We start from the raw sequence: 415,551 nt of genomic DNA, 5'->3' as shown, positions 1-415,551 counted from the left end.
AGCGGCACGCATATTCCCGCGCAAGCGCGGGAATGAAATTCCGCAAGCGGAATTCAGAAAAGCAGAGCAATTCGCGCAAGCGCGAATTGGGGACACTCGCGCTTGCGCGAGTGTCCCCGCTGGCCGGGAGGGTGCGCATCGTGCGCGGGGCCTGTGTGGGGCTTGGGAATCTCAACCGTCGCCTTCGCAACAAAAGTGACGGGCCGTTAGGTTTGGCCGAGTGGTGCCGGCCTCGCCGTAGTGACGGGTTCCGCTGCGCTCCACCCGAACCCCTCCCCCGTTCTCGAAACCCTCGACTCGCGTTCACCGGTACCCCGTCGGCATACTCTACGACCGTGCGCGGGCAGCATTCGATGGGGTATCGGCCTCCACCTGGGATGAGTCTCAGAGGGGATGCATCATGGATTTTGACTGTGTAAAGTTTGGTACCAGGCACCATCACCTCGGCCATCTCGTCCGGTACTTCCTCGGCGAGGTCGTGACCGGCGTCGAAGACGTATCCGGTGACGTCGTGGGCCAGGAGCCGCATCTGGGACTCGTTGCGGTCGCCGATGAACGCGGATCCGCCGAGCGCCAGCACCGGGATGTCCAGCTTCTTCTGTGCGGCCTGCCGGTTCTGTTCGGCGTCGAGGAGCATCGCCCGGTAGATCGAGAGCATCGCGCGGATGCCGCCGGGAATGGAGTAGCAGCGCACGTATTCGTCGATCGCGTCGGGGCTGGTGGTAGAAGCCCAGTTGCCACAGGTGCATGCCGCCGGAGACGTTCTCGGGGGGTGCGTCGACATCACGGGTGCCAGGCACCGCGGACAGGAACAACCTCTCCTTGCTGCCGAAGTGGCGCAGTACCGAGCCGTGGACGACACCCGCCCGACCCGCAATATCGCGCAACGTGGCCCGGTGATAATCCCGCTCCGCGAAAGCGCACGCCGCAGCCCGCAGCCCGCAGAATGGCCTGACGGTGCAACTCCGGATCACGGATCCGGCGAGGTGCCCAGGCGCCGGCGCGTCGGGCGGTGCCATGGGCCGAACCTACCGCCGCCCGCCGCCCCGTCACCGTGGTCCCGTTCTCCCCTGCCCCGACGAACCCGCCGGCGACCGGTCCCGTCTCGCCGCTGGTTCCTACGACGCGACTCACGGCCTGACCCGCCGCGTTCCCGCGCTTTCACCAGAGCCGATGCGGCATCGGCGACGACCTGTTCACCCTGGACGCCGTCGACCTGGTGGAACAACAGGTCGAGGAGGAACGTGGCACCCATCGTTCCGTTCGTGATCGTAGTTTCGGTGACCGTCCGTGGCGGTGGCACGGAAAATGAGCCAGAACCACGATTCAGGCGACGCCAACAACCGAGAGTGGCGTGGTCCGGAAAGCCGGCGGATGAACATCTCGCGACGAGGCACCCCCAACGTGGCCGGCCGCACACGCGAGTCACCTCGTCACCGCGAGTACGTCGTCCACCGGGACCGACGTCACTCGGGCCGGGAGTCCCAGAATCGGGTGAGGACCTCCGCACCCCGATCCGGATCCTGGAGCATCCAGTAGTGGGTGAGGTCCTGCAGTTCCACTGCCTGTGCTCCGACTCGCGTGGCCACGTCCAGGTCCATCGCGGGCTGTGCCATCGGATCGCCGGTCGGGACCAGGACGAGCCCCGGCGCGTGAGCGGGGTGGTCGAAGTCCTTCCCCCAGTCGGTGTAGAAGTTGGGCCAGGCCGAGCGGTAGAGCGTCAGGATGGCGGCGCTCATCTCCTCGTCGTGGACGGTGTCGACTTCCGTCGCCAGTTCGGCGCTCATCCCCCGGGGGCGGAGGAAGTCCCCGAAGGTGGGGCTGCCGGGCGCTCCACTGCGCAGCGACGCGAGCAGTTCCTCGCCCTCCGGGCTCTTCTGGAAGAGGGTGGCCGCCTCGTGCCACTGATAGTCGGGGTGCCAGCCGTGTGCGACGTCGGACACCCAGCTGCGTACCGGGACGTCGTAGGCGGAGACGATTCGCATCACCAGGTGCGCGCCCCAGTCGTGGCCCACGAGATCGACAGGCTCGCCGAGGGCACGCAGCTCGTTCGCCAGCCAGTGGGCGTAGGCCTCCTTTCCGTCCAGGTGAGCTGGGCGCGGACCGCCGAATCCGGGAAGCCGCAGGGTCGTGGCGGGGCGGTCGATCCGCCCCATGACGTCGTTCCAGACGGAGGGCGTCTCCGGTACTCCATGAATGAACACAATGGTCACGACTGCTCCTGACGCAGCTAAGTGGATTGGCTATCCACTTCACCGTAACACCAACCTGATAAGTTATCCACACAGTGCCGAAGGAGGGACCGTGAGGTCGGACGCCGCACGCAACAGGCAGAGGATCTTCGAAGAAGCACGCACCGCCGTCATCGGCGGGGAGAGCGCCCTCACCCTCAACGAGCTCGCACGCAGGGCCGGCGTGGGGGTCGGGACGGTCTACCGGGTCTTCCCCACGCAGCGGGTCATGCTGGAATCCGTCCTGGAAGAGACGGTCCGGGAGCTCATCGATGCGGCGGCCGTAGCCGACGGACACACCGATCCCGGCAGAGCGCTCCTCGACTTTCTCCGCACGGCGCTCCTGGCGGCCCTGGCGCGACCGGGCCTCACCGACGTCCTGATCACCGGGTCCGACGAGACGGACTCTCTGCACCAGGCCAAGGGGGAGCTGGTCGGCATCACCTCCCACCTGCTCGCCCGCGTCCGCCCTGCCCCTGCCCTCACCGGCGAGAACCTGCTCAAGCTCCTGTGCGGACTGATCCACGCCGTCAGCGAGCACCCGCCGGAGCGGCAGGCCGCCGCGATCGACAACTACCTCGACCTTCTCCGGTCCGGCCTCGCCCCTCCCTCCGACGACCGGAACTCCAGGCGCGGGCGATGACCGAACCCGGGTGCGGGATCGTGGGCCGCATCGTGCCGTCGGCCATGTCAGAGACGAGAGTGCGGTGTCGCGACCGTCCAGAACCGCGTCGCGGTCAGACGCCTCGCCGGTCTTTTCGCTCAGCTCGATGACCGGCCCCGGGCCGGACGCTCCAGGTGCCCGAAGCGCGCCTGCGATAACGGTCTCGACGGTGACACGAACCGTCTCTCCTGTCGCTCACGGCGATTCGAGGCGTTGGTCGCTGATTCTCACCACGTGGCCGAGGTGGTGGGGTCTTCACCGTTGAGGTCCAGGAACTCCGTGCCCGGTGATCGGCCACCGAGCGGCTGGACCAGTTCGGCCTCCGAAGGTCTCCGGGGATGGTGGGCCGATGGACGGGCTTCTCCTCACTTCGGCGAACTGAGGAGAAGCCCGTGTCCATCCTTTCGTGTGCGCCGGCCGGTGGGCTGCGGCCGTGCTCCGGCGTGTGAGCCGACGCGGCGAGGATGTCCGGTGGTGTGGGGATTCCTCAGCTCCGCCCACGAACCGAGGGGACCGTGAACGTGGCCGCGGCGGGCTTCAGCTTCGCCGCGTTGATCTGCATGAAGGTGTCGAGCCACGGCGCCCGGTCGCCGCTGGTGGCGTCGTCTTCCGCCGGGTTGTCCAGGGGCAGCTGGAGACGGGCGCCGCTGATCCGGATCCTCTGCTTGGAGGGGGTGTCGAGCCAATCGCCGGTCCGCACCGACCCGATCTCCACGGCGAGGCGGTGGCCGGCGCGCAGGGTCCAGTCGGTCGACTTCAGGTCGATGTCCAGCCGGTCCCGGTCCAGCCGGGAGACCCGTTCGTCGAATGCGACAGCGTTGCCGTCGGCGCCCACGTCGTACAGCTTGACCATGACGTTCCCCTCGCCCTTCGCTGTCATCGTGATGCGGGGCGTGCCGGTGACCCGGGTGGCCGTCTCGAGAGGCTGGGACCAGACGAAGAAGCTCCCGGCGCCACGACCGGATTCCTCTTCCGGGGGTGGCGGCTGCGAACCCGCCCCGCTGTCCACGTACGAGCCGTTACCGAGACGGAGGTTCGCGGAGCGGTTCGGGGTAGGCCAGGACGTCTCCGCGCGCCAGGTGCCCAGATTGTCCTGGACGGCGTAGTCCGGGAACTGGATCTTCGGGTCGATGCCCTTGAAGTGCTCGTCGAAGAAGGAGAGCGTCTCCTTGAACCAGGTCGCGCGGCCCATCGCGTACTTGCCGTCCTGCGTGAGCTCATTGCCGCGTACGTCATCCCAGGGACCGATCCACGCCCGCTGCGGACCGCGGTGGTTGTCGAGGAACTCTTCCATCCCCACGGGCAAGGTGTTGGTCTCGGCGGTGCCTTGGGTGAACAGAAGCGGAGTGTCGGTACCCTTCGCGTTCCCTGCCGGGCTGCGTTCCTTCCAGTACCGGTCCTCCGGGTCACCGATGGAGGGGCCGAAGGAGTTGAGCGCCAGGCATTCGGGGTGCTTCTTCTCGTACCCGGCGTTGGCACGGTACCGCTCGTCCTCGTCCGGCAGCTGAGGCAGGCCGGCAATGCGGTTGTAGCTGGTGGGCAGCTGGACGCTGTTCGGGCGCGGCACGCCGTTGGAGTGGAGCTGCTGGTACAGGTCCCAGATGGGCTCCTGGGCGACCACGGCTTTCAGCGCGTCATGCTTCACGTTGTTGCCGAGGAGACCGGTGTAGGCATCGAGGGATTTTCCGTACATCCCGACCGCCCCTGTGGACCAGGGCTGCCTCGCACTCCAGTCAATCGCCGCCTTGACGTCCGCCTGGTCTCCCGGCCCGCCGAGGTCAAGACACCCGGTGGAGCCGCCGAAGCCTCGGAGGTCCACCATGACGAAGGCGTAGCCCTTGTCGAAGAGGTCGGCCCCCTCCAGCAGGTCCTGGAAGCGCCCCGAGGGGCCGGCGCGCTCTTCCTCGACCTCCATCTCCCCCGAGTGGCCGAAGTACGCACCGGCCGACAGGATGACCGGCACCTTCGCGCCCTCGGGGAGTTCCACCGGAAGCAGAACATCGGCGTGCAGCTCGGTCCGGGAGCCGTCCGAGGAGGGGAAGTAGTGCTGAGTCCAGCGCGCCCCTTCCGGGACCCGTTCGTTCTCCTCGTGCGTGACCGCATCGGTGGCGGTGGCGACGACCGCCCTCTGTGTTCGGTCGCCGTCGGCTGCCTGATCCGGAGCGGCGTTGGCCGCCCACATGAGGCTGCCGGTCAGGGTGCAGACCGTGAACAGGGCCGCAACGGTGGCGGCTGGTCGTTTCCTCATGCGGTACTCCGGAGCTCGGGTGCGGACGGGCTCGAGAGGGGATCACTCGCTGCGCAAGCCGGCCTTGCACAGAGCCGGCCCCTTCTGCCACCCGGCAACAGTGTCACTAAGTGACAGACATTGGCAAGCGGATTCCGGCGACCTTCGAGATCTCGCGACACCTTCGAGCCAGGAGGCCTGGCGCGAGCGGGTGCCGGTCCGGCCATACGAGACGGCCGCCGAGTCGCTCGCCGCCGGAGGTTCGAACCTTCCCGGCAAGGCCCGGAACGGGCTCCCCGCCTGGGCAGACACCAAGCGACTCCAGTGACCGACCGAGGGGTGCCGGGCAGGACCCGAGGCGAGGAGCAGGCCCTGCACCTCGGCCTTCGCGAGCCCTCAGGGGCCGACCCGGTGCGACCACAAGGTGCAGGCAGTCACCCATGGGCCCGTGCAGTGCCACCGGAAGGGCGTCCAGTCGTGCCTTCATGCGCGGACCATGGGACACCCTTCACGATGGCCGCGACCAGCCCAGATGCCGGGCCCGTTCACCTCGCGAACGCTAATGTCATTTAATGCCACTATGGCACTGAGTGATGACGCTGGTGGAAGGGTGGCCGAAAGATGACTGAGGACGTGGCCTCGACCGGACGCGGCCGTGGCGGGATGAGCCAGCAGCGGCGCCGTCGCGTACGTCTGGAGATCTCGCGGGAGGCGGCACGTCTCTTCTGGGCGCAGGGCGTCGCCCGCACGAGCGGTGACCAGATCGCCGAGGCGGTAGGTCTGTCGACGCGCACCATCTGGCGTCATTTCCGCAGCAAGGAGAGCTGCGCCGAGCCGGTCGTGGCGCAGAGCGTCGAGTGGGAACTGGCCAACCTGCGCAGCTGGCCGCTGCACCGCTCCCTGGAAGAGCACTTCGCCACGGAGGCGCAGCGGCTGGTCAGCGAGATCAGCCCGTCCGGGCAGGCCGACGCCGGGCTGGGCGTCAAGATGATTCGATTGGCCGAGACCGAACCGGCCCTGCGCACGGCCTGGCTGATGGCCTGCGACCAAGTGGAACACGAACTGGCCGCGGTCATCGCGGCTCGGCTCGGACTCGAGCCCGACGACCTACAGGTACGTCTACACGCCGCGGCCGCTGCGGCCGCCCTGCGCGTCGTCAACGAGTACGTCGGAGCCGGCCTTCTGGACGGCACCGATCCACAGAAGCTCGGCGACGAGAATTTCGCCTTCGTCGCGGACGCGGTCCGCACGGCCACCGGGGGCGCCGTGGGCGACCCCGTCCACACCGACGAGGCCGCGGAGCCGGACGGGAGCGCCGCCGGCCGGCAGGAGTAAGCGGTCTCCGCTGAGCAGCGGACTCCGACGAGCTCAGCCGCGGAGGCAGGAGGGGACATGGCCGTTGGCGCACGTACCCGTGCAGGCCGCTCGACCACCGACCTCCCGGAGCATGGCAGCGCCGTAGCGGGCAGGTACCGTCGTCGACGGCACCTGGGGAGCGAGTGTTCACCGCCCTGGTGGCCCAGGCCGACGCGGAATCGGACCTGAACTGGGCCGGCTCGGTGACTCCGCGATCGTGCGGGCCCACCGGCACGCGGCCGGGGCCCGCACAAGGGGCCCCGGCCGGAGAGCCGGCCGACCACGCCATCGGCCGGTCCGGCGGCGGACTGAGCACGGAGATCCACCGCCGGCAGCCCGACCTCGTCGCAGCGCCGCAGCGCCCGCAGGCGGGTGCCGGTGTGCTCGGCGAGCTCCCGAGGGCTCCGGCTCATGGTTCTCGGCCAGCACTGTGCCGCTACGGCAGAATCACGTCTGGTCTGGCTCTCAGGTCGGCATGGTGATCACCGGGCCGGGCCGAGGACGTTCGGATTCCGGCTCGGCCGGGCCGATGGGCGGTCGCGCGAGTGCCTGTTCACACTCCGGGGCCAAGGTCCCGTGCTTGTTCATAACCGAGTTCCAGCAGGGCGGTCCGGAGGCGTGCCGCCGCTTCAGCCAAAGCTGACTGGTCCTCCTCCTTGGCCTTGCTGAAATCGAAGTCGGACATGTCCCACACCGGTGCGACATGGATGTGCAGGTGCGGTACCTCGAAGCCTGCGATGACGAGGCCGGCGCGCGGCGCGTTCCACGCGCGCTGCACCCCTTGCCCCACGGCCTGGGCCACCTCGAAGCAACGCGTCAGAAGGGCCCCGTCGGCGTCCGTCCACCGGTCGACCTCGCGCCGCGGCACCACAAGGGTGTGGCCAGGCCGCAAGGGAGCGATGGACAGAAAAGCGACGATCTCCGGATCCTGCCAGACGAAGTGTCCGGGCAGCTCGCCACTGATAATGCGTGAGAAAAGAGTAGTCATAGGTCACATGTCCTCAGAGGTGTCAGGGCGTGGACTGCGTATCGGGCAACGACGGCCAGAGATGCGCCCAGGGCCGTGCCCGCTCCAACTGCGCGGCCAGTGCCAGCAGCTCGGGCTCGGAACCCGGGCGCCCGACGAACTGGATGCCGAGCGGCAGCCCACTCGACGTCCTGGAGAGCGGCACCGAGGACGCCGGGCGCCCGGTCACGTTCGCCAGCTGGGTGAAGGGCGCGGGCTCAAGGTTCGCGACAGCCAGCTTCTCGACGAGGTTCATCCGCCCCAGCACGCCGCCGACCCGGGCAGCCAGCAGCCCCCGTGCGGCGAGCCGGACCGGTAGGACGAGATCGAACTCGCCGATCGGCCACGCCGGCCGTGCGGTGGTCGGAGTGAGCAGCATGTCGTAGCGCTCGTGGAAGGCGGCCAGAGCCCGGGTGTGCAGGTGCCAGCGCGCCTGCGCGGCTAGATATCGTGGCGCCGGAAGGCCCCGTCCGATCGCAGCCATGATGCGGGTTTCGATCTCGAAGTCGCCCTCGGCACAGCCGGTGAACTCCCGTGCGGCCGTGACCTCGGCGGCGACCATCGCGAACCAGGTCGTGAGGAAGTCGGTGGCCAGGCGCTGCCCGTCGATGACCGGAGCGGATTCCTCCACGGTGTGTCCAAGTCCGGTGAGCAACTCCGCCGCGTCCCGAACCGCGGCGGCGGCCTGCGGGTCAACGGGCCCGCCAAGCGGGGACTCCGTGGTCAGCCCGATCCGCATCGGGCGTGGGTCGTCGACGACGGCATCGGCGTACGGACGCTCCGCCGGAGCCACCCGGTAGGGGACCTCCGGCGCGGAGCCGGACATGACGTCGAGCATCGCGGCGGAGTCACGGACCGTGCGTGACAGCACGCCCTGTACCGCGGCGCCATGGAAGAGCTCGTCGACGTCCGGCCCGGACGGGATGACGCCCCGCCCCGGTTTGAGCCCGAACAGCCCGCAGGCCGCGGCCGGGATCCGGATGGAGCCCCCGCCGTCGTTCCCGCCCGCGACCGGGACGACTCCGGCCGCGACGGCTGCCGCGGACCCGCCGGAGCTGCCCCCGGGCGTCCGCTCCGGGTCCCAGGGGTTGCGGGTCGGGCCCCCCGCGACCGGCTCGGTTATCGCCCGAGCGCCGAACTCGGGGGTCGCGGTCCGGCCGAACACGATCAGACCGGCATCGAGCCAACGCTGTACCACCGTGGACGTCTCCTGGCGCGGGAAGCGTGCCAGCGATCGATTCCCGCTGCCGGTCGGTACCCCGGCGAGGTGCTGACCCAGGTCCTTGACCAAGAAGGGGACGCCGGCGAACGGCCCCGACAGCGGGCCGCGAGCGCGGGCACGGGCGTCGTCGTCGAGTCGGTGGCGGATCGCGTTGATCGTCGGCTCGACGTCGTCGGCACGGGCCATCGCCGCCTCGAGTAGTTCACCCGGGCTCACCGCTCCGGACTTCACCAGCCCGGCCCATCCGACTGCGTCGTGCTCTCGGTACTCATCCCAGGTAATCCCCATACACGTTCTCCCATCAGGTTGTCCGATAAATGATCTCGCGAGGCTTGGCTGACCTGCTCCTTTGCCGGCCGGCTGGTGAAGGTGAGGTTGTACGGTCGACCAATGCCGAGCCTGGCGCGGTGGACGGCCTCGCCTCCCGGGCGGCAGTCGTGCAGCACCTTGCTGCTTTCCATGCGGGGAAGAGCCTCCTCGACACGGGCGGCGAACTTACGGCCCAGGGCGTGGTCCTTCTCCTTCCAGGCCGGCGGTTCGGTCTGGCCGCGATCGCGGCGGTCGGGATGAGCAGGCCGGTTCCGCACCACCACCGACGGCGGTGGTGCGGCCGACGGCGTCCTGAGGGCCTCTGCTCTCTCAGGGAGATCGTGTCGATCCCTTGGAGAGCAGAGGCCCTGGCACATCTCACCCCCGGCACCCGCCCGGCCCGCCGGCCATCCCGGCACCGGCAGCAGAGATCTCCTACGAGGGCCAACTCGGCACCGCTCATGTCCGAGCCGCGCCGGGCCCGGTGCCCCGGCCGGTCGGCTGCGTTCCCGAGCCTGTGGGCGAGGCAGTCACCCCCAGGCGCGACGGAGTGGATCCGGCAACCGTGAGCACGTGACGCTTCGGCAACAGTGCCACTTGCCTCTCACTGGACCCGGCACCCGTGAGCCACCGAGGCCCCCCTTCTTCAGGGTAGCCACACCGCAGACTCACCCGTACCAGGCCTCTGTTCGAACCCCACGGACCGCACGAGCAGGAGAAGCACAGCCAACCACAGCCGCCACTCGCTGTGCGCTCAGCCCCGTCCGCGACGCCTGCTCACGCAGCCGGGATCGCCGGGAGCAGCAGGTACGAGTCCACATCGGGACCGAAGTGCACGGTGACCGTGCCGCCGAAGTTTTCTGCCGGCCGATCCTCCGGATCGGTGTGGATGAGCGGCCCGAGCGGTCCGGAGCGATCGGCGATCTTCCCCAGGGTCCTTCGCATCATGTCCGGTCCGGTCCAGGCGCGTTGCGCGAATGCTCGTGTCGGCCAGGCGGACCGTCGCGGGCGAGGCGTCGCCCGCGACGGTCCGGGACTCCGCGGGGCGGGATCAGAACTGGTTCTCGCCGCCGTTGACGTGCAGGGTGGTGCCGAGCACGAAGCTGCTGTCGGCGGAGGCGAGGAAGGCCACCGCGGCGGCGACCTCCTCCGGCCGCCCTGTGCGGCCGATCGGCACTCCCGCCGCGAGTTCCGCCTTGGCGGCGGCCGCGTTCTCCTCGCCGAGGAGCATGTCGACTCCGGGGGTGTCGATCGAGCCCGGCGCGACCGTGTTGACCCGGATGCCCCGGCCCTTCAGCTCGTTGGCCCAGGTCCGCGCGAGGGACCGGGTCGCGGCCTTCGACGCCGCGTACAGGCCGAAGGCCTCCCGGCCGTCGTCGGCGCGAATGGAGTCGTTGAAGATCACCGAGGCGCCGTCGTTGAGCAGCGGCAGCGCCTTCTGCACGGTGAGCAGTGTGCCGCGGACGTTGACGCCGAAGTTCTGGTCGAACTGTTCCCCGGTGGCCTGTGCCAACGGTGCGAGCGTGGCCGTGCCCGCGTTGGCGAAGAGCACGTCCAGTCCCCGGCCCCGGTCACGGATCGCGTCGTACAGCCGGTCCAGGTCGGCCGGGTCCGATACGTCGCCCTGCACCGCGGTGACCGTGGAACCGATCGACTCGACCGCCCTGTCGAGCGCGTCCTTGCGCCGCCCGGTGATGAACACATGAGCGCCCTCGGATGCCAGCCGCGCGGCCGTGGCCAAGCCGATTCCTGTGCTCCCGCCGGTGACGACGGCGGTCTTGCCTTCCAGCTGTCCCATAACGTGAACTCCCGAAACTTAGATACCGATCGGTGCAGAAGTAACCGTAGCACTTCTGCACCGATCGGTATCAAGGTCGTAGGATGGGGGCATGGAGATCACCCGTGGAGCGCCGATCGGCCGGCCGAGAGGCTTCGACGCCGACGAGGCCCTGGAGCAGGCGATGCTGGTCTTCTGGGAGCAGGGCTACGAAGGCGCCAGCCTGACCGACCTGACGCGCGCCATGGGCATCACCCGCAAGAGCATGTACGCGGCCTTCGGCAACAAGGAGGAACTGTTCCGCAAGGCCCTGGAGCGCTATACCGAAGGTCCCGCCGCCTATGCGGCCCGCGCGCTGGAGAAGCCGAGCGCACGGGAGGTGGCCACGGCGTTCCTCGCCGGCTCGGTCAGCACGACCACCCGCCCCGGCTGCCCCGCGGGGTGCCTGGGCGTGCAGGGCTCGCTGGCCGCCGGCGAGCCCGGACGCGTGGCCCAGGAGGCCCTGATCGCCTGGCGCGCCGACGGCCGCGCTCACCTCCGCCACCGCTTCCAGCGGGCCGTCGACGAGGGTGATCTGCCCCCCGGCACGGACCCGGAACTGCTCGCCCGATACCTCATGACCGTGGCGAACGGCATCGCCGTCCAGGCTGTCGACGGCGCCACCCGCTCCGAACTCCGGCAGGTGGCCGACGCGGCGCTGCGGAACTGGCCACCCGTCTGACAGCGGGATGCCGACACGGAAGGAGTCTCCGCAGGCCTTGCAGGTTCTCGCCGCCCGCGGTCGATCCGCAGGCTTGCCGGGGGCGGACATGGTTGCGGTCCGCACGATTCCGCATCGTTCGGCCCGGCGTCGGGTAGTTAGCCGGGGAACCCCGGCCGGGACAGCCGGGGGCAGGGAGGCAAGATGGCGGTCCTGTGGGGCGTGTCCTTCGACGCGACGCCTCTGTCCGGAGTGGTCGTCGAGTTCGTGAAGACCGCCCGGCACTTCCATGACCGGGGTTACGAGGTGCATCTCGACCTCGGCTACGACATCAAGGCGGACAAGGGGAGGTTCTTCCTCCCCTACCGTGACGAGGCGCTGTTGCTGCCGCCCTGGGTCCGGCTCTCGCGGTTACCGGATGTCGCCGCCGTCGACGGTTACGACGCGTCCCTGGCCACCTCGGTCCTCCAGGAAGTGGTGGAGAAGGGCGACCTGCGGCTGCTGCCTCAGGTGGAACGGATCGCCGAGGCCCTGTGCGATCGGCTGCTGTCGCTCTGGGAGTCGCTCGGGGTGACCCGGGTGCTGGTGGAGAACGGCACGCTGCCGGAGAACATCATGTTCACCCACGCCCTGCAGAAGGCGATCGTCCGTTACGGCGCCCGGCACCACCTGGGCCGCTATGTGCTGTGGCGGGACCACGACCTGATGTGGCAGAGCGAGCCGGGAACGGGCAAGTACGGCAGGGCCCCGTACCCGAACGTTCCACCGCTCCTGGACTCCGTCCATGTCCGGTACCTGGCGCTGCACGAGCAGGCGAAGGCCCTCACCCGCGCCTGGGCACCGCACGTGCGGCACATCGACGTACTGCCGAACGCGTTCCCCCACCGACCGGCGACGGTCGGCCCGCAGAACGCGTCCTTCCGCGCGGACCACGGGATACCGGAGGGAGCCCGGCTGATCGCGCGCACGACCCGGATCATCCCGCAGAAACGCATAGACCGCGACATCCACCTGCTCGCCCAGCTCGCCGAGACCATGGACGTGTACCTTTTCGTGGCCGGTGACACGGGTGAGGACCCGCGCGAGTACCGGAGGCTGACCGCGCTGGCCGACGACCTCGGGGTCGCGGACCGGACCGTCTTCGGCGGCTGGCTCGTACCCGACCCCGACGCCATCGGCGCCTCCGCCGGCCATGGCTACTCCGTCCGCGATCTGCTGGCCCACGCCGACCTGGTGTCGTTCCTGACCTCCTACGACTACGACAGCTACGGGAATCCGATCGGCGAGTCGATCGCCGCCGAGGTCCCCTACATCAGCAGTGGCTATGAGCTGTACCCAACGGTCTACGGGGACAAGGGCTTCCGCGCGCCCGTCCTCCATGACGACCTGCCGACCCCCGCGTTCGTGAACGAGGTGGCACAGTTGCTGAACGACGACGACCTGCGGGCCCGCACCGCCGAGCACAACCACCGGCTGGGCGAGCGCCACTTCGGCCGGTCGACCGCGGAGGGCCTGCTCGAACGCCTCGTCCTCACCCCGATGGGCCTCAGGACCCGGATGAGCGTGATCCTCCCGGTGTACAACGAGGCGGCCAATCTGACCGCCGTCCTGGAGTCGCTGCACGGGCAGCGCGGCCGGGACGGGCGGCTCGACCCGGAGCTGTACGAGATCGTCGTGGTGGACAACAACTCCTCCGACGACACGGTGGCGCTGGCGAAACGTTTCGCGGACGACCATCCGGACCTCTCCCTGCACATCGTCCACGAACCCGAGCAGGGCGTCTCCTGCGCCCGCCGCACCGGCATGCTGTTCGCCGCCGAGCGCAGCGCGGGCCGGCCCGGCGGTCCGGCGTCCGCCGCCGGCGAACGGTTCTACCTGGTCTCCGCGGACGCCGACTGCCAGGTCGACCCCCGGTGGCTGTCGTCCCTCCTGGAGGCGATGGACGCGAGCGGAGCGGACCTCGGCGTGTGTGACTACTTCTACCGCGCGGAGCACTTCGCGGGCCGGCCCCGGCTGTGGGACGCGATCTCGCGTACCCTGCGCTGCCGGGCCGTGGCCTTCTCCCTCTTCGGGGGATTCCCCGACGGGAAGGGGTTCGCCGTCGAGCGGGAAGCGCACGACCGGGCGGGCGGCATCGAGATCTTCTACCAGCTGGAGGGCGGCCGCTTCGTCAACCACCTCTCCGACGACTGGGACTTCGGCATCAAGGTGTCGGCGCTGGGCGGCAGCCGGGTCTACGCCCCGGACTCGCGTGTGGAGATCAACCCGCGCCGGGTGGACCACGCGCTCGAGGAGGTGATCGAGGGGAAGGCCTACGGTTCGGGCGGCACCATCGTCATGCGGGACATCCGTCCGGGGTCCGACGGCCAGGTGGCCACGCCCGTCCGGGACCTCACCGCGGAGGAGGCGCGCCGTGCCTGGGAGTTCTCCATCAAGGACTTCGTCCCGAAGAACCTCCTGCTGCCCGTGCTGCTCGAACCGGATCTGCTCGGCAGCGGGCCGGTACGGGACTTCTTCGGCCCGTCACTCGCCGGCGCCCTGCGGCAGCGCATCGGCGAGATCGTCGAGGAGATGCGCATCCTGGACTTCACCCCCATCCACCGCTACAAGACGCCGTCGTTCCGCCTCTACTTCGAGTTCGCCGACGCGCTGTTCGAGCGCTTGCGGGCGACGGTCGGGGAGGACATCGGCCATCCGCCGCCGCTGCCGGACTGCCTGGCCGACGTCCCCCGTGAGCGGTTCCGGGAGTTCGTCGCCTACTACTGCGAGGACCGGGAATCCGGCGAGGCCCACGACTACTTCGGCAACGGAGGTGTCTTCTGATGTCCGACCCCGCGCTCGCGTCTCTCCTGGCCGTGGATCCGGCCGCACCGGTCCCGGAGGCGGTCGGCGTCCTGGCCGCGCCCGAGAACCGGCATCTGCTGGACTACGTGCAGGAGGACCCCTTCGGGGCCCATGTCTTCCCCGGGAACGTCGAGGGCTACGGCCCCGAGCGGTTCCTCGACGACCTGGACGACCAGCTGCGCACCACCGCGCCCATCCATCTGTGGGCGTACATTCCGACCTGCTCCTACCGCTGCCGGTTCTGCCAGTACCCCGTCGTCATCGTGAAGGGCCCGCAGGAGACGGTGGCCCGGCGGGCGGAACAGTGGGTGGACTGGAACATCCGGGAGGCCCGGCTGTGGCTGCGCAGGCTCCCCCATCTGGCGACGGCGCCGGTGGGCGAGTTCAACGTGTTCGGCGGGACGCCGTCGCTGCTGCCCGCCGACCAGATCCGCCGGCTGCTGGACTTCTACCGGGAGAATTTCGCCTTCGGCCCGGACACGACCGTCCGGTTCGAGGGCGATCCGACCACCTTCACCCCGGAGAAGCTGGAGCTGCTGGCGGACCTCGGCTGCACCAAGGTCTCCAGTGGGGTGCAGTCCTTCGACGACCACGTGCTGCGCCTGAGCGGCCGCGAGCACACCGCGGACGCCTGCACGGAGTTCATCCGCCGGGCCAAGGCCACCGGTTTCGACTGGGTCAGTGTGGACCTGATGTACGGTCTGCTGGACCAGTCCCTGGACAGCGTACGGCGGGACCTGGAGACCGTCCTGGCCCACGAGCCGACCGCCGTGGTCTGCACCAAGCTGCACCTGCGTGACTACAGCGACACCAGGACGGGCGTCTCCGGGGTACAGCCGGCCGCCTGGCAGCTCCCGCGGTACCGGGCCCGCCTGGAATCACGCGGGCACCGCTGGCCCACCCTCGGCGAGCAGTACCAGATGCGCGAGATCCTCACCAGCGGGCTGCGCGGGGCCGGGTGGACGGAGCACCCGACCATGTACTTCGCCCGGCCCGGGGCCGGTCCGGAGAAGTGGAAGTCCATCATGGCCGATCAGGACCAGCAGCATCCGGAGGTCGCCATCGGTCTGGGCGGCAGTTCCAGCTGCCGCCGTTCCGAAGCGATGACGCAGGTCGACTGGAAACGGTACGGCGAGGCGGTGCTGGCCGGCCGGATCCCGCTGGACTCGGCCACCGGGTTCACCGAGCAGGCCCAGGAGTCACGGGCGGTCAACATGGCGCTGTCCACGCTGCAGCCTCTCCGGGAGGACGTGCACCGGAGGCGCTTCCCCGGCTCCTCCCTGTTCGCTCCGGGGCGGCGGGAGGGATTCGAGTCGCTGCGCCGCCGCGGACTGCTGGAGATGGACGAGGCGGCGGGCACCGTCACGCTGACACCGGTCGGCGAGACCCTCGTGGAGGCCGTCATCAACACCGAGCTCATGGCGGAGCCGGCGGTCGCGGGCCGGGCCGGATGAATCCCCCGTCCACGATGAGGTGAGGGCCGCCGGGCGACGGGAGGCAGGGGCAGCGGCCTCCCGGCCGTCACAGGGGCGCGGGAAGGCGCACGGCGGGGAGGCCCGCTCCGGTGGCGACGCGAGCCGTCCCCCGGGCCCGCGGAAGCTTGGGCTGTCAGTCGACGGAGTCCATGAAGCTCAGCATCCGGCGGTTGATCTCGTCGGCGTGGCCGATCCACTGTCCGTGGCCGGTGCCGGCGCGAGCACGCCTTCGCAGGCCTGGACGCGATGGCGTCGCTGCGCCGGTCGAGGCCGGATAGATCTTCTGCTCTGCCTGTCCACGTGGCCCACGCGGCGCTAGCGTCAAGTCCATGATCGTATGGCTCAACGGCACCCACGGCGCGGGCAAGACGACGACCAGCGCGCTCGTCCAGCAGCTGATCCCGGACTCACGGGTGTTCGACGCCGAGAAAGTCGGCGAGACGCTCATGGACATCAAGCCTGGGTTGCCCGCGACGGACAACTTCCAGCACTGGCCGCCATGGCGGTCCCTCGTGGTCGAAACCGCCCGTCGCATCCTCGACTACACCGGCGGAACCGTGGTGATGCCCATGACCGTCCTGGTCGAGCAGTACTGGCGCGAGATCAGCTCGGGCCTTGCCCGTCACGATATTCCGGTCCGGCACTTCGTCCTCCACGCCGACCAGGCCACCCTCCGCGCGCGCATCGCGGGGGACACCGTTCTCGGCCCCGACTCCCCGTTCCGTCTGCACTACCTCGAGCCGTACGCCGAGGCGGCCCGCACGTGGCTGCACGCCGAGGCCGAGGTCGTCGACACCACGCACCTCACCCCCGCCCAGGCCGCCCGGCAGATCGCAGAGGCCGTCAAGGGGTGAGACCTTCCGACGCCCGCACGCGCGGGTGACAACAAGACTGCCTCTGTGACAACTACCTGCTTCGGCTCACCTGTCAGGCCGCCGAGGTGCCCTGCGCCGGCTGTGGTCAGTAGTCCAGGTCCAGATAGTCGATGTCGTTGATGGCGACGTCCGAGAGGCCCAGGGCGCGACTTCCGCCGTCCTGGAAATACGTCTCCTTCATCCCCTCGGCGATGATCTGGCGCATCTGGCGGTCGTCGGCCCCCGTTTCTCGGGCGTCGAACAGGCGCTGGGCATAGGCCGGGGGCAGGTGGACGGTGAGGCGGCGGAACCGTCCGTCATCGGTGGTGCCGATGGGGGCCGTGTAGCCGAAGCGGGCGCGGGTCTCCACGGTGATCCCGCCGGTGGTGGCGGCCTGCCGCCGGCGGCGACTGCGGACCTGCGGCTGCCAGCGGGACCGGACGGCGGCGTCGATCTTGGCACTGATGTCCTTGGGCGGGTTCTTCCGCGCGCCGCGCCGGTAGCGGTTGACGGAGTCGGCCGTGACACCGAGTTCCCGGGCGACGGCTTTCGCCGACTTCATCTGCTTGAGCAGATAGTTGATCTGGCCCTTGAGGGTCTTGGGAGGCTGACGGGTGAATCCTTCCCGGTCGGCGCGCTCGATGGCATCCTCGATCTCTCCCACGGTGCGGTTCGGTTCCCTTCGGGGACGGGGACGGGGACGGGGGCGGGGGCGGGGGCGGGGGCGGCGGGGTGTGCCGGGTCTCGCGTGCCCGGCGCGGGTCCGGTGGTTACCCGTCGGGCCGGGTGGCGGAGGGACTCCGGCAGGACGTGCCGCACGGCGGCGGGCATGAGCCTATTCGCCGTCGTCCAGAACGGCGTCACCGCCTTTGATGTGCCGGGCGGGGTTGTATCCCTGCTCCATCAGGTCGACCGCCCACAGCATCGACTGGACACCCTCCAGCTTCGCCAGCCCCGGGGTGGGGCCGAGGCGGAACGCGCCGGGCTGGGGCTTGCCGGACGCGGCGTAGGGGAGGAAGTCGCACGGCGACGGCCCGGGCGACGGGTAGACGACGCAGTCGGAGAGCACGGCGAGCGGGTAGCGGCCCGTCATGGCCGCCATGTTGCGCAGTTTGCGGTGCATGTTGACCCGGGCCTTGCTGATGACCGCGGCGCGGATGTCGGGGCGCCAGGTCGGCCGTTCCAGCGCCGGCCACCGCTCCCCCGCCTTGTAGTGGCGGCCCTGCGGACGCTCCCGCAGTTTGCCCACGCCGCCCTTGACGGTGGCTTTCACGGCGGCCAGCACGGCGGCCAGGGCCGGGTCGGCCTGCCGGTGCCCTTCCATCGCCGCCAGGAACTCCTCATCCGGGAGGTCCCGGGTCACGCCGAGGTCGGCGAGGGTGTCGACGTACGCGGTCTTGAGCCGGTCGTGCCACGGGTCCAGGTAGGCGCCGGTCTCCCGCCGCAGGTACGCCTCGATCGGGTGAACGTCGTGGCCGAGTTCCTGGGCGTAGGCGACGGTGTGCGTCTGGTACCAGGCGGGCCCCTCCGGGCGGGAGCCGTCCGGGGTGAACGGGCTGGGCAGGCGCGGGTCCTGCTCGATGTGGGAGAGGTCGACCAGCCAGCAGCCGGGGATCTTCGGATTGAAGGCCGGGGCGTGGAAGTGGCCGGGGGCGGCCAGTCCGACGGTGAGGCGGGAGGCGGCGGCGAGGAACGCGGTGTTCAGGTCCAGCCCGACGGCGTGGGGCAGCAGGCATTCCTCGTCGGTGAGGGTGTCGACCGGGCGCACCCACTGGTAGGCCTCCTCATCGAGGAATCCGCCCGTCCAGCCGGAGTTCACGACCACGGGGTGCTCCGGTGTGGCCTCCGGGGGGGCCGGGTCCACCGGTTCGGTGCCGAGTGATCCGGGGTTGTGTCCGGCCACCCAGTTCCCCGTCGACGGGTCCTGCACGGCTTTCGTCGGCGGGCGCAGCGCCGTCATCAGCTCCAGCCCGGAGACGGCGGTGGAGCCGCGGGGGGTGATGACCCGCTGCGCGTAGGTGCCGAGGACGCGGGCGATGTCGGCCGGCTCCATCTCCGTGACGCCGGGCCAGGACCGGGGGTCGAGGGCGTCCCAGGAGAGGATCGCCAGCTGCACGCACTGCCGTTCCCGGCCCTGGGCCTTGCGGTAGATCCGCGCCCACGGGCCGAATCCGCGCCGGGTGAGCTGCCACTCCGCCTTGGTCACCTGCTGGACGGCCGGGTGGTCGTCGGGCAGGCGCAGGGAGCGGCGCTGTTCGTGGCCCTCCAGGCGTTCCGGCAGCCCGAGTTTCACCGCGGCCGCGGCCGTGAGGACGATCAGAGGGTCGCTGTCCTTGCCGTAGCGGTGCAGCTTCGCGGCGCCGAGTCCGGATTCGCGGAGCGTCCACTCCACCAGTTCCGGGATGGTGGTCGCCGGGCAGTCGAGCACGATGCCGCCGACGCCGTAGGCGGAGCCGTCACCGTCCAGCACGGCGAGCGGGCCGTGCGGGAACCGCGGGTCGGCGGCCGGCTGTGCCGCCTTCCTCGCCACCGGGCGCCGTGGCGGCACCGTCGCCGGACGGGCCGCCGGACGCGCGGGAGCGGCCGGGGGCACGGGAGCCGGCCGCGGCGCGGCGGCCGGACCGGGCGCGGCCGGCACGGTGGCCGGGCCGGACGCGGCCGGCACGGTGGCCGGGCCGGGCGCGGCGGGCTCCGTGGCCGGGCCGGCCGCGGCCGGCACCCGTGGCTGCGGCGCGGCGGCCGGGCCCGTCCTGGCCGAGGCGCTGCCGGGCGCGGGGTACTTCGCCGCCCAGCCCTTCAGCAGCCGCTGGTATGCCTCCAGCCGCGGCGACTTCGGCTCGGAGCGGCCGTTCTCGTAGTTCTTCACCGTCTGCGTCGTGGTCTTCAACGCGGCCGCGAGGCGGGCCTGGGTGATGCCGGCGGCCTCGCGCAACCGGGCGCGTTCCGCCGGAGCCGGGAGCTGAGGCTCCTCCTCCAGCAGCGCGTCCACCGACGCGAACAGCTCTTCCTCGGTGGCCATACCGGTCTCCTCTCGGGACCTCACGCTAACATCATTTACCCCTGTTTTTATCCCTTCGTTTCACTCGGGCCGGGTGGGTGGCGCCGCGTGGAGAACCATCGGCCGACGGGTGCAAAGGGGGCTCGGCCCCACTGCTGTCGGGTCGCGTGTGGTGCGGCGGGTGCCCATGCGATCTGGCGAGAGCCGTTCGCCCGGTCGGAAACGAACCAGCAGCGGCACCTTGCCACTCACCGACCGAACCGGATGGTCGCACCTGATAGGACGTCAGGTGTTCGACGGCGATGCCCCTCCCGGACGTGCGGACGAACGCCGACGAGAGCGCGCGGAGCACGGACGTTCACCGAGGCGCGCTCGTCTCCGGCCCCATCGCACCGGATGTCGGAGACGCGTCGGCGTGTCGCGCGGTGGCCGTCGGCCGTGTGGGCAGGAATGGGGGCGGGCGGTGGGGGAGGATCCCGTCGCCGCGCCGGTGCGATGACGGTGGTGGGTGAGCGGCGCGGCGGGCCGGGGGCGCGAGTGGCCCGCGGGGGTTGCGTATCCCGGCGCTGGGTGTCGCCGCCCCGTGGCGGAACCGAGGTTGCCGGTCGGGCCTCCGCCCATCCGCTGTCCGGTTATGCCGGCACCACCCGGTAGCTCAGGGCCGGCTGCGGCAGGTTGGCCCGGGTGAGCGAACCGGACCGCCAGGCGGCGCCCGTGCAGTCGCCACCCTGGTACAGCTCGACCGCGGCGGAACCGTTGGCGATCTGGAGGGAACGGACGGCCTGGGGCAGTGTGTGGCATGTGCCGAGGTCGCCGAGGTCGACCTCGATCTCCGTGCCCGTTCCGCTGACACCCGAGTAGAGGTAGGCGCCCTCCTGGAGCGGAGGCCAGTCGGCGGCGTTCGCCGTCCCGGCTCCGAAGCCGATCAGCAGAGCCGCAGTCATGGTCACGGCGGTGGCCGTGGTGCGGAGCTTCACCCTGGAGGCCGGCATGTTCATCCTCTCCGCGTGTGACGGCACCGTTGGAGGTCACACGTCTCTTCGCTCAAGTGTGAACGGATCGAATCCTTTCACCTTCAAGCACATCCTGGGGAGTGCGGAACAGGTCACGCGCGGCCGACCGGAACGGTGCGGGCCGTGGCCCTCGTGGTCGCGGTGGGCCGCGCCGGGGCGGCCTCCGGGTCAGCTCGCGCGGGAGGTCCCGCGGGCGGGGTGTGGAGGGCGGACCGCGCGTACTGTCACCGGGACACCGCCGTGGGGCCACATGGTCGCCACCCCGGTGGGGCGCACGGTGCGGCGTACCGGTGCCAGCTCGGTGCAGCGGACCAGTTCGGCGACCAGTGCCCGCAGTTCGAGCTCCGCGAAGGCCGCGCCGACACAGCGCCGGTACCCGCCGCCGAAGGGGATGTACGCGTACGGGTGGGGAGGGCGGTGGCCGGCCCGCGCCGGGTTCCACCGGTCGGGGCGGAACTCCAGCGGTTCATCCCACACCCGTGGAAGGCGGTGGGTGACATAGGCGGAGTGCAGCAGCCGGGTGCCGGCCGGGATCCGGTGCCCCACGAAGGTGATCTCCTCCCGTGCCGTCCGCCCGGTGAGGACGCCCGGGGTGAACAGGCGCAGCAGCTCGCTGATGGTCCAGTCCAGGTAGGGCATGGCGTCGAGGTGAGAGGCGGTCAGCGGCCGGCCGGCGGCGACGGCGGTCACCTCGTCCGCCAGGCGCTCCCAGAGGTCCGGGCGGTTGACCAGCACGTGGACCGCCCAGCCGGCCGCGGCGCTGCTGGAGTCGTAACCCGAGGCGATCAGGCTGATGACCTGGTCGCGCACCTCGCCGTCGGTGAGGCGGTCACCGGCGGGTGTGGCTGACGAGAGCAGGGCGTCCAGGACGTCCTCCTCGTCCCCGGGCGCGGAACGCCGGTGGGCGATCTCGGCGCGTACGCGGTCGTCGACGCGGCGGCGGGCGGCCATCGCCCGGTGGAAGGCGGAACCGGGCAGGTCGCGGTCGCAGCGGAGGAAGGGCGAGCGGTTGACGTAGCGCAGGGCGGTCTCCAGGTCACGGCCGATGGACTCGGTGTGGGCCTGGAGACGGGGGCCGAACAGCGCGCGGACGGCGATCCGGCGGATGCAGCCCCGCAGTTCGGTGAAGGCGTCGACGCGCTGCCCGGGCCGCCACCGGGCAAGGACGCGGTGGATCTCCTCCAGCATCAGCGGCAGGTGCGCGCGGACCCGGCGGTGGGTGAACGCCGGCTGGACCAGCGCCCGGCGGCGGCGGTGTTCCTCACCGTCGCTGACGACCATCGCGCGGGCGCCGACCACCGGGACCAGCAGGCCGAGGACCTCGCCGGAGAGGAAGCGGGGGCGGGCGGGCGGATCGGCCAGCACCAGCCGGTTGGCCTCGGTGCCGAAGAGCAGGGTGTACCGGTGGCGCCCGAAGCCCACGGCGCACACCGGCCCGTGGCGGCGGTGCAGGTCCAGCAGGGTCCGGTAGGGCCCGCCCAGGCCCAGCAGGCCGGGAAGGTGGCGCAGGTGGCCCACGGGGGTGGGCCCGGGGAACCGCTCTCCGCCCGCGGACGTGGCCGGGCAGCTCACCGGCCCGCCCCCGCCGTGGACACCTGCGCCGGTACAGGGACGGGGGTGCCGGTCGTGGGTGGCGGGACGGGCAGCCGGTCCAGGCCCAGGTCCTCGTAGAGCGCGCGGACCAGGGCGTAGCGGCGGGCGAAGGTGGTGACGTCGTCCAGCCGCCCGTTCCAGTACACCGCGGCCACCAGGTCGAACATGGGGTCGATCAGCAGGGTGGAGGTGTTGCCGCCGGCGTGGCCGAAGACGCGGGCGGAGCAGCGCCGCCCGAACAGCAGCGGCTGGGTCATCACCCCCAGTCCGTAGGGGAAATCGGTGTCGGAGACCTGCCGGTGGCGGGTGCCGGGCCAGTGGGTGGTGGTCAGGGCCTCGAGCGCGGCCCGGCTGAGCAGCACCTCGCCCGCGGCGGTGGTCCCGGTCAGCAGTACCTCGCCCACCCGGCGCAGTTCGCGGGTGGTACCCCATACCCCCAGGCCCGGGAGGGGCAGTGACGCCGCCAGCCGCATCCGGGCCAGCCCCGTCTCCTGACCGGGTGCCGCGATCGGTTCGGCGCGGGAGGGGGGCGGCAGTTCCGGCAGGCCGAGGTCCGCGGCCAGTCCCAGCCGGCGGCACAGCCGGCGGTGGCTCTCCCCCGGTCCACCGCCGTAGAGCTCGGCGAGGAGGCGGTCCAGGACGAACCAGTTCGTCACCGGGCTGTAGGACATCGCCGCGCCGGGGAGGGCCCGCACGGGCGCGTCGAGGATCAGCGCCCACACCAGGGCGTCGGCCTCCCCGGGCGTGACCGGGCCGGTGCCCGCGGCGGCCGCCGCGGCCCAGACGGGGTCGGGCACGCCGGTGGTGTGGGTGAGCAGATGGCGGACGCGCACCCGCTCCCGGCCGCCTCCCGCGTACTCGGGCAGGATCCGCGCCACCGGGGTGTCCAGGCCCACCGCGCCGGCCTCCCAGGCGGCGGCGAACGCCAGGGCTCCGAGTGTTTTCGCCGAGCACGTCCACGGCACGGCCGTTCCGGGCGTCATCGGGTGCCCGAGCCCGTTCTCCCCGGCGGCCAGTTCCGCGCTCCGGCCGCCGCAGGACACCGAGAGCTGGACGCCGCTCTCCAGTCCCCGGCCGATCTCCGCGGCCACCAGCCGCTCGACGGCGTTCAGCACCGATCCCACCCCCACGGATTCCGGATGACGGAGGACGGCCGGCCGGCCCGCCGGGAGCAGCCCTTTCCCGCGAGGCACGCTCGACGGGCCGTGAGCCGCCGGTGCCCCGGCCTGCGCGGGGCGGCCGTCCCGCGCGGCACCGCGGCCGGCGGCCGGGTCAGGAGAACCCCTTCCGCTCCGCGGCCGACCGGAGCAGGGCATGAACGTCCCGGAGGGAGAGCGTCGCCCACTCGGCGAGCAGTCCGGCCTCGGTCTCCGCGTCCAGTCCGTGGCATGCCTGGAGGTCGTCCAGCCAGGCCAGTACCGCGAAATCCCCCGCCGGCAGCCGGCCGAGGGGGGTCCGGGCGAGCGCCGCGATCCGCTCCGGGCCGCCGAGCAGCGGGGCGGCGAGTTCCTCCAGCTCCGGCAGGGCGCCGCTCCCCGGCCCGGCGGAACACTCCGCAGGTGACGCCCGCGTCGGTTCCTGCGCGCGACGGGCCGGGGCCGTCATGACGGCTCCGCCATCGACACCACCACGGCTTCCAGAGCCGTGTACGAGGCAAAGGTCTCCCGCACCAGGGCCTCCTCCGGAAAGGGCACCCCGAAGGTGCCTTCGATCGCCAGAACCACTTCCACCGCGGTCATCGAGTCCAGGCCCGCGTCCGGCAGGGGAACCGCCGCCCAGCCCTCCGGTGGGCACCGCAGGAACTCGCCGAGGATGTCCCGCAGCAGTCGCGGCGCCTCGCCGCCCTTCACACCCCCACCGGTCACGCGGCACCCCCGGACACTGTTCCCACCGGCAACGATCGGCGCCCGCGGACAGCGGCTGACGCCACAAGCCGCTCCCGGCGGATACCTCAACCGAGGCTAGGTACTCCGCCGCCGGCCGCACCCCGAACGGCCGCCGGTTCACCCCAACAGAGCAACGGGCGCGGTGCCTCCGCCTCCGGGAGACCACGGACGGGGACGGCCACGCGGTGGAGGCGTGGTGGCGCGGCCCACCGGCGGGGACGCGGATTCCCGGGCCACGGCCGTGGTCGTCCCGCGGCCTTCCGTCGTGCGTCCCGCGGCGTCCCCGCGAGAGGGCACTCAGGGGTGGCGCGGGCGGGGTGGCACCGCCGGGGCGTCACGGAGCAGACGGCGGGCCGTTTCGGTGACCGCCCGGCGGTCGATCTTGCCCTGGTTCCCGGTCACCGGCAGGTCGTCCTGGCGCAGCAGGTGACGGGGAACCATGTGGGAGGGCAGCTCCCGCCGCAGGAAGGCGCGGAAGGACGGTTCGCCGAACGCGCGGGAGGCGGTGTAGACGAGCGCGATGTCGGCGCCGACCTCCGGGTTCTCCACCCCCAGTGCCACGCACTGCGTCACCCCCGGGAAGCCCGCGGCGGCCTCCTCCACCTCGGTCGGGCTCACGCGGAACCCGTGTGTCTTGATCAGGGCGTCCCGGCGGCCGACGAAGTACAGGTAGCCGTCGGCGTCGCGGGTGACGAGATCGCCGCTGAAGACCACCCGCTCCCCCGGGAACCGGGGCAGCTCCCGGAACCGTTCGGCGGTGGCCCCGGGCGCGTTCCAGTACCCCTTGGCCACGCATCCGCCGCGGTGGACCAGCTCGCCCCGCTCCCCCGGCGCCACCTCCCGCCCCGCCTCGTCGAGCACCAGGATCTCGACGTCGGGAACCGCCCGCCCGATGGAGCCGGGGCGCGCGGTGAGCTGATCCGGTTCGAGGTAGGTGGAGCGGAACGCCTCGGTCAGCCCGTACATCAAGGTGACGCGGGCGCGGGGGAACGCCGTGGTGAGGCGGGTGATCATTTCGGCGGGGACCGGGCCGCCGGAGCTGGTGACGGAGCGGACGGCCGACAGGTCCGCGTCCGGTGCGCGGCGCAGCAGCCGTGGATCGAACATCCGGCTGACGATCACGGGCATGACCGGCAGGACGGTGATCCGCTCCCGGGCCAGGAAGGTGAACAGGTCCGGCGGGAAGACCAGTTCGTGCAGGCACAGCCGTGCTCCGGTCAGCAGCGCCTGCCAGAGCTGGTTGAGCCCGTAGTCGAAGTTGAGCGACAGGACACAGCCGATGCGGTCGTCCGCGGAGGTGCCCAGGTAGCGGGCGGTGATGTGCGCGCCGTGCCAGAGGTTGCGGTGGGTGACCATGATGCCCTTGGGGCGGCCCGTCGATCCGGAGGAGTAGATGACGGCCGCCAGGTCCTCGCTCACCGCGCGGCGCGGCGGTTCCGGCCGGGCGCGCGCCCCGTCGGGCCCGTGGGGCCGGGCCCAGCCGGTGGCGTCCAGGAGCGGCAGGCCGGGGGCGGCCTCGCGGAGTTCGGCGGCGCGTACCGGGTCGGTGACGGCCAGCCGCAGCCCGGCGTCGGTCACCACGTGCGCGATGTTCACCGCTCTCAGCCCCGGCAGCAGGGGGACGAGCACGGCGTCCGCGTACAGCACGCCGAGGATGGCCGCGACCTGGTCGGCGGACTTGGCCGTGCACACGCCGACGCGGTCCCCGCGCCCCACGCCCGCCGCCCGGAGCCTGGCGGCCGCGGCGAGCGCCGCCGTGCGCAGCTCCGCGAACCCGAGGACCACCTCGCCGTCGGCGACCGCCTCCTTCTCCCCGAACCTCCGCGCCGCCTCGTCCACCAGCGCGGGCACCGTGAACATCTCAGCCGCCCACGCGGCTCGGCCCCGGCCGGCCGGCGGCCGTCGGGGGCGGAGGGGACGGTGGCAGCTCGGGGCCGTCCGGCGCGCGCCGGGGGCCACCGCCCGGCAGGAACGGCGTCCAGTCACCGGCCCGCAGAGCGGCGGCCACCGGCGGGGACCCCTCGGTCAGGGCGTCGAGGAAGCCGGCGTTGTGGGCGAGGACCTCCCGGTCGTGCCCTTCCAGCGGGCTGGGGGCGGAGAGGTCGAGCAGCCACAGCGGCCGCAGCCGCGCCCCGCGCAGCGCCTTGCCGTGGGCCGTGGAGATCCCCGCGTGCAGCCGGCGCACCCCGGGCAGCCGGAGGGGGAGGTGGTAGGCGAGGTTGAAGTACTCGGCGGCGCCGCGCAGCCGGGGGTAGTCGAAGCCCACGGCGCGCAGGTGGACGGTTCCGTCGTGGCGGACGAAGAGGCAGCAGCCCACCGGCGGCCCGTCGCCGGTCCGGCACAGCAGGACCTCGGCCCGGTCGCCCGCGAGTTCGGCGTGGCGGCGGAACGCCTCGGTGTAGGCCACGGGGTCGGCCGCGATGCCGTGGCGGCGTTCGGTGGCCGCCGCCAGCCGTCCGACGTCGGCGTACACCTCACGGAGGGTGCGGTGTTCGATCAGGTAGCCGGCCTCCTGGAACACCTGTGCCTCGTGGCGGACCCTGCGCAGGCGGTGGCGTGAACCGAGCGATTCCAGCCAGGCGGGCCATCCTCCGTCGGGTACGTCGATCCAGGCGTCGACGGCGATCGCCACCGGCGCGCTCCGTACGCCCGCCTCCCGCAGGGCGAGGACGTCCGGTGTGGTGAGGTACAGGGCGACGCGGGACGGCCCGGTGCCGGTGAGCGAGCGCACCGCCTCCAGCAGGGCGCCGGCCGCCTGCACGCGGTCGGCGCCCGGTGTGGCCAGCAGGTGGGTGAGGTAGCCGCGGCGCTGCCCGACCAGGACACCGCCGGCCGGCGGGCTCGGCAGTCCGCGTGCGGCCAGCAGGTGGTCCCAGCGCAGATGGGGGTTGGGCAGCCCGTCGGTGGCGGCGACGGGCACGGCCGCGCGGCCGCCGCCGGGCAGTTCGGTGTGGACCGCGCCGGAGACCGCGCCCGGCTCCAGGGCGCACAGCCGCAGCCAGAAGGCGGTGGAGTAGAAGCGGCCGCCGGCCAGCGCGTCCCACCGGTGCGGGGCGAGACCGCCGAGCGGGTCGGTGAAGAAATCCTGTGCCATGACGATCGGGCTCCTCCCCGGGCTTCCACGGAGCGTGGAAACAAATCAGGAAAGCAAGAAATCGGGAAATCGAGAAAGCGGAAAATCAGAAAGAAAAAGAGGGGGCGGAGAATGGGGGAAATCCGGCGGGGTCGCATCCTAGTATGCGGCCATGACGTCGACAGCGCATTCCGCAAACGCCGGATACCTACTGGTGTTCGGCGCTGCCACGGCCATGCGGGAAAGGGCTCTGGTGGCGGCGGTACGGGAGTTCGACGGCCCGGTGGCCACCATCGCCCGCCGGGTCGGCACGCCGGCGGCGAAATTCTTCGACCACGTACTGATCGGCGATTTCAGCGACCCGGATTCAGCTGTCCGCGCCACGGAGGAATTCCGGCGGGAGACGGGTATGGTCCCGGCCGGGGTGGTTCCCTTCTTCGATCCGGGACTGCTGCCCGGCTGGGCCGTGGCCCGGCGCTGGGGCCTGCCCTATCTGAGCCGGGAGGCGGTGGAGGACTCCTCGGTCAACAAGGACCGGATGAAGGACCGGCTGCTGGCCGCGGGCGTCGCCACCCCGCGCCACCGCCGTGTCACCGGCCCGGACGAGGCGGCCGCCGCCTGTGAGGAGTTCGGGCTGCCCTGTGTCGTCAAGCCGGCCGGATTCGGCGGGAGTCTCGGGGTGCGGCTGATCTCGGACCGGGCGGAGGTCCCCGCCGCCTACGCCGCCGTCCGGCGGGTCATCGAGGAGCACAGCGCCGTCTTCACCGTCCGCAACCACCGGGTCCAGGTGGAGGAGTTCTGCCCGCTGGAGCACGAGGTGTCGGTGGAGGTGCTCAACCATCTGGGGCGGCGGGTGGTGCTCGGCGTCGCCGACAAGTCCCTCGGGCCGCGGCCGCACTTCGCCGAGCTGGGCCACCGCGTGCCCAGCGTCTTCTCCGGCCGCGCGGACGTGCGGGATCTCGCCCTGCGCGCCTGTGCGGCGATCGGGCTCGACCACGGCATGGCGCATGTGGAGATCAAGGTCGGTCGCGGCGGGCCGCCGTCCGTGGTCGAGGTGGGGGCGCGCACCGCGGGTGACGGCATCTGTGACCTCGTCGAGCTGGCGCTGGGGATCTCCCCCGGCGCGTGGCACATCCGTTCCTACCTCCACCGGATCGGGGAGCTGCCCGTCCCGCCGGAGCCGTCCGGGACGGCCGCGATGGCCGTGCTGAAGGCGCCTCCCGGGCGGATCACCGAGGTTCGCGCGCCCCGCCGGCTCCCCACCGCCGTACGCCACTACGAACTCTTCGCCGCGGCCGGTGCCGTCTCCCACTCCCCCGCGCACTATCTCCACCGCGAGGGCTACGCCGAGTGCTTCTGGCCGGGGACCGCCCCGGAGGAACTGCCGCCCGACGCCCATCTGGTGATCGCCCGGGAGCTCACCGGGCAGATCTTCCGCACGGAACCGGCCGGCCCCGCCGGGTGAACGCCTGCCCCCGCGCGGGTCGTTCGGGCGGCACGGATCGGTCCTCACGGTGGCGCGGGGCGCGGTGCGGGCGGCGTGACGGCGAGGACGCGGAAGCCGATGTAGGGGAGGCAGCTCAGGGCATCGGCCGTGAACACAGTGGCGTTCTCGAAACTCTCGGGATTCCGGACGGTGTAGGCGCCGCCCTTCAGCGCCCGGGAGCCGCCGGGGCCGCAGGGATCGCCGGGCCGCGGGTCGGCGCACCACTCGAAGACGTCGCCCGTCATCCCCCGCAGGCCGTACGGGTTGGGCGGGACTCCGGCGGTGGGGCGGGGGCTCGTCCGGGGCGGGGCGTAGAGGGCGCGGTCGAAGGTGTCGCCCAGGGCCCAGCGCCGGTTCTCCGGGCCCGCTGCCGCGTAGTGCCATTCGGCGGCGGAGGGCAGCCGGCAGACGGCGTCGGTCCGGCGGCCCAGCCAGGCGCAGTAGGCGCGGGCGCCGTACCAGGTGACACCGGTGACGGGGAGGCCGGACAGGTCGGCGTCGGGCACGACGGCGCCGGACGGTTCGGTGCGCAACCCGGTTCCCCCGCCGGCCGGGAAGGCGTGGAGGCGGGGGGCGGGGGCCCGGTGGAGTCCCTGGTCGAGCAGGTAGTACCAGTACTGGCCGACGGTGGTGGGGGTGGTGGCGAGCCGGAAGCCTTCGGTGCGGGCGGGCGCGGCCGCGGGCGGAGAGCCCGGCAGGGTGCCCGGGGGGATCCCGGCGAAGGCGGGGAGGGAGCCGTGGGCCGATGGCGCCGGTGCCGGCCGCGCGGTCCGGTCCGGCCGTGGGGGCCGTCGCGGGGGTGGGGTCGTGGGGGTCATCGGGAGCGGGCCACCCGGAATCCGTAGACCTCGCAGCGGGTGTCCTCGTGCGCCGCCATCCGCCGCGGGGCGGCGCACGCCGCCACGGGGTCGACGAAGGAGCCGCCCCGCACCACCCGGAAGAAGCCGGCGGCCGGCCCGGTGGGGTCGCGCCGTGGGCCGCCGCCCGGCGCGGGACGGTAGGGACCGTAGCGGTCGTGGCACCACTCGCGGACGTTGCCCAGCATGTGGTGGAGGCCCGAGCGGTCGGGGGCGGATGCGGTCACCGGCACGGGCGCGGGCTGCCCGGGGAGGAAGGCACCGGCGCGGGCCCGGCCGGCGCGGAGCGCGCGGAGGGCCGCCCCGGCGTCCGCGGAGTTGCACCGGGCCGGGGCGGGCGCCCCCCGGCGGCAGGCGGCCTCCCACTCGGCCTCGGTGGGCAGCCGGTAGCCGCCGTGGGCGGGGTCGGCGGTGCGGGTGCGGAGGTCGTACACCGGGCGCAGCCCTGCCTCGTGGGAGAGCCAGTTGCAGTACGCGGCGGCGCCCCAGAAGCTGATCTGGATCATGGGGTAGTCACGGCAGCCCGGGCGGAGGAGGAACCCCCCGGCCCGGTGGACGAGGAAGCACGGGTCGACGCAGTCGATGAGGGTGTGGCTCACGTCGGCCGGGGCCGCGCGGAGGAAGCGGTGGTAGTCACCGGCGCTCACGCAGCGGTCGGCCAGGGCGTAGGCGCCGAGCTCGACCGGGTGCGCGGGCCGTTCCCGGGGGGTGTGGGCGCGGCTGCCGATGGTGAACCGGCCCGGAGGGAAGTGGACCATCGTGAAGGAGGCGGCCTGCTGCTGGATCGGCATGACATCACTCCCGGTGCGGTGGGTGGGGCGGGGCGGACGGCCGACCGGGGCGGACCGGATGCTACCCGGGCCGGCCGGGTGGGATGCCGGTGGTGAGCGGCTGGTCAGATGTGCGAGCCGGGGTGCGTCCCGCCGTGGGGCCGGGCGCCGGAACGGGCCGGAACGAGCCGGACGAGCCCCGGCCGCGGTACGGGGACGCGCGGGGCGGGCGCCCGTGGGCCGGGGCCGGGCCACGACCGTGCGAAGCCGTTGGTGCGGAGGGTGCCCCCGTCCCGGGAGGTGCAGTGGAGGGTGGCGCCCAGGGGTGCCGGCGTAAGGCCCTGGCATGACGCGGCGGCTCGGCGCGCCCGGCGGAGAGGGGCTCCCGGGGGGCGCGGGGGTATTCGGGGGTGGCATGGGTGCGAAGGAGGCGGCAGGAGCGGCGGAAGTGTTGTCCGCGGACCGCGGGTGGGGCAGGATGCGCGGCTGCCGCGACCGGGGTTGGGCCGGGGCGGCGGGCGGGTCCCGGCCGGGTACCCGCTCCAGGACGCGGCACCCCGCCCCGGGGCCGGACCGGCCGTGGGCCGCCGCCCGGCGGAGAAGGAGCGCACGGACCGTGGCGACACCGCAGTGGACCTCGCTGAACTTCATCATCCCCCCGCACGCGGAACGTTTCGGGCTCGGCCGCGGGCTTCCGGTCCGGGCTTATCTGGACCGGCTCGCCGACCATCTCGGCGAAGCCGGACGCGCCGGGCTCACCGGGGCGTTCGTCTACGACTTCCCGGTGGCGATGGATCCCTGGCTGGCGGCGTTCGACGTCCTGGCCACGTCGCCCCGGGCCGAGCCCGTGGTGGCGGTCCGGCCGCACCAGGAGAGCGCCGAGTCGGTCGCGCGGCGGACGGCCGACCTCGGGTACCGCTTCGGGCGCCCGGTCCATCTGAACCTCGTCGCCGGGGCGACCCGACCCTCGCGTCCGGCCGCCGATCTGGAGGACCGGCCCGCGGCGCGGCGGCGGCTGGCGGAGTTCGCGACCGAGGTGCGCGCGGCACTCGACCGGCGGGCGGGGCACGGTGCGCGCCGTTCCCTGGTGTTCACCCCCCTGTCCACGACCCCCGGGGCGGTGCCCGCGGACTGCGTGGTGCTGATGGCCCGTCCGCGGGCGGCGCTGGCCGGGGACATCGCCCGAGTACGGGCCGAACAGGGGGTGGGGCGGGTCGCGATACTGGTCGGGCTGGTGATCCGGGAGAGCGAGGAGTGGGCGTGGCGGGCGGCGGCTCGTCTCCATCCTCCCGATCGCCGCCAGGAGATCGCCGGGCGCCTGTTCGCCTCCCAGGTCGTCTCCAGCGAGCACACCACCGGTTACGCCCTTGCCCGTGAGGCCGAGACGCACGACGAGGTGCTGTGGTACGGGGCGCCGGCGCGCGGGATCGACGCCCCGAAGCTGGTCGGTTCCCCGGCCCGGGCGCGGGCCTGGCTGCGTGACTGCGCGGGTCTCGGTGTCACCGATCTGATCGTCGACCTGCCGCCCACGGCCGGGGAGTACCGGCATCTCGGCTCCGTGCTCGCCTGATCTCCCCGCGCGGCGGCGTGCCGGCCGTTCCCCGGGGCGGGGTCCGCGAGGGTGGCCGGCTCCCGCGGGGTGACGTTCACCGGAAAGGTGACCGCGCGGTGAGGGCGGCACCCGGGGGCCGGGGCGGAACGGCCCGTCCGGGGCCGCTCCGGGGACGATGCGGCCGAACGGGCTAATTCCCGGACGAAGTCATTGACCGTCTCCCGGGACTCCCCAACGATACGGGCGTGATCCCGCGCGGGAGTTGACCGAGGGCCGACCGCGCGTCACCGGATGCCCGGCCCCGGAGCCGGACAGATGGATCCGCCCCCGCGCCCGCCGTACGGAACGGCACGGCGCGCGGCCGCCCCTTCCCTCGTCCGGTGCCACCCGACGCAGCGAGCCACGGAGGCGAGCGCATGTACAGCTATGTGCTGAAGTTCAACCTGAGGCAGCGAGGCGACGACGCCCTCGACTACCTCCACCGCGCCGTGCGCACCTGGCCCCGGCTGTGGGGGGAGATCCCGGGGGTGAACGGGACGCTGCTGCTCCTCAACGCCCTCGCCCTGGGCGGGCAGTTCGAGTACCACTGGCGGGTGGACATCGATTCCCTGGACACCCTCTCCCGGATCGACCGCACGATCGCCTCCGGCGAGGGCGGCTGGGAGGAGGCCCGGCGGGAGTGGTTCGCCCACCGGACCGTGGCGCAGGCGCAGGTCTCCGGCTACCCGGGCGCGAGCGGCCGGTACTGCGAGGAGCGGCCCGGGACCGACGGGGCGATTCATCTCGTCGTGTCGGCCACCGACCACCGCGGCCCCGCGGAGCGCCATCTGTCCCGGCTGCGGGCGGCCGACGGGGTGCTCTCCCTCCAGGTCCTCACGCCCGCCCTGGGGTCGACGGCGGTCCCCGAGGTCTGGCTGCGGCTGGAGGGCCTGGACTCGCTCGACGAGGTGGTGCCCACCACCCAGGAGATCGGGGTGACGACGGTGTTCGGCGAGGTCCGTGAGGTGGCCGGCAACCTCTTCCTCGGGGCCTGACCGGCCCGGCCCCCTCACCTCCGGCGCAGAGAGGCAAGCGGAGCGGAAAGGAGCCCTCCATCGACCCCGTCCCCGCCCCCGACCCCGTCACCCCCGTCCCCCGGCCCGGCGCGGAACCCGTCCCGGCGCCGTCCACCCCCCTGGTGGAGGGGGAGCCGCCGGCTCCGGACGGCCGGTCCCGGAGCGCCGGAGAACGCGGCGGCGCCCCGTTCCTCCTCCAGGGTGAGGATCACGGGACCGCCCCGCCGCCCGGCCGCGGCGCGGAGCCGGCCGCGGAGAGCCGGTACGCCCTGGTGCGGCGGCTGTCGGTGCTGCGCGGAGCCGACCACGCCGCGCTGGCCGGCCGGTACGCCGTCGTCGTCGGCTGCGGGGCGCTCGGCTCGGCCGTCGCCGCGCATCTGGTGCGCGGCGGGGTGGGGCGGGTCCGGGTCGTCGACCGCGACGTGGTGGAGCCGCGCAACCTTCCCCATCAGCCTCTCTACACCGACCAGGACGCCGCGGGCGCCGAACTCAAGGCGGACGCGGCGGCCACCCGGCTGCGCACTCTGAACGGCGGCTGCCGGGTCGACGGCGTGGTGGCCGACTACGCGCCGGACAACGCCCTGCGGCTGGCCGCGGGGGCGGACGTCCTCATCGACGGCGCCGACAACCTGGAGACGAAGTTCCTGCTCAACGAGGTGGCGTTGGTGACGGGAACCCCGCTGGTGCACGCCGGCTGCGCCGGTACCGAGGGCACGGTCCTGGCCGTCGTCCCCCGGGTGACGCCCTGCCTGCGGTGCCTGTGGCCCCGGCCCTCCCCGGCGGCGGCCCGCACCACGTGCCGGACGCACGGGCTGCTGCCCGCGACCGCCGCGGTGGTGGCCGCGCTACAGGCGACGGAGGCGCTGAAGCTGCTGCTGAGACTGCCCTACCGCACCCTCACCGGACTCGTGCACGCCGACCCCTGGACGGCGTCGCTGCGCCGGGTCCCCCTGCCGCCGCGGCCGGACCCGCGCCGCCCCTGCCCGGCGTGTGAGCGGGGCGAGCTGCCGTACCTCGGCGGCCCGCCCCCGGTGGCCTCCCGCGCCCTGTGCGGGGAGAGCACCGTGCTCATCACCGCGCCCGTCCCGCCCGACCGGGATGAGCTGGCGCGCCGTCACGCCGCGAACCGGACACTGCGGATCCGGCCGGGCTGCCTCCAACTCGATCTGGACGGCTGCCGGGTCGTCTTCTACACCAGCGGGCGCACCTTGGTGCACGGTGCGCCGGACGCCGACCACGCCAGAGCCCTCTACGCGCGCCTCCTCGGACCGCCGGGGCCGGAGAGGGCCCGGCCCCCCGCGCCGGGTACGGAGCGGCGGCCGGAATGAGGTGCCGCGGCGGAGAGGGCGGCCGGGGACGGGGCACCGGCGCGGGCGGCGTGACGGGGGACGGATAGCCGGATGTGACGGCGGCGTGCGCGGGGTGCGGTGGCGTGTGAGCCGGCGGGCCGTCACCGCACCCCGCCGGTCAGCGTCTGCGGCCGCGGGCCGCCCAGCCGTTCCCGATCCCCGCCACGTGCAGGGCCAGCAGACCCAGGCCCACGAGCATGAGGTTGGTGGACGCGAAGACGTCGTTCGTCGCGATGTCCGCGGCGTTGATGAGGAACGCGATGAAGAACAGGACCGCCGCTGCGATGGCCAGCATGACTCTCCCCTTTCTCTGAGGTGACCACCGTCTGCCCCGCCCGGCGCCGATTCAACTCCCCTGCGCGAAGAGCGGAGGGCGGGGATCCGCCGCGCCCGCCGCCGGCATTCCGGGCCGCCGCGCTTCGCCCGTTCGCCCCGTGTCGGCGTCCGGCGCGCCCGGCCCGGGCCGTGATGCTGGGGCGGTGACGGACGACCCGGCGGTGGAGCGGTGGGAGCGGGACGCCCAGTTCCCGCTGATCACGGCCTCCCTGATGTATCTGGCGGCGTACACGGCCACGGTGCTGGACCGCGGCGCGTCCGCCGACTGGCAGCGGGTCTGGGCCGGGACGATGTACGTCACCTGGGGGTTGTTCGCCGTCGACTACGCGGGGCGGCTCGCCCTCAGCCGCCACCGGTGGCTCTTCGTCCGGCGGCACTGGCTGGACGCGGTGGTCCTCGCGCTGCCGGTGCTGCGCCCGCTGATCCTGGTGCGCTTCCTGGGCCGGCGGCGCGTGGGGAAACCGCTGTCCCTGGAGGGGCAGGTGATGGCGTACACCGGCCTGACCGTGCTGCTGCTCGGCTACGTCGGCGCGCTGTCGGTCCTCAGCGCCGAACGGGACGCGCGGGGGGCGAGCATCCGGTCCTTCGGGGACGCGGTGTGGTGGGTGTGCTCGACGCTCTCCACCACGGGCTACGGGGACCTGGTGCCGGTGACCTTCCGCGGCCGGGTCGTCGGGGTGGTGCTGATGACCGTGGGGGTGGGGCTGATCGGCTCGGTGGTGGGTGTCTTCTCCTCCTGGCTGGTGCGCAGCTTCCGCGGCCGGCAGGACGGGACCGCCGGCTCCGGGGGGTGAGAGGCCGGTCCCGGCGCCCCGGTGGCGCCGTGACCGGGGGCACCGGACGGGCCCGGGGCCCGGGGCGGACGGAAGGTGAGAAGGCCGGCGTGACCGGTCCGCCGGCCCGTCCGGCGTGTCTCAGCAGGCGGGGACGACGGCGACCGGGCAGGGCGCGTGGTGGAGCACCGCGTGGGTGACGTGGCCGAGGGGCGCCGCCCGGTCCCGATCGCCGAGCCGGTGGCCGACGACCAGCAGGTCGGCGCCGGCGCCGGCGTCGATGAGGCACTGGCTCGCGTTGCCGCGGGCCGGAGTCTCGGTGATCTCCACCCCGGGGTACTTGGCCCGCCAGGGGGCGACCGTGGCGGCGAGGTACCGGCGGGCGGGCTCCTCGTACTCCGCCAGGATCTCCGGGCCGGGGGGCGCCGCGGCGTGGCCGTACGCCTGCCGGACGTCCCAGGCGTGCAGAGCCCTGACGCGCGCTCCGCGGGCGGTGGCGGTCTCCAGGGCGAACTCGGCCGGTTCACCGGCGGGGTGCCGGCGGTCGAACCCGACGACGACGGTGCCGTGCTCGGGCGCCCGGGGGTCGTGGTCGGCCCGGACGAGGACCACCGGCCGCGTGGCGCGGCCCGCGACGGCCAGGCTCACCGATCCCAGCAGGTGGCCGACGGCCCCGGAGAGCCCGCGCGAGCCGAGCACCAGCAGCTCGGCCTCCTGGGCGAGGAGGCCGTCGACCGCCGGACCGGGCTCGTGCCGGATGTCGACCGGGAGGTCCGGGTGGCGGTGGCGGATCCCCTCCTCCGCTTCGGCGAGCCGCTGCCGCGTCCAGCTCGGCCGGGCCTCCGGACGCGCGGTGGTGCCGGTCTCCCCCGTGGCGCCCTCCTCCGCGCAGACCAGGCGCAGCGGCCTGCTGCGGCGCACCGCCTCGCGGGCCGCCCAGCCGGCCGCGGCCACGCTCTGCGGGGAACCGTCGACCCCCGCGACCACCGACTCCAGCATGTCACTCACCTCCGGGACGGGCCGGCCGGGCGGGACGGGCCCCGGCCCGCCGGGGAAGGCGGCCCGGCCCGGGGTACCGGGAGGGCTGTCCAGGACCGCGGGCCGCCGGGCCGCCCGGTCCCGTACCCCCACTCTGTGGCCCCCGGGGTACCGCGGCAATTCGGCACCGCGGACGGCCGGGCGGACGGTGGCCGGGAGGGCCGGCGCGGCGGGACCTGGGCGGTGACGGGACCGGCGCCGGACGGGGCCGGTCCCGGGGCCGGGGGAACCGGGGCGGGCGCCTGCGGTCGCCGGGGGCACCCGGTCGCCGGAGACTGGGGAGAGCATCCGGCGGAAGGAGCGGAGATGGCGGGCGAGCGAGCGCTCTACACCACGGCGGCCGAGTCGCGGCCCGGGGTGACGGAGGTCCGGCTCGGCGGGGACGGCGGGCGGACCCTGCCGGTGGCGAACCCCACGGCCCCCGGCGGCTCGCCGGACGGGGACGGCTGGGCACCCGAACAGCTGTACGCGGCCGCGGTGGCGACCTGCATGCACCAGGCGCTGGAGCTGGCGGCCGGGCTGCGGGGAGCGGACACCGGCGGCAGCCGGGTGACGGCCGAGGTCTCCCTGGAGCACGACGGCCCCCTGCGCTACTCCCTGGCCGCCGAGGTCACCGTGGAGCTGCCCGGCCTGGACGGGGCCGTGCGGGATGCGGTGATCGACGAGGCGGTGCGCTCCTGCCCGCTGGTGGCGGGCGTACGGGTCAACGGCCGCTGAGGGCCGTCACCGGGCCCCGGTGAGCGGGCGCCGTTCACCGGAGACCGCCCCGGCACGGCCGTCGGCCGGTCCGGGGCGACGGCCCGGACCGGCCGACGGCGGCGAATGGGGACCCGGCGGCGGAGCCGGACGGCCGGCGGTGAGGCGGTGAGCGGTGGAGCGGGCCCGGACCGGGCCTGCGGCGTGGCTCAGGCCGCCGCACCCGGTTTGAGCAGCACCTTCGTCCAGCCGTCCTCCCGGCGGTCGAAGCGCTCGTACGCCTCCGGGGCGTCCTCGAGCGGGAGCCGGTGGGAGACGACGAACGACGGCTCCGCGCGCCCGGCCACGATCAGATCCCGCAGTTGCCGGTTGTACGCCTTCACGTTGGCCTGCCCGGTCGCCATGCGCTGGCCCTTCTCGAAGAACCGTCCGGCGCGGAAGAGCAGTTCACCCTTACGGGCGTGCTCGGTGGGTCCGCCCGGGTCCTCGGGGACGTAGAGGCCGACGACCCCGAGCGCGCCGGTGGCGCGGACCGCCTCGACCAGGGTGTTGAGGACGACCGCCGGCTGCTCCTCGCCCTCGCGGACGGTGGCCTGGTAGCCGACGGCGTCGATGCCCTTGTCGGTGCCCTCGCCGCCGGTCAGCTCCTTGATCTGCTCGGCGGCGTCACCCTCGCCGAAGTCGACGGGCACCGCGCCGATGCGCTCGGCGAGACGGAGCCGGTCGGGCTGCTTGTCGACGACGAAGACCCGGGAGGCGCCGCGGAGCAGGGCCGAGTAGGCCGCCATCAGGCCGACCGGTCCCGCGCCGAAGACGGCGACGGTCTCGCCGGGCGCGACCCCGGCCAGCTCCGTGGCGTGGTAACCGGTGGGGAAGATGTCGGCGAGCAGGGCGAAGTCGTCCTCGTGCTCGTCGCCCGGGGGCAGGCGCAGACAGTTGAAGTCGGCGAACGGCACCCGCAGGTACTCGGCCTGCCCACCGCGGTAGGGGCCCATGGACACATAGCCGTAGGCGCCGCCCGCGAAGCCCTCGTTGACGGTGAGGCAGAAGCCGGTCTTGCCGGCCAGGCAGTTGCGGCAGAAGCCGCAGGCCACGTTGAACGGCAGCACCACCCGGTCGCCCACGCGCACCCGGGCCACGCCGGGCCCGGTCTCCTGGACGACGCCCATGTTCTCGTGGCCGAAGACGATGCCGGACTCCGCGCCGGTGCGCCCTTCGTACATGTGCAGGTCGGAACCGCAGATGGCCGAGGTGGTCACCTTGATCACCACATCGGTCGGATCCTCGATCCGCGGGTCCTCGACATCCTCCACCGTCACGCGGTACGGCTCCTGGTACACGACAGCTTTCACAGGTGCTCCTCCTCCCGGCGGCGCCCGGGCGCCGTCCGCGCCCTCGGCACGGGGACTCCGCCCCCCGCGCACCGCTTCCGGGCCCGGGGTGCCCGTCAGGGCGGGTTCCACACCCTTCCCTCCGGAATCAGCGCTTCCGCTCCGTCTCCCCCGTCCCGCGGCGGGCCAGTACCAGACGGCAGCGGGGACTGCCGTCCGGCCGCCGGCCGAGCTCCTCCAGCGCCGCCGTCTCCACGGTGAAGCCCGCCCGGGCCAGGTCCTCGGTGACGCCGGCCAGGGGGAAGGTCCGGTAGTACATGACGAAACGGGGGCGCCGCACCAGGTTGCGGACCCGCATCGCGGTGTCGAACCCGAGCAGCGCCCAGTAGGCGGGGGTGGCGACACGGGGCGGGGCGGCGATCGGGAAGGCGAACAGTCCCCCCGGCGCGAGGGCCGTGTGGACCTGCCGGAACAAGGTCGGCCGCTCCACGGGCAGGAAGTGGCCGAACGCCCCGAAGCTGACGGCCAGGTCGAAGGCACCGGTGAACGGGAGACGCAGGGCCTCGGCGCGGACCAGGTCCACCGCCGGTCCGCCACGCGCCGCCCCGTCCGGGCCGCTCCGGCGGCCGGGACCACCCTCGGTGCCGCCCCCGGCGTCACCCCCGGTCCCGCCCGAGCCGCCGCTGCCGCCGCCGTCCGGGCCCTCCCCGCCGGCCCCGGCCGCGGCGCGGGCGACGGCGAGCATCCCGGCGCTGCGGTCGACACCCACGGCCCGGCCGGAACACAGGGACCGCAGCACGCCCAGCCCGGCCCCCGTGCCGCAGCACAGGTCCAGCCCGGCGGTGAAGGGGCCCAGCGGCCCGAGGACGCCGGTCACCGCGTCGAGCACCGCGTCAGGGGTGCGGAACGGCGTGGCGTCGAACTTCGGCGCGAGGAGGTCGTAACCGCGCTCGACGGAGGAGAGGCCCTGCACGGCGAGTTCGCGGAGGGTGGGGCCCTGGTCGGAGAACATGACGGTCACCGTAGCGAAGAGCGGCGGCGGGCGGCCCCGGCCGGCGCCGCCGGAAGGCGGGTGGCACTCCGGACCCGCGCGTTCCGCTCGGTGCGGTGTCACTGGATTGTTATAGCGCCCAACAAATTCGGCCTCCCCGGGGCTGGCGCGCCGCATCACGGGGCCATAAGTTCCCGCTCACAACATTCAGTTGGGCCCCTGACCCGGGCCCGGAGCGCGCTCTCCCCCACACCCCTTCACGGAGAACCCGTGCGGCCGGACCGATCCGCCGCACCCCCAGAAAGGACCCTGCCCATGCGCAAGGGACCCCTGTTCGCCCTCGCCTCCGCGACCCTCCTCGCCTCCTCCCTGACCTCCTGCGGTGACGACCCGGGTGGTGGCTCCGCCGGGAATGAGGGAGAGAAGAAACCGAAGATCGGCGTGATCCTCCCGGACAGCAAATCGTCCGACCGCTGGGAGACCGCCGACCGCACGTACCTCGCCGCGGCCTTCGAGAAGGCGGGGGTGGAGTACGACATCCAGAACGCCCAGGGGGACAAGCAGGCGTTCCAGACCATCGCCGACCAGATGATCACCAGCGGGGTGAGCGTGCTGGTCATCGTCAACCTGGACAGCGGCACCGGCAAGGCGGTCCTGGAGAAGGCCAAGTCCCAGGGCGTGGCCACGATCGACTACGACCGGCTGACCCTGGGCGGCTCCGCGCAGTACTACGTCAGCTTCGACAACGTGGAGGTCGGCCGGCTGCAGGGCGAGGGCCTGGTGACGTGCCTGGCCGCGAAGAAGGCGGAGAAGCCGGTGGTCGCCGAACTGGGCGGCTCCCCCACCGACAACAACGCCAAGCTCTTCGCGGAGGGCTACGACGGGGTGCTCGCCCCCCGGTACGCCTCCGGGGAGTACACGAAGGGCCCCCACCAGTCCGTCCCCGACTGGGACAACGCACAGGCCGGCACGATCTTCGAGCAGATGCTCACCAAGGAGCCCGGCATCGACGGGGTGCTCGCGGCCAACGACGGCCTGGGCAACGCCGCCATCGCCATCCTGCGCAAGCAGAACCGCAACGGCGAGGTCCCGGTGACCGGTCAGGACGCCACCGTGCAGGGGCTGCAGAACATCCTCGCGGGCGACCAGTGCATGACGGTCTACAAGGCCGTCAAGAAGGAGGCGGACGCCACCGCGGAACTGGCGGTCTCCCTGGCCAAGGGGGAGAAGGCCGAGACCAACGCCACCGTCGAGGACCCGGAGGGCAAGCGGGAGGTCCCGGCCGTGCTGGAGACCCCGGTGGCCGTCTTCGAGGACAACGTCAAGGACGTGGTCGAGGACGGCTACGTGACCGCGGCCGAGCTGTGCACCGGGAAGTACGCCGCCCTGTGCGAGAAGGCCGGGATCCGGTAGTACCCGCCCGCCGTCCCGGCCCCTCCGCGGGCCCCGGCCCCGCGCGGCGCGCCCGCGCGTCCCCGCCGGGGCCCGCGGCCGACACCCCCGAGGAGCCCACCCCCATGACCGCCACCCCGACCCTGGAACTGCGCGGGGTCGACAAGAGCTTCGGCCCGGTGCAGGTACTGCACGACGTCGGCTTCCGGGCCCACGCGGGCGAGGTCACCGCGCTCGTCGGCGACAACGGCGCCGGAAAGTCCACCCTCGTCAAGTGCATCGGCGGCATCCATCCGTTCGACTCCGGCGACTATCTCTTCGAGGGCCGGCCGGTGCAGGTGCACAGCCCGCGGGAGGCCGCCGCGCTGGGCGTCGAGATCGTCTACCAGGACCTGGCGCTCTGCGACAACCTCGACATCGTCCAGAACATGTTCCTCGGCCGGGAGCGGCGCAGCGGGCTGATCCTGGACGAGGCGACGATGGAGGAGATGGCGGCGGAGACCCTCGCCGGGCTCTCCGTGCGCACCGTCACCTCCGTGCGCCAGCGCGTCTCCAGCCTCTCCGGGGGCCAGCGGCAGACGGTGGCCATCGCCAAGGCGGTGCTGTGGAACAGCAAGCTCGTGGTGCTGGACGAACCGACGGCGGCCCTGGGCGTCGCGCAGACCGCGCAGGTCCTGGAACTGGTGCGGCGGCTGGCCGACAACGGCCTGACCGTCGTCCTCATCTCCCACAACCTCAACGACGTGTTCGCGGTCTCGGACCGGATCGCCGTCCTGCACCTGGGCCGGACGGCCGCGCAGGTCAGGACCGGCGACGTCACGCACGCGCAGGTCGTGGAGCTCATCACAGCCGGACGCAGCGGGGATCTGGGCCCCGCCACCACCAACGGAGCCACCACATGACCACCGCCACGGACCGGGACCGGCCGCAGCCGCGGCCCGCCCGACGCCCGCCCGCCCCCGGGCTGCGGGACACCGCCCACGGCTACGTCCGCCGGCTGCGCGGCGGGGAGCTGGGCGCCCTGCCCGCCGTCCTGGGCCTGGTCGTGCTCTGCGTGGTGTTCGCGGTCCTCCGCCCGGTCTTCCTCTCCCATCTGAACTTCGCCAACCTCCTCACCCAGGGGGCGGGCTCCATCGCCATCGCCATGGGGCTGGTGTTCGTCCTCCTCCTCGGCGAGATCGACCTGTCGGCCGGTTTCGCCAGCGGGGTGTGCGCCGCCGTGCTGGCGGTGCTCCTCACCGACCAGGGCTGGCCCTGGTACGGGGCCGTCCTCGCGGCCGTGGTGACGGGCATGGTGATCGGCCTGGTGCTGGGGGTGCTGGTGGCCCGGGTGGGGATCCCCTCCTTCGTGGTCACCCTCGCGGCGTTCCTCGCCTTCCAGGGCATCGTGCTGATGCTGCTGAAGGAGGGCACCAACATCTCCATCCACGATCCGGTGATCCTGGCGGTGGCCAACGGCAACCTCTCCCCCGCGCTCGGCTGGGTCCTGCTGGCCGTGGGCACCGCCGGGTACGCGCTGGTGCAGGTGCGGCAGGCCGCCCACCGCCGGCGCCGCGGGCTCACGGCCGCCCCGCCCACGCTGATCGCGGTACGGATCGGCGCCCTCGCGGTGCCGGGCACGGTGGCGGTGTACCTGCTCAACGAGGAACGCAGCCGCAACGTCCTGGTCGACTCCCTCCGGGGCGTGCCGCTGGTGGTGCCGCTCATCGCCGCGCTCGTCGTGCTGGGGACGTTCGTGCTGCGCCGGACCGCCTACGGCCTGCACCTGTACGCGGTCGGCGGCAATCCCGAGGCGGCCCGGCGGGCGGGCATCAACGTCCCCGCCATCCGGATCTCGGCCTTCGTCATCTGCTCCTCGCTGGCGGCGGTCGGGGGCGTCATCGCGGCCTCCCGGGGCAACTCGGTCGACCCCAACACCGGCGGTTCCAACGTGCTGCTGCTGGCGGTGGGCGCCGCCGTCATCGGCGGCACCAGCCTCTTCGGCGGCCGGGGCCGGGTGGTGGACGCGGTGCTGGGCGGCATGGTGGTGGCCGTGATCCAGAACGGGATGGGACTCATGGGCTACAGCTCGGGGGTCAAGTACGCTGTGACCGGGTCCGTGCTGCTGATCGCCGCGGGTGTGGACGCAGCGTCCCGCCACCGAGCCGTACGACGATGAGGTCGGAGCACGATGAGAGCCGGTCCCTCGCAGGAGGAGGTCCGCCGGCTGAATCTCGGCACGCTGCTGCGCCACCTCCACACCGGGGGCCCCGTCTCCCGGGCCGTGCTCGCCGACCGTATGGGGCTCAACCGCTCCACCATCCTCGCCCTCGTCAGCGAGTTGACCGCGGCGGGGCTGGTCCGTGAGGAGTTGCCCCGGGACACCGGCCGGGCCGGGCGCCCGTCGCTCGTCGTCCGGCCGGACCCGCGCATCTACGTCCTCGCCTTCGACGTGGGCGTGGACCAGGTGGCCGCGGCACGCGTCGGGCTGGGCGGCGCGGTCCTCGACCGCCGGGAGACGACGTACCCGCGAATCGGGATACGCCCGGAGGAGGCCGCGGCCGTCCTCACCGGCCACGCCAAGGAGATGACGGCGGCGGCGCCCGCGGACGCGGTCTGCGCCGGCGCGGGGGCCGCGGTACGCGGCATGGTGCGCCACCCCGACGGGCTGGTGCGCTCCGCGCCCAACACCGGCTGGACGGACGAGGACTTCGGCCGGGACCTGGCCGGCCGGCTCGGTCTCGGCCTGCCCGTGCTGCTGGACAACGAGTCCAACCTCGGCGCCCTGGCGGAGCACGTGCGCGGCGCGGGTCAGGGCCTGGAGGACCTGATATACCTCCACGGGGACATCGGCATCGGCGGTGGTGTCATCGCCGGCGGGCGGCTGCTGCGGGGTCACAACGGCTACGGCGGCGAGGTCGGCCACCTGCTGGTCAACCCGCGAGGCGGCCGGCCGTGCGGCTGCGGCTCCCGGGGCTGCCTGGAGGCCGAGGCGGGCCAGGGGGCGCTGCTGGAGGCCGCGGGCCGGGTGCCGGACACCACCGGCCGCCAGGCGGTGCGGTCCGTCGTGGAGGCCGCCGACCGGGGTGACGTCGCGGCGCGCGCGGCGCTGCACACGGTCGCGGAGTGGCTCGCCGTGGGCGTCTCGTCGCTCGTCAACCTCTACAACCCGGCGGCCGTGGTCTTCGGGGGCACGCTGCGCGACATCTATCTGGGCGCGGCGGCGCAGATCCGCAGCCTGATCAACACCCGTACGCTCGCCGCCAGCCGGGAGGAGGTCCGCTTCCGGGTGTGCCGGCTCGGGGACGACACCGTCCTCGCCGGGGCGGCCGAGCTGGCCTTCGGCCGTCTCTTCGCCGATCCGCTGGGCCACCGGGGCCCGTGACGGGCGGCCGGTGCTCCGCGCCGTGTCCGGGCACGCGTCCGGCCCGGCGGGGGTGGTGCCGGGCCGGAGGGTGCGGCGGGGTCAGTGACGGGCGGGGCGGCGGGTCCAGCGGTGCCAGAAGTGGTGGCGGTGCGGGTGGACGGCGCGGCCGAGCCGGCGGCCGAGCAGCAGATAGCCGAGGAGCGCGCCGGTGGTGTTGAGGATGACGTCGTCGATGTCGAAGGCGCGGCCCTGGACGAGCGAGCCCTGCACCAGCTCCACCAGCACCATCGCCAGCGCGGTCAGCACCGCGACCCGGAGCAGGCCCCGCGCCTTGGGCAGGAGCACGGGCAGCAGCACGCCGAAGGGGACGCCGAGGACGATGTTGCCGCCGATCTGCTTGACCGCGTCCTGGAAGGCGGGCTGTTCGAGGTAGCGGCGGATGGACTCACCGGGATTCAGGTTGGAGTAGATCAGGTCCTCGGAGGCCGCGGAGGGTTCGAGGGTGAGCCGGGCCAGGACCACGGCGAAGGCCACCATCCCCGCGAAGGCCACCAGGATCGCGAGGAAGCGGACGAACCCCGAAGGGCCGGAGGGGCCGGGCGGCCCGGCCGGACGGGCGGGCTTCCCCCCGCCCTTCCCTGCCGCCTTGCCGGCCTTGCCGCCCTTGTTCAGGGTCTTCGGGCCCGCCGCCCCGGAGCCGGTCCCCTTGGCACCTCCGGCCCTGGCCACCGGCGCCTTGCCGCCTCCGGTCGTCCCGGCCTTCCCCGCCCCGGCCTTCCCGCCCGCGTCAGCCGCGCCGGTCTGAGTGCGCGCCACCGCGCCACCCCCTGAATCGTCTTGGTTCTGTGCGGACCTGTTACCCGGGGACACCTGGGCCATGCGGCTGACGGGACCGCCGGGTACGGGAACCCCCGATGTGCGCAACTCACCACCGGACGCGCTTCCTTCCTCCACGATCCCCTCCCGTCACCGACCGGCGGCCCGCCGGTTCCGCCACGGGGGTCCGGGTGGCGGGCTCCGCCGCCGTACGCGGTTCCAGCGCACCCGGCCCTGCCGGCGGCGGGCTCCGGTGCGGGCGGTTCCGTGGCGGAGGAGAAGGGCGCCGGCGCGGTGGGTACCTCCCGGCCGGAGGTGGGGACGCCGTCAGGCGCCGGGGGCCCCACCGACGGCGGGCGGGGCACCGGCGTCCCCGGCACCGCCCGCCGGGCAGGCCCTCCTCACCGCGGCTCTCCGGAGGTACCGGGCCTCCCGGGGCCGCGCCGGATGCCGGCCGTGGCGTTCAGCCGCAGCGGGGTGAGCTGCTCGGTGTCGTGGCGCGCCCGCAGGGCGGCCACGGCAGCCGGGTCGGGGACGCCGTCCCCGAGGAGGTCGAGCAGTTCGTCGAAGTACCGCTCGTGGTCCGGCGGCGGGGAGGACTGGAAGAACATCCGGGCGGGCACGGAGGTGGAGTTGGCGAAGGCGTGGGGGCAGCCCGGGGGCACCACGATCACCGTGCCCGGGCGGGCCCGCACGGTACGCAGTCCCGAGCTGGACTCCCAGTCCCGCCAGTCACCGGCCGCGCGCACCCGTGGCTCGAAGGCGAGGACGTCGAGCTCGCCGTCGAGAACGTAGAACAACTCCTCGCTCCGCGCGTGGACATGGGCCCCGACGTCGAAACCGGGTGGCACGACCACCTCGAAGCTGGACGCCACCCGCGACTGCTCCCCGGTGACCTTGACGGTGACCTGCTGGCCCGGGGTGCGCACGGTGCGCCCGCCACCGGGCGGGACCACCAGGCCGCCGGTCGAGGGCCCCGGCCGGGTCCGGCCGGGCGGCCCACCGGGGCCCCGCGCCCGTCCGGCCGCGTCCGGCGCCGGGAGGCTCACCAGGTCACCGGCAGGGACTCGGGCCCGCGGATCAGCGCCCCGGGCCGCCAGCGGAGCTGCCCGGTGGGGACCGCGAACCGGAGGCCGGGGAAGCGGTCCAGCCAGGCGTCGAGCAGCAGTTCGGACTCCATCCGGGCGAGCAGGGCGCCCACGCAGTAGTGGGGCCCGTGGCCGAAGGCGACATGGGGGTTGGGCGAGCGGCCGGGGTCGATGCGGCCGGGGTCGGGGAAGACCTCCGGATCGCGGTTGGCGGCGAGGTAGGAGACGTAGACCGGTTCGCCCGCCCGGATCCGCGCGCCCGCGACCGTCACGTCCTCCAGGGCGATCCTGGAGAGCCCCACGGCGTTGCGGTGCGGGATGTAGCGGAGGAGTTCCTCCACGGCCGACGGCCGGGACTCCGGCTCCTCGCGCAGCCGTTCCCACAGGTCCGGCCGGGTCAGCAGGAGGTAGAGGATGTTGCCGCTGTTGTTGGTGACGGCCTCGCCGCCGATCTGGAGCAGCAGCGCCAGCCCGGCCGCCTCGGCCTCGGTGAGCTGCCCGTCCGCGACACCGGCCGCCAGCAGCCCGGTCACGCTCCCGTCCGCCGCGCTCCCGCCGTTCCCGGCCCGGCTCCCGGGCCCCTGCCCGCCACCGGCCGGGGAGCCGCCGGCGATCCGCCGCCGCAGCAGGGCGGTGAAGTGGTCGCACATCTCCTGCCGGGCGCGCGCGCTGCGCTCCGCGCCGTGGGCGGAGGAGAGGATCAGCTCCGTCCAGTGGTGCATCCGGGGCCGGTCGGCCGGGGGAACGCCCATCAGCTCGGACACCACGGCGAGGGGGAAGGGGGCGAGCACGGCGGCGGTGAGATCGGCGGGCGGCCCCTCCCGCAGCACCGCGTTGACGAGGTCGTCGAGCATCTCCTGGGCCCGGCCGCGGAGCCGCTCCACGCCGGGCGCGGTGAACGCGGGCGCGACCACCCGGCGCAGCCGGGTGTGGCCGGGCGGGTCCTCGAAGCCGATCGCCCCCGGCACGGGGATGAAGTGGGGCGCCAGGCGGGTCACGTCCTGCTCCAGGACCGCGCGGCGGCTGAACCGCGGATCGTTCGTCACGGCGCGGACGTCCGCATGGCGGGTGACGAGCCAGGCCCAGCCGCTGCCGTGGGGCAGCCGGATGCGGGTGACCGGCCCCTCGCGCATCAGCTCGGACAGCACCGGGTCGAAGTCGGTGCCGGGGAGGTCCGTCGCGGGCCAGTCCCGGACGGGCGGAAGGGCCCCCGGGCCGTCCGGCGCGCCGGGGGCGGCGCCGTGCGGGCAGGCTCCCCCGGGCGCGCTCATGCCGCCTCCCCTACGAGGGCGCGGTCCCCGGCGGAGGTCCAGCGGCCGAGTGCCATCTCGGCGGTGATCCCCGGCCCGAACCCGGCGATCAGGCCGCGCGCGGACTCCGCCGCGCCCCCCTCGTCGAACAGGCGGCGCAGCGCGTCGAGGACGACGGCGCTGGCGATGTTCCCGTACTCGGTGAGCGTGGCCCGGCTGAAGCGGAACGCCTCGGCCGGCAGCCCGAGGTAGCTGCCGAGGTCCGCCAGGATGCGCGGACCGCCGGCGTGGACGATGTAGAAGTCCAGCTCCGAGGCGTCCCAGCCGTGGAGCCCGGCCAGCGCGCGGAGGGCGGGCGCGAGGGGCCGCATGGTGCCGGGCACCCGCTTGTCCAGCTTGAAGTGGAATCCGGTGGCCCGCACGTCGTAGGCGATCCAGTCCTCCGTCCCGGGGACCAGGTACGAGCCGTTGCGCTCCAGGCTCACACCGGTCCCGCCGCGCCCGCGCACCACGGCGGCGGCGATGCCGTCGCCGAACAGGCCGTTGGAGAGCAGATTGCCGACCCCGAGGTCGGTGGGCTGGTAGCACAGGGAGCAGAACTCGCACGCGATGACGAGGGCGTTGGCGCTGGGGTAGGCGGTGCAGAAGTCGTGGGCCCGGTTGATCGCGGCACCGCCCGCGGCGCAGCCGAGCTGGGCGATCGGCACCTGGCGGGTGTCACCGCGGAATCCCATGGTGTTGATGAGCCAGGCGGTGAGCGAGGGCATGGTGAAGCCGGTGCACGACACGAAGACGATCAGATCGATGTCGGTGACCCGCAGGCCGCCGTGGCCGAGCGCCTCGCGGACGACCGCCGGCACCCGTGCCTTGGCCTCGGCCTCGTAGACGGCGTTGCGCTCCTCGAACCCCGGGTGGCGCAGGGTCTCCTCGACGGGACGGAGCAGATGGCGGGTGCGCACCCCCGTGTTCTCGATCAGCCGCAGGGCGAGGGGCAGGGCCGGGTGGTCCGCGTGGAGGGACCGCGCCAGTTCCAGGGTCCGGTCGAGCGTGATCACATGGTCCGGTACGGAGACCGCGGGTCTGCACAACGTCGCCATCGTGGGGCTCTTCTCTTCTCGTCCGTCCGCGCGCGGCGGCACGGGGGTCCCATCAGGTCGGTCCCGTCAGGTTCCGACTGTCTTTCCTTGCCGCATTCCGGGTACACCTCCCAAATGGCGTGAAGCACGGCAATGAGAGCGTTCCGGATGGAGAGGGGCTCCCCGCGCGCGGTCACAGCCGGTTCGTGCGCCCCCCGCGCCCCAGGTGCCGCCGCCGGGCGGTCTTCTGACGCGTGATGAGGCCGCCCGCGGGCATACGGGCGTCGAACAGTTCAGCGCCGGCCGCCCGGGAGGCACACCGTGGTCGCACCCACCGAGACCCAGCCCTCTCCCTCCACCGAGCCCGGCCGGCCACGCCGGCGGTTTCCCGGCTGGATCGTCGCGCTGTGCGCCCTCGTGGCGCTGGCGCTGGCCGCCGTCCTCGTCGTCCGGTCCGAGGTGATCCCCGGACTGGACGACATCTTCGGGGAGGACACCCACGACCGCTCGGGCCCCGCGCTGCTGGAGTCCATCCAGGACATGAGCCGTTACGAGGGCGCGTCCGGCAACTTCCAGGTGGTCGTGGACCTGGAGAAGGACGCCCGGTTCCTGCCGGACTCGATCCGCGGCACCCGCACCCTCTACGTCGGCACGGGCAGCGTCAGCGCCTACGTGGACCTGGGCGCGCTCGACGAGCGCAACATCTCCGTGAACGAGGAGCGGACGACGGCCACGCTCCGCCTCCCCGACGCGGAGCTCGGCAAGGCCACCCTCGACGCCGACCGCTCGTACGCCGTGTCCAAACAGCGCGGCCTGCTCGACCGGCTCGGGGACTTCTTCTCGGACAACCCGAACGACGAACGGGCCGTCAACCGGCTCGCCGTCCGGCACATCGCGGCGGCGGCGAAGGAGAGCGGACTGGCGGATCGGGCGGAGAAGAACACCACCGGGATGCTGCGGGGGCTGCTGACGTCGCTCGGTTTCGAGAAGGTCACCATCACCTACGGGGAGCGCGACGGCGGCTGAGCACGCGCCGCCTCCCGCCCGGTGGCCGAGCCGGGTGCGCGCACCGGCCCGCCCGGTGTGGCACCCGGCTTCCTCCGCGCCCCGGGCCGGGGCGCTCTCCCGCCCCTGGCGCTCCCTTCACCGGCGTCGCGGAACGGCGGAGGCCGGTGGCCCGTCACCCGCCACCGGCCTCCTGCGCCGTCCCTCCCGCCCGCCGGGGCGTCAGTGGGCGCCGCGCCGGGTGGTCTTGCGGTAGCCGAAGGGGCCCGGCAGGTCGTGGCTGGTGGTGGTGCGCCCCGTGGTGCTGTAGGTGCGCTTGGGGCCGCCCTTGCCCGAGCCGAAGGTCAGCGACATGGAACGCCGGTTGATGTTCAGGCGCACCCCGGGGAAGATCTGGAAACTCTTGCGGAACGTGACAGGCATGGTGCCCTCTCCTCACTGACGGCCCCGCCGGGCGGGGCGCCGCTGTCCGGTCGGTTTCCCTTCTGCCCGGGAAACGGCCGAAGGTGCCGGGCAACTGCCGTGCCATGGACGGCGCATGACACATCGGCGGGCGGAACGCCACCACGGCCCGCGTCGGCGCCCCGGGGGGCCGGAAGCGGTTCAGCGGCCGTCGAGCAACCGGGAGACGACCCGGCCGAAGAGGAGCCGGCCGGAGAGGGACGTGGGCGCGTCGAGGAGACGCGGCAGCCGGGCGACGCGCAGGTCCTCGGTCCAGACGACCTCGGAGCCGGCGCCGCGGGCACGGACCTCGACCTCGGCCCACCCCGTCATCACGCGGCCCCGCTTCTCCAGCCGGCAGCGGCCCGGCGCCCCGCCGTCCCCGGGCGGCTCCCAGAGGACGACCTCCATCGGGTCGTCGAACGCCACCGGTCCGGCACCGGTGCGGGCGGTGACGAGGGTGCCGGTGCGTGTGGGCCCGGCGGGGGCGGCCGTGACGCGGGTGAGCGGGACGTGATCGCCGTGCCGGTCCCAGTCCGTGACACGCCGCCACGCCTCGGCGGGCGGCAGCGGTGACCGGCGGGCGATCCGGAAGCGGGCCATCCCGCGATGATAGGCGCCGGCCGGCGGTGGCCGCGGGTGCCCGGGCCGGGACGGCCCCGGACGGCGCGCCGTCACCTCCGCGCCCCCGGTGCCCTCCGGGCGGGTGGTCCCGGCCGGGGTCACCGTGATGCGCGGTGCCGGAGGCGGCACGAACGGACGGGGTGTCCACCCGGCCGGACACGGTCCCCCTCCCCTCCCCTCCCCCGCCGGTTCCGGCCCGGCCGACTAGCGTCCGGGCCGCGTTCCGGTGACGACGGTGGCCTCCGTCTCCTCGCAGTGCGCGACCGTCACGGCCAGCCCGCCCCGGGCGAAGACCGCGGCGGTGCCGGCCGCCTGCCGGGTCCCGGTCTCCATCAGCAGCCGGCCGCCGGGGGCGAGCCAGCCCGCGGCGCCGGCCGCCACCCGGCGCTGCACGTCGAGCCCGTCAGGGCCGCCGTCCAGCGCCGCCTGCGGCTCGTGCTCCCGCGCCTCCGCGGGGAGCAGCCCGAGCGAACCGGTGGGCACGTAGGGCGCGTTGACCACGAGGACGTCGACGCGGCCCCGCAGGTGCCCGGGGAGCGGGGCGTAGAGATCGCCCTCATGGACCCGGCCGCCGGCCGCGGCCAGATTGCGGCGGGCGTACCGCAGCGCGACGGGGTCGATGTCGGCCGCGTGCAGCTCGACCGCGCCGAGCAGCGCGGCGACGGCCGCGCCCACCGCGCCGGAGCCGCAGCACAGGTCCACCACGACCGGTGGCGCGCCGGTGGAACGGTTCGGCGGGGCGAGGCCGGCGGCCGCCCGGCGGGCCAGGAACTCCGTCCGCCGGCGCGGCACGAACACGCCGGGCCCCACCGCGACCCGCAGGCCGCAGAACTCGGCCCAGCCCAGGACGTGTTCGAGCGGCTCCCCCGCCGCCCGCCGCTCCACCAGGGCGGCGAGCCCGGCGTCCGCGGCGGCGGCCAGCAGAAGATGCGCCTCGTCCTCGGCGAAGACGCAGCCGGCCGCCCGGAGTCTCGCGGTGACGCCGGCGAACCCCGGGCCGGCAGGGCCCGGCGGGGAGGAGGGGGCGGCAGGGGAACCGGCGGGGGCCGCGCCGTGCGCGGGCGGCGGGGAGGGCGAGGGCAGCGGGGACGGCGGGGAGTGCGGAGGAGGAGTCATGGGAACCTTCCGGGACACCGGGGGTGCCCCGCCCGCCTCCGCGCCGGGTCTCAGCCCGGCCGGACGGTCTGCGCGCGGGGAAGGAGCACCCGGCCTGCGACAGCGCTGACGGGGCTCACCTCCTCGGCTCGCGGTCCTGTTCGAAGCCCTCACTCTACCGGAGCCCTCCGGCCCGGCCCCGGACACCGACACCGACGCCGACACGGGCACGGGCACGGGCACGGGCACACGGTGCGCGGTGCGCGGTGCGCGGTACCGGGCCACGGCGGCCGCCGGCGGTCCCGCCCGGGAGCGCCACCGTTCCCCCGGCACCGCGGAGCGGCCGCGGGCCCGCGGCCCGGCCGGGAGGGCGGCGGGCCCGCCGCCACGGGTGCCGCCCGGGCCGGGCCGGGGGCATGGCGGGCGCCGGCCGGGGAAGGTACCGCGTGGACCCCGGCGGCACTGTGCCCGGACAGGGTGCGCCGTGGCGTATCGTCTGCTCGTCCGCCGCAGCCGGCTCCACCGGGCCGCCCGGCGTGACGACCCCGTCCGCATGACCGGCGTGACGAGCGTGTACCAGCGTGGAGGGACCATGGAGCGAGTTGTCGGCACCGAGGTCGGCGTCGAGCGGGACGCGTTCATGCAGACGTTGCTGCGCGAGCTTGCGTCGTCGCTGGAATCGGTGGTGGGGCTGCAGGAGGCGTCCGGCTACATCAGCCTCGTCAGCCAGACCGTCGGTCTGCAGATCAACGACGCCTACACGCGGGCCCTCTCGCTGGAGAAGCTCAGCCGCGAGCAGGTGGCCGAGGTCATGGTGGACTTCAAACAGCGCATCGGCGGCGACTTCTTCCTGATCGAGCACGACGAGGAGAAGATCGTGCTGGGGAGCCGGAGCTGCCCGTTCGGGGAGAACGTGCGGGGCCGTGAGTCGCTGTGCATGCTGACGTCCAACATGTTCGGCACGCTGGCCGCCCGCAACCTGGGCTACGCCCGCGTCGACCTGCAGGAGACCATCGCCCGCGGCAGCGCCGGCTGCCGCGTGGTGGTCCACCTCGTGCCGAGGCCCGAGGAGGACGACGAGCCGTCCGCCGTGGGCCGGGAGTACTTCGACGACTCGGGCCTGACCGGCCGGAGCCACGTTCCCGTGCCGGGCCCGGTGGCTGGATGAGCCTGGGCCTGTTCCGGGCGATCACCAAGCTGCTGCCGCATCCCGTGCTGCTGGTGACCGCCGACGGCCGGCTGCTGGCCGCCAACGCGGCCGCCGTCCGGCTCATGCCGGAACTGCGCCCGGACGCCGACCTCTTCGCGCTGGCCGAAGGGAACGCCGAGAGCCTCCGCGGCCACCTCGGCCACTGGCTGCGCAGCGGCGACCCGCTGCCCGGATCGCTGCGGATCAAGGACTCGCGCGGGGGGCCGCTGCGGTTCCGCTGCCACGGGGCGCGGGCCACCTGGTGGACCGGCCCGGAACCGGTGATCCAGCTCCATCTGACCCGGCTGGACCACACCGACGAGTTCGTGGCGCTGAGCCAGCAGGTCATCGCGCTCAACAAGGAGATGGCCTTCCGCCGCGCGGCGGAGGCCGAGCGGGAGCATCTGCTCGTCGCCGAACAGGCCGGCCGGATCCGGCTCAACCACCTCTACCGGCTGACCGCCGCCCTCGCCGCCGCGGCCACCCCCGCGGCCGTCGTCCGGGCCGTGCACGACACCGCGCCGGCCGCGCTCGGCGCCCGGTCGGTCCGGCTCTCCCTCCACTCCGAGCGGCTGGTCCCCTCCCTCGGTCCCGCCGAGGGCCTGCCCTCCCCCACGGGCGGGAGCTGGACCGACCTCGACCGCGGCCCGCGACCACCCGCGCAGGGCGGGCCGGCCACGGTGGAACGGATCGGCGGCGCCCCCGGGGAAGGGGCGCCCGCCGGGCACCCCGGGGAGGACGGCGAGGACGGGGAGAATGGGCAGCCCGGGGAGGCCGGGCGCCCGGCGCTCCGGCTGCCGCTGGAGGCGGACGGGCTGTTCCTCGGTGAACTCGGCCTGGAACCGGCCGCGGAGGAGATGCCGGACGACGCGCACATCACGGCCGTCACCCAGCAGATCGCCCAGGCCCTGCGGCGCGCGGGTCTCCACGAGCACGAGCACCGGCTCGCCGAGCGGCTCCAGCGCAGCCTGCTGCCGGTGCTGCCGGAGATCGACGGCCTGGAACTGGCCGGGCGGTACGCCCCCGGCAGCGATCTGGTCGACGTGGGCGGCGACTGGTACGACGTGCATCTCCTGGACGAGGAGCACATCGGGCTCTCCATCGGTGACGTCGCCGGGCACGGGCTCTCCGAGGCCACCGCCATGGGGCAGATCAGCGCGGCGCTCCGCGGGATCGTGCTGCGCCACGGGCGGCGGCCCGCCGCGGTCCTGGCCGAACTGGACCACTTCCTCCGCGCCTACCATCCGCACCGCATGGCCACCGCCTGCTATCTCGTGCTGCACCGGACCTCCGGGGCGGTGTGCTACTCCCGCGCGGGCCACCTGCCGCCGCTGCTCGTCCACGTCGACGGGGGCAGCAGCTTCCTCGACGGGGCCCTGGCACCCCCGCTGGGGATGGTGCACGGGGTGACCTACACGGAGAGCCGGACCCGCGTCGGCGCCGGCGAGACCCTGCTGCTCTACACGGACGGTCTCGTGGAGCGGCGCGGGGAGATCCTCGACGTCGGTCTGGAGCGGCTGACGGAGCTGGCGATGCGCACCGCCGGGCTCCCCGCCGATCAGTTGTGCGAGATGTTCCTCCACCATCAGCCCACCGCCGACAAGCCGGACGACTGCGCGCTGCTGGCGCTGCGGCTCACCGCACGGGAGAACTGAGCCCGGACCGGTACGGGGCGACGGGACGCCAGGGCGGTGGAGCAGCGGGGCTGCACCGTGGGGCCGGGGCGCGCCGTCCCCGGACGCGGGAGGGGCCGGGCCCGGTGGGCCCGGCCCGCGCGCGGTGCGGCACCGGAGGAGCCACGAGGCGGCCAGGCCCGGCGGGCCGTCAGCGGCCGCCCGTTCCGGCCCGTTTGGGCTTTCCCGGTGGCCTCTCGCGCGTTCGCGGGGCCGGCCCGCCGGGGCGGCCGCCGGTCAGCCGCCGTCCTTCCCGCCGTCGTCGTGCGTGGCCGCGCCCGTGCCGCCGCCCTCGGCCTTCTCCTGCGTGAGGCTCCAGGCGTACTGCAGCCAGTCGGACAGGGCCACGGCGGTCAGGCCCGAGGCCGCCAGCCGGGCGGCCCGGGGGGCCGCGGCGTAGGTACAGGTCAAGGCGGCGGCGGTCCATGCGGAGACGCAGAACGGGCAGGCCAGCAGGTCCCCCACGGCCCGCCGGAGACCCTGCCCCTGCGGTTCGTCCATGACCTCGCCGGCGCTGAGGTCCTCCTGGCGCCGGGTGAACGGCGCGCGCAGGAAACCGGCCACCTTGCTCTTGGTGATCAGCCTGGACGCCTTGTAGGTGGCGGCGCCGAGGACCAGCACGTCCCAGGGCGGCACCGACTCGGGCAGCCTGCGGTCCGATCTCCGCATCGCCAGGGTGAACAGGCCGAGCCCGGTGGCGAAGGTGCCCGACAGGACGGCGTAGCCGCCCAGCGGGGTCTCGGAGCCGGGGGCGTACCGCTCGTCGCGGTGGCGGCAGTTCATCGGCGGCCTCCCCGGCGGTGGGTCGGCCCGGTGGACGGGCCGGTCCGCGGTTCCTCGGGGGTGCGGGGCATCGGTGCTCCAGTTCGCTCGGGTGGCGCCGGGCCGCGGCGGTCCGGCGCCGGTGCGGGGGCCGCGCCACACCGCGCGGCCCCGTCGGCGTGCGGTCAGGCTGCGGGCCCCGCGGTGGTCAGGGAGTCCGGTAGCGTCCGGGCGCTCGTGCCGGGGGCGTCGGCCAGGCGCCGGCGCGCCCGGTCCAGCGCGGTTTCCACCTCACGCGTTCCGGTGGTCACGCAGAGGGTGTAGGCCGTGTCCTCCAGGCGGCGCCGCAGCTCCGGGGTGACCTCGCCACCTGCAGTTAAGGCCTGCAGGGTCGTGTACCGGTCGACGAGGTCGCGCAGGACGTCGGGGTGTGCCATCAGCACGTGGTCCTCCAGAGGGTGAGGGGTGATGCGTGCATCGGGTGCCCCACCCTCCGCGACGTATGCCCTTCCGTGTGCCGCCTGTGACGACTCTCTCACTCGGTGTCCGGGCGGGTGGTCCGGTGGTCCGGGGCCGCTCGCGCGGGTAGGAGGGGTGGCGCGGAGAAGGCCCGCCAGGACCCGGAGACCCTCCGGCGGCCGGGTGGGGCGGGCCTCCGTACCCGAAGCCGCCGAGAGGAGGGCGTCATGGCCGGGACTCCCGATCCGCCGCCCCCGCCCTGGGTGTCCCGGGGTGAGATGTGGTTCGGCCTGCTGCCGGTGCGCCGGGCACCCGAACTGCCGCCTGACCTGCGGCCGTTGGGCGGCCGGCACCGGATCGCGGTGGGCGTGGTGCGGTATCGCGAGGGGACGCTCCGCTACGACGAGCTGGCGCTGGGACCGCTGGTCCGGCGCGGCCGCCGCGCCGGGCTGCTGATCAGCCGGATGTGGGTGGACGACCCGGTGTCGGTGCGCGGCGGCCGGGAGATCTGGGGGCTGCCGAAGGAGCCGGCCGTCTTCGACTGGTCCGCCGACGGCACCTCGGTCACCGTCCGGGACGCCGGCGGCCTGCTCGCGGGGATCACGTTCGGCCCGGCACGGCGTGCCACCGGCGTGCTGCCCTCGCTGCCGCTTCCGCTGCCCGGCTTCGGCGGGGAGCCCGGCCGGCGGCTGTTCGTCCCGGGCCGGGTGGCGGGGAGGCCGCGCCGGGAGGCACTGACCGTCACCGCGTGGTCGGACCGGCTGCCGCCGCTGCGCCACGGGCGGGCACGGCCCGCGCTCGCGGTGCGCCCGTTCCGGATGGCCGTGCCCGCCGCGGTGCCCTGCTGACGCCTCGTCACGCGTGGGCGGTGGCTTCCGTGGTTCCGGCGCCGCCGGGCCACCCGGCGGCGGAGACGCCGGCCCGCGCACGGCCGCCGGGGAGGGCGGGGGCCCGGGGGGCCGGGGGACCGCGACCTCACCCCGGACCCGGCCCGCGTCCCGGGCACCCCTGGGGAGGCCGGGTCCCGTCACCCGGCCGCTTCCGGACGGCGCCCGGCGGCCCGCGCCCCCGGCCGGCCACGGCCGCCCCTGGCGCGCGGCCGGCTCAGGCCGGCTCAGGTCGACTCACGCACCACCAGCGAGGTCGGCAGCACCACCTGGCGGGGCGCGCTCCCCGGCCCCGCCATCTCCCGCAGCAGCAACTCCGTTATGCTGCACCCGAGTTCCTCGACCGGCTGCCGCACCGTGGTGAGCGGCGGGTCGGTGTGCCGCGCGATGATCGAGTCGTCGAAGCCGACCACCGCCACGTCCTCGGGCACCCGCCGCCCGCGCCGCCGCAGCTCGGCCAGGGCACCGGCGGCCATCACGTCCGAGGCGGCGAAGACGGCGTCCAGAGCGGGGTGACGGTCCAGGAGGGCGCGGATGGCGGACCGGCCGCCCTCCTCGGTGAAGTCGCCCGGTTCGGCGAGCGTCTCGTCCGGTTCCAGGCCGCCCTGGCGCAGCGCGTCCCGCCAGCCCCGCAGCCGGCTGTGGCCGACGTCCATGTCGAGCGGGCCGGTGATGGTGGCGATGGTGGTGCGCCCGCGTTCCAGCAGGTGGCGGACCGCCTGGACGGCGCCGCCCAGGTTGTCGGAATGGGCGTGGGCGAGGGTCTCGTCGGCGGTGCGGCGCCCGGCCAGTACGGTGGGCAGGCCGAGCTCCTCCAGCACGCCGGGGAGCGGATCGTCGCGGTGGACGGAGACCAGCAGCACGCCGTCCACGCGGCGGGCGGCCAGGAAGCGGGTGAACTGGTCGAGTTCCCGCTGGTCGCGCACGAGGACGAGGAGGAGCTGGAGCTGGGTGCCGGCGAGGGCGGTGGACACCCCGCGGATCACCGCCGAGAAATAGGGTTCGGAGCCGAGTCTGCTCTCGGACTCGGGGATCACCAGGGCGATGGAATCGGCCCGTCTGGTGACGAGGGAGCGGGCCACCGAGTTGGGGACGTAGTTGAGCTCGCTGATGGCCTCCTCGACGGCGGCCCGTGCCGCGTCACTGACCAGCGGCGACCCGTTGAGGACCCGGGAGACGGTGGTGCGCCCCACCCCGGCACGCGCCGCCACGGTTTTAATAGTTGGCCGCCCACTGGCGCTCATGGTCCCCCGCCCTCCTCTCCGGTGCCGCGCCGCACACGGCGCCCAGCAGCGGCATTGTGCCAGAAGGCGGCGCCCGCGCCGCCGGGGCCGCAAGGGCCGGGACACGTTCTCGTAACAGAGACGACTTTGGTTCTTGACGTCGCCCGCTCGCGGCCCACACAGTTCTCGCAACCCGGTGGGATCGCTCCCATCCGGCACATGGGAGCGATCCCACCCGCGTCCGGCGGGGTGGGGCCGCCTCAACCGGCCAAGCTTCCGGCGCTTCCTGCGCCGCCGCTAGGAGGACGTCATGGGCACAGTCCGCAAAGCAGTTGGTACAAGAGTCGTAGCCACCGTCTCGGTCGCTCTCTCCCTCGCGCTCGTCGCGGGGTGCGGTGGGGACAGCGGGGACGACGGCAAGACCGCGGACGGCAAGACGAAGATAACCATGGGCCTCTTCGGCGTCATGGGCTTCAAGGAGACCGACCTCCTGAAGCGCTACATGAAGGAGAACCCCGACGTCGTCATCGAGGCCGAGGTGGCCGGCGACGAGCAGACCTACTACACGGCCCTGCAGACGCGGCTGGCGGCAGGCAGCGGGATGAAGGACATCCAGGGCATCGAGATCGGCCGGGCCAAGGAGCTCGTCGACACCCAGGCGGACAAGTTCGCCGACATGTCGGACGTCAAGGGCGCCGACCACTTCCTGCCCTGGAAGCTGAGCCAGGTCACCACCCCGAAGGACAAGGTCATCGGCCTGGGCACGGACATCGGCCCGATGGCCGTCTGTTACCGCAGGGACCTCTTCGAGAAGGCCGGGCTGCCCACCGACCGCGAGGAGGTCGCGGCGCTCTGGGACAAGGACTGGTCCGAGTACGTCGAGACGGGCAAGAAGTTCAAGAAGGACCTCAAGGGCAGCGACGCCGCCTACCTCGACACCTCAACCGGCCTGTTCAACGCCATGATCTACGGCAAGTCCCAGCAGTTCTACGACAAGCAGGGCGAGCTGATCCACCAGGACAACCCGGACGTCAAGGAGGCGTGGGACCTGGCCGTGGAGGCCTCGCAGGCCGGCCTGACCGCCAAGCTCCGCCAGTTCCAGCCGGGCTGGGACCCCGGACTGGCCAACAGCACCTTCGCCACCACCGTCTGCCCGGCCTGGATGCTCGCCCACATCAGCGAGAAGGCGGGCGAGAAGAACAAGGGCCAGTGGGACGTGGCCAAGGCGCCGCAGGGCGCCAACTGGGGTGGCTCCTTCCTCGGCGTGATGGAGAGCAGCCCGGTGAAGGACGAGGCCAAGAAGCTGGTGGCCTGGCTGACCGCCCCCGAGCAGCAGGCGTACCTCTTCCAGGAGCTCGGCAACTTCCCGTCCTCGGCCGAGGCGCTGGAGGACCCGAAGGTGTCCGGCGCCAAGTCGGAGTACTTCAACGACGCCCCGATCGGCCAGATCTTCGGTGACGCCGCCCGCGAGATCCCCGACGAGCAGGTCCTCGGCCGCAAGGACGGCACCATCAAGGACCTCTACTCCCAGGGCCTCCAGCTCGTCGAGCAGGGGAAGAGCCCGGAGGAGGCGCGGAAGACCACCGACGAGCGCGTCAAGAAGGCCGTCGGCTGACACACCCCATCCGGCCGGTGAGGCCCGGGGCCGCCCTCCCGCGGCGGCCCCGGGCCCCCGGCCCCGGCGGACCAGCATGGAATCGATCGGAAGGAAGCCCCCGTGGCCACCTCCACCCCGGCACCCCCGGCCGACGGCCCACGGGAGCAGCCGGCCGGACCGCGGAAACGGTCCGGTGCCCAGGACGGCGGGAACGACCGGCAGCGCCGGCGCGCCCTGCTCCACCGCCTCGACGTCCGGGGCGCGCCGTACACCTTCATCGCCCCGTTCTTCGTCATCTTCATCGCGTTCAGCTTCTACCCGCTGATCTACACCTCGTGGATCTCCCTCCACGACGTGGAGCTGGCCACCATGGACGTGATGGTGTGGCAGGGGCTGCAGAACTACACGGAGCTGTTGCAGGACGAGAAGTTCTGGAACGCGGTCGCCAACACCATCACCATCGGCGTGATCTCCGCCGTGCCGCAGCTGCTGATGGCCCTGGGCCTGGCGCACCTGCTCAACTACCAGATGCGGGGCGGGGCGTTCTTCCGGGTCGCCGCGCTCGCGCCGTACGCCACCTCGGTCGGCGCCGCCGCACTGGTCTTCACCATGATCTTCGAGCGCGACTTCGGCATGATCAACTGGGGGCTGGGCCTCTTCGGCTTCGACGGTCTCAACTGGGAGAGCGAGAAGTGGCCGGCCCAGTTCGCCATCGCCTCCATCGTGATCTGGCGCTGGACCGGCTACAACGCGCTGCTCTACCTGGCCGCGATGCAGGCCGTCCCGCGCGAGCGCTACGAGGCGGCGGCGATCGACGGCGCCTCCCGCTGGCAGCAGTTCCTCACCGTCACCATCCCCGGCATCCGGCCCACGATCGTCTTCACCATCGTGCTCTCCACCATCGGCTCCACCCAGCTCTTCGGTGAGCCGCTGATCTTCGGTCAGGGGCCGAACGGCATCACGGGCGGGGTCGACAACCAGTACCAGACCCTCGGCCTGCTCCTGTACGAGGAGGGCTGGCGGAACTACCAGATGGGCCGGGCCGCGACGGTCGCCTGGACGATGTTCCTGCTGCTCGTCCTCGTCTTCGTCCTGCAGCGCGTCCTCAAGCGCCTGCTGTCCCGTCCGTCCTGACCAGGAGCGGTAACCACCATGACCACCGAGACCGTTCCCGGCCCGGCCGGCACCCGCAAACGTCCCCGCAGCACCGCGCCCTTCGCCGCACCGCGCCGGCTGCCGCTGCGCGGCGGGGCCGGACGCCAGCACCACGCCGGGCCCGTCGCCTACGCGCTGCTGGTGCTGGCGGCGGTGCTGTCCCTGTTCCCGCTGTACTGGACGATGGTGGCGGCCTCCACCGACAACACCCGGGTCACCCAGACCCCGCCGCCGTTCCTGCCGGGGCCGAACCTCTTCAAGAACCTGTCGGCGGCCTGGACCGAGGCCGCCATGGGACAGGCGCTGATCAACAGCACCATCGTGGCCAGCACCATCGCGCTGTCCACGGTCTTCTTCGCCACCCTGGCCGGGTTCGCCTTCGCCAAGCTGCGCTTCTCCGGCCGGAACGCCCTGCTCATGCTGGTCATCGGCACGATGCTGGTCCCGCCGCAACTGGGCGTCGTCCCGCTGTTCATGCTGATGAGCGAGCTGGGCTGGGGGCAGAAGCTGCCCGCCGTCATCTTCCCGACGCTCGTCAGCGCCGTGGGCGTGTTCTTCATGCGGCAGTACCTCGGTGACGCGCTGCCGGACGAACTGGTCGAGGCCGGACGGGTGGACGGCGCCCACTCGCTGCGGATCTTCTGGTCCATCGTGCTGCCGGTGGCCCGGCCCGCGATGGCCGTCCTGTTCATGATCACGTTCGTGCACGCCTGGAACGACTTCTTCTGGCCGTTCATCGCCCTGGACATGTCCAATCCGACGATCCCCGTCGCCCTGACCCAGCTCAGCGCGGGCTACGTACGGGACCAGTCGCTCATCATGGCCGGCGCGCTGCTCGGCACCCTCCCGCTGCTGGCGATGTTCGTCATCTGCGGGCGCCAGATCGTCGGCGGCATCATGCAGGGCGCGGTCAAGGGCTGATCACTCCGGCGCCCCACCGCCGGACTCCCCCGCCGCCCCGCCCCCGTCCACTCCCCCTCGTCCCGTACCACCTGTGGAAGGACCACCGTGCCCGCTGACCCTCACACCCCCGACTCCGCCGTGGAACCCGCCGCCGGGCGGACGTTCCCGCCCGGCTTCCTCTGGGGGACGGCGACCGCCTCCTACCAGATCGAAGGCGCCGTGGACACCGACGGGCGGACCCCCTCGATCTGGGACACCTTCTCGCACACCCCCGGCAAGGTCCGCAACGGCGACACCGGGGACCGCGCCACCGACCACTACCACCGCTGGCGTGAGGACGTCGCGCTCCTGGCCGACCTGGGGGTGGGCGCGTACCGCTTCTCCCTCGCCTGGCCGCGGGTGCAGCCCACCGGCCGCGGTCCCGCCCTGGAGAAGGGGCTCGACTTCTACCGGCGGCTCACCGACGAGCTGCTGGAGAAGGGCATCCAGCCCGTCGCCACCCTGTACCACTGGGACCTGCCGCAGGAGCTGGAGGACGCCGGGGGCTGGCCCGAGCGGGACACCGCGGAGCGCTTCGCGGAGTACGCCGCCCTGGCCGGGGAGGCGCTCGGTGACCGGGTCCGCACCTGGATCACTCTCAACGAGCCCTGGTGCAGCGCCTTCCTCGGCTACGGCTCCGGGGTGCACGCCCCGGGCCGCACCGAGCCGGAGGCGTCGCTGCGCGCGGCGCACCACCTGAACCTGGGCCACGGCCTCGCGGTGCAGGCGCTGCGCTCCGCCACCCCGGCCGGCACCCAGGTCTCCCTCACCCTCAATCTGCACCAGGTGCGCCCGCTGACCGACTCCCCGGAGGACGCCGACGCGGTGCGCCGGATCGACGGCACCGCCAACCGGGTGTTCACCGGCCCGATCCTGCACGGCGCCTACCCGGCGGACGTCCAGGAGGACACCGCCCACCTGACGGACTGGTCCTTCGTCCGCGACGGCGACACCGAGACCATCCGGCAGCCGCTGGACTTCCTCGGCGTCAACTACTACTCGCCGACCCTGGTCTCCGCCGCCCGTGGCGACGGCGACCACGGCGCGGACGGGCACGGCGCCAGCTCCCACAGCCCGTGGCCGAGCGGCGAGGGCGTCGCCTTCCACCGCTCCCCCGGCGAGACCACGGCCATGGGCTGGACGATCGACCCGGACGGCCTCTACGACCTGCTGCTGCGCGTCCGGGACGAGGTGCCCGGACTGCCGGTGATGATCTGCGAGAACGGCGCGGCCTTCCACGACTACGCCGACCCCGAGGGCGCGGTGCGCGACCCGGAGCGGATCGCCTACCTGCACGGCCACCTCGCCGCCATGCACCGGGCCATGGAGGCCGGCGTGGACCTCCGCGGCTACTTCCTGTGGTCACTGCTGGACAACTTCGAATGGGGCCACGGCTACAGCAAGCGGTTCGGCCTGGTGCACGTCGACTACCCGACGGGCCGGCGCACGCCGAAGGACAGCGCCCGCTGGTACGGGCAGGTGGCGCGGAGCAACTCCCTCCCCGCCGGGAGCTGAGCCAGGAGGGCCGGGCGCGGAGCTGAGCCAGGGGGCCGGGCGCGGATCCGGCGGTGGGAGCGGGACGGCCCACCGCCGGGTTCAGGTCCGGCCCTCCCCTTCCTGGGCCTCGGCCAGGGACCGCCGCGCCGTCATCCAGGCGGCGCGCACCACCGGGAACCCGTCCCGCTCATAGGCGTCGCACACCTGCGGGTCGTCGTCGGCGACCAGGGCCACGCGGCGGCCGGCCGCCAGCCGCCGCAGCAGCTCGGGCTTGGTGACGCGGGCGGGGCGGCGGTCGCGCGGGCCGCGCATCCGGAGTTCTCCCGGCGGGAGCCCGTGCCGGGCCAGCCAGTCGACGGTGTCGGCGCGGCAGCTCTCCGGGCGCCCGGTGACGTACACGACCTCGCACTCGGCGGCGCTCCCCCGGGCCAGCTCCACACCCCGGGCCAGCGGCTGGTCGTACCGGGCCGCGGCGAAGAAGGCGTCCCAGTCCTTGGGGCGCCGCTCGATGTGGTGCAGCCGGTGCCGCACGTCGGCGAGGGTGCCGTCCAGGTCGAACACGGCCAGGGGCCGTGGGGCCGGGGTCATCGGTCTCCTCACGGGACGGTGCGGGCAGGACGGGAGCGGCCGGGCGGCTGACCCGCCGGACCGGGACATCGTCGCAGCCCGGCGAGGGCCGCGCACCGCCCGGGTCCCGCTCCGCCCGCCGCGCTCCGCCGGCCGGGGCCGTCCCGGCGTTTACCCCGGGGAGGGCCGGGATACCGGTACGGGGTCCGTCCGGCGGACCGCGTACCCACGCGGCGCCGCCCAGCGCGAGGGAGCCCGCCATGGCCGAACCGGAGCCGCAGCCGGGACACAGCGGGCCGCGGGGCCCGGTCCTCGTGGGGGTCGACGACGCCTACGACCAGCAGATCGTGGTGCGCCACGGGGCGGCCGAGGCGGCACGGCGCGAGGTGGCGCTGCACATCCTGCACGCCGTGGAGTGGCCGCTGCCGACGGGCGCGGCCGAGGCGTACGGACACGTGTCCGAGCCACAGGCGCAAGCCGCCTCGGTGCTGGAGGCGTTCACCCGCCGGGCGCACGCCGAGTTCCCCGGTCTCCCCGTGGTCGCCGAGCCGTTCACGGGACGTCCGGCGGCGGCGCTGGTCGAGCGTTCGGCGGCCGCCTCCCTGGTGGTGGTCGGCCACCGGGGGACGGGCGGCTTCCCCCGGCTGCCGCTGGGGTCGGTGAGCTGGCAGGTGGCGACCCACGCGCGGTGCCCGGTCCTGGTGGTCCGGCCCGGCAGTACCCCGGCCCGGCCCGCGCACCGGGTGGTGGCCGGTGTCGACCCGGCCGATCTCGCGGCGGAACCGCTGCGGTTCGCCGTCACCGAGGCCGCGCTGCGCGAGGCGGAGCTGACGCTGCTGGCGGCCGGAGACGGCCACCGGCAGGGCGCCGCGGACCTGGCCGATGTCGCGGCGGCCTGGCGGCACGAGTACCCGGACCTCACCGTGACCACGCGGATCGTGCCCGGCGGTGCGGCCGCCGCGCTCGCGGACGCCTCGTCCGACGCGGAGCTGGTGGTCGTGGGCTCCCGGGGCCGCACGGGGGTGCGGCGGGCGCTGCTGGGCTCGGTCAGCGCCGCCGTGCTGCACACCGCGGACTGCCCGGTGACCGTCGTCCCGGTCGGCCCGGACGGCGGCTGACCGCGCGTCCCCCCGCCCCGCGGTCTCTCGCCGCCGTGGCGCGGGCCGCGCGCCGCGCGCCGGCCGGGCCGTCCCGGTGCCGTGGGGCGGCGGAGCCGGGCGGAGGGCCCCGGCCGAACGCTCTCCCCCGACGGTGAGCGGCCGCCGTGCCCGTGCCGGATCGCCGTGCTCCCGGGCGGCCCCTCCCGGCCCGGCCACCGCCGTTCCGCCCAGGGGCGTAGCCCCGTGGCTCCGGGGCACCCGGGCGGGGTTCCCCGTCCACCGGACAGGACAGGAAAGGGGCAGGTCATGGTCGAGAGCAGTGCGCGGCCGGCCACGGCGGGCACCGCCTGGCACACGGTCGCGAGCTACGGCAGCTACGAGGCGGCCCAGGCCGCCGTCGACCGGTTGTCCGACGAACGGTTCCCCGTGGAGCAGATCGACATCGTCGGGACCGGGCTGAGGCTGGTGGAGCATGTCACCGGCCGGCTCACCAAAGGGCGCGCGGCCGGGAGCGGTGCCGCGATCGGAGCCTGGTTCGGCCTGCTCATCGGATTGCTCGTGGGACTCTTCACCCCGGGCCCGACCTGGTTCGGGCTGATCGCGGGAGGCATCGTGATCGGCGCGCTCTGGGGTGCCGTCCTCGGGTTCGTCGCCCACGCGGCCACCGGCGGGCGCCGGGACTTCACGTCCACCCAGCGCCTGGTCGCCTCACGGTACGACGTGATGATGCGGAACGGGCGGTCGGACGAGGCCCGGGAACTGCTCCGGCGCGCGGGTCTCGCCGAACAGAGCTGATGCCGGGCGGTGCAGGGCTGATGCCGGGCGGTGGCCGTTCGGGCCGTCCCGGCGATCCGGGTCCGGACCGGCCCGGATCGCCGGGACGAAAGCGTCGCGGGGCCGCACCCCGACGTCCCCGGCGGCGGAGCGCACCGATGAGGCAGCCCCGCGCCGGGCAGTCGTCCCCGGCGCGGGGCTGCCTCATCGCTGTGTCCGCGCCGGTCCCGCCCCCATCGCCCGCCCTCACCGGTCCGCCACCGTGGAGTCGCGGGCCGGGTGGTGGGCCCACGGTCGGCGGGACCGCGGCACCGCCGGCGGCGGCGCGCACCGCGGCAGGCCCGTGCCCGCCGGCCGCGGCGTCCGGCGGGCGTGCCGCGCCGCTCAGCCTCGCGGGTCGGTCGCCCGGAGGGCCGCCGCGGTGACCAAGCCGTAGGCCAGGTGCGGGGCGAGGTCGCTCAGCCAGTCCGTGGTGGACCAGGAGCGCGGGTCGGTGGTGACACCCAGCCCGGCCAGCGGCAGGTCCGTGGCGGCCATGGCGAGCAGCCCGGCGAGCGCACCACCGAGGGGCAGCGGCAGCCGCACGCCCGCCTCGCGCGCGGCGCCGAGCACGGCTCCCGTTCCCACGCCGACCGCGATACCCATCAGCGCGCCCAGTCCGGTGAGGCGGTGGTCCCGCTCCTCGCCGTCCCCGGGGACGGGGTGCCCGGACTTCCGGGCGAGGTCGTCGACGGCCTTCCCGGGCACCGTGCTGGCGGGGCGGGCGCGGTAGGCCATGTCCCCGTAACTGGCGGCGTTCAGAGCGGTCGTTCCGGCGGCGCCGGCGAGGGCGCCTCTCAGCAGTCCGTTCCTCATGGCGCGGCGGGTGTCCCGGGCGGGCCCCGCCGAAACCCGGCGCACCGGCGGGCTCCGGTACCGGGGGCCGGTACGGGAGCCCGCCGGCCGGAAGGCTTTCCCCAACGCTTTTCCGAAGCACTTGCCGAACGCTTGTCGAACGCTTGCCGGACCGACCCGGCGCCCATAGCCTGTCGTTCCGCCGGGCAGGGCGGGCGCCAGGAGAGGCGGAGGGCCACGGCCGTGCGACGAACGTCCCGGGACATCCGCACCGCCAACCGCTACGGCGTCCTGCGGCAGATCATCGCCCGCTCCCCCGTGTCACGGCAGGATCTCGCCGCGGCCACGGGGCTGAGCCTCGCCACGGTCGCCACCCTGGTCGGGGAGTTGCTCGCGCTCGGCCTGCTGACGGAGGTGGGCTTCGAGGAGTCCGCCGGCGGCCGGCCGCGCGGCCTGGTCGGGGTGGACGCGGGCGGGGCCACGCTGGTCGGCGTGGACGTGGCCGAGACCCGTGTTCACGTGGAGCTGTTCGATCTGGCGCTGAACGTGCTCGACCGGGCCGACGAGGAACTGCGCCCCGGCGAGAGCGCTCCGGAGGAGGTCGCCGATCACATCGCCAGGGCCGTCCGCGCCGTCACCGGAAGGACCCGGGACGGCGGCCAGGAGGCAGCAGCGGTCCCCGGATCGCCGGGGCCGCCGGGCGCGCCGGAGCGGAGCGGGCGGGGGGACGGCCGCCCGGTGCTGGGGGCCGGCGTCTCGGTGCCGGGGCAGGTGGACCGCGAGGGCGGTGTCTCGGTCCACGCCCCCCGTTGGGACTGGCACGACGTCCCGCTGCTGCGGCTGCTCTCCGAGCGGCTCCCGGACCACCCGCTCCACCTGGACAACCCGCTGCGCGCCTGCACGGTGGCCGAGCTCTGGTCGGGAGCGGCCCGGGGCCACGGCGACGCCGTCGTCGTCAGCCTCGGGACGGGCGTGGGCGCCGGGCTGGCCCTGGGCGGGGCGCTGCACCGGGGGGCCACCGACAGCGCCGGTGCGTGGGGGCACACCACCCTCGCCCTCGACGGCCGCCCCTGCCACTGCGGCAACCGCGGCTGTGTGGAGACATACGTCGGGGCGCCGGGGATCGTGCGGCACCTGCGGGACCTCGCCCCGGGCAGCCCGCTGTTCCGTCCCGGTGACCAGAGCGCCACCCTCGCGGCGCTCGCCCGGGCGGCGCGGGACGGGGATCCGGTGGCGCTCGCCGTGATCCGCGAGACGGCGCGCTTCCTCGGCGCGGGCATCGCCGACCTGGTCCATCTGGTGAACCCGGAGATCATCGTGGTGAGCGGCTGGGTCGCCAGGCTGCTCGGCGAGGAGTTGCTGACGGCGGTGCGGGAGGTCGTCGCCCGCCGCGCGCCGGCCCGGCCGCTCGCCGGCACGGAGATCGTGCTGAGCACGATCCCCACCAACCCGGTCGCCCTGGGGGCGGCGACCTTCGCCCTGGAGCGTCATCTGTCGGACGCGGGCGCGGCCGCGGCCGCGGAACGCCGCCGGGGCGGCGCGCGTCCGGCGGCCACGCCTCGCGCCCCCCGCCCCTGAGGGACGGACCCGCCGCGGGTGCGCGGGCGGCGCCGGCCGGGGTTCGTGGCACGCGCCGGAAGGCCCGCCGTCTTGACCGGATCCGTCCGGGAACGGGCCGGGATCGCCCCATGCCCGTCCGGTATCCGTAAGGCGGCCTTCCTCCAACCCCTTGCCGAACCCCTGAACGATGGCTAGCGTCCCGCAGCACGACCACCGCACTTCCCCGCACCCCTGGCGTATCCGGCTCAACTCGGGCCGCCCCGGCGCGGGGCGGGACCGAGCCGCTACAGACGGGACGTCACATGCCGGGCATCAGCGACAGTACGTGGGACCGGCGCGGTGTGCTGCGCGCCGCGGGCGGCCTCGCCGCCCTGGGCGCGCTCTCCGCCTGCGGTTCCAACACGGGGCGCGGCGGCGGTGGTTCCGGTACCTCGATCAAGCAGATGTACCACGCGTACGGGGAACCGGGGACGCAGCAGGCCGCCCGGAAGTTCGCCAAGGCGTACCCGAAGGCCGACGTCTCCGTCCAGTGGATACCGGGCGAGTTCGAGAAGAAGCTCTTCACCGCGCTGCTCTCGTCCGACGCGCCGGACGTCTTCGAGTTCCACCCGCAGATCCACCTGGCGCACGAGAAGCAGATCGTGCCGCTGGACGACATCCTGAAGGACGTCAAGGACGACTTCAACCAGGCGGACCTCGCCTCGCACACCATCGACGGCAAGATCTACGGCGTGCGGATGATCGACGATCCGCAGTTCCTCTTCTACCGCAAGTCGATGCTGAAGAAGGCCGGGCTGAAGCCGCCGGAGACCCTGGACGAGCTGATCGACGCGGCCGAGAAGCTCACCACCGGCAAGGTCAAGGGCCTCTACCTGGGCCAGACCCTCCAGGCCCTGCAGTCGCCGCTCGTCTGGTCGACCGGCGCCGATCTGCTCACCCCGAAGCACGAGATCGGTTACCACACCGACGAGGTGGTGGCGGCCCTGCGCAAGATGCGCCGGCTGTACGCGGGGAACGCGCTGCTCAAGGGCGCGCCCACCGATTTCTGGGACCCGGCCTCCTTCACCCAGGGCCTCTGCGCGATGCAGTGGTGCGGCATGTGGGCGATGCCGCAGATCCTCCAGGCGCACGGCGACGACGTCGGCATCATGCCCTGGCCCTCCTCGGGGGGCCCCGGCGGGCGGCCCGTGGTCTACAACGGTGGCTGGTCGGCCTTCGTCTCCTCCAAGGCCAAGGACGTCGACGCGGCCAAGGAGTTCGTCAAGTGGCTGTGGATCGATCAGAAGGAGTACCAGCGGGAGTGGGCCCTGGACTACGGCTTCCACATCCCGCCGCGCAAGTCCGTCGCCGCGGACGCGGACAAGCTGAAGTCGGGGCTGGCCGCCGAGGGAGTGAAGCTCTTCGAGGAGGACGGTCTCTTCGACGACCCGGCCTGGACCCAGTCCATGATCACCACCCTCACCGATGTGATGGCCAACGCCGTCCGGGGTGACGCCGACCCGGACGCCGAACTGGACAAGGCCGACCGGAAGATCAACCGAGAACTCCGCCGGATCTTCGGCTAGACGGGACCCGTTCCATGGCGACACGCCCGGCGGCCCCCGTGGCCCCACCCGCCGGACCGCCCCACCCGCCGCGCCGCCCGCCGTGGCCCTGGCCCCGGAGGGCGGGGCGGCGGCCGGCGGAGCGCCGGCAGGCTCTGACCTTCTGGCTGTTCACCGGGCCCTTCCTGGCCGGCCTGCTCGTCTTCTCCTACGTCCCGATCGCGTGGAGCCTGTGGCTGAGTCTCTTCGAGGCCCGTTCCACGGTGACGCCCACGGAGTTCGTCGGGCTGGACAACTACGTGACGATGCTCGCCGACGGCGACTTCCTGCGCAGCCTCGGCACCTTCACGGTGTTCGCGGCGTTCGCCGTGCCGGCGACCTTCGCGCTGTCGCTGGGGCTGGCCCTGATGGTGCACCGCGTCCGTTTCCTCAAGCCGTTCTTCCGCTCGGCCTTCTTCCTCCCGACGGCGTGCAGTTACGTGGCCGCGTCCCTGGTGTGGAAGATGTCGGTGTTCAACGGGGTGCGCTTCGGGCTGGCCAACACCGTGCTCGGCTGGTTCGGCGTGGACTCCGTCGCCTGGCTGGCCTCTCCCGAACCGCCCTGGTACTGGCTGGTGATCGTCACACTGCGGCTCTGGCTGCAGGCCGGATTCTTCATGATCCTGTTCCTGGCGGCGCTGCAGAACATCCCCCAGGAGCTGTACGAGGCGGCGGCCGTGGACGGCGCCCGCACCGGCTGGCAGACCTTCCGCCACATCACCCTGCCGCAGCTGCGGGCCACCTCCGCGGCGGTGGTCCTGCTGCTGCTCATCGCCGCCTACCAGGCGTTCGACGAGTTCTACAACCTGCTGGACAAGGCCACCTGGGGCCGGCCGCCGCTGGTGTACCTCTACAACCTGGCGCTCGGCGAGAACCAGGACTACGGCCTCGGCAGCGCGGGCGCGCTGCTGCTGGCCCTGCTGATCTGCCTGGTCACCCTCCTCCAGGGGCGGCTGCTGGGCTTCGGACGGGGGGCGGACCGATGAGCGCGGCGACCGGAGTGAAGGCGGCGCCGGCCCGGGCCGGCGGGCCGCGGCCCCGGAGCGCCCGCGCCGTGCTCGGCGGGGCCGGGCTGTACACGGCCACGGCCGTGGCCGCGCTGCTCTTCCTCGTGCCCTTCTACCTGATCGTCCGTAACGCGCTCGCCACCGACGCGGAGATCACCGGGGAGACGTGGACGTTCTTCCCCACCGACCCGCAGTGGTCCCACATCGGCGAGCTGTTCTCCGACCCGTCCGTCCCCTTCGCCCGGGCCCTGTGGAACTCCCTGGTGGTGGGGGTGGGGCACACGGTCGGCACGCTGCTGCTCTGCTCCACCGCCGGCTACGGCCTGGCCCGGATCCCGTACCGGTACTCCCGCGCGGTCTTCCACCTGGTGCTGGGCACGCTGATGGTGCCGGCGGCCGTCACCTTCGTCCCGTCCTTCGTGCTCGTCTCCTCCCTCGGCTGGGTCTCCAGCCTGCGCGGCCTGATCATCCCCGGGCTGTTCAGCGGTTTCACCGTCTTCCTCTTCCGGCAGTACTTCCTCGGCTTCCCGCGGGAGCTGGAGGAGGCGGCGCGGGTGGACGGCCTCAGCCACTGGAGCGCGTACTGGCGGGTGGTGGTGCCCAACTCGCTGAACTTCTTCGCGGCGATCGCGGTCATCACCTTCATCAACGGCTGGAACGCTTTCCTGTGGCCGCTGGTGATCGGCCAGGACATGGAGTACTGGACGGTCCAGGTGGCGCTGTCGTCCTATCTCACCGCGCAGACCGTCAATCTGCATCTGATCTTCATGGCCACGGCCGTGTCCGTGCTGCCCCTGGTGGTGGTCTTCGTCGTCCTCCAGCGGTGGCTGGTGCAGGGCGTGGCGCGGACCGGTATCAAGGGCTGATCTCCGGGCCGGCTCCCCCAGCGGCTCACCGGAACAACCGAAGGGACCCATGCGCGCATCCGACGACCCCGCGGTGGCCGCCGCCCCGGCGGCCGGACACGGTGACCCCGCCGCCCCGGCGGAGGGAGCGGCCGGCCCCGCCCTCCACGAGTCCGTCTCACCCGGCCGGGGCACCCTGCCGCCCCGCGCCTGGAACGCGTCCTCCGACGCCCGGCGGCTCTCCCTCGCGGGCGACTGGCTGTTCCGCCTCTCCCCCACCGCCGACGCCCCCGACGGCGACGCCTTCGCCCGCCCCTCCTACCCGGCGGACGGCTGGGGGCGGGTGACCGTCCCGGGCCACTGGGTGCTCCAGGGCCACGGCGCGCCCGCGTACACCAACACCGTCTATCCGTTCCCCGTCGACCCGCCACGGGTGCCGCTGGAGAACCCGACCGGCGACCACCTGCGGTACGTGGACCTGGCGGAGGACTGGCCGCTCGGCTCCGGCGCCGGGGAGACGGTGCTGCGCTTCGAGGGGGTCGAGTCCTGGGCCCGGGTCTGGCTCAACGGTACGGAGCTGGGCTTCTTCCAGGGCAGCCGGCTGCCGCACGAGTTCGCCGTCGGCGCGCTGCTGCGGCCGGGCCGCAACGTGCTGGCCGTCCGGGTGCACCAGTGGTCGGCCGGGAGCTATCTGGAGGACCAGGACCAGTGGTGGCTGCCCGGCATCTTCCGGGAGGTGACGCTGGAGCACCGGCCGCCGGGCGCGGTGACCGACGTCGCCGTGCACGCCGCCTACGACCACCTCTCCGGAACCGGCACGCTGCGCGTGGACTGCGCCACCGACGGGGACGTCCCGGCCCGGATCACCGTCCCGGAGCTGGGCCTGGACCTCGCGGCGGGGGAGAGCGCCACCGTGCCCGTCCGCCCCTGGACGGCGGAGACGCCGGTGCTCTACGCGGCGGAGCTGGCCACCCCGGGCGAGCGGATCGCGCTGCGTGTCGGCTTCCGCACGGTGGCCGTCGCCGGCGGCGTCCTCACCGTCAACGGGCGCCGTGTGCTCTTCCGGGGCGTCAACCGGCACGAGTTCCACCCGCGGACCGGCCGCGCCGTGGACGCGGAGACCATGCGCCGCGATCTGGTGCTGATGAAGCGTCACAACATCAACGCCGTCCGCACCAGCCACTATCCCCCGCACCCCGCCTTCCTGGACCTCTGCGACGAGCTGGGGCTGTGGGTCGTCGACGAGTGCGACCTGGAGACCCACGGCTTCGTGGAGACGGGCTGGCGGAACAACCCGGTGGACGACGAGCGCTGGTTCCCCGCACTGCTGGACCGGGCCGAGCGGATGGTCGGCCGCGACCGGAACCACCCGTCGGTGATCATGTGGTCGCTGGGCAACGAGTGCGGCACCGGCCGCGGCCTGACCGCCATGGCCGGCCGGATCCGCGCCCTCGACCCGCACCGCCCCCTCCACTACGAGGGCGACCCGTCCTGCGCCGACACCGACGTCTACTCCCGGATGTACGCCTCGCACGCCGAGGTGGACGCGATCGGCCGGCGTGCCGAGGAGCCGCTGGACGACCCGGACCTGGACGCCCGCCGCCGCGGACTCCCCTTCATCCTCTGCGAGTACGCGCACGCCATGGGCAACGGCCCGGGCGGGCTCAGCGAGTACCAGCGGCTGTTCGAGCGGTACGAGCGCTGCCAGGGCGGCTTCGTCTGGGAGTGGATCGACCACGGCATCGCGCGCCGCACCACCGACGGCACCCCCTACTTCGCGTACGGCGGCGACTTCGGCGAGGAGGTCCACGACGGGAACTTCGTCTGCGACGGCTTGCTCCTCCCCGACCGCACGCCCTCACCGGGGCTGGTGGAGTACAAGAAGGTCATCGAGCCGGTGCGGATCGAGGGTCTGACCGGTGCCGCGGAACCCGGCGGCCGGGCCGGCGCGGCCCCGGCGAACGGCACGGACGTGTACGAGGTCGAGGCCGGGGACGAGGGCCGGGACGAGGTCGGTACGGCGGCCGGAGGTCTCTGCGGCCCTCCCCGGCCCCCCGGCGCCCCGGTACGCGCCGTCCGGATCACCAACGGCCACGACTTCGCGGACCTCTCCGCCCTCGCCTTCACCTGGTCCTACGAGGTGGACGGCGAGACCGTCGCGACCGGCGGCCTGCCCGTGGCGGACCTGGCCCCGGGCGACAGCGCGGACCTGCCCCTCCCCGCGCCGCCGGCGGAGGCCGGCGGCCGCGGCGGGGAGCACCTGTGGACCGTCCGCGCCGTGCTGGCCGGGGACACAGCCTGGGCCGAGCGGGGCCACCTCGTCGCCTGGTCCCAGCTCCCGGCCGCGCCCCGCCCGCCGTCCTCCCCGCCGCCCGCCACCGGCCGTCCGGCCGTCCGTGACGGCGCGTCGGTCACCCTGGGCCCCGCCGTCTTCGACGCCGCCACCGGCGTCCTGCGCCGCATCGGTGACATCCCCGTCACCGGATTCCGGCTCGATCTCTGGCGGGCCCCGACCGACAACGACGAGGGCGCCCCCTGGCAGCCGGACCTGCGCCACGGCCCCCTGTGGCGCGCCCTGGGCCTGCACCGCCTGCGCCACCGCCCGGACGCGGTGGAGCCGCTGCCGGACGGCCTGCTCGTCCGGACCCGGGTGGCGCCGGCCACCACCGACCTCGCCCTCCGCGCGGAACACCGCTGGACGTCGGACGGGGAACGGCTGCGGCTCACCGTCTCCGTCACCCCCGAGGGCGACTGGCCGGTGGCCCTCCCCCGCCTCGGAATCCGCTTCGGCGTCCCGTCGGCGTACGGCGCGGCGCGCTGGTTCGGCGGCGGGCCCGGCGAGGCGTACCCCGACACCCGGGCGGCGGCGATGACGGGCCTGTGGTCGATGGGCGTGGACGCGATGCAGACCCCGTACGTCCGCCCGCAGGAGAACGGCGCCCGCGTCGACACCCGCTGGGCCGAACTCACCGACCCCGCCACCGGCACCGGCCTGCGCGCGGAGGGCGGCACCCCGTTCTGGTTCACCGCCCGCCGCTGGACCACCGAGGAACTGGACGCGGCCACCCACACCCCGGACCTCGCCCCGGGGCCCCTGGTCTGGGTCAACCTGGACCACGGCCAGCAGGGCATCGGCTCCCACTCCTGCGGCCCGGGCGTCCTGCCCCAGCACCACCTGCGGGCGGAGCCGGCGGAGTTCACCTTCACGTTCAGCACGTTCAGCGCCGCGGCCCGGGCCGGCGGGGAGGCGCAGCGGAGCAGCTGAGGCCGGCCGCCGTTCGGCCGGGTTCCCCCGCCCGAACGGCCTCCGCCCCTCTCCCCCGCGCACCGGAACGGGGGGAGAGGGGCGGAACGGTTCTCTCCGGCATCGTGCTCTCTCAGGCGTCAGTCCGGCGGACATGAGCGAGAAACGCGAACCAGGCACCGTTCCGGAGGCGGAGATCAGGCCCTCCAGGGCTCTTCGAGTCCCGCAGGTGTACCGTGCCGGGGCTCAGCGAGACCTCGACGCAGTCGCCGCCGTTGGTGCCGCTGTAGCTGCTCTTCACCCACATCAGCTCGTTCGGCGCAACGTCGGGCGATTCCATGGTCATCTTCTCCCTGCCTCTCGCTCGATGAGACGGGCGGACTCCGTGGCATTGAGAGCCTGGGTACGCAGCATCCCATACTGCAGCCAGAACTCACTGACGTCGTCCTCCTCGGAGACGACACTCACGGTCCCTTGCGATTCCAGTCCCACAAAGCGCCGGTGGTCGATCGTCTCCAGCAGAACCATCTGACCGTTCACGCCGTTGTGCACACTTTGCGACGTGCGCATGACTTGAATCTCCACGTTGCGCATACCCGTGCAGGTCAACAGGTGCCTCAGCTGTTCCTTCATGACCGCAGGCCCGCCGACCTCTCGGTGGAGGGCGGCCTCCTCAAGAATGAAGACGAAGACGACGGGCGGGTTCTTCCGCGTCAACAAGGACTGCCGGGCCAGCCTCGCTGAGAGGTGGTGTTCGATGGTTTCCTCGTCCATCGGCGGGAAGTGAGCTTCGAGCAGCGCGCGAGCGTACGCCTCGGTCTGCAGCAACCCCGGGATCACCATGGGGTCGTAGGAGAACCTGCTGAGGGCTTCAGCTTCCAGCAGCGCGAAGTCCCGGAAGAACTGCGGAAGTTTCGCGTGGTCCACATCATCCTGGAGCACCCGGAGAGCACCGCCCGCGCTCAGCACCCGCTCCGCGGCCTTGGTGAAGGAGTCCTTCGCAGGCCGTCGGCCCTGTTCCACGGACGCGACCTGCTCCAGCGAGTAACCGATGGCGTGGGCGAGTGTCGACTGCGTGAGTCCGGCCTGCTCCCGGAAGAGGCGGACCAGTTTGCCGTACGCCGCCCAGACCGGTGGATGTTCCTTCCGGTGCCCGCACCGCCGTTCGCGGTAGGACTCCGTGGCGTCTTTCCTGGCGGCCCCACGGCCGGTCCCGCTACCCATCGCGCCCCTGCCCTTCGTACTACGGCGGAATGTCCCCTCCCTTCCGCCAACTGCCCGCACCCCGACCCGGTCACGGTCCGTGCCCGTACACCTCCCGTACAGCGTCACGGGAAAGGCAGTACCGCCTCCTCGTCACTGCCTCATGACCTTCTCCGACGGTCAGCGGCGGCGAGATCGTCACCCCATGTCATCGGAGAGCACCACAGACACCACACCCGTGGGTCCCCCGGACGCCGAACCACACTCCCGGGCGCCGCAGTTCAGCATCCGCCTCAGCAGCACCCGGCGGGGTGCCCGGGTAGCCCGGCTGCTCGCCGCTCAGCAGCTCACCGAGTGGGGCCTCCCGTACGGCTCGGCCGCGTCGTCGGCCGTGGCCGCCGTCGTCGGGGAGCTGGCGAGCAACGCCGTGCTCCACGGCCGCCTGCCGGGACGGGACTTCCGCCTGACGCTGCGGCTCCGGCCCGGGACCGTACGCGTCGAGGTCACCGACGGCCGCCCCGAACGCCTGCCGCCCGCCGCCGCCCCCGGCCGCCCCGGCCCGGCCGGCGAGAGCGGGCGCGGCCTGCTGCTCGTCGCCGCGTACTCGGAGCGGTGGGGTTGTGAGACGGCCGATCCGTTGACGAAGACCGTCTGGGCGGAGATCACACTCGCGTGAGGGTGCCCGTTCCCCGTCTCCCGGTCGGGCCGGGGTTGCCCGCAAGGTGCCGGAACACCCTTCCGTTCCGGCACGTTGCCCCGAAGCGCCGTCAGCGTCCGGATCGTGGCCGTCATCGCCCTCGGGCCCCTACGCTCGGTGCGGACCCCGGGCTATGCGTGCCGCCCACGGGAGGGCCCCGCCGGCCTGCGCCCTGGAGGAGAGAGGTGACGCCGTGAGACTCCGAACCTGGCCGCCCGCCCGGAGAGTCCGGGAGAACGGGCGGCGGTTCCGGAAGGAACACGATGTCCCGTACGGACAGGACGAAGCCCCTGTGGGTGCGCCACGCCGAACATGACCCGAGACCCGTCCACGATCACCGCTTCGGCCCCTGTGACCTGCCTCCCCGTCCGGCCCGCGAGGAGACGGGCACCCGCTGCCGCCGGCAGCGTCCCGACGCCCTGCTGTTCGGCCACACCTGCTGCTCCGGCTGCACGAGGCGGGGTTGTGTCCGTCTCCTCGCGGGCCGGCGCGAGACCCGCCGTCGGCGCGGTCTCGCGGCTGACGGCTGACGGCTGACGGCTGACGGCTGACGGCTGACGGCTGATCAGTGCCTTCCGCAGCTGGAGCGCGGTATGCCGCCGTCCCGGCGCCCGGCCGGGACAGCGGCGCGACAGCCCCGCCCCCATGAGGCCCACCCCGTCACAGAGGGCCCAGCACCTCCCCGGGTTCGGCCAGCAGTTCGAGGGATTCGAGGACGGTGAGAAGCTGCCGTTCCTCATACCGGAAGTGGTTCTCCATCAGCGCGGCCACCCCGTCGAGGTGACGGTCGAGCTCCTCGGGCGGAGCCGCGCGGCCGACCGCCTCGCTCAGACCGCCCAGCAGGTGGCCGATCATCGAGTGGTCCTGCTCCAGCGAGCGCAGCACCGGGCGCAGTTCCGGGTTCGTGGCCGCGATGGCCGGGAACAGGGTGCTGTCCTCGCCCCGGTGGTGGCTGTCGAGGGCCGCGCAGAAACCGTGGCAGTACAGCAGCAGTTCCCGGGTGGCCGCCTCGCCGGAGGCGCCCCCGGCGACGGCTTCCCGGGTCACGCGGAGTGCCTCACGGAGCCGGGCGTGCACCCGGCGGAGTTCCTGGCTCCAGGCCACGAGCCTGGTCGTCTCGCGCTCAGACACGCGAGAACGAAGGGTGCGGCGAGTGCATCGCCGTCCTCCTTCGGTCCGGCGCCTCCATGCCTGACACGGTCTGCCACCGGCACGCGACGCTGGGCGCAGCCTAGCCCGGGTACCACTCACGGTCCAGGGAAGCCCTGGCGGGAGGAGCGCGGTCCCGGGAGGTGCCCGGCGGGACGGTGACGCGTGGTGGGGGCCGAGGTCTTCCCGTGGGCTCCGGTGAACCCGCACCCCGGCCGTATCACCCGCCCGGTCCTGCTCCCAGGAACCGGACCCCTCAGCCCGTCTCCTGCGCATCCCGGTACTCGGCCGTCGCCCCCTCCGCCGACAGCCGCAGCCGGTGGGTGGAGCCGTCGGGCCAGTGGGCGGTGACGGTGTGGTGGCCGGCCGGGTCCCGGCCGGTCTCCGTCCGGACCAGTTCGGCGAGCGGCCGGGGTGCGGGTTCGCCCGTCAGACGGGCCGCGCAGACGAAGAGGGACACCCCCGGGCCGGTCTCGCCGGAGACGGCGGGGACGCCGGCCGCCGCCGTGAACGCCGTCGGCCCCGGCGGCGGGCCCAGGACGGCCGACAGGCCGTGCAGCGGCAGGAGTTCGCTCACCAGAGGCGGGGCGGCGGCCCAGCCCGTCAGGCGGATCGGGGTGCCGGGCTCCGCACCCGCCACCAGGTGAACGCGGAGTTCCGCCGCTCCGTGCGCGAGGACGGCGCTGACGAGGACGGCCTCGCCCACCCGGTGCCGGGACGCCGCCCAGCCCTCCCCCACGCCGAGCGGTTCCAGGCCGTGGCGCGGGGAGAGGGTGCCGTCGGCGGAGAGCAGGCCGACGTGGTTGTCCGCCTCCGTCAGCGGTACCGGCGGCGGCTCACCGGGCGCTCCGCCCACCGCGCTGCCCGTCCCGGCGCCCGCCGCCGTGGGCCCGGTGGCGGTGGAGTACGCCAGGCGCGTGTAGTGCGGGTCGTAACGGGCGTCCTCGCTGCCGTGGTTGTGCAGCCGGACGATCCCGTCGGCGGCGGTGGACTGCACCAGCCAGGTGGGCCCGGGGAGCGTGGTGAGGGTGTCGGCGCCTTCGGCGGGGGCCGGTTCCTCCGGCTCCGTCCACACCGGGTGGTCCGGCGGGAGGAGGAGGCCGAGGAACGCCTTGGCCGCCCAGTACGGGGAGGCGGGGCCCGAGTAGCGCTGGAGGCTTCCCTCGTGGGGGCCGTACCAGCCGGGGGTCAGCAGCCCGGTGCGCGGGTCGGCCGCGCCCCGGTCGAGGAAGTGGCGGAGGGCGCCGGAGGCCAGACGGCGGGTGGTGCCAGGAGTGAGCGGGGTGTGGCCGGTGAGGGCGCCGAGCCACAGCGGCGCGGCGGTGGCCATGCGGTAGGTGAGGGAGCGGCCCTGGTGCATCGGCGCGCCGTCGCCGCCGAACAGCCGGGCGTAACCGGCAAGATGGGCTCCGAGGCGCGGGCCGAGGCGGGCGAGGAGCGGGGCGTCACCGGAGAGGTGCGCCTCCAGGACGGGGTAGAGGTGCATCGCCCAGCCGTTGTAGTGGTCGAAGGCGCGGCCGGGGCCGTCGGTGTACCAGCCGCCGCCGGTGTACCAGGGCTCGATGCGGGCCAGGCCACGCTCGCGGGCGGCGTGCGCCCCGTCGCGGTGGTGGCCGGCGGCGGCGAGGAAGCCGCCGGCGGTGACGGGGAACAGCTCCCAGTTGCACGGCCAGGGTTCGGCGGTGAGGGCGCCGGCCAGCCAGTCCGCGGCCCGCTCCCGTACGGCGGCGTCGAGCCGGTCCCACAGCCAGGGCCGGGTGAGGCGCAGGGCGAGGGCGACCGAGGCCGACTCGACCAGCGGCTGGCTCCGGTCGGTGACCCGTGGCCAGTCCTCGGGGCCGTCGCCACCCGGACGGCGGGTGCCCGCCGCGAGCCCGCCTGCGTACCGCTCCAGCAGCCCGTGCGGATCGGCCCCGCCGGCGCCCGCGACCCGGAGCGCGGCGAGGAGGAAGGTGCGGGCGTACCCCTCCAGCCCGTCGGAGCGGTGGCCGGAGAAGCTGGGGCGGCCGCCGGGCAGGTGGAGGAGGGCCCCGCCGGGTGTGGCGTACGGGACGACGGCGGCGAGCAGCCCGTCGGCGGCGGCCTCCCAGTGGGCCCGGGTCCAGCCGGTGTGAGGGCTCCGGGCGCGGTCCTCGGGCGGCATGGGGAAGGGCGGCGGACGGCCCGGTGTGGGCCCCGCGCAGTGGGAGGCCGGTCCGGCGCCGGCCGGGCCGCCGGTGCCGGGGGCGTCAGGTGCGCGGTCCGTGGTCCTGCGCACAGCTCCCCCTCACCCGGTGGCCCGCCGACCCGATCACTCTCCCCCACCGGGCACCGGGGGCGCCATACCCGCTCCTGGGACGCCTCAACTCCGGCCGGCCACGCTCCAGATGATCACGCCGAACGTGCCGCTGCGGCCGCCGGGGTCGAGCTCGGTGAGTTCGAGCCGGGCGATGTTCCCCGCGCCGGTCCGGACGCAGAGCACCGTGTTCCTGGCGAGCCGCTGCTTGCGGGCGCCTTCCGCCTGGACCGTGTTCGCGCACTCCTCGTAGCCCGGCGCGCGGTCCGTGCCGCCGGACCAGAGCGACACCACGGTTCCGTTCCAGCCCTCGATCTCGCCGCCGGGCAGGAGGTACACATCCCCTTCGTCGGAGTAGCCCACGGCGGCGGGCTGCCCGGCGTCCAGATCCTTGGGCTCGGTGCCGAGCAGGAGCGAGCCGCGCCAGAGTTCACTTCCCGCGGGTGAGGATCCGGGATCCGGGCCGGGGGTCCCGGTCTCCTCGGACGGCGAGGGGGAGGCCGGGGCGGGTACGGACCCGGGCGCCGGCGAGGAGGGAGGCGCGCTGGGCACGGCGGCGGGGGCACCGCCGGTCGTCTCCTCTCCGCCGGAGGAACCGAGAAGCGGCACCAGGACGGTGATCAGCGCGGCGACGATCGTGGCACCGGCAGCGATCCAGGCCGTCATCTGGTGTCTGCCGAACCAGCCCGCGTCCGCACCACCGCCCTGGCCACCGTCCGGTGCCGGCGGGTCCGCCCGCGGTGGCGGTGCGGGCCGCCGTGGGCTGTTCCCGTGGTCACCACCCTGGCCGGGCGTGCGTGCACCAGATCGGTCATCGGCTGCCATGCTCAGTGCCCCCGCTGCGGCCCGGTCCTCTGCGTGGCGCAGAGGCTAACAGCCCGGCGCGGCCCGCCGTAACGCGTCGTGCGGGCGCGCCTGCGCGACGGTACCCGGTGGGCACCGCCCTACCCCCGCAGGCGGCGGTGGCCGGTCTCCGGCAGCAGCCGTACGCAGAGCAGGGACAGCAGCGCCATCCCCGTCAGGTACCAGCCGACGGCCGGGGACCCGAAGGCCGATTGCAGGCGCACCGCGATCAGCGGGGCCAGTGCCCCGCCGAGGATGCCGCCGAGGTTGTACGCGAGACCGGCACCGGTGTAGCGGACGCGGGCGCCGAAGAGTTCGGGGAGGTACGCGCCCATCGGCCCGTAGATGACGCCCATCCAGAACATGGCGCCGCCGAGGGCGAGCAGCATGAGCAGCGGGTTGCGGGTGTCCAGCAGCGGGAAGAGGAGGAACCCCCACACCGCCGCGGCGGCGCATCCGGCCGTCAGGGGACGGCGCCGGCCGCCGAGGTCGGAGCGGGTGGCCGCCAGAAAGGTGCCCGCCGCGAGGAAGGCCACCGCGGCCAGGGAGACCAGGAGGACCGTCTCGCGCGGGACCTCGAGGGTGCTCGTGGCGTAGGCCAGGCAGTAGGTGGTCGCGGTGTAGAAGAGGACGTACGGCGCGGCCATGGCACCGGCGCCGAGCAGCACTTCGCGCGGGTGGTGGCGGAGCGCCTCGGCGACGGGGACGCGGCTCCGCTCCCGCCGCTCCACGACCCGCGCGAAGGCGGGGGTCTCGCTCACCTTGAGCCGGACGTGCAGTCCGACGAGGACCAGGACGGCGGAGGCGAGGAAGGGCACCCGCCAGCCCCAGTCGGTGAACGCCGCGTCCCCGAGCACGGCGGAGAGCAGCAGGAAGATCCCGGTGGCCGCCAGGTAGGCGACGGACGGGCCGAGTTGCGGGAACGCGCCGTAGAAGCCGCGCCGCCGGGCGGGCGCGTGCTCCACGGCGAGCAGCGCCGCCCCGCCCCACTCCCCGCCCAGCCCGATGCCTTGCAGGAAACGGAGGGCGACCAGGGCGGCCGGGGCCCAGACGCCCCAGGCCGCGTAGTCGGGCAGCAGGCCGATCGCCACCGTGGAGAGCCCCATCAGCAGCAGCGAGGCCACCAGCACCGTCTTGCGGCCGAGGCGGTCGCCGAAGTGCCCGAAGAGGACGGAGCCCAGCGGGCGGGCGACGAAGGCGACGGCATAGGTGGAGAAGGCCGCCAGGGTGCCGCTGACCGGGGAGAGCGTCGGGAAGAAGGCCGTGTTGAGGACCAGGGCGGCGGCGGTGCCGTAGATGTAGAAGTCGTAGAACTCGATGGCGGTGCCGATGAACGAGGCCGTGGCGACCCGGCGCATCTCCTCCGGCGGGCTGCCGTCCGCCGGGGCTCCCTCCGCCGGGTCGCTCCGCACCGCGCTCTTCTCCCGTGCGCCCGTCTCCGGCGGGCTCCCCGCCGGTGGCCCGCCGTCCGCATGAGTCCCCTCCGCATGAGTCCCCTCCGCCGGGGAGCCGGCGCGCGGTGCGGGGAGGGCGGCCGTCTCCGGAGTGATCCGGCCGGCGGGCGGCCGGGGTTCGGGGGTCGGCGGCACGGGCGGTCCTTTCCGGAGGCTGCTGGGAAGGGGATGGTCCGGCGATGACGACTACCACGCCGTGGATCTCCCGGGTTGCGGGGACCGCGTCGGGGCGGCCCGGGTGAGGTGGTGGGGGCCCGCCGGACGGCCTCACGGAAACTACCAGGAACCCCGTGTTCCGCGCCTGTCCCCGGCCCGCGTTCACCGGACCGTGCGGCGCCGTTTCCCGGTCCGCCGCCCCGCCCCCATGCGCACGGCGTCCCGCCGGGCCGCGGGGGGGACGGAAGCGGGCACGCGGGGTGTACCGGACCGCGAGGCTCTGGCACAGTAGGCCAGGACCCGATGGGAGCGCTCCCAGCGGGTCGTCGCCGTGCCCGCCCCACCGGGCACCACCCGCCCGCATGTCTTCGCCCTCAGGACCCCCACCCTTCCAGGAGTAGCCATGCCCCGAGGAAAGCGGACCACCCGCCTGCTCCTCGCCCTCGCCCTGACGACCGCCGTGGCCCCCGCGAGCTGGGCGGCCGAGGCCCCCTCCGCCGGCGGCGCCGCGGCGGCCCCCGCCGCGGCGCCGCCGGCGGACCTGACCGTCACCACCACCCAGGTGGCCTCCGGTCTGCGGCGCCCCATCGCCGTCGTCTCCCCCCAGGACGGCACCGGCCGGCTGTTCATCGCCGAGAAGACCGGCGCCGTGCGCGTCTACCACCCGGACACCGGCCTGGCGGCCGGCCCCCTGCTCGACCTGACGTCCCGGGTGAACGCCAACGACAACGAGCGGGGCCTGCTCGGCATCGCGCCCGCGCCCGACTTCCGGCGCAGCCAGCTCCTCTACGCGGCGTACACCCGCGCCTCGGACAACGCCGTCACCCTGGCCCGGATCGATGTCCGCCGGGGCACCGTGCGGGAGCTGATCACCCAGGAGCACAGCGAGTACTCCAACCACAACGGCGGCCAGGTCGCCTTCGGCAAGGACGGGCACCTCTACTGGAGCATCGGCGACGGCGGTGGCTCCGGCGACCCGTTCCGCACCGGGCAGCGCCTGGACACCCTGCTCGGCAAGATCCTGCGGGTGGACGTCAGCCGCTCCTGCGACGGCGCCGGCTACTGCGTGCCGGAGGACAACCCCTTCGTGGACACGCCGGGCGCGCGCCCGGAGATCTGGGTGTCCGGTCTGCGCAACGCCTGGAAGTTCTCCTTCGACGAGGCCGACGGCTCGCTCTGGATCGGCGACGTGGGCCAGGGCCGCACCGAGGAGGTCAACCACCTGACCCCCGCCCAGGGCGGCGCCAACCTCGGCTGGTCCTGCAAGGAGGCGCTCGACGTCCTCAACGAGGACCAGTGCGACCCGGACGCCGACTACACCGATCCGGTCTTCACCTATCCGCTCACCGGGGGAAACTGCGCGGTGATCGGCGGCCGGGTCTACCGCGGCAAGGAGTACGCCGACCTGGCCGGCGGCACCTACGTGGTCAACGACTTCTGCACCTCACGGGTCTGGGGCCTGCGGCCCGACGGCTCGGGCGGCTACGACAGCGCCGTGCTCGGCAGCTTCCCGACCCAGGTCACCGCCATCGGAACGGACGAGAACGGCGAGTTCTACGCCGTGAACGACCTGCCCGGACAGTTCTTCAAGGTCTCCTTCGCCGCCGAGTGACCTCGCGGCCGGCGGAGCCCTTCCGGGGCCGGGGCCCGGCCCCGGCGTTCCCACCGGCCCGCCCCGGGCCACCTCCCCGGCGGGCGGCGCGGCGGCCGGCGGCCAGCGGACGGCCGCGCCGCACCGGGAGCTGCGGCGCGGCCCCCGCGCCCGGCGCCCGCCTCCTCCCGTCGTGGCCCCGGCCTCCCCGCGGAACCGCCCGGCGGTGGCCGCCGCGTTACCCGCGCCGCCCCGCACCGCAGGCGCCCGTCCGGCGCCCGCCGGCCCCCAGGACCGTCCGGGTGCCGGCGGGCGCCGTGGTGCTACCGCGCGCTACCCGGCGGGCAGTTCGACGCCGGTGAGTTCGGCGCACGCCGCCAGCAGGCCGTCCTGCACCGCCTCGTCGGACGCGGCCGGGTTGGCGCGCAGCTCCCTGCGGTGCTTGAAGTAGCGGCCCGTGACGGTGGCCGCCGGCTCGTCGGAGGTGGCCAGCCACACCTGGGTCTCCGCGCCCTCGGGGAGGCCGCCGGTGGCGTTCGGCCCGCCGAGCCGGGTGCGGATCCAGCCGGGGTCCACGGCGTTGCTGAGGGTGCCGGGCCGGCGCCGCGCCACCGCGAACGCCAGGACGACGTCGAGCAGTTTGGAGTCGGCGTAGGCCCGCATCCCGTCCCAGGGCCGCCGTTCGTACTGGAGGTCGCCGAGGTCGACGGTGCCCTCCGCCTCCAGTCCCGAGGTGAGGTAGATCAGCCGGCTCGGCGGCGGCATCAGGGCGGTGAGCAGATACGGGGCCAGCACGTTCGTCTGGAAGACGCGCTCCAGCTTGTCCTCGGTGACTCCGCGCCAGGCCGAGCCGCCGCCGACCCCCGCGTTGTGGATGACCACGTCGAAGGGGCCCGCCGCGGTGGCGGCCGCCGCCAGCTCGCGGGTGCTCGCCAGCGAGGCGAGGTCGCCCGTGACGACCCCGGCCGCCCCGGGGACGGCGGCCAGGGCCTCCTCGCCGCGGACCCTGTTGCGGGCGTGCAGGAGCACCCGGTGGCCCGCCGCCACGAGGGTCGCGGCGGTCTCCCGTCCGATGCCGTCCGCCGATCCGGTGACCAGCACACTGCTCCCGGCGTTCCGCTGCTCCATCGACCACTCCTCGTCTCGGCGTCGTTCCGGCTTCCCCCGCCGTTCCCCGCCATCCTCCGTCATTCTCCGGTGCCCCGGCGTACGCCGGGCGCGGGCGGCACCCGCCGGTGGCCGGAACCGGGCAGCCGGAAGAGCTCCCACGGGCGGGAGGACCGGCCCGGGGAGCCCGGCCGGCCGGGGCCGGGCCCGGGGCCCCGGGCATCGCGCCCGGCGCCCTCCCGGGCCGCGGCTCACGAGCAGGTGCTGCGGCTGGAGTTGACGAGGGTGAGGTTCCGGTAGGTGATGTTGGCGCCGCACGGGCTCTCACGGAGGGCGGAGTTGGTCACCGTGAGGTTCTGCAGGGTGACGTCCCTGGTGTTGGCGAACTCGGTGCGGGCGGCGATCCGGATGCCGCCGGGCCCCGAGACGGTTCCGCTCTGGGCGGCGAGGTTCACGTTGTAGCAGTTCTCGATGAGGACGGCGTCGTTCCCGGTACCCGAGATGTCCACCCGGTCGATCACCGCGCCGCCGCTCTCGGAGACGCAGAAGACGCCGCGCCCGCCGCCGCGCGCGACGACCTGGCCGACCCGGATGTTGACCGGATAGCTGTCCCCGATGCGGCCGTTGCGGTTGGCCATGCGGAAGGCGGCGTAACCGGTGCCGGTGCCGGTGTTCTCGGCGTCGACCTTCTGGACGGTGGCGTTGACGGTGTCGTTGAGCAGCAGCCCCGAGTAGCCGACGTTGCGGGTGGTGACGGTGCCCACGGTCAGCCCGTCGACGCCGTAGGTCTCGACGGCGTGGTTGCTCGCCCCGGAGACGAAGACGCTGTCGATGCGGATGTTCCGGGAGCGCGCCGACCGGTCGCCGTGGTTGTCGATCCGAATGCCGAGACCGCCCGTCAGGCGCATGTCGATCTGGCCGAGGGTCAGGTTGTCGACGTTGCGCATGAAGATGCCGTAGAGCGGGGCGCCGGTGACGTTGAGGTGCTGGATCTCGATGTCCCGGGCGCCGCGGGCGTAGACCGGCGCCTGGTCACCGGAGCCGGAGCCGGTGACGTCGATGGTCCCGCACACGTCCAGCACGGTGTAGCTGGGCAGGGAGAGCCGTGCCCCGGCGCTCATCGAGCCGGAGCCGCGGACGACGACCCGCTGCTTGGCGGTGCGCCCGGGGGTGAGGCTGTTCACGGCGGCGCGCATCGCCGACAGCATGTCGGTGCCGCTGTAGCCGGGGGCGCTCCAGGTGTTGCCGTTGCGGACGGCCTCGGCCTGGTAGGAGCCGGTGCCGCAGTCGGCGGCGGGGGCCGCGGCGGATCCGGAGGGGGCGGCCGGGACGGCCGCGGTGACCGCGGCGCGGGCGGACGGGCCGGTTCCTGCGGTGTCGCCGGTGACGGGGCGGGCCTGGCCGGGAGCGGCGGTGGTCAGCCCGATCAGCCCGGCGAGCGCGGTGGCCGCGACGGCCAGGGCGGCGCCCCTGCGGCGGCGTGCGCGGGGGGCTTGTGACGTCCGGGGCTCCCCGGGCGCACGTGAGGTGGGGGACATACCACGTCTCCTTCCGGAGCGGGTGTGGATGAGAGGTGGGGGGTGAGCGGGTGGGAAAGCAGCGGCGGAACGCGGTGGAAGCGCTTACCCGCCGCGCCGCCCCGGAACGTAGCAAGGGCCCCTGAGAGGGTCAATACGCCCTCCGGACAGAGGAGTTGAGCCTTCGCGCGGCTGGATCCGGGTCCGTGGACGGCGGCCGGCCGCACCGGCCCACAGCCCCGGAAGGCGATGACCGGACGGCGCCCGCCGCCCGTGCCCGGCTCCCTCCCGGCTCCCTCCCGATCTCCTCCCGCACCGGCCCGGCGGCCGGCCGGCCCGGCACCCGTTCGGGCTCTCCCGCCGCGTGGTGACGGGGCGCCGGCGGCCCCGCGGGCGAGGATGCGGGGGGAACGACCGGGCGGAACTGATGCGCCGGCGGAGGATTTCCCAGGCCGGACGGGGGCACCCGCCCTGCTGCCACCCCCGCACGGGGGGTGGCCCGGGAGTGCGGACGGCCGGGGTGCGCCCGGTCGCGAGGCGCCGGCCCGGCCGTGCGGCCGGACCAGGCGCCTCCGCCGTGTCCCGGTCGTGTGCTCCCCGCCGACCGCCGCCCCCGAGCCCTCAAGGAGTGGTCCCCGCCGTGCTGGTCCTTCTCGCCGCCCACGTCGGGGTGGCGGCGGCGCTCCCCTGGTGGGCGCGGCGCCCCGGCCGTGGTGTGTGGCTGCTCGCGGCCCTGGCGCCGCTGGCGGTGCTGGTCTGGAGCGCCGTCCACACCACCGGGGTGCTCCGCGGTTCGCCCGTGACGGAGAGCCTGGCGTGGGCGCCGTCCCTCGGGCTCGTCTTCGACCTGCGGCTCGACGCGCTGTCCCTGCTGATGGTCTGGGTGGTCGCCGGCACCGGCGTGGTGGTGCTCGCCTACAGCGCCCGGTATTTCGAGCGGGGCGCCGGGCGGGAGGCGGCGCTGCTGCTCGCCTTCGCCGGGGCGATGACGGGCCTGGTGCTGGCGGACAACCTCCTCGCCCTGTACGTCTTCTGGGAGCTGACCACCGTCGTCTCCTATCTCCTCATCGCGGGCCCGGGCGGGTCCCGCGAGCGCCGCCGCGCCGCGGAGCAGGCGCTGGTCGTCACCGTCGCGGGTGGTCTGGTGATGCTCGCGGGCTTCGTGATCCTGGGGCAGTCGGCGGGCACCTACCGGATCTCGGAGCTCGTCGCCGACCCGCCGCGGGGTCCCGCGGTGACGGCGGCGGTGGTGCTGGTCCTCGTCGGGGCGCTCGCGAAGTCCGCCCAGATGCCGCTGCACGGCTGGCTGCCCGCGGCGATGGTCGCGCCGACCCCGGTGAGCGCCTATCTGCACGCCGCCGCGATGGTGAAGGCCGGGGTGTACCTGGTGGCGCGGCTCGCGCCCGGCTTCGCCGACGTGGCGCCGTGGCGGCCGCTGCTGTTCACCGTGGGGCTGGTCAGTCTGGTACTGGGCGCGTGGCGGGCGCTGCGGGAGACGGATCTGAAGCGGCTGCTCGCCTACGGCACCATCAGCGAACTCGGTCTGATGATGGTGCTGCTGGGCGCCGGGACGCGGACCGCGGCGATCGCGGGGGCGGCGATGCTGCTCGCGCATGCCGCGTTCAAGTCGGCGCTGTTCATGGTCACGGGTGTGCTGGACCGCCGGGCCGGCACCCGGGACCTGCGTGAGCTGTCGGGGGTGGGCCGCCGGCTGCCGGGGGTGGCGGCGGTGGCGGCGCTCGCCGCGGCGTCGATGGCCGGGCTGCCGCCGCTGCTGGGGTTCCTCGGCAAGGAGGCCGGTTACGAGGCGTTCCTGCACCCCGGCGAGGCCGCGCCCCCGGCCGCGGGGGCGGTGGTGCTGGGGGCCCTGGTGCTGGGCTCGGTGCTCACCGTGGCCTACGCGGCGCGGTTCCTGTGGGGGGCGTTCGCCCGTAAGCCCTGGGCTGAGCCGTCGCTCCCGGAGCCGCCGGGCGCCGGGCTGGCCGGGCCGCCCGCGGTGACCGCGGTGGCCGGTCTGGTGGCGGGTGTCTGGTACGCGGCGACGGCCGTCCCGGTGACCGCGTACGCCGATGACTTCCCGGCGGGCCCGGACGGCCCGTACGAGCTGGCGCTCTGGCACGGCCTCACCCCGGTGCTCGGCTTGTCCGCGCTCACCCTGCTGCTGGGCGCAGCCGTGTTCGCGGCGGACCGTGAACGCGCCACCGGGTCCCGTCCGCGCTGGAAGGAGCTGCTGCGGCTGCCCGACAGCCAGCTCGCCTACCGGCGGTCGGTGAGCGGGGTCGGCGGGCTCGCGCTGCGGGTGGCCGCGACCACGCAGGCGGGTTCGCTCCCGGTCTATCTGCTGGTGTTGCTGGTCACCGTGGTGGTGCTGCCGGGCACGGCGCTGGCCGTGCTGGGGGCCGGTTTCGACGGGGCCGTGCCGTGGACCTCGGCCGTCCAGCTGCCGCTCGCGGTGGTCGTGCTCACCGCGGCGGCGGGGGTGGCGGCCACCCGGCACCGGCTGACCGGGGTTCTGCTGGCGGGCGCGGTCGGTTACGGCGTGGCGGGGCTCTTCCTCGTCCGCGGCGCGCCGGATCTGGCGCTGGCGCAGTTCCTGGTGGAGACGTTGACGCTGGTCTTCATCGTGCTGGTGCTGCGGCGGATGCCCTCCCGGTTCACCCCGGAGCGGTCGGCGCCGCGCGCCCGGCTGGCGCGGGGCGCGGTGGCCACCGCGATCGGCGTCTTCGTCGCGGTGTTCTCCCTGGCGGCCTCCGCCGCGCGGAGTGCTCCGCCGGTCTCCGGGGAGCAAGTGCGGCGGTCCGCGGAGGCCGCCGCGCACAACGTCGTCAACGCGATCGTGGTGGACTTCCGCGCACTGGACACCCTCGGGGAGATCACCGTGCTGCTGGTGGCGGCGCTCGGCGTGGTCAGCCTGGTCTCCATCTGGGAGCTGAGCGGGCCGGTGCTCCACGGGCCCGGCCGTGACCGCTCCTCGGGGGCGCACCCGGTGACCCGGTGGGACGAGCCGCTGGAGCGCTGGCTGCCGGGCGCCGGGGAGCGGCCGGGCGGGGAACGGTCGCTGCTGCTGGAGGTGGTCACCCGGCTGCTGTTCCCCTCCGTCGTGGTGCTCTCCCTCTATCTGCTGTTCGTCGGCCACTCCGACCCCGGTGGTGGCTTCGCGGCCGGGCTGGTGGCCGGTCAGGCGTACGTCCTGCGCTATCTGGTGGGCGGCCGGGCCGATCTGGGCGCCGTGGTCCCGGTCGGCCCGGGCGTGATCGCGGGCGGTGGGCTCGTGGTGGCCGCCGTGACCGGCCTGGCCCCGGCGCTGGGGGGCGCCGAACCGCTGTCCGCCGCGGTGGTGACGGGGCAGCTCCCGGTGATCGGGACGCTGAAGTTCGCCACCAGTCTCGTCTTCGACATCGGGGTGTATCTGCTCGTGGTGGGTGTGGTGGTGAAGCTGTTGTCCGGACTGGGCATCTCGCTGGGCCGGGAACCCGGTCCGGCGGCCGGCGGCACGGAGGGGGACACGCTGCGGTGAACGCACCCGACATCACCCAGGCCGTCGTGGTCGGTGGCCTGTTCGCCACCGGATTCCTGCTCATGACCCAGCGGTCGCTGATACGGATCGTGCTGGGCTTCCTGATGCTGGGCCACGGCACCAATCTGCTGCTGCTCTCGGCCGGTTCACCGGGCGCGCCACCGGTCACCCACGGCGGCGTGCCCGACCCGCGTGACATGGCCGACCCGCTCCCCCAGGCCATGGCGCTCACTTCGATCGTCATCACCTTCGGCCTGACGACGTTCCTGCTCGCGCTGGCCTACCGCTCCTGGCGCCTGACCGGCCACGACGAGGTACGCGACGACGTGGAGGACCGGCGCATCGGCACGGCGCGGGAGCGCGCCCGCGCGGACGGCGACGGCGGCGGCGGCGCGGTGGACGAGGAGGCCCGGGAGCCCCACGGGGAGGACGAGTTGCTGGAGCCCCGGGCGCCGGCGGAGCCCCCGGGGCACCGCGCGCGGCGGCCCGCGGACCCGGAGGCCCCACGGCCACCGCATCCGCCCGGGACATCCGGCCCGCCCGGGCCGCCACGGCGACCGCACCCCCCGGAGGAGGACGCATGAACCTGCTGCTTGCCCTGCCCGTCCTGCTGCCGGTCACCGCCGCCGGGGTCTCCATGGGGCTGCGCAACCACCCCACCGCCCAGCGCTGGCTGAGCACGGGCGTGCTGGCGGCCGTGGTGGTCACCGCGTTCGCCCTGCTCGTCCTCGCCGACCGGCACGGCCCGCTGGTGCTCTCCGCCGGAGGCTGGCAGGCGCCCACCGGTATCGCACTGGTGGCCGACCGGCTGGCGGCGCTGCTGCTCTCCATCTCGCTGCTGGTGGCGCTCGCGGTGCTGGTGTTCGCCGTCGGCCAGGGCGCCGCCGACCCCGGTCACGGGCGGACCGCCGCCTTCCACCCGGCCTATCTGACGCTGACGGCCGGTGTGGGCCTGGTGTTCCTCTCCGGCGACCTGTTCAACCTGTTCGTCGCCTTCGAGATGGCCCTCGGCGCGTCCTATGTGCTGATCACACTGGACGCCGGGGAGCGGCGCACCCGGGCCGGCATGACCTACACCGTGATCAGCCTGACCTCCTCGATGCTGTTCCTCACGGCGATCGGCCTGCTCTACGCCGCCACCGGCACGGTGAGCCTGGCGCAGCTCGGCGAGCGGACCGCCGGACTGCCCGACGGGGTGGCCGCGGCGCTCGGGCTGCTGCTGCTGGTCGTCTTCGGCATCAAGTCCGCGCTGGTCCCGCTCCACTTCTGGCTGCCGGACAGCTACCCCACGGCTCCCGCGCCCATCACGGCGGTCTTCGCGGCGCTGCTCACCAAGATGGGCGTGTACGCCATGGTGCGGACCCAGACGCTGGTCTTCCCGCGCGAGGGCCCCTGGGTGCTGCTGGCCGTGCTGGCGATCGCCACGATGCTCGTCGGCATCCTCGGCGCGCTCGCGCAGGACGACATCAACCGGCTGCTCTGCTTCACGCTCGTCAGCCACATCGGGTTCATGCTGTTCGGGCTGGCGCTGTTCGACGTGGCCGGGCTGACGGGGACGATCCTCTACATCGTCCACCACATCGTGGTGCAGGCCACGCTCTTCCTGGTGGCCGGGCTGGTGGTACGCCGGGCGGGCACCCCCGACCTGCGGCGGCTGGAGTGCCTGCCTCCGCCGGCGGTGCTGCTCGCCGTGCTGTTCCTGCCGCCGGCGCTGAGCCTGTCGGGCATCCCGCCGTTCTCCGGCTTCGTCGCCAAACTGGCGCTGTTGCAGGCCGGGCTGGCCGAGGGCGGGCCCGCGGCGTACGCCCTGGTGGCCGCCGCGCTGCTGACGAGCCTGCTGACGCTGGGCGCGATGGTCCGGCTCGGCCGCCGGGTGTTCCTCGGCGGCCGGGAGGAGGCCGGCCGGGGCGGGGGCCGTCTGCTGCCCGAGCCGGACGCCGGGAACGGCCCGGGGGCGCCGCGGACCCCGCGCGTCCAGCTCCGGCTGATGGCCGGAGCGGCCGCGGGCATGGCGCTGACCGGGCTCGCCCTGGCGGTGTGCGCCGGACCGCTGGCGCGGATCAGCGAACGGGCCGCGGAGGACCTGCTGCGGCAGGACACCTACCGCACGGCGGTCCTGGTGACGGAGGGACACCGATGAAGGGGCACGCGACGGAGCGCAGGATCCGGCGCCATCTGCCGATGGTGGGGTGGCTGTGGTTCCTGTGGCTGCTGCTGTGGGGTTCGGTCAGCCCGGGTGTGCTGCTCTCGGGCCTGGCCGTGGCCCTGGCGGTGGTGGTGAGCTTCCCGCTGCCGCCGGTCATGCCCCGGCCGGTGCTGCGGCCCTGGGGGGTGCTCCGCCTGGTGGGCTGCATGCTGGCGGACCTCGTCGGCTCGGCGGTCACCGTGGCGTGGCAGGCGCTGCGCCACGGGCCCTCCACCCCGGGCGCGGTGGTCGAGGTGGAGGTGGCGGCCGACAGCGATCTGCTGATCGCCGCCACGGCGACCCTCGCCACCCTGACACCGGGCACCCTCGTCCTGGAGATCGACCGCCGCGGGCGGCTGCTGTACGTCCACGCGCTGCCCGTCCGTGACGCCGTGACGGCGGAGCACCGCCGCGAGGAGGTGCGCACCGCGGAGCGGCACGTGTACGCGGCCTTCGGGCGGGACCGGGCCGCCGAACGGCTCCGGAAGGCCCGCTCCCGCACCACCCCGAAGAGGAAGGAGCCCTGAGCGGCATGAGCACCGTCTACGCCGTCACCGTGGCCCTGTTGTCCGCCGCCGCCCTGCTGACGCTGGTCCGGCTGATGCGCGGACCCGTGGCCCTGGACCGCATCGTCGCGCTGGACGTGCTGCTGACCCTGGTGGTGGCCGGGACGGCGGTGGGCGTGGCCGCTCTGGACCGCACCGCGTTCCTCGCCGTCCCGGTGGTCGTGGCGCTGCTGGCGTTCATCGGGTCGGTCACGGCCGCCCATCTCATCGAGAAGCGGGAGGGCATGCGGTGAGCGCGGTGCTCGACGTGGTGGCCGCCGTGCTGCTGCCGACCGGGGCGGTGTTCTGCCTGCTCGGCGCGGTGGGCCTGGTGCGGTTCCCCGACACCCTCTCCCGGCTGCACGCGGCCGCCAAGGCACAGACCCTCGGGCTGCTGCTGATCCTGCTGGGCACGGCCACGCAGGTACCGGCCCGGTACGCCCTGGTGCTGATCCTGGTGGCGCTCTTCCAGCTGCTCACCGTGCCGGTGACGGGGCAGATCGTCGGCCGCACCGCCTACCGCACGGGCGCGGTACACCGCGCCGGGCTGGTCGTGGACGACCTCGGCCGGCGGCTGGAGCGGGACGGGGAGCGGGAGCAGGAGCGGGAGAACCAGGGCTGGGAGCGGGCGCGGGAGGAACCGGACCGGGAGCAAGGACGGGAGACAGGGGGCCGGGAGCGGGAGGACGACGCGAGCTGACGGCAGGCCCGCGCGCGGCCCCGCCCGGCGGCCGTCCCGCCGTCGCACCGGCCGTCCGGCGACCGCGGGCCGGTCGAGCACCGGCGGACGGAGGACCCACCCGCGCCGGCCGGCCCGCGCGCCGGGGCACCCGCACGCCGTGCCGCCGAACAGGCGCTCGCCGCCGCGGGATGGACGGCGGGCCCCGGGCGGGCAGTCTATGGGAGCGCTCCCAACTCTGTCACTTCAGCCCCTCCAGCCCGGCGAACCACCCGGCAGCACACCACTCACCGACCCCGGCACGAACGCGCCCGCTGGGTCCATGTCCCCGCCCGGACGGCCACGACGGTTCCGGCGGCCGGAACGCCCGGGAGAGCGGGCAGCCGCCGCGGCCCGCGCACCGCGTGCGGGATCGGGCCCACCCCGGCCGCGGGAGCCGCCCGGCCCCGGCACCGCCGAGCACTCGCCCTGCTCACGGTGGACCGGCGCGGTGGGGACGGGCCCCGCCACGGCCTCCGGCGGTGTCAGCCGTGGGCGCACCCCGCCCTGCCGGGCGGCCGGGAGCCGGTGGCCCGGCTGGACGCGGCGCCGGCTCCGCGCCTCACCCCGACCCGACGGACTCCCGGCCGGCGCGGCCGACGGCCGGCGAGGGCACGGCCGCCGCCGGTGAGGGCGCGACGGCGACCGCGGAGGTGATCACCTCACGGTCCCCGAGGTCCGGCCGGGCCGTGGCGGAGATCTCCCCGTCGAGGCGGCGGCGGGCCTCCGCGAGAGCGTGACCGATGTCGTCGGCGCCGGTGGAGACGCACAACGCGTAGGCGACCTCCTGCAACTGACGGTGGGTCCGGGGAGCGACGACCTGCTCCCTCGCCAGGGCGCTCAGCGCCTCGTAGGTCTGGAGCAGGTTCCGCAGAACGGTCGGGTGCGCCATCAGCATCCGGCAACTCCTCCACGCTTGGTGGAAAACAGGGACGAGAAGGCGATCGGTGCTCCGACCGCCCTTCCCCCGTGCGCACCCGGCTTCCCGCCGGGGGCGGGCCGCATACGGTGCTGTTATGTGAACGTTACCTCGCCACGCCCGGCCATCGGAGCCCTTTGCGCGTTACGAGTTCGTTGCACGTTCGGGTGGTCTTCCGTTGCCCCACCGGACCTCCGCGAACCCGGGCCGGGGCCGGGCCCGGCGCGAAGCCGGAGGCCCCACGGGTGGCATCCGCCGGACAGGGCGCCGGCGGACGGGCCGGACCGGGCCGGAGCGGGGACCATGCACCCCCGCCGGAACGGGCGGCCGCCCCCACCCCGCCACCCACCCGGGCCCCACCCCGGCCCCCCGGCGCCGCGCCATGGCATACGGCCGCACCGCGGGCCCGTAGAATCCGACATGCCCGAACCTCCGTTCGGGTAACCGCCCCCCACCGACGTGATACACCAACCCCTGCGCGGAAACAGGAGTGGAGATTCCGCACCGAGGAGCCCGGCCCTCCTCCGCGCCGCCCTCCCCGCCCGCAGGCCGCTCCGCCCGGACCCCCGGACCGCGACACCGGTCGGCCGCCGTGACGCGCCCTGACCGCACCCCAAATATGGAAAAAGTCACACATTACCTGGCAAGGCGGACACGTTCCTGGTGGGATGGTGGACCGAACAGTATTGTCCTGCAGACAACAGCAGCCCGGTGGGCAGAGGGTGGGGGTCGTGAGCGGTACCAAGGGTCTGCCCGGTCCCCGGCCGGTCCCCGGGGACGCACCCGGCGGGCTGACCGCGGAAATCCTCGGCACGGCGGGTGACACCACCCGGCCCCGGTGGCGCGGCGAACCGGAGACCCTGCTCCTCGTCGAGGACGACGCCGGCGACGCCCTCCTGGTCGAGGAACTGCTCGCCGACAGCGACATCCGCACCGAGCTGACCTGGGTCCGTTCCCTGAGCGAGGCTCAGGAGTGGCTGGTCCGGACGGTACGGACGCCCGGCTGCATCCTGCTGGACCTCCACCTGCCGGACGCCGACGGCGTGGCCGCCGTCTCCCGGGTGCTGAACGCCGCGCCGAGTACGGCGGTCGTGGTGCTCACCGGGCGCGCCGAGGGTGAGGCCGGACTTGCAGCGGTGGCCGCCGGTGCCCAGGACTACCTGGTCAAAGGGGCGCTGGAACCGGAGCTCTTCGGCCGCGCCATCCGTTACGCCTTCCAGCGCAAGCAGGTGGAGCAGGCCGCCGCCGACATCCAGGCCGGGCGGCTGCGAGCGCAGGAGAACGCCCGGCTGGAGCGCGGACTGCTGCCCACCCCGCTGCTGCACACCGACGACCTCGCGGTCGCCGCCCGCTACGAGCCCGGCCGGGCGCAGGCGCTGCTCGGCGGTGACTTCTACGACGTGGTGCAGACCCCGGACGGCACCGTGCGCGCCGTGATCGGCGACGTCTCGGGGCACGGCGCGGCGGAGGCCGCGCTCGGTGTCTGCCTCCGCGTCGCCTGGCGCACCGCCGTGCTGGCCGGCACCGAGGGCAGCGACGTGGCGGAGTTGCTGGAGAAGATCACCGTCGCCGAGCGGGCCGACTCCCGGGTCTTCGTGACCTTCACCTCCATCGCCCTGCCCCCGGACCGGCGCAGCCTGCGCGTGGTCCGGGCCGGCCACCCGGGCCTGCTGATCCGCACCCGGGACGGGGTGAGCCTGGAGGAGACGACCGGCGGCCCGGCCCTGGGGCTCGGGCTGGGCGAGGTCGGCTGGTCGGAGGCCGAGCTGCCGCTCCCCGAGGGGGCGGAGGTGGTCATGTTCACCGACGGCCTCTTCGAGGGGCGGACGGGCCCCGGTCGCGAGCGGCTCGGCGAGGACGGGCTGTGCGAGCTGGCACGAGGTGAGGCCTGCGCCGGCCTGGACCTGCAGGATTTCGTCAACGCGCTGGTCGAGGGGGCCGAACTCGCGGCGGCCGACTACGGCGGCCTCGCCGACGACGTGGCGGTTGTCAGTCTCGGATGGAAGAAGACCCGGTGAACTCGTCGAGCCCAGTGAACATCCCCGCGCCGTCCCCGGCCGGCGGCGCCGCCGCGGACACCGCCGGCCCCGCCGCGGACACCGGCCCGGCCCCCGCGCCCGCCCCCACCCCTCCCCCGGCACCCGCACCGGGACGGGGCGGCCGCAGGCTCACCGTCCAGGGCTGGTTCCAGCTGATCCTGTCGGTGATGCTCCTCCTCGTCCTCGGCGGGGCCGTCGTCGGCGCGGAGCTGCTCTCCCGCACCACCGCCCAGACCGACGAGCTGGCCGACCGGTACCACCCCGCCCGGGTGGAGATGTACCGGCTGCAGAACGCCCTGCTCAACCAGGAGACCGGGGTCCGCGGTTACGTCATCGCCCGGCACGAGGACTTTCTCGCCCCCTACGTGGACGGCCGGGCGCAGGAGCGGCGGTCCGCCGACCGGCTGGAGTCGCTCATCGGTTTCGACCCGCGTCTCGCGGCCGACCTGAACGCGATCCGGGAGGCCGCGGACGCCTGGCGGAGTGAGCACGCCCGCCCGCTGATCGACCGGGCCCGCGCCGGTGAGACGCGGGCGGGCTCGACCGAGCAAGTGGAGGCGAGCCGGCGGTCGTTCGAGGAACTGCGGACCCTCTTCGGCGTCCAGAGCCGGCACATGGCGGAGGCCCGGAAGGAGGCCCGCGAGGATCTGGCCTCCCTCAGCACCACCCGGGACCTGGTCTACGCGGGCATGATCCTCGCCTTCGTCATCGCCTGCCTGGCGCTGACGGTCCTGCTGCGCCGGGCCGTGGGCCGCCCGCTGCGCGCCCTGCGGGAGCGCTCGCAGCGCGTCGCCGACGGGGAGTTCGACCTCCGGATCGAGGCGGCCGGGCCGAGCGACCTGCGCGCGGTCGCGCAGTCGGTGGAGGCCATGCGCCACCGGATCGTGGCCGAGCTGGAGGAGACCCTCAGCCGTGAGGCGCGCCTCACCCGGCAGACCGGGGAACTGGACGCCCAGGCGGTGGAGTTGCGCCGCTCCAACGCGGAGCTGGAGCAGTTCGCCTATGTCGCCTCGCACGACCTCCAGGAGCCGCTGCGGAAGGTGGCGTCCTTCTGCCAGCTCCTGGAGAAGCGGTACGGCGGCGAGCTGGACGAGCGGGGCAAGCAGTACATCGACTTCGCGGTCGACGGCGCCAAGCGGATGCAGATCCTCATCAACGACCTGCTGACCTTCTCCCGGGTCGGCCGGCTCAACGACGAGCGCAGCCCCGTCCCGATGGGCCAGGTCCTCGACCGCGCGCTGTCCAACCTCGCCGCCGCCGCCGAGGAGTCCGGCGCCGTCGTCGAGCGGCCGGAGGAGCTGCCGGAGGTGGTGGGCGATCCGACCACCCTCACGATGCTCTGGCAGAACCTCGTCGGCAACGCGATCAAGTTCCGCTCACCGGACCGCGCGCCGCGGGTGGTGATCACGGCCGAGCCCGCGGAGGACGGCGGGAGCTGGCAGTTCTGCGTGGCCGACAACGGCATCGGCATCCCGCCGGAGTTCGGCGAGAAGGTCTTCATCATCTTCCAGCGGCTGCACGGCCGGGACGCCTACGCCGGGACGGGCATCGGGCTGGCCCTGTGCAAGAAGATCGTCGAGCACCACGGCGGTCAGATCGCCCTCGACCCCGGGCCCACCGAGGGCACGCGTATCTGTTTCACTCTTCCCGTGCGGCCGGAACCGGCCGCGCTCCCCTCTCCAGAGGAAGCCGCCACCGCATGAACACCGCTCGCCCCATCGAGGTCCTGCTCGTCGAGGACGACCCCGGGGACGTCCTGATGACCCGCGAGGCCTTCGAGGACAAGATCGGCAACACCTTGCACGTCGTGCAGGACGGCGAGGAGGCGCTGGACTTCCTCTACCAGCGGGGCGCCCATGGCGAGGCCCCCCGCCCGGACCTGATCCTGCTCGACCTGAATCTGCCCAAGTACGACGGGCGGCAGGTGCTGGAGCAGATCAAGTCCGACTCGGAGCTGTCCACGATCCCGGTGGTGGTCCTCACCACCTCGGCGGCCGAGGAGGACATCCTCCGCAGCTACAAGCTGCACGCCAACGCGTATGTGACCAAGCCGGTGGACCTGGACTCCTTCATCTCCGCCATCCGGCAGATCGACGAGTTCTTCCTCACCGTGGTCCGGCTGCCGAACCGCCGCTGATCCGAGCCGCCCGGCCGGCATGGCTGACCGAGGGGCAGGTCCCCGGGGGATCCCCCGGGGACCTGCCCCTCCGGTGTGCGAGGTCCCCGTCCGCGGGCCGGGCCCGGAGGGGCGCCACGGCGCGTGCGGGCCGGGCGAGGTTTCCGCGGGCGGCGCGGGGGCACCCCGGGCGTGTGGCGCACCGCCCCGGCGCCGGCGGGCCCGGCGGCCGGGCGGAGTGGCGCGCCCCCGCGCAAGTCCGCGAGAGAGGGACCAGCCATGCGGATCGGAATCATCGGTGCCGGACACATCGGTTCCACCCTGGCCCGGCACTTCACCCGGGTCGGCTACGACGTCGCCGTCAGTAACTCGCGGGGGCCCCGGTCGCTCGACGGGCTGGTGGCGGAGCTGGGCCCGCGGGCCCAGGCCCTCACCCCGGAGGAGGCCGCGCGCTTCGGCGAGGTGGTGGTGGTCTCCATCCCCTTCGGCCGCTGGCACGAGCTGCCCTCCGCGGAGCTGAGCCGGAAGGTCGTCATCGACACCTCCAACTACCTCCCGGAGCGGGACGGCCACGAGCGCGACCTGGACCAGGACACCATCACCTCCAGCCAGAAGATCCGCGCCCACACCGGCGGCAACGTCGTGAAGGCGTTCAACGCCCTCCCCTGGCAGGACCTCCGGGACGGCAGCCGTCCCAAAGGTGCCCCGGACCGGCTGGCCGTGGCGCTCTCCGGCAGCGACGAGGACGGAAAGGCCGTGGTCGCGGGGCTCGTCCGGGACATCGGCTTCGACCCGGTCGACGCGGGCAACCTCGGCCGGGGCGGCCGCCGGCACCAGCCCGGAACCCAGGTCTTCGGCCGGAAACTGCCGAAGGACGAGATGAGCGAGATCTTCCACGCGGTGCGCCGCTGAACGAGGGGCGCCCACCCCACCGGGTGCGTGGCCCCCGCCGCCGGCTCACGCCCGCCGGCGGCCCCGTCGAACCGCTATGGCGAGGGGCGGGCCGCGCCGGGCGGAGCGGTCACAGGAAGCGGCGGACGGGCGCGGTCATCGTCTCCCGCGCCCGCTGGAGGGCGGGGCGCTTCTTCCAGCGGCCCTTCACCATCCGGGTGGAGACCTTCAGGTCCTCGTCGAAGTCGGCGGTGAGGGTCGCCGTGAGGTCCTCGTCCAGCACGGTGAGCATCACTTCCTCGTCGTGCTCGAAGGAGCGTCGGTTGAAGTTGGTGGAGCCGATCAGGGAGACGACGCCGTCGACGGTGATCACCTTGGCGTGCATCATCGACGGCTGGTAGTGCCAGATCCGCACCCCGCAGTCGAGCAGGTTCTCGTAGTGGCGCTGCCCGGCGACCTGGCACACCCGCTGGTCGGTGTGCGGCCCCGGCAGCAGGATGTCGATGCGCACCCCGCGCGCCGCGGTGCGGCACAGCAGGTCGGCGAAGTAGTCGTCGGGCGCGAAGTACGCGGTGGCCAGCCGGACGTGTTCCTCGGCGGACTCCAGGACGACCCGGATGAGGGTCTGCATGTCCTGCCAGCCGTAGCTGGCGGAGCCCCGCACCACCTGGACGACGGCGTCCCCGGCCGGCTCGTGCCCGGTGAACCGGTCCCGCTCGTCGAAGAGGGTGTCGTGGCACTCGGCCCAGTTCTGGGCGAAGGCGGCGGCGATGCCGTCCACGGCGGGGCCCGTGACCTGTACATGCGTGTCGCGCCACTCGGTCTCGTCGCGCGCGTCCCCGCACCACTCCTCGGCGATGCCGACGCCCCCGGTGAAGGCCGTCCGCTCGTCCAGGATCAGGGCCTTCCGGTGGCAGCGGTGGTTCTGCTTGAACGGCGAGAGCCACAGCGGCTTGCGGAACCAGGAGACCTGGGCGCCCGCCCGGTCCATCATCTCCAGCAGGTCCGGCTCGATCGGGTGGGAGCCGAAGCCGTCCAGCAGCAGCCGCACCCGCAGCCCGGCGCGGGCGCGCTCGGCGAGCGCCTCGGCGAACTGACGGGCGATGTCGCCGCGCCAGTAGACGAAGGTCATCATGTCGACGGTGTGCCGCGCGGAGCGGATCGCCTCCAGCATGGCGGGGAAGATCCGGTCGCCGTTGCGGAGCGGGACGATCTCGTTGCCCTCGGTCGCGGCGATGCCCAGCAGCCGTTCCAGCCGGCGCCGTATGCGCTGCTTCCGTTCCCCGGCGTCCAGGGCCGCCGGGGCGCTCCGCCCGGGTTCGGGTCTGTCGTCGGTGATGCTCACGGTGGGTCCTCGCGGTGGGGCTCGGGGCCGGGACTCCGGCCGACTCTACGAACACGTGCCCGGTCCGGGCCGGTCCATGACAGAAAATCGTTTCCCGGGGCGACTTCCCGGGGCCGCCCGGGAAGTCCGCGGTCTCCGGCTTCCCGGATTCCGCCCGGTCAGGCCCGCCCGGCGGGCGATCGGCCTGCGCACCGCCGTGCCCGTCACGCACAATGACGTGATGGATCACACCACATACGGCCCCTGGGTGGGCACCGACGAGCCGGGGCTCGCCGTCCGGCGCGGGCCGGAAGGCCTCGTCTGCCTGAGTACCCCCGACGGGGAACGCGCCACGCTCCCCCCGCTGCTCCAGTCGATCGCGGAGGGCCGGACGCCGGGCCCGGGGGAACTGGCGGGATTCACCGCCGAACAGGCCCGCTCGGCGCTCCGGGCCCTGAGCCGCGCCTGACCCGTCCGGCCCCGGCCGGCCCGGTTCTCCCGGCCGGCTCAGAGCCCGGCGGCGGTCGGGTTGGGCCGGACGGGGCCGGGGGAACCGATGTACCCATGGCACCGGCAGAACTCCCGACGTACACCGCGCTCCACCAGCTCGTGGAACTCGTTCAGCGGGGTGATCCCGTGTTCGTGCGCTGGTCCCGGGGTCCGCTGACGGATCTCCGGCACCGGCCCGCCTCGCAGGACAGCCTCACCGGCGTCCTCCTCCCGGGCCTCTCGGCCAGCCCGCTGCGGGTCGAGGAGTGGTGGCGGGACCGCCCGGCGCGGCTGTGGGTGGCCCGGCGCCTCTACGACTACAGCCATCTGCGCGAGGACAAGGGTCCCGGGGTGCACCCCTGGGTCCTCACCGGGATCGAGCGGGGGCGCGGCCCGGACAACGAGCCGCTGGTGGCCCAGGTGCGTCCGGTGGCGTGGATCGGCGCCGGGGTGATCGCGGAGGCCGAGGGCGAGGTGGCCCGGCAGCGGGGCGCCTGGGGGCCGATGCGCCGGCCGCCGCGGTTCTCCGGCGGCGAGACCGGCGGGCGGCGGGAGGGCGCGTGAGCCGGACGGGCTCCGGTGACGCGCCCACCGTCCGCGTCCTGCTCCCGTTCAGCCCTCGCCACGCCTGAGCGCGGCGGTGTCTTCCCGGTCCGCCCGGTGCCCCCCGGAGGGCCGTCCCGGTTCCCCGGGGACGGCGGGTGCGGCTTCCGGCGGGTCCGGCGGGTGCTCCCCCGCCGTCCCCGGGGGGCCGGGGGCCGCCGCCCGCGCCGCATCACCGGCCCCGTCACCGGCGCCCTCACCGGCGGCGTTCCCGCCCTCTCCCCCGGGCTCCTCCCGGGCCGGCCCGGTTTCCGCGGCCGGGCGCCGCTCGGGGAAGAGCCGGTCCAGCCGTGGCTCCACCACCGGCCGGAGCAGACGCCGTACCGGTGGCGAGGTCAGCAGCAGGGCCAGCCCCACCCCGAGGACCGTCACCACGAGCTGACCGGCCGGGGTGTGCCAGAACCGTGGCTCGTACCAGCCCTCCCAGGCCGCCGTGCGGATGATCAGGCCGTGCAGCAGATACGCGACGAGCGTCCCGGCGCCGAAGGCGGTGAACCAGTGGTTCCCGCGCGGGACCCAGGCGAGGAAGGCCGCGCACAGCGCCAGGGAGCAGACCAGCAGGGCGAGGCTCGTCACCAGCCCGGCCGGCCAGTCCACCCCCAGCTGTTCCCAGGTCTTGGCGCGCACGGCCCACTCCGAGGTCGTGTGGTCGCGCGCCCAGTAGGCCGTGGCCAGCCCGGCCGCGGCGAGCGGGATCGCGGCGATCCGTACCGCCCGGGTCCGGACCAGCTCCCAGTGGTCCGGGCGCATCAGCAGGCCCAGCACGAAGAACGGCAGGAACTGCAGGACGCGGTCGAGGTTGAGGACGGGGCCGGCGTCGAAGGCCGTCGCCAGCAGCGCGAGCGCCAGGGAGAGGCCGAGGGCCAGGGAGGGCCGCAGCACCAGCCAGAGCGGGGCGGTGAGCCGCCAGACGAACAGGGCGATGAGGAACCAGGTGAGGTACCAGGGGGTGAGCAGGCTGATGTCGTTGCCCCGGTCGTCGACGGCGTTGCCGTAGAGGGTGTACACCGTCTCGAAGACCGCGTACGGCACGAGGACACCCGCCACCAGCCGCCGCATCTGCCGCCCGGTGCCGCGGAAGGTCCGTGAGAAGTACCCGGAGAGCAGGATGAAGACCGGCATGTGGAAGGTGTAGAGGAAGAAGTACGCGGCCCAGACGGCTCGGCTGTCCTTCAGTGGCTGCCAGGCGTGGCCGACCACCACCAGCACCATGGCCAGCAGCTTGGCGTTGTCGAAGAAGGGGTCCCGGGCGGCCGCCGCGCGCGGGGCCGCCGCGGCGGGGCCGTCGCCTCCGGTGCCCCGGCGCTGCTCCGCCGGCGCGGGCGGCGCTCCCGACATCCGTCCACCTCCCGTGGCCCGCTTCCCCACCGTGCACGGCTGCCCCGCCCCTGCACCGTACATACCTTCACACCGTCATGCGGCCGGACGGCACGGAGATTCCGGGAACGGGTACCGCGGGCCCGGCACGTGGGCGGCGCGCCGGGGACCTCGCCCGGCTGGCAGCATGGGCGGGGCCGGGGCCGCCCGCCCCGCCGCCGGACGGGCGGCCCCGGTCCCGAGCCCGCAGCGACCGTGAGCCTTCTGGAGGAACCGTGCCCCGTTCCATCGCCACCGCCGACCGTGTCGGACGCGACGAACTCCTCGCGTTCCTCCGCCCGCGCCACCACGCGGTGCTGACGACCCGCAAGCGGGACGGCTCGCCCCAGCTCTCGCCGGTCGCCTGCGGTGTGGACGCCGAGGGCCGGATCGTCGTCTCGACGTACCCCGGGCGGGCGAAGACCCACAACGCCCGCCGGGACCCGCGGGTGTCGCTGTGTGTCCTCTCGGACGACTTCAACGGTCCGTACGCGCAGGTGGACGGCGAGGCCGAGGTGCTCGACCTCCCGGAGGCGCTGGAACCGCTGGTCGAGTACTTCCGCTGCATCTCCGGTGAGCACCCCGACTGGGACGAGTACCGCGAGGCGATGCGGGCCCAGGGCAAGTCGCTGATCCGGATCACGATCACCGGCTGGGGGCCCATCGCCACCGGCGGTTTCCCGCCGCACCTCGCCCAGGACGCCGACGGCTGAGCCGCCACTCCCGGCGGAGCCGGCAGGGACCGGCAGGGACCGGCAGGGACCGGCAGGGACCGGCAGGGACCGGCAGGGGCGCGCCGCCCTGTCCGCCGGCCGGGGCATCGGGCCGCGCGGCCAGGCGTGGCAGGCCCGCCGGGCGGAGGTCCGCGGCTAACGTCGCCCCGTCCCCCACGGCCCCGGCCCGGCCCGGGCCGGTCCGCGGCCCCGGAGCGGCCGACCGCCCCCGCCGACAGGAGCGTCCCGTGACCGACCGCATCCGTGACGTCTGGGGGGCGCGTACGCCGTTCGCCGCCGGGCAGCCCTGGCCGGAGCGGACGGACCGGTGGCTCACCGTGGCGGAGGATCAGGTCGAGCGCTGGGTCCCGGGGGTGTGCCCGCTCTGCTCCACCGGCTGCGGCGTCGACGTCGCCGTCGCCGGCGGACGGATCGCCGGGGTCCGCGGCCGGGCCGGCGACCCCGTCAACCGCGGGCGGCTCGGCCCCAAGGGGCTGCACGGCTGGCAGGCCGTCACCTCCGCGAGCCGGCTCACCCGGCCGCTGGTCCGCACCGGCGGCGAGCTGGCCCCCACCGACTGGGACACCGCCCTCGGCCTGGTCACGGCCCGCTCCCGGCAGGTGATCGACGAGCACGGGCCGCTGGCCATGGCGTTCCACACCTCCGGCCGGCTCTCGGCGGAGGAGTACTACGCGCAGGCCGTCATCGCGCACGGCGGCATCGGCACCCCGCACCTGGACGGTTCGGCCCGGCTGACGGCCACCGCCGGGTCGGCGCTCGCCGAGAGCTTCGGCTGTGACGGGCCACCGGGCTCCTACCGCGATCTGGACCTGTGCGACACGCTCTTCCTGGCCGGGCACGACCCGGCCGACACCCAGACGGTGCTCTGGTCCCGGGTGCTGGACCGGCTGCGCGGCCCGGACCGGCCCCGGCTGGTCGTGGCCGACCCGCGCGTCACCGCGACCGCCCGCGAGGCGGACCTGCACCTGGCGCCGCGCCCGGGCACCGACCTCGCGCTGCTCAACGCCCTCCTCCACGAGATCCTCGAACACGGCTGGGCCGACCAGGCGTTCGTCGCCGCGCACACCACCGGCCTCGACGGGCTGGCGGCCACCGTCGCCGGCTACGACCCGGGCACGGCGGCCGGGATCTGCGGGGTGCGCGCCGAGGACATCCGCGCCGCCGCCCGGATCCTGGGCACCGCCGAACGGCTGGTGTCCACCGTCTGCCAGGGCGTCTACCAGGCGCACCAGGCGACGGCCGCCGCCGTGCAGGTGAACAACCTCCATCTGCTGCGCGGCATGATCGGCCGCCCCGGCGCCACCGTCTTCCAGATGAACGGCCGGTCCAGCGACCGGAACGCCCGCGAGACCGGTGCCGGCGGCTCCCTGCCGGGATTCCGCAACTGGCGGAACCCGGCGCATGTCCGGGAGGTCGCCGAGGCGTGGAACGTGCCGGAGCTGCGGATCCCGCACTGGGGGCCGGCCACCCCCGCGCCGGAGATCCTCCGCCACTGCGAGGACGGCTCGGTCCGCTTCCTGTGGGTGACGGCGGCCAACCCGGCGGTCTCCCTCCCCGAACTGCACCGCGTCCGCTCGGTGCTGGGCCAGGAGCGGCTGTTCCTGGTGGTATCCGACGCCTTCCGCACCGAGACGGCGGAGCTCGCCGACGTGGTCCTGCCGGCGGCCGTGTGGGGGGAGAAGACGGGCTGCTTCACCGGCGCCGACCGGACGGTGCACCTGTCGGAGAAGGCGGCCGACCCGCCCGGCGAGGCCCGCCCCGACTTCGACGTGCTGCTGGAGTACGCGCGCCGGCTGGACCTGCGCGACCGCGACGGCGGGCCCCTGCCCGGCTGGGAGTCGCCGGAGGACGCCTGGCGGGACTTCACGGCGCTCACCCGCGGCCGCCCCTGCGACCAGAGCGCCCTGACCTACGAGCGGCTCCGCGCCACCGGCGGCGTCCGGTGGCCGTGCACCGACGCCGCGCCCGAGGGAACCGAACGCCTCTACACCGACCATGTGTTCCCCACCCGCCCCGGGGTGTGCGAGAGCTACGGTCACGACCTGGCCACCGGCGCCCGGCGGGAGCCCGCCGCCTACCGCGCGGAGGACCCCGGCGGCCGGGCCCGGCTGCGCGCCGCCCACCACCTCCCGCCGCACGAACCGGTCGACGGCACCTACCCGTTCCAGCTCGTCACCGGCCGCACGGCGTACCACGGGCAGACCCGCGCCTGGACCGGCCGCGTCCCCGAACTGGCGCGCGCGGCCCCCGACGTGTGGGTGCAGCTCAGTGCGGAGGACGCCGGCCCGCTGGGTGTCTCCGACGGTGACCTGGTGCGCGTGGTCTCCCGGCGCGGGGAGATCGAGGCGCCCGCGGTGTGCGACGGGGTCCGGCGCGGCGTGGTCTTCGTCCCGTACCACTACGGCTACTGGGACCAGGCCGAGCCCGGGCGCCACACCCGCGCCGCGAACGAGGCCACCGGCACCGAGTGGGACCCGGTGTCCAAGCAGCCGCTGCCGGCGAACAGCGCGGTCCGGGTGGAGCGCATCGCGTCCGCGGCGACCGCCCTCGCCCACGGGCTGGCCGACTCCGACCGGCAGACCGACGCCCCGCCGCCGGGCACCCTCACCGGGGACGTCCGGCACGCGGAGACCGCGCGCCCGGAGACCCGCTCATGACCGGGGCGGGGCCCGCGGAGGCGACGGCCGCGCTGATCGCCGAGACGCACGCCGCCGCGGTGGAGCTGGCCCGGGAGTTCCACCGGACCGCGGAGCGCCAGGCCGCGGACCACGGCACCCACCACCCCTGCCGCACCCTGGCCGCCCAGTGCGCGGCGCACGCCGAGCGGCTGCGCGCCGCCGCCGCGCGCCACGGGCGGGAGCTGTCCCCGCCCCGGGCGGGGGACCCGCTGGGCGGCGCCCTGGACACCGTCCGCCACACGGCCTCGGAGCTGCGGGGCCGCCACGCGTCCTCGGGAGAGCTGCTCCTGCGCGACCTGCGCCGGCTCTTCCTCGCCGCCCAGGAGGTGGCCGTGCTGGAGCTGATGCTGGTGCAGGTCGCGCAGGCCGTACGGGACGGGGAGCTGCTGGCCGAGGCCCGGGCGCTGCGGGAGGAGACGCTCGGCCGGATCGACTGGGTCCGCACGCGGCTGGCGGACGCCGCGCCGCAGGTCCTGGCCGTGGCCGGCTGAGGGCGGGCCGGTGCACCGGTGAGCGCGCCCCCCGGCGGCGAGGAGCCGGGCGAGCGGACGGCCGAGGACGGCGCGGGCGGGCGGACGGGCGGCGCGCCGCGCCCGCGGGCGGCCCTGCTCAAGGCCCCGGCGCTCGCGGCGCTGGTCGTCCTCGTCTCCGTGCTGCTGTACGCCCTGGACCTGGTGACGGACGCCCAGGGCCGGGTGGTCTCCATCGTGGCGTTCCTGTCGGCGATCGTCGCCGGCGTGGGCACCGTGCGGCAGACCGTCGTCACCGCGGTGTGGTCCACCGTGGTGGAGTTCTCCGCCCTCGCCCACATCCGGCTGAGCCTCGTGGACACCTACGCCCCGTCGATCTCCACCGCGCTCTTCGGCGCGCTGAGCGTCGCCGCCTGCCGCTACCGCGTCCGCCGGGACGCCGAGGTCCTCCGGCTGCGCTCGGCGGCGGCCGCGTTGCAGCGGCAGTTGCTGCGCCCGCTGCCGACGTGCACCCCCGAGGTGATGGTGCACGGCCTGTATCTGCCGGTCGAGGAGGACAGCATGGTCGGCGGCGACGTCTACGAGGTGGCGCCCTCGCCATGGGGCACGCGGGTGCTCATCGCCGATGTGCAGGGCAAGGGGCTGCCCGCCATGGGCAGCACGTTCTCCGTGCTCGGCGCCTTCCGGGAGGCGGCGCAGCGGGAGGCGGACCTGCTCGCCGTGGTGACGGCCCTGGACGAGGCCGTCGCCCGGCACAACCGTTACGCGGGCCGGTCGGGCGAGCCGGAGCGGTTCGTCACCGCGCTGGTCCTGGACTTCGGGACCACCGCGACCGTGGAGGCCGTCAACTGCGGGCATCTGACGCCCCTCACCCTCGGCCCGGACCCCGCGCGCGGCGGGCCGGTGCCGCTGGCCGAACCGCCGGGGGTGCCCCTCGGGCTGCTGCCCCTGGCCCCGGGGCCCCGCCGCGTCGAGCGGTTCGACCTGCCCGCGGAGGCGACCCTGCTGGTCTTCACGGACGGCGTGACCGACTCCCGGGACCGGCAGGGCCGGTTCTACCCGCTCGACGAGCGGGTCCGCGCCTGGTCCGGCCTGCCCGCGTCCCGGCTCGCCCCGGCCGTCGCCGCCGACCTGCGGGCGTTCACCGGCGGTGTCCAGCGCGACGACATCGCCCTGCTCGCGATCGACCGCGTCCCCGCGGGCGCGGCGCCCCAGGGGGACGGGCCGTGCGGGGCGCCCGGCACGGACACCGCGGTCCGGCAGGCGCCCTGAGCCGGTGGGCCTCAGGCGGTCTCCGCCGCGGCGGCCCGCCCGGCGGCGCGGCCGGAGAAGAGGCAGCCGCCGAGGAAGGTGCCCTCCAGGGAGCGGTAGCCGTGCATGCCGCCGCCGCCGAAGCCGGCCGCCTCCCCGGCCGCGTAGAGCCCGCCGATCGGCTCGCCCAGGCCGCCGAGCACCCGGCCGGAGAGATCGGTGTGGAGTCCGCCGAGCGTCTTGCGGGTGAGGACGCGCAGCCGGACGGCGATCAGCGGGCCGGCGGCGGGGTCGAGGAGCCGGTGCGGGGCGGCCGTGCGGATCAGCTTGTCGCCGAGGTAGCGGCGCGCGCCGTGGATGGCGGTGACCTGGAGGTCCTTGGTGAAGGGGTTGGTGACCTCCCGGTCCCGGGCGGTGATCTCGCCGCGGAGTTCGCCCTCGTCGATGAGCGGCTGCCCGGTGAGCCGGTTCATGCCCCGTACCAGGGCGGCCAGGTCGGGTTCGACGACGAAGTCGGCGCCGCGGTCCATGAACCGCTTCACCGGGCGCGGCACGTCGGCGCGGGCCCGGTCGAGCACCTGGCGGACGCTGCGGCCGGTGAGGTCGGGGTTCTGTTCGGAGCCGGAGAGGGCGAACTCCTTGCCGATCACTCGCCGGTTGAGGATGAACCAGGTGTAGTCGTAGCCGGTGCCCAGGATGTGCTGGAGCGTGCCGAGGGTGTCGAAGCCGGGGAAGAGCGGCACCGGCAGCCGGCGCCCCATCGCGTCCAGCCAGAGGGAGGAGGGGCCGGGCAGGATGCGGATGCCGTGCCGTCTCCAGACGGGGTTCCAGTTCTCGACGCCCTCGGTGTAGTGCCACATCCGGTCGCGGTTGACCAGGCTCGCGCCGGCGCGTTCGGCGATCTCCAGCATCCGGCCGTCGACGTGTTCGGGGACGCCGGAGAGCATCCGGCGGGGCGGGGTGCCGAGCCGTTCGGGCCAGTGGCGCCGGACGAGTTCGTGGTTGCCGCCGATGCCGCCGGAGGCGATCACGACGGCACCGGCGCGGAGGGTGAACTCCCGTACGACGGTGCGGGAGCTGGCCTGTCCCCGCTGGACGACGCTGGGGGTGAGCAGGCTGCCGCGCACCCCGTCCACCCGCCCGTCGGTGAGTGTCAGTTCGTCCACCCGGTGGCGGAAGCGCAGCTCGACCAGGCCGCGGTCGGCGGCCTCCCGCACCCGGCGCTCGAACGGTTCGAGGAGGCCGGGTCCGGTGCCCCAGGTGATGTGGAAGCGGGGCACGGAGTTGCCGTGGCCGCGGGCGTCGTACCCGCCGCGCTCGGCCCAGCCGACGACGGGGAAGAACCGGACGCCCATGCCGTGCAGCCAGGAGCGTTTCTCCCCGGCGGCGAAGTCGACGTACGCCTCGGCCCAGCGGCGGGGCCAGTGGTCCTCGGGGCGGTCGAAGCCCGCGGTGCCGAGCCAGTCCTGCCAGGCGAGGTCCCGGTTGTCGCGGACGCGCAGCCGCCGCTGCTCGGGCGAGCCCACGAGGAACAGCCCGCCGAACGACCAGTGCGCCTGGCCGCCCAGCGAGGCCTCCGGCTCCTGGTCGAGCAGGAGGACACGGCGGCCCGCGTCCGCCAGTTCGGCGGTGGCGGCCAGCCCGGCCAGCCCCGCTCCCACCACGATCACATCGGCGTCGTACGCGACCACCACGACGGCCCACCCTTCCGCGTCACCCTCCGGCGCGGCGCGGGCTCTCCTCCGGGCGCGCGCCGCCGTTCTCCCCCGTGCCCCGTGTCCCCCGCGATGCCGGCGGCCGGGCCGTGGGGACGGCCGCGTACCGCCGGGGTGCGAAAGTTCTACCAGCAGCGGCCCGCGCGGGGAACGGCGGGGCGCCGCGTTCACCGTTCGCGCCGCCGGGATCACGGGGAACACCCGGGTCACCGGCGGCACAGGGAAGGGGCCCGCCCGCCATGAGCGAAGACGCCATACCCGGGGAATCCGGGGCGACCACACCGTCCGGGGAGTCCGCGGCCACGGGGACGCCCGCGGGGCCCGCCCCGGTGGCCGCTCAGCCGCCGGCCGCGGCGCGGACCGCCGGGGTCAGCCCGGGCTGTCCGGGGCGTCCGGGGCGTCCGGGGTGACGGCGGCGCGCAGGATGCGCACCACCTCCTCGTCCCCGACCTGGGCGAAGTCCTGGTAGAACTGCCCGACGGCCTGGAAGCCGGAGGGCTGGGAGAGGCAGATCACCTCGTCGGCCTCCGGCCCGAGCACGGCGACGGCCTCCGCCGAGCCCACCGGGACCGCGAGGACCACCCGGGCCGGGCCCCGCCGGCGCACGGCGCGCAGCGCGACGCGCGCGGTGGAGCCGGTGGCGAGCCCGTCGTCGACGAGGATCGCGGTCCGCCCGGTGAGGGCCGGCGGGGGGCGGCCCTCCCGGTAGAGCCCCTCACGGCGGTGGATCTCCTCGCGGGCCTCCCCGGCCTCGGCGGAGAGGTCCCCCCGGGTGAGGTGGAGTGTGCGCAGGGTCCGCTCGTCGTACCAGGGGTCGTCCTCCCCGGCGACGGCGCCGACGGCGAACTCCGGGTTGCCCGGGAGGCCGATCTTCCGGACGACGACGAGGTCCAGCGGCGCGCCCAGGGCCTGGGCCACCTCGTCCGCGACGGGCAGTCCGCCCCGTGGCAGCGCCAGGACCACGGGCTTCTCCAGCCCTCCGGCGGCGCGCCGCTCCGTGAGCCGGGCGCCCAGTTCACGCCCGGCCGCCCTGCGGTCGCGGTATGGCATCGCGCTCTTCCTTCCGGTTTCCGCCGGATGCCGCGCCGGTGAGGGCCGCGGCCGCGGGCCGCTGCCCGCCTCCGTGCGCGGGCGTCACCCTGCCGGTACGCCGACCTCTCCGGCGAGGGTCCGCAGGAACCAGTCGCGGGCCGCGGCGGCTGCCTGGTCCAGGGTCCCCGGCTCCTCGAAGAGGTGGGTGGCCCCGGGAACGACGTGCACGGTGTGCGGCCCGCCGAGGCGTTCGGCGGCCTCCCGGTTCATCCGCAGCACCTCGTGGTCCTCACCGCCCACGACGAGCAGGACGGGGGCGGCGACCCGGGGGAGGTCGGCGCCCGCCAGGTCGGGGCGGCCGCCCCGGGAGACCACGGCCTTGACCTGCCCGGGCCGCCCGGCCGCGGCGGTGAGGGCCGCCGCGGCACCGGTGCTGGCGCCGAAGAGGCCGACGGGCAGGGAGCGGGTCGCCGGGTTCCGGGCGATCCAGTCGACGGCGGCCGTGAGCCGCCGCCCGAGCAGGGGGATGTCGAAGCGGTGCTCGGCGGTGAGCGCGTCCACGGCTTCCTCCTCGCGGGTGAGGAGGTCGAACAGGAGCGTGGTGAGCCCGGCCCGCTGGAGCACGCGGGCCACCTCCTGGTTACGGGGGCTGTGCCGGGAGCTGCCGCTGCCGTGGGCGAAGGCCACCACACCCGGACCGGGGCGGGCCGGTGCCGGGGCGACGAGCTCGCCGGGGAGGGCGGCGCCGTCGGCGTCGATCAGTACCGTTTCGGGGACCATCGGCCCACCTCCTGCGGGTTCCGGGGCACCGGGCCGGTGCGTCGCGGGGACCGGCCCGGCGCCGCACGAGCGCGGAGTACCCGCGTGGCGGGCCGGTATGCGGGCGGTCCCGCACCCGCCCGCCACGCGGGAGCCGCCGGCCGCACCGACAGCGCGGCCGGCCCGGCCGGCGGGATCAGCGGGATCAGCGGGATCAGCGGGGTCAGCGGGATCAGCGGGGCCGGACCTCGTACAGCGGCCCGAGGTCCGGCGGCTCACGGTCCGGCACCTTGGCGGCCAGCCGGTGGGTGACCACCAGGTCGTGGAGGAGGTCCCGGGTCCGTTCACGCGGCAGCCCGGCGTACCGGGCGACCTCGTCCAGCGGCACCCCGGCTCCCCGGTGGGCCTCCTCCGCCTCGGCCAGGGCCCGGAAGACGGTCTCGTGCTCGTCGGTGTACGCGGGGTGACCGCGGCCGGCGAAGAGCGACCGGGCCCGGTCCGGCCCGGGTGGGGCGGGAGCGGGCTCCCAGCGCTGCTTGCCCCGGTGCCGGGTGGCGAGCCGCTCGTCGTGCGAGGGGGCGGCCCGGTCGGTGAGATGCGTCCGCTGTTTGGAACCGCCGGTCGTCACCCCCCGGGAGCTGGGTGAGGTGCCCTGCCGCCGGGCCGTCCGGCCGGCGGCCCGCCGCTGTTCCTCGTCGCCTTCGACCTTCTTGCGCACCATGTGCGGCCTCCTTGCGCGGGTGAGGAAGGTGGCCGGGTCCGGGTACCCGCCGCCGCCCGCCGAAACAGCCCCGCGCCGGCCGTGCCCCCGGCAACCCGCCGGGGGCACGGCCGTGGCCGCCGCGTCACGGCCCGCCGGGGCTCAGGACGTGCCGCGGCCGGGGAGGCGGTCGGCGTACTCGGTGAGCTTCTGCCGCACGCCCTTCCTGACGATCCCGGCCCGCTCCGGGTCGGTGACCGCGGCCTTGGCCGCGTTCTTGCCCTGTTCGAGCATGATGTGCGGCGGGATCGGCGCGATCTCCGCGTCGACCTTGAACTCCAGCACCACCGGCACCTCCGAGGTGAGCGCCTCGTCCCAGGCGGCGCCGATCCCCTCCGGGGTGTCGCAGAGGATGCCGCGCAACCCGATCAGCTCGGCGTAGGCCGCGTACGGCACGTCCGGGAGGGACTGGGAGCCGGGGAACTTGGGGTCACCGCCCAGGGCGCGCTGCTCCCAGGTCACCTGGTTGAGGTCCTGGTTGTTGAGGACGGCGAAGATCAGCGGCGCCCCGCCCGACAGCCGTTCCGCGTACCGCAGGACGGTGATCATCTCGTTCATGCCGTTCATCTGGAACGCGCCGTCGCCGACGAAGGCGATCACCGGGCGGTCCGGATGGGCGAAGCGGGCCGCGATCGCGTACGGGACGGCCGGCCCCATGGTGGCGAGCGTGCCGGAGAGGGAGGCGTTCATACCGGCGCGCAGTGAGAGGTGGCGGGCCCACCAGTTGGTCCCCGACCCGGAGTCGGCGGTGACGATGGACCGGTCCGGCAGCCGCGGCGACAGCTCGGCGGCCACGGCCTGCGGGTTGATGGTGCCGTCGAAGTGCTGACCGGCCCGCCGGTCGCAGAGCTGGTGCCACTCGCGCGTGTTCTTCTCGATCTCCGCCCGCCACCGGCGGTCCTCCTTCCGCCGCAGCAGGGGCAGCAGGGCCCGCAGGGTCTCCTTCGCGTCCCCGACGAGATGGGCCTCCATGGGATAGCGGATTCCGATCATCCGGCCGTCCCGGTCGATCTCCACCCCGCGGGCCTGCCCCTCCTCGGGCAGCCACTCCGCGTAGGGGAAGCTGGTGCCGACCATGAGGAGGGTGTCGCAGCCGCGCATCATCGTGTCGCTGGCCGTGGAGCCCAGCAGCCCCACGGGGCCGGTGACGTAGGGCAGGTCGTCGGGGAGGACGTCCCGGCCCAGCAGGGCCTTGGCGACACCGGCGCCGAGGAGTTCGGCCGTCTCGGCCACCTCCTCCTCCGCGCCGGCCGCGCCCTGGCCGATCAGCATGGCCACCTTCCGGCCCTCGTTGAGGACGTCGGCCGCGCGGCGCAGCTCGTCCTCGTCGGGGAGGGCCCGGGAAGGGCTCCAGCCGACGCCGGAGAAGACCGACCCGTGCGCCCGGGGCGGCGAGGGCTGCGCCTCGGCCTCCTGGATGTCCTCCGGGATGATGACGGTGGCCACGCCACGGGTGGTCAGGGCGGTCTTGAAGGCCCGGTCGAGGACGTGCCGGGCCTGCCCGGGATGCACCACCATCTGGCAGAACTCGGAGACGTCCGCGAAGAGCTGGTCGAGGGCGATCTCCTGCTGGTAGTGCGATCCCAGGCAGAGCGTCTTCTGCTGGCCGACGACCGCGACCACCGGCTGGTGGTCGAGCTTGGCGTCGTAGAGGCCGTTCAGCAGGTGGATCGCGCCCGGACCGGAGGTGGCGACGCACGTGCCCACCTCGCCGGTGAACTTGGCGTGGCCGACCGCCATGAAGGCGGCCATCTCCTCGTGGCGCGCCTGGATGAACTCGGGCTCTCCCCCGGCCCGGTCGAAGGCGCCGAGAAGGCCGTTGATCCCGTCACCGGGATAGCCGTAGACCCGCCGTACACCCCAGGCGTGGAGGCGGCTGAGTACGTAGTCGGCGACCTGGCTCATTCGGATACTCCTGTGTCGCGTGACGGAGGTGCGGGGGCCCGGCGGGTCCGGGCGTCAGCTGCTCTTGCCGCGGCCGGAGAGGGCGTCGCGGACCCGGTCCACCAGTCCCGCCCCGGGCGCGAGCACCTTGTTGGCGGGCGGGGTGGAGGGCGAGGCGGGGTGCGGCCGGGTGGGCGCGGTCTTCTTCGCCTGCCGGATCTTGTCGCCGAGCTGGTTGAGGTCGTCGGCGTCCGCGGCCTGCCGCAGCTTGGGGAAGAGGTTGGTCTCCTCGTCCTCGATGTGCAGCCGGATCTCGCGCATCCACGTGCCGAGGAGGCGTTCGAAGTCGGGGTCCTCCGCGTCGAGGCCCTCGATCTGCTTCATGGTGCGCTCGGCCGAACTGTGGTCCTCGACCTCCTTGTCGGCGATGGCGTCACCGTCCGGCAGGAGCCGGCGCACGGCCGGGTACAGGTGCAGCTCCTCGGCGACGGAGTGCCGGATGAGCTCGACGATCGCCTCGTCGGCCAGCGCCTTGCGGCGGGTGTCGCCGGCCGGCAGCATCTCGATCTTCTGGAAGAGCTCCTCGACCTCGCGGTGATCGGCCGTCAGTTCCTCGATGACGTTTCCGCCGTGGCCCATGGGGGGGTGCTCCTTAACTGTTCGCGGGTGTCCGGCTCGGTGCCGGGCCCGCTCCGCGTACCCGCCGGGGGGAGCGGTTAACGCGCCACCGCCGTGGGCAGTTGAAGCGGTTCGGCCGCGCCGCTTCCCCCGGGCCACCGCCCGGGCGGGCGGGCGGCCGGACCGGCCGCCACGGCACCGCTGCCCCGCACGGGCCGCAGCGGCGGCCGCGCCGGTGGAAGGCGGTACGGCCGGGCCGGGCGGACCCGCCACCGCCGTCGGCGCCAAGTCCGCCCCGTGCCGCTCGCGATACACCCCGGCGCCCGGCCGCCCGGGCCACCGCCCGGAGCCCACCCGGCGCTGCCGGGGCGCCCGGCCGCCCGGGGTGGACGGCGCCGCGCTCCGGCAGCGCCCACCCGCCCGGCGCGTGCCCGGGCGCCGGGCACGGCGGGTACGGAGCAGCCCCGGGCCGGGCGGCGGCAGGCCCCCGGGCACCCAGGTAGCCCGGCACGGTGCCCGGCGTCCGGTGCGGCTCACCCCGTGCGGGCCCCGGGGCCCGCTCCGGCGGGCTCCCCGGCCCGGACGGCTCCGGACGGCTCCGGACCGCTCCGGACGGCTCCGGACGGCTCCGGCGCATATCCGCCCGGGCGGCCGCCCGGGCGTCACGCCCAGGTCATGTCCTTCACCGGCGGCGCGGGGAGTTCCGTGCGTCCCGCCGGGGTGAGCGGCGCCCACCCGGAGCGGACGAAGGCGGCGCGCCGGGCGTGGTAGGGGTCGCTCTCGTTGAAGAAGGCGCGGCGCATCCGCTCCTGCTCCTCCTCCCGGTACGCGCGCAACGGGCGGATCTCCTCGGCGCGTTCCCGGGCGGGCTTCTTCTCCGCGATCCGGGCGCCGAGCCCGGGGTCCCCGGCGAGTTCGGCCGCCATCCGCACCACTTCGCCGCCGAACTCGCGGGGCGCGCAGTCCACGACCCGGTCGGCCAGCCCGGTGCGGCGCGCCTCGGCGGCGCCCACCGGCATCCCCTCCTCCGCCAGCGTGGCCGCCCGCTCCTTCCCCGCGCGGCGCGGCAGGACGTAGGTCCACAGGGCCGAGCCGTACAGCCCGGTGGCCCGGTAGTGCGGGTTGAACAGGGAGCCCGAGCGGCACCACACCTCGTCGGCGGCGAGCGCCAGCATCGCGCCGCCGGCCGCGGCGTGCCCGCCGAGCGCGGCCACCACCAGCCGGTCGGTGGTGGTGAGGACGGCCTCGACGAGGTCGTTCAGGGCGGTGGTGTTGGCCCAGGACTCCTTCGCCGGGTCGTCGGCGCCCTCGATGGCGTGCAGGTGGATGCCGGTGGAGAAGAAGTCCCGGGCGCCGCCGAGCACGATGACGGAGGTGGGGCGGTTGCGCGCGAACCGGTAGGCGGCGAGCAGCCGGCGGCAGTGCGAGGTGCTCATCGCGCCGCCGGGGAAGGAGAACCGCAGGTGGCCGACGGGGCCCCGCTCCGCGTACTGGATGTCCGTCCAGGTGCGGCGCTGGGCGGGGAGCCGCAGCGGCGCGTGCACCTCGGGCAGGTCGGGGAGGAGACCGCCGAGCGCCAGGGTGGCGGGGAGCCGGACGGCGGACGGGGCCCCGGGGCGGCGCCGGGGGCGCAGTTCGGGGATCCACACCGCGCCGTCCGCGGTGGCCCGGCAGATGGCGCCCGCCCGGGTGGCCAGGAGCTGCCCGGGGCGGCCGGCGAGCCGGTCCTCCGGGTGGCCGCCGTGCAGGTACCACTCGCCGCCGAGGAGGTCGTCGAGCACACCCGGGCTGGAGTCGGCGCCGCGCAGCTTCGCCAGCACGGTGGCCGTGGAGTCCCGTTCCCAGTCGACGCGGCGCAGCTCCTGGGAGAGGAGCGGGCGCCGCACCGAGCGCGCCTCCAGCGCCGACTGCGGCACGGGCCGGTACGTCCCGGAGGCCACCCGTCCGACGGCGAGCAGCACCGCCTCGGCGGCCGCGTCGGCGATCTCGCCCCGGAGGAAGTCCCCCTTCCCCGCCGGCGGGACCTCGCAGGCGACGGACGCCCAGACGTCTCCCGCGCCCGGCTCCCGTGACGCCTCCAGGACGGTGACGCCCCAGCGGTCGGCGCCCTCGCGGAGCGCCCAGTCCAGCGGGGACGGGCCGCGGTCCCCCGGCGGGGCCGGGTGGACGGCGAGACAGCGGTGAGCGGTGCGGACGTCCTCGGGGAGCGGCGGAGCGGGGTCGGACGCGAGGACGAGCTCGGGGGCAGAGCCGCGCACGGCCCGGCGCACGGCGTCGTCCCCGTCGGCCGTCGTGAGCCGTTCCACCGTGTGGCCTCCTTCGCGGAGCTCGGTGAACAGCCGCTGTGTCAGGCTGTTGAACGCGCTCGAGACCAGCAGAACCTTCATGTCGCCTCCTGATGCCCGGTTCGATGGGGACGTCCGGTGGCGGACGGCCGACGGACCGCATGATCCTGACCCGGGGGAGGCGCCGGACGGCGGCGGCTCGGCGTGCGCGCCGGGGAAGTGCGTCCGCTCGGGGGAACGCGGGGGCCGAACGGAGTGATGCGGTCCCCGCGTGCGCCCTGTCCCCTGCCGTGCTCCTCGCGTCCACGGCCGGCACGCGGCCGCACAGCGGAAGATCTCCCGCGCGCCCCGGGGTGGGGTACGGGGAGATCTCAGGTTCGGGACAGGCCCGGGCGGGGGCCGGGCCTGCGTTCGGGGCGGGCAAGGTCCGGGGCGGGCCCGGGCACGGAGAGGCCCGGGCACGGAGAGGCTCCGGCCCGGGGTGGGGCGGTGGGGCCCGGACGCGAGGCGGACTCAGGCCCAGTGCGCCCAGGCCCGGGCCGGGGCGCCCGGGAGCCGGGCGCCCCGGTGGCGGGTCACGGTCCGCCCCGCTCCTTCTGCCGGCGGACCGCCTCGTAGTCCCCGGACGCGGGCGCGGCGCCGCGCGGCGGCGGGTCCTCCGCCACCGGCGGCTGCCAGGTGGCGTGCCCGGCCTCGTCGGGCTGTACCCCCGGTACGGGGCCCTCGGCGATCTCGGGCTGCTGTTCGCCGCTGCCGGCGACGTTGGGGGTGTCGGCCTTGCCGAGCGGGAGGTCGCCCGGGGCTCCGGCGCCGTCCTGTTCCGGCGTCGCCTCGGGGCGGAGGTTCCGCGCCTCGCGCCGCTCCGCGTCCGCTCGCCGTTCCTCCTCCGCGGGGTTCAGGGGACGGTCCGGCTCTCGCTGCTGCATCGTTCGCCTCCTGGCACGTGGTGGGCTCCGGCCCGGGTACCCCGGCGCCGACCGGTCGTAACGGCCCTCCGGCCCCCGCGTCCCCCGCGCACGCCACCGCCCCCGCCCCCGCCGGCGGTGCGGGCGGGGGCGGTGCGGTGTGGCGCGGGCGGGCGATGCCTCAGGCGGCCGGGACGGCGCGCCGGAAACGGCGGGCGGTCTCCCGGGACCCGGTGTGGCCGGGGCCAAGGGCGGCGTGCCGGGCCGCCCGGGAGTGGCCGTCCTCCGCGTCCGAGGACGCGGAGGAGGAGCGCCCGCGGCCGGCGCCCGCGTGGACGGTGTGCGGGGCCTCCGGTGCGGGCTCCGGCCGCAGCGCCCGGCCGGCGTGGTGGTGGGCCGTCTCAGCGCTCATGGCCGCCTCTGCGGTGGGGCGCCCCGGCGAAGGAGGAGACCTCCGCGGCCTCCCCGGGGGTGGCCGGCCGGACGTCCTGGGGCGCCGCCTCCCACTCGCGTCCCCCTTCGGGACGGCGGAGGTACATGCGGCCGCCCTGGGTGTCCATGACGACGCCGATCCTCCCCTTCCTGGCGTCCAGGGCCAGTTGGCCTACCGCACAGCCCGAAGCGGGGTTTCGGTTGCTGCTGACGCTCACCACTCCTCACGTCTGACACCGGACGGCTTCCGCGGCCCGGTGACGGCCTGCTGGGGCGTGCCGGACACGACCGCGCCGCCGGCGTCCCCCGCCCGCCTTCCCGGCGAGCGGCGCGGCCGTGTCCTCCCTCACTATCGCGGGAGCCGGGCGATCACTGCAAGTACATCTGCAAGAACACTTGCAATTGCATCTCGCGCCGGGGTGACATGGGGTCACGGTTGTGCCCGGCAAGGGCGGAAGAAGGGGCAGAGGATGCAACATCGGTATGAGAACGGCGTATCGGCGGCGTTGCTGACCGGAGCGGCCTGGCGGAAGAGCCGTCACTCCAACCCCAGCGGCAACTGCGTCGAGGTGGCACGGCTGCCGGGCAACGCCATAGCCATGCGTAACTCGCGTGACCCCGAGGGTCCCGCGCTCGTCTACACCCTGGACGAGATGGCGGTCTTCCTGCTCGGCGCGAAGGACGGCGAGTTCGACGGAATGATCACGGAAGTCTGAAGTCTCCGCCGCCACGCGCCGCGGTGACACTCCGTTGCTGTACGAACGGGCCCCGTTGGTGGAACACTGAGCACTCACCATTCACCCAGGGGAGCACGCATGTCCGCCGCCCGGCCCGGTCTCGAACCGTCCATAAGGCGCTTCCTCGAACATCCGCAGGGCGGGCCCACCGTCCTGCGGATCGTGCTCGGCACGCAGCTGCGCAAGTTGCGGGAGGCGCGGGGCGTGTCCGTGAAGGCCGCCGCGGAGGCCATCCGCGGGTCCCACGCCAAGATCAGCCGCCTGGAACTGGGCCGCGTGGGCTGCAAGGAGCGCGATGTCGCCGATCTGCTGACGCTCTACGGGGTCACCGACGCCAAGGACCGTGACGACTTCCTGGCCCTGGCCCGCCGCGCCACGGAGCCCGGCTGGTGGCACCAGTACAGCGACATCCTGCCCAGCTGGTTCGAGACACACCTCGGGCTGGAGGAGGCCGCCTCCGTCATCCGCACGTACGAGAACCAGTTCGTCCCCGGTCTGCTCCAGACCGAGGGGTACGCGCGGGCCGTGACCTACCTCGGCCACCCGCGCGCCTCCGCCACGGAGGTCGAACGCCGGGTGCGGCTGCGGATGACGCGTCAGCAGCTGCTGGACCGGCCCGGCGCGCCCCGGCTGTGGGCGGTGCTGGACGAGGCCTCGCTGCGCCGGTCGCTCGGCGGCCCGGCGGTGATGCGGGAGCAGGTGCGCCACCTGATCGAGATGTCACGGCGCCCCAACGTGGTGCTCCAGGTCGCCCCGTTCAGCATCGGCGGTGTCTCGGCGGCGGGCGGGCCGATCACCATTCTGCGGTTCCTGGAGCCGGACCTGCCCGACATCGTCTATCTGGAGCAGCTCACCAGCGCGCTCTATCTGGACAAGCAGGAGGACCTGGACAACTATCTGGCCGTCATGGACCGGCTCTGCGCGGAGTCCGACCAGCCCAGCCAGACGGTGCCGTTCCTGGAGAAGATCCTGGCCGAGTTCGGCGGCTGACCGTCTCCCGCGCCGCGGCCGCCCCCGGTGGCCGGCGCGAGCGGGGGCGAACGGGCGTGACGGTCCGGGGGGCCCCAGCGGCCCGGTCCGTGAACCGCCCCGCGTCCGCTCCCCTTGATCTCTCCCCCTTCCTTCTTCCCGGCGGCTCCCTCCCGGCGGCGTGGGACGCCGGCACGCCGGCCCGGCGCGGGCCCCGGGAGCAGCGGGGCGGGCGCGCCGGGAGCCGCCGCGGTCAGTCCCCGCCGGGGGCGCGGAGCCTTGGCACGGTGGCCTCGGGGCCGGGACCGTCACCGTTGAGTCCGGCGGCGGAGACGCGGGCCCAGGCGGCGAGCCCGGCCGCGTCGACGGAGTACGGCGGGGTGGCGCCGTGGCGCGCGATGCCGTCGGCGGCGCGCTCCAGCAGGGCCGTCGCGCCCCGGGTGTTGCCCCTGGCGGCGTGGGTGACGCCGACCGCCAACTGGGCCAGGGCGCGCCAGAGTTCGCGCGCCGGTCCCTCGTCCGCCTTCCAGGCGTCCTCCAGGACCTCGTGCGCGTGGAACGGGCGGCCGGCGTCGAGCAGCCGCTGGGCCTCGTCGAGCGTCTCGTCGGGCGTCCGGTCCACGCCCTCCGGCTGGCGCTCCACACCGGGGGCGCCGTAGGGCAGCGGCCGGCCGAGCCCGTCCCGGGGGCGGGCGTTGCGCGCGCGGCCCTCCTCGTCGCGGTCCCGGGCGGGACGGCCGCGGCTGCCCGCGCCTGTCCCGGGTCCCGGATCCGGGGCCGGGCGGGACGCGCCGGCGGCGGGGGCGCCGCAGTTCTCACAGGGCCCGGGGCCGGGCCCCGCACGCATCCGGCCGCACTCCGCGCAGACCCGGTCCTGCCAGCAGGCCGGGTCGCCGCCTTGCCGCTCTCGTCGTTCGTCCATCCGCCGATGGTGCACCCTTCGGGCCCGCTTCCGCCTCCCCGGGGGCGGTGCCACGGCGACCACCGGTGCGGCGGGGCGGGCCCCAGGGCGCGAGCGCACCCCGGCGGGCGCGGCCCCTGCCCGGCGGCGCGGACACGGGGCACAGCGGGCCGGGCGGAACGCGAAGGCCCCGGCCAGGACGGGGGGACCTGGCCGGGGCCGTCCGATGGGTGCCGCGGATCCTCGCGGCACCGTCGAGCCGGACCGAACTCCGCGGTGATCAGCTCGACTTCGGTTAGTTTAACCACGAAGCAGTGAGGTGCGTTCCCGGTTCCGCCGAACCTCTCCCCCCGGGTTCCTCCCCGTCTTCCCCTGTGGGCGCTCCCACCGCCCCGCCCCGGGCGTCTCCCGGCCAGGTGTTCCCGGAATCCCCGCGGACCCGCCGCGGGGCCGGGGCACCGGGCCCACTCCCGGTCCACCGCGCCGAGGCAGGACGGGGACGCGCCGGTTGCGCCCCGCGGCGCCGGGCTCAGCCGCGCGGGGTGATGCGCAGCCGGACCTCCATCTCCTGGTCGCCGGAGGAGCTGCCCTTGTCCTCCACCGCGAACGGCGCCTCCAGTGCCGTGCGTACCGTGCCGACGGCCGCGTAGCCGCCGGAGACGTCGGCGATCACGGCGCCCGTCAGCGGCCCGCCCTCCGTGGCGGTGTCACCGGAGCCCTCCACGTCCACGGTGGCCGACCAGACCGTGGGACGGCCGTCCTCGGCGCCGGGGGCGTGCCCGGAGACCTCCTCGGCCAGGGGGAAGGCCCGGCCGAGGACCGCGAACACCGCCTCCGCGTCCTCCTGCGCGCAGTCCGTGAGCTGGACGCTGACATGGGTCGGCTTCTGCTCGGTGTGCATCGGCGGTGCTCCTCTGCCCTCGGGGCCCGTTCGGGTACCCGTCGTGTGTGTCCTTCGCTTCCGCCCGCCGGGAGGGCCGGGCCGCCCCGCGGAGAACGGTAGAAGACGCGGCGCGCCGGCGCCGCCCGGCCCGCGGGGACGGGCCCGCGCGCCCACCGGTTCGGGTCAGCCCGGGCCGCCCTCCGGCGGTCCCCTCCCCGCGTGCCCCGTCTCCGGTGGCCTATCCCCCGCACCGGGAGGGCCGGTTCGGCGCGTCCCACGGGCGGCCGGGGCCGGGCTGGACCGGTACGGCGAACTCTCCGGACGCGGCTCGCGCGCCACCCGGTGCCGGGGGCGGCCTGTGATACCGATTTTTCCGCGGGCGCCCGGCGGATGCCCACGGCGGCGCGGGCCGCTCCCCCGCCGCCCCCTGGAACCCGCTCCGCTGGGAGCCCGACGAAGGGCAGCTTCACCGATGACCGGACACCATCTCCTCGTGCACGACGGCACGTTCGCCGCGGTGAACGACTCCGGCGACATCACGGCGGCGCGCGGCGCCTCCCCGGACGGGCTGTTCGCCCGCGACGCCCGCCACCTCAGCCGCTGGCGGCTGACGCTTGAGGGGGCCGCGCCGGAGGTGCTCGTCCCGGCCGGGCAGGCGGGGCCCGACCGACCGCTGGCCGCGGTCCTCACCCCGCCGGGCAGCCGCGCCGAGCCGCCCGCGTACACGGTGCTGCGGGAACAGGCCGTGGCGGACCGGTCGTTGCTGGAGCTGCTGCGGGTGACGAGCAACCGCCCCGCCCGCACCGTGGCGCGGATCGCGCTCACCGTGGACGCGGACTTCGCCGACCAGTTCGAGCTCCGCTTCGAGAACCGGGTCTACGAGAAGCCCGGCGCCGTCCGCTCCGTCCTGGAACGCCCCGACGGTGTGGAGTTCGGATACGAGCGCGTGGCCCCCTGCGGCGACCCGTCCTGGCACTCCCGGACCGTGGTCCGCGCGGTGCCCTCGCCGGAGGCCGTCGCCCGCCCCGGCGAGGGCACCGCCCGCATCCTGGAGTGGCGGCTGGAGCTGCCCCCGCACGGGGACGCCGAGATCCTGGTGCTGGCCGGCGCCCTGCCCTCGGGCGGCAGCGGCTCCGCCGCCCCGCACCTGCGGCCGCCGGCGGCCGCGCTGACCCGCGTCGCGCGAGAGAACGAGGCGTTCTGTGCCGCCGCGCCCCGGCCGCGGGAGGTCATCGGCTGGCCGGAGCTGGCCCGCGCCTGCGAGCAGGGGCTGGCCGACCTGGCGGGGCTGCGCACCACGGAGAGCGGTCCGGACGGCGAGCCGCTGCGGGTGCCGGCCGCCGGAATCCCCTGGTATCTGTCGCTGGTGGGCCGGGACGCGCTGCTGACCTCGCTGTTCGCCCTGCCCTACCGGCCGGCGCTCGCCGCGGCGACGCTGCCCGCCCTCGCCGCCGTGCAGGGCGGCGTCCACGACGCGGAGCGGCAGGAGCAGCCGGGCCGGATCGTGCACGAGCTGCGCCACGGGGAACTGTCCTGCTTCCGCCAGGTGCCGTACGGCCGCTACTACGGGGCCGTCGACTCCACCCCGCTCTTCCTCGTCCTCCTGCACGCCTACACCGAGCGGACCTCCGACACCACGCTCGCCGTGGCGCTGGAGAAGCACGCCCGGGCCGCCGTGGAGTGGATGTTCCGCGACGGCGGGCTGGCCGGCGTGGGCTGGCTCGCCTGCGCCGCGCCGGGCGGGGTGGAGGGCACCGCGCCGACCGGCCGGAGCTGGAAGGACACCCCCGGCGCGCTCTGCTTCGGCCGCGAGGTCCGCGCGAAGGGCCCGGTCGCGGTCGCGGAGGTGCAGGGCTACGCCTACGACGCGCTGATCCGTACCGCCTCGCTGGCGCGGACGGTGTGGGAGGACCCGGGGTTCGCCGGACGGCTGGAGTCCTCGGCGGCGGGGCTGCGCGAACGGTTCCACGAGGAGTTCTGGATGCCCGGGGCCCGCTTCCCCGCACAGGCGGTGGACTCGGCGGGCCGGCGCGCGGAGGCCCTCGGCTCGGAGGCCGGCCATCTGCTGTGGTCGGGGCTGCTGGACCGGGAGCGGGGCCGGGCCGTCGGCCGGCGCCTGCTGGAGCCGGACTTCTTCACCGGCTGGGGCATCCGCACCCTGGCCGCCGGCCAGCCCGCCTACCACCCCCTCTCGTACCACAAGGGCGCGGTGCGCCCGCACGACAACGCCCTCGCGGCGCTGGGGCTGGCGCGGTACGGGCTGACCGAGCAGGTGCTCCAGGTGACGCGCGGGCTGGTGGACGCGGCGGCCGCGCACGGCTGGCGGCTGCCGGAGGTGATGGCCGGCTACGACCGCGGGGACCGGCCGGCGCCGGTGCCGTACCCGCACTCCTGCCGGCCGCAGGCGTGGGCCGCGGCGGCGCCGCTGGCCCTGCTGACGGCGGTCAAGGAGCAGGTGCGCTGAGTTCCCGCGGGCCGGCCGGACCGGCACGTCACCAGGGCGCCGGAGTTTCCCGGCCCCGTGGGCACCGGAGTCCCTCGGGGCCGCCGGCCGGGGCCCGACCGGCGGGACCCCCCGCCGCTTCCCGTGCGTCCCGAGCCGTCCCCGCCACCCCCCTCACCCGTTCGGAGTAACGCCGGTGGCGCCGGTCCGCCCCGTCTCCGCCGCTGGGCGCGGTGACCCGCGGGCAGGGGACGGGAACGGCCCACGGCTCGGGTCGCCGCGGCGGCACGGGCGAGGCGCAATGGGGAGGGAGTACGTCCGCCCGAGCCGCGCGGACCGCGCGCGGGGCGGGCGCGGAAGGAGTACAGAGCGATGACGGCACCCCACGGCCCCAGCCCGCAGGAACTGCCCGGCCGCTCGGTGGTCGACCGGGACGGCCAGAAGGTCGGCCCCGTCCAGCAGGTCTACCTGGACGACGCCACGGGCGAACCGGAGTGGATCACCGTGCGCACCGGGACGTTCGGCGCCAAGGAGACCTTCGTCCCCCTGGCCGGCGCACGGCTCACCCCGGACCGGGTCCAGGTCCCCTACACGAGGGCCGCCATTCACGCGGCCCCGCGCCCGGAGGCGGGTGGGCACCTCGACCCGGGCGAGGAGGAGGACCTCTACCGCCACTACGACGTGAACGTCTCCCCCTCCGCCACGGCCGGCCGCAGCCCGCTGCGCACCGCCGGGATGCCGCGCACCGACGGCGCCGCCGGCCGTACCGCGGGCGCACCCGCGCCGCCCGCGGGAGCACCGCCCGCCGGCCGGGCTCGCGAGGCCGAGGGGCCTCACCCGGGAGCCGTCCGCCGCCGGGGACGGTGACCGGGCGGGCCCCAGCCGTGTCGCCGGGCCCGTGGCGGGCCCGGCCCGGCACGTGGCCGGTCCCCGGCAGGACCGGGCTCACCGCCCCGGCCCGGCAGGCTCCCCGGCGTCCGGGCCCGTCGTAGCTCGTCGTAGCTCGTCGTACCGCATGACCCCCGCCGGGGCGGGCACCCGGCGGTAGGAGAACAGAGGGCACGCCAACGCCCCGCCGAGACGGAAGGAGCCGGCGCCGTGACGACGCCACACGACCCCGCCGCGGATCCCGAGGACGAGGGCATCCCCGACCTGCAGGACGGCACGCCCGAGCAGCAGGAGGCGTCCGACCCGCAGCAGCTCTCGGTGCCGGGTGACCGTCCGACGGTCGCCGAGTTCCGCGAGACGACGCCCCGCGAGGCGCGCGAGGGTGAAACGCTCGACGAGCGGCTCTCGGACGAGGTGCCGGAGCCCGATCCGGCCGAACTCGCCGAGCCGCGCCCGGCGGCCGTCTGGGAGGACCCGGAGGCGGACCAGCTCCCGCTCGACGAGGACGAGGAGGCCGTGGCGGACCCGCGCGCGGGCCTGCTCTACGACGAGCCCGACCCCGACCGCCCGCGCGAGCAGGACGTCTTCTCACAGGAAGGGTCGGTCCGCGGCCTCTCCGCGGAGGAGGAGGCCGTCCGCATCGTCGACGAGGACCGCATCTGAGCGGTCCAGGACTGCCGGAGCCCCGTCACCTCACGCGACGGGGCTCCGGCACGCCATGTCCCGCCGATCCCCGGGCCCGCCACGCCACCGAGCCGTGCTGAGTCTCCGGGCGGAGTGGCGGTCGGGGGCGACGGTGGTGGTACGCCACACCCTGTGGTTATGGCTGAGGTACCATAACCACATGGCCCTCAAGAAGACGACCGTCATGGTCGATGAACAAGACCTCACGCTGATCAAGGAGGCGGCCGCGCGCGAGGGGCGGCCTGAATCGGAGTACTTCCGGGAAGCCTTTCACCTTGCCGCCCTGCGCACCCGGCGCTGGAACGAGGACTGGGACATCCCGAGCCTGGACTTCGGCGGACCGGTCACCGCCGAGGAGATCGACCGAGCGGTCTCGGACGGCGTGGCGGACCCCGAGTGATCGTTGTCGGCGACACCTCCGGCCTGGTGGCGGCCCTCAACGCGTCGGACCCCGAGCACGAAGCCGCTCGGACCGCCCTGCGCAGGGCCGCGCTGACCGTGGTGTCACCACTGGTGATCCTGGAGATCGAACACATCACCACCCGGAACGTCAACCGTGGGGCCGCCTACGTGGTGAACGACTGGCTGCTGGCCCAGGAGCGAATCGGGCGTCTGGTCATCCCCGAGTTGTCGGCCGGCACACTCCGCAAAGCCCGTGTGATCCAGAACCGCTACGCGGCTCTGGAGCTCGATCTGGCCGACGCGGTGAACGTCGTCCTGGCCGAGACGTACGACACCGAGACCCTACTGACGCTCGACCGCCGGGACTTCAGGGCCGTCACACCCCTGACCGGACATCACGCCTTCCGGCTCCTGCCCGACGACCTCTAGAACCACCTGCCGTCGCAGCGGAACGGCCACCGCCCGATCACGGATCCGGCCGCGCCGTTTCCGCGATACGCGGCCGGTACACGGGGTGGCCCGGTGGCTCCCGGGACACCGGTCACGATCCAGGGCCCCGGGACGCGGGGGTCACGCCTCAGACGACGGCCACGTGGCCCGGGGAGTCGGTGGTCCGCCGGACGACGCGGTCCAGGCGGGCGAGCATGGAGCGGTGGCGCAGCTGGAGGAAGGCGTCGGTGGCCATGGAGTGCAGCTTGGCACCCGGGCCGGTCAGCGGGTGCTCGTCCACGAGCACGAGGCAGTCGTCACCCCACCGGCGCAGTTCGATCGCGACACGCGCGGTGCCCAGCGGGCCGGACTCGACTTCCAGTTCGAGCCGCTGATTCCGCTCGCAGACGCGCACCACGGTGTGCCCTTGGAACGACCAGGGGCCCACGCGCACGGTGTAGCGGATCGACGAGCCCGGTGCGGGCCAGCGTGAGTCGACCTCGTCGCTCTCGTCGGGCCCGACGACCCACTGGTCGTACTTGTCGCCGTCGCTCAGGACGGCCCACACCGCCTCGGGCGGGCGGCGGATCAGGGTGTGCCGTACGGCCATGCGAAGCTCTCTTCCCGTGCTGCGGTTGAGGGGCGGGACCGTCCCTCGGGTACCCGGCCGGAACCGGGTCAAGGGCCCGGCGGCGTGCCGCCCGGCCCGGGGCGGCACCACGCCCGCCGGCCCACAGGGCGCGGGGGCCCGGCCGGGTCGCGGGGTCACCAGGTCCGGCCCGTGGCGGGTCCGGTGCTGCCGCGCGTTCACTCGTCCGGTTCGTCCTCACGGTCGCCCTCCGCCTGGGAGGGCGTGGTGCGCGGGGACATCTCGTGGTCCTGCTCGACGGGATCGTCGTCCCGGTCGCCTTCCGCCTGGGAGGGCGTGGTGTCACTCATCCGCTGTTCCTTCCGTTCGCGGGTCCCGCGCCGGCGGCGCGTGGTTCCCCCGGTGACGTATCGGCCCCTCGGGCGCCGGGACCCCGGTGCTGCCGCCCGGGACCGCGCCTGCCGGCACGGGGCGCCGGAGGCCGCGGACTCGGGGGGCGGGGACCGGGGCCGGTCAGGCCGCGACACCTCGCGCCGGGGACCGGTCGCGGTCCGGCAGGTGCCCCAGGGGCGCGGGCAGCGTGGCCAGGGCGGCCACCACCTCCTCGACGGTGATGCGCAGCAGCCGTTCGTCGGGCCGTGCCCCGTGGACGGCGCCCGGCCGCGCGGTGGGACCACCGCCGGGGTGCCGGAGCGCGCGGTGCAGGGGGCTTTCCGGCGGCCCCCAGAGCCGGGGGGTGGTGGGCCCGAAGAGGACGACGGAGGGGGTGCCGAGGGCGCTCGCCAGATGGGCCGGCCCGGTGTCCCCGGTGACGACCGCCCGGGCCCGCGCCACGAGGGCCGCGAGGTCGGCGAACGGCACATCCGCGTCGCCGCCGAAGACGGCCGGGGCGGGCAGCCCGGCGCGCTCCGCCACGGCGTGGGCCACCTCCCCCTCACCGGCGCCGGCGGTGACGGCGACACGGTGGCCGGCCCGGAGCAGTTCCCGGGCCACGGCCGCGTAACGGTCGGCGGGCCAGCGGTGTGCGGCGGTTTCCGCACCGGGGTGCAGGACGACGGCGCCGGGGGCCGGCGACGGCCGTCCCGGCCGGGGTATGCACAGGTCGGCCGGGTCGGCGGGGATGTCGTACCACTCCAGCAGGCGGCACCAGCGGACCCGTTCGTGCTCGTCGTGCTGCCAGTCGGGGCCGGGGAAGCCGGGGCGCGCGTAGCCGAGCAGCCTGCGGGGGCGCAGCGCCCGCAGCGCCGCGCGCCCGCCGGGCCCCTCACCGTCCACGGCGGAGGGATGGCGGTGACCGTCCCGCGCCCCGCCCGGGCCGGGGGCGTGCAGGTCGACGGCGAGGTCGGGGGGCGGGCCCGTCCAGTCGAGGCGGGCTGGGGCCGCGCCGCCCGGAGCGGAGACGGGCAGCAGCCGGTCCACGGTGCCGGTGGCGCAGGCCGCCTCGGCGAGCCGGGGTGGCGCGGCGAGCACCAGTTCGTGGGCCGGGTGGGCGCGGCGCAGCGCCCGCAGGGCGGGCACGGCGGTCAGCAGGTCGCCCAGCCCGAGGGCGCGCAGCACCAGCAGGGACGGGGTGCCGGGCGGGGCGGTGATGTCGATGATGTCGCGGACGGTCATCGGGCTCCTCCGGGCGCGGGGCTGGGCGTGGCGCGCCGGCGGTGCCCGGACGGCCGGTCACCGCGGACGGTGTGCGCGGCGGTCCCGGTCCCGCGCCGCCGGGCGGCCGGCCGCACGCCGTCCGGGTCCGGCGCCAGGGGCGTGCGGCCGGCCGGGACACGCCCGGCGCCCGTACCGTCCTGCCGGGGCGGGACGGCGCGGGCCGGGCTCACGGGCACGCGGCCCGGCGGCCGTCCGCCCGGGGCGCGCGGCCAGGGGCGGTCCGGTGACGCCGGGACCGTGACGGGTGCTGTCGCCTTGGGCACGGGAGCGCGGGTTACCGGGGAACCGCTTCACAAACGCGGGCCCGGGCCGCGCTGGTGACGTGCGGCGGCCCGGGGCACCCGCGGCGCCCGTGCCGTCCTGCCTGCACGGGACGGCCACCTCCGGGCTCACGGGCACGCGGCCCGGCGGCCGAACGCGGCCCCGGCCGCGCGGGGACACCGGCCCGGGACCCGGCCGCCCGGCACCGCGGGCCGGGACGGACGAGGGCGTCCCCGGCCCCCTCGTCCCGCGGGCGGGCCGGCCCGGTGCGATGTCCCCGGCCTGCCCGGCCGGGCAGGCCGGGTGCCCGCAGCGCGGACGCGGCGGGCGCGGTCCGGGCCGCGGACACGGCCCGGACCTCCCGCTCCACCCTGCCGGGCCGCGGGGCCTCCTCAGCCGGGCAGCCCTGTGATCCGGAAGGAGGCGTCGTTCCGGAACTGCGCGGAGTGCTCGTACGGTTCGAGCCGGAGTTCGAAGTTGCTGTGGCGGATGTGGCGGTCGCGGAAGTTGTACGACTGGAGCGTCACCGAGCCGGCCCCGGCGCCGGGCCGGAGGCAGAAGGTGGCGTCCTGGCGGAAGAGCCCCGAGCCGTCGTCGGCCCCCACCCGCATCCGGAAGCTCTGGTGCCGCAGATAGCGGCCGTCGCGGGTGCGGAAGGAGCGGCATTCGCGGTCCGCCAGTCCCGGGACGACGGAGAAGGCGGCCTGGGCCGCGTCCCCGCCCCCGACGCGGTCCAGGAAGACCCCGCCGTTCCGGTGGCGCACGTACCGGTCGGGGAAGTTCACCGACCGCAGTGCCTGCTCCGCCGTGCCTCCCGGGCCTCCCGCCCCCTCCCGGCCGCCGCTGCCGCCCCCGCCGCGGCTTCCCTGTGCCTGCTCCACGCCACCGCCCCGTCCTTCCGGAGCGGGAGCGGGATCGGTGCGGGACGGCGACGGCGAGGCCGGGTCCGCGCTGGGCGAGGAACTGGACGGCGCGCGGCCGGAGTCCGAGGGGGACGGTGAGGGTTCGGCGGACGGCGAGCCGGCGGACTCCTCAGGCGTCGCGCCGGGCAGCGAGGGAACGGGCCGCGCGCTGCCGGGCGCGGCGACCTGACCGGGCAGCTCGTCCGCCGGTCCGGTGCCCGGGCCGCCGCCGCTGAAGGCCAGGGCGAGCACGGCGGCCGAGGCCACCACGGCGCCGCAGGCGGCGACGATCGGCGCGGGCAGCCGGCGGCGCCCGGCGGGCGGTGGGGGCAGCGGCGCGTCAGCCGGCGGCGGCGGGCCGTAACCGCCCGAGGGGAGCCGCTCCCCGCCGCCCCGCAGCGAGGGCATCGGACCGGGGGGCGCACCGAGCGGCAGCGGCGGCCGCTCCGCCCGCTGATACAGCGGGGGGCGCCGGACCGGGCCGCCGTGCGGCCCCGGCGGGTGACCGGGGGCACCGGCGGTGGGCCCGCCGCTCTCCGTCTCCGCGAGGTGACGGGGGGCCGGTGGGCCGTCCGGCCCGTCTCCCCCGGGGGAGGGGGTGCCGGAGGCAGTGTCGTCCGCCAACTCTGGGCCTTCCTGGGACGTTTCGGCCGCGGGCGCGGAGACGCGCCGGGCACAGACGGCCGGTGAGACAAGGGGGACGTCACGGTGCGTTCGAAGATCGCGCACACGGTGACGGCCGCCAACACTAGCCCAATCGGCCCCGGGGACAAGCCCCTTGACGCCACCTTGATCCATTCGGCCCGGACGGACCCGCGCCCTCGGGCCGGCGCGTGACGCCCCCGGCACCGGTGCGTACCGGTGCCGGGGGCGTCACCGCGGCCCCGCCGGGGAAGGCGTGCCCCCGGCGGCCCGCCCGGGGATCACCGGGCGAACTGCCACCAGTCCACGTTGAAGAGGTAGCCGGAGCCACCGGTGAACCTCAGATACAGGTCCTGGGTGCCCGTCGCGCCGCTGACCGGGCATGTCACCGTCGTCCAGTTCTGCCAGCCGCCGGTGCCGGGTACGGTGCAGCGGCCGGCGACCGTCCCGCCGGCGCTGCCCAGCCGCAGTTCGACGGTGCCGCCCTGGGCGCCGGAGGCCACCCGGGCGGAGAAGGACGAGGCGCCGCCGCCGAACGCGACGCCCTTGACCTTGATGGAGTCGCCGTTCTCGATCCAGCCGACGTTCATCCCGCCGCCGCTCGCCGGTTCGGTCTCGATCCCCGACCCCCAGGCGATCGTCTCGGCCTCCTGGCGGACGTACGGGTCGAGCGTGCCGACCTGGGGCGCGCCCGCGGAGGTCATGTTGATCGTGGGGATGGTGCCGTCGGCGTTGTAGGTGAACCGCTCCACGGCGACGGAGCGGGTGAAGCCACCGCCGCCCGGCAACGCGCCGTTGTGGTAGAAGAGGTATGAATTGCCCTTGAAGTCGATGACGCCGGGATGGTTGGTGAAGCTCGCCCCCTGGCGGGGCATGACCGTCCCCCGGTAGGTCCACGGCCCGGTCGGGCCGGGCGCCGTGGAGTAGGCGAGGAACTCCGAGCAGCATTCGGCGGCGAAGACGAGGTAGTACAGGCCGCCCCGCTTGTAGACCCAGGGCCCTTCCTCGTAGAGCGTGGGCCGGTCCGCGTTCCCGGTGCGGGTGCCGAATCCCTGGGTGGTGAGCGGGATCTTGGTGGCGCTGCCGGAGAACGAGATCATGTCGGCGTTGAGCTTGACGTACCAGAGGTTCGGGTTGCCCCAGTACAGATAGGCCTGTCCGTCGTCGTCGACGAAGGCGTGCGGGTCGATCTCGCCGTTCTCCACCAGCGGGCGGCCGAGGGCGTCCCGGAACGGCCCGGTGGGGCTGTCCGCGACGGCCACGCCGATGGCCATGCGCCCGGTCGCCCGGTTCTTCACCGGCACGTACCAGTAGAACTTGCCGTTGCGCTGGACGACATGCCCGGCCCAGGCGTCGGCGGAGGCCCAGCTGAAGGTGGCCAGGGAGAGCGGGGTGCCGTGGTCGGTCCAGTTGACCATGTCGGCGGAGGAGAAGACCCGCCAGTCCTTCATGGTGAAGTAGGTCGAACCGTCCTCGTCATGACCGGTGTAGAGGTAGACGCGGCCGTCGTGGACCAGTGGCGCGGGATCGGCGGTGTAGACGTGCTGGACGATCGGATTGTCCGCGCGCGCCTGCGAGGGCTGCACGGCCGCCGGGACGAGGGCGAAGGCCAGCATGAGGCCCAGGACCCAGGCGAGCGTCCGCCTGAGCCCCGCGCCGGCCGGGAAGGGTGACACCGGGATCTTCATCATTCTCCAGGGATCGAGGGGGAGGGCCGGCGGCCCGGGACCGCGCGGCGCGCCGCGGGGAGGCGGGCGTGCGGTACGCGGTCCCGGGCCGCCGGAGGGTGCGTGCTCACGGAGGAGGCGCGGTCCGGGGAAACGGTCCCGGCCGTGGTGGACGGCCGGGACCACGCCGGGGCTCACCGGCGGTGCCCGGTGGGCCGGACGGCATGCGGCCCCGCACGGGGCGGTCCGCCCGGCCGGGCTCGCTCAAGCCCGGGCCCGCCGGCCTCCGGCGGACACTCTCAGGTGCGGTTCCACCGCTGGTTGGCCTGACCGTTGCAGCTCCACAGCACCAGTCGCGATCCGTTGGCGGTGCCGGACCCCTCGACGTCCAGGCAGAGCCCGGAGTGCACGTTGCGGATCGAGCCGTCGGAGCCCACGGTCCACTTCTGGTTGGCCTGGCCGTTGCAGGACCAGGTGATGACGCGGGTGCCGTTGGCCGTGCCCTGGTTGTAGGCGTCCAGGCACTTGTCGCCGAAGACGCGGATCTCGCCGCCCTCCCAGGTGGTCCAGAGCTGGTTGGCGGCCGTGTGGCAGTCCCAGATCAGCGCCGTCGCGCCGGCGGCGGTGGAGGCGTTGTCCACGTCCAGGCAGCGGCCGGAGGCGCCGCCGCGCAGGCGGGACGTGGTGGCCTCCAGCTGCCGCCCGCCGGTCACACGGAACACCGCGGTGCCGTGCGCGGGTACGCTCGCGGAGATCTGGCCGGCGGAGGTGGAGGTTCCGCCGGTCCACAGGTCGGTGAGGGTGAAGGAGCCGCCGGAGAGCCCGACCTCGGCCGCGGTGGTGGAGATGGTGGCCGTGGCGCTCCCCCGGTTGAGCAGTCCCACGGCGACGGAACCGTCGGACAGCCGCTTGGCGAAGACCTCCGTGGCACCGTCGTCGCGGACCCGGCGCCCGCCGTCACCGCGGGGGTCCTGGTTCACGGCGATCAGCCGCTGGTTGCGCAGGATGGCGCTCACGTCGGCGGACATGGTGCGGATGTCGTTGCCCGCCATGAGCGGGGCGGCCATCAGCGCCCACAGGGCGAAGTGCGAGCGGGACTCCGTCAGCGTCAGGCCGGGGCGGCCGACGACGAGCATGTCGGGGTCGTTCCAGTGGCCGGGACCCGCCTGGGCGGCCAGCGGCGCGGTGACGTCCAGGACGTTGCCCACACCCATCGGGTAACTGTTGGTGTTGCCGTTCTGCCAGATGTCGAGCAGGTCCTCGGTGGTCCGCCACAGGTCGGCGACCTCACCGAAGTTGTACTTGTCACCGGTGGGGGCGTGGAAGCTGTTGGAGTTGATGCTGTAGACGATCGGGCGCCCGGTGGCGCGCAGCGCGTCCCGCATGATCGTGAAGCGTGCCACCTGCTCGTCGCGGGTGCCGGCCGAGGAACACCAGTCGTACTTGAGGTAGTCCACGCCCCACGAGGCAAAGGAGCGCGCGTCCTGGACCTCGTGCCCCTTGCTGCCGGTGGAGCCGGGGTAGGTGCCGACGCCCTGGGCGCAGGTGCGCTCGTTCGGCGCCTGGTAGATGCCGAACTTCAGGCCTTTGGAGTGGATGTAGTCCCCGAGCGCCTTCATCCCGCTCGGGAACTTGGTGGGGTTGGCGCGCAGGTTGCCCTGGGCATCGCGCTGCGGGTCGAACCAGCAGTCGTCGACCACCACGTACTCGTAGCCGGCGTCCCGCATTCCCGAGGAGACCATGGCGTCGGCGGCCTGCCGGACCTGCGCCTCGGTGATACCGCATCCGAAGCTGTTCCAGCTGTTCCAGCCCAGCGGTGGCGTGAGCGCGGGGCTGCCGGGCGCGGCCGGCGCGGTGGCGGCGGTGGGGGCGGCCGTCCCGTCGTCCCGGGCGGTGGCGTGGGCGGAGGCCGCGGGGAGCGCGGTGACCGCCAGCGCGGCGGCGGCGAGAAGGTGGAGCACACGTCTGGGGGGTCGTAAGGGCACCGTGGTTCCTTTCCGGGGAGCGCCGCCGGACGATCGCCGGGGCACCCTGTGAGGGGGTCGGGCGGAACTGCGGAACTGGGCTCGGTACGGCGGGACGGGCACGGGGCGGCCGGCCGGCGCGGCCCCGCGTCTCCGGGGTGGACCGGAGAGACGCCACACACGGCCGGTGACATCCACACGAAGATGGTCGTTCGCAATTTCGAACGCCAGCCGACTTATCGAACAGTCATGGATGATAGAGAGCCACCGAAGCGTGTCAATACTCCCGGCTCACGAACGACCGGCGCGAAGCGCCGCCACGACGGCCCCAGCCGGACGCCCCCGGCACCGGACCCTCCCGGCGCCGGGGGCGCGCTGACGACCTCCGATTCAGCGGCGCGCGGCGAACTCCACGAAGGCGGCCCATCCGGTGGCAGGTACGCGGACCACCGGCCCCCCAGTCCTCACGGAGTCCCGGACGTAGGTGACGCCGGAAGCGGCCGCCACCTCGACACACTGGCCACCGCCACTGCCGCTGTAGCTACTTTTCCGCCATATCAGCATGTCAGTCGGTTTGTTATCCGGTTCAGATGTCATGCCTCTCCCAACAATTTCTCGATGAGTGCCAGCGATTGATCTGGAGCCAGAGCCTGAGCTCGGAGGATTCCATACCTCGCCTCCAGCTCATGAACGGTTTTCCTGTCTGTGAGGAGCCGACTGGAGTTCTGGACCTCCACATAGGCGATCCTCTGCTGATCCGTGGTCTCCATCAACGTGAACGGCCCGTCCAGCCCGGCGTGATCCTCCCGGTCGGTCGGCATGATCTGGATCTCGACATTCCGAAGCCGACCGATGCGCAGCAGCTTCTCCAGTTGCCCACGCAGAACGTCCGGCCCCCCGATAGGGCGGTACAACAGGACCTCTTCCAGGACGAAGCTGAGCAATGGCGCCGGCTTCCGCGAGAAGATCTCCTGACGTTCCATGCGAGCGCCGACACGCTGGTCGATGAGTTCCTCGTCCACAGGGGGCCGGTACATGGTGAGGACCGCCCGGGCGTAGTCTTCCGTCTGCAAGAGCCCGTTGATCACCTGGCAGTCATAGGCGTTGAGTTCCACCGCCTCACCCTCGATCCGGGCAGCATCCCGGAAGTAGGCCGGATACCGCGCCCGCGCCACCTCCCCCTTCATCGCCTTCAGCAAACCGCCGCCGTCCAACGCCTCGTCGGCCCGGTCGATGAACTCGGGGCGGGCGATACGCCGGCCCTGCTCGATGGAGGAGACCAGATCCTCGCCGTATCGCACCCGCTTCCCCAACTCGGCCTGGGTGAGCCCGGCCCGGGCCCGCAGCACCTGGATCTGGGTGCCGAAGCTCCGGAGGAAGGAGCCGGTGCCGTCACCGTCCGGCATCTCGGGTCGTCCTGTCGCGGCCATGTCCATCCGTGCCTCCCGTGCGCGTCGATCCGCTGAGCGACCGTGTGCGGCCGTCAGGGCCCGATCGCGCGCGTCACGCTAGGGACCACGCGCCCCGCGTGCGGCGGGAACGACCGGTGCCTCACCCGACCGGATGACCTGGCCTTCCGCAGCCCCAACTCTGGCCCCCGTACGGTTCCCGACAGCGGCCGGGCGGAGGGGTACAGGGCCGCATGTCGCCCCGTCGCTGCTGGTGGGGAGAGCCCGGGGGCGGCCAGCCTTCTCGTCATGAAGCACGAAACATCGGACTGTCGACGGACACCCGCCACAGCGGCCGATTCCGGTCCCCCCTCCGGTCCTGTCTTCTCCCGCTCGGGGGCCGGGCCGGCCGGGGACCTGGCGGAACGCGAGAGCGGGGAGAAGGTCTTCGCCGCGCGGTTCACCTCGACACCGCGCGGCGCGCGACTGGCCCGGCTGCTGGTGTCGCAGTCGCTTGACGAGTGGGGCCACCCGTACGGCTCGGAGGTGAACGACCGCATGACGCTGATCACCGCCGAACTGGCGTCGAACGCGGCCCGCCACGGCCGTGTCCCCGGCCGGGACTTCGCGGTGCGGCTGACACGGGCCGGCGGAGTCCTGCGCGTCGAGGTGAGCGACACCCGCGCCGAGCGCCCGGTACCGACGGTGTCCCGGCGATCCCCTCCACGGAGCAGGAGACGGGCCGTGGCCTCGTCCTCGTCTCCCGGCTCGCTTCGCGATGGGCCGTGGAACCACGGGACGGAGGGCCGGGGAAGACGGTGTGGGCGGAGGTGCTGGTCGCTGAGACGGCGTGAGCGTCGGCGGTCCGGCCGTTCCGCAGAAGGCCCGGCCTCAGGGGTGAACGGTGGCACCGGCCGGGCAGCACTCCTGCGGTCCCGGAGGGGACACGCGCCGCCAGGCCGGACCCGGCCGGGGCAAAAGGGTCGCCGTCGCCCGTGTCCGGCCGCTACCGTCACGCGGATGAGCGGTGACTGGCCCGTCCTGTGGCTCTGCGGCCCCTCCGGGGTGGGGAAGACCTCCGTCGGCTGGGAGATCTTCACCCGGGTGCACCGGGCGGGGATCACCGCCGGCTGTGTCGACGCCGACCAGCTCGGCTTCTGCTATCCGGCGCCCGCCGACGATCCCGAGACCCACCGCGTCAAGGCGGCCGCCTTCGGTGCCGTGGCGGGTGTCCACCGGGCCGCGGGCGCGCGGTGCCTGGTCCTCTCCGGCGGGGTGCAGCGCGCCGCGGAGGTACAGGCGTATGCCAGTGCGCTGGCCCGGGGGGTGCCGGGGTCGGTGCTCACCGTGTGCCGGCTCCGGGCCGAACCGGAGGAGCTGCGGGCGCGGTTCCTGGGCCGGGGCTGGCGGCCCGAACTGCTGGAGGAGAACCTCGCGGGGGCGGCGGCGCTGGAGCGCAGCGGCTTCGCCGACCTCGTCCTCGACACGACCGGGCTGACCGTCTCCGAGGTGGCCCGGCGGGTGGAGGCCGAGGCCGGCGCGTGGCCGTGGGGCGGGGCCGGCGGGCCGGACGGCCCGGAGCCCGTCCAGCGCGATGGTGGTCCCGTACCGCTTGACCAGGTTCCGCGCCCGGCCCCGCCCCACGACGGCGCCGCGCCCGGCCTCAGCCGGTCATGACGCGGATCCCCTCCGGCGCCGTCACCCCCACCGCGCCGTCCGGGCCCACCGTGACCCCGAGGGCGGCGCCGGCCACCTCCAGGTTCGCCACCGTCAACGGCCCGTAGGCGTACGCGAAGCCGGGGGCGACGGTCACGGTCCCGGCGGGGACGTCGGCCTCCAGGCCCAGCGCCGACCGCAGCACGTGCACGGAGGAGGCCGCGGCCCACGCCTGCGGCCGGCAGGACGCCGGGTAGGGGGACGGACGGGCGCCGGACGCGCCGCCGTGCCCGGCGAACAGCTCCGGGAGGCGGGCGTCGAACGCGGCCGACGCGGTGAGCAGGCCGTCCGCGAGGGAGGCGGCCGACTCCGGGAACCCGGCCCGGGCCAGGCCGTGCACGGCGATCGCCGTGTCGTGGGGCCAGATCGAACCGGTGTGGTAGCCGAAGGGGTTGAACCCCGTCATCCCGGCGCTCAGGGTGCGCAGCCCGTGGCCGCTGTCGAGGCCGGGTGAGGTGAGCCGGGCGGCCAGCAGCGCGCTCTCCTCGGCGTTGAGCAGCCCGGTACCGAGCAGGTGGCCGAAGCCGGAGGTCACGGCGTCGGCGGGGCGGCCGTCGCGGTCCAGGGCGACGGCCGGGTAGGGACCCTGCTCGTCCTCCACCCAGAACCGCTGCCGGAACCGCCCGGCCAGCGCCTCGGCCCACTCCTCCCAGGCGTCGGCACCCGGCCGGCCGAAGGCGCGCAGCAGCGCCGCGCCGCCGCGCGCGGCCTCGTAGGCGTACGCCTGGACCTCGCAGAGGGCGATCGGGGGCTCGGCGAGACGGCCGTCGCGGTGGCGGATGGAGTCGCCGGAGTCCTTCCAGCCCTGGTTGGCCAGGCCGGTGCCGGTGCCGTCGACGTAGCGCAGGAAGCCGTCGTCGCCGACGCCCGCGTGGTCGCGCATCCAGGCGAGGGCGGATTCGGCGTGCGGCAGCAGCCGTTCGACCTGCTCGGGGGCGAGGCCCCAGCGCCAGGCGTCGTGGAGCAGGGTGATCCACAGCGGGGTGGCGTCGACCGTGCCGTAGTAGACCGGCGGCAGGGTGAAGCCGGCGTCGAACTCCTGGGCGCCGCGCCGCACCTCGTGGAGGATCTTGCCGGGCTGTTCCTCGGTGGCGGGGTCGGTGACGGCGCCCTGGCGGCGGGCGAGCACCCGCAAGGTCCCGGCGGCCAGTTCGGTGCCGAGCGGCAGCAGCATCCGGGCGGCCCAGAGCGCGTCGCGCCCGAACAGGGTGAGGAACCAGGGGGCGCCGGCGGCGAGGAACTGGTCGGGGCGGTCCCCCGCGCCGCCGCCGGGGCGCGGGTCGGTCAGGCGCAGCCGGTCGAGGTCGGCGAGCGACTGGTCCAGCCAGTGGTCGAAGCGGCGGTCGGCGGTGCGCAGGGCGGGGGTCCGCCAGGGCAGCCGTCCGGCGGGGGCGGGCGGGAACTGGTCGCCGTCGTCGTGGCGGGCGGTGCAGACCAGGTCGGTGCGGAAGGACTCGCCGGGGCCCAGGGCGAGGTCGTAACCGAGCCGGCCGGCCGTCTCCTCCACGGTGTCGGGGGCGGGGACGGCGCGGAGGCGGGCGGTGAACCGCTCCGCCGACCAGTCCAGCCCGTCCGCGGTGGCACGGGCGGGCGCGGGGGTGCCACCGCCCCCGGACTTCACCCGCTCCATGGGCGCGAAGTCGGTGGCGGCGTCGATCCGCAGCCGGAGGCGGACGTGGCGGATGCCCGCGTTGCGCACCTCGACGGTCTCCGTCAGGCGTCCCGCGGTGACCTCCCGGCGCCGTTCCAGGGTGACCGCCGGGTCCGGGGTGACCTCGCCCAGCCCGCGCAGCACGGACCGGAACTCCGCCCGGTCCGCGCCGGTCGTCCCGCCCGAGACGGGCGCGAGGGGCACGCCCTCGACGCTCACCTCCAGCCGGGACAGCGCACGGGTGTCGCCGTGGTAGAAGCCGCTCGCGCCCCCGTCGAGACGGCCGTCACCACGCGAGATCACGAAGCTCGGGGCGCACAGCGTCACGACGGCGTCGTGCAGGAACGGCTGTAGTTCCTGGGCCCCGGTGGCGGGGGCCGTGACCGGACCGTCGTTGTCCTGGGTCTTGACAGTGGTGTCCAAAAGAGCAGAACCTCTCAGCGTTGGATCGTTCCAAGGACATTAAGCAGCACGTCAGGGCTCTGGCAATGCCCTTGGAACGCTCAAATATGAACTTCCCGTCCAGCGGCGGCAGTTCGGTCCGTGGCGCACCGGAGCGGCCGGCGGCTCGGCGGACGGCAGGCCCCACCCGGCACACGACACGGCACACGCACGGCACACGCAGGCACGACCACGACGGCACCACGGAGATCCCGGAGACCCCATGCCCCGCTCCCCCGGCAGCACCCCGCCCCAGGACGGCCCGGTGACCCTCGCCAAGGTCGCCCGCCGGGCCGGCGTCTCCCCGCAGACGGTCTCCAACGCGCTGAACACGCCGGACCTGCTGCGCCCCGAGACGCTGGAGCGGGTCCTGCGCACCGTCGACGAGATGGGCTACCGCCCCAGCCGCGCCGCGCAGACCCTGCGCACCCGCTCCAGCCGGCTCCTCGGCTACGGCGTCCAGCCGGCCCCGCCGGGCGCCACGGCCCCGGTGATGGACCAGTTCCTGCACGCGCTCTCCGGGGCGGCCGACGCGGCCGGCTACCGCGTGGTGCTCTTCGCCGAGGAGCGCCGCGAGGACGGCGGCGACGGCGGGGCCCGTCTCGACCGGTACCGCGAACTCCTCGACCAGCACGACGTGGACGGCTTCGTGCTCAGCGGCACCGACCGCAGCGACCCGCGCCAGGCGTGGCTCGCCAAGCGGGGCGTGCCGTTCGTGGCGTTCGGCCGGATGTGGTCCGGGCGGCAGATCGGCGACTGGGTCGACGTGGACGGCGCCTCCGGCACGGACGCGGCGGTGGAGCACCTGGCCGCCCTCGGCCACCGCCGGATCGGGTTCCTCGGCTGGCCGCGCGGCTCCGGCGTCGGCGACGACCGCGCCGCGGGCTGGCTGCGGGCGATGCGGCGGCACGGGCTGCCCACCCGCGGCCGGCGCGCGCAGTCCGTCGACGACACCGCCGCCGCCCGCGCCGCCGTCGCGCCCCTGCTGGCCGCCGGGGTCACCGCCGTGGTGGCGGCCAGCGACCTGCTGGCGCTGGGCTGCTGCCACGCCCTGCGCGAGCGCGGCGCCGAACCGGGGCGGGACGTGGCGGTGGTGGGGTTCGACGACTCGCCGGCCGCGACCCTGCTCTCCCCGGGCCTGACGACGCTCGCGCAGCCGCTGGAGGCGGTGGGCCACGAGTGCGTCCGGCTGCTGCTGGCGCGGATCGCCGCGCCGTCCGCGCCGCCCGAGCGGGTGCTGCTGGAGCCGTCCCTGGTCGTCCGGGACAGCACCCCGCCGGTCCCGCCCGCCCCGCCCGTCCCGGACCTGGCGCCCCGGACGCGCCTGCCGGCGCCCCGCCGGGGCGACTGAGCCCCCACCTCGCCCACCCCCCGCACCGGGCGCGCCGGTCACCGGCCCCGGAAGAGCCGCACATCCGCAAGACCCCCGAAGGAGTCACCATGGCCACCCGCACAGCCGCCGCAGGCGCCCTCATGACCTGCGCGGCGCTGCTGGCCGCCACCGGCTGCTCGTCGAGTTTCGGCGACAGCGCCGGTGGCGAGCAGGACACGGGCGACAAGCAGCGCCTCACCGTTCTCATCGCCACCTCCGGCGACGCGGAGACCAGCAGCGTCAAGAAGGCCGTGGCCGCGTACGAGAAGAAGTCCGGCCACACGGTCACCGTGGAGATAGCCAAGGACATCAACCAGCAGCTCGCCCAGTCCTTCGCCGGCGGCAACCCGCCGGACGTCTTCTACGTCGACTCCAGCCAGTTCGCCAACTACGCCGGCGCCGGCTCGCTGTACCCGTACGGCGACAAGATCAAGGACGCGGACGCCTTCTCCGAGCAGCTCCGCACCTCCTTCACCCACGACGGTGAACTGGTGTGCCTGCCCAAGGACGCCTCCACCCTCGCCCTCGCCGTCAACACCCGGCTGTGGAAGAAGGCCGGGCTGACCGAGAAGGACTACCCGACCACCTGGAAGGAGCTGGAGACGGTCGCCGGAAAGCTCACCGGCGACGGCGTCACCGGGCTGGTGACCAGCGACGAGTACCAGCGGCTCGGGGTCTTCATGAAGCAGGCGGGGGGCTGGATCACCGACGAGGGCCAGACCCGGATGACCGCCGACACCCCGGAGAACGCCGAGGGCCTCGGCTTCGTCCGCTCCCTGCTGCGCTCGGGCTCCATGAAGTACGCCAAGCAGACCGACACCAGCTGGGGCGGCGAGGCGTTCGGCAAGGAGAAGGCGGCCATGACCATCGAGGGCAACTGGCTCGCCGGCGCCATGAAGCACGACTACCCCGACGTCGGCTACGAGGTCGTCCCGCTCCCGGAGGGCCCCGCCGGCAAGGGCAGTCTCGCCTTCAGCAACTGCTGGGGCGTGGCCGCCAAGAGCAGCCATCAGGCGGCCGCCGTGGACCTCGTGGAGCACCTCACCTCGGCGGAGCAGCAGCTGACGTTCGCCGACGCGTTCGGCGTCATGCCCTCGCGCACCGCGGCCCTGGAGGACTACGCCGAGGCGGCCCCCGAGGCCAGGGCCTGGGCCGAGGCCACCGCGTACGCGCAGGGCCCGGTGACCGTCGCCGGCTTCGAGAAGGTCGCCACCCAGTTCAACACCGACCTTCAGTCGCTGCGGACCACCGACCCGGAGAAGATCCTCGCCGCCCTCCAGCGCAACGGCGAGCAGGCCCTGAAGAAGGGCAACTGACCCGCCATGGCCTCCCGTACGCCCCGCACGGCGCGCCGCCCGGGCCCCGCGCCCGGCGGCGCTCCGCTCCCCGCCCCCCACCGGGGCGGGGAGCCCCCCGCGGCCGGACCGCCGGGCGCCCCTGACCCGCCCGGCGGCTCCGGCACCGGCCCGGCGCCCCGCGTCCCGCGCCCCAGGGGCGCGGGGCGCCGGCGGGAAGGCGCCTGGGGGTGGCTGTTCAGCGCCCCCATGGTGATCCTCCTCGGGCTGTTCCTGGTGCTTCCGATCCTGATGGCGCTGTGGGTGAGCCTGCTCGACTGGAACGGCGCCTCCAATCCGTTCACCGGGCAGGCCCGCTTCGTCGGCCTGGACAACTACCGCTCCCTGTTCACCGAGGACGGCCTGGACCGCACCCTGTTCGCAACCTCGCTGCGGAACAACTTCTACTACGTGGTGCTGACCGTGCCGCTCCAGACGGGGCTCGCGCTGGGGCTGGCCCTGCTGGTCAACCAGCGGCTGCTGCGGGCCCGGGGCGCGCTGCGCACCGTCTTCTTCTTCCCGTCGGTCACCAGCTCGATCGCGGTCGCCACGATCTTCCTCTTCCTCTTCCAGGGCAGCGGCGCGGTCAACGCGCTGCTGTCGTGGATCGGGGTGAAGGGGCCGAACTGGTTCGCCGATCCGCGCGGGGTGTTCTCCCTGCTCCTCGGCGCCCTGGGCGTCGTCGACCCCGAGCAGCCCTCGGGACCGCTCGCCGAGCACACGGTGATGGGACTGTCCTGGTTCGAATGGCTGTCCGGGCCGTCCGTCGCGATGTGCACGATCATCATGCTCGCCGTGTGGACCACCTCCGGCACCTTCATGCTGATCTTCCTCGCGGCGCTCCAGGACATTCCCCGGGAGCTGGAGGAGTCCGCGGCGATCGAGGGGGTCAACCGCCGCCAGATGCTGCGGTACGTGATCCTGCCCGCGCTGCGCCCCGTGCTCTTCCTGGTGCTCACCCTGGGGCTGATCGCCACCTGGCAGGTCTTCGACCAGATCTACGTCATGGGCCAGGGCGCGCCCGGCAACACGACGCTGACCCCGGCCTTCCTGTCGTACATGTCCGCCTTCGACGACGCCGACTTCGGGCAGGGCGCCGCCATCGCCTTCGTCCTGCTGGTGATCATCCTGGTGATGACGGCGGTGCAGCGCTGGGTGCTGCGGGAACGCGGCGACCGCCCGGGGAGGAAACGATGACCACGGAGTCCCTCAGGACGGCGGAGACCGCCGAAGCTGCCGGGACGGCCGGGACGGCCACGGCGGGGCGGGAGACCCGGCCGGGACGCGAGCGCGGATCACCGGGGAGGCCGGTGCTGCCCCGCTTCCCGCTGCCGCTGCGCGCCGCGGGCTACACGGCGATCGCCGCGCTGGGCCTGCTGTACCTGCTGCCGTTCGTCCTCCAGCTCGTCACCGGGTTCAAGACCGACCCGGACGCGGCGGCCAACCCGCTGGGCATGCTGCCGGTCACCCCGACCACCGCGGCCTACCAGCGGCTGTTCGGGCTGAGCGAGGCCGCGGACGGGGTGCCGTTCCTGCGGTGGATGGGCAACTCCGCCTTCGTGGCCGTGGTGGTGACGGCCGGCCGGGTGCTCTTCGCCTCGATGGCCGGCTACGCCCTGGCGCGGCTGCGCTTCCCGGGCCGCGGGCTGCTGTTCGGCTTCCTCATCGCGGTGATGGCGGTGCCGCCGGTGGCGCTGCTCATCCCCAAGTTCCTGGTGCTGAACACCTTCGGCCTCTTCGACAGCTACGCGGGGATGATCCTGCCGCTGCTGGTGGACGCGGCGAGCGTCTTCATCATGCGGCAGTTCTTCGTGTCGCTGCCACGGGAGGTGGAGGAGGCCGCGAAGGTCGACGGGGCGGGGGTGCTGCGCACCTACTGGTCGGTGGTGCTGCCCATGGCGCGGCCCGCGCTGATCACCGTGACGATCCTGTCGTTCCAGGGGTCGTGGAACGAGTTCACGCACTTCCTGGTGGCCACCCAGTCCGCGCAGTACGAGACGCTCACCACGGGGCTCGCCCGCTTCGTCTCCGGCGGGCTGGGCGGCGGCACGCAGTACCCGCTGAAGCTGGCGGCGGCGCTGCTGGCCACGGTGCCGGTGGCGGTGCTGTTCTTCTGCTTCCAGCGGTACTTCGTCCAGGGGGCCAACTCCGGGGCGGTGAAGGAGTGACCCGCGGGCGCCGTCCCCGCGGCGGCTGAGGGGCGGCCGGACGGGCCCCGGCGGGGCCTCCCCCGCCGGGGCCCGTCCGCCGGATGGTGGCGCGGCGCGCCGGTCCCGGAAACGCCACCGGGCCGGTGACCCCCGGAGAACGGGGGGCACCGGCCCGGTCGCTGTCCGGGCCCGGGGCCGGGCCGCCCACCGGTCCGGCCCGCCCGCGGCGGGGCGCCCGGCGGCGCGGCTCCGGCGCCCGGCGGCTCAGCCGGCCGCAGCGGCGGCCCGCTGTTCGGCGGCGGCCAGCCGCACGCAGACGGCGACGGCACGCATCGCCTCGCGCACCTCGTCCACCGAGGGGTAGCTGGGCGCCAGCCGGATCTCGCGGTCGCGCGGGTCCTTGCCGTAGGGGAAGGCCGCCCCGGCCGGGGTGAGCGCGATCCCGGCCTCCTTGGCGAGGCGCACCACCTCGCTCGCACAGCCGTCGGGGACGGACAGGGAGACGAAGTAGCCGCCGGCGGGCCGGGTCCACTCGGCGATGCCGAGCCCGCCCAGCTCCTCCTCCAGCACCTCCTGGACAGCGGCGAAGCGGGGCGCCAGCACCGCCCGGTGGCGCTCCATGTGCGCCAGCACGCCGTCGGTGCCGCCGAAGAAGCGGACGTGCCGGAGCTGGTTGACCTTGTCCGGGCCGATGGTCTGCTTGAGCAGGCGCTCCTTCAGCCAGGCCACGTTGGCCGCCGAGGCGCCCACGAAGGCCACGCCCGAACCGGCGGCGGTGATCTTGGAGGTGGAGCCGAAGACCAGGGCGCGGTCGGGGTTGCCGGCCTCCTCGCAGGCGTCCAGCACGGGCAGCAGCTCGGCCGGCTCGCCGGTGAGGTGGTGCACCGCGTAGGCGTTGTCCCAGAAGAGACGGAAGTCCGGGGCGGCGGTGGGCATCGCGGCCAGCCGGCGCACCGTCTCGTCGCTGTAGACCTCACCGGTGGGGTTGGCGTACTTGGGCACGCACCACATGCCCTTGACCGTGGGGTCGGAGGCGACCAGTTCCTCCACGGCGTCCATGTCGGGGCCCTGGCCGGTGAGCGGCACGGAGATCATCTCGATGCCGTACCGCTCGCAGATCCCGAAGTGCCGGTCGTAGCCGGGGGACGGGCAGACGAAACGGACCCGCTCCTCGTCGGCCCAGCGGCGCCCGCCGCCAGGGGGCGCCGAGAGGAGCGCCTGGACGACGGCGTCGTGCATGAGCGTGAGGCTGGCGTTGCCGAGGGCCAGCAGCCGGTTGGCGGGCACCTGGAGCAGCGGGGCGAAGATCTCACGCAGCTCCGCCAGGCCCAGCAGGCCGCCGTAGTTGCGGGTGTCGGTGCCGTCGGCGGCGCGGAGGTCACCGGCGGCGGGCAGGGAGTGCAGGTCGTTGCTCAGGTCGAGCTGTTCGGGGGAGGGCTTGCCCCGCGTCAGGTCGAGGCTCAGGCCCTGGGCACGCAGCTCGGCGTACTCCTTGCGGGCGGCCTCCAGCCCGGCTCCGTCGTCGGGAGCGGCTTCCGGAACGGACGCAGGGGACACGGCTTCCTCCATGACATGGCGCGGATCGGCTATGAGCGGCGCATGAGCAGGTCAGCGGCCAGGTTACCAAGGGGCTCCCGGGCCCCGGCCGGCCAGCCGGATGGACGGACGCCACCGGGACGGGCCCGCCGCGCGCCACCGCCCCGGCCGTCCCGCACGATCCCTGCCCGGGAAACGGACCGGCACCCTCCGCGGGGGGCATGACCGCCGTCACAGGCAGCCGCCGCACCGGGAACGCCGCCGGGGCGCCCGGGAGCTCAGCCGTCCGCCGCTCCCCCGCCCGACCGGCCTCCGCCCCTGCCCTGCGCCTCCCCCGCGCGGCGCACCGCGCCCGCCCCGCCACACCGGCGGGCGGCGGGACGGGGTGGGCGGGGTGGACGGGGACTGCGGCCGGGGATGCGGCCGGGGACTGCGGCCGGGCGGTGGTCAGCAGGTGGGGACGCCCGGGAGCCAGGAGTCCGCCACGTCGACGAAGATGTTGGAGAGGTAGCCGCCGTAGTCGGGGAGGTACGCCCAGGCGTCGTTGGTGTACCCCTGGTACGTCACCTTCTCGCCGCGCACCTGGCAGCGGACCCGCACCGTGGTCGGCCCGGCGAGGGTCGCCACCCGGGCGGCACCCGTCGAGGGGGACTTGCGGATGTTCACGTCCGTGCCCCAGGTGGGGAAGGACGTGGTGGCGCCGCCGCTGTCGCCGCGCACCAGCTGCATGTAGTAGGTCCAGTTCCAGTTGGGCCCGGGATCGGTGTGGTCGTTCCCCGGGACCTCGTGGTGGCCGACGATGTGCGCCCGGTCCTTCGGGATGCCGTAGGTGTCGGCCAGGTGGCGGGTGAGCGCGGCCGAGGAGCGGTACATCGCGTCGGTGAACCAGGACGGGTCGTTGACCCAGCCCTCGTGCTCGATGCCGACGGAGTAGGCGTTGCCGGAGCGCGCGTGCCAGGCGGTGTCCCGGTCCCGGACCATCTGCGTCACCTGGCCGTCGGAGGAGCGCACCACGTAGTGGGCGCTGACCTGCGAAGCCGGGTTCTGGAACCAGCTGATCGTGCCGGCGTAGCTGCCTTGGGTGACATGGACGACGACCGCGCTGATCGACTGCGAGCGGCCGGTGGCGTAGTTGGCGGTCGAGGCCGGGACCCACTGGGCGGGCCCGTAGTCCGGGCTCTGCGCGCCGGCCGGCCCGGTCTCCCCCGTGACGCCGGCGCCGGCGTACTCGCCTCGCTCGGGGGTGGCCTTCCGGGGAGCGGCGTGCACGAGTTCCCCGCCCCCGGCGTGCGCGCTGATGCCGTCCGCCAGCAGCTCGTAGACGGTGTCGGCGTAGAGCCGGGCGGCGGCGTCGCTGCCGGAGCCGCCGTAGCGGGCGGTCACCGGGTACCAGGCGCCGAGGCGGTCGCGGTCGGCGGCGTCCAGGCCCAGGTCGTCCGCGAGGGCGCGGAGGACGGCGGCCCCGCCTCTGATGTTGACGGCCGTGTCCCGCCGGAGGTCGGCGACCTCCTCCCCGGTGATCCGCGCGGCGCGCTCCAGGGTGCGGTTGGAGGGGTTGCTGACCAGGTGCATCACGCCGTAGCCGTTCGCGTGGCTCGGCTCGCCGCGGTGACCGTCGAGGTGCGTCTCGCCGTAGCCGACGGCGACGAGCAGGTCGCGCGGGACGTCGTACTCCGCGGCGGCGCTCGCGAAGGCGGCGCCGACGGGACCGGAGCCGGTGGCGGCGCCCGACGGATCCGGCGCGGCGGAGGCGGGCTGCCCGGCGAGGAGCAGCGAGGCGGCGACGGCGGTGCCGATCAGCGCGGTCAGCCGGCGCGTACGGGGTAGGGCGGGGCGGGGTGAGTTCATCGGTCTCTCTCCGGTCTCCTGCGCGATGGATGAGGGGGATGCGCCTGGGGTGAGCTGCGCGGTCCGGCGCCGGCCGGGCCGGGTGGTCCCGGACGCGTGGTCCGGGGGCCGGGGTTCGAGATGCCCGGGGCTGCCGGATGGGTGCGGGGCGGCCCGGTCCGCCGGTGCTGGGGGTTGTGGGGGATGCGGTGGTCGGCGTCGTGAAGGTGGACGTTGCGGAGGGGAAGTCGCGGGGAATGTCACCGCCGGACGGTGGCTGGGAGGGGGCGGGGAGAACCGGACTCGCCCCGGGCTCCGGTGCCTCCGGAGCCGGTGGCGGGGGCGGGGGCCGGGCGTCCGGCCGTGCCCGGTGGTGACGGGCCCTCCGCTCCGGCGGAGTCCCGTCACCGGTGCACGAGTTCAGCAGGTCGGCACGCCAGGCAGCCAGCCCTCGGCGACATCGATGAAGATGTTGGAGAGGTAGCCGCCGTAGTCGGGCAGATACGACCAGGCGTCGTTGGACCAGCTCTGGTAATGGACCATCTGTCCCCGCACCTGGCAGCTCACCCGCACCGTCGTCGGCCCCGGCAGGGTGGCCACCCGCGCCGAGGTGGTGGTGGCGGAGGCCCGGATGTTGACGTCGGTGCCCCAGGTCGGGAAGGACTTCGTGGAGCCGCCTCCTTCCGTCCACAGATAGGTGACGGTCACCCAGCCGTTGTCGTTGAGGCCGACGTTGGAGAAGGTGCCGTCGGCGAGGTCGATGCCGGCGGGGTTGGCGACCCGGCGGCCGAACTCGTCCTTGCCGCCGTTGTAGCCGTTCTGGTAGGCGGCCTGGGCTTCGGGCAGCCCGCGCGCCAGGTCCCGGTACATCTCGCGGGTCGAGGACGGGTTCCAGTAGTCGTCGCGGGTGTTCCACGGCCCGACGTCCCACACCGGCGCCGTCTCACAGCGCGCCGGGCCGCACACCCGCACCGAGTACTGCGAGCTGCCCTTCGGGGAGAGCCCGCGCCGGGAGGGGAGCGCCACGAAGTGGTCGTCGGCCTTGATGACGTGGCCGTTGGCGGTGGTGTGCCCGACCAGCCCCTCACGCGTGGCGTAGACGCGGGCGCTGAACGCCGCCTGCGCGCCCATGGGCCGCGCCTCCGGCTCGGCGAGGTCCGCGGTGAGCCGCACCCCGCTGACCGCCGGGCCCGCGCCCCCCGCGGTGGCGAGCAGGGTGAGCCGCGCCTGCACCTCGGTGACGGCCCGGGGCAGCAGGGCCGGCGCGCCGGTGGCCTCCCGCCACTCCGTCCACGCGCCCCGGCCGTCCCGGCCGCGGACGTCCACCTCGGCGTGGGCGCCGCGCGGAAGCCGGGCCGTCACCTCGGCGGCGACCCGGTTGACCGCCCGGTCCAGCTCACGGGACGGGAGGACAGCCGAGCCGTGGCCGCCCTCTGTCTCCAGGGAGGCGGGGGCGGTGCCGGGATCGCCGAGCCGGAGCGTGGCCCCGGTGCGGCGGATGTTCACCTCGGAGCCCGCGCCGGTGTCACGTGACGCACCGTTGCCCGCGCCGTCCGCGCCGTCCGCGCCGCCGGTGAGATCCACGCGCCAGCTCGTCCTCCCGGCCGGGGCGGGGCCCTCCGGTGCCCCGACGGCGTCCCCCCGCGCCGTGATCGCCGTGGCGGCGGGGGACCCGCCGGCCGGGCTCGCGGGGGAGGCGGTGGCCGCGCCGGATCCCAGAGCCGCCCCGGCAACCGCCAGCAGGGTCACGGCCAGGACCGGGACGCGACGGCGGGCGGGGACCCGCCGCCACGGTCTCGGCCGCTCTCCCGGCGCCCGCCGTGCCGCGGGCGCCGTCCGGGCTCCGGACGGGGCGGGCGCGCCCGGCGAGGCGTGCGCGCGAGGCGGTCGCGCCGGTCTCCGGCCGTCGGGTCCTGTTCCGTTGTCGCTTCTGCCGTTCCCGCGCATGCGGCTTCCTTCCTGAAATCCTGAGTGCCCGAGTGCCTGAGTCCCGTCAGTTCCTGGGTTCCTGGGTTCCTGGGTTCCTGGGTTCCTGGGTTCCTGAGGGAGAGGCGAAGAGGTACGAGGGTGGTCAAGGGGGGTGCCCGCCGGGGCGGCGGCGTCCGCCGCGCGCCGCCGGCACGGTGGGCACCGGAGGTCAGGAGCAGTCGGGGACGTCCGGGAGCCCGTTCCCGGCACCGAGGTGAACGGTGGTCACATAGCCCCGGTACTGCGGGAGGTAGGCCCACCGGTCGCCGGCGTGCGGGGGATCGGAGATCCACTGCCCGCGCCGCAGGCACGAGACCAGCACCTCCACGCCGGCCGGCAGCGTGGTGACCACCGCGGAGGACGTGGTCGCGGCGGCGCGCACCCGCACCCCCTCACCCCGGGTGGGGACCCAGGTGCCGGAGGGCCGCCGGACGCCGGGCACCTCCAGGGAGCCGGCGATCCGGGTGAGCCGGGAGTAGGCGGTGCCGTACGGGGTGCCGTCCGGGTGCAGGGTGAGGACGGCGACGATGGCGCGGTCGCCCCGGCCGACCGTGCCGGTGGTGTGCAGGGCCTCGCGGACGAGGTCGACGGGGTCCCCGCCGTCCGCCGGGGCGGCCCCGGCGCCGCCCGAACCGGCCGCGTCGCCCGCCCCGCCCGGCTGGTCCGCCCCGGCCGCGTGGTTCACGGCGTTCCCGTCGCGCACGTGATCCGCGCCGCGCGGCCCGCCGGCGTCGCCGTCCGGAGTCCGCTCCCCGCCGCGCGCCGGGGCGGCCACCGCCGGCGCGGGCGTACCCGCGTCGGCGGTGCAGCCGCCCGAAGTGAAGCCGGACCAGCCCTGTTTGGCTGCCCAGGGCCCGTCGAAGGCGGAGGGGATGCCGAAGTACTGGTCGAAGCCGTCGTTGGCGCAGCGGGTGGCCCGGCGCAGGTTGCCCATGATGAACTCCCGCACGGGCACCGGCGCTTCGTCGAGGATGTACCGGTAGATCCGTACGGTGTCGGCGGCGGTGAGCGCCGTGTAGCCCCAGAAGCCGGGGTGAGTGGCGGGCGGCGGTGCCGTCCCGGTGAGCCCGAGGCGGGAGGCCATCCGGCCGATGATCGCGCTGCCGCCCCGCTCGGCCCAGTAGTGGCTCGCCTGGTCGTCGTCGCTGCTGCGGAGCATCGCCTCCAGCCGGGCGCGCTCCTCCCCGGGGATGTCGTAGGCCGGGGCGAGGTCCCGGAGCACGTCCAGGGCGAGCAGGAGTTTCACGATCGAGGCGGAGCGGAAGCGGTGGTCGGCGTTGACGCGTGCGGTGAAGGTGCCGGTGCGGCGGTCGAAAACGGCGATGCCGGCGGTCACCTCCGCCGGGACGTCCACCCCGGACGCGGGGGCGGCGTCACGCGCCCTTCCGTGCGCCGGAGCGGCGAAGAAGGCGCCGAGCAGGGCCAGCGCGACCGTGCCGGTGACCATCGCGAACAGCCACCGGTGACGCGAGGCGGGGGCGGAGCCGCCGGACGGGCCGGGGCCGGGCGGCGGGGGCGGAGGGTCCGCGGGGCCGGTGGCGGGCCGGTGCGCGGGCCCGGCCGTGGCCGGCGGGTGACCGGCTCCGGCCGCCGCGCCGGAACGCCCGGGCGGCTCATGCCCGCCCTCCGGCCGCCGGGGCGCACCGGTCCGGTGGGCGGTGTCCCGGAGGGCTCCGCCGGAGACATCGCCGCGCGCCGCACCCGGCACACCATCGGGCGCCTGGCCTTTAGCCTCGTCCGGCGCCTGATCCGATGCCTGGCCCGACGCCTGGCCCGATGGCCGGCTCGTCGCCTCGTCCGAAGCCTCGCCTGAGGTCTCACCGTGCATCTGTCTGCCGCTCCTCGGTGCCGTACGGACGGGGGCCGGGGTGGGCCACCGCGATCGTGGTGACCGGCCGACACGCTGGCCGAGGAGCGCGCCACGGGCAAGCTTTTCGATCTGAGGCGAAGAGGCCGCGAAGTGATTGTCAGCGGAACGACGGGCGGCCTACGTTTCGGCTCGTCCCGCGGTGACCGCGGCGCCCCGGCGGGCCGCTGAACGCCTCCGCGTTCCCCGGCCGTTCCGCCGGGACACACCACCGGCGTACCGCCGGGCCGCCGCGGACACCTCCCGCCCTCCCGGCCGTTCGTCCTCTCCGCCTGTTCCGACCGTTCGCCGCTTCACCCGCTCGCCAGTTCCGCCTCCCGATCGAGGAGCCCTTGTGCACAGACGCCTGCCGACCGTATTCGCCGCCGCCCTGATCGCCCTCCTCGGGCTGCTCTCCCTGCCCGCCCGGGCGGAGACCACCGGAGCCACCGGAGCCGCGGCCGCCGCCGCGCCCGTCTTCAAGGCCCCGTACCCCTGTGGTCAGCGCTGGACCTACAGCCACCACTCCGCCGAGGTGCGCCGCGCCCTCGACTTCATCCGGTCCGACGGCGGTTCCACGGCCGGCACCCCCGTCCTCGCGTCCGCCGCCGGCACCGCCACCCGGCACAGCCAGCCCAGCGGCGCCGGCAACTACATCGTCATCGACCACGGCGGGGGCTGGAAGACGTACTACTTCCACCTCGCCGCCTACTCGGTCGCCAACGGGGCCTCCGTGAGCCAGGGCCAGCAGATCGGCACCACCGGCAGCACCGGCAACTCCACCGGCGCGCACATCCACTACGAGCAGCTCTACAACGGCGCCGGCCAGGACATCGTCATCAACGGCTCCCGGCTCTCCTACCCCGGCAGCTACAACCAGGCCTATCTGACCAGTGACAACGGCTGCGGCGGCACCGGCACCCCGTTCACCACCTGGGGGACCGACGTCCGCGTGCGGGCCGACGCCCGGCTCAGTGCCGCCGTGGTGACCGTGCTCCCGGGGCCGACGAACGTCCGCGTCCTCTGCCAGAAGCAGGGCGACACCGTGAACGCCGAGGGCTACACCAACGCCTGGTGGAGCAAGCTGCGCGACCAGGGCGGCTTCGTGAGCAACATCTACATCGACCACCCGGCGTACAAACTCCCCGGCGTTCCGGAGTGCTGAGGCCACAGCCGCGGAGGAGCGGATGAGGGACGCCTGAACACACCTGGCGGTGCGGGCGCGGGACTCGCCTTCCGCGCCCGCACCACCGTCCGGCGCCCCGGTCCCGGCGGGCGGCACACCCCCCGCCGGGACCGGGCAGCCACGCGGCGGCCGGGCCCGGCCCGCCCCCGGCACCGAATCGTCCCACCCTCGCGGGGGCGCCGTTCCGTCCACTTCACCGGTCCGCCGGCCCCGGTTTCCCGGGCTTCTTTGGTGGAGCCCGAATCATGCCGCGAAACGGTGACGCGGTCGCGCTACCCGCATAGACTCCCCGCCGGACGCACGAGGTGACACACCGAGGCGGCCGCCGGCTGCGGCCCGTCCCCCGACCAGGGCGGGCCCGTGACCTTCCGGGGGGTGGGCGCAGTGCTGCGCGTGGAGTTCAACGGCCGGGAACTGGCCCGGCTGCGAATGGCACAGGGCGTCGATCCGCTCTGGGAGATCGCGGCGAGTCTGCACCGCCTCCAGAACCGGCGGGCCGCCCTGGTGTACGACCCCTGGCGGCGCGAGGTGGGCGCCGCCCTGGAGCGGGCCGGGCTGCTCCCGGCGGTGCGCGGGCTGATGCTGATCTTCCCGGCCGCCACGTACTTCCCGGACTTCCTCACCCCCGGGTGCGCCGACCCCGACCTCGACGCGGGCGTGGACAAGGTGCTCTCCACCCCCCGTCATCGGCTGGCGGCGGAACTCTCCCGGCTCTACCCCGGCTCCCCACTCCCCCACGGCCTGCGCCGGCTCGCCGAGGGCGACCTCGACGCGCTGCGCCGGCTGGGCAGCGCGCTGCGCCGGTACTACGCCCTGGCCGTCGCCCCGTATCTGCCGGCCATCCGCGCCGAGGTGGCCGCCGACCGCGCCCAGCGGGCCGAGGCCGCCCTGACCGGCGGCGCCGAAGGGCTCCTCGCCAGCTACGGCGTGCTGCCCGGCTGGACGTGCGACGGCACCGCGCTGCGCACCCCGTACCCCGTCCGGCGCGAACTGCGCCTGCGGGGGCGGACCCTGACCCTCGTCCCGGGCTTCTTCTGCGTGCGCTCCCCGCTGGCGCTGGCGGACGAGGAGCTGCCCCCGGTGCTCGTGCACCCCCTCTCCCCTACCCCGGGCTGGCTGGAACGTTCCCGCCCGAGCGAGGCGGCACCACCCGCCGCCCAGCTCATCGGCACCTCCCGCGCCCAGCTCCTGCAACTGCTGGACCGGCCGATGACCACCACCGGCCTGGCCACCGCCCTGGCCCTCGCCCCCTCCACCACCTCCCGCCACACCTCGGTGCTCCGGGAGGCCGGCCTGCTCATCTCCCGCCGCCAGGGCGGCAGCGTCCTCCACCGCCGGACGGCGCTGGGCGAGGCGGTGCTGGAGGGGGCACTGCGGTAACCACCGGCGGCCGCCGTGGAAGTCCGACCTGAGGCCTGAGCCACCCCCGCATGCGCGGGGAGCAAATCCGCTACTTCAGCCCGAAGGCCGAGGTGCCGGGTCCATCCCCGCGTGCGCGGGGAGCAGCTGTGGCTCAACTCCGCCTTCGCCGACTTGAAGGGGCCATCCCCGCGTGCGCGGGGAGCAGGCTTTGCGACCTGGGCTTTTATCGCGGCGGAGACCTGTTCTCCATCACTTTCGCCAACTCCGGCATCTCGAGTATATCGACCATAGCCCTCTCACCCTCTTCCGAAGCGGCGGCGCTTTGCAGCCTTGCTCCAGCCCGGCTTCGGGTTGCCAGGGCTGTGGGGCTGGCCGCTGGCGGTCGGGCGGCGAATGAGGGTCAGGCCCTCGTGGTCGACGGGACGCCAGGCGCGGTCGTGGGTGCGGAAGGTGAAGCACTGTTCGTTGCCGGTGGTGCGAGCGAGGAGCGCCCGGCCCTGACCCGCGTACTCCTGCTGCTCCCCGCGCACGCGGGGAGCAGCAGGAGACCTCGGCACCCCCGGCGCCCTTGTGGTGACGCGGGGGTAGGCGCGTGTCATGGAGCGATGGTGGAAGTGGATGGCCTCGGGGGTCGTCTCCGGGGGTGTCTTCGGCGTCATCTGGACGGTGATGAGCGGCGGCTCGTGGGGGTGGGAGTTCGTCGCCCAGTGCGCCGTCTGCGCAGTGGTCTACTCCTTGATGGGGCCGCTGCTGGCGCGGTCCCGGCGGCGGGCGGAGGAGCGGGACGCCGAGCACATGCGAGCCATCCGGGAGGCTCGCCAGGGGCGGCGCCGATAGCCGGCCCCTCTTCCCTGTCCCGTCACGTCGGCCCACACCTGGCAGCCGCTCTCGAGGGAATCCCGCTCGGCTTCCGGGCAGCCGACGGCCGGCAGGCGCGGCGGCCGCGCGCCCTGGCGGGACCTTCCCGGCGGGAGGCATAAGCACCCCGATGATCGGCAACACGCCCTCACAGAGGATTAGTTGCCTGAGCTACCTACCAGGAGGAGCCACCATGTCTCTGTCCCGTACCGCCATCGCCACCACGGCCGTCCTCTCACTCGTCGGCCTGGCCGGAGGATCCGCCGTCGCGAGCGCCGGAGGGAGCCAGACCGCCGCCGGGGCAGCCGAGGCGTGCCAGCCCGGGGCGTTGCGGGCGGCGACGAGCGACATCGACGAGCACCAGGTGGGCATGAACCACGAGGGGACCTACCTGAAGGTCACCAATGTCGGGGACAGCGCGTGTACGTTCTCCGGCTACCCCGGGCTCGCTCTGGAGGGGGCGGGCCACACCGCGATCACCACCGAGACCACCCGCGGCGACACCTACTTCGTCCAGGACCCGGGTGAGCACGAGGTGACCTTGCAGGCCGGCGACTCCGCCTACGCGGATCTCGCGTGGACCCACACCGGCGAGGACGCGGTCGACGCCCGCTACCTCCAGATCTCCCCCACCGGCAGCAATTCCCACAGCACCGTGCCGTTCGAGAAGGTCGTGGACGGTGGCGCGCTCACCGTGACGGCGTGGAGCGACACCCTGCCGGCCTCCTGATCCGGCGCCCGGAATCCCGGACCCAGGGCTCACGCGGTTCTCCGGGGGCCCACACGCCCCCGGAGAACCGCGCGAGCGGCGCCGGTCCGTCCCCGAGGGGTGGGACGGAGCCGGTTGCCGGGCGCGGTGGAGGCCGGGACCGGCGGATCACGCCGTGCCCCGCCCCGGCGCGTCAGCCCGGTGTGCTCATCCGGGGGTCAGCCGGTAGGCCGCGCCCGCCTGGGTGGTGAAGACGGCCACGCCCTGCTCCGGGCGCTGGACGGAGACCGGGTTGCCGCCGCTGGTGACCTGGAGCTGAGCCGCGGAGCGGACCTTCACCTGGCCCCCGACGCGGGCCCGCAGGTCGGCCGTACGCAGGGCCCGCCCGCCCCACGTCAGGTCCACCTCGTAGCCGCCGCGGGCCAGCAGGCCGCGGACCGAGCCGTCGGGCAGCGCGGTGGGCAGCGCGGGCAGCAGGTGCAGTTCGCCGGCGTGTGACTGGAGCAGCCATTCCGTGACGCCCGCGGTCGCGCCGAAGTTGCCGTCGATCTGGAACGGGGGGTGCAGGTCGAAGAGGTTGGGCGCGGTGCGGGCGGGGGTGAGGAGGTCGGACAGGAGCTTGTAGGAGCGTGCTCCGTCCTCCAGCCGCGCCCAGAAGTTGATCTTCCAGGCGAGGGACCAGCCGGTGCCGTCGTCGCCGCGCTGTTCCAGGGTTCTGCGGGCCGCCGCGAAGAGGTCCGGGGTGGAGCGCCGGGTGATCTGGTTGCTCGGGTGGAGGCCGTAGAGGTGGGAGACGTGGCGGTGGCCCTGTTCGGGGGCGCCGGCGTCCCAGTCCTGCTGCCATTCCTGGAGCTGGCCGCGGGAGCCGACCTTCATGGGCGGCAGCTTCGCGCGGGCGTTCCGCGTGTCCGTCCGCAGACCCGCGTCCCCGTTCTCGCCGAGGAGTTCGGATGCCTGGACGAAGCCGTCGAAGAGGTCGCGCAGGATCTGGTTGTCCATGGTGGGCCCGGCGCAGACGGAGGCGTTCGGGTGGTGGGCGTTCTCCGGGGAGACGGACGGGCAGGTGACGAGGTGCCCGGTGGAGGGGTCGGTGACGAGGCTGTCGAGGAAGAAGCGCACGGCGCCCCGGAGGACGGGGTAGCGGCGGCGCAGGGCGTCCCGGTCGCCGGTGAAGAGGTAGTGGTCCCAGATGGCGGTGGCGAGCCAGGCTCCGCCGGTGGGCCACATGCCCCAGAACGCGCCGTCGACGGGGGCGGTGCCGCGCCAGGCGTCGGTGTTGTGGTGGGTGACCCAGCCGCCGGCGCCGTACTGCGTCTGGGCGGTGCGCGCGCCGGACACCGCGAGGTCGGTGAGGAGGTCGAAGATCGGTTCCCAGCACTCGACGAGGTTGGTGACGGGCGCGGGCCAGTAGTTCATCTCCGTGTTGATGTTGATGGTGTATTTCGAGTCCCAGGGTGGGAGGAGCGAGTCGTTCCAGATGCCCTGGAGGTTGGCGGGCTGGGTGCCGGGGCGGGAGGAGGCGATGAGCAGGTAGCGCCCGTACTGGAAGTGGAGGGTGACGAGCTGGCGGTCGCCGGCGGAGGCGAAGTTCCGTACGCGTTCGTCGGTGGGGCGGTCCGCGGCGCTGGTGCGGCCGAGGTCGAGGTCGACGCGGCGGAAGAGGCGCTGGTGGTCGGTGACGTGGCGTTCGCGGAGCTGGTCGTAGGAGCGGCTCGCGGCGGCGTTGAGGGGGTCGGCGGCGCGGGCGGCGTGGTCGCCGGTGACGTTCTGGTAGGTGGTGTAGCTGGTGCCGATGGAGATGAGCAGGGTGACGGAGTTGGCGCCGTTGACGCGGAGGGTGCCGTTGTCGCTGGTGACGGTTCCGCCGTCGGCCTGGGCGCGGGCCAGTGCGCGGAAGCGCACGCGTCCGGTGACGCCTTCGCGGGTCTCCGTGGTGCCGTCGATGGCCGTGGTGATCCGGTCGGGTGAGGAGGCGGTGACCCGCTGCGGGCTGTCGAAGGCGGCGGTGAAGGAGACGGCCCCCGGTGAGCTGGCCGTCAGGCGGACGACGATGACCTGGTCGGGGTGGCTGGCGAAGGTCTCGCGGGTGTGGGTCACCCCGCCGCGGGTGTACTGGACGGAGGCGATGGCGGTGTCGAGGTCGAGCTGGCGCCGGTAGTTGGTGACGGCGCCGCTGCCCAGGGTGAGGCGGAGGTTGCCGACCGTCTGGTACATGAGCTGGCCGACGGGGATGCCGAGGAAGTCGGAGTTGATCAGGGACTGGGCGGATTCCCACTGGCCGGCGAAGACCCGCCGGCGGATCTCGGGGAGGGCGGCCCGGCCCTTGGGGTTGGCGTGGTCGTAGGGGCCGCCGGCCCACACGGTGTCCTCGTTGAGCTGGAGTTGTTCGGTGTCGCTGCCGCCGAAGACCATGGCGCCGAGGCGCCCGTTGCCGATGGGGAGGGCCTGGAGCCACTCGCCGGCGGGGCGGGGGTACCAGAGCGTCAGGTCGCCCGCGGCGGCGGGCGCGGCCTCGCCGGGTCCGGCACCGGGTCCGGTCGCCGGGGCGGCGTGCGCGGTGCCGGAGGGCACGATGCCCGCCGCTCCCGCTCCGACCGTGGTGGATAGTGTCAGAAAATGTCTGCGATCCATGACCGTCAGCTTCCGGTCATGGTGACTCGCTGTCGACAGGTCAGGGGTCAGTTTCGGAAGCGGCCGCTCCCTGGACCCGGCGGACAAACGTGCCCCAAGTGCCGTTCCGCGCGGGGCGATTGGGCGGAGGGAGGCTCGTCCGCCCCGGGGATACCGCCGGGGGCCGGCCGGTGAGCGGCGAGGTTCGCAGGTTGCGGGGGCTGTTCGCACGTGTTTCGTCCTGGTGACGGCCGGGAGGGTGACGCCCCGCCCGTTCGCCGCGAAATCGCCCCCGTTCCGGGCCCGTTCAGACCGCCGTTGCGCGGCCTCTTCCCGGCGGGGTGGAGCCGCCCCGGGCCCGCCCGGTGGAGGGGTGGGCGGCCCGGGGCGGCGGCGTGGTGCCGGTCAGCAGGTGGCCGCGGTGTCGATCCTGATGCCGGTGACCGTCATCCCGGCCGGGAAGTTGATGTGGTGGTCGGGCGGGAGGCAGAGGTACCGGGTGCCCGAGCCGGTGGTGTACCGCAGAGAGGCGCGGTCGTCGTTGCGGGTGTTGACGACCCAGTTCGCGCCGCGGCTGCGGGAGCCGAGATTCTGGTAGGAGGGCGTGACGTCGCGGTAGGAGGCGGTCGGGGTGGACCGGTTCCAGTCGTAGTCGGTGAGGTAGAAGCAGACACGCGGATACGCGCAGCCCTTGTAGGAGTCGGCCGTGGCGGCGGGGGCCGTCGCCAGCGAGGCGGCGGCGAGGGCGGAGGCCGCCGCGGTGAGGGTGGCGGTGCGCCGGAGGATGTCCATGTGGCCAGTCTCCGGAAGAATGCGGGCGATTCGTGAGGGTTTTTCAGGTCGAAGCCCTTAGATCACTTCTGTACGCCATCCTTGGGTTCTCCACCGGAATCGTCCGCTTCGCAGGGAAGAGCGAGCGTCTTCCCGTGTGCCACGCCGGGGCGGCCGGGGCCCGCCGGGCCGCCGGTCGGAAACGGGCGGGCCGGAACCGCGCGGCGGCGTACGCGCCCTTCCGTGCCGCATCACGCCGCCCGGCTCCGCGCCGCTCCGTCGCGGTTCCGTCTCCGGCGGGCGTCTCGTCACCCGCCCGGGTCAGTGTTTCGCCACGCGGCCGGCGCGGGACGGGCGGGTGGTCCCGGTCGGCGGAGCTGCCACCGCCGGCCCTGGACCGGTGGCCGTGACCGCCGGCCCGGCACCCGTGGCCGCGGTCGCCGCCCGGGCGGCCGGCGCCGGTTCCGTGACCGGCGGCGGGCCGGCGGTACCGGCGGAGGCGCCGCCGGGGGCCGCGTAGGAGGGGACGGTGCCCGCGGTGGCGAGGCCCTCCTCCCCCGCCGTGCCCCTGACGATCACCTGCTCCGCCGACGCGGCCGCACCGCCCCGGCCACCGAAGAAGGCCGCGCGCCGGATCACGAAGGGGCCGAGGGCCAGCAGGTCGACGGGCGAGGAGCCGAAGTACTCCAGCGCGTCGCGCGGATCGTCCACCAGCGGCCGGCCGGCGGTGCTCAGGCCGGTGTTGACGACGACGGGCAGCCCCGTCCGCCGTTCGAAGGCGCCGAGCATCCGGGCGGCCAGCGGTTCCATGGCCGGGTCGACGGTCTGGACGCGCGCGGTGCCGTCCACGTGGACGACGGCCGGGAGGCGTTCCCGCCACTCCCCGGCGACCTCGTGCGTGAAGAGCATGTACGGGCTGGGCAGCGGCCCGTCGAAGATCTCCGCGGCGCGGTCGGCGAGGACCATCGGGGCGACGGGGCGGAACCGGGCGCGGCCTTTGATGTCGTTGAGGCGTTCGAGGTTGCCGGAGCGGCCGGGGTGGGCGAGGAGGGAACGGTGCCCGAGCGCCCGCGGCCCGTACTCCGAGCGGCCCTGGAACCAGGCGACGATCTCGTCGCCGGCCAGCGCCTCGGCGACGGCCTCGGCGATGTCGGCGGGACGCTCGTAGGGGACGGCGGCGGTCTTCAGCCAGCCCTCGAGCTCGCTGTCGGACCAGCGGCGGCCCAGGTCGGCGCCGGTGAGCGGCTCGGTGCGGTCGCCGCCGTCGGCGGCGAGGTGGAGCGCGCCCCCGAGGGCGGTGCCGGCGTCTCCCGGGGCGGGCTGCACCCACACCCGGCCGAAGGGGCCCTCGCGGGCGATCCGGGAGGTGGCGGCGGAGTTGAGCGCCACGCTCCCGGCCATGGTCAGCACGGTGTCGTGGGTGCGGCCGTGCAGCCAGCGGGCGAGGTCGAGCAGGGTCTCCTCCAGGGCGGCCTGGACGCCTGCGGCGAGGTCCGCGTGTTCCTGCGCCCAGGCCTCGCCGGGGCGCAGCCGCGAGGAGAGTTCCGGCCAGGGCACGCCGGCCGCGCGGAACCCGCCGTCGCCGGTGGGGTGGATGTAACGGCGCAGTTCGGGCAGCATACGCGGGCTGCCGTGGGCGGCGAGGGCCATCACCTCGGGTTCGCCGGAGGCGCGGGGGAAGCCCAGGTGCTCGGTGAGTTCCTCGTAGACCAGGCCGAGGCTGTGCGGCAGCCCCTGCTCGTAGAGGGTTTCGATGCGGTCGCCGACGCGCCGCCCGGCGAGGTGGGAGGTGGCCTCGCCGCGTCCGTCGACGACGAGGACGGAGGAGGTCTCGGCGCCGGGCGCGGCGAAGGCGGCGGAGGCGGCGTGCGCCAGGTGGTGCGGGACGAAGCGGACCTTCTCCGGGTCGAGTCCGGGGAGGGCGGCCGCGAGGAACCTCGGGGCCTCGCGGGCGTAGATGAGGCGCAGATGGTCCCAGGGGTCGTCCAGGCCCATGGCCTCGGGGGGCCGGGCGAGCCCTGGGTCGAACGAGTAGGCGACGGCGTCGAGGTCCCGGGGGCGCAGGCCCGCCTCGGCGAGGCACCAGGCGGCGGCCTGCTCGGGGAGTTCCCAGGCGGCGAAGGGCAGCGGGCGTTTGCCGTGTTCGCGCCGGGAGAAGCGCTCCTCCTCGGCGGCGGCGACGGTGTGCCCGTCGACGACGAGCGCGGCGGCGGGGTCGTGGAAGAGTGCGTTGATTCCGAGGATGCGCATGAGCTCCGCTCTTTCGGTGGCCGGGGCCGCGGGATCGCGGCAGGACGGGGTTCGGGGGCGGTCGGGTCCGGCGCCACCGGTTCCGGTCCGGCGCCGCTCCCCGGGGGCCCGGAATGCGGCGGATCGGAGGGGGCCGGTGATCGGCCGGGTCGGGCGCGGCGGCCGGGTGTTCCCGCCAGGTCGGTGAGGTGTGAGGTGTGAGGGGTGGGCCGGGGCCGGCCCGGGCCGGAGTCGGAGGTTTCGGCGCCGGGCACGGACCCGTCCCCGCGGTCCGCCGGTGGTGGCGGGCGGCGGTCCGGTGCGGCCGGTGGCGTTCGTCGCGCGCCGGGCCGCGGCTTCAGGCGGCCCGGGCCGCGGTGCGCTCCCGGTACCAGGCGATGGTCCGGGCCAGCCCGTCGCCGGTGTCGACGCGTGGCTGCCACCGCAGTGTGCCCCGGGCGCGGCCGAGGTCCGGGCGGCGCGCCGCCGGGTGGCCGGCCGGGCGTGCGGCGGAGCGGACGGTGGACGGGGATCCGGAGAGGGCGATGATCTTCCCCGCCAGGTCGAGTTCGGTGATCGCATGGGGACTGCCGATGTCGACCGGTCCCGGCGGATCGGCGTCGGCCGCGGCGAGGATGCCGCGCACGGCGTCGTCGACATGGCACAGGAAGTGGGTCCGGCGGCCGTCACCGGCGACGGTCAGCGGCTCACCGGCGAGCGCCTGGCGGATGAAGGTGGGGACGGGCGGCCCGTCGTGTCCGCGCATCCGGGGCCCGTAGGTGGGGAACAGCCGGACGATTCCGGTGCCCGCGCCGGGGAGGTCCGCGCCGGTGGCCGTGAGCGCCGGAGCGGTGTGCTCCGCCTCGGCGTGGCGGCGGTTCCGGCGCGGGCCGGCGGGGTGGGCGCCGGCCCGGTGGCGCTCGTCGCGCCGGTGCCACCGCAGGCCGCCGTGGGTCTCGGCGGTGGAGGTGAGGAGGAAGCGGGCGCCACGGGCGCGGGCGAGTTCCAGGGCGTTACGGGTGCCCGGGCCGCCGATGTGCGGGGGCAGCCGGGGAGGGCCCGCCGGGGAGGGCGGGGTGAGGAGGTGGAGCACCAGGTCCGTCTCCCCGGGGAGCCGGCGGGTGTCGAACGGCTCGGTGACGTCGGCGTGGAGCAGCGTGAAGCCGGGGTGTCCCCGGAACTCGGCGATGTTCTCCGGGGTCCCGGTGGAGAAGTCGTCCACGCAGGTCACCGCGGTGCCGCGGGCCAGCAGCGCCGCGCAGAGGTGGGAGCCGAGAAAACCCGAGCCGGCGGTGACGACGGCGTGCCGCCACGGCTCGCCGGGGTCGGGGGCGGGGGCGGGCCCCGCCGCCGTTCCGGCCCCGGGGGGCCGCTGGGCGGCCGGTGGCGGGGCGGTCCCCGGTGGGGCACCGGCCGGCCCGGGCGCGGTCGCCGCCGCGGTCGCTGTGACCGTCTCCATGGGCTGGTCTCCTTTCCGCTGCGGACGGTTCACTTCCCTGGGAGGACGGCCGGCCCGTTGCGGACGGGCGCCGGAGGCCGGGGCCGTTCGGGGGCCGGGGCCGTCCCGGTGGCCGTACGGCCGGGGTTGGGGGTCCCGGCCGGGGTGGGCGCAGGGCCGGGGGCCGGCCGGGAGCGCGGCGCCGATCCGGGTTCTCCGGGGCTTCCGGGGCTTCCGGGGTCCGGTGGGGTCGGCCCGCTCGGCCATGGCTCCTCCATCCAGGTGGTGCGGGACCGGACGCGTCGTGGCGTGTCCGTCGTGGGGTCGCCGTTGTGGGGTCTCCGTCGTGGGTCACCGCCGCCCGTCCGCAGTACCCGCGGCGGGGCGATGCAATCAGTGCCGGTCGGCGGGTTCCCGGCCCGGCGTGGGCGGGGCGGCTCGCGGGCCGTGCCCCGGGCCGTGCCGCGGGCCCTCCCCCGGCCCCGCGCGCCGGCTGTCCCCCGGGCCGCCGGGCCCCGGCCGTGGGTCGCAGGCCAGGTGGTAGACGGCGAACGCACGCCGGATGACCGGCTGCGCCACGTTGCGGACCGGCACCCCGCCGGCGGTCATGCCGTGCTCGGTGCCCAGATGCGCGTGGCCGTGCACGGCGAGGTCGGCCCCGGCGCCGTCGATGGCCTCGGCCAGCTGGTAGCTGCCGAGGAAGGGGAAGATCTCCAGGGGCTCACCGGCGAGGGTGTCGCGCACGGGGGAGAAGTGGGTGAGGGCGATCCGCACCACGCAGCCGTCGCCGGCCAGCCCGTCGAGCGCCGCGCGCAGGCTGTCGGCACCGAGCCGGGTGGCGCGCACGAACGCCTTCATCTCGGGCTCGCCGAACTCCCCCGCGCTGCGCCCCGCGAAGCCGCCGCAGAAGCCTTTCGCCCCGGCGACGCCGACGGTGGTGCCGCCGATGTCCAGCGTGGTGGCGGTGCCTTCGAGGACGGTCGCCCCGGCGTCCCGCAGGATGTCGGCGAGTTCCCCGGGGCGGTCGTCCTGGTGGTCGTGGTTGCCCAGGACGGCGATGACGGGCACGGGCAGCCCCGCGATCTCGCCGGCGACGACGCGGGCCTCCTCCGGGGTGCCGTGCCGGGTGAGGTCCCCCGCGAGGAGCAGCAGGTCGGCGTGGTCGCCGAGGGTGTCGAAGGCGGGGCGGAGCAGGCCCCGGGTGTCGGGGGCCATGTGGATGTCGCCGACGGCGGCCACGCGGATCACGAGACCTCCTCCGGGCGGTCGGGCGCGCGGTGGTCGGTGAGCGCGATGTCGCCGCGTACGGGCACGTCCGGCAGGGTCTCGGCGACGATGCGGAGGATCTCCGCGCGGACGGCGGCCGAGGGCACCGTCCCGGTGAGCAGCAGGCAGCCGCCGCGCAGTTCCAGGCGGATGCCCATGTCACCGCTGCCTTCGCGGGCGAGGCGTTCCTGGAGGTGGGCGAGGCGGTACTCGATGCCGGCCGCGGGGCCGGAATCGCCGGTGGCCCCGCCGGACGCGGCCGGTCCGGCGGGGCCGGGCGGGGGCTGGGAGGTCATGCGCGGTGTCCTTCCGGTTCGGGGCGGCGGCCGTGCCAGGAGGTGTCCGGCTCACCGGACGTCCCGGTGGCCGGCGGGCCGGGATCGTCCTGGCCTGCTCCCTCCGGGCGGGCGGGGTGCTGCCGGGGGCGGGCGGGACCGGGGGCGGTGGCGTGCCGGGCGTGCGCCGCGGGCTCGGGGCAGCCGCCGTGCGCGGTGGACATCGCGGTGGGCTCGTCCCCGTATCCGCAGGACCGCGGCGCGGGGCCGGCCTCCCCGCCGGGGACGGTGGCGTGCCCGAGGGCGGGGCCGGGGCCGGGGGCGGGACCGGGGCCGGGACCAGGTCCGGGGCGGGGGTTCGGCCCGGGACCGGCGGCCGGCCCCGGGCTCCCCTGCGGTCGGGGCCGGTCGCGCTGGTCACCTCGTTCACGCTGTTCGTGCTGTTCGCGCTGTCCCGTCCGCCCCGGCCGGCCGGGGTCCGGGGTGGGGCGGACGCGCGGGGCGATCACGTCCAGGCGTTCGAGGAGGTAGAGGAAGGCGTCCGGCATGGCCGCGTCGCCGCAGGTGGCGCGGACCCGGTCCCAGTCGATCTTCTCGCGCAGGGTGCGGGCCAGCGGCAGCACGCCACCGAAGTCGCAGTGGTGCTCGCAGAAGGCGTTGAGCAGTCCGATCAGCAGGTCCGTGGGGGGCAGGACGGGCATGACGACGGAGTCCACCGGCAGGGGCCGGGCCCGGCCGAGCAGTTCCGGGGTCACCGGCTGCTGTTTGAGCTCGTAGATGAAGTCGACGTCCTGGCCGCGGCAGCGCGCCTTGAACAGCCAGTCCTCGGGCGGGTCGTAGACGGTGAGACCGCCGGTGCGCAAGGTGGCGGCGACCGCCTCGGCGTCCTCGGGCAGCACGCAGAAGTCGGCGTCGTGCTCCAGCCGCGCCATGTTGCCGTGGGCGTACGCGGCGACGCCGCCGGCCAGGGCGAAAGGGTACCCGGCGGCCTTCAGCAGCCCGGCGACCTGTTTGGTGGCCTCCAGAATCGCCTGCATGCGGCAGGCTCCCGGGGCCTCGTGACCGGGCGCGCGGCGGCGGGCGGCGGGGGGAGCGGGCGCCGCGTCACAGGCGGCAGGGGGGCCGTCCCCGGACGGCGGGCCCGCCCGCGTGGCGTCGCGCGCCGTCGCGGGCCCGGACGGAGGCGGCCCGGACGGCGGCGCGGCCCGGGGCGGCGAGGCGGCCCCGCCCGGGCTCGTCGCGGCGGGCGCCCGGGGCACCCGCCTGCCGCGTGTCCGCCGGAAGTCCGCCGCGCCGGGGCCGGCTCCCCGCGGGCCGCCGGACGGGGCGCCGGTGCCGCCCGTGGGGGTGTTCCGCGGTTCCCGGTCCACGTCAGCCCTCCGCCTCTGCTCGATCGCGCCGCCGCTCGCCGTGGTGGTGCCCCGGGGCCGGACGGCCCGGGGCTCGCGCGGTCGCGCGCGGCCGTACGCTCACGCCCCCGGTTCACGGGGCCTGCGGTCAGCGGTAACCCGCACAGAACCGGGCAAACCACGTGTCACGGAGGCCGGAGGGAAGGATTACACGGAGTGCCCGCCGCGGGCGCCCGGCGATCCGGAGGTCCGGGAGACCCGGGCGGTCCGGTGAGGGCCCGGCAGGCCCCGTACCCAGGCGGGTACGCAAGCCTCCGCTCCCCTCACGCGCTCCCCCCGAGCCCCGCCGGGAACCTCGCGCCGGCGATCGGCCACGGTGGCGAGGGCCCGGTCCTGGCCCGCCGCGGATGGTCTTCTCCACCTGGGTCCGGACGGCGCCGGCGCCCCGGCGGTCGCGGAGTCCGGCGCGGCGGGGGCCGCCGCACCTCATGGGGACGTCCCCGGAGACAGCCGGTCTCCGGGGACGTCCGGACGCGCACACGGCGGAAGAGCCGTCCCACACCGGAGTGTTACAGCGGGGTCTTGCCCACCTTCATGCACGCCCCGGCGACGTAGAGGTTCTCCTTGAACCTGACCCACGCGGAGGACGTCACGCCGCAGGCGGTGTGGCTGTCGCCCTTGACCACGGTCCCGCACACCGTCCTGCCCTTGGTCAGGCTGCCCACCACCGCACCGCTCGTGGAGGGCTTGTTGCGGATGTTCACGGTCTCCTTCGCGGCGTAGGTCGTACACGCCGCGCCCTCCGCGGAGGCCACGGCCGGGCTCGCCACCGCGATCCCGCCGGCCGCGAGAAGTGCCACCGCGGCACACGTGCTGCCGACCCGTCGGATGCTGTTCATTCTTCCCCCTCTGTCTCATCGGCCATCAGGCCTGTGTGCTACCGGACGTCAGGTTGCCAGGCGCGGAGGTGCCACGTCGTTGACGGCCGGTGGCAGGTTCTTTGACGCTCCGTTCCGAGCGGCCGGTGCCCCGGGGCCCGTCGCCGGCGGTACGGGCCCCGTACTCCGCACGGGATCCCCGAGTTCCAGGTGCCGGTAGTCGCGCGGCGCGATGCCGTAGGCCGCGCGGAAGGCACGGGTGAAGACGACGTGGTGGGTGAAGCCCCGGCGGAGCGCGATCTCGCCGATCGACCGGGTCCGCAGCGCCGGGTCCGCGAGGTCGCGCCGGGCCCGTTCCAGGCGCTGGGCGCGGATGTAACCCATCACCGTGTCCGGCCCGCCCCCCGCCGGAGCCTCCTCGCGGAAGATCCGGTGCAGTTGGCTGACGGAGATGTGGTGGGCGGCGGCGACGGCGTGCGGGGTGAGTTCCGGGTCGCCGAGGCGCTGGTGGATGAAGGAGCGGATACGCAGGGTGAGGGTGTGCCGGCGGGTCTCCGCGGGGAGGGCGTCGAGCGTGTCCAGTTCGTGGGCGAAGAGCGTGGCGAGCAGGTCGGTCAGGACCGTCTCCAGCCGCGGTACGTCGGCCCCGGTGTAGGAACGGGTGCCCGCGGCCAGGGTGGTGAGGAAGCCGGCGAGCAGGGCCCCGACGCCGCCGCGCCCGTCGAGCGGGCGTCCGATGACCCGGTCGGCCCGGGCCGGGGGCAGCGGCAGCACGGCCTTCGGCAGGTCCACGCTGACGGCCTCGATGGCTTCGCCATCGGTGCCCAGCCGTATCTCGAACGGCCGCGAGGACTCGTTGGTGCGCATCGCCAGCGGGCCGTACAGACTGTCACGGTCGTCGATGGTGAGGCCGACCGTGCCCTTGGTGATCAGCGACAGGTGGTACATCTCCGGGTCCGACCGGCGGATCAGTCGCGGTGTCCTGATCACCGACAAGGGGTGGATCTCCGAGGTGTACACGGACAGCCTGCCCAGGGCGAAATGCCGCTGGTGTGCCGCGAAGTCCTCGCCCGGCCCGCTGTTCGCGGTCATGGGCGCATGCGACCGGGACAGCCGCTCCACGAACGAGTCCACCCCCAGGCCCGGCGGTACGTCGTCGGTATGGAACACCGTCTCGGCAAGCATGCTCTCCCCCCTGGAAACCCTCGCTCCACCCGCACACCCCCGGGACAGCGGGCCGTCACCGGGGGATCGCCCCCCGATCGGCGCCGTCCCCGGGTCTCAGAGGCCCACCGCACCGCGGCGGTGCGGATGCCGGCCTCTGGATGGTATTGACCTCTCCGTGGAACCGGTACACGCACGATCGGCCGACCTGAATCCACCGCCGGGCGGGCCACCCCTGCCCCGTCCGCCCCTGGCCCCCTGGCCTACAGTCGCCCCATGGCACAGGACGTCCAGCAGGCGTACCGGGCCGCGTGCGCCGCCCGGCCGACGTATCCCGAGGTGGGCGCCACCTGCGACGGCCCCCTCCCGGCCGGATATCCCACCCGTGCCCGGCGCTCCCTGCGGATCGGCCGGGGCCCGGAGGTCTTCGCGCGGGCCCGGGACTCCGTCCTGGGCTGGGGCCCGCAGCGGTCGCTGGGGCTCACGGTCCGCCCGGGGTTCCCGCCCGCCGAGGGGGCGACGGTGATGCTGCTCGCCCGGCCGGGCGGGCTGCGGCTGCCGCTGCCGCCGGTCCCCTGCCGGGTGATCTGGACGGAGGACGGGCCGGACCGGGCGGGCTTCGGCTACGGGTCGCTGCCCGGCCACCCGGAGTGCGGTGAGGAGTCCTTCACCGTGGTACGGGACGCGGACGGGTGGGTACGGGCCGAGATCGCCGTCTTCTCCCGGGCCGGAAACGGCTGGACGCGGCTCGCGGGGCCGGTGGGGCGCTGGGCGCAGCGCCGTGCGGTGGGCCGCTATCTGCGGGCGGTGGCACGGGCGGCGCGCGGCTGAGCGGGGCCGGGAGGCCCCAGGGGGACCGGGCGGGATGGAGACAGGCCGCGCGGAGCCGGGCGAGGCGGCCGCCGGCGGCCGTCCGGACCACCGGTGCCCCCGCCGTCCGGGGGCGGCAGGCCCGCATGACCTGGCCGCCGCGGGCGTCCGCGCCCGGGCCGCGGTCAGGGTGTTTCCCCCGGCCCGGCACCCCGGCTGTCGCGGGCCGGGGTGCCGGGCCGGCGGTGCCGGGGAGAGGTCCGGCAGCCGGCTCCGGCCGCCGGGGCCGCCGCGTGGACGGGCCGCGGGACCGGGGCCGACGGCGCACCATCCTCACAGACGGCCGCGGCGGGAGGTAACCGACCGGCCCGCCGCACGGGCCTGCGGCGCCCCAACTCCTGCCCGGCGCCCGGCCCCAGGCGGGCGGGTGGTTTTCCTCACAGGGCGCTCACCGGGGAGGGCGGACGGCCACCGGCGCCGCTCACTGCCCGGCCCCTGCCGAACCCACCCGGTTGGCGGGCACGCGCCGGGGGATCCGCAGTACATGAGAGCTTCCGACGACCGTGAGCCGGTCCGCGACGACGACCCCGCCCCGGGCGGCCCCACCGGGCTTGCGTCCCGCTCCTGGAAGGACGTGCTGCGCCGGACCGTCAAGGAGTTCGCCGACGACGACCTTCAGGACCGCGCCGCCGCCCTGACCTACTACGGGGTGCTGTCGATCTTCCCGGCGCTGCTGGTGCTGGTGTCGCTGCTCGGCGTGGTGGGCGAGACCGCGACCCGGCGGGTGCTGGACAACCTGCACACCCTGGCGCCCGGCCCGGCGCGGGACATCCTGGACCGCGCGGTGTCCCAGCTCCAGGACAACGGTTCGGCCAGCGGCCTCGTCGCGATCGCCGGCCTGCTCTTCGCGGTGTGGTCGGCCTCCGGTTACATCGCCGCGTTCATCCGCACCTCCAATGCCGTCTACGACCTGCCGGAGGGCCGGCCCGTCTGGAAGGTGACGCCGCTGCGGCTGGGGCTGACCGTGGCGCTGATGGTGCTGCTCGCGGCCAGCGCCGTGATCGTGGTCTTCACCGGGCCGCTGGCCAGCCGCGCCGGGGAGATGATCGGGCTGGGAAACACGGCGATCACCGTCTGGTCCGTGGCCAAGTGGCCGGTGCTGCTGTTTCTCGTGGTGCTGATGATCGCGATGCTGTACTGGGCCGCGCCCAACGTCCGCGGGCGCGGCTTCCGCTGGGTGACGCCGGGCAGTGTGCTCGCGGTGGCGCTCTGGCTGCTGGCCTCCGGCGGCTTCGCGCTCTACGTGGCCAACTTCGCCTCGTACAACAAGACCTACGGCACGCTGGCCGGTGTCGTCGTCTTCCTGATCTGGCTGTGGATCTCCAATCTGGCGATCCTGCTCGGCCTGGAGTTCGACGCCGAACTGGCCCGTCAGCGCGCCCTGGAGGCCGGTCACCCGCGGGACGAGGAGCCGTACGTGGAGCCGCGCGACACCCGGGCCTGGCCCCCGCGGCTGCGCCGGTCCGCGCGGAGGGAGCCGGAGCGGCCGGGGCCGTCCGGCGCCGCCGGGGCTCACCCCGCCAGCACCGACGACAAGTCGTAGTTCACGGGCTCCTCCACCTGGGCGTAGGTGCACGACTCCGGCTCACGGTCCGGCCGCCAGCGGCGGAACCGGGCCGTGTGCCGGAAACGCCCCGCCTGCATGTGGTCGTAGGCCACCTCCAGGACCCGCTCCGGCCGCAGCGGCGCCCAGGAGAGGTCCTTCCCCGCGGACCAGCGGCTGGGCGCTCCGGGCATGCGGTCCCGTTCGTGGGCCTCCTTCCGGGCCCAGTCCTCCCACGGGTGCCCCTCCGCCGAGTCCATGCGCAGCGGGGCCAGCTCCTCCCACAGCTCCGCCCGGCGCCGCATCGGGAAAGCGGCGCAGACCCCGACGTGCTGGAGCCGCCCCTCGCCGTCGTACAGGCCGAGCAGCAGCGAGCCGACCACCGGTCCGCTCTTGTGCGGGCGGAGGCCGGCCACCACGCAGTCCGCGGTGCGCTCGTGCTTGACCTTCACCATGACCCGCTCGCCGGGGCGGTAGCCCAGGTCCGGCGGTTTGGCCACCACGCCGTCCAGGCCGGCGCCCTCGAACTGGTCGAACCAGCGGCGGGCCGCAGCCAGGTCCCAGGTGGCCGGCGCGGTGAAGACCCGCTCGCCGGTGGCGGTGAGGGCCGTCGCCAGTTCCGCGCGCCGGTCGCGCTGCGCCGTGTGCATCAGTGAGCGGTCGCCGAGCGCCAGCACGTCGAAGGCGACGAAGGCCGCGGGGGTGCGCTCGGCGAGCAGCCGTACCCGGGAGTCCGCCGGGTGGATCCGCTCCAGCAGCGCGTCGAAGTCGAGGCGGGGGCCGCGGGCGACGACGATCTCGCCGTCGAGGACGCAGCGTTCGGGCAGCTCGGAGCGGAAGGCGGTCACCAGTTCGGGGAAGTAGCGGTCCAGCGGCCGCCCGGAGCGGCTGAGGGTCCGCACCTCCTCGCCGTCGCGGAAGACCAGGGCGCGGAAGCCGTCCCACTTGGCCTCGTAGAGCATGTCCGGCGGGATGCGGGCGGCGGTGCGGGCCAGCATCGGGCGGACGGGCGGCATCACCGGGAGGTCCATGGCCCGAGTGTGCGGCAGCCGCCCGGGGGGCGCGCCCTGGCGCGGGCCGGGCGGCGGAGACGGGCAGGCGCCCGGACCGGGGCGTACCGGGGCACGGATCCGGGGGGCCGAGGTCCGCCGGCACGGCGGTTCGGCACGGCGGTTCGGCACGGCGGTTCGGCACGGCGGTTCGGCACGGCGGTTCGGCACGGCGGTTCGGCACGGCGGTTCGGCACGGCGTCCCGCCTCCGGCCACGCCCAACGGGGCGCGGTGCACCGGGGCGGACGCCGCCGGGAGGCGCTCCGGCCCGCCGCGGCCTACGGTGGCGCCATGGCAGAGACGGCGCAGCTCACGGTCGGCGGCCGGGTCGTGCCGCTCTCCAACCCGCAGAAGGTCTACTTCCCGGAGCGCGGCTTCACCAAGCTCGACGTCGCCCGCTACTACCTGGCGGTCGGCGACGGCATCATCCGCGCGCTGCGGAACCGCCCCACCACCCTGGAGCGCTACCCCGACGGGGTGACGGGCGAGTCCTTCTTCCAGAAGCGGGCCCCGGCGAACCTCCCGGAGTGGATCCCCACCGGCCGGATCTCCTTCCCCAGCGGCCGGCACGCGGACGAGATCTGCCCCACCGAGCCCGCCGCCGTGCTGTGGGCGGCGAACCTGGGCTGCCTCACCTTCCACCCGTGGCCGGTGCGGCGCGGCGACACCGAACACCCGGACGAGCTGCGGATCGACCTCGACCCGCAGCCGGGCACCGGCTACCGGGACGCGGTGCGCGCGGCCCTGGAACTGCGTGACGTGCTGGACGGGCTGGGGCTCCGGGGCTGGCCGAAGACCTCCGGCGGGCGGGGCCTGCACGTCTTCGTCCCCATCGAGCCGCGGTGGACGTTCCCGCAGGTGCGGCGGGCCGCCATCGCCGTAGCCCGGGAACTGGAGCGGCGCGCGCCGCAGCGGATCACCACCGCCTGGTGGAAGGAGGAGCGCGGCGCGAAGGTCTTCGTCGACTACAACCAGACCGCGCGGGACCGCACCATCGCGAGCGCCTACTCGGTCCGCCCCCGCCCGCACGCGCCCGTGTCGGCCCCGCTCCGCTGGGAGGAGGTCCCCGACGCCCGGCCCGAGGACTTCGACCTGGCCACCATGCCGGTCCGCTTCGCCGACCTGGGGGACGTCCACGCGGAGATGGACGAGCACCCCGGCCGGCTGGACGCCGCCCTCGACCTGGCCGACCGGGACGAGCGCGAGCACGGCCTGGAGGACCTGCCGTACCCGCCGGAGCACCCCAAGGCGCCCGGCGAGCCCCGCAGGGTGCAGCCGAGCCGGGCCCGGCGGTGAGCCACGGGGCCGGCTCGGGGACACCGGGCCGGCCCGGCGGGCCGGTGGCGCGGCGGACCGGGGAACGGACGGGACGGGCCGGGTGCGTCGCACCCCCCGCGCACGGCGGGTGATGACACAGTGACAGGTCGTGGCAGGGCAGTGGCGGGGTCCCCGCCCCCGGGGCGGCCAGAGAGCGAGGCGGACCGGATGCCGGCAGCGAACCCCGTGGTCCAGGGCGCACCGTGCTGGGTGAGCCTGATCACCGCTGATCTCCAGGAGGCGATGGACTTCTACGGCCGCGTACTCGGCTGGGAGTACAAGCCGGGCTTCCACCGCCGGGAGTACCGGGTGGCGCACCTCGGGGGCGTGCCCGTCGCGGGGGTCGGCGCGCTGGCGCGGACCATGGGGTTTCCCGTCGCCTGGTCGCCGTACTTCGCCGTGTCGAGCGCCGACCGGGCGGCGGACCGGATCCGGGAGCGGGGGGCGACGGTGGCGGTGGGCCCGATCGAGTTCGGGCCGGGGCGGGTCGCGTGGGCGGCGGACCCCACGGGGGCGCCGTTCGGGATCTGGGAGGGCGTCACCGAGCCGAAATGGCCGGTGCGGCGCGGGCCGGGCTTCCCGGCCTGGCTGGAACTGCGCACCCGGGACGTCTTCGCGGCGACCATCTTCTACAGCGAGACGCTGGGCTGGGACACCGAGCCGCCCGAGCGCTGCGAGGTCCGGTACGTCAACGAGGAAGTGCTGCTGCGGGTGGAGGGCCGCCCGGTGGGCGGGCTCCGCGGAGGCGCGCTGGAGGAGGCGCCGGATCCGCGGATCCGGCCGCGCTGGCATGTGCACTTCTGCGCGGTGGACGTGAACGCGGCGGTGGAGCGGGCCGTGGCTGCGGGCGGCGAGGTCGTGGTGCCGCCGGAGGAGTCGGAGCACGGCCTGCGGGCGAAGGTACGGGACTCCCAGGGCGGGCTGTTCACCCTGACCTCCGACCCGGACTGAGCCCTACGCGAACGGGCCGGGGCGGGCACCCCGGCCGGGACGGCGGAGAACCGGCGCGGCCCGGCGGTGCGGCCGGCCGGCGGGGAGACGGGGAGGCGGCGTCACCGCCTCGCCCCCGCACCTGGCCGGGCCGCCGGCCCGCGGGCGCGCCCACGCGAGAGGGACCGCGCGGATCACCAGCCCAGCGGCAGCCCGGCCAGGTGGGCGTCGAGATGGCCGGAGATGATCCGGTGATCGGCCGTGGACGGGTGCCAGTCGCAGCCGAGACGGTCCAGTGCCGGGTCGTCGTAGTACCAGTGGCTGACGCGCCGGTCGCCCTGGAGGGCGCGCCGCTCGACCACGCTCCGGGTGACCTGCGCGAAGAGGGCGCCGTCCCCGGCGGGGGTGGCGCTCACCACGAGGAACGTCTCCGAGCCGTACCGGGCGCGCAGCAGGTCGAGGAAGCCGTGGTAGGCGGTCTCGTAGTCGGCGGCCAGGGCGTCCGCGGTGGACCAGCGTTCGCCGGGCCCGAGCGGGGTGGAGAAGTCGTTGATGCCCAGGCCGACCACCACGACCTGGGGCCGCCAGGTGGGCGGGGGCCGCCAGACGTCGCCGTCGACGTGGAGCAGGGCGCGCCCGTAGAAGGTGCGGAAGTCGGCCTCGGGGCGCCCGCCGGCGTAGTTGCGGACCATGCCGAGCCCGGAGTAGGCGTTGAGCTGGTGGTCGGCGCCGTGGGCGCGGGCGGTGAGGGCGCCGAAGGTGAGGTCGGCGTTGCTGTTGCGGTCGACCCCGCCGTTGCCCGAGCAGTCACGGGTACCGGAGACGTTGCCGTAGCCGGCGGTGTAGGAGTCACCGATGAACTCGATCTGGCGGCGCCGCGGTGCGGGCGGGGCGAGGACCGCGCCCCCGGGCGCCGGCACGAAACCACCGAAACGGCCCTCGGCCCAGGCGCTCTCGGTCCGCTTGACCAGGCGCACGGTGTGCTCGGCGTCGGGCAGGCCGCCGATCCGGGAGACGGTACGGCCCGGGGTCACCAGGGTGGCGGCGAGCGCTCCGTCGATCCGGACGTCGTAGTCGTTGACCGCGTCGTCCAGGACGAGGCCGACGCCCGTACCGCGGAACCGGCCCTCGAAGGAGATCCCCGGCCAGCTGTACCGCACGGTCCCGTCGGCGCTCTCCCGCACCCGGCCCACCGTGTGGAAGCGCGGCCGCGGGGCGGAGGCCCGGGCGGGGGCGGCGACGGCCGCGGCGGCTCCGGCCGCGGCGGCCGTGACCAGCGCCCGGCGGGACAGGGGGTGACGTGTCGGCATGGGGCCGTCCTCCGCTGGTGGGGGCGAGGAAGAGGTGGCTCCGCCGTCGGCGCGCCCGGGCCGGCGGCCGCCGTGACCTCCGTACCGCAGGAAACCGGAACCCGGAACCGGGAAGGGGGACAGCGGCGGGCCGCCCGCGTGGGAGCGCTCCACCGCGGACCCCCACGAATGTGGGCCTCCCGCGCGCCCGCGTCAACCCCGCCGTCGTCGCGCCACCCGTCCTCCCCGGCCGGCGGGGTGAACCGGGCGGCGGTCCCCCACGGGGCGGGACACGGCGCGCGGGGCCGGGCGGCCGGGTTCCGCGGCCCGCCGGTTCAGAAACCGACCGCGTCCGCCGCGCAGACCTCCGCTCCCATGTTGCGCTCCATCATCCGCAGCGCCGCGTCGGCGAGGTCGGCGTGGATGTGGGCGACGGCGTCCCGCGGGACGGCCACGGTCAGGTGGCGGATGTGGGCGTCGAGCGCGGAGTAGAGGATGCACTGCTCGGTGACCTGGCCGCAGAGCACGATCCGGCCCACGCCGTACTGCGAGAGCAGATACTCCAGCGGGGTCTCGTAGAAGATCGAGTGCCGTGCCTTCAGCACGAACAGTGAGTCGTCGTCGGGGCGGACGGACTCCACCAGGTCCCGGTGCTCCCCGGCCATCGCCAGGTCCAGGAGTTCCCCCCGGTGCGAGCGCCAGCGGCCGAAGTTGTCGTTGACGTAGATGACGTCGACACCCTCCTCGCGGGCGCGCCCGATCAGGCGGCTCATCGCGGGGAGCGCCTCCCGCACCGAGGGGATCAGCTGCTCGGCGTCCTTGTGGTCGTAGGTGTTCACCATGTCGACGACCACGAGGGCCGTCTTCCGCTTCTCGCTGCCGCTGGCCATGTCCCTGCCGTCCGGTCCGTTCGTCACCGCGCTTCCTCCGCGCGCGTCATGGGCGGAACAGCGTGTGCCCCGGGCGCGGCCGGGCAATCCCCGGCGCGCGCGGCGGCGCCGGGTGCGCGACGGTGGACGGGACGGGGACGGCGGGCGGCCGCTCACCGGGGCGGCGGCCGGGCGCCGGTGGGGACGTGCGGCCGGCGGACGAGGGCGCGCCGCACGGCTCGGCGCGGGCGCAAAGCCACACGGCAAGCAAGCCACACCACGGCACGGCACGGCACGGAAGGAGCACGGCACATGGAACCGGTGGCGGCGCTGGACCGGATCGCCTTTCTGCTGGAGCGCGCGCAGGCGCCCACCTACCGGGTGCGCGCCTTCCGCACGGCCTCGGCCACCGTCGCGGCGCTGGAGCCGGAGGAGGTGGCGCGGCGCGCGGCGGACGGCTCGCTGGAGTCGGTGAAGGGGATCGGGCCGAAGACCGCGCAGGTCGTGCGGCAGGCACTGGACGGTGAGGTGCCCGGCTATCTGGGGCGGCTGGAGGCGCAGGCCGCGGTACCCCTCGCCGAGGGCGGTGAGGCGCTGCGCGCGGCGCTGCGCGGTGACTGCCATCTCCACTCGGACTGGTCGGACGGCGGCAGCCCCATCGAGGAGATGGCGCTGACGGCGGCGGCGCTGGGCCACGAGTGGGCGGTGCTCACCGACCACTCGCCGCGGCTCACCGTCGCCCGCGGCCTGTCGGCGGAGCGGCTGCGCGAGCAGCTGGAGACGGTCGCCGAGATCAACGCCCGGGTGGCGCCGTTCCGGCTGCTCACCGGCATCGAGGTGGACATCCTCCCGGACGGTTCGCTGGACCAGGAGCCGGAGCTGCTGGACCGGCTGGACGTGGTGGTCGCCTCCGTCCACTCCAAGCTCGGGATGGAGGAGCGGGCGATGACCCGGCGCCTGGTCCGCGCGGTGCGCGACCCGCTGGTGGACGTGCTCGGTCACTGCACGGGGAGGCTGCTGTCCGGCCGGGGCCGCCCGCCCTCGCGGTTCGACGCCGCGGAGGTCTTCGCGGCCTGCGCGGAGTCCGGCACCGCGGTGGAGGTCAACTGCCGGCCGGAGCGGCTGGACCCGCCGCGCGCGCTGCTGCGGGAGGCGGTGGCCGCGGGGACGCTGTTCTCCGTCGACACCGACGCGCACGCCCCCGGCCAGCTCGACTGGCAGCCCTACGGCTGCGCCCGGGCGGAGGAGTGCGGGGTGGAGGCGGCGCGGACCGTCACCACCTGGACGGCGGACGGGCTCGTGGAGTGGACCCGCACCCGGCGCCCGCCCGCCGGGTGACCGGGGGCGGCGTCCGTTTGATCCCGGGCGGCACGGGTTAACGACACTCTGTCCGTCCAGCCGGGACCGGGAGACGCCCGCCATGACCGCACCCGTACACACCGCCACCGCCGCCCTCCGCGTCAACGGGGCCCCTCACGAGCTGCGGCTCGACACCCGCGCCACCGTGCTGGACACGGTGCGGGAACAGCTGGGGCTGACGGGGGCCAAGAAGGGCTGCGACCACGGTCAGTGCGGGGCGTGCACCGTGCTCGTCGACGGGGTGCGGATGAACTCCTGCCTGCTGCTCGCCGTGGCCTGTGACGGCGCGGAGATCACCACCGTGGAGGGGCTGGCCGGGGACGGCGGGCTCCACCCCTTGCAGTCGGCCTTCCTGGAGCGGGACGCCTTCCAGTGCGGATACTGCACCCCCGGGCAGCTCTGTTCGGCCGCCGGCGCGCTGCGCGAGCTGGCCGCGGGCCGGCCGTCGGCGGTCACCGGTGAGGGCCATCCGCCCGGATTGCCGGTCGTGGCGTCCGACGAGGAGATCCGCGAGCGGATGAGCGGCAACCTCTGCCGCTGCGGCGCCTACCCCGGCATCGTCCGCGCCGTCGCCGACGTGGCGCACACCGGCACCGCTCCCGGCGACCGCGAGGGCGGTGCCTGGTGAGGCCGTTCCGCTACCAGCGCGCCACCGGGGCCGAGGCCGCGGTGGCCACGCTGGCCTCCTCCCCCGGCGCCCGCTACCTGGGCGGCGGCACCAATCTCGTGGACCTGATGAAACTGGGCGTGGAGCGCCCGGAGCTGCTCGTCGACGTCACGGCGCTGCCGCACACGGCGGTGGAGGACCTCCCCGGCGGCGGACTGCTGATCGGTGCCGCCGTGCGGGGCGCCGAACTGGCCGCCCACCCGGCGGTGCTCGACCGCTGTCCGGCGATCGCGCAGGCGCTGCTGGCCGGGGCCTCGGGCCAGCTGCGCAACGCGGCGACGGTGGGCGGCAATCTGCTCCAGCGCACCCGCTGCCCCTACTTCCAGGACCCGGGCAAGCCCTGCAACAAGCGGGAACCGGGCACCGGCTGCCCGGCGCGGGAGGGCGCGCACCGCCATCTCGCGGTGCTGGGCGCCTCGCCGCACTGCGTGGCGACGCACCCGGGCGACCTGGCGGTGGCGCTGACGGCGCTGGACGCCGCGGTGCGGGTGCGGGGCCCGGAGGGCACCCGGACCGTGCCGCTCACCGCCCTGCACCGGCTGCCCGGCGACCGGCCCGAGCGGGACACCGTCCTGGACCACGGCGACCTGATCACCCATGTGGAGCTGGGGCCGGTGCCGGAGGCAGCCGGCTCGGTGTTCCGCTCGGCGCGGGACCGGGCGGCGTTCTCCTTCGCGCTGGTGTCCGTCGCCGCGGCGCTGGAGGTGGACCGGGGGTTCGTCCGCCGGGTGCGGCTGGCGTTCGGCGGGGTGGCCGCCCGCCCCTGGCGGGCGCGGGCCGCGGAGGACCGGCTGCTGGGGTCGCCCGCCACCGCCGAGGCGTTCGCGCGCGCCGTCGACACGGAGCTGGCCCCCGCGGAACCGCTGCGGGACAACGCGTTCAAGGTGCCGTTGCTGCGCGCGCTGACGGTGCGGACCCTGCTGGAACTCGCCGGCCGGTCCCCCGGCGCCGGTGAACGGCCCCCGGAGGAGCCATGACCGACCCCGAGTCCGGCCCCGCCCGGAGACCCGCCCCCGACTGCTCCCCCGGCGGCGGGCCACCCCCCGGCGCCGGCGGGGGCGCCCGGCACGCCGGGGCCCTCGGCGAGCCGGTGATCCGGCTGGAGGGCCGGGAGAAGGTCACCGGCGCCGCCCGCTACGCCGCGGACCACGCCGCCGAGGTGCCCCTGGAGGACCGCGCCTACGCCTGGCCGGTGCCCGCCACGATCGCCCGGGGCCGGATCCTCTCCGTGGACCCCGGGCCCGCGCTGGCCGGGCCGGGGGTGGTGGCGGTCCTCAGCCACGAGAACGCGCCCCGGCTCACCGACGCGGACGACGCCACGCTGCTCGTCCTCCAGTCACCGCGGGTGGCGCACCGCGGGCAGTGCGTGGCGCTGGCCGTCGCGGAGACCCTGGAGGCCGCGCGCGCGGCCGCCGCCGCGGTGCGCGTGGTGTACGAGGCCGAACCGCACGACGCCGCGTTCCGCCCCGACCACCCCGGTCTCTACGCGCCGGACACCGCCAACGCCGGCGAGGCGACGGACCGGATCCACGGCGACCCGGACCGGGCGTACGAGGAGGCGCGGTTCCGGGTGGAGGCGGAGTACCTCGTCCCGCCGCTGCACAACCATCCGCTGGAGCCGCACGCCGCCACGGCCCGCTGGAGCGGCGGACGGCTGCGGGTGTACGACTCGAGCCAGGGCACGACGGTGGTGGGCCGCACCCTCGCCACGCTCTTCGGCCTCGCCGAGGAGTCGGTCACCGTCGTCTCCGAGCACGTCGGGGGCGGCTTCGGCAGCAAGGGCACGCCGCGCCCGCACGTGGTGCTGGCCGCGCTGGCGGCGCGCGAGACCGGCCGCCCCGTCACCCTGGCCCTCCCCCGCATGCTGCTGCCGTCGCTCACCGGGCACCGGCCGTTCACCGCGCACCGGGTGCGTCTCGGCGCGGACGGCGAGGGCCGCCTCACCTCCCTGGAGCACGCCGTGACCACCTACAGCTCCACGGTCGCGGAGTACACCGAGCAGGCCGCCACACCGGGCCGCCATCTCTACGCCGTCCCGAACAGCCGGACGACGCACCGGGTGACACGGCTCGACGTGGCCACCCCGTCCTGGATGCGGGCGCCCGGCGGCTGCCCCGGCGCCTTCGCCCTGGAATCGGCGCTGGACGAACTGGCCGTCGCCTGCGAGCTGGACCCGGTGGAGCTGCGGCTGCGCAACGACACCGCCGAGGAACCGGACTCGGGCCTGCCGTACAGCAGCCGCCGGCTGGCGGACTGCCTGCGCTCGGGCGCCGACCGGTTCGGCTGGTGGGGCCGCGACCCCCGGCCGGGAACCCGTACCGAGGGGCGGCTGCTGATCGGCACGGGGGTGGCGTCCTCCACCCATCCGGCGCTCGCCCAGCCGGCGGTCGCCGAGGCGCACGCCGCCCCGGGGGGCGGCTACCGGGTGCGGATCGCCGCCGCGGACATCGGCACCGGGGCCCGTACGGTGCTGACGCAGATCGCCGCCGACGCGCTGGGCGCGCCGCTGGACCGGGTACGCGTCGAGATCGGTGCCAGCGACCTGCCCCCGGCGCCGGTGGCGGGCGGCTCCACCGGGACCGCCTCCTGGGGCTGGGCGGTGCACCAGGCGTGCCGCGAACTGCTGTACGCGCTCGCCGAGCACGGCGGCGCGCCGCCGGAAGCGGGACTGACGGTCCGCGCCGACACCACCGAGGAGATCGCGGCGGTCTCCGATGCATGGGCGCGGCGCGCCTTCGGCGCCCAGTTCGCCGAGGTGGCCGTCGACATGGACACCGGCGCCACCCGGGTACGGCGGCTGCTGGGGGTGTTCGCCACCGGCCGGATCCTCAACCCGCGCACGGCGCGTTCCCAGTTCGTCGGGGGCATGATCATGGGGCTGGGCATGGGGCTGACGGAACACAGCGCCCTGGACCCGGAGTTCGGCGACTTCACCGAGCAGGACCTGGCGGCCTACCACGTGGCGGGCTGCGCGGACGTGGTGGACGTCCAGGCGTACTGGCTCCCCGAGGAGGACTCCCGGCTCAACCCGATGGGCGCCAAGGGCATCGGGGAGATCGGCATCGTCGGCACGGCGGCCGCGATCACCTCCGCCGTGTACCACGCGACCGGCATCCGCGTCCGTGAGCTGCCCGTCCTCCCGGAGCGGCTGCTGCCGGGGCTGGCCGAGTGGCAGCGCGCCGTGGTGGTGTGACCGCCGGTATCCAGAGCCGGTTCTCGTAGGTCGGGTACCGGGGATCATGTCGTTCACCGTCCGGCCCGTGCCCGGGGGCGGCGGGAGCCACCGGCCCCGGCGCGCCCGAGGCGGCCTGGCGCGCGCACCAACGGGCTTGTACCGTGCGGGTGTTCGGGTCACGACAGGGGCCCGGGGGCAGCTTCTCACCACGTCGTGGTCCGGTGCACGTCCCATCGACCGGAGCAGGCACCGGCGGACGGACGACTCATGCCGCACGGCCGGAGAACACCGCCACCGGCTGCCCGCCTCCCGACGGAGGTCCCCACCATGCGCTCAGCCCCTACCCGCCCCTGGCTCCGCGCGGCCACGATCTTCCTGGCCGTCGCGGGACTGGCGGCACCCGCCCTCCATTCCCAGTCCGCCGCGAGGCCCGCGGCCGCCGCCGTCGAGGACGACGGCACGGACTGCCCGGCGCCGGGCCCCGGCAACCCGCCGTCCACCACCCGGCTTCCCGACCCCTTCACCAGGACGGACGGCACCCGGATCACCAGCAGGTCCGACTGGCGCTGCCGGCGGGCGGAGATCCGGACACTCGCGGAGCGTCACGTCTACGGCGAGAAACGCGCGAAGCCCGCGAGCGTCTCCGGGTCCGTCTCCCGGACGAACATCACCGTCGCCGTCAGCGACCAGGGCCGGTCCGCGAGTTTCTCCGCGAGCGTCCAGCTGCCCAGCGGGAACGGCCCCTTCCCGGCCGTCGTCGTCTACGGCGGGTTCGGCGCTGACACCACCACCATCCGCAACTCCGGTGCCGCCGTCATCAGTTACGACCCCCTCGCGGTCGGCCGGGAGGGCACACCCCGGAACAACAAGCAGGGCGCCTACTACAGCCTCTACGGCTCCCAGAACGCCACGGGGCTGCTGATGGCCTGGGCCTGGGGCGTGAGCCGGATCATCGATGTCATCGAACAGTCCGGCGGTTCCGTCCTCACGGCGGACGCGACCGGCGTCACGGGCTGCTCGCGGTACGGCAAGGGCGCGTTCGTGGCCGGGGCGTTCGACCAGCGCATCGCGCTGACCATGCCGATCGAGTCGGGCAGCGGAGGGGTCGGCGCGTTCCGCTCGATCGCCACCGAGAACGGCGCGCAACCGCTCAGCAGCGCCTACGGTGAACAGCCCTGGCTGGGTGACGCCTTCGGCTCCTTCACGGGCAACCCGGCCGGCCTGCCCGTGGACACCCACCAGATCGTGGCCATGGTGGCGCCGAGGGGCCTGTTCATCATGGACAACCCGCACATCGACTGGCTCGGCGCCACATCCGGCAGCGTCGCGGCACTCGGCGGCGCCGAGGTCTACACGGCGCTCGGCGCCGGATCCCACATCACCTACTGGTCCGACGTCCAGGACGGCAATCACTGCGCCACCCGGAACGAATGGCGCGGCCCGCTACAGCAGAACATCCAGAAATTCCTGCTGAACACCGGGAATGCCGGCGGCGTCTTCCGCATCTCCGGCAGGAAGGCCGGGAACCTCGCCCAATGGCGGGACTGGACGACTCCGGCCCTCGGTTAGCGGCACCGTCCGCCCGGGGTCCGCCGCCGTGGGCTCCGGGCGGACCCCGGATGTCCGCGCGCGGCGGAGGAGCCGTTCCCGTGCCGGTCACCGTCCGGTGGCCGGAGGCCGGACGGTCAGACGCTGACGCCCTTGTTCCGCAGATAGGCCAGCGGATCGATGTCGGAGCCGTAGCCCGGGCCGGTCCGGACCTCGAAGTGCAGATGCGGACCGGTGCTGTTGCCGGTGGAACCGGAACGGCCCAGCTGGCTCCCGGCGCCGACCTGCTGCCCCGCGCGGACGGAGAGCTGGGAGAGGTGGGCGTACTGGCTGTAGCGGCCGTCCGCGTGCCGCACCACCACCTGGTAGCCGTAGGCCCCCGCCCAGCCGGCCGAGACGACCTCGCCGGCGGCCACCGCCTTGACCGACGTACCGGTGGCAACGGGGAAGTCGACCCCGGTGTGGTGGCCGCTGGACCAGCTCGCGCCGGAGGCCCGGTAGGCGGTGCTCGGCGCGACCCCGGGCACGGGCGCGGAGAAGGCGGTGGAGCCGGACGTGCCCGCCCGCTCCTCGCCGCCGCCGCTCCGGTCAGGTGTCTCCGCCTTCTTCTTCCCGCCGGCCTTCTCGGCCTTCTCGGCCTTGGCCGCCTTCTTCCCGGCCTTCTTCTCAGCCTTCTCGGCTTTCTTCTCGGCCTTCTCGGCCTTCTTCTCGGCCTTCTCGGCCTTCTCGGTCTTCCCGGCGGCCTTGCCGTTGCCGGCGTTCTCCGCCGCCCGCCGCTCCGGGGCCGCCGGGCGCTCGCCGTCCAGGGCGAGCCGCTGGCCCGGGAGGATCAGGTCGGGGTCCTCACCGATCACCTCGCGGTTGGCCTCGTACAGCTGCTGCCAGCCGCCGTCGACGTCCTGGGCTCCGGCGATGCCGTAGAGGCTGTCGCCGCTGACCACCCGGTAGGAGTCCGTGAGGCGCTTGCCCGGGGACCGGGTCGCGGAGGCGTCCGAGGGCTTCCCTGCCCTGCCCTCCTGGCGGTCGGCGCGCTCCTCCGCCCCGTCACCGGGCGCCGGGGCCGGCGGGGACGACCGCACCGGCCGGGCCGTCGCGGCCTCCGCCTTTCCGCCGGCGGAGGCAGAGGCGGAGGCCCCGTCCCCACCCCGGGTGAGGCCCGCCCGCTGCGAGCAGGTGGGCCAGGCCCGGGGGCCCTGTTCGGCGAGGACCTTCTCGGCGACCGCCACCTGCTGGTCCCGGGTGGCGAGGTCGGCGCGGGGCGCGTACCGCGTCCCGCCGAAGGCCTCCCAGGTGGACTGGGAGAACTGGAGGCCGCCGTAGTAGCCGTTGCCCGTGTTGATGTCCCAGTCGTTCCCGCTCTCGCACGCGGCGACCCGCTCCCAGGTCCCGGCCGGGGCGGCGGAGGCGTCCGCGGCGGCGACCAGCGGGAGCGCGATGCCCGCCCCGCCGGCGGTGACGGTCAGGGAAGCCTGGGAGATACGGCTGGGCTGGGGCCGGCGGTGCCGTCCGCGGGTGGGGGGCATCGGCTGGGTCCTCTCCTGCGCAGGGGCCTGACTCGGCGGCCGCGCAAGGGAGTTCGCGGGCCGTGCCCAAGATAGGCGGGCGTATTCCGCCTCACAACCGCTTCGCGGAATCCGGGGAAACCCGGGAGGGCGCGCCGGCGGATTCCCCCCGAAATGAATCTTGGAAAAGCGGTGGGCGGGGGAAGAAGAGTGATCCGTGAAACGCCGGGGGAACCTCAAGATCGAATTTCGGGGCCCGGCGTTCACCCGGCGGCGTACCCGCCACACGCCGGGAGGGACGTCGGGGTTCGCGGGCGGGAGAACGGAGGTGCCCGCCCCCGGAAGGCGGGGACGGGCACCTCCGTCATGTGCGCGGTGCGCGGTGCGGCGCTCGGCCGCGGCCGGTTCCGGTCAGATGGTGACGCCCTGGCCGCGCAGGTAGGCCAGCGGGTCGATGTCGGAGCCGTAGGAGGGGCCGGTCCGGACCTCGAAGTGCAGGTGCGGGCCGGTGCTGTTGCCGGTGGAACCGGAGAGGCCGATCTGCGTGCCGCCCTGGACGGCCTGCCCGGCGGAGACGGACAGCGAGGACAGGTGGGCGTACTGGCTGTAGCGCCCGTCCTCGTGCCGGATGACGACCTCGTTGCCGTAGGCGCCCGCCCAGCCGGCGGAGACCACCGTGCCGGAGCCGATCGCCTTCACCTGGGTGCCACTGGCCACGGAGAAGTCGACGCCGGTGTGGTAGCCACTGGACCAGCTGCCCCCGGCGGCCCGGTAGGCGGTGCTCGGGGCGGCGTCGACCGGCGCGGTGAAGCCCGTGGTGGCGGTGGCGGCCTGGGCCGCCTCGGCGACCGGCTTCGGCTCGGCCTGCTTCTCGGCCGCGGGCTCGGCCGGCTTCTCGGCCTTCTCGGCCTTGGCGGGCTTCTCGGCCTTGGCCGCGTCCGGCTGCGCCGGCTTGCCGGCGTCCAGCGCGTACTTCTGGCCCGGCAGGATCAGGTCCGGGTTCTCGCCTATGACCTGGCGGTTGCCCTCGTAGATGCGCTGCCAGCCACCGTCGACGCCGTGCTCGCGGGCAATCTTGGAGAGGGTGTCACCGCTCACGACGGTGTAGCGGGAACCCTTCTCGGCGGAGTCGCCCGCCGGCTTCGCGGGCTTCTCCTCGGGCTTCCCGGGCTTCGCGGCCCCGGACTCGCCCTTCGCGGCCTCGGGACCGGCCTGGCCCTGCTGGCGGGCGCCGGTGTCGACGGCGGGCTTCTCGCCGCCGCGGGTGAGGCCGGCCTTGCCGGAGCACACCGGCCAGGCACCGGGGCCCTGGCCTTCCAGGACCTTCTCGGCTATGGCGATCTGCTGGTCCTTGGTGGCGAGGTCGGCGCGCTGGGCGTACTGCGTGCCGCCGTAGGCCTCCCAGGTGGACTGGGTGAACTGCAGGCCGCCGTAGAAGCCGTTGCCGTTGTTGATGTTCCAGTCGCCGGAGCTCTCGCACTGGGCGACCTTGTCCCAGGTGGAGACCGGGGCCGCGGAGGCACCGGTGGCGGCGATCAGGGGGAGGACGAGTCCCGCGCCACCGGTGGTGACGGCGAGCGCGGCGACGGAAAGACGGTTGGTGCGAGTGCGACGATGACGTCCACGAGACATAGGGGTGGGTTCCTCTCCTACGCCTGCGAGGTGAGCTGTCGGGTTCGGGCTGGAGTTGCCCGGACGCGGATGCGCGGTCGGCCCTGCCGCCGCGCGCGTCTTCACCCCGAGCCGTACCGTGCGCTGTGGCGCGCCCGGGCCGGCGTCTTACCTGTGGGTCCCCCGCTCCTGCCGTGGTGGCTCGTGGTGGTCCCCCTCCGGCGGCAGGATTCGGCGTTCCGGAGGCGGATTCCCCGCCAGGCGTGCGGCGAGGCAGCGGTAAACGTAAACGCAGGGATTTCGCCGAGGCAAGGAGAAGACGGACAGGCCGTCGTTTACCGGCGGTATCTTCGCGGTCGCGGTAACCGTGTGCTGCCGGGCGCCCGCACAGGGCGAAGGAAATTCTCACCCTGGGGAACACCGGAACAGCAGAGGGCCATACCCCTGGCGATTTCACGGGAATCGCAGTGGAATACGTCACCTTTCCGGTCCGCATTCCGTGAGCCATGTCACCCCACGGCCGGATATCCCTTTTGTGCAGATTGGCCGCTCGATGCCGGCCCTCGTGCCCGGACACCGCGACGGGACCCGTGGCTCTCCGCGCGTGGATCCCGGTGACGGCTCCCGGTGACGCGGCGGGCCGGCCCTCACAGCGGGACCACCATCTGCCGGCGGGCCGCCGGATCCACGTCCTCGATCCAGCGCACGGCCCCTTCGATGACCGACTGCCGCGGCGACTCCGCCAGCTGGACGGACATGCCGACGGCCTGCCCGAGCCGGTCGGCGAAGCCGTCGAAGAGCGCGCCGCCCCCGGTGATCACCAGGCCGCGTTCGACGATGTCGTCCGCGACCCCGCCCGGGCAGTTCCCGATGGCGGTCCCGACGAGCCGGGCGATCCGCCGCAGTTCCGGCTCGATGAGGTCCCGCAGTTCGCCCGCGGCGACGGAGACCGTCCGGGGCAGGTCCGTGACGCGGTCCCGGCCACGGACCGGGAGCCGGGTGTCCGGGGCGCTCTCGGCGACCCGGCCCAGCCCGGTCTTCACCGCCTCGGCGGCGCTGGTGCTCAGCGCCAGGGCATGGGTGCGCTGGAGGTGGGTGACGAGGGCGGAGGTCACGGCGTCCCCCGCCACCGGCGAGGACTCGGCGGCGACCAGGGTCCCGAAGGCGAAGGCGCAGATCTCCGTCGTCCCGGCGCCGATGTCGACGATCATGGTGCCGCCGCAGTCCCACAGCGGCATCCCGGCGCCGAGGGCCGCGAGCAGGCCCTTCGGGAGCTGCCGGACCCAGCGCACCCCTGCCTGGAGCATCACCTCCTCGGCGGCGAGCCGCTGGAGCTCGGTGGCCGAGGCGGGCACGCCGATCAGGGCCCCGGGGGGCAGCAGCCCGCGCCGGGCCGGCCGGGCGCCGTCGAGCGCGTGGCGGAGGAGCAGAGTCGCCGCGTCGAAGTCGGTGACCACCCCGCGGCTCAGCGGCACCACCGCCTCGATGTCCGGCGGGGTCCGGCCCAGGACGCGGCTCGCCTGGTCGCCGACGGCCACCACCCGCCGGGTCCCGGTGGCCACGGCGATGACGGACGCGCCGTCGTAGCGGTGGCCGTCCCGCGGGCCGCGGATGCGGATGCGGGAGGTGCCGAGGTCGACGGCGAGGGGCGGTCCTCCGGAGGTGCGAGACCAGCGCATGAGGGGTCCTTTCCGGACGGGGCCTGCGGCCAGGCTGGCCTGCGGGCGTCCGGGGGCGGGGGCGGCGCTCCCGGCGCTCCCCAGGTCTCCCTCGAAAGTGTGATGATCAGCTCAGAGGTCAGGGCCACCCGGCCGCGCGGTGACAGCGGGCCCGCTGTGGGCCCGCTGTGGGCCCGGGCCCCCGTCACCGCGGGCCCGGTGACCCCGGGCCCCCGTCACCGCGCGGCGTCCGCCGGGCTCAGCCCGCCGTTTCGGTGCGGTCGCCGCCCCAGAGGGTGTGGAAGCTCCCCTCGCGGTCCGCGCGCCGGTAGGTGTGCGCGCCGAAGTAGTCCCGCTGGCCCTGGGTGAGCGCGGCGGGGAGCCGCTCGGCCCGCAGGGCGTCGTAGTAGGAGAGCGCCGCGGCGAAACCGGGGGCCGGCACCCCGTGGGTCACGGCCGTGGCGACCACGGTGCGCCAGTCCCGCTGCGCCGCGCCCACCTCGGCCGCGAACTCCCGGTCGGCCAGGAGCGTGGGGAGCTTCGGGTCGGCGTCGAAGGCGGCGCGGATCCGGTCCAGGAACGCCGCCCGGATGATGCAGCCGCCGCGCCAGATCGCGGCCACGGCGCCCAGGTCGATGGACCAGCCGTACTCCGCGCCGGCCGCGTCGATCATGTTCCAGCCCTGGGCGTAGGAGACCACCTTGGAGGCGTAGAGCGCCTGTTCCACCTGGTCGGCGAAGTGACGGGCGTCCTGCGGGGAGAGCGGGGCCCGCTCCGGCCCGGGCAGGCCGCGGGCCGCCTGGCGCAGGCCGGTGTGGCCGGAGACGGAGCGCGCGAAGACGGCCTCGGCGATGCCGGAGACGGGGACCCCCAGGTCGAGCGCGGTCTGCACGGTCCAGCGGCCGGTGCCCTTCTGGCCCGCGCTGTCGGCGACCACGTCGACGAAGGGGAGCCCGGTCGCGGCGTCGGAGTGGGCCAGGACCTCGGAGGTGATCTCGATGAGATACGAGTCGAGGCGGCCGGTGTTCCAGGTGCGGAAGATCTCGGCGATCTCGGCGGGGCGGTAGCCCGCCACGTGCCGGAGCAGGTCGTACGCCTCCGCGATGAGCTGCATGTCGGCGTACTCGATGCCGTTGTGCACCATCTTCACGAAGTGGCCGGCGCCGTCGGGCCCGACGTGGACACAGCAGGGGGTGCCGTCGGCTGCCTTCGCGGCGATGTCCTCCAGCATCGGCCCGACCGCCGCGTAGGCCTCGGCGGAACCGCCGGGCATGATGCTCGGCCCGTTGAGGGCGCCCTCCTCACCACCGGAGACGCCGGTGCCGACGAAGTGGAGGCCGCGTTCGCGCAGCGCCGCCTCCCGGCGGCGGGTGTCCTCGAAGTGGGCGTTGCCCCCGTCGATGATCATGTCTCCGGGCTCCAGCAGCCCCGCGAACTCCTCGATCACGGCGTCGGTGGACATCCCCGCCTTCACCATGATCACCAGGCGGCGGGGCCGCTCCAGCGAGGCGACGAAGGCGGCCGGGTCGTCGGACGGGAGGAAGGTGCCCTCGCGGCCGAATTCCTCGACCAGGGCGTGGGTGCGGGTCGGGGTGCGGTTGTGCAGGGCCACGGTGTAGCCGTGGCGGGCGAAGTTGCGGGCCAGGTTGCGGCCCATCACGGCCAGCCCCGTGACCCCGATCTGCGCCTTCTTCCCGGTGTCTGCCATGTGTGTGACTCCCTCGGTGGCGGGTGGTCCCGCTCGCTTCCTGTGCTGCGGTGGCCGCGCCGGTTCCGGCGCCGTGCCGTGCGGCCACCCGCCCCCGGGTAGCCGCTAGCCCCAGGTCCAGTCCCGGACCTCGGGCATGTCCTCGCCGTGCTCGCGGATGTACGCCCGGTGCTCGTTGCGCCGGTCCTTCATCAGCTGGCGGACCCCGATCGCCCGGAGTGCCAGTCCGGGCACCCGGTCGATGACGTCCATCACCAGCCGGTAGCGGTCCATGTCGTTCAGGACGACCATGTCGAACGGTGTGGTGGTGGTCCCCTGTTCCTTGTAGCCCCGGACGTGGATGTCGTCGTGGCCGCGCCGCCGGTAGGTGAGCCGGTGGATCAGCCACGGGTAGCCGTGGTAGGCGAAGATGACGGGCTTGTCGGCGGTGAATACGGCGTCGAACCCGTGGTCGTTCAGCCCGCTGGGATGTTCCGTGCCGGGCAGCAGCCGCATCAGGTTCACGACGTTGACCACCCGGACGGCCAGCTCCGGCAGGTGCTCGCGGAGCAGCGCGGCCGCGGCCAGCACCTCCTGGGTGGGGACGTCCCCGGCGGCGGCCAGCACCACGTCCGGCTCCCGCCCGGTGTCGCTGGACGCCCAGTCCCAGACGCTGATGCCGCGCTCCACGTGGTGCACGGCGTCGTCGAGGGAGAGCCAGTCGAAACAGGGCTGCTTGCCGGCCACCACGATGTTGATCAGATCCCGGCTGTCCAGCGTCCGGTCCGCCACGGCGAGCAGGGTGTTGGCGTCCGCGGGCAGGTAGACCCGGATGGTCCGCGGGTCCTTGTTGACCATGTGGTCGACGAAACCGGGGTCCTGGTGGGAGAAGCCGTTGTGGTCCTGGCGCCAGACGTGGGAGGTCAGCAGGTAGTTCAGCGAGGAGACCGGCATCCGCCACGGCAGCCGCCGGGAGACCTGCAACCACTTGGCGTGCTGGTTGGCCATGGACGTGACGATGTGGATGAACGCCTCGTAACTGGCGAACAGGCCGTGCCGGCCGGTGAGCAGATAGCCCTCCAGCCAGCCCTGGCAGTTGTGCTCGGAGAGCATCTCCACGACGCGCCCGTCGCGGGTGAGGTGCTCGTCGGTGGGGAGGACTTCCTCCTGCCAGCCCTTTCCGGTGACCTCCAGGACGTCCTGGAGGCGGTTGGAGGCCGTCTCGTCCGGTCCGAAGAGGCGGAAGTCGCGGCGGCCGGCGGTGCGGGCCATCAGATCCCGCAGCAGGCCGCCGAGGACCCGGGTCGGTTCATGGAGGGTGACGCCCGGCTCGCCGACCTCCACCGCGTAGTCGCGGATCGGCGGGACGGGCAGGGCGCGCAGCAGCCGGCCGCCGTTGGCGTGCGGGCTGGAGCCGAGCCGGCGGTCACCGGCCGGGACGTGGCGGAGCACCTCGGGGCGGGGCCGGCCCCGCTCGTCGAAGAGTTCCCCGGGCCGGTAGGAGCGCAGCCACGCCTCCAGCTGCCGCAGGTGCCCGGGGTTCTCCCGGACACCGGAGAGCGGCACCTGGTGGGCGCGCCAGGTGTTCTCCACCGGTACCCCGTCGACGGTGGACGGCCCCGTCCAGCCCTTGGGGGTGCGCAGGACGATCATCGGCCAGCGGGGACGGGCGGTCTCCCCGTCCTCCCGGGCGGCCCGGTGGATCTCCGCGACGCGGTCCAGGCAGTGGTCGAGGGCGGCGGCCAGGGCGTGGTGGACGGCGGCCGGCTCGTGGCCCTCGACGTACACCGGCTCGTGTCCGTAGCCGCGGAGCAGGTGGTCGAGTTCCGCGCGGGGCAGCCGGGCCAGGACCGTCGGGTTGGCGATCTTGTAGCCGTTGAGGTGGAGGATGGGCAGGACGGCGCCGTCGTGCACGGGGTCGAGGAACTTGTTGCCGTGCCAGCCGGTGGCCAGCGGCCCCGTCTCGGCCTCACCGTCGCCGACGATCGCGGCGACGAGCAGGTCCGGGTTGTCGAACGCCGCCCCGTAGGCGTGGGCGAGCGCGTAGCCCAGCTCGCCACCCTCGTGGAGGGAGCCGGGGGTCTCCGGGGCGACGTGGCTGGGCACGCCGCCGGGGAAGGAGAACTGGCGGAACAGCCGGGCCATGCCCTCGCCGTCCCGGGAGACGTCCGGGTAGATCTCGGAGTAGCTGCCGTCCAGCCAGCAGCAGGCGAGGGTGGCGGGGCCGCCGTGGCCGGGGCCGGTGATGTGGATGGCGTCCTGGTCCCGGGCCTTGATCACGCGGTTGAGGTGGGCGTAGACGAGGTTGAGCCCGGGGGTGGTGCCCCAGTGGCCCAGCAGCCGGGGTTTGATGTGCGCGGCGGTGAGCTCACCGCCGGGCAGCGGGTTGTCCAGCAGATAGATCTGGCCGGCCGCGAGGTAGTTCGCGGCCCGCCAGTAACGGTCCACCGTGGCGAGGTCCTCGTCGGAGAGGTGCCCTGTCCGGCCCTTGGCCATGCTGTCGCCTCCCGGGTCAGCGGTACGGGAACGATCGTGGGGACGGGGAACGGCGGGCCGGGCCGCCGGTCCGGCCCGCCGTTCCCTCGTACCCGATCCTCGCGCGTCCGCCACCCCCGTGCGGGTGGATCGGCGGATGGATCAGCCGGTCCGCTCGGCGACCGCCTCCACCGTCTCGTCGAGTTCGCGGCGCTCGCGGCGGGCCCGGGCGCGGTCCTCCGCGGAGGCGTCGGTGATGTCGAGGAAGATCTGGTCCACCGCGGGCCAGGCGCTCGTCATTCCGGTCTTGATCCGCTCGGAGACCTCCTCGACCTCCTCGCTGTCGAGTCCGCCGATCAGGTCCACGCGCGCCGCGACCAGGGTGGAGTCCATGCCCAGCCGCATGGTGAGCACCGCGGTGACGGTGTCGATCTCCGGCTGCTCACCGAGGAACTCGTGGATCTCCTGGCGCAGCTTCGGGTCCGCGGCCTCACCGATGAGCTGACCGCGGTTCTCCTTGCCCAGCCGGTAGGCCACGTAGACGAGGAGCACGCTGATGAGCAGGGACGCCCACGCCTCGTAGGCGACCTCCCCGGTGACCATGTGGAGGGACATGCCGACGATCGCCAGGGAGACACCCAGCACGGCCGTGCCGTCCTCGGCCAGCACGGTGCGCAGCGCCGGGTCGGTGCCCGCCCGGAGCTGGCCGAGCATGCCGCGCCCGTTGTCGCGGGCCTGGCCGTGGAGCTGGTGCAGTGCCCGGACGAGGGAGACGCCCTCCGCGATCAGCGCGACGCCGAGGACGACGAGCCCGGCGACATAGCCGTCGTGGCTCTCCGAACCGCCGGAGGTCAGAGCGGTGATGCCCTGGTAGAAGGAGAAGCAGCCACCCATCACGAAGATGCCGACGGCGGCCAGCAGCGACCAGAAGAAGCGCTCCTTGCCGTAGCCGAAGGGGTGCTCGGCGTCGGGCTCCTTCTTGCAGCGCCGCAGGGACGCCAGCAGGAAGATCTCGTTGAGGCTGTCCGCCACCGAGTGGGCGGCCTCGGAAAGCAGCGCGGGGGAGGCGGCGAACAGCCCGCCCACGGCCTTGGCCAGCGCGATGACGAGGTTGGCACCCAGCGCGACCAGCACGGTGAACCGGGTCTTCCGGTCCTGTTCGTCCTGTCCGTCGCACGGCTGCGCCTGCTGATCTCTCGGTTCCTCACCGGTTCGCTCAGCGGTCTCGGTACTCATGGGTGGACCCACACTCCTGCTCTCGACTGGCCGCTCGCATACCCCGCGAACCCCCGGTGACGCGCGGTGCCGCGGGGCGGCTCGGGGAGCGCGGGGTACGGCGCTCCGCCACCCGGGGAGCACGGTTCCCGGGGGCCGGTGGCGGCCGGCGGGCGGCTCCCCGCCGGGGCGGCTCGCCCCCTCGCCCGGGGGCCGGGCACCCGCGGCCGGGCCCCGAGGCGGCGCACGGCGGGGAAGGCCGGACGGGGGCGTCCCGGCGCCGCCGGGACGGCCCCCTCCCCCTTCCCCTCCCCCCGGCCCCGGGTTCACGGGGGCGTTTCCGCCCCCGTGCGGCGGAAAGGTGGTGGAGCAGCCGCGCGGGAGGCCGAGGACGGTCACCCACCGCGGCCGGACGGTGGCGGAACGGCGGGAAGGCCCGTCCCACGGCGCGGCCCCCACAGCGGGGGCGGCGCGGAGAACTCCGGCACCGGGGGGCAGAGCCCTCCGGAAGTGCCGGAACAGGACGGGACGGGCCACGCGCCGGACCGCCGCGATACGGTGACCTCCGCAGGCTGGGTACGGCGCGCCCCGAGCGCGGTGCGCACGCCGCGCCCGGCGGGGGCCCACTCGGATGGCGGAACCCGCTGTGGGGTGGGCCCGTCCCTCACGGTGGCGGGTCTCCCGGGGTGCCCGGATGGTGAGGCTTATCCACACAATCCACGCATCCACCGCACGACCTCGTCCCATGATTGCGTGGTCGCGGGGCAAGAGGGATGTAATGAACGTGAGGAGGAGGTGCAGCCGCATGGTCGTGGTGGATTCCAGCGGGGCCAGCACCGCTGACGCCCGGCACGCGGCCGCGGAGTACGTCGCAGCCATGGCGTCCCGGGTCGACGCCGACGCTGTGGTGCTCGTCGTCTCGGAGTTGGTCGCCAACGCGCAGCGGCACACGGCGGGATGGTGGCGGCTCACGCTGCGCACCCACGACGACCGGCTCGTGATCGACGTCGAGGACACCAGCGACGTCCCGCCGTCCGAGCGGGGCGAGTCGGATCTGAGCGGCGGCGGCGGCCTCGGCCTGATCATGGTCCGCCGGCTCTCCGGCGACCTGGAGGTCCTGCGGAGTTCCGCCGGCAAGACCGTGCGCGCCAGCTTCCCCCTGCACGCCATCACCCCGGCCTGAGTCCCCGCCCGCCGACAGGACGCCGGGCGGCCGCGATCCGGTGCCGGCCCCTGGACCACGGGCGCCCTCTCCGCCTCTCCTCCCGCCCGGCGCCCCCGCTTCCGTGCCGTCCCCACCACGCGGGCACTCCCCCGGCCCCCGCGCCATCGGCGGACGCCCGGACCGCGTCACGTTCGGCGCCACCGGACCGGTCACGCCCCCGCGCCGCGGGACCACGACCGGGTGGCCGGGCCATCCGGACCGTCCGGGCCCGCCCCGCTATGTCCCCGGCGCGTTCCCGCCGGGACGGGGCGCCTCCGGCGCGTCGTGGGCGGAACAGCCGTTCGGCGGCCGACCATCGGGGGACACGCACCCACCCGGGGGCAGCCACACAGGAGGGATGAGACCACGTGGCCACCACACGTACCGCGCACACGGTCTGGGAAGGCAATCTGCTGGAGGGCCGGGGCAGCGTCACCCTCGACTCCTCCGGCGCCGGAGAGTACCCGGTGACCTGGGCCTCCCGCGCCGAGGAGCCGGCGGGCCGCACCAGCCCGGAGGAGCTGATCGCCGCCGCACACTCCAGTTGCTTCTCGATGGCCCTGTCGAACGGGCTGGCGAAGGCCGGCACCCCGCCGACCCGGCTGACCACCCACGCCGAGGTGACCTTCCAGCCCGGCACGGGCATCACCGGCATCCATCTGACGGTGCGCGGCGAGGTGCCGGGCCTGGACGGTGAGGCGTTCACGGCGGCCGCCGAGGACGCCAAGGCCAACTGCCCGGTGAGCCAGGCGCTGGCCGGCACCACGATCACGCTGAGCGCGTCGCTCGACTGAGCGGGGCGCTCTCCCCGCCTGCCCGTCCGCCGTCCGGCGCCGGTACGCGCCGGACGGCGGACGGCGGGCGCGCGCACCGCCGGGCAGGTCAGAGCCGTACGCCCTGGGAGGCCAGATACGACCGGGGGTCGATGTCGGATCCGTACTCCGTGTCCTGCCGCACCTCGAAATGGAGGTGCGGGCCGCTCGACCGGCCGGTGTTGCCGGAGTGGCCGAGGAGTTCACCGGGCGCCGTCCGATGGCCGGGCCCGACGGAGACGCCGGCGAGATGGGCGTAGAGCAGGTACCGCCCCTCCGGTGTCCGCACCGTCACCAGCAGACCGTAGGACCCGGCCCAGCCCGCCGTCACCACCGTGCCCCGCCCGGCCGAGCGCACCGGGGTGCCCACGGGAACCGCGAAGTCGATGCCCGTGTGGTGGCCCGCGATCCAGCCGCCGGGAACGCCGTACGCGGCCGACACCGGGGCTCCGGCCACCGGGTGGGACGACTCCGGGGCCCACGCCTCACCGCCCGCCCCGGGCGTGCCCCCGCCGGGCTCGCGATGGGCCGGCTCCCGCGCCGGGCTCCCCCGGTCGTCCCCTCCTCCGTGAGCCGGGCCGCCCCGGTCCGTCCCCGGCCCGGCGGCCCGGGCCGGGGCACCGTGGTACGGACCGCCGTGGACCGGGGCGCTCACCCCGCAGGTGTCACGGCCGGTGAGGTCACGGTGGCCGGCCTCCACGCCCGCCCCCCAGGTGGGGCTCGCCGTGAGGAGCACGCCCGCTATCCCGGCGGCGCCCCCGCGCAGCAGCCGGGAGGTCAGGCGGGGGCCGCCCCCCTCCGTCACCTCACCGGCCGGCCGGCTCACCGCGCCGGAAACGCCTGCCCGTGCCATGGACTCCTCCTCCTGCCTCGTGGGGTGTGCGGGGTACGTGGGGAGCTGGGTGTGCGGGGATGTGCGGTGGTGGGATGGGTGGGCCGCGGGCGGGCCCGCCCGGACCGGCCGTCCTCCGGCGGTCCGTCCGGCGCCGCCATGGCGGAGTCGCCGGCCGTCGCGGCGCCGGACGGTGGCGCCCGAGGGGAGGCCGGCCGCCGCGGCGGGGCGACCGGGCCGCCGGGCCCGGAGGCTCCGGGAGACCGGGCCACCCGCCACGCGGACCGCGGCGGAACCCGGCGGGCGCTCCGGCCGCGTTCGGGTTCCGTTCGGCCCGGAGACCGGAGCGCCGGGCCGGCCGTAGGGCCCGCGCGGCGGCCCGGCTCAGGCCCGTCCGCTTCGCCGGCGCAGCGCCATCACGGATCCCCCCGCCACCAGCCCCATCACCGCCGTGCCGGCCGCGACCGTGCCCGCGTCCGGGCCGCCCGCACCGGCCCCGCCCGCCCCGGCGCGGACCCCGCGCCAGGTGTGGTGTCCCACGGTGAAGTGGCCGGTCACCGGCTCGTCACCGCTGCGGCACCGGGCGCGCACCGGGTAGCTGCGGCCCGGTCTGACGTGCTCCCGGACGGTGCCGCTGCCGACGTGGCGGTGCCGGCCGTCGCGATGGAGCGTGATCTCCCGGCTGAGCCCCTGCGACTCGGCGGTCATCCGCCGGTCCGCGCAGCGGCTCGTCACACTGACGACCACCGGGGACCCGGCCTCGGGGAGGTACGGGCTGATCTTCGTCCGGGACGGGTGCTCGGCGCGGGACGCCGAGGTGACACCGCCGATGGCTATGGCGCTCAGGGCGGTTATGGCCAGGAAGCGGGAGGCGATACGCATGAGCGGTCTCCTTCCGGCGGGGAGGCGGGCCCTGGCCCGGGTCCGCTGGGGCTCCACGCCGTCGGCACCATGCAAGCCCGGCCCGCCGTCGAGCGCGCGCGGCGGCGCCCCGCCCCCGGTCCCGCCGATGGAGCAGCGGCACGTCCCGCGTCTGCCGCATCACCGCAGGTGACGGAGGTGTGCCGGGCGGAACGCGGGCGCGGCGCCCCGCTGCCGCCGGGCGGGTGAGGCACACCGCCGTCCGCGTGCACCGCCGGGCCCGCGCCACCCGGGCCGCGCCGCCAGGAGGACCGGCGGCGCAGGGACCGGGCAGCGCAAGGCCACCGGCGCCCGCCGGGGCGGGTCACCCCTCCTTCGGCGGGTGACCGTCCGGCGTGTGGCCGCGCGCCGTCAGCCAGTCGAGCTGTGCCGCGGTCTGGTCGGCGCCGCCGCCCGCGTGGTCGGCGTAGTGCCAGACGCGGATGTCCTTCTCGCCCGCGTAGGCGTTGTACGCCGCGTAGACGGTGGACGGGGGGCAGACGGGGTCCATCAGGGCGACGCTGAACAGGGCCGGCGCGGTGGCGCGGCGGGCGAAGTGGACGCCGTCGAAGTAGTCCAGCACGCGGAAGACGCGCTCGGGGTCGACGCGCTTGTGGCGCCCGAGGTAGTCGGCCAGCTCCGGGTACGGGCCGAAGGCGGCGAGTTCGGAACCGCGCCGGTGGTGGCAGAGGAACGGGACGTCCACCAGGGCACCGGCGACGTGGTCCCCCGCCAGGGCCGCCACGGCCAGCGCCAGCCCGCCGCCCTGGCTGGCCCCGGCGACGACCACCCGGTCCGGGTCCACGGCCGGGTGGCCGCGGACCGCGTCGACGGCGCGCACGCAGTCGGTCATCAGCCGCCGGTAGTAGTGGTGCGCGGGGTCGTCGATGCCACGGGTCATGAACCCGCCGACGTACTGGGTGCCGGGCACCGGATCGGGGTCGGGGGTGTCGTGCCCCTGGCCGCGGCTGTCGACGACGAGATGGGCGCGCCCGGCGGCGCTGTGCACCAGGTGTTCGAGGGGCAGCCCGCGCCCGCCGCCGTAGCCGATGTAGCTCACCACGGCGGGCAGCGGGCCCTCGGCGCCACGCGGGAGCAGCAGCCAGGCGGCCACCGGCTGCCCGCCCCAGCCGGGGAACCGCACGTCGAGGACGTCCACGGTGTGCAGCCGGGGGCCGGGGGCGGGCCGGTACTCGGCCGCGCTGCCCTCCGCCGCCTCCCGCGCCGCGGCCAGGGTCTTCTCCCAGAAGGCGTCGAAGTCCTCGGGTTCGGACGTCTCGGCGCGGTAGGCGCGCAACTGGTCCAGCGGCAGGTCGGTCAGCGGCATGGTCTCTCCTCCGGCGTGCCCGTGGGCCCGTCCGTCGCGGTCGGCTCGGCGGGGCGCCGTGCTCACCACGCGCCCTCGTTCTCACTGCCCAGTCCTGCGGCGTGGATGCGGGAGAGGGGCGGGCGCCGTGCGGGGACGGGGGCGGGCCGCGCGTGAGGGACCGGGGCGGCGCGGTGCGCGTGGACCGGAGGAGGGGCGCGCATCACCGCGACGGGGCCCGCGCGGGAGCACGCCGGCAGCGGAGGGGAACCGGGCGGGCGGCCGCGCGGGCCCCGGCGGCGGCCGTCAGCCGGGGATGTGCCGGAGCCAGGCCGGGCGGCGGGAGCGGACCACGGCGGCCCGGCCCGCCTCGTCGGCCCGGAGCTGCTCGGGCGTGGCGAACTCCCGCGGCAGCCACTCGGCGGAGCGCGCGGCCCGGGCGGCGAGGTGGGACACGTACGCCTCGCGCAGTTCGGTCACCGAGGCGAAGCCGGGCTCACCGGCCAGCCAGGCGTCCGGGACGAGATCCACGACCTCCCGCAGCACTTCCGCGGTGACCAGCGGCGCCAGCTCGGCGTCGGCGGCGGCGACATCGGGCGCGAACGGGCCCAGGGCGTGGCCGGTGAGCGGGTGGTGCCGCGCGACCTGGGCGCCGGCCTGCGGCCACCGGTGGTGGAAGACGAGGGCGGCGCCGTGGTCGATCAGCCACAGACGGCCGTGCCAGGCCATCAGGTTGGGGCTGTTCCAGGTGCGGTCGACGTTGGCGGTGAGGGCGTCGAACCACACCACCCGGCCGGCCTCCGCCGGATCGGGGGCCGGTTCCGCCGCCGTCCAGTCACGGGCGCCGGGCAGCAGGTCGGCGCCGAGGTTGAGCCCGCCGCTGGCCCGGAGCAGATCCTGGATCTCCTCGTCGGGCTCGTCCACGGCGACCGCCGGGTCGAAGCGGACCAGGACCAGCCGCGGGATCCGCAGCCCCAGCCGGCGGCCGAGCTCCCCCACGATCACCTCGGCCACCAGCGCCTTCCGGCCCTGGGCGGCCCCGGTGAACTTCACGACGTAGGTGCCCAGGTCGTCGGCCTCGACGACACCGGGGACCGAGCCACCGGACCGCAAGGGTGTGACGTAGCGAGTCGCGGTGACTTCTTCCAGAGCATTCGAAGGCGCCGTCACGCTTCAACCTTACGGCGTGCGCCGTGATCGCGGTCGCGTACGGTGCCGCACGCGCCGCCCGTTCACCGGCGGGCGCGGGGAGGCTTCGGGGCGTCCCGGAGCCACCCGGCCGCCGCTCGGCCCCGGGCACCGCCGCATCGCCTTCGCCCGCAGCGATCCGCAGTAATCCACAGCAATCCGCGGTAATCCGCGGTAATCCGCGGTAATCGGCAGCAAGGGGGCCCGCCGTCTCAGATCCACGTGCCGTGGTGCATGACGCGGGTGAGGCGAAGGTTCTCGTCGAGCACGATCAGGTCCGCTACGGCACCGCCCCGAATCGCGCCTATTCGACCCGACTGCCCGAGTAGTTGCGCCGGACGCTCCGATGCCGCGGCCACCGCCGCCGGCACGCTCATCCGGCAATCGCGAACGAAGTTCCGCACCGCCGCCTCCATGGTCAGGGTGGAGGCGGCCAACGCGCCGCTGCCGTCCACCGTGGCCCGCCCGCGGTGGACGGTGACGGGCAGCGTGCCGAGCGTGAACCTGCCATCGCCGAAGGCGGCGGCCGCCATCGCATCGGTGACGAGCACGGTGCGTTCCGGTCCGGCGTACCTGGCGGCTATCCGGACCATGGTCGGGTGCACCAGCACCAGATCGCAGATCAGCTCAACGGCGACACGGCCGTCATCCAGCAGTGCGCCGATCGGCCCGGGATCCCGGTGGTGCAACGGCCGCATCTGGTTGAACATGTGCGTCGCCACCGTGGCTCCCGCGTCGACGGCGGCGCGGATCTGCGCCTCGTTCGCGTCCGTGTGGCCGATGGCGGCGATCACTCCCGCGTCGGTGAGCTGCCGAATCGCCGTGATCCCGCCGTCCAGTTCCGGCGCCACCGTGACCATGCGGACGCTGCCCCGTCCGGCGTCGAGCAGCCGGGCCACCGAGGTGCGGTCCGGTGGGCGCAGCACCGCCGCGTCGTGTGCACCGCAACGGGCCGCGGAGAGGAAGGGGCCCTCCAGATGGATGCCCGCGAGCAAGCCGTCGTCCACGAGTTCGGCGAGCCGGCTGATCTGCTCGATCAGCTCCGGGACGGGACCGGAGACCAGGCTGGCCAGAGTCGTGGTCGTGCCGTGACGGCGGTGTGCGGCGACCGCGGTCGCCAGACGTTCCGTCTCCCCGTCGGTGTACGACGCGCCGCCCCCGCCGTGGCAGTGCAGGTCCACGTAGCCCGGCACCAGCCAGCAGCCGGAGAGGTCCGTCACCGGCTCCGCAGGTGCCGCCGGGGGCGCGGCGCCGACGGTGTCGATCACGCCGTTCCGCACGACGACCCAGCCGGGGTCGAGGACCGTGCCGGGGGTCACGACCCGGCCGCCACCGATGACGTGCGTGCGCATGGAAGCCCCTTCCGCCGCGCGAGGCCGCGATGACGGCCCGCTTCGCACGCCGCACGCGCCGGCCGGGCCGCCCCGGCGGGGATCCCTCCCCCTGGGCGGACGGCGCCGGGCCGGGCCGAGGGCCGGTGCCGAGGCCGGGGGCGACGAAGGTGACGCGGGCGGCACCGCGGACCGGCCGGCACGGAGAAGTGGGAACAGCGGGGCGGCTGTTGGCATTGAAACAGCCGTTGCGGAAGGTGTCATGTCCCCTTAACAGGTGACCCGGGCCCGGTTCCGTACCCACCACTCACCGCAGCACCATAGGAGAGCGTTCAGGCCTGCCGCGGTCCGGGGAACGGAGCCCGGATGGCCGGTCATCCACTGTCGTCCCGAACATCATGCGCGCGTGGGCCGCAACCGGTGACGCCGTGAAACCCACCGTCGACGGAGAGGGCGTATGGCAGCTCAGAGTCCATCGGTCCTGGTCGCGACGAAGCCGGCACCCGTCGTGCATGAGCGGGTGCATGACCGCGTCGTTCCCCGGCTCTCGGTGAGCACCGGAAGCGTCGTCGGGGACATGGCCGGCAGACTGCGCGCCACCGTCGTCTCCAGTGCGGCTTCGGAAGAGGACCGAGCGCTCGCGGAGCGCTCACCCGACGGTGTGACGGTGCGGGCGGCGGGCGGTCAGGAGATCCGGGTCCGCCTGGTCCGGCACGCTCCCGAGACTCTGTCCGCGGAGCACTACGGCCTGACCACCGAGGTGCTGTGGCACACGATGCACAACCTCTGGGACCGATGGAGCGCGCCCGCCTTCGACGGTGCCTCCCGGCGTGCCTGGGAGTCGCTCCACGCCCTCAACGAGGACATCACCGAGGCGCTCCTGTCCCAGTCCCCCGGGGCGGGCGCCGGCTATCTGATCCACGACTACCAGCTCAGCATGGTCCCTGCCCGGCTGCGCCGGGCCGACCCCACGGCCCGGGTCCTGTTCTTCCATCACATCGCCTGGCCCGGCCCGGACGGCCTGACGCTTCTGCCGCGCCAGTTCGTCGACGATCTCCTGCACGGGCTGCTCGGGGCGGACGTGGTGTGCTTCTTCGCCCGGCGGTGGTGCAGGAACTTCCTGCGCTGCGTCGAAGACCTGGTGCCCGGGGCCCAGGTCGATCACGGCGCGGGGACCGTGCGCCTCGGCGGCCGGGAGGTCCGTGTCGTCGCCGAACCTCTGAGCTACAGCCCGGACGCCCTGACAGGGCTTCCGCGATCCTGGCCGGAGGAACTGGACGCATGGGTGGGCCACCGGTCCCTCGTGGTGCACTCGGGAAGAACCGATCCGATCAAGAACGCGCACCGGGCGGTGGCCGCCTTCCGGATCGCCACAGATCACTCGGCGGTGGCCGACGCCCGGCTGCTGCTGCGGATCAATCCTCACCGGCTTCACATCGGCGCCAACGCCGAGTACCTGAAGAAGACCGAGCAGGCGGTCGCCGCGGCGAACGGCCACTTCGGGGAGGAAAGGATCCGCATGCTGGTGGGCAACGATCGGAGCCTCACGCTCGGTTGCCTGGCACGGGCGGACGCGGTGGTGCTCAACTCCATCGCCGACGGGCAGAATCTGACCGCCTTCGAAGCGATCGCCGTGGGGACACGCAAGCCCGTTCTCGTGATGTCCCGTACGTGCGGCGCCGCCGAGTGCCTCGGTGACGGCGCCCTGCTGGTGCATCCGCATGACCTGGTCGACCAGGCCGGCGCTCTGACCGGCGCGCTCTCCATGTCGCCGCCCGAGCGGGCCGCGGCGAGCGATGTCCTGCACGAACGTGCGGCCCGCTTCGCCCTTCCCCGCTGGACGGAAAGGCAACTCCAACTGCTCGGGGGCGGACTGCTGGAGGGGGTGGAAGCCGCCGTCCCCCCGGCAGGGCACGGTGCGTGAGGGGACGCAACGCGGAGCCCTGCGCGCCGCGTGGCTGGCGTTCGGGTGGTTCTGGGGAAGCTGGAGCGCCCTGATCCCGGAGGTCAAGCGGACCACCGGCGTGGACGACGGGGCCCTGGGCCTCCTCCTGCTCGCCGTGCCGGTGTGCGCGCTGCCCGCCATGATCCTTTCGGGTCGCGCATACGACCGCCATGGCGGGCCGGTCCTCAAGGGCGGGCTCGTCGCGATGGGCGCCGTCGCTCCCGTACTGGGAGGGGCGAGTGACGCCGTGGCCCTGGCCGGCTGCCTCGCGCTGCTCGGCGCGGCCTCGGGCGTGGTGGATGTCGCCCTCAACTCGGCCACCGTGGCCGAGGAGTCCCGTTCGGGGCGGAGCTTCGTACAGTCCGCCCAGGCCATGTTCCCCGTCGCGGGGGTCGCGGCGAGCGTGGCCGTCGCGGCGGGACGTGAACTCGGGGCGCCACCGTGGGCGATGCTCGGTACCGCCACCCTGTTGCTGGTGGCGTCTGCCGTACCCCTGGCGGCGACGGGTGGTACCGCGGCGTCCGCACCCCAGCCGGCGGAGAGCCCGGCGGCGGTGGGCTCACGGCAGATCCTGGTCCTCCTCGGCCTGACCGTCGCGGTGGCGCTCCTCGTGGAGAACGCCGTCCAGCAGTGGAGCAGCAACCGGATGGAGTTCGAACTGGGGGCCGCCCCCGGACTGGCCAGTCTGGCTCCAGGAGTCTTCGCGCTCTGCATGTTCGCCGGCCGCCTGTACGTGCACCGCACCGCCCGTGCGACGGCGCTCGTCCCCACCCTGCGCGCCTCCGCGATCGTCGCCGGATGCGGTCTGCTCATCGCCGCGTGGTCGCCCTCGCCCCTGCTCGCCCTGGCCGGCTTCGCCGTCACAGGGTTCGGCCTGGCCCCGGCGGCACCCGCCCTGTTCGCGGCGGCGGGCCGGGCCGGGCCGGAGCATCTCCGGGGCCGTGCGATCTCCGTGGTCTCCACCATCGGCTACTCGGGTTACTTCATCGGGCCCGTGGCCGTCGGCCTCTCCGCCTCGATCGGGGGCCTGAGCGTGGGCTTCACCGTCCTGGCCGTCATCGCCCTGTTCCTGTTCGTCCCGGCCCCGCGGCTGCGCCGGTCCTCGGCCGGGGTGACGCCATGAACCACGCCGTGGGAGATGGCGGTCGCCCCGGCGACGGCAACCGGATATCGGGCCACGCCGTGGTCACCCCGTTCTCCGCCGTGGACACGCTCATCCTCACCGACCTCGACGGCACCCTCATTCCGGCGTACACGTCCTCACCGGAGATGGCGCGTCACACGGCGGATCTCCGTGAACTCTGCCGGCGTCTGCTGTCGCTCCCGCGGCTCGCCCTCGTCTGCGTGACCGGCCGCCGTGCCCTCAACGCGCGCGAGATCCTCGCCTCGCCGCTGTGGATCGCCGGTGTGCACGGCGCGGAACTGCTCGCACCGTATTGCGGTGAGCCTCTGCCGCACCCCCGGTCGCTGCCGCACCTCCCCACGGTACGGCGGATGGCACGGACCATCCGCGAACTCCGGCTCTGCCCGCCGGAGATGCACGTCGAGGACAAGGGAGTCGTCCTGGCGCTTCACCACCCGCGGGCGCCTGCCGACCGTGCCGCGAACCGGCTGTCCCGGTTGATCTCTCTGGCATCCGCGTCCGGACTGGACGTGGTGGCCGGGCGCGGATGGACCGAACTGAGGCCTCCTTCCTCACCCCACAAGGGAGACGCCGTCACCGAGATGGTCCGGCGGTGGCGCCCTCGGAGGGTCGTCGTGGCCGGTGACGACCACGGAGACGTGGCCATGTTCGAGGCCGCCGGCCGGATGGCGAAGGAGGGCTTGGTCGAACAGGCCATCTGCGTGGCTGTCAGCAGCCGCGGAGCCGATCCGGAGTCCCTGCGCCGCGCCCATGTGATCCTCGAGGGCCCGGCCGCGTGCCGTGCGTGGATCCGCAGCTGCGCAAGCCCCTTCACCCCACAGGTGCCGGCCGCGTCGTCCCGGCACCGGCTCCGCGCTGAGCCGGCAAGGAGAGACACAGAGCGATGAATGCCACCGTAACGGCCGGTGAGCGAGGCCGGAGCGCCTCCGCCGCGGATGACGTGCGCGCCGTCCTGCTGGCCGGCGGCGAGGGACGGCGGATGGGGCGCCTGGTTTCCGGCCGGCCGAAACCCCTCATCCCGTTCGGGGGGACCAGCCGGCTGATCGACTTCAGCCTGGACAACGCCCGCCGCTCCGGCTTCTCCGAGGTCCTGTTGCTGTCCCAGTACGAGGAACAGCACCTCATGGACGACCTGCACCGGGTGTGGAACTCCTCTCAGGGCTTCCGGGTCCACTTCGGCCCGTACGACGACGCATATCGCCGGCTGCCCGCCGGCGCGTTGCCGGAGCGGCTCCCCGAGCGCAGTGGGCCCCGGGAGCGCGGCACCGCCGACGCGTTGATCCACAAGGCCGCGCATGTCTTCGGCGGGCCTCCGTCCGAGATACTGATCTTGCATGCCGACCACGTCTACCACTTCGACTACCAGGACATGGTGCGGGAGCATCGCCGGTCCCGCGCCGCACTGACCCTCGCCTATCAGCGCATCCAGCGCCGGTACGTCCATCTCTTCGGAATGGTGGAGTTCGACGCGAGGGGAAACCTCACGAACTTCGTCGAAAAACCCGCCGAGCCGACCAGCGACCTCGTCTCCGCCGCCTTCTGCGTCTTCGACACGGCGTGCCTGCAGCGGTATCTCGAACAGCTCGACGGCACCGACTGGCAGCACGACATCAGCCGTGACGTGATTCCCGCCATGCTGGCGGGCGGCGAGCGGATCCGGGGCCATCTGGTGCGAGGGCACTGGGAGGACATCGGGACCGTGGACCGGTATCTCCGGGCGCAGCTGGCTCTGCTCGCCGATACACCCCCACTGCCACTCGGTCACATGCCGCTGACGATCCGGCCGGACGTCCCGCGGCGCTTCACGCGTACGGCCGCGAACATACGGGCCTCCATCGTGCCGTCCGACGTGCGCAACGCCGGAGTCGTCGAACGCTGCGTGGTTTTCCCAGGGGTCCGGATCGGGCAGGAAGCCATGGTCCACGACAGCGTGCTGCTTCCGGGCGCCGAGGTGCCCGCCGGTGCGCGGATCAGCGCGTCCATCGTGATGGAGAACGGCTCGGTTCAGCCGGCCGAACCGGACCGTCCGGCGGATGCGGTCCGGGCCCGGATCGCACAGGAGGAAGAGCGTGCCCGTTGACGGAGCACAGGAAGCCCGGCCTCTCGTCGTGGCGGACATCGGCGGCACGACCCTGCGGATCGCCCGGTGGGACCCGCACACCGGCAACCTGTCGGGAGTGCGGCGCCGGCCCGTCTCGGGGATCACCGCCAGGCCCGGCCTCGACGCCCGGGAACTACAGGCCGGTGTGGTGGACCAGCTCAGCAGCGAACTGTCGGACCACTTGGACGCCGAGGCGTCCGACGCGGGGATCCCCGCCGTCGGCCTGTCCTTCGCCGGGCCGGTCACCTCGGACGGACTGGTCACCGCCGCACCCACCATCTGGGGAGAAGGCGGCGAGCCACTGCCTCTCGGTGCGGTTCTCGGCGAACGGCTGGGGCGCCCCGTGCTGGTGGCGAATGACATCACCGCCGCCGTCTGGCGATACGCGGAATCCGAACCCGAACCGTTCTGTCTCATCACGGTCAGCTCCGGCATCGGGAACAAGGTGTTCCGGAACGGCGAGGTACTGGTGCACCCCGCCGGGTACGGCGGAGAACTCGGCCATTGGCGCAGCGATCCGTCGCCCGGGGCCGCCCGGTGCGACTGCGGCGGCAGGGGGCACCTCGGTGCCCTCGCGTCCGGCCGGGGCATGCTCTCCGCCGCCCGGCGGGCGGCCGGCGGCGACCCGGCGGGGTTCGCCGGCTCACTGCTGGCCGTTCATGCGAAGGGCCGCGCCCACGGCATCACCAACGAGGCCCTGGCCGCGGCGATCCGGGGAGGTGATCCGTTCGCCACCGCGGTGCTGCGCGGGGGCTTGCGCCACCTCAGCAGTGCCATCGCCGCCATGTTCACCACGATCGGGATCGTTCGCTACATCGTCATCGGAGGTTTCGCCCTGGCCATCGGAGAACGTTACATTGAGTTGCTCGGCGATGAACTTTCCCAGCAGGGATGCTTCGGGATGGACCCGGACGGCATGCGGAACATGGTGCGACTGGGAATGACGGACGACGACCACTCACTCATCGGAATCGGGCGGATGCTCACCTCCGGCGCCTTCTCCGGGATATGTCCGAGCACCAGGTGACAGGCACATCAACGGGAATTTTCAGGGGGGACGTTCGCGCCCGCCCTGTAACCATCCGGAAATCTCCGTGACAGCACGTCAGGGTGTTCCATGACGGCGCCGCCTCATGACCGGAGGATGAATTTTCACACTCGTGATCAATTCGGCAGCAAAACCCGGGGGTGAGGATCCGCGTGATTCAAGATCGTCATTGACAGTCCACCAGTCGGACAGTTAGCGTGCAACAAGATTCTTTCCGGCACACCTTGAGGAGGCCATATGACCTCGCAGGATGCCTCTGGCAATTCCAACGCCTTGGGCGTCGGCATCGTCCACGCCAACCCGCTGACTTTATGGGCGCTCCGGGAGTTACTCGGCACGCAGCCCGACATGGACGTTCTTCTCGCCCGGTCGAGTCTGCGTCAGGTGTGCACCACCGGACTGAATGTGCTGATTCTCGACCCGAACGCCGGCTCGGTCACCTCGGCCGCCGGAACGGGGGTACGCATGTCGCCCCGCCTGCGGGTCCTGATGATGACGTCCACGGAGCCAGGTGCCGGGCCGCCGGCGCCGGCCGCGCCCGGGATGACGGGCCATCTGAGCGATCGGGCCAACCCTCGTGTGATCGTCGCGGCCGTGCGCGCGGCCGGCGCACACCACCGTTACACCCCGCATTCCTGCGACGTCACGGCCGGCGGCCTCCTTCCGGAACGCGAACTCGCGCCCCTCTCCGTGCGCGAGCGCCAGGTTCTGACGGGCATCGCCAAGGGGCTGACGCACGACCAGGTCGCCTACCGTCTCCGCATCAGCCGCCACACGGTCGACACGTACGTCAAGCGGGTCCGCAGAAAGCTCGGACTGGGAAACAAAGCGGAACTCGCCAGGGCGGCCGCCGGCCAGGATTTCTTTGCGGCCTCACGGTGAATTCCGCTCACCGGGTTTTCGATTCGAACGGCAGAACACTCCCTCGGAGACTGCGCGTCACACCGGAGAGCGGTATGCCCGCAAAGGGGAACCTTCTTCCCGCGGTCCTGGTCGCCAACAATCATTATCTTCCGAGATCGCGCGGGATGGCCGCCCCGGTGGGCGCAACGTCCTTCGCCCTCGAAGCTGCCGCATGTCTTGAGGAAGCCGGGGCCTTCTCCGGCTTCATCCTGTACAGCAGGCAGGAGGGGCAGAGAACACCGACGCTGCACTCCGTCACCCGGGACGGCCTGCCGTGCCTCGTAATGCGTTTCAACTTCTCCATGCACCCCGCGGACATCCGCTCCGCGCTCTCCAGCGCAGCCATGGAACTGACCCGCCGGGCCACGGACACCGCCACAGGACCCCCCATGCTCTACTATCAAACCGACACCCTGCTGGGGTATCATCCCAGCCACTTACCTGCCTGCGTCACACATCACGGCCCCTTCTTCGACGACTTCGCGGAGCAATTCTCCGAGGATGACACGTTCCAGGCATTCGGGAATCCGGAGAAGGCGCTGCACATCATGCGCCGGCAGGAACTGGGACTCGCCGAACTCCTCGCCGCACGCCACATCTTCGTGATTCAGCACTCCAGGATGCAGCGCGACTACCTGGTCGGGCGGGGGATGGACCCGGCACGCATGCGGGAGGTCAGCCCTCCCATCGGTCCGGAGAAGGACCGGAGCACCCGCCCGGCGGCCGAGATTCTGAATTTCATCGAGTCCGCCCAGCTCGCCCTCTGCACCGCAGTGGCCCGGCTCGACCACTTCAAGAACCTCGACCTGCTGGTCAGCGCGGGCACGGAACTGATGGACCGGGGCCTCCCGGTGAAAATCCTGCTGATCGGCGGCGACGAGTCCGACAACGTCCGGCGCACATCCCTGCTCCGAGATGTCCCGGCGCGTCATGCCGACAGGTTCCTGCTGACCGCGAGACTCGCGAAGGCGGAACTGTACTCGGTCTTCCGGACGGCACGGCGAAGAACGGTATTCGTGTGCACCTCACGGTACGAGACCCTGGGTATCACCCCGCTCGAAGCGGCGCTGAGCGGCCTCTCGACCGTTGTTCCCCACTCCCGTCCCGTCGAGGCCGCCAGATTCTTCCCTCCGGGCGCCACATTCGAACCCACCACGAACGGCCTGGTGACGCTGATCGAACAGCTCGCGTCCGTGGACTTGCTCAAGCGCGGTGCGGAACTGAACACGCTACTGGAGGGCCACATCTCCGTCCCGCGATTCCGCAGGGATCTGATACGGGCATGGCGCAGTTTTTCCGAGATGGGCAGGAGCCTTCCACAGCGATGACCCAGGCGGTCCTTCCGGAACTCATGGCCGCCGCTCCCGCACCGGCCGGCCGGTGCCCGAAAATCATCGGCCTCACAGACACGTTGCGACTTCGTTAAATGAGCCGCCCGCCGGTTTCGGCACGGGCGGACGGTTTTTGCGTCGGCAGACACCCCGAGACTTTGGAGATGCGGTGAACATTTACCCAACGGCCATCCCACCGCCCACCCTCCCGTGTTAGCGTCCTTTGTGATGGCCGTCGGCAGATCATCCGCGAGGAATCGAGCGGCGGCACTGTCAGCAACCCGGTCGGCAATCCGGCCGTCAATCCGGGCGGCAGCACTGCCGACAATCCGGGCGGTGGAGCCAGCCGGCCGGATGACGAGCAGTCGGCCATTCTCTTTTCTCAACAGCATCTCAGCCGCGCCGGCCCAAGGGCCGATAACCGCGGAGACCGGGATCCCGAAAACGCTCCCCCTGCGGAAGGGAACTGCTGCCGGAGCGGCCGACGGCGTACGGGCCGAGAGACCGGCGCCGGCCGGAGCACGCTCCCCGCCGGCCACCGGCGCGGGCAGCGGCCTGCCGGGACCCCCGCAGCACCATCCGAGCCAACCCCGGCCGGCCGCCCGTCATGGCGTGCCGCCGGTCATCGACGCAGAGCGGAGGAGGAGACATGCCGACACCGGCATGGGAGGTCGAACCCACCGGTGAACGCCGGAGACTGGTACACGTCAACGCGACGGCCCAGGGTGGTGGGGTCGCGGAGCTCCTGCACGGCCTGGTGGCGTACCAGCAGACCGCGGGAGTCGACGTCGGCTGGGCGGTGATCTGCGGTGACGAGGGCTTCTACGCGGTGACCAAGCTCCTGCACCACCTTCTGCACGGCAACGCCGATCCGGCCCGGCTCCGGCCCGAGTTACTTCGGACGTACCGTGATCGGCTGGCATCGCAGATTCCCTGGTTCACCGAGCGGCTCACCCGCGACGATGTCGTCGTCCTCCACGATCCGCAGACGCTCGGACTCGCTCCGGCGGTGAGAGCCACGGGCGCCCGTGTGGTCTGGCATTGCCATGTCGGAGCGGACGTCCCACGGGACCGGGGACCCGGTGCCGTCTGGCACGCCTTCGAGGCGGAACTCTCCGCGGTCGACGCGGTGGTCACGACCTTGCCGGAGTTCGCTCCCCCGTCCGTACCGGCGGCCGGCAGGTTCGTCGCCGCGCCGGCGATCGACCCCTCCGCACCGAAGAACCGGCATCTGGAGCCACCGGAGGTCGCCGCGCTGCTGGACAGGGCAGGACTGACCGCGGACCGCACCGCTTCGGACGTCAGGGTCGTCCAGCGCGCGCTCTTGCCGGCCGGCGCCCGTGTGGTGTTACAGGTCTCGCGCTGGGATCCGCTCAAGGACATGCCGGGCGTGGTGCGTTCCGTCGTGGGCCTCCCCCCGGATGTACACCTGGTGCTCGCCGGCACCGACCCCACCGAGATACCGGACGACCCCGAAGGCCTGGCCGTCCTTGCCGACGTCGAGGAGACGCTTGCCGGACTGACGCCGGCGGACCGGGCACGGGTGCATCTGGTCAATGTGTCGATGCGGAACCCGCTGGGCAATGCGCTGCTGGTCAACGCTTTGCAGCGCCGGGCGGACGTGGTTGTGCAGAAGAGTCTCGAAGAGGGCTTCGGCCTGACCGTGACCGAGGCGATGGTCAAGGGCCGGGCGGTCGTGGCCTCGGCGGTGGGAGGACTGCGGCAGCAGGTGACCCACGAGCGCAACGGGCTCCTGGTCGATCCGGCCGACCTCGCCGGGGTCCGGGCCGCGCTCACCCGGCTGCTCGACGACCCCGCCCTGCGCCGCCGACTCGGCGAGCAGGCCCGCAGCGACGCCCTGGAGCGGTACACGATGGCACGGCTCGTCGAGGACTACGGGGTCATCGCCGGGTCGGCCGAGGGGGCTCTGGCATGAGTGTCGCCGTCGTCACCGCCGCCAACGGGGGAATCGGCCGTGCCGTGGTCCGCTCCCTGCTCGCCGGGAACGTCGTCTCCCGCGTGGTCGCCGTCGACCTGGCGGAGCCGGTGACCTCCTTACCCGGCTTACCCGGCGGAGCGGAACCGCTCTGCTGCGACCTGCGCACCGACGAGGGGCTGGCCACCCTGGCCGAGGCCGTCCCCGGAGAAGTCGCCGTGCTGGTCAACGTCCTCGGCGGGGAACGGCAGCCACCGGTGGAGCCCATCGAGGACGTGGCCTGGCCGCCGCCGAAGGTGTGGGACGACATCATCGACCTCAACCTCTCCGGCGTCTACCGGGTCACCAGGCTCCTCGCCGGACGGCTGGTGCCGGGCGCCGCGATCTGCAACGTCAGCTCCATCGCCGCCACCATGCCGTGGATCGTCTCGCCCGCCTATGGGGCCGCCAAGGCAGCCCTGGAGCACTGGAATCACTCACTGGCCACGCTCCTGGCCGAGCGCGGCATCAGGGTCAACCTGGTCCGTCCCGGGTTCGTCTGGAGCCGGCAGTGGCAGTTGGTCGACCGGGCCGAGTTCGAGGAAGTGGTGCGCGACCGGGTGCCGCTCCGGCAGGTCACCGGCGCGACACCGACCGATCGTGAGCAGACGGCGGACGACGTCGCCCAGGCCGTCTCGTTCCTGTGCTCGCCGGCAGCGGCGCACATCACCGGCCAGGCCGTCAACGTGGACGGCGGCGCGGCCCTTGTGCGCGCAGCCCGTTGAGAGGAGCCGCATGGAAAACACCGCTGTGACCGGCGCGACCAGGCTGCGAGGCAGCACGGTCTTCCTGGGCTTCGGCGCGTTCGGACTGCTGTGGGGCCTGTACGCCGCGGCGCTGCCGGAGATCAAGAGCAACACCGGTGTCTCCGACGGTGAACTCGGCACCGCGCTCGCGTGTGTGGGCCTCGCGGCGGCGCCCGCGATGTTTCTGACCGGCCGGCTGCTGGACCGTTACGGAAGGCCGGTGGTACTCGGATCGCTGTTCCTGTTCGCCGCGGTGGCCTCGTTGCCGACGCTGGCCACGTCCATGACCACCCTGGTCGTGACGCTCCTGTTCTTCGGATTCGGATCGGGCTGCTGCGATGTCGTGATCAACAGTCTGGCCGCGACGGTCGAGGCCGAGACGGGCGGGCGGGTGCTCAACCGGGCCCATGCCCTGTTCAGCGTGGGCCTGCTGGCCGGCACCGTGACCACCGGCGTCACCCATGCCGTCGGGATATCGGTCACCTGGCCGCTCGCCGGGCTGGCCGTCGTCACCATCGCGGGCGGATGGGCGCTCCGCGGAAGGGTGCCACCGCGCTTGGGCCGCGCGCACACGCCGGACAAGCCGGCCGGCCGCCGCAGGATCAACGCGGTCGTCCTCGGGTTCGGTCTGCTCGCCGCGCTGGCCATGCTGGTGGAGAGCGGGGTCCAGCAGTGGAGTGCCGTGTTCCTGGTGGACGGGGTCGGTGCCTCACCCAGCCTGGCGGGCCTCGCACCGGGGGTGTTCGCCGGCTCGATGGCGCTGGGCAGGCTCGCCGGCCACTGGCTGTCCACGCGGTGGTCCGACCGTGTCGTGCTGCTGCTGTCGGGGCTCGTGTCCGCGCTGGGGGTGCTGGTCGTCGCCTCGTCGCAGCGGCCTCTGGTCGCGCTGGCCGGATTCGCCGTCACCGGCCTGGCCATCTCGGCGGCGGCCCCCACCGTGTACAGCGTGGCCGGCCGGAACGCCCCGGCCGAACGCCGCGGGGCCGTCATCGGCCTCACCGCCTCCATCGGCTATGCCGGGCTGCTGCTCGGTCCCGTGGTCGTCGGACAGGTCGCCGAGTTCACCCAGCTGCGCACCGCGATCGGCTCCCTGGTCGTGGTCTCCCTGGCGGTGAGTCTCGCGGCTCTCCTGCTTCGGACAGCTGACGGAGACGGCCGCCCCAGTCAGTAACCATCACCATCGCCACCGGGGGATCACGCGTTGGACACGACCCGACCTTCCATCACCGTCTTCGACATCGGAGGAACGCATCTGCGCTGGGCCGACTGGTCACCGGAGCGCGGGCTGGGGCAGGTGCGGCGCAGCCCGTCGCCGAGCCGGACCCGCCGGCCGGACGCCGCCGTCGACGCATTGCAGTCGGCACTGGTGCGGGCCGTGGCCCGGCCGGTTCCCCGCGGGGGCGTCGCCGGGGTCTCCTTCGGTGCGGCGCTCGACCACCGCACCGGGACCGTTTACGCCTCCGCTCCCCTGTGGGGCGCGCACACCCAGCCCTTCGACCTGCTCGCCGCCCTGCGTTCGGCCCGGCCCGACGTGCGGTGGCACGTCGTCAACGACGTCACCGCGGCCTTGCTGCACCTGGCGGAATCGCGGACCGCACCTGACCGGTGCAAGATCCTGCTCACCACGATCAGCACCGGAATCGCCTGCCGCAGCATCGACCGGCGCACCGGTGAGATCCCCCTCGACGGATGCGGTCTGCAAGGCGAGATCGGTCACCTGCCCGCCTCCGTCGTCCTCGACGGCCTCCCGGTCGACCTGCGCTGCGACTGCGGCGAGCCGGGGCATGTGGCGGCGTTCTCCTCCGGGCCGGGTATCCGCCGGCTCAGCGGCGTCATGCGGGACCGCGCGCCCGGGCCGTGGAACGCTTCCCGGATCGGCGCTCGGCTCGCCTCCGGAACGGAGTTCGAGACGGCGCTGGCGGAAGCGCTGGACGAAGACGACCCGCTGGCGACCCGGCTGCTCGACGCGGCGACCGGCCCGGTGGCCGACGTCCTGCGCGTCGCCCTGTGCCTTGATCCGCAGATCGGCCTCGCCGCCTTCACCGGAGGTGTCGCGGCGGGCCTCGGTGACCACTACCGCGACGCGCTCCTGAGGCACCTGGACCGTTCCGGCCTGTACCTCACCAGCACACGGGATCCCGGCTGGGTACGCGAGCGCATCGTCGTCTGCGGCCCGGGCCAGGCGGACGGACTCATCGGCGCCGGGCTCGCCGCGCTGGCCGGGGAGGCGGCATGACCGGGCACCGCGCGATCATCCGGACGAGCACCACCGTCGCCGTCGGCACCCGGCCCACCGCGACGCCGGGGCCCGGGGAGCTGAGCATCGCGACGCTGTACGCGGGGTTGTGCGGCACCGACATCCAGATGCTGCGCGGCCTGCGCGACGACCCCTCCCCGGTGATCGGCCACGAGGGGATCGCCCGCGTGGTGACGGCCGGCGCGGGCGTACCCGACTGGTGCGCGCCGGGCACCTTGGTCGCCGTCAACCCGACCCATCCGACGGACCCGGGTTTCCTGCTGGGGCACAACGTCGAGGGACTGTTGCAGGAACGCACGCTGCTGCCGGCCGCGGCGCTCGCCGGCGGCATGGTCCTGCCGCTCCCCGCGGCCACGGACGTCAGCCTGGCACCCCTGCTGGAGCCGCTCGCAGTCGTCCGCTACGCGCTGACGGAGCTGCGCGCCTTCGCCCCCCGCACCCTGCTGGTCGTCGGGGACGGCACGGTCGGGCACCTCGCCGTCCGTGCCGCCTGTCGCTGGCTGGGCGAGGACGTGCGGGTGGCGCTGGTCCACCACACCCCGGACGGCAGGGCCTTCAGCCGGGCGGGGCCACACCACGCCGATCTGCTGCTCGGTGCCGGGGAACTGGCCACCGCCCGGTGGGACGCTCCGGTCACAGCGCTGGTGGCCACGCCCCGGGACGCCACCGTGGCCGCGTTGGAGGCGGTGCTCGCCGTTGCCGGGCCCGGCCTCGCCGTGGACATCGTCGGTGGACTGCCCCCGGGAGCGAGCACGCCGTCGTTGCCCGGACTCGACCTCACCGCCCTCCGCGCGGCCAACTGCGGTGGCATTCCCGACCCCGCCAGCATCACCACCACCGCACAAGGTGTGCGCCTGTTCGGGCACCGGGGCGTGGCCAACGGGCATCTCCTCGACGCCGCCGCGGAACTCGCCCGCGACCCGGAGCACTACCGGGACCTCATCACGCACGACACCGATCTCGCCGGCGCGGCCCGCGTCATGCGAACCCTGGCGGGCTCACGTCACCGCGTCATCGACGGCCGGCGGCTCGTCAAACTCGGCGTGCGCGTCAACGACAGGGAGCAGACATGAGGAACGACACACCGCTCGCCGGCCACCGCGCCCTCGTGGTCGGCGGCTCGACGGGCATCGGCCGCGGCATCGCCGACGCCTGGGCCGCCGCGGGCGCCGAGGTGACCGTCTGCAGCCGCAGCCGCCCCGCCGGTCCGGGCTCCGAAGCGCTGTGCTGGGAAGGACTCGACCTCACACAGCGGCAACAGGCACGCTCGCGACTGCGTGATCTCGCGCAGGGCCCCCTCCACGCGGTGTGTTTCGCCTCCGTTCACTACGGCGCCGGGCGGGCCCCGCTCAGCGACGTGACCGAGCAGGAGTGGCTGGACCAGCTGGCCGTCAACACCACAGGTCTGTGGCTCACCCTGGCGGCGGCCCTGCCGTCACTGCGCGCCGCCGCGCCGGGGCTCTTCCTCGGCGTCTCGTCCGAGGTCGCCTTCAACGCCGGTCCGGGGAGAGCCGGCTACGCCGCCACGAAAGCGGCGTCGAAGACGCTGCTGGACTCCGTCGCCCAGGAGGAGGACAGCTCACAGGTGCGCGTCGTGCAGGTGCTGCCCGCCGGCATGGTGGACAGCCCGGGCATCCGCAGCCGGCGACCTGACGACTTCGACTACACCTCCTACATGAAGCCCTCCGCCTTCGACGCGGTGGCCCGCGAACTGGCCGTGACGGCCGGAGAGAAGTACCACGGCGAGAGCCTGGTGGTGGGTGACGACGGGCGGTGGTGGTCGGCGTACGGCTCGGCACCGGTCTCCCAGAACCGGCCGGTGGGGTCATGAACTGCCAGGTGGGCCTGGCCGAATGGCGGCTCCCCGTCTCCGGGGCCGAGGCGCTGCACCTGGCCCGGACCGTCGGAGCCGACGGCCTGCAACTGGATCTCGGCGGCCCCGGGCGGGGCGAGTGGCTCGACGGGCCCGGCCGCCTCGACGCGATACGCGCGGCTGCGGAGTGCACCGGCGTGCGGCTGCTCGCGGTCGGGGGGAACCACCTCAACGATGTCGGCTTGATGTCACCGGCGGCGCGCCCGGTCCTGGAACGCCTCCTGGACACCGCTCACGCGCTCGCCGTGCCGCTCGCGTTCGTGCCCAGCTTCCGTCGCAGCGGCATCGACGGACCGGCCGCCCTGGAACACACCGCCGAGGTGCTGGCCTGGGCCGCCGCGGAAGCCGAGGCCCGGGGCCTCCTCGTGGCGAGTGAGAACGTACTCACCGGCGAGCAGGCGCGCACGCTCGTCCGACGGGTCGCCTCGCCGGCGTTCCGCGTCCTGCTCGACACGTTCAACCCGGTCACGGCCGGACTGGCATGTGACGTGCTCGTCGCCGAGCTGAGCGACGTCCTGGCCGACCAGATACACCTCAAGGAAGGCCCCCCGGCCACCGGCGCCGGCCCACCCCTGGGCACCGGTACCGGCCGGCTCGACGACACCCTCCGCGCGCTGCGCGACCACGGGGTCCCGGTCCGGGCCGCGGTCCTGGAGAACGACTACCGCGACGGGGATCGCGCCCGGTTGCTCGCCGATCTGCGCTGGGCGCGGCAACGAACAGCGTCACTCGGCAGGACAGAACAGAAGGAGAACGGGGAATGACCGGTAACAGCCTGACCGACACCTCTTCGGGCCTCTACTTCAAGGACCACTCACAGGAATGGCTGGTGCGCGCCCAGAAACAGATCAGTTATGAGGTCCGGCTCCGGGACGGAATCTTCCGGCCCGAGTGCACCGACCTCCTGGAGCAGGGCGCGGGAACCAGCGACAGGGCGCGCCGCTTCATCGTCGTGGACAGAAATGTCGAATTAATGCACGGGGATCGCATCCGGTCCTACTTCGAATTCCACGGCTTCGACTACTCGATCATGGTGGTGGAAGCGAACGAAACGCTCAAGAACCTGGACACGGCGACACGCATCGTGAGCGAGCTCGACACCTTCGGCGTGGCACGCCGCAAGGAGCCGCTCATCGTCATCGGCGGTGGCGTGCTGATGGACATCGTCGGGCTGGCCGCGAGCCTGTACCGCCGGGGCGCCCCGTTCGTGAGGGTTCCCACCACCCTGATCGGGCTGGTGGACGCCGGTGTCGGTGTCAAGACGGGCGTGAACTTCAACGGCCACAAGAACCGGCTGGGCACCTACACGCCCGCGGACCTCACGCTCCTGGACCGCCAGTTCCTGGGCACCCTGGACCGGCGCCACATCGGCAACGGCCTCGCCGAGATCCTGAAGATCGCCCTGATCAAGGACCGCGCGCTTTTCGGCTCCCTCGAGGAGTACGGTCCCACCCTGCTGGACGAGAAGTTCCAGGGAGTATCGGCAGCGGGCGACCGGGCCGCACGGTCGGTGCTGCACTCCGCGATCCACGGAATGCTCGATGAATTGCAGCCCAATCTGTGGGAGGCCACACTCGAGCGCTGCGTCGACTACGGGCACACCTTCAGCCCCACGGTGGAGATGCGCGCTCTGCCCGAGCTCCTGCACGGCGAAGCCGTCTGTGTGGACATGGCGCTCACCACCGTCATCGCGTGGCGCCGCGGCCTGCTCACCGAAGCGGAGCGCGACCGGATCTTCGCGGTGATGTCCCTGCTGGAGCTGCCGAGCTGGCACCCGATACTCGACCCGGAGGTGCTGGTGAACGCCCTCCAGGACACCGTGCGCCACCGGGACGGCCTGCAGCGGCTGCCCCTGCCGGTCGGGATCGGTGATGTGACCTTCGTCAACGATGTCACACCAGGGGAGCTCCAAGCTGCCGTCGCCGTGCAGCAAGAGCTGGGTGACGCACGGCTGCCGAAGGCGAGCGGTGAACAGGCCGTCAGGGACCGGTAGCCGTCCGGGACCTCCCCGAGCGCGCTCCCGGACGGATCCCGCGTCCGGACCACGGTCACCGGCGCCGTCATGGGCGTGCCCGCACGACCCCGGTGACGGAGAATCACCCTCGCGGAACCGCCGACCGAGCCACCGGCATCACGAAGGAGCCGACGCCATCCACCCCCATGGTCGCCACCAGGACCCCGTCAGGGCCCGGCCCACCGGGCCGCTCACCGTCCCCGGCCCCTCCGGCGGAACGTGCGCACGCGGCAGCGGCGAAGGCCGCGCCGACGACCTCCCGGCGGTGGCCCGGTGATCGAACCCCTGCGATCCCGCGAGGTGTACCGCAACGCGTGGATGACCGTGCGGGAGGACGACGTCCGGCACAGCAATGGTCACCTGGGCGTGTACGGGGTGGTGGACAAGCCGGACTACGCCTTGGTCATCCCCCGCCAGGGGAATCTGCTCCACCTGGTGCAGCAGTACCGCTACCCGGCCGGCGGCCGGTTCTGGGAGTTCCCTCAAGGCTCCTGGCCGGACGGGCGCCCCACCACGGACCCGGGTGAACTGGCCCGCAGCGAACTGCGTGAGGAGACGGGACTGCGGGCCGGACGCGTCACGAGCCTCGGACGGCTCCATGTCGCCTACGGATACGCCAGCCAGAGCTGCCACGTGTTCCTGGCCGAGGACCTGGAGGCCGGCGAGCCCGAGCGTGAACCGACCGAGGCCGACATGCGGCAATGCCGGGTCGACCCGGACGGGTGGTGGGCCCTGATCCGGGCGGGCGAGATCACCGACGCGGCCTCCATCGCCGCGTTCGCCCTGCTGAGCCGGCCGGCGACGGCCCCGCACGCGTGACGAGGCGGCGGCACCGGCCACGCCGTCCCCGAAGCCGGACACGGCCACGGTGCTGCGCCGGCCCGACGGGCGCAGACGTCACCGGGCGACAGCCCGGCGCAGCCACCACCGGCAGCGGACCGCGGAATATGACTCTCCGGTAACCGCCGCGGGGCCGCCATCGGCCACACGGCCGGCGTGCCCGTTTCATGGGTGTGGTCCGACAGGTTCGCCACCCCAGGTCGTCCCGGCGCGACGGCGACGGCGGGGGTCTCACCTTTCTCGTCTTCGCCACCGCGGTCGGCCTGGGCGCCGCGCCCACCCGGAATCGGGGGGACGCCCACGCGCCTTCCGGACAGCTGCCCTCGTGGCTTGCGCCGTCGCCGGAGCCGCCGCGGGCATCACTTCCCCGGCGGTGTCGGCGGCCACCACCGGCACCGTGACCACCTCGGCCGGTCCACGGATGCGGGCGCTCCCGGGAGGGGCGACGGCCCGGCCCGGTCGACGTGCGGCGACCGGGCCGGGTTTCCCGGCACCACGGCTCACCTACGGCCGGCTGGGGTCAGCACCCCTCCCGGACGCCGATCAGTATCGGGGGGGTCTGGGTGTCGGTGCCGTCGGTGGCCCAGATCCCGGCGGTGTACTCCCCGGCCGGGACCGGAACGAGCGACAGCCCGACGAAGCCGGCGCCCGACGGGGCCGCAGGACGGGGGTCCCGCCCCGCGGCCCCGGAGGCCGGCGGGAGATCCGGTGCCCGCCGGGCGGCGGGGGCCGGCCGGCGGCGGTGACGCGGTGTCGCGGTGACGGACCGGTTCCGGTCAGCGCGTTCGCCCGGATGCGGGCCCGCGGGGGTGCCGTGGCCGGGCCCGGTGGGTCAGCTCTCCAGGCGCCAGCGCTGATTCGCTCCGCCGGTGCAGCTCCACAGCTGGATCTTCGTCCCGTTGGCGGTCGCCTGGCCGACGGCGTCCAGGCAGAGTCCCGACTGCGCTCCTGTGATCGTGCCGTCGGAGTTGACGTTCCACTGCTGGTCCGCCTGGTTGTTGCAGTCCCAGATCGCGACGGGGCTGCCGTTGGCCGCGCCCTGGCCGGCCCCCAGGCACTTGTTGCCGTAGACCTTCAGCTGCTTGCCGTCGGTCCGGGTCCACCGCTGGTTGGCACCGCCGTTGCAGTCCCACAGCTGGGCCTGCGTGCCGTTGGCCGTGGTGGAGTTGTTGATGTCGAGGCAGCGTCCCGACTGCTGGCCCACGATCCGCTGGTCGCCGGAGGGCTGCTCCGGCGCGTTCGAGTCGAACTGCGTGATGAACTGCCACACCGCCGCCGACGTCCAGGTGCGCCAGCCGCTGCCGGTCGAGCCCTCGATGGGGCCGGGGTCGTGGCCTCCGTCGAACGCGGCCCAGACGACCGGGTATCCGGACCGGCATCCGGAGTAGGTGGTGATGGTGTGCGTGAGGCTTCCGTTGGCCGGCTCGGGCGGGTTCTGCGCGGTGCAGCCGTTGTTCCGGACGAAGGTGTCGCGCAGTTGCCGTCCCATGGAGATGGGCAGCACGTTGTCCCGGAGGCCGTGCAGGCCCATGTAGGCGATGGGCTGCGTGCCGCCGTCGCATCCGCTGAGGTTCGCGCCGGAGTAGACCGCGACCGCGCGGAAGACCGTCGCCCGGGAGCAGGCGAGGGCGTACGACATCCCCCCGCCGTAGCTGAAGCCGCCGGCGAACACCTGGGCGGTGTCGACGCACAGGCCCGCCTTGATCTCGTTCACCATGGCGTCGACGAAGGCCACGTCCTGGCCGCCGGGGTTGGCCCAGCCGTTGCCGTTCCCCTGCGGGGCGACGAAGATCGTGCTGTTGTTCGCGCCGTCCGCCAGGCGCCTCAGGCCGTAGTAGGACCAGTTGTACCCGTCCGTGCCACCCGAGTCGACGTCGGCCGCCGTACCGCCCCGCCAGTGGAAGCCGAAGAACACCCGGTAGGGCCGGTTACTGTCGTAACCGGCCGGAATCCGCAGGATGTAGCTGCGGTTCTGGCCGCCGCTCTGAATGGTGCGGGTCCCACTGGTCAGCGCCGGGGACTTGCCGCAGCCGGCGCTCGGCGCGGCGGCGGCCTTCGGGGCCGGCGTGGGCGCGCCGGCGGCGGTGCTGAACGAAGGGCTCGCGGCCGTCAGGACAAGACCTAACGCGGCCAGGACGGACATCACGAGCGGAACGCGCATCAAGCGCGGTGGACGTCTCATGCTCTCCTTCTTCCGTGTGCGAGGGATGGGCAGGGGGCGCCGGTGTCCGGAGGCGGAACCGGCTGGTGCGCCGGTGGCGCCGGAGGCCGGCGTTCACCGCACCGCGGGCCGAAGCGGCGGCCGTGGCGCGGACACAGCCGTCACGGACAGCCCGGAACCCCGGGGTGACGATCTGGAACAGGCGGGGCCGCCGGCCGAGCGGCCACCGGTTGATCGCTGCCTCCGCCGGGCGCCCGCCGGCGGACGTCGGCGGACGGGTACGCGCCCGGCGGAGTCATCCCCGGTGCCGGCGACCAGGGTGTGGCCTCGGTTGACGGTGCGGTGGGAGCCATCGCCGGGGCGTTCAGCACCCACCGCAGGCCGTCGTCACGGTCGTGGTTCCCCTGCTGGGGGCAGGCGCGGAGGGGCGGTGTCCCCGCCGGCGGTCCTCACCCAGGTGGTGGAGCCGTCCTCCACGCCCAGGAGGGCACACCGGAGAAGGTGGCCTCGACCGTGTGAGCCGGGGCGGCGGCGCAGCGCGCGCCGGGCGGGGGCCCGGTGAGGTGTGGTCCGGGAGCCGCCGGGCTCCGGGACGGAACGGGTGAAGGCTGCATTCTGTTCCTTGGGCATGTGGGGGGAAAGGGGACAGAGAGTGCCGTGCCTGTCCGGTGCCTGTCCGAAGGTGCCAGGGGACCCGAGAGCATCACCAGGGAGCCGAAGGCATCCCGTGCCGACAGTGATTCCACACACCTCTGACGCTGTCAACAGACCTGCCGTCCCCGGCCGGAACCGCATCCTTCCCCTTCCGGTGAGTGGTCGGCCGTGGTGACGGAACGACGGGCACGGTGTCCGGCCGACCGCCGCCGCGCCGGGGCAGGTGGGAATCCGGCCCACCACCATCGACACTGGTGACAGGGGTACGCACCCGGCAGCGGGCCCCTGCCGCTCTCGATCGCCGCGTGGCGCCCCGCGGCGCGCCCGGGCCGGGCCGCCTCCCCGTCAGGATCCGTCTCCCCTCGCCCGTCCGGAGGTGGTGATCACCTGAGGACCGGCATCAGACAACCTTCCCCGGCCGCATGCCGTCCTGTCCGGTGCCGCGCTCGGGAACTCCCCCCGGGGCGTGCGAACATCCCGGATACGAAGAACGGCAGTGAGATGCTGAACCCCTCTTACAGTCTGGACGTCCCGGAGGACTTCGACGACTCGGACGCCGAGACCGGTGTGCACCCGATGGCCAGAAAGCTCTTCCTCGGAAAGAACGCCGCCCAGGTCTTCTCGAAGGCCCACGCCTGGGTGGCCGAGCACGACATCCACATCGCGGACGTCTCATGGGATTTCCTCACCGACGAGGACGAGCCTTACTGCCTGAGCGTGTACTTCACGTTCGAACTGCCCGCCACGGAGGAGTGAGGGGCTGAGACGAAACGCTCCGGAGCCCCGCGAACAAGGGGACGGGCGGGCCCTGAGCAACCACGAGCACCTTCCCCACGCCGGCTCCCCTTCCGGCGGGGACGGCCCGTGAAAGGTGTGATCCGCCAGGGCGTAGGGGCAGCCGGCTGGCGCGAATGACTTCTCAGCCTCCGCTCCCGCGTTCACGACCGCCCGCTGCGCCGATGCCAGCCTCCGCGGGGACGCTTCCGCCGGGCACGCGGAGCCGCCGCGCTTGAAGCGGCCCTCCCCTCGCGTGCACCCGGCCCCCGGCCCCCGGCCCCCGGCCCCCGCGGCGATGTCACGATCTCCGCTTGCCGCGCCACCCCCGAGGCCCGCGCTCCCACTACTCGGGTGCCTGACGGCGTCCCCGTCCGGGAGTCTTCCCCCCTGCCCACCTCCGCCAAGTTCCTGCATAGGATGCGCAGGTGCAGAATTACCGCATCAGAACCGCGACGGTGGCCGACCTCGACGGGGCGAGGGCCGTGATGCTCGACGCCGTGTACCGCGACTTCGGGACCGGTTATGTGCCGGCCTGGCACGCGGACATCATCGACCCGGGCGCGTTCTACCTGACCCCGCCCCGGCACACCCTGCTCGTCGCGGTGGACGAGGAGAACGGGGCGGTCGCCGCCACGGCCGCGCTCGACGCGCGGGGGCCGGCGCATCCGCCGAACCCCCGCCCGCTGGCGGAGCGTTTCCCCTCGGGCGAGACCGCGCAGCTCCGGCGGGTCTGCGTGCGCCCGGAGCACCGGCGGCGCGGACTGGCCCGCCGCCTGGTGGCGGAACTGCTGGACTTCGCACGGGCGGACGGGGGGTACCGCTCCGTCTACCTGCACACGCATCCGGACTCACCCGGCGCGATGGGGTTGTGGCGGACGCTCGGCAAGGCGGTCTGGGACGATCGGGACGACGCACCCGGCGGAAACGGCGTCGTGCACTTCGAGATCCCGCTGGCTTAAATGAAAATCATGTTCATATAATCCGGTTCATGCCGCCGGGCGACCCGGCCCCCGACGAACCAGGACCAGGACCTTGAGGACTCCCCGCCGCCGGCTCATCGCCGGCCTCCTGCTCACCCCGCTGCTCTCCGGCTGCTTCTCCTCCGGCGGCTCCTCCGGCTCCGGGGCCTCCGGCTCCGGTGACGGCGGCCGCCTGCGGGTCGCCCTGGCGTTCGCGCCCGCGGAGAACTACTCCCCGTACGGCGGGGACGCCTACCTCCTCTCCCGGCTCGGCGTCACCGAGGGGCTGACCCGGCTGGGCTCCAACGGCACCGCCGAGCCCGCCCTCGCCGAGTCCTGGAGCGGCGCCCCGGACGGCAAGAGCTGGCAGTTCACCCTGCGGGAGGCCACCTTCCAGGACGGCACCGACGTCACCGCCGAGGCCGTGGCCACCGCCCTCACCCACGCCGCCGGGGCGGCCCCCGCCCCGGCCGCTCTCTCCGGCGTGAAGCTCACCGCCCGGGCCGTGGGCGGCGACCGGGTGAAGGTCACCACCGCCACCGCCGACCCGGCTCTGCCGCTGCGCCTGACCAACCCCTCCCTCGCCGTCTTCTCCCCCAAGGCGTACGGGAAGGGCGGAAAGGTGAACCCGGTCGCCACCGCCACCGGCCCCTTCACCCTCACCAGGGCCACCGGCTCCACCGCGGCCACCCTCGACCGCTTCAACGACTACTGGGACGGCAGGGCCCAGGCCCCCGGGATCGACGCGCGATACATATCGGACGGCACCGCCCGCGCCAACGCCCTGCGCACCGGGGAGGTGGACATCGCGGAGTCGGTCCCCGTCGCACAGATCGGCTCCCTGGAGAAGGGCACCGTCCACGAGACCGGCACCGTGCGGAACACCAGCCTGTATCTCAACACCCGGGACGGCGTGTTCCAGGACGCGGGGCTGCGGGCCGCCGCACGGGAGGCGATCGACACCTCCGCCGTCGCCGAAGGCGTCTACGAGGGGTACGCCGAGCCCGCCGAGGGACTGTACGGACCCGCCCTGACCTGGGCGGCCGGCAAGCGGACCGAGCCGGCCGGGCGGGCGGAGGCCACGAACCCGGGGGGCAGGCGCGTCTCCGTCGCCACCTACAGCGACCGCGCCGAGCTGCCCGAGGCCGCGCAGGTGCTCCAGCAGCAGCTGGAGAAGGCTGGCTTCCGGGTGAAGCTGGAGGTGCGCACCTACGCGCGCCTGGAGGACGACCTGCTGGACGGGGAGTTCGACGCCGTGGTGGCCGCCCGCAACATGCTGCTCGACACCGGGGACCCGGTCACCGTGCTGGCCGGTGACCACACCTGCGAGGGCTCCTACAACCTGGCGTTCCTGTGCGACGAGAAGGTCGACGAGCGGGTCGCCGCCGCACAGGCCGCGACCGGCACCACCGAACGGCAGGACGCGGCCATGCGGGCCGAGGCCGCGGTCCTCTCCACCGACGCGGTGATCCCCCTGGTGCACCTGAAGCTCGTCACCGGCATCGCGACACCGGTCAAGGGCACCGTGCTCGACCCGTACGAGCGCCGGCTCGTCTCCACCGGGACCCGGCGCTGAAGCCGGCGGCCGGACCCGGCGCCGCCCGGCGCGCCTTCACCACGGGCGGCGGCCCGGTCCTCCTGTGGCGGGCCGTGCTGACGGCCGGTCTCGTCGGCGCCGTCGGCCTGCTGCCGTGGCTGTCGCGCACCGACCCGGCGCTGACCGTCCTCCGGGCCCGGTCGGCCGAGCGGGACCCGACCCCCGAGGCGGTGCGGGCCGTCCGCGCCGAACTGGGACTCGACGACGGTCCGTTGCCGCTGCTCGCGCGCTGGCTCGGCGGCCTGCTGCGGGGCGACGCCGGCCGGTCCTGGGTGTCGGGAACCGAGGTGCTGCCCACCGTCGTGCCGGCCCTCGGAGTCTCCCTCCTGCTGATGGCCGGGGCCGTGGCCGTCGCCGCGCTCACGGCCGGCGCCGTGAGCGCGCGCACCCTGTGGCTCGGCTCCCGGCGCCGGCTCGGCGGCCGCGGCCCCGGCCGCACCGGGTCGGCGGTCCTCGCGGCACTGCCCGAGTTCCTGATCGCCTCCGTGCTGGCCACGGCCGTCGGCGTCCACCTGGGCTGGCTGCCCGCGCTCGGCTGGCAGGGCCCGCGGTGGATGATCCTGCCCTCGCTCGCCCTGGGCCTGCCGGCCGGCGCCGTCCTGGGGCGGATGCTGGACGACCTGCTGCCCGCGGCGTTCGCCGAGCCGTGGGCGCGGTCGGCCGCCGCGCGCGGCATCCCGCCCTCGGCGGTGGCGGGGCAGACCCTGCGCCGCTGCGTTCCCGCCGTGCTGCCCAATCTGGGGCTGTTCGTGGTGGGCCTGACCGGTGGGGCGGTCGCCGTCGAGCAGATCTTCGACATCCCCGGCCTCGGCCGGCTCACCCTGCGCGCCGCCCTGGCCCAGGATCTTCCGGTGTTGCAGACCGGAACGCTCGCGCTCGTCCTCCTCGCGGGGGTGACCGCGGGGGCGGCCCGGCTCGGCGGGCGGTGGCTGACCGGGCCGGCGCTGCGCGACGGCGCCCTGCACTCCCTGCACCCGCCGGCCACGCTCTCGTCGCCCGCCGTGCCCCTGGTGCTCGCCTTCCTGCTCGCCGCCGTCATCGGCCTCGGCCTGCCCCACGACCCGCTCGCCCTCGACACCGCCGCCCGCCTCCAGCCTCCCTCCGCCGCCCATCCGTTCGGCACCGACGCCCTCGGCCGGGACGTGCTGGCGCGGGTCGCACACGGCGCCCTCACCACCCTGGGAGCGGCGCTGGTGGTGAGCGCCGCCGCCCTGCCCGCCGGCATCCTGCTCGGCCTGGCGCCCCGCCTGTCCGGGCCACCGGCCGACACCGTCAACGCCGTACCGCCCGTACTGGCCGCCCTGCTGGTCACCGGCGTCGCGGGCAGCGGCCCGTGGACGCCCGCGCTGGCCGTGGCGGCGGTCGCCTGGACCCCGCTGGCCACCCACACCTCCGCCCTGCTGCGGCAGGAACGCGCGGCGCTCCATCTCACCGCCACCCGCGCGCTCGGCGCGGGCCGCCGGCATCTGCTCCGGCACGCGCTGCTGCCCGCCGTCCTGCCGCCCGTCCTCCGGCACGCCCTGCTCCGGCTCCCCGGGATCGCCCTGAGCCTCGCCGCGCTCGGCTTCCTCGGCCTGGGCGCCCAGCCGCCGTCGCCCGAGTGGGGGCTGCTGCTCGCCGAGAACCAGCCGTACGCCGAACGCGCGCCCTGGGCGGTTCTCGCCCCCGCCGCCGTCCTCGCCCTGCTCGGCGCGGTGGCCGTGACGGCGGCGGGCGCGTCGTGGGCGCCCCGTACGGGGCGGAGGCCGGACCGCGGACGCGGAGGCGCCGCGGATGCCAGGGGCGCCGGGGGCGCCGGGGGTGGCTCCGCGCCGCCCTCCGTGCCTTTCCGGCACACCACCACCGTCCCGGCGTCCCCGCCCTCGCGCTCCCCCGCCCCCGCCCCTGCCCGCACCCCCGACGGAACCCTCCGCTCATGAACGGCCCGCTCCTCCGCCTCCCCGGCAGGCGCACCTCCGCCGCCCCGGGCGCCGCCCGCGAGCGCACCTGGGCGCGCCTCCCGCCACTGCTGCGCCTGCTGATCCTGACCCAGCTCGCCTTCAACGTCGGCTTCTTCGCGGTGCTGCCGTTCCTCGCGGCGCACCTCGGCAGCGCGATCGGCATGGCGGGCTGGCTGGTCGGTTTCGTGCTGGGGCTGCGGACCTTCAGCCAGCAAGGACTGTTCGTGGCCGGGGGGCTGCTCGTCGACCGGTACGGGGTGCGGCCCGTGGTCCTGGCGGGCTGCGCGCTGCGGATCGCCGGTTTCGCGTGGCTGGGATACGCGGCGGCGACCTGGGCGGTGATCGGCGCGGTCCTGCTGATCGGCTTCGCCGCCGCGCTGTTCTCCCCGGCCGTGGAGTCGGAGGTGGCCCGGCAGGCCGTAGTGTGGGAGGAGGAGGGGCACGGCCCGCGGACACGGGTCCTGGCCCTGTTCTCGGCCGCGGGCCAGGCCGGGGCGTTCGCCGGCCCGCTGCTGGGGGCCCTGCTGCTCGCGGTGGACTTCCGTACGGCCTGCCTGGCGGGGGCGGGGGTCTTCGTCCTCGTCCTCGCCGGGCACGCCCGGCTGACGCCCCAGCACATACCGGGCCGGGCGCGGGTGCGGGGCCGGGGAGGGATACGGGCGCTCGCCCGCAACCGGCGCTTCCTCGCGCTGTGCCTGGCCTACGGCAGTTATCTGCTCGCCTACAACCAGCTCTACCTGGCCCTGCCCGCCGAGGTGGAACGGGCCACGGGCTCCCAGACCGCCCTGTCCTGGCTGTTCGCGCTGTCCTCCCTGCTGGTGGTGTGCGCCCAGCTCCCGGTCACCCGCTGGGCGGGGGAACGGCTCGGCCTGCGCCGGTCCTCCGTCGCCGGACTGCTGCTCGTCGCCGCCGGGTTCGCCGTGGTGGCCGCCGCCCGGCCCGCGGGCTGGACGGGCCTCACCGGACTGCTGCCGGCGGCGGGGTACGTCGTCCTGCTCACCGTGGGCCAGATGCTGATCGTGCCCGCGGTCCGGGCCTGGGTGCCCGATCTCGCCGCGGAGGGCCGCGTGGGTCTCCACACGGGCGCGTTGTCCTCCGTCGCCGGCCTGATCGTGCTCGTCGGCAGTTCGGCGAGCGGCTGGCTGCTCGGCCTCGGCCTCCCGCCCGCCGTGCCGTGGCTGCTCCTGGCCGCCGTGCCGGCCCTCGCGGTGGCGGTGGTGCCGCGCCGGGCGCCCGCCCCCGGCGCGGGACGGACGGCGGTGGAGGTGACCGGCGGGAAGGGCGCCGGGGACGCGGAGGCGGGACCCGCGCGCCGACGTCCCCCGCGCCGCGCGGGCTCGGTCCCGGCCGCGGGGGGAGGAGCGCGGGATCCCGCCGGGTCGGCGAGGGCCGCCCCCTCCACGGGCCGCGGGGACGGAGCAGGTGCCCGGGCGTCCATGGGGCCGGCCGATGCTGCCGGCGGCGAGGCCCCGTGACATCCACGCCGGGGCGGTCCGCCGGGCGGGGTGCCACCCATGCCCCGTCCGTTCCGTCCTCCGGATGACCTCCCGGCCGCGGGACGGGGCGTTCCCTCTCCCCCGGCCACGGCCGGTCCTTCTCGTGGGTGCCCCGCCGCCCCGCCCACCCCGGGGCGGGCGCCGGTCAGGCGGCGCCGAACAGGTCCAGCAGTTCCGTGCGGGCGAACATCCGGGCCGTGTCGACCGCCGAGGGAGTGCCCAGCGCCGGGTCGGCGCCGCCCGCGAGCAGGGCCCGCGCCACCTCGGCGTCCCCTTTGAACGCGGCCCCCGCCAGGGGGGTCTGGCCGCGGTCGTTGACGCGGTCGGGGTCGGCCCCCCGGGCGATCAGCGCCCGCACCGCGTCGGCGTGCCCGTGGTACGCGGCGAGCATGACGAGGCTGTCACCCTTGTCGTTGGTGAGGTTGGCGGGCACGCCGGCGTCCACGTAGGCGGCGAGGGCCTCGGCGTCACCGGCGCGGGCGAGGCCGAAGACGCGCCCGGCGAGTTCGATCACGCCCTCGTCCACCGGGGAGGGGGCCGGGCCCGGCCCGCCGTCCCGTGGTCCGTCGGCGGGGGGCTGATTCATCGTCCCGCTCCTCCTTCTCGGGTTTTCCCGGGTTTCCCGGGTTCCGGGTGCCGGGTTTCGGGGATCACGGGACTTCCCGGGGAGTCCCGGGCCCGCGCCCGTACGAGTGAGGCGCCACCCTACTGGCCCGATCACGGTCGCGCGGGCCCGGGGCGCCTGCCCCGCGCGCCGGGGCGGCACGCCCCTTGCGGCGGGCCGCTTCCGCGTGCCGGGACGGGCCCGGGGGCGCGGAGATCACCCCTTTGCGCCTTCGCCCGGAGCGACACGCGGTGTGAAGGTGGTTCCACGCGCAGTGATCGCGCGGCCGGCCGCGCAGTGACCACCGTGCCCACCGCGGCTCAGCACCAGGAGGTCATCATGATTCTGTCCATCTCCGGCGTCGTCCTGCTCGGCGTCATCGTCTTCCTCTTCACCCGGAAGGACGGGCTCAAGATCACCCACGCCGTGGTCTGCGCCCTGTTCGGCTTCTACCTGGCGGGGACAGCCGTCGCGCCGGGCATCAAGGCGGGCGGCGCGAGCCTGGCCAGCCTGCTGGACAGCATCCGGTTCTGAGGGCACGCCGGCCGGTACGCCGCCCTGGCCGGTCCGGCCGCCGGCCGGTACAGGCGCGCCCCCGCCCGCCACGGACCGCCGGGCCGGCTCCGTCACGCGACCAGACTGCGGGTCTCCGCCGCGGTGGCCGCGCCCGTCCGGACCAGCCGGGCCGCCTGGGCCAGCCGGGCCGCCGCGGTGTCGGCCACCGCCCCGTTCACCGTGAACGGCAGCCGCACATAGCCCTCGAAGGCGCCGTCCACACCGAAGCGCGGCCCCGACGGCACCCGGACCCCCAGCCCGGCTCCCGCCTCGGCGATCCGGGAGCCGGACAGCCCGCCGGTGCGGGTCCAGAGCGTGAGCCCGCCGCGCGGCACGTCGAACTCCCAGTCCGGCAGGTGCAGGCGCACCGCCTCGACCAGCGCGTCACGGTTCTCCCGGGCCTGTTCGCGGCGGAGGGCCACGGCCTCGTCCCAGCCGCCGGTGCGCATCAGCCAGCCGACGGCGAGCTGCTCCAGTACCGGTGAGCCGAGGTCGGCGGCGGAGCGGGCGGCGACCAGGGAGCGGATGAGGTCGGGGGCGGCGCGCACCCAGCCTATCCGCAGACCCGCCCAGAACGCCTTGCTCGCGGAGCCGACCGTGACGACCGTGGAGCCTGCCGGGTCGAACGAGGCGACGGGGCGCGGGAGTCCGGCACCCGGAGCGTCCCCGTCCCGGCCCCCGCCGCCGCCCTCGGCCCCGTCCGGGCCGTCGAGCCGCAGCTCCGCCATGGTCTCGTCGACGACGAGGACAGTGCCCGACGAGCGTGCCGCCGCCACCAGCTCCCGCCGTTGCTCCTCGCTCGCGACCGCCCCGGTGGGGTTGTGGAAGTCGGCGACGACGTAGGCCAGCCGGGGCGCCGCCTCCCGCAGCACCGCCCGCCAGGCGGGGAGATCCCAGCCGGCCAGCCCGTCGGCCATGGCCACCGGGACGAGCCGGGCGCCCGCCTCCCGCATCAGCTGGAGGATGTTGGCGTAGCTGGGGGATTCCACGGCCACCCGCTCGCCGCGCCCGGCCAGCAGGTGGAAGGCCGCGGCCACGGCACCCATGGCTCCGGTGGTGACCATGATCTGCTCGGGCATCGTCGGGATGCCGCGCCGGGTGAAGCGGTCGGCGAGCACCTGGCGCAGTTCGGGGAGGCCGGCCGGGTAGTCGCCGTGGGTACGGGCGTGGGGCGCCAGCTCGCCCAGGGCGCCCTCCACGGCGCGGGTCAGCCAGGGCTCGGGGGCGGGCAGGGCGGCGCAGCCGAGGTCGATCATCGTCCCGGCGGCGTCCGGCGGCAGCGGGTCGAGCCCCCGGGTGGGCAGCGGGGTGCCGGCGGGCACGGTCGTCCAGCTCCCCGCGCCGCGACGGGACTCCAGGAACCCTTCGGCGCGCAGCGCCTCGTAGGCGGAGGCCACGGTGGTGCGGCTCAGCGAGAGCGCCGCGGCGAGTTCGCGTTCCGCCGGGAGGCGGGCGGCGACCGGGACGCGGCCCTCGTGGAGCAGCAGCCGCACCCCGTCGGCGAGGGCCCGGTAGGCCGGCATCCGGCGGCCCGCCGCGGTGGTCCCGTTGCCGGCCGCTCCCGGCGGGACGGCGGCGTTCTGCGAGCGGAGCAGCCGGGCCAGATGCGCGGCCCCGACCGACGAAGTCCACCGAGTCGTCATTCCGGTCCACCTTCCGCGGATTGGCCATGGAACGGCGAGGTTTCCGGTCCACAGACTGACATGCGACAGGCCAGTCACGCCAGACGACGAGGACCCGGCCGGCCCCGGCGGAGCACGCACGTCACCACGTGCCCCCTGAGGAGCCCCGCCGGGGCCGGGCGGAAGAGGAGATCTGATGACCGCAGACCAGCGGCCCGGCGGAGCGCACGGGGAGGGCGGCCCGGAGGAGCCCGGCCCCGACGGGGCGGAGGGCCGGCCAGGAGGGCCGGCGGGGCCGGGACCGGGCCGTCCTGCGCGCCCTGCCGTGACGGCACCCACGAGCCGGGCGGCCGGAACCCGCCACCCGGAGGGCGGAACGGGGGGCGGACGGGGCGCCCACGACCGGACGGGAGCCCACAGCGAGAGGAAGCCCGCCGAAGGGGGAAGGGTCCGGGACCGGAAGGGCTCCCGGGGTGGCCCGGGCGGCCGCCGCCTGACGCGCCGGCTGACCCAGCTCACCGTGGGCCTGGTGCTCTACGGCGCCAGCGGGGCGCTGATGGTCCGGGCGGAACTGGGCCTCGACCCGTGGAACGTCTTCCACCAGGGGCTTGCCGAACGCACCGGCCTGTCGATCGGCACGGTGCTGATCCTCGCCGGCGTGGCCGTGCTGCTGCTGTGGATACCGATGCGGCAGCGACCGGGACTGGGCACGGTGGCGAACGTCCTGGTGATCGGCGTGGCCCTGGACGCCACGCTGACGCTGCTGCCGGAGCCGCGCGCCCTGGCGGTGCGGGTCCCGCTGCTCGCCGTGGCGATCGCGCTCAACGGCGCGGCCACCGGCCTCTACATCGCCGCACGCTTCGGCGCCGGCCCCCGCGACGGGCTGATGACCGGCCTGCACCGGCGCACCGGGCGCTCCGTCCGGCTGATCCGTACCTGCGTGGAACTCGCCGTCCTCGCGACGGGGTTCGCGCTGGGCGGCGCCCTGGGGGTGGGCACCGTGGCCTACGCGCTGGCCATCGGGCCGCTGGCGCAGTTCTTCCTGCGGGTGTTCGCCGTGCCCGGGTATCCGGTGGTGGCCCCGGCAGCGGTACGGGCCACGGGGCCGGCCGCCGTCTCCCCACCGGGATCCGCGGCCCGCGAGTCAGGGGTGGCGGCCGCCCCCCCGGTGGCCGGCGGGCACGGTGCGGTGGGCCCGGTGGGCGGCGGATACGGCCGGAAGGCCGCCTGAGACCGGGTTCCGGGGGCCGCGGGGCGGGCCGCCGGACCGGCCGGGCCGCTGTCCCCCGGGGGCCGGAGTGGGGGTGGATGTCACGCGCGCACCGGCGGACCGGTATTGTACGCCCTTGGCCATCAGGCGGACCGTTACTGCGCGCCGAACCGGGAGAGACGCTGGGTGACATCTCCCGTCAGATGTGACAAACCGGGCCTTGATGGGTACAACAAGGGGCGGCACGACGGGCGACGCATGTCCCGGAACGGGAATCTTTACCGCCGACCGGACGTTGACCGGATGACGACGACAGCGACACCTGTCCTGTGGGCGACAAGCCCGGGAGGCACAATTCATGAGTGAGCGAGCTCTTCGCGGCACGCGACTTGTGGTGACCAGCTACGAGACCGACCGCGGCATCGATCTGGCCCCGCGCCAGGCGGTGGAGTACGCATGCCAGAACGGCCATCGATTCGAGATGCCGTTCTCGGTGGAGGCGGAGATTCCGCAGGAGTGGGAATGCAAGGTGTGCGGGGCCCAGGCCCTGCTCGTGGACGGCGAAGGCCCCGAGGAGAAGAAGGGCAAGCCCGCGCGTACGCACTGGGACATGCTCATGGAGCGGCGTACCCGCGAGGAACTGGAGGAGGTGCTGGCCGAGCGGCTGGCGGTCCTGCGCTCCGGTGCCATGAACATCGCCGTGCACCCGCGGGACAACCGCAAGTCCGCCTGAGCACGGCACGGTCCGCGCGCGGACCGGGAAGAACAGCGTTATCACGGTGTACCGAAGGGCCCTGACACGCCGCCAGGCGGTCAGGGCCCTTCGTCTGCCCTGACGCACCGGCCGGGCCGGCCCCTGCGCGGGGCCGGCCCGGCCGGTGGCCTCCGGCACGGTTCAGCGCGGCAGTTCACCGCCGCCCGGCCCGTCCCGGCCGTCCCGCTGCCCGCCCGGCCCGTCCTTCCGGCGCCCTCCGGGGGCATCGCCGGCGTCGCGGGCATCGTGGGCATCGTGGGCATCGTGGGCATCGTGGACGACCTCGCCGGGGACGACCCGCCCGTCCGGCCGCCGCGTCCGCGCCTGCTGGAAGGCGGGGCCGAGGCCGCCCGCGCCGAGGTCCGCCATCCGCCGCTCCAGGGACCGCTCGGCGCGCCGCCGCAGCAGCGCCCGGGTGGGCGGGAAGAGGCAGAGCAGCCCGGCCACGTCCGACAGGAGACCGGGCAGCATCAGCAGCAGACCGCCCAGCATGGCGAAGGCGTTGCCGCCCGAGCGGCCCTCGCCGGTGGACGCCGCCCCGGGCGCCTCACCCCGCTGGACACTCTCGCTCAGCCGCCGCCACGCCCGCCGCCCGGCCCGCTTCACCACCGCGGCGCCGACCACCGTGCCGGCCAGCAGGAGCAGCAGGACGGCCAGGCCGCCGAGGGCGTCGGCCACCAGGGTCAGCAGCCAGATCTCCAGCACCACCCAGGCGGCGACGGCCAGCGGCAGCAGCCTCAGCCGCCGGGATCGCCGCGGCCGGGAGGCGGTGGCCCCGGAGCCTCGGTCCTCGGGTGGTTCATATCGGTACAGTGCGCCGCTCGTCATGGTTCCAGTGTGCCGGGCCCGCGGCGCGACACGGGCTCCGGGAGGGAGGAGTCGGCGGCCGTACCCCGGGTACGCGATGAGAACCGACACGTGGCACACATGATCTCATCCACAGCCGAACGTCATGAAACTGACGAATTGAACGGAGTGGCATCCATGGACTGGCGTCAGAACGCGGCATGCCGCGACAGCGACCCGGACCTGTTCTTCCCCGTCGGCACCTCCGGACCGGCGCTGCGCCAGGAACAGGCCGCGAAGGCGATGTGCGCGAGCTGCCCCGTGAGCGGGGCGTGCCTCGACTGGGCTCTGCGGACCGGACAGGCCTCGGGGGTCTGGGGCGGTACGACGGAGGACGAGCGGCGCCCGATGCTGCGGCGCCGGGCCCGGGAACGCAGGCAGGCCCGGGCCGCCCTCTGAGAACGGGCGGGGGCCCGCCCCCGCATGGGTGGCAGGGCTGCGGGTACGAAGAAGCCCGGTACGCACGCACGGCGAGAGAGGACCGGGACAGATGGCGGAACAACGCTCCGAGGAGACCCGTACGGGGGCCATTCCCCGGGACATGCCCGACCAGCAGGCCGGCGCGGCCCCGGACGAACCGGCCGCGGCACCCGGTGGCGGCAAGGACGACGAGGACACGCAGCTGCCCGACACCGACGAGGCGGGCACCGGCCGCCGCGTGGACGCCGAGAACCCCGCGGGCAGCGGCTCCGCCTCCGGCGCCACCGACCCGGAAGAGGCCGCACAGGACCCCGCCGGCCCGACCGGCCCCGTACCCGACGAGCCCGCGGACTGACCGGACCACCCGCACGGGCCCCACACCGCCCGTTCACCGCCCGCGCCGGACCGCCCCCGGGTTCCGTCCGGCGGCGGGAGGGGTGACGGGCCGTGTTCGCGTGCACGGGGCGGCCGGCCGCCCCGTGGGCGGCCCGTGCTCGGCCAGCGGGCCGACGGCCAGGCCCGCCGCCCGGCAGTCGGCCACGACGCCAGGCAGCGCCGCGAGGGTCGCCCGCCAGCTCCCCGGCGCCGAGGTGTCGTCCGAGTCGTGCAGCACGAGGGTGCCGCCCCCGTGCAGGCAGGCCCCGGTCACCGCCCGGATGGAGGACGGGGTGGCTTCCGCCTCCCAGTCCCGGCCCCACGCGGTCCACAGCACCGGACGCAGGCCGGCGCGGCGGGCCGCGGCCCAGCGCCCGCCGGTGAGGATGCCGTAGGCGGGCCGGTACCACTCCGGGCTCCGGCCGGCGGCCTCCCCCACCACGGCCGCGGCACGGGCCAGCGTGCGGATGTCGCGGACCGGGGCGGGGCGCCAGGGCCGTTCGTGCGTCCAGCCGTGGACGGCCAGCTCGTGGCCGCGGGCGGCCACCTCGCGCGCCACGCCGGGGTGGGCCACCACCCGCGCGCCCAGGACGAAGAACGTCGCCCGCACCCCGAGCCCGTCCAGGGCGTCCAGGAAGAGCGGGGTGGACTCCGGGTCGGGGCCGTCGTCGAAGGTGAGCGCCACGTGATCGGGGCGGCCCGCACCGGCGAGGCCGGGGAAGCAGCGCCGGCGCAGCCCCGGCAGCCAGGTCACGGCCGGGGCGATGTGTGCGGCCGCGGCCACGGCGAACGGCCCGCCGAGAAGGGCGCCCGTCCGCCACGCGGCCGGGGGGAGAGGGGTCATCGGGGCTCCGCCTCCTGGGGCGCCGTCCCCCGCCCCTCCGGCACCGTACTCACGCGCCGGCGCCCGGCCGGTCCCGGGCCTGTGGCGCTGCGTCCCAGGCGCCGCTGACCGACCAGGCGCGGGCCAGTCCCACACTGCCCGCGCCGATGAGCGCGGCACCGATCACCTCCGGGAGTACCCAGATTCCGAGGGCGATGCGCTCCTGGAACAGCGCCCATCCCAGGGCCACGCTGGTCAGCGCGTCCCCCAGGGTCAGCGCGGGCTGTGAGGCGGTCAGCGTTCCGGCCCGCAGCGCGCCCTGCAGCAGGAGGAAGGCGGTGACCCCCGCGACCGCCGTGGCGTACGGCGGCCACTGCGTCAGCAGCGCGGCCAGGCCGTCCGGAAAGCGGCCCACGACCTCTTTGAGCAGCGCGGCCGTCCCCGCGAAGGAGAGCGCCGAGGCCAGCCCCAGCAGCGCCGCGCGGGACGCGCCCCTGGTCAGCCGGGCCACCAGGCTCAGGGCCAGTACGGCGCCGAACACCGCGCCCCCGGCCATGAGCCAGGATCCGACGGGTGCCGTGGCCCGGCCCGGGGAGGGTGCGGCCGCGCCCAGGAAGAGGGCGAGACCCGCGGCGAGGGCCACGAAGCCGCGCCACGTCCTGCGGCCCGGGCGGCGCCGGAAGACCACACTGCCCAGCACCAGGCTGAACAGCAGCTCGGTGGCCATCAGCGGCTGGACCACCGCCAGGCTGCCCACCGCGAGCGCCGCGGCCTGCAGCACGGTGGTCACCCCGAGCATGGCCGCGCCGATCAGCCAGTAGGGCCGCCGCAGGACGTGCCCGAGCCAGCGCAGCGCGGAGCCGGGCCCGTGGCCGTTGCCGGGCTCCTCGGCGGCGGCGCGCCGCTGGAGGACGGAGGCCGCGGCGTTGGCCAGCGCCGCCAGCAGGGCGAGGACGGTCGTGAGGGCGTTCACCCGCCCCGCCTCCTCTCCCCGGCGCGGGACACCGGCGCGGGCGCGGGGCCGGGCCGGTGGAGCGCGGGGAGAGCGGTGCCCGGCGCCACGGGCGGGAGCACGCCCCGAGGCGCGGGAACGGCCGGAAGGGGGAACCCGGCCGGAGCGGAGGACGTACGGCCGGACGGGTTCCAGGTCCGGCGCTCGGAGTGCCGGTGGCCGGGCCCGTTCCGGGTCCGGCGGTCCGGCTGCCGGTGATCCCGCTGCCGGTGGCCGTGGGCCCGGCCCGCCGGAGGGGAGGGGCGGAGGGGAGGAGCGGTCGGCGGTGGCCGTTCCGGCCGCCGGGGCGGCGGGGGGCAGGAATCGCGCCTGCCCTTCCCCGGCACGGCGGCCGGACCGGGGCGCGCCCCGCCGCCGGGTGCGCCCCGCGGTCGGCGGGCGTGTCCGGCAGCGGCCCGCGCGCCGGCTGCGCCGGGGAGGCGGGGGCGGGGCGCGGAGGACATGGCGGCATCGACCTCGGGTACGGCGGTGGGTGAACCTCGGACGGGGACGGGGACGGGGACGGGGACGGGGGCGGACGGACGGACGGAGCGGGACGACGGGGCAGGACGGCCGTCCCCGTCCGTGGGGCCGGCCACCCCGGGACCCGGGCCCAGAATGCGCAAAGTATCCGGTAATGGGATGTTTGAAACGGAAGGTGGTGAGGTGTTTGCCGGACGCCCGCGCGGGTCAACCGGCACTCGTGCACGTTCCCCCCGCCGGCCCCATGGGGCACCGGCCTTCCGCCGGCGCCCGCCGCCGGACGCTGATCCTCACCGCGAGCATGGGCGCCGGTCATGACACCGTGGCCGGCGAACTCGCGCGCCGCGAGCGGGCGGCCGGCCACGAACCCCATGTCGTGGACGTCCTCCGGCTCCTCCCCTGCGGGCTCGGCGGCGGGCTGCGGCACTCCTACCGGGCGTCGGTGCGCCACTTCCCGTGGGCCTACGCCGGCCTGTACCGGGCGTTCCTGCGTGGCTCCGGCTCGCGCCGGCCCAGCGGCGTCCCCCTGGCACGGCTCGCCGGCGACCGGCTGACCGAGCTGGCGGACCGGCTGGGCGCCGATGTCGTGGTCTCCGTCTTCCACCTCGCCGCGCAGCTCACCGGCCATCTGCGGGCCGGGGGCGAGCTGCGGGTGCCGAGCGCGGTCTTCGTGCTCGACTTCGCCGTCCACCGCCAGTGGCTGCACCCCGGCAACGACCGTTACCTCTGCCTGACGGAGCAGGCCGCGGCGGAGGTGCGCCGCGGTGTCCCGGTGCCGGTCCGCACCACCGGGCCGGTGGTAGCGCCCGGCTTCCTCACCGAGGAGCCCGGGGCCGGGCCGTGGCGGGAACTGCTGGGGCGGCGGGCCCCCGGCCGCCCGCCCGTGCTGCTGTCCGCCGGCGCCTGGGGGGCCGCGGCCGGCGCGGCGGTCACCGCCCGGCTGCTGACCGGCGCCGGCTACCTGCCGGTCGTGCTCTGTGGCCGGAACGAGCGGCTCCGCGACCGGCTGTCGCGGATCCCCGGCGTCCTCGCACTGGGCTGGGTGGCCGGGATGCCCGGGCTGATGGGCGCCTCGTACGCCCTGGTGGACAACGCCGCCGGGCAGACCGCCGTCCAGGCGCTCGCCCGCGGTCTGCCGGTGGTGGGGTACCGTCCCCTGCCCGGTCACGGCGCCGAAGGGGTGCGGCGGATGGCGGACCTCGGTGTCTCGGCCCTGGCCGCGGACGGGCCGGGGCTGCTGACGGCGCTCGGCCGGCTCGCGGCCGGCGGCCCGGGGCGCGCGGAGCAGACGGCCCGCGGCCGGGGCCTCTTCACGGAGGACGCCATGGCGTGCGCGGCCGAACTCGCCGGCTCCGGCGTTCCGCTCTGAGGGGTGCGCCGGTCACGGCGGAGGCCCGGGCGGCGCCGGCCGCGAGGGCCGGGTCACGGCGGACGGTGAGGCGTCCACCGTCCGGGCGGGCCCGGTCTCACGGCACCGGGCCGGGCCGGTCCGGTCAGGCCGGTGAAGACGCGGACGCCGGGGCGTCACCGAAGGAGCCGCGCGGACGGCACGGACGGCACGGACACCGGGCCCGGCCCCGGCGGGCGGCGGTCGCGCCGCGGTGCCCGGCGGCCGCCGGGGCCGGGTCTCCCGGCGGTGTGCGCCGGGAGACCCCCGGGGCAGCCGCTCAGTGGTTCCGCAGGGCGGAGATCAGCTCGCTCTTGGTCATCGTCGACCTGCCCTCGATCCCGACCTTCTTCGCCTCCGCGTACAGCTCCTGCTTGCTCTGCCGCTCATAGGCGCCGGACGCGCCGCCCTTGCGGCCGGTGCGGGAGCTGGAGCCCTGGTCGGCGTTGGCGATCCGGGCGGCCTTCTCCTTGCTCGCGCCTTCGCGGCGCAGCGCCTCGTACATCTTCTCGTTCTTGATCTGCGGGGTGGGCACGGTCCTCGCCTCCGTTCGTCGGGTGATCTGGCAGGGGATCTGTTCAGGTGTTCCGTCGCCTCGTCCGCCCGCCTCGCCCGGGGGTCATCACCGCCCCGGGCGGCGCCGGCCTCAGAAGGCGTCGCGCAGCGCGGGCAGGAGGGTCTTCTCCGACCAGTCCAGGAAGGAGTGCTGGTGCTCGCCGCCGACCTGGACGAGGGCCACCTCGGTGAACCCCGCCTCGGCGAACGGCCGGACGGCCGCCACGACGGCGTCGACGTCGTCTCCGCAGGGGATGGACTCCGCGACGTCCTCGGGGCGCACGAACTGGGTGGCCGCGGCGAAGGAGGCCGGGCCGGGAAGTTCGGCGTTGACCTTCCAGCCGCCCGCGAACCAGCGGAACTGCTCGTGGGCGCGGCGCACGGCGGCCTCGCGGTCCGGGTCGTAACAGATGGGCACCTGGCCCACCCGGGGCTTTCCCGCCCCGCCGTGCCGGTCGAACGACGTCAGCAGCTCCGCCTTGGGCTCCACCGCCACCAGCACGTCGGCGAGGCGGCCGGCCAGGGCGCAGGACTGCTCGCCGGAGACGGCGATGCCGATGGGCGGCGGCTCGTCGGGCAGGTCCCAGAGCTTGGCGGACTCGACGTCGAAGTGCGTGCCGTGGTGGTTGACGTAGCCGCCCTCGAAGAGGGAGCGGATGACGGTGACGGCCTCGTCGAGCATCTCGTGCCGGACGTCCGCCGCGGGCCAGCCGCCGCCCACCACGTGCTCGTTGAGACTCTCCCCGGCGCCCAGGCCCAGCCGGAAGCGGCCCTCGGAGAGGAGTTGCAGCGTGGCCGCCTTCTGGGCGACGACCGCCGGGTGGTAGCGCATCGTCGGGCAGGTGACGAAGGACATCAGCGGGATCCGGGAGGTCGCCTGGGCGGCGGCCCCGAGCACGGACCACATGTACGGGGAGTGGCCCTGGGCGTCCAGCCAGGGGAAGTAGTGATCGGAGGTGACGGAGAAGTCGAACCCGGCCTCCTCGGCGCGGACCACGTGTCCGACGAGGTCCCGGGGACCGGCCTGTTCGGTCAGCATCGTGTAGCCGATTTGCACCATGGACCCCGATTGCCCTTGCGGTCCGGGGAGAAACCTGCGGACGATCACGACACGGGGTGACGGGCCCCGCCGCCGCCCGGCGGGCCCTCCCCCCCAGGCCCCGTACCGGCCCGCGCCCGGCGCGGGCTCAGCCCACCCCGCGCGCCGTCCGCCCCACCCGGTCCAGCACCCGCCGCGCGCGGGCGCCCACGCCCCAGGCGGTGACCCGCCACAGCGCCTCGACGAAGATGTCCCGGCTCATCTTGGAGTCGCCCACCTCCCGCTCCACGAAGGTGATCGGCACCTCCACCACGTGGTAGCCGGCCTTCACCGCGCGCCAGGCCAGGTCCACCTGGAAGCAGTACCCCTGCGAGGCGACGGCGTCCATGCCGAGCCCCCGCAGCGTCTCGGCGCGGAACGCCCGGTAACCGCCGGTGACGTCCCGCACGGGGATGTCCAGCAGCAGCCGGGAGTAGGTGGAGCCGCCCCGGGAGATCAGCTCCCGCGTCCGGGGCCAGTTGACGATCCGGCCGCCGGGCATCCAGCGGGAGCCGAGCACCAGGTCGGCCCCCTTGAGGGCGGTGAGCAGCCGGGGCAGTTCCTCGGGCTGGTGGGAGCCGTCGGCGTCCATCTCGACGAGGACCCCGTAGCCGTGGTCGATGCCCCAGCGGAAACCGGCGAGGTAGGCGGCGCCCAGGCCCTCCTTGCCGCGCCGGTGGAGGACGTGCACCCGGTCGTCCTCGGCGGCGAGCTCGTCGGCCAGCTTGCCGGTGCCGTCGGGGCTGTTGTCGTCGGCGACGAGGACGTGGGCGGCGGGCACCGCGGCGCGCACCCGGCCCACGATGGCCTTGACGTTGCCGGCCTCGTTGTAGGTCGGAATGATCACGAGTACCGTGCCGAGCGGCTCCTGCTGCCGCTCCCCGCCGTCCGTCACCGCTGTCCCCTCCGGTTCGTGCCTCCTCGCCGGCCGGCCGCGATCGCGACGGCGCAGGAGAGGAGGCCCACCATAGCGAGCACCCATTCGGGCGCCGCGCCCATCCGGTCGGCGACGGTCGTGTCGTCGCGCAGCGGCAGCTCGGTGGTGATCACGTCCTGGGTGAACTCCTGGGTCCGCTCGGCGATCACCCCGTCCGGCCGCACCACGGCGCTGATCCCGCTGGGGGCCGCGGTGACGATGGCGCGGCCGTGCTCGACGGCGCGCAGCCGGGACATCACGAGCTGCTGCTCGGGCTGGCCGGTGCGGCCGTACGTGGCGTTGTTCGTCTGGATCACGAGCGCCCGGGCACCCTCGTTCACCGTGTCCCGGACGATCTCGTCGTAGGCCACCTCGAAGCAGATCACGTCGCCGAGCCGGGCCGGGCCGACCTGGAGGACGCCGCTGCCCTCACCGGGCCAGAAGTCGCGCGGGACGCGCTGGAGGCGGGTGATGACCTTGCTGAGCTGGTCCCGGAAGGGCACGTACTCCCCGAAGGGGACGGGGTGCTGCTTGGTGTACGAGGCGCCGGGCCCCGTCTCCGGGTCCCAGACGATGCCCTGGTTCTCGACGTACCCCTCGCGGGTGGGGTGGTCGACGAGGGCGCCGACGAGGACCGGCACGCCCACGGCGCGCACCGCCTCCTCGATACGGGCCCGCGCCTCCGGATAGCGGAAGGGATCGAGGTCGGAGGCGTTCTCCGGCCAGATCACGAGGTCCGGGCGGGGCTCGCGGCCGGCGCGGACGTCCTCGGCCAGGTCGAGCGTGGCCTCGACGTGGTTGTTGAGGATCATCATCGGCCGGCCGAGGAAGTCCATCCCCGGCTTCTGGACGTCGCCCTGGACGACGGCGATCCGGACGGTGTCGTCCGGCTCCGTGGGCACCGGGACGGCCGCGCCGGCCGACGCCGCGACGAGGGCCCCCACGAGGGCCGGGAGGGCGCGCAGGGCGGCCCGCCGCCGCCCGGTGGCGCCGTCCCCGCCCGGCGCGCGCCGCGCGGCCCGCCACAGCGCCAGGCCGGCCGCGCCCAGCAGGGACCCGGCCAGCGCCACGGCGAAGGTGACCAGGACGGCCCCGCCGAGCGCGGCGAGCGGCAGGAACGGCGAGCCGGTGACGCCGAACGCGAGCCGCCCCCACGGGAAGCCGCCGAGCGGCACCCGGTCCCGCGCCCATTCCTCGGCCACCCACAGACAGGCGCCCCACAGCGGCCACAGCGGCAGCCGGGAGGTCAGCGCGAGCCCGGCGCCCAGCGCGGCGAGGAAGAGCGCCTGGAGGGCGCTCAGGCCGAGCACGGTGTCGTACCCGATGACGCGCAGCCAGCCCAGCAGCAGGAGGAAGAACGGCAGCCCGAAGGCGAACCCGGCCCAGGCGCCCTGACGCGCGGTGCGGCCCCGGGTGAGCAGCGCGAGGGCGGCGACGGCGAGCGGGGCGAGGGGCCAGAGGTCGTACGGCGGGAAGGCGAGCGCCAGGCCGAGCCCGGCCACGGCGGCCAGAGCCGTCCGCGGGGCCTCGCGCCGGGCCCACAGCCCGGTGCGGCGCAGCCGGCCGGGGCGTCCGGTGCCGCCCGGCGCCCCGGTGGCACTCGCGGGCGCGCCGGCGCCGGAACCGCTCCCCGGGGCGGCGGGCCGTTCTCCGGTGCCCGGCTCCGGCCCCTCCCCCGGGCCGCGGGCGGGCCCGGGGCCACGGCCGGACGCGCCGTCCGGGGGCGAGGGGTCCCCGGAGGGGCGTTCCGTGGCTGCGGCGGGACCCGAATGCACGGTGGCGTGCCTTCCTCGAAGTGGTGCGTGACGAGGTGACGGTACCCCGGCCGGGGCGGGCGGCGGGAACGGTCCCGCGCGACGCCCCCGGTGCCGGAAGCGGGCCGGGGAACCGGGCCGGAACGCGATGCCGGGCCGGAACCGGAACCGGCCGGGGAACTCCCGGGCCGGGGGAATCGGGGAAACAGGGGAAACGGTGGAAGCAGGCCGTGGCGTGCACGGCGGCGCTCCGCGCGCGGACGGCGGGCGGAAGGCGCTCGGCGGGGCCCGGTGCCCTTCGGGCCGACCCGGGACCCGCTGGCTGCGGGCCGACCGAAGCCGTTGTCTACTGGGCGTCCGGGCCCCACCCGGGTCGCACCTGCCGGCCGGCGGGAGTCCTCCCCCGCCCCCTCGCGCGCGTGCTGGACCTGGCTCCCAGTGGCGGCACACCGTGCCGGCGCACCACCCGTGGCCCAGCGGCGCTCGAGGACTGTCGCGGAGACTCCCCGGTCGGACGTCCTGTGGTGGACGTGGCCGAAACTACCCGCCGCCGACCGCAGTCTGTCAACACTCGTCCCACCTGCGTCGTTGGCGCAACCCAGCAGGTCAGGACGGAAGATCCGCAGGTGACGGGGAAGGCCCGGCCCGCCGGGGCGCGGTGGGCCGGGAACGGACGGCGCTCCGGGACGTCACTCGATCGGCCGCGCGAACACCGTCCGCCCGGCCACCACCGTCCGCAGGCACACCGGAAGCGGTCCGCCGGGCAGCAGTTCGGGCAGCCCGGGGGTGCCGGAACGGGGGTCGGTGGACCAGGCGGCGACCCGCTCGTCCGGTGCCTGGACGACGAGTTCGCCCCGCTCCCACACCGCGTAGTCGGCGGGGGCCCCGGGGACCAGGACACCGGCGTCGTCCCGCCCGACGGCGCGCCAGCCGCCCCGGGTGTGGGCGGTGAACGCGCCCCGGACGGAGATCCGGTGCGCGGGCGTGTGGTGGAAGGCCGCCGCGCGGACGGTGCCCCACGGGTCGAAGGGGGTGACGGGGCTGTCGGAGCCGAACGCCAGCGGCACCCCCGCCCGCAGCAGCGCCGCGTAGGGGTTGAGGCCGGCGGCCCGCCCGGCGCCGAGCCGCCGGGCGTACATCCCGTCCGCGCCGCCCCAGGCCGCGTCGAAGGCGGGCTGGACGGAGGCGGTGAGGGCCAGTTCGGCGAAGGCCGCCACATGCCCGGGGGTGAGCATCTCGGCGTGCTCCACGCGGTGGCGCGCGGCCCGGACCCGGGCGGTCCCCAGCCGCTCCGCGGCGCGCCGGACGCCCTCGGTGACGGCGGTCAGCGCCGCGTCGCCGATGGCGTGGAACCCCGCCTGGAGACCGGCTTCGGTGCAGGCGGTGACATGGGCGGCGACGGCGGCCGCGTCGAGGAGGGCGGTGCCGGTGTGCGGGGCGTCGGCGTACGGCTCGTGGAGGTGGGCGGTGCGCGAGCCGAGCGAGCCGTCGGCGCACAGGTCGCCGGCGGCGCCCACGGCGCCCAGGGCGCGGATCCGCTCGGCGCCCTTCGCGTCCGCGACGGGTTCGGCCCAGTAACCGAAGACGCGCGGACCGGGCTCGCGGGCGGCGAGGGCGAGCAGGGCGGTGAAGTCGTCCTCGCCGGAGATGTCGGGGCCGGCGCACTCGTGGAGGGAGCCGATGCCGCACGCCGCGGCCTGTGCGCGGGCCGCGCGCTGCGCCTCGGCGCGCTCCCCCGGGGTGACGGCGGCCAGGGCGGCGCGGCGCACGGCGTGGTGGGCCTCCCCGGTGAGCGGACCGTCGCCGGTGAACCCGGCCAGGGCGGTGACGCCGGGCACCCGGTCGAGGAGTGCCGTGGTGACGACGGCCGAGTGGACGTCGACCCGGCTGAGGTAGAGCGGCCGGCCGCCGGCCGCGGTGTCCAGCTCCGCGCGGGAGGGGGGCCGGCCCCCGGGCCACTCCCCCGCGTCCCAGCCGTGCCCGAGCAGGACGGCGTCGCCGGGCCGGGCCGTGGCGTGGGCCCGGACCCGGTCCAGGGCGCCGGCGAGATCCCGGGCGCCGGCCAGGTCGAGCCCGGTGAGCGCGAGGCCGGTGGCGGTGAGGTGCACGTGGGCGTCGGTGAAGGCCGGGGTGACCAGCGCGCCGCGGAGGTCGGCCACCTCGTCCACCCCGTCGGCGAAGGACTCCGCGGCGCCTTCCGAACCGACCCAGGCCACCCGTCCCCGCTCGACGACCATCGCGGTGGCGAACGGGTCGGCGGGGCTGTGCACCGTCCCCCCGCGCAGCAGGACGGTGCGGTGGGGTCCGGCGCCGGGCGCCTCGGGGGTCTCGGGTGCCTGGGGCGGGGTGCGGTCGTTCACGGGGCTGCCTTCGCCGGATCGGGGGCCGTCGGGGATCGGGGGCGCGCGGGACGCGGGGCCGGGCCCCAGTGTCGCGCCCCGGCGGTCCGTCCCCCGCCGCGGGGTGGTCAGATCCGGGGCGGCCGTGCCTCGTAGGGGGTGGAGAGGACGACGGTGGTACGGGTGGAGACCCCGGCGAGGGAGCGGATCCGGGTGAGGAGGTGCTCCAGCTCCAGCGGGGTCGCGACGCGCACCTTGAGGATGTAGTTCTCGTCCCCCGCGACGCTGTGGCAGGCCTCCAGCTCGGGGACGCCCGCGAGCCGTTCGGCGATGTCGTCGGGGGCGCTGGGATCGAAGGGCTTGACCGAGATGAACGCGGTGAGCGGCAGGCCGACGGCCTCCGGGTCGACCACGGCGGCGTAGCCCCGGATGACGCCGCGCTGCTCCAGCCGGCGGACGCGCTGGTGCACCGCCGAGGTGGACAGGCCGGTGGCCTTGCCCAGGTCGGTGTAGCTCATGCGCCCGTCCTTGACGAGCAGTTCCACGATCCGTCGGTCCAGTTCCTCCACAGCCGTAGGACCCTACAGCGTCCGCGGCCCCGTGAGACACCGGGCAACCGGCCAGGCCCGGACCGGCCACGCGGCCGCGTCCCTCCCCCGGAACCCACGGCGCACTCCGTGTGACAAAGACCACACCCCGTGTGCGGTGTCCTGGAAAAGCGCCGCGATTACCGGTGCCGGGGCGCGGGAAAAGTCTGCTGTGGTCGAGGCCACAGCGCCTCACCGTCCCAGCGAGGGGGAGAGACGAACATATGCGCAGTCTGAAGCGCCCGGGCCGCGGACACCGCGCCCAGGCCGTCACCGCCGTCGAGCCGCAGGGCCTCGGCCCGGCCGACGGCGAGGAGGACGGCCAGGACCACGAGACCTACGAGATGTTCCGGGTCACCTGCCCGGACTGTGCGCGCCCGATCGCGCTCCTCGCCGACGAGGAGGCCCTTCCCGAGCACGCGCTCTGCGCCAGCCCGTGGAACCCCTTCGGTCTCACGGTCTGCCCCGGAACCGGGCGCTCCGTGGAGGAGACGGCCCCGGCCTCCGAGGGTTCGGAGGTCCAGGAGCAGGCGGCGGCACTGCTGCTGACGCTCCCGCAGGGGCTGGACTGGCGGACCCAGCCCTTCTCCCACATCGGTGGGCCGGGCTCGCGCCCGTTCCGTCTGCCGCCGATGCGCCAGACCGCCTGACGGCGCGTCCCTGAACGTTCGCCGCCCGCCGCCGGGGACGCCCCGGCGGCCCGGTGTCCCGGCGTCGCGTGACGCGGCGTCACCCCGTCCCGGTCACCGCCCGCCCGCGCCGCCGGTCGGGGACGGATCCTCACGCCCCGCTCCGGGTCCCCGGCGCGGGGCGGTTCGTTTCCCACGCCCGGGGACCCGGGGCAGGGACCCGGGGCGGGCGGCCCGGTACCTGAGGGCCCGCCAGGACGCCTGCGGGCGGAGCCGCGGGAGACGCCGGCGAGGCGCTGGCGTGGAGAACCGGGAGGCCAGGAGGCCAGGAGGCCGCGGCGGGTCCGCGAGAGGCGCGACGCGCAGGCAGCCGTCGCCCGGCGCCCCGCTCCCGGTGAGCGGACGGCGTCCCGTACCCCGGACCGGTCCCGCCGCGCCGGCCCGCGCTGACGGCCCGCCAGGGAGCGAACCAGCTCCACCGCGCCGCCGCCCTTCGCGACCGCGAACATCCTGGAGCGGCCAGGGAAGACCCCGGGGCCGTCCCGGCCGTACTCCCCCGCCTCCCCGGAACCCGCGCGCCGCCACGACGGCGGGACCCGCGTGCCCACGGCGTACGCCCGGGGCGGCCGCGCTCCGCCGCGCGCACCGATCATCCGACATACGCGCCGACCGGCGGACCGCCACCGTCGACGCGCGGCGGCCGCACGCCCCAGACTGGAGACCACGGCGGGACCGGATCTCCCGGCCCCGTCCGCCGCGCGCCCCACCTCCCCGCGCGGCGGCCGCCGCGAACCGAGGAGTTACCGCCTTGACCGTGTCCCCCGGCTCCCCCGGCTCCCCCGGCTCCCCCGGCCCCGATTCCGGAGTCCCCGCGGCCCCCTCGGGGGACCCCGTCCTCGACACCGACTTCTTCCGCCGGTGGCTGGATCGCGCCACCGCCGTCATCCGGGAGCAGGCGGGCTACCTCACCGAGCTGGACTCGGCCATCGGGGACGCGGACCACGGCTCCAACCTGCGGCGCGGCTTCGACTCCGCGATCGCCTCGAAGGCGTACGCGACGGCCACGACGCCGGGCGAGCTGCTCAAGGGGTTCGGCACCCATCTCATCAGCACGGTCGGCGGGGCCTCGGGCCCGCTGTACGGGACGGTGCTGCGCCGCGCCGCCAAGGTCTTCGGCGACGAGAGGGCCGTCTCCCCGGAGGCGCTGGGTGAGGCGCTGGAGGCGGCGGTGGCCGGCGTGTGCCGGCTCGGGCACTCGGGGCCGGGGGACAAGACCATGGTGGACGCCCTGAACCCGGCCGCCGAGGCGTACGCGCGGGCCCTCGGCGCGGGCGCGGATCTCCCCGGCGCCCTCGACGCGGCGGCGCGCGCCGCGCGGGAGGGTGCCGACGCGACCGTCGGCCTGACCGCCCGCCGGGGTCGGGCCAGCTATCTCGGCGGGCGGAGCGCCGGCCACCGGGACCCGGGCGCGGCCTCCACGGCGCTGCTGCTCACGGCGCTCCACGCGACAGCGGCCGGCCCGGCGGAGGGCCCCGGCGCGGCCCCGCCGGACCGGTCCGCCGAAGGAGCGTCCGAAGGGGCCCGGGGGCCTGCCGCCGGGCCGGAGGACGCACCCGGCGCCCCGGCACCGGAAGACGCCGCCGCCGGGCCGGAGGGGACGCCGGACGCGGCGGGGACGGCTCGGGGCGCCGGACCGGCCCCCGCACCACAGGGGGCGGCTCGCCCCGCCGGCCGGGACGGGGACGAGGGCCGGGCCGCGGAGCCGGAGGCCGCCGGCGCCCGGCAGGCCGTGCCCGAGACCACCCCGCGGCAGGAGCCGGGCCGGGTGGGCCTGGTGCTCGTCTCGCACAGCCGTCAGGTGGCCGAGGCCACCGCGCGCCTGGCCCGCGACCTGGTGGGCGCGGGCGACCCGGCGCCGGTCGCCCCCGCGGGCGGCGTCGAGGACGGCGGGGTGGGCACCAGCGCCGCGCTCGTCCGCCGTGCCGTGGCGGCCGTGGACGAGGGCGCGGGGGTGGTCGTCCTGTGCGACATGGGCAGCGCGGTGCTCACCGTCAAGGCGCTGCTGGCCGAGACGGGACCGGAGGCGCTGCCCGCGGGGGTGCGCATCGCGGACGCGCCGTTCGTCGAAGGCGCGGTGGCGGCCCTGGTCACGGCGTCCGCCGGGGCGGGCATGGACCTGGTGCTCTCGGCCACCGACGACGCACGGACCTTCCGGAAGCTGTGAGCCGATGCGTGACCGGGTGACTCGTCACTCGGCCTTGGTGATCGTGACCCTTGAAGCAGCACGTTGCCGGAGGAACGGCAGCGGCATCTCAGCGGCGGACGACCGCAGCCCCGCAGAGCGGGGACGCCCCGCCACTCCGTCCCGAGTATGCTGTTGGCGACATATCGCGTAGTGAGGTGAATGGTGCTCTTCACCGTCGAACTCGAGCCCGAAGTACGGGGCTGGCTGGAGGCGCTTCCAGCCAAGCATTTCCTCAAGATCGACGAATACGTCGGGTTACTCGCTGAGCATGCGTCCGCCCTCGGCGAGCCCTACTCCCGCCACCTCGGTGACGGAGTCCGGGAGCTGCGACCGACCCTTGACGGGGCAGCCATACGCATCACCTACTGACTTACCCCGAACCGCACCGCAGTCCTGCTGACCGTCTTCCGCAAGACGAGAATGCGGGAGGACGCGGAAGTCAGGCGCGCCAAGCTCGCGCAGAAGGTCTGTGAGGCCGAGCACGGACCGGCCCACGAGGAGTTCATCCGCATCATCGAGGAAGGAGAGGTGGAGCGATGAACCACAGCCGCTGGAAGACCCTGCGTGAGCGTAAGCTCGCGGCGGGCTTCACCGAACCGGCGAACGTGACCGAGACCCGTCGGGATGTCCAGCTGTCCATGGCTCTGGCAAAGGCAGTCTACGACCGGCGTACCGAACTCGGGCTCACCCAGGTCGAACTTGCCGCCCGTGCCGACCTCACCCAGGCGAAAATCTCCCGGATCGAAGGTTCCGACACCGTTCCCACACTGCCGCTCCTGGCCAAACTCGCCAAGGCTTTGGACGCCACCCTCAACATCGCCCTCGACAACGACGACGCCCAGGTGAGCTTTACCGGGCACGGCACCGACGCGGCCTGAGGCTCGTACCCCGCGGGTGACGGTTGTCCGCTCAGGCGGGGCCACCGGCCGGCCCGGTCAGGGGTCCGCCGCCGCGCGGGGACCGGCGGCCCCGCCGTCGGGGTCGGCGTCGGGGTCGGCGGTGGCGGTACCGGTGGCGGTGGCGGTGGCGGGCAGGCGGAACTCGCACCACACGGACTTGCCCTGGCCGCGGGACTCCACGCCCCAGTCGTCGCTCAGCAGTTCCACCAGCATCAGCCCGCGCCCGGAGGTGCCGGCGTCGCCGGGCTCCCGGCGGCGCGGCCAGCTGCTGGAGCGGTCCCGCACCTCCAGGTGGAGCAGGCGCGCGCGGCCCGGCCGCACCACCGCCGTGATCACGGCGCCGCCGTCGGTGTGGATCAGCGAGTTGGTGATCAGTTCGTCGGCGGCGAGTTCGATGTCGTCGGCCCGCTCCTCGATGCCCCAGGCGCGGACCGCCTCGCGGAGCATGCCGCGCGCCGTGGCCAGGGAGTCCGGGTCCGAGGGCGCGATGTGCTGGTGCAGGCGCTGCGGGGCGCGCGGCCGGGTGGGCGCCGTGCGGCGCAGGAGCAGCAGCGCCATGTCGTCGTCGCCGGTGCGCGGGTGCATGGCCGCCGTGAGGTGCTCGGCGAGGTCCTCCAGGGGGAACGGCCCGGTGCGTACCGCCTCCACCAGTTCCAGGCAGCCCTCCTCCAGATCGGTGCCGGGCCGCTCCACGAGCCCGTCGGTGTGGAGCACCAGCGTCTCGTCGGGTGCGAGTTCCACCGGGGTCACCGGGTACTCCAGCCCGCCGAACTCGGCGGAGAGCCCCAGCGGCAGGCCGCCGGCCACGGGAAGGGGGCGGCAGGCGCCGTCGGCCTGCCGCAGCAGCGGGTTGAGGTGCCCGGCCCGGACGAGGCGCACCTCGCCGGTGGCGGGCTGGATCTCGGCGTAGAGGCAGGTGGCGAAGCGGTCGGTGTCCAGTTCCTCCAGGAAGACGGAGGCGCGGGCCATGACGGTGGTGGGGGCGTGCCCTTCGGCCGCGTAGGCGCGCAGGGCGATGCGGAGCTGTCCCATGACGGCCGCGGCCTTGGTGTCGTGGCCGGTGACGTCGCCGATGAAGGCGCCCACGCGCCCGTCGGGCAGCGGCACCAGGTCGTACCAGTCCCCGCCCAGTTCGCTGCGGAGGCGGGCGGGGCGGTAGCGCACGGCGGCCTCGACCCCGGGGAAGGGCTCCACCCGGGGGAGCATCGTCTCCTGGAGCTCCTCGGCGATGTCGTGCGCCTGGTCGTAGAGGATGGCGCGCTGGAGGCTCTGGGCGAGGCTGCTGGCGAAGCCGACGTACAGGCTGCGGCCCTCGGCCCCGAAAGGCTCCTCCCCCGGGAACTCGCCGGGGAAGAGGACGCCGAGGGCGCCGAGGGTGCGCGACTGCGCCACCAGGGGCAGGAAGGCGGCCGAACCGAACGGCACGGCCGCCAGCCGCCGCGCCAGGCGAGGGTGGCGGCCCGTGAACTCCGCGCGGGTGCCGATCAGCCGGACCTTCCCGGTGCGGACCGCCTCGCACAGGGGGTCGTCGCTGTCGAGGGCGGCGTACTCCGTCACGAGGGCCCGTGCGGTGCCGTCGGTACCCCGGGCGATGATGTGCAGGCGGTCCTTCTCCACCAGGCCGACCAGCATCGTCACGGGCCCGACCCGGTCGGCGCCGTGGACGCCCTCCACCACGCGGACGACGTCCCGGACGTCGAGCGCCTGGGCCAGCCCGGTGGTGGCCTCCTCCAGGCGTGCCGCCAGGGTGCCGGGGGCGTGGGCGGCCTCCTCCGGCGGCCCGGCGCGGGGGGCCGTGTCACGATCACCCATCTGGCCTCCCGGCGCGGCCGGCCGCCGTCAGCGGTGTGCCGTTCCCTCCGGCACGATCTCACCGACCACTGTGGCACCTTCCGTCACGCGGCACGACCGCAGCGGCGCCGGGGCGTGACGGCCGTCCGGCCCCGTCCCGTGGGCTGCGCCTCGGGACGGGGCCGGGTGGCCGGTCGGTACGGTGGTACGGGCCTCCGCCGGGCCCGCGGGCCCGGCGGCCGCGGGGACCGGGACGGGCCGGGGTCAGCCCTTGATCAGCTTGCCCTTCGGGGAGACGGTGAACCAGGTGCCGCCGACGCCCTGGCCGTTGGTGTCACCCGCCTTCTCGTCACCGGTGTAGGTGTAGAGCGGCCAGCAGTCGATGGAGAGCTGCTCGGTGCCGTCGTCCCGCTTGAAGGTGGTCAGCAGCTTCGGCGTGATGCCCTTGACGTCCTTGAGGTCCACCGCGCCGACCGGCTTCCACAGCTCCTCGCACTTCCCGGCGCAGTTGGACTTCATCGGCCAGCGGCTGTCCTTGGTGAACGCGTAGAGCGTGCGGCCCTTGCCGTCGCGGATGATCGTGCCCAGGTCGGCGTCCTGAACGGTGGAGACCGCCGGCAGGTTCCGGCTCTCCTGGGCGCCTCCCGCCGGGGCGCTGCCCTCGGGCTTGCCGCCCGCCCCGCCGCCGGACCCGCCGGCGGCCGCCTTCTTGCCGTCGGGCGCGGCTGCGTACCAGGTGCCGCCCATGCCCTGGCCGTTGGTCTGCCACGGCTCGGTGTCCTTGGCGTACCGGTACATCGGCCAGCCGCCGACGGTGAGCTGCTTGGTGCCGTCCGCCCGGCTGACCTCGCCCAGCAGGGCCTCGTCGATCCCGGCGGTGGAGGAGACGTCGGCGGCCGGGACCGGCGGCCAGGCCTTGGCGCAGTCGCCCTCACAGGTGGCCTGCGGCGGGGACGCCTTGTCCTTCTCGAAGCGGTAGAGGGTGAAGCCGGCGCTGTCGGTCAGCACCTGGCCGAGTTCCTCGCTGTCCCCGATGGTGAGCTGTCCCGCCGGCTTGGCCTTCTGCGCCCCTTGCCCCGCGCCGCCCGCGGGCGGTGCGGAATTCTGCCCCGCGCCGCCCGCCGGGTCCTGCGGGGTGACGGCTCCGGGCTGCCCGGCAGGCTGTGTCGCGCCCGCCCCGCCCGGGTCCTGCGCACATGACGTCATCAGCATCATCGCCACCGCCGTCACCGCGACCGAGGCGCCCTGCCACTTCCTCATCCTGTTCTCCTGCGATCCGCTGTACCCGTCCGGCGCGGGTGCGCCTCTGACGGCAGGAGGTACGGACGGTGACCCTGCGTCGTTCACCGTGGAGGCCGCGGATTCCCGTTATTTTTCGGCCGGGTCACCGCCGGTACGGTCCGGGAGCGGGTCCGGTGGCGCGGCCGGGTGACGCCGTGGGGCGGGGCAGGGGGTCACCCAGGGTCGCGGCGGTGCCGCATCGCGCCCGCCGGACCGGGTGGGTCACTCGCCGGCGACGGTGAGCAGGAGGACCGAGTCCTCCACCACCTCCAGCTCGTGCGGGGCGTCCGGGAGGAGGATGAGGTCGCCGTTGGTGCCCTCCGCGACGTCGTCCGGGCCGGTGCCGACCCGGACCCGGCCGGTGAGGACGAGCACGGTGGCCTCGCCGGGGCTCTCGTGCTCCGTGGGCTCCGCTCCCCCGCGCAGCGCGATGACGGTCTGCCGCAGCCGGCGGCCGTGGCCGGGGAAGGACGTGGTGGCGGCCCGGCCGTCGTCCTCCCGGTACGCCGCGGCGAGACGTTCCTCCGCGACGGATCTGAGCGAAAGCATCTCCATGGCCCCACTGTGCTGCCGGTCGCGGCCCCCCGCATCTCGCCGGCTCCGCCGCGCCCCGCCCGTTGCGGCCCCGGGCCCCGGTGGTTCCCGGGACCGGCCGGGGGGAAGCCTGGACCTCGATTAATAGGCTTATCGGGTTATTTCACGGCATGTCTTCCGGTCCGGCGGGCCGCCAGGCGGCAGGGTGCAGGACGAGAAGGTGCATCCGCCGCCCGCCCGGCGAACCGCCGACCTGGAGGAACCGTGCGCGTGTTGACCAGATACCTGTCCGTCGCGGCGGCCGCGGGCGTCATCGCCGCCGTGCTCGTCGGGGCCGAGCTGGCCTCCTCGGGGGACCCGGCCCCCACCGAGGACAGCAACCGCCCGCCGGCGGCCGCCGCCCCCCAGGCACCGGGCGGGCTCTCCTTCACCTACGGGGAGAAGCTGCCCGGGCAGCGGATCGACGCCCCCCGCGTCGGCATCTGCTATCCCTTCGAGGGGGACGCCCCCTCGGCGTTCCGCAACGACACCGATCTGGCCGCCCAGCTGTACCCGGCGCCCGACTGCGGCGGCGAGCCCGGCGTGCTGCTCTCCCCCGGCGAGCGGCGCACCGGCACGGCGGCGGGCCGTGGCGTCGTCTTCGTCGTCCCGGCGGAGCGGGCCGGCTGACGGCGGGCCGCCGCCCCTCTTCCCGCTCCCCCTCCCACCGCCACGTGGTCAAGGCCGCCGCGGACCGCCCTGCGGCGCCGCCCACCGCGGACCGCGCACCCGCGCGGCCCCGGCCGCCGCGGCCGAGTCCCGCACGCGGCGGCCGGCCTCCCGGGCCACCGCTCTCCGGTCTCCGGGGACTTCGCTGCGGCACGCGGGAGCCCGGCCACGGCGGGAACGGTCCGCCCTCCAGCTCCGGATTCCCGGCCGCCGCCCTGACCCCCGGCCCCCGGCCGCCGGGCGCGGCGTTCGGGGCAGGCAGGCCGAGCGCCGGCCGGGAGACCGGCAGGACCGTGCCCCGCCGGTTCCGCCGGGGCGGCCGCCCGCCCATTCCCCCTGCCATCACGGCGATTTGACGGTACGTCGGCCGCTCGGCCACCGCTTCCCGTATGGAGCAGGAACACGCGGCACGGCGGTCGAACCGTTCCTACGGTGCAGACATGGACAAAACCCCCGGATTCCCCCTGCGGGCCGGTGCCGTCGCGGCCGCCCTCCTCGCCCTTCTCGCCGGCGGCCCCTCGTCGGCGGCCACGGCGGCGCCGGCGGCCCGGACCGCCCCGGCCGCCCCGGACGACGGCCGCCACGCCCACCGGGCCGGACAGCGGCCCGCGGTCCACGCCGTACGCCCGCCGGCCGGTCCCGGTCTGCACGTGCCGGCCGGGCGGGCCGCCCGCACCCTGCCGCAGGATCTGTCGGCCCGTTCGTGGATGGTCTCCGACGCCCGTACCGGCCAGGTCCTGGCGGCCAAGGACGCCCACCGCAGGCTGCCGCCCGCGTCCACCCTGAAGATGCTGTTCGCCCTCACCCTGCTCCCCCGGTTCCCGCAGGACTCGCTGCGCACCGTCCGGGACGAGGATCTCCGGGCGGTGGGCGCGGGCAGCAGCATGGTCGGCCTCAAGCCCGGCCACCGGTACACCGTGGCCGATCTGTGGCGGGGAGTCTTCCTGGCCTCCGGCAACGACGCGGTCCACGTCCTGGCGGCGATGAACGGCTCGGTGGAGCGGACGGTGCGGCAGATGCGGGCCCGGGCGCGGATGCTGGGGGCGACCGACACCCGCGTCGTCTCGCCCGACGGCTACGACGCCCCGGGCCAGGTCTCCTCGGCGTACGACCTCAGCCTCTTCGCCCGCGCCGGGCTCGCCCAGCCCTACTTCGCCCGCTACTGCGGACTGGCCCGGACCCACTTCCCCACCGGGCGGGACGCGGCGGGGCGGCAGCTCGGCGGTTACGCAGTCGCCAACACCAACCGGCTGCTGAGCGGCGGGCCCGGGGTGACGCCCTACCCGGGCGCGGTCGGGGTGAAGAACGGCTACACCACGCATGCGGGGAACACCCTGGCCGCGGCGGCCCGGCGGGACGGGCGCACGCTGCTGGTGACGGTGATGAACCCGACGTCCGGCGCGCCGCACGCCGTCTACCAGGAGGCGCGGGCCCTGCTCGACTGGGGTTTCTCGGTGGCCGGTGACGCGCCGTCGGTCGGCACCCTCAACCCGGTGCGCCCGGGGGACCCGCTGCCCGCGCCACCGCCGGGGGTCAACAGCGCCGGGACCACCGTCACGCCCGAGCCGGACGGCGACGGTGCGGGCCGCCCGGCGGCGTACACCGGGGCGGTGGTTCTCCTCGGCGCCGCGCTGGCCTGGGCGCTGCGGCCGGCCCTGCGCCGGCGGCGGGCGCGGTGGGCGGCCACGGCCCCCGGCGGGGCCGGAACCGGGGCCGAGGACCGGGGCCCGGCAGGAGCCGCGGACGGGAGCGGCGGTGCCCCGCCCGGCCGGTGGGACGCCCTCCGCTCCTGGCGGGGCCTCCGCCGGCGGGGAGGCCGCCCCCACCGGTGACGGACTCCGTCCGTCCGGGCCGTCCACCGGGCACGGTGCGGGCGGGCGGTCCGCTCGCCGGCGCGTACCGGCCCGGGCACGGGAGGGCGGCCGGGCGGCGTCCCGCCGGTGAGCGGCCCCGCCGGCGCGGAGGTTCGGCCGGTGGAACCGCGGGCGGGAATAGCGCCGGGGAGACCCGAGCGGCGTGGGATCCCCTTCCGTGGACCGCCGGGAGCCCCAGCCTGGCCCGGCGCTGATGACGCGACCGCACCCACGGCACCGCGCCCGCCGGGCCGGGCCGCCGTCGCCGCCCGGGCCTGCGGGTGCGCCCCGGCGGGACCGGCCAGGCGCCCGTCAGAGCCCGCGCGCCCGGCCCGCGCGGGTCAGGGCTCGCGGCCGAGCAGCCCGACCAGCCGGTCCTGCGCCCGCGCGGTCCCGGGTACGGACACGGGTGCCGCGAACAGCCCCGAGCCCTGGAGGGAGTCGGCGAGGGGCGCGGTGCGCTCGTGGAGTTCGCCGGCGAGTTCCTCGTCCAGGGTGTCGTCGTCGCCGATGCCCCGGGCCAGGTCCCAGGCGTGTACGGCCAGGTCGGTGGTCATCTGCCAGCCGTACTCGGTGGTGGGGGACGGCCCGCCGCTGGTGTGCACCCGGCCCTCCAGGGCGCCCGGCCGGTGGAAGGCGTCGTGCGACTCGGCGGCGGCCCGTTCCCAGGCGGCGACGGGGTCGTCCCCGAGGACATCCCCCTCGAAGCGGTCGCCGACCTCGGCGAGGGTGGCGCCGCGCAGCAGCCAGGGCGCCCACAGGTGCTCGGCGGTCAGGTGGTTCACCAGATCGCGCACCGTCCAGTCGGCGCAGGGCGTGGGCTCGTCCCACTGTTCGGCTCCGACGCGGTGCACCCGGCGGTCGAACTCCAGCCAGGCGTTGTCGAAGGCATCGAGCAGATCCATGGTTCAGTTCCCCGCCGTTCCGCCGACCGGGCTGGGACCGGGCTGTGGTTCGGGCCCCGGCTCCGGGTGGCTGGGGCCGGGCGGCACCGGGGGGACCGGGTCCGGTTCGGGGACGGGCGTGGGTCCCGGGTTCGGCCCGGGCCCCGGCCGCGGGCCCGGGCCCGGCCCTGGCCCGGGCTCCGGCGGGGGCGTAGGGGCCGGGGGCAGCGGGTCGGGGACGGGGTTCGGCCCGGGGCCCGGGGTGGGCGTCGGGGCCGGCGGGACGGGGTCGGGATGCGGACTCGTCATCAGCTCTCCAGTGGTGTGGTCCAGGTCCGGCGGGGGCCGCCCGGGGCGGCGCCCGCCGGAGGGGACGGGGGAACGCGTACCCGGCCGGTGCCCCTCCGGACCGGGGTGTCCCCGTCCTGGTGGACGGGGACGGGGGACGGGGGACATGAACGGGGACACGGTCGTGACGGGGGACGCGGCCCTGGACCTGTCGGGGGCACGGGCCGCGCGGCGGCCGGCAACGGCACCGGCCGGCCGGCCGGCTCAGTCGCCGCCGACGGGCCCCGGCTCGGCGTGCGACGGCCCGAACCAGACGGTCGTGGCGTTGCAGAACTCGCGGATGCCGTGCCCGGCCAGTTCACGCCCGTAGCCGGAACGCTTGATCCCGCCGAAGGGCAGGGCGGGGTGCGAGGCGGTCATGCCGTTGACGTAGACGGCGCCCGCCTCCAGGTCGCGGACGAAACGACGCTGCTCCTCCGGGCTCCGCGTCCACACATTCGAACTCAGCCCGAACGGTGTGTCGTTGGCGACCTCGATCGCCTGGTCCACCCCGGAGACCCGGTAGAGGGACGCGACGGGGCCGAACGCCTCCTCGTGGTGGATCCGCATCTCGGGGGTGACATGGGCCAGCACCGTCGGCTCGTAGTACCAGCCGTCGGGCAGCCCCTCGGGCCGCCGCCCGCCGCAGAGCACGTCGGCGCCGCGCACCCGGGCGTCCTCCACCAGCTCCTCCAGGTCGGCGCGGCCCCGCTCACTGGAGAGCGGCCCCACGTCCGTGGATTCGGCCATCGGGTCGCCGACGGTCAGGGCCGCCATGGCCTCGGTGAAGCGGGAGCAGAACGCGTCATAGACGTCGGTGTGCACGATGAAGCGCTTGGCCGCGATGCAGGACTGGCCGTTGTTCTGGACCCGCGCGGTCACGGCGGTCGCGGCGGCCTTCTCCACGTCGGCGGAGGACATGACGACGAACGGATCGCTGCCGCCCAGTTCCAGCACCGTCCTCTTCACCTCGTCCCCGGCGACCGAGGCCACCGCGCGGCCGGCCGGCTCGCTGCCGGTGAGGGTCGCGGCGGCCACCCGCGGGTCACGCAGGATCCGCTCGACGGCCCCGGAGCCGATCAGCAGCGTCTGGAAGCACCCGTTCGGGTAGCCCGCGCGGTGGAAGAGGTCCTCCAGGTAGAGCGCGGTCTGGGGGACGTTGGAGGCGTGCTTGAGGAGTCCGACGTTGCCTGCCATCAGCGCGGGCGCGGCGAAGCGGATCACCTGCCACAGCGGGAAGTTCCACGGCATGACGGCGAGGATCACGCCCAGCGGGCGGTAGCGGACGAACGCCCGGTTGGCGCCGGAGTCCTCCACGTCGGGGGCGGCCGGCTCCTCGTCGGCCAGCAGCCCTTCGGCGTTCCGCGCGTACCAGCGCATCGCCTTGACGCACTTGGCGACCTCGGCGCGGGAGGCGGTGAGGGTCTTCCCCATCTCCGTGGTCATCGTCCGGGCGATGTCCTCGCGCTCCTCCTCCAGCAGGTCGGCGGCGCGGCACAGCAGGTCGGCGCGGCGGCCGAAGCCGGTGGTGCGGTGCGTGTGGTAGGCGCGGCGCGCCCGTTCGATACGCTCCTCCAGCTCCGCGTCGCCCAGGGGGTCGAAGGTCTTCAGCGTCTCCCCGGTGGCCGGGTTGACGGTGGCGATGGCCATGGCGGTGTCTCCTCCTCGGTGCGCGGTGGTACGCGGCTGGTGGCCCACCGGACCGGGGGCCGGCCGGTGGCCTGTGACGCTGGTACCCCGTCTGCCCCGCTTACTCCACCACCGGGCGGGCGGTGGAGTGACGGCTTCCGGGCGCGGGGCGCGTGACGTCACGCGCCGGGCGCGCGGCCACACACCCCCGCGCTTCGCCGTGCGGCCGGCCGCCGGGGCTACGCACCGGCCGTCCCCGGCACCCGCCGGGCCGCGCTCCCCGGCTCACCGGCCGGGGCCGGTCGCGGTCCGGGGCGGCACGGTCCGGGGTGCGGAGGCCGCCGATCCCGGTGTCCCGGCCGCGCCGGCGCCGTGCGCCCCAGTCCCGGTGGGGCGCGGACGTGGCGGGGCCGCCCGGCCCTCTGTCCCAGTTGTCTACAGTGCTGTAGATTCCGAGGGTCCCGCGCCGCGGGCGTCCGCACCCCCCGCTACCCGGAGGAACCCCTCGCCGATGTTCGGTCTCAGCGAGCTCGCCGTCCTGCTCATCGTCGTCATCGTCGTCCTCGGCGCCAAGAAGCTCCCGGAGCTGACCCGGTCCGCCGGGAAGGCGGCCCGCATCCTGAAGAGCGAGCGGCGGGCCATGAAGGAGGAGGGGGAACGGGACGGCGCCGGGCCCGAGCCCCGGATCATCCGGGCCACGCCCGAGCCGCGCGGCGACGCCGCCCGCGGGACGCACCACCGGGAGGACGGCTCCGTCTGACCCCCAGGGAGGTCCGGTCGCGCCACCGCGCGGAGGCCGCACCCCCGCCCGTACGGTCACGCGCCCGCCGGCACCGTCCGGCGGCGCCCGGGGCCGGCCCGCTCTCCGGCCGGAGGACGCCCGGCGGTCCCCACAGCAGGAACAGCGCCTCCCGCCGTCCGCGCCGCCCTGCCGCGCCCCCGGCTCCCGGGGGCGGCCCCTCCCGCTCCGCCGCCGCTCTTCTCCCTGCGAGCGCTCCGAACCGCCCGGAGGACCGGCCCGCCGGCCCGCCGGAATCAGCGCTTCCGCCCCGTTCTCCCGTTAGGCCCCCACCCGCCGGGGTAGGCGCAGTCAACCGCCCGCCCTGACGGGAGCGGCGCGCTGACCGAGTTCAGACGGCGAAGAAGGAGCCCAGCACCGTGACGGACGCATCGACCAGGGGCGCCGGCCAGGGGGACGGCCGCCCGTTCCTCACCAACCGGCAGGGCCACCCGGTCCACGACAACCAGAACCAGCGCACGATCGGCGCGCGCGGCCCGGCCACGCTGGAGAACTACCAGTTCCTGGAGAAGATCAGCCACTTCGACCGCGAGCGCGTCCCCGAGCGTGTGGTGCACGCCCGGGGCGTCACCGCGTACGGCTACTTCGAGGCGTACGGCGCCTGGGGCGACGAGCCGATCAGCCGCTACACCCGCGCCAAGCTCTTCCAGGAACGCGGCAGGCGCACCGACGTCGCGGTCCGGTTCTCCACCGTGATCGGCGGCCGTGACTCCTCGGAGGCGGCCCGGGACCCGCGCGGCTTCGCGGTGAAGTTCTACACCGAGGACGGCAACTGGGACCTGGTCGGCAACAACCTGGGCGTCTTCTTCATCCGCGACGCGATCAAGTTCCCCGACGTGATCCACGCACTGAAGCCGGACCCGGTGACCTTCGAGCAGAAGCCCGGGCGCATCTTCGACTTCATGTCGCAGACGCCCGAGGCCATGCACATGCTGGTCAACCTGTTCTCCCCGCGGGGCATCCCGGCGGACTACCGCCACATGCAGGGCTTCGGCGTCAACACCTACAAGTGGGTGGACGCGGACGGCAACACCAAGCTGGTCAAGTACCACTGGATGCCCAAGCAGGGCGTCCGCAGCATGACCGAGGAGGACGCCGCCAACGTCCAGGCGGACTCCCTCGGCCACGCCACCAAGGACCTCTACGAGGCCGTCGCCCGCGGTGAGCACCCCGAGTGGGAACTGCTCGTCCAGATGATGGACGACCACGACCACCCGGAGCTGGACTTCGACCCGCTGGACGACACCAAGACCTGGCCCGAGCAGGACTTCCCGCCCCGGCCCGTGGGCCGGATGGTGCTGAACCGGATGCCGGCGAACTACTTCGCGGAGAACGAGCAGATCTCCTTCGGCACCGGTGTCCTCGTCGACGGCCTGGACTTCTCCGACGACAAGATGCTCGTCGGCCGGACCTTCTCCTACAGCGACACCCAGCGCTACCGGGTCGGCCCGAACTACCTCCAGCTCCCCGTCAACCAGGCGAAGAACGCCCGGGTGCGCACCAACCAGCGCGACGGGCAGATGGCCTACGGCGTCGACGGCGGCGAGTCGGACACGCACGACCCGCAGGTCAACTACGAGCCGTCGATCCTGGGCGGGCTCCAGGAGGCGCCCGGCCCCGCGCACGGCGAGCAGGGCCCGGAGATCACCGGCCGGCTGACCCGCGAGCGGATCCCCCGCACCAACGACTACCTCCAGGCCGGCCAGCGCTATCTGCTGATGGAGGAGTGGGAGCGGGACGACCTGGTGCGCAACTTCACCGATCTGCTCTCCCAGTGCGACCGCCGGGTGCGCGAGCGGATGCTCTGGCACTTCCTGCTGGTCGAGAACGACCTGGGGCTGCGGGTCGCCGAGGGCCTGGGCGTCGACCCGTCGGAGGTGGCCCACCTGGAGCCGCTGCCGGGGCAGACGCTCACCGAGGAGGACGAGCGGCGGCTGGCGAACCTCGGCAAGAACCCGCCGCGCGACGTCTCCGGGCTCACCATGACGCACTGCGTGCCCGACGAGCGCCATGTCGTGACCCGCTGACCCGCTGACCCGCGTCCTGGCTCCGGGAACCCTTCCCAGCGGGCCGGGACCGCTCTCCCGCCGCGCCGCTCCCGCAGCGGCGCGGCGGCCGGACGAGGGGCCGGGCCTTCGGGCCCGGCCCTTGCGCGTGCCCGCCGCAAGGAGCACCGCAAGGAGCACCGCCGCATTCCGGATCGCATTTCGATCCCGTAACGTTCCGTGCTCGATTTCGCCCCGCTCACCGGTCCGGCATTGCTGTATAGCGAAACCGTCCTGGAATTTTGTCCGGCGATGGAGGAATAAAACGACCATAGGGGGCAACTGGAGTGACCCACATCACACCATGGTGGTTGCTCTCCGTGGTAGGAACTCCCAATCTGTCGTATCAGCGCACTCCCTTCGACCACAGGGAGGCGCGTCCTCGTCCTCAGCTCCACACCAGCCCGAGGTTTCCTTCATGGCAAGCGATTCATTCACCTCGACGATCGAGGAATCCGTCAACGGGTTCTTCAACCCCGTCTCCGACTTCCTGGGCAAGTGGGTCTTCTACGAGACCGACTTCGGGATCTTCCCCACCCCCTTCCCCTGGATCGTGGGCTGGCTGGTCATCGCGGGCATCGTCTTCTCCATCTATTTCGGCTTCGTCCAGGCCCGGCGGACCAAGCTCGCCGTCGACCTGGTCCGCGGCAAGTACGAGGACAAGAACGACCCCGGTGAGGTGAACCACTTCCAGGCCCTCACCGCCGCGGTCTCCGGCACGGTCGGTCTGGGCAACATCGCCGGTGTGGCCGTCGCGGTCACCATCGGCGGCCCGGGCGCGACCTTCTGGATGATCCTCTGCGGTCTGCTCGGTATGGCGACGAAGTTCGTCGAGTGCACGCTGGGTGTGAAGTACCGTGACGTCCACGAGGACGGCACCGTCTCCGGCGGTCCCATGCACTACCTGCGCAAGGGCCTCGCCGAGCGTGGCATGGCCGGCGTCGGCAAGGTGCTCGCCGTCGGTGTGGCGGTCTCCCTGCTCTTCTTCACCTTCTTCGGTGGCAACCTCTTCCAGGCCAACCAGAGCTTCACCCAGCTCCGCTCGGTCACCGGCGGCGAGGACGGCATCTTCGGCAACTCCCTCGGCGCCCTCATCTTCGGTGTGCTGCTGGCCACGCTGGTCGCCCTGGTCCTGCTCGGTGGAATCCGCTCCATCGCCAACGTCACCAGCCGGCTGGTCCCCGCGATGGCGGGTATCTACGTCACCGCCTGTCTCATCGTCATCGGCGTCAACATCACAGCCCTCCCGGACGCCGTGGCCACCATCATCGACGGGGCGTTCAACCCCGAGGGTGTCGCCGGCGGTGTGATCGGCGTGCTGATCATCGGCTTCCAGCGGGCGGCGTTCTCCAACGAGGCGGGCATCGGCTCGGCCCCGATCGCGCACTCCGCGGTGAAGACCCGGCACCCGGTCACCGAGGGCCTGGTGGCCCTGCTGGAGCCGTTCATCGACACCGTCGTGATCTGCACCATGACCGCGCTGACCATCGTCATCGCCTCCACCCCGAGCTGGGAGGCCGCCCGGGACGCGGCGGCGGCCGGCGAGGGCCCGGGTGACGGTGTCACGCTCACCTCGGACGCCTTCGAGACCGTCCTCCCGTGGTTCCCCTACGTCCTCACGGTCGCGGTGCTGCTCTTCGCCTTCTCCACGATCATCACCTGGAGCTACTACGGCCTGAAGTGCTGGACCTACCTCTTCGGCCGCAGCAGCACCAGCGAGAACATCTACAAGGTGCTGTTCAGCGTCACGGTCGCCGCGGGTTCGCTGCTGACCCTCGGCGCCCTGATGAACATGGCCGACGCGATGCTCTTCCTCGCGGCCGTCATGAACATCATCGGCCTCTACTTCCTGGCCCCGATCGTCAAGCGGGAGCTCTCCTCCTTCCTCCGTCTGGTCCGCGAAGGACGCGTCAACTCCCCTGACTCCGGGGAGCCGGACACCCCCGAGCCGGCCGCCAAGGTCTGACCCGGAGGTCCCGCGGGACCGCCCGCAACGGCGAGGGCCCGTCCGCACCACCGCTCCGGCGGGGTGCGGACGGGCCCTCGCCGTTGCGGGGCGGAGGCGCCGGGACGGGCCGGGGCGTCACCCGCGAGCCGTCCGGGGCCGGGCCGAACCGAAGAGGGCCGCACTCCCGGCGGGCCCGGCGCCCGGCGCGCTCAGCGGCCGGCCGGTTCCGGCTCCCCCGCCCCGGCCCGCGGCTGCCGCCCGAGGAGTTCGGCGAGCCCCTGCCGGGTGGCGGCCAGCACGACCCGGTCGCCGGTCAGCAGCACGTACCCCGGGTGCGGCTGCCAGAGCAGCTCCCGTTCCCCGGCGGAGCCCTGGCGGGGCACCAGGCCCGTCAGATCGGGCGCCCGGTCGTCGGAGGCGGCCACGTCCACGGCGATCACCCGCCAGGAGCCGGGGCGGAACGCCTCCGCCACCGTGCGGCCCTCCAGCGCCTCGCAGCCCTCCACGTCCACGGCGGCGAAGAGCAGCACCCGCCGCTCGACGGGGATGGCGCCGAGCACCTGACGGCCCATCATCGCCCCGGCGAAGGCCGGTGCCGCCAGGGAGGTGACGCTGCGGCTGCGGGTGACGGCCTCGGGGTGGGAGTCGCGCAGGGTGCGGTAGACGGCGGCGGCGAACCGGTCGTCGTACAGGCGCAGCACCGTCCGCAGCCGGCCGGCGACCCCGCGGGCGTAGAGGACGGCCTCCAGGTTGATGGAGTCGGAGCTGGTGAGGGCCAGCAGGGCGGTGGACCGGTGCACCTTGGCGGCCTCCAGCACGCCCTCCTCGGTGACGTCGCCGATCACGGTCGGGACCCGGTAGGAGCGGGCCACGGCCACGCCCCGGGCCTCGGGGTCCTGCTCCACGCAGACCACGGGTATGCCCCGCGCGTGGAGCTGGGTCAGCACCCGGGTGCCGATCTTGCCCAGGCCGAGGAGGACCACGTGGCCGGAGAGCCCGCGCGGTGGCCGGCGCAGGCTGCTGGCGGAGCGGAAGCTGCCGAACCCCTCCAGGACGGCCGCCACCAGGACCGGCAGCAGGAGCAGCCCCACCAGGCCGGAGAGGAGCTGGAGGATCTGGCGGGCGGGTTCGTCCTCCAGCGCGGGCTCGTTGATGGCGATGAGGTCGAGCAGCGAAAGATAGGCGGAGTGCAGCGCGCCGTCCCCGGTGAGCCAGACGGAGGCGAGGGTCAGCGCGGCGACGGCCGACACCAGCCCCAGCAGGGCCACGCGTACCCGGCGGGAGAAGAGCGTGGACAGCGGCGCGGTGCGGCCCAGCCGGGGCGGGGGCGGCGGGCCCTCGTGGCCGACGGCCTCCAGCACCACCCGGCCGCGCGCGGTGGAGTCGGCCGTCAGTTCGTCGTCGGGGAGGAGCAGCGGGCCGCGGGCGCCGCTGGCCTCGGAGCCCTCGCCCGCGTCGGGGCTGTCGTCGGAGGAGAGCAGGGCGAGGGTGCACAGCGACGGCGGTCCGCCCGCGGCCCCGCCGCCGGCCTCCGGGCCGCGTTCGGCGGCGCGCAGGATCAGCCCGTCGGCGTGGACGACCTTGCTGGTGCCGATGAGCGCGGCGGCGGCGAGGGCGGGCGCTGCGGTGTCGGCGTCGGAGAGGACGGTGGTGGAGGCGTCGATGGCGCGGGCGTCGAGGTCGGGCGCCTGGATCTCCACCGACCGGTCGAGCAGTTCCTCCAGGTGGCGGCCGAGTTTGCGGTTGTAGAGCCGGATGACCAGCCGCAGCCGGGGGTTGAGCCGGCGGGCGCGGAGGGCGGCGTGGATGTTGACCTCGTCGTCGTCGTGGACCAGGGCCAGGGCCTGCGCCGTGCCCACCCCGGCCTCGGTGAGCACGTCGTCGTCGACGGTGCGGGCCTCCAGGACGCGGACGGGGGCGACGGGTTCGCGGCGGCCCGGGATACCGGCCGGGGTGTGGCCGGAGCGCCCGCGGGCGGGCGGGAGGACGAGGGTGACGGGTTCCCGGTACATGCCGGAGAGCTCGGCGGCGAGACGGTGCGCCAGCGCGTCGTCGCCGCAGACCACCATCTGTGGTCGCGGACCGGCGGGTTGACGGCCGGTGGGGTCGTCCGGCTCGGGCGCTGGGAGGTTCGGCGGGGTGGACACGCTCCATGATCCCCTGTTCCCGGGCGCTCGCGCAGCCCCCGTCACCGCTCCCTCACCTCCACCGGCCTCCCGGGCCGTCCCGGACCGGCGGGAACCGGCCACGGCGGTGGTGCGCCGCGCGCGGGGGCGGACGAGGACGGCACGGGGCGGCCCCGGCACGGGAGTTCCGTGCCGGGGCCGCCCCTCTTCATTCCTGCGGGCTCCGTGCGGGCCGTCACCGGGGGGGGTGGTCACAGCTCCTGGATGCGGACGTTGCGGAAGGAGATCACATCCGTGGTGCCGTGGGTCTGGAGCCCGATGAACCCGTGCCGGTACTGCCGGCCGGCGGTGCCCGGGTCGTCCGCGCGCGCCGGGTTGAACAGGAGGCCGGGGTCGTTGTCGAAGACGTTGAGCAGGACCCCGTTGCGGAAGATCCAGTAGCGCTGGTCGACCACGCGGACCTCGTAGTCGTTCCAGACGCCCTTCTCCTCCACCCCGGCGCCCGCCAGGTTCACCTTGTCGAAGCCGTAGACGGAGCCCGTCTTGTACATGTCGCCGTCCGGCCGGTCGAAGATCTGGTTCTCGTGGCCGTACTTGATGGCGACCCACTCCGGGCGGGTCTCCCCCGGATGCCAGTCGGGGTCGGGGAAGCGGACGAAGACCCCGCTGTTGGTGCGGCCGTCGCCGGGCGCGTCGTCGCGGAACTGCAGGCGCAGCGAGAAGTCCCCGTACTGGCGGTTCGGATACCAGAGCATCCCCATGCCCGCGCGGGTGGTGGAGCTGGTCATCGCGTCGCCGCGGCTGAGGCCGAAGGCGCCGCCGCCGACGTGCTCCCACTCGGCGAAGGACTTCGCGGAGCCGTCGAAGAGGGTGCGGTACCCCTCGGTGCGGCCCTCGGTGCCGATGCCGGAGTCGCGGGCGGCCTTCACCAGCAGGTCGTGTTCGCGCTGGTCGACGACGCCCTGGTCACGGAGGTCCCCGGCGACGCCCTGGACATGGCGGAGGAAGTCCCGCTCGCCGTCCCAGCCGCGCTCGTCCTCGATCAGCTCGTTGATGGTGCAGCCGTCGCCGGTGACGCGGTTGGGCACCCCGGTGTCGACGGTGCCGACGATGACGGTGCGGCGGTTGTCGGTCTCGGGGCAGTCGGGTTCGCTGATCTCCTCCTCGGCGACGGTGAGGTCGAGGGAGCGGGCGGCCGAGGTGTTGCCGGCCTTGTCGGTGGCGCGGTAGCGGACCAGGTGGTCGCCGGCCCGGTCGATGCGCACCGGGTCGGCGTAGACGAGGTACGGGCCGCCGTTGAGGGAGTACTGGACGCGGGCGACGCCGGACTCCTCGTCGGTGGCGGTGAGGGTGACGGTGGCGGCGCCCACATACGCGCCGTCGTCGTTCCGGTCACCGGTGACCTCGGCGGAGACCTCCGGGGCGGTGGTGTCCTGCGCCGGGGGTTCGGCGACGGTGAACTCCACCGACTTCTCCTCGGAGGTGTTCCCCGCGTGGTCGGTGGCCCGGTAGCGCAGGGTGTGCTCGCCCACCGTGTCCACCGCCACGGGGGCGGTGTAGCCGGTGAACTCGCCGTCGTCCAGCGCGTATTCGATGCTCTTCACACCGGAGCCGGAGTCGGAGGCGCTGACGGTGACGGTGGCGGTGCCGAGGTAGGCGCCGTCGTCGTTCCGGTCGCCGGAGACCTCGGCGGAGGTCTCGGGGGCCGTGGTGTCGTCGGCCGGGGGTTCGGCGACGGTGAACTCCACGGTCGCCACCTCGGAGGTGTTTCCCGCCCGGTCCGTGGCCCGGTAGCGCAGGGTGTGCTCGCCCACCGTGTCCACCGTGAACGGCTCCGCGTAGGCGGTGAAGTCACCGTCGTCCAGGGCGTACTCGACGGACTCCACGCCGGAGCCCGGGTCGGTGGCGGAGAGTGCGACGGTCGCGCCGCCGAGGTAGGCACCGTCGGAGTTCTGGGCGCCGCTCAGTTCGTGCGAGACCTCGGGCGCCTCGGTGTCCTCCTCGCCGCCGCCCCCGTCGGTGACGACGAGGGTGCCCTGCATGGAGCCGTGGCCGGGGATGGTGCAGTAGTAGCGGTAGGTGCCGGGGGTGAGGGTGACCTCGGCGGTGTACTTGCCGCCGTTGGCGTCGGAGGGGTTGGCGAGGATGTTGAGGTCGACGTCGGCGTTGTAGCGGGAGGGATCGGAGGTGTCGAAGGTCAGCGTGTGCGGCATCCCGGTGGTGTTGCCGGTGGCCTCGCTGTTCTCGAACACGATCGTCGCAGGCCCGGCCACCGCGGTCTGCGGGGCCGTCTTGTAGCGGGTGATGTCGCTGTCCGCGGTCCAGGTCAGCACCTGGTCGGCGGCGGTGGCGGGGCGCCCGCCGCCGTCGGCGCGGGCGGCGGGCGGCGCGGTCAGCCCGAGCGCGGCCACCAGCGCCACCACGAGGGCGGCGAACAGGCCACGGGAGCGGACCACCGCGGGGTACGGGGTCGCTGTGCTCATCGGTCACTCCCCTTCGCTCCGGCGGACGGGTCGCCGGAGATCAGGTCGCCGGCGGCCGGGGTCGCGGCGCCGCCGGTGTAGGTGACGCGCCACAGCGCCGACTCGTCGGTGGAGGTGAAGAAGCCCCGGCCGTAGTCGAGCACGTAGAGCGCGCCGTCGGGGCCGAACTTCCAGTCCATCAGGTTGCGGATGCCGGTGCTGCCGACGGGGATGATCTTGTCCAGGCTCTCGGCGTGGACGGGCAGCCCGCCCTTGTCGGAGGTGTCCGGGTCCAGGGTGATGGCGTGGCGCGGCTGGTCGCCGTCGTAGAAGTCGCCGACGAACCACTTGCCGTCCCAGTAGGCGGGCCAGCGTCCGGCGCCGTCACCGGACGGGTCGTGCCGGTAGACGGGGCCGTTCATCGCGGCCTGCGAGCCGCCCTTGAGCCAGGGCAGCAGGTAGCGCGCGTCGTCGTTGCTGTAGGACGGGACGCCGTCGCCGTTGCGCGGGAAGTCCGGGCCGCCGCCCTGCGGCGAGTACCAGATGGTGTTGGACTTCACGGGCGGCAGGTCGACCAGGCCGTCGTTGTTGGGCGACTCGTTCTTCGGCTTGTCGCAGTTGTACCAGCCGAGGGGTTTCGTCGGGTCGGGCAGGTTGCGGTCCCGGTAGGGCTGCTTGTTGCCCATGCAGTAGGGCCAGCCGTGGTTGCCGGCGCTGTGGATGGCGGCGAAGGTGTCGTACTTCGCCGGCCCCCAGGTGGGGCTGGGCTCCCCGGCGTCCGGCCCGACCCAGCCGGCGTGCAGGGTGTCGGTGGCCGGGTCGACGGAGATGCGCGACGGGTTGCGGACGCCCATCACGTAGATCTCCGGGCGGGTCTTGCCGCCGCCCTCCTCCGCGCCGGTGAAGAGGTTGCCCTCGGGGACGGTGTAGGTGCCGTCGTCCTCGGGGTGGATGCGGAGGATCTTGCCGTTGAGGTTGTTGGTGTTGCCGGAGGTGCGGCGGGCGTCGGCGAAGGACACGCCCTTGAAGTTCGGCTGCGGGTTGTTGCCCGAGTAGCCGTCGCTGAACTGCGAGGAGTTGGTGTCACCGGTGGCGATGTAGAGGTTGCCGCGGGAGTCCCAGGCCATGCCGCCGCCGGCGTGGCAGCAGCTGTGGATCTGCACCTCCCACTCCAGGAGGACCTTCTCGGAGGCGGTGTCGATCCGGTTGGTGGCGTGGTCCAGGGTGAAGCGCGAGACCCGGCGCTGCCCGAGGTGGTTCTCCCGGTCGATCTCCGAGTGCGGGGTCCAGTGCAGGTAGATCCAGCCGTTCTCGGCGAAGTCCGGGTCCAGCTCGATGCCGAGCAGCCCCTCCTCGTTCTTGACGAGTTCCCCGCCGCCGCCCTTGTTGCCGAAGACCTCCAGCACGCCGGCGAGTTTCGCCTTGCCGGTGCCGGGGTCCCAGACGTGGACGGTGCCCATGCCCAGGCCGATGTCGGGGTCGTTCCAGTCGGTGACGACGGGGTCGCTGTTGGCGCCGCCGCCGCGGCCGATGTAGAACACCCGGCCGTCCTCGGCGGTGACCAGGCCGTGCGGCTCGCCGATCACGTCGGACTGGCCGGCGGCGTTGGGCGGGGTGACCCGCTCCGCCGTGTAGTTGCCCGTGATGGTCGCCTGGCAGTCGGCGCGGGCGAGCCGGGAGGTCCACAGCAGGGCGCCGCGCAGATGGGTGCGGAACCGCTCCTCGCCGAAGCTGTCCGCGGTGCCGCCCATGCCGGTGTAGAAGGAGCGGCCGCCGCGGTAGTCGCGGCACCAGGAGACGGGGTGGTCCCAGCCGAGGGCGTCGGTGCCGGGGCTGTAGGTGCGCTCGCGCACCCGGGCCACGGTGTGCACGTCGCCGGAGGGGCTGGGCTTCCAGTTGAGCCAGACGTCCCGCCGCGACCACTCCTGCGGCAGGTCCGCCGTGGCCGGGTGGTCGTCGTCGCCGACCTCGACGGTGGCGCGCTGCACGTTCGCCGGGCCGCCGGCGGCGGGCCGGGTGCCGATCAGGCCGGTGAACCAGGAGGAGTCCGGCTCGGTGCGGGCCGCGTCGTGCACGCCGAGGAAGCCGCCGCCGGATTCCACATAGGCGCGGAAGCCGTCCTCCTGGGCGTTGTTCAGCACGTCGCCGGCGGTGTCGACGAAGACCACCGCGTTGTACTGGCGCAGCTTCTGCGCGTTGGCGAAGACGGCCGGGTCGCCGGTCGCCTCCACGGCGAACCGCTGGGCCGCCGGGCCCTCGTAGCCGATCTCCTCCACGGCCTCGGCCGCCGCCCGGGCCCGGGCCGACGGCTGCTCGCCGGAGGCGTGGAAGACCAGCACCTTCACCGTCCCGGGGGCGGATCCGCCGGGCGGCGCGGCGGCCTGCGCGGCGGTCCCGGCGGTCTCGACGGAGAGCGGGACCGGCGCGGACGCCGGGCGCTCCCCCTCGGGAGGCGCCGCCGAGACGGGTGTCCCTCCCAGCATGGTCACGGTCAGGCCGGCGGCCAGCAGCGCCGTGGTGCACGCGCGGCCTCTGCGGCTCCGGCTTCTGCGCCCTCGTCGAGCCGAGGGTTCCGGCTGCGGATTCACCCGCATGGCTCTCTCACCCCTCTGCGATCCCAGCAATGTCTCGAAGCTAGAGGTCTTTTGACGAGCCGCCAATAGGTATGACCGCACATCGACAAACTTTGTCCTGGCGCTAGAGAAACTGTCCGGCGGCGGCTACCTTGATGCCGTCCCGGCCGTGGATTCCCCGGACCGGCCGCTTGTTTCCGCCGTCCCCGCCGCGCCCGCCGCGGGTACCGGCGGGGACCGGCGCCGTCCCCACCGCCCACCGACGACACCTGGCTCCGACGACACCTGACGGCCGGCCACCGGCCACCGGCGCCCCCGGCGGCCGGCGGTCCGTACGCCCGGCCACCGCCGCCGACCCGCTGAACAGCCGCAGGGCCCCGGCACAGGCAGGGGCCCGGCAGGGATGGGAGAGACACGATGACCGAGACAGGCGTCTCCCGGCGCTTCTTCTCACGGCGGTCCTTCACCGGCGGGGTGGCCGCCGCCGCGGCCCTGGCCGCGCCCGCCCTCGCCCCCACCGCGACCGCCGCCTCGGCGGCGACCCCGGCCGCCGCGCCCGCACGGACGAACGCCGCCGTGCGCACCGCGAAGGCCGGCGGCGAGGAGCGGCACCTCACCCTCTACGCGGAGAACCTGCCGGGCGGGCAGCTCGGCTACGGCCTCAAGCCGGGCAAGGCCACCGTCCCGGGCCCGCTGCTGGAGATGACGGAGGGCGACACCCTCCACATCGAGCTGGTGAACCTCTCGGACGTCACCCTCAGCCTCCACCCGCACGGCGTGGACTACGAGATCACCAGCGACGGCACCCGCATGAGCGGGTCCACGGTGGATCCGGGCGAGCGCTACACCTACACCTGGCGCACCCACGAGCCGGGCCGCCGCGCGGACGGCACCTGGAACCCCGGGAGCGCGGGCTACTGGCACTACCACGACCACGTGGTCGGCACCCCGCACGGCACCGCCGGCATCCGCAAGGGCCTGTACGGCCCGCTGATCGTGCGCCGGGCGGGCGACCTGCTGCCGGACAAGCAGTACACCATCGTCTTCAACGACATGACGATCAACAACCGGGCCGCCGACGACCGCTACGACGTCACGGCCACGCTGGGCGAGCGGGTCGAGTTCATCTCGATCACGCACGGCGAGTACTACCACACGTTCCATGTGCACGGGCACCGCTGGGCCGACAACCGCACCGGTCTGCTCGACGGCCCCGACGACCGCACCCCGATCATCGACAACAAGATCACCGGCCCGGCCGACTCCTTCGGCTTCCAGGTGATCGCGGGCGAGGGCGTGGGCGCCGGGGCGTGGATGTACCACTGCCATGTGCAGAGCCACTCCGATATGGGGATGGTCGGCCTCTTCCTGGTGGCGAAGGAGGACGGCACCATCCCGGGCTACGACCCGGAGGATCCGGGCCACGAGCACTGATCCGCCGCCGGCCCGTCAGGGACGGGCCGCTCGCGGTCCGTTCCCGGCCGCACCGGGCTCCCCGGTCCCCCGGTCCCCCGGCTTCCGTCGGAGATCCCGTGAGCCCGCGAGCCCGCCCGCCCGTTCCCGGAGCTCGGCACGCGGAACGGCCCGGGTCCCGTGACCGAAGCCATGGGACCCGGGCCGCCGACCGCCGGCCGGCACCTGGGGAGGCACCGGCAGGCGGGTCCACGTCCGGAGACGGAACCTGCCCACCGACCACGGCGTCCGTCCGGCCCGCCCCGGTTGCCCGGGAGAGCCGTGCGGCTGCCTGTCGAATCCCGCCCCCGGCCCGTCGGCCGAAGGGTGCGGACGTATTCAGGGAAGCACCCGCCCCCGGCTCCGGCAACGAGCCGGGGATTAGTCACACCAGGCCACCGGGGGCACACCCTCCCCATACCGCGTACCACCGGGCGCACCCGGCGCCCGGCCCGCGCTCCGGCGCCCGGAAAGCGCGGGCGGGGAAGCCGGGAGCCACGGCCCCGGAGCGCGGCAGCCACGGGCCGGGCGCGCGGTCACAGCGGCGGAACGGTGAAGACGGCCAGCGGCGCGGGATCGCTCTGGCCACCGGGGGTGGTCACCTTGATGTCATAGGTGCCGGGGGCGAGCGTCGGCGGGACGGTGGTGGTGAGCACGGTCGCGGAGATCTGCGTGAAGTCGGCCGGCACCTGAATGCCGTCGTTCTCCAGCTCGAAGACGACGCTCACCGCGTCCAGCAGGCAGGTACCGGTGACGGTGATCAGCGAGCCGACCACGGCCGCGTTGGGCACCACGGCGGTGACGGCCGGCTCCTCGTAGAAGACGTACTGCGTGGGACCGCCCTGGACCGGGCTGACGCCGCCGAGCGAGGTGACCCGGACCTCGGAGGGGAAGGTGCAGCCGTCGGGGTGCTGCCCGTTCTGCGGGGTCAGGACGGTGACGATGGTGTCCGAGATCACCCGGACGTCGGTGCCGGGCCCCACGCCGACGAACTCCACGCTCTGCGTGGTCGCCAGGGAGGAGCCGAAGAGGCTGATCCGGATGGGCGTGCTGGAGCCGCGGTTGCTGCTGAGCGCGGTGACCTGCGGGATGGCGATGTAGAAGAACGGCAGGAAGTTGCTGGTGGCCGTCCCCGTGAAGACCGAGACGTCGTACTGGCCCGGTGGCAGCGCCGGGATCGTCACGGTGACCGTGGTGCTGGAGACGGACACCACGGGGTAGCGGCGGGCGCCGAAGTTGACGCCGACGGCGCCCCCAGGCCGGTGCCGGTGATGGTCATGAGCTGGGGTGTGCGCCCCTGGGTGGGGCTCAGTGAGGTGATGACGGGGGCCATGACGGCCTGCCTCTCGTGTCGGTGGCCGCCGGACCGGACCGCCGGCGGCTGCGCCCGGCCCACCGCGGGCCCGCGGACTCCTGCGCGGAGGCGGGCCGCCGGGGCGGGGGCTTCGGGTCTTGCGGTGAGCCGCCGCTCCGCTCACCGGAGGCGATGCGGCACCGGACCCCGCGTGTGTCTCCGGCACGGCTCCGGGCCCCGCCCGGCCACGGATGCGCGCGCGGGTGCGGCTGCCGCACCGGGTGCGACGGTCGGCCGGCTGGGCGGCCGGGTGGTTGAGGATGGGCGGCCGGCCGGTCGGGGACCGGGCGGTTGAGCGGTCGGCGGAGCGGAGGGGGCCGGCTGGGCGGCCGGCGGAACGAGCCCATCCCGGGGACTCGCCCCCTCCCGGGGCGGCGGGGCGGAGCGGGAGGCGCCGGCCACCTGGGGCGGTGACGCCCGTGCCGCCGCCGGAGCGGTGTCCCGGCGGGCTCTCCCGGGCGGTGGGCGGCCCGGCGGGTGGGCAGGTCCAACTGGGCGGAACCGCCCGGCCGTCGCTCGCCCGTGGGCCGTTCCGGCCCCCGCCGGCCGTTTCAGTAACGCAAGCGCGCCGAGTGCCCGGCAAGGGCGGATGAGGCGCCTCACCCGCCCGGAGCAGCGCGTTTCCCGTCCCCGTCGTGGCCGGGTACCACCGGCGTCCGGGGTCCCGGACGAGGTGAGCGGGCGCACCGGGGGCGCCCGTGCCCGGCCGGTGGTGCGGGCGGTGCCACCCGCGGCAGGTGGGACGCTCACCCGCACGGGTGACTTCCCGGGGTGCCTCTTGCCCCCCGGGGTGGCGGGTGGCGTACTGGCCGTGTACCGGTCCGGTGGGCGCCCGTCCCCGGACAGCCGGCAGCGGCCCGCGCCGGCGTCCCGTCAGGCCGACGGCTCATTCCCCGCCCAGGACGTGCGGTTGGGTTCTGCCACCCGCCCGGGCCGGCGCACACGGGTCACCCCCGGCTCTCCGTCCCGGGCCGACGGCCCCTCCCCCGGAGCCCTTGTCCGGTGGAGTGATCCCGCCGGCCGTCGCCCGGCCGCGTTCCTCCCCGCCCGCTCTCCGGCCACCGCTGCCCGCGGTCCGCGGCTCCCCTCCCCCCGCGCCTCCCCCGACGGCGGCGGGACGAGCGGCGCCCCCTCTTCCGAACGATCTTCACACGGCATTCAGCGAAGGAGTTCTTCCATGCCGACCATCACCAGCATCGCCCCCACCAGTGGGACCACCGGCACAGCGGTCACCATCACCGGCCCCTCCGGCACCTTCGGCACGGTGGGCAGCACGGTCCGGGTCAACTTCGGCACCCGAACCGTCAACGGAACCGTGGCGACCGCCACCACCGTCACCACCACCGCCCCGGCGGGCTGCTCCGGCCAGACGCAGGTGAGCGTGACCGCGCTCAACTCCACCAGCAACTCCCTGCCGTTCTTCTACATCACCGGCCCGGTCGTCACCTCGGTGTCGCCCGCGCTCGGCACGGCGTCACCGGGTTCGGTCACCCTCACCGGTACCGGGCTGTCCACCGTGACCGCCGCCAGTGACGTGTCCTTCGGCGGCACCCCCGCCACCGCCATCGTCAGCCGCACCGGTGACACGCAGCTCACCGTCACCGCCCCCACGGGCACGATCGGCCCCAGCGGCATCGCGACGGTCACCGTCACCGCCACCAACCCCGGCGGCGGCAGCACCCCCAGCCCCTGCGGCTTCTCCTCGTTCACCTACTACGCGGCTCCGACCGTGACGCCGAACTCGGCGAGCCCGGCCACGGCACCCGCTGGAACCACGGGCGCCACCGCGACCGGTGCCAACTTCTACGACCTGATCTCCGTGACCCTCGACCCGGGAGACGCCCCCGTCCAGCCCACGGAGAACGCCTTCGCCACGACGTCGGGCCTGATCGTCTTCGACATCCCGGCCGGCACCCCCGCGGACGCCTACTCCGTGGTGGTGCAGACACCCGGCGGCACCAGCACCCCGAACCCCGCGTTCGACGACATCACCGTCACGGCCTGAACCGACGGCCTTTCGCCCCCAGGCGCTCCCGAGGAGCCCTCTCGGACCCGTCACCGGCGGGCCCAGCCACCGCTGTGCCCTGGCTCCGGCCAGGGCACAGCCCTATCCGGCCAGAACAGGAAGGCCCGTCATGCCCCCCGTGATCACCGCGCTCAACCCCGCTCAGGGGCCCACCACCGGCGGAACCACCGTCTCCGTCACCGGCACCGGCCTCGACGGTGCCGCGCAGGTGCGGTTCGGCCCCGTCCTGGTGCCCTTCACGATCGCCGGTCCCACGCGGCTCGACGCCACGGCGCCGCCCGGCACGGGCTCGGTGCCCGTCACCGTCAGGACCGGCGAGGGCACCAGCAACAGCCTCACCTACACCTACGTCACGGCACCCGTCCTGATCACGATCGCCCCCACCAGCGGCCCCACCGCGGGCGGGAACACCGTGACCCTCACCGGTACCGGCCTCACCGCCGTCTCCCAGGTGCGGTTCGGCTCCATCCCGGTGCCCTTCACCGTGGTGAGCTCCACCGAGATCACCGCGACCGCCCCACCCGGCACGGGCACCGTCACCGTCACCGTCCGGTCGAGCGGCGGCACCAGCAACGGCCTCGCCTACACCTACGTCACGGCGCCGGTCCTGAGCGCGATCGTCCCCAACAACGGCCCCACGACCGGCGGCACCACCGTGGTCCTCACCGGGACCAACCTCACCGGCGCCACCGGCGTCTCCTTCGGCGGCACCCCCGCCACCTCCTTCACCGTCGACGGCCCCACCCAGATCACCGCCGTCGCACCCGCCGGCACCGCCGGGTCCGTCAGCGTCACCGTCACCACCCCCGGCGGCCCCAGCAACGCCGTCACCTACACCTACACCGCCGCGGTGCCGGTGATCAGCAACATCACCCCCGCCACGGGCCCCCTCGCCGGGAGCCAGACGGTGGTGCTCACCGGCACCGGGTTCACCGGGGCCACGCTGGTGCGATTCGGGCTCGTGTCCGCGATCTCCTTCACCGTCAACAGCTCCACCCAGATCACCGCCGTCACCCCGCCGGGCGCCGTCGCGGGGCCGATCGGTGTGACGGTCACGACGCCGTCGGGGGTGAGCGCGCCGTCCACGTACACCTACGCCGCCCTCCCGACCGTCTCCCAGGTCCTCCCGGGTCTCGGCCCGGAGGCGGGCGAGAACACCGTGACGGTCTACGGCAGCGGCTTCACCTCGGCCACCCTGGTCCAGTTCGACGGGGCTCCCGCCCCGAGCTTCACCGTGGTGGACGACTTCACGATCTCGGCGACGGCCCCCGCCGGCACCGGTACTGTCGCGGTCACCGTGACGTCCCCCGGGGGCACGAGCGATCCCATGCTCGGCAACCCGTACTACATCTACGTGCCCGTCCCGTCGATCTCGGGGATCGTCCCGAACCAGGCTTCGACGGGAGGCGGAACCAGCATCTCGATCTCCGGCGTCAACCTCACCTACACGGATTCCGTCACTTTCGGCGGCACCCCGGCGACCAGCTTCGCCGCGCTGTCGGACCTCCTGGTGGTCGCCACCGCTCCCGCGCACGCTCCTGGCGCCACCACACTCGTTCTCCACACGCCCGGCGGCTCGGCCAGCGTGCCGATCACCTACGCCTGATCGTCCTCCTGGCTCCGTGCGGCCCCCACCGGGCGGGCGGAACAAGGGGGAGCCCCCGGGTGCGGATCGTCACCGCACCCGGGGGCTTTCGCCGTCCCCGGGGACCGGCCCGGGAGCCTGGGGTCCCGCGCTCAGGGCGTCTCCGGGATCCGCTCCACCCGGCCGCCGGAGGAGTGGAGGGCGGCGTACGCCTCTTCGGGCGTCATGTAGTCCCGGGTGGTGCCGTCGGTGCGGTGGTGGCGCCAGACCGGCCGGCGGATGTGGGGTGGCGGTGCCACGCCGCCACCTCGGCCGCCGCAGTTGCATCCCATGCGGTACCTCCTTCTGTTGCCGTCCCCTGGCCGCCGTCCCGGATCCGCCGGCCCCGGCGCGCGCCGAGGCCGTTCAGGCGCCGCGGGGGGAGCGCGCCGGCCGCCGGTCCGTCAGGTCTCGACGAACCGCGCCGCGGCCCCGTAGAGGTAGCTGACCGTCAGCGCGGTGGCGGGGATCTGGAACCAGAGCGTGTGCCCGTAGAGGAAGGCGAGGGGGACGACCGCGGCCGCCACCCAGACCGACAGGCACCAGGGGCATTCGACGAGGGTGACGAGCTTGGACTCGGGGCCCCCGCGCCTGATGAACCAGGCGCGCAACGGGCCGGCAAGGGCATCCAGGTTGACGAATCGGGTCACCCGGGCGACGGCGCCGAGCGCGAGCAGGAACACGGGAAAGTCCAGCACATATCGAGCGTAGCTACGCCGATCGGCGTAACCCGGACGAGAGCGTCCGGAGTTACGGATGGGGCGAGTTCTTCACTCGTTCGGATCAGTGGGTGGAGCGGTGCGGAGGGGCTGCGGGCTGCCGGACGACCGGGGTGCGCGGTGCCGCCGAGGCGGCCGGAGGGGCCGGGGTGGCGGCCACGGCCGCCGGTGGGTGGAGGCTGCCGGTCAGGGTGGCGAGGCGGGCCCCGGTGGCTCCCGTGCGGTGGGCGATCAGCTCGGCGGCGACACTCACCGCCGTCTCCTCCGGGGTGAGCGCGCCCAGGTCCAGGCCGAGGGGCGAGGAGAGCCGGGCGAGTTGGTGCTCGGTGAGCCCGGCCGCGCGCAGCCGCGCCAGCCGGTCGTGGTGGGTGCGGCGGGAGCCCATCGCGCCGACGTGGCCCAGCTCCAGCCGGAGGGCCACCGCCAGGGCCGGTACGTCGGTGCGGGGGTCGTGGGTGAGGACGCAGACCGCCGTGCGCCCGTCCAGCCGCCCGGCCGCCGCCTCCTCGCCCAGGTACCGGTCCGGGCGGGCGGTGACGACCTCGTGCGCGCCGGGGAAGCGGCGGCGGGTGGCGAAGGCCGCGCGGGGGTCGCAGACCGTGACGCGGTGGCCGAGGAAGACCCCGAGACGGGCCAGGGCCGCGGCGTGCCCGGCGGCACCGACGACGATCAGCCGGGGAGGCGCCGGATGGACGCTGACGAACAGACGCGGCGCGCCGCCCGGCCGGGCGTCGGCGGGATCCCCGTGGCGGGGGAGGCCGCCGGACTCCGGCCGCGCCGCCGCGCCACCGGCGGGTGCGGAGCTGCCGTCGCCCCCCGGCCCGGGGGCCGCGTCCCCGTCGAGCGGGAAGGTGCCGTCGCGCCCGGCCGCCAGCAGTTCGCGGGCGCGGCGGGCCGCTTCGGCGTCGAGGGCGGGCGCGCCGAGCGTGCCGGCGACCCGGCCGGGGCGGACCAGGAGGTGACGGCCGGGGGCCGGTTCTTCCGCCTGGCCAGGCGCTCTCCGGCCGCCGGTGCTCCTGCTGCCGGCCGTCCGGCCACGGGCCGTCCCGTCACCGGCCGGGGAGGCACCGGCAATTCCGTCGCCGACTCTTCTGCCACCGGCCGTGCCGCCACTGCCCGGGGAGCCACCGGCCGTCCCGCCGGCGGGCATCCCGCCGCAGCCCGGGGAGCGACCGCCCGTCCCGCCGGCGGGCACGCCACCGCCCCTGGGATCACCGGCCGTCCCGCCACCCGTCCCCCCGTCCCGGGCCGGGAAGCCCTGGGGACTCCCGCCGGCAGACGGCCCGTCACCGGGGGGCGCCACGGAGGTCACCAGGGCGACCGGTTCCCCGGCCCGGAGCGCGGCGGCCAGGTGGGGCAGTTCGGGGAAGGTGGCGCGGTCGACCCGCTCCACGAGGATCTCGACCGTGCCGCCGCAGGTCAGGCCGATGCCGAACAGCCCTTCGCCGCCCGGGTCGGGGGCGTAGGACACCAGGCGCGGCGGGGCGCCGCCGGCCGCCTCCAGCGCGAGGGCGTGGACATCGGCCTCCACGCAGCCGCCGGAGACGCCGCCGGAGACCGATCCGTCCGGGCCGGCCAGCAGCACCGACCCCGGCCGCAGCGGGGCGGAGCCCCGGACGGCGGTGACGGTGGCCATGCCGACCGGCTCGCCGGCGTGCCACCAGCGCTCCAGTTCCTCCAGTACGTCCCGCACGGCCGCGCTCCCTTCGGCTCGTCCCGGCCACCCACCGGCACCCGTCCGGCGAGAGACGGCGGGTGGGCCGCCACCACCGGGTGCGGCCCACCCGCCGAAGGGCGCGCCGGCGTCCTGTGCGGCGGGAGGGCCTCCCCATCTGACCCCGGGCCGGTGACCGGCGGCGCGGCCGACACGCGGTGGAGTGGCCACGCGAGAGCCGTCCGGGTGCAGTCCCGGCGCAGGGCCGGCCGCCCCGGCGCCTGAACCCGCGCCGGGTACGGGCCCCGGTGCGGGCGGGGAGCGCTCGGCAGCGGGCCGGACCGGAGGGGCCCACCCCGCCGGTGCGGGCGTTCAGGCCCCTGGCGCGGGCGAGGCCCCTGCCGTCCTGACCGTCGTGGTCACCCGGACCAGCGCCGGGGCTCGCGGGACGGAGCCGAAGCCGAAGCGGACCGGCGGGTCCACGGGGGCGAGCGCGCCCAGGTCCTCGTCCGCGAAGCGGGCGGTGGCGGCCGTGACGGGCCGCAGGTCCCGCGCCCCGTACCACTCGCGGGTGCCGGGCGCCGCGCCGCCCCGGGTCCGCACGCCGCGCAGCAGGCGGGCGGGCCCGTCGGTGAGGGCCGCCCAGGCGGGGCGGGCGGCGAGCGGGCCGGGCACGGAGCGCAGCAGCAGGCCGAGCGGGCCGCGCCGTCCGGTGGTGAAGCGCAGCCGCAGCGGTCCGGCGGTGACGCTCCACACCGGCCCGGCGACGGCGACGGCCACCGGGGTGACGGTGGTGGCGTCGAACACGTAGACACCGGCGACGAATTCGGCGACCCGGCGGGTCGGGGCGAGCAGCAGCCGCCGGCCGTCCGGCCGTTCCAGCATCACGTCGCTGAACGGGCCGAACGGCGAGCGGGGCCAGTGCCCGAGCACCAGCCGGGTGCCGGAGGCGGTGCCCAATCCGGCGATCCATCCGTCGAACCGCAGTCTCTCCCCCGTCTCGCGCGCCATGGCGTCAGCCGAGCCGGGGGAAGGCGCCGGGACCGGCGCCGCGGGCACCGGCGGGGTGGGGTCCTGGCATCTCCTGGGACGGTCGCACGGCTCATCGCCTCCTGATTCCGGGGGCCGGGGCGGGTGCGGTGGCGCACCGGGAGGCGCCCGCGGCCTTGTCCACCGGTTGACACGGACGGCGCCCGTTCAAACCCGTTCCGTGCGGGGGCGGCGCCCATTGCGGCAGGAGGAGGGTGCCGGGGCCGGTGGGACGGCCCCGGCGGTTCTCAGGGGCGTTCGGCGAGCGCGGCCATGGTGCGGGCGATCAGACCGGGGGCGTCGGCGTCCCGGTCACCGTTCATCAGCCACTCCCCCAGCTGCACGGAGGCCTCCACGACGCGGCGGACGCGCGCGAAGCGGCGGTCGCGGTAGGCGGTGAGCAGCGCGTCGAGCCCGCCGGTGCCGCTGCCGGGCGCGGTGAGGAGTTCGGCGAGGACGAGGGCGTCCTCCAGGGACATCGCGGCGCCCTGGGCGAGGGTGGGCGGGCAGGCGTGCGCGGCGTCCCCGGCCAGCACGACGCGGCCACGGTGCCAGTCGCCCGCCACCAGCAGCCGGTGGAACCAGGTGTAGTGGATCCGCGCAGGGTCGGTCAGGTGTTCGCGGATCTCCGTCCAGGCGCCGCCGTAGCCGGCCGCGAGGCGCCGCATCTCCTCGGCGGCCCGGGCGGGGTCGAGGGTGCCGGGGTCGCGGCTGGGCTCGACGAGGTAGGCGTAGAGGGAGTCCTTGCCGGTGGGGCAGTAGCCCGCGATCCAGCAGGGCCCGCCGTAGCTGAGGTCGGTGCGCTCCACGGCTGCGGGGCGCGGGGCGGCGGAGCGCCAGATGCCCATGCCCGTCGGCACGGGCCGGTCGGGGACGCCGATCAGCTCGCGGGTCGGGGAGTGCAGGCCGTCGGCGGCCACCACGAGGTCGTAACGGCCCGTCGTGCCGTCGGCGAGGCGGACGTCCACGCCGGTGGCGTCCTGGCCGAGGGCGGTGACGGTGGTGCCGAGCCGGATCCGGGCGCCCGAGGCGCGGACGGCGTCCACCAGGATCCGGTGGAGGGCGGGGCGCTCGATGCCCAGGGTGGCGGGCAGGTCCTCGCCGCCGGTGCGCAGGTCGCGCATCACGTGGAGCACGGTGCCGTCGGGGGCCGTCAGCCCGAGGGTGTCGAAGCCGGACCCCTCCTCGCGGACGCGTTCCCAGACGCCGAGTTCGGCCAGCACGCGCAGCGCGTTGCCCTGCAAGGTGATGCCGGAGCCCGCCCCGGCGTGCCAGTCCGGGTCGGCCTCGACCAGATCGACGGCGACGCCGGCGCGGGCCAGCAGCACGGCGAGAGCCGTACCGGCGCTGCCGCCACCGATGACCAGGACGGAGCGGACGGCGCCGGGGGCCGTTCCCCGGGCGTCCGCCGTCCCCGCCGCCCCCACGGGCTCCGCGGTGACGGCGGGCGCGGGGTGACCGGCCGTCGGCGGCCCTTCCCCGGCGGAGGCCGGCGTCTGCGGTCTGTCCGGAGTGTCACGTGCACCGGTCACGTCCGGCGCCTCCGTCCCGTCCGTGGCGCTCGGCGGGTTCGGTGTGTCAGGTGTGTTCGCTGTGCCGGGCGGGTTCGGTGTGTGCATGGGCGGCTCCCCTCCGCTGGGCCCCGGGCGCGGTCCCCGGCCCGCGGCCGGGGCCGCCCGGGCCCCTCCGGGGCGGGCGGTGCGGGCCCGGCGACCGCACCAAGATCGCATATGACGCCCCCGGCGGGAGCGGCGGGAGGCCGCCGCCCTGTCGGCCTCGGGTCTCCCCCGTGCGCTCACCGCTTTCGCCCCGGTCTCCCGGCCGGTTCGGCCCGTCCGGCCCGGGTCTCCCAGAACACGCGCTCATCCGCCTGGAGCAGCCGTCCGTGGTGGCGCGTCACGCGCCGGTCGAAGCGGTGCCCGGCGTCGGGCCCGGACCGCACAACGGCGAGCGCCTGTTCGGTGACCTCCGCGGCACCGGGCCGGCGAAGAGGGGGAGCCCGTGATCAGGGCAACCCTGTTGCCGAGGTCGGTCATCACGATCTCCGTGGCGGACCGGTGCCGTTGATCAGGGACGGAAGTCGAACTCGGGTCCGATGATGTCGATCGTGGCGTCCCACAGGGCGGCGGCCGACTTGTCCTTGCGTGCGGCCCGCGAGGGCTTGCGCACCTTCGGAAAACCCCGGATGCTCCCGAACCCGTCGGGCCCCACGTAGGCGTTGGGGGCCACGTCCTGGGTGGCGGCGTACAAGGTGGGCAGTCCGCCGTTGTCAGCCTCGTTCAGCAGCGGCCGGGCCAGGCCGTTGAGCCACCCGGAAACCCCGCCGACGTGGCTCACCAGGCCGGTCTTGGCGATTCCGGGGTGAGCGATCACCGAGCGCACCGGACTGTGGGCCGCTTCCAGCCGGCGCTGGAGTTCGTGGGAGAAGAGCAGGAGGTCCAGCTTGGAGTCGCAGTAGGCGAACCACGGGTTGTACCTGCGGTTCAGGCCGTTGAGGTCCTCGGCCCGCATCCGGCCCATCCGGTGCAGCTGCGAGGAGATGCTCACCACCCGGTCGCCGATGTGCGGCAGCAGCGTGTTGGTCAGGGCGAAGGGCCCGAAGTAGTTCGTGGCCATCTGGCTCTCCAGGCCGTCGCCGGTATGCGCCTCGGGCACCATCATGATGCCGGCGTTGTTGATCAGGACGTCCAGCGGTCCGGACCACGCCCGGGTGAACTCCCGGATCGATGCCAGGCTGGACACGTCCAGCTCGCGTACCTCGATCTGCCCCCGGACCGGACCCAGTGACCGCGCGGCCCGCTCCCCCTTGGCCGGGTCCCGCACGGCCATCACCACACCGGCGCCCGCCCGCGCCAGCTCCCGGGTGGCCACCAGACCGATACCACCGGCGGCGCCGGTGATCAGATACGTCCTCCCGCTCTGGTCCGGAACATCCGCCAGGGTCCACTTCTTACTCATGGCCACTACTTTCCGTCGCTGCGATGACCTTTCCGGAATGGACGCTAGGTGACCGGCAGCTCGTGAGGAACGGCCTGCTTTTCCACTGAACGCCATACAGTGGATGCCGGAGCGGCGCGGGTTGCAGACTTGCCGCATGGAAAGCTCTGCTCTGGCTCACTTCTTGCGGGCGCGCCGCGAAAGCCTTCAGCCCGAAGACCTCGGCCTTCCGCGGGGCGAGCGGCGCCGCACCGCGGGACTGCGCCGCGAAGAGGTCGCAGCAACCGTGGGCATGTCGACCGACTACTACTCCAGACTGGAGCGTGGAGACGGCCACCAGCCCTCGGAGCAGATGCTCGCCGCGCTCGCGCGAGGGCTGCGGCTGTCACTGGCCGAGCGCGACCATCTCTTCCAGATGGCCGGCTACGGCAAACCACAGCGCATGGCACGCACCGACCACGTCGACGCCGGACTCATGCGCATCGTCGACCGACTCGTCGACACCCCCGCGACCGTGGTGAACGCGCTGGGCGAGACCCTGCTGCAGACCCCGCTGGGAACAGCCCTTCTGGGCGACCAGACGCGTTTCCAGGGACTGTCCCGCAGCAGCATCTACCGGTGGTTCACCGATCCGGACGAGCAGCGCGTCTACCGGCCCCGAGACCGGGACCGGCACGCACGTATCCTGGTCTCGCATCTGCGCCATGAACTCACTCACGGCCTGCGGCGCTCTCGTGCTGCCGAGATCGTGCAGGCCCTGACGGGCAACAGTTCCGATTTCGACCGGCTTTGGCAGGAGCATCCGGTCGGATGGCGCTACAGCGAGCAGAAGATCCTGGTGCACCCGGAAGTGGGCGAACTGCACCTGCACTGCCAGACCCTGCTGGATCCCGAGCAGACCCAGACACTCCTGGTCTTCACCGCCGCACCCGGCAGCGAAAGTCACGACAAGTTGCAGCTGCTGGCGGTGATCGGCGCACAGAAACTCAACACCCCTTCGAGACAGAATCTTTGAAAGGGCGCTCACCCCCCCTGTCGCCGCCGGACCCTCCGAGAAACGGAGACGACGATCTCCCGCTGTTCGCGGACGGAAGGCCCCAGGGCCGACGGCGGCGCGGCACCCTCGCCGACCAGCAGGACGAACCGGTCGACGCGAGGGGTCAGAGCTGGCCGCGCGGCCATCCGCGCGGCTTCCTCCAGCACCTCGTCCGCGGTACGGACGGACCGGGCGGACCGGGCCACGGTGCGTGCGTCCTGTGCCGGCCGGGTCACTTCAGCGGTTGCTCATGTCAGGCTCATGTCTCACGAACGGTTCTGCACGGTGGACCTTGCCTCCCGGGCCCCGGCCGCCCGGGTGCCGGGCGCTGACCGCCGGAGGCCAGGGCGGCCGGTACGGCGGGGCCGGAGCCGGTGCCGGTGCCGGTCAGGAGACGGCGGCCGGCACGGGCAGCGCGGCCACCGCGGGCGCCTGCGGTGGCCGGGGCGCGGCGGCCGGGACCGGGGCCGGCGGCTGGACGGGCTGCTGGGCCGGCTGCGGCGGGTGGAGGGGGGCCGGCCGCGTCCCGTAGAGGCAGGTGCGCAACGCGGCCACCAGTCTCTCCACGTCGGCGTGCGGCCGGACGACGAGCCGGAGGAAGCGGCTGCTGCTGCCCAGCTTGTTGCCGCACTCGCGGACGTAGAGTCCGTACTCGGTGAGCAGCCGGTCGCGCAGGGCGGCCCCGTCCACCCCGTTCGGCAGCTTGACCAGCAGGAAATTGCCCTGGGAGAGGAAGACCACCAGCTCCGGCAGGGCGGCCAGGGCCATCGCCATGTTGGCGCGGTCGGCGGCGAGCATGGTGAGGCTCTGCTGGTACTCGGCGCCGTACTCCTTGAGCATGAAGACGACGGTCTCCGCGAAGGCGTTGAGGTTCCACTTGGGCAGGGCGTTCCGGACGGTGGCGGCGAGCGCCGGGTTGGCGACGCAGTAGCCGAAGCGGATGCCGTGCAGCCCGAAGTTCTTACCCAGGCTCTTGAGCACGATGACGTTGGGGCGGATGGCCGCCTCGTCGGCGACCGAGGGGGCCCGCTCGGCGTCGACGAAGTCGATGAACGACTCGTCGATCACCACCAGGTCGAGATCGGCCAGCTCGTCCAGGAGCCAGACGATCTGGCTGCGCCGCAGGTAGCCGCCGTCGGGGTTGTTGGGGTTGCAGACCACGGCCACCCGGGAGCCCCGGCGGCGGATGAAGCGGACGTACTCCTGGAGGTCGAGCGCGAAATCCTGCTCCTCGCGGAGCGGGAACATGTCCACCCGCTTGCCGGTCTCCATCGGCTGGTCCGTCCAGCGCCCGAAGGTGGGGATGGGCACCGCCAGGCTCTCCTTGACGAGGAGATGGTCGATCCAGGTGATCAGCTCGGTGGAGCCGTTGCCCATGGCGACGGTCTGCGGGTTCAGGCCGAGGACCGTGCAGAGTTCGGCGGTGACCGTGTCGGCGTCGCTCGGGTAGTACTTGAGGATGGTCTCCAGGGAGTCCCGCAGCCGGCCGAACATGTGCGGGGTCGGGAAGTACGGGTTGCAGGGGATGCAGAAGTCCAGCCGCTGCTGCGTGGCGGCCGGCGGCTGGGGCGCGGCGCCGTTGCCGTAGGGCGCCACGGGGCCGAGCGCGGGCGGCACGGGGGCGGCCACCCGGCCGGACCCCTCGGCCTGCCGCACCGGGGCCGGGGTCACCGGCCCGGGCCCCCCGGCCGCGCCGCCGGGGGTGCCGCCCTGAGGTCCGGCCTGGGGTCCGGCCTGGGGTCCGCCCTGGGGACCGCCGTTCACGGCCCCGGGAAGCCCGCCGGGGAGGGCGCCGGCCGCGCCACCGGACGTGCCTCCTCCGGAGATGCGGTTGAGCATGGCCCAGGACGGGCTGTGGGCGGTACTGCGCAGCACTCCGGTATCGAGCGGTTGGGACACGGCGGGGTGCTCCTTGTCGGTCTCGGGTCGGTCTCGGAGTTCGGGGTCGGGGCCCGGAGTTCGGGTCGGGCTCGGAGTCGGTCCCGGCGCGCCTCGTCCGGGACCCCGGCGAGGGTGGAGCACGTCCGTGACGACGAGATGACAGGGCGGGCGGCGGCCGCGGACAGGGCGGAGACGGCGGTGGATCGGGGGACGACGGCGGTCAGGACCTCCGGCGCGGCCGTGCGGTACACGGTCAAGCGATCCACCCTCCCCACCCCATGCGGCGGCCCACCCGCCTGCCCCTGTCTTACGGAGCCCTGTGGGGCGGTGTTCAGCCCTCCGGGCATCCGCGAACCGATGAGCCGAGGTGAGAGCGCTCTCACCCCACCCGCGCCCCGGAACCGGGCCCGGGGCCCGTCCGGGGCGTCGACGTCTCGGTGGAGACGCGGGGCGGTTGGGGCCGGACAGCGCGGCCGGGGGGCGCGTCAGGTGCCAGAGGCCGACGGTGCTCCCGCACCGCACGCAGCAGTTCACCTGCCTGCCCCCGCGGACGTGCGGGGCCCGCACATCACGGCCCGCCGGGGGCAGGTAGGTCACGAGGTGATGAGGCGGCTGGTGAAGCCGTCGCGGATGAGGGATTCGTACGCGGCGTGCACATCCTCCGGGGCCTCCTGCTCGACGGCGAATCCGAGCTTCGGATACTCGATGACCCGCTGGAGGTCGCCGACGAGCATGTCGAGGACGAGCATCTCGTCGCCGATGGATCTCAGATAGTCGGCAAACTCCCGCGGGTCCGACGCGCAGAGGATCTCGGCGTCGGGCCACAGCTTGCGGGCGGTCGCGAACGAGCGCCGTTCCACAAGGGAGCACGTCAAGGGCATCTCCCGCACACATCCCGGCGGTTCGACGGAGGAGTCGGCCGCCCGGTGGCCGGCCCGGCGGGAATCCACGCTGCGTGAGGGGCACCACGGTGCCCACCGACGGCAGGTCGGGGCCGGGCCGCCCGGGTGGACGAACCCGACGTCTCCACAACGCCGATCCAGGAGCTGACGTGGGCGGAGTGGCCACCCCCGGGCGGGCGAATCGGCGGTTTCCGCCCCTGGTGGCAGGGCACCCGATGGCCACCGATTCGCACGAGAACAGGCAGGCCCGGATGAGCGAGCAGCAGCAGAACCCCGTGACGCAGCACCCGCAGCCGGAGTTCGAGCAGCAGGACCAGCAGCACCCCGGTCACACGGAGGAGATGCGGCCCGAGCCGGACCACGGCGAGTCCTCGTACCGCGGCAGCGGCAAGCTGGAGGGGCGGCGGACGGTGATCACCGGCGGCGACTCGGGCATCGGCCGGGCGGTCGCCCTGGCCTACGCCCGCGAAGGCGCCGATGTCCTCTTCACCTATCTGGAGGCGGAGGAGAAGGACGCCCGCGAGACGGTCCGGCTGGTCGAGGACGCCGGACGGCGCGCGGTCGCCGTGCCCTGCGACATCCGCGAGGAGGCGGCCTGCCAGGCGCTGATCGACCGGGCGGTGGAGGAGTTCGGCCGGATCGACGTCCTGGTGATCAACGCCGCGTACCAGATGTCGCAGCCGGACAGCATCGAGGGCATCACCACCGAGCAGTTCGACCGCACCCTGCGCACCAACCTGTACGGCATGTTCTGGCTGTCGAAGATGGCGCTGCCGCACATCCCCGAGGGCGGCTCCATCATCAACACCACCTCCGTGCAGGCGTACAAGCCGAGCCCGCACCTGCTGGACTACGCGACCACGAAGGGCGCGATCGTCACCTTCACCCAGGGGCTCGCGCAGTACCTCGCGGACCGCGGCATCCGCGTCAACGCCGTCGCCCCCGGCCCGGTGTGGACGCCGCTGATCCCGGCGACGATGCCGGACACCGAGGAGTTCGGGAAGCAGTCGCCGCTCGGACGCCCGGCGCAGCCCGCGGAGATGGCCCCGGCGTATGTCTTCCTCGCCTCGCAGGAGGCGAGCTTCATCACGGCGGAGATCGTCAACGCCACGGGCGGCACCCCGCTGCCGTAGCGCTTCCGCTCACTCTTCCTGGTTCCGGTCCCTCGGCGCTGCCCGCCGCGGGCCGGAGCCGTGTCACGGGGCGGCGCGCCGTTTCCGGCAGGCGCGCGCGGCACGCGCGCTCGCCGCTCGCCGCGCCATCCCCGCGCGGATCTCTTCGACGACACCTCGTCATGTCGACATGTAGTCTCCGGCGCGGGGGCCACACCGGCCCCGCCGGCCCGTCGGCCCGTCGCCCCGTCAGTCGTGGCTGACCACCGCCACCGGGCAGCAGGCGTGATGGAGCGTCGCGTGGGCCACGGGGCCCAGGTGGCCCCGGCCGGGGCGGCGACGGCGGCCGACCACCACCAGGCCCGCCCGGCCCGAGGCCGTCAGCAGCACCTCGGCCGCGGCGCCGATCTCCACCTGTTCGACCACCTCCACCTGCGGGTACCGCTCCCGCCAGGGCCGCAGCGCGGTGTGGAGCTGCTGCTTCTCGTGGGCCTCGATGCCACCGGCCTCGTCGGCCAGTTCCATCGCCGCCGGGCTGTAGTTGAACACCGTGGGCAGCGCCCAGGCCCGGACCGCGTGGATCCGCATCCCGTTGGCCGCGGCGTGCGCGAAGGCGAAGGCGAGGACGGGCTCGCCGGTCGCGGTCAGATTCTCCAGCCCCACGACGACCTCGCTGCGCCCGGGCGGCGCGGGCCGGTCGCTGCCGTCCTGGGCGGGGCGGACCATCACCACCGGGCTCGCGGCCCGGCCCAGCACCTGGAGACCGACCGAGCCGAGCAGGAACCCCATCAGCCGGCCGTGGCCCCGGGTGCCGAGGACGAGCATCTCGGCGTCCTCGCTCCGCGCCAGCAGCGCCGTCACCGCGGGCGCGGGCGGCTGTTCGGCCGTCAGCTCCAGCCGTGGATGGCGCTCGCGGAGGGCGCCGGCGGCCTCGTGGAGCAGCCGGCCGGCCGCCTCCCGCTGGGCCTCGGTGTCCTGGGTGACGGGCAGGTCCAGCGGTTCCCAGCTCCAGGCGTGCACCAGGGTCAGCGGCAGCTCGCGGCGGAGCGCCTCCCGGGCGGCCCAGTCGGCGGCCGCGGAACCGGCCCGGGTGCCGTCGATTCCGGCCACGACGGGTCGGGGCATGGCAGGTCACCTCACGTGTCCGAGGGAAGGGGGCGGATGGGGGGACACCCCGCCGGGTGCGCCCGGCGGGGGTCGGTGGGACGGTCACGGCTCCGCCTCCGTGCCCCCGGTGAGCTCCAGCGCGCAGGACTCGCCGGGGCGGAGCGTGACGGTGCGGTCCGGGAGCACGAGCCGGACGGGCGGCTCGTCCGAGGCGGGCACGTCCACCCGGAGCCGGCCCGCGCTCAGCCGCATCGCCAGCCCCCAGTGGCCGTGGTAGCGGACGGTGAAGCAGTACTCGGAGAGCTCGGGCAGCGGCGCGGGGTCCAGCACCAGCGCGTCGGCGCGCGGGTCGAGGCCCGTCAGGCCGCGCTGGACGAGGTCGAGGGTGCCGGCCATGGCGCCGAGGTGGATGCCCTCCGCGGTGGTGCCGCCCTGGAGGTCGGCGACGTCGCTGTCCAGCGCGTCGAGGCAGAACCGCCAGGCGTCGGCGCGGTGCACCCGGGCCAGCACCCAGCCGTGTACGAGTCCGCTGAGGGTGGAGCCGTGCGAGGTGCGGCGCAGGTAGTGGTCGACGGTGCGGCGCCAGGTGGCGTCGTCGAGCCGGTAGCCCAGGCGGCGGAAGACACCGGCCAGTTCGGCGGGCGGAAAGAGGTAGCCGAGCATCAGGACGTCGGCCTGTTTGGACGCCTGGTAGCGGTTGGCGCTGTCGCCCTCGGCCTCCAGGATGCGGTCGAGGCGGCGGATGGAGCCGTAGCGCCGGCGGTAGCCGTCCCAGTCCAGTTCGGCCAGGTCGCCGTAGCCCTCGAACTGGCTGATGACACCGGCGTGGAAGGGCACGTGCAGCCGCCGGGAGACCTCCTCCCAGCGCTCGGGCTCGCCGGGGTCGGTGCCGGTCTGCTCGAACAGCTCGCGGCGGCGCGGCTCGGGCAGCGCGCGGACCACCTCCAGGGCGCGGGCCAGCACCCAGGCGGCGGTGACGTTGGTGTACGCGTTGTCGTCCACTCCGGGGACGGCCGCCCCCGGGTAGGCCTCGTGGTACTCGTCGGGGCCGACGACGGCGCGGATCCGGTAGCGGCCCAGCGCCGGGTCGAACGCGGCGCGGCTCGCCCAGAAGCGGGCGATCTGCGTCAGCGTCTCGGCCCCCTTGGTGTGGAGGTAGCCGGTGTCGCCGGTGGCCTCGCAGTAGTGCCACACGTTGTACGCGATCGCGGAGCCCACATGGTGCTGGAGGCGGGAGTGGTCGGGCAGCCAGCGCCCGGAGCGGGGATTGAGATGGAGTTCCTGGGTCTCCTCCCGGCCGTCGCCGGCGCTCTGCCAGGGGAACATCGCGCCGGCCAGCCCGGCCTCGCGCGCGGCGCGGCAGGCGCGGCCGAGGCGCCGGTGACGGTATTCGAGCAGGGCGCGGGAGACCTCCGGGAAGTGGAGGTTGAGGTAGGGCAGCACGAACAGCTCGTCCCAGAAGACGTGGCCCCGGTACGCCTCCCCGTGCAGCCCCCGCGCGGGGACGCCGACGTCGAGTCCGGCGGTGTGCGGGGAGAGGGTCTGCAGCACGTGGAAGAGGTGGAACCGCAGGATGCGCCCGGCCTCGCCGGGAACGTCGAGTTCGGCGTGCTCCCACAGCGCGCGCCAGGCGCGGCGGTGGGAGCCGAGGAGTTCGGCGTAGCCGGGCGCGTGGGCGGCCCGGTCCGTGGCGGCCTCGAGGGGGTCGCCGATCGCGGGGTCGCGGGAGGTGTGCAGGGCGACGGTCTTGTCGACGGTGACGGGCTCGCCGGGCGCGGCGGGGAGCAGCAGGAGCCGGGCGATGCGCGGGCCGTCCGTCTCGGTACGGCCGGTGGTTCGGGGCGGGGCGCTGCCGCCGGGCTCGGTGGCGGTGCCGGGCTCGGTGGCACAGGCCGGGGTGGCGGTGGTGCGGGCGGCGGTGGCGGTGGTGCGGGCGGCGAGGCCGATGCCGATGTCGGAGTGGCTGGTACGGCAGTGGAGCCAGATGAGGCCGTCCGGGGCATCCGGGGGCTCCGAGGCATCCCCGGCTTCCGAGGTCTCCGGTTCGCCGGGCGTGTCCGGGCCGCCTGGGGCTCCCGGGCCGGGGCTCCGCGTCGGGCCGCCGTCTCCGGTTGGGCCGTCGCTTCCGCCGGGGCCGGTGGTTCCGGTGGTGACCCCGGTGAGGTGGCGGCCGGCGAGGTCGCGGTAGCGGGCCACGCCGGCGTTGACGATCCCGCCGTCGAGCGCGGACTCCACCTCGATCACCCCGGACCAGTTCTCCGGTTCGAGCACGGTGCGCAACACCGCGAGGTGCGGGTCGCCCATGTGGAGGAAGCGCGTCTGCTCGACGCGGACCCGGCGGCCGGCCGCGTCCTCGTAGCGGACGTGGCGGGTGAGCGTGCCGGTGTGCAGGTCGAGGATCCGGCGGTGGTGGAGGATCTGGGCGGTCTCCGGGGTCAGCCACGGCGTGGCCGGCGCCGCGTCCCCCGTCCGCCGGTCCTCCGCCGCGCCGCCGCGGTCCGGGCCGGTGCCGTCCGCCGCGCCGTCGTCCGGGCCGGTGCCGTTCGCGCCGCCGCCGGACGGGGCGTCGCCGGACGGGCCGTCGTGGGGGCGGAAGCGGAGTGGCAGCCAGTTCGGGAGATTGACGAGGTCCTCGTTCTCGACGCGGCGCCCGGCCACCGTGGAGGTGAGCCGGTTGTAGCAGCCGGCGGCGTAGGTCCCCGGGTAGTGCACGTCGTCGGCGGCGCACTCGGGGAGGGCGCCGCGGGTGGCGGCGTAGCCGTTGCCGAGGGTGCAGAGCGCTTCGCGGAGGCGTTCCTCGGCGGGGTCGTACCCCTCGTACCGCCAGGTCCAGTCGGTCATGCGGGCCCCTCGGCGGTCGCGGGCCCGGCCGGGCCACCGTGGGTGCCCGCGTCGCCGGCACCGGGCGCCAGCAGGTCGGCGAGGTCCGCGACGACCAGGTCGGCGCCGTGGCGGAGCAGGTCGGCCGCCCGCCCCCCGCCGCCCGCCCCGCCGTCCCGGTCCGCCCGGCCCGTCCGGATCTCCCCGTCGTCCCGGTCGCCCGGGCCGGTCCCGTCCGCCCCCGTGCCGCCCTCCCTGCCGTCGGTCCGGTCGACGCCGACGACCAGGCCGAAGCCGCCGCGGCGGCCGGCCGCGACACCGGCCGTGGCGTCCTCGACGACGGCGCTCTCCCGCACGGGCACGCCCAGCCGGGCCGCGGCCTCCACGAAGAGCGCGGGATCGGGCTTGCCGGGGAGCCGGAGGCGGTCCGCCTCGCGCCCGTCGACCAGGGCGTCGAACAGTTCCCGCACCCCGGCGCTCTCCAGCAGCTCACCGGCGTGCCGGGAGGCGGACGCGGCGGCGCGCGGCACCCCCGCCCGGAGCAGCACCCGCAGCAGCCGCACCGTACCGGGATAGGCCGCGATGCCTCCGGCGCGCAGGCGTTCGACGAAAAGGTGGTCCTTGAGGGCGGCGACCGCCTGCACGGAGCCGGTGCCGGGCGGGTCCCCGGGCGCCCCCACGGGCAGCCGCAGCCCGCGGGAGGCGAGGAACGCGGCGGCGCCGTCGAGCCGGGCCCGGCCGTCCACATGGTGCCGGTAGTCGCCGTCCGGGTCGAACGGGCGGCGGTCGGCGGGCGCGGGCGGCGGATGCTCGCGCAGGCAGGTGTCGAAGGCGGCGCGCCAGGCGGCGGCGTGCAGCCGGGCCGAGTCGGTGATCACGCCGTCGGTGTCCAGCACCCAGGCCCGGACGGCCCGCACCTGCGGGGCGAGCCCTCCGGTCGCCTCACCCTCGCGCGGGGTGCGGTCCTCCGGGGCCCGCCCCGGGTACGTGCCGGCGCGATCGGCGCCGTCGGCGGGGTTCACGGCTTCCTCTCCTCCGGTCTCCTCAGCTCTCCTCAGCTCTCCGCGGGTCCTGCCGGGGCCCCCGGGATCCCCGGTCAGGAGCGGACGGGGACGACGGCGACCGGGCACTCCGCGTGGCGCAGCACGGCGTGGGTGACCTTGCCGAGCCGGAGGCCCGCCCCATGGTCGGCCCGGCCGTGGGCGCCGACCACCAGCAGCGCGGCGCTGCGGGAGGCGTCGAGCAGCACCTGGTGCGCGGGACCCTCGTCGACCCGGTGGCCGACCTCGACCCGCGGATACTCCCGGCGCGGTGCCCGCAGCGTCTCCCCCAGCAGCCACTCGGCCTGTTCCTCCTCCGCGGCGGACGGGCTCCCGGTGAGCAGCGGGTGCCGTATCTGCTCGTGCGGCCGGTGCCAGGCGCGGACGGCCAGCAGCGCCGTGGAGCGCGCGGCGGCCTCGCGGAGCGCGAAGCGGGCCGCGGCGCTGCCCTCGCCGGCGTCCCCGGCCCCGAGCACGACCGGGGCGCCGGTCTCACTGGCGGCGGAGCGCCCGTCGGCGCGGGGGCGGACCACGACGACGGGGCGGCCGGAGCGGACGGCGACGGCCGGCGAGACCGAGCCCAGCAGCAGGCCGGCGACCGCGCCCCGGCCGCGCGAGCCGGTGACCAGCATGGCGGCGTCGCGGCCCGCCTCGACCAGGACGAGGACGGGGTCCCCGGGCACGGATTCGGTGACCACCCCGACCGCGGGGTTCCGCCGCCGGGCGCGGTCCGCGGCCTCCGCGAGCAGCCGCTCCGCCGGCGGTGGCGCGGCCGGCGGGCGGGCGGGCGCGTCCGGGCCGGTGGTGCCGTCCGCGGGCCGGCCGTCCGCGTGCACCAGGCGCAGCACCGCTCCCCGCCGGGCCGCCTCGTCGACCGCCCAGTCCAGCGCGGCCAGGCTGTGCGCCGAGCCGTCGACCCCGGTTACCACGGGCAGTTCCATCCGCCGACCCCATCGCTCCGCTCGCCCCGCCGGCCCGCGCCGGCCTCACACCTCCACCGAGACACCGTGGGGTGTGTGCCCGGGCGGGCGGACCGGCATCCCGCTTCGGGGATTTCGTCCCCGGACGGCGGCGTCCGGTCAGGCGGCTCCCGGGCGGGCCGCCGGGGGACGTGAACGGGCCGGCCGCCCGCCCGGCGGGGGCCGCGCGGGCGCCGGGCGGGCGGCCGGCCCCTGGGGGCTCAGCCGGCGGCCGGCCCGCCGTCGCCGTGCCGGGCGCGGTGGTCCGCGATCAGCGAGCGGTACCAGTGGTAACTGTCCTTCGGGGTGCGCTCCAGGGTGTCGTAGTCGACCCGGACGATCCCGAAGCGCCGGTCGTAGCCGAACGCCCACTCGAAGTTGTCCAGCAGCGACCAGAGGAAGTAGCCGCGCACGTCCACCCCGGCGGCGACCGTGGCGGCGAGCACCCGCAGATGGTCGCGGAGGTAGGCGACCCGGTCCGTGTCGTGGACGGCGCCGTCCGGGGCCACGGCGTCGTCCTCGGCGGAACCGTTCTCGGTCAGGTACAGCGGCGGCAGCGCCGGGTACGCCCGGTTCAGGCCGGTGAGGAGCTCCGCCAGCGCCTCCGGGACGACGGGCCAGCCCATGGTGGTGCGCCGCACGTCCTCCCGCCAGAGCTCGGCCGCGCGGATGTCCACGGCGGTGCGCGCCGCCGGGTCCGGCTCGGCGTGCGGCACGGCCCGGACGGTGACGGGGCGGTAGTAGTTGACGCCGAGGAAGTCCAGCGGCTGCCCGATGAGCGCGAGGTCGCCGTCCCGCCGGTACGGGGTCTCCTCGATCAGCTCCCCCCAGGTCTCACGCTCGTGCTCGGGGTAGCGCCCGGCGAACAGCGGGTCGAGCCAGAGGTCGTTGTGGAGGGTGCGGGCGCGCCGCACGGCCGCGTGGTCGGCCTCGGTGTCGCTCTCGGGAAGCAGCAGATCGGGGTTGAGGGTGATACCGACCTCCCGGGCGCCGCCCGCGCGGAGCGCCTGCACGGTCAGGCCGTGGCCGACGAGCAGGTGGTGCGCGGCGGCGAGCGCACCCTGCCCCTCCCGCGCCCCGGGCGCGTGCCGGCCGCGCGCGTAGCCGAGGAAGGAGCTGCAGAACGGCTCGTTGAGGGTGATCCAGCGTCCGACGCGGTCCCCGAGCCGCTTGGCGGCCACCGCCGCGTACTCGGCCAGCAGTTCGGCGGTCTCCCGCACCCGCCAGCCGCCCCGGTCCTCCAGCGCCTGCGGCAGGTCCCAGTGGTAGAGGGTGACGCAGGGGGTGATCCCGGCGTCCAGCAGGGTGTCCACGAGCCGGTCGTAGAAATCCAGACCGGCCTCGTTGACGGGCCCGTCGCCGGCCGGGCGGATCCGCGGCCAGGCGAGGGAGAAGCGGTAGTCGTCGACGCCGAGCCCGCTGAGAAGCGCGATGTCCTCGCGGTAGCGGTGGTAGTGGTCGCAGGCGGTGTCGCCGGTGGCGCCGCCGGCGACCTTGCCGGGGGTGCGGCAGTAGGTGTCCCAGATGGACGGGGCGCGGCCGTCGGCGTCATGGGCGCCCTCGACCTGGTAGGCGGCGGTGGCCGCGCCGAACCGGAAGCCCCGGGGGAAGCGGGGCAGGTCCTCCGACCCGGAGGCCCCGCCGGTGGCGGCCGGGTTCCGGAGGCGGCCGGTGCCGTCCCCGCCGGCCGTGGCGCCGTGGTCCGGGGGGCTGCCGTTGCTGCCGTGGTCCGTCATCAGGATGGTTCCTCTCAGTCGTGCGGGAGGGTCTCGCGGTCGTGCGGGAGGGTCTCGCGACCGGCGGTCCGGCCGCGCCGGGCGGCGGGCGCCCGGCCGGTGGGGGGCGGGGCGGGGGGCGGCCCGGGCGGTGGGGGCGCCCCGACGGGAAGGCGGCCGGTGCGGGCCACCTCCGCGTACCAGCGGGCGCTGGACTTGGGGATGCGGGCCTGCGTCTCGTGGTCGATGTAGATGGCGCCGACGCGCTTGCCGTAGCCGTAGGTCCACTCGAAGTTGTCCAGCAGCGACCACAGGTAGTAGCCGCGCACGTCGGCCCCGTCGGCCAGCGCGGACAGCACGGCCTCCAGGTGGCGGTGGAGGTAGGCGATCCGGTCCGGGTCGTGGACGGTGCCGTCGGGGCCGGGCCGGTCGTCGTACGCCGCGCCGTTCTCGGCGATGACCAGCGGCAGGCCGGGGAAGTCCGCCGTGCAGCGCATCAGCAGGTGGTACAGGCCGGTGGGGTCGACGGGCCAGCCCATCGCGGTGCGCTCGCCGGAGGGCTGGTGGAAGACGACGCCCTCCGCGCCCGGCCACGGCGAGGCGGGGCGGGAGACGCGCGGCTCACCGCTCCGGGAGCGGGCGGCGGAGACCACCCGCGAGGTGGAGTAGTGGATGCCGAGGGTGTCCAGCGGCTGCCCGATGAGCGCGAGGTCGCCGTCGCGGACGAAGGACCAGTCGGTGATCCGGGCGGTGTCGGCGAACAGGTCCTCCGGGTAGCCGCCGGACAGCATCGGGCCGGTGAAGATGCGGTTGCCGACGGCGTCGATGCGGCGGACGGCGTCCTCGTCCTCCGGCGTGGGCGACAGCGGCCGCACCAGATGCGGGTTGAGGGTGACGCCCACCTGGGCGCGCGGCGGCAGCAGCTCCCGCAGGACGGCGGCGGCCCGCCCGTGGCCCAGGTTCAGGTGGTGCGCGGCGCGCAGCGCGGCCACCGGGTCGGTGCGGCCGGGCGCGTGGGTGCCGGAACCGTAGCCCAGGAAGGCGCTGCACCAGGGCTCGTTGAGGGTGGTCCACAGCTCCACGCGGTCGCCGAGCGCCTCCCCGACGAGCTGGGCGTAGTCGCCGAACCGCTCGGCGGTGGCGCGCCGCGGCCAGCCGCCGACGTTCTCCAGGTCCTGCGGCAGGTCCCAGTGGTAGAGGGTGACGGCGGGCCGGATGCCGTGGCTGAGCAGTTCGTCGCAGAGCCGGCGGTAGAAGTCCAGGCCGCGCTGGACGGCCGGCCCCCGCCCGGTGGGCTGGACCCGGGGCCAGGAGACGGAGAACCGGTAGGCGTCCACACCGAGTTCGGCCATCAGCCGGACGTCCTCCGGCATGCGGTGGTAGTGGTCGGCGGCCACATCCCCGGTGTGGCCTCTGAAGACCTTGCCGGGGGTGCGGCTGAAGGTGTCCCAGATCGACGGGGTGCGCCCGTCCTCGGCCGCGGCGCCCTCCACCTGGTACGCGGCGGTGGCCGCCCCCCACACGAAGCCCGGCGGGAAGGAGCGGGCCGAGGCGGCGGACCGGACTTCGTGCGCGGTCATGGGGGAGGCACTCCTTGAGGTCGGTGCGGCGGACCGGGCGGTCCGGGGCCGGTGGGGGTGATGGTGCTGATGGTGCCGATGTGCTGAACGGTGCCGAGGGGTCCGGCAGTTCCGGCAGGGCGGACGGGGCAGTCGGGGCAGTCGGGTCGGACGGGTCGGACGGATCTCAGGCGGGCCGGGCGGGCCGGGCCGGTCGAGCGGGTCGGGCCGGTCGGGCACAGCGGTGCCGACGGCCGTTCGGGGCGTACGGACGGAGGCCGGGTGCGGATGCCTGACGTGGTGCCGTGTCAGGCGCGGTACGGCGTCAGCGCCGGAGCCACCGCGCGGTGGCTCCGCGGGGCTCCGGCGCTCGCACACCGCTCGATGCGGTGCTCGAAGTGCTGGTCGGGATGGTGGTCGGGCAGGTGGCCCAGTGGTGCGCCGCCGGGGCGCCGGTCAGTCCTTGACGGCTCCCGCGGTGATGCCGCCCACCACGTGCTTACCCAGCACGGCGAAGACCGCGAGCAGGGGCAGCGTCGCGATCAGCGCACCGGTCAGCACGATCGCGTGGTTGACGGTGTGGTTGCCGGCTCCGAGCCCCGCGAGCGCCACCTGGAGCGTCGGGCTCCCGTCCGGGGTCAGCGCGATGAACGGCCAGAAGAAGTCGTTCCACGCCTGGACGAAGATGAGCATGCCGAGAACCGCCATGGCGGGCCGGGCCACCGGGAACACCACGTGCCAGATGATCCGCAGGCTGTTCGCCCCGTCCACCCGCGCGGCCTCCACCAGCTCCACCGGCAGCGCCTCCAGCAGGAACTGGCGCATGAAGAAGACGCCGAACGCGGCCACCAGGGAGGGCAGGATGACCGACTGGAGCTGGTCGACCCAGCCCAGGTCGGTGATGATCTGGTAGAGCGGGATGACGCTGAGCTGCGGCGGTACGGTCATCGTCGCGATGACGACGGCCAGCAGCGCGTTCCGGCCCCGGAACCGCAGCTTGGCGAAGGCGAACCCGGCCAGGGTCGCGAAGAGCACCGTGCTCAGCGCGACGGTGCCCGCCACGATGGTGGTGTTGATCAGCGCCTGGCCCATCTGGACCTGGTTCCAGGCGATCTCCAGATTGGTGAAGAGCTGGTCGCCCGGGAGCAGCGGGGAGGGCGCGGTCACGACGCGCTCGCCGGTGTGCGAGGCGGCCACGAAGTTCCAGTACAGCGGGAACAGCGAGAAGAACGCCGCCACGGCCAGCACGATGTAGGTGACCGGCCCGGCGTGGTGCTGGCCGCCGGCGCGGCCGGCCTTGCCGCCGCGGCGCCGCGGGGGAGGCAGCGGCTGCCCGGGGGCGTGGGCCGGGGGCCTGGTCAGGGCGTGTGTCATGAGGAGATCCCCAGCTTCTTGCGGTTCCGGCGCGCCACGAGGGCCTGGAGGCCGCCGACGGCCAGCAGGAGGAGGAGCATCACCCAGGCGATGGCCGACGCCTGGCCGAGGGCGCCGGTGACCCAGCCCTTCTCGTACATCAGCAGGCTCAGCGTCTGGTACTGGTTCGCGCTGCCGCCGCCGATGCCGAGGCTGCCGCCGAAGATCAGGGGCTCACCGAAGAGCTGGGTGGCGCCGATCGTGGAGACGACGACCGTGAAGAGGATGGTCGGCCGGATCGACGGCACGGTGATGGAGATGAACTGCCGCCAGCGGGAGGCGCCGTCGAGCGCCGCGGCCTCGTAGAGGTCGTTCGGCACGGCCTGCATGGCAGCGAGGTAGATCAGCGCGTTGTAGCCGGTCCAGCGCCAGGTGACGATGGTGGAGATGGCGATCTGCGCGGGCCACTTCTCGGTCTCCCAGTTGACCGGGTCGATCCCGAAGAGGCCGAGGAAGCCGTTGATCATGCCGTAGTCGGTGTTGAACAGCTGCGCGAAGACCAGCGTGGCGGCGGCGATCGAGGTCGCGTACGGCGCGAGGATCGCGACCCGGTAGAAACCACGGCCGCGGAGCTTGTAGTTGAGCAGGTGTGCCAGGCCGAGCGCCATCAGCAGCTGCGGGACGGTGGAGATGACACCGATGGTGAAGGTGTTGGCCAGCGCGTTCCAGAAGAAGTCGCTGTCGGCCAGCCCCGTGTAGTTCTCCGCTCCACGCCACTCGGCCTCACCGCCGAGCTCCACCCGGTGCAGGGAGAGCCAGCCGGTGTAGATCAGCGGGAAGAGGCCGAAGGCGGCGAAGGTGAGGAAGAACGGGGCGATGAACGTGTAGGGCGTCGCTTTGACGTCCAGCCGGTACAGCCTGCTGCGCCAGGCGCTGGGCGTCTTGCGGTGCCGGGGAGGTCCGGGAGCGGGCGGCGCGGGAGGCGGACTGCCGTCCGCCGCCGCCCGTACGGAGGTAGCCACGAATGGCGTCCCTTCAACAGGTGAGATCTGACGGTTGCTCAGGCGGAGGGCCGCCCGCGGCCGGTGCCTGCGGGCGGCCCTCGACGGCGCTACTGATCGATCTTGTCCTTGATCAGCTTCTTGACGTTCTCCCAGGCCTGGTCCGGGTCGGTGCCGCGCTGCTCGATGTCGAGGATGCCGTTGTCGGTGATGAAGGTCTTCACCTGGCCGTCGTACCGGCCGATCGGCGCCGGCTCGATCTTCTGCGCGGCCTCGGAGTAGATCTGGCCCACCGGGGTGTCACCGAAGTAGTCCATCTTCGCGGTGGTGACCTCCTCGGACTCCATCGCCTTGGTGGTGGACGGCATCAGGCCGGCCTTGGCGAACACCTTGGCCTGCTGCTCCGGGGCGGTCAGCCAGGCGGCGAGCTTGGCTGCCTCCTCGGTGTGCTTGCCGGCCTTCGGCACGGAGAGGAAGGACCCGCCCCAGTTGGCACCGACCGGCGGGGCGGCGATGTCCCACTTGCCCTGGTTGTCGGGGCCGGCCTGGTCCTTGATGATGTTGGTCATCCAGCTCGGGCAGACGACCGTGGCGAACTTGGAGTTCTTGAACGCCGCGTTCCAGGTGCCCTTCTCGTCGAACTGGCGCAGCTTGGCGGTGAGGCCGTCCTGGGCCGCCTCGACGGCCAGGTCCCAGCCCTTCTCCACGCCGCTGCTGTTCTCCCAGTCGAGCTGGCCACGGGAGTTGGAGTACTGCTCCGGCGAGCTGGAGATGACGGCGTTGAACAGGCCGCTGGCGGAGTCGTGGAAGGCGGTGCCCGCCGGGGCGGAGGCCTTGTAGTCCTGGCCCACCTCGATGAACTTCGCCCAGTCGCCCTCCCACAGCTTGCCGACCTCCTCGCGGTCGGTGGGCAGGCCGGCCTCCTCGAAGAGGTCCTTGCGGTAGCAGATCGCCATCGGGCCGATGTCGGTGCCGAGGGCGACGACCTTGTTGTCGGGCGTGGTGGACTGCTTGATCTTCCAGTCCAGGAACTCGGCGGTGCTGGCCCCCTCGGCGGAGCTGAGGTCCACGAACTTGCCCGCCATGTTCGGGTTGGTCGCCTCGGCGATGTAGCCGACCTCGATCGCCTGGATGTCGGAGAGCCCGCTGCCCTGGGAGAGGCGGAGCTTCAGGGTGTCCCAGTACTTCTGGCCGTCGGAGACGTTGTTCTCGACGATCTTGATCTTGGGGTTGAGCTTCTCGTACTCGGCGTAGAGGCCGGCCCCCGTCTTGTTGTCGTAACCGAACGACCCGAAGGTACCGATGCGCAACTCGATCTTGCCATCGCCGCCGGACCCGCCGCCGGAGTCCCCGCCGCAACCGGTGACCAGTGCCGCGCAGGTGACGAATCCGGCGACCGCGGTGATCGCGGTTCTGCGACCGCGGCCGCGAGTCCTGCTGGAAGTGCGCATTCCACTCTCCTTGTCCAGGTGGATCTCTGGGTGGCGCCACGGAGGGCCGGGCCCGGGTCCCGTCCCGGTCCGGCGCGTTCCGCCGCGGCCGGCCCGGCCACGGCCCCTCGGGCCGGGGCGGAGGCGGCGGAGCCGGCGGGGTGTACCTCGCGGGCCGCCCGCACCGGCCGCGTGGGCCGGGTGCGGGACCGTCACCAACTCCCGGAAGGGCGTGGGCCATCCGGACCGTTGAGGGGGTGACCAGGCCGCTTCCGGGCCCGGGTGGGGCCGGCGGCCGTGGTGGTGCCGGGCTCGGCGGGGCCGGGCCTCCCCCCGGAAAGCCCGACTCCACCCGGCCGGGAGTGGGAGCGCTCCCACTCCGCGCCATGCGGGAAGGCTTCCCCCTCGGAGGGAAAGTGTCAAGGCGTGAATACGGTTTCGTTGTCGGCATGTGTCCTGACGGCCCCCAGGGGTGCCCGTGAGCGCGGCGTCAGGGCAGGCGGGGCGGGGCCCGGCCGATGACGCACCGGACCGGCGGGGCCGCGCGGATCGGGCGCCGGCGGTCGACAGCCCGTCATTTCCCGAAGGGAGGCTCGACTCCGCGGCTCCCGCATCGACGACGCGCACGCCGGTCGACCCGGCGGGCCGGACCCCGGGGGCGCCACGCGATGACGACCGGGCCGGGGCCGGGGGCGCCGATCACGGCCCGGACCGGCCCGGATAGCATGGGAGCGCTCCCAGGAAGGGGCGGGACCGGGCCCTGCCCGGTCCGAACGAGCGGCCGGACGCGGGCCGCGCCGGGCCGCCCCTCACCCCGCCCCGCGGGTCCGCCGGGGCCGGACGGCCGGACCGCCGGCGGGGACGGTGGGGAGACCGGATGGCGGTGAACGGACGGCGTGGCCTCCGGCCGACGCTGGAGGAGGTCGCGGCGCGGGCCGGGGTGGGGCGGGGCACGGCGTCCCGGGTCATCAACGGCTCGCAGCGGGTCAGCGACCGGACCAGGACAGCGGTCGAGGAGGCCGTCGCCGAACTCGGCTACGTGCCCAACCGGGCCGCCCGCGCCCTGGCCGGGCACCGGACGGACGCGATCGCCCTGGTCGTCCCGGAGGCGCAGACCAGACTCTTCGCCGAGCCCTACTTCTCCGACATCGTGCGCGGCGTGGGAGCCGAACTCGCCGGCACCGACCTGCAACTGCTGCTGACCCTGATCCGCACCGCCGAGGAGCGGCAGCGTTTCGCCCAGTACCTGCGGGCCCAGCGGGTGGACGGCGTCCTCGTCGTCTCCGTGCACGCGCACGACCCGCTGCCGGACCTGCTGGCGGAGCTGGGCGTCCCGGCCGTGCTGAGCGGGCGACGCTCGGACCTCGAGCCGGTGTCCTACGTCGACTCCGACAACGTGGGCGGGGCGCGTACGGCCGTCGCGCACCTGCTGGCCACCGGACGGCGGCGCGTCGCCACCATCACCGGCGCCCTGGACATGCACGTGGCCCGCTGCCGGCTCGACGGGTTCCACCAGGCGCTGGAGCGCGCCGGGGTCGCCCGGGCGGACCGGCTCGTGGCCCACGCGGACTTCACCGAGGACGGGGGGCGCCGCGCCATGGCCGGGCTGCTGGAGCGCGAGCCCGGCCTGGACGCCGTCTTCGCCGCGTCGGACGTGATGGCCGCCGGCGCACTGGCGGCCCTGCGCGCCGCGGGCCGGCGGGTGCCGGAGGACGTGGCGCTCGTCGGGTTCGACGACTCGGCCATCGCCCGGCACACCGACCCCGCGCTGACGACCGTGCGGCAGCCGGTGGAGGAGATGGGACGGGCGATGGCGCGGGTGCTGCTGGCGGAGATCGGCGCGCCGTCCCCGGTCAGGCGCCATGTCGTCCTGGATACCCGGCTGGTGCTGCGGGAGTCCGCCTGACCGGCCGGAAAGGGGCCGCGCCCGCCGGACCCACTCCCCCGGCCCGCGGGGCGCGGGCCCGCCGGGCGGTGCGGGGCTGCGCGCCGGGACCGCTGGGGCACGGTCCCAGGGCGCAGCCCGGCGGACGGCCCGGCCGCCACCCCGGCGGCCGGGCGGCGGCCACCCGCGCCCCCGGTGGAGCCCGTTCACATGTTGAACACGCGCGCGCGGGGCGGCGCCCGTGGCGCGGCTGGAATCGAACGGTGCCCCCTGCGAGCCGTTCGGGGCCGAAGAGACCGGTGATGCCCGAGGGGCGCACGGGGCCACTGGTCCCCTCCCCCGCCACCGGTCCACGGGGCATCTCCCCCGCCCGGGCGGCCGGCAGACACCGGACGGCATGTCCATCGCCCCAGGTCGTGTGCGGTACGTCCGGGCCGGCGGCGGGGGTCCGGGACCCGTGGGCGGACCGAAGCGGGGGGCGGTGAAATCTTGACACCGGCTATCGGCTCCGCCACATTTATGGGAGCGCTCCCAGAAGGCCGATCCCCTCCTCGTCCATCCGCCCATGCACGCGGCCCGCGAGCCTGCCTTTCCCCGCTCGGATTTGGGAGCGCTCCCACACCTCGCAGGCGCGCTGCGAGCCGTATTCGACCGCTGTTGATGAGGTCCCGACGTGACAATGCAGGATGAACAGACGGCTGTGGTGACTGAGGCCGCGCCTCAGGCCGCCGCCTTCCCGACCGGCTTCCTCTGGGGTGTGGCGACCTCCGCCTACCAGATCGAGGGCGCCGCGGACGCGGACGGCCGCGGACAGTCCATCTGGGACACCTTCGCGCACACCCCCGGACGGGTCGCCGGAGGTGACACCGGGGACGTGGCCGCGGACCACTACCACCGCTACCCGGAGGACGTCGCGCTCATGTCCGAGCTGGGGCTCGGCGCGTACCGGTTCTCCGTCTCCTGGCCGCGCATCCAGGCGGACGGCAGCGGCCCCGCCAACCAGCGCGGCCTCGACTTCTACCGGCGCCTGGTCGACTCGCTGCTGGAACGCGGCATCGAGCCCGCGGTCACCCTCTACCACTGGGACCTCCCGCAGGCCCTCCAGGACCGGGGCGGCTGGCTGGACCGGGACACCGCGTACCGGTTCGCCGAGTACGCGGGGGCCGTCCGCGAGGCGCTCGGCGACCGGGTCCGGCTGTGGACCACGCTCAACGAGCCCTGGTGCGCCGCCTTCCTCGGCTACGGCGAGGGCAAGCACGCACCGGGGGTGCAGGACCCACCCGGCTCCCTGGTCGCCGCCCACCACCTGCTGCTGGCGCACGGGCTGGCCGTCCCGGCGCTGCGCGCCGCGGCCCCGGGCGAGATCGAGATCGGCACCACCCTCAACTTCTACCCGGTGTCCGCCGCCTCGGAGGACCCCGCGGACCTCGACGCGGCCCACCGCATCGACATCCTCCAGAACCGCATCTTCCTCGACCCGGTGATGCAGGCGCGCTACCCGGCCGACATCCTGGCCCACGTCGAGCGGGTCTGCGGCACCGGCCACATCCAGCAGGGCGACGAGGCGCTCATCGGCGCCCCCATCGACTTCCTGGGCGTCAACTACTACACCTCGTACCACGTCGCGGGCGGTGGCGAGGCCGCCGACGGGCCGTCCTGCTGGCCCGGCGCGCAGGACGTGCGCTTCCTCTCCTGCGGCCGGCCGCTGACCGACATCGGCTGGGAGATCGACGCCCAGGGGCTCCGCACCCAGCTGGAGCGGATCAACCGGGACTACCCCGGCCTCAAGATGCTGATCACCGAGAACGGCGCCGCCTTCGACGACGTCGTCTCGCCCGACGGCAAGGTCCACGACCAGGCCCGCATCGCCTACGTCGACGGCCACCTGCGCGCCGTCCAGCAGGCCATCGCCTCCGGTGTGGACGTGCGCGGCTACTTCCTCTGGTCGCTGCTGGACAACTTCGAGTGGGCCGAGGGATACGCCAAGCGGTTCGGCATCGTCCACGTCGACTTCGACACCCAGCTGCGCATCCCCAAGGACAGCGCCCTGTGGTACGGGGGTGTCGCGCTCCGCAACGACCTGCCCGCGGAGCAGGCCATCTGATCCGCCGGTCCATCGCGGCGGGTCCGGCCCCGGCAGGCGCGCCGCACGAACGGGGGACGCGTGAACGGCACGAGCGGCGGCGCCGGCGGCAGACCGGGCACCCCGGCGGCGACGGCGCCGCCGGGGACCGGCCCGACGGGGGCCCGGCGCGGGGAACGGCGCGGAGGGTGCGGAAGCCCGGCCTCGTTCGGCGGGCCCCACCGGCCGCCGGTCCCGCCGCCCGCCCGGGGGACCTCACAGGGGCTGCGGGCCGAGGTGGCCGCCGACGGCCGCTCTCGGCCCGGCGCCGTGCGCGGCCCGACCCGCCCGGAGCGGGGGCTGCATCCACCCCTGCCGCCGGGTTCGGGGGAAGGGGCGGCCCGGCGCCGTCGCGGGGATGCCGTTCGGGGAGATGCGGGCCCGCGCCGGCACCACCGTCACCGGCCCCCGCCGTCCGCCGGTTCCACGACGCCCGGCACCCCGTCGGCGTCGCGACCGGGGGACCGCGAGGCGGGGTACCGCCGGAGCCGGCCGACGGCTTCGACCCGTCCATCCGACGGCAGACCGGAGAAAGCACGCCCATGCCACCCGCCGCACCGCCACCCGCCCCGTCACCCCCGCCGTCCGCCGGCCTGTCCCTTCCCGGGGGACCACCACCGGTACCGCAACCGGGTGACGCCGGGGCCGGGCCCCGGACGGCCCCGCGCCGCTCCGCGCTCCTCCCCCGAGCCGGGAGGAGTGCGCGGATCGCGGTCATCGGCGCCGGGCCGGCCGGCCTCACCTCCGCCAAACAGGCGCTCGCCGAGGGCCACGAGGTCGTGGTGTACGAGCGCAACGCCGACGTGGGCGGCGTCTGGGATCCGGGGTCCGGCGGCGCCTACCCGGGCGTACGGATGCAGCACTCGCGGATGAGCCTCCCCTTCTCCGACTTCCCGCCGGAACGGGTGGCCGACTTCCCCACCCTGCCGCAGGTCCACGCCTATCTGCGGGCGTACGCCGAGCGGTTCGGGGTCCTGGCCCGCTGCCGTTTCGGCCACCGCGTGGCGCGGGTGGCCCGGCGGGCCGGGGGCGGCTGGCGGGTGACCGCCGAACGGGACGGGCACGCCCCGGCCACCGAGGAGTTCGACGCGGTGCTGGTCGCCGTCGGCGAGCTGTGGGAACCGCGGCTGCCGGACCGGATGCCGGGTCCCGGCGCCGCGGTGCGGGTGTGGACGGCGAAGTCCTACCGGGGCCCGGAGGGCTTCGCCGGGCGGCGGACGCTGGTGGTGGGCGGCGGGGTCAGCGGCGCGGACATCGCTGCCGAACTCTCCGACGCCGGGGCCCGCGTGGACTGGTCGCTCCGGACCAGGCCGCTCTTCCTGCCCCGGGACTGCGGCGGTGTCTACAACGACGCGCTCTTCTCGTACGCGGGGCGGATCGCCCTGGAGGAGCTGCCCTACCGTGACTACCTGGAGTGGCTGGGCGACCTGCTGCCCGAGTACATGGCGATGTACCGGGAGACGGGCCTGCTGCCCCGGAAGGGCTTCCACGGCGCCGTCCACATCAACGACAAGGTGATCCCCCGGGTCTACCGGGGCCGGATCCGGCCGCGTCCCGCGTTCGGGGGGTTCACCCCGGACGGCGCGGCGGTGCTGACCGACGGCACCACCCGGACGGAGCGCTCCTACGACGACGTGGTGCTCTGCCTGGGGTACGCCGCCCCGGACCACGGCTTCATCGAGGACTTCCGGCCGGAGGACCTCTACGGCCACCACGTCCACCGCCGCGACCCGACCCTCGCCGTCATCGGCGTCCCCGCCGGCGCCGAGGGGTTCGGTGCCGCCTGCCCCTACGTCGAGGCCGTCGCCGGCTGGGTGCTGGCCGTCCTCGGCGGGCGGGCCGAGCTGCCGGACGCCGCCGGGCGGGCCGCCTGGTGCGAGCGGACCGCGGCGGGCTCCGCGGCGCGCGCCGGGGAACGCGCCCACCTGGACTGCTGGCTGGAGACCGTCCGCATGGGACTCGCCGCGGGCACGCTGCCCGACCCGCACACCCGGTTCGCCGCCTACTGGCGGCTGGTGTCCGGCACGGTGGCGCCCTCCCGGCTGCGCCCGGAGGGACCGGCCGTCCCGCGGCCCGCCGCTTTCGACGGCCTGGTCGACCTGGACCACGTCCGGCACCGGATCCTCGCCGCGCTGCCGCTCACCGACCGGGACACCCTGCTGGCCACCGCGGAGATCGGCCGGGAGGACTACGAGGCGGCGCTCTCGGTGCCCCCGGGCCGGGAACTCCCGCCGTGGCTGCCGTACCGGCGGTGGCGCGCCTCCCGGCCACCGGCGGCCGTGCCCGGCTGAGCCCCGGCGGACCGGCGCACCGCGAGGCCACCCGGGCCCCGGCCCGCCGCGCCGTCACCCGGCCGGCCGCCACCCGCCGCGGTCAGCCCCTCAGACGCCCGGGCCGCCCTTCCACCCCCGCCGGGCGGCCCGGGTCCGCGGGCCGGTGCCCGGGACCACCCCGGCCGCACCGGCCCGCACCAGCCGCGCCGGACGGTGAGCGCCGGGGCCCGTAAGGGCCGGCCCGAAGGCGTTCGGGTGCCCGCCGGACGGCCGGGGAACGCTATCGGCAGCGGTCCGGCCCCCAGCGCTCCGGAACCCAACCACCCTGACGGCACGATCAGTTGGCCGATTCCGGCGGCCCTCGAAGGGGCCGATGAAATTACACTGTAGTGTAGTTATCATGACCGCGTGAGCGACGACACGGAGACGGGTATGAGCGTTGAGCAAGCCGCGCCGGCCAACGGCCGCCGCCAGCGGCGCTGGCAGGACGTGCACGATCGCCTCTACGACGCCGCTTGCGAGCTCTTCCTCGAGTCCGACTTCCTGGAGACCTCGGTCGACGAGATCGCCGAGCGGGCCGACGTCGCACGTAAGACCGCCTACAACCATTTCCCCCGCAAACGGGACTTCATCTCGGAGTGGGGACGGCGGCGCCGTCTGTTCGTCCGGCGCGAGGTGTCCGAGGAGGTGGTGGCGGGGCATTCCTTCGAGGATGTTCTGCGCCACTACTTCCATGCCCTGGTGACGATCAACCAGGCGCAACGCCCGCTGGTGATCCGCATGCTGAAGGGCTGGCGCGAGTCCGGAGGCCCGTTCGACGTCGACCCGCACCTCCTGGTCGAAGTGTTCCGGGGTATCGCCGCCCGGGCGAAGGAACGCGGCGAGCTCCGCCCCGGGACGGACCCGGCACGCGTGGCCACGATCCTCTACAGCGGCTACTTCGGAATTCTGTACGAGTGGATCGGCGGCTCCGACCAGGAGGCACCGTTCGACCTCGCCGAGGCGTACACCCAGCTGCTCGACCTGACCTTCGACGGCCTCCTCGAGCGACAGGGCTGACGGGTCAGCCGAGGCCGTCGTCGAACGGATCGGTGGTGCCGTCGCCGCCCAGCCGCGCGGTCACCGCCAGGAAACCTTCCCTGAGATGCGTCTCGACCGACGCCGCCACCGCGTCGGGATCACCCGACCGGACAGCACGCAGGATCTCCCGGTGCTCGCGCTCCGAGGCACGGAGCCGCTCGGGCGACCCCAGCAGCACATCCCAGGGGAACGAGGTCCACAGTGAGGCGATGTGGTCGGCCAGCCCAGGGATGCCGCAGCGCTCGTAGAAGAGGAAGTGGAACTCCCGGTTGAGCCGGCGGACCTCCTCCGCGTCGGGCACCGCTCCCGCCCGTTCGATGGAGTCGACGAGCGTCTCGGCGGTGCGGATGTCCAGCGCCGACACCCGCACCGTCGCCCGGCGCATCGCATAGGGCTCGGCGAGCCGGCGCAGCACGTAGACGGTCTCCACCCGGGCGAGGTCGACCGCCGCGACCCGCACGCCGCGGTGCGGCTCCGAGACGACCAGCCCGTCGGATTCCAGGATGCTGAACGCTTCCCGCACGGGCGTGATACTCGTCCGGAACCGCTCGGCCAGCGCGTCCTGACGGAGCCGCTCGCCGCGGCGGATCTCACCGGAGAGGATCAGCCGGCGCAGGTCCTCGACGATCTGGTCCCGCTTGGTACCCAGCGGCTGCTGTGGTCGCACGTCGTATCCTTCACGGCTCGGCACACCGGGCATCATCGTAGCGGCGGCGGCCCCGTCCACCCCCCGGCGCCCCGGCGATCATGAACGCCGGAGGGTGAGCCCCAGCTCGGCCAGGACGGTGTCGGTGTGCTCGCCGACCGCGGGAATCCGGTCCATCCGCGGCTCGACACCCTCCATGCCGATCGGGGGCAGCGTCGCCCGGATGCGGCCGGCCGGGGAGTCGACCTCACGCCAGCGGTCCCGCTCGCTCAACTGAGGGTGGCCCAGCACGTCGTGGAGGTCGCGCCGGCGCGCGTGGGCGATCGCCGCCCGCTCCAGCCGCGCCTGGAACTGCTCACCGGTGAGCACCGTGAGGCGGTCCTGGATCAGGGCGTCGAGCTCGCCGCGGTTGCGCACCCTCAGCGCTCCGGTGGCGAACCGGGGGTCGGCGGCCGTCCCGGAGTCCTCGAGCACGATCGAGCAGAACGCCTCCCACTCGCGCTCGTTCTGGACCGACAGCACGACGTCCGTCCCGTCGCCGGCCCGGAACGTGCCGTAGGGAGCGATCGCCGCATGGCTCGTGCCGGTGCGCTGCGGCGCGTCCCCACCGTGGCCGGCGTAGTACAGCGGATACCCCATCCACTCGATGAGGGCGTCGAAGAGACTGACGTCCAGCGCGGTGCCGACGCCGGTGTGGCGGCGGTCGTAGAGCGCGGCCAGGATGCCGGAGAAGGCGTACATGCCGGCGGCGATGTCCGCGGCGGGGATGCCGGCCTTGGCCGGTTCGTCCTGGGTCCCGGTGATCGACACCAGACCCGTCTCCGACTGGATCAGCAGGTCGTACGCCTTGGCGTCCCGCAGGGGGCCGGCCGTTCCGTACCCGCTGACGGAACAGGTGATCAACCGCGGCCACCGGGCGCGCAGGTCCGCCGCGCCGAGGCCCAGGCGGCCGGCCGCGCCGGGCGCCAGGTTCTGCACGAACACGTCGGCCCGCTCCAGCAGGGCGGTCATGACCTCGCGTGATCCGGGGTCCTTCAGGTCCAGCGCCACGCTCTCCTTGGACCGGTTCAGCCAGACGAAGTGGCTCGACATCCCTCGCACGGTCTCGTCGTAGTCGCGGGCGAAGTCACCCCGGCCGGGGCGTTCGATCTTGATGACCCGGGCCCCCAGGTCAGCGAGGTGCCGGGTCGCGAACGGGGCGGCGACCGCCTGTTCGCAGGAGACGACCGTGACGCCGCGCAACGGGAGGTCGCGCCGGTACGGGGCGACCGGGAGAGCCGATCCGGAAGTATCATGCATGAAAGAAAGGATAATGCATGAAACTCGATCTGGATGCACTCTCCCATGCCCGCTCTCTGCTGTTCGTCCCCGGCGACCGCCCGGAGCTCTTCGACCGCGCGGTGGACTCCGGTGCGGACGCCGTCGTCATCGACCTCGAGGACGCGGTCGCACCGGAGCGGAAGACGGCGGCCCGGGAGGCGGCCCGCGCCTGGCTCGGCCGGGGCGGCCCGGCCGTGGTGCGGGTGAACCCGGCCGGCACCGAGGGGTTCGGCGCGGACATCGGCGCCGTCGCCGGGCTTGCGGCCGCGGTGGTGCTGCCCAAGTGCGAGAGCCCGGCCGGCATCGGACGCGTGCACGCGGAGGCGCGCTGCCCGGTCCCCGTCATCCCGCTGGTCGAAACCGCGGCCGGCCTGGTGAACGCCGAGTCGCTGTGCCGGGCCGAGGGGGTGGTGCGCGCGGCGCTGGGCACCGTCGACCTGGCCACGGAGCTGGGCGTGGAACCCGACGACGAGGAGGCGCTGCGGTACGCGCGCTCCCGCCTGGTGCTCGCGTCGGCGGCGGCGGGGCTCCCCGGCCCCGTCGACGGGGTGACCACCGACCTGCGCGATCCGGTCAGGGTCCGCGGCGACAGCCGGCGGGCGAGGCGGTTGGGCCTGTACGCGAAACTCTGCGTCCACCCCCTCCAGGTGCCGGTGGTCAACGACGTCATGACGCCGACGGCCGCGGAGATCACCTGGGCCCGCGAGGTCACCGGCCGCGCGGGCGGCGGCGTGTTCGTGGTGGACGGCCGGATGACCGACGCGCCCGTCGTCGCCCGGGCGAACCGCGTCCTCGACCGGAGCCGCCGCTTCACGGAGGGGAACACCCGTGGATGAGTTCACCTACGCGCCGATCCTCCAACGCGGTCCGGACGCGTGCGAGTACCTCCGCCTCGACCTGCCCGCGCCGTCGCGGGCCGAGGCACTCGGCCGCACCTTCCTGACCGTGCCCGGTGAGACACTCGTGGCACTGGCCGAACGGGCCTTCGGCGACATGGCGCACCTGCTGAGGACCTCGCACCTGCGGCAGCTGCGGGCCGTCGTCGACGATCCGGAGGCCAGTCCCAACGACCGCTACGTGGCCACCGACCTGCTGCGCAACGCGGCCGTCGCCTCGGGCGGCACCCTCCCCATGTGCCAGGACACCGGGACCGCGCTGATCATGGCGAAGCGCGGTCTGCGGGTGCTCACCGACGGAGACGACGCCGCCCACCTCTCCCTCGGCGTCGCCCGCGCCTACGACCGGCTCAACCTCCGCCACTCGCAGCTCGCCCCGCTGACCATGTACGACGAACGCAACACCGGGACCAATCTGCCCGCCCAGATCGAGATCCTCGCCGAGGGGCAGGACGCCTACGAGTTCCTCTTCATGGCCAAGGGCGGCGGCAGCGCCAACAAGAGCTTCCTCCACCAGGAGACAAAGGCACTGCTGAACCGCGACAGCCTGCCGGCGTTCCTGCGCGAGAAGATCGCAGCGCTGGGAACCGCCGCGTGTCCGCCCTACCACCTGGCCGTCGTGATCGGAGGCACCTCGGCGGAGGCGGCGCTGAAGACGGCGAAGCTCGCCTCCGCACACTATCTCGACTCCCTGCCAGTGCGGGGTGACCTCTCCGGGCGGGGATTCCGCGACGTGGAACTCGAACGCGAGGTACTGGAGATCACCCGCGAGCTGGGGCTCGGGGCCCAGTTCGGGGGCAAGTACTTCTGCCACGACGTGCGGGTCGTCCGCCTCCCCCGGCACGCGGGATCCTGCCCCGTGGCGATCGCCGTGTCGTGCTCCGCCGACCGGCAGGTGCTGGCCAAGATCACGGCGGACGGCGTCTTCCTCGAGCGGCTCGAGCCCGACCCGGCGCGGTTCCTCCCCGACGAGACGGCGCGCCTCGCCGGGGACGCGGTCCCCGTCGACCTGGCGCGGCCGATGCGTGAGATCCGGCAGGAACTCTCCCGGTATCCGGTCGGGACGCGGCTCTCCCTCTCGGGGCCGCTCGTCGTCGCGCGCGACCTCGCACACGCGGAGATCAAGAAGCGGCTCGACGGCGGGGAGGCCATGCCGGCGTATCTGCGTGACCATCCGGTGTACTACGCCGGCCCCGCGAAAACCCCCGAGGGCATGCCGTCCGGCTCGTTCGGGCCGACGACGGCCGGACGCATGGACGCGTACGTCGAACAGTTCCAGGCGGCCGGAGGATCCCTCGTGATGCTGGCCAAGGGGAACCGGTCGGCGGCGGTCACCCGCGCGTGCGAGCGCCACGGGGGGTTCTACCTCGGCACCATCGGGGGGCCGGCCGCCCGCATCGCCCAGGACTGCATCGTGTCCCTGCGGACGCTGGAGTACGGGGAGCTGGGCATGGAGGCCGTCCAGCTGGCCGAGGTCGTGGACTTCCCCGCGTTCATCGTGGTCGACGACAAGGGGACCGACTTCTTCGCCGATCCGGGCGGCCCCGTACTGACGATCGGGCGCCCGGCGCCGGCGGCGCCCGGAGACCCGTCGCGAACTGCCTGAGTCCACCCTCTTGACAGTGTGATACAGGGAACTCAAACTCACTACACTTCAGTGTAATGAGTAGTTCGAGTGTAAGGAGATGGCCAGGTGCCGGTCGGACGGACGAACAGCGTTGACGGGCCGGTGGCAGGCCATGTGGCCGGCGACCGGCTGCGCCTGACCGACGGTGCGCCGGGCGTGCTCGAGGCACTCGCCACGGATGCCTCGGCCGCTCACCGGACGATCGGGTTCCACCCGGAGCTCCCGGTCGACTGGACGGCGAGCCTGCGCGACTGCGTGGGGTTCCTCGATCATGTACGGAACTGCCGCAGAGCCCGCGGTGTGTTCGACGAGCTGCCCCCGCCGTGGTTCGACCGGCCGGCTTTCTACTTCGCGAATCCGGCCTCGCTGCACCCCTGGGACGCGCCGGTGGCGCTCCCGCCCGGCAGCGCCGCGTTCGACTTCGAGTTCGAGATCGCCGCGGTGCTCACCTCCGGTGGCGCCAACCTCACCGTGGCCGAGGCCACCGCGTGCATCGGCGGATACGTCCTGTACTGCGACTGGAGCGCACGGGACATCCAGGCCGAGGAACGCGTCATGCAGATCGGCCAGGGCAAGGGGAAGGACGCCGCGGTCTCCCTCGGGCCGTGGATCCTGTCCGCACCGGAAGCGGAGCCGTACCGGCGCGCCGATGGCTTCTCCTTCGAGGTCTCCGTCCAGGTCAACGGCGAGACGGTGCTGGCGAAACCGTTCACCGGCATGGACTGGTCGTTCGAGGAACTCGTCGCCTACGCCTCGTCCGGCGCGGAGGTCCGCCCGGGAGACCTCATCGCGTCGGGAACCATCCCCGGAGGCTGTCTGCTGGAGGGCTCGGCCGCACCGGGCTTCAGCGGCTGGCTCCAGGCCGGCGATCACGTCCTTCTCGACGGTGGCCCCCTCGGGACCATCTCCTCCCGGCTCGCCGCGCCCGCCCCCGCGGTCCCGTGGCGGCGTCCTCCCGCACCCGGGACCGCACGCACCCCTGAAAGGCACAGACCTTGAGCACCTACATCCTCGCGGGCGCGCATGCCGTCGTCGGCGACCCTCGGCTCCGGCAGTTCCAGAAGGTCGACCTCAAGATCACCGACGGTGTCATCACCGGGATCGGGAACGATCTCGCGCGGGACGGAGCGGAGGTGCGGGACGTCTCCTGGGCCTGGATCATCCCGGGCCTCGTGGACACGCATCACCACCTCTGGCAGGCGACGATGCGGGCCCTCACCTCCGACTTCACCCTTGACGACTACTTCTGGACGATCCGGCGCAACCACTCGGGAAGCCATCGGGCCGTCGACGTCTACAACGGCACCTACGGCGCCGCCGCGGGCCTGCTGGACGCCGGAACCACCTGCACGGTGGACTTCTCCCACTGCATCGTGACCCCCGAACACGCCGACGCGGGCATCACCGCCATCAAGGACTCGGGCATCCGCGCCGTCTGGTGCTACGGGTTCTACCACCAGCCCGTCGACGACCCCTGGTTCACCAGGCCCGAACAGCGCTACGACGACGCCCGCCGGATCCGGTCCACGTACTTCGGCGGTGACGGCGACCGCGTCCGCTTCGGGGTGTCCCCGCACGAGATGGCGCGCGTCCCGTTCGAGCGGATCGCCCAGGAGATCCGGATGGGCCAGGAGCTGGACGGCCTGGTCCACCCGCACACGAACACGCGGTGGCGGCCGGGCCACCGGTCCGACATCCGGCAGTGGCACGAGGCCGGGCTCCTGTGGGAGAAGCAGCTCCACTCGCACTGCAACTGTGCCGACGCCGACGATCTCAAGATTCTCGCCGACACCGGCTGCGCCGTCTCCTCGACACCGGAGACCGAGGTGGGCATGGGGCTGGGTTACACGGTCCTGCGCGCCGCGGACCGGGCCGGGGTGACGACAGGGCTCGGCTCCGACATCCAGTCGAACAACTCGCCCGACCTCTTCACCGCCATGCGGATCGCCCTCGCCAGCGAGCGGGGCCGCTACCACCAGCCGGTCATCGAGGCGGAGGGCACCTCGGCGCTCCAGGACGTCGCGCTGCGGACGGAGGACGTCCTGCACTTCGCGACTCTGGGCGGCGCCCGGGGCCTCGGACTCGGCGACGTCTGCGGCTCGATCGAGGTGGGCAAGGCCGCCGACCTCCTGCTGATCCGGGCGGACACGCCGCGGCTGCACCCGGTCGTCGATCCGGTCAACGCCATCGTCATGCATGTGACCGTCGCCGACATCGACACGGTGCTCGTCGGCGGCGACACCGTCAAGGAGGGCGGACGGCTCCTCCCGTCGATCTCCCGTAAGGCGATCAAGGGACTCGACGAGTCCGGCGCCTGGGTCGACCGGGTGGTACGCGCCGGCCACGGCTGGGCCCCGGAGAAACCGGTGTGGATGGGCACCGAACTCGAGCACCGCGTCTCGAACTCGGGCCGGTGAGCAGCGCGACGGAACACCCAGGGGGAAGCCGATCCCGCCCCGTCCGGCCGACAGCGACCATCTCGGCGGGCCGGGGGCGCTCACAAGGAGACACCACATGAAGAAGACTCAGGCCACCCTCACCGTGCTCGCCATGGCAGCCGCCCTGACGGCGTGCGGCTCCGGCGGAGAGGACGGCAAGCCGTCCGCCGGCGAGGCGACCAGCGCGGAGGTGCTCGCCTCCGCCCGCAAGGTGACGGCGGCGAACCTCGCCGGCACCGACCGTGAGCTGCCCGCCGACGGCCCCAAGGCCCAGAAGGGCAAGAAGGTCTGGGCCATCGCCTGCTCGACGGTGGCACCAGGGTGCAGCATGCCGGCGGAGGGACTTGCGGAGGCGGGCAAAGTGCTCGGCTGGAAGACCACGATCGCCGACGGCAAGCTCGATCCCTCGGTGTACAACGCGCAGATCCGGGCGGCGGCCGCGGCGAACGCCGACGCCCTCGTGCTGTTCGGGATCGACTGCGCACCGGTGAAGGGCGCGATCCAGGCCGCCCAGAAGTCCGGGACGAAGGTGTTCGGGGCCAACGCGCTCGACTGCGACGACAAGTACGCCGTCGGCGGCGGCACGGCGCTCTTCGACGGTGAACTCGTCTGGGGCCCGGACGACGCCGACTACGCGGCCTTCACCGACACCTACGTCGGACCCGGCCAGGCGGACTGGGTGATCGCGAAGACCAAGGGGAAGGCCGACATCGTCCAGCTCCGCCAGGACGACTCGGCCGGTACCCGCCACATCGGCGAATCCGCACACGAGCGCTTCAAGGACTGCGGTGGCTGCACGGTGACGACCGTGTCCTACACCGGAGCGGACCTCGCGGCAGGCAAGCTGCAGGGGAAGGTCTCCGCGGCGCTACAGAAAGCCCCCCGGGCGAACGTGGTGACCGTACCCGTCGATGCCGCGATCTCCCTGGGGGTGGCTTCCGCGGTGCAGCAGGCACGGGCCGGCGGCCGCGAGATCCTGCTCGTCGGGCAGGAGGGGGTGCCGGCCTCGGTCAAGCTCATCAAGAGCGGCACCCAGTCGTTCGCCCTCGGACGCCCCTGGCGCTGGACCGGCTGGGCGGCGGCGGATGGCGTGAACCGCATGTTCGCCGGTGAGAAGGCCGTCGACGCCGGGTTCGGCTTCGGCAGCATGGACGCCGGCCACCTGCCCAAGTCCGACGTGTACGACGGCAACGACCCGAGCACCCCCTACGTCGACAACTACCGGCGGATCTGGACGGGGCGCCGGTGAACGCGGCGCTCTCCCCTGCCGCCGCGCCGGCCGCCCTCGCTCTCTCGGGCGTGACGAAGAGCTTCCCCGGCATGCGGGCCCTCGACGACGTGACCTTCTCGGTCACCCCGGGCCGGTTCCACTCCCTGGTGGGGGGCAACGGGTCGGGGAAATCGACCCTCATCAAGGTCCTGGCGGGGGTGTACCGCGCCGATCCGGGTGGCACGATCACCGTCGGGCCGCACGCGCGGGGGGCCGACGACATCACCCCCGCCTGGTCCCACCAGGCCGGTATCCGCTTCGTCCACCAGGACCTGGGGCTCTTCCGTGCCCTGAGCGTCACGGAGAACCTGCTGGGCCCGGAGCTTCCCCGGGCCTACCGATCGATCGACTGGCGGGCCGCGCACGAGCAGGCGCAAGACGTGCTCGACCGGCTCGGGGTCCCGGTGGCGGCACGCCGTTCCGTGGCCGGGCTCCGGCCCGCGGAAGCCACCCTGGTGGCGATCGCGCGCGGGCTGCGCGACGCGGACACCACGGGGGTCGGCCTCCTCGTGCTCGACGAGCCGACGGCACGCCTCCCGCACACCGAGGTGGACGAGCTTCTCGAGCGGCTCGGCACCCTGGTCGCCGGCGGCCAGACCATCCTCTATGTGAGCCACCGTCTCGACGAGGTGCTCGACCACAGTCACTCGGTGACGGTGCTCCGCGACGGCGTCCACCGGACCACCCGGCCCGTGGAAGGTCTCGACCGGCGCGAGCTGACCCGGTTGATCGTCGGGGAGGAACGCGGCATCCTCCACAAGCGCGGCCCCGCCCAGGCCGATCGCTCGGCCACCCCGGTGCTGCGGGTCGAAGGCCTCACCGGAGGGCCTCTCCACGGTGTCGACCTCGACGTCCACCCCGGCGAGATCGTCGCGGTGGCGGGGCTGGTCGGCTCCGGCCGGACGTCCCTGCTGGAGACCGTCTTCGGTGTCCACGGCCACGTGTCGGGCCGGGTCCTGCTCGGCGGCCGCCCGCTGCGCCGCGGCAGCATCGGGGCCGCGATCCGCGGCGGCGCCGCCTACGTGCCCGAGGACCGGGCCCTGCACAGTTCGTTCCACGGCCTCGGCCTGGAGATGAACCTCTCGGCCGCCGGCCTCCACCGCTACATGAAGAAAGGTTTCTTCCGCAGACGGGACGAGCTCGGGGACGCGACTGCCGACATCACCCGGTTCTCGATCCGCACGGTGGCCCCGGACACCGTGATGGTCAACCTGTCCGGCGGTAACCAGCAGAAGGCCGTCCTGGCGCGGTGGCTGCGCCGGAATCCGAGGCTCCTGCTGCTCGACGAGCCCACGCAGGGGGTCGACGTCGGTTCCCGCGCCGAGATCTACGAGCAGATCACGGAGGTCGCCCGCGGCGGTGCGGGGGTGCTCCTGGTGAGCTCGGACCTCGATGAGCTGCTCCACCTCGCGGACCGTGTCCATGTGTTCGAGCGCGGCTCCCCGGTCGCCTGCGCCACCGGCTCCGCCATCACCCGCGAATGGGTCGTGAACACCCTGTTCCACTCCACGGAGGACCAATGAGCACCCCCTCGGTGACGCAACTCCCCACCGACAGCCCACCCACCGAGCCGGCGGCCACGGTGGCGGAAACCCGGCCGGCACGCCGGCTGCTGCATGTCGTCGAGCGGTTCGGCCTGGTCTTTCTCCTGCTGGCGATCACCGCGTTCTTCGCACTCTGGCCCGGGACCTCGGACACCTTCGCCACCACCGCGAACCTCCGCAACATCCTGGCCAACGAGTCGATCCTCGTCATCGCCGCCCTCGCCGCCCTGATCCCGCTCGTGGCCGAACGCTTCGACCTGTCCGTGGGCGCCATCGTCATGGTCTCGTCCATCACCACGGCCACCGTCGTGACCCAGCTGGGCCTGCCGCTGCCGCTCGGTGTCCTCGCGGGCATGCTGACCGGTCTGGTCATCGGGCTCGTCAACGGGGTGATCATCGCCTACTTCAACGCGAGTTCCCTGGTCATCACCTTGGGCATGTCGACGCTGCTGGCCGGCGTGGGCTCGTACCTGGCCGGGGACACGACCCTGCTCGGGATTCCCGACGGTCTCGCGGCCTTCGGGAACCAGTACTGGCTGGGGGTGGCCCGGCCCGTGTGGCTGCTCGTCGTCGTCGCGCTGGCCGTCGCCTATCTGCTCGGCCTGACGGTGTTCGGCCGCACGCTGCTGTCGATCGGCTCGAACGAGTCCGCGGCCCGGCTGGTGGGCCTGCCCGTCGCCCGGTCGGTGATGCTGGCCTTCGCCGTCTCGGGCGCGCTCGCCGGGCTGGCGGGCGTGCTGCTGCTGGCGCGGACGGGCAGCGCCGCGGCCGGTGTCGGCGCGGGATACACCCTGCCCGCGCTGGCGGCGATCTTCCTCGGCTCGACGACCATCAAACCGGGGCGGTTCACCGTCGCCGGAACCCTCGTCGGCGTCTTCTCCGTCGCGATCAGCATCAACGGCCTGACCCTCGCCGGTGCCGACGACTGGGTCGAGCCCTTCTTCAACGGCGCCGCGGTCGTCATCGCGGTCGCGGTGTCGGCCCTGCTGGCCAAGCGCCGCCTGGGAGGTGTGCGATGAACGCGATCGGACAGGCAGGCCCGGCTCTCCCGGGCTGCCGACTGCTGGAGGTCGCCGACGGCGTCCACGCCTGGGTCCAGCCGGACGGCACCTGGTGGATCAACAACGCGGGCTGCGTCGCCGGGGGCACATCGGTCCTGGTGGTGGACACCTGCACGACGGAGCGGCGCACCCGGGCGTTCCTGGACGCCGTCACGGCGGCGCACCCCTCGCGATCACTGGAGTTCGCGGTCAACACCCACCACCACGGCGACCACACCTACGGGAACTCCCTGCTCCCCGGCTCGACCCGGTTGATAGGGCATGAGAACATGCGGGCCGGACTGCTCAAGGACACCACGCTCGGCTCGTTCCCGGGCTTCTGGGAGCCCACGCCGGAGTTCGGCGACCTGACGCTGCGGGCGCCCGAACTGACGATCTCCTCGGGCATGTCGATCCATCTCGGTGATCGCAGGATCGAGCTGCTCCACCCCGGATACACCGCGCACACCGATGGCGACGTGATCGTCTGGATCCCCGACGTGCGCGTCGTGTTCACCGGCGACCTGCTGTTCCCGGGGCACACGCCGATGATCATGGTGGGCAGCCCGTCCGGTGCGATCGACTGCCTCGGGTGGATGGCCTCCCTCCGGCCCGCGGTCGTCGTACCGGGTCACGGCGAGGTCCTGGACGCCGCCGGGTTCGCGGAGACCCTCGCGGAACACGAGAGGTACTACCGCTTCGTGCTCGCCGAGAGCCGGCGGGGCCTCGCGGAGGGGCTGACCCCCCTCGGGGTGGCGCGGAGCGCCGATCTGTCGGACTGGACGCACCTGCTCGACCCGGAACGGTTCGTGCTGAACGTGCACGCCGCCTACGCCGAGCTGAACGGTGTCCCGGTGGTGCGGTCGGCGGCCCTCGCGGACGCGGTGGCGTGGCTCGGCCATCCGATCGTCACCCGGGTCTGATCGCCATGGGGTTCGACATGGTTCTCCGCGATCACCTGTCGGCGGCGGTGCGGCGCCACGGCAGGCGTCCGGCGCTGGTGGCGGACGGCCGGACCTGGTCGTACGCGGAACTCGAGCAGATGTCCCGGGCGGTGGCCGGCCACCTCCAGGCGTGCGGCACAGGTCCGGGCGACCCGGTGGCGGTCATTCTGAGGAACGGGGTGGAGTACGTGGTGGCCGACCTGGCGATCACGTTGCTGGGCGCGGCGAAGGTGCCGGTGAACCTGATGCTCTCGGCCGACGAGCAGGCCTACGCCGTGGCGGACTCCGGTGCCCGGGTGTGCCTGGTGGAGGCCGACCGGCTGGACTCCGTCCACGCGGCGAGGGCTCTGGGCGCCGATCCGCGGGTGATCGTCCGGGGTGGCGGCAGCGGCCCGGGGACCTGGGAGGAGGTGATCACGCACGCCCCCCTGACCGCCGAGCCGGCCGTGCCGCCGGGGGCACGCGCCCTGATCATGTACACCGGCGGCACGACCGGCCGCCCCAAGGGCGTGGTGCACACCCAGCGAGGCATCGCGGCCAACCTTCTGTCCCACCTCATCGAGATGGAACTGGTCGCGGAGGACGTCCTCCTGCTGACCTCGCCCCTCCCCCACAGCGCCGGCTTCCTGCTCCAGGCCGCACTGACCAAGGGCGCGCTGGTGATCGTCGAGGAAGGCTTCGAGACCGCCGCCGTACTCGACCGGATCCACCGCGATGGCGTCAGCTATCTGTTTCTCGTACCAACGATGATCTACCGCCTGCTGGACGCCCTGACGGAGCGGCCGGAGACCGAAACCGGCACCGTGCGCACGATTCTCTACGGCGCCGCACCGATCGCCGTGGAACGCCTGGAACAGGGACTGCGCATCTTTGGGCAGGTGTTCATGCAGTTGTACGCGCAGTCCGAAGCGCCCAACTTCCTGACCCGGCTGCGCCGTGACGATCACCAGCTCGACCATGCGGCGCACCGCTTGTCCAGTTGCGGGCAGGCGGTCGCCATGGCGCGGGTCGAGGTCCACGGCACCGACGGGTCCGTCTGCGGCCCCGGCGAGGTGGGCGAGATCGTCGCCCATACCCCTTACACGATGGAGGGCTACCTCAACCGGGCGGCGGAAACCGCCGAGGCGCTGCGCGACGGCTGGCTGCACACCGGGGACCTGGGCCGTCTCGACGAGGACGGCTATCTCTACCTCGTGGACCGCAAGAAGGACATGATCATCACCGGCGGGCTGAACGTGTACTCGGCCGAGGTCGAGCAGGCCCTCGCGCGCCTGCCCGGGGTCCGGGAGGTGGCGGTGACCGGGGTGCCGCACCCGGACTGGGGTGAGGCGGTCATCGCCTTCGTCGTGCCCGACGGCCCCGGGACCGGTGCCGGAGAGATCATGTCGGCCGCACGCGAGGTGCTCACGGCGTACAAGCGGCCGAAGGAGGTCGTCCTGGTGGAATCACTGCCGGTGACCGCGGTCGGAAAGGTCGACAAGAAGAAGCTGCGGCAGGTACGGGCCGGAGGGTGACGGACGCCGGCGTCACCGCGGGTTCCCGGCCGGGCGGCGGCCGGGAACCCGCGGATCCGCGCGTCCGGGCCCGGGCGATGCCGGCGAATGTCTGACGACGCCGGCCGGCCCGGGCCAGGGCTCGCGCGCCCCGGCCGCGCCAGGACTCAGTGGACCATGCAGACGTTGGCCGGGGCCGGCGGCGCCGTGCCGTTCTTCACCACGAAGCCGAAGGTGGTGGACGCGCCGGGCGCGAGCGTCCCGTTGTGCTCGGTGTTGCCGAAGGTGATGGCCAGTCCGTAACTGCCGTAGACCGCCTTCCAGTACTTCCCCATCTCGGCGTCCGGGGAGATGCTGGAGTGCATCATCCAGTTGTCGATCTCCGTGTCTCCGGTGTTGGTGACCGTCACGGCCGCCCGGTAGCCGTCCCCCTTGGGGGTGTCCTTCACGGTGACGGAGCAGGTCGGCTTCGCGCCGGTGGCTCCGCCGTGGCCGCTGTGGCTTCCGTGCTCGCCCTGCTCGCCGGCCTCGGGGCCAGCGGCCTCGTCGTCGGCCCCGTCCGGGTCGCCGGCCGTCCGCTCGCCGTCGGCGGCGGCGTCGGCCGTGGCCACCTTCGCCGAGGTGCCGGGCTTCTCACCGCCCGAGCCGTTGAAGAGGGCGAGGAGGAGAACGGGGAGGACGACCAGCGCGCCGAAGAGCGCCAGCCGGGGGAGGAGGCGCCGGCGGGTGCGGGGTTCGCTGCCGGGCTCCGGGGGCGGGGAGCCCAGGGTCTGGTTCATGGGTGGTGCTTCTCCCTTCGGGGGTGGGGCCCGGCGGCACGCGTGGGGGCGGGGCACCGCCAGGAATGGGAGCGCTCCCATCAACATAACCCGCTCACCGGCCGCAGGGAATCCCTGCGACGGAAGACGCACACCGGGACGAGCGCGGCACCCGCGTCGGGCAACTCCCCACACCCGCACGGCGGATGACGTCCCGCGCCCGGGGCGACCTTCGGCCAACATTCGTCGTTTCTCTTGCCGACCGTCATGGAGATGTCTAGCTTCTGACTCCTCCCTCAACCCCCACAGGAGGCAGAGATGGCACGACTCAGAGCCGCCCTCGCGGTGCTCGCCGGCGCGCTGATGATCCTGACCGCCGGGATCGTCTCCCCCACCACCGCGCAGGCCGCCTCGTTGGTGGAAGTCACCAACTTCGGCAGCAACCCGGGCAACACCCGCATGCACGTGTACGTACCGGACAACCGGCCGGCCAACCCCGCGATCGTCGTGGCCATGCACGGCTGCGGCGGCAACGGCCCGGGCTTCTTCCAGGGCAGCGAGTTCCGTTCCCTGGCCGACCGGCACGGCTTCGTCCTCATCTTCCCGACCGCCACCAAGCAGACGGCGATGAGCAACTGTTTCGACGTCTGGTCGGACGCCTCGAAGCGGCGTGGCGGCGGCAGCGACCCGGCCTCGATCGTCTCGATGGTCGAGTACGTCCAGCGGCAGTACCAGGGCGACCCCCAGCGGGTGTTCGTCACCGGCAGTTCGTCCGGCGGCATGGAGACGCAGGCCCTGCTCGCCCTCTACCCGGACGTGTTCAAGGCCGGGGCGGCGTTCATGGGCGTCCCCTTCTCCTGCTTCCTCAACGAGGCGGACTTCGCGCCCTGGACCAGCCAGTGCGTCAACGGCCGCAAGGACCAGAGCCCCCAGCAGTGGGGGGACGCGGTGCGGCAGGCCTACCCCGGTTACACCGGGCAGCGCCCGAGGGTGCAGCTGTGGCACGGCACCAACGACACCCTCATCCCGTTCCAGCTGCACGGTGAGGCGGCCGAGCAGTGGACCAACGTGGCCGGCCTGAGCCAGACGCCGACCTCGACGGACCAGCCGCAGCCGAGCTGGCAGCGCCAGCGGTTCGCGGACTCGTCCGGCACCGTGCGCGTCGAGTCCATCGCCGTGCAGGGCGCCGGACACAGCCTGCCGATGGGCGGCATGGCGGCCTCAGCCGTGCAGTTCTTCGGCCTGTCCGGCTGACGGGCTTTCCTGCCGGTCCGGCCCCGCGACCCCGCCCACACCCGCGGGGCCGGACCTCTCCCGCCGTCGAGTGCGGGTGACGTCCCACCGGCCGTCCCACCGGCGGCCGGTGGGACGGCGAGGTCCCGGAGTCCGCCGGCCGGCCGCCTGGAGCCGCCCTCTTCAGAGGCCGCCGAGCAGGCCGTCGAGCGGCACCGGCACGCGGCCGGGGGCCAGGGCCTCGACGAGGACCCGCCCGTAGTGGATCTTCCGCCCGCTCCTGGTGCCGAGAAAGCGCCGGAGCTGCTGACGCTCCGTGCGGTCCCGCTGCGCCGGCTGGCGCAGGAAGGCCCGCAGAGAGCGCAGATCGCCCTCCGCCGCGACGAGTTCGCGGACCCGGGCCACGCCCAGCGCGCGGATCAGCTCGTCCTCCAGGTCCGCCGCGCACACATGGATCTCCCGCGGACCGCTCCGTGCGACGCCGGCCCGTTCCCACGCGCGGGCGTAGAAGGGGAACTCCGCCTCGTCGCACAGCCCCGTCAGGCGCAGTCCCAGGCCGGACGGGCCGAGGGCGCCGGTGAAGCGCCCGACGCTCATCGCGCCGCCCATCGGCAGGACGCAGACGCCCTCCGCCGCCAGGTCCCGGCCGCGGGCGGTGGCCAGCGCGTGGGCCGCCGCCGCGTCGCTCGGCCCTTCCAGCAGGACGACGGTCCGTACGGAGAGGCGCGCGGCCAGCTCACGGGCAGGGCCACCGGAGCCGCCAGCCACCCACGCGGTGACCGCGTCCCGGAACGCCCCCATGTCGGTCATGGCAGGAGTCCGCTCCTTCCCCTCCCCCGCGGGCGGCGGTTCCCCAGCCGGGCCCCCGGCAGGCGGCGCTCAGCCGCCCAGCCGCTCCCGCAACTCCGCCTCGTCCGCCACGAACCAGGTCTGCCGGGAACGGTTGCACTCCCGTACGAAGTCCCGGAGGGCCGTGCTGGAGGCGGTGTGCTTGGAGATGTCACCGAGCACGACCAGCCCGAGCCGGTAGTTGGCGAACTTCTGCACGATCTCGCCCGCGACGCCGGTGCTGAGCCGGAAGAACGGTTCCTCCAGCCGTCCGGCCGGTACGACCACCCACCGGGCCCCCTGGTATCCGGCGTCCCCGATGAGGTCCAGCACCTCGCGTTCACCGCGGAAGGGCTCGCCCTCCGGGTCGCACATCAGCACGGGCACGTCCTGGATCGTCCGCATGGCGCTCATGGCGGTCGAGGCTACGCGCGTCCCGGCGGCGGAGCGACGGAATTACCGAGGAGGCGGCGGAACCGGCCCGGGCGGCACCGCGGGGCCCACCCCGTCGCCACGCGGACGCGGCGGCCCCGCGGACGGCGGCAGGCCCGGCACCGCCTCCGGGCCGCCTCCGCTCCGCTGTTCGACCGCACGGCGCAACTGCTCCAGCTTCTCCGGCAGCAGGCCCTGGAAGCCGTAGCGGGCGCGGCCACGCCGGTAGGCGGTGATGAGCCCGTTCTCCTCCAGCGGCATCCCGGCCGGGCGGCCCACCGGGTATCCGCGCGCCCCGGGCACCCCGGAGTGGTTCGGGCGCAGCGAGACCCAGAGCCGGCTGGTGCCGTGGGCCTGGGCGACCAGTTCCTCCCGCACGTCCAGCCACCGCCCGAGCGCCTCCCGGGCCAGCGCCGACAGCGGCAGCCACGCGCCGGGCAGCGGTGTGAGCGTGCCGTGCTGCGGCCGCCGCTCCACCCAGAGGGCATGACGGCCCTCGGACAGGTGGCCGACGCGGAGCCAGGTCAGCTCACCGGAGCGGGCCGCCGTGTCCAGCACCACCGCGAGCACCGCCGTGAGCCGTACCCGGCCCGGCGGCAGCGGGCCGGTGAGATCGCCGTCCAGCCGGCGCCGCAACGCCGCGAGCTGGCTCGCCTCCGGCACGGGACGCAGCACCGGGGCGCCCGTCACCGCGAGGTGGAGGGCGGGCAGCCCCGCCGCCTCCCGCAGCAGGTCCAGGCAGATGAGCCGGGCCTGGTTGGTGTGGGCGGAGGTGGGCGGCCGGCCCCCGGCGACCAGGCGGTGACGCAGCGCCCCGGACTCCGCGAGCCGCACGTACGGCCCCAGCGACTCCGCCTCCAGCAGGCGGCGCACCGTGCCCCCGGCGGCCCCCGGCAGTCCGTCCTGCCGCAGCGCCGACTCCAACTCGCGCCGCACCATGCCGAGCTGACGGCGGCGCGCCTCTCCGAGGCCGGGCATCGAGGCGAGCACCGTGTCCAGGGCCGCTATCGAGGGATACGCAGAAGTCGGCATATGCCGATTCTGGACCAGCCCGCCGACAGGGCACGGCCGGCGCCTCGCCGGGCCACCGCCCGGTCACCGGAAGGGTGGGCTCCGGAGAAGGCCCGGAAGGGGTATCGGCGGCCGCCGGCCGCGCGCGGTCCCGTACAGCAGGGCCCGGCCGGAGCCGTCCCCGCCGGTCGATCCGCGCCGGTCACCTCGCGGTGGTCACTCCGCGGTGGTCTCCAGCAGCTCACCGGCCAGTTTGTCGGCGGGGCCGACCAGCCGGCGCAGCAGCGCGCGGAAGAGGCGCTGTGCCCGCACGCCCGACCACTCCTCCGGCAGCAGCGCGGAGGGCAGCCGGGGATCGTTGCGGACGAGCAGCAGCCACTCGGCGGTGAGCAGGATCCGCCGCGAGAGGTCGTCCGGTTCGTCGCCGCCCGGGGCGCCTGACGTGCCCGGCAGGTCCGGCAGGTCCGGCAGATCTGTCCTCGCGCCGGGCGCGTGCGCGGCGGCCACCCCGGCGCGCCGGCCGGCGCTCTCCCTCCCGGCCGCGCCCGCCGCTCCGCCGGCGCCGTCCTCCCGGCGCGGTCCGCCGTCCGCCCACCGGTCGATGAAGCGCTGGTAGGCGGCCTCGGTCGCGGGCAGGTCCCACGCCTCCCGGACGATGCGCGCCGGGTCCGTCCACAGGGCCGCCTCGGCGCGGAACACCTGGGCGTGGCCGAGCAGTTCGAGGCCGGCCAGCGCACCGGACACATCCGCCTCCCGCGGGGAGACCCACAGCCCGCTGCGGAGCATCCCGAACCCGGCCCAGGCCAGCCGGGTGCGCAGCGCGTGCCGGTCGGCGCGCCGGCTCTCCGGCACGGAGAACGTCAGCAACGTCCAGCGCCCGTCCCAGTGGTGGTCGACGACGTCGGCCTCCAGACGGCTCCGGCCGTCGCGCAGCACCTCGGAGCCGTGCGGGGTGAGCCCCAGGAACGCCTGGCGCCCCTGCCGCACCGACCGCAGCAGGCCGTGGCGGACCATCCGGGCGGCCGTGGCGCGCGTGGCGTGCTCGCTGACCCCGAGGCGGTCCAGCACGGCGATGACGCTGCCCGTGGAGACGGTGGTGGAGCGGCCGAGGATCTGGTCACCGAAGAGGGCGAGCATCAGGGCCTGCGGCCGGACGGACCGCGCGGCGCCCTCCTCCCGCGGGTCCACGGCTCCCTGCACCCGTCTCCTCGCCTCCCCGCCCGTCCCGGCCGCCCCGTCATCCGGTCACCCCGTATATCGCGCCCCAACTTATCGCGGCCCGCCGCGGCGGACACCGGCACGGGGTCCGGGGAGAGTCGCGCCGGGTGGCGCGACGGCGCCGGGCGGCACGGGGAACGGCGGACGGCACGGCACGGGGAACGGTACGCGGAGTGCGGCAGGCGGGCCGGGGCCCCGAACGGGGGAAACGGAGCGGGCGCGCCGCAGGGGAAGGAACGGACCACGGGGGGGGCACCCGGCCGGTGGCGGACCGCGCCACCCCTCGCCGGGCGCGCCCTCGCCGGCGCACGGCTCCCCGGCCCCCGGCGCGGCCCGTCACGGGCGGGGCGGGCCGGGGGCCGCCGCGTCAGCGCACCACGTGGCCGCCGGGTTCGCGGCCCACCGCGGGCGGGATGGGGCCCGCCCCGGCGGTGGCCGGAGGGGCCGTGGGCGGCCGGGCGGTGAGGGAGCCCTCCCCGGCGGCGGGCACGACGAACTCGGTGATCGAGTAGGCGGGGAAGGTGGCCGTGAAGGTGCCCCGGCGGGAGATCGCCTGGTCCGCCTCGCGGGTGATGGCGGTGAGGTCGGCCCGGCTGTAGCGGTGGACCTCGGCGGTGCGGGCCCGCCCGCGGTCCTTCAGGGTGACCGGCGCCGTGAGGTCCTGGGTCGTCTTGTTGACGACCATGACGGTGAGGGCTCCGTCGGAGCCGCGTTCGGCCGCGTACACCGACAGTTTCTCCTGGTCCGCGCCGGCCGCGTGGACACCGGTCTCCCCGAACCGGCCGCCCTTGCCGTCGTAGTTGAGGAACATGCGGAAGGCGTGGGCACCGGGGTCGCCGGCGCCCGGCGGCGACCAGAGGGTGGCCAGGTCCACGCCCTCACGGCCGAAGATCCCGAGGACGTCGGCCTGGGCGAGGGCCCCGTTGATGTGGTTCAGGGCGCCCCAGTTGTACTCGGTGATCGCGACCTTCGTGCCGGGGTAGTGCTCGTCGATCAGGTCACGCATGCGGGGGATGAACTGCACGGGCTGGTTGATCCAGCTCTCGTCGACGTAGGAGGGGTCCCACAGCTGGCGGGTGGAGCGCAGCCGCAGCTCCTGGGTGGCGGCGTCACCGGCGTCCGCGAGGGCGACGCCCTGCTGCTGGGGGTAGATGTGCTCGTCGAAGTAGTCGAGGACGCGGCGGCCGGTCCGCTCCTCGTACGCCCGCATCTCCCGCAGGTACCAGGGGGCGAACTGGAGGCCGTCGTGGGCGGCGCGCTCCGGCGGGTCGGACCAGCAGCTGCCGCCCTCGCGGCTGCAGACCTGCTGGTCGAGGCCGGAGTAGATCATGGAGTTCAGGCCCCAGCCCGCCGGGCCGAGGGTCCGCGCGCCGGGGTCGGCGTCCTTGAGGGCGGCGCCGGTGGCGTAGGTGGCGTCGCGGATCTCCTCGTAAGTGGCGCCCTCCGGGTGGACGTCGCGGTGGGTGGCGTGCCAGAGGTCGGGCTCGTTGTCGAGGTTGTAGAAGCGGACACCGCCGTCGTCCGCAGCGCCGAACGTCTCCCGGAGGTGGCGGACCCATGCGCCGCTGAACTCCGGGCCGATGCGGACGCTGGTGTCGGTGGGGTCGTTCCCGCTGATCTCGGTGCCGTCGGAGGCGGTGCCGTTGCCGCAGTCCGGGCGCCACTGGGCGTCACTGCCCTGCTGGGGCCCGTACTTGGCGATGGAGAAGCCGCAGGCGTCGTTGCGTTCGGCCGTGGTCCAGCCGATCATCGGCACGGTCAGCAGGGTCTCGGTGCCGGTGCGGCGGTTCTGCTCGACGAACTTGTCGGCCTCCGACCCGGCGGGGAGATCCGCCGTGCCGTTGCGGTAGTACAGGTTCTCGAAGTACCAGTCGTGGCCCGCGTTGTAGGCGTCGAGCGTGAAGTTGTAGCGCGTGGTGGCGTTGCCGCCCCAGCGGCGGACGGGCAGCCGGAGGTCCGCGGCGAGATCCTCGTCGGCGAAGTTGATGCCGTAGATGTTCGGGTCGATGGCGTGCCGTCCGATGGAGGTGTCCACGGTGAGCGCGGGTCCCGCCGCGGCGGCCGCCGGGTGGACGGGCCCGGCCTGAGCCGGGACGGCGGCACCCGCCAGCAGCAGCGCGAGCGCCGCGAGGGTGGCTTTCCGGACCGTGCGCATGGGGCCCCTTTCCCGGGCTTCTCAGGCGTCTCGTCTCGGGCTTCCTTCTCCGCGTTCCGGCCGGCCCCGGATGACGCGCGGCCGTGCGGCTCGCGGCCCCGGCACGGACGGAGCGGCCACAGAGCCGGTGAGCGGGCCGTCACCGCCGCGCGCGCCCGCCCGCCGCGAACCGGCCGCTCCCTCACGCACCGGGCGGACCTCCGGCCAAGGCACGCCGGTGAGGTGGGCGGGAAGCGGGTGGAGCGGGACCGGGGAGAGAAAAAGGTGGGAGCGCTCCCAAGCCGGACGGACTCCCGCACTATCCCGGCCGACCGGCTTGCGGTCAACCCCTTCCGCAAGCGCTTGCCGCCGCCCGGCGCCGCGGGAGCGAGCACCCTCCAGTGGCGGCATTCCCCGCCGGAGGCGGGCGGGATACGGCCGGGGAGGCGGACACCGCTCGGTCCGGGGACCCGCCCCCCGGTCCGCTTCCGTTCCCCGAGGACCGGAAGTGGACCAGGGCGGTCCGGAGGTGACAAGGTCGGGAGCAGAGTTGCCCTCTCCTCCCGGAAAGGCCCCCGACATGCCCGGACACTCCTCCGACATCGTCATCTGCGAACCGCTGCGCACCCCCATCGGCCGGTTCGGCGGGGCACTGGCGGGGCAGCGTCCCGCGGGGCTGGCCGCGCTGGTCGTCGCGGAGGTGGTCCACAGGAGCGGCATAGCGCCGGAACGGGTCGACGAGGTGATCCTCGGACACGCCTACCCGACCTCCGACGCCCCGGCGATCGGCCGCGTGGCCGCTCTGGACGCCGGGCTCCCCGTGTCGGTCACCGGTACGCAGATCGACCGCCGCTGCGGCTCCGGCCTCCAGGCCGTCCTGGACGCGGCGATGCAGGTCCGCGCCGGTTTCAGCGAGGTCGTGATCGCGGGCGGGGTGGACGTGATGAGCGCCGCGCCGTTCTACACCCACGACGCGCGCTGGGGCGTCAAGGGCCCCGGCCTGGAGCTGCACGACGCGCTCGCCCGGGGCCGTGTCACCGCGGGCGGCGTCAACCACCCGGTGCCCGGTGGCATGATCGAGACGGCGGAGAACCTGCGCCGCGAGTACGGCATCAGCCGCGAGGACCAGGACGCCCTCGCGCTCCGCTCGCAGCAGCGGGTGGGCCGGGCCATGGCGGCCGGGTACTTCAAGGACGAGATCGTCCCCGTCACGGTGAAGACCCGCAAGGGCGAGACGGTGGTCTCGGCGGACGAGCACCCCCGACCCGACACCACGGCGGAGCAACTGGCCGCACTGAAGCCGATCATGCGGAAGTCCGACCCGGAGGCGACCGTCACGGCCGGAAACGCCAGCGGCCAGAACGACGCGGCGGCGGCCTGCCTGGTGACCGGCGCGGAGACGGCCGAGCGGCTGGGGCTGACCCCGATCCTGCGGCTGGTCTCCTTCGCCCGCGCGGGCGTCCCCGCCGGGACGATGGGCATCGGCCCCGTGCCGGCGACGAGGACGGCGCTGGACCGCGCGGGGCTGGCGCTGGGCGACCTGGACCTCATCGAGCTGAACGAGGCGTTCGCCGCCCAGGCTCTCGCCGTCACCCGCGAGCTGGGCCTGACGGAGACCGACCACGAGCAGCGGATCAACGTCAACGGCTCCGGCATCTCCCTGGGCCACCCCGTCGGCGCCACGGGCGCCCGCATCCTGGCCACCCTGGCGCACGAGATGCGCCGCCGGGAGGCCCGCTACGGCCTGGAGACGATGTGCATCGGCGGCGGGCAGGGGCTCGCCGCGGTCTTCGAACGGGTTGCCGGGTAACCGGCTGACGGCAGCACGGGCGCGGCCCCCTCCCGGCCCGGACCGGCGACCCCGGCCCGGGCCGTCCCGTCGCGATGGACCACGGTCCGGGGAGAGCCGCCCGGCCCGGCGGACCCGCCCCTCCCCGCACCCGGGCCCGTCGCCACGGCACGTGGCCCTGGGCCCGGACCGCCGGGCCGGGCGGACCCCGGCCGTACTCCCGATCGCCCCGCGCCCCATGAGCGATCCGCGCCCCCGGCGGCGGGCCGGCGCGCTCTCCGTCGCCCCGGCACTCCCCCCGCGTTTCGCTCACCCGACTCACCTCCGGAAGGGCTCGTCACACCGGTGACCTCCCCCGGTCCCGGAGCGCGGGGTCACGGCGGGCCCCACGCGCGGCCGGGAGCGCGGCGCGGTTCGCCCTCCGGCGATGCCGCGCAACCCCGGCACCGTTGCCCGCAGGGGCACTTGACACCTCCCCCGCGGCCCCGTACACACTGTCCCACCGCCTCCGCACCTCGGGTTCACCCGGGGTTGACATCGTTGTCCCAGCTCGGTTCTGACAACGATGTCAAAAGGGCGGTGGCCGCCCTCGTCCCCACCGGTACGGGCGGCGAGCGACACCCCCACCCCCTCCGGGGCCCCCACACCAAGGAGTCGCCTGATGAGAAAGCGGACAGTCCTCACCGTCGCGGCCGTGCTGGGGCTGCTGGCCCCGGCGGCGGTCACCGCCCAGGCCGCGGCCGAGACCGGCCGTCCCGCGCCCGCGCGGGCCGCGGCCACCGGTATCCACGTCAGCGGCGGCAAGATCGTCGAGCGTGACGGTTCGCCCTTCGTCATGCGTGGTGTCAACCACGCCCACACCTGGTACACCTCGCGGACCACGCAGGCGCTGGCCGACATCAAGTCCCTCGGCGCCAACACCGTGCGCGTGGTGCTGAGTTCGGGCGCGCGCTGGACCCGGAACGACGTGAACGACGTGCGGAACGTCGTCGGCCGGTGCAAGCAGAACCGGCTGATCTGCGTCCTGGAGGTGCACGACACCACCGGCTACGGCGAGGAATCCGCCGCCACCACGCTCGCGAACGCGGCCGACTACTGGATCAGCGTCAAGAGCGCGCTGGACGGTCAGGAGGACTACGTCGTGGTGAACATCGGCAACGAGCCCTTCGGGAACAACAATGCCACCCGGTGGACGAACGACACCCGCTCGGCCGTCACCAAGCTCCGCAACGCGGGCTTCGACCACGCGATCATGGTGGACGCGCCGAACTGGGGCCAGGACTGGGCGGGGGTCATGCGCGACAACGCCCCGGCCGTCTTCGCCGCCGACCCCGACCGGAACACGATCTTCTCGGTCCACATGTACGGCGTCTACGACACGGCCGCCGAGATCCGGGACTATCTGAACGCCTTCGCCTCCCGGCAACTCCCCCTCGTGGTGGGCGAGTTCGGCCACAACCACTCCGACGGCAACCCGGACGAGGACACCATCTTCGCCGAGACCCAGGCCCGCGGCATCGGCTACCTCGGCTGGTCCTGGAGCGGGAACAGCGGTGGCGTGGAATACCTCGACATGGTGGCCAACTTCGACAAGAACGCGCTGACGAGCTGGGGCAACCGGATCTTCAACGGTGCGGGTGGCATCCGGCAGACCTCGCGGGAGGCCTCCGTCTACTGACCGTCTCCTGAGCCACCCACCAGGGCCGGCGGCACTCCGCCGCCGGCCACCGGAACGCTTCCCTCACCTTCCGCACGGCCGGGCCGGGGGCCACAAGCCCCCGCCACCGGCCACAGGCTCCACCCCCACGGCGCCCGGCACCGCCCGGCCCCCGGTGCCGGGCACGCCGCAGTCCCGGGCCCGGCCCACACCGCGGCACCGCAGGACCGCCGACTGCCCGGCGCCCCCGGCGTCCACACCGCCGCACCTCCGCCTGCGCCCACCCCGTGAAGCAACGCCCGCCCCATGGAGCGGTGACCGGGCTCCCCCGCAAGAGGGTTCCGGGCCGTTCCGGCCCCCGGTGCACCGCTCACGGTTCTCCCCACCGGCCCGATCCGCTCTGGGGCACACGGCCGGCGCCCGCTACAGTGGCGCCGACGCCGGGCCGCGCCGGGCCCCTCCTCCCGGCCCCGGCCCGCCGCCCCTCGCGGCCGGACACGGCAGCACCCTCCCGTCCTCACGCGCCGCCGCACGGCGCGGACAGCGCAGCCGCCCCGCCCTTCAGCGGCCGCGTACGGCGCGGGCGACGGCCGTGACCCACCGCGACGGGACGGCCACACCGGGCACGGTGTGGCGTCCGGCCACCCCGCACCACGTCTCCGCGCACCATCCGGCCCACGGGCCCCCACCGCACCGCGCGGCGAGCCCGCGAGGCGGTACCGGCGCGTCACGCGTTTCCCGCGCCGTACGGCTCCGGGCCACCCCGCGCGGAGCGGCGCCGCCCGCCCGGCGCCACCCTGCCCGGCCCCGCACGACCCGGCACCGCCCGCACCGCCCTGCCCGGCCCCGCACGACCCGGCACCGCCCACCGCGCTCCGCCCCGCACGCCGCCGGGCCACTCCCTCGCCCACCGGTACCGAAAGGCTCCGTCCCTTGCGTATCGACATCGACGGCACCTCACTCGAAGTGCTCGACACCCGCGGCGACGGCCCCGCCGTCCTGCTGCTGCACGGCTTTCCCGACACCCACGCCCTCTGGCGCCGGCAGATCCCCTTCCTCACCGTGGCCGGCCACCGCGTGATCGCGCCCGATCTCCGGGGGTTCGGCGGCTCCGGCCGACCGCGGACCGTGCCGGAGTACGGCCTCGCCCACCATGTGCGGGACCAGCTCGGCATTCTCGACCGGCTGGGTGTGGAGCGGGCCCATGTCGTCGGGCACGACTGGGGCGCGACCGTCGCCTGGCGCCTGGCCACGGCGCACCCCGAGCGCGTGGCCTCGCTCACCGCGCTGTCCGCCGGGCACCCCGCGGCCTTCGCGGCGGGCGGTTCCGCGCAGCGCGAGAAGTCCTGGTACATGCTGCTCTTCCAGTTCCCCGCGGTCGCCGAACGGTGGCTCGCCGAGGACGACTTCCGCAATCTGCGGGAGTGGAGCGGCCACCCGGACGCGGACGAGGTCGCCGCCCGCCTCCGGGAGCCGGAGGCGCTGCGGGCCGCGCTCGCGCTCTACCGCGCCGCGGTACCGCCGGACGTGTTCGTCTCCCCGCCGTACGGCGTGACGCCCGTGCCCGCCACGGTGCCGGTGCTCGGCGTCTGGAGCAGCGGGGACACCCTGCTGACGGAGCGCGCCATGACGGCCTCCGCCACCCATGTCGCCGGCCCCTGGCAGTACCGGCGCATCGAGGGGTGCGGGCACTGGATCCCGCTGGACGCCGCGGACCGGCTCGGGCTGCTGCTGCTCGGCTTCCTGGGAACACCGGTGGGCTGACCCGCCCCGCGCCGGGCCCGGCGCACCGGACCACCGGCACCGATGACCCGGCCGGCGCCGCGGACGCCCCGCACCCGGCGGTCCGGGACACAAGGAAAGGCAAGGAGGTCACACGCTCCTTGCCACTCTCAAGGTATAGCGCACCGGGGGCCTTGCGGCAAGACCCCCCTTGTGCTGCAGAATCTCCGGCCTGAGCCGGAACCTGACGGAATCAGGGATTCGCGGTATAAGCGCGCTTCGCGGCGTGTGCACGGCCGGGTCGCGGCCGTGGGAACAGGGGGTCTTGATGGATGACGTGATCGTGGTCGGCGGCGGGCCGACGGGCCTGATGCTGGCGAGCGAACTGCGCCTGCACGGCGTGCGCGTGGTGGTGCTGGAGCGGCTGGCCCAGCCGACCGGGGAGTCCCGCGGGCAGGGGCTGCACACGCGCAGCGTGGAGGTGATGGACCAGCGCGGGCTGCTCGGCCGGTTCCTCGCGGTCAGTGAGAAGTTCCAGGTCGGCGGTCTCTTCGGGGGGATCGTCACCCCGTGGCCGGACGGCCTGGACACGGCCCACCCGTACGGTCTCGCCACCCCGCAGCCCGTCACCGAGCGACTGCTCGGCGAACGGGCCCTCGAACTCGGGGCCGAGATCCGGCGCGGCTGTGAGGTGGTCGCGGTGAGCCAGGACGAGACGGGGGTGACCGTCGGGCTGGCGGACGGCACGCGGCTGCGCTCGCGTTACCTCGTCGGCTGCGACGGGGGCCGCAGCCTGGTGCGCAAGCAGCTCGGTGTGGACTTCCCCGGTGATCCCGCGACGGCCGAGACGCTGCTCGGCGTGATGGAGATGACCGAGGACCCGGCGGTGATCGCCGCCACCACCGGGAAGGTCCGCGAGACGGAGCTGCGGTTCGGTGCCCACCCGCTCGGGGAGGGCCTGTACCGCGTCATCGTGCCCGCGGACGGGGTGGCCGAGGACCGCGTGACCCCGCCCACCCTGGAGGAGTTCCGCGGCCGGCTGCGGGCCTACGCGGGCACCGACTTCGGTGCGCGCGCGCCCCGGTGGCTCTCCCGGTTCGGCAACGCCAGCCGGCAGGCCGAGCGCTACCGGGTGGGACGGGTCCTGCTGGCCGGCGACGCGGCGCACATCCACCCGCCGACCGGTGGCCAGGGCCTCAACCTCGGCGTCCAGGACGCGTTCAACCTCGGCTGGAAACTGGCCGCCGAGGTCACCGGCCGGGCCCCCGACGGGCTGCTCGACAGCTACCACGAGGAGCGGCACCCGGTCGGCGCCGCCGTGCTGAACCACACCCGCGCGGGGTTCGCCCTGCTGGGGACCGACCCCGGGACGACCGCGCTGCGGGGAGTGTTCACCCAGCTGATGGAGATCGCGGAGGTGAACCGGTACATGACCGAGATGATCACCGCGATCGGCATCCGCTACGACCTCGGCGAGGGGCACGACCTGCTCGGCCGGCGGATGCGCGATCTTCCGCTGAAGCAGGGCCGCCTCTACGAACTGACGCACGGCGGTCGCGGCCTGCTGCTCGACCGGACCGGCCGGCTCTCGGTGGCGGGCTGGGCGGACCGGGTGGACCGGGTGGACTGGGAGGAAGGCGTCGTCGACGCCGGTGACTCCGGCCCCCGGCCCGAAGCCGGAACCGCCGGAGACGGCGGAACCACCGGAGACGCCGAGGTCACCGGTGGCGGCCCGGGGCCGGATGTGCCCGCCGCGCTGCTGCGCCCCGACGGGCACGTGGCGTGGGTCGGTGAGGGCCAGACGTCCCTGGAGGACGGGCTGCGGCGGTGGTTCGGCGCCGCCGGCGCCTGACCCCCCGGGCCCCGGTGGCCCTCACCCCGGACGCCGTCGCGCTCAGGCGTGGTGCGTGGGGCCCTCGCTGCCGGAGAAGAGCACCTCGGCCAGTTCGGCGTCGAGGGCCGCGCGGATCTTCTCCGTCATCCCGCCCTGGGTGGCCTCGTCCACCACCTCCAGGACGCACCGGGACTCGTGGACCGCCTTGGGGTAGCCGGTGTGGGCCCTCTCCGCGACGCGTTCGAAGAACTCGTGACTGTCCATCCGGACGCCGGTCACGGGCTCGTCCACGGCCCGCGCCACCCTGCGCAGGTGCTCGCCGATCTCGCGCGGCAGCTGATCGGCCAGTTTCTCCGCGAGCGTCGACGGGACCCGCTCGGCGAGCGTCTCCAGGCTGGCCCGGGTGGCCGTCTCGGCGTCCCCGCGGTTCGGCAGGTGGGCGCGCGCCTGCACCTGCCCGATGAACGTGTCGTGCTCCATGGGATGGCTCCTCGTGCTCTCGCGCCGTGCCGGGCCGTGCGTACGGACCGCGCGGCGTTCCCGGCGGCTCCACGACCGCCGCTCCCGGCCGGGTTGCCACCGCGATCCGGGCGAAACGTCACACCGGGCCGGAAAGCCGCAGGTATGGGCAGGTGACCCGGCCGGGCCGGCCGACGGCCCGGGGCGGGGCACGGCGGGGCCGAGGCCGGACCAGCGACAGCGCAGGGCGTCTTGTGGGAGGCGGCCGGGTGGGCCAGGCTGGCGGCGCTCCGGGGCCGTCCGCCCCCTCTCTCGCACCCGCCCGCTCCGGCTCACCCCGCCCCGCGCCCCACACCCCCACACACCCCCCACCGAACGCGAGGAGCACCAGCATGAGCAGCACATCGTCACCGGGCCGCCGCGCCCTGCTGGCCGCGGCGGCGGCGACCGCCGTCACCGCGGTGACCGGCTCGTCCGCCCGGGCCCAGTCCCCGGCGGCGGTCCCGCCCCCGGCCGGGCACCCGCGACCGCTCGCCGCCCGCCCGCTCTACCTGGGCACCTACACCTCCCAGCCCGGCGGTGGCACCGGCATCGGGCTGGCCTCGTACGACACCGGCAGCGGGCGGATCACCGCCACCGGCACCGTGCCCGGGGTGGCCGACCCCTCGTTCCTCGCCCTTGCGCCCTCGGGCCGCGCGCTCTACGCCGTGGGCGAGGGGCAGCCCGGTTCGGTGACCGCGATCGCGGTCACCGAGGACGGCCGGCACGAGGTGCTGAACTCCCGGCCCACCGGCGGCGACAGCCCCTGTCACCTCTCCGTGCACCCCTCGGGCCGGTTCCTGCTGAGCGCCAACTACGGCTCCGGGTCCGTCGCCGTCCACCCCATCGCGGCGGACGGCTCACTGGGGGAACGCACCGACCTGGTCACGCACACCGACCCGCCGCCCGGCCCCGGGCAGACCGGCCCGCACGCCCACCAGATCCTCACCACCCCGGACGGCGGCCATGTCCTCGCCGTCGATCTCGGCAGCGACAGCGTCCACAGCTACCGGCTGGACGTGTCAGCGGGGACGCTCATCCGGGTCTCCGTCGCCACGCTGCCGCCCGGCGCGGGCCCGCGGGCGCTCGCCTTCCACCCGTCGGGCCGGCACGCCTATCTCGCCAACGAGCTGAACGACACCATCGCCGTCTGCGGCTACGACCCCGATACCGGGCGCCTCACCCCCGGCACCCCGCAGCCCACCGGCACCGGTGACACCACCAGCTACCCGGCGCAGCCAGTGGTCAGCGGGGACGGGGCGTACGCCTATCTGACCAACCGGGGCCACAACAGCATCAGCCACTTCGCCGTCGAACGGGACGGCGCGGAGCTGCGGCTGCTGGGCACCGTGGCCGTGGGCGGCGACTGGCCGCGCCATCTGGCGCTCTCCCCGGACGGGGCGTGGATGTTCGCGAGCAACCAGCGGTCCGGCACGGTGACGGTCTTCGCCGTCGACCCGGCCACCGGCACGCCCGCGCCCGCCGGGGCCTTCACCGCCCCGGTGCCCGTTTTCGCCCTGCCCCTCTGAGCCACGCCGGGGCCGGACGTGAACGGGGCCGGAACGGCGCGGGGACCCGCCGGGCAGACGCCCGGCGGGTCCCCGCCCCGGCTCACGGTGAGACCCCGTCGCCCCGCGCCCGGGCCCGCTCCGGCGGCCCGGGCGCGCGGCTCCGGTCAGTAGGTGACGTTGCCGTTGCCGCCGTCGAAGACGACGTCGGAGCAGGAGTAGAAGTTCTCCTGGCTGTCGGAACGGGTCCAGTGGATGTAGACGATGTGCTGGCCGGACCGCTGCGGCAGCTGGAGGTTCCAGTAGTAGTGACCGCCGTTGGAGCCGGCGCCGCCGTTCTGCGGCGGGTTGGTGACGGTCTGCAGCTTCTCCAGGTCGCTCCAGGCCAGGGACTTGGTCGGGCTGTAGCCGTTCTTCGTGATGTAGACGTCGAACTTGCCCGGGTGGTGCGCCCAGTTGGAGTGCTTGATCTGGACGTTGGCCCCGGAGGTGAGGTGCGTCTTCGGCCAGTCCGCGCGCGCCGCGTTGTAGGCGGAGAAGTTGTACGGGCCGCGGTCGCCGCCGCTGCACAGCTTGCCGTCGGGGATGTAGCCGACGGTACGGCCGCCGCCGTTGGAGTCCAGGACGCCGAACCAGTTGTAGAGCGGGGTGGTGCCGGTCGCCTGGACCGCGGCGGCGCAGGCCGGGTTGGACGGCGTCTGGTGGTTGTTACGGATCAGGTCCTCGTAGCAGAGGTAGTTCCGCGCGCCCGGCATCATCGTGGCGCCGTGGGCCGCCGCGGGGGACGGCATGGAGGCCATGACGAGCGCGAACAGCCCGGCTCCGGCGAGGGCCGCCGAGCGGGAGGTGCGGAGGACCGTGGACTTCTTGCGGTCCGACTGCCGAGTGGACATGTGGGGGTCTCCTCTGGGGGTCATCCGGCGGGCCGGGACCGGTCCGGGCGGCCCGCTGGAATGCGGCCGGCCGGGCGGCTCCGCGCCGCCGGATCGTGTCCGACTGACGTGGAACTGCGTGGCGCCGCTCCCCGCTCCCGGGCGGTCAGGTGGAGGGAGACCGTCCGAGGAAATGGGAGCGCTCCCACTCTTAGCAGCGGGAGGTTCATTCGTAAATGGTTCACACAGGATTCTCCTGCCGGTGACGGAAGTTGGCGCAAGGAAACCGGCCCGGTGGCCGGGCCGGGCCCCCTCTTCCGGGGTCCGCCCCCGGCCCGTCCCCCGTCTCCCGGGCCCGGTTCCGTCCCGCCTCAGCGGCCCGTGGTCACGTCCTCCGCGAGCACCCGGGCGATGTTGCGCTCGGCGAGCGCGGTGATCGTGACGAAGGGGTTGACCCCGATCGAGCCGGGGATCAGCGAGCTGTCGACCGCATACAGTCCCGGGTGGCCGGGGAGCCGCCCGTAGGCGTCGGTCGCCGCGCCCAGCGGGCAGCCGCCGAGCGGGTGGTAGCAGAAGTCGCCGGCGAAGGCACGGTCGTCGCCGAACAGGTCATAGCGGTAGCTGGTGCCGTTGGCGCGGTTGACGCGGTCGAACAGCGACTTGGCCGAGGCCACCGCGGGCGCGTTCTGTCCCCGCCGCCAGTTCAGCCGCAGCTTCCCGCTCGCCGGGTCGAGCTCGAAGGTGCCGCGCTCGGGGTTGTCGGTGATGGCCAGATAGAGACTGATCCCGGTCTCGATGCCGGCCGGAACGGGCGCGATCTCGGCGAAGACGGGGTGCGTGGGGTGGTTCCAGTCGTCGATGGCCAGCACGGGGATCGCGGACTGCCGGGCGCCGGTGGGGTTCCAGGGGTGGTTGGCGCGGCCGGTCATGATGTTGCCGTTGGGCCCCCACCCGGTGCCGAGTTCCTCGCCGAGGCCGGGCAGGGCGCCCGATTCGCGGGCGCGCAGCAGGAGTTCGGTGGTGCCGAGGCTGCCGGCGCCGAGGAAGAGATACCGGCAGGAGACCTCCGAACGGCTCACCACGGAGCCGTTCACGTCGATCTCCTTCACCGCGAGCACGTAGCCGCCGCCGGGTTCCGGCCGGACGGACTCCACCTCGCTCATCGTGCGCAGGGTCACCTTGCCGGTGCCGAGGGCGGCGGCCAGGTAGGTCTTGTCCAGGCTGCGTTTGCCGTGGTTGTTGCCGTAGATGACCTCGCTCGCGAGGGCCGACGCGGCCACGTCGCCGCGCTCCTCACGCTCCATGTAGCCGAAGTCGTAGACGTTCGGCACATAAGCGGTGGTCAGGCCGGCCTGGTGGGCCTGGTCACGGGCGACGCGCGCGTAGCGGTAGTACGGGGTGGAGCCGAACCAGTCCGGGTCCACGGAGTTCACGCCCAGCATGGCGCGGGCGCGCGGGAAGTAGGTGCGGTACATCTCGTCGGCGTCGACCCCGGGCAGGACCTTCTCGAAGTGGGAGCGGGCCGGGGTGACGGCCATGCCGCCGTTGACCAGCGAACCGCCGCCCACACCGCGCCCGACGTAGACGGACATCTCCTCGAAGTTCACCCGGTCGAGCGCCCCCGGGTAGCGGTCGATGGGCCGGTTCACCACGTCCAGCCAGAGCAGGGTGTCCAGCGGCGCCTCGGTACGGTCCTTGAACCACATCGACCGGCGGTCGGGATTGAGCATGCCGCAGAAGACCTTGCCGTCGGCGGCGGGTTCCTCCCAGAGCCGGCCCATCTCCAGGACCAGGGTGGTCACTCCCGCCTCACCGAGCCGGAGGGCCGCGACGGACGCCCCGTAGCCGGAGCCGACGACGACGGCGGGGAAGGAGTCACCGGCTGCGGCCCCGCGGTCGGCGGCCGACGCCGGGGCGGAGACGGTGGTCAGTCCGGCCGCGGCGGCGGCCTGGAGGGCGGTGGCGCCGAGGAAGTGGCGGCGCGTCAGGTCAGGCGTACGGGGTAATGCGAGGGACACGGGCGGCTCCTGCCTGCTGGACCTGGTGGACTCGGGCTCTGCTGCGCTGCGCTCCGCCACCCCGGCCGCCCGGCGCCGGAACGCCGTCCTGGGCGCACCGGGTGTGCCGGGCGCGTGCGGGGCGTGCCGGGCCAGGGACCGGCGGGGCGGGGTGGGCCGTGGCGGACGCGCCGGTGATCAGGGTGGCACGCCCTGTTACCGCGAGTACCCCCGGGCACGGAAGGGACACTGCTTCTCCCTCGAATCACCCTGCGCAGATACTGGCGCGGAGTATGTACTCCAGGGCGGTCGTGTCCCTGGCCAAGAAGGTCCGTCAACCCCCTCGTACGTGCCCCTGGGCCGTGCGGGTTCGCTGGCCGGGAGAGGGGTCCGTGCGGGAAGCTGCCTGCGTGATCGAGCGAGAGGCCGCCGTTCAGGCGGTCGAGGACCAGCTGGAGCGCGACTGCCGGCGGTGGCGGGCCGCGGGTGTGGACGCCATGCGGATGGCCGTGGTCGGCGTCGAGGAACACGAGTTGGTGTGGATCGTCTCCTGGAACTCCGAGGAGTTCGTACGCACCGGGAACCCGGCGTCCATGCTGGCCGGTAACGGTCCGTACCTGGTCGACCGTGTCGACGGTGGACTGCACCGGATCGGCGCCGTCTCCGCGGTGACGGGGAAGTGGGAGGCCGACTATCGGGCCCGGATACGCGGGCTACCGGTGCGCACCGCAGTGGACGACCTGCACGACGCGCTGTGCGAAGTCGCCGCCGCGCGCGGACGCATGCACGCTGTGCGGGCGCTGCGCCAGAGGCTGCCCGTGCTCTCGCCCGCGGAGGCCATCGCATACGTGAGCGCCTTGCTGAACGGTGATCCACCCGCGCGCCTCGTGGCCGTCGCCGGCGAAGAACTCGTGGAGCCTCTCAACCCGGTGAATGCTGTGGAGACGATTCTGAGCGGGGCGGCCGTCCGAGCCGGTCGGAGAGCCGAGAGTTCTCGTCGGGTCATCTGCGAGCCATCGTTCCGGTGACCTCGAGAGCCCTTGCGCGGAGGTGAAGCCTCCCGGCTCACACGGCACGGAACCGGCCGGCGCCCCGAGCGGGCTCCGCCCCCTGCGGGCCCGCCCGCGGGCCGCCGGCGGCGGAGCCCGCGCCGGGGCGGCCGTCGCGTGCCGTCAGCCGAGGGCGGCGAGCAGTTCGCGTTCGCGGCGGGCTCCGAGCCCCGCGCGCCGCTCCCGGTCGAGGCCCCGCGCGCGTTCCCAGCGCAGCGTGTCGGCCAGCAGCTCCGCGCGGGGCCGGTGGCGCAGGCCGGCGGCGCGCGCCGCCGCGCCGGTGCGGGCCGAGAAACCCTCCCAGCCCGGCTCCGGATGCCACATCGGCAGCGAGCCGGGCCCCATGAACGGGGCCACGCCCCGCTCCCGCAGCCAGTCCGAGCCGGCGGTGACCACCGGGCCGGTGTGGCCGCCGGTCTCCCGGGAGAGCCCGATCCACTCCGCGAGCGGGAGGACCGGGCCGACGGCGTCGTACGCGCCGGTGGTCCCCGCGCCGGCGGCGTCGAGCAGCCAGGCGACGAGGTCCCGTACATCGACCGTCTGGGTCGGGAGCTCCAGTTCGTCCGGGACGAGCATCGGCCCGTGCGGGTCGCGCGCGGCACGGGCCACCCAGTAGCCGGTCCTGTCACTGTGGTCACCGGGGCCGCCGATGAGGCCGGCGCGGGCGATGAGGAGCCGGTCCCCCACGGCGTCCGCCGAGATCCGCTCGCAGGCGGCCTTCGCCTCGCCGTAGAGCGAGCGGTCCACCTCGCCCCGCTCGGTGGGGGCCAGGAGGGGCGCGGTCTCGTCGGCGCCCGGTTCCGCGTGTGAGGCGTAGACGCTGACGGAGGAGACGTAGGCCCAGTGCCGGGCCCGGCCGCCCAGCGCGTGGAGGGCGTCCCGGACGAAACCGGGCTGCCAGGAGACCTCGACGACGGCGTCCCAGTCGTGCCCCAGCAGCGGCCGGTACGCGCCGGGGTCGCGCCGGTCGGCGGCCACCAGCCGCGCCCCTGCCGTGACGTCCCCGCTCTCCCCGCGGGCCAGGCACGTCACCCGGTGCCCCCGCGCCACCGCCTCCCGCGCCACCTCGCGGCCCACCCACGCCGTCCCGCCCAGCACCAGAATGTCCATCCCGCCACCCCACCACGGCACCGGCCCGGCCCCGTACGGGTTTCGCCGTGGGCGGAGACCGCCTCCCGGGCCGTTCCCCGCCCTCCCGGCACCTCACCTCCCACCGCTGCCCAGCCCCGTGGCCGCCTGCCGCAGACTGTCCCCATGGAACTGCGCATCACCGCCACCTCGCCCGAGCACCCGGCCGCCCTGCTCGACCTGCCCTGGGACGTGCCGCTGGTGGACTGGCCGGAGTCGTGCCTGGTGGCGCTGCCGCGCGGGATCTCCCGTCACGTGGTGCGGTTCGCCCGCGCGGGCGAGGAGGTGGTGGCGGTGAAGGAGGTCGGCGAGTGGGCGGCCGTGCGCGAGTACGAGCTGCTGCGGGATCTGGACCGGCTGGCCGTCCCGGCCGTGGACGCCCTCGCGGTGGTGACGGGCCGGACGGACCCGCGCGGGGAACCGCTGGAGCCCGTCCTCATCACCCGCCACCTGGACGGCTCGCTGCCGTACCGCTCGATGTTCGAGACGACGATGCGGCCGAGCACCATCAACCGGCTGCTGGACGCGCTGGCCGTGCTGCTGGTCCGGCTCCACCTCGACGGCTTCGCCTGGGGCGACTGCTCGCTCTCCAACACCCTCTTCCGGCGCGACGCGGGCGCCTACGCCGCCTATCTGGTCGACGCGGAGACGGGGCAGCTCCAGCCCGGACTGAGCCGGGGCCAGCGGGAGTACGACCTGGAGGTCGCCCGGGTGAACATATCGGGCGAGCTGATGGACCTGGAGGCGGGCGGCTCGCTGCACCCGTCGGTGGACCCCGTGGAGTTCGGCACGGCCATCGCGGAGCGCTACGCCGAACTGTGGCACGAGCTGACCCGGCAGTCGGTGTACCCGCTGGCCAAGCGCCACTACATCGACCGGCGCATCCGCCGGCTCAACGAGCTCGGCTTCGACGTGGCGGAGATGCAGATCCAGGCCACTCCCGACGGCGACGCCGTGACGTTCCTGCCGAAGGTCGTCGACGCCGGCCACCACCAGCGGCAGCTGCTCCGCCTGACGGGGATGGACGCCGAGGAGAACCAGGCCCGCAGCCTCCTGCGGGATCTGGAGACGTGGATGATGACGCAGGAGGACTACGCGCCGGACGATCCGCTGGGCGCCCGCCCCGAGGTGCTGGCCCACCGCTGGGTGCGGGACGTCTTCCGGCCGACCGTCCGCCGGGTGCCCAAGGAACTCCGCGGCTCCGCGGACGTCGCGCAGATCTACCACGAACTGCTGGAGCACCGCTGGCTGATGTCGGAGCGGGCCGAGCGCGACGTGGGCCTGGACGCCACCGTCGAGGACTACCTCCGGACCGTGCTCCGCCCCCGCCTGGCCCGCGCCGCGGCGTCCGGGGCGGGCGGCGCGGCCGGGGAGGAGGCGGCGGAGGCGGAGGACGGCACCTCCGCGCCGGACACCGCTCCCGGCCTCGCGGAGGGCACGGTCCGACGGGGGCTGACAGGGCCCGACGGGGTCTGACGGAAGCAAGGGAGCCGCCACCCGGGCGCGCGGCACGGCGGGGCGCCCGCAGACAGCCGGGGGCGGGCGCCGGGCCTTCCCGCGCCCCGGTGACGCGGTGCGACGCCGGACGCGAGGAGAGAAGCACCTGACGGATTTGCACCTTTTACCCCGGTAGTCTCGGCGCGGTGAGAAACCGGCATGAGGCGCGGCTCCGGCCGCTCGGGCTGGATCCGGAGGAGGCGGCCGAGCGGCTCCTGCGCGATCTGCACAGCTCCGGCAAGGGACTGTCCACCGCGGAGGCACGGCGCCGTCTGGTGCAGTACGGGCGGAACGAGCTGCGGCGGCGGGGCGGACGCCGCTGGCCGAGGGAGCTGGCCCGGCAGTTCGTGCACCCGCTGGCCCTGCTGCTGTGGGTGGCCGCCGCCCTGCTGCTGATCGTCGGCTCACACGTGGTGGCCGGCGCGGTGGTGCTGATCATCCTGCTCAACGCGGGTTTCGCCTTCACCCAGGAGGTGCAGGCGGAGAAGGCGGTGGAGGCGCTGACGCGCTATCTGCCGCAGCGTTCCCGGGTGATCCGGGACGGCGAGCACGTGGACATCGACGCCGCCGAGCTGGTGCCCGGTGACGTCGTGGTCATCCGGCAGGGGGACCGCATCGCGGCGGACGTGCGGCTGCTGTCGGGCGCGATCGAGGCGGACATGTCGGCGCTGACCGGTGAGTCGGCGCCCTCCCTGCGGTCGGCCGCAGCCGTGGAGGTGGACGTGCCCGTGCTCCAGGCGCACGACCTCGTCTTCAGCGGCACCAACTGCACCGGCGGCGAGGCGCGGGGTGTCGTCTTCGCCACCGGCATGACCACCGAGCTGGGCCGGATCGCGGCGCTCTCCGAGCGGGTCGAGCAGGAGCCGAGCCCCATGGAGCAGCAGGTGCGCCGGGTGGCCTGGCTGATCGCCGCGGTGTCGATCGCGCTGGCGGCGGCGTTCATCCCGGTGGCCACCTTCGGCGGCCACCTGTCCCTGCTGAACGCGCTGGTCTTCGCGGCGGGGCTGCTCGCCGGGATGGTGCCCGAGGGCCTGCTGCCCGTGATCACCTTGGCGCTGGCCGTCGCCGTGAAGGGGCTGGCGGCCCGGGGGGCGCTGGTCAAGCGGCTGAGCGCCGTGGAGACCCTGGGTTCGACGGACGTCATCTGCACCGACAAGACCGGCACACTCACCGAGAACCGGATGCGCCCCACGGCCCTGTGGACCACGGCCGGGGTGATCGGCCTGACCGGCGGTGGGACCGGCGCGGACACCGGCGGTGAGACCGGCGCGGCCCCCGGGGAGCCCGGGAAGCAGGGCCCGCACACAGGGCCCACTGCCGCGCCGGACACCGCGCCTGACACCGCGCCTGACGGAGCGCCGGGCCCGGAGCCCGCACCGGAGGGAGCCCCCGATCCGGCGGCCCCGGTGGTCCAGGCGGCCGTCCGCACCGCCGCCGCCTGCAACAACGCGCGTCTCCAGCCGGGCGAAGAGCCGAGCGGCGACCCCACCGAGGTGGCCGTCCTGCTGGCCGCGCGGGAGCTGGGCGCCGATGTGGACGCGGGCCACCGGGAGAGCGCCCGCCGCTGGCAGCTCCACTTCGACCCGGAGCGGAAGCTGATGTCCACCGTCGACCGGCACGGCGACGAACTGACCGTGCACACCAAGGGCGCCCCCGAGGCCGTCCTCCGGCGGTGCGCCACCCTGCTCGACGCACAGGGCCGGCCGGCGGAGCTGGACGACGCCGCCCGGGAGCGTGTCACCGCCCGGGCGGACGCCTTCGCCCGGGACGGGCTGCGCGTGCTGGCGCTGGCCCGGCGCGCCCTGCCGGGGGACGGCGACCCGCCCCACGAACGGGAGGACGTCGAACGGGACCTCTGCCTCATCGGCCTGGTGGCCATGATCGACCCGCCGCGTCCCGAGGTGGAGGACGCCGTCGCGCACTGCCGCTCCGCCGGGATCCGCATCATCGTGATCACCGGGGACCATCCGCTGACGGCCGCCGCCGTCGCCCGCCGGGTGGGGATCACGGGCGAGCACCCCCGCGTCGTCACCGGGGCCGACCTGGACGAGCTGCACGAGCACCAGATCGGCGACCTGCTCCGGGCGGAACCGGAGATCATCTTCGCCCGCGCCTCGCCCGAGGCGAAGCTGCACATCGCCGACGCGCTGCGCGGCCAGGGCCACGTCGTCGCGATGACCGGCGACGGCGTCAACGACGCGCCGGCCCTGCACCGCGCGGACATCGGCGTGGCCATGGGCCGCTCGGGCACCGACGTCGCCCGCGAGGCCTCCACGATGGTGCTGACCGACGACAACTTCGCATCGATCGTCGAGGCCATCCGGGCGGGACGCCGCATCTACGACAACGTCCGCAAGTTCATCCTCTACATCTTCACCCACGCCACCCCCGAGGTCGTCCCCTTCCTCGTCTTCGCCCTCGGCGGCGGCGCCGTGCCCCTGCCGCTGACGATCCTCCAGCTCCTCGCCTTCGACGTGGGCAGCGAGACCCTGCCGGCGCTGGCGCTCAGCCGGGAGAAGGCCGAGCCCGGCATCATGAGCCGCGGCCCCAGGCCCCGCTCCGAGGGCGTCATCCGCGGCCCGATGCTGATCCGCGCCTGGCTCTTCCTCGGAGTGATCGTGGCCGCCCTGCAGATGGCCGGCTTCTTCTACGTCCTCCACCAGGCCGGCTGGCACCCCGGTGACGCCACCGGCGCCGGCAGCCCCCTGCACCACGCCTACCAGCAGGCCACGACGATGACCTTCCTCGGCATGATCGCCGGCCAGATCGGCACGGCCTTCGCCGTGCGCACCCAGCGGGCGTCACTGCGCTCCGTGGGGGTCTTCTCCAACCGCTATCTGCTGGCCGCCATCGGCGGCGCGATCGTCCTGGCGGCGCTCTTCGTCTACGCGCCGCCGTTCCAGGCGCTGCTGGGCACGGCGGCGCCGCCGGCGAGCGCGCTGGCGCTGCTGCCGGCCTACCCGCTGATCGTCTGGGGCGCGGACGAGCTGCGCCGTTTCCTGATCCGCCGGCGCGCGGCCCGCACGGGACGGGAGGGCTGACCGCGCGGGCCGCCACGGCTCCTCCGCATCCGATCCTCATGCGGCCCTCATGCGGACCCGGCCCGCGCGCATCCGGTCGCGGGCCGGGGGCCGAATCCCCTCCGTCCACGCACGTAGCGCAAGATCTGGGGCACGAGACACGAGACCGTGTGCTCAGCACCCGACCACGCACCTCGCCGAGGAGACCGATGCCGTCCACCCCACGGGCCGTCCGCTGGCTCGTACCCGCCTTGCTGCTCGTCGTCTGGCTGGGGGTCGGCGGCGCGTTCGGCCCCTACGCCGGCAAGCTCGGTGAGATCTCCACCAACGACCAGTCGGCGTTCCTGCCGCAGAGCGCCGAGTCGACCCAGGTGATCGACGAGCAGAAGGCGTTCCGGCAGACCAAGTCGCTGCCGGCCATCGTCGTCTGGACGGCCGACGAGGGGAAGATCACCCCGGACCAGCGGGAGGCCGCCACCCGCGCCCTGGCCTCCCTCTCCGGCAGCCCCGGCGTCAACGGGCGCGTCTCCCCCGCGGTGCCCTCCGAGGACGGCCGGGCCCTGCAGGGCGTCGTCCCGCTCGACGAGGGGCTGGGCGACGCGACCGAACCCACCCTGGACCGCGTCACGGCGGCGGCCGGCAAGGTGGAGGGCACGAGTGTCGCCCTCGCCGGTCCCGCCGCCACCCAGCAGGACCTCTCCAAGGCGTTCGCGGGCATCGACGGGCTGCTGCTCGGCGTGGCCCTCGGCGTGGTGCTGCTGATCCTGCTGCTCGTCTACCGCAGCGTGCTGCTGCCGCTGGCCATCATCCTCGGCGCGGTGTTCGCCCTCTCCCTGGCCTGCGGCATCGTCTACGCGCTCGCCCAGCGGGATCTGGTGCGGGTCGACGGGCAGGTCCAGGGCATCCTCTTCATCCTCGTCATCGGCGCCGCGACCGACTACGCGCTGCTGCTGTCGTCCCGGTTCCGCGAGGAACTCTCCCTGCACGGCGACCGGTTCACCGCCATGCGCTCCGCGGTGCGCCGCTCCGCCGGGGCCATCACCGCGAGCGCGGCCACCGTGGCGCTGGGGCTGCTCGCCCTGCTGCTCAGCGACCTCTCCAACAACCGGGCGCTCGGCCCGGTCGGCGCCATCGGCATCGTCTGCTCGGTGCTGTCCGCGCTGACGTTCCTGCCCGCCGCGCTGCTGCTGCTCGGCCGGTCCGCGTACTGGCCGGCCAAGCCGAAGGCCGTCGCGGACCCGGAGCACCCGGAGGCGGCGGAGAGCGGCATCTGGTCCACGGTCGCCGCTCGCGTGGACCGGGCGCCCCGGCGGATCTGGGCCGTCACCCTCGTGGTGCTCGCCGCATGCGCCGTCTTCGCCCCGCAGCTCAAGTCGCAGGGGGTGCCGCTGAGCGAGATCTTCGTCAACGACGCGCCGTCGGTCTCCGCCCAGGAGACGCTGAGCGAGCACTTCCCCGGCGGCACCGGCAACCCCGCCGTGATCATCACCGACGCGGACCGCGCGGCGGAGGTGGCCCGCGCGGTGCGGGACACCGAGGGGGTCTCCTCGGCGGCGCCCGTGACGGAGTCCGGCCGCCCCGGTGGCGGCGAACCCCTGGTCGTGGACGGCCGGGCGGAGATCAACGCCGTCCTCGCCGACGGTGCCGACAGCACCGCCGCCCGGGACACCGTGCAGCGGATACGGGACGCGGTGCACGCCGTGCCCGGCGCCGACGCCGTCGTCGGCGGCTACACCGCCCAGCAGTACGACACCCAGACCACGGCGCAGCGCGACCTGAAGGTGATCGTCCCGGTGGTGCTCGGCATCATCCTGCTGATCCTCATAGCGCTGCTGCGCTCGCTGCTGCTGCCCGTGCTGCTGGTGGCGACGGTGGCGCTCAACTACGCGGCGACGATCGGTGTGGCCTCCCTGGTCTTCGAGCATCTGCTCGGTTTCTCCGGGGTGGATCCCTCCGTGCCGCTCTACGGTTTCGTCTTCCTCGTCGCGCTCGGCGTGGACTACAACATCTTCCTGATGACCCGGGTCCGCGAGGAGGCGCAGCTGCGGGGCACCCGGTTCGGGGTCCGCAAGGGGCTCACGGCGACGGGCGGTGTGATCACCTCGGCCGGCGTGGTGCTGGCCGCGACCTTCGCCGCGCTGGTGGTCATCCCGCTGGCCTTCCTGGTGCAGATCGCGTTCATCGTCGCCTTCGGCGTGCTGCTGGACACCCTGGTGGTCCGCTCGCTGCTGGTGCCCGCCCTCGTCCGGGACATCGGCCCGGCCGTGTGGTGGCCCAGCTCCCTGCGTCACGACCGGGCGGCGGAACCGGGCGGTCCGGGGGACGCGGCCGTGGCGGCCGGTCCCGGGGGCGCCGGGCCGTCCCGCCCGACGGCCTGAGCAGCGGGACGGCAGGCCCGGGGGCACGGGGCGCCCCGCGTCACCCGGTCCGGTCCAGGGTCCGGGCCGGGTTCCGGGGCCCACCGGGCCGCCGGTCCCTCCCCGCGGTGCTCAGGGGCCGCGCCGCCTCAGGGATGGCGCGGCCCCTGCCGCGGCCCGGTGCCGGGCAGCCGCCGCGGATGCTCGAGCTCCTCTTCGACGGGCGGCTTCGGCGCGTCCCGCAGATACCGCGCGAGGTGCCGCTTGCCGCCCCGCCGGGCCTGCGCGCCCCGCTGCCCCGGGCTGTGGCCGAGATCGGAGTCCGGGTCGACGCGCACGGAACGCGCCACCTGCTCGCGGTTGTCGTACCGCTCCGCCGGGATGCCCCGCAACGCGGCGATCTCCTGCTCGGACGCCCCGCCCTCCCGCGCGGCGTGGATCAGCTCGTCCTTGCCGGCGGGGAAGTCGACATCCTTGATCGCGTGCAGGACCCGCGGAACGCTGGTGTGCGCCATGGCTCACTCCTTGCCGCTGCTCGGTGAGACGGCGCCGTGGCTCCGCTGCGGCACGGCGCGCGACGGCGACGGCGGGCCCGCAGGTCCCCGTGCCGCGTTCCGGGTTCCCGGACGAAGGGGATGAAACCGCCGCTCAGGGGCGGTGGGGTGCGCGGCCGCGTCTCAGCAGGCCACGGCCTTGGGCACGTCGGATCCGTAATCCGCCAGGTCGCAGAGCGTGCGGAGCGAGATCTTCCAGTCACCGCCCTGCCGTACGGACTCCCCCGGCTTCTCCGGCCGGATCGACTCGCCGCCACCGCGCAGCGTGTAGCCGACCTGTGCCTCCCGCGCCGAGGTGAAGTCCACCGACTCCACATGGACCCGCAGCTCCTTGGCGCGGTCGTCGTCGGCGAACCCCTGGATCATCAGCTCGTACTGGCCGCCGTCCTCCACCAGGCCGGTCTTGTCCTCCGGGGACAGCCCGTGGTCGAAGAGCCCCTGCCACGCCGCGCGGATGTCGCTCTCCGCCCGCTCCGGGTCCTTGGGGGCGGTGGCGGTGGGGGTGGGCGAGGAGGAGGGCGACGTGCTCGGCGCGGGGGTGGTGGCCGCCGACTCCACCGTCTCGCTCGCGGAGGGGGACGCAGTCGGTTCCCCGTCGCCCTCGCCGCCCCCGGACCCGCAGGCGGCAGCCCCGAACAGCACGGCCGCGGCGGCCAGCAGCGCCGCCGGGCCGCGTGGAGCAGAAGTCATGGTCCTCACCCTCCGGTCTTCGCCTCGCGCACGGCCTCTTGACTGATCTACCCGCCCGCGCGGGCATCCACCGCACAGGGAGGGCCGGCCCGCCCGGGCGGCCCCGGTCCCGCCCACCGGCACGGCCGGGCCGGGCCGCGTTCCCTCGCCGCGGGTCCGGGGCGGGGCGCACGGGAGGACGGACGACGCACGCTACCCGCCCGCCTCTCCCCGGCGCCCGCACCGGCGGCGCCGGGCGCGCCGTGCGGACCGGCCGTCCCGCGGCGGTGACCACCGGAAGGACGTCCGCCCCGGCCCGGCACGGACGGGCCCCGCCTCCGTGCCCGGCCGGGGCGGACGTCACCGGCCGGGGCCCGCCGGTTCCTCCGGTGCGCCCCGGTGTGCCGTCAGGCGGGACTGGAGGCGCATCGCGCCGTAGCCGAGGGCGGCGAGGGCGCAGCCGATGGCCAGGTCGGCGGGGGCCAGGGGCTGGGTGCCCAGGAGTTTCTGCAGCGGCGGCAGGTAGACGCCCGCGATCTGGAGCAGCAGTGCGGTGGCCACGCCGATCAGCAGGAAGGGGTTGGCCAGGGTGCCCGGGCGGGCGCGGGAGGCCAGGCCGACACCGAGCTGGGTGGCGCCGAGCACGAGGAAGATCATCGTCTGCCAGGGCCGTCCCGTCGCGTGGGCCCAGACCCCCACCCCCAGCGACGCCGCGGCGATGACCGCCCCGAGCACCAGGACACGCGGCCACAGCCCGGCGCCGAGCACGCTCTCCTCCGGGGGCCGTGGCGGGCGCCGCATCGTCTCGGGGGCCACCGGTTCCGCGCCCAGCGCTACCCCGGGCAGTCCGTGGGTGAGCAGGTTGACCCAGAGGATCTGGGCCGGGAGCAGCGGCAGCGGCATACCGAGGAACGGGCCGAGCAGCATCACCAGGATCTCCGCCAGGCCGCCCGCGAGACCGTAGAGCAGGAAGCGGCGGACGTTGGCGTAGACCCGGCGGCCCTCCTCGACGGCGGCCTCCACCGTGCCCAGGTCGTCGTCGGCCAGCACCAGGTCGGCCGCCTGACGCGCCACCTCGGTACCGCGCCGGCCCATGGCCACACCGATGTCGGCGCGGTGCAGCGCGGGGCCGTCGTTGACGCCGTCACCGGTCATGGCGACGACGTGCCCGGCGCCTCGCCAGGCCTCCACGATGTCGAGCTTCTGTTCGGGGCCGATGCGGGCGAAGACCCGGGGGACGGTGAGATCGCCGGCGGAACCGTCCCGGACGCGGTCCCCCGTGGTCACCGCCTCGCCGCCGTCCTCCGTGATCCCCAGCCGCCGGGCGACGACCCCGGCGGTCAGCGGGTGGTCCCCCGTGATCAGAACGGGGACGATGCCGGCCCGGCGCACCGACGCCACCGTGGCGGCCGCCGCCTCGCGCGGCGGGTCCAGCAGCCCGGCCAGCCCCAGCAGGGTGAGCCCGGACTCCCAGTCCCCGCCCGGCGGCGGGGGCTCCGCGCGGTCGGCGGCGGCGACGGCCAGCACCCGGTAGCCCTCGCCGGCGAGCCGCCGGGCGGCCTCGGACGCCCCGCCGCGGGACGGCCCGTCCGCGTCGAGGACCTCCGGGAGGAGCACCGCCTCGGGCGCACCCTTGCAGATGACGCGGAGACCGCCGCCGGGCCGGCGGTGCACGGTGGTCATCCGCGCGCGCTCACTGCTGAAGGGCACCTCGTCACTGCGGGGCCAGTCGTGGCGGAGCGCCGCCTCGTCCAGGCCCAGGCGTGCGGCGGCGGCGAGGAGGGCCGCCTCGGTGGGGTCGCCGAGGGCGTGCCACTCCCCCGGTGGGTCGCCGCCCTTCCGTCCCGGCGTGGCGGCGTGCCGCTCCCCCGGGGCGCCGGGTCCCGCTCCCGTGGCGCCGCCCCGGCCGTCCCCGCCGTCCCCGCCGTCCCCGCCGTCCCCGCCGCCGGGTCCGCCGTCATGGCCGGTCACGCCGCGCCCACCTCCCCGGGCGGGTCCGCCGACTCCGCTCCCCGTACCGTCCGCGGCCCCCGCGCCACCGCCCCGGTGGTCCTCGCCGGCCTCCGGGGGCTGGAGCGACGCGTCGTTGCACAGCACGGCGGCGGTGAGCAGCGCGGCGACGTCCGGCGCCGTCTCCGGGCGCAGCGCGGTGCCCGCGCGCTCCACCCGGCCCACGGGCGCGTAACCGCTGCCGGAGACCTCCGCCGTGCCCCGCGGGGTCCACAGCCGCCGGACCGCCATCCGGCCCTCGGTGAGGGTGCCCGTCTTGTCGGTGGCGATCACCGTCACCGAGCCCAGGGTCTCCACCGCGGGCAGCCGCCGCACGATCGCGTTGCGCTCCGCCATGCGCCGCGCTCCCAGCGCCAGCCCCAGCGTCACCACGGCCGGCAGCGACTCGGGCACGGCCGCGACGACGAGGCTGACCGCCGTCACCGCCATCAGCTCCAGCGGCTGCCCGCGCACCAGGCCGATCACCGCGACCGCCACGCAGAGCACCACGGCGGCCCCCGCGAGCACCCGCCCGAAACCGGCCAGCCTGCGCTGCAGCGGGGTGGCGCCCGGACGGGTCGTCATCAGGGCGGCGATCCGGCCGGTGGCGCTGTCCGCGCCGGTCGCGGTGGTGACGAACCGCCCCCGGCCGCGCACCACGACGGTGCCCGCCGACACCGAGGGCGCCGGCCCGCCCTCCGGCACGGGTTTGCCCACCGGCTCCGGCTCCCCGGTCAGCGAGGATTCATCGACCAGCAGCCCGGCCTCCTCCAGCAGACGGCCGTCGGCGGGCACGATGTCGCCCTCGCCCAGCAGCACCAGATCCCCCGGCACCACCTCCGGCGCGGGCACCTGCCGCTCACGCCCGCCGCGCACCACCCGCGCCATGGGCGCGCTCAGCTCCCGCAGCGCCATGACGGCCTTCTCCGCGCGGACCTCCTGCGCCACCCCGACGGCCGAGTTGGCCACCACGACGAGGGAGATGATCGCGGTGTCGAGGAGGTCGCCGGTGGCGACGGTCAGCACGATGGCCGCGAGCAGCACGAGGATCAGCGGGTCCCGCAGCTGCGCGGCGATCCGGCGCCACAGGGGGGTGGCCCGGCCGGTGGCGACGACGTTGGGACCGTACCGCTCCAGACGGGCGGCCGCCTCCTCGGCCGTCAGCCCGTCCGCGGACGGCGCCCCCGGGCCCTCCTGCCTCACCATGGCCGCAGCCTCCACCGGGGGCGGGACCTCCGCAAACGGCGGGGTCCGGGGCCCCGGGGCGGCACGGTGGCGGCGGGCCGGGCCCGCCCGGGGGAGCGGGCTCCGCGCGGGTCACCTGTGCGGTTGCCGCCGGGAGGGCGAGGGCACATCGTGGAAGCGTGGCGCCGGGCCGGGACACGGGGCGGACCCCGGCTCCCCCGCGAACCACCGAGCGGCCGGTTCGCGGGGGTCCCCACGGCGAGCCGCGCGCCGGCCTGGGCAGTGGGGTGGGCCGGCACGGCCCGCGGGCCCCGGAACCGCGGCGGGCCGCAGCCCCGGACCGTGGGGGCGGGCGCTCCCCCGTCCCGCGGGCCACGAAGCCGCGAGCCACGGGCCCGGAATCGGAGCGGCGCCCGCCGCCCGTCCCGCTCCACCCGGTGACAAGGCCCCTCCCGGCCCGGCCGAGCCCCGAGCGAAGAGGTGACCCGCATGGCGACCGACACCCCCGGAGCCCCCGTGGTGGTGGCCGTGGACGGCTCCCCGGCCGCGCTGGAGGCCGTGGACACCGCCGCCGGGGAGGCCCGCCTCCGGAACCGCCCGCTGCGGGTGGTGCACGCCTTCGTCTGGCCGTCGACGCGCATGCCGCTGGGCGCGGTCGAGGGCGATCTGCGCTACGAGGCCGACGGGATCGTCGAGGAGGCGCTGCGGCGGGCCCGGGCGGCGGGCCCCGTCCCGGAGGCCGGCGGCGCGGTCGTGACGGGCGACGCGCTCAGCGTTCTCGAACAGGAGTCCAGAAGTGCCGCGCTGATGGTGGTCGGCAGCCGGGGCCTGGGCACCTTCTCCCGGCTGCTGCTCGGCTCGGTGGCCGGCCAGCTCGCCGCGCACAGTCACGCCCCGGTGCTGGTCGTCCGCGGCCGGGTGGCCGCCGAGGGGCCGGTGGTGGTGGGTGCCGACGGCTCCCCGGCGGGTGACGGCGCGATCGGCTTCGCCTTCGCGGAGGCCGCGGCACGGGAGACGCGGCTGGTGGCGGTACACGCCTGGTCCGACTGGGCCGACCCCGTCCCACCACCCCCGGACAAGGCGGCCCCCTACGCCTACGCGCCCGGAATGCTCCAGGACGACGAGGAACGGCTGCTGGCCGAGGCGCTGGCCGGCCGGCGCGAACGGTATCCGGACGTGCCCGTGGAACCGCGGGTGGTGCGGGGCCGGGCGCGTGAGGTGCTGGTCGAGGCGAGCGAGGCGGCCGGGCTGCTGGTCCTCGGCGCGCGCGGCCGGGGCGGCATGAGGGGGATGCTGCTCGGCTCCGTCAGCCAGGCCCTGCTCCGGCACGCCCACGCCCCGGTGGCCGTCGTCCGCTCCCCCTGACGGCCGGGCGGCCCGGGGCCACGCGCCGCTCACGGCCCCGTGCCCGGCCCCGCCCCGCGCGCCGCCACCGCCACCACCACCGCCACCGCCACCGCCACGCGCACAACCCTGCCCGCCGTCCCGCCCGTCACGTCCCCCTCCGGCGCCTCCGGCAGGCGGAATCGGGCCGGCCGGACCACCCTGGAAGCGGGGGCCGCGCCCGGACCCAGGGGAAGGACCACGACCGTGGCGGAGAACGGACCCGTGCAGCACGCCCCCGACCCGGGGGACATCGGACGGCGTATCCGCCTCCGGCGGACGCAGCTGGGCCTGTCCCGCGAGGAGGCCGCGGCGCGCGCGGGCATGGCGCCCGGCTACCTCGCCTACCTGGAGGAGCACGCGGCCGACCCCAGCGCCCCCGGCATCGTCCGGCTGGCGGGCGCCCTGGGAACCTCGGCGGACACGCTGCGCGGCGCCGGGACGGACCGGCCGCCCGGCCGGGGCCGGGCCGCCGCCCATCCCCGGCTGGTGCCGCTCGACGCGGAGGAGTGCTGGTCGCTGCTCGCCTCGCACGGCGTGGGCCGCCTCGGGGTGTCCCTCGCGGACGATCATCCCGCCGTCGTACCGCTCAACTACCTCGTCGACCAGGGCAGGATCGCCTACCGCACGGCGCCCGGGACCGTGCTCGCCCGGGCGGCGGGCCACCAGGTCGCGTTCGAGGTGGACCAGGTGGACGAGGCGATGAGCCGTGGCTGGAGCGTGCTCGCCGTGGGCCGGGCGCACCACGTCACCGACACCGGGGCCGTGGGACGGCTGGCGGGACTCACCCGGGCGGAGCCGTGGGCGGGCGGCGTGCGGGACTTCTGGGTGCTCATCGAGCCCGAGCAGCTCTCCGGCCGCCGCATCGACACCGGCTGAGCCCGGCCCGTGGCTCGGGAGCGCCGGGCGCGACCCGGGAGCGGCCGGGCAGGGACCGGGAGCACGGTGAGCACCCGTGGCCCTGACCTGACCTGGCCCGACGGACGGGGGCCGGCCGGCGGCAGCCGCCCCCCACGCCACGTCCCAGCGCGTCACCTCCCGCCACGTCGCGGTTCGCTGTCATGCGTGATCAAATATGCCCTTCGGGGCTTTTCGCCCCTACGGTGCGGCGCGTCCGGCGCGCACACCGGGGCGGCGGCTCCGGCACACCACCGCCACCGGGAGAAGAACGGCAGTCATGGAGCACGAGCAGCGGACCCCCTCCGGCCCCGGTGACCGCGCCGAGGAGCTCTCGGAGGTGTCCCAGCAGCTCCAGCAGCTCACCGAGGCCCAGAGCCGCCTGCAGAGCCTGCTGGACGCGGTCCTCAACGTCAGCCGTGAACTGGACCTGCCGGTCGTCCTGCGGAACATCGTCACCACCGCCATGGAACTGGTCCGGGCCCGCTACGGAGCCCTCGGCGTCCTGGACGAGAGCGGCGAGGGACTGTCGGAGTTCATCCCCGTCGGGCTGGACGAGGGCGAGTACCGGGCGCTGCAAGGTGTCGAACTGCCACACGGCCGCGGGCTGCTGGGGCATCTGATCCACTGCCCGGAGCCCTTGCGGGTGGAGCACATCCCGGCCCACCCGGAGTCGGTCGGCTTCCCTTCGGGGCATCCGCCCATGCGCACCCTGCTGGGGGTGGCCATCACCGTGCGGGGCCGCATCTACGGCAATCTCTACCTCGCCGACCGGCTCGACCACGAACCGTTCGACCGGCACGACGAGTCGGTGGTCGTCGCGCTCGCCGGCGCGGCGGGCGTCGCCATCGAGAACGCGCGCCTGTTCGAGCGGACCCGGGGCAGCGCCGAGCGTTTCCAGCGGCTGCTGCTGCCCAGGCTGCCCGACCTGGCCCCGTTCTCCGGGTCCGCCGCCTACCGCCCCTCCACGGAGCGCGATCTGGACCCCGGCCAGGTGGGCGGCGACTGGTACGACGCCCTGCCGCTGCCGGACGGCTCCTGCGCCATGGTGATCGGCGATGTCGTCGGCCACGACCTGATCGCGGCGGCCGCCATGGCGCAGACCCGCAACATGCTGCGCGCCCTGCTCTACGACCGGCGGACCGGCCCGGGCGCCGTCCTCGCGCGGCTCGACCGGACGCTGCACGCCGTCACGGAGAACCCGGTCACCACCGCCTGTCTGGCCCGGGTGGAGCCCTCGCGGGACGGCGCGCCGTGGACGCTGCACTGGTCCACCGCGGGCCATCCCCCGCCGCTGGTCCTCACGCCCGGCGGGGAGACCCGCTATCTCAGCGGCGAACCCGGCCTGCCCCTCGGCGTGGACCTCCGCCTCCCCCGCCCCGACCACACCGACCGGGTGGCGCCCGGATCCACGCTCGTCCTCTTCACCGACGGTCTCGTCGAGCACCGGGACCACCCGGTCGACCACGGGCTGGCCGCCCTCGCCCGCACCGCCGCCGCCCACGCCGCCGAACCCCTGGACGACCTCGTCCGCGTCCTGGCCGACGAGCACCCGGGCGACGGCCACGACGACATGGCGGTCCTGGCGATCCGCCTCCCTTGAGACGGCGCCGCCCCGGGCCCTCTCCCCCGCCCGTGCCCCGCACCCGGTGGCGCCGTGGCCCTCCGCACGTGACTCCATCCGGCCGGGCCCCCGGCACCGGACCCCGCGCCGGGGGCCCATGGAGTCACGCCGCGGAACCCGCCGGCTCACGCGGCGGCGCGCGCCGTCCCCCCGTCCGCGCTGGGCGCCCCGCTCGCCTCCCCGGCGCCCCCGGCATCCCCTGCCTCCCCCGCCTGCCCGTCGTGCGGGACGACGGCCACCGGGCACGGCGCGTGGTGGACCACCCCGTGGGTGACGTGGCCGAGGCGGGCCGGGTGCGCGGGACGGGGCCGGCGGTGGCCGGTGACCAGGAGCGCGGCGTCACCGGAGGCCGTGATCAGTTCGTGGGCGGCGGAGCCGTGCACCACCCGTTCGGCGACGGCCACCCCCGGATACGCCTCCCGCCAGGGGGCCAGCACCCGGGCCAGGTCCGCCTCCTCCTGCTCCTGGTACTCCTCCGTCAGATCTCCGTCCAGGGGGGCGGCGGCGTAGCCGTAGACCCGCTTGGGGTTCCACGCGTACACGACGTCGAGGAGCGCCCCGCGGTCGGCCGCCGCCCGGAAGGCGAAGGCGAGCAAGGGGTCACCGTGATGGCGGACGTCGATGCCGAGGACGACCGGGCCCTCGTCGCCGGGCCGCCCCACCGGCCCGTCCCCGCCGTCACGGACCAGCACCACCGGCCGCGCCGCGTGGGTGACGACGGCCAGGCCGACCGAGCCCACCAGGCGCCCGGACATCCCCGCCAGCCCGCGCGAGCCGAGCACGAGCACCTCCGCCTCCTGTTCGGACAGCGTCCTGACGGCCGCCCCCTCCACCCGCTCCACGGCGATCTCCACCCCGGGGGCCCGCTCCCCGGCCGTCCGCCGGGCCGCGTCCAGCCGCTGCTCCGCCCAGCGGCGGTGGGAGGCGACGGCGTCGGGCCGGACGGTTGCGGCGGCGGGCGGGTCCCAGACCTGGACGATCCGCAGGGCGCGGCCGGAGCGCAGCGCCTCGTCGGCCGCCCACTCCGCGGCCGTCAGGCTCTGCGGGGAGCCGTCCACGCCGACGGCGACCACCCCGCCGCCCGGGGCGCCCGGCTCTGCCGCCCCTCGCTCAGCCGGCCGTTCCACCGGCCGCCGCGCCGTCCCGGCCATCCGCCCACCTCCTGGCTCCCTGCCGTGCCCTGCCGTGCCGTTCCGCCATCCGCGCCCTCCGCCGCTCCCCCGTCCGCGCTCCCCGCCGTGCCACGGCCGTCTCACGCCCCCTCACAACCGCGCCTCACGCCTGCGGGACGACCGCGACGGGACACGGCGCGTGGTGCAGCACGGCATGGTTGACCAGACCGAGCTGAAGCCCGAAATGGCCGCGCCGGGCGTGGGCGCCGACGACCAGCAGACCGGCGTCCCGGGACGCCTCCAGCAGCGCCCGCCGCGCGGAGCCCTCCACCGCCCGGCGCTCCACGGGCACCGCCGGATAGCGCTCCCGGGCCGGCCCCAGCGCCTCGTCGAGGACCCGTCCGGCCCGGATCCGGCACCGTCCGGCCACGGTGTCCCCGTCGTCCCCGCCGTCCCCGCCGCCCCGGGCCGCGGTGGCGGCCTCCCCGGCCGGGACCCGCCAGGCGTGCACGGCGATCAGCGCGCGCCCCCGGCGGTGTGCCTCGCGGAAGGCGTACTCGCCCGCGGTGCGGCCCTCGGCGGTGTCCTCGACACCGGGCACACCACTGGGGCTCTCGTCCGCGGGCCGTTCGTCCTGGACGCCGAGGACGACCGGGCCACCGCCGTCCGGTTCGCCGCGGACGACGACCACGGGACAGTCGGCGCGCCCGGCCACCGCCAGCCCGACCGAACCCAGCAGCATGCCCGTCACCCCGCCGCCGCCGTGGCTGCCGACCACGAGGGTGAAGGCGTTGCGGCCCGCGCACAGCAGCGCCTCGGCCGGGCCCTCGGGGACGATCCCGCCGGACACCTCGGTCCCGGGGGCGCGTGCGCGGGCGTGGGCGACCGCCGTGTCCCGGATGCGCTCGGCGTTCTCCGTCAGGCCGGGCACCGGCTCACCGAGGGGCGGCCCGGTGGCGCACAGCAGGCGCAAGGGGGTGCCATGGCGCGCCGCCGCGTCCGCGGCCCACTCCACGGCCCGGAGGCTGGAGCCGGAGCCGTCGACCCCGGCCACGACGGGGAGCACCATGAGCTGACCACCTCTCCTCCCGCCGGCCGCACCGGGACGCGGCCGGCGCGGGCGCGCCGGACGGCGGGCGCGCGGCAGACCGGTTCACAGCCTCGCACAAGCCCTTTACCGCCGCATGTGCGCACATGTCATCTCATACGGGAGGCCGGCGGCGTTCCGCCCGCGGCAGGCCGCGCACGATCGCCTCGGCCCACGCGTCGACCCGGTCCCAGTCCCGGTGGTCGCCGTAACGGCCGCCCATGGCCCTGAAGATCACCCGGCCGAGAGGGGTGAGGTGCCGGCGCCGGAGGGCACCGGGGAACTGCCGGGTCTCCTCCGGATGGACCACCTCGCGGAGGCCGGGCAGGTCCCGGGGCTCGTGACGCACCGCGCGGGCATGGAAGGGCCGGCCGAGCGCCTCGGACATCCCCACACTGAACAACCACACCCGCCGCCGCTCCAGCGCCGCCTGGTGCCGGTGGACATACGCGGCGGCCTCGGGCACCCACCGCATGTCGTGCACCGGGCTGCCGATGATCACCGCGTGGTAGCGGCCCGGGTCGGGCGGCACCGTCCCGTCCACCTCGTAGGTCTCCACCCGGTGCCCGGCCCGGGCCAGGCGCTCCGCGATCCGCTCGGCGATCTCCCGCGTCGAACCGTGCGCGCTGGCGTACGCGACCAGCACCGGGACACCGTCTCCGGCCTCGCTCCCGGCCATGGCCCGACCTCCTCGTGCCGCCCGGCGGGGCCCGGGCCCGGCGGAACGGCCCGGCTCCCGGAGGCACCCGGGTACCCCTGCCGCCCCGCTCCACGCCGCGCCCCTCGCGCGGGCTGCGGAGGCGGAACCGGCGCACAGCCGGGAGACTGGGACGGGACGCACCGGAGGCGCCGGTGAACGGCCCGCCACCGGGACGGGGGGGCACGGAGGCGGCACCGGCCGGCTGGGCCCGTGAACCGGCCGATAACCCGGATACGGGGACGCCCGGGACACCCTGGAGGACGACGCGCGGGAGGACGGTGAGGGACCATGACCCCGGTGGGCTGCGTACTCGTCGCCTACGGCTCACGGAACGACGCCACCGCCGAGATCGCCGACTGGATCGGCGAGGCGCTGCACTCCGAGGGGTTCGGCGTCGAGGTCCGGCCGGCCGCCGCCGTGCGTGATCTCTCCCCGTACGACGCGGTGGTGCTCGGGTCGGCGCTCTACGCCAACCGGTGGCGGTGGAGCGCGGTCCGCTTCGCCCGCCGCCACCGCGACGGGCTGCTGCACCGCCCGGTGTGGCTGTTCAGCAGCGGACCGCTGGACTTCTCGGCCTCCCGGACGGACCTCCCCCCGCCGAAGTCCGTCGCCCGCGTCGCCGAGAACCTCGACGCCCGGGGGCACATCACCTTCGGCGGCCGGCTGGTGCGGGGCACCCACGGTTTCGTCGCGCGCCAGATCCTCAAACAGGACCGGCGCGGCGACTTCCGCGACCCGGAGCGCGTCCGCCGGTGGGGCCAGGGCATCGCCCACGAACTCAAACGCGCCCAGACGACCCGCTGAGACATCCTGACCGGCGTCCGCCGCCTCACACACCGTCACGGCCCCGGGACCGCGCAGTCCGCCCAGACGGTCTTCCCCGGCCCGTCCTCCCGGGGCCGCCACCCCCAGCGGATCGCCACCGCCGCCACCAGCAGCAGGCCGAACCCTCCGCCGTCCCCGTCCTCCCCGGCGCCCCCGACCTCCCCCGGCGCCGGGGACGGGGCGGGCAGCCGCTCGCCCCGCGGGTCCGTCACCTCCACCCGCACGCGCCCGGCCCCGGCGGTCAGCCGGACCCGGAAATCCCGCCCGGGCACACATCCGTGGCGCGCGGCATTGGCGGCGAGTTCGGCCACCACCAGCGTCACGGCGTCATGCCCGGCGGAGCCGTAGCCCACCCCGCACCTGTCGAGCCACTCCCCCGCGAGCCGCCGCGCCAGCCGCGCGCCGCGCGGCGTCGAACTGAACCGCAGGGTGAAGGGCTCTACCGGGGAGCCGGTGAAACGCGGCCCGGCTGGGACGCCACACATGTCGTTCTCGCTGTTCATGCCCCGAGCCTCGCCCCGGGTCCACCGCTGTGACCAGCGACGACGCACCGTCCGCCCGGTGTTGTACCCGCTCCGCCCGGACGCTGTCGGCGGTGAGACCTCACCCCGGGCCCCCGGCCGTCCGCGGCCCCGGCGCCCCGGACGGGCACCCCGCGGCTCCCCTCGGCCCGCCGGGACGCCGTACGCGTTCTGTACGCGGTTGTACGCGCCGTCCGGCGTGACGGCCCGCGGACAGCGCGCGTTGTGCCGGGAAACCAGCGGCCGCAGGGGGAATCACCGTGCACGAAGACATCAGGAGCACTCGCGGCGAACGCGGCAGGCGGCCGGACGACGCGGGCACCGGCATCGTCACCGCGTTCGGCCGCCAGCTGAAACTGCTGCGGACCCGGGCCGGGCTGCCGCGCCCCGAATTCGGTTCCCGCATGGGCTACTCGGCGTCGACCATCGCCTCCTTCGAGCAGGGCCGGCGCATCCCGCTGCCGAAGTTCATCGACCGCGCGGACGAGGTACTGGACGCGGGCGGCATCCTCAAGGCCCTCAAGAAGGAGGTGGAACGCGCCCAGTACCCCCCGTTCTTCCGCGACGCGGCCCGGCTGGAGGCGGACGCGGTGGCGCTGTGCGTCTACGCCAACCAGCTTGTCCCCGGGTTGCTGCAGACGGCGGAGTACGCGGAAGCGGTCTTCCGGCGTCAGCGGCCGCTGCTCACCTGGGATGTGATCGTCCAGCGCCTGGACGCGCGTATGGCACGACAGCTCCTGCACGACCGGCAGCCGCCACCTCTCATGAGCTTCGTCATCGAGGAACCGGTGCTGCGTCGGCCTATCGGGGGCCGGGAAGTCCTGCGAGGCCAGTGGGAACGGATCCTCTGGTTCGGACGGCAACCCCATGTCGAGATTCAGGTGATGCCTCTCGACAGCGACGACCACGCGGCCCTGGGTGGACCGTTCAACCTGATCGACACCCGGCACGGGCAGCGCATCGCGTACACCGAGGTCCAGGACGACAGCCGGTTGTACACAGGCCCGACGAAGATCCACGAACTCGAGTGCCGCTATGGCATTCTCCGTTCCCAGGCACTCACCCCACGTGAGTCGCTGGCTTTTGTCGAGAGCCTTCTGGGAGAGACATGACCGTTCAGCACACGGCGCCGGCCATCCCCGAGACGGCATGGTGGAAGTCCAGTCACAGCAGCGGAGGCGGAGGCGAGTGCGTGGAGGTCGCGGACCACGCCGACGCCGTGCACATACGCGACTCCACCCGCCCCCACGGCCCCGTCCTCACCACCTCCCCCACCGCCTGGCAGACGTTCCTCGACCTCACCGCCCCACGCCACCCCGGCGGCTGAGCAGCGGATCGCGCGAGGAGTCCCCGGCCGGCAAACAACTTCAGCGGCCCCGACGCACCACCTCGCGCGGGGCCGGTTTCGGCCAAGAGCTCACCGAGAAACCCGCTGGGAGAATCATGACCGCTCAGAAGCCGATACCGGCCGTGCCCACAACCGCCTGGTTCACGAGCAGCCACAGCACCGGGGGTGGAGGCGAGTGCGTGGAGGTCGCGGACCACGCCGACGCCGTGCACATACGCGACTCCACCCGCCCCCACGGCCCCGTCCTCACCACCTCCCCCACCGCCTGGCAGACGTTCCTCGACCTCACCGCCCCACACCGCCCCGGCGGCTGAGCAGCGGATCGAGGGCAGCCGCGCCCCGCCCCGGCGAGCCGTGTCGCGTCCGGTGGTGCGGCGCGGTTCACGGCGGGCCGGGGCGCGGCGCGTGGGTGGTCAGGGGCGATCCGCGAACGGCCCGTTGGAGAAGGCCAGTTCGGCGAAGCGTTCGCCGATGCGCCGGTGGGTGACCGCGTCCGGGTGGAGTGCGTCCGGCAGCGGGAGTTCGGCGGCGTCGGCCTCGCCGTAGAGCGCGCGGCCGTCGAGGTGGTGCAGGTGGGGGTCGTCGGCCGCCCGCTGTTCCACGATCCGGGCCAGTTCCTCCCGGATGACCGTCAGCGTCAGCTTTCCGGCGGCCCGTTCGGCCGGGTCGCCGGTGGCCCGGAAGGCGACGCGGCCCTCGCTCAGCGCGGAGAGGTCCGGGGCGCTGGGCCCGGGGGTGTCCTCGTGGATGGGGCACAGGAGGGGCGACACCACCAGCAGCGGGGCCGTGGGGTGGCCTTCACGGATGGTGTCCAGGAAGCCGTGGACGGCGGGGCCGAAGGCGCGCAGCCGCATCAGGTCGGCGTTCACCAGGTTGATCCCGATCTTGATGCTGATCAGGTCGGCCGGGGTGTCCCGCAGGGCGCGGGCGGTGAACGGGTCGAGCAGCGCGCCGCCGCCGAAGCCCAGGTTGATCAGCTCCACACCCCCGAGGCGGGCTGCGAGGGCGGGCCAGGTGGTGGTGGGGCCTGCCGCGTCGGAGCCGTGGCTGATCGAACTGCCGTGGTGCAGCCACACCGGGCGGCCCCGGTCGGGGGCGGGCTCCACGGGGGCGTCGGTGCGCAGGGCGACGAGTTCGGTGGTCTCGTTGTGCGGCAGCCACAGCTCGACGTCGTTGACGTGCTCCCCGCCCCCGGGCAGTCCGGTGAAGCGGAGGGTTCCGGGGGAGCCCGGGCTGTGGTCGAAGCTCCCGGTCGACATGTCGATGGTGAGGGTGTCGCCCCCGGTGACGCCACCCTGCCCGGCGGGCTCCCCGTTGACGAGGAGTTCGTACAGCCCGTCCGGGCGGGGCGGGGCGCCGGTGTAGACGCGCTTGGTGGGCAGCGTGTCCAGTTCGAGGGCGGTGGCCCGGGTGCGGAAGGCGAGCCGCACCCCGGAGGGCTGGGACTCCGCCATGGCGAGCTGCGGGTCGGCGCACTGGGCGCGCGCCCGGGCCGGAAGCCGGTGCGGCAGCAGGCCGCGCCCGGTGTCCTCCAGGTCGAGGGCGCCGCGCAGCAGGTCCGCGGTGATGGGGGTGGTGATCCAGTCGCGCTGTGGGGTGGACATGATTCCAGCCTGTGAGTCGATGGTGGTGTGGGTGAGGGGAGTCCGGGCACACCCCGGCCGGAGGGAGGGACCCAAGCCGGGTCCCGTCTCCGGTCAGGAGGGCGCGGGCCAGTTGCGCAGCAGGGCGTCGAGGGCGTCGAGCGTCCGCTCCCACGACTCCTGCGAGCCGGGGGCGCTGTGGTCGAAGCCGCCGGCCGCCTCCAGGCCGACGTAGCCGTTGAAGACGCTGCCGAGCAGCCGGACGGCGTGCGTCTGGTCGGGCTCGGTGAGGTCGTAACCGCGCAGGATGGCCCGTGTCATCTGCGCGTGCCGCACACCGGCGCTGGTGGCGGCCGTCTCCGGGTCCAGCCTGAACTGGGCGGCGGCCCAGCGGCCGGGGTGCTCGCGGGCGTAGTCGCGGTAGGCGTTGGCGAAGGCGGCGAGGGCGTCCTTCCCCGCCCGGCCGGCCAGGGCGTCGGCGGCCCGGTCGGCGAGTTCCTCCAGGGCGAGCAGAGCGATCCTGGTCCGCAGGTCCTGGGAGTTCTTCAGATGCGAGTACAGGCTCGCGACCTTGACGTCGAACCGCCGGGCCAGTGCCGAGACGGTCACCTGCTCGAACCCCAGTTCATCGGCCAGCTCAGCGCCGGCCCGGGTCAACCGTTCCGTGGTCAATCCCGCACGCGCCATGACCTCTCCCTTCGCTAACGAAGCCCAGTATGCATTTACCTAATACCTTTAGGCAAATACCTAGCATTCCCCATAGGCGGCTTCCCGGGCCTGACGGCCCCCGGGGCCTCGCAGAAGCGTCCGGCCGGGCCCGGTGCCCACACGCCCGAATCCGGCCCGCCCCCGCGGCACGCGTCCCGCATGGAGGTCTCCCTGCACTGCCCGGGCGCCACCCCCGACCCGATACGGTTACCGCTGCACCGGTACGCCCCGCTCCACCGCCGGCCGCCCCGGGGAGCGGGCCGCGCGCCGGCGCCTGACGCGGACACCCAGCTGAAAGGCCCTGGACCTCACGTGAAAGCGCACCACGACCTGCTCGCCACCGCCGAGGAAGCCGTCGAGGCGGGAGTCTCCTGGCTCACGCGGGCCGGCGCGGAATGGTCGGCGACCAAGTTCAAGGAGTCCGGCGAGGAGGTGACGGACGCCGATGTGGAGGTCGAGCGGCGGGTGAGCCGCGTCCTGCGGGAGCGCTACCCCGACATCCCGGTCGTGGGCGAGGAGTTCTCCGAAGGCGGCGAAGGCGGTCCGCTGCCGCCCCGCTGCTGGCTGCTGGACCCCATCGACGGCACGATGAACTACACGCGCGGCGCCCCGCTGTACGCGGTCTCGCTCGCCTACGCCGAGGGCGGCTCCCCGGTGGTCGGCGTACTCGTCGCCCCGGCACTCGAACGGCGCTGGACCGCCGGCGCGGAACCCGCCCGGCGGGGCGAGCACACCGGCGGAGGCCGGTGCGGGGAACCCTCGGGCGTCCGTGAGGTCTCCCATGCGGTCGTCGGCGTCACGGGCACGGGCTCGCCCGACTCCCGCTCCGGCCGGTTCCTGGCCCATCTGATGAGCGGCGCCTACCGGGTCCGGATCCACGGCTGCATGAGCCTGGACCTGGCGGGGGTCGCGGAGGGCTGGCTGGACGCGGCCGTGTGTTTCGGCCCCTCCCCCTGGGACGTGGGAGCCGGCGTCGCCCTGCTGCGCGAGCGCGGGCTCGCCGTCCTGGGCGCGGAGGGCAGGGACTTCACCTTCGACTCCCCCATCCTGGCGGCCGGGCAGCCGGACCTCGCCAAGGACCTGGCGCAGCGCTGGGAGTCGATGCCCCGCGACGGGTTCCCCACGGGCCACGGGGCCTGAGCGGCGCGGCCGGCGCGGCACCCCCTGCCGTGCCGGCCCGGTTGACGGGCCGCCGCCCTGCGGCTGCCGCGGCCCCGTCCGGCAGCCGCGGCATCCGCCGCGCCCGGGTTCCTTCCGCACGCCCCGGAAAGTCGGGCGCCCGGGGAAGCCGGCCGCGACGGCGTAAGGGCCGTCAGAGCGACCAGGACACGGTGTTACTGAGGTCCACGAGCAGGCCGAGCACGACCAGATCGCAGACCCCGAGGACGATACCCAGCCAGGCCCGGCCCCTGCGCACCGTGCCCTTCCCCAGCGCGAGCGCGCCCAGCACCAGGGCCATCGGGCCGAGGATCAGGTTCAGCGCCAGCAGGCCGACGAGGCCCAGCACGAAGGAGGCCACGGCCATGTGGTCCGCGCGGCGGACCCCGGTGGGCCGGTGGTGGATGCCGACGGCGGTGCCCATGATCAGACCCCTTCCCGCTGGTGACGGCGGTGGCGCCCGCGCCGCTCGCGGACGGCGAAGACGGCCAGCCACGCGGCGATGGCCGCGGCGGCCGCGAGGCTCACGGGCCCCGGCAGGTGGGCCACGGACCCCAGCACCACCCCGAGCAGGAGAAGAGCTGCGACCAGGAAGATCACGATCTGCCTTTCCGGTAGAGGTCCCCCACGCCGGCACCGGGCGGTGGCGACCGCACGGCGGCGCGGGAATTTCAGTATACGAGTGTTCACTGAACCGGGACGCAAACCCCCCACCCTTTCCCTTCACCCGTCCCCTGCCGGTCCCGTCCCTGCTCACCGGCTGTTTGAATGAACGGCATGAGTCACGCCACCGCACCGCCCCCGGGCAGCCGCAGCCTCCAGAAGCTGCGGACCCGCCAGGCGCTGCTCGACGCCGCCCTGGCGCTGCTGGAGGAGAAGAGCCTCGGCAGCCTGGGCCTGCGCGAGGTGACCCGCGCGGCGGGCGTGACACCGTCCGCCTTCTACCGCCACTTCACCGGCCCCGCCGAACTCGGCGTCGCCCTGGTCGAGGAGACGCTCGACGGCCTGCACTCCATGATCTCCACCGTCCTGGCCGAGACCCGCGGGAAGCACCGCGAGGCGGAACGCGCGCACCGCGCCGTCGAGGCGATCGCGCGTCATGTCCGCGCCCACCCCGCCCACATCCGTTTCGTCATCCGCGAACGGCACGGGAGTGTGCGGCTGGTCCGTGAGGCGATCGGCGCCCAGCTGCGGCGCTTCGCGGACGAGGTGGCCGCCGAGTACGCGAGCCAGCCGGCCGGCCGCGGCTGGAGCGAGGACGATCTGCGGATGCTGGGCGGCGTCTACGTCGACCAGATGGTGATGACGGCCTCCGGCTTCCTCGACGCCGCCGACGACGAGCACCCGGAGGCCGCGGTCGGCCGGGTGGCGGCCGAGGCCCGCCGCCGGCTGCGCCTGATCGGCCTCGGCCGCCACCACTGGCCGGGCTGAACCACCGTCACCGGCCGGTCCCCCGCCGGGCGTCCCACCGCCACGGACGGGGGCCCGCCCACACGCGCCCTTGTCAGCGGCCTTTCCGGGTAGGCGAGTTGGTGACGGTGCCGCGCGGGACGGCGCCGGGCCACCGGCCCGCCCGGCCGCCGCCCGGCTCCGCCGCAGAGCCGGGCGCCGTGACGGAGACGACGGAAGGGGCCGACGGATGACCACGCTGCTGGCGGTGTTCGGGACACTCGCTCTCATCGCGGTACTGCTGATCGCGGTCGTGCTGACCCGGAGCGGTGCACGGACCCGGCACACGGACGGACAGCGCATCGAGAACGAGGTGAGGCGTCAGGCCCAGGAGGACGCCCGCGCCTCGTCGGACTCCTTCCCCGCCCACCATTCGGTGCCCGCCCTGGGCGACAGCCCCTCGGGCCGCTCCCGCCGCGGCCAGAGCCTGGCCTGACCGGCATTGTTCACCGGCCGGCCCGGCTCAGCCCTCCACGGGCGCCCGTTCCGCGGCGGCGCCGGCTCCCCTGTCGGCCTGTTGGCGAACCTCCCGCACCTCCGGCAGCCGGGACCAGACCTCCCGTATGAGGGCCGGGTACTCCTCACCGTGGGCGGCTGTCGCCGCCGGCACCGCCTCCAGGGCCGCCCGGAGGCGATCGGCCCGTGCCGCGCCGAGGAGTGCGGGAATGGCCATGTGCGGTTCCGACACCCGGACACTCCGAGCCGGATCACCGGCCCGAGCGTCCTGCCCGACTCGGGCGGCGGGTCGGGGCCGCCCGAGGAGCGCACAGGCAACGGACCGCCGGGGTGGTCAGTCCGCGGGATGTGCCGCCAGATGGTCCAGGAGCAGACGGTTCGTCTCCTCCGGCACCTCTTCGGGCACCCAGTGGCTGACCCCCGCCAGAGCCTCGAAGCGGTAGGGGCCGGTGACCCGGCCGGCGGTGTCCTCGGCCGTCGACCGGGCGAAGGCGATGTCCTCCGTGCCCCAGACGTACAGCGTGGGGAGGCCGACGGCGCCCATGGTGGGCACGCCGGAGCCGGAGCGGTACCAGTTCAGCGCCGCGGTGAGCGCGCCCGGTTCGGAGAGGTGCCGGACGTACTCCTCGACCCGCTCCGGCGGGACGGAGCCGCCGAAGAGGGAGCGCAGCAGCCGGGCGCCGTCCGCGAGCATGCGTTCCTCGGTGGCGGGCGTCTCCTGCCAGTCGAGCATGTAGCGGGAGCGCTTCTTCTGCTCCTCGTCGGTGCGGAGCGCGTGCGTGAAGGCGCCGGGGTGCGGGGTGGAGACGACGGTGAGGGTCCGCAGCCGCCCGGGGCGAGCCCCCGCCGCCCACCAGGCCACGGCGCCGCCCCAGTCGTGGCCGACGAGGTCGAACACCGGCCACTCCAGCGCGTCGGCGATCGCGAACACGTCACCGACGAGGAACTCGGCCCCGTACGCGGCCGGATCCTCCGGGCGGACGCCGGGTGAGTACCCCCGCTGGTCGGGGGCTACCGCCCGGAACCCTCTCGCGGCCAGCGCCTCCACCTGCCGCCGCCACATCGCGCCGGTCTGCGGGAAGCCGTGCAGCAGCAACACCGGACGGCCACCCGCGGGCCCGGCGGTGAGCGCGTCGAAAACACCCTGGGACGTGGGTATCCGGATCTGTTCCATCGTGCGCCGCCGCCTTTCCTGCTCTCCGGTTCGCACCGAGCCGCGTCCAGCCGTACCGGCCGGCCGGTGAAGTCTAGGGGAGAGCCACGGGCTCCGCCGTGGACTCTCCGGGCCCGGGCCCCGCCTCCGCCCAGGAGCGTTCCCGTGCTCCGGGTCCGTTGTCAGTGGCCGCTGCGAGACTGCGCCGCATGACCGAAGCAACCATGAAGGCGGACCTGCACCACTATCTGCGGTCCGCGCGCGGAGCCCTGCTGTGGAAGCTCGACGGGCTCTCCGAGTACGACGTCCGCCGCCCGCTGACCCCGACCGGCACCAACCTGCTGGGGCTGGTGAAACACCTCGCCGCCGTGGAGCTGGGGTACTTCGGCGACTCCTTCGGCCGGCCGTTCTTCGCCGAGGGCAAGGCCCCCGTGTGGTACGGCGAGGGTGCGGAGGACAACGCGGACATGTGGGCCACGGCCGACGAGTCCCGTGAGGAGATCATCGAGCTGTACCACCAGGCGTGGCAGCACGCGGACACCACGATCGAGTCGCAGCCGCTGGACGCGGTGGGCCGGGTCCCGTGGTGGCCGGAGGAGCGGCGGGAGACCTCGCTGCACCGGCTCCTGGTCCACGTACTCGCGGAGACCAACCGGCACGTCGGCCACGCGGACATCGTGCGGGAATTCATCGACGGTTCGGCGGGCCTGCTGGACGGCAAGGAGAACCTCCCGCCCGGTGACCGGAGCTACTGGGAGGGCTACCGGGAGCGGCTGGAGCGCGTGGCCCGGGAGGCCGGAGGACGCTGAGCCGGCCTGCTCCAGGCCCCTCGGGGGTGATGGTGGAGGTGGGCGACGCGGCACGGTCCGGGTGGCCGCCAGGCAGGCGGCGGCCCGGCCCGTCCCCGTCGTCACCGCCCTGGGTGACGGCGGCCCGGCCGCGGGCACGCGGTTAGCCCGTACCCCAGGAGCGGGGAGCGCGCACCGGCCGCCCAGGTGCTTCGGGTACGGGCAGCCCGGCCGCGGCGCCCGGGGCGCCCGTGCCACACCGGCAGGGCTGCCCCACGCACGCGAACCCCGGAATCAGCCCAGTTCCCCGCGTTCGACGCAGAACTCGTTCCCCTCGGGATCGGCCATGACGACCCATCCCCTGCCCTCCGGGCCGATGTGGTCCGCGAGGTGCAGGGCGCCCAGCTCCCTGGCCCGCTCGACCTCCTCGGCGCGGGTACGGCCGGCCGGACGCAGGTCGAAGTGGATCCGGTTCTTGACCGTCTTGCCGTCCTCGACCTTGACGAACAGCAGGCCCGGTTCGCCGGCCGCGCCCTCGACCAGCACCTCCTCGTCACCGGGCTCGTCCTCGTCGGAGATCGGGCGCCCGAGCAGGTCGCTCCAGAAACGGGCGAGGGTGTAGGGGTCGGCGGCACAGTCGAAGGTGATGTGCTGGATGGCGGGGGTGTGCATCGGTGGCTCCTGCTTTCGCGGTTCACTTCGCGTCGGGTGATCCGGGGGATCGTTCCAGTCCCGCCCTCTCCTGTCGAACGGTTGGCGCCGCCCGCCCTCCGCACCGCCCACGTCCGCTGTACGCGCCCCTGCTGCCGCTGTACGCGGTGACGGCATGACCCGGGCGGCGCGCCCCCGTTCTTCCGAGCGTGGGAAGGGAGTTGGGCGCATGGAGCGACCGGAGACACCAGAGACCAGCGAGGCATGGCAGGGACCCGTACCCGGCGCCGCCCTCCGGGACGGCGCGGCTCGGGGCGTGGCGGAAGCGGGCAGTCTCGGCGACGGCCGGTCCGGACAGGACCCCGGCACCGGCCTCGTGGTGGCCTTCGGCCGCCAGCTGAAACTGCTCCGCACCCGGGCGGGCCTGGAGCGCCCGGAATGCGGCGCCCGGTTGAGCTACGCCCCGTCGACCATCGCCTCCTTCGAACAGGGCCGTCGCGTCCCGCCGGGGAAGTTCATCGAGCGGGCCGATGAGGTTCTGGACGCCGGAGGCCTGCTCACCGCCCTCAAGGACGAGATGGAACGGGCCCAGTACCCGGCCTTCTTCCGCGACGCGGCCCGGCTGGAGGCGGAGGCCCTCGAGCTGTGGCTGTACGCCGTGTACGCGGTACCTGGGCTCTTGCAGACCGAGGCATACACGCGTGCGCTGCTGGCGATGCGCCGCCCCTTGCTGGATGAGGAGACGATCGAGCGGCGCGTCACCGCCCGCGCCACGCGGCAGAAGATCCTCAGCCGATGGCCGGCACCCCTGATGAGCTTCGTCATCGACGAGTCAGTACTACGAAGGCCCTTCGGTGGGAAGCACGTTCTTCGAGGCGCACTCGAAAGGATGCACCACCTCGGGGAGATGAGAAACGTTGAAATCCAGGTCATGCCGTTGGACCGGGAGGACAACGCCGGTGTGGACGGCCCGTTCACCGTGATTACGCGTCGGGGAGGCAGCCAGGTGGCGTATCTGGAAGCCCAGGGGCGGAGCACTCTGCTCACCGATGGTGAAGAGGTGCGCGCGGTGGCCGCTCGTTACGGGATCATCCGCTCTCAGGCCCTCAGTCCCCAGGAGAGCAGAAAACACATCGAGAGGTTGCTGGGAGAGGCATGAACATAGCCGAGACGCCGTTCACCATGGCGGGACTCACCTGGTCCAAGAGCAGCTACAGCGGAGCCGAGGGCGGGGAGTGCCTGGAGGTGGCGTCCACTGATGGAGCCGTGCACATCAGGGACTCGAAGCACTGGACCGGGCCGGTCCTCACGGTCCCCCCGGGCGCCTGGGCCGATTTCCTCGGGCTCGCCGCCAACCCCCCTCGCTGATCGGCATGGAACGGCGCCGCCGGGCGCTCCGGTCCGACAGGCCGGTGTCCCCACTCCCCGCCGGGCGGTCGGCAGCGGGTGAACCTCCCCGGCGGTCCGTGACCGGGGAGCCTCCGCCCCGCGCGGAGGGGCGGGAGAGGCGCGGTGCGGGAGATGGCCCTCAGCCGGGAGCGAGACGACTGAGGTGCTCCCACGATCGGTACAGGTCCGCTCGGGTCCGCCCCATCTCCACGACGTGGTCGAAGGACCGGCTGCCGACGATCAGCCGCCGGGGCGGGTCCGGCAGTGCGGCCAGTTCCATGATGACGGGGGCGGCGGTCTCCGGCTCCGGGCCGACGGCGTCGCCCCACATGGCCTCCATCTCGGCGCGTAGCGACTGATACCGCGGCAGGGGTTCGGTAGCTGTCGTGCCCACGGTGAACAGACCGGTGTTGTAGCCGCCCATCTGCACGTTGGTGACCTTGACGCCGAAGTCCTCGGCCTCCGTCGCAAGGGCGTCGCCGAGCGAGTCCAGCGCGGCCTTGCCCGCACCGTAGAAGCCGACGGTCGCCATGCCACCGCCGCTGCCCATCGACGTGACCTGCAGGAGCCGTCCCCCGCCGTGGGCCCGCAAGTGAGGAAGGGCCGCCTGAGCGACCCATACGGCGCCGAAGAAGTTCACGTCCATGTGCGCCCGGATCTGCTGCTCCGTGGCCTCCTCCACCATGCCGTAGAGCATTCCGCCCGCGTTGCTGACCACGACGTCCAGCCTGCCGAACGCGGCTGCCGCCCGCTCCACCCCGTCGAACACGCCCCGCCGGTCGGCGACGTCCAGCCGCAGCGGGACCAGGCGGCCGGGATACCTCCCGATCAGCTCCTCCAGCGGCCCCACGTCGCGGGCGGCGGCGACCACCCGGTCACCACCCGCCAAGGCGGCTTCGGCGAAAGCCCTGCCCAGGCCGCGGGACGCGCCGGTGATGAACCAGACTCTTGAGTCCGTCACAGAAAACCTTACCCTCAGTAAAGGAAACGGTCCGTCTCGATTCGCTTCATCCTAGGCGGCATCCAGGCACCAATCAATACGGACCGTCTTGTTTCACTTCACGCGTAGACTGGACACATGTCCAACGAGAAGGGGCCGGACCACTCCCGGCGCAAGGAACGATCCCGGCAGGCGATCCTCGCCGCCGCCCGCGCCCTGATCGCCGAGGAGGCGTACGAGAAGGTCACCGTGGAGGCCATCGCCGCCCGCGCCGGTGTCGGGAAGCAGACGATCTACCGGCGGTGGCCGTCGAAGAGCGCGGTGGTCTTCGCCGCCCTGCTGGCTCTGAGTGAGGGCGTGGACGGACAGTCCGTCGCGTTGCCGGACACGGGCGATCTCGAAGCGGATCTCAAGGCCGTCATGCGCGCCACAGCGCAGGAGTTCGCCGACCCGTCCTTCGACCGGCTGATCCGGGCCCTCAACACCGAGATCGCCAACGACGCCGTACTGGCGGCCGAGTACCGCGAGAAGCTCGCCCAGCCACTGGACGAAGCGAAGAAGGCACGCCTGCGCGGTGCCCAGGCAGTCGGCCAGCTCCGCACCGACGCCGACCTGGACCTGGTCCTCGAAGTGCTCTACGCCCCCCTCTTCCAGCGGTGGCTGCACCGCAGCGGTCCGCTGGACGCCGCGTACGCCGACTCGCTCGTCGCCGTGACCCTCCGGGCTTTCGCCCCCTGAACAGGAGCGGGCCCACACCCGCGCGGGCCCGGTCCCGCTGCCGGCTCGCTCCTGAACGGCCACCAGGAATCCCGCCCCGGAGACGATGCGGCGATCCCGTGGAGTCGCCGCCACGCCGGAACCGCTCTCCTGGCTCCGGCCCCTGAGTGGCCCTGCTCCGTTCTTCTCCTGAGCCACCCGGTGAGACGTCATCGGTCCCACCACTGATCCACCCCGCCGGGTTCCGCGGTCCGGTACGGGCGGGGCAAGGCGGCCGGCCGCCCGGCGCGCGGCCGGCCCCGGTGGTGGCCGAATGGGCCGAAGCGCCTACCCCTCTCCCCGCGCACGGCCATCATGGGACCCGAGTCCGGTAGGTGGCGGGGACCACCAGGGGGGCGAGGGGGACGCGTGAGAGCGCCGGTCGTGTTGGCGGTCGTTCTCTTCTGTGTGCTGCTGCGACCCGGACCGGCCGTGGCCGGTGACGGGTCTGCGGAGCGAGGAGAGCGGCCGGGGGGCGGGAGCGCGGCCGGTTGCGCCGTGGACGGGTTACGCGGTGCGCGTGCCGAGGCGTCCATCCGGCTGACGCGGGACCACCACGTATCCGGCGAGGTCGCCGTCTCCACCGAGGTGACCGTGCGGGTACCCGCCGCCTGGCCGCTCGGCCACCACCTGCTCCTCAGCGAGACCGCGGCCCCGTACCGCGAGGCCCTGGCCTGCCTGCTCGGCGGGGACCCGGGGGAGGCCGGAGGGCAGGGCCGGGACGGGACGCCCGAGGTGACGGTCGTGAAGGGCGGGACCGAGGTCCGGTCACCGCTGTTCGCGCGCCTCGCCACCCGGACGGGTGACGACGAGACGATGGTCGGCCCCTGGTCGGTGCGGCAGCGGGACGGCCGATGGCATGTCCGTCTCCAGCCGGCGAAAGCACTGGAGCGGGTGGTCTGGACGAGGATCACCGTCGATCCGGGGTGGCCGGGCGCGGTGCGGGCCAGCCCGCCGCCCGACACGGGTACGGCCGGCAAAGCCCTGGTCTGGCGGTCGGAGGACGGCGGAGCCAAGGACGACGGGGCCGGTGCCGCGCCCCGTCCGGAGGTGACGATCCCCTTCCCCGGTGACGAGGTGGACGGCGACATGACGGACCTCGCCGTCCGGTGCGCCGTCGACCGGCTGCGCGGGGCCCGCGCGGAAGCGTCCATTCGGCTGCTCCACGACGGCCGCGTCCACACCAAGATCACCAGTGAGCTGACCGTACGGGTGCCCGCGGTCTGGCCACTCGCCCCCGATCTGCTGCTCAGCCGGGATTCCGAGGCCTACCGCCGGGCGATGGGCTGTCTGCTCCGCGGCGACACCCCGGGCGACCTGTGGGGGGACGGCCGGTTCCGGGAGTGGCGGACCTCGGAGCCCGAGGTCACGCCGGTGCGTGACGGCTTCCGGGTGCGGTCGGCGACGTACTCGTGGATCGACACCCAGGACGGCGACGACGATCTGCTCCTCGGCCCCTGGCGAGTCCGCACAGGGGTGCGGCACTGGCGGGTCCGTTTCCAGCCCTCCGAAGCCCTGCTGCCGGCCGGGTGGAGCCGGATCAGCGTCGATCCGGGCAGCCCCGGTGCCGATGAGGCATCACCCGCACCGGCGGAACGGGCGGACGGTACGGCGCTGGTGTGGAAGCCCGCCGGCGCCGGGCAGCCGGCCGGATCCCCGCCGGACATCTCGGTGGGTCTCACACCGGACTGGCAGCGCTCATGGGCGGCGCGGTCCTCGCAGCCGCCGTTCTCCGTGCTGAGCGGCGCGGGGGAACTGCTCTCCTACCTCGTGGTCTCCGGCCTGCTGATCCACGCGGCGGGGGCCGCGTCACGGCGGAGGACGGGCTCCGCCGGTCCCGGGCCCGGGGGTGGTCCGACCGGGTCAGGCGACGCCGCCGGTGACGGCGGTGGCGGCAGCCCTCCCGGGACGCGCACGGCAGCGCCGGCGGCACGGGGACGCCCTCTCCGCCGGCGCCTCCGGCGGGCCCTCGCCCCTCCCCCGCCCGGACCCCCCGGGGCACCGCGCGGACGCGAACGTGCGGATGCCGAGGCGTTCCGGAGTCTGCGCCGCTGGGGCTGGGCCGTCCTGCCCGTCGCACTGGTCGTCGAGGGTGACGACCTCCTGTTCAACCAGGTCGGCTGGTCCTACCCCGACGCCCTGGTCTGGGGTACCGCTCCCGGTCTGGTGCTCCTGCTGTTCGCCCGGCCACCCCGCCCCGTGGTGGCGGCCGGCGCGGTCCTCCTGGCCGTCCCGCTGCTGGGGGCCTGGGTGATGGAGCAGCGTGCGGACGAGTTGGCGGCCGGCGCGGCGTGGCTCTCCCCCGGCGCCCAACTCGCCGGTGTCCTGGCCGTCCAGGGCTGCGGCCTGGCGCTCTGCCTGCTCGGATTCACCGCCGCCGGGTGGCGGCTGGCGCGGGACGGCGGACTCCACCGGGGGCGGCTGCTGCTGCGGTGGGCGGTACCGGCCGTCCTCGGCGTCCTCGTCTTCGCGGCGGTCGGCTGGGCCCTGGCCTCCGAACGGAACTTCCGGCGGTACACCTGGCTCCGGCCGCACGAGGAGCTCGCGTTCGGGGAGGGGCACACCACGTTCCTCACGGAGGACGCGGCCTGGTTCGCCTCGGTGGGCCAGGACTGGCTGTTCGCCTACCTCTGGGTCCTCACCGGGGTGGCCATACTGGGCGCGCTGAAGGCCTCGGTGGAGCCGGTACGGGTGTCACCGCTGGAGCGGCGGCCCGAACGGCTGCTGGTCCTGGTGTTCTTCCCCGTGGTCGTCGGGATCGACCTCGGCTGGTACGCGGGGAACGGGGCGCTGTGCTGGGTCTGGGTGTTCCTCCACATGGCGGCGCTGCGCCTGATGGCCGCCGCCGGGGCCAGGCGCGCCGTCCTCGGTCTGCGGCTGGAGGGCTCGGAGGAGCGCCTGGAAACCACGGTGACCGGTGAGCGGCGCGCCCTGCTGATGGGACGCGCCCGCCGCTACCGCGAGATCCACGCCACGCTCCGCCGCCTCGACCAGGGGCAGGCCGACGACACGGCCGTCGAACGGCGGGCCCTGGAGCGGGAGCTGAGCGAGCTGCACGACTGGACGGACAGCGCGGGGACGGCGTGCCGCCTACCCGGCCGGATCTCGGTGGTGGACGCGGCACTCGCCCTCGGGCCGGAGAACACCTGGTGGGCCAACGGGCGGCGGGGCGCGCTGCTGGCCGCCTTCTTCGGGCTCCCGGCGAGCGCGCTGACGACCTGGGCGTCGGCGGTGCGGGGTGACGCCTGGACGAACGCGCTGCACTACGGCTTCGGCCTGCCCGACACCGTGCTCACGTTCCTCTACTGGCAGCTGGGCTGGGTCGGGGCGGGCTTCGTGCTCGGCGCCCTGTGGCGGGTCCTGCCGGGGCGGCGCGGGGCGGTGAAGGCGCTGCCGGTCGCGGCCGCGTTCGGGCTGCCGCTGGCCCTGGACGCGGTGGTGGCGCGGGTGATGAACGAATCGCAGAGCAGTCACCCGCTGTACGCGGCGGCGATGCTGCTGGTGCTGACCCTGACGGGGATCGCCGTGGACCTGGAGACCTTCCGGGGCGAGCGCCGTTACTGGCAGTCCAGACTCGGGCTGCTGCTCTCCGTCTACCAGATGCGCTACCTGTCGTTGCAGTTCGCGTACGTCCTGGTGCAGATCGCGGGCGTGATCACGGTCTGGGACTTCTTCACGGACACCGGCGGCCCGCCGCCCGCCGTCCCGGGCAGCGGCGAGAAGGGCGCGGACGGGTAGGCCGGGCGCGACGGGAATCCCCCGGTCACGCCCGGGACGGTACGGAGCGGTCGGTCAGCCCAGGAAGCTCAGCCGGACCGTGCGGTCGGCGTTGTCCTTGTTGGTGTCGACCAGGCACACCGACTGCCAGGTGCCCAGCTCCAGCCGGCCGCCGACGACCGGCAGGGTGGCGTGCGGCGGGACGAGGGCGGGCAGCACGTGGTCGCGGCCGTGCCCGGGGCTGCCGTGCCGGTGCCGCCAGCGGTCGTCCGCGGGCAGCAGGTCGTGCAGCGTGGCGAGCAGGTCGTCGTCGCTCCCCGCGCCGGTCTCCAGGATCGCGATTCCGGCGGTGGCGTGCGGGACGAAGACGTTGAGCAGCCCGTCCCGGCCGGCGGCGTGGGTGCGCAGGAACTCCACACACGCCCCGGTCAGGTCGTGGACCGTCTCCGCGGAGCCGGTGGCGATGTCGATCGTGCGGGTGGTGAAGGCGTCGGACATGCCTCCATCCTGGCCGATGACGGCGCCCGGGGAAGACACCGGGGCCCGTTCGGGTTGTCGGGGGCATGAAGGATTTCCGGACGGACGGCGTGAACCCGGCGGACCCGGCGCTGCACCCGGCCCCGGTGCGTGCCGTGCCCGCCGAGGCCGTCGGACCGGCCGGGGGCCCCGGTGCCCAGGACGGTGCCGCACGGACGGCCGGGGCCCGCGGCGCGGCGGACGGCATCAGGGCCGGCGCGGCCGGTGGCGGGGCCAGGGGCAGCGAGGCCGGTGGCGCCCGGACAGCCGACGCCGCCGATGAGGTCGACGAGGTCGATGTCGTGGTCGTCGGTGCGGGGCAGGCGGGTCTCTCGGCCGCCTACCACCTCCGGCGGACCGGTGGCGAACCGGGCCGGGACTTCGTCGTCCTGGACCGCTCCCCCGCTCCGGGCGGCGCCTGGCAGCACCGCTGGCCGTCGCTCACCTACGGGAAGGTGCACGGCCTCCACGACCTGCCGGGGCTGCCGCTGGGCGACGCGCCGGCCGACCGGCCGTCCTCGGAGGTCATCGGCGGCTACTTCGCCCGTTACGAGGAGGAGTTCGGCCTCCGGGTGCGCCGCCCCGTGGAGGTCCTCTCCGTCTCCGAGGGGGGCGGTGGGCGGCTGCTGGTGCGGACCACCGCCGGTGACTGGTCGGCGCGGGCACTGATCAACGCCACCGGCACCTGGGAGCGTCCGTTCATCCCGCACTACCCGGGCGCGGAGACCTTCCGGGGACGTCAGGTGCACACCGCCGGCTACCGGGGCCCGGCGGATTTCGCGGGTGAGCGGGTGGTCGTGGTCGGCGGCGGCACCTCGGCGGTGCAGCACCTGCTGGAGGTCTCCGAGGTGGCCGCGTCCACACTCTGGGTGACCCGCCGGCCGCCGGTCTTCCACGAGGGCCCGTTCGACGAGCGCCTCGGCCGGGAGGCGGTGGCCCGGGTCGACGAACGGGTGCGCGCCGGGCTGCCGCCCCGCAGCGTGGTGTCGGTGACGGGCCTGCTGATGAACGAGGAGGTGCGGCGCGGCCGGGAGAGCGGCGTGCTGGTCCGCCGGCCGATGTTCGCCCGGCTCACCCCGGACGGCGTGGCCTGGAAGGACGGCCGGACCGCGGTGGCCGACACGATCCTGTGGGCCACCGGTTTCCGCGCCGCCCTGGACCACCTGGCGCCGCTGCGGCTCCGGGAGAAGGGCGGCGGCATCCACGTGGAGGGCACCCGGGTGGTCCGCGACCCGCGGATCCACCTGGTCGGCTACGGCCCATCGGCGAGCACCGTCGGCGCCAACCGCTACGGGCGCGTCGCGGCGCGCGAGGTCCGGCGGCTGCCGGCCCCGGGCACGGCCGCGGCCTGAACCCGCGCGGCCGGCCGGCCCGCGCCCACCGGCCCGCGCCCACCGCACGTTCTCCGCGGACCGGCCGCGGGGTCAGGACGTCAGGACCCCGCGCCGACCGGTGCCGGGCCCGGCCGGTCCGGCGCCGTTCCCGTGACGGCTTCTCCGGCGGAGGGTACGGGCCCGCTGGCACCGTCCCGGGCGTCCCCGGAATCCAGACCGTCCCCGGAAGCGGCGGTCTCCCCGCTCTTCCCGCCGTCCAAAGCCTTTTCCGTCTCCTCCGCCGTCTCCGCGTCCCGGCGCACCAGGGCCGCGTACCGCCCGCCCAGGGCCATCAGCTCCGCGTGGGTGCCGCGCTCGGCGATCCGGCCGCCGTCGAGGACGACGATCTGGCCGGCCTCCCTGATGGTGGAGAGCCGGTGGGCGATGGTGATGGTCGTGCGCCGCCGGGAGAGTTCGTCGAGCGCGCGCTGCACGGCCTGTTCGGTGCGGGTGTCCAGGGCGCTCGTCGCCTCGTCCAGGATGAGCACCGGCGGGTCGCGCAGAATGGTGCGGGCGATGGCCAGGCGCTGCTTCTCCCCGCCGGAGAAGCGGTGGCCGCGCTCGCCGACGAGGGTGTCGTAGCCGTCGGGCAGGCTTTCGATGTGGTCGTGGATCTGGGCCGCCCGGGCCGCTTCCCGGATCTCCTCGGCGGTCGCCCCGGGCCGGGCGAAGCGCAGGTTGTCGGCGACGGAGGCGTGGAAGAGATAGGTCTCCTGGGACACGACGCCCACGGCCCGGGCGAGGGTGTCGAAGGACAGTTCGCGCACGTCGACGCCGTCCAGCAGTACGCGCCCGCCGGTGACGTCGTACAGCCGCGGCACGAGCTGGCCGAGGGTGCTCTTGCCGGAGCCGGTCGGCCCGACCACGGCGAGGCTGCCGCCGGCCGGGACGGTGAGGTCGATGCCGGAGAGGGTCGGGCCGGTCTTTCCCCCGTCACCGCCGGTGCCGCCCGGGGCGGCGCCGTAGTGGAAGTCGACGCTCTCGAAGCGGACCTCGCCGCGGACCCGCTCCAGCGGGACGGGGCGCTCCGGTTCGGTGATGTCCACCGGCAGGTCGAGGTACTCGAAGATCCGCTGGAAGAGCGCCAGGGACGCCTGGATCTGCACTCCGGTGGAGAGCAGGCTGACCGTGGGGCGGAAGAGCCCCTGCTGGAGGGAGACGAAGGCGACGAGGGTGCCGAGGGAGATCTGCGGCCCGCCTCCGCGCAGTGCCAGCCCCGCGGCCCAGTAGATCACCGCGGGCATGGCCGCCATGACGACCCCGATGACGGCCATCCGCCAGCGGCCCGCCATGCTGGAGCGGATCTCCAGCCGCGCGAGCCGTTCCGACTCCTCCGAGAACCGGCCGGCCAGGGAATCCGCGCGGCCCATGGTGCGGCCCAGCAGGATGCCGCTGACGGAGAGCGACTCGGTGACCATCGCGGCCATCGCCGCCATCTGCTTCTGCCGCTGCGCGGTGATCTTCTTCCGTTCCTGGCCGACCCGGCGGCTGATCCACACGAACAGCGGCAGCAGGGCGAGCGACACCACGGTCAGCCGCCAGTCCAGGGCGACCATGGCGACCACGGTGGCGATGACGCCGGTGAGGTTGGAGACCAGGGAGGTGGCCGTGGAGGTCACCGTGGCCTGCATCCCGCCGATGTCGTCGGCGATCCGGGACTGCACCTCGCCGGTGCGCGTGCGGGTGAAGAAGGCCAGCGACATCCGCTGCAACCGGTCGTAGACCGCGGTCCGCAGATCGTGCATCACCCGCTGGCCGACGGTGGTGGAGATCAGGGTCTGCACCACCCCGAACACGCCCCCGGCGACGGCGGCGGCGAGCATGCCGAGGGCGAGCAGGCTCAGCAGGCCGGTGCGGCCCTCGGGGATCGCGGTGTCGAGGATCTCCCGCAGCAGGAAGGGCGTGGCGACGTTGACCAGGGAAGCGGCGCCCACCAGCAGCCCGACGAGCGCCAGCCGGCCCCGGTAGGGGCGGAACAGGCGCAGAACACGCCGGAGCTGGACGGGCCGCTCCGGGTCGGGCACCGGCGGCCGGCCGTCGTCGGTGACGGCGAGGGTGTCGTGGTGACGCATGGGCTCCTTCGGGGCTCGGTGATCACTTGTCCGGCGGGCGGCGGTGGCGCGTGCGCCGTCCGGGGCGGCCGGCCGGCGGCGACGGGCGGCTCCTGGGGCGGGTCCGGGGCGTCCGGGGCGTCCGGGGCGTACAGGGGCGGCTCACCCGGCGAGGTAGCCCTTGTCCCCCATCACCACGACCGGATGCGCGGCGGGATCCAGCGTGCGCAGCAGGTACTCCATACCGGCCCGGGGCAGGCTCACGCACCCGGAGGTGCCGCTGCCGTGGTCCATGTGGAGCCAGATGTACCCGCCCTTGGCCTCGCCCTCGGGCCGGTTGGGGTCGTTCGGCGCGGTGCCCCGGACCCGGTTGTAGTCGATGGCGATGACGTAGTCGAAGTCGTGCCAGTGCGTCTTGGGCCAGGAGCGGGGGGCGGTGAACGCCGCGGAGCGCGTGTAGGGCAGCCGGGCGCCGGGGTCGGGGAGAACGCCTCCGGCGTCGGAGAGGGTGAACACCCCCGAAGGGCTCCGCCGGTCACCGGCGCGGTGGCCGGTCGTCCAGCCGCGCTTGCCGTTGTGCGCCGGCCAGGCGCGGTCGCGTTCCCAGACCCGCCCCTGCCGAGTGTAGAGCACGGCGCGGGCACCGGCTTCGTCCCGGCCCTCGCCGCGGACCACGAGGACCTGGCGGGAGTCGCCCGGGACGCGGTCCCGCAGCCGCTCCCCGACGCCCGGGAGGACGGTCGGGTCCGCCGCCGGGGAGCGCCCGGCGGAGGGCTTGCCTCCGCCGGGCGGAGCCGTCGCGTTCCCCGCGTCCTTCGCGTTTCCCGCGCCGCCGCAGCCCGCGAGGGTGAGGAGGAGCCCGGTCACCGCGAGGGCGGTCGCTGTCCGGTGGAGGGCGGTGATGCGCATGGCCCCATGGTCGCACCCGGCGGGCAGCGGAAAACCATTTGATGGGGACCGGGGGAACGGCGAGCCTGGCATCCCGCCGGGAAGTCCGCGATACGACCGCTGGGGTGACATGCACATTCACGATCTTCCGTACCGCGATCCGGGCGTCCCCGACACCCGGTCCGGCGGGCGTCTCCTGCTGTGGCTCGGCCGGTGCCAGCTCGGCGGCCAGCTCAAGTCGCTGGCCTGGGGCACCGCCCACATGTCGGCGCTCGCGGCCGTACCGCTGGTGGTGGGAATCGCCGTGCAGGCCGTGGTGGACGGCTCCGGGGAGCGGCTGGCACTGGCCGGCGGCATGGTCGCCGCCCTCGCCGCGGTGGTCGCCACCGCCGACACGATGCTGCACCGCGCGGCCGTCACCAACTGGATCACCGCGGCCGCCCGGGTGCAGCAGCTGCTCGCGCGGAAGACGGCCGAGATGGGCGCCGGTCTCACCCGGCGGGTCGCCGCGGGGGAGATCACCGCGGTCTCCACCGGTGACGTGGAGAAGATCGGCTGGTTCGTGGAAGCCCTCTCCCGGTTCACCGCCGCGGTGGTCACCACGGTCGCCGTCTGCGCCGTCCTGGTGATCCACCAGCCCGCGCTGGGCGCCGTGGTGGCGGTGGGGGTTCCGCTGCTGGTGCTGGCCGTGCTGCCGCTGCTGCCCCCCGCCACCCGCCGGGCGGACGAGCAGCGGGAGAAGGCCGGCCGCGCCACCGAGCTGGCCTCCGACACCGTGGCGGGGTTGCGGGTGCTGCGCGGCATCGGTGGTGAGGAACTCTTCCTGCGGCGCTACCGGCGTGCCTCGCAGGAGGTGCGGCGGGCGGCCGTCCGCAGCGCCCGGATGTGGGCGCTGATCAGCGCGGTGCAGGTGCTGCTCCCCGGCCTGCTGCTGGTGGGCGTGGTGTGGTATGGCGTCTCCCTGGCCCGGGCGGGGCGGATCTCCCTGGGCGAACTGGTGGCGGTCTACGGGGCGGTGACGTTCCTGCTGTTCCCGCTCCGCCACTTCGAGGAGATCGCCATGGCGTACTCCTTCTCCAAGCCCTCCGCGAAGCGGGCGGCGCGGGTCCTGGCGCTGCGCCGTACCGGGCCCGTGACCGCGCGAGGCCACGCCGGGAACGGATCCCCACCCGGCGGGGATCTGTACGACCCGGTGAGCGGGCTGCTCGCCCCGGCGGGACAGCTGACCGTCGCGGTCTGCGGGGACCCGGACGTCGCCGGCCGGCTCGCCGACCGGCTCGGCGGCCACACCCCGGCAGAGGAGCCCACCGCGCGGGTGCTCCGCCCCCGGCCGGGCACGGACGGGAACGCGCCGGACGCACGGGAGCCGCTGGACGCGGCCGGGGGCCCGGACGGCCCGGCGGCGGAGACGGCGCCACCCCCGGAGGGGCCGTCGGTGCTGCTCGGCGGCGTCCCGCTGGACACGCTGCCGCTCGCCGAGGCCCGGACGGCCGTCCTGGTCCAGGACAAGGACCCGGTGCTGCTCTCCGGCACCCTGCGGGAACTGCTCGACGTCCCGTCCTCCGGCCGGGTGGCCGCGGCCGACGCCCTCACCGCCGCCCGGTGCGACGACGTGCTGTCCGCCCTCTCCCGGTCCACCGCCGGCGGCCCGCCCGACCCCCTCGACAGCCGGATCACCGAGCGGGGACGCTCCCTCTCCGGCGGTCAGCGTCAGCGGCTCGCCCTGGCGCGCTCCCTGGTGACCGATCCCGAGGTGCTGGTGCTGGACGAACCGACCAGCGCGGTCGACGCGCACACCGAGGCGCGCGTCGCGGACGGACTGCGCGCCCTGCGGCAGGGGCGGACCACCGTGGTGTTCTCCTCCAGCCCGCTGCTGCTGGACCGCGCGGACCGGGTGGTGTTCCTGCCCGGAGGCCGGGTGTCCGCCGCGGGCACCCACCGTGAGCTGCTGCGCGCCGACGCCGGGTACCGGGCCGTCGTCACCCGGGGCGCCACGGACGACACCCCACGGCCGGAGGCGGCCCTGGCCCGAGGCAGCCGCCCGGAGCGCGGGCCGCGCTCCGGGCGCGCGGAGATGGAGGAACCGGCATGATCGGTCCACGGCCCCCGGCCTACGATCCGGCCGCGCCCGAGTCGGCGACCACGCTGCCGGTCGGCTCCCCGGCGACGGTCCGCGGCTACGTGCGGGAGCTGTTGCGGCGCCACCGGCGGGCGTTCGCCGTGCTGGTGGTGGTGAACGCCGTCGCGGTGACGGCCTCCATGGTGGGCCCGTATCTCCTCGGCGGACTGGTGGAGGACCTCTCCACCGGAGGCGGCGCGGACGGGCAGATCCCCCTGGTGCGCACCGTCGCGCTGTTCACGGCGGCGCTGGCGGTCCAGACGGCCTTCGTCCGGCTGGTGCGGCTGCGGGGCTCGGTCCTGGGTGAGCGCATGCTGGCCGACCTGCGGGAGGACTTCCTGGTGCGCTCGGTGGCCCTCCCACCGGGGGTGCTGGAGCGGGCCGGTACCGGTGACCTGCTCTCCCGGATCACCACCGATGTCGACCGGCTGGCCGAGGCCATGCGGGAAGCCGTGCCCCAGCTCTGCATCGGGGTGGTGTGGGCGGGCCTGCTGCTGACCGGCATGGCGGTGACGGCGCCCCCGCTGGCCCTCGCCGTGCTGGTGGCGCTTCCCGTCCTGCTGGCCGGCTGCCGCTGGTACTACCGCCGGGCACCGGCCGCCTACCGCTCCGAGGCCGCCGGCTACGCGGCCGTGGCCGCCGTCCTCGCCGAGACCGTCGACGCGGGGCGGACCGTGGAGGCGCACCGGCTGGGCGCCCGCCGCGTCGCGCTCTCCGACCGGCGTGTCCAGGAATGGACGGCGTGGGAGCGGTACACGCTCTGGCTGCGCTCCGTGCTGTTCCCCGTCATCAACGTCTCGCACCTGCTGATCCTCGGCTCGGCGCTGATGATCGGCGGTGTCTGCGTCCTGAACGGCTGGATGACGGTCGGGGCGCTGACCACCGGGGCGCTGCTGGCGCAGATGCTGACCGAACCGGTGGGGCTGATCCTGCGCTGGTACGACGAACTCCAGGTGGCGCAGGTCTCCCTGGCCCGGCTGGTCGGTGTCCGGGAGATCGGGAGCGACGGCGCGGACGGGGCGGGCGCGCCCGACGGGCGCGAGGTCCGCGCGGACCGGGTGCGCTTCGGCTACCACACGGGCGGCCAGGACGTGCTCCACGGCGTCTCCCTGGAGATCCGGCCGGGGACCCGGCTGGCACTGGTCGGCCCGTCCGGTGCCGGCAAGTCCACCCTGGGCCGGCTGCTGGCGGGGATCTACGCGCCGCGGACCGGCGCGGTGACCCTCGGCGGCGCGGAGCTGGCCCGGATGGAGGCGGAACGGGTCCGGCAGCACGTGGCCCTGGTCAACCAGGAGCACCACGTCTTCGTCGGCTCCCTGCGGGACAACCTGCTGCTCGCCCGGGCCGGCGCGGACGACGGGGAGCTGTGGGCGGCGCTCGCCGCCGTCGACGCGGCCGGCTGGGCCCGCGCCCTGGACGCCGGGCTGGACACCGAGGTCGGCTCGGGCGGTCTGGCGCTGACGCCGGCCCAGGCCCAGCAGATCGCGCTGGCCCGGCTGGTGCTGGCCGATCCGCACACCCTCGTGCTGGACGAGGCGACCTCGCTGCTGGACCCGCGCGCCGCCCGCCATCTGGAGCGCTCGCTGGCCCGGGTGCTGGACGGCCGCACGGTGGTGGCGATCGCGCACCGGCTGCACACCGCTCACGACGCCGATCTGATCGCCGTCGTCGAGGACGGCCGGATCAGCGAACTGGGCAGCCACGACGAGCTGGTCACGGCCGACGGCGCCTACGCGGCGCTGTGGCGCTCCTGGCACGGCTGAGACCACCCGGTACCGTCCGTCCGCCTGCTTCCCGCCGGTCCGCCCGGTGGGAAGCAGGCGGGCGCCAGGGGTCAGATGATGTTGAGGGCGGCCACCCCGCCGATACCGCCGAGCAGCATGAACGCCGGCATCAGGACCTTCATCTCTATCCAGCTCCCGGCGCGGAAGCGCATCGGCTTCGGCGGGCCCACCGGGTACCAGCGCTTGTTGCCTATCGGTATCGGCCACAGGATCGGGCAGCCGGAGATGGTGATCGCGTCGCCCACGCAGTGCACCAGCGCCCCCAGGACGACGGGCAGGCCGAGCCAGAGATACTCCTGCCCCGGTGCGGTGAAAAGCCAGCCGGCACCGCTGGGGGTGTCGCTGAGCACGTCGGCCAGGATCCAGGCGCTGGTGGCGCCCAGCAGCCAGACGAGGATGTCGCTGGAGACCCGGGCCGCCCGCCAGAGGAGTCCCTCCACGGCGAGCACCATGTGGACGAAGAGGATGAAGAGCACCGCCCAGCGGTCGCCGGTCATCGCCAGCACCGAGGTGCCGGTGCCGATGAGCACGGCCCACAGCCAGGTGTGGGTGAGGGTGCGGTGGCCGCCGTTGCGCCGCGGATCGCCCGGTTTCCTCGTGGCCTTGTAGACCGCCGACGAGAGACGGTCCATGATCTCGCAGAGGGTACGCGAGACCGGCCCGAAGGCCCGCGATATGGTCGCCGCCTTGTGGTCCAGATCGGGGGCGAGGGCCGCGCCGGAGCAGATCAGCGCGCCGATGACGAGCACCGGCCACGGCATGGGATGGCCGGCCACCGAGGCCACCGCTCCCGCCCCCAGCCAGGCCGCCGCTCCCGAGAGTGAATGCGCCGGTCCCATCATCTGGTGGCCCGCCCCCGTCTTCTCCTGTGCCATGAACTCTGGATCGTCCCGCGCCGATGCGGCGTTGGCGCATCACCCTAGTTGAAACGATCTTCGCCCCCGCCACCGGTTCCACGATCCGGTCGGCGAGCAGGCAGTATGGGAGAGTGACCACCCTTATCGATCATCTGCCGAACGACGCCGACCCCGACGCCCTCTTCGAGTCCTTCGCCGGCTGGGCCGAGGAGCGGGGCATCTCCCTCTATCCCGCCCAGGAGGAGGCGCTGATCGAGGTGGTCTCCGGGTCCAACGTCATCCTGTCCACCCCGACCGGGTCGGGGAAGAGCCTGGTCGCGGCAGGGGCACACTTCGCGGCGCTGGCCCGGGACCAGGTCACCTTCTACACGGCGCCGATCAAGGCGCTGGTGTCGGAGAAGTTCTTCGACCTGTGCAAGCTCTTCGGCACGGAGAACGTGGGGATGCTGACCGGCGACGCCTCGGTCAACGCCGACGCGCCCGTCATCTGCTGCACGGCCGAGGTCCTGGCCTCCATCGCGCTGCGCGACGGCAGGGACGCCGACATCGGCCAGGTCGTGATGGACGAGTTCCACTTCTACGCCGAACCGGACCGGGGCTGGGCCTGGCAGGTCCCGCTGCTGGAGCTGCCGCAGGCGCAGTTCGTCCTGATGTCGGCGACCCTCGGAGACGTCCAGCGGTTCGAGGAGGACCTCCACCGCCGGACCGGCCGTCCCACGACGGTGGTGCGCTCCGCGACCCGGCCCGTGCCGCTCTCCTACGAGTACCGCACGACGTCCCTGACCGAGACGCTGACCGAACTGCTGGACACCCACCAGGCCCCGGTCTACATCGTGCACTTCACCCAGGCCGCGGCAGTGGAGCGGGCGCAGGCGCTGATGAGCATCAACATGTGCACCCGCGCCGAGAAGGACGAGATCGCCAAGCTGATCGGCAACTTCCGCTTCACCACCCGTTTCGGCCGCAACCTCTCCCGCTATGTGCGCCACGGCATCGGGGTGCACCACGCCGGGATGCTCCCGAAGTACCGGCGCCTGGTGGAACGGCTGGCCCAAGCCGGCCTGCTCAAGGTCATCTGCGGCACGGACACCCTGGGGGTGGGGGTCAACGTCCCCATCCGCACGGTGCTGTTCACGGCTCTGACCAAGTACGACGGCCAGCGGGTGCGGACCCTCCGGGCCCGCGAGTTCCACCAGATCGCCGGGCGGGCGGGCCGGGCCGGTTTCGACACCTCGGGCTTCGTCGTGGCCCAGGCCCCGGAGCACGTCGTGGAAAACGAGAAGGCCCTCGCCAAGGCGGGTGACGATCCGAAGAAGCGGCGGAAGGTGGTCCGCAAGAAGGCTCCCGAGGGGTTCGTCTCCTGGGGGCAGAACACCTTCGAGAAGCTGATCACCTCCGATCCCGAACCGCTCACCTCCCGGTTCCGCGTCACCCACACCATGCTGCTGTCGGTGATCGCCCGGCCGGGCAACGCCTTCGAGGCCATGCGCCGGCTGCTGGAGGACAACCACGAGCCGCGGAAGAACCAGATCCGTCACATCCGCAGGGCCATCGCCATCTACCGCTCCCTGCTCGACGGCGGCGTCGTGGAGCGGCTCCCCGAGCCGGACGAACAGGGCCGGATCATCCGGCTGACGGTCGACCTCCAGCAGGACTTCGCCCTCAGCCAGCCGCTCTCCACCTTCGCCCTGGCCGCCTTCGACCTGCTCGACCCCGAATCCCCCGGCTACGCCCTCGACATGGTCTCCGTCGTGGAGTCGACCCTCGACGACCCGCGGCAGATTCTCGCGGCCCAGCAGAACAAGGCGCGCGGCGAGGCCGTCCAGCAGATGAAGGCCGACGGGGTGGAGTACGAGGAGCGGATGGAGCGGCTCCAGGACGTCTCCTACCCCAAGCCGCTGGAAGAGCCGCTCTTCCACGCCTACAACCTCTACCGCAGGAGCCACCCCTGGGTGGGTGACCACCCGCTGTCGCCGAAGTCGGTCATCCGCGACATGTACGAACGGGCGATGACGTTCACGGAGTTCACCGCCTTCTACGAGCTGGCGCGGACCGAGGGCATCGTGCTGCGGTACCTCGCGAGCGCCTACAAGGCGCTGGAGCACACCGTCCCGGAGGACCGGAAGTCCGCCGAGTTCGAGGACCTCACCGCCTGGCTCGGTGAGATGGTGCGGCAGGTGGACTCCAGTCTCCTGGACGAGTGGGAGCAGCTGGCGAACCCGGAGGAGGAGACGGCCGAGGAGGCCCAGGAGCGGGCGGACCAGGTCAGGCCCGTGACCACCAACACGCGTGCCTTCCGGGTGCTGGTCCGCAACGCGCTGTTCCGGCGGGTGGAGCTCGCCGCGCTGGAGAAGTACACGGAGCTCGGCGAGATGGACGCCGGATCCGGCTGGGACGCCGACGCCTGGGCCGAGGCCATGGAGCGGTACTGGGAGGAGTACGACGACCTCGGCACCGGCCCCGAGGCGCGGGGACCGGGTCTGCTGCGGATCGAGGAGGACCCGGAGCACGGCCTGTGGCAGGTACGGCAGACCTTCGCCGACCCCTCGGGCGACCACGACTGGGGCATCAGCGGCGAGGTGGATCTCGCCGCCTCCGACGAGGAGAGCCGAGCCGTGGTCCGGGTCACGGCCGTCGGCCCGCTCTGACCCGGGTGGCGCGGGCGCAGCCTGTCCGCCGGCTCGCGCCACCGTCCGATCTCTCCGGTCTCCGCCGCGCCGGACCGGGCCCGTCCGGCCGCCGGTCCTCCACCCTCCGCGCTCCTCGGTCATGGCTCTCTCCGTCCTCCGTGATCAGTTCAGTAACGGATGCGTGGGTCGTGTGAGGCGCCCGGCGCCGGGCTCCACCGGTGATTGCGTACCGCATCGTCCGCACCCCCGGGCGCGAACTCGACAACCGCCGGCGCGGCCCCCGGAACGGGCGGTACCCCACCCGTCCGCAACGGCCGGGGAACGCTCGCGGGCAGGACCAGAGCCTCCCGCCCCGTCACCCGGCCCCGCCTCACGCCAGGGGCCAGCGGACGCCCACCCGGCGCGATCGGCGCCCCGGGCTGCGGGCGCCCGGCGGCCCCGTGCGCTCCCGCCGGCCGCCGGGCCGGCCGCGCCCCGGGAGGGCGCCGCGGCCGCCACCCCCGCCACCGGGCGGGCGCACACCCGGGACGTCCACCCCGGAGTCCACCCCGGAGTCCACCCCGGAGTCCACCCCGGAGTCCGCCACGGGGTCCGCCACGGGGTCCGGCACCGGACGCGGAAGGGGCTTCTCCACCCGTGTGGTGAACGGTCCGCCGGCCACGGGCCGTTCACCCGGCCTGGGCGCCGGGCCGTACTCCCGGGCCTCGTCCAGGCAGAGGGCCAGGCTGATCCGGTGCCAGCAGATCTCATCCGGATCGTCCGCGGTGAGAACCGGCTCCACCACGGGCCGGGAGGACGCCGCCTCCTCCTCCGGTGGCAGCAACGAGACCCGGAGCCGCCGCAGATGGGCACGCTCATAGGGGTCCTCGACCGCGTCGGCCAGCTGGTCCTGTCCCAGCACGGCCGCGGCGACCGCGGCCCGCTCCCACGGCCCCTCCGCCTCGCGGCACAGCTGGGCCACCCGCCGGCCGCGCCAGGTACGCGCCCGCCAGTCCTCACCGGCATCCAGCATCGCCCGCAGCGCGGGCGGGGTGTTCCCCGTGAGCAGACCCGGCTCGCGCTCGGCGAAGAGACGCAGCTCCGCGACGGGGTAGAGCCACACCAGGGCGCGGTAGCGGTTGACGGTGAACTTCACGGGGGTGAAACAGCCCACCCGGGCCAGACGCGTGAACCGCGCCCGCCCGATGCCCAGCAATTCCGCGCCGGCGCCCGCGCCGACGGCGCGGACCCGCTCCCGGAGCCCTCCGGGGAAGTCGGCGGCGGAGCGCAGCCGGTCGACTTCGGCGCGCGGGACCCGGCGGCCGCCCCGCGGGCCGCCCACCGTGCGCACCTCGCCGAGGCGTACGGCGAGATCCAGCTCGCCCGGTTTCAGCCCGAGCCGCATCGCCGCGCCGCGGAGGGCCAGCCCCCGCTCCGCCTCCTGCCGCACCGGCCGGTGTCCGTCCCGCGTTCCCACTGGCATGGCCATCTCCCCACTCGATTCCATCACTCTCGGTGACGAACCGTAGCGCGGAAGGCCAGGCGCTGCCCGGGGCTGTGGATAACCACCTGCCCCGCAGCTCAGAGCCGCGGGCCACGAAGAACGGAGGGCGGCGGCCAGAGGACGGAAGCCGGCCCGAGGGGATACCGCCCCGGTGCCCGCGGTGGGCGGACGGGGCACGGCGCGCCGACGGCGGACGTGCCGCGGCGCGCCCACACCGAACCGGGCACCTCGGGTCCGGTGTTACCCGTTCCGGTCGCGGGCGGAGATTCCCAGATGCTCGCCCACCCGGTTGACCAGCAGCGTCATCTCATAGCCCACCTGGCCGACATCGGCGTCCGCGGCGGTGAGCACGCACAGGCAACTGCCGTCTCCGGCGGCCGTCACGAACAGCGCGCCGTCGTCGAACTCGACCATCGTCTGCCGGACGTGGCCCGCCGCGAAGTGGTGCGCGGAGCCCTTGGCGAGGCTGTGCAGCCCGGAGCAGACGGCGGCCAAGTGCTCCGCGTCCGCGCGGGCGAGGTCCTCACTCCGGGCGGTCACCAGACCGTCGTTGGACAGAATGAGGGCGTGCCGGACGTGGGCCAGTCGTTTCGCCAGGTCGTTCAGCAGCCAGTCGAGCCCCTTGCTGAGCGCCATTCTGCCTCCCCGTCGGCGGTCGCCTCGGCTGGGAACAAGCCTGGCCCACCGCCGGGTTCGGGGCAAGACAGCCCCCGGCCACGTACCGCACGATGTGTGCCATCCACGGCGAACCGGGAGAGAAGGCGCGGGCTCCCCGGCCCAGCGCCGGAAGCCCTCGCCCCGCGGGGCCCGCACGGCCCGCCGGGGGCGCGGCTCCGGGGTTGTACGGGACGGCGGGAGAGCGTCAGCCCCGGTGGCCAGCCCGGCCGGACGGGGACGGGAGGGGAGGCGCAGGCGGGCCCGGCGGGCCCGGCGCGCCCAGCCGCCGGGCGAGCCGGTCCATCGCCCCGGACACGACGCCCGGATCGGCCTCCCCGGTGCCGATGGCGGCAAGACACGTGTCACGACCGGCGGCGGCGACGAACAACCGGCCTCCGGCCTCCAGTTCGACCGTCGTGCGGCGGCCGCAGCCGGCCCCGAACCGGCGGCCGGCATCGGTGGCCACCCGGTGGAATCCGGCGGCCACAGACGCCAGGTGACGCGCGTCCGCCCGGCTGAGCCCGCGTGAGGCGCCCGTCACCAGACCGACGGCGGACAGCAGGACGGCGTGACGGAGGCCCGGCACCTCACCGACCAGCTCGTCCAGGAATTCGTTCAGGAGTTCGTTCAGGGAGCCGTCGAACCCGACACCGGCGCGGACACCGGCGCCCTTCTGTTCCGCCTCGCCCATATCCGCTCTCCTTCGCTCCGGCAGCCCGGCCCGCACGCAGGGGGCGCACGCGGGCCTGCCGCTGCTGTCCTCGGAAGCCGCACGCTACGCGGGAGACCCCTCGCGCCCCGGGAGGACTTCGGAAGTCCACAGCATCCGACCGGGCGACGTCCGGAGCTGACCAGGACAGACACATATCAGCCCAACCCCTGCACACTCCCCAGGTGCGCACAATCCAGTGGAATATGACAGAAACCGATGCCATGCCGGGGAAGATCCTCCCGGCGCTCCCCTGCGCGCTCCGGCGCACACCCCGCCGGGAAGCGTCCGGAGCACGGGAGGACGCGGCGTGGAGTACGGGAAGCCCCGGAGCCCCAGGGACGTCAGGAAGGACTGCCGCCGGAGCGCGCCACCGGGCACCCCCCGGCCCCGGCCACCGGGAAGGTGCCCAGCTCACTCACGCGATAGCCCCCGGGATAGCTCTTGATCTGCGGATTCTCCCGTGCGTAGCGCGGCTTCGCACGCGGCGGCAGCAGCCGAACGGCCCGGCCCCGCAGCCGCACGGCGGTGCGCACCGCCGTGCGCACGGCGGGTTTGGGGGGCGCGTAGCGGAAGGCCCGCAACAGGGCGTCGTCCAGCAGAGCCAGACTCGCGTCGCGCACGAGCCCGGCCAGCGGCGCCGGGTACCAGGACGCCACGAGTCCGAGCGTCGCGTCCGCCACCCGCCGCCCGCCCTCGTCCCAGCCGAAGTGGGCGGCCTCGTAGGCGTCGAGACAGCGCTCGAACTCCTCGTAGCTGCCGGGGAGGTCGCGGATGCCCATGTGGCGGCCCAGGGTGCGGTAGTACGCCACGGACGCGCGGACCTCGTGCCGGGACAGCCGCCGCCAGCCGTAGGCGTCGATCCAGCGCCGCGGTACCACCACGAAGGTGCACAGCACGTAGCGCAGTTCGTCGTTGCCGATGCCGTAGCCGCGGTGCATCTGGTTGACGCGGCGGACGGCCACGCGCCCCCGCTCGCTGTCGAAGCCGTGCTCCAGGATCGCGTCGAGGAGCAGCGCGGTGTCGTCGTACCGCTTCTGGGTGCGGCCGGTGAACTCCCCCGTCCGCGCGAGCAATCGGCCGATGCGCGGCACGGCGTAGGTGCGGTACAGGGCGAGTTCCAGAGCGCGGACGGTGTCCCAGGGGAACTCGTAGCAGGAGGTGAGCCGGTAGATCCGCAGGAAATCCCGCTCCGGGTCCAGCCGCCGGATCTCCCTCAGCCGGTCGTAACGTCTCATACCGCCCGCCCCCTCACGGTGTCGCCGGGCTCCTCACTCTACGGAGGTGAGGCCGGGCCCGTGGCGGAGTGGAGCAGCGCATCCGGGCGGCGGAACGCGCGGAGTGCCCGGCGGATGACCGTGGCTCCGCGCGGCACGCGACGCCCGGCCCCGCGCCCCCCGGGCGGACCGCGCCGGGCCGGCTCCCCCGGAGTCTCGACGCCGGGGTTACCCACTGGTTAGGGTGCGCGGACCACCGATCCCGATGGGAGGCCGCCGTGTCCGCGACGGAGGAGAGCGCGGCAGGTGAGGACGCCCTGTTCGTCCTGACCGCCGTCCTGCTCACACCCGCCCGCTTCCCGAGCGTGCTCGGCGACGACTACCCGGAGGTGTGCGCGGCGCTGGGCCTGACCCCGTATGAGGAGGGGTACGGGCTGGTGCTCGGCCAGGACGGCGAGGGGGCCCGCTGGACGGTGGTGGTGGACGACGTCTCGCTGGTCGCCTGCGCGCTCGCCGCCTGGGACTGCGGCATGGAGTACGACCTCTCCCCCGACGAGCGGAGCGTCGTGGGCGTGCTGCCCGGCTGGCCACTGGCGTTGGCCGTCGCCGCCCCCGGAGTGCCCGCGCCGCACGATCCCGCGCCCGGTCCGGACGGCGGACCGCCGCCGCTCGCCCCACCCGACGCGACGGAGTGGGGACCGGCACAGCGCAGACTGGGCGCGGACGAGATCGCGCTCCAGTGGGCCGTCTGGCGGGAGCAGTTCGACGAACCCGGACCCGGCAGCGGCACCGACGGCACGGACAGCACAGCCGGCGGGAACAGCACACCCCCCGCCGGGGGCGGCGAACCGGACCCCGCGCCGGAGGCGGAGGCCCCGGCCGGGCCCGGTGACACCACGCCGGTCGGCCAGGGCCCCGGGGCCTCCCCGCGGGTGGCGCACCCGGGGCTGCGGAGGGTGCTGCGGGAGGCGCACGCCTACGTGGAGACCCCGCCGCCGCCCGGCCGGGTGCGCTCCTCCTTCGCCTCCGACGGGGCGCGGACCCTGCGGGCCGACGGGCCGGGCTGGAGCATGGTGGCGCGCACCGACGACATGGCGTTCGTGCTGCTGGACGACGCGCCGGGAGATGTGTTCCCGCTACAGCGGGGGCCACGGCTGCCCGCGCTGCTCACCGCGCTCGACGGGCTGGCGGCGAAACCGGCCTGACCAGCCGGCGGTACCGGGGCCGGGCCCGTGCCCGGGACCGGCCCGCGCCCGGCAGCCCTCGTCCGCCCGGCGCGCGAGGACTGCCGGGGCGTGCTCAGACGGGCGCGAGCGGGCGGTGCGGGCCGGCCGGCGGTTCGGCCACGATCCGGTCCCCCGGCCGCACCTCCCCGCCGGTCAGGACGACACCCATGATCCCGGCCCGGCGCACCGGGGCGCCCCGCTCGTCACGGCCGAGGACGCGGCGCAGCAGCCCGGGCCGGAAACGGTTGATCTGCGCGCACGGGTTGCGCAACCCGGTCACCTCGACCACCGCCTCGCCCCCGAGGCGCAGCAGTGTGCCGGTGCCGAGGGCGAGCAGGTCGAGACCGGCGGTGGTGACGTTCTCACCCAGCTGCCCCGGGGCCACCGCGTACCCGTCCCGGGCCACCTCGTCGAGGAGTTCCCGCTGGAGGAGGTGGACCTGGCGGAGGTTGGGCGCGGACGGGTCCCGGGCGACCCGCGAGCGGTGCCGGACGGTCACCCCCAGGTGCGCGTCGCCGGCCACGCCGAGCCCGGCGAGCAGCCGGATCACCGGGGCGGTCTCCTTGGAGAACCGGTGTTCCGCGTCCCTGCCGACCGCCACCACCCTGGCGTCCATCCGCCCCGCCTCCCGCCCTCGCCACGCCCTGACCCGTACGGCCACCCGCCGTACCCGCCGCACACCTGCCCACGGTGGCGCGGCGGCACCCGGGAGTGGCGCCGGATGCCCGGCCGCGGGTTCAGCGGCCCAGCTCCCGGCGATTCACCCGCCTCAGCCGGCGCCGCTGGGAGGGGTCCAGCATCAGATACGCGCCCACCGGCACCCCGACGATCACCAGCAGCGCCGCCCAGAAGGGCAGCAGCCACAGCAGCAGCACGGCGCCCACCGCACCACCGACGACGACCTTCGTCCTGTTCGACATCTCCCGCGCCTCCTTCGTACAGCCCGGGCGGCACGCGCCGCCCACCGGGGAAACGCCCGGCGCCGCCCCCGGGGTTCCGCCGCCCACCCCGAGCCGACCCTGAGATCCGCCCCCGCGGACCCGGAAGGGTCGGGCGGGCCGCTCACCTACCGGCCCGGACCGCGGAGGGCGGCTGCCGGGGCGTGCGCGGTCCGCGCGCACGCCCCGGTCCGTTCCGCCCGGTGTCAGCCGCGGACGCCGAGCAGGTGGTCCATCGCCAGCTGGTCCAGCCGCTCGAAGCCCATCCCGCGCCCCCCTGCCGCCTCGACGTCGAAGGACTCGAAAGCGGTACGGTCCGCCAGCAGCCCGGCGAGCGTCTCGCCCTCGCCGAGGGTCGGGCGGGCCAGCTCGTCCAGGCGCGACGCGCGCAGCGCCTCCTGGACCTCCGGGTCGGCGCGGAACGCCGCCGCGCGCTCCTTGAGGATGAGGTAGTTGCGCATGCAGCCGGCCGCGGACTCCCACACGCCGTCGTAGTCCTCGGTGCGCGGGGGCTTGAAATCGAAGTGGCGCGAGCCGGTGTAACCGGCCGTCTCCAGCAGGTCGACCAGCCAGAAGGCGGAGCGCAGATCGCCCGCGCCGAACCGCAGGTCCTGGTCGTACTTGATGCCGGACTGGCCGTTGAGGTCGAGGTGGAACAGCTTGCCCGCCCACAGGGCCTGCGCGATGCCGTGCGCGAAGTTGAGCCCGGCCATCTGCTCGTGGCCGACCTCCGGGTTGACGCCGTAGAGCTCCGGGCGCTCCAGCCGCTCGATGAACGCCAGCGCGTGCCCGACGGTGGGCAGCAGGATGTCACCGCGCGGCTCGTTGGGCTTGGGCTCCAGGGCGAAGCGCAGCTCGTAGCCCTGCTCGGTGACGTACTCGCCGAGCAGGTCGAAGGCTTCCTTCAGCCGGTCGAGGGCGACCCTGACGTCCTTGGCGGCGCCGGACTCGGAGCCCTCACGCCCGCCCCAGGCGACGTACACCTGGGCGCCCAGCTCGGCGGCCAGGTCGATGTTGCGCACGGTCTTGCGGAGCGCGTAGCGGCGCACGTCACGGTCGTTGGAGGTGAACCCGCCGTCCTTGAAGACGGGGTGGGTGAAGAGGTTGGTGGTGGCCATCGGGACGACCACCCCGGTGGCGTCCAGCGCCTCCCGGAAGCGCTTGATGTGCCCCTCGCGCTCGCTCTCGGAGGCGCCGAAGGGGATCAGGTCGTCGTCGTGGAAGGTCACGCCGTGGGCGCCGAGGTCCGCCAGGCGCCGTACGGACTCGGCGGGGTCGATGGCGGAGCGGGTGGCGTCACCGAACGGGTCGCGCCCCTGCCATCCCACGGTCCACAGGCCGAAGCTGAACTTGTCGTCCGGGGTGGGCTGGTAGTTCATCGCGGCTCCTCAGGTATTTCGTCAGGGCACTGAACAAATTAGTATGCACAGGCGCGACAGGGAAGGCCGGGAACCGACCGGGCCCCGGGGAACCCGGCCGCGCCCCGGCACGGACCAACACCGGCGACACGGATGCCGGCCGGGCACGGGCAAACACCGACAGCACGGAACAGCAGGGCCGACACAGCGGCAGAGGACCGGAGCGGCGGGCGCCGGCGGGACGGCAGGGGCCCGCCGGGAGGAAGGGATCGCGCGATGACAGCAGCGGAAGGCCGGCGGCCGGACGGCGGGCCACTCGTGGTCGGGGTGGACAGCTCCACCCAGTCCACCAAGGCACTGGTCGTCGACGCGGCCACCGGGGAGATCGTCGCCCGCGGGCAGGCCCCGCACCGCGTCTCCACCGGAGCGGGGCGCGAGAGCGACCCCGAGCAGTGGTGGGAGGCGCTGGGCGAGGCGCTGCGCGGCTGCGGGGAGGCGGCCCGGCGCGCGGAGGGCATCGCGGTCGGCGGCCAGCAGCACGGCCTGGTGACCCTGGACGGCGCGGGGCGGCCGGTGCGCCCCGCGCTGCTCTGGAACGACGTGCGCTCCGCGCCGCAGCGCGACCGGCTGGTCGGGGAACTCGGCGGCGCCCAGGGGTGGGCCGAGCGGACCGGCTCCGTCCCGGCCCCGGCGTTCACCGTCACCAAGTGGGCCTGGCTGCTGGAGAACGAGCCGGAGGCGGCCCGGCGCACGGCGGCGGTGCGGCTGCCCCACGACTACCTGACCGAGCGGCTCTCCGGACAGGCCGCCACGGACCGCGGGGACGCCTCCGGCACCGGCTGGTGGCTCGGCGGGGACGGCTCCCCCGCGGGCCGGTACGACGAGGACCTCCTCGGCCGGGTCGGGCTGGCCCCCGCGCTGCTGCCCTCGGTGGTGGCACCCGGCGAGGCCGCGGGCACGGTACGGGACGGCCTGGACGGGCTGCCGCTGCGGCCCGGCGCCGTGGTGGGCGCGGGCACCGGCGACAACATGGCCGCCGCGCTGGGACTCGGCCTCCGGCAGGGCCGGCCGGTGCTGAGCCTGGGCACCTCCGGCACGGTCTACGCCGTCTCGGCGCGCCGTCCGGCCGACCCCACGGGCACGGTGGCCGGATTCGCCGACGCCCGCGGCGACTGGCTGCCCCTGGCCTGCACCCTCAACTGCACGCTCGCCGTGGACCGGGTCGCGCAGGTGCTCGGCCGGGACCGGGAGGACGTGGAACCGGGCGGTTCCGCCGTGGTGCTGCCGTTCCTGGACGGCGAGCGCACGCCGAACCTGCCCTACGCCTCCGGGCTGCTCCACGGGCTGCGGCACGACACCACCGGTGGCCAGATCCTCCAGGCCGCCTACGACGGCGCGGTGTACGCGCTGCTGTCGGCGCTGGACCTGGTCCTGGACGAGGACGCCGACCCGGCGGCCCCCGTCCTGCTCATCGGCGGCGGGGCGCGGGGCACCGCGTGGCGGGAGACGGTGCGGCGGCTCTCCGGGCGGCCGGTGCTGGTCCCCGAGGCCTCCGAGCTGGTCGCGCTGGGCGCGGCGGCGCAGGCGGCGGGGCTGGTCACCGGCGAGGACCCGGCGGAGGTCGCCCGGCGCTGGGGCACGGACCGCGGCCTGCTCCTGGACCCCGTCGAACGAGACGAGGCCGCGCTGGAACGGATCGCGCGGACCCTGGAGAACGCCGGCCCGCTGCTCGGCGGCTGACCCGGGACGGCGGACCCGGTCCGCGGGCGGCGCGTCCGTGGGCCGGGCTCCGAGCCCGCCCCGGCTCCGGCGCGCCGGGGTGGGCGGCCCGCCCGGCCGCCGGCCGGACGGCATAAGGTCGGCGGGACGGCCCGGCATCCGGCACCGCCGCCGGGCCCGCCGGCCGTCGAACGGGACCGCCGCTCGTGGTGGCCGGCGAGGTGGCGCCCAGGCGCTCCGCCGGCGGTCAACGCTTCGGCGCTGGACCACACGGACCCCGGAACGCCCGGGCCGCACGAGCGCACCACGGCGGACCCGGCGCACACGGACCCGGCGCACACGACGGGCCCGGCGCGGACCCGCCGGACACGGACACGAGCACGACGGACACGACAGACACGGCAGAAGGGAGCGGGCGGTGGCCGTACCGGCGCCCGGCACCCAGCACGGCATGCGGCGGCGCAACCTCTCCCTGGTCCTGCACACCGTGGCCACGCACGGGCCGATCTCCCGGGCGGGGGTCGCCTCCCGGATCGGGCTGACCCGCTCCGCCGTGTCCACGCTGGTCGAGGAGTTGGACCGGGCGGGACTGCTGGTGGAACTCGGCCCGGGCCGCCCCGGCACCGTCGGCCGCCCGGGCAGCGAACTGGCGCTGAGCGAGAGCGGCCCGGCGGGACTGGGGGCGGAGATCGGCGTGGACCGCCTCGCGGTCTGCGCCGTCGACCTGCGGGGCCGGGTACGGGTGCGGGCGGAGGAACCCGCCGCCCACCGGGGCAGCGCGCCCGGGCCGGTACTGCGGCGGCTGGCCCGGCTGTGCGCGCGGGTGGCCGCGGACGCCGGCCGGGAGGGGCTGCGGCCCGCGGGCCTCACGGTGGCCGTCCCCGGCCTGGTCGCCCGGGACGCGGCGACGGTGGTGCGCGCTCCCAATCTGGGCTGGGAGGGCCTCGACGCCCGGGCCCCGCTCGCACAGGCGCTCACCCTGCCGGTCACCGTCGCCAACGAGGCCAACATCGGCGCGCTGGCGGAGCTGTGGTGCGGTGGCCACTCCCCCGCGCCGCGCGATTTCGTCTACGTCTCCGCGGAGATCGGCATCGGCGCCGCGGTCGTCGTGGACGGCGCCCTGCTGCGCGGGGCGCACGGTTTCGCCGGTGAGCTGGGGCATGTCCCGGTACGCCCTCAGGGGTTGCGCTGCGCGTGCGGCGGGCGCGGGTGCCTGGAGCGGTACGCGGGGGAGGAGGCCGTGCTGCGGGCCGCGGGGATCGACGAGCGCGGACCGGCGGGCGTGGCGGAGCTGCGGAACCGGGCCGGCGCCGGGGACGGCGCCGCGCGGCGCGCGCTGCGCGGGGCGGGCGCGGCCCTGGGCACCGCGCTGGCCGGGGTGGTGAACCTGCTCGATCCGGAGGCCGTGGTGCTCGGCGGCGCGCTGACGGAGCTGGCGCCGTGGGTGGTGCCCGCCGCGGAGCGCGAACTGCGCCGTCATGTGGCGGACCCGGCCCGCGCGGCGCACGGCGGCATCGTGGTGTCCGGGCTCGGCCGGGACGCCGCGCTGCTCGGCGCCGCGCGGTCGGTGGTGCAGGACGTGCTGGACGACCCGCTGGGCGCCGCGCCCGCCCCCGCCTGACCGGCGGCCCCCGCGCCCCGGCGGCCGCCCGGATCCCGGAGCGGCGGGGCAGAGGGGCGTGGCGGGGCGGGCGCCCCGGCCGCTCAGCCCAGCGGGATGCCCGTGTAGTTCTCGGCCAGTTCCGTGGCCGCCGCGGTGGAGTCCGCGATCCGGTGCAACTGGGCCAGTTGCAGCTTGCCGTCGAACGCGCTCTGCCCGGGGTCGGTGTGCAGGGCCGTCGTCATGAAGTACGAGAAGTGCTCGGCCCGCCAGACCCGGCGCAGACAGGTGTCCGAGTAGGCGTCGAGGAGGTCCTCGGAGCCGGTGGACCGCCAGTGCTCCAGCGCGCGGGCGAGCACGCAGACGTCCGCGATCGCCAGGTTGAGCCCCTTCGCCCCGGTCGGCGGCACGATGTGCGCGGCGTCGCCGGCGAGGAACAGCCGCCCGTGGCGCATCGGTTCGGTGACCCAGCTGCGCATCGGGGTGACGGACTTCTGGGTGATCGGCCCGCGCCGCAGCTCCCAGTCGCCGTCGACGGCGAAGCGGGCGTCGAGTTCGTCCCAGATCCGCTCGTCGGGCCAGTCGTCCGGGTCGGTGTCCGAGGGGACCTGGAGGTAGAGACGGCTGATCTCGGGCGTGCGCATGCTGTGCAGGGCGAAACCGCGCGGGGAGTGGGCGTAGATCAGTTCCTCGCAGGAGGGCGGGACATCGGCCAGGATGCCCAGCCAGCCGTAGGGGTAGACCCGCTCGTAGGTGCGGCGCACGCTCCGTGGTATCCCCTGGCGGGCGATGCCGTGGAAGCCGTCGCAGCCGATCACGACCTCGCAGGAGAGGGTCTCCTCGCGCCCCTCGTGGCGGAAGCGGATGAGCGGCTCGCCGGTCTCCGTCCCCTCCACCGCGACGGCCTCGGCCTCGAACAGCAGCGGCCCGCCCTCGGCCAGTCGCAGCGCGACGAGGTCCTTCACCACCTCGGTCTGCGCGTACACCATGACGCCCCGCCCGCCGGTGAGCGAGGGGAAGTCGATGCGGTGACCGCGGCGGTCGAAGCGGAGTTCGATGCCGTGGTGGACGAGTCCTTCACGGTCCATGCGCTCGCCGGCGCCGCAGGCGCGCAACGCGTCCATGGTGCCCTGTTCGAGGATGCCGGCGCGCTGCCGCTGTTCGACGTAGGCGCGGTCACGGTGTTCCAGGACGACGGATTCGATCCCGGCGCGGTCCAGCAGCCGGGCCAGGAGCAGCCCGGCGGGGCCGCCGCCGATGATGCCGACGGTCGTGCGCATCAGGGGCTCCTTAAGGGGTGTCGGGGTGGGCGGGGGCGCCCGGCCGGGCCGGGGCGCCGTGGTGGGCGGTCTCCCCGTGCCGGGACCGGCCCGCGGGGGCGGCGAAGTGCGCCGCGAGGGCCCGGCCGGTGTCCGCCGGCCGGTCGAGACCGGCGAGGTGCGCGGCGCGGCCGAGTTCGAGCAGGTCCGCGCCGGGAATGGCGTCGGCGAGCTCCCGGGCGTGGGGCGGGGGCGTCGCCGGGTCGTCGCGGCCGGCGACGACGAGGGTGGGCGCGGAGATCCCGCCGAGCGCCGCGCGCAGGTCGTAGCCGGCGAGCGCGTCGCAGCAGGCGGCGTAGGCGTGCCGGTCGGCCGCGGCGAGGTCGGCCAGGACGGCGCCCCCGGGTCCGGAGGCGGCGGCCGCGTCCGGGTCGGCGAACCAGCGGCCGGGGGTGGCCGCCAGCACCGCGGCGGTCCCCCGCTCCCGCACCAGAGCGGCCCTCTCCCGCCAGGCGGCGGGCTCGCCGAAGCGGGCGGAGGAGCAGACCAGGGCCAGCGCCCCGACGCGCTCGGGGTGGTGCACCGCGAGGTGGGCGCCGACGGCGCCACCGAGGGAGATCCCGGCGTAGCCGAAGCGGGGCCAGCCGTGGTGGTCGGCGAGGTCGAGCACCAGCCGGGCGAGGTCCGCGACGGTGGTGGCGCCCGGCTCGCACACCGAGGGCAGGATGTCCGCCGGTGTGCCTCCGTGGCCGGGGAGGTCCCAGCGGAGCACCCGGTGCTCCCGGGCGAGGTCCGCGAGCTGGGGTTCCCAGACCGCCGTGGAGGTGCCGAGGGAGGGGCCGAGGATCAGCGGGGGCGCGGCCCGGGGGCCGTCGAGCCGGTGGTGGGCGAGGGGGCGGCCGGTCATGAGGGCTTCTCCTCCCGGTGCGGCGGGGCCGGTGCCGGCTCCTCCGGCCCGGCGGGTCCGGCGGGTCCGGCCGGCCCGGCGACCGTCCGGCGGGGTACGCGGCGCAGCGCGCGGTCGGTGAGCGCCGGCGCCTCGCCGGTGTAGCGCGCCGGGTCGGTCAGCTCCCGCAGCCGGTGCTGCGGCAGGGCGCGGCGGACGGCGGGGTCGGCGCCCAGCGCCTCCTCCAGCGCGTCCGCCAGGGAGACGCCGTCCGCGGTGGTGCGGCGGGCCGCGGCGGTGAGGACGTCCCGGGCCTCGGCGCGGCCGAGAAGCGGGGTGAGCGCGGCGGTCAGGCGTTCGGAGACGACGAGCCCCCGGGTGAGGCCCAGGTTCCGCCGCATCCGCGCGGGATCCACCCGCAGCCCCTCGGCGAGCCCGGACGCGGCCTCGGCGGCGCCGCCGGTCAGGCGCAGGGCCTCCCGGAGCGGCTGCCACTCGGCGTGCCAGGCGCCGCCGGGCCGCTCGTCCTCGGCGGCGAGCGAGCCGTGGAGCACGGCGGCGAGCGCCGGCACCTGCCGGGCCACGGCGGCGATGAGCACCGCGCGGGCCGGGTTGGCCTTGTGCGGCATGGCGGAGGAGCCGCCGCCGGTGCCCTCCGCGACCTCGCCGATCTCCGTCCGGGAGAGCACCAGCACGTCGGCGGCGAACTTGCCGAGCGCGCCGGCGGTGAACGCGAGCGCGGCGGCCAGGTCGGCGACCGGGGTGCGCAGGGTGTGCCAGGGCAGCGGCGGTTCGGCGAGGCCCAGTTCGCGGGCGTACCGGGTGGCCAGGCGCAGGCCGGGGCCGCCGGCGTCCGGCGGGCTCTCCCCGGCCGCGTGGCCGTCCGGGCCGGTCTCCCCCGGTCCCTCGCCGGCAGCCGCCTCCGCGTCCGCGTACGCCCCGAAGGCGGCCAGGGTTCCCGCGGCGCCGCCGAGCTGGGCGGGGAGGCCGCCGTCGAGGAGGGCGGAGAGCCGGTCGTGGGCGTCGAGCAGCAGGGCGCGCCAGCCGGCGGCCTTGAGCCCGAAGGTGGTGGGCACGGCGTGCTGGGTGAGGGTGCGGCCGGCCATGGGGGTGGCACGGTGCCGGGCCGCGAGCGTGGCCAGGGCCGCCGCGGCGCGTTCGAGGTCGGCGAGGAGGAGCGGCAGGGTCCGGGCGGCCACCAGCATCGTGGCCGTGTCCAGGATGTCCTGGCTGGTGGCGCCCCGGTGGACGGAACCGGCGGCGTCCGGGTCCGTCCGCGCCACGGCCGCGGTGAGGTCGTGGACGAGCGGGATGACGGGGTTGCCTCCGGAGCGGGCCCGCTCGGCGAGTCCGCGCAGGTCGGTGGTGGCCGCGGTCTCGCGCGCCGCGCGGGCGACGGCACCGGCCGCCGCCGGGGTCGCGAGGCCCAGCGCCGCCTGCGCGCGGACCAGGGCGGTCTCGGCGTCGAGCAGGGCGGTGAGCCAGGCGCGGTCGCCGGTGGCCGCCTCGGCGGCGGTGGCGGCCCGGACGGGAGAGAGGAGCCCCGCGTCGTCCCCGTCCGCGGGGGCGCTCCCGCCGCCGGGCGGGGGCTCAGCCGAACTCAAGGAACACCGTCTCCTCCCCGCCCTGGAGGCGGATGTCGAACCGGTGGGTGCGGTGCCGCCCGGGTTCCTCGGGGGCGAGCAGGGTGTGCCGCCGCTCCGGGTCCACCGCGGCGAGCAGCGCGTCGTCCGGGTCGTCCCGCAGGTAGGCGCGGGTGAACAGATGGTGCATCAGCCCGCGGGCGAAGACACACACCGACACATACGGGGCGCCGCCCGGGGCCAGGGTGCGGAGCGCGTAGTGCCCGTCGGCGTCGACGGCGATCCGGGCGAAGCCGGTGAACTCGACGCCGTCCCGGCCGAGGACGGCGCCGGTGACCGGGTCGCGGCGGAGCGAGCCGGGCGCGCCGGACAGGGAGCCGTCGGGGCCGGCCTGCCAGAACTCCAGCAGCGCGTCGGGGACGGGCTCCCCGGCCCCGTCGAGGACCCGGCCGTGGAGGGTGATCGTGTCCGGGTGGCCGGGCGGGGCCAGGTCACTGCCGCCGGTGAAGGGCAGCGCGTAGCCGAAGAAGGGGCCGACGGTCTGCGAGGGGGTGGGCGGCAGCGCGGGGGTGGTGCTCATCGGCCTTCCTCGATCCAGGTCGCGGCGGGTCCGTCGAGGACGATGTCCCAGCGGTAGCCGAGGGACCACTCGGGGCTGGACAGGTCGTGGTCGTAGGCGGCGACGAGCCGTTCGCGGGCGGCGGCGTCGGTGACCGCGGAGAGGATCGGGTCGTGGCGGAAGAGGGGGTCGCCGGGGAAGTACATCTGGGTGACCAGACGCTGGGTGAAGGCGGTCCCGAAGAGGGAGAAGTGGATGTGCGCCGGGCGCCAGGCGTTGGTGTGGTTGCGCCAGGGGTAGGCGCCCGGCTTCACGGTGGTGAAGCTGTAGGTGCCGTCCTCGGCGGTGAGGCAGCGGCCCACACCGGTGAAGTGGGGGTCGAGCGGCGCGGGGTGCTGGTCGCGCAGGTGCGCGTAGCGGCCGGAGGCGTTGGCCTGCCAGACCTCCACGAGCTGGCCGCGCACCGGGCGGCCTCGGCTGTCGAGGAGCCGGCCGGTGACGGTGATCCGCTCGCCGAGGGGTTCACCGGCGTGGTGGCGGGTGAGGTCGGCGTCGAGGTCGGTGACGTCGGTGACGCCGAAGACCGGGCCGTGCAGCTCGACGGCCTCGGGATCCCCGGTCACCGCGACCGGCGGCCGGGTGGGGTGGCGCAGGGCGCTGCTGCGGTACGGCGTGAAGTCACGCGGCGGGTGGTGGCGGGCCGGCGCGCCCCCCGCGCGGTCCCGCTGGTACGCCCGGTGCAGCTCGGCGATCTCGCGGTCGATCTCCGCCTGGGCGGGCGGTCCCGGGGGCGGGGGCGTCACCGACTCCGGCGCGGGGACGGGCGCGGGGTTCGGCAGGTTCATACCGGGTTCTCCTGGGGTCGCGGGGCACGGCGGGCGCCGGGGCACGCCCGGCCGCGGGGGCGGGCGGCCGGGCGGCTCACGCGTCCCGGCCGGCGGGCCGGAGCGCGCGCAGGGCGGCGAGCTCGGCGCCGGTGGGCGGCGCGGTGACGGCCGGCTCCCCGGCGACCCGCAGCTCCCATCCGGTGGCGGCGCGCACCTGCTCGACGGTGACCTGGGGGTGGAGGTCGGTGAGGACGAGTTCGGAGGTCTCCGGGTCGGGCCGCAGGATGCCCAGGTCGGTGATGACGGCGGTCGGGCCGGCGCCGAGCAGCCCGAGCCGCTCCCGGTCGCCGGGGCCGGCGCCGTGGCCGACGGTGGTCACGAAGTCCAGCTTCCGCACGAAGTTGCGCGTGGAGTGGCGCAGGACCAGCAGCACCCGGCCGCAGTTGGCGGCGATCTCCGGGGCCCCGCCGGCGCCGGGCAGCCGCCCCTCGGGGCGGTCGGGGCCGCGGTCCACGAGGGTGGTGTTGATGTTGGCGAAGCGGTCGACCTGCGCGGCGCCGAGGAAGCCCACGTCGATCCGGCCGCCCTGGAGCCAGTAGTTGAAGATCTCCGGCACGGAGACCACCGCGTCGGCGGTGTCGGCGAGTTCGCCGTCGCCGATGGAGAGCGGCAGCCGGGTGGGGCGGGAGCCGAGGGTGCCGGACTCGTAGATCAGGACGAGGCCCGGTTCGGCGGTGTGCCGGGCGAGGTTGGCGGCGGCGCTGGGCAGCCCGATGCCGACAAAGCAGGTACGGGCGCCGGCCAGCGCCCGCGCGGCGTTCACGGTCATCAGCTCGTCGGAGGTCCACTCCGTGCGATCCGCCGGCGGCACGGCGGGGGCGTCGGTGGTCATTGCGGCTCGCTCCTGTCGTGCACGTTGTCCTTCAGCCAGGTCTGGAAGGCCTCGCGGTCCCGGGAGACCGGGTCCCAGTCCGCGTAGGCGCCGTTGTCCCGGACGGAGTAGCCCGCGGCGTAGGAGGGGTGCGCCCCGCCGGGGACGTGGGCCACGGCCGTCACCACCCAGCCGGGCAGGACGATCGAGCGCGGCCGGGGCTCCAGGGTGTCGACGATCTCCTCCACCGTCACCAGGACCCGCTCCGCGGCGAGCGCGGCCTCCTTCTGCACCCCGGTCAGCCCCCAGAGCTGGACGTTGCCCGCACGGTCGGCCTGCTGGGCGTGGATGACGGTGACATCGGGGTTGAGCGCGCGGACGGCCGCCAGCCGCTCCCCGGTGAAGGGGCAGGTGACGGTGGAGACGGTGTCCGAGCGGTCGGCGAGGTCACTGCCGCGGTAGCCGCGCAGGACGGCGAACGGCAGCCGGGAGGCGCCGGCGACATAGCGGTTGGCCATCCCGGCGTGACTGTGCTCGTCCAGTTCGAGGAGGCGCGGCCAGCCGTTCTCGACGGCGTCCCGGAAGCGGTGCAGGGAGCCGACGCCCGGGTTGCCACCCCAGGAGAAGACGAGCTTTCTCACCAGTCCCGCGCCGATGAGCTGGTCGTAGACGACGTCCGGCGTCATCCGGACGAGGGTCAGGTCGGTGATGCCCTGGCGGATCACCTCGTGGGCGGCGGCGAAGGGGATCAGATGGGTGAACCCCTCCATCGCCACGGTGTCACCGTCGTGGATCAGATCGGCGACGGCATCGCGCAGGCTGCGGATCTCTGCCATGCCCTCTCACTTGTTCGCGGGGTGAACGTTAGTTCATAATCTCCGGTGAGTTTCCGTCCTGCCGCCCGCCGCTGTCAACGGTCCGTCCCGGATCGGGCCGGACCGCCCACGGCGACCGGCGCGCGGCCGGCACCGGGACGCGCGAAGAGAACACCCGACGAGAGCACAGGAGGCCGCCATGACCGGCGAGGACACGGCCGTACCCGGCCCGCCGCCGGACGGCCCGCCGCCGGACGGCCCGCCGCCGGACGGCCCGCCGGCGAACACGCCCGCCGGGCCGGTGGTGGGCCCGCTGGAGCGCGGCCTCGCCGTGCTCCGCGCGACGGCCGCGGCGGACGAGCAACGGCTGCGCCCCAGCGACCTGGTCCACGCCACCGGACTGGCCCGCGCCACCGTCGACCGGGTCGTCTCCACCCTGCTCCGCCTCGGCCTGCTCCGCGCGACGGGCCGGGACCTCGTCCTCTCCCCCGGCCTGATGCGGTTCGGCAACGCCTACCTGGCGGGCAGCGGCACGGCGGACGCCCTCCAGCCCTTCGCCGAACGCCTCGCCGGCGCGCTGGACGAGTCGGTGTCCGTCGCGGTGCCCGACGGCGACGGCGTGCGCTTCGTCGCCCAGGTGATCCGGCGCCGCGCCATGACCCCCGTCTTCCGCATCGGCGACCTGCTGCCCGCCGACCGCTGCGCCGCCGGCCTGGTCACCGGCCCGGACGCCCCCGACTGGGCGGTCGACGACCAGCGGCTGGAACCCGGCCTGATCGCCGTGGCCGTGCCGGTCACCGGCCCGGACGGCCGGCGGGCCTGCGGGGTCAGCGTGGTCAGCACCACCGGCCGCCACACCGCCGCCTCCCTCACCGCCACGGCCCTGCCGGAGCTGCGCGCCCTCCTCCCCGAGATGACCGCGGCCCTGGCCGCGGCCCGCTCGCGCCCCCCGCGCGCCACCGCGGGGGCACGGCCCCTCACCCCGGTGGCCGAGGCCAAGCGGGAACTGGGCGCCGGTTTCCTCCAGTCCCTGGCCCGGGGCCTGGACGTGCTCGCCGTGCTGGGCACCGACCCCCGCGGACTCACCCTCAGCGAGGCCGCCCGCGCGGCCGGCCAGCCCCGAGCCACCGCCCGCCGCGCGCTGCTCTCCCTCGTACAGCTCGGCTACGTCCGCCACGACGAACGCCGCTTCCACCTGCTCCCCCGGGTCCTGGAGCTCGGCTACGCACACCTGTCCGAGCTGGACTTCACGGAGATCGTCCAGCCGCATCTGCGCGAACTGACCGCCCGCGTCCACGAGTCGGCCTCGGTCGCCGTGCTCGACGGCCGGGAGATCCGCTACGTCGCCCGCGTCCCCGCCTACCGCATCATGAGCGTCACCATCACCATCGGCACCCGCTTCCCCGCCGCGCCCACCTCACTGGGCCGGGTCCTGCTGGCCGGGCTGGACCCCGCGGACCGCGCCGCGCTCCTGTCCGCCGGCCCGCTGCCCCGCTTCACCCACCGCACGGTCACCGACCCGGCCGCCCTCGGCGGGATCCTGGACGCGGTGGCGGCCGACGGGCACGCCCTGGTCGACGAGGAACTGGAGGAAGGGCTGCGCTCCCTGGCCGTCCCCGTCCCCGGGCCCGACGGCCGGACGGTCGCCGCGCTCAACGTCTCCACCCACACCGGGCGGGGCACCGCCGAGGAATCCCGGGCCGGCCTGCTGCCCGCGCTCCGCGAGACGGCCGCCCGGATCGGCGAGGACCTGGCCGTGGCCTTCGAGCGGCGGCCGCTGCGGCTGCCCTGACGCCTTCCGGGGCACCCGGCAGGTCCCGCCGGCCCGGGTCAGCGGGCGAACACCTCGAAGGTGGCCGCCGGGCGCCCGCCGAACCGGGCCGCGGCGGCCTCCGCGTTGCCGGTGAGGAAGGCCCGGGCGTAGCTCTCCGGGTCCTCGCAGGTCAGACCCTCGATGTACGCCCGGTGCGCGAGCAGGGAGCGCACCCCACGCTCCAGGCCGTCCGTCACGTCCACCGCGTGCGTCGGCCGGGGCGAGGCGGCGACCGCCACCCAGCGCACCCCGTCCCAGGGGGCCGGCCCCTCCCGGGACAGCTCCGGGAAGATCCACCGGTTGCCGGCGTCACCCACCGCGTCCAGGGCGGCCTGGCCCACCGCCCGGTGGTCCGGCGAGTTCAGGACGGTGCCGCCGAAGGTCTCGCGGTGGTTGAGGGTCAGCACCACCTCCGGGCGGTGGCGGCGGATCGCCGCCGCGATGTCCCGGCGCAGCCCCGGGCCGTACTCGATCACCCCGTCCGGGTAGCCGTCGAGGAACTCCACGCTCTCCACACCGACGGCCGCCGCGCTCTCCCGCTGCTCCCGCTCACGCAACGGCGCGCACTCCCCCGGCTCCCGCCCGTCGATCCCCGCCTCGCCCCGGGTGACCAGCAGATAGCTGACGTGCTTGCCCTGTTCCGTCCAGACGGCGACGGCGGCCGCGGCGCCGTACTCCAGGTCGTCCGGGTGGGCCACCACCGCCAGACAGCGCTCCCACCCGGCGGGAAAGGCCGCCAGCTCCCCCGCCGTGTCCGTCTCCCGACTCATCAGCCGCCTCCCACTGGGCCCGCCGGCCCGGTCCGCCGTTCGCCTGCCGCCGGTCTCCCACCGGCCCTTGCCGTTCCGCTGTACGCGCGTGGTGCGTGCCGGCCTGTTGTCGAACGACCCGCGCCACCGCCACGATGGGAAACGATTCCGCCGCGCTCATCCATTCCGGGAAGCCGCCTTGGTCAATCCTTGGGTCGCCCTCGAACCGGGCGCCGACCCCGCCGAACGGGCCGGCGCCATCCGCCGCGCGCACGACGCCTTCACGGCGGACCCGGCGGGGCGGGACACGTCCGGATCCGGCCACACCACAGCGCGCGGCGCCGCGCCGCACGCCCCCTCCGTCCGGCCCGTCGTCGCCGACTCCTGGCGCCGTTCGGCCCGCGCGCGCGTCAGCCCCGACGGGACCGCGCCGGTCGAACTCCCCGGGGACGAACTCGACACCTACCGCGCCGAACACCCGCTGTCCCGGGTGATGCCGCTGTTCCGGGACCTGATGGGCACCGTCGCCGTGGACGGGGAACACCTGCTCGCCGTCTGTGACGCCCGGGGACGGCTGTTGTGGGTCGAGGGCCACTCCGCGGCGCGGCGCCGCGCCGACGGCATGAACTTCGTCCCCGGCGCCGCCTGGGGCGAGTCGGCCGTCGGCACCAACGCACCCGGCACCGCCGTCGCGCTCGACCGGCCCGTCCAGGTCTTCGCCGCCGAGCACTTCACCCGCACCGTGCACACCTGGACCTGCGCCGCCGCGCCCGTCCACGACCCGCACAGCGGACGCCTCCTCGGCGCCGTGGACATCACCGGCGGCGACCGGCTCGCCCACCCGCACAGCCTGGCCCTCGTCCAGGCGGTCGCGCGGGCCGCGGAGTCACAGCTCGCCCTGGAGGCACCGCTTCCGGTGCCCTCGCCCGACGCGGAGCTCTCCGCCCTCGGCACCGACGAGGCGGTGCTCACCCGGGACGGCCGCGCACTCCGCCTCAGCCGGCGCCACAGCGAGCTGCTGCTCCTGCTCGCCCGCCACCCCGAGGGCCTCACCGGGGACGAACTGCTCGTCGCCCTCTACGAGGACGAGCACACCACCCCCGTCACCCCGCGCGCCGAGCTCTCCCGCCTGCGCCGGATCCTCGGCGACGGGCTGCTACGCTCCCGCCCCTACCGGCTGACCGCCCCGGTGGCCACGGACGTCGACACCATCCTGCGCCACCTGGCGGCCGGAGCGCCCGCGGCGGCCCTGGCCGCGTACCGGGGGCCGCTGCTCCCCTCCTCGCAGGCACCGGCCGTGCGCCGGCTGCGGCGGCGCGTCCACGGACAGCTCCGCGAGGGCCTGTTCGCCCGCCGCGACCCGGAGCTGCTGTCCGCCTGGACCGCCTCCCCCTGGGGCGCCGAGGACCTGGAGGCCTGGACGGCGCTGGCGTCGGCGCTCCCCCACGGGTCCCCGCGCCAGGCCCCGGTGCTGGAACGCGTCCGGGCGCTCGACGCCGAACACGGCGGCCACCGCCTGCCCTGACCCGGTGCGGGCCGCACGCCCGGTGTGCGGCCTGGCGCAACGTCGTTGCAACGTTCCCGTCACTACCCTCCGCCGGACCGGCCGACTGCGCCGGTGCCCCACCGCACGCGCGCCGCACCGCGCGCGGCGGCCCCCGCGCAACCGAGGAGGCCATCGAGATGACCCGTTACTCCGCGCCCGGCACCGAGGGAGCGATCGTCTCCTACCAGGCCCGCTACGACCACTGGATCGGCGGGGAGTACGTCCCGCCGAAGGGCGGCCGCTACTTCGAGAACCCCAGCCCGGTCGACGGCCGCCCCTTCACCGAGGTGGCACGCGGCACCGCCGACGACGTCGAGGCCGCGCTCGACGCCGCGCACGCGGCCGCGCCCGCCTGGGGCCGCACCCCGCCCGCCGAGCGCGCCGTGATCCTGAACCGGATCGCCGACCGGATGGAGGAGCATCTGGAGCAACTGGCGGTCGCCGAGACCTGGGAGAACGGCAAACCCGTCCGGGAGACCCTGGCCGCGGACATCCCGCTCGCCATCGACCACTTCCGCTACTTCGCCGGTGCCCTGCGCGCCCAGGAAGGCAGCCTCAGCGAGCTGGACGAGGACACCGTCGCCTACCACTTCCACGAGCCGCTGGGCGTCGTGGGCCAGATCATCCCCTGGAACTTCCCGATCCTCATGGCCGTCTGGAAGCTCGCCCCGGCGCTGGCGGCCGGCAACGCGGTCGTGCTCAAACCCGCGGAGCAGACCCCGGCGTCGATACACGTCCTCGTCGACCTCGTCGGGGACCTGCTGCCACCGGGCGTGGTCAACATCGTCAACGGCTTCGGCGCAGAGGCCGGCAAGCCGCTCGCCTCCAGCGCGCGCGTCGCCAAGATCGCCTTCACCGGTGAGACGACGACGGGCCGGCTGATCATGCAGTACGCCAGCGAGAACATCAAACCGGTCACCCTCGAACTCGGCGGCAAGAGCCCGAACATCTTCTTCGACGACGTCTCCGCGGCCCGTGACGACTTCCTGGACAAGGCGCTGGAAGGCTTCACGATGTTCGCCCTCAACCAGGGCGAGGTGTGCACGTGCCCGTCGCGCGCGCTCATCCAGCAGGGCCACTACCGGGACTTCCTGGACGCGGCCGTGGCCCGCACCGAGAAGATCGTGCCCGGCCACCCCCTGGACACGGACACGATGGTCGGCGCCCAGGCCTCCAACGACCAGCTCCAGAAGATCCTCTCCTACCTGGACATCGGCCGGCAGGAGGGCGCCAAGATCCTCACCGGCGGCGAACAGGTCACCTACGACGGGGACATGGCGGGCGGTTACTACGTCCGGCCCACCATCTTCGAGGGCTCCAACCACATGCGGATCTTCCAGGAGGAGATCTTCGGCCCGGTCGTCTCGGTGACGTCCTTCAGCGACTTCGACGACGCCATGAAGACCGCCAACGACACCCTCTACGGCCTCGGTGCCGGCGTGTGGACCCGCGACATGTCCACCGCCTACCGGGCCGGCCGCGCCGTCCAGGCCGGCCGCGTCTGGACCAACTGCTACCACGCCTACCCGGCCCACGCGGCCTTCGGCGGCTACAAGCAGTCCGGCATCGGCCGCGAGAACCACAAGATGATGCTGGACCACTACCAGCAGACGAAGAATCTCCTGGTGTCGTACTCCCCGAAGAAGCTGGGCCTCTTTTAGAGAGCCGACGGAGGGCGCCTGACCAGGGTTTTCTCCTGCCGGGCGCCCTCCGCTCAGCGCGCGCGCACTCGCGGCCCGTATCGGCGTGGACCTCCCGGTGCGGGTCACCTCCGCTCGCGCGGAGAGCACGGGCGGATCGTCGTCGCCGGGTCCTGCGTGTCCGGGTCACCTCCGCTCGCGCGGAGAGCACCAGGTAGGTGAAGGTGCTCATGCGTGGGTCTCCGGGTCACCTCCGCTCGCGCGGAGAGCACGGCTCCGGCAGCGGGGCGAGGGCGGCCTCGGCCGGGTCACCTCCGCTCGCGCGGAGAGCACGCCGATGCCGTCGGCGGCCCTTCCTGGGACGGCGGGTCACCTCCGCTCGCGCGGAGAGCACCTCACATTCGCAGCGCTCGCCGCTGCCATGACCGGGTCACCTCCGCTCGCGCGGAGAGCACCTGCTCGATGGTGATGGGCGTGTGGGTGGGCACGGGTCACCTCCGCTCGCGCGGAGAGCACTACATCGACTGGATGTCCGCCGGCCCGGACGCCGGGTCACCTCCGCTCGCGCGGAGAGCACCGGACGGTACCCAGGTCTGCGTAGGGGTGGTCAGGGTCACCTCCGCTCGCGCGGAGAGCACGGTCTCGGCCGCGCGCACCGCCATGGCGGCGATGGGTCACCTCCGCTCGCGCGGAGAGCACGTTCTTCAACTGGATCGGGACCATGTGGAACGGGTCCTCTCCGCGCGAGCGGAGGTGAGCCGTGGATCGTCACCGGGCCACCACCGGTTCGTTGGTCCTCTCCGCGCGAGCGGAGGTGAGCCGCGTCAGCCGGAACCTGACACGGTCGCGATGTCGTCCTCTCCGCGCGAGCGGAGGTGAGCCGCAGGTCGGGCCTCACCTGGCCACCCCGGCGCGGTCCTCTCCGCGCGAGCGGAGGTGAGCCGGCGTCGGGGTTCACCGCGGAGTCGCCGTTGATGTCCTCTCCGCGCGAGCGGAGGTGAGCCGTCGCTGGTGCTGAACTCGTGTCCGTCGCTGACGTCCTCTCCGCGCGAGCGGAGGTGAGCCGTTCCGTATCCGCTTTGTCGGCAACGGCGCAATCGTGGACCGGAGGCAACGGATGAAAAGTGGACCCGTTGTCAGTTGATGTTGGTCATTCCCTGGTGTTGGCGGCGGGGACCCGTCCGAGGTCTCGGCCGCGCATGCGGTAGCTGTCTCCCTTGAGCC

338 protein-coding genes, 11 pseudogenes and 1 CRISPR repeat array are annotated in these 415,551 nt (G+C 74.6%); of the genes and pseudogenes, 167 read left to right on the top strand and 182 right to left on the bottom strand.

The genetic code is table 11. The annotated features are described in order from the left end of the window. Window positions 1-430: 430 nt before the first annotated feature. Together HCK00_RS28690 and HCK00_RS07775 are read right to left on the bottom strand one after the other, a co-directional pair. A pseudogene (locus HCK00_RS28690) lies at window positions 431-1,019 on the bottom strand (helix-turn-helix domain-containing protein); the annotation flags it as partial. A gap of 447 nt (window positions 1,020-1,466) precedes the next feature. After that, window positions 1,467-2,213: an alpha/beta fold hydrolase gene (locus HCK00_RS07775; protein ID WP_168101028.1), complete on the bottom strand. Its 747-nt coding sequence runs from the start codon at window positions 2,211-2,213 to the stop codon at window positions 1,467-1,469. A 91-nt stretch (window positions 2,214-2,304) separates the two neighbouring features. On the opposite strand from HCK00_RS07775, the gene HCK00_RS07770 reads away from it, so the two are divergent. Beyond that, window positions 2,305-2,874, top strand: a complete 570-nt coding sequence (locus HCK00_RS07770; protein ID WP_311765193.1) for a TetR/AcrR family transcriptional regulator — start codon at window positions 2,305-2,307, stop codon at window positions 2,872-2,874. 508 nt (window positions 2,875-3,382) lie between these two features. Here HCK00_RS07770 and HCK00_RS07765 read toward each other — a convergent pair. Next, the gene (locus HCK00_RS07765; protein WP_168101027.1) at window positions 3,383-5,143 is read right to left on the bottom strand and encodes a CocE/NonD family hydrolase; all 1,761 of its coding nucleotides are present in this window, start codon (window positions 5,141-5,143) and stop codon (window positions 3,383-3,385) included. A gap of 600 nt (window positions 5,144-5,743) precedes the next feature. Here HCK00_RS07765 and HCK00_RS07760 point away from each other — a divergent pair. After that, window positions 5,744-6,457 (top strand): TetR/AcrR family transcriptional regulator, encoded by a 714-nt coding sequence (locus HCK00_RS07760; protein ID WP_168101026.1) that lies wholly within the window; start codon window positions 5,744-5,746, stop codon window positions 6,455-6,457. 574 nt (window positions 6,458-7,031) lie between these two features. Here HCK00_RS07760 and HCK00_RS07755 read toward each other — a convergent pair. From HCK00_RS07755 to HCK00_RS07735, 5 genes are all read right to left on the bottom strand, one after another. Then, window positions 7,032-7,466 carry an HIT family protein gene (locus tag HCK00_RS07755; protein WP_168101025.1) on the bottom strand — a complete coding sequence of 145 codons (435 nt, stop codon included), beginning with the start codon at window positions 7,464-7,466 and terminating at the stop codon, window positions 7,032-7,034. Window positions 7,467-7,488: 22 nt separating this feature from the next. After that, a complete protein-coding gene (locus tag HCK00_RS07750; protein WP_311765192.1) occupies window positions 7,489-8,937 on the bottom strand; it encodes an amidase in 1,449 nt (482 codons plus the stop codon). Next, window positions 8,934-9,167 carry a hypothetical protein gene (locus tag HCK00_RS26860; protein ID WP_206320034.1) on the bottom strand — a complete coding sequence of 78 codons (234 nt, stop codon included), beginning with the start codon at window positions 9,165-9,167 and terminating at the stop codon, window positions 8,934-8,936. Before HCK00_RS26860 ends, HCK00_RS07750 begins: the two co-directional genes overlap by 4 nt. Window positions 9,168-9,792: 625 nt before the next feature. Next, window positions 9,793-9,963: a hypothetical protein gene (locus tag HCK00_RS07740; protein ID WP_168101023.1), complete on the bottom strand. Its 171-nt coding sequence runs from the start codon at window positions 9,961-9,963 to the stop codon at window positions 9,793-9,795. Between the two features lie 103 nt (window positions 9,964-10,066). Next, the gene (locus HCK00_RS07735) at window positions 10,067-10,813 is read right to left on the bottom strand and encodes an SDR family NAD(P)-dependent oxidoreductase (RefSeq protein ID WP_168101022.1); all 747 of its coding nucleotides are present in this window, start codon (window positions 10,811-10,813) and stop codon (window positions 10,067-10,069) included. Between the two features lie 91 nt (window positions 10,814-10,904). Between HCK00_RS07735 and HCK00_RS07730 the strand changes: the two genes are divergently transcribed. From HCK00_RS07730 to HCK00_RS07715, 4 genes are all read left to right on the top strand, one after another. Next, a complete protein-coding gene (locus HCK00_RS07730; RefSeq protein ID WP_168101021.1) occupies window positions 10,905-11,513 on the top strand; it encodes a TetR/AcrR family transcriptional regulator in 609 nt (202 codons plus the stop codon). Between the two features lie 183 nt (window positions 11,514-11,696). Continuing rightward, window positions 11,697-14,315 (top strand): glycosyltransferase, encoded by a 2,619-nt coding sequence (locus HCK00_RS07725; RefSeq protein ID WP_168101020.1) that lies wholly within the window; start codon window positions 11,697-11,699, stop codon window positions 14,313-14,315. Beyond that, entirely contained in the window at window positions 14,315-15,790 is a 1,476-nt protein-coding gene (locus tag HCK00_RS07720) for a radical SAM protein (RefSeq protein WP_168101019.1), read from the top strand. The genes HCK00_RS07725 and HCK00_RS07720 overlap by 1 nt, the downstream gene beginning before the upstream one ends. A gap of 350 nt (window positions 15,791-16,140) precedes the next feature. Further along, window positions 16,141-16,665: a P-loop nucleotide/nucleoside kinase family protein gene (locus tag HCK00_RS07715; RefSeq protein ID WP_168101018.1), complete on the top strand. Its 525-nt coding sequence runs from the start codon at window positions 16,141-16,143 to the stop codon at window positions 16,663-16,665. Between the two features lie 106 nt (window positions 16,666-16,771). On the opposite strand, the gene tpg is transcribed toward HCK00_RS07715, so the two are convergent. From tpg to HCK00_RS07670, 9 genes are all read right to left on the bottom strand, one after another. Next, window positions 16,772-17,329, bottom strand: coding sequence for a telomere-protecting terminal protein Tpg (gene tpg / locus HCK00_RS07710; RefSeq protein ID WP_168101017.1), 558 nt, complete (start codon window positions 17,327-17,329; stop codon window positions 16,772-16,774). Window positions 17,330-17,500: 171 nt separating this feature from the next. Continuing rightward, complete coding sequence (tap, locus tag HCK00_RS07705; RefSeq protein WP_168101016.1) at window positions 17,501-19,684, bottom strand: telomere-associated protein Tap; 2,184 nt, start codon at window positions 19,682-19,684, stop codon at window positions 17,501-17,503. 611 nt (window positions 19,685-20,295) lie between these two features. After that, on the bottom strand, window positions 20,296-20,655 hold the full coding sequence (locus tag HCK00_RS07700; RefSeq protein ID WP_240965326.1) for a hypothetical protein: 360 nt from the start codon (window positions 20,653-20,655) through the stop codon (window positions 20,296-20,298). 189 nt (window positions 20,656-20,844) lie between these two features. After that, window positions 20,845-22,248: a cytochrome P450 gene (locus tag HCK00_RS07695; protein WP_168101014.1), complete on the bottom strand. Its 1,404-nt coding sequence runs from the start codon at window positions 22,246-22,248 to the stop codon at window positions 20,845-20,847. Then, entirely contained in the window at window positions 22,245-23,384 is a 1,140-nt protein-coding gene (locus tag HCK00_RS07690) for a serine hydrolase domain-containing protein (protein ID WP_168101013.1), read from the bottom strand. The genes HCK00_RS07695 and HCK00_RS07690 overlap by 4 nt, the downstream gene beginning before the upstream one ends. Window positions 23,385-23,541: 157 nt before the next feature. Further along, window positions 23,542-23,874 (bottom strand): hypothetical protein, encoded by a 333-nt coding sequence (locus tag HCK00_RS07685; RefSeq protein WP_168101012.1) that lies wholly within the window; start codon window positions 23,872-23,874, stop codon window positions 23,542-23,544. Next, window positions 23,871-24,134 carry a phosphopantetheine-binding protein gene (locus HCK00_RS07680; RefSeq protein WP_168101011.1) on the bottom strand — a complete coding sequence of 88 codons (264 nt, stop codon included), beginning with the start codon at window positions 24,132-24,134 and terminating at the stop codon, window positions 23,871-23,873. Before HCK00_RS07680 ends, HCK00_RS07685 begins: the two co-directional genes overlap by 4 nt. Before the next feature lie 318 nt (window positions 24,135-24,452). Beyond that, a complete protein-coding gene (locus HCK00_RS07675; protein ID WP_168101010.1) occupies window positions 24,453-26,015 on the bottom strand; it encodes an AMP-binding protein in 1,563 nt (520 codons plus the stop codon). Window position 26,016: 1 nt separating this feature from the next. Next, on the bottom strand, window positions 26,017-27,249 hold the full coding sequence (locus tag HCK00_RS07670) for a GNAT family N-acetyltransferase (RefSeq protein WP_206320033.1): 1,233 nt from the start codon (window positions 27,247-27,249) through the stop codon (window positions 26,017-26,019). A 151-nt stretch (window positions 27,250-27,400) separates the two neighbouring features. On the opposite strand from HCK00_RS07670, the gene HCK00_RS07665 reads away from it, so the two are divergent. Then, the gene (locus HCK00_RS07665) at window positions 27,401-28,693 is read left to right on the top strand and encodes an ATP-grasp domain-containing protein (protein WP_168101009.1); all 1,293 of its coding nucleotides are present in this window, start codon (window positions 27,401-27,403) and stop codon (window positions 28,691-28,693) included. Window positions 28,694-28,737: 44 nt separating this feature from the next. Here the strand turns inward: HCK00_RS07665 and HCK00_RS07660 are convergent, their stop codons facing one another. Together HCK00_RS07660 and HCK00_RS07655 are read right to left on the bottom strand one after the other, a co-directional pair. Continuing rightward, window positions 28,738-29,532, bottom strand: coding sequence for a formylglycine-generating enzyme family protein (locus HCK00_RS07660; protein ID WP_168101008.1), 795 nt, complete (start codon window positions 29,530-29,532; stop codon window positions 28,738-28,740). After that, on the bottom strand, window positions 29,529-30,362 hold the full coding sequence (locus HCK00_RS07655; protein ID WP_168101007.1) for a formylglycine-generating enzyme family protein: 834 nt from the start codon (window positions 30,360-30,362) through the stop codon (window positions 29,529-29,531). The genes HCK00_RS07660 and HCK00_RS07655 overlap by 4 nt, the downstream gene beginning before the upstream one ends. Window positions 30,363-30,957: 595 nt before the next feature. On the opposite strand from HCK00_RS07655, the gene HCK00_RS07650 reads away from it, so the two are divergent. The 3 genes from HCK00_RS07650 (at window position 30,958) to HCK00_RS07640 (ending at window position 34,276) form a co-directional block, all read left to right on the top strand. Next, window positions 30,958-31,911, top strand: coding sequence for an LLM class oxidoreductase (locus HCK00_RS07650; protein WP_168101006.1), 954 nt, complete (start codon window positions 30,958-30,960; stop codon window positions 31,909-31,911). Window positions 31,912-32,309: 398 nt separating this feature from the next. Beyond that, a complete protein-coding gene (locus HCK00_RS07645; RefSeq protein WP_168101005.1) occupies window positions 32,310-32,927 on the top strand; it encodes a hypothetical protein in 618 nt (205 codons plus the stop codon). Between the two features lie 143 nt (window positions 32,928-33,070). Then, window positions 33,071-34,276 (top strand): ThiF family adenylyltransferase, encoded by a 1,206-nt coding sequence (locus tag HCK00_RS07640; protein ID WP_168101004.1) that lies wholly within the window; start codon window positions 33,071-33,073, stop codon window positions 34,274-34,276. Between the two features lie 139 nt (window positions 34,277-34,415). Here HCK00_RS07640 and HCK00_RS07635 read toward each other — a convergent pair whose 3' ends face one another. Beyond that, window positions 34,416-34,592, bottom strand: coding sequence for a hypothetical protein (locus tag HCK00_RS07635; protein WP_168101003.1), 177 nt, complete (start codon window positions 34,590-34,592; stop codon window positions 34,416-34,418). Between the two features lie 184 nt (window positions 34,593-34,776). Between HCK00_RS07635 and HCK00_RS07630 the strand changes: the two genes are divergently transcribed. Then, window positions 34,777-35,427 carry a potassium channel family protein gene (locus HCK00_RS07630; RefSeq protein WP_311765191.1) on the top strand — a complete coding sequence of 217 codons (651 nt, stop codon included), beginning with the start codon at window positions 34,777-34,779 and terminating at the stop codon, window positions 35,425-35,427. Window positions 35,428-35,547: 120 nt separating this feature from the next. On the opposite strand, the gene HCK00_RS07625 is transcribed toward HCK00_RS07630, so the two are convergent. Next, window positions 35,548-36,405 (bottom strand): universal stress protein, encoded by an 858-nt coding sequence (locus HCK00_RS07625; protein WP_168101002.1) that lies wholly within the window; start codon window positions 36,403-36,405, stop codon window positions 35,548-35,550. A 345-nt stretch (window positions 36,406-36,750) separates the two neighbouring features. Between HCK00_RS07625 and HCK00_RS07620 the strand changes: the two genes are divergently transcribed. Then, window positions 36,751-37,161, top strand: a complete 411-nt coding sequence (locus HCK00_RS07620) for an OsmC family protein (RefSeq protein ID WP_168101001.1) — start codon at window positions 36,751-36,753, stop codon at window positions 37,159-37,161. A gap of 188 nt (window positions 37,162-37,349) precedes the next feature. Here the strand turns inward: HCK00_RS07620 and HCK00_RS07615 are convergent, their stop codons facing one another. Together HCK00_RS07615 and HCK00_RS07610 are read right to left on the bottom strand one after the other, a co-directional pair. Beyond that, window positions 37,350-38,492 (bottom strand): glutathione-independent formaldehyde dehydrogenase, encoded by a 1,143-nt coding sequence (locus HCK00_RS07615; protein ID WP_168101000.1) that lies wholly within the window; start codon window positions 38,490-38,492, stop codon window positions 37,350-37,352. A gap of 127 nt (window positions 38,493-38,619) precedes the next feature. After that, on the bottom strand, window positions 38,620-39,483 hold the full coding sequence (locus HCK00_RS07610) for a class I SAM-dependent methyltransferase (protein ID WP_168100999.1): 864 nt from the start codon (window positions 39,481-39,483) through the stop codon (window positions 38,620-38,622). Window positions 39,484-39,777: 294 nt separating this feature from the next. On the opposite strand from HCK00_RS07610, the gene HCK00_RS07605 reads away from it, so the two are divergent. The 4 genes from HCK00_RS07605 (at window position 39,778) to HCK00_RS07590 (ending at window position 44,218) form a co-directional block, all read left to right on the top strand. After that, window positions 39,778-40,875, top strand: a complete 1,098-nt coding sequence (locus tag HCK00_RS07605; protein ID WP_168100998.1) for a sugar ABC transporter substrate-binding protein — start codon at window positions 39,778-39,780, stop codon at window positions 40,873-40,875. Between the two features lie 104 nt (window positions 40,876-40,979). After that, a complete protein-coding gene (locus HCK00_RS07600) occupies window positions 40,980-41,756 on the top strand; it encodes an ATP-binding cassette domain-containing protein (RefSeq protein WP_168100997.1) in 777 nt (258 codons plus the stop codon). Next, on the top strand, window positions 41,753-43,012 hold the full coding sequence (locus tag HCK00_RS07595) for a sugar ABC transporter permease (RefSeq protein ID WP_168100996.1): 1,260 nt from the start codon (window positions 41,753-41,755) through the stop codon (window positions 43,010-43,012). The genes HCK00_RS07600 and HCK00_RS07595 overlap by 4 nt, the downstream gene beginning before the upstream one ends. Window positions 43,013-43,024: 12 nt before the next feature. Further along, the gene (locus tag HCK00_RS07590) at window positions 43,025-44,218 is read left to right on the top strand and encodes an ROK family transcriptional regulator (protein ID WP_168100995.1); all 1,194 of its coding nucleotides are present in this window, start codon (window positions 43,025-43,027) and stop codon (window positions 44,216-44,218) included. A gap of 81 nt (window positions 44,219-44,299) precedes the next feature. Here HCK00_RS07590 and HCK00_RS26855 read toward each other — a convergent pair whose 3' ends face one another. The 4 genes from HCK00_RS26855 to HCK00_RS07570 form a co-directional block, all read right to left on the bottom strand. After that, on the bottom strand, window positions 44,300-45,016 hold the full coding sequence (locus HCK00_RS26855; RefSeq protein ID WP_311765190.1) for a VanZ family protein: 717 nt from the start codon (window positions 45,014-45,016) through the stop codon (window positions 44,300-44,302). Between the two features lie 401 nt (window positions 45,017-45,417). Further along, window positions 45,418-45,945, bottom strand: a complete 528-nt coding sequence (locus HCK00_RS07580; RefSeq protein ID WP_311765189.1) for a cupin domain-containing protein — start codon at window positions 45,943-45,945, stop codon at window positions 45,418-45,420. A 116-nt stretch (window positions 45,946-46,061) separates the two neighbouring features. Further along, the gene (locus tag HCK00_RS07575; RefSeq protein ID WP_168100993.1) at window positions 46,062-47,375 is read right to left on the bottom strand and encodes a cytochrome P450; all 1,314 of its coding nucleotides are present in this window, start codon (window positions 47,373-47,375) and stop codon (window positions 46,062-46,064) included. After that, on the bottom strand, window positions 47,372-48,451 hold the full coding sequence (locus HCK00_RS07570; RefSeq protein WP_168100992.1) for a type III polyketide synthase: 1,080 nt from the start codon (window positions 48,449-48,451) through the stop codon (window positions 47,372-47,374). Before HCK00_RS07570 ends, HCK00_RS07575 begins: the two co-directional genes overlap by 4 nt. 300 nt (window positions 48,452-48,751) lie before the next feature. Between HCK00_RS07570 and HCK00_RS07565 the strand changes: the two genes are divergently transcribed. After that, window positions 48,752-49,456 (top strand): DUF4230 domain-containing protein, encoded by a 705-nt coding sequence (locus HCK00_RS07565; protein ID WP_168100991.1) that lies wholly within the window; start codon window positions 48,752-48,754, stop codon window positions 49,454-49,456. A 201-nt stretch (window positions 49,457-49,657) separates the two neighbouring features. Here HCK00_RS07565 and HCK00_RS07560 read toward each other — a convergent pair whose 3' ends face one another. The 3 genes from HCK00_RS07560 to HCK00_RS07550 all read right to left on the bottom strand — a co-directional run bounded on the left by HCK00_RS07560 (window position 49,658) and on the right by HCK00_RS07550 (window position 51,616). Next, on the bottom strand, window positions 49,658-49,858 hold the full coding sequence (locus HCK00_RS07560) for a DUF4236 domain-containing protein (protein WP_168100990.1): 201 nt from the start codon (window positions 49,856-49,858) through the stop codon (window positions 49,658-49,660). A gap of 180 nt (window positions 49,859-50,038) precedes the next feature. Further along, window positions 50,039-50,479: an SRPBCC family protein gene (locus tag HCK00_RS07555; protein WP_168100989.1), complete on the bottom strand. Its 441-nt coding sequence runs from the start codon at window positions 50,477-50,479 to the stop codon at window positions 50,039-50,041. 225 nt (window positions 50,480-50,704) lie between these two features. Further along, window positions 50,705-51,616 carry a putative protein N(5)-glutamine methyltransferase gene (locus HCK00_RS07550; protein ID WP_168100988.1) on the bottom strand — a complete coding sequence of 304 codons (912 nt, stop codon included), beginning with the start codon at window positions 51,614-51,616 and terminating at the stop codon, window positions 50,705-50,707. Between the two features lie 571 nt (window positions 51,617-52,187). On the opposite strand from HCK00_RS07550, the gene HCK00_RS07545 reads away from it, so the two are divergent. Both HCK00_RS07545 and HCK00_RS07540 read left to right on the top strand, forming a co-directional pair. Beyond that, window positions 52,188-52,763 (top strand): methanogen output domain 1-containing protein, encoded by a 576-nt coding sequence (locus HCK00_RS07545; protein WP_168100987.1) that lies wholly within the window; start codon window positions 52,188-52,190, stop codon window positions 52,761-52,763. Then, complete coding sequence (locus HCK00_RS07540; RefSeq protein WP_168100986.1) at window positions 52,760-54,439, top strand: PP2C family protein-serine/threonine phosphatase; 1,680 nt, start codon at window positions 52,760-52,762, stop codon at window positions 54,437-54,439. Before HCK00_RS07545 ends, HCK00_RS07540 begins: the two co-directional genes overlap by 4 nt. Before the next feature lie 255 nt (window positions 54,440-54,694). Here HCK00_RS07540 and HCK00_RS07535 read toward each other — a convergent pair whose 3' ends face one another. Then, a complete protein-coding gene (locus HCK00_RS07535; RefSeq protein WP_168100985.1) occupies window positions 54,695-55,240 on the bottom strand; it encodes a DUF1360 domain-containing protein in 546 nt (181 codons plus the stop codon). 164 nt (window positions 55,241-55,404) lie between these two features. Then, entirely contained in the window at window positions 55,405-55,656 is a 252-nt protein-coding gene (locus HCK00_RS07530; protein WP_206320031.1) for a DUF5133 domain-containing protein, read from the bottom strand. A 249-nt stretch (window positions 55,657-55,905) separates the two neighbouring features. On the opposite strand from HCK00_RS07530, the gene HCK00_RS07525 reads away from it, so the two are divergent. After that, window positions 55,906-56,526, top strand: a complete 621-nt coding sequence (locus HCK00_RS07525) for an acetoacetate decarboxylase family protein (protein ID WP_168100983.1) — start codon at window positions 55,906-55,908, stop codon at window positions 56,524-56,526. 266 nt (window positions 56,527-56,792) lie between these two features. Here the strand turns inward: HCK00_RS07525 and HCK00_RS07520 are convergent, their stop codons facing one another. Next, window positions 56,793-57,809 (bottom strand): LacI family DNA-binding transcriptional regulator, encoded by a 1,017-nt coding sequence (locus tag HCK00_RS07520; RefSeq protein ID WP_168100982.1) that lies wholly within the window; start codon window positions 57,807-57,809, stop codon window positions 56,793-56,795. A gap of 289 nt (window positions 57,810-58,098) precedes the next feature. Between HCK00_RS07520 and HCK00_RS07515 the strand changes: the two genes are divergently transcribed. The 4 genes from HCK00_RS07515 to HCK00_RS07500 all read left to right on the top strand — a co-directional run bounded on the left by HCK00_RS07515 (window position 58,099) and on the right by HCK00_RS07500 (window position 62,997). Continuing rightward, window positions 58,099-59,403, top strand: a complete 1,305-nt coding sequence (locus HCK00_RS07515; protein ID WP_168100981.1) for an ABC transporter substrate-binding protein — start codon at window positions 58,099-58,101, stop codon at window positions 59,401-59,403. Window positions 59,404-59,505: 102 nt separating this feature from the next. After that, a complete protein-coding gene (locus HCK00_RS07510) occupies window positions 59,506-60,519 on the top strand; it encodes a carbohydrate ABC transporter permease (RefSeq protein WP_168100980.1) in 1,014 nt (337 codons plus the stop codon). Window positions 60,520-60,537: 18 nt separating this feature from the next. Beyond that, complete coding sequence (locus HCK00_RS07505; protein WP_168100979.1) at window positions 60,538-61,461, top strand: carbohydrate ABC transporter permease; 924 nt, start codon at window positions 60,538-60,540, stop codon at window positions 61,459-61,461. A gap of 87 nt (window positions 61,462-61,548) precedes the next feature. After that, window positions 61,549-62,997: a GH1 family beta-glucosidase gene (locus HCK00_RS07500; RefSeq protein WP_168100978.1), complete on the top strand. Its 1,449-nt coding sequence runs from the start codon at window positions 61,549-61,551 to the stop codon at window positions 62,995-62,997. A gap of 81 nt (window positions 62,998-63,078) precedes the next feature. Here the strand turns inward: HCK00_RS07500 and HCK00_RS07495 are convergent, their stop codons facing one another. After that, a complete protein-coding gene (locus tag HCK00_RS07495; protein WP_168100977.1) occupies window positions 63,079-63,567 on the bottom strand; it encodes a phosphatase domain-containing protein in 489 nt (162 codons plus the stop codon). Window positions 63,568-63,806: 239 nt separating this feature from the next. Between HCK00_RS07495 and HCK00_RS07490 the strand changes: the two genes are divergently transcribed. Together HCK00_RS07490 and HCK00_RS07485 are read left to right on the top strand one after the other, a co-directional pair. Continuing rightward, window positions 63,807-64,664, top strand: coding sequence for a universal stress protein (locus tag HCK00_RS07490; protein WP_168100976.1), 858 nt, complete (start codon window positions 63,807-63,809; stop codon window positions 64,662-64,664). Window positions 64,665-64,952: 288 nt separating this feature from the next. After that, window positions 64,953-65,441 (top strand): YflT domain-containing protein, encoded by a 489-nt coding sequence (locus HCK00_RS07485; protein ID WP_168100975.1) that lies wholly within the window; start codon window positions 64,953-64,955, stop codon window positions 65,439-65,441. Between the two features lie 363 nt (window positions 65,442-65,804). Here the strand turns inward: HCK00_RS07485 and HCK00_RS07480 are convergent, their stop codons facing one another. Beyond that, complete coding sequence (locus tag HCK00_RS07480) at window positions 65,805-66,275, bottom strand: hypothetical protein (RefSeq protein WP_168100974.1); 471 nt, start codon at window positions 66,273-66,275, stop codon at window positions 65,805-65,807. A 222-nt stretch (window positions 66,276-66,497) separates the two neighbouring features. Between HCK00_RS07480 and HCK00_RS07475 the strand changes: the two genes are divergently transcribed. The 5 genes from HCK00_RS07475 to HCK00_RS07455 all read left to right on the top strand — a co-directional run bounded on the left by HCK00_RS07475 (window position 66,498) and on the right by HCK00_RS07455 (window position 74,514). Continuing rightward, window positions 66,498-67,832: an ROK family transcriptional regulator gene (locus tag HCK00_RS07475; protein ID WP_168100973.1), complete on the top strand. Its 1,335-nt coding sequence runs from the start codon at window positions 66,498-66,500 to the stop codon at window positions 67,830-67,832. Window positions 67,833-68,116: 284 nt separating this feature from the next. Further along, window positions 68,117-69,379, top strand: a complete 1,263-nt coding sequence (locus HCK00_RS07470; protein WP_168100972.1) for an ABC transporter substrate-binding protein — start codon at window positions 68,117-68,119, stop codon at window positions 69,377-69,379. A 14-nt stretch (window positions 69,380-69,393) separates the two neighbouring features. Beyond that, window positions 69,394-70,383, top strand: coding sequence for a carbohydrate ABC transporter permease (locus HCK00_RS07465; protein WP_168100971.1), 990 nt, complete (start codon window positions 69,394-69,396; stop codon window positions 70,381-70,383). Continuing rightward, window positions 70,380-71,270, top strand: a complete 891-nt coding sequence (locus tag HCK00_RS07460; protein WP_168100970.1) for a carbohydrate ABC transporter permease — start codon at window positions 70,380-70,382, stop codon at window positions 71,268-71,270. The genes HCK00_RS07465 and HCK00_RS07460 overlap by 4 nt, the downstream gene beginning before the upstream one ends. 49 nt (window positions 71,271-71,319) lie before the next feature. Next, a complete protein-coding gene (locus HCK00_RS07455; RefSeq protein ID WP_168100969.1) occupies window positions 71,320-74,514 on the top strand; it encodes a glycoside hydrolase family 2 TIM barrel-domain containing protein in 3,195 nt (1,064 codons plus the stop codon). Window positions 74,515-74,626: 112 nt separating this feature from the next. Here the strand turns inward: HCK00_RS07455 and HCK00_RS07450 are convergent, their stop codons facing one another. Together HCK00_RS07450 and HCK00_RS07445 are read right to left on the bottom strand one after the other, a co-directional pair. Continuing rightward, window positions 74,627-74,833: a DUF397 domain-containing protein gene (locus HCK00_RS07450; protein ID WP_375781928.1), complete on the bottom strand. Its 207-nt coding sequence runs from the start codon at window positions 74,831-74,833 to the stop codon at window positions 74,627-74,629. 2 nt (window positions 74,834-74,835) lie between these two features. Continuing rightward, entirely contained in the window at window positions 74,836-75,825 is a 990-nt protein-coding gene (locus tag HCK00_RS07445) for a helix-turn-helix domain-containing protein (RefSeq protein ID WP_311765188.1), read from the bottom strand. A gap of 76 nt (window positions 75,826-75,901) precedes the next feature. On the opposite strand from HCK00_RS07445, the gene HCK00_RS07440 reads away from it, so the two are divergent. Further along, on the top strand, window positions 75,902-76,372 hold the full coding sequence (locus HCK00_RS07440; protein ID WP_168100967.1) for an ATP-binding protein: 471 nt from the start codon (window positions 75,902-75,904) through the stop codon (window positions 76,370-76,372). A 284-nt stretch (window positions 76,373-76,656) separates the two neighbouring features. Continuing rightward, complete coding sequence (locus HCK00_RS07435; protein ID WP_168100966.1) at window positions 76,657-76,923, top strand: hypothetical protein; 267 nt, start codon at window positions 76,657-76,659, stop codon at window positions 76,921-76,923. Window positions 76,924-77,053: 130 nt separating this feature from the next. On the opposite strand, the gene HCK00_RS28410 is transcribed toward HCK00_RS07435, so the two are convergent. The 4 genes from HCK00_RS28410 to HCK00_RS07415 form a co-directional block, all read right to left on the bottom strand. Further along, on the bottom strand, window positions 77,054-77,524 hold the full coding sequence (locus HCK00_RS28410) for a hemerythrin domain-containing protein (RefSeq protein WP_168100965.1): 471 nt from the start codon (window positions 77,522-77,524) through the stop codon (window positions 77,054-77,056). A 274-nt stretch (window positions 77,525-77,798) separates the two neighbouring features. Further along, window positions 77,799-79,685: a DUF2264 domain-containing protein gene (locus tag HCK00_RS07425; protein WP_168101063.1), complete on the bottom strand. Its 1,887-nt coding sequence runs from the start codon at window positions 79,683-79,685 to the stop codon at window positions 77,799-77,801. 198 nt (window positions 79,686-79,883) lie between these two features. Further along, window positions 79,884-80,483 carry a hypothetical protein gene (locus HCK00_RS07420; protein WP_168100964.1) on the bottom strand — a complete coding sequence of 200 codons (600 nt, stop codon included), beginning with the start codon at window positions 80,481-80,483 and terminating at the stop codon, window positions 79,884-79,886. Between the two features lie 278 nt (window positions 80,484-80,761). Continuing rightward, on the bottom strand, window positions 80,762-82,018 hold the full coding sequence (locus HCK00_RS07415) for an MFS transporter (RefSeq protein ID WP_168101062.1): 1,257 nt from the start codon (window positions 82,016-82,018) through the stop codon (window positions 80,762-80,764). A 655-nt stretch (window positions 82,019-82,673) separates the two neighbouring features. Between HCK00_RS07415 and HCK00_RS07410 the strand changes: the two genes are divergently transcribed. Beyond that, window positions 82,674-83,882 carry a PQQ-dependent sugar dehydrogenase gene (locus HCK00_RS07410; RefSeq protein WP_168100963.1) on the top strand — a complete coding sequence of 403 codons (1,209 nt, stop codon included), beginning with the start codon at window positions 82,674-82,676 and terminating at the stop codon, window positions 83,880-83,882. A gap of 312 nt (window positions 83,883-84,194) precedes the next feature. On the opposite strand, the gene HCK00_RS07405 is transcribed toward HCK00_RS07410, so the two are convergent. After that, on the bottom strand, window positions 84,195-84,989 hold the full coding sequence (locus HCK00_RS07405) for an SDR family NAD(P)-dependent oxidoreductase (protein WP_168100962.1): 795 nt from the start codon (window positions 84,987-84,989) through the stop codon (window positions 84,195-84,197). A gap of 230 nt (window positions 84,990-85,219) precedes the next feature. Then, entirely contained in the window at window positions 85,220-86,506 is a 1,287-nt protein-coding gene (locus tag HCK00_RS07400) for a right-handed parallel beta-helix repeat-containing protein (RefSeq protein ID WP_168100961.1), read from the bottom strand. Window positions 86,507-87,125: 619 nt separating this feature from the next. Between HCK00_RS07400 and HCK00_RS07395 the strand changes: the two genes are divergently transcribed. From HCK00_RS07395 to mnhG, 6 genes are read left to right on the top strand one after another with little or no spacing between them, the layout of a single operon-like run. Then, window positions 87,126-90,002, top strand: coding sequence for a Na+/H+ antiporter subunit A (locus HCK00_RS07395; protein WP_168100960.1), 2,877 nt, complete (start codon window positions 87,126-87,128; stop codon window positions 90,000-90,002). Then, window positions 89,999-90,586 (top strand): Na(+)/H(+) antiporter subunit C, encoded by a 588-nt coding sequence (locus tag HCK00_RS07390; RefSeq protein WP_168100959.1) that lies wholly within the window; start codon window positions 89,999-90,001, stop codon window positions 90,584-90,586. The genes HCK00_RS07395 and HCK00_RS07390 overlap by 4 nt, the downstream gene beginning before the upstream one ends. Beyond that, window positions 90,583-92,142, top strand: a complete 1,560-nt coding sequence (locus tag HCK00_RS07385) for a Na+/H+ antiporter subunit D (protein WP_168100958.1) — start codon at window positions 90,583-90,585, stop codon at window positions 92,140-92,142. Before HCK00_RS07390 ends, HCK00_RS07385 begins: the two co-directional genes overlap by 4 nt. After that, window positions 92,139-92,714: a Na+/H+ antiporter subunit E gene (locus HCK00_RS07380; protein ID WP_168100957.1), complete on the top strand. Its 576-nt coding sequence runs from the start codon at window positions 92,139-92,141 to the stop codon at window positions 92,712-92,714. Before HCK00_RS07385 ends, HCK00_RS07380 begins: the two co-directional genes overlap by 4 nt. Window positions 92,715-92,719: 5 nt before the next feature. Continuing rightward, window positions 92,720-92,986: an MrpF/PhaF family protein gene (locus HCK00_RS07375; RefSeq protein WP_168100956.1), complete on the top strand. Its 267-nt coding sequence runs from the start codon at window positions 92,720-92,722 to the stop codon at window positions 92,984-92,986. Next, the gene (gene mnhG / locus HCK00_RS28135) at window positions 92,983-93,432 is read left to right on the top strand and encodes a monovalent cation/H(+) antiporter subunit G (RefSeq protein ID WP_311765187.1); all 450 of its coding nucleotides are present in this window, start codon (window positions 92,983-92,985) and stop codon (window positions 93,430-93,432) included. Before HCK00_RS07375 ends, mnhG begins: the two co-directional genes overlap by 4 nt. 580 nt (window positions 93,433-94,012) lie before the next feature. Here mnhG and HCK00_RS07365 read toward each other — a convergent pair. Further along, complete coding sequence (locus HCK00_RS07365) at window positions 94,013-94,348, bottom strand: DUF5133 domain-containing protein (RefSeq protein ID WP_168100955.1); 336 nt, start codon at window positions 94,346-94,348, stop codon at window positions 94,013-94,015. 812 nt (window positions 94,349-95,160) lie between these two features. On the opposite strand from HCK00_RS07365, the gene HCK00_RS07360 reads away from it, so the two are divergent. The 4 genes from HCK00_RS07360 (at window position 95,161) to HCK00_RS07345 (ending at window position 99,436) form a co-directional block, all read left to right on the top strand. Beyond that, a complete protein-coding gene (locus tag HCK00_RS07360) occupies window positions 95,161-96,387 on the top strand; it encodes a PP2C family protein-serine/threonine phosphatase (protein ID WP_375781931.1) in 1,227 nt (408 codons plus the stop codon). A gap of 188 nt (window positions 96,388-96,575) precedes the next feature. Next, window positions 96,576-98,111, top strand: coding sequence for a sensor histidine kinase (locus HCK00_RS07355; protein ID WP_168101060.1), 1,536 nt, complete (start codon window positions 96,576-96,578; stop codon window positions 98,109-98,111). Continuing rightward, a complete protein-coding gene (locus HCK00_RS07350) occupies window positions 98,108-98,545 on the top strand; it encodes a response regulator (RefSeq protein ID WP_168100953.1) in 438 nt (145 codons plus the stop codon). Before HCK00_RS07355 ends, HCK00_RS07350 begins: the two co-directional genes overlap by 4 nt. A gap of 75 nt (window positions 98,546-98,620) precedes the next feature. Next, entirely contained in the window at window positions 98,621-99,436 is an 816-nt protein-coding gene (locus HCK00_RS07345) for an NADPH-dependent F420 reductase (protein ID WP_375781927.1), read from the top strand. 109 nt (window positions 99,437-99,545) lie between these two features. Here HCK00_RS07345 and HCK00_RS07340 read toward each other — a convergent pair whose 3' ends face one another. Continuing rightward, entirely contained in the window at window positions 99,546-100,760 is a 1,215-nt protein-coding gene (locus tag HCK00_RS07340) for a phospholipase D-like domain-containing protein (RefSeq protein ID WP_168100951.1), read from the bottom strand. A gap of 220 nt (window positions 100,761-100,980) precedes the next feature. Between HCK00_RS07340 and HCK00_RS07335 the strand changes: the two genes are divergently transcribed. Together HCK00_RS07335 and HCK00_RS07330 are read left to right on the top strand one after the other, a co-directional pair. Further along, entirely contained in the window at window positions 100,981-101,208 is a 228-nt protein-coding gene (locus tag HCK00_RS07335; RefSeq protein WP_168100950.1) for a hypothetical protein, read from the top strand. A 95-nt stretch (window positions 101,209-101,303) separates the two neighbouring features. Beyond that, window positions 101,304-101,792: a DUF6098 family protein gene (locus HCK00_RS07330; protein ID WP_168100949.1), complete on the top strand. Its 489-nt coding sequence runs from the start codon at window positions 101,304-101,306 to the stop codon at window positions 101,790-101,792. Between the two features lie 48 nt (window positions 101,793-101,840). Here HCK00_RS07330 and HCK00_RS07325 read toward each other — a convergent pair whose 3' ends face one another. Further along, entirely contained in the window at window positions 101,841-103,169 is a 1,329-nt protein-coding gene (locus HCK00_RS07325) for an acyltransferase family protein (RefSeq protein WP_168100948.1), read from the bottom strand. A gap of 254 nt (window positions 103,170-103,423) precedes the next feature. Here HCK00_RS07325 and HCK00_RS07320 point away from each other — a divergent pair, with 254 nt between their 5' ends. The 4 genes from HCK00_RS07320 (at window position 103,424) to HCK00_RS28405 (ending at window position 108,341) form a co-directional block, all read left to right on the top strand. Further along, window positions 103,424-103,900 carry a PPOX class F420-dependent oxidoreductase gene (locus HCK00_RS07320; protein ID WP_168100947.1) on the top strand — a complete coding sequence of 159 codons (477 nt, stop codon included), beginning with the start codon at window positions 103,424-103,426 and terminating at the stop codon, window positions 103,898-103,900. Between the two features lie 248 nt (window positions 103,901-104,148). After that, a complete protein-coding gene (locus HCK00_RS07315) occupies window positions 104,149-106,578 on the top strand; it encodes a molybdopterin oxidoreductase family protein (protein WP_168100946.1) in 2,430 nt (809 codons plus the stop codon). Next, the gene (locus HCK00_RS07310; RefSeq protein WP_168100945.1) at window positions 106,575-107,090 is read left to right on the top strand and encodes a hypothetical protein; all 516 of its coding nucleotides are present in this window, start codon (window positions 106,575-106,577) and stop codon (window positions 107,088-107,090) included. The genes HCK00_RS07315 and HCK00_RS07310 overlap by 4 nt, the downstream gene beginning before the upstream one ends. An 18-nt stretch (window positions 107,091-107,108) precedes the next feature. Continuing rightward, window positions 107,109-108,341: a PP2C family protein-serine/threonine phosphatase gene (locus tag HCK00_RS28405; RefSeq protein WP_206320027.1), complete on the top strand. Its 1,233-nt coding sequence runs from the start codon at window positions 107,109-107,111 to the stop codon at window positions 108,339-108,341. Between the two features lie 11 nt (window positions 108,342-108,352). Here HCK00_RS28405 and HCK00_RS07300 read toward each other — a convergent pair whose 3' ends face one another. The 10 genes from HCK00_RS07300 to HCK00_RS07255 all read right to left on the bottom strand — a co-directional run bounded on the left by HCK00_RS07300 (window position 108,353) and on the right by HCK00_RS07255 (window position 118,928). Further along, window positions 108,353-110,014 carry an FAD-binding dehydrogenase gene (locus HCK00_RS07300; protein ID WP_168100944.1) on the bottom strand — a complete coding sequence of 554 codons (1,662 nt, stop codon included), beginning with the start codon at window positions 110,012-110,014 and terminating at the stop codon, window positions 108,353-108,355. A gap of 390 nt (window positions 110,015-110,404) precedes the next feature. Beyond that, window positions 110,405-111,085, bottom strand: a complete 681-nt coding sequence (locus tag HCK00_RS07295; protein WP_168100943.1) for a phosphoribosyltransferase — start codon at window positions 111,083-111,085, stop codon at window positions 110,405-110,407. A gap of 84 nt (window positions 111,086-111,169) precedes the next feature. Further along, window positions 111,170-111,847: a dienelactone hydrolase family protein gene (locus HCK00_RS07290; protein ID WP_168100942.1), complete on the bottom strand. Its 678-nt coding sequence runs from the start codon at window positions 111,845-111,847 to the stop codon at window positions 111,170-111,172. A 211-nt stretch (window positions 111,848-112,058) separates the two neighbouring features. After that, window positions 112,059-112,547, bottom strand: a complete 489-nt coding sequence (locus HCK00_RS07285) for a hypothetical protein (RefSeq protein WP_168100941.1) — start codon at window positions 112,545-112,547, stop codon at window positions 112,059-112,061. A gap of 141 nt (window positions 112,548-112,688) precedes the next feature. Continuing rightward, on the bottom strand, window positions 112,689-114,491 hold the full coding sequence (locus HCK00_RS07280) for a thiamine pyrophosphate-requiring protein (protein WP_168100940.1): 1,803 nt from the start codon (window positions 114,489-114,491) through the stop codon (window positions 112,689-112,691). Between the two features lie 54 nt (window positions 114,492-114,545). Next, window positions 114,546-115,109 (bottom strand): hemerythrin domain-containing protein, encoded by a 564-nt coding sequence (locus tag HCK00_RS07275; protein WP_168100939.1) that lies wholly within the window; start codon window positions 115,107-115,109, stop codon window positions 114,546-114,548. 641 nt (window positions 115,110-115,750) lie between these two features. Continuing rightward, complete coding sequence (locus tag HCK00_RS07270) at window positions 115,751-117,475, bottom strand: enoyl-CoA hydratase-related protein (RefSeq protein ID WP_168100938.1); 1,725 nt, start codon at window positions 117,473-117,475, stop codon at window positions 115,751-115,753. A gap of 473 nt (window positions 117,476-117,948) precedes the next feature. After that, window positions 117,949-118,299: a hypothetical protein gene (locus HCK00_RS07265; RefSeq protein WP_168100937.1), complete on the bottom strand. Its 351-nt coding sequence runs from the start codon at window positions 118,297-118,299 to the stop codon at window positions 117,949-117,951. A gap of 160 nt (window positions 118,300-118,459) precedes the next feature. Continuing rightward, window positions 118,460-118,690 (bottom strand): DUF7848 domain-containing protein, encoded by a 231-nt coding sequence (locus HCK00_RS07260; protein ID WP_168100936.1) that lies wholly within the window; start codon window positions 118,688-118,690, stop codon window positions 118,460-118,462. Beyond that, window positions 118,680-118,928 (bottom strand): hypothetical protein, encoded by a 249-nt coding sequence (locus HCK00_RS07255; RefSeq protein ID WP_168100738.1) that lies wholly within the window; start codon window positions 118,926-118,928, stop codon window positions 118,680-118,682. The genes HCK00_RS07260 and HCK00_RS07255 overlap by 11 nt, the downstream gene beginning before the upstream one ends. A gap of 252 nt (window positions 118,929-119,180) precedes the next feature. On the opposite strand from HCK00_RS07255, the gene HCK00_RS07250 reads away from it, so the two are divergent. Then, window positions 119,181-119,426, top strand: coding sequence for a DUF397 domain-containing protein (locus tag HCK00_RS07250; RefSeq protein ID WP_168100935.1), 246 nt, complete (start codon window positions 119,181-119,183; stop codon window positions 119,424-119,426). 99 nt (window positions 119,427-119,525) lie between these two features. Beyond that, complete coding sequence (locus HCK00_RS07245) at window positions 119,526-120,437, top strand: Sco1979 family transcriptional regulator (protein ID WP_168100934.1); 912 nt, start codon at window positions 119,526-119,528, stop codon at window positions 120,435-120,437. Between the two features lie 232 nt (window positions 120,438-120,669). Here the strand turns inward: HCK00_RS07245 and HCK00_RS07240 are convergent, their stop codons facing one another. Then, the gene (locus tag HCK00_RS07240) at window positions 120,670-121,338 is read right to left on the bottom strand and encodes a DUF309 domain-containing protein (RefSeq protein ID WP_168100933.1); all 669 of its coding nucleotides are present in this window, start codon (window positions 121,336-121,338) and stop codon (window positions 120,670-120,672) included. A 508-nt stretch (window positions 121,339-121,846) separates the two neighbouring features. Beyond that, window positions 121,847-122,218, bottom strand: coding sequence for a hypothetical protein (locus HCK00_RS07235; protein ID WP_168100932.1), 372 nt, complete (start codon window positions 122,216-122,218; stop codon window positions 121,847-121,849). A 454-nt stretch (window positions 122,219-122,672) separates the two neighbouring features. Between HCK00_RS07235 and HCK00_RS07230 the strand changes: the two genes are divergently transcribed. From HCK00_RS07230 to HCK00_RS07210, 5 genes are all read left to right on the top strand, one after another. Beyond that, entirely contained in the window at window positions 122,673-124,664 is a 1,992-nt protein-coding gene (locus HCK00_RS07230) for an amylo-alpha-1,6-glucosidase (RefSeq protein ID WP_168100931.1), read from the top strand. A gap of 351 nt (window positions 124,665-125,015) precedes the next feature. Next, window positions 125,016-125,510, top strand: coding sequence for a PRC-barrel domain-containing protein (locus HCK00_RS07225; protein ID WP_168100930.1), 495 nt, complete (start codon window positions 125,016-125,018; stop codon window positions 125,508-125,510). A gap of 231 nt (window positions 125,511-125,741) precedes the next feature. After that, the gene (locus HCK00_RS07220) at window positions 125,742-126,194 is read left to right on the top strand and encodes a DUF5709 domain-containing protein (protein WP_168100929.1); all 453 of its coding nucleotides are present in this window, start codon (window positions 125,742-125,744) and stop codon (window positions 126,192-126,194) included. Between the two features lie 181 nt (window positions 126,195-126,375). Next, window positions 126,376-126,615: a CopG family transcriptional regulator gene (locus HCK00_RS07215; RefSeq protein ID WP_168100928.1), complete on the top strand. Its 240-nt coding sequence runs from the start codon at window positions 126,376-126,378 to the stop codon at window positions 126,613-126,615. Then, on the top strand, window positions 126,612-127,046 hold the full coding sequence (locus tag HCK00_RS07210) for a PIN domain-containing protein (RefSeq protein WP_168100927.1): 435 nt from the start codon (window positions 126,612-126,614) through the stop codon (window positions 127,044-127,046). The genes HCK00_RS07215 and HCK00_RS07210 overlap by 4 nt, the downstream gene beginning before the upstream one ends. Window positions 127,047-127,194: 148 nt before the next feature. On the opposite strand, the gene HCK00_RS07205 is transcribed toward HCK00_RS07210, so the two are convergent. From HCK00_RS07205 to HCK00_RS07175, 8 genes are all read right to left on the bottom strand, one after another. After that, a complete protein-coding gene (locus tag HCK00_RS07205) occupies window positions 127,195-127,656 on the bottom strand; it encodes an SRPBCC family protein (protein WP_168100926.1) in 462 nt (153 codons plus the stop codon). 197 nt (window positions 127,657-127,853) lie between these two features. Further along, a complete protein-coding gene (locus HCK00_RS28130) occupies window positions 127,854-127,985 on the bottom strand; it encodes a hypothetical protein (RefSeq protein ID WP_277348186.1) in 132 nt (43 codons plus the stop codon). A gap of 163 nt (window positions 127,986-128,148) precedes the next feature. Then, window positions 128,149-129,249, bottom strand: a complete 1,101-nt coding sequence (locus HCK00_RS07200; protein WP_168100925.1) for a glycosyltransferase family 9 protein — start codon at window positions 129,247-129,249, stop codon at window positions 128,149-128,151. A gap of 695 nt (window positions 129,250-129,944) precedes the next feature. Beyond that, entirely contained in the window at window positions 129,945-131,078 is a 1,134-nt protein-coding gene (locus HCK00_RS07195) for an AbfB domain-containing protein (protein WP_168100924.1), read from the bottom strand. 299 nt (window positions 131,079-131,377) lie between these two features. Continuing rightward, window positions 131,378-132,784 (bottom strand): glycoside hydrolase family 43 protein, encoded by a 1,407-nt coding sequence (locus HCK00_RS07190; protein WP_168101058.1) that lies wholly within the window; start codon window positions 132,782-132,784, stop codon window positions 131,378-131,380. Window positions 132,785-133,062: 278 nt separating this feature from the next. After that, a complete protein-coding gene (locus HCK00_RS07185; protein WP_168100923.1) occupies window positions 133,063-134,748 on the bottom strand; it encodes a glycoside hydrolase family 27 protein in 1,686 nt (561 codons plus the stop codon). Window positions 134,749-135,117: 369 nt separating this feature from the next. Further along, on the bottom strand, window positions 135,118-135,291 hold the full coding sequence (locus HCK00_RS07180) for a DUF397 domain-containing protein (RefSeq protein ID WP_240965323.1): 174 nt from the start codon (window positions 135,289-135,291) through the stop codon (window positions 135,118-135,120). Window positions 135,292-135,320: 29 nt separating this feature from the next. Continuing rightward, on the bottom strand, window positions 135,321-136,163 hold the full coding sequence (locus HCK00_RS07175) for a helix-turn-helix domain-containing protein (protein ID WP_240965322.1): 843 nt from the start codon (window positions 136,161-136,163) through the stop codon (window positions 135,321-135,323). Window positions 136,164-137,135: 972 nt separating this feature from the next. Here HCK00_RS07175 and HCK00_RS07170 point away from each other — a divergent pair. Further along, window positions 137,136-137,792: a hypothetical protein gene (locus tag HCK00_RS07170; protein ID WP_168100921.1), complete on the top strand. Its 657-nt coding sequence runs from the start codon at window positions 137,136-137,138 to the stop codon at window positions 137,790-137,792. Here HCK00_RS07170 and HCK00_RS07165 read toward each other — a convergent pair. Continuing rightward, the gene (locus HCK00_RS07165; protein ID WP_168100920.1) at window positions 137,779-139,905 is read right to left on the bottom strand and encodes an amylo-alpha-1,6-glucosidase; all 2,127 of its coding nucleotides are present in this window, start codon (window positions 139,903-139,905) and stop codon (window positions 137,779-137,781) included. The genes HCK00_RS07170 and HCK00_RS07165 overlap by 14 nt on opposite strands. 241 nt (window positions 139,906-140,146) lie before the next feature. Between HCK00_RS07165 and HCK00_RS07160 the strand changes: the two genes are divergently transcribed. From HCK00_RS07160 to HCK00_RS07145, 4 genes are all read left to right on the top strand, one after another. After that, window positions 140,147-141,274 (top strand): LacI family DNA-binding transcriptional regulator, encoded by a 1,128-nt coding sequence (locus tag HCK00_RS07160; RefSeq protein WP_168100919.1) that lies wholly within the window; start codon window positions 140,147-140,149, stop codon window positions 141,272-141,274. Between the two features lie 89 nt (window positions 141,275-141,363). Next, window positions 141,364-142,611: a sugar ABC transporter substrate-binding protein gene (locus HCK00_RS07155; RefSeq protein WP_168100918.1), complete on the top strand. Its 1,248-nt coding sequence runs from the start codon at window positions 141,364-141,366 to the stop codon at window positions 142,609-142,611. 228 nt (window positions 142,612-142,839) lie between these two features. Further along, window positions 142,840-143,826, top strand: a complete 987-nt coding sequence (locus HCK00_RS07150) for a carbohydrate ABC transporter permease (RefSeq protein WP_168100917.1) — start codon at window positions 142,840-142,842, stop codon at window positions 143,824-143,826. Continuing rightward, the gene (locus tag HCK00_RS07145) at window positions 143,823-144,797 is read left to right on the top strand and encodes a carbohydrate ABC transporter permease (RefSeq protein ID WP_168100916.1); all 975 of its coding nucleotides are present in this window, start codon (window positions 143,823-143,825) and stop codon (window positions 144,795-144,797) included. The genes HCK00_RS07150 and HCK00_RS07145 overlap by 4 nt, the downstream gene beginning before the upstream one ends. Window positions 144,798-145,043: 246 nt before the next feature. Here HCK00_RS07145 and HCK00_RS07140 read toward each other — a convergent pair whose 3' ends face one another. The 4 genes from HCK00_RS07140 to HCK00_RS27415 form a co-directional block, all read right to left on the bottom strand. After that, entirely contained in the window at window positions 145,044-146,336 is a 1,293-nt protein-coding gene (locus tag HCK00_RS07140) for an aspartate aminotransferase type Ic (RefSeq protein ID WP_375781926.1), read from the bottom strand. Between the two features lie 426 nt (window positions 146,337-146,762). Further along, window positions 146,763-148,163 carry an N-acetylmuramoyl-L-alanine amidase gene (locus HCK00_RS07135; protein WP_168100914.1) on the bottom strand — a complete coding sequence of 467 codons (1,401 nt, stop codon included), beginning with the start codon at window positions 148,161-148,163 and terminating at the stop codon, window positions 146,763-146,765. A gap of 399 nt (window positions 148,164-148,562) precedes the next feature. Beyond that, window positions 148,563-149,726 (bottom strand): DUF8814 domain-containing protein, encoded by a 1,164-nt coding sequence (locus HCK00_RS07130; RefSeq protein WP_311765186.1) that lies wholly within the window; start codon window positions 149,724-149,726, stop codon window positions 148,563-148,565. A gap of 553 nt (window positions 149,727-150,279) precedes the next feature. Then, window positions 150,280-151,557 (bottom strand): SH3 domain-containing protein, encoded by a 1,278-nt coding sequence (locus tag HCK00_RS27415; protein ID WP_240965321.1) that lies wholly within the window; start codon window positions 151,555-151,557, stop codon window positions 150,280-150,282. Window positions 151,558-152,311: 754 nt separating this feature from the next. On the opposite strand from HCK00_RS27415, the gene HCK00_RS07120 reads away from it, so the two are divergent. Both HCK00_RS07120 and HCK00_RS07115 read left to right on the top strand, forming a co-directional pair. Continuing rightward, window positions 152,312-153,121, top strand: a complete 810-nt coding sequence (locus tag HCK00_RS07120; protein WP_168100913.1) for a M23 family metallopeptidase — start codon at window positions 152,312-152,314, stop codon at window positions 153,119-153,121. Window positions 153,122-153,517: 396 nt separating this feature from the next. Continuing rightward, complete coding sequence (locus tag HCK00_RS07115) at window positions 153,518-154,522, top strand: ArsR family transcriptional regulator (protein WP_311765185.1); 1,005 nt, start codon at window positions 153,518-153,520, stop codon at window positions 154,520-154,522. A 278-nt stretch (window positions 154,523-154,800) separates the two neighbouring features. On the opposite strand, the gene HCK00_RS07110 is transcribed toward HCK00_RS07115, so the two are convergent. Beyond that, on the bottom strand, window positions 154,801-155,103 hold the full coding sequence (locus HCK00_RS07110) for a type I-E CRISPR-associated endoribonuclease Cas2 (RefSeq protein ID WP_240965320.1): 303 nt from the start codon (window positions 155,101-155,103) through the stop codon (window positions 154,801-154,803). Here HCK00_RS07110 and HCK00_RS07105 point away from each other — a divergent pair. Further along, window positions 155,102-155,341, top strand: coding sequence for a hypothetical protein (locus HCK00_RS07105; protein ID WP_168100912.1), 240 nt, complete (start codon window positions 155,102-155,104; stop codon window positions 155,339-155,341). The two genes, HCK00_RS07110 and HCK00_RS07105, sit on opposite strands and share 2 nt — an antisense overlap. 214 nt (window positions 155,342-155,555) lie before the next feature. Then, a complete protein-coding gene (locus HCK00_RS07100) occupies window positions 155,556-156,092 on the top strand; it encodes a DUF4232 domain-containing protein (protein ID WP_168100911.1) in 537 nt (178 codons plus the stop codon). 186 nt (window positions 156,093-156,278) lie between these two features. On the opposite strand, the gene HCK00_RS07095 is transcribed toward HCK00_RS07100, so the two are convergent. From HCK00_RS07095 to HCK00_RS07055, 9 genes and pseudogenes are all read right to left on the bottom strand, one after another. After that, window positions 156,279-158,702: a glycoside hydrolase family 95 protein gene (locus tag HCK00_RS07095; RefSeq protein ID WP_206320026.1), complete on the bottom strand. Its 2,424-nt coding sequence runs from the start codon at window positions 158,700-158,702 to the stop codon at window positions 156,279-156,281. Window positions 158,703-159,086: 384 nt separating this feature from the next. Further along, entirely contained in the window at window positions 159,087-159,473 is a 387-nt protein-coding gene (locus HCK00_RS07090; RefSeq protein ID WP_168100910.1) for a hypothetical protein, read from the bottom strand. Window positions 159,474-160,067: 594 nt separating this feature from the next. After that, window positions 160,068-161,702, bottom strand: a pseudogene (locus HCK00_RS07085) (carbamoyltransferase family protein); the annotation flags it as partial. A 337-nt stretch (window positions 161,703-162,039) separates the two neighbouring features. Continuing rightward, entirely contained in the window at window positions 162,040-163,140 is a 1,101-nt protein-coding gene (locus HCK00_RS07080; protein ID WP_168100909.1) for an NAD-dependent epimerase/dehydratase family protein, read from the bottom strand. 372 nt (window positions 163,141-163,512) lie between these two features. Then, on the bottom strand, window positions 163,513-164,367 hold the full coding sequence (locus HCK00_RS07075) for a metallophosphoesterase family protein (RefSeq protein WP_168100908.1): 855 nt from the start codon (window positions 164,365-164,367) through the stop codon (window positions 163,513-163,515). Then, entirely contained in the window at window positions 164,364-164,681 is a 318-nt protein-coding gene (locus HCK00_RS07070; protein ID WP_206320025.1) for a BON domain-containing protein, read from the bottom strand. The genes HCK00_RS07075 and HCK00_RS07070 overlap by 4 nt, the downstream gene beginning before the upstream one ends. A 467-nt stretch (window positions 164,682-165,148) precedes the next feature. Then, a pseudogene (locus tag HCK00_RS07065) lies at window positions 165,149-165,700 on the bottom strand (nucleotidyltransferase family protein); the annotation flags it as partial. A gap of 878 nt (window positions 165,701-166,578) precedes the next feature. Beyond that, complete coding sequence (locus HCK00_RS07060; protein WP_168100907.1) at window positions 166,579-166,908, bottom strand: SH3 domain-containing protein; 330 nt, start codon at window positions 166,906-166,908, stop codon at window positions 166,579-166,581. 48 nt (window positions 166,909-166,956) lie between these two features. Beyond that, entirely contained in the window at window positions 166,957-168,072 is a 1,116-nt protein-coding gene (locus HCK00_RS07055; RefSeq protein ID WP_168100906.1) for an AraC-like ligand-binding domain-containing protein, read from the bottom strand. Window positions 168,073-168,327: 255 nt separating this feature from the next. On the opposite strand from HCK00_RS07055, the gene HCK00_RS07050 reads away from it, so the two are divergent. Both HCK00_RS07050 and HCK00_RS07045 read left to right on the top strand, forming a co-directional pair. After that, complete coding sequence (locus HCK00_RS07050) at window positions 168,328-168,882, top strand: DUF1990 domain-containing protein (RefSeq protein ID WP_168100905.1); 555 nt, start codon at window positions 168,328-168,330, stop codon at window positions 168,880-168,882. A gap of 523 nt (window positions 168,883-169,405) precedes the next feature. Continuing rightward, entirely contained in the window at window positions 169,406-170,464 is a 1,059-nt protein-coding gene (locus HCK00_RS07045) for a YihY/virulence factor BrkB family protein (protein WP_240965318.1), read from the top strand. Here the strand turns inward: HCK00_RS07045 and HCK00_RS07040 are convergent. Further along, window positions 170,434-171,495 (bottom strand): ATP-dependent DNA ligase, encoded by a 1,062-nt coding sequence (locus HCK00_RS07040; RefSeq protein WP_168100903.1) that lies wholly within the window; start codon window positions 171,493-171,495, stop codon window positions 170,434-170,436. The two genes, HCK00_RS07045 and HCK00_RS07040, sit on opposite strands and share 31 nt — an antisense overlap. 310 nt (window positions 171,496-171,805) lie before the next feature. On the opposite strand from HCK00_RS07040, the gene ligD reads away from it, so the two are divergent. Together ligD and HCK00_RS07030 are read left to right on the top strand one after the other, a co-directional pair. Further along, on the top strand, window positions 171,806-172,810 hold the full coding sequence (gene ligD, locus HCK00_RS07035) for a non-homologous end-joining DNA ligase (protein WP_168100902.1): 1,005 nt from the start codon (window positions 171,806-171,808) through the stop codon (window positions 172,808-172,810). 189 nt (window positions 172,811-172,999) lie between these two features. Then, window positions 173,000-173,782: a VOC family protein gene (locus HCK00_RS07030; RefSeq protein ID WP_168100901.1), complete on the top strand. Its 783-nt coding sequence runs from the start codon at window positions 173,000-173,002 to the stop codon at window positions 173,780-173,782. Between the two features lie 173 nt (window positions 173,783-173,955). Here the strand turns inward: HCK00_RS07030 and HCK00_RS07025 are convergent, their stop codons facing one another. Continuing rightward, on the bottom strand, window positions 173,956-175,071 hold the full coding sequence (locus tag HCK00_RS07025; protein WP_206320024.1) for an SGNH/GDSL hydrolase family protein: 1,116 nt from the start codon (window positions 175,069-175,071) through the stop codon (window positions 173,956-173,958). 314 nt (window positions 175,072-175,385) lie between these two features. Next, window positions 175,386-175,940 carry a cysteine hydrolase family protein gene (locus HCK00_RS07020; RefSeq protein WP_168101051.1) on the bottom strand — a complete coding sequence of 185 codons (555 nt, stop codon included), beginning with the start codon at window positions 175,938-175,940 and terminating at the stop codon, window positions 175,386-175,388. A gap of 291 nt (window positions 175,941-176,231) precedes the next feature. On the opposite strand from HCK00_RS07020, the gene HCK00_RS07015 reads away from it, so the two are divergent. The 5 genes from HCK00_RS07015 (at window position 176,232) to HCK00_RS06995 (ending at window position 182,689) form a co-directional block, all read left to right on the top strand. Continuing rightward, entirely contained in the window at window positions 176,232-177,257 is a 1,026-nt protein-coding gene (locus tag HCK00_RS07015; RefSeq protein ID WP_168100900.1) for a PHP domain-containing protein, read from the top strand. A gap of 82 nt (window positions 177,258-177,339) precedes the next feature. Beyond that, window positions 177,340-177,906 (top strand): (2Fe-2S)-binding protein, encoded by a 567-nt coding sequence (locus HCK00_RS07010; RefSeq protein ID WP_168100899.1) that lies wholly within the window; start codon window positions 177,340-177,342, stop codon window positions 177,904-177,906. Continuing rightward, complete coding sequence (locus HCK00_RS07005) at window positions 177,903-178,922, top strand: FAD binding domain-containing protein (protein ID WP_168100898.1); 1,020 nt, start codon at window positions 177,903-177,905, stop codon at window positions 178,920-178,922. Before HCK00_RS07010 ends, HCK00_RS07005 begins: the two co-directional genes overlap by 4 nt. Next, the gene (locus HCK00_RS07000) at window positions 178,919-181,138 is read left to right on the top strand and encodes a xanthine dehydrogenase family protein molybdopterin-binding subunit (RefSeq protein ID WP_168100897.1); all 2,220 of its coding nucleotides are present in this window, start codon (window positions 178,919-178,921) and stop codon (window positions 181,136-181,138) included. The genes HCK00_RS07005 and HCK00_RS07000 overlap by 4 nt, the downstream gene beginning before the upstream one ends. 309 nt (window positions 181,139-181,447) lie before the next feature. Next, window positions 181,448-182,689, top strand: coding sequence for a glucuronyl esterase domain-containing protein (locus tag HCK00_RS06995; RefSeq protein WP_168100896.1), 1,242 nt, complete (start codon window positions 181,448-181,450; stop codon window positions 182,687-182,689). A 116-nt stretch (window positions 182,690-182,805) separates the two neighbouring features. Here the strand turns inward: HCK00_RS06995 and HCK00_RS06990 are convergent, their stop codons facing one another. From HCK00_RS06990 to HCK00_RS06965, 6 genes are all read right to left on the bottom strand, one after another. Further along, window positions 182,806-184,191, bottom strand: coding sequence for a transglycosylase family protein (locus tag HCK00_RS06990; RefSeq protein WP_168100895.1), 1,386 nt, complete (start codon window positions 184,189-184,191; stop codon window positions 182,806-182,808). Window positions 184,192-184,581: 390 nt separating this feature from the next. Further along, window positions 184,582-185,802, bottom strand: a complete 1,221-nt coding sequence (locus tag HCK00_RS06985) for a transglycosylase family protein (protein ID WP_168100894.1) — start codon at window positions 185,800-185,802, stop codon at window positions 184,582-184,584. A gap of 626 nt (window positions 185,803-186,428) precedes the next feature. Continuing rightward, window positions 186,429-187,460, bottom strand: a complete 1,032-nt coding sequence (locus HCK00_RS06980; protein WP_168100893.1) for a rod shape-determining protein — start codon at window positions 187,458-187,460, stop codon at window positions 186,429-186,431. A gap of 238 nt (window positions 187,461-187,698) precedes the next feature. Continuing rightward, window positions 187,699-189,147 carry an NADP-dependent phosphogluconate dehydrogenase gene (gnd, locus tag HCK00_RS06975; RefSeq protein ID WP_168100892.1) on the bottom strand — a complete coding sequence of 483 codons (1,449 nt, stop codon included), beginning with the start codon at window positions 189,145-189,147 and terminating at the stop codon, window positions 187,699-187,701. 105 nt (window positions 189,148-189,252) lie between these two features. Continuing rightward, on the bottom strand, window positions 189,253-191,622 hold the full coding sequence (locus HCK00_RS06970) for a phosphoketolase family protein (protein ID WP_168100891.1): 2,370 nt from the start codon (window positions 191,620-191,622) through the stop codon (window positions 189,253-189,255). Window positions 191,623-191,763: 141 nt separating this feature from the next. Further along, entirely contained in the window at window positions 191,764-192,837 is a 1,074-nt protein-coding gene (locus HCK00_RS06965; protein ID WP_168100890.1) for a cation diffusion facilitator family transporter, read from the bottom strand. 784 nt (window positions 192,838-193,621) lie between these two features. Here HCK00_RS06965 and HCK00_RS06960 point away from each other — a divergent pair. Together HCK00_RS06960 and HCK00_RS06955 are read left to right on the top strand one after the other, a co-directional pair. Beyond that, window positions 193,622-193,999, top strand: a complete 378-nt coding sequence (locus HCK00_RS06960) for an ATP-binding protein (RefSeq protein WP_168100889.1) — start codon at window positions 193,622-193,624, stop codon at window positions 193,997-193,999. Window positions 194,000-194,388: 389 nt separating this feature from the next. Continuing rightward, window positions 194,389-194,814: an OsmC family protein gene (locus HCK00_RS06955; protein WP_168100888.1), complete on the top strand. Its 426-nt coding sequence runs from the start codon at window positions 194,389-194,391 to the stop codon at window positions 194,812-194,814. Between the two features lie 88 nt (window positions 194,815-194,902). Here the strand turns inward: HCK00_RS06955 and HCK00_RS06950 are convergent, their stop codons facing one another. The 5 genes from HCK00_RS06950 to nagA all read right to left on the bottom strand — a co-directional run bounded on the left by HCK00_RS06950 (window position 194,903) and on the right by nagA (window position 200,410). Beyond that, window positions 194,903-195,685 carry a M23 family metallopeptidase gene (locus tag HCK00_RS06950; RefSeq protein WP_168100887.1) on the bottom strand — a complete coding sequence of 261 codons (783 nt, stop codon included), beginning with the start codon at window positions 195,683-195,685 and terminating at the stop codon, window positions 194,903-194,905. Between the two features lie 363 nt (window positions 195,686-196,048). Then, window positions 196,049-196,546, bottom strand: a complete 498-nt coding sequence (locus tag HCK00_RS06945) for a hypothetical protein (protein WP_168100886.1) — start codon at window positions 196,544-196,546, stop codon at window positions 196,049-196,051. 343 nt (window positions 196,547-196,889) lie between these two features. Next, entirely contained in the window at window positions 196,890-197,891 is a 1,002-nt protein-coding gene (locus HCK00_RS06940) for an acetylxylan esterase (protein ID WP_168100885.1), read from the bottom strand. A 285-nt stretch (window positions 197,892-198,176) separates the two neighbouring features. Next, window positions 198,177-199,040 (bottom strand): HipA family kinase, encoded by an 864-nt coding sequence (locus tag HCK00_RS06935; RefSeq protein WP_311765184.1) that lies wholly within the window; start codon window positions 199,038-199,040, stop codon window positions 198,177-198,179. Between the two features lie 230 nt (window positions 199,041-199,270). Beyond that, complete coding sequence (gene nagA, locus HCK00_RS06930) at window positions 199,271-200,410, bottom strand: N-acetylglucosamine-6-phosphate deacetylase (RefSeq protein WP_168100884.1); 1,140 nt, start codon at window positions 200,408-200,410, stop codon at window positions 199,271-199,273. Window positions 200,411-200,846: 436 nt separating this feature from the next. Here nagA and HCK00_RS06925 point away from each other — a divergent pair, with 436 nt between their 5' ends. From HCK00_RS06925 to HCK00_RS06850, 16 genes are all read left to right on the top strand, one after another. Then, window positions 200,847-202,313: a trehalose-6-phosphate synthase gene (locus tag HCK00_RS06925; protein WP_168100883.1), complete on the top strand. Its 1,467-nt coding sequence runs from the start codon at window positions 200,847-200,849 to the stop codon at window positions 202,311-202,313. Further along, on the top strand, window positions 202,306-203,457 hold the full coding sequence (locus tag HCK00_RS28400) for an MFS transporter (RefSeq protein WP_168100882.1): 1,152 nt from the start codon (window positions 202,306-202,308) through the stop codon (window positions 203,455-203,457). Before HCK00_RS06925 ends, HCK00_RS28400 begins: the two co-directional genes overlap by 8 nt. Continuing rightward, window positions 203,454-204,365, top strand: coding sequence for a trehalose-phosphatase (gene otsB, locus HCK00_RS06915; RefSeq protein WP_168100881.1), 912 nt, complete (start codon window positions 203,454-203,456; stop codon window positions 204,363-204,365). Before HCK00_RS28400 ends, otsB begins: the two co-directional genes overlap by 4 nt. Next, the gene (locus HCK00_RS06910; protein WP_168100880.1) at window positions 204,362-205,558 is read left to right on the top strand and encodes a sugar phosphate nucleotidyltransferase; all 1,197 of its coding nucleotides are present in this window, start codon (window positions 204,362-204,364) and stop codon (window positions 205,556-205,558) included. The genes otsB and HCK00_RS06910 overlap by 4 nt, the downstream gene beginning before the upstream one ends. Continuing rightward, window positions 205,548-206,606 (top strand): ROK family protein, encoded by a 1,059-nt coding sequence (locus tag HCK00_RS06905; protein ID WP_311765183.1) that lies wholly within the window; start codon window positions 205,548-205,550, stop codon window positions 206,604-206,606. The genes HCK00_RS06910 and HCK00_RS06905 overlap by 11 nt, the downstream gene beginning before the upstream one ends. 258 nt (window positions 206,607-206,864) lie before the next feature. Further along, window positions 206,865-207,509: a response regulator transcription factor gene (locus HCK00_RS06900; RefSeq protein WP_168100878.1), complete on the top strand. Its 645-nt coding sequence runs from the start codon at window positions 206,865-206,867 to the stop codon at window positions 207,507-207,509. Window positions 207,510-207,583: 74 nt separating this feature from the next. Next, window positions 207,584-208,858, top strand: coding sequence for a glycosyltransferase (locus tag HCK00_RS06895; RefSeq protein ID WP_168100877.1), 1,275 nt, complete (start codon window positions 207,584-207,586; stop codon window positions 208,856-208,858). 652 nt (window positions 208,859-209,510) lie between these two features. Next, entirely contained in the window at window positions 209,511-210,797 is a 1,287-nt protein-coding gene (locus tag HCK00_RS06890; RefSeq protein WP_168100876.1) for a glycosyltransferase, read from the top strand. Beyond that, window positions 210,794-211,561: an SDR family NAD(P)-dependent oxidoreductase gene (locus HCK00_RS06885; RefSeq protein WP_168100875.1), complete on the top strand. Its 768-nt coding sequence runs from the start codon at window positions 210,794-210,796 to the stop codon at window positions 211,559-211,561. The genes HCK00_RS06890 and HCK00_RS06885 overlap by 4 nt, the downstream gene beginning before the upstream one ends. 10 nt (window positions 211,562-211,571) lie before the next feature. Next, the gene (locus tag HCK00_RS06880) at window positions 211,572-212,753 is read left to right on the top strand and encodes an MFS transporter (protein WP_168100874.1); all 1,182 of its coding nucleotides are present in this window, start codon (window positions 211,572-211,574) and stop codon (window positions 212,751-212,753) included. A gap of 30 nt (window positions 212,754-212,783) precedes the next feature. Beyond that, entirely contained in the window at window positions 212,784-213,818 is a 1,035-nt protein-coding gene (locus HCK00_RS06875) for an ROK family protein (protein ID WP_168100873.1), read from the top strand. Then, on the top strand, window positions 213,815-214,912 hold the full coding sequence (locus HCK00_RS06870) for an alcohol dehydrogenase catalytic domain-containing protein (RefSeq protein ID WP_168100872.1): 1,098 nt from the start codon (window positions 213,815-213,817) through the stop codon (window positions 214,910-214,912). Before HCK00_RS06875 ends, HCK00_RS06870 begins: the two co-directional genes overlap by 4 nt. Continuing rightward, complete coding sequence (locus HCK00_RS06865) at window positions 214,909-215,670, top strand: SDR family NAD(P)-dependent oxidoreductase (protein WP_168100871.1); 762 nt, start codon at window positions 214,909-214,911, stop codon at window positions 215,668-215,670. The genes HCK00_RS06870 and HCK00_RS06865 overlap by 4 nt, the downstream gene beginning before the upstream one ends. Further along, a complete protein-coding gene (locus HCK00_RS06860) occupies window positions 215,667-216,476 on the top strand; it encodes a sugar phosphate isomerase/epimerase family protein (RefSeq protein WP_168100870.1) in 810 nt (269 codons plus the stop codon). The genes HCK00_RS06865 and HCK00_RS06860 overlap by 4 nt, the downstream gene beginning before the upstream one ends. Further along, the gene (locus HCK00_RS06855) at window positions 216,473-217,705 is read left to right on the top strand and encodes a sedoheptulose 7-phosphate cyclase (protein ID WP_168100869.1); all 1,233 of its coding nucleotides are present in this window, start codon (window positions 216,473-216,475) and stop codon (window positions 217,703-217,705) included. The genes HCK00_RS06860 and HCK00_RS06855 overlap by 4 nt, the downstream gene beginning before the upstream one ends. A gap of 294 nt (window positions 217,706-217,999) precedes the next feature. Continuing rightward, window positions 218,000-218,545, top strand: coding sequence for an NUDIX domain-containing protein (locus HCK00_RS06850; RefSeq protein WP_311765182.1), 546 nt, complete (start codon window positions 218,000-218,002; stop codon window positions 218,543-218,545). Window positions 218,546-219,086: 541 nt separating this feature from the next. Here the strand turns inward: HCK00_RS06850 and HCK00_RS27405 are convergent. Continuing rightward, window positions 219,087-219,260 (bottom strand): annotated as a pseudogene (locus HCK00_RS27405) (DUF5980 family protein); the annotation flags it as partial. A 138-nt stretch (window positions 219,261-219,398) separates the two neighbouring features. After that, window positions 219,399-220,709 carry a ricin-type beta-trefoil lectin domain protein gene (locus tag HCK00_RS06845; protein ID WP_168101048.1) on the bottom strand — a complete coding sequence of 437 codons (1,311 nt, stop codon included), beginning with the start codon at window positions 220,707-220,709 and terminating at the stop codon, window positions 219,399-219,401. 1,173 nt (window positions 220,710-221,882) lie between these two features. Here HCK00_RS06845 and HCK00_RS06840 point away from each other — a divergent pair. The 5 genes and pseudogenes from HCK00_RS06840 to HCK00_RS06820 form a co-directional block, all read left to right on the top strand. Beyond that, window positions 221,883-222,137, top strand: a complete 255-nt coding sequence (locus HCK00_RS06840; protein WP_168100868.1) for a hypothetical protein — start codon at window positions 221,883-221,885, stop codon at window positions 222,135-222,137. A 446-nt stretch (window positions 222,138-222,583) separates the two neighbouring features. After that, the gene (locus HCK00_RS06835; protein WP_168100867.1) at window positions 222,584-223,117 is read left to right on the top strand and encodes a GNAT family N-acetyltransferase; all 534 of its coding nucleotides are present in this window, start codon (window positions 222,584-222,586) and stop codon (window positions 223,115-223,117) included. 73 nt (window positions 223,118-223,190) lie between these two features. Next, on the top strand, window positions 223,191-224,693 hold the full coding sequence (locus HCK00_RS06830) for an ABC transporter substrate-binding protein (RefSeq protein ID WP_168100866.1): 1,503 nt from the start codon (window positions 223,191-223,193) through the stop codon (window positions 224,691-224,693). Window positions 224,694-224,767: 74 nt separating this feature from the next. Then, a complete protein-coding gene (locus tag HCK00_RS06825) occupies window positions 224,768-226,633 on the top strand; it encodes an ABC transporter permease subunit (protein ID WP_168100865.1) in 1,866 nt (621 codons plus the stop codon). Continuing rightward, window positions 226,630-227,886, top strand: a pseudogene (locus HCK00_RS06820) (MFS transporter); the annotation flags it as partial. The gene HCK00_RS06825 and the pseudogene HCK00_RS06820, both read left to right, overlap by 4 nt. Before the next feature lie 409 nt (window positions 227,887-228,295). On the opposite strand, the gene HCK00_RS06815 reads toward HCK00_RS06820, so the two are convergent. After that, entirely contained in the window at window positions 228,296-228,736 is a 441-nt protein-coding gene (locus HCK00_RS06815) for an ankyrin repeat domain-containing protein (protein ID WP_168100864.1), read from the bottom strand. 357 nt (window positions 228,737-229,093) lie between these two features. Between HCK00_RS06815 and HCK00_RS06810 the strand changes: the two genes are divergently transcribed. After that, window positions 229,094-229,288: a hypothetical protein gene (locus tag HCK00_RS06810; RefSeq protein ID WP_168100863.1), complete on the top strand. Its 195-nt coding sequence runs from the start codon at window positions 229,094-229,096 to the stop codon at window positions 229,286-229,288. A gap of 92 nt (window positions 229,289-229,380) precedes the next feature. On the opposite strand, the gene HCK00_RS06805 is transcribed toward HCK00_RS06810, so the two are convergent. After that, window positions 229,381-230,952, bottom strand: a complete 1,572-nt coding sequence (locus HCK00_RS06805) for an SCO1417 family PLP biosynthesis transcription factor (RefSeq protein ID WP_168100862.1) — start codon at window positions 230,950-230,952, stop codon at window positions 229,381-229,383. Between the two features lie 472 nt (window positions 230,953-231,424). Here HCK00_RS06805 and yczE point away from each other — a divergent pair, with 472 nt between their 5' ends. Both yczE and HCK00_RS06795 read left to right on the top strand, forming a co-directional pair. After that, on the top strand, window positions 231,425-232,162 hold the full coding sequence (yczE, locus tag HCK00_RS06800; protein ID WP_240965341.1) for a membrane protein YczE: 738 nt from the start codon (window positions 231,425-231,427) through the stop codon (window positions 232,160-232,162). 337 nt (window positions 232,163-232,499) lie between these two features. Next, window positions 232,500-232,874 (top strand): RNA polymerase-binding protein RbpA, encoded by a 375-nt coding sequence (locus tag HCK00_RS06795; protein WP_030548181.1) that lies wholly within the window; start codon window positions 232,500-232,502, stop codon window positions 232,872-232,874. A 162-nt stretch (window positions 232,875-233,036) separates the two neighbouring features. Here HCK00_RS06795 and fxsA read toward each other — a convergent pair whose 3' ends face one another. Then, the gene (gene fxsA / locus HCK00_RS06790; protein WP_168100861.1) at window positions 233,037-233,723 is read right to left on the bottom strand and encodes an FxsA family membrane protein; all 687 of its coding nucleotides are present in this window, start codon (window positions 233,721-233,723) and stop codon (window positions 233,037-233,039) included. 156 nt (window positions 233,724-233,879) lie between these two features. On the opposite strand from fxsA, the gene HCK00_RS06785 reads away from it, so the two are divergent. Then, window positions 233,880-234,140: a WhiB family transcriptional regulator gene (locus HCK00_RS06785; protein ID WP_168100860.1), complete on the top strand. Its 261-nt coding sequence runs from the start codon at window positions 233,880-233,882 to the stop codon at window positions 234,138-234,140. Window positions 234,141-234,231: 91 nt separating this feature from the next. Next, window positions 234,232-234,516 carry a hypothetical protein gene (locus tag HCK00_RS06780; RefSeq protein WP_168100737.1) on the top strand — a complete coding sequence of 95 codons (285 nt, stop codon included), beginning with the start codon at window positions 234,232-234,234 and terminating at the stop codon, window positions 234,514-234,516. Window positions 234,517-234,549: 33 nt separating this feature from the next. Here the strand turns inward: HCK00_RS06780 and HCK00_RS06775 are convergent, their stop codons facing one another. Together HCK00_RS06775 and HCK00_RS06770 are read right to left on the bottom strand one after the other, a co-directional pair. Beyond that, window positions 234,550-235,380, bottom strand: a complete 831-nt coding sequence (locus HCK00_RS06775) for a polysaccharide deacetylase family protein (protein ID WP_168100859.1) — start codon at window positions 235,378-235,380, stop codon at window positions 234,550-234,552. A 49-nt stretch (window positions 235,381-235,429) separates the two neighbouring features. Next, complete coding sequence (locus HCK00_RS06770; RefSeq protein WP_168100858.1) at window positions 235,430-236,332, bottom strand: DMT family transporter; 903 nt, start codon at window positions 236,330-236,332, stop codon at window positions 235,430-235,432. Between the two features lie 745 nt (window positions 236,333-237,077). Here HCK00_RS06770 and HCK00_RS06765 point away from each other — a divergent pair. After that, window positions 237,078-238,202 carry an MGDG synthase family glycosyltransferase gene (locus HCK00_RS06765; RefSeq protein ID WP_311765195.1) on the top strand — a complete coding sequence of 375 codons (1,125 nt, stop codon included), beginning with the start codon at window positions 237,078-237,080 and terminating at the stop codon, window positions 238,200-238,202. 298 nt (window positions 238,203-238,500) lie between these two features. On the opposite strand, the gene HCK00_RS06760 is transcribed toward HCK00_RS06765, so the two are convergent. The 6 genes from HCK00_RS06760 to HCK00_RS06735 all read right to left on the bottom strand — a co-directional run bounded on the left by HCK00_RS06760 (window position 238,501) and on the right by HCK00_RS06735 (window position 245,431). Continuing rightward, the gene (locus tag HCK00_RS06760) at window positions 238,501-238,755 is read right to left on the bottom strand and encodes a DUF7218 family protein (protein ID WP_311765181.1); all 255 of its coding nucleotides are present in this window, start codon (window positions 238,753-238,755) and stop codon (window positions 238,501-238,503) included. A gap of 111 nt (window positions 238,756-238,866) precedes the next feature. After that, window positions 238,867-239,835 carry an LLM class F420-dependent oxidoreductase gene (locus tag HCK00_RS06755; protein ID WP_168100857.1) on the bottom strand — a complete coding sequence of 323 codons (969 nt, stop codon included), beginning with the start codon at window positions 239,833-239,835 and terminating at the stop codon, window positions 238,867-238,869. 127 nt (window positions 239,836-239,962) lie between these two features. Further along, window positions 239,963-240,748 carry a polyprenol monophosphomannose synthase gene (locus tag HCK00_RS06750; RefSeq protein WP_168100856.1) on the bottom strand — a complete coding sequence of 262 codons (786 nt, stop codon included), beginning with the start codon at window positions 240,746-240,748 and terminating at the stop codon, window positions 239,963-239,965. Continuing rightward, the gene (gene lnt, locus HCK00_RS06745; protein WP_168100855.1) at window positions 240,745-242,544 is read right to left on the bottom strand and encodes an apolipoprotein N-acyltransferase; all 1,800 of its coding nucleotides are present in this window, start codon (window positions 242,542-242,544) and stop codon (window positions 240,745-240,747) included. Before lnt ends, HCK00_RS06750 begins: the two co-directional genes overlap by 4 nt. Window positions 242,545-243,212: 668 nt before the next feature. Next, entirely contained in the window at window positions 243,213-244,883 is a 1,671-nt protein-coding gene (locus HCK00_RS06740; protein ID WP_375781925.1) for an amidohydrolase, read from the bottom strand. Between the two features lie 107 nt (window positions 244,884-244,990). Then, complete coding sequence (locus HCK00_RS06735; RefSeq protein WP_168100854.1) at window positions 244,991-245,431, bottom strand: Lrp/AsnC family transcriptional regulator; 441 nt, start codon at window positions 245,429-245,431, stop codon at window positions 244,991-244,993. Window positions 245,432-245,673: 242 nt separating this feature from the next. On the opposite strand from HCK00_RS06735, the gene HCK00_RS06730 reads away from it, so the two are divergent. The 5 genes and pseudogenes from HCK00_RS06730 to HCK00_RS06710 all read left to right on the top strand — a co-directional run bounded on the left by HCK00_RS06730 (window position 245,674) and on the right by HCK00_RS06710 (window position 249,201). Beyond that, window positions 245,674-246,099 (top strand): hypothetical protein, encoded by a 426-nt coding sequence (locus HCK00_RS06730; protein ID WP_168100853.1) that lies wholly within the window; start codon window positions 245,674-245,676, stop codon window positions 246,097-246,099. A gap of 901 nt (window positions 246,100-247,000) precedes the next feature. Beyond that, window positions 247,001-247,591 (top strand): annotated as a pseudogene (gene dhaL / locus HCK00_RS27400) (dihydroxyacetone kinase subunit DhaL); the annotation flags it as partial. A gap of 276 nt (window positions 247,592-247,867) precedes the next feature. Further along, window positions 247,868-248,302, top strand: a complete 435-nt coding sequence (locus HCK00_RS27395; protein WP_168101044.1) for a PTS-dependent dihydroxyacetone kinase phosphotransferase subunit DhaM — start codon at window positions 247,868-247,870, stop codon at window positions 248,300-248,302. A 180-nt stretch (window positions 248,303-248,482) separates the two neighbouring features. Beyond that, window positions 248,483-248,863 (top strand): annotated as a pseudogene (locus HCK00_RS06715) (type II toxin-antitoxin system RelE/ParE family toxin). Continuing rightward, on the top strand, window positions 248,860-249,201 hold the full coding sequence (locus HCK00_RS06710) for a helix-turn-helix domain-containing protein (protein WP_168100852.1): 342 nt from the start codon (window positions 248,860-248,862) through the stop codon (window positions 249,199-249,201). Before HCK00_RS06715 ends, HCK00_RS06710 begins: the two are co-directional and overlap by 4 nt. Window positions 249,202-249,258: 57 nt before the next feature. Here the strand turns inward: HCK00_RS06710 and HCK00_RS06705 are convergent, their stop codons facing one another. From HCK00_RS06705 to HCK00_RS06695, 3 genes are all read right to left on the bottom strand, one after another. Then, a complete protein-coding gene (locus tag HCK00_RS06705) occupies window positions 249,259-251,034 on the bottom strand; it encodes an ATP-binding SpoIIE family protein phosphatase (RefSeq protein ID WP_168100851.1) in 1,776 nt (591 codons plus the stop codon). A gap of 243 nt (window positions 251,035-251,277) precedes the next feature. Next, window positions 251,278-252,273 (bottom strand): SCO0930 family lipoprotein, encoded by a 996-nt coding sequence (locus HCK00_RS06700; protein WP_168100850.1) that lies wholly within the window; start codon window positions 252,271-252,273, stop codon window positions 251,278-251,280. A 243-nt stretch (window positions 252,274-252,516) separates the two neighbouring features. Continuing rightward, on the bottom strand, window positions 252,517-252,849 hold the full coding sequence (locus HCK00_RS06695) for a cupin domain-containing protein (protein WP_168100849.1): 333 nt from the start codon (window positions 252,847-252,849) through the stop codon (window positions 252,517-252,519). Window positions 252,850-253,098: 249 nt separating this feature from the next. On the opposite strand from HCK00_RS06695, the gene HCK00_RS06690 reads away from it, so the two are divergent. Further along, window positions 253,099-253,497: a hypothetical protein gene (locus HCK00_RS06690; RefSeq protein WP_168100848.1), complete on the top strand. Its 399-nt coding sequence runs from the start codon at window positions 253,099-253,101 to the stop codon at window positions 253,495-253,497. 479 nt (window positions 253,498-253,976) lie between these two features. Next, a complete protein-coding gene (locus HCK00_RS06685; protein ID WP_168100847.1) occupies window positions 253,977-255,368 on the top strand; it encodes a D-alanyl-D-alanine carboxypeptidase family protein in 1,392 nt (463 codons plus the stop codon). 362 nt (window positions 255,369-255,730) lie between these two features. Here the strand turns inward: HCK00_RS06685 and HCK00_RS06680 are convergent, their stop codons facing one another. Next, the gene (locus HCK00_RS06680; protein WP_168100846.1) at window positions 255,731-256,294 is read right to left on the bottom strand and encodes a TIGR03086 family metal-binding protein; all 564 of its coding nucleotides are present in this window, start codon (window positions 256,292-256,294) and stop codon (window positions 255,731-255,733) included. Between the two features lie 531 nt (window positions 256,295-256,825). After that, on the bottom strand, window positions 256,826-258,250 hold the full coding sequence (locus HCK00_RS06675) for an NADP-dependent succinic semialdehyde dehydrogenase (protein WP_168100845.1): 1,425 nt from the start codon (window positions 258,248-258,250) through the stop codon (window positions 256,826-256,828). A 490-nt stretch (window positions 258,251-258,740) separates the two neighbouring features. On the opposite strand from HCK00_RS06675, the gene HCK00_RS06670 reads away from it, so the two are divergent. The 3 genes from HCK00_RS06670 (at window position 258,741) to HCK00_RS06660 (ending at window position 263,039) form a co-directional block, all read left to right on the top strand. Then, window positions 258,741-258,989 carry a twin-arginine translocase TatA/TatE family subunit gene (locus HCK00_RS06670; RefSeq protein ID WP_168100844.1) on the top strand — a complete coding sequence of 83 codons (249 nt, stop codon included), beginning with the start codon at window positions 258,741-258,743 and terminating at the stop codon, window positions 258,987-258,989. Window positions 258,990-259,387: 398 nt separating this feature from the next. Continuing rightward, window positions 259,388-261,055 (top strand): catalase, encoded by a 1,668-nt coding sequence (locus tag HCK00_RS06665; protein ID WP_168100843.1) that lies wholly within the window; start codon window positions 259,388-259,390, stop codon window positions 261,053-261,055. Between the two features lie 436 nt (window positions 261,056-261,491). Next, window positions 261,492-263,039, top strand: coding sequence for an alanine/glycine:cation symporter family protein (locus HCK00_RS06660; RefSeq protein ID WP_168100842.1), 1,548 nt, complete (start codon window positions 261,492-261,494; stop codon window positions 263,037-263,039). Between the two features lie 191 nt (window positions 263,040-263,230). Here the strand turns inward: HCK00_RS06660 and HCK00_RS06655 are convergent, their stop codons facing one another. From HCK00_RS06655 to HCK00_RS06645, 3 genes are all read right to left on the bottom strand, one after another. Beyond that, window positions 263,231-265,090, bottom strand: a complete 1,860-nt coding sequence (locus HCK00_RS06655; RefSeq protein WP_168101043.1) for an NAD-binding protein — start codon at window positions 265,088-265,090, stop codon at window positions 263,231-263,233. A gap of 308 nt (window positions 265,091-265,398) precedes the next feature. Then, entirely contained in the window at window positions 265,399-267,630 is a 2,232-nt protein-coding gene (locus HCK00_RS06650; protein ID WP_206320021.1) for an OmpL47-type beta-barrel domain-containing protein, read from the bottom strand. Continuing rightward, the gene (locus tag HCK00_RS06645; protein ID WP_206320020.1) at window positions 267,627-270,203 is read right to left on the bottom strand and encodes a ThuA domain-containing protein; all 2,577 of its coding nucleotides are present in this window, start codon (window positions 270,201-270,203) and stop codon (window positions 267,627-267,629) included. Before HCK00_RS06645 ends, HCK00_RS06650 begins: the two co-directional genes overlap by 4 nt. A gap of 396 nt (window positions 270,204-270,599) precedes the next feature. Between HCK00_RS06645 and HCK00_RS06640 the strand changes: the two genes are divergently transcribed. Next, the gene (locus HCK00_RS06640) at window positions 270,600-271,616 is read left to right on the top strand and encodes a multicopper oxidase domain-containing protein (RefSeq protein ID WP_168100841.1); all 1,017 of its coding nucleotides are present in this window, start codon (window positions 270,600-270,602) and stop codon (window positions 271,614-271,616) included. 554 nt (window positions 271,617-272,170) lie between these two features. Here the strand turns inward: HCK00_RS06640 and HCK00_RS28865 are convergent. After that, window positions 272,171-273,112 carry an IPT/TIG domain-containing protein gene (locus HCK00_RS28865; protein ID WP_206320019.1) on the bottom strand — a complete coding sequence of 314 codons (942 nt, stop codon included), beginning with the start codon at window positions 273,110-273,112 and terminating at the stop codon, window positions 272,171-272,173. 1,053 nt (window positions 273,113-274,165) lie between these two features. Between HCK00_RS28865 and HCK00_RS06630 the strand changes: the two genes are divergently transcribed. Beyond that, window positions 274,166-274,993: an IPT/TIG domain-containing protein gene (locus HCK00_RS06630; protein WP_168100839.1), complete on the top strand. Its 828-nt coding sequence runs from the start codon at window positions 274,166-274,168 to the stop codon at window positions 274,991-274,993. A gap of 130 nt (window positions 274,994-275,123) precedes the next feature. Then, window positions 275,124-276,620: an IPT/TIG domain-containing protein gene (locus HCK00_RS06625; protein ID WP_168100838.1), complete on the top strand. Its 1,497-nt coding sequence runs from the start codon at window positions 275,124-275,126 to the stop codon at window positions 276,618-276,620. Between the two features lie 131 nt (window positions 276,621-276,751). Here the strand turns inward: HCK00_RS06625 and HCK00_RS06620 are convergent, their stop codons facing one another. The 7 genes and pseudogenes from HCK00_RS06620 to HCK00_RS06595 form a co-directional block, all read right to left on the bottom strand. Next, on the bottom strand, window positions 276,752-276,931 hold the full coding sequence (locus HCK00_RS06620) for a hypothetical protein (protein ID WP_168100837.1): 180 nt from the start codon (window positions 276,929-276,931) through the stop codon (window positions 276,752-276,754). 111 nt (window positions 276,932-277,042) lie between these two features. Further along, window positions 277,043-277,336 (bottom strand): DUF1360 domain-containing protein, encoded by a 294-nt coding sequence (locus tag HCK00_RS06615; RefSeq protein WP_311765180.1) that lies wholly within the window; start codon window positions 277,334-277,336, stop codon window positions 277,043-277,045. Between the two features lie 85 nt (window positions 277,337-277,421). Next, window positions 277,422-278,324: pseudogene (locus HCK00_RS28805) on the bottom strand (XdhC family protein); the annotation flags it as partial. Between the two features lie 507 nt (window positions 278,325-278,831). After that, a pseudogene (locus HCK00_RS28800) lies at window positions 278,832-279,050 on the bottom strand (XdhC family protein); the annotation flags it as partial. A 333-nt stretch (window positions 279,051-279,383) separates the two neighbouring features. After that, window positions 279,384-280,022: a hypothetical protein gene (locus tag HCK00_RS06605; protein WP_168100835.1), complete on the bottom strand. Its 639-nt coding sequence runs from the start codon at window positions 280,020-280,022 to the stop codon at window positions 279,384-279,386. Window positions 280,023-280,288: 266 nt separating this feature from the next. Beyond that, window positions 280,289-281,467, bottom strand: a complete 1,179-nt coding sequence (locus HCK00_RS06600; RefSeq protein WP_311765194.1) for an FAD-dependent monooxygenase — start codon at window positions 281,465-281,467, stop codon at window positions 280,289-280,291. Window positions 281,468-282,107: 640 nt separating this feature from the next. Further along, on the bottom strand, window positions 282,108-282,998 hold the full coding sequence (locus tag HCK00_RS06595) for an SDR family NAD(P)-dependent oxidoreductase (protein ID WP_168100833.1): 891 nt from the start codon (window positions 282,996-282,998) through the stop codon (window positions 282,108-282,110). Window positions 282,999-283,134: 136 nt separating this feature from the next. On the opposite strand from HCK00_RS06595, the gene HCK00_RS06590 reads away from it, so the two are divergent. Further along, entirely contained in the window at window positions 283,135-283,992 is an 858-nt protein-coding gene (locus HCK00_RS06590; protein ID WP_168100832.1) for a helix-turn-helix transcriptional regulator, read from the top strand. An 8-nt stretch (window positions 283,993-284,000) separates the two neighbouring features. Here HCK00_RS06590 and HCK00_RS06585 read toward each other — a convergent pair whose 3' ends face one another. The 3 genes and pseudogenes from HCK00_RS06585 to HCK00_RS06575 all read right to left on the bottom strand — a co-directional run. After that, window positions 284,001-284,219 carry a hypothetical protein gene (locus HCK00_RS06585; RefSeq protein ID WP_168100831.1) on the bottom strand — a complete coding sequence of 73 codons (219 nt, stop codon included), beginning with the start codon at window positions 284,217-284,219 and terminating at the stop codon, window positions 284,001-284,003. 181 nt (window positions 284,220-284,400) lie between these two features. Next, window positions 284,401-285,912 (bottom strand): pyridoxal phosphate-dependent aminotransferase, encoded by a 1,512-nt coding sequence (locus HCK00_RS06580; RefSeq protein WP_311765179.1) that lies wholly within the window; start codon window positions 285,910-285,912, stop codon window positions 284,401-284,403. 575 nt (window positions 285,913-286,487) lie between these two features. Then, window positions 286,488-286,754, bottom strand: a pseudogene (locus HCK00_RS06575) (YdcF family protein); the annotation flags it as partial. 257 nt (window positions 286,755-287,011) lie between these two features. Between HCK00_RS06575 and HCK00_RS06570 the strand changes: the two are divergent. Beyond that, window positions 287,012-287,929, top strand: a complete 918-nt coding sequence (locus HCK00_RS06570; protein ID WP_375781924.1) for an SDR family oxidoreductase — start codon at window positions 287,012-287,014, stop codon at window positions 287,927-287,929. 228 nt (window positions 287,930-288,157) lie between these two features. On the opposite strand, the gene HCK00_RS06565 is transcribed toward HCK00_RS06570, so the two are convergent. From HCK00_RS06565 to HCK00_RS06525, 9 genes are all read right to left on the bottom strand, one after another. Continuing rightward, window positions 288,158-289,033 carry a universal stress protein gene (locus HCK00_RS06565; protein WP_168100829.1) on the bottom strand — a complete coding sequence of 292 codons (876 nt, stop codon included), beginning with the start codon at window positions 289,031-289,033 and terminating at the stop codon, window positions 288,158-288,160. A gap of 84 nt (window positions 289,034-289,117) precedes the next feature. Beyond that, entirely contained in the window at window positions 289,118-291,856 is a 2,739-nt protein-coding gene (locus HCK00_RS06560) for a glycoside hydrolase family 65 protein (RefSeq protein ID WP_240965315.1), read from the bottom strand. Further along, a complete protein-coding gene (locus tag HCK00_RS06555; protein ID WP_168101037.1) occupies window positions 291,853-292,752 on the bottom strand; it encodes an HAD family hydrolase in 900 nt (299 codons plus the stop codon). The genes HCK00_RS06560 and HCK00_RS06555 overlap by 4 nt, the downstream gene beginning before the upstream one ends. Window positions 292,753-292,931: 179 nt before the next feature. After that, window positions 292,932-293,816 (bottom strand): universal stress protein, encoded by an 885-nt coding sequence (locus tag HCK00_RS06550; RefSeq protein ID WP_168100828.1) that lies wholly within the window; start codon window positions 293,814-293,816, stop codon window positions 292,932-292,934. A 239-nt stretch (window positions 293,817-294,055) separates the two neighbouring features. Then, on the bottom strand, window positions 294,056-295,570 hold the full coding sequence (locus tag HCK00_RS06545) for a GH1 family beta-glucosidase (RefSeq protein ID WP_168100827.1): 1,515 nt from the start codon (window positions 295,568-295,570) through the stop codon (window positions 294,056-294,058). 14 nt (window positions 295,571-295,584) lie between these two features. Beyond that, window positions 295,585-297,129: a GH1 family beta-glucosidase gene (locus tag HCK00_RS06540; protein ID WP_168100826.1), complete on the bottom strand. Its 1,545-nt coding sequence runs from the start codon at window positions 297,127-297,129 to the stop codon at window positions 295,585-295,587. Between the two features lie 435 nt (window positions 297,130-297,564). Beyond that, window positions 297,565-298,482, bottom strand: coding sequence for a carbohydrate ABC transporter permease (locus HCK00_RS06535; protein WP_168100825.1), 918 nt, complete (start codon window positions 298,480-298,482; stop codon window positions 297,565-297,567). Further along, window positions 298,479-299,483 carry a carbohydrate ABC transporter permease gene (locus HCK00_RS06530; protein WP_168100824.1) on the bottom strand — a complete coding sequence of 335 codons (1,005 nt, stop codon included), beginning with the start codon at window positions 299,481-299,483 and terminating at the stop codon, window positions 298,479-298,481. The genes HCK00_RS06535 and HCK00_RS06530 overlap by 4 nt, the downstream gene beginning before the upstream one ends. A gap of 89 nt (window positions 299,484-299,572) precedes the next feature. Further along, window positions 299,573-300,913, bottom strand: a complete 1,341-nt coding sequence (locus HCK00_RS06525; RefSeq protein ID WP_168100823.1) for an ABC transporter substrate-binding protein — start codon at window positions 300,911-300,913, stop codon at window positions 299,573-299,575. Between the two features lie 856 nt (window positions 300,914-301,769). Between HCK00_RS06525 and HCK00_RS06520 the strand changes: the two genes are divergently transcribed. The 4 genes from HCK00_RS06520 to HCK00_RS06505 all read left to right on the top strand — a co-directional run bounded on the left by HCK00_RS06520 (window position 301,770) and on the right by HCK00_RS06505 (window position 308,231). After that, complete coding sequence (locus HCK00_RS06520; protein ID WP_168100822.1) at window positions 301,770-302,798, top strand: LacI family DNA-binding transcriptional regulator; 1,029 nt, start codon at window positions 301,770-301,772, stop codon at window positions 302,796-302,798. Between the two features lie 658 nt (window positions 302,799-303,456). Further along, window positions 303,457-304,881 (top strand): GH1 family beta-glucosidase, encoded by a 1,425-nt coding sequence (locus tag HCK00_RS06515; protein ID WP_168101036.1) that lies wholly within the window; start codon window positions 303,457-303,459, stop codon window positions 304,879-304,881. A 560-nt stretch (window positions 304,882-305,441) separates the two neighbouring features. Continuing rightward, window positions 305,442-307,190: a flavin-containing monooxygenase gene (locus tag HCK00_RS06510; protein WP_168100821.1), complete on the top strand. Its 1,749-nt coding sequence runs from the start codon at window positions 305,442-305,444 to the stop codon at window positions 307,188-307,190. A gap of 414 nt (window positions 307,191-307,604) precedes the next feature. Then, window positions 307,605-308,231 carry a TetR/AcrR family transcriptional regulator gene (locus tag HCK00_RS06505; protein WP_168100820.1) on the top strand — a complete coding sequence of 209 codons (627 nt, stop codon included), beginning with the start codon at window positions 307,605-307,607 and terminating at the stop codon, window positions 308,229-308,231. A 4-nt stretch (window positions 308,232-308,235) separates the two neighbouring features. On the opposite strand, the gene HCK00_RS06500 is transcribed toward HCK00_RS06505, so the two are convergent. Both HCK00_RS06500 and HCK00_RS06495 read right to left on the bottom strand, forming a co-directional pair. After that, on the bottom strand, window positions 308,236-308,919 hold the full coding sequence (locus HCK00_RS06500) for a GntR family transcriptional regulator (RefSeq protein ID WP_168100819.1): 684 nt from the start codon (window positions 308,917-308,919) through the stop codon (window positions 308,236-308,238). A 78-nt stretch (window positions 308,920-308,997) separates the two neighbouring features. Next, the gene (locus tag HCK00_RS06495) at window positions 308,998-310,197 is read right to left on the bottom strand and encodes a CaiB/BaiF CoA transferase family protein (protein WP_168100818.1); all 1,200 of its coding nucleotides are present in this window, start codon (window positions 310,195-310,197) and stop codon (window positions 308,998-309,000) included. A gap of 17 nt (window positions 310,198-310,214) precedes the next feature. On the opposite strand from HCK00_RS06495, the gene HCK00_RS06490 reads away from it, so the two are divergent. From HCK00_RS06490 to HCK00_RS06450, 9 genes are all read left to right on the top strand, one after another. After that, window positions 310,215-311,054, top strand: a complete 840-nt coding sequence (locus tag HCK00_RS06490; RefSeq protein WP_168100817.1) for an HpcH/HpaI aldolase/citrate lyase family protein — start codon at window positions 310,215-310,217, stop codon at window positions 311,052-311,054. Further along, window positions 311,047-312,720 carry a FumA C-terminus/TtdB family hydratase beta subunit gene (locus tag HCK00_RS06485; RefSeq protein WP_168100816.1) on the top strand — a complete coding sequence of 558 codons (1,674 nt, stop codon included), beginning with the start codon at window positions 311,047-311,049 and terminating at the stop codon, window positions 312,718-312,720. Before HCK00_RS06490 ends, HCK00_RS06485 begins: the two co-directional genes overlap by 8 nt. A gap of 87 nt (window positions 312,721-312,807) precedes the next feature. Continuing rightward, a complete protein-coding gene (locus HCK00_RS06480; RefSeq protein ID WP_168100815.1) occupies window positions 312,808-313,740 on the top strand; it encodes a fumarylacetoacetate hydrolase family protein in 933 nt (310 codons plus the stop codon). Next, window positions 313,737-315,158, top strand: a complete 1,422-nt coding sequence (locus HCK00_RS06475) for an amidohydrolase family protein (protein ID WP_168100814.1) — start codon at window positions 313,737-313,739, stop codon at window positions 315,156-315,158. Before HCK00_RS06480 ends, HCK00_RS06475 begins: the two co-directional genes overlap by 4 nt. Window positions 315,159-315,255: 97 nt before the next feature. After that, window positions 315,256-316,428, top strand: coding sequence for a sugar ABC transporter substrate-binding protein (locus tag HCK00_RS06470; RefSeq protein WP_168100813.1), 1,173 nt, complete (start codon window positions 315,256-315,258; stop codon window positions 316,426-316,428). Window positions 316,429-316,478: 50 nt separating this feature from the next. Beyond that, window positions 316,479-317,972 (top strand): sugar ABC transporter ATP-binding protein, encoded by a 1,494-nt coding sequence (locus HCK00_RS06465; RefSeq protein WP_168100812.1) that lies wholly within the window; start codon window positions 316,479-316,481, stop codon window positions 317,970-317,972. After that, a complete protein-coding gene (locus HCK00_RS06460) occupies window positions 317,969-319,012 on the top strand; it encodes an ABC transporter permease (protein ID WP_168100811.1) in 1,044 nt (347 codons plus the stop codon). Before HCK00_RS06465 ends, HCK00_RS06460 begins: the two co-directional genes overlap by 4 nt. Then, on the top strand, window positions 319,009-319,956 hold the full coding sequence (locus tag HCK00_RS06455) for an MBL fold metallo-hydrolase (RefSeq protein WP_168100810.1): 948 nt from the start codon (window positions 319,009-319,011) through the stop codon (window positions 319,954-319,956). The genes HCK00_RS06460 and HCK00_RS06455 overlap by 4 nt, the downstream gene beginning before the upstream one ends. A 5-nt stretch (window positions 319,957-319,961) precedes the next feature. After that, window positions 319,962-321,491, top strand: coding sequence for a class I adenylate-forming enzyme family protein (locus tag HCK00_RS06450; RefSeq protein WP_168100809.1), 1,530 nt, complete (start codon window positions 319,962-319,964; stop codon window positions 321,489-321,491). Window positions 321,492-321,637: 146 nt separating this feature from the next. On the opposite strand, the gene HCK00_RS26845 is transcribed toward HCK00_RS06450, so the two are convergent. After that, entirely contained in the window at window positions 321,638-322,249 is a 612-nt protein-coding gene (locus HCK00_RS26845; RefSeq protein ID WP_206320018.1) for a cellulose binding domain-containing protein, read from the bottom strand. Window positions 322,250-322,546: 297 nt separating this feature from the next. On the opposite strand from HCK00_RS26845, the gene HCK00_RS06440 reads away from it, so the two are divergent. Next, entirely contained in the window at window positions 322,547-323,482 is a 936-nt protein-coding gene (locus tag HCK00_RS06440) for an extracellular catalytic domain type 1 short-chain-length polyhydroxyalkanoate depolymerase (RefSeq protein WP_168100808.1), read from the top strand. Between the two features lie 162 nt (window positions 323,483-323,644). On the opposite strand, the gene HCK00_RS06435 is transcribed toward HCK00_RS06440, so the two are convergent. The 5 genes from HCK00_RS06435 to HCK00_RS06415 all read right to left on the bottom strand — a co-directional run bounded on the left by HCK00_RS06435 (window position 323,645) and on the right by HCK00_RS06415 (window position 329,105). Beyond that, complete coding sequence (locus HCK00_RS06435) at window positions 323,645-324,271, bottom strand: TOPRIM nucleotidyl transferase/hydrolase domain-containing protein (RefSeq protein ID WP_168100807.1); 627 nt, start codon at window positions 324,269-324,271, stop codon at window positions 323,645-323,647. A 69-nt stretch (window positions 324,272-324,340) separates the two neighbouring features. Continuing rightward, window positions 324,341-324,703, bottom strand: coding sequence for a DUF4180 domain-containing protein (locus HCK00_RS06430; protein WP_168100806.1), 363 nt, complete (start codon window positions 324,701-324,703; stop codon window positions 324,341-324,343). A gap of 42 nt (window positions 324,704-324,745) precedes the next feature. Continuing rightward, window positions 324,746-325,753 carry a hypothetical protein gene (locus tag HCK00_RS06425; protein ID WP_206320017.1) on the bottom strand — a complete coding sequence of 336 codons (1,008 nt, stop codon included), beginning with the start codon at window positions 325,751-325,753 and terminating at the stop codon, window positions 324,746-324,748. 195 nt (window positions 325,754-325,948) lie between these two features. Then, window positions 325,949-326,932, bottom strand: coding sequence for a PaaX family transcriptional regulator (locus HCK00_RS06420; protein ID WP_168100805.1), 984 nt, complete (start codon window positions 326,930-326,932; stop codon window positions 325,949-325,951). 385 nt (window positions 326,933-327,317) lie between these two features. Next, window positions 327,318-329,105, bottom strand: a complete 1,788-nt coding sequence (locus HCK00_RS06415) for a glycoside hydrolase family 44 protein (RefSeq protein WP_168100804.1) — start codon at window positions 329,103-329,105, stop codon at window positions 327,318-327,320. A 559-nt stretch (window positions 329,106-329,664) separates the two neighbouring features. Here HCK00_RS06415 and HCK00_RS06410 point away from each other — a divergent pair. The 4 genes from HCK00_RS06410 (at window position 329,665) to HCK00_RS06395 (ending at window position 336,104) form a co-directional block, all read left to right on the top strand. After that, on the top strand, window positions 329,665-330,894 hold the full coding sequence (locus HCK00_RS06410) for an acetyl-CoA C-acetyltransferase (protein WP_168100803.1): 1,230 nt from the start codon (window positions 329,665-329,667) through the stop codon (window positions 330,892-330,894). A 640-nt stretch (window positions 330,895-331,534) separates the two neighbouring features. Further along, complete coding sequence (locus HCK00_RS06405; RefSeq protein ID WP_168100802.1) at window positions 331,535-332,551, top strand: glycoside hydrolase family 5 protein; 1,017 nt, start codon at window positions 331,535-331,537, stop codon at window positions 332,549-332,551. A 912-nt stretch (window positions 332,552-333,463) separates the two neighbouring features. Next, the gene (locus tag HCK00_RS06400; RefSeq protein WP_168100801.1) at window positions 333,464-334,294 is read left to right on the top strand and encodes an alpha/beta fold hydrolase; all 831 of its coding nucleotides are present in this window, start codon (window positions 333,464-333,466) and stop codon (window positions 334,292-334,294) included. 286 nt (window positions 334,295-334,580) lie between these two features. After that, window positions 334,581-336,104, top strand: a complete 1,524-nt coding sequence (locus HCK00_RS06395; protein ID WP_168100800.1) for an FAD-dependent monooxygenase — start codon at window positions 334,581-334,583, stop codon at window positions 336,102-336,104. A gap of 42 nt (window positions 336,105-336,146) precedes the next feature. Here the strand turns inward: HCK00_RS06395 and HCK00_RS06390 are convergent, their stop codons facing one another. Then, window positions 336,147-336,566: a DUF2267 domain-containing protein gene (locus tag HCK00_RS06390; protein ID WP_168100799.1), complete on the bottom strand. Its 420-nt coding sequence runs from the start codon at window positions 336,564-336,566 to the stop codon at window positions 336,147-336,149. A 371-nt stretch (window positions 336,567-336,937) separates the two neighbouring features. Here HCK00_RS06390 and HCK00_RS06385 point away from each other — a divergent pair, with 371 nt between their 5' ends. After that, window positions 336,938-338,113: a lactonase family protein gene (locus HCK00_RS06385; RefSeq protein ID WP_168100798.1), complete on the top strand. Its 1,176-nt coding sequence runs from the start codon at window positions 336,938-336,940 to the stop codon at window positions 338,111-338,113. A 152-nt stretch (window positions 338,114-338,265) separates the two neighbouring features. Here the strand turns inward: HCK00_RS06385 and HCK00_RS06380 are convergent. Further along, a pseudogene (locus HCK00_RS06380) lies at window positions 338,266-338,892 on the bottom strand (lytic polysaccharide monooxygenase auxiliary activity family 9 protein); the annotation flags it as partial. Between the two features lie 443 nt (window positions 338,893-339,335). Continuing rightward, the gene (locus HCK00_RS06375) at window positions 339,336-340,982 is read right to left on the bottom strand and encodes a GMC oxidoreductase (RefSeq protein WP_168100797.1); all 1,647 of its coding nucleotides are present in this window, start codon (window positions 340,980-340,982) and stop codon (window positions 339,336-339,338) included. Window positions 340,983-341,371: 389 nt separating this feature from the next. Here HCK00_RS06375 and HCK00_RS06370 point away from each other — a divergent pair, with 389 nt between their 5' ends. Next, window positions 341,372-341,989, top strand: coding sequence for a YrhB domain-containing protein (locus HCK00_RS06370; RefSeq protein ID WP_168100796.1), 618 nt, complete (start codon window positions 341,372-341,374; stop codon window positions 341,987-341,989). Between the two features lie 144 nt (window positions 341,990-342,133). Here the strand turns inward: HCK00_RS06370 and HCK00_RS06365 are convergent, their stop codons facing one another. Continuing rightward, window positions 342,134-343,120 carry an NAD-dependent epimerase/dehydratase family protein gene (locus HCK00_RS06365; protein ID WP_168100795.1) on the bottom strand — a complete coding sequence of 329 codons (987 nt, stop codon included), beginning with the start codon at window positions 343,118-343,120 and terminating at the stop codon, window positions 342,134-342,136. Between the two features lie 144 nt (window positions 343,121-343,264). Here HCK00_RS06365 and HCK00_RS06360 point away from each other — a divergent pair, with 144 nt between their 5' ends. From HCK00_RS06360 to HCK00_RS06350, 3 genes are all read left to right on the top strand, one after another. Further along, entirely contained in the window at window positions 343,265-344,614 is a 1,350-nt protein-coding gene (locus tag HCK00_RS06360; RefSeq protein ID WP_168100794.1) for a DUF4032 domain-containing protein, read from the top strand. Window positions 344,615-344,781: 167 nt separating this feature from the next. Next, window positions 344,782-347,676, top strand: a complete 2,895-nt coding sequence (locus HCK00_RS06355) for a cation-translocating P-type ATPase (RefSeq protein WP_168100793.1) — start codon at window positions 344,782-344,784, stop codon at window positions 347,674-347,676. A gap of 188 nt (window positions 347,677-347,864) precedes the next feature. After that, complete coding sequence (locus tag HCK00_RS06350; RefSeq protein ID WP_168100792.1) at window positions 347,865-350,033, top strand: MMPL family transporter; 2,169 nt, start codon at window positions 347,865-347,867, stop codon at window positions 350,031-350,033. A gap of 128 nt (window positions 350,034-350,161) precedes the next feature. On the opposite strand, the gene HCK00_RS06345 is transcribed toward HCK00_RS06350, so the two are convergent. The 3 genes from HCK00_RS06345 to HCK00_RS27380 form a co-directional block, all read right to left on the bottom strand. Beyond that, the gene (locus tag HCK00_RS06345) at window positions 350,162-350,527 is read right to left on the bottom strand and encodes a DUF2795 domain-containing protein (RefSeq protein ID WP_168100791.1); all 366 of its coding nucleotides are present in this window, start codon (window positions 350,525-350,527) and stop codon (window positions 350,162-350,164) included. A 162-nt stretch (window positions 350,528-350,689) separates the two neighbouring features. Further along, window positions 350,690-351,256 carry an MTB12 C-terminal domain-containing protein gene (locus HCK00_RS26840; RefSeq protein WP_206320015.1) on the bottom strand — a complete coding sequence of 189 codons (567 nt, stop codon included), beginning with the start codon at window positions 351,254-351,256 and terminating at the stop codon, window positions 350,690-350,692. Between the two features lie 339 nt (window positions 351,257-351,595). Next, on the bottom strand, window positions 351,596-354,430 hold the full coding sequence (locus HCK00_RS27380; RefSeq protein ID WP_240965313.1) for a cation-translocating P-type ATPase: 2,835 nt from the start codon (window positions 354,428-354,430) through the stop codon (window positions 351,596-351,598). A 468-nt stretch (window positions 354,431-354,898) separates the two neighbouring features. On the opposite strand from HCK00_RS27380, the gene HCK00_RS06320 reads away from it, so the two are divergent. The 3 genes from HCK00_RS06320 to HCK00_RS06310 all read left to right on the top strand — a co-directional run bounded on the left by HCK00_RS06320 (window position 354,899) and on the right by HCK00_RS06310 (window position 358,292). After that, complete coding sequence (locus tag HCK00_RS06320) at window positions 354,899-355,774, top strand: universal stress protein (protein ID WP_168100789.1); 876 nt, start codon at window positions 354,899-354,901, stop codon at window positions 355,772-355,774. Window positions 355,775-355,999: 225 nt separating this feature from the next. Further along, window positions 356,000-356,671 (top strand): helix-turn-helix domain-containing protein, encoded by a 672-nt coding sequence (locus tag HCK00_RS06315; RefSeq protein ID WP_311765178.1) that lies wholly within the window; start codon window positions 356,000-356,002, stop codon window positions 356,669-356,671. Between the two features lie 298 nt (window positions 356,672-356,969). Next, window positions 356,970-358,292: a PP2C family protein-serine/threonine phosphatase gene (locus HCK00_RS06310; RefSeq protein ID WP_168100788.1), complete on the top strand. Its 1,323-nt coding sequence runs from the start codon at window positions 356,970-356,972 to the stop codon at window positions 358,290-358,292. A gap of 146 nt (window positions 358,293-358,438) precedes the next feature. On the opposite strand, the gene HCK00_RS06305 is transcribed toward HCK00_RS06310, so the two are convergent. The 3 genes from HCK00_RS06305 to HCK00_RS06295 all read right to left on the bottom strand — a co-directional run bounded on the left by HCK00_RS06305 (window position 358,439) and on the right by HCK00_RS06295 (window position 361,191). Next, window positions 358,439-359,464 (bottom strand): universal stress protein, encoded by a 1,026-nt coding sequence (locus tag HCK00_RS06305; RefSeq protein ID WP_168100787.1) that lies wholly within the window; start codon window positions 359,462-359,464, stop codon window positions 358,439-358,441. A gap of 124 nt (window positions 359,465-359,588) precedes the next feature. After that, window positions 359,589-360,494, bottom strand: coding sequence for a universal stress protein (locus HCK00_RS06300; protein ID WP_168100786.1), 906 nt, complete (start codon window positions 360,492-360,494; stop codon window positions 359,589-359,591). 133 nt (window positions 360,495-360,627) lie between these two features. Further along, a complete protein-coding gene (locus tag HCK00_RS06295) occupies window positions 360,628-361,191 on the bottom strand; it encodes a flavodoxin domain-containing protein (RefSeq protein ID WP_168100785.1) in 564 nt (187 codons plus the stop codon). Between the two features lie 309 nt (window positions 361,192-361,500). On the opposite strand from HCK00_RS06295, the gene HCK00_RS06290 reads away from it, so the two are divergent. Next, window positions 361,501-362,016, top strand: a complete 516-nt coding sequence (locus HCK00_RS06290) for a flavodoxin domain-containing protein (protein ID WP_168100784.1) — start codon at window positions 361,501-361,503, stop codon at window positions 362,014-362,016. 35 nt (window positions 362,017-362,051) lie between these two features. Here the strand turns inward: HCK00_RS06290 and HCK00_RS06285 are convergent, their stop codons facing one another. Then, window positions 362,052-362,540, bottom strand: a complete 489-nt coding sequence (locus HCK00_RS06285; RefSeq protein WP_168100783.1) for an ATP-binding protein — start codon at window positions 362,538-362,540, stop codon at window positions 362,052-362,054. 278 nt (window positions 362,541-362,818) lie between these two features. On the opposite strand from HCK00_RS06285, the gene HCK00_RS06280 reads away from it, so the two are divergent. The 3 genes from HCK00_RS06280 to HCK00_RS06270 all read left to right on the top strand — a co-directional run bounded on the left by HCK00_RS06280 (window position 362,819) and on the right by HCK00_RS06270 (window position 364,220). Continuing rightward, a complete protein-coding gene (locus HCK00_RS06280) occupies window positions 362,819-363,670 on the top strand; it encodes a helix-turn-helix domain-containing protein (protein WP_311765177.1) in 852 nt (283 codons plus the stop codon). After that, window positions 363,667-363,885, top strand: a complete 219-nt coding sequence (locus HCK00_RS06275; RefSeq protein ID WP_168100782.1) for a DUF397 domain-containing protein — start codon at window positions 363,667-363,669, stop codon at window positions 363,883-363,885. Before HCK00_RS06280 ends, HCK00_RS06275 begins: the two co-directional genes overlap by 4 nt. Before the next feature lie 116 nt (window positions 363,886-364,001). Continuing rightward, the gene (locus HCK00_RS06270) at window positions 364,002-364,220 is read left to right on the top strand and encodes a DUF397 domain-containing protein (protein ID WP_168100781.1); all 219 of its coding nucleotides are present in this window, start codon (window positions 364,002-364,004) and stop codon (window positions 364,218-364,220) included. Between the two features lie 99 nt (window positions 364,221-364,319). Here HCK00_RS06270 and HCK00_RS06265 read toward each other — a convergent pair whose 3' ends face one another. Further along, on the bottom strand, window positions 364,320-365,510 hold the full coding sequence (locus tag HCK00_RS06265; protein WP_168100780.1) for a GDSL-type esterase/lipase family protein: 1,191 nt from the start codon (window positions 365,508-365,510) through the stop codon (window positions 364,320-364,322). A gap of 93 nt (window positions 365,511-365,603) precedes the next feature. Then, on the bottom strand, window positions 365,604-366,176 hold the full coding sequence (locus HCK00_RS06260) for a TetR/AcrR family transcriptional regulator (RefSeq protein ID WP_168100779.1): 573 nt from the start codon (window positions 366,174-366,176) through the stop codon (window positions 365,604-365,606). 333 nt (window positions 366,177-366,509) lie between these two features. Here HCK00_RS06260 and HCK00_RS06255 point away from each other — a divergent pair, with 333 nt between their 5' ends. Continuing rightward, a complete protein-coding gene (locus HCK00_RS06255) occupies window positions 366,510-367,337 on the top strand; it encodes an inositol monophosphatase family protein (RefSeq protein ID WP_311765176.1) in 828 nt (275 codons plus the stop codon). 172 nt (window positions 367,338-367,509) lie between these two features. On the opposite strand, the gene HCK00_RS06250 is transcribed toward HCK00_RS06255, so the two are convergent. Together HCK00_RS06250 and HCK00_RS06245 are read right to left on the bottom strand one after the other, a co-directional pair. Then, a complete protein-coding gene (locus HCK00_RS06250; RefSeq protein ID WP_168100777.1) occupies window positions 367,510-367,779 on the bottom strand; it encodes a DUF4190 domain-containing protein in 270 nt (89 codons plus the stop codon). Between the two features lie 2 nt (window positions 367,780-367,781). After that, window positions 367,782-367,955 carry a hypothetical protein gene (locus HCK00_RS06245; RefSeq protein WP_168100776.1) on the bottom strand — a complete coding sequence of 58 codons (174 nt, stop codon included), beginning with the start codon at window positions 367,953-367,955 and terminating at the stop codon, window positions 367,782-367,784. Between the two features lie 177 nt (window positions 367,956-368,132). Between HCK00_RS06245 and HCK00_RS06240 the strand changes: the two genes are divergently transcribed. Together HCK00_RS06240 and HCK00_RS06235 are read left to right on the top strand one after the other, a co-directional pair. After that, on the top strand, window positions 368,133-368,786 hold the full coding sequence (locus HCK00_RS06240; RefSeq protein ID WP_168100775.1) for a TetR family transcriptional regulator: 654 nt from the start codon (window positions 368,133-368,135) through the stop codon (window positions 368,784-368,786). A 208-nt stretch (window positions 368,787-368,994) separates the two neighbouring features. After that, window positions 368,995-369,240: a hypothetical protein gene (locus HCK00_RS06235; RefSeq protein ID WP_168100774.1), complete on the top strand. Its 246-nt coding sequence runs from the start codon at window positions 368,995-368,997 to the stop codon at window positions 369,238-369,240. 27 nt (window positions 369,241-369,267) lie between these two features. Here the strand turns inward: HCK00_RS06235 and HCK00_RS06230 are convergent, their stop codons facing one another. Continuing rightward, window positions 369,268-369,477 (bottom strand): hypothetical protein, encoded by a 210-nt coding sequence (locus HCK00_RS06230; RefSeq protein ID WP_168100736.1) that lies wholly within the window; start codon window positions 369,475-369,477, stop codon window positions 369,268-369,270. A 117-nt stretch (window positions 369,478-369,594) separates the two neighbouring features. Further along, window positions 369,595-370,434 carry an alpha/beta fold hydrolase gene (locus tag HCK00_RS06225; protein WP_168100773.1) on the bottom strand — a complete coding sequence of 280 codons (840 nt, stop codon included), beginning with the start codon at window positions 370,432-370,434 and terminating at the stop codon, window positions 369,595-369,597. A 188-nt stretch (window positions 370,435-370,622) separates the two neighbouring features. Between HCK00_RS06225 and HCK00_RS06220 the strand changes: the two genes are divergently transcribed. Next, on the top strand, window positions 370,623-371,222 hold the full coding sequence (locus HCK00_RS06220; protein ID WP_168100772.1) for a DinB family protein: 600 nt from the start codon (window positions 370,623-370,625) through the stop codon (window positions 371,220-371,222). Window positions 371,223-371,495: 273 nt separating this feature from the next. Here the strand turns inward: HCK00_RS06220 and HCK00_RS06215 are convergent, their stop codons facing one another. After that, the gene (locus tag HCK00_RS06215; protein WP_168100771.1) at window positions 371,496-371,873 is read right to left on the bottom strand and encodes a VOC family protein; all 378 of its coding nucleotides are present in this window, start codon (window positions 371,871-371,873) and stop codon (window positions 371,496-371,498) included. Between the two features lie 208 nt (window positions 371,874-372,081). Between HCK00_RS06215 and HCK00_RS06210 the strand changes: the two genes are divergently transcribed. Both HCK00_RS06210 and HCK00_RS06205 read left to right on the top strand, forming a co-directional pair. After that, complete coding sequence (locus HCK00_RS06210) at window positions 372,082-373,011, top strand: helix-turn-helix domain-containing protein (protein ID WP_168100770.1); 930 nt, start codon at window positions 372,082-372,084, stop codon at window positions 373,009-373,011. Then, window positions 373,008-373,220 (top strand): DUF397 domain-containing protein, encoded by a 213-nt coding sequence (locus tag HCK00_RS06205; RefSeq protein WP_168100769.1) that lies wholly within the window; start codon window positions 373,008-373,010, stop codon window positions 373,218-373,220. The genes HCK00_RS06210 and HCK00_RS06205 overlap by 4 nt, the downstream gene beginning before the upstream one ends. A 160-nt stretch (window positions 373,221-373,380) precedes the next feature. Here the strand turns inward: HCK00_RS06205 and HCK00_RS06200 are convergent, their stop codons facing one another. Continuing rightward, window positions 373,381-374,202 (bottom strand): SDR family NAD(P)-dependent oxidoreductase, encoded by an 822-nt coding sequence (locus HCK00_RS06200; protein ID WP_168100768.1) that lies wholly within the window; start codon window positions 374,200-374,202, stop codon window positions 373,381-373,383. A gap of 117 nt (window positions 374,203-374,319) precedes the next feature. Here HCK00_RS06200 and HCK00_RS06195 point away from each other — a divergent pair, with 117 nt between their 5' ends. Beyond that, window positions 374,320-374,919 (top strand): TetR/AcrR family transcriptional regulator, encoded by a 600-nt coding sequence (locus tag HCK00_RS06195; RefSeq protein WP_168100767.1) that lies wholly within the window; start codon window positions 374,320-374,322, stop codon window positions 374,917-374,919. 516 nt (window positions 374,920-375,435) lie between these two features. Then, complete coding sequence (locus tag HCK00_RS06190; RefSeq protein ID WP_168100766.1) at window positions 375,436-378,675, top strand: DUF6185 family protein; 3,240 nt, start codon at window positions 375,436-375,438, stop codon at window positions 378,673-378,675. Between the two features lie 54 nt (window positions 378,676-378,729). Here the strand turns inward: HCK00_RS06190 and HCK00_RS06185 are convergent, their stop codons facing one another. After that, window positions 378,730-379,152, bottom strand: a complete 423-nt coding sequence (locus HCK00_RS06185; protein WP_168100765.1) for a YjbQ family protein — start codon at window positions 379,150-379,152, stop codon at window positions 378,730-378,732. Window positions 379,153-379,217: 65 nt separating this feature from the next. Between HCK00_RS06185 and HCK00_RS06180 the strand changes: the two genes are divergently transcribed. Further along, a complete protein-coding gene (locus tag HCK00_RS06180) occupies window positions 379,218-380,522 on the top strand; it encodes an FAD-dependent oxidoreductase (RefSeq protein WP_168100764.1) in 1,305 nt (434 codons plus the stop codon). A gap of 80 nt (window positions 380,523-380,602) precedes the next feature. Here HCK00_RS06180 and HCK00_RS06175 read toward each other — a convergent pair whose 3' ends face one another. Both HCK00_RS06175 and HCK00_RS06170 read right to left on the bottom strand, forming a co-directional pair. Further along, entirely contained in the window at window positions 380,603-382,615 is a 2,013-nt protein-coding gene (locus HCK00_RS06175) for an ABC transporter ATP-binding protein (protein ID WP_168100763.1), read from the bottom strand. Window positions 382,616-382,756: 141 nt separating this feature from the next. After that, window positions 382,757-383,503 carry a L,D-transpeptidase family protein gene (locus tag HCK00_RS06170; RefSeq protein ID WP_168100762.1) on the bottom strand — a complete coding sequence of 249 codons (747 nt, stop codon included), beginning with the start codon at window positions 383,501-383,503 and terminating at the stop codon, window positions 382,757-382,759. 109 nt (window positions 383,504-383,612) lie between these two features. Here HCK00_RS06170 and HCK00_RS06165 point away from each other — a divergent pair, with 109 nt between their 5' ends. Next, a complete protein-coding gene (locus HCK00_RS06165; RefSeq protein WP_168100761.1) occupies window positions 383,613-385,574 on the top strand; it encodes an ABC transporter transmembrane domain-containing protein in 1,962 nt (653 codons plus the stop codon). Beyond that, window positions 385,571-387,364, top strand: coding sequence for an ABC transporter ATP-binding protein (locus HCK00_RS06160; protein WP_168100760.1), 1,794 nt, complete (start codon window positions 385,571-385,573; stop codon window positions 387,362-387,364). The genes HCK00_RS06165 and HCK00_RS06160 overlap by 4 nt, the downstream gene beginning before the upstream one ends. 71 nt (window positions 387,365-387,435) lie before the next feature. On the opposite strand, the gene HCK00_RS06155 is transcribed toward HCK00_RS06160, so the two are convergent. Continuing rightward, window positions 387,436-388,227, bottom strand: coding sequence for a metal-dependent hydrolase (locus HCK00_RS06155; protein ID WP_168101030.1), 792 nt, complete (start codon window positions 388,225-388,227; stop codon window positions 387,436-387,438). Window positions 388,228-388,394: 167 nt separating this feature from the next. On the opposite strand from HCK00_RS06155, the gene HCK00_RS06150 reads away from it, so the two are divergent. Beyond that, window positions 388,395-390,890 (top strand): DEAD/DEAH box helicase, encoded by a 2,496-nt coding sequence (locus HCK00_RS06150; RefSeq protein WP_206320037.1) that lies wholly within the window; start codon window positions 388,395-388,397, stop codon window positions 390,888-390,890. A gap of 352 nt (window positions 390,891-391,242) precedes the next feature. Here HCK00_RS06150 and HCK00_RS06145 read toward each other — a convergent pair whose 3' ends face one another. From HCK00_RS06145 to HCK00_RS06130, 4 genes are all read right to left on the bottom strand, one after another. Then, a complete protein-coding gene (locus HCK00_RS06145; RefSeq protein WP_168100758.1) occupies window positions 391,243-392,334 on the bottom strand; it encodes a DUF6397 family protein in 1,092 nt (363 codons plus the stop codon). A 261-nt stretch (window positions 392,335-392,595) separates the two neighbouring features. Further along, window positions 392,596-392,991 carry a roadblock/LC7 domain-containing protein gene (locus tag HCK00_RS06140; RefSeq protein WP_168100757.1) on the bottom strand — a complete coding sequence of 132 codons (396 nt, stop codon included), beginning with the start codon at window positions 392,989-392,991 and terminating at the stop codon, window positions 392,596-392,598. Window positions 392,992-393,217: 226 nt separating this feature from the next. Beyond that, entirely contained in the window at window positions 393,218-393,703 is a 486-nt protein-coding gene (locus HCK00_RS06135) for a roadblock/LC7 domain-containing protein (protein WP_168100756.1), read from the bottom strand. A 362-nt stretch (window positions 393,704-394,065) separates the two neighbouring features. Continuing rightward, complete coding sequence (locus HCK00_RS06130; protein WP_168100755.1) at window positions 394,066-394,959, bottom strand: oxygenase MpaB family protein; 894 nt, start codon at window positions 394,957-394,959, stop codon at window positions 394,066-394,068. Window positions 394,960-395,216: 257 nt separating this feature from the next. On the opposite strand from HCK00_RS06130, the gene HCK00_RS06125 reads away from it, so the two are divergent. After that, window positions 395,217-396,143 carry a hypothetical protein gene (locus HCK00_RS06125; RefSeq protein WP_168100754.1) on the top strand — a complete coding sequence of 309 codons (927 nt, stop codon included), beginning with the start codon at window positions 395,217-395,219 and terminating at the stop codon, window positions 396,141-396,143. Window positions 396,144-396,237: 94 nt separating this feature from the next. On the opposite strand, the gene HCK00_RS06120 is transcribed toward HCK00_RS06125, so the two are convergent. From HCK00_RS06120 to xylA, 3 genes are all read right to left on the bottom strand, one after another. Next, entirely contained in the window at window positions 396,238-396,780 is a 543-nt protein-coding gene (locus HCK00_RS06120) for an MOSC domain-containing protein (protein WP_168100753.1), read from the bottom strand. A gap of 121 nt (window positions 396,781-396,901) precedes the next feature. After that, entirely contained in the window at window positions 396,902-397,084 is a 183-nt protein-coding gene (locus HCK00_RS06115) for a tail-anchor membrane protein (RefSeq protein WP_168100752.1), read from the bottom strand. Between the two features lie 224 nt (window positions 397,085-397,308). Further along, complete coding sequence (xylA, locus tag HCK00_RS06110; protein ID WP_168100751.1) at window positions 397,309-398,481, bottom strand: xylose isomerase; 1,173 nt, start codon at window positions 398,479-398,481, stop codon at window positions 397,309-397,311. 255 nt (window positions 398,482-398,736) lie between these two features. Here xylA and xylB point away from each other — a divergent pair, with 255 nt between their 5' ends. Continuing rightward, the gene (xylB, locus tag HCK00_RS06105) at window positions 398,737-400,200 is read left to right on the top strand and encodes a xylulokinase (RefSeq protein WP_168100750.1); all 1,464 of its coding nucleotides are present in this window, start codon (window positions 398,737-398,739) and stop codon (window positions 400,198-400,200) included. A gap of 430 nt (window positions 400,201-400,630) precedes the next feature. Next, complete coding sequence (locus tag HCK00_RS06100; RefSeq protein WP_168101029.1) at window positions 400,631-401,800, top strand: ROK family transcriptional regulator; 1,170 nt, start codon at window positions 400,631-400,633, stop codon at window positions 401,798-401,800. An 83-nt stretch (window positions 401,801-401,883) separates the two neighbouring features. Here HCK00_RS06100 and HCK00_RS06095 read toward each other — a convergent pair whose 3' ends face one another. The 7 genes from HCK00_RS06095 to HCK00_RS06065 all read right to left on the bottom strand — a co-directional run bounded on the left by HCK00_RS06095 (window position 401,884) and on the right by HCK00_RS06065 (window position 408,600). Beyond that, a complete protein-coding gene (locus tag HCK00_RS06095) occupies window positions 401,884-403,059 on the bottom strand; it encodes a 4-hydroxybenzoate 3-monooxygenase (protein WP_168100749.1) in 1,176 nt (391 codons plus the stop codon). Between the two features lie 10 nt (window positions 403,060-403,069). Beyond that, window positions 403,070-403,945 carry an alpha/beta fold hydrolase gene (locus tag HCK00_RS06090; protein ID WP_168100748.1) on the bottom strand — a complete coding sequence of 292 codons (876 nt, stop codon included), beginning with the start codon at window positions 403,943-403,945 and terminating at the stop codon, window positions 403,070-403,072. Then, window positions 403,942-405,528, bottom strand: a complete 1,587-nt coding sequence (gene pcaB / locus HCK00_RS06085) for a 3-carboxy-cis,cis-muconate cycloisomerase (RefSeq protein ID WP_168100747.1) — start codon at window positions 405,526-405,528, stop codon at window positions 403,942-403,944. Before pcaB ends, HCK00_RS06090 begins: the two co-directional genes overlap by 4 nt. Then, window positions 405,515-406,087: a protocatechuate 3,4-dioxygenase subunit alpha gene (pcaG, locus tag HCK00_RS06080; RefSeq protein WP_168100746.1), complete on the bottom strand. Its 573-nt coding sequence runs from the start codon at window positions 406,085-406,087 to the stop codon at window positions 405,515-405,517. Before pcaG ends, pcaB begins: the two co-directional genes overlap by 14 nt. Then, a complete protein-coding gene (pcaH, locus tag HCK00_RS06075) occupies window positions 406,084-406,911 on the bottom strand; it encodes a protocatechuate 3,4-dioxygenase subunit beta (protein WP_168100745.1) in 828 nt (275 codons plus the stop codon). Before pcaH ends, pcaG begins: the two co-directional genes overlap by 4 nt. A 76-nt stretch (window positions 406,912-406,987) precedes the next feature. Next, window positions 406,988-407,785: a CoA-transferase subunit beta gene (locus HCK00_RS06070; RefSeq protein WP_168100744.1), complete on the bottom strand. Its 798-nt coding sequence runs from the start codon at window positions 407,783-407,785 to the stop codon at window positions 406,988-406,990. After that, window positions 407,782-408,600, bottom strand: coding sequence for a CoA transferase subunit A (locus HCK00_RS06065; RefSeq protein WP_168100743.1), 819 nt, complete (start codon window positions 408,598-408,600; stop codon window positions 407,782-407,784). Before HCK00_RS06065 ends, HCK00_RS06070 begins: the two co-directional genes overlap by 4 nt. A gap of 178 nt (window positions 408,601-408,778) precedes the next feature. On the opposite strand from HCK00_RS06065, the gene HCK00_RS06060 reads away from it, so the two are divergent. Further along, window positions 408,779-410,371 (top strand): IclR family transcriptional regulator domain-containing protein, encoded by a 1,593-nt coding sequence (locus HCK00_RS06060; protein WP_168100742.1) that lies wholly within the window; start codon window positions 408,779-408,781, stop codon window positions 410,369-410,371. 38 nt (window positions 410,372-410,409) lie between these two features. Here the strand turns inward: HCK00_RS06060 and HCK00_RS06055 are convergent, their stop codons facing one another. Then, the gene (locus tag HCK00_RS06055) at window positions 410,410-411,162 is read right to left on the bottom strand and encodes a PIG-L deacetylase family protein (RefSeq protein ID WP_168100741.1); all 753 of its coding nucleotides are present in this window, start codon (window positions 411,160-411,162) and stop codon (window positions 410,410-410,412) included. 178 nt (window positions 411,163-411,340) lie between these two features. Between HCK00_RS06055 and HCK00_RS06050 the strand changes: the two genes are divergently transcribed. Together HCK00_RS06050 and exaC are read left to right on the top strand one after the other, a co-directional pair. After that, the gene (locus tag HCK00_RS06050) at window positions 411,341-412,666 is read left to right on the top strand and encodes a GAF domain-containing protein (RefSeq protein ID WP_168100740.1); all 1,326 of its coding nucleotides are present in this window, start codon (window positions 411,341-411,343) and stop codon (window positions 412,664-412,666) included. Between the two features lie 158 nt (window positions 412,667-412,824). Continuing rightward, entirely contained in the window at window positions 412,825-414,348 is a 1,524-nt protein-coding gene (exaC, locus tag HCK00_RS06045) for an acetaldehyde dehydrogenase ExaC (protein ID WP_168100739.1), read from the top strand. Between the two features lie 100 nt (window positions 414,349-414,448). Then, window positions 414,449-415,026: a CRISPR direct-repeat array (repeat unit 29 nt; unit sequence CGGGTCACCTCCGCTCGCGCGGAGAGCAC). Between the last annotated feature and the right edge of the window lie 525 nt (window positions 415,027-415,551).

This window comes from Streptomyces zingiberis (assembly GCF_012034935.1).
In the GTDB taxonomy this organism is placed as follows: domain Bacteria; phylum Actinomycetota; class Actinomycetes; order Streptomycetales; family Streptomycetaceae; genus Streptomyces; species Streptomyces zingiberis.
This window is presented reverse-complemented; position numbering and strand designations above follow the sequence as displayed.

Bases quoted from the DNA above. Each gene is read 5' to 3' on its own strand.
- HCK00_RS06950 (WP_168100887.1), bottom strand. From the start codon at position 195,685: ATGGCACGGGCAGGCGTTTCCGGCGCGGTGAGCCGGCCGGCCGGTGAG.
- HCK00_RS06570 (WP_375781924.1), top strand. From the start codon at position 287,012: ATGGCCACCGATTCGCACGAGAACAGGCAGGCCCGGATGAGCGAGCAG.
- HCK00_RS06640 (WP_168100841.1), top strand. From the start codon at position 270,600: ATGACCGAGACAGGCGTCTCCCGGCGCTTCTTCTCACGGCGGTCCTTC.
- HCK00_RS07450 (WP_375781928.1), bottom strand. From the start codon at position 74,833: ATGGAATCGCCCGACGTTGCGCCGAACGAGCTGATGTGGGTGAAGAGC.
- HCK00_RS07590 (WP_168100995.1), top strand. From the start codon at position 43,025: ATGAGAGCCGGTCCCTCGCAGGAGGAGGTCCGCCGGCTGAATCTCGGC.
- HCK00_RS06295 (WP_168100785.1), bottom strand. From the start codon at position 361,191: ATGGCCGGGAGCGAGGCCGGAGACGGTGTCCCGGTGCTGGTCGCGTAC.
- HCK00_RS07605 (WP_168100998.1), top strand. From the start codon at position 39,778: ATGCGCAAGGGACCCCTGTTCGCCCTCGCCTCCGCGACCCTCCTCGCC.
- HCK00_RS07400 (WP_168100961.1), bottom strand. From the start codon at position 86,506: ATGTCCCCCACCTCACGTGCGCCCGGGGAGCCCCGGACGTCACAAGCC.
- HCK00_RS26840 (WP_206320015.1), bottom strand. From the start codon at position 351,256: ATGACTTCTGCTCCACGCGGCCCGGCGGCGCTGCTGGCCGCCGCGGCC.
- HCK00_RS06275 (WP_168100782.1), top strand. From the start codon at position 363,667: ATGACCGTTCAGCACACGGCGCCGGCCATCCCCGAGACGGCATGGTGG.
- HCK00_RS07100 (WP_168100911.1), top strand. From the start codon at position 155,556: ATGTCTCTGTCCCGTACCGCCATCGCCACCACGGCCGTCCTCTCACTC.
- HCK00_RS26860 (WP_206320034.1), bottom strand. From the start codon at position 9,167: ATGGAAAGCAGCAAGGTGCTGCACGACTGCCGCCCGGGAGGCGAGGCC.
- HCK00_RS07535 (WP_168100985.1), bottom strand. From the start codon at position 55,240: ATGAACTGCCGCCACCGCGACGAGCGGTACGCCCCCGGCTCCGAGACC.
- HCK00_RS06460 (WP_168100811.1), top strand. From the start codon at position 317,969: ATGAGCACCCCCTCGGTGACGCAACTCCCCACCGACAGCCCACCCACC.
- HCK00_RS06415 (WP_168100804.1), bottom strand. From the start codon at position 329,105: ATGCGCACGGTCCGGAAAGCCACCCTCGCGGCGCTCGCGCTGCTGCTG.
- HCK00_RS07105 (WP_168100912.1), top strand. From the start codon at position 155,102: ATGGAGCGATGGTGGAAGTGGATGGCCTCGGGGGTCGTCTCCGGGGGT.
- HCK00_RS07635 (WP_168101003.1), bottom strand. From the start codon at position 34,592: ATGCTGGCCATCGCAGCGGCGGTCCTGTTCTTCATCGCGTTCCTCATC.
- HCK00_RS06525 (WP_168100823.1), bottom strand. From the start codon at position 300,913: ATGCGCACTTCCAGCAGGACTCGCGGCCGCGGTCGCAGAACCGCGATC.
- HCK00_RS06410 (WP_168100803.1), top strand. From the start codon at position 329,665: ATGCCCGGACACTCCTCCGACATCGTCATCTGCGAACCGCTGCGCACC.
- HCK00_RS06980 (WP_168100893.1), bottom strand. From the start codon at position 187,460: ATGCGCTGGTCTCGCACCTCCGGAGGACCGCCCCTCGCCGTCGACCTC.
- HCK00_RS07480 (WP_168100974.1), bottom strand. From the start codon at position 66,275: ATGAGGAACGGACTGCTGAGAGGCGCCCTCGCCGGCGCCGCCGGAACG.
- HCK00_RS07625 (WP_168101002.1), bottom strand. From the start codon at position 36,405: ATGCTGGAGTCGGTGGTCGCGGGGGTCGACGGTTCCCCGCAGAGCGTG.
- pcaH (WP_168100745.1), bottom strand. From the start codon at position 406,911: ATGAACCTGCCGAACCCCGCGCCCGTCCCCGCGCCGGAGTCGGTGACG.
- HCK00_RS07235 (WP_168100932.1), bottom strand. From the start codon at position 122,218: ATGCACACCGAGCAGAAGCCGACCCATGTCAGCGTCCAGCTCACGGAC.
- HCK00_RS07415 (WP_168101062.1), bottom strand. From the start codon at position 82,018: ATGCGCCGGGTCGCCACGGCCTCGTTCATCGGCACCGCCATCGAGTTC.
- HCK00_RS06895 (WP_168100877.1), top strand. From the start codon at position 207,584: ATGCCCGCAAAGGGGAACCTTCTTCCCGCGGTCCTGGTCGCCAACAAT.
- HCK00_RS06235 (WP_168100774.1), top strand. From the start codon at position 368,995: ATGACCACGCTGCTGGCGGTGTTCGGGACACTCGCTCTCATCGCGGTA.
- HCK00_RS07595 (WP_168100996.1), top strand. From the start codon at position 41,753: ATGACCACCGCCACGGACCGGGACCGGCCGCAGCCGCGGCCCGCCCGA.
- HCK00_RS06945 (WP_168100886.1), bottom strand. From the start codon at position 196,546: ATGCGTATCGCCTCCCGCTTCCTGGCCATAACCGCCCTGAGCGCCATA.
- HCK00_RS07350 (WP_168100953.1), top strand. From the start codon at position 98,108: ATGAACACCGCTCGCCCCATCGAGGTCCTGCTCGTCGAGGACGACCCC.
- HCK00_RS06305 (WP_168100787.1), bottom strand. From the start codon at position 359,464: ATGGCCGGGACGGCGCGGCGGCCGGTGGAACGGCCGGCTGAGCGAGGG.
- HCK00_RS06960 (WP_168100889.1), top strand. From the start codon at position 193,622: ATGGTCGTGGTGGATTCCAGCGGGGCCAGCACCGCTGACGCCCGGCAC.
- fxsA (WP_168100861.1), bottom strand. From the start codon at position 233,723: ATGACGAGCGGCGCACTGTACCGATATGAACCACCCGAGGACCGAGGC.
- HCK00_RS06995 (WP_168100896.1), top strand. From the start codon at position 181,448: ATGCGCTCAGCCCCTACCCGCCCCTGGCTCCGCGCGGCCACGATCTTC.
- HCK00_RS07225 (WP_168100930.1), top strand. From the start codon at position 125,016: ATGACGGCACCCCACGGCCCCAGCCCGCAGGAACTGCCCGGCCGCTCG.
- HCK00_RS07490 (WP_168100976.1), top strand. From the start codon at position 63,807: ATGGCCGAACCGGAGCCGCAGCCGGGACACAGCGGGCCGCGGGGCCCG.
- HCK00_RS07435 (WP_168100966.1), top strand. From the start codon at position 76,657: ATGTCCCGTACGGACAGGACGAAGCCCCTGTGGGTGCGCCACGCCGAA.
- HCK00_RS06095 (WP_168100749.1), bottom strand. From the start codon at position 403,059: ATGCGCACGACCGTCGGCATCATCGGCGGCGGCCCCGCCGGGCTGCTC.
- HCK00_RS07420 (WP_168100964.1), bottom strand. From the start codon at position 80,483: ATGACGGCCTGGATCGCTGCCGGTGCCACGATCGTCGCCGCGCTGATC.
- HCK00_RS06670 (WP_168100844.1), top strand. From the start codon at position 258,741: ATGTTCGGTCTCAGCGAGCTCGCCGTCCTGCTCATCGTCGTCATCGTC.
- HCK00_RS07200 (WP_168100925.1), bottom strand. From the start codon at position 129,249: ATGACCGTCCGCGACATCATCGACATCACCGCCCCGCCCGGCACCCCG.
- HCK00_RS07055 (WP_168100906.1), bottom strand. From the start codon at position 168,072: ATGCTTGCCGAGACGGTGTTCCATACCGACGACGTACCGCCGGGCCTG.
- HCK00_RS06605 (WP_168100835.1), bottom strand. From the start codon at position 280,022: ATGGCGCGCGAGACGGGGGAGAGACTGCGGTTCGACGGATGGATCGCC.
- HCK00_RS26845 (WP_206320018.1), bottom strand. From the start codon at position 322,249: ATGAACCAGACCCTGGGCTCCCCGCCCCCGGAGCCCGGCAGCGAACCC.
- HCK00_RS06540 (WP_168100826.1), bottom strand. From the start codon at position 297,129: ATGACCGCGCACGAAGTCCGGTCCGCCGCCTCGGCCCGCTCCTTCCCG.
- HCK00_RS06675 (WP_168100845.1), bottom strand. From the start codon at position 258,250: ATGGCCATCGCCACCGTCAACCCGGCCACCGGGGAGACGCTGAAGACC.
- HCK00_RS07070 (WP_206320025.1), bottom strand. From the start codon at position 164,681: ATGACCTCCCAGCCCCCGCCCGGCCCCGCCGGACCGGCCGCGTCCGGC.
- HCK00_RS06405 (WP_168100802.1), top strand. From the start codon at position 331,535: ATGAGAAAGCGGACAGTCCTCACCGTCGCGGCCGTGCTGGGGCTGCTG.
- HCK00_RS07440 (WP_168100967.1), top strand. From the start codon at position 75,902: ATGTCATCGGAGAGCACCACAGACACCACACCCGTGGGTCCCCCGGAC.
- HCK00_RS07715 (WP_168101018.1), top strand. From the start codon at position 16,141: ATGATCGTATGGCTCAACGGCACCCACGGCGCGGGCAAGACGACGACC.
- HCK00_RS06385 (WP_168100798.1), top strand. From the start codon at position 336,938: ATGAGCAGCACATCGTCACCGGGCCGCCGCGCCCTGCTGGCCGCGGCG.
- HCK00_RS07675 (WP_168101010.1), bottom strand. From the start codon at position 26,015: ATGTTCACGGTGCCCGCGCTGGTGGACGAGGCGGCGCGGAGGTTCGGG.
- HCK00_RS06135 (WP_168100756.1), bottom strand. From the start codon at position 393,703: ATGGGCGAGGCGGAACAGAAGGGCGCCGGTGTCCGCGCCGGTGTCGGG.
- HCK00_RS07290 (WP_168100942.1), bottom strand. From the start codon at position 111,847: ATGGTCCCCGAAACGGTACTGATCGACGCCGACGGCGCCGCCCTCCCC.
- pcaG (WP_168100746.1), bottom strand. From the start codon at position 406,087: ATGAGCACCACCCCCGCGCTGCCGCCCACCCCCTCGCAGACCGTCGGC.
- HCK00_RS06365 (WP_168100795.1), bottom strand. From the start codon at position 343,120: ATGGACATTCTGGTGCTGGGCGGGACGGCGTGGGTGGGCCGCGAGGTG.
- HCK00_RS07250 (WP_168100935.1), top strand. From the start codon at position 119,181: ATGCAACATCGGTATGAGAACGGCGTATCGGCGGCGTTGCTGACCGGA.
- HCK00_RS06100 (WP_168101029.1), top strand. From the start codon at position 400,631: ATGCGGCGGCGCAACCTCTCCCTGGTCCTGCACACCGTGGCCACGCAC.
- HCK00_RS07230 (WP_168100931.1), top strand. From the start codon at position 122,673: ATGACCGGACACCATCTCCTCGTGCACGACGGCACGTTCGCCGCGGTG.
- xylA (WP_168100751.1), bottom strand. From the start codon at position 398,481: ATGAACTACCAGCCCACCCCGGACGACAAGTTCAGCTTCGGCCTGTGG.
- HCK00_RS06260 (WP_168100779.1), bottom strand. From the start codon at position 366,176: ATGGCGCGTGCGGGATTGACCACGGAACGGTTGACCCGGGCCGGCGCT.
- HCK00_RS06805 (WP_168100862.1), bottom strand. From the start codon at position 230,952: ATGACGACTCGGTGGACTTCGTCGGTCGGGGCCGCGCATCTGGCCCGG.
- tap (WP_168101016.1), bottom strand. From the start codon at position 19,684: ATGGCCACCGAGGAAGAGCTGTTCGCGTCGGTGGACGCGCTGCTGGAG.
- HCK00_RS07560 (WP_168100990.1), bottom strand. From the start codon at position 49,858: ATGCCTGTCACGTTCCGCAAGAGTTTCCAGATCTTCCCCGGGGTGCGC.
- HCK00_RS06595 (WP_168100833.1), bottom strand. From the start codon at position 282,998: ATGAGTAAGAAGTGGACCCTGGCGGATGTTCCGGACCAGAGCGGGAGG.
- HCK00_RS06130 (WP_168100755.1), bottom strand. From the start codon at position 394,959: ATGAGACGTTACGACCGGCTGAGGGAGATCCGGCGGCTGGACCCGGAG.
- HCK00_RS07660 (WP_168101008.1), bottom strand. From the start codon at position 29,532: ATGACCCCCACGACCCCACCCCCGCGACGGCCCCCACGGCCGGACCGG.
- HCK00_RS06700 (WP_168100850.1), bottom strand. From the start codon at position 252,273: ATGAGGAAGTGGCAGGGCGCCTCGGTCGCGGTGACGGCGGTGGCGATG.
- HCK00_RS06535 (WP_168100825.1), bottom strand. From the start codon at position 298,482: ATGACACACGCCCTGACCAGGCCCCCGGCCCACGCCCCCGGGCAGCCG.
- HCK00_RS06775 (WP_168100859.1), bottom strand. From the start codon at position 235,380: ATGACCCCTCTCCCCCCGGCCGCGTGGCGGACGGGCGCCCTTCTCGGC.
- HCK00_RS07720 (WP_168101019.1), top strand. From the start codon at position 14,315: ATGTCCGACCCCGCGCTCGCGTCTCTCCTGGCCGTGGATCCGGCCGCA.
- HCK00_RS07555 (WP_168100989.1), bottom strand. From the start codon at position 50,479: ATGGCCCGCTTCCGGATCGCCCGCCGGTCACCGCTGCCGCCCGCCGAG.
- HCK00_RS07285 (WP_168100941.1), bottom strand. From the start codon at position 112,547: ATGGTGCGCAAGAAGGTCGAAGGCGACGAGGAACAGCGGCGGGCCGCC.
- HCK00_RS07725 (WP_168101020.1), top strand. From the start codon at position 11,697: ATGGCGGTCCTGTGGGGCGTGTCCTTCGACGCGACGCCTCTGTCCGGA.
- HCK00_RS06565 (WP_168100829.1), bottom strand. From the start codon at position 289,033: ATGCCCCGACCCGTCGTGGCCGGAATCGACGGCACCCGGGCCGGTTCC.
- HCK00_RS06855 (WP_168100869.1), top strand. From the start codon at position 216,473: ATGACCGGTAACAGCCTGACCGACACCTCTTCGGGCCTCTACTTCAAG.
- HCK00_RS07545 (WP_168100987.1), top strand. From the start codon at position 52,188: ATGGAGCGAGTTGTCGGCACCGAGGTCGGCGTCGAGCGGGACGCGTTC.
- HCK00_RS07670 (WP_206320033.1), bottom strand. From the start codon at position 27,249: ATGGCACAGGATTTCTTCACCGACCCGCTCGGCGGTCTCGCCCCGCAC.
- nagA (WP_168100884.1), bottom strand. From the start codon at position 200,410: ATGCGCACGCACGTCATCGGTGGCGGCCGGGTCGTGACCCCCGGCACG.
- HCK00_RS07145 (WP_168100916.1), top strand. From the start codon at position 143,823: ATGACCACGGAGTCCCTCAGGACGGCGGAGACCGCCGAAGCTGCCGGG.
- HCK00_RS06360 (WP_168100794.1), top strand. From the start codon at position 343,265: ATGGAACTGCGCATCACCGCCACCTCGCCCGAGCACCCGGCCGCCCTG.
- HCK00_RS06705 (WP_168100851.1), bottom strand. From the start codon at position 251,034: ATGGGTGATCGTGACACGGCCCCCCGCGCCGGGCCGCCGGAGGAGGCC.
- HCK00_RS06730 (WP_168100853.1), top strand. From the start codon at position 245,674: ATGCGCAGTCTGAAGCGCCCGGGCCGCGGACACCGCGCCCAGGCCGTC.
- HCK00_RS06425 (WP_206320017.1), bottom strand. From the start codon at position 325,753: ATGCCGACTTCTGCGTATCCCTCGATAGCGGCCCTGGACACGGTGCTC.
- HCK00_RS06455 (WP_168100810.1), top strand. From the start codon at position 319,009: ATGAACGCGATCGGACAGGCAGGCCCGGCTCTCCCGGGCTGCCGACTG.
- HCK00_RS06490 (WP_168100817.1), top strand. From the start codon at position 310,215: ATGAAACTCGATCTGGATGCACTCTCCCATGCCCGCTCTCTGCTGTTC.
- HCK00_RS06860 (WP_168100870.1), top strand. From the start codon at position 215,667: ATGAACTGCCAGGTGGGCCTGGCCGAATGGCGGCTCCCCGTCTCCGGG.
- HCK00_RS07550 (WP_168100988.1), bottom strand. From the start codon at position 51,616: ATGACTCCTCCTCCGCACTCCCCGCCGTCCCCGCTGCCCTCGCCCTCC.
- HCK00_RS06655 (WP_168101043.1), bottom strand. From the start codon at position 265,090: ATGGTGGTCTGCGGCGACGACGCGCTGGCGCACCGTCTCGCCGCCGAG.
- HCK00_RS07060 (WP_168100907.1), bottom strand. From the start codon at position 166,908: ATGAACAGCATCCGACGGGTCGGCAGCACGTGTGCCGCGGTGGCACTT.
- HCK00_RS06630 (WP_168100839.1), top strand. From the start codon at position 274,166: ATGCCGACCATCACCAGCATCGCCCCCACCAGTGGGACCACCGGCACA.
- HCK00_RS27415 (WP_240965321.1), bottom strand. From the start codon at position 151,557: ATGGTCACCGGCACGGTCGCGCTGGCCCTGCTCGGCGCCTTCTTCGCC.
- HCK00_RS07755 (WP_168101025.1), bottom strand. From the start codon at position 7,466: ATGACTACTCTTTTCTCACGCATTATCAGTGGCGAGCTGCCCGGACAC.
- HCK00_RS06090 (WP_168100748.1), bottom strand. From the start codon at position 403,945: ATGACCGGCCGCCCCCTCGCCCACCACCGGCTCGACGGCCCCCGGGCC.
- HCK00_RS07015 (WP_168100900.1), top strand. From the start codon at position 176,232: ATGGAACCGGTGGCGGCGCTGGACCGGATCGCCTTTCTGCTGGAGCGC.
- HCK00_RS07190 (WP_168101058.1), bottom strand. From the start codon at position 132,784: ATGAAGATCCCGGTGTCACCCTTCCCGGCCGGCGCGGGGCTCAGGCGG.
- HCK00_RS06240 (WP_168100775.1), top strand. From the start codon at position 368,133: ATGAGTCACGCCACCGCACCGCCCCCGGGCAGCCGCAGCCTCCAGAAG.
- HCK00_RS06645 (WP_206320020.1), bottom strand. From the start codon at position 270,203: ATGCGGGTGAATCCGCAGCCGGAACCCTCGGCTCGACGAGGGCGCAGA.
- HCK00_RS06060 (WP_168100742.1), top strand. From the start codon at position 408,779: ATGACCGGCGAGGACACGGCCGTACCCGGCCCGCCGCCGGACGGCCCG.
- HCK00_RS07570 (WP_168100992.1), bottom strand. From the start codon at position 48,451: ATGGCGACGTTGTGCAGACCCGCGGTCTCCGTACCGGACCATGTGATC.
- HCK00_RS06205 (WP_168100769.1), top strand. From the start codon at position 373,008: ATGAACATAGCCGAGACGCCGTTCACCATGGCGGGACTCACCTGGTCC.
- HCK00_RS28130 (WP_277348186.1), bottom strand. From the start codon at position 127,985: ATGAGTGACACCACGCCCTCCCAGGCGGAAGGCGACCGGGACGACGAT.
- HCK00_RS06310 (WP_168100788.1), top strand. From the start codon at position 356,970: ATGGAGCACGAGCAGCGGACCCCCTCCGGCCCCGGTGACCGCGCCGAG.
- HCK00_RS06115 (WP_168100752.1), bottom strand. From the start codon at position 397,084: ATGTCGAACAGGACGAAGGTCGTCGTCGGTGGTGCGGTGGGCGCCGTG.
- HCK00_RS06165 (WP_168100761.1), top strand. From the start codon at position 383,613: ATGCACATTCACGATCTTCCGTACCGCGATCCGGGCGTCCCCGACACC.
- HCK00_RS06270 (WP_168100781.1), top strand. From the start codon at position 364,002: ATGACCGCTCAGAAGCCGATACCGGCCGTGCCCACAACCGCCTGGTTC.
- HCK00_RS07010 (WP_168100899.1), top strand. From the start codon at position 177,340: ATGACCGCACCCGTACACACCGCCACCGCCGCCCTCCGCGTCAACGGG.
- HCK00_RS06515 (WP_168101036.1), top strand. From the start codon at position 303,457: ATGCAGGATGAACAGACGGCTGTGGTGACTGAGGCCGCGCCTCAGGCC.
- HCK00_RS07050 (WP_168100905.1), top strand. From the start codon at position 168,328: ATGGCACAGGACGTCCAGCAGGCGTACCGGGCCGCGTGCGCCGCCCGG.
- HCK00_RS06890 (WP_168100876.1), top strand. From the start codon at position 209,511: ATGCCGACACCGGCATGGGAGGTCGAACCCACCGGTGAACGCCGGAGA.
- HCK00_RS07170 (WP_168100921.1), top strand. From the start codon at position 137,136: ATGAGCGGTGACTGGCCCGTCCTGTGGCTCTGCGGCCCCTCCGGGGTG.
- HCK00_RS06145 (WP_168100758.1), bottom strand. From the start codon at position 392,334: ATGCCAGTGGGAACGCGGGACGGACACCGGCCGGTGCGGCAGGAGGCG.
- HCK00_RS07180 (WP_240965323.1), bottom strand. From the start codon at position 135,291: ATGCTGATATGGCGGAAAAGTAGCTACAGCGGCAGTGGCGGTGGCCAG.
- HCK00_RS07325 (WP_168100948.1), bottom strand. From the start codon at position 103,169: ATGTCGGGAGCGCCGCCCGCGCCGGCGGAGCAGCGCCGGGGCACCGGA.
- HCK00_RS06685 (WP_168100847.1), top strand. From the start codon at position 253,977: ATGGACAAAACCCCCGGATTCCCCCTGCGGGCCGGTGCCGTCGCGGCC.
- HCK00_RS07020 (WP_168101051.1), bottom strand. From the start codon at position 175,940: ATGGCCAGCGGCAGCGAGAAGCGGAAGACGGCCCTCGTGGTCGTCGAC.
- HCK00_RS06345 (WP_168100791.1), bottom strand. From the start codon at position 350,527: ATGGCGCACACCAGCGTTCCGCGGGTCCTGCACGCGATCAAGGATGTC.
- HCK00_RS07645 (WP_168101005.1), top strand. From the start codon at position 32,310: ATGTACAGCTATGTGCTGAAGTTCAACCTGAGGCAGCGAGGCGACGAC.
- HCK00_RS06215 (WP_168100771.1), bottom strand. From the start codon at position 371,873: ATGCACACCCCCGCCATCCAGCACATCACCTTCGACTGTGCCGCCGAC.
- xylB (WP_168100750.1), top strand. From the start codon at position 398,737: ATGACAGCAGCGGAAGGCCGGCGGCCGGACGGCGGGCCACTCGTGGTC.
- HCK00_RS06550 (WP_168100828.1), bottom strand. From the start codon at position 293,816: ATGGAACTGCCCGTGGTAACCGGGGTCGACGGCTCGGCGCACAGCCTG.
- HCK00_RS06965 (WP_168100890.1), bottom strand. From the start codon at position 192,837: ATGAGTACCGAGACCGCTGAGCGAACCGGTGAGGAACCGAGAGATCAG.
- gnd (WP_168100892.1), bottom strand. From the start codon at position 189,147: ATGGCAGACACCGGGAAGAAGGCGCAGATCGGGGTCACGGGGCTGGCC.
- HCK00_RS06845 (WP_168101048.1), bottom strand. From the start codon at position 220,709: ATGTCCGTCCTGGCCGCGTTAGGTCTTGTCCTGACGGCCGCGAGCCCT.
- HCK00_RS06815 (WP_168100864.1), bottom strand. From the start codon at position 228,736: ATGAATCAGCCCCCCGCCGACGGACCACGGGACGGCGGGCCGGGCCCG.
- HCK00_RS06840 (WP_168100868.1), top strand. From the start codon at position 221,883: ATGCTGAACCCCTCTTACAGTCTGGACGTCCCGGAGGACTTCGACGAC.
- HCK00_RS07375 (WP_168100956.1), top strand. From the start codon at position 92,720: ATGAGCACCGTCTACGCCGTCACCGTGGCCCTGTTGTCCGCCGCCGCC.
- HCK00_RS06990 (WP_168100895.1), bottom strand. From the start codon at position 184,191: ATGCCCCCCACCCGCGGACGGCACCGCCGGCCCCAGCCCAGCCGTATC.
- HCK00_RS06070 (WP_168100744.1), bottom strand. From the start codon at position 407,785: ATGACCACCGACGCCCCCGCCGTGCCGCCGGCGGATCGCACGGAGTGG.
- HCK00_RS06065 (WP_168100743.1), bottom strand. From the start codon at position 408,600: ATGGCAGAGATCCGCAGCCTGCGCGATGCCGTCGCCGATCTGATCCAC.
- HCK00_RS07045 (WP_240965318.1), top strand. From the start codon at position 169,406: ATGAGAGCTTCCGACGACCGTGAGCCGGTCCGCGACGACGACCCCGCC.
- HCK00_RS06660 (WP_168100842.1), top strand. From the start codon at position 261,492: ATGGCAAGCGATTCATTCACCTCGACGATCGAGGAATCCGTCAACGGG.
- HCK00_RS06505 (WP_168100820.1), top strand. From the start codon at position 307,605: ATGAGCGTTGAGCAAGCCGCGCCGGCCAACGGCCGCCGCCAGCGGCGC.
- HCK00_RS07155 (WP_168100918.1), top strand. From the start codon at position 141,364: ATGGCCACCCGCACAGCCGCCGCAGGCGCCCTCATGACCTGCGCGGCG.
- HCK00_RS06900 (WP_168100878.1), top strand. From the start codon at position 206,865: ATGACCTCGCAGGATGCCTCTGGCAATTCCAACGCCTTGGGCGTCGGC.
- HCK00_RS07515 (WP_168100981.1), top strand. From the start codon at position 58,099: ATGGGCACAGTCCGCAAAGCAGTTGGTACAAGAGTCGTAGCCACCGTC.
- HCK00_RS07270 (WP_168100938.1), bottom strand. From the start codon at position 117,475: ATGAAGGTTCTGCTGGTCTCGAGCGCGTTCAACAGCCTGACACAGCGG.
- HCK00_RS07355 (WP_168101060.1), top strand. From the start codon at position 96,576: ATGCTCCTCCTCGTCCTCGGCGGGGCCGTCGTCGGCGCGGAGCTGCTC.
- HCK00_RS07030 (WP_168100901.1), top strand. From the start codon at position 173,000: ATGCCGGCAGCGAACCCCGTGGTCCAGGGCGCACCGTGCTGGGTGAGC.
- HCK00_RS06870 (WP_168100872.1), top strand. From the start codon at position 213,815: ATGACCGGGCACCGCGCGATCATCCGGACGAGCACCACCGTCGCCGTC.
- HCK00_RS07505 (WP_168100979.1), top strand. From the start codon at position 60,538: ATGACCACCGAGACCGTTCCCGGCCCGGCCGGCACCCGCAAACGTCCC.
- HCK00_RS07525 (WP_168100983.1), top strand. From the start codon at position 55,906: ATGGCCGGGACTCCCGATCCGCCGCCCCCGCCCTGGGTGTCCCGGGGT.
- HCK00_RS07280 (WP_168100940.1), bottom strand. From the start codon at position 114,491: ATGAGCCAGGTCGCCGACTACGTACTCAGCCGCCTCCACGCCTGGGGT.
- HCK00_RS07110 (WP_240965320.1), bottom strand. From the start codon at position 155,103: ATGACACGCGCCTACCCCCGCGTCACCACAAGGGCGCCGGGGGTGCCG.
- HCK00_RS06265 (WP_168100780.1), bottom strand. From the start codon at position 365,510: ATGTCCACCCCACAGCGCGACTGGATCACCACCCCCATCACCGCGGAC.
- HCK00_RS07310 (WP_168100945.1), top strand. From the start codon at position 106,575: ATGACCGGGGCGGGGCCCGCGGAGGCGACGGCCGCGCTGATCGCCGAG.
- HCK00_RS06055 (WP_168100741.1), bottom strand. From the start codon at position 411,162: ATGAGTCGGGAGACGGACACGGCGGGGGAGCTGGCGGCCTTTCCCGCC.
- HCK00_RS06785 (WP_168100860.1), top strand. From the start codon at position 233,880: ATGGACTGGCGTCAGAACGCGGCATGCCGCGACAGCGACCCGGACCTG.
- HCK00_RS06175 (WP_168100763.1), bottom strand. From the start codon at position 382,615: ATGCGTCACCACGACACCCTCGCCGTCACCGACGACGGCCGGCCGCCG.
- exaC (WP_168100739.1), top strand. From the start codon at position 412,825: ATGACCCGTTACTCCGCGCCCGGCACCGAGGGAGCGATCGTCTCCTAC.
- HCK00_RS07425 (WP_168101063.1), bottom strand. From the start codon at position 79,685: ATGCCGCCCGAGGACCGCGCCCGGAGCCCTCACACCGGCTGGACCCGG.
- HCK00_RS07335 (WP_168100950.1), top strand. From the start codon at position 100,981: ATGGATCACACCACATACGGCCCCTGGGTGGGCACCGACGAGCCGGGG.
- HCK00_RS06285 (WP_168100783.1), bottom strand. From the start codon at position 362,540: ATGAACAGCGAGAACGACATGTGTGGCGTCCCAGCCGGGCCGCGTTTC.
- HCK00_RS06765 (WP_311765195.1), top strand. From the start codon at position 237,078: ATGGGGCACCGGCCTTCCGCCGGCGCCCGCCGCCGGACGCTGATCCTC.
- HCK00_RS06195 (WP_168100767.1), top strand. From the start codon at position 374,320: ATGTCCAACGAGAAGGGGCCGGACCACTCCCGGCGCAAGGAACGATCC.
- HCK00_RS07495 (WP_168100977.1), bottom strand. From the start codon at position 63,567: ATGACCCCGGCCCCACGGCCCCTGGCCGTGTTCGACCTGGACGGCACC.
- ligD (WP_168100902.1), top strand. From the start codon at position 171,806: ATGGCAGAGACGGCGCAGCTCACGGTCGGCGGCCGGGTCGTGCCGCTC.
- HCK00_RS07265 (WP_168100937.1), bottom strand. From the start codon at position 118,299: ATGCAGCAGCGAGAGCCGGACCGTCCCCTGAACCCCGCGGAGGAGGAA.
- HCK00_RS07175 (WP_240965322.1), bottom strand. From the start codon at position 136,163: ATGGACATGGCCGCGACAGGACGACCCGAGATGCCGGACGGTGACGGC.
- HCK00_RS06180 (WP_168100764.1), top strand. From the start codon at position 379,218: ATGAAGGATTTCCGGACGGACGGCGTGAACCCGGCGGACCCGGCGCTG.
- HCK00_RS06225 (WP_168100773.1), bottom strand. From the start codon at position 370,434: ATGGAACAGATCCGGATACCCACGTCCCAGGGTGTTTTCGACGCGCTC.
- HCK00_RS07610 (WP_168100999.1), bottom strand. From the start codon at position 39,483: ATGTTCTCCGACCAGGGCCCCACCCTCCGCGAACTCGCCGTGCAGGGC.
- HCK00_RS06210 (WP_168100770.1), top strand. From the start codon at position 372,082: ATGGAGCGACCGGAGACACCAGAGACCAGCGAGGCATGGCAGGGACCC.
- HCK00_RS06510 (WP_168100821.1), top strand. From the start codon at position 305,442: ATGCCACCCGCCGCACCGCCACCCGCCCCGTCACCCCCGCCGTCCGCC.
- HCK00_RS06450 (WP_168100809.1), top strand. From the start codon at position 319,962: ATGGGGTTCGACATGGTTCTCCGCGATCACCTGTCGGCGGCGGTGCGG.
- HCK00_RS07600 (WP_168100997.1), top strand. From the start codon at position 40,980: ATGACCGCCACCCCGACCCTGGAACTGCGCGGGGTCGACAAGAGCTTC.
- HCK00_RS07470 (WP_168100972.1), top strand. From the start codon at position 68,117: ATGCCGGGCATCAGCGACAGTACGTGGGACCGGCGCGGTGTGCTGCGC.
- HCK00_RS06140 (WP_168100757.1), bottom strand. From the start codon at position 392,991: ATGGCGCTCAGCAAGGGGCTCGACTGGCTGCTGAACGACCTGGCGAAA.
- HCK00_RS06160 (WP_168100760.1), top strand. From the start codon at position 385,571: ATGATCGGTCCACGGCCCCCGGCCTACGATCCGGCCGCGCCCGAGTCG.
- HCK00_RS07765 (WP_168101027.1), bottom strand. From the start codon at position 5,143: ATGAGGAAACGACCAGCCGCCACCGTTGCGGCCCTGTTCACGGTCTGC.
- HCK00_RS06300 (WP_168100786.1), bottom strand. From the start codon at position 360,494: ATGGTGCTCCCCGTCGTGGCCGGGGTCGACGGCTCCGGCTCCAGCCTC.
- HCK00_RS07385 (WP_168100958.1), top strand. From the start codon at position 90,583: ATGAACCTGCTGCTTGCCCTGCCCGTCCTGCTGCCGGTCACCGCCGCC.
- HCK00_RS07405 (WP_168100962.1), bottom strand. From the start codon at position 84,989: ATGGAGCAGCGGAACGCCGGGAGCAGTGTGCTGGTCACCGGATCGGCG.
- HCK00_RS07000 (WP_168100897.1), top strand. From the start codon at position 178,919: ATGACCGACCCCGAGTCCGGCCCCGCCCGGAGACCCGCCCCCGACTGC.
- HCK00_RS07260 (WP_168100936.1), bottom strand. From the start codon at position 118,690: ATGAGCGCTGAGACGGCCCACCACCACGCCGGCCGGGCGCTGCGGCCG.
- HCK00_RS06435 (WP_168100807.1), bottom strand. From the start codon at position 324,271: ATGACCGACATGGGGGCGTTCCGGGACGCGGTCACCGCGTGGGTGGCT.
- HCK00_RS06695 (WP_168100849.1), bottom strand. From the start codon at position 252,849: ATGGAGATGCTTTCGCTCAGATCCGTCGCGGAGGAACGTCTCGCCGCG.
- HCK00_RS07365 (WP_168100955.1), bottom strand. From the start codon at position 94,348: ATGCTGATGGCGCACCCGACCGTTCTGCGGAACCTGCTCCAGACCTAC.
- HCK00_RS07700 (WP_240965326.1), bottom strand. From the start codon at position 20,655: ATGCCGGCCTCCAGGGTGAAGCTCCGCACCACGGCCACCGCCGTGACC.
- HCK00_RS06650 (WP_206320021.1), bottom strand. From the start codon at position 267,630: ATGAGCACAGCGACCCCGTACCCCGCGGTGGTCCGCTCCCGTGGCCTG.
- HCK00_RS07095 (WP_206320026.1), bottom strand. From the start codon at position 158,702: ATGGATCGCAGACATTTTCTGACACTATCCACCACGGTCGGAGCGGGA.
- HCK00_RS07025 (WP_206320024.1), bottom strand. From the start codon at position 175,071: ATGCCGACACGTCACCCCCTGTCCCGCCGGGCGCTGGTCACGGCCGCC.
- HCK00_RS07455 (WP_168100969.1), top strand. From the start codon at position 71,320: ATGCGCGCATCCGACGACCCCGCGGTGGCCGCCGCCCCGGCGGCCGGA.
- HCK00_RS07520 (WP_168100982.1), bottom strand. From the start codon at position 57,809: ATGAGCGCCAGTGGGCGGCCAACTATTAAAACCGTGGCGGCGCGTGCC.
- HCK00_RS06590 (WP_168100832.1), top strand. From the start codon at position 283,135: ATGGAAAGCTCTGCTCTGGCTCACTTCTTGCGGGCGCGCCGCGAAAGC.
- HCK00_RS06390 (WP_168100799.1), bottom strand. From the start codon at position 336,566: ATGGAGCACGACACGTTCATCGGGCAGGTGCAGGCGCGCGCCCACCTG.
- HCK00_RS07090 (WP_168100910.1), bottom strand. From the start codon at position 159,473: ATGGACATCCTCCGGCGCACCGCCACCCTCACCGCGGCGGCCTCCGCC.
- HCK00_RS07240 (WP_168100933.1), bottom strand. From the start codon at position 121,338: ATGGACGAACGACGAGAGCGGCAAGGCGGCGACCCGGCCTGCTGGCAG.
- HCK00_RS07485 (WP_168100975.1), top strand. From the start codon at position 64,953: ATGGTCGAGAGCAGTGCGCGGCCGGCCACGGCGGGCACCGCCTGGCAC.
- HCK00_RS07740 (WP_168101023.1), bottom strand. From the start codon at position 9,963: ATGATGCGAAGGACCCTGGGGAAGATCGCCGATCGCTCCGGACCGCTC.
- HCK00_RS06440 (WP_168100808.1), top strand. From the start codon at position 322,547: ATGGCACGACTCAGAGCCGCCCTCGCGGTGCTCGCCGGCGCGCTGATG.
- HCK00_RS07530 (WP_206320031.1), bottom strand. From the start codon at position 55,656: ATGGCACACCCCGACGTCCTGCGCGACCTCGTCGACCGGTACACGACC.
- HCK00_RS07460 (WP_168100970.1), top strand. From the start codon at position 70,380: ATGAGCGCGGCGACCGGAGTGAAGGCGGCGCCGGCCCGGGCCGGCGGG.
- HCK00_RS06970 (WP_168100891.1), bottom strand. From the start codon at position 191,622: ATGGCCAAGGGCCGGACAGGGCACCTCTCCGACGAGGACCTCGCCACG.
- HCK00_RS06710 (WP_168100852.1), top strand. From the start codon at position 248,860: ATGAACCACAGCCGCTGGAAGACCCTGCGTGAGCGTAAGCTCGCGGCG.
- HCK00_RS06885 (WP_168100875.1), top strand. From the start codon at position 210,794: ATGAGTGTCGCCGTCGTCACCGCCGCCAACGGGGGAATCGGCCGTGCC.
- HCK00_RS07040 (WP_168100903.1), bottom strand. From the start codon at position 171,495: ATGGACCTCCCGGTGATGCCGCCCGTCCGCCCGATGCTGGCCCGCACC.
- HCK00_RS06925 (WP_168100883.1), top strand. From the start codon at position 200,847: ATGGCAGCTCAGAGTCCATCGGTCCTGGTCGCGACGAAGCCGGCACCC.
- HCK00_RS06520 (WP_168100822.1), top strand. From the start codon at position 301,770: ATGGCGGTGAACGGACGGCGTGGCCTCCGGCCGACGCTGGAGGAGGTC.
- HCK00_RS07665 (WP_168101009.1), top strand. From the start codon at position 27,401: ATGACGTCGACAGCGCATTCCGCAAACGCCGGATACCTACTGGTGTTC.
- HCK00_RS07575 (WP_168100993.1), bottom strand. From the start codon at position 47,375: ATGAGCGCGCCCGGGGGAGCCTGCCCGCACGGCGCCGCCCCCGGCGCG.
- HCK00_RS07215 (WP_168100928.1), top strand. From the start codon at position 126,376: ATGGCCCTCAAGAAGACGACCGTCATGGTCGATGAACAAGACCTCACG.
- HCK00_RS07410 (WP_168100963.1), top strand. From the start codon at position 82,674: ATGCCCCGAGGAAAGCGGACCACCCGCCTGCTCCTCGCCCTCGCCCTG.
- HCK00_RS06350 (WP_168100792.1), top strand. From the start codon at position 347,865: ATGCCGTCCACCCCACGGGCCGTCCGCTGGCTCGTACCCGCCTTGCTG.
- HCK00_RS06170 (WP_168100762.1), bottom strand. From the start codon at position 383,503: ATGCGCATCACCGCCCTCCACCGGACAGCGACCGCCCTCGCGGTGACC.
- HCK00_RS07330 (WP_168100949.1), top strand. From the start codon at position 101,304: ATGGCACCGGCAGAACTCCCGACGTACACCGCGCTCCACCAGCTCGTG.
- HCK00_RS27380 (WP_240965313.1), bottom strand. From the start codon at position 354,430: ATGGTGAGGCAGGAGGGCCCGGGGGCGCCGTCCGCGGACGGGCTGACG.
- HCK00_RS06940 (WP_168100885.1), bottom strand. From the start codon at position 197,891: ATGCCGCTGACCGACCTGCCGCTGGACCAGTTGCGCGCCTACCGCGCC.
- HCK00_RS06430 (WP_168100806.1), bottom strand. From the start codon at position 324,703: ATGAGCGCCATGCGGACGATCCAGGACGTGCCCGTGCTGATGTGCGAC.
- HCK00_RS06395 (WP_168100800.1), top strand. From the start codon at position 334,581: ATGGATGACGTGATCGTGGTCGGCGGCGGGCCGACGGGCCTGATGCTG.
- HCK00_RS06185 (WP_168100765.1), bottom strand. From the start codon at position 379,152: ATGTCCGACGCCTTCACCACCCGCACGATCGACATCGCCACCGGCTCC.
- HCK00_RS06985 (WP_168100894.1), bottom strand. From the start codon at position 185,802: ATGTCTCGTGGACGTCATCGTCGCACTCGCACCAACCGTCTTTCCGTC.
- HCK00_RS06495 (WP_168100818.1), bottom strand. From the start codon at position 310,197: ATGCATGATACTTCCGGATCGGCTCTCCCGGTCGCCCCGTACCGGCGC.
- HCK00_RS06250 (WP_168100777.1), bottom strand. From the start codon at position 367,779: ATGGGCACCGCCGTCGGCATCCACCACCGGCCCACCGGGGTCCGCCGC.
- HCK00_RS06155 (WP_168101030.1), bottom strand. From the start codon at position 388,227: ATGATGGGACCGGCGCATTCACTCTCGGGAGCGGCGGCCTGGCTGGGG.
- HCK00_RS06680 (WP_168100846.1), bottom strand. From the start codon at position 256,294: ATGGATCTGCTCGATGCCTTCGACAACGCCTGGCTGGAGTTCGACCGC.
- HCK00_RS06290 (WP_168100784.1), top strand. From the start codon at position 361,501: ATGACCCCGGTGGGCTGCGTACTCGTCGCCTACGGCTCACGGAACGAC.
- HCK00_RS07465 (WP_168100971.1), top strand. From the start codon at position 69,394: ATGGCGACACGCCCGGCGGCCCCCGTGGCCCCACCCGCCGGACCGCCC.
- HCK00_RS06320 (WP_168100789.1), top strand. From the start codon at position 354,899: ATGGCGACCGACACCCCCGGAGCCCCCGTGGTGGTGGCCGTGGACGGC.
- HCK00_RS06795 (WP_030548181.1), top strand. From the start codon at position 232,500: ATGAGTGAGCGAGCTCTTCGCGGCACGCGACTTGTGGTGACCAGCTAC.
- HCK00_RS06230 (WP_168100736.1), bottom strand. From the start codon at position 369,477: ATGGCCATTCCCGCACTCCTCGGCGCGGCACGGGCCGATCGCCTCCGG.
- HCK00_RS07245 (WP_168100934.1), top strand. From the start codon at position 119,526: ATGTCCGCCGCCCGGCCCGGTCTCGAACCGTCCATAAGGCGCTTCCTC.
- HCK00_RS07760 (WP_168101026.1), top strand. From the start codon at position 5,744: ATGACTGAGGACGTGGCCTCGACCGGACGCGGCCGTGGCGGGATGAGC.
- HCK00_RS07295 (WP_168100943.1), bottom strand. From the start codon at position 111,085: ATGCCATACCGCGACCGCAGGGCGGCCGGGCGTGAACTGGGCGCCCGG.
- HCK00_RS06780 (WP_168100737.1), top strand. From the start codon at position 234,232: ATGGCGGAACAACGCTCCGAGGAGACCCGTACGGGGGCCATTCCCCGG.
- HCK00_RS07685 (WP_168101012.1), bottom strand. From the start codon at position 23,874: ATGACGGCCCCGGCCCGTCGCGCGCAGGAACCGACGCGGGCGTCACCT.
- HCK00_RS07540 (WP_168100986.1), top strand. From the start codon at position 52,760: ATGAGCCTGGGCCTGTTCCGGGCGATCACCAAGCTGCTGCCGCATCCC.
- HCK00_RS06470 (WP_168100813.1), top strand. From the start codon at position 315,256: ATGAAGAAGACTCAGGCCACCCTCACCGTGCTCGCCATGGCAGCCGCC.
- HCK00_RS06545 (WP_168100827.1), bottom strand. From the start codon at position 295,570: ATGACGGACCACGGCAGCAACGGCAGCCCCCCGGACCACGGCGCCACG.
- HCK00_RS06220 (WP_168100772.1), top strand. From the start codon at position 370,623: ATGACCGAAGCAACCATGAAGGCGGACCTGCACCACTATCTGCGGTCC.
- HCK00_RS07380 (WP_168100957.1), top strand. From the start codon at position 92,139: ATGAAGGGGCACGCGACGGAGCGCAGGATCCGGCGCCATCTGCCGATG.
- HCK00_RS07730 (WP_168101021.1), top strand. From the start codon at position 10,905: ATGGAGATCACCCGTGGAGCGCCGATCGGCCGGCCGAGAGGCTTCGAC.
- HCK00_RS06910 (WP_168100880.1), top strand. From the start codon at position 204,362: ATGAATGCCACCGTAACGGCCGGTGAGCGAGGCCGGAGCGCCTCCGCC.
- HCK00_RS06120 (WP_168100753.1), bottom strand. From the start codon at position 396,780: ATGGACGCCAGGGTGGTGGCGGTCGGCAGGGACGCGGAACACCGGTTC.
- otsB (WP_168100881.1), top strand. From the start codon at position 203,454: ATGAACCACGCCGTGGGAGATGGCGGTCGCCCCGGCGACGGCAACCGG.
- HCK00_RS06810 (WP_168100863.1), top strand. From the start codon at position 229,094: ATGATTCTGTCCATCTCCGGCGTCGTCCTGCTCGGCGTCATCGTCTTC.
- HCK00_RS06620 (WP_168100837.1), bottom strand. From the start codon at position 276,931: ATGGGATGCAACTGCGGCGGCCGAGGTGGCGGCGTGGCACCGCCACCC.
- HCK00_RS07275 (WP_168100939.1), bottom strand. From the start codon at position 115,109: ATGGGCCACGGCGGAAACGTCATCGAGGAACTGACGGCCGATCACCGC.
- HCK00_RS07655 (WP_168101007.1), bottom strand. From the start codon at position 30,362: ATGCCGATCCAGCAGCAGGCCGCCTCCTTCACGATGGTCCACTTCCCT.
- HCK00_RS07205 (WP_168100926.1), bottom strand. From the start codon at position 127,656: ATGGCCGTACGGCACACCCTGATCCGCCGCCCGCCCGAGGCGGTGTGG.
- HCK00_RS06880 (WP_168100874.1), top strand. From the start codon at position 211,572: ATGGAAAACACCGCTGTGACCGGCGCGACCAGGCTGCGAGGCAGCACG.
- HCK00_RS07135 (WP_168100914.1), bottom strand. From the start codon at position 148,163: ATGAACTCACCCCGCCCCGCCCTACCCCGTACGCGCCGGCTGACCGCG.
- HCK00_RS07160 (WP_168100919.1), top strand. From the start codon at position 140,147: ATGCCCCGCTCCCCCGGCAGCACCCCGCCCCAGGACGGCCCGGTGACC.
- HCK00_RS06625 (WP_168100838.1), top strand. From the start codon at position 275,124: ATGCCCCCCGTGATCACCGCGCTCAACCCCGCTCAGGGGCCCACCACC.
- HCK00_RS06560 (WP_240965315.1), bottom strand. From the start codon at position 291,856: ATGACCGACTGGACCTGGCGGTACGAGGGGTACGACCCCGCCGAGGAA.
- HCK00_RS07735 (WP_168101022.1), bottom strand. From the start codon at position 10,813: ATGGGACAGCTGGAAGGCAAGACCGCCGTCGTCACCGGCGGGAGCACA.
- HCK00_RS07080 (WP_168100909.1), bottom strand. From the start codon at position 163,140: ATGGAGACGGTCACAGCGACCGCGGCGGCGACCGCGCCCGGGCCGGCC.
- HCK00_RS07620 (WP_168101001.1), top strand. From the start codon at position 36,751: ATGGCGGGCGAGCGAGCGCTCTACACCACGGCGGCCGAGTCGCGGCCC.
- HCK00_RS06755 (WP_168100857.1), bottom strand. From the start codon at position 239,835: ATGGTGCAAATCGGCTACACGATGCTGACCGAACAGGCCGGTCCCCGG.
- HCK00_RS06865 (WP_168100871.1), top strand. From the start codon at position 214,909: ATGAGGAACGACACACCGCTCGCCGGCCACCGCGCCCTCGTGGTCGGC.
- HCK00_RS07150 (WP_168100917.1), top strand. From the start codon at position 142,840: ATGGTGATCCTCCTCGGGCTGTTCCTGGTGCTTCCGATCCTGATGGCG.